Below are 449,123 nucleotides of genomic sequence, written 5' to 3'. Positions count from 1 at the left end.
GCGCCTGCCACGACGTCAACCCGACCATCGGGATCGAGGCCGCTTGCACAAAGTCGAGATTTGGCGGTTTGAGTGCGGCGGCATTCTCGGGCACGAGCGCAAATTCGGCAAGCGCGCCGCCGACCAGGTCGAAGATACTGGCGAAGACGGCATCGCCCGGCTTGAAGCGAGTCACGCGACTTCCAACCGCCACAACGACCCCGGCCAAATCGCTGCCCAGCGTAGCCGGCAGCTGAAACCGGAGGATGGGCTTGAACATTCCTTTCGGAATCATGTTGTCGATTGGATTCAATCCCGCCGCGTGGACCTGAACGAGAATGTCATCCGGCTTTGGCACTGGCCGGGGAGTATCAACCAACGCGACCTGATCCGGCTTGCCATAGCGCTTAAAGACAAGTGCTCTCATGCTTTGCGATGTCCCTGGGGGCTTGACTGTGGCAACGACAGTAGACGCTTGCACCGCGCGGACGCCGTCAGAAAGCACGGGCAGGGCGGGCGGGTTGCGACGCGATTGGTGCATCCAGCCGAAGGTCCTTTCGAATCCCGGCGTCCACCAGGCGTGCAGGCGCGAATCTGCGAAGCAATCGCAGACGGTTCGCAAGGCGACCGGCCGCGTATCGGATCTTCGGCGACGCCGCGTTCGCCGCCTTCAGCACGGTGTCTGCAACGACGCCGGGCGGTTCGGCGGTCGCCATCACTTCGCTCACCCTCTTGCTTACGCCCGCACGGGCCTCGCGATACTCATCGAGCTTGGCATCCGGTTCGATCAAGTTCGCGTCGAATGGCGTCTTCGTGTAGGCAGGCTCGATGACCGAGACCCGGATGCCCCTCGTGCGGAGCTCGTGGTCGAGTGATTCCGAATAACCTTCCACTGCGTGCTTGGTGGCGGCATAGAGCGCGCCATACGGCATCGGCAGAAAGCCGAGCACGGAGCCGATGTTGATGATGCGACCACTGCCTTGCCGTCGCATGTGCGGCACGACGGCGCGCGTCATCCGGACAAGCCCGAAGAAGTTTGTTTCGAAGATCGACCGGGCCTGTTCGAGCGAGCTCTCTTCCGCACCGGCGGGCGCAACACCGAAGCCGGCGTTGTTCACGAGCAGATCGATGCGCCCGTGGCGCCGTATCACTTCGCCGACGGCAGCCTCGACGGATTCGTCGCTTGTCACGTCGAGGGGCAGAATCTCGAACGATCGTTTGCCTGCTCGGGCTTCCCGCCTGCTGGTGCCGTAGACTCTGTAGCCAGCTTTCGCGAGCCGCTCCGCCGTGGCTTCGCCGATGCCTGACGAAGCGCCGGTCACGAGCGCGATTTTTTCCTCGATCCTGGTCATGGCCTTCTCCTGACAACGCGCCGATCCCATCGGTGTTTGATGGCGATCGTAATTATTGATTTACATGACGATCGTAATTATAATTGTCAAGACCCCGCCCCAACCCCGGGAACTGCAACATGCGCGTTTCAAAAGAGCAGGCTGCCGAAAATCGTGAGCGTATCCTCAAGGCCGCCTCACGCCTGATGCGGGAGCGCGGCATCTCCGGCGTAGGCGTCGACGCGCTGACCGAGGCGGCCGGGATGACGCACGGCAGCCTGTACAGTCAGTTTGGCTCCAAGGAACGGCTCGTCGAGGAAGCGGTGGCCTATGCGATAGCGACCAAAGGGCAAGAAGTGCCTAAGGTATTTGCTCTCTCCGACTACATTTCAGAATACCTTTCGGACGCGCACCGGGACATGCCGGGAAGCGGCTGCCCCTTCGCAGCCCTGTGCTGTGAGATGCCGCGCCAAGGCAGCGGCGTGCGAGAGCGTTTCACGGCAGGAGTGCGGGGCATGATCGGGCTGCTGAGCGGACGAATGGATTCCGGGCTGAGGCCACGGCAGCGCGAGGAGAAGGCGCTCGCGACCGTCGCCTCCCTGGTTGGGGCGCTCGTGCTTGCGCGGGCCGTGAACGATCCCAAGCTATCGGACGACATTCTTCGCGCAACCAGGAAGGGATTGGGCAACTGACCGCTCATCGCAATAGCTGCACTGGTGTGCGGGAACCGGGGGGCCATCGCCCGAATTGGGGGATCGGCGGCGGACATGGCGCAGTCCAGATTTGGCGCCAAATCGAAAATCCAGCAAACTCAACGAATTAGCGCGGGAGCGGACGCTTCGCCGGACTGCTGTGCGCAGATGTGTACAACCCCGCGATTGCTGCAATCCGCCGCGATTTCGCAACCCTTTGTAAAGCCAGCGGCGCTAGGCGTGAGCCCTGGGGATGATGGAATGGCTTTAGGGTCCAAGAAACGCGAAACGCGCAAATCGCTGCGTCAATCCGGCTGGATCACGCTCGACGGCGGATTCGCCGCGCGTCCCTGCATGGTCGAGGACATCTCCTCGACGGGTGCGAAGATCACCGTCCAGGACAACAACACGCTGCCGGCCAAGCTGCGGCTGGCGTTTGCGCGGGATGCCCGCACCGGGCGCGCCTGCGAAGTGGTCTGGCGCAAGGGCAAGACGTTCGGCGTCAAATTCGTGCGCTAGCCTGATCGGGTTGCGCGCGATAAAAGGCCGGATGCGCAAGATCTGCTTCGCCATTGTCGCCGTCCTGCTTCCCGCCGCTGCGTTTGCGCAAGCCGGCGATCGCCGCAATTTTCAGACGCCTCCCGACGCCGGCAAGACCTTGCCGTCGAAATCCGCGACGCGGAGCAATCCTTGCGCCTCGTACGGACCGGGCTTCGTCAAGGTCGAGGGCTCCGACACCTGTGTGAAGCTCGGTGGAGCCGTCAGTGTCGGTGCCGGGATGTCCAGCGGTCGCTAGAGCGTTTTCGAGCGAAGTGGCTACCGGTTCGCGTGAAGAAAACGCGTCAAAACAAGAGTCCAGAGCCCCGTTCCGATTCCATCGGAACGGGAAAGGCTATAGGCGGCTTGCAGGTCACGACATCGGCGGCGCGACGATGCGCACAAAGGCCGGCCGCTGTGCGATCTCGCCGAACCAGCGTTCGAGATTGGGCAGCTTCGGCTTGGCGACCCCCTCGACACCGAACCAGCGCCGCGCAAAGGCGCCGAGCGCGATGTCGGCGATCGTGAACTGATCGCCCTCGACGAAGCGGCGGGCTGCAAGCTGCGCCTCGACCACGCGCCACACCACGCCTTCGGCATCGGCGTCCTTCTGGATCTGAACCATGTCGCGCTCCTCCGGCGGCGTGCGCACCAGTCCCCAGAACACCGGGCGGTCGACCGGCTGCAGCGTCGACAGCGTCCAGTCGAGCCAGCGGTCGACGGCGGCGCGCGCCTTCGGCGATTGCGGATAGAGCGGCGAACTCTGGCCATAGGCCATGCAGAGATAGCGCATCACCGAATTGGATTCCCACAGCACATAGTCGCCGTCGACCATGGTCGGGACGCGGCCATTCGGATTCATCGCGAGGTAATCAGGCTGATCGTTCTTGCCGAACTGCATGCCGGCATCGATGCGTTGATAGGGGAGGTCGAGCTCGGCGAGGCACCACAGCACCTTCTGCACATTGACCGAATTGGCCCGGCCCCAGATCGTCAGTTGCGGCTTGCTGTCCATCACGCGTTTCTTCCCGCTGTTGTGCTTTGCGCGCGTTCTTAGCGGAATCGATCCGGAAATGCGCGGGATGAATCGTACCGAGAGCAAAAAAGAGCACAAAAAAAAGAGGCTCCGCCGCATCGCGGCAGAGCCTCGTTCATACGCGTTACGCATCAAGACGCAGTCAGTGACCGAACAACAACCACAGCACGATGATCACCGGGATCGGCACACCCAACAGCCAAAGCAAAACACCTTTTCCCATCTCGTCGCCTCCTCGCATTCGTCATATGGGGAAGCAACGTCATGGGTCGGGCCATGTTCCTAGCGTTTGCTCCGCGTTGACCACGGGTCAAACGCTGATCAGGAACGGACGCGCAAGCGGGGCGTTTACCAGTGCCCGGTATTCGGCATCGAGGCCCACGGCTCGGCCGGCGCCTTCGGCTCGCCCTTCTGGAGGATCTCGATCGAGTGCAGGTCGGGCGAACGGACGAACGCCATGTTGCCGTCGCGCGGCGGCCGGTTGATGGTGACGCCCATCTTCATCAGCTTCTCGCAGGTCGCGTAGATGTCGTCGACCTCGTAGGCGAGATGGCCGAAATGCCGGTCCTCGCCGTATTTCTCCTCGTCCCAATTGTAGGTCAGCTCGACCAGCGGCGCGCCGCGGCTTTGCGGCAGCGACTTGAGCAGATGGAGATCCTCCTCCGCGCAGAGAAACACCAGCGTGAACCGGCCCTTGTCGTTGTCGATGCGGCGCACTTCCCTCAGCCCCAGCGCGTGCTGATAGAACTTCATCGCGATATCGAGATTGCGGACGCGCAGCATGGTGTGGAGATAGCGCATTTTTTTATCCTCCTGAGATCATTCAGAGATTTTTGCCAGGGCGAGGGCGTTCGGGAGCGCAAAATAGCAGTAAAAATCACGAAAGGGCAGTGGCTTGCGCGCGACGCAAGACCTCCGTTCATGCGCTTTGCAATCCCAGCCGGTTGATCGCTATTGGGGAATGCGGGGAAAACGCGAAGCAATCGAGAGCAGCATTGCAAAAATGGCTCTACTCATGGGTGATTAGCTTGGGGAGGCAGCCATGAGAATAATTTGTCTAGTTGCAGTCGGCGTTCCATTAAGCGGTTGTGCCGGTCTTCAATTCAATCCGGGTCCCGCACCGGATGCGCTCACCTACAACGAACCTATTCCGTATTTCCAAGTCACCCGAAATGGAGACTGTACAGTAACGGGATCAGTCGTGAGTCTTCCGGGTTATGAACGCTCTGTTGCCTTCAGAAATGGATACGGCAGTGCTGACCTCAGCGTTAACCTTCAGAACGGCATGATCCAATCCGTCAATCAGAAGACGGATTCCAAAATCCCGGAAACGCTGACGGCAATCTCGTCGCTCGCTGGTGTAGCGACGAAAGGGCTCAAAGCAGCAGATGCGGGGAAGCCGAGCTGTGATACCTCCGCCAAACTGTACCCGATCAGGGACGGCAAGCCGGACATCAAGCACCCGATTTCGCTATCAACGCTTTAGACGGAAACCGCGCAGCCACCCTCGATCGCCGCTCAGCGGTCCGATAGTTCCCTGGGATGTCGCGTCGGAAATACGCGTTAGAAATGGAAAGCCCCGCAGGCTGGATGCGGGGCTTTCCCAGTTGACGGACTGGGGATCTCTCAGGGCGTGAGCCAGTCAACTGTTGGGAGCCAAACTTAAGGTTGAATTCATAAAATGCAACCGCGCCGCGTAGACGGAGTATCTTCGTCCCAGAGCGCTGCGCCAGACACTGGGCCCTGAAATCCCCAGTGCCGGTTTGTCTTCGAATTGCGCCGAAGGTTCAAAAGAAAAACCTGTTAGGAGGATTTCGCGCGGGCTTCCAAACGCTGGGGTGCAGTCTGCGCGGGTGCGCGTCGCTTACATCTCAAGAGCAACCCGGCGCCGATCGCCGCTCTCACACCTTGATGTCGAGGATGGTCTCGACGGCGTCGCGAACGGCCTGGTTCTTGGCGGCGAAGACGTCAAGCACATCCTCGCTGATGACGCGCGGCTGCGCCTTCGCTGTCTGGTCGACGACGAGTTGCACTCTGGCTTGCGTCACTTCGGCAGGTACGGGGTAAACCAGCATGGCTCTCTCCCTCCGGCTGACGAACCTTGTCAGGGCTTTCTTAACGATTTGTAAGCGCCCGGACCGGGCCCTTTTGGGCGCGAATCGGTGGCCGAACCGGCCGGCCCGCTCGCGTGCGGCGCCGGTTGGGGCCATAATAGGGGCCTTTCGGAACCTGGCATGATCGATGAAGAACGGGCTCTATTCGGTCCATCTCCACATGACTGACGGCGTGCAGGGCCGCGACAGCAGCGTCCTTGTCCTGCGCGACGGTCTCTTGATCGGCGGCGGGCCGCACTACTGGTCGATCGGGGCCTATACGGTCGGCGAGGGAACGTGGAAGGGCTATCTCAGCACCAACCAGCACACCCCCTTTTCCGATCCGTTCGTCCGGCCACTGTTCGCCGGGCAGGAGGTGACGAGCGGCTTCTCCGGCACGTTCAGCGGTGACGAGGCCGAGGTGTTCGGGACCGTGCTGGTAGGAACCCGCAGCATGAGCTTCCAGGCAACCCTGAAATGGCTGGCGGATGCGTGATCGCCGCGAGCCTGTGGACGAGTGCGCAGCAAGATACGAATCTTGTTGGGCAAATGCGCCTGCCGGGGCTGTGGATTTGCTGCGGACAAGGGCGGGATATCGCTGTGGATCAGCGCAGACGGCCGGCGAGGGGCGTCGTCGGAGACCATACCGGGCCACCGCTAACCCTACCTGGTTAGGTTAAGGGCAGCATCGAGTTGTCACGACCTGGGATTGCATCGAGGCTGGCTGCAGGTGACAGCCATGATGCCATCGTTCCACAGCGCTGACCGACCGACCCACCGGCGAGTGATGGTGGTGGGCTTGCTGTTCTGTTCGGCGTTTGTCGTGATCAGCTTCTGGCTCCGGCCGCAGCCGGACAACGGCAAGGTGCTGGTGAAGGCGGACCGGCTGGTCCGGACCGCGGGAGAGCCACGCAAGTCAAACTAGTGCCGGCGTACTCAAATGCCGCCGGCGTTCAGTCCGGCGATTTCCCGTTCGGATGCTTGTGATACATCGCGATGCCGATGAAGCCGGCGAAGCCCAGCACATTCAGCAGCAGTTCCATCCACACTGGCATCGGTGCCAACCTCTTTCACCACCGAAGATAATCTTTCAGGTTGTGTTTTTGTTCCCGCGCTAACCGATGGTAGCTTTGCGCAATCGCATGGCTGCGGAACCGGAACGCGCCGCGGAACTGGACCCTGTTGCAACATCTCATCGGGCCGACATTAGCCCTCCGAACCTACGTGAGGAGGTTGCGATGAAAAAGGTATTGGCAGTTTTAGCGACGGTTGCGACGGTTGGCGCGACGATGATCAGCGCGCCGGCGCAGGCGCGCGATATCGGTCCTGGCCTGGCCTTTGGTTTGGCCGCCGGTGCGCTCGCCGCGGGTGCCGCCGGAGCGTACGCGTACGGCCCACGCTATTACGGGCCCGGCTACTATCCCGGCTATGGCTCGCGTTACGGCTACTACGGCGAGCCCGGCTACGCCTATTATCGCGGTCCGTACTACCGGCATCATTACTACCGCCATTATTGGTAACGGCGATCAGCCCGGAGCACATCGCTCCGGGCTTTCTCAATTGAGCCTCATGGCGCGATTGCGTGCGAGCACGCGCATCAACGGCAGCTTCCCGCATCGTCGGACCATGAGCACGCTCGGTTCCACGCGACATCAAGCGCGCTCCTGCGATCACGCGCTCTTGCGCTGAAATCCGTTCCAGACATTGCCGAGCGTGTTGTCGTAATATTCCTGACGATCGCGCTCGAACTTCTGCTGCGTCGCCCGGAAGCTGGCAACGCGTGCGACGATCTCCTCGCGCTCGCGCGCGACGGTGTCTTCCTGATCGGTCATTACCCATCCTCTTCGTCGTGGTCCTATCCCCGCCGCGCATTGGCATCAGTGAATTGGGCGTCAATGCGGAGCAGGCTTTGCAGGATTGTGATGAAGCCAAGGCAGCGGAAGAGCGACGAAACTGATGCGCCGGCGGAGCAGGTCGCCAACGCAGCCGGCATCGCTGCGGCCTGACGCCGATCGCTCACGTCCTGGTTGAGCTCGCAATCGCTTCGACCATGCTATAGTCGCGGCCGGCCAACCTGATCGTTTCCAGTGATTGCAAAAATAATGATTGCAAAAGAAGTAATTGCAAAAGATCTGCGCCGCGGCGTCGAGCAACTCGGCAACATGATTGCCGAGGCATCATCGATCGTACCCTTCACCGGGGCGGGCATCTCTACCGAGTGCGGCATTCCGGACTTCCGTTCGCCGGGTGGGTTGTGGACCCGCAACCGGCCGATCCCGTTCGACGAGTTCGTCGCCAGCCAGGAAGCGCGCGACGAGTCATGGCGCCGCCGCTTCGCGATGGAACCGACATTTGCCGCAGCAAAGCCCGGTCGCGGGCATCGCGCGCTTGCGTCGCTCTACCGGGCCGGCAAGGTTCCCGGCATCATCACGCAGAACATCGACAATCTGCATCAGACGTCAGGCTTCAAGGCCGACGACGTCATCGAGCTGCACGGCAACACGACCTACGCCCGCTGCATCGGTTGCGGCAAGGACTACGACCTCTCGTGGGTGAAGCTGCACTTCGACAAGACCGGGTGTGCGCCCGACTGCGCGGACTGCGGCGATCCGGTGAAGACCGCGACGATCTCGTTCGGGCAATCGATGCCCGAGGATGCGATGCGCCGCGCGGCGGAACTCGCTCGGCAGTGCGATCTGTTCCTGGCGATCGGATCGTCGCTGGTGGTGTGGCCCGCCGCAGGCTTTCCGATGATGGCGAAGGAGAGCGGCGCGCGGCTCGTGATCATCAACAACGAGCCGACCGATCAGGACGACATCGCCGACCTGGTGATCCGCCACGACATCGGCGACACGCTTGGTCCTTTCGTAGGCAATTGATGCCCGATTGATTCGCGGCTGTGCAAGCCTGTTCATAGTTCCCGCAAGAATCGATTTTTAGCTATGCCCGGCAACCGGGAGTGTTATCTTTTGATTGAGAGATTCGCGCAGCGTCCACATGAGTGTCCAAGTGAGTTGGTCATGGAGAGCAGCGTGTACAGGGTGCGCCGCAACGACGGCGATTTGCATTTGATGTGTGGGGTCCGGGGTCATGGGGTCGGACGGATTTGAGTCCAAGAAGCTCGGCGGACCGCCGATAGGCGGAGTTGGGCAAAGTAGAATTGGACAAGGCGAGTATAGCGGCAACGCGCCGCGCGATCCGGCGATGGACGCCTTCTCCGGTCTCGGCGACGCTGCGGCCAACCTCGTCGAAGTCTCCGGCGTCATCAAATGGTTCGACGCCTCGAAGGGATACGGCTTCATCGTTCCCGACAATGGCTGGCCCGACATCCTGCTGCATGTGACGGTGCTGCGCCGCGACGGCTATCAGACCGCCTATGAGGGCGCACGGCTGATCGTCGAATGCGTGCAGCGGGCCAAGGGCTACCAGGCCTTCCGCATCGTCTCGATGGACGAGTCGACCGCGATCCATCCGGCGCAGATGCTGCCGCCGCGAACCCATGTCACGGTGACCGCGACCAGCGGGCTCGAGCGCGCGCAGGTCAAGTGGTTCAATCGGCTGCGCGGCTTCGGCTTCGTGACCTGCGGGGAGGGCACGCCCGACATCTTCGTGCACATGGAGACGCTGCGCCGCTTCGGCATGACCGAGCTGCGACCCGGCCAGTACGTGCTGGTGCGGTTCGGGCCCGGCTCCAAGGGCATGATGGCCGCCGAGATCCACCCGGAGACCGGCCCGTCGGCGCTGTCGTCGCACTAAGCATGATCCGGAAAAGTGCGAAGCGGTTTTCCGAAAAGATCATGCTTAAGACAAGAAGCCTCCCCCTGCCGGACGCCCTGACGGAAACGTGAGCCGCCGCCGAGCCTCCTGGGCTCTGGCATTTGCCGCAATCATCGGGTTAGGGTCCGCCGGAAAATCTTCCCGGTGCGAGTATTTGTCGATGAATTTCGATCGTGTTGTAGGGCGGCTTCGCTCGTGGCTGCTGGCCGGCCTCGTCGTCATGTTCGGAGCGCTCTTGGCTCCGGCCGCGCAAGCTGCAAGCGTCCAGCCGCTTGAGATCGTCACCAGGTCCGGCGTGCACGTCTTCGCGGTCGAAATGGCGACCACCGAGCAGGAGAAGGAGACCGGCCTGATGTACCGCAAGGAGCTCGCGGACGGCAAAGGCATGCTGTTCGACTTCTCGCCGGAGCAGGAGGTGTCGATGTGGATGAAGAACACCTACATCTCGCTCGACATGATCTTCATCCGCGCCGACGGGCGCATCCTGCGGATCGCCGAAAACACCGAGCCGCTGTCGACCAAGATCATCCCGTCGCGGGGGCTCGCCAAGGGCGTCCTCGAGGTGATCGGGGGCACCGCGCAGAAATACGGCATCCAGGCCGGCGACCGGGTCGCCCATCCGCTGTTCGGCGGTCGCTAGCTCTCTGTTTTTACGCGATTTCGCGACGGAAACCGGTGCCGATTTCGCTGCAGGAGGTCCCGCACCGGTGCCTTGCTGGCGCTGGCTGAAGCGTGTATCCACGGGGCTTCTCGGAAATATCGGGGTATAGCGCAGCCTGGTAGCGCGGCAGTTTTGGGTACTGCAGGTCGTTGGTTCGAATCCAGCTGCCCCGACCATCCCATCTCAAGGCAAATTGCCAAGCGCCAAGAACGTGCCGCGCTGGCCCTGCGCGCGGCGGGAAACCCCGGGTCGAAATTGTATCGCCTGATGCAACAACGCCGCCTGGACGGAATATGCTCGTCCAGACGGCGCCGTCGAATTACTGGGCCCTGAAATCCCCAGTGCCCATGGGTCGCCCCGGTGGCAAATAGGTTCAACGTTGCGGCGCGTTGCCGCTGCGGCAGGCCGCAGGGTGCGAGCAGCATCACGAGCAGATGGGGCCCGGCGGTCGAACGGCATGCGGCAACTTGTCCCGTTCCGGTTGCCTGCTAGTGTCCCGGCGGCGAGAGGGTTTGCTGGATCGGGGTCCGGCGTGTGAGCACCGCCAAATGTATGCAGACGTTCTTAGCGGTATCGATCGGCAGCTAGCCCAGCTCGACAACAACAATCAGAGAGGAACGGCAATGGCGCGCAGACTGATCGATATCTCCGTTCCCCTGCAGAACGACGTTCCGGCCGATCCGCCGGGCAATCACCCGACCATTCAATATATCGACCACCAGCAAGGGCTGCCGCGCATGCTGCAGTTCTTCGATGGATTGAAGGCCGAGGACCTGCCTGACGGGCAGGGCTGGGCCGTCGAGCAGGTCTCGCTCTCCACCCATAACGGCACGCATCTCGATGCGCCCTGGCATTTTCATCCGACCATGAATCGCGGCGAGCGGTCCTGGACCATCGATGAAGTGCCGCTGGAATGGTGCTTTCAGCCGGGCGTGAAGCTCGACTTCCGGCATTTGCCTGATGGCTACGTCGCGACCGCGGGCGATGTCGAGGCCGAGCTGAAGCGCATCGGTCACACGCTGTCGCCGCTCGAGATCGTCGTCGTCAACACCAGCGCCGGCGCGAAATACGGCCAGCCCGATTACGTCAATTCGGGCTGCGGCATGGGTTACGAGGCGACGATGTATCTGCTCGAGCGCGGCGTGCGGCTGACCGGCATCGACGGTTGGAGCTGGGACGCGCCGTTCGTCTTCACCGCAAAGAGATATGCCGAGACCAGGGACGCCAGCCTGATCTGGGAAGGCCACAAGGCCGGACGCCACATCGGCTATTGCCACATCGAGAAGCTGCACAATCTGGAGCTGTTGCCGTCGACCGGGTTCATGGTGTCGTGCTTCCCCGTGAAGGTCGAGCGGGCCTCGGCGGGGTGGACGAGGGCGGTCGCGATCCTCGACGGCTAGACGTTTTCGGGTTTACCGCCAGCTTCGGGAACCGGTGGACAAGCCGATCATTCCACCAGGTTGTTGCGGCACGGCTACAGCCTGTGGCAGCCGAATCTGCTTACATGCACGTCGTAGATGCATTGGGTGATCGGGCCGGCGGCTCGTCCTCGCGTCCTGACCTCCGAAGCGTTCTCTCCCGTGACTAGAGCCCCGGCGTCTTCCGGGGCTCTTTCTTGCGCGAGTCAGGTCAGCCATCAGCTTAAAGAAAATGATGCCCTCAAAACAAAATCAGGTGCGCCGGAACCGACACACCTGATCTCTGTCTTCGCTATCGCTTATCTTGATCGCTTATCTTGGCCGGGCGGTCAGCAACGGGGACCGACATAACCGCCGTAGTACCCGTAGCCGCGGCCATAGCCCCCATCCGCGTCCGCGGCCCCAGCCGCCGCGATAGCCCCAGCCACGTCCGCGCCATTGCGCCTGCGCCGACGACGTGGTGGCGCCGACCAGGATGGCGGAGGTGCTTGCGACATAGACGAACAACAAAGCGACTGCTGCAGGCAACGCGTCAGGGTGCAGGGCGTGCGCGAGGAAACCAACCCGGTGGTCTACCGCCTGCTGAAGGAGTTCGAGGCGCTGACCGGCGTGCCGATGCTGCTCAACACCTCGTTCAATGTCAAGGACGAGCCGATCATCGAGACGCCGCAGGATGCCGTGAGTTGCTTCCTCGCCACCGGGATCGACAACCTCGTGCTGCGAAGACCAAGATGCACAAGGTCGTCACGCCCGTCATGACGACGTTCGGCGACGTCGCCACCATTCGTTGCTGCGACTGCGCCACCAGAGGCCAGCCGCGCTGGCTGATCACAGTCCTCCTAGGGAGCGGACTTACTGGCACGCTACCAAATGCGGATTGATGCAAGCTTGACGAACGCTAGATGGTTGGCTGCGAGTTTGTCGTATCGCGTTGCGATACGGACCGTCCGTTAACTCGTAACCGGACATGCTGCGGACATGCCAAAATCGACGCGAATGACCCGGAACGGACATTGGCAGCACTTTTGACGTTCTAGGTTGCTATCTGCACAAGCATGAAGGTTGCTTTCTTCAGAATTGAGTACGAAGCGACTCGAATTCTGCGCGGCAGGTCTCGCTGAAATCACGAAGAAGATCGATCGTCCCGCTGTTGACCATCTCCCTTAGTTCAAGGAACGTTTTGTTCGGCGCCAGATAAGTGTCAACGATCCTTCGTGCCACCAGTTCGGCGCCTTCGACGACATTGGGCGAGGACAAGATACGCATTCTGGCCACGCTGACGTAAAGTTCGACCAACGCTGGGATGTCCGCCTTATCGTGCTGTAGCGCGTCGACATAGCATTTCGAAGCCGCCTCAATGAATTCCTTGTAGAGTTCTTGCCGACGGAGTTTGTCCTGCGCAATCCACTGCGTCCTCGCTTGTGCATGTTGAGTCAACCATGATGCAAAGACAGACGTGAGGCCGCCTATGGCGGCTCCCGCGAGGGCCGCTAAGGCGGTAATTATCGATGCGTTCATGAGGCCATCATAATATTGGCAGCCGGCTCTCTGATATCACGACCGCCCAAAGGTAGCATACGTATCATCAGGTATCGAGAAGTCAGACGACTGCTGTTGGCCCTTTTCCGACGTGAATGGGCATTCTAGTTAAGTTGTTCAATCTCTTGTTAGCCGCTCCAGCAGCAGGCTTGCTGCGATCATTTCCAATGGGCGAGCTTCGATGTGTGTCCGATACCCGGATTGAAGCTGTTGCTGGGGTCGAGCGACCTGTAGTGACTCACCAATGACGGCTTTGCATAGTACAGATGCCCAACGTTGTGTTCGGCCGGATACTCCGCGTGACGCTGATCGAGAATGCGCCACATCTCGTGTTCGACCTCCATCGGGTCGAAACCCTTCTTGACAACGTAGTCCTGATGAAAGACGTGACAGAAGAAGTGGCCGTAGTAGAGCTTGTGAATGAGCTTGGAAGTTATCGAGTCGGGTAAGTGTTCGAACCAGCTGCGCTCGTTGCGGGGGAGAGCAACATCCAGGGCGACAATGTCGGACACTTCGCGCCGGTGGATTGTCCGGTAGCGAATCGCGGCGCCAGCCGCGGCAAAGCGGAGCAAGAACGCTTTCTCGCCTTCTTTCGGAGTGCACTCGAAACAAGCGCCCTGCGCTGACGGAAATATCGAAGATAGATAGCTCCGAGCTTCGTCAATACCGTCGTCTGCCATTTTCAGCATCAGATGGTGTTCGAAGCGACTCCGATAGTCGTACAGTCTCTTAGGAAGATATTTCGGAAATAACTTTGTCGAAAGATACATGATCCAATCTGACGGGTCGCGTGGCAGAAAAGAGAAGCGGCTGCAAAACGCGTCGAACATGCCCTTCATTGCAAACAGGAAGGGCAACTTGCTCGTGCCGAGGTAGAGGATCGAGAGGACCATGTCCTTTCCGTATTTCTCAGCCACATCGAAAGCTTCGCGATGCAGGTACTCGCCCTCAATGGGGAGGTTTTTGAAGTTGCCAAGTATATGTCGTCTGATCTGCGCAAGTTCGTCTGGGTTGTTCGTCCCGATGTAAAATACTGTTGTCCGTTTTTCTTTCGGGAAGGTGTCCAAACGGACAGCAAATATCATCACCTTCCCGGCGCCGCCAGCGGACTCGAATAGCCGCTTCGGATCGGCATTGAACCGGGAAGGGGTTTCCTCGTCGATTTTTCGAACATGGTCCTGGTAGTCATGATCCGAGCAATGCCGAGTCGGATCGTCTTCGATGTCCTCTGGTCGGAAATCACCCGCTTCGATGCGCTTCAAGATCGTTTCGGGATCATTGCCAAGCCTAATGCCGAGATGGTTGACAAGGTGAACCTGTCCAACGTCGTCAATCTGGGCATAGAGCGTCATCTGGGTGAATGCTGGACCCCGATGGATCAGCGCCCCACCGGAGTTATTGCAGACGCCGCCGAATACGGAGGCGCCGATGCAAGACGACCCGATGACGGAATGCGGGTTCCGCCCGATTGGATTTAGCATGTCTTCAAGTTGGAACAGGGTTGCGCCTGGCAGGCAGATGACTTGCTTCCCGTCCCTAATCAGGTGGATCTTGGCAACGCGGAGAGTGCTGATGATGACGATCTCGCGGTCGTAGGTATCTCCGTCTGGAGTCGAGCCACCAGTGAGTCCCGTGTTCGCCGCCTGCATGAGGACTATCTTGCCCGCCTCGGAACAGGCTCGCAGGCTTCGCCACATCTCAACGAGTGATCCCGGACGGACTACGGCCAGCGCAGGACCGTCGCCGAATCGAAAACCCTTGCGAAATCGGCGAGTGGCCGACGGTTTGGTAAGAACATGCCGCGCTCCGACGATCTTCTCAAGATCGGAGATAAGCTGCGTGTTACTCATGCAATTCCCCGACGAACGGCGGCCTACGCGCGAGCATGACCACGCTTGACTAACAATTGATCAACTTGGGGCACGGCCTCCACGGTTGGACGCTCCACGCTGACCGGACAGCCCGTTCAAATCGTTGCGATTGTTGAGCGGCTGCCCTTAGCCAGAACTGGCGAACCAACCTTCACCGAGACGCTCCCCTTCGGACAACCTGGCGGCCCCAAACAAGCTCATCCCGGTTGATCCTCGTGCCCAATATACATCGTCCGGCGTCTACCCCACCAGTGCCGAATGCGGGCGCTGCCACGTACCGGCATGGAAGCCATCGCAAGTCGCTCGGCGGAGGAGTGCCAAACTCACCGAGGGCTTTGCGCACGGAATGTCTGCTTCTGGCCTCAACGCGGACATTCGATGCTTGGATGTCTCCGTTAAAGGTTCTACGCTGTAGTGATACACAGCAGGGGCACGTACCAATGCGGCGGCGGTACCTCACTGCAATAATTGCTGGCATTGCGGTTTTGCCGCTCGCGGCGCTCGCGCAGCAGGCTGCTCCCTCGATCGCGCCGCAGGTTCACGAGGAGATGTGGGCGATTCCCTCCTCGCCTGTCCCGATGCTCGCCTATTTGATCCGACCCATTGGGGGCGGTCCATTTCCACTTGTCGTGATGAACCATGGAGTTTCGCTTGACCCGACGGGGCGAAGCTACTTTCCCATGATCGAATTCCGTGACGCCGCACTTTGGTTTGCGCGACAGGGCTACGTGGTGGTCGCACCGGTACGCCCTGGATATGGCAGAGCTGGCGCCGGTTGTTTGGACAGCGCCCCGCGGGATTTAAGTGGATTCCTGCCGGGTTATGCTGAACGCGGGGCCTTACGATTTTGTCGTTGCGTCGGGAGGGCGTAGCCCGACCAGAGCGACGACAAAATCGTCGGCGACGGTCATGCGGCCATCACCATAGCTTGCGTGCCGAAGTAAGCCTCGTCGGGCGTGCGCCCGTCAAGGCTCGAGTGAGGGCGTCCCTGATTGTAGAAGGCCAGATACTTGGCAATTGACGCTCGCGCCTCGGACACGCTGTCGTAGGCGCGGAGATAAACTTCTTCGTATTTGACCGTGCGCCAGAGCCGCTCGACAAACACGTTGTCGCGCCAGGCGCCCTTGCCGTCCATGCTGATGGCGATCTTCGCGTCCAGCAGCACATCGGTGAACTCGAGGCTGGTGAACTGGCTGCCCTGGTCCGTGTTGAAAATCTCGGGCCTGCCGTGCTTCGCCAACGCCTCCTGGACCGCTTCGACGCAGAAGGCCGCCTCCATTGTGATCGAGACGCGATGGGCCAGGACCCGTCGGCTGAACACATCGACGACCGCCGCGAGATAGACGAAGCCACGCCGCATCGGAATGTAGGTGATGTCCATTGCCCACGCCTGGTCGGGCCGCTCGATCTTCAATCCGCGCAACAGGTACGGGTAGATCTTGTGACCCGGTGCCGGCTTACTCGTGTTCGGGCGACGATAGACCGCCTCGATCCCCATGCGCTTCATCAGCGTCGCGATGTGGCGGCGACCGGCGTATACGCCCTCCCGCCGCAGCAACGATCGCTGCATACGCGCTCCCGCGAAGGGATAATCGAGATGCAGCTCATCGAGCCGACGCATCAAGGCAAGGTCCTCGGCCGAAACTGGCCGAGGTTCATAGTAGACCGTGCTGCGAGCCAGCTTCAGGACCTTCGCCTGGCGCACGATAGAAAGATCATGACCGCGGTCGATCATCGCTTTGCGCTCAGCAGGCCCGCCTTGGTGAGCGCGCCGGACAAAAAATCGTTTTCCAACGCCAGCTCGCCGATCTTGGCATGTAACGCCTTCAAATCGACCGGCGTCTCGGCCGACGCCTTGTCATGCCCAAACACGCCGGCGGCGCCTTCCAGGAGCTGGTTTTTCCAGATCGTGATCTGGTTCGGATGAACATCAAACAGTTGCGCCAGCTCCGCCAGCGTCTTGTCGCCTTTGACCGCAGCCAAAGCAACCTTCGCCTTGAATGCCGGAGAATGCATCCGGCGGCTCTTCTTCGTCATCTTCGCTCCTGATTCGCGGCAAGAATCCTCGCCGCTGTCAGGCAGAAAATCCACTCAAGCTACTGTCCGAATTTGCGGAGCCAGCTCTGGCGCTACGGCGATCGAAATCCCCGAGCGCGGTCTGTTCGGGGTTTTTTTCTCGGGCGTGGGAAAATGTTCGGATGCTGAGTTTCGTGAAGCGGGGCTGGCCGTCGCGTCGATTGACAAGTGGGTCATCGACTACATGTCAACTCAGTCATTTATCAAGCGCAATGAGGTCATCATTGTCGGCCAATCGGGGGGTGGTTGGGGGGCGATTGCGCTAGGCAGTCAAAATCCGAAATCTGTGCGGGCGATCATTGGATTTGCAGCCGGCCGCGGCGGCCACTTCAATGGCAAACCAAACAACAACTGTGCCCCTGATAAGCTGGTCGATGCCGTTGCCGAATTCGGCCGCACGGCGCGCGTTCCAATGTTATGGATCTACACCCGTAACGACAGTTATTTTGGACCTGATCTGTCAAAGCGGATGTCGGAAGCGTTTCGAGCCGCAGGCGGCAATGTCGAATATCGTCTGTTATCCGATTTCGGAGGGGACGGCCATTTTTTGATAGACTCGGCAGATGCCGTTCAACTCTGGGCGCCCATCGTCAGCGAATTCCTGGCCAAGCATCCATGAGAGGAATTGCTTTATGGACATTCGGCTTCTGCACTCATCGGCACGATCAGCCCGGTATCGATTCCTGGCAACTGGATCACTTGTGGTGTTCATGACGACCACAGTGATGGGGGTCGACGCGCAACAACTGGTACCATTTGGTGACGTCCCGGCGACCGAGAATTTTTCTGAGGCTGAGATCGCTACTCGGGGACGACAGCCAGATCGCCCGCTAACGTACGCGCCGTGGCGCAAGGTGTGTTTCAAGGCCACCCAAGAGGCCGGGTCGAAAATGGTTTGTCGCACGACCATCAACGGTAGATGGGACACGGGTCAGATCGCGCTCAGAGTCGATCTGATCGAACGAGAGGGCGATCCTGTTGGACGTCTGCAGATTTTCGTGCCCCCCGGATCATTCCTGCAGCCCGGCATCAAATTGACTGTCGACCAGGGATCGCCCATGCAAATACCCTATGTCATTTGTCTCACTAATGGTTGCGTAGCCGGAGGTGTGGCGAATGCCAGCTTCATTCATGACTTGGAGACAGGCCAGATGCTGGCCTTGGAGGCCGTTAATTCCAATGTCGTGGGTGTGACCACCTCGCTTCCTCTTACGGAGTTTGCCAAAGTTCGCCAGGGGGCGCCAGCGCAAGTGTTTGAGCAGAGGCTCGAAGGGGATTGGGAGCAATTGGGTCGATGAAACGTGCTACGTTCAAGTTGCGCCGCGCGGCAAACAGGAAGGCAGGGGAGCTTAGGGTGGAAAGCAGCTTCTCCGGACGCTTTGAACCGCTTAATCACAATGGCTGCTATTTCTGACTAGGACCGTTCGATAGTCACCAAGGCCAGGTCCTTTTTTGCGCATGAGTCCGGAAGTGGCCCATCGCGTCAGTTAGCGCAGTGCAGCGAATGTCCGAAGTTGAGGCTACATCGGAAGTAGCTGGCCGACTGGAGAAAACGACGCGATTGACCCATTAGCGGACACAGGCATGAGCCGTGCCCAGACTTGATCTATGTCAAAGTAGACGACAGTACCGACCCTGAAGGTGATCGCCCTAGGACAGATGATTTCTCAAGGCCAGAGGGAGAAACGGACAATGAAAATTGGACGCTGGCAGGAATCATCGAGTGACGGGCGGCGAGTGGCTTCAAGGAGCGGCTCGCCGCTGAGCTCCAAGCGCAAGGAGGAAGCCATGATAAATCTGAAAGCTCTTGGCGCGGTCGCTATTACGGCATCCGCCCTGTCCAGTTCTGCTGCACTGGCGCAGGCGGCCCTCTCCAATCCGGACGCGTGCCAAGCTGAATTCGCCAACTGCACGGGTCTTGGAACCGGGAGTACCCCCACCGGCGGCTATCGATATCGGCAATCAACTCCGCGAACGGCGTATCGCCAGCCGGCGGCGGCGGGCGCTACCGTCGGCGGCTGGGGCAATTCCTACGCCATGTCCGGCGAGACGGGCTGGCACGGCAACTGGAATGCGTATGCTGCCAGCAACGGCATCGTCTGCCGGCCCGGCACCTATTTCAAGGGTGCTGACGGTCTCCGGCATCCCTGCCAATAGGTTCATCCGCTCTGAGGCTAAATCAGACGGCCTCAAAGGGCGGTCTGTTTCATGCCGGAGAGTGGCTCTCGTCCTGAGTGGGCCTGCATGGAGGCAGGCGGGCAGGCGCTTGTCTGCCAGCTGATGACCGCTTCTGGCACTTTTCGGACATGGAGCGATGTCCGACTTGAGTCGTACGCATCCGGCGGGCGCCGTCTTGTCTGACACGCTGTAATTCGCCAAGCGTGTGACCTTAAGTCTAGCTTTAAGGTCATCGGGCGATGCGGGTCGAGGTTTTGGGCGGGCTGGAGCGTCGGCGGCGTTGGTCGCAGGATGACAAGGCACGGATTGTCGAGGAGACGTTGGCGCCGGGCGCAAAGGTGACAGCGGTTGCACGTCGCAACGGAGTAGCGGCCAGCCTGGTGTTCACCTGGCGTCGTCAAGCGCGGACATCCGAGCAGGTCGCACCGTCTTTTGCGCCGGTGCAGATCGCCGCCACGGAGGCGGAGGAAACTCCGAAGCTCTTACCTGCGGGTGATAGCCGAGGGCGGTCTGTAGTGGCCGCGCGTACTGGATTGATCGAGATCGACCTCGGTAACCGGCGACGGATCCGAGTGGATTCGCACGTCGATCCAGAAGCGCTGGCGCGGGTCCTCGAGGTACTTGAGCGCCGATGATTGCGATACCGGGTAATGTGCGGGTGTGGCTTGCGACCGGCCACACCGATATGCGCCGCGGCTTCCCGAGCCTCGCGCGTCTGGTCCAGGAGAGTTTGAAGCGTGATCCGCATGCCGGTGATCTCTATGTTTTTAGAGGCCGCCGCGGCGACCTGATCAAGATCATCTGGCATGATGGCCAAGGCGCGTGTCTGTTCACGAAGCGGCTGGAGCGAGGCCGCTTTTTGTGGCCATCAATGGCGGATGGCGTTGTGACGATCAGCGTTGCGCAGCTATCCTATCTCCTCTCCGGAATTGATTGGCGGATGCCGCAGGCAACCTGGCGTCCACGGGCTTCCGGTTAAATCGAGCGGGATTTTTTGCGACGAATATGGTTGATTCGTCCTCGTGACGACGCCCGCCGATCCGCTTCCCACCGACCTTGCCGCAGCACACGCGATGATCATTGCGCAGCGCGAGCAGCTGACGCTGGCGAAGAGCGAGGTGACCGTCGGCCGGCTGGAGATCGAGCGGCTGAAGCTGATGCTGGCCAAGGCACGGCGAGAACAGTTCGGGCAATCTTCTGAGCGCGGCAAGCTGCTGGTCGAGCAGCTCGAACTCGCCATCGAGGATCTTGAAGAGACCCAGGCTGAGCAGGAAACCAAGGCCGAGCTCGCAGCGCCGGAAGCCGCCAAACAGCAGCGCGTGCAAAATCCACGGCCGCCGCGACGTCCGTTGCCGGACAATCTACCGATCGAACGCATCGTCGAACCCGCTCCTTGCGTATGTGGCAAGTGCGGCAGCGAGCGACTGCACAAGCTCGGCGAGGTGGTATCGAAGACCCTGGAATGTGAGCCACGGCGCTGGAAGATTATCGAGCATGTCCGCGAAAAGTTCTCCTGCCGGGATTGTGAGGCAATCACCGAGGCGCCGGCGCCCTCCCATCCGATCCCGCGAGGCTTTGCCGGGCCGAGCCTGCTGGCGATGGTGCTGGTCAACAAGTTCCTGCTGCACCAGCCGTTGAACCGACAGAGCAAGACCTATGCCCGCGAAGGGATCGAGATCGACGTCTCGACCCTGGCGGATCGGATCGGCGCCTGCGTGGTGGCACTCGATCCCATCATTGAGGCGATCCGGATCCACGTCATGAGCGCGGAACGCATCCACGGCGACGATACGACGGTGCCGGTGCTGGCCAAGCTCAAGACGGTTACCGGCCGGATCTGGACCTATGTTCGCGATGACCGGCCGTTTGGCGGCACGGATCCGCCGGCGGCCCTGTTCTACTACTCACGCAACCGGGCTGGAGAACACCCGCAAAGCCATCTTGCCGGCTATGTCGGCCTCATGCAGGCCGATGCCTTCGATGGGTATAACCAGCTCTACAAGGCCCAAAGGAAGCCAGCTCCGATCCTTGAAGCGGCCTGTTGGAGCCACGGCCGCAGAAAGTTCTTCGACTTGGCGAAATCTGGAGAGGCGCCGATTGCCAGCGAGGCCGTGCGACGCATCGATATCCTTTTCGAGATCGAGCGCACCATCAACGGCAAAACGCCGGAACAGCGGCTTGCGGTACGTCGTGATAAGTCGAGGCCGATCGTCGCCGATCTCGAAATCTGGATGCGTCAGCAGCGAACCTTGCTCTCATCAGGCAACGATACTGCAAAGGCGATCAACTACCTGCTCAACCGTTGGGCGGCGTTCACCCGCTTCCTGGACGATGGTCGCGTCTGCCTCTCGAACAACGCTGCCGAACGAGCGTTACGCGGTGTGGCTGTCGGAAGACGAAATTGGACCTTCGCCGGTTCAGATGCCGGCGGCCATCGCGCCGCCGCCGTCTATACCCTGATCGAAACCTGCAAGATGAACGACGTTGATCCGCAAGCCTGGCTCGCGGATGTGTTGGCCAGGCTTCCAGATCACCCCGTCAACAAAGTCGCCGACCTGCTCCCGTGGAATTGGAAGGCGACCCAACAGTCCACAGCGGCTGCCGCCTGAGCGCCACGGCTGACCGGCGCGCCTGCCCGGGGTGCTGACCGGATGCGTACCTTGAGTCCGTTGTGCGTACCAAAGCGGACTCTCCCGACTACTACAGATTTATGGATTCACGCCGTAGCCAGCTTGATGCAGCGCGGATCGAAGACTATCCGCCTCGGGGCGGTTCCATGCCGCGCCCCAGCGCGAACTGGCCGACCGGTCCCTCGACGTGAAAGTTGAGCCCGGTCATCTTCGCGAACAGATCGATATTGGCGGTGCCGATCGCACAGCCGCCGAGGCCCAGATCGGTCGCCACCAAGTATAGCGTCTGGGTCAGGACGCCGACATCCTTGAGGATCAGCGCATAAGCGATGGCGCTGTACTTCCAGGCGATCCGGCCAAAGCGCGCGGCGATCGTGATCAGGATCTGCGGCGGAGACGGCGCGTCCATGGCAAATCCCGCGCTCTGCATCATGGCCTCGAAATGTTGCGGGCGAACGTCGATGGCGGCCAGCGCGTGCGCATCGGCATCGTAGTGATAGAAACCCGACGTGAGGCCATCGCAATTCGCGACGGCCAGATAGAGCTCGAGCTCGTAGGCGCTGCCCGCTGCGGGGTACGGCCTGCTGGTGTATTCGATGTCGGGACCGTCGTCGGCAAACTCAAGCGGGCTGCTCCATTTCGCCCGGACCCGCGCGACGCTGTTCAGGAACATCGAAAGTTCAGCCAGCGTGATCGGCTTCTGATCGTCGAACTCGCGCGTTGAATGCCTGTCGTGCAGCAGTTGGTCGAGTGGCGAGGCGATCGGGTCGGATTCCGGCAGCTTGATGGTGTTGCCGGGCCAGGCGGGCCGGATCGAGGGGAGCGGCGCAATCAGGCCGGTGTGCGGATAAAGGCCGCCCAGCGGACTGGCCTGTCGTCCCTCCGTGCTGCGGATATGGAACAGCAGGTCGTGAAAATCCCAGAGCACGAGGCCGTCATCGCCCTCCGCCTGCCGCAGCGTATCGGGTTTTGCCGCGCCGACCTTGATCAGGATTTGGCAGTCCAGCAGCAGGGCGAGCAGCGCAGGGCCCGGATAGCCATCCAGGCGCCGGATGCGGCTGATCTTCTGCGGCGTGGCAAGGATGGTCAGCAGGGCCGCAATCCGCTCATCGCAGATGCGCAGCAGCGCGCCGGCCCGTGGCGATTCCAGAACCATCTCGGTGCCGCGCCGCCGCAGATAGGCGAAGCGTGACAGCACGACCGTTGCCGCATCGTCGAGCTTCGGCGTGCGCGGCCAGTAATCAGGGGTTTGCGGCTCGATCACGACGAGATCACTGGCGTCGGCCGCGCGCGCCAGGCGATATTCCAGCAGGCCGCGGCGTGCCAGTTGCAGCATCAGCCGCTCGACCTCTTGCGCGACCGCATCGCTGCCCTCGGAGGAAGGCAGCGGCAGGCCTGATCCCAGCTTCCGGGCGCGTTCCGCCGCGGCCGTGCTGAACGTTCCCAAAGGCTCCGCATAGCCTTCGACATGGGTGGCTATGGTCCCGTCAGGTTGCGCTTCGAGTGTGACAAGCGGGTTGAGCCGAACGAAGAGAGCCGGCGGCGCCGCGCGTGGCGATTTCTTCTTCTCGTTGGTTTTTCTGGACGCGCGCACGCCGGCATCACCTCAGGTGTGCGGGAGGAATGGCGTCAGCTCGCTTTCCAGCGATGGCCGATCGCGCAATCCGAGCTTGACCGGCACATCATAGAGCCGTCCCGGCGCGAAGCGGCGATAGAAATGGCGCATCCCGGGAACGATGACCCGGACCACCGGAACCTCGACATCGGGCCGTGCCTGGTCGAGAACGAGGAAGTCGAGACCTGCGCGCGCCGCGATGTCGACGCAGGCATCGACTTGTGCACGGGTGTTGTCGAGCGGCACGTCTGCCGCGGCAGCCGGCGGGATCACGGGATTGGCGCTTGGAATCAGGAACGGATGTTCGTCGAGCCGCAGCGGATTGACGCCATCGAGGCTCGGCTTCTCGCCGCTGCCGCCGCCCATCAGGCCGATCGAGAGGAACTGATTCAGCTCGGTCAACGACCGCAACAAGGCAATGCGCGGATCAAAATGCGCGCCCGAACCGAACTCGATGTTCTCTTGACCGTTCTGCATCCAGTGCACGATCGCGACGTAGGTCGGGACGCCGAGATCGCTGGTGATATCCAGCACCCAGAGCCGGCGGCCCGATTCCTCGAGTTGGGTCTTCAGATCGCGCACGTAGGAATCGTCGAACTGGTTCAGATCGACCGCGGCGCGTTGCGACCGGTTGTACCACCAGATCGCATAGGCATCGCGCTCCATCAACTCGAGGAAGCCCTGCACGATGGCTTCCTCGCGGGTATTGCCGGCCGCGCAGCCGTTGGAATCGGCAGCGAAGGGAGCTGGACCCTCGTAGAAGAAATACAGCAGGCTGGTCGGAATGTGCCTGAACCGTTTGTCGCGCAATGACCAGACCGGCGTCCATTCGATCCGGGCTGTGGGATCAAACGGCTCCGGGGCCGGTTGGGTGTGGTGCGAGTCGTGGTGGTTCGGCTCAGCCCTGCCGCGGTACTGCTCGTCGCTGAACAGCAGGATGTCGTTGGGCCGGATGGCATCGCCGGACGGAAAGTCGGTGAAGCGCTTGCGCGCCCGAATCTCGTCGCCCTGGAAAATTCCTGAGTACCGCTCGATCGCCTCCATCAGCGCGCTGGCTTCGCCTTGCTCGGCCGTGCTGCCCTTGCCGAAACTGCCGCCGCTCAGCCCGGCGCGGAGCTGGTCCACATTCTGCGCCGGTGCGGAGAAATTATGCTGCGCGTAGAAATTGGTGTTCATCGGCAGGTCGACGTCGATCCGCTCCAGCCGTGTCAGCACGCCGGTGAGGGGACTGACATGCTTCCTGAAGCGCGCCACCGTGGCGCCTGACGTCACCGTACGATAGCCGCCGCTGGTCATGACAAGCTTGGCGCCGGGCCCCAGTTCAATCGGCTCCGGCGCGCGTCGCGGGTTCTGCAATTTCTTGCTTCCGCAGGTCGGACATTGCGGGCGGGCTGCCACGTAATGCCTGGCGATGGTTGAGCCCAAGAGGTCGAGACTGACGATGTGATTGCGCAGATCGGTGCGGAAGCCGCTGGCGATCGCCTTGGCGATTTCAACGGCAGCCAGCTGGATGGCGCTCTGCCCAACCGGGTGCTGCGCGAGCGGAGAAACCGCGACCGGCCGCGCCGCGCCGCGATCAAGGAAGCCCTTGACCTCGCGGTTGCGGATCATCCGATCGAACAGGCAGGTCCAGCACGCGGTCTCGCCCGGATTGAACACGGGGCCGACCAGGGGAAATACGCCGGACGGTTGCACCAGCAGCCAAGGTGATCCGTCGGATACGCGCTGCAGGTTGCGCTCGGCAAGCCGCCGGTCGAGATAGTCGTTCACCAGCGTGACCGTGAGATCGGCCGATGTCTTGACGACGCGGACGCCCAGCTCCTGCAACGCCTTGCTCAATTCGGCGGCGCCCTTGACGTCGATCGTCTCAAGTCGAACGCGGCAGTTGCGAAGGTTTTGTTCGGCGATCGTATCGGGCAGGCCCAGGCTCGCCCAAAGCCCGGCAACCGTGTTGGCGTGAGCTGGTGCGTGACCGGCCGGCTTCGAGATCACATAGCGGCGGTCGAGCAGTCGCTTGATGGCTTCATTGATCGCCTCAGGCGGAAATTTTCGCACGAGCTCGTCGGCAAGCTTGGCGGCACTGCATCCCTTGGTGCCGATTGCGGATGCAAGTGCGCAATAAAGCTCGCCATGGAGAAAGAACTTGCGGTCTTCGGAATAGAGGCAGACGACATCCGGAGGCAGCACATAGGCCGTGAAATTCGGTGCGAACTGCAGAACGTCCTTGTTGGCGCGCTGGCTGGATTTTCCTGGCAAAGAATCGTTCCTGTGCAACTTGTGGGGCGATGATGGAATCGGGCGAGGCGCCGGCCTCAACGCCTCCGCGCCGTTGCCCGAAGCGAACGTAGCAACGATACGGGGACAACATAATTTGGCCGGGTCGACGTGTGTCGGACCCGGCCATAACGATCGATAGATGTCAACGCGACGTTGTCTGGATCAGCAGAGGCGGCAGGCGCCCCACGACAGACAGCAGCCACCACCGCAACCACCACAGCCACCGCAGCGGCAGCCACGGCAAGCGCGACAGCCACGGCAACCGCGGCAGCCGCCGCATCCGCGCCACGCCACCTGGACGCCGGCACCGGCGGTCTCCTTGTCGAACAGGTGGAATGTCGCCAAGCTGACGTCGGCGATTTCTTCTTCGCCGAGTGTGATGGCTTGCGTCGGGGTGTACTTCTGGATCTGCGGCGCGTCTGCTGCCGGCACGGCGGCCGCTGACGCACTGCCCACCAGTGAGAACGTCAATCCGGCTGCACCCAGAGCGGGCACAGCGGCCTTGGTCACACGCTTGCTGGTCACGCGCTTGCTCTTGGGGGCTTGCTTCACTCGTGGCATACTCGCATCCTCCATTCCTGACGTGGAATTCAACTCTCGCGCAGTTGTACAATCCGTCGCAGCTGCATGCAAGACGCGCTGCGCACACACACTCGCGAGGTGCTAGCGTGTATCAAGTGTTGTCGTTCATCTTCGTTCCCAGGTTCATCTTGATGAACACGATTATTGGCCGGCGCTCTCGCCCAGCCGCAATCGTTAACACTTCGAGAATCGTCATGCTGCATTGCGATCACGCCGCTGCCGAAGCGAGGAATAGGCATGTCGGATGATGGTGCGAGCTTCGCCTGGTACGAGCTGCTGACCACGGACGTGGATGGCGCGGGTGCCTTCTACGGCAGCGTCCTCGGCTGGACGACAAAGGATGCGTCCACGCCCGCGCTTTCTTACAGATTGTTCATGTCGGGCGAATTTGCCCGCAGCGGCCTGATGGAGTTGCCGGAGGAGGGCAGACGCCAGGGCGCGACCCCGCGCTGGATCGGCTATGTCGGCGTCGACGACGTCGACCTCGCCGTCCGCCGCATGCAGGAACGCGGCGGCGCCGTCTACGTGCCGCCGACCGGCACCAATATCGGCCGCGTCTCGATCGTCGCCGATCCGCAGCGGGCGACGTTCGGATTGCTGAGCGGATCAAGCATCGCGCGGCCCGTGGCCGAAGGCCTCGATTCCCTTGGGCGCGTCGGCTGGCATGAGCTGCTGGCGGCCGACTGGCGCAAGGCCTTTGGTTTCTACAGCGAGGTTTTCGGCTGGCGGCAGGCCGACGGCGGCAACGCCCCCGCCGAGACCTATCAATTGTTCTCAGCCGGTGGGCAGACCATTGGCGGTATCTTCAACAAGCGTCCGCTCGAGCCGATCGCGTTCTGGCTTTACTATTTCAACGTCGACGACGTCGACGCCGCCATCGTGCGGGTCAAGGCCGGTGGCGGACGCGTCTATGAAGGGCCGCTGGAGCTGCTGAGCGGGAGCTGGATCGTCCGCTGCCTTGATCCGCAGGGCGCCACCTTTGCCCTCGAGGGAGCGCGCAGCCCCGATGGCATCGCGAAGGCGCCGGCGGCCGAATATCGCTGGACCACCAGCTGGGATGCGTTCAGCTCAAAGGGCAGGTGGCGTAGCGGCCAACCGGGCGGCAAAGGGCGGCCGCCCGGCAAATGAGACGGATCGTCAGCCCGCCGCCTTAGCCTACGCCTTAGCTCGCCTTGGCGGCCGGCGCGGCGGGTTTCGCCGCCGGCGGCTTGACCGGCTTGTCCTGCCGCTTCGACCACGAGATGTAATAGGCCACGATCGTCATGATCGCGATGCCGGAGATGCTGACGAAGATCTGCGCGAGCAGCGAGCCCGAGCTCATCGAGAGCTCGAAATGTCCGACAAAGGACAGGAACACGCCGACGCAGAACACCGCGAGCGACTGCTGGCCGCAGACGATCAGGGGATCGAACACCTTCCACTCCAGCGCCGACCAGTCCTTCGGGATGAAGCGGATCACCAGCACCGTGATCACCACGAAGTGCAGGAAGCGATAGGGCGCGAGGTTGGTCTTGTCGTTCGGGTTGAACGTCGCATAGAGCCAATGCGGGAACATCGCGCCGAAGTCCGGGAAGCGGCCGGCCATCGTCATGACCAGGGCGAAGATCATGTAGGCGATGCAGAACCACAGCGTATAGCGCGAGTTGATGATGTGCATGTTCTGGCGTGCGCCGCCCATCGCGCACCACGAGCCGAACACGAACAGCACCTGCCAGGCGAACGGGTTGAAGTACCAGGTCCCGGCCGGGTAGGCCGGCAGGTTCCAGCCCATCTGGCGCGACACCAGCCACAGGATGATCGAGGCCGCCATGGTCCAGTTTGGCTGCCGCAGCATGAACCACAGTACCGGCGGGAACAGGCCCATCAGCACGATATAGAGCGGCAGCACGTCGAGATTGACCGGCTTGAATTTCAGGAACAGGCCCTGGCGCAGCGTCTCGGTGGCGTTGTCGACGAGGCCGGCGACGTTGAACTCGTTGATGATCTCGGAATCGCCGAAGCGCAGCGCCAGATAGCTGATCGAGGCGATGTAGATCACGAACAGGATGATGTGGGCGACATAGAGCTGCCAGACCCGCTTGGTCAGCCTTGTCGCACCGACGATGAAGCCGCGCTCCAGCATCATGCGGGCATAGACGAAGGACGCAGTATAGCCGGAGATGAAGACGAACAAATCAGCGGCGTCGCTGAAGCCGTAATTCCGCGTCGTGATCCAGTTCACGACATTGTCGGGGATGTGATCCAGGTAGATATACCAGTTGGCGACCCCGCGGAACAGGTCGAGCCGGAGGTCACGTCCTTTTTCGGGTAGGGTGGCGTGGATTTCCATGGGGGCGCCGCTTCCTCGATGTGATGTTGTCGAGAACACCGCGCCGCCGGCTCAAGGGACTCCTAAGGGAAGCCTCCCGGGGCCAGATTGTCACAGCGCGGCAGAATGACTATACCGGTCCGGCGAAGGCTACCTCCGAGATCGAGGAATCACCGATCAGATCGTTGATTGGTGTCTCTATACTATCCCGGCGGTCTCCTTCAAATCGCTTCCATGTCGCACATCCCACGGGGCCGACCATCCATGACCGCACGCATTTTTAAGCCCGCCAAAAACGCGATGCAATCGGGACGTGCCAAGACCAAAGAGTGGCAACTGGATTTCGAGCCGGAGCAGCCGCGCACCGTGGAGCCGTTGATGGGCTGGACCTCGTCCACCGACATGAAGCAGCAGCTCACGCTGCATTTCGAGACCAAGGAGGAGGCGACAGCCTATTGCGAGCGCAAGGGCATCGCCTACCAGGTGATCGAGCCGAAGGATTCGGCGCACCGCCAGGTCGCCTATGCCGACAATTTTGCGTTCCGACGCTGGGAGCCTTGGACGCACTAAGGTTGGACGCACTAGGTCGGACGCACTGAGGTCCCGACCGATCAGGTCGCCGCGGGAGCGGCGAGGACGCCCGGGATCGGCAGCGGCGCGTCCTTGGAGACGCCGAGCACCGGAAAGCTTCGAATTTTACCACGTTGGGCAGGCCGGCGAATTGCAGCAGCTGCTGGCGCATGTCGTCGACGCTGGGTGCGACGCATCGGAGCACAAAATCGGCGTCGCCCGAGATCCGCCAGCATTGCAGGAAGCGCGGCACCGCCGCCACCGCGGCCTCGAACGCCTCGATCGCGGTCAGGGTCTGGCTGTCGAGCTGGATCAGGACGAAGGTCGTCACCTCATAGCCGAGCAGCCGTTCGTCGAGCGTGGCGCGGATCGCCTGGACCACGCCGCGGCTGCGCAGGGCGCGGACCCGGCGCAGGCAGGGCGGGGCGGTGATGCCGACCCGCTCGGCCAACTCGTTGATCCTGATCCGGCCGTCCCGCTGCAGCTCGGACAAGATCCGCAAATCGATGTCATCGAGCTGTGGGCGTTCTGTCACAGTCACGAACCCGCCACCGCGGTCCGCGGGCTCTTGCCGCCGGCGCGGAGCTGACCGATCGCGGCCTGCGGCGCGACGCCCGACAGGACCAATTTTTCATGCGCCGCGATGATGGCGTCCCGGGTCAGGCGCCCGCCGGGGCGGTACCAGGTGCAGAGCCCGGTCAGCATCGCGATGATCGCGAAGGTCCCGACCTGGATGTCGACGACCTCGAACACGCCCTCAGCCACGCCGTCGGTGAGGATCTGCGCCAGCCGCTGCTCATAGGCACCGCGCAGCGCCACCACGGCGTCATAGTTCTTCGGCTCGAGGCTGCGCAGCTCGGAATTGGCGATGAACACCTCGCGCTTGCGGGTCATGTGGTAGCTGACATGGAAGGCCACGAAGGCGCGCAGCTTCTCGACCGGATCGGCCTTGCTCTCCAGCGCCAGATCGAGCTCGCGCAGCAAATCGTTGATATGCTCCTGCACCAGATCGAACAGCAGCTCCTGCTTGGTTGAGATATGATTGTAGAGTGAGCCTGCCTGGATGCCGACCTCTGCGGCAAGCTGGCGCAGGCTCATCGCCTCGTAGCCGTGCTCGAAGATCAGGCGCACGCCGGCCTTGCGGATCGCCTCCAACGTGGTGGGGCCATGTGAGCCGATCGTGCGTGCCATCGCGGGCCTCGGATGGGTGTTGGCTTGCCGGAAGCTGAGGAAACAAGCGAACGACCGTATGTTTATTGCACGAAATCCCAGCAGATTCAATGCACTGCCGTTTTCATGCGCAAACCATAGCACGGTTGCTTGCGAAGCCAAGAAAAAAACGTATGATCGTTTAATTGCAAGATGAATCTCACGGGAGGGATCATGGCCTCAAACCGGGCGGCAGTGTTCAATTTCGACCTTGGCGAGACCGCGGATGCGATCCGCGAGACGGTGCATGATTTCTCCAGCAACGAGATCGCGCCGCGCGCCGCCGAGATCGATCGCTCCAACAGCTTTCCGCGCGACCTCTGGCCCAAGATCGGCGCGCTCGGCCTGCACGGCATCACGGTCGAGGAGGAGTATGGCGGCAGTGGCCTCGGCTATCTCGAGCACTGCATCGCGGTGGAGGAGATCTCGCGGGCGTCTGCCTCGATCGGACTGGCCTACGGGGCGCATTCCAACCTCTGCGTCAACCAGATCCGCCGCAACGGCAACGAGGCACAGAAGCGCAAATATCTGCCGAAGCTGATCTCGGGCGAGCATGTCGGGTCGCTGGCGATGTCGGAGCCCGGCGCCGGCTCTGACGTGGTGTCGATGAAGACCCGCGCCGAGAAGAAGGGCGACCGCTTCGTGCTCAACGGCAACAAGATGTGGATCACCAACGGTCCCCACGCCGAGACGCTGGTGGTCTATGCCAAGACCGATGCGAGCGCCGGCCCGCGCGGCATCACCGCCTTCATCATCGAAAAGGGCATGAAGGGATTTTCCACCGCGCAGAAGCTCGACAAGCTCGGCATGCGCGGCTCCGACACCTGCGAGCTGGTGTTCGAGGATTGCGAGGTGCCCGAGGAGAACGTGCTGAGCGAGGTCGGCCGCGGCGTCAACGTCTTGATGTCCGGCCTCGACTATGAGCGCGCGGTGCTGGCGGCCGGGCCGATCGGCATCATGCAGGCCTGCATGGACGTGGTGCTGCCCTACGTCCACGAGCGCCAGCAGTTCGGCGAGCCGATCGGCTCGTTCCAGCTGGTGCAGGGCAAGATCGCCGACATGTACACCACGATGAACGCCTCGCGCGCCTATGTGTACGCGGTGGCCAAGGCCTGCGACCGCGGCGAGACCACGCGCGAGGATGCCGCCGGCGCCATTCTTTACGCCGCGGAGAAGGCCACCCAATGCGCGCTGGATGCGATCCAGCTGCTCGGCGGCAACGGCTACATCAATGAATATCCGACCGGCCGGCTGCTGCGTGACGCAAAACTCTACGAGATCGGCGCCGGCACCAGCGAAATCCGCCGCATGCTGATCGGCCGCGAGCTGTACGCCAAGACGGCCTGAGCTTCGCGCCGGCTGCCGCGCGCCCCCGGCGCGGCGGCCTGCCTTCAAAAAATCCTGACGGCTCCTCCAACCAACGTGCAACACAGATGCCGCTTCATTCGACGATCGATCCCGCATCTTCTGAATTCGCCCGCAACGCCGATGTGATGCGAAGCCTCGTCGCGGAGCTCCGCGACAAGCTCAGCAAGGTGGCCCACGGCGGCGGCGAGACCTCGCGCAAGCGCCATACCTCCCGCGGCAAGATGCTGGCGCGCGATCGCGTCGATCTCCTGGTCGACCCCGGCACCGCGTTCCTGGAGCTGTCGCCGCTGGCCGCCAACGGGCTGTACGGCGGTGACGTGCATTCGGCGAGTGTCATCACCGGCGTCGGGCGCATCTCCGGCCGCGAATGCATCATCGTCGCCAACGACGCCACCATCAAGGGCGGCACCTATTACCCGATGACGGTGAAGAAGCATCTGCGCGCCCAGGACATCGCGCGGCAGAACAATCTGCCCTGCGTCTACATGGTGGATTCCGGCGGCGCCTTCCTGCCGCTGCAGGACGAGATCTTTCCCGACGAGCGGCATTTCGGCCGCATCTTCTACAACCAGGCGCAGATGTCGTCGCAGGGCATCCCGCAGATCGCGATCGTGATGGGCTCCTGCACCGCCGGCGGCGCCTATGTGCCGGCGATGTCGGACGAGAGCATCATCGTGCGCAATCAGGGCACGATCTTCCTCGGCGGTCCGCCGCTGGTGAAGGCCGCGACCGGCGAGGTGGTCACCGCCGAAGAGCTCGGCGGCGCCGACGTGCACTCGCGCCAGTCGGGGGTAACAGATCATTACGCGCAGAACGACGCCCATGCGATCGGCATCGCGCGGCGTATCGTCGGCACGCTGAAGCAGCCGGCGAAGGCGCCGCTCAACATGCGCCCACCGCGGGAGCCGCTGTTTCCGGCCGAGGAGATCTACGGCGTGGTCTCCGCCGACGGCCGCAAGCCGTTCGACGTGCACGACATCATCGCACGGATCGTCGACGGCTCCGAATTCGACGAGTTCAAGAAGCTGTACGGCACCACGCTGATCTGCGGCTTCGCCCATATCTGGGGCTATCCGGTCGGCATCATCGCCAACAACGGCATCCTGTTCAGCGAGAGCTCGCTGAAGGGCGCGCATTTCATCGAGCTGTGCTGCCAGCGCGGCATTCCCTTGGTGTTCCTGCAGAACATCACCGGCTTCATGGTCGGCAAGAAGTATGAGGCCGGCGGCATCGCGCGCGACGGCGCCAAGCTGGTGACCGCGGTTGCGACCGCGGGCGTGCCGAAATTCACCGTCGTGATCGGCGGCTCCTACGGTGCCGGCAATTACGGCATGTGCGGCCGCGCCTACAGCCCGCGCTTCCTCTGGCTGTGGCCGAACGCCCGCATCTCGGTGATGGGCGGCGAGCAGGCCTCGATGGTGCTCAGTCAGGTGCGCCGCGACAATATCGAGGCCAAGGGCGAGAGCTGGTCGGCGGAGGAGGAGGAGAAGTTCCGTAGCCCCATCCGCGCCCAATATGAAAGCCAGGGCAATCCCTATTACGCCACCGCGCGGCTCTGGGACGACGGCGTGATCGATCCGGCCGATACGCGCCTCGTGCTCGGGCTCGGATTGTCGGCCGCCGCCAATGCGCCGGTCGAGCCGACGAAATTCGGCCTGTTCAGGATGTGACCCAGGAACTGACCATGGACCGCTCAAAACTCTACCGGCGTTTCCGCACGCTTCTGATCGCCAACCGCGGCGAGATCGCCTGCCGCGTCATCCGCTCGGCGCGTGCGATGGGGCTGCGCACCGTCGCGGTCTATTCGGAGGCCGACCGCGACGCGATGCATGTCGCGCTCGCCGACGAGGCCGTGCTGCTCGGGCCCGCGCGGGCGCGCGACAGCTATCTCAACATCGAGCGCGTGATCGCGGCGGCCAAGCGGACCGGCGCCGAGGCGGCGCATCCCGGCTACGGCTTCCTGTCTGAAAATGCCGAATTCGCGCAGGCCTGCCTCGACGCAGGTTTGGTGTTCGTCGGCCCGACCGCCCAGATGATGACGGCGATGGGCTCGAAGTCCGGCTCGAAGGCGCTGATGGAGAAGGCCGGCGTGCCGCTGGTGCCGGGCTATCACGGCGAGGCCCAGGACGAGGCGACGCTGGCGGAGGCCGCCAACCGGATCGGCTTCCCGCTGCTGGTCAAGGCCTCGGCAGGCGGCGGCGGCCGCGGCATGCGCGTGGTCAATGCAGCGGGCGAACTGTCGGCCGCGATCACAAGCGCCAAGCGCGAGGCCAAGGCGGCATTCGGCGACGACCGTATGCTGATCGAGAAATATGTGCAGAACCCGCGCCATATCGAGGTGCAGATCATCGGCGACAGCCATGGCAATCTGCTCTCGCTGTGGGAGCGCGAATGCACGCTGCAGCGCCGCCACCAGAAGGTGATCGAGGAGGCGCCGTCGCCGACGCTGAACGCCGCGCAGCGCGACACGGTCTGCGAAGCCGCGCGCAAGGCGGCGGGCGCGGTCAACTATGTCGGCGCCGGCACCATCGAGTTCGTCTCCGACGGCAAGGACGTGTTCTTCATCGAGATGAACACCCGCCTGCAGGTCGAGCATCCCGTCACCGAGCTGATCACTGGCGTCGATCTGGTCGAATGGCAGCTGCGCGTCGCCTTCGGCGAGGCGCTGCCGTTGAAGCAGGACCAGATCACGCTGAACGGGCATGCCATCGAGGCGCGCGTCTACGCGGAAAATCCGCAGAAGAATTTCATGCCCTCGGTCGGCCGCATCAAGACCTGGCGGACGCCGCCGGAGGGCGACGGCTTGCGCATCGACGCGGGCTATCGCAGCGGCGACAATGTCTCGCCCTATTACGACGCGATGCTCGCCAAGGTGATCGCCTGGGCGCCGACGCGCGAGGGTGCGATCGAGAAGCTCAATCGCGGGCTGCAACAGACCGACGTCCGCGGCATCGTCACCAACATCCCGTTCTTGTCGGCGCTGGTGACGCATCCGGACACGCGGGCGAACGCGATCGATACCGGCTTCATCGAGCGCCAGCTGAAGAATCTGACGGCCGGCACCGGCGCAGCCAGCGAGTTCGAGCTCTGCGCGGCGGTGGCTGCGATCGTCAACGACGAGCAGAAGGCGGCCCAGCGCGAAGCGAACTCGCCGTGGCAGGCTTTCGGCTGGATGCCGGTCGGCCGCCGCCAGCGGGTGTTTTCGTTCCGGCAGGGCCATGAGCCGCCGCATACGATCACGCTGCACTATGGCCACGGACCGATGACGCTGTCGGTCGGCGGGCACGAGCTCGCCTTCGCGATCTCGTCGCCCGGCGAGGAGGGCTTCGACCTGACGCTCAACGGCCTCAAGTCGCGCGTCGCAGCGGTCGTCGATGGCCACGAGCTTTATTTGCGCACCCGCAACGGCCGCTTCGACCTGCACTGGGTCGACCCGTTCGGCGGCGAGAGCGAGGAGCAGGCCGGCGAGGACAAGATCGTGGCTCCGTTGCCGGGCACCGTGGTCGCGCTGCTGGCCGAGGAGGGCGCGACGCTGGAGAAGGGCGCGCCGATCCTCACGCTTGAGGTGATGAAGATGGAGCAGACCTTGCGTGCGCCTTACGCGGGCGTGCTGAAGAAGCTCAAATGCAAGGTCGGCGACATCGTCGGCGAGGGCGTTGAGCTCGCCGAAGTGGAGGCTGCGGCTGTGTCATGAGCGATCAGGTCCATATCGTCGAGATGGGGCCGCGCGACGGCCTGCAGAACGAGAAGACGCCGGTCAGCGTCGAGGCGCGCATCGCCTTCGTCGAGGCGCTGGTGGCGGCGGGGCTTAGCACCGTCGAGGTCGGCGCCTTCGTGTCGCCCAAGGCGATCCCGCAGATGGCCGGCTCCGACCAGGTGCTGCGCGGCGTCAGCCATATCAAGGGCGCCGAATTCCATGTGCTGGTGCCGAACGAGAAGGGCTATGACGCCGCGCGCGCGGCCGGCGCGAAGGTGGTCTCGGTGTTCGCGGCGGCCTCCGAAGGTTTTTCGCGCGCCAACATCAATTGCTCGGTCGCGGAATCGATCGAGCGCTTCAAGCCGGTGCTGGCGCGCGCCAAGGACGACGGCGTCAAGGTGCGCGGCTATATCTCCTGCGTGCTCGGCTGTCCGTTCGACGGCGAGATCAAGCCGAAGGCGGTCGCCGATCTTGCCGTGACCCTGTGGGATCTCGGCTGCTACGAAATCTCGCTCGGCGACACCATCGGCGTCGGCACGCCGCTCAAGGCCAGGGAGATGCTGCGCGCGGTCGGCGCCGAGCTTCCGGTCGGCAATCTCGCGATGCACTTCCACGACACCTACGGCCAGGCGCTCGCCAATCTCTATGCCGGCATGGAGGAGGGCGTCCGCGTCATCGATGCCGCCGCCGGCGGCCTCGGCGGCTGCCCCTACGCCCCCGGCGCCACTGGCAACGTCGCGACCGAGGATGTCGTCTACATGCTCGAAGGCATGGGCATGAAAACCGGCGTGGACATGGACAAGTTGCTCGCTACGACGAACGAGGTGGCAAAATTGCTCGGCCGTCCACCGGTGAGCCGCGTTGCCTCAGCGCTCAACGCGAAGCGAAAGCGGCTGAATGGGTGAGCCAAGATTGCGGATGGGTGGAGCGAAGCGATACCCATCGTGTCTCCGCACATATTGATTGACAGGATCGGATTGACGACGCGCGCGGCTTTCGGCCGAACGGATGTGGCCGGGTGACTCGTGTCTGGGCATGATCGGCTTGATGGCAACCCATTCATAATCGGCGAGTTCGTAGCGCAAGATTCGAGCCCCAGTTTGGGAGTTTGAATCACGGGGGCTGGCCGAACGCAACGCTCCTCCTGAGCGGACGCCGCAGCCCCTTTGGCTTGCCACATCTTTGCAGTGATCGGAACGAGAGGGAAACTAGGTCGAGACCGCAATCGGCAGAGGGCAGTCGCATTGATCTAGATCAAGGTCGCCTTAATCGAGTGAGTGTCACCTGATTTGGGTTCAAGGCGGCTAACCATGGAGATACGGATATTCGACCACGGTCCACGCGCGAGGGTTTTGCCACGCAGCGTGTAACACGTCGGCCCGGAGGTGACGCCTTGACAGCGAAGCCCAAGCGAACGCGCGATATCGCCATTTGCGATGATCCGTCAGATATCGACAAGATGATCTGTATACCCGGCGGGACATTCCGCATGGGATCGGACAAACATTATCCAGAGGAGGCGCCGGCACATCGGGTGACTGTCGACGGCTTCTGGATGGATCGCCATCCCGTCACAAACAAACAGTTCAGAAAGTTCGTCAAGGCGACAGGTCACGTTACTGTGGCCGAGATTGCGCCCGACCCGAGAGACTATCCCGGGATCCTGCCGCATATGGTCTATGCGGGCTCACTGATGTTCTTGCCGCCGGGACATCCGGTCAGCCTACGCGACTTCAGCCAGTGGTGGACCTTTGCCAAGGGTGCTGACTGGCGCCATCCCTACGGACCGAATAGCAACATCCATGCGCTCGACGATCATCCCGTCGTGCACGTGGCCTTCAACGACGCGCTTGCCTACGCGCAATGGGCTGGCAAGGAATTGCCGACCGAAGCGGAATGGGAGTTTGCGGCGCGCGGCGGGCTCGACGACGCCGAGTATGCGTGGGGCGACGAATTCATGCCGCACGGCCATCAAATGGCCAACACCTGGCAGGGTGATTTTCCGCACCAAAACACCAGTGCCGACGGTTTCGAACGTACCTCGCCGGTCACCGCATTCCCGCCGAACGGCTACGGCCTTTACGACATGATCGGCAACGTCTGGGAATGGACAACCGACTGGTATTCCCCAAAGCATCAGGCAGATGCTCCGAAGGCTTGCTGCATTCCGGAGAACCCGCGCGGCGGCCGCGAGGCCGACAGCTACGACCCCAGAACCACCAATGTGAAGATTCCACGAAAGGTCATCAAAGGCGGCTCGCATTTGTGCGCGCCGAACTACTGCCGACGCTACCGGCCGGCAGCGCGCCATGCGGAGCCGGTCGATACTTCCACCAGTCACCTTGGCTTTCGATGCATCAGGCGAGGAGCCACTGACCCATCATAAGAAGGAAAGCGACGCCATGTTGGATTCCATATTCAATGACAAGCCGCCTTCTGCCGCAACGCCGCCAAGCAAGGCGTCCGGTTGTCTCAAGCGATCCTGCGCCGCCCTGTTAGGCGCATCGATGTTGATGCCACTGTCCGCACTGGTCAGCGCGCCGGCGGTGGCGCAGCAACCGCCACAGAAACCCAATATCCTATTCATCATGGGTGACGACATCGGCCTCTACCAGCCAAGCATCTACCATCGCGGCTTGATGGTCGGCGAGACGCCCAACATCGATCGCATCGGCAATGAAGGCGCGATCTTCACGCATTACTACGCAGAGCAGAGCTGCACCGCCGGCCGCAACGCCTTCTTCACCGGCATGCATCCATTGCGCACGGGTATGATTCCTCCGCAGCTTCCCGGCAGTCCGTCCTATCTGCGGCCCGGTACGCCGGCGCTTGCCAAGTTCCTGCTCGATCTCGGCTACAACACCGGCGAGTTCGGCAAGAACCATCTCGGCGATCATACCGACGCGCTGCCGACCGCGCACGGCTTCCAGGAATTCTGGGGCTACCTGTATCACCTCGACGCGATGCAGGGCGTGAGCTTCCCGGACATCAACAAGACGCCAACCCAGCAGACGGTTGCCCCGCCATGCAAGAACACGCCGATCCCGGGTCTTGCGGAAGTACCGGGCGCAGTTGATCCGAAAACGTCGGCGGTTTGCCTGACGCCGCCGCGACCCGTGCTGGCGTGCAAGTCCTCTGACGGTACCGCCAAAAACATGACATGCGAGGACCAGGGTCCGCTGACACTGGAGCGATCGAAGGGCGTCGATGAGGAAATCTCGGCCAAGGTCGTTGACTTTCTCGATCGCAACGACCCCAAGAAGACCAACAAGCCGTTCTTCGCCTGGTATAATCCGGCCCGCATGCACATCACGACCGTGCTAAATGACAAATACGCAGGCATGATCGGCGAGGCAGGCGGCAAGGACTGGGGCCTCAACGAGGCCGGCATGAAGCAGTTGGATGACAACATCGGCGTTGTCATGAAGAAGCTCCAGGACATGGGCCAGCTCGACAACACGATCATCGTGTTCACGACCGATAACGGCGCCGAGACCATCACCTTTCCCGACGGCGGCACCACTCCGTTCAAGGGCGGCAAGCTGAGCACCTGGGAAGGTGGCATGCGCGCTCCGGCGCTCATTCGCTGGCCGGGGGTCATCAAGCCCGGCACCATCAAGAACGACATCTTCGCTTCGCTCGACTGGCTGCCCACGTTTGTCAATATCGCGGGCGGCGCAAAAGGAGACGCGCTGAAGAAACAGATCGAGGCCGGAAGTTATCCCGGCATCGTCAAGACGACGCTCGATGGCGTCGATCAGGTTGAATATCTTTCGGGGCGTTCGGAAAAGTCGGCGCGCGACACCTTCTTCTACTATTCGGGCAAGGACCCGTCAGCGGTCCGCTACAAGAACTGGAAGATCTACTTCACGATGGTGTCCGACGCGCCGTCGGGCTTTATTGCCGGAGCGCTTCCTTATCACTGGGCCCAAGTCGTCAATATCAAGCGTGATCCGTTCGAGACCTCGATCGGTTCACAATTCAAGACGCTCATGGGCCAGGGCGGCACAATCGGCTCCCCTTCGACCGCCTACGTCTATGACTGGAACATGCTGCCCATCGGCCAGGCGCTTTGGCTGAAGGAGCTTGAGAGCTATATTCCGTACCCGCCGCTGCAGGACCCGGCGAGCTACAACCTCGAGCAGGTGCTGCAACAGGTCAAGCAGGCCAAAGTGGCCGGTCGCAGCGACTAGTCGCTCGATACTAAATTGGCGGGCGTCACTTTCGGCGCTCGCCGATCTACTGCGCTCAGAACCCAACTGCTCACGAAGCTGCATATCGGCAAGCGTGCGAGGAACAGCAGCGATGCACCAGCCTCGCACTTGCCCTCAATGTTGACCAGTGCAGACCATCGATTCGGACCAACAATGAAACAGATCATGCGGTTTCCACGCCTTGACCGTCGCGCGCTGCTCTCGTCTCTGGCGATGCTTCCGTTTCTATCTGCCGCTCTGCGTTCCACGTCCGCCGTGGCCCAAACGCAAACCGGTCCGCTGCCATCTTGGAATGAGGGCCCGACGAAAGCATCGATCGTCGATTTCGTCGCACGGGTCACAGAGAGTGGCGGGCCCTATTTCGTACCGCCCGATCAACGCATCGCGACCTTCGACAATGACGGGACGCTTTGGATCGAGCAGCCGATGTATGTGCAACTCGCGTTTGCGCTGGATCGCGTGAAGGTTCTTGCGCCCATGCATCCGGAATGGAAGGACAAGCAGCCCTTCGCGGCAGTCCTGAACGGCGACTTGAAGGCGTTCGCAGCTTCCGGCGAAAAAGGCGTAGCCGAGCTGGTGGCGGTGACTCACGCCGGCATGACGACAGCGGAGTTTGAGAAGATCGTCATAGACTGGCTTGCGACCGCGCGTGATGTTCGCTTCAAACGCCCCTACACCGAACTCGTTTATCAGCCCATGCTCGAATTGCTCGCTTACCTCCGCGCCAACGGCTTCAAGACCTTCATCGTGTCAGGTGGCGGCATCGAGTTCATGCGGCCATGGACCGAGACGATTTATGGAGTGCCTCCTGAGCAGGTCGTCGGATCGTCAATCAAGACCCGATATGAAATGCGCGACAGCACGCCGGTTCTATTTCGTTTGCCCGAGATCGATTTCATCGACGACAAATCCGGCAAGCCGATCGGGATCAATAGCCACATTGGCCGGCGTCCGATCGCCGCCTTCGGCAACTCCGATGGCGACCTCGAAATGCTGCAATGGGCGACGCTCGGTACCAGCGGCGCGCGGTTCGGCCTGATTGTCCACCATACCGACGCGGAACGCGAATATGCCTACGACCGCCAGTCGCATTTCGGCAAGCTCGACGTAGCGCTCGACGCGGCGGCGGTAAACAGATGGACCGTGGTCGACATGAAGAAGGACTGGAAAAGGATATTCCCGTTTGAATAGCGGCGGAATCGCGACGTTCGTGGCCGCGCGGATGCGGCGCACAGCCAACCCCAATGCTCGCCATCCGGCGATATTCCAGTCGGCGCATATGATCCCAGCCGATCCCGGTAGGATTTTTAAGGCGGCTTATAGCCTGATCGCAGGGTGTATCGATCAGGTTGTTTTAAAAGGCCAAGTGTCAACATGATTGGCTCAAAGTCCAGCACGCGGGCCGCCTTTGCTTTCGGCGGCACAGCGGACTTGGCCGGGCTTGCTGTTGGCTCGACCTGGTCGCGATGACCCAACCCGGACGTGGCGACCCCGCGTGCTCTTGTTATGGCTGCGCCTTGAAATGGCATTCAGCAAGACATCCTGTGCGAACGGCTCGCGCAAATAGGCGCTGCACCCGGCGTCCAACGCCCTATTACGCCCTTGATCTAGATCAATGGAGTCTAGACCGCCTTGTGCAGGTCTCTCACCGAACACTCGCCGTGCCACGTGGGCACGGTGAGCGTTGCTTCATGGTTCTGAGCAAGCTTTCCGTGCTTTTGTGCGCGGCGCCTTTGACGCCGCAAAAAGGGAGGGTGACGCCATGTTTTGCCGCACACACAATCATAGACCATCCGGCAACCTGTTGCGCAAGGTTGCGGCAGGCTGGCACAAGCGATCCTGCGCCGCGCTTCTCGGCGCGACGACACTGGTGTCGCTGTCGCTGCCCGGACTGGCGGCAGCGCAAACACCGCAGAAGCCAAACATTCTCTTCATCATGGGCGACGACATCGGATGGATGCAGCCGCGCATCTACCATCAAGGGCTGATGGTGGGCGAGACCCCCAACATCGACCGCATCGGACAAGAGGGCGCCAAGTTCATGCACTACTACGCCGAGCAGAGCTGCACAGCGGGGCGCAACGCCTTCCTCACCGGCATGAACCCGCTGCGCACGGGCATGATCCCGCCTCAGCTGCCCGGCAGTCCGACCTACCTGAAGCCGGGCACACCGACGCTCGCTTGGTTCCTGCGCGACCTCGGTTACAACACCGGCGAGTTCGGCAAAAATCACCTGGGCGACCACACCGATGCGCTGCCGACCGCCCACGGCTTCCACGAGTTCTGGGGCTATCTATACCATTTGGATGCGATGCAGGGCGTGAGCTTCCCGGACATTAACAAGACCCCGACCCAGCAGACCGTTGCCCCACCCTGCAGGAACACACCGATCCCGGGTCTTGCGGAAGTGCCGGGCGCGGTGGATCCGAAGATGGTAACGAAGACAAAGACCTGCCTGACGCCGCCGCGTCCGGTCATCTGGTGCAAGTCCTCTGACGGCACGGCGAAGAACCAGACATGCCAGGACCAGGGCCCGCTGACCCTTGAGCGTTCGAAGGGGGTGGACGAGGAAATTTCGGCCAAGGTCATCGACTTCCTCGACCGCAACGATCCCAAGAAGACCAACAAGCCGTTCTTCGTCTGGTACAACCCGGCGCGCATGCACGTCACGACCGTGCTGAACGACAAGTACATGGCCATGGTCGGCGAGCCCGGCGGCAAGGACTGGGGCGTCAACGAAGCCGGCATGAAGCAGATGGATGACAATATCGGCTACGTGCTACAGAAGCTGCAGGAGATGGGTCAGCTCGACAACACCATCGTAGCGTTCACCACCGACAATGGCGCCGAGACCTTCACCTTCCCTGACGGCGGCGTCACGCCGTTCAAGGGCTCGAAGATGAACACTTGGGAAGGTGGCATGCGCGCGCCGATGGTTATCCGCTGGCCGGGCGTCATCAAGCCGGGCACGGTGAAGGACGATATCTTCGCGTCGCTCGACTGGCTGCCCACGCTCGTCGACATCGCCGGCGGCCCCAAGGGCGACGGCCTCAAGGCGCAAATCGAGGCCGGCAGCTACCCGGGCATCGTCAAGACCACGCTCGACGGTTTCAATCAGCGCGACTACCTGGAGGGAAAAACCGAGAAGTCCGCGCGCGAGGTCTTCTTTTACTATTCCAGCGCGCACCCGTCGGCGGTGCGCTACAAGAATTGGAAGATGTACTTCGCTATCGCGCCCGAAACTGCAACGGGCTTCGTGAACCCGGGAGTACAGACCCAGTTCGTGGCCGGCATGGTAAACCTCAAGCGCGATCCATTCGAGACGTCGTGGGGCACCGACAAAAAGGCGGCCTTCTGGTTCAGCGGCGCGCTCGCCGGGCCGGTCACAGGTTACATATACGACTGGAACCTGCTGCCTATCGGCCAGGCACTGTGGCTCGCGGAGCTTGAGACCTACAAGGCGTTTCCGCCGATGCAGGATCCGGCTAGTTACAACCTCGACCAAGTCATGGAGCAGCTCAAGAAGATGCCGAGCCACCCCAGCCAATAGCCGACCGCACGTAACATGAGCACGCGGGTGCCCCTACGGGGTGCCCGCACACAATAGGTGAAGCGATGCATGCGCTGCCGCCAGAGACGGTCAACCTCACCCACGCGTTTGGTGGTGAAAGTTGGAATTGCTGATGACCATGACCATGAAGAACCGAAGGCCATGAAGACTGGCTGCATGATCATCGCCCTCCTGCTATGCGGGGCGGCACCGGCGTTGGCCCAGACCAACGCCTTCGACGCCGAAGCAAGAGCCTTGGCACGCGCTCAGACCACCAAACAGCAATGCATAAACACCTGTCGTGCACGCTATCGCGACTGTCGTCGTCTGAACCAATTGCCATCGTTCGAATGTCGGGGTGTTTACAAGGACTGCACCCGATACGCTTGTACTGGTTTAGGACCAGGATGACCGAGCAAGCTTTCTCTGCCATGAGTGGCAACGCCAGCCCGACCTCTCCATCCCTCCAAGACTGCTGACAGCATCGACGATCTGACCGAATGATGCCTGCGCTGCATCAGTCTGGATGTGGCCCATCGCGTCGTTTAGCTGCCCTGAAGAATTCCGTCGCTATCGGTGCATAGCGGACTTTGGCAAGCCGTCCGCCGGCAGATTTATGGGTTCACGGCCTGACCAAGCGGCGATTGCCGCGCTCTATCGTTTCGTTAACCGCCGCGTTGGGTTGTGCGAAGCGGCGCAAAACAGTCGCCATGTTGCGAACGGACGACCCATTGGAGCGGGCGTCCACCGTTTGGTGACGAGCCACCACGATATCGAATTCGCTCGGATCGCCTGTGTTCGGCCCTGCGGGCCTGCCCGAAATGACGGAACGAGGTGCGACAAAACAACCCGACGGGCAACTCAGCAATACCTGTCAATCCTCGCGCGCAAAAATATTTCGCTTTATCAGAAAAGCAACTCAGTGCTATAGATTGCCCGTCTCACCCGATCGAGGGGCGTTTCGCGATCGTCACGAGCGCGGTGTGAGATGCGGTGGACGCCGAGTGCGCGATTGACGAATGCGCATGAAGCGGACGGTGAAGTCGTGTGGTCCTGACGCCCTAGCGGCATGTGTCTCGTCGCAACACGCGATGGCGTGATGCGAGGGCGGTGACAAGCAAGCCCAGTCTCGCCGGGGAGAGCACGAAGTAAGCCGTAACCCATCGCGCAGGGAAAGCCGGATTGTTTCCGGTTACACCTGTGGTCCTACCCCCGAGCTTTCTACCCATTGCTCGGGGCCCATGGGTGCGATCGGCACCCGGCTTTCCCTGCGCCCTCTGTGAAGAGAGAGGGCGACGATCCAATCCACAACTCGGGCGAGTTCGGTCGCGAGAAAGCAATCTCTTGGCTAGTCCGTCAGACGCATCAGGTTCCTATAAGGAACAATAATACATGGTTGCGTGCGGGCCACGATTGTTGCGCTGTCGCAACAGCGCTTAACCAATTAACCCTAAACACAGCCGGTCCGGCGTCGCGCCGCTTTTTAGCCACACCCCGACATGAAAGGATATTCACGTAGCTGAACAGCCAGCGCTCCGACGGCGGGACTTTTTGATGGGTTCCGGCGTTGACGGAAAGAGCACCGGCAACAGGGTCGCGATTGGACGCCAGGATGGACGCCAAGACGAACATCAAGGGCAGGCTGCCGAGCCGTCACGTGACGGAGGGGCCGCAGCGCGCGCCGCATCGTTCCTATCTCTACGCAATGGGGCTGACGACAGCCCAGATTCATCAACCCTTTGTCGGCGTTGCTTCATGTTGGAATGAAGCCGCTCCCTGCAACATCTCGCTGATGCGCCAGGCGCAGGCGGTGAAGAAGGGCGTCGCCTCCGCCGGCGGCACCCCGCGCGAGTTCTGCACCATCACCGTCACCGACGGCATCGCGATGGGCCATGACGGCATGCGCTCGTCGCTGCCGTCGCGCGAATGCATCGCCGATTCGGTCGAGCTGACCGTTCGCGGCCATTCCTATGACGCCCTGGTCGGGCTCGCCGGCTGCGACAAGTCGCTGCCGGGCATGATGATGGCGATGGTCCGGCTCAACGTGCCGTCGATCTTCATCTATGGCGGCTCGATCCTGCCCGGCAACTTCCGCGGGCAGCCGGTGACCGTGCAGGACATGTTCGAGGCGGTCGGCAAGCACTCGGTCGGCGCCATGTCGGACGAGGACCTCGACGAAATCGAGCGGGTGGCGTGCCCGTCGGCCGGCGCCTGCGGCGCCCAGTTCACCGCCAACACCATGGCGACCGTTTCCGAGGCGATTGGCCTCGCGCTACCGTATTCTGCCGGGGCTCCGGCGCCCTACGAGATCCGTGACTCCTTCTGCTCCGCCGCAGGCGAGAAGGTGATGGAGCTGATCGAGAAAAACATCCGGCCGCGCGACATCGTCACCCGGGAAGCCCTTGAAAATGCTGCAGCCGTGGTTGCAGCCTCAGGTGGTTCGACCAATGCTGCACTGCACCTGCCGGCGATTGCCCATGAGTGCGGTATCAAGTTCAATTTGTTCGACGTTGCCGAAATCTTCAAAAAGACTCCTTACGTCGCGGATTTGAAGCCGGGCGGCCGTTATGTTGCCAAAGACATGTTTGAAGTAGGTGGCATTCCGCTGCTGATGAAGACGCTGCTCGACAATGGCCACCTGCACGGGAATTGCCTGACCGTCACTGGCCGAACGATCGCCGAAAACCTCAAAAGCGTGAAATGGAATCCGCACCAGGACGTGGTGCGGCCCGCCGACAATCCGATCACCGTGACAGGTGGCGTTGTCGGGCTGAAGGGTAATCTCGCTCCGGAGGGTGCGATCGTGAAGGTCGCGGGAATGTCCAACCTGAGGTTCACCGGTCCGGCCCGGTGCTTCGACCGCGAGGAAGACGCCTTCGAGGCGGTGCAGAAGCGCACCTACAGGGAAGGCGAGGTTATCGTGATCCGCTACGAGGGGCCGAAGGGCGGTCCCGGCATGCGGGAGATGCTGGCGACCACGGCGGCGCTGACCGGGCAGGGGATGGGCGGCAAGATTGCCCTGATCACCGATGGCCGGTTCTCCGGCGCCACCCGTGGCTTCTGCATCGGACATATTGGACCCGAAGCGGCCGTCGGCGGGCCGATCGGGTTGTTGCAAGACGGTGACATCATCGAGATCGATGCGGTTGCCGGCACCCTTAACGTAAAATTGAGCGACGCCGAACTCGCAAATCGTAAGACCAAATGGGCCCCTCGCGCGACGAACCATACATCTGGTGCGCTGTGGAAGTACGCCGAGCAAGTGGGGCCGGCGGTGGATGGCGCAGTCACCCATCCGGGTGGCGCGTACGAGAAACAGTGTTATGCGGACGTTTAGGCGTACGATAGTTGCGTTGGCGTTAGGGGCCATTCCGATGGCGGGCCCCGGATTCGGATTCGACGGTGCCCCGGTCAATCCCCAGGATACGGTCCTTCCGGTGGTTTCCCCGCAGCCGGGGACGGCCGGAGCGCTGAAACGGGCCACGACCCCGGTGACCCCGGCGGCGACCTCGCCGACCTCATCGTTCAGCACGCTGCAGTATCAGGCCGAGGGCGGCCACCCGGTGGCGCAGTGGAAGCTCGGCAAGATGTACGCCGAGGGCGACGGCGTCATCCAGGACGACATGCGCGCCTTCGAATATTTCAGCCGGATCGCCAATGCGCATGCCGAGGATTCGCCGTCGGCGCCGCAGGCCTCGATCGTGGCCAACGCCTTCGTGGCGCTCGGCCGCTATTATCTGAACGGCATCCCCAATTCCAAGGTGAAGGCGGACACCGAGCGGGCGCGGGAGATGTTCTCCTATGCTGCGTCCTATTTCGGCAATGCCGACGCCCAGTACGACCTTGCCCGGCTGTACCTGAAGACGCCGGACGCCTCGCGGGACGACTTCCGCTATGGCGCGCGCTGGCTCGGGCTCGCCGCCCAGAAGGGCCAGCATCAGGCGCAGGCGCTGCTTGGCGCGATGCTGTTCAACGGCGACCGGCTGCCGCCGCAGCGGGCACGCGGCCTGATGTGGCTGACGCTGGCTCGTGACAGCGCCACGCCGGACGAGGCCTGGATCAAGGAAAGCTACAACCGGGCGATCGCCAAGGCCTCCGAGGACGATCGCGCGATGGCGCTGCAGATGCTTGAGCACTGGGTGCAGGGGCGTCGCGATTAGAGGCCGCCGGGATTGATGTCCCGGCTCGGCCGCGCTCAGGCGGTCTCGAAATCGAGATCGGCCCAAACCGGAACGTGGTCGGACGGCTTCTCCCAGGCACGCACATAGCTGTCGATGCCAACATCGATCAGCCGGTCGCTTGCCTGCGGCGACATCAAGAGGTGGTCGATGCGCAGGCCCCAGTTCTTCTGCCAGGCGCCGGCCTGGTAGTCCCAGAAGGTGTACTGGCCGGGCTCGTCATTGACCGCCCGCAGCGCATCGGTGAGGCCGAGGCCGAGCAGCGACTGGAAGGCCTCGCGGGTGGCCGGGCGGAACAGGGCGTCGTCGGCCCAGGCGGCCGGATTGTAGACGTCACGGGCTGCCGGAATGACGTTGAAGTCGCCGGCCAGGATCAGCGGCTCCTCGGTCTTAAGCCGCTCCCGCGTGTACTCAAGAAGCCGCGACATCCATTTGAGCTTGTAGGGATATTTGTCGGTATTCGCGGGGTTGCCATTGGGCAGATAAAGGCACGCGACCCGCACCACGCCCTGCTTCAACGTGACGACGCCTTCGAGGAAGCGGGCATGGGCGTCCTCGTCGTCGCCGGCGAGGCCCGACTTGGTCTCGTCGAACGGCAGCTTGGAGAGCAGCGCGACGCCGTTGAAGGTCTTCTGGCCGTGGGTGACGACATTGTATCCGAGCGCCTCGACCTCGAGCCGGGGAAACGCGTCGTCGACGCATTTGATCTCCTGCAGGCAGACGATGTCGGGGGAGCACTCCTTCAGCCAGCTGACCAGAAGCTCGATCCGTTGCCGGACCGAGTTGACGTTCCACGTAGCGATGCGCATGCAAATGACCGGATTGAAGCCGCACGATTTTACTTATGTGGCATACCATGGGCGGTCCGCCTGTGCTAACCCTCTCCGGAAACAAGGCGTAACAATTGCCGACGGGGGAGTGACGAAGCGTTCCGGCCTTCAAGGGTGGCCTGTGGCGCACGTGCAAAACATATGAAAAAACGCAATTTGGTTCTGACTGTCGCCGTTCTCGGCATTGTGGCCGGGGCGGCTTACATGACCCGCTCTTCATGGATGACTGGCGGTGCCGCCACCGCGCAAGGGACCCCGCGGCCGCGTGTGGTGTCGGTGGATCTCGCCAAGGCGGAACGCAAATCGGTGGCGGTCGACGTCGACGCCATCGGGACCGTCACGCCGATCTCCAGCGTGGCGTTGAAGTCGCGGCTGGAGACCACCATCGTCTCGGTGCATTTCGAGGACGGCGCGAAGGTCAATGAGGGCGACCTGCTGTTCATGCTCGATGCCCGGCAGATCGACGCCCAGATCGAGCAGGCCGTGGGTGTGCTGGCGCGCGACCAGGCCCAGCTCGAGGGCGCGCAGCGCGACCTCCGCCGCTACACCGAACTGGTCGGCAAGGGCGCGACCACCCAGGTCAATCTCGACAATGCCAAGACCCAGTCCGATGTCCTGATCGGCACCATCAAGTCCGACCAGTTCGCGCTGGAAAATCTCCGCGTGCAGAAGAGCTACACCGTGATCCGCGCGCCGTTCGCGGGACGGATCAGCGCCGCCAACGTCAAGGTCGGCAACTTCGTTCGCCCCGCCGACACCCAGCCGCTCGCCGTCATCAACCAGATGGCGCCGGTCTATGTCACGTTCGCGATCCCGCAGCGTGCGCTGGTCGATCTGCGCGACGCGATGGGGAAGGGCGATTCCAAGGTGATCGCGACCATTCCCGGCCACCAGCGCTCCGAGAGCGGCAAGGTCGCAATGGTCGAGAACGCTGTCGACGCGACCACCGGCATGGTCACCGTGCGCGGCATCATGAACAATGCGAGCGAGACACTGTGGCCCGGCACCATCGTGCAGACCAAGCTGATCATCCGCAGCGAGGACGCTGTCGTGGTGCCGACGGTCGCGGTCCAGCGCAGCCAGAACGGCAATTTCGTCTTCGTCGTCAAGGACGGCGTCGCCAAGGTCCAGCCGGTCAAGGTCGATCGCACCTTCCAGGGCAGCTCGGTGATCTCTGAGGGATTGGCGGGCGATGAAAGCATTGTCGTCGACGGTCAGCTCCTGCTCTCGGAAGGATCGCGGGTCGAGCAGCGGGCACGCAAGGCCGGAGCCTGACCGATGACGCTCTCCGAACTCTGCATCCGCCGCCCGGTCATGACGACGCTGATCACGGCGTCGATCATCGCATTCGGCGTGTTCGGCTTCCGTCTGCTGCCGGTCTCGGCGCTGCCCAAGGTGGACTTCCCGACCATCGCCGTCACCGCGACCCTGCCGGGCGCCAGCGCCGACACCATGGCCGCTTCCGTTGCCGGCATTATCGAGCGCCAGCTCTCGACCATTTCCGGCATCTCCTCGATGAACTCGAACTCCTCGCAGGGCACGAGCGTCATCACCATCCAGTTCGACCTCAACCGCAACATCGACGCCGCCGCGCTCGACGTGCAGACGGCATTGACCATCGCGCAGCGCCGGCTGCCGATCGAGATGACGATCCCGCCGAGCTTCCGGAAGGTGAACCCGGCGGACTTCCCGGTGCTGTTCGTCTCGCTCGGGTCGGCGACGCTGCCGCTGTCGAGCGTCAATGAATACGGCGACATCACGATCGGGCAGGCGCTGTCGCAGCTGCCGGGCGTCGCCCAGGTCCTGATCTACGGCACGCAGAAATTTGCGATCCGCGTCCAGGCCGATCCTGAGGCCGCGGCCGCCCGCGGCGTCTCGATGGAGGACATCCGCGCCGCGGTGTCGCGCGCCAATTCCTCGACGCCGGTCGGCACACTGAACGGTCCCAAGCAGGATGTTGCGCTGCAGGCCTCCGGCCAGATGGACAAGGCGGCCGACTACCGCAAGATCTACGTGGCCTGGCGCAACGGCTCGCCGGTTCGGCTCGACGAGATCGCCAAGGTCTATGACAGCGTCGAGAACGACAAGATCGCGACCTGGATGAACGACGAGCGGGCGATCGTGCTCGCGATCCAGAAGCAGCCCGACGCCAACACCGTGGCGGTCGTCGATGCCGTGCTGGCCAAGCTGCCGGCGCTGCGCGCCGCGATCCCGCCCTCGGTGACCATCCAGGTGATGATGGACCGCTCGGTCTCGATCCGGCAGGCGGTCAGCGACGTCGAGGAAACCCTGCTGATCGCGATTGGGCTGGTGATCCTCGTGATCTTCCTGTTCCTGCGCTCGGCGTCCGCGACCTTCATTCCCGCGCTGGCGGTTCCGATCTCGCTGTTCGGCACCTGCGCTGCGATGTACGCACTGGACTACTCCATCAACAACATGACGCTGCTGGCGCTGACGCTCTCGGTCGGCTTCGTGGTCGACGACGCCATCGTCATGCTGGAGAACATCGTCCGCCATATCGAGCACGGCATGAAGCCGTTCGAGGCGGCGCTGAAGGGCGCCCGCGAGATCGGCTTCACGATCATCTCGATCACCTTCTCGCTGATCGCCGTGTTCATCCCGGTGCTGCTGATGGGCGGCATCGTCGGCCGCGTGTTCCGCGAATTCGCGGTCACGATCTCGGTCGCGATCATTGTCTCAGGATTCGTGTCGCTGACGTTGACGCCGATGCTGTGCGCCCGCGTGCTGCGCGCGCATGACGCGACCAAGCGGCCGAACGTCGTGCTGCGGGCTTTCGAGGCGATGTTCGAGGCCTGGCTGCGCGCCTATGAATGGGCGCTGGACTGGGTGCTGGCCAGGAAGGCCCTGATGCTGGTGGTGACGCTCGCGACGCTCGGCGGCACCATCTATCTCTACACGATCGTGCCGAAGGGCTTCTTCCCGCAGGAGGACACCGGCTTCCTGATCGGCGTGACGGAAGCGGCGACCGACACCTCGTTCGAGGCGATGAGGGTGCGGCAGCAGGCGCTGGTAGAGGTGATGCGGACCGATCCCGCGGTCGACTATGTCAACTCGACCGTCGGCTCCGGCGGTCCCAACCCGACCACGAATTACGGCCGGCTGTTCATCGCGCTGAAGCCGCAGAAGACCCGCGACAACGCCACCGTGGTGATCGGCCGTCTCCGGCAGAAGGCGCGTGAGATCCCGGGCATGCAGGCGTTCTTCCAGAGCGTCCAGAACCTCAGCATCGGCGGCCGCATCTCCAAGAGCCAGTATCAGTATGTGATGCAGAGCGGCGATACCGAGTCGCTGTACCGGCTGGCGCCCGAGATACGGGACAAGATCGAGAAGATTCCGGGTCTGCTCGACGTCACAACCGACCTCTACATCAAGAACCCGCAGATGACGGTCGATATCGACCGCGAGAAGGCTGCGGTCTACGGCGTCACCGTCGATCAGGTCCGCAACCAGCTCTACAACGCCTACGGCGCGCGGCAGGTCGGCACCATCTACATGCCGTCGAACGACTACCAGATCATCCTGGAGGTGCAGCCGCAGTTCCGCGTCGATCCGTCCGATCTGTCAAAACTCTACATGAAGACTGGCAACGGCCAGACCATCCCGCTGGATGCGGTGGCGAGGCTGGTGCCGACGGTCGGGCCGCTGCAGATCAACCATCAGGGCCAGCAGCCGGCCGTGACGATTTCGTTCAACCTCGCACCGGGCACTTCGCTCGGCTACGCGGTTGACAAGATCACCGAGCTCGAGCAGACCGCGAACCTGCCGCCGACGATCGCGACCGGCTTCTCGGGCACTGCGCAGGTGTTCCAGGATTCGCTACGCGGGCAGGGCGTCCTGATCCTTGCCGCGGTGTTCGCCGCCTTCGTGATCCTGGGCATTCTCTACGAGAGCTTCATCCATCCGATCACGATCATCTCGGGCCTGCCATCGGCCGGCATCGGCGCGATCCTGACGCTGATGATGTTCGGCATGGAGCTGTCGGTGATCGCGATGATCGGCATCGTGATGCTGGTCGGCATCGTCAAGAAGAACGCGATCATGATGGTCGACTTCGCGCTGGAGCGCCGCCGCGTCGGCTTGAGCGCCGAGCACGCGATCCGCGAGGCGGCGCTGCTGCGCTTCCGCCCGATCATGATGACGACGTTCGCGGCGATCTTCGGTACGCTGCCGATCGCACTTGGCGCGGGCGCCGGCGCCGAGCTGCGTCAGCCGCTCGGCGTCGCCGTGGTCGGCGGCCTCTGCGTGTCGCAGCTGCTGACGCTGTTCATCACGCCCGTCATCTACATCTATCTCGACCGCATCGACCGCAGGCTGCGGCGCAAGCTCGATCCGCAGGCGGAGGCGGGCGGCGACGTCGAGCGCCCGCAGGTGGTCGCGGCCGAATAGCCTGGCGTCTCCAGCTGATCGCAGGAGCCCAGAGGGATATGGTCGGGCTAGTTCATCCCTTGCTCAGCGCTGCATCCATAATTGCCCGACAGATCATCGCGTAGCAGCCATCGACGCCACCACATTTCGCAGCTCGTTGACGAATTCAGCGATCGCCGGATTGCGCCTTTCACCTGTGCGAAAAGCGACGAATATCCGCCGGGTGATAATTGGCCGGATCTCCTTGAGACGCAAAGTGCCGATATACTCGCGGCCGCGTAGCCCCGGGTTGATCGAGACCGAGCAGCCCGCTTCGACCATCGCCCGGACGACCTCGAAACTATGGCAACGAGCATTGATGATTGGATCGAATCCAGCATCGCGACAGGCGCGGACGATGACATCCGAATAGGTGATGGACGTCGTATCCAGAACCCATCGTTCGGTCGCCAATTCCGGCAGCGTGAGATGTGGCCGCTCGGCCAGCGGATGGTCGCGTGGCAGCAGAACGTGAAGGTGGTCGTCCAGCAGATGCAGCATCTCGACCTGGGTTTCCGAGAGGCTTGCCGACGTGGTCAGGTCGTCGACAATCGCGACGTCGGTTTGCCAGGCTCGCAGGGCGACCAGGCTGTCATCAGGTTCAAGCTCCTCGAAGAGTGCCACCAGATCGGGGAAACGTGCCGACATCGCCCGGATCGTTGGCGGGATGAGAGATGCGGCGATCGAGGGGAATGCCGAGACGCGCAATTCGCCGGCGACGGTCTTCTTCAGCTCTGCAAGATCTGTTTTCGCTTCCTCAAGAATGCAGATGACCCGTCCGGCATGGTCGACGAGCCGCTGTCCCGCCGGCGTGAGCCGTACACCGCGGCCCCTGCGTTCAACCAGTTCAATCCCAGTCTCGTCCTCAAGCTGCGCGATTTGCTGAGAAACGGCTGATGGTGAGATCAGCAAGGCTTCGGCCACCGCTGCCATAGTTTTTCGCAGCGAAAGCTCACGAAGCGTGCGGAGTCGAGCAAAATCCATTGATAGGCCCCGATAACTGCCTAGAAGGGCATCATGCATATCTTCTAATGTATATCGCAAGATTAATTAAGTAGACCAGAAATGTCTTGCGGCTGTAGCCTCATTCAGCAGTTCAGCCGTTCATAAGAGGAGAGCATCCCGAGCCCGGCTGAAGCTCCTGGTGACAGGTCGGACGACGACCGGACGTGGATGCAATGCGGTGCCGCCAACCGCGGCATTGCGATCCGTTCGGTAAATGGGGAGCCACGACGCCCCGGCCTTCGTTCGCCCGACACTGTGGGAGTAGCGCCGACTACAAACAGAGAGGGGATATCAGATGGCTCGTTCGAAATTTCTGGTCGCTGCGCTCGCCGCAGCGTCGCTGTGGACGTCGAGCGCATCTGCGACCGTCCTTGACAACGTCAAGCAGCGCGGCGTCCTGAACTGCGGCACCGACAACACGGCCCCGGGCTTCGGCTACCTCAACACCAGGACCGGCAAGATCGAAGGTCTCGACGCCGATTTCTGCCGCGCGATGGCAGCGGCCGTTCTCGGCGATGCCGGCAAGGTCAACTTCGTTGTCGTCACCGACAAAAGCCGCTTCAACGCCTTGCAGACCGGGCAAGTCGACGTCGTCTTTGCACACACCACCATCAAGCCGGTGCGCGAATCCGCGGTAGGGATCGATTTCCTTCCGATCAATTTCTACGATGGCACCGGCATGATGGTGAAGTCGGCTTCCGGAGTGAAATCCGTCGCCGAATTGGATGGAGCTACGGTCTGCACGACGCAGGGCTCCGGTACCGAAGCCACGCTCGCCGCCTTCGTCCGCCAGCGCGGCTTCAAGACCACCAAAGTTCTTACCTTCGAGAATCTCGAGAAGCTCTTCGGTGCGCTCCAGAGCGATCGCTGCAACGCGATGTCCACGGACAAATCTGCGCTTGCGGCCTGGCGCGGTAATTCTGCCAAGCCGGACGACTACACGATCCTGCCCGAGACCCTCAACAAGTCACCGTTCGCCGGCTTCGTTGTTGCCAATGATTCCCGATGGCGCAACGTCCTGCGATGGGCGACTTTCGCCCTGTTCCAGGCGGAAGAGTGGGACATTACATCCGCCAATCTGGCCGAGAGGCTGAAGGACGACAGCGCCTTCGTTCAAAAGTTCCTCGGTGTGAAGGATGGTTTTGGCAAGGATTTCGGCGTCTCCGACGATTTCGTCGCCAGCATGATCAAGTCCGTCGGCAATTACGGCGAGATCTACGACCGCAATCTCGGGCCCAAGACACCTTATTTCATCGATCGGGTCGGCACCCCCAACGCGATGTGGACCAAGGGCGGCGCCGAGTACTCGCCTCCCTGGAACTGAGTCACATCGTCAGGGGCGAGCCGACGGGCTCGCCCAATCTCGAGAGGGCGGATCGTGACCACGCAGATCGCCGAATACCATGGTATCACGCCGGTACGGCGCCGCCTGCGCATCGCGTCCAGGTGGCTCTTGCAGGCCGCCATCGTGATCGTAGCGGCCGCACTGGTCATCTGGCTCGGCGTTGCCGTCCGTGAGGCACTGGCCCGCAAGGGCATCCAGTTCTCGTTCGGCTATCTCGGCAATGTCGCGAATTTCAGTCTCAGTGAAGGGCTCGTCCTGTCACGCGAGGGCAGCTGGCTGGTTCTGGAGGGTTTCTCTCCCTCTCACAGCAATCTTCAGGCGCTCCTGGCGGGCCTGTGGAACTCACTAAAGGTCGCGCTCTCGGCGATCGTCCTCTGCACAATGTTCGGTACGCTTGTCGGCATCGGCCGGCTCTCGACGAACTGGCTGGTCCGCAACCTATGCTTTGGACTGGTCGAATGCGTGCGTAACACGCCGCTGCTGATTCAGATCGTGTTTTGGTACTTCGCGGTCGTGTTGCGGTCTCCACCGGCCAACGCCGCTGCGAATTGGTTCGGCGGCCTGCTTGCCAGTCGTGCGGGCGTGTTCTTTCCCGGCCTCGTGATCCACGACAGCGCTGGATTTGCGTCCTGGGGATTGCTCGCCACTGTGTTCGCAGCCGCCGCGGCCTGCGTCGTCCTGCGAGGGCGGCGATCCCGGCTGATCCTTCTGGCCGTGACGATCCTGGCCTTGATCGCCACCGTCATCGTCGGCTTCCCGCTCGGCCTGGACCTGCCGGTCGCGACCCGGTTCGGCGCGCGCGGAGGTTTCGCCCTTTCGCCGGAAATGACCGCGCTTCTCCTCGCGATCGTCGTCAACAGCTCCGCCTATGTCGCTGAGATCGTCCGCGGTGCGATCGAATCTCTGCCGAAAGGACAATGGGAGGCGTCCGCCTCGCTCGGATTGTCGCGTCCGCACACGCTGCGCGACATCATCCTCCCCCAGGTCTTCCGGATCGTCCTGCCGTCGCTTGCCAACCGGTACATCAGCCTGACGAAGGACACCTCGCTCGGCATCGCAATCGGCTTTCCCGACCTGTTCAATGTCTACGGCACCGTCTCGAACCAAACCGGACGAAACCTCGAAGGCGTCGTGATCGTGATGCTGACTTACCTCACGCTGAGCTGGATCATCAGCGCCAGCGTGAACGCCGTGAATGCTCACGTGAATGGACGGGGGATGCGATGAGCACAGTCGCGCTGCGGTGGCTGCACCGCAATCTGTTCGCCGGGCCATTCGATGCAGCACTGTCGCTTGTCGTCATCCCGATACTGGTCTGGGCGGCATATGCATTTGCGCACTGGATGCTGGTCGAAGCGCACTGGGAGGTCGTCGGCGGGAGCCTCAAGGTGTTGATGACCGGGATCTATCCCTCTGACCAATTGTGGCGGGCATGGTTCTCTGTCGGGACGCTCTGCGCGATGTTCGGTGCGGGCCTCGGCCTCTCGGTCCGCCCCGGGAGAGCCGCGGTGGCGGCCGCTGCGTCGGCCGCAGCTGTGATCGCCGCGCTGATCTCGGCCGTCATCGATCTGACCTCCGGCATGCTCACCGCCGCGAGCACTGCGCTCGGCGTCGCTGCATGGGTCGGCATCCACCATTCGGGTTTGGACCAACGCGTCGTGCTGTCCGGACTTCTCGCGGGCGTGCTGGCAATCTTTGTGGTCCTCTCGCCACCAGGCTTCGAGGTTTGGGGTGGTCTGCTGCTCAGCGTCGTCTTGACGATCGCCGTCTCGATCCTGACCTTACCTTTCGGAATCCTGCTCGCGCTCGGCCGGCAAAGTCGCATTGCGAGTCTGCGCGTGATTTCGACCGCCTATATCGAGACGATGCGATCGGTGCCGCTGATCCTCGTCGTCTACTGGATCTGGATTATCGTGCCGCTGCTGGCGCCGGATACGTCCGTTCCGAGCCTGCTGCGCGGCATGGCCGGTTATGCTCTCTTCTTCGCGGCCTATGTCGCGGAGTATGTCCGGAGCGGACTTCAGGCGGTCCCCAAAGGCCAGATTGAGGCTGCACGTTCGCTTGCAATGAGCACCTGGACGCTCAATGTTGACATCGTCCTGCCGCAGGCGCTGCGCGTCGTCGTTCCTTCACTGGTCGGGCAGATTCTCGACATCTTCAACGGCGCAACACTGGTCTTCATCATAGGGCTGACCGATTTCCTGCGGGCCGGACAAATGATTCTCGCCGATCCGCAAAACAGCGGCCGGACCTACGAGATCTACGTTTTCCTTTTCGCCGTCTATCTCGCCATCGGCGGGGCGATCACCTACGCCTCGCGTCGCCTGGAAGCCCATCTCGCAAGAGGGACGCGATGAACGCCATGCAGATTCCAGCAGTCACGACGTCGCGCGATGTCATCGTCAGCATCGCTCGCCTCAACAAGTCCTTTGGCGCGTTCCACGTCCTGAAGGATGTCGATCTCGATGTCGGGCGCGGCGAGGTCGTCGTCATCATCGGTGCCAGCGGTTCGGGGAAGTCGACCTTGATCCGCTGCGTCAACAGCTTGGAGATGTACCAGAGCGGGCGCTTGACAGTCGACGGTTTCAACATGCCGACCGAAGCCGATCGCAAGATCGGTGGCGAGAAGGAGTTGGCCAGGATTCGCAAAGGCGTCGGCATGGTGTTCCAGCAGTTCAATCTGTTCCCGCATATGAGCGCGATCGACAACGTCGCAATCGCTCCGATCCGCGTTCGCGGCCGCAAGCCCGACGAAGCAAAGGCGACCGCGTTGCGTCTGCTCGAAAGGGTTGGGCTGCGCGACCACGCTCACAAGCTTCCAAGCCAGCTCTCTGGCGGTCAGCAACAGCGCGTCGCGATTGCGCGGTCGCTCGCGATGGAGCCGCATATCATGCTGTTCGATGAGCCGACCTCGGCGCTCGACCCCGAGATGGTCGGCGAGGTGCTCGATGTCATGCGCGAGCTCGCGCGTGAAGGCATGACGATGATGATCGTGACGCACGAGATGGGTTTCGCCCGCGAGGTCGCCGACCGCGTCGTGTACATCGATCACGGACGTATTCTGGAGATCGGCACGCCGGCGGAGATATTCGACCGACCGACACATGAACGAACCCGAACATTTCTATCACGCGTGCTCCGTCACTGACGAAGCAGGCACTGACGCGCTCGTAGAACGAACGCAGCACTCCGATCACTTAGAAAGAGGATGACATATGTCGCTTTCGACCGGCACCGCTCAAGCCCATTCAACTGATGTCAACTGGCACGAGTTTTTTGGGGCAGATGCCCACAAGGTCGGCGCCGACGTGGTCGCGCTGATCGACAAGGACCGCAAGAGGGAGACGCTGTCGCTCAACATGATCGCGTCCGCCTCCTATGCCCCACTGGGTCTGCGGCAGATCGAGGGTACCCATCTCGTCAACCGCGCTCCGATGGGCCTGCCGGGCCGCCGCAGCGTCGCCAATTGCGAAGAACTCGACGCCATTGAGAACCTTGCCATCGATCGGGCGAAGGCGATCTTTGGTGCTGAATACGTCAATGTGCAGGCACTGTCTTCGACCATCGCCAACGTCGCCGTCCTGCGGGCGATCCTGCCCGCCGAAGGTGCGCGGTTGCTCACCTTCGACGAGCTCGCCGGCGGCCATGTCAGCCACGGCGCCATGCGCCATATCACGGGCGCGAACCGCGAGGTCGTGTCGTTCGGCGTAACGCGCACCGGCGCGGTCGATCTGGATCAGGCCCGTGACCTCGCGCGCAGGGTGAAACCTCATGTCCTGCTCGCCGGCCCGTCTTCGTACCCACGTGAGATCGACTTCGCCGGATTGAAGAAGATCGCCGACGAGGTCGGCGCGCTCCTGTTCACCGACATCGCCCATGTCGCAGGGCTGATCGCGACCGGCCTCCACGCCAATCCCGTTCCGTTCTCCGACGTTTCCACGACCTCGACACAGAAAACATTGTGCGGACCGCGCAATGGTGCCTTTGTCTTCGCCAAGGAGCGCTTCGGGGTCGCCATCGACGCCGCCGTCTATCCCGGCCTACAGGGCCCAGCAGCCTCGAACATGATCGCAGCGCGGGCCGTACAGATGGAAATGATCGTGCGCCCGGCCTTCGCGCAACTCATGCGTGACGTCGTCGCGAATGCAAAGGCTTTCGCTGCGGGCTTGGAGGAGGGGGGGATCGAACTCTACACCGGCGGCACGGACTCGCACATGATCATGGCTTACACCGGCGAGAGCTGGACGCAGCCGGAATTGGTCGCGGGGCTCGGCGCCCACGGGGTCATCGGCAACGCGATGCGCGCACCGGGTCAATCCGGCGAACCACGTACCGCTTTCCGGTTTGGCAGCGTCGCGTTGACGATCCGCGGCTTCGATACGGCCGAAGCAACGAAACTTGGTCGCGAGGTCGGGGAGATCCTGCGCGCCGGTCCGGCTGCTCCCGTGAATCCGGCGCGTCTTCGTAAACTGAAGGACTTGGCTGCCGCCCACCCCATTCCGTCCTTTGTCGATTGATGCCATCGCGCGGCCGTTGCCGCGCTGGGTGACGTGGCGTGGATGAGCGGGAATGAAGGCGAGCTAGGACACGATGCTCGCGAGGGCGCGGCAACCTGGCCGCGATCCTGCGGTTCGCGCCAACAAGAAAATCCCGGCGTCCCTTCGGGAGCCGGGGTTTTGGGTGCCATGCCTTCGCGAGAATTGGAGACGAGCCGGTTACCGGTCCGCGTCGAGGAAACGCTCGGAGCGTAAGGGCGTCAGACCGAGAAGCTGGTGCCGCAGCCGCAGGAGGCGGTGGCGTTCGGATTGACGACGCGGAACGAGGCGCCGATCAGGTCGTCGACGAAGTCGACTTCCGAGCCCGCGAGAAACGGGACCGAGGCGGGATCGATCAGCACCACGGCGCTGTCGCGCTCGATCACGAGGTCGTCATCGGCCTGGGTGCGCTCGACGTCGAATTTGTACTGGAAACCGGAGCAGCCGCCGCCCTCGACCGAAATGCGCAGCTTGGCGCCTTCGCCTTCCTTGCTGAGGATCTGGCCAATCTTGCGGGCGGCCCGTTCGCTGACGGTGATGGCAGCAGTCATGTCGGTCTCCGAAACCCTATTTGGGCATGGTCTGATCGGATCATGCCCGGCGTCATACCCAATTCATTTGGTCGGCCGCCTCAAGCATAGTTAAGTGCGTCGGACCATGGAATCAAATGGATAAGGACTAAAATACCGTGTCGGTCGGAATGGCTGCCCCCCGCGCGCCCTATGCCTGCGACCCCGATCGCAGCCGGGGCCGGCTGGTCACGGAGCCGCCGAGCCGGACCCGGAGCCCGTTCCGGCGCGACTGCGACCGGGTGATCCATTCCACCGCGTTCCGCCGCCTCAAGCACAAGACCCAGGTCTTCGTCTTCCACGAGGGCGATCATTACCGCACCAGGCTGACCCATTCGCTGGAGGTGGCGCAGATCGCCCGCGCGCTGGCCCGCCAGCTCGGGGTCGACGAGGATCTGACCGAGACGCTGGCGCTGGCGCATGACCTCGGCCATCCGCCGTTCGGGCATGCCGGGGAGCGGGCGCTCGACGCGTGCCTAAAGGATGACGGCGGCTTTGACCACAATGCGCAGGCGCTGCGGGTGGTCACCTCGCTGGAGCATCGCTATCCCGAGTTCGGCGGGCTGAACCTGACCTGGGAATCGCTCGAGGGAATCGTGAAGCACAACGGGCCGCTGACCGAACGCAGCGGCGCGCCGGCCGGCCGCTACCTGGAAAGCGGCATTCCGGTCGGGATCGCCGACTACAACAAGAGCTACGATCTCGAGCTCTGGAGCTACGCTTCGCTGGAGGCGCAGATCGCGGCCTTCGCCGACGACATCGCCTATGACGCCCACGACATCGACGATGGTCTGCGCGCCGGTCTGTTCGCGGTCGACGACCTCAAGGAGATGCCGCTGACTGCCGAGATCATCGCCGAGATCGACCGGCATTATCCCGGGCTCGACGAGGTCCGGCGCGGCGCCGAACTGGTGCGCGAGCTGATCTCACATTTCATCAATGCCGTGTTCACGGAGGCAAACCGGCGCCTTGCGGCGGCCCGGCCGCAATCGGCCTACGACGTACGCCATCACAATGTACCGCTGATTGCGTTTCCGCCTGAGGTGGCCGAGCAGGAGGCGGCGATCAAGGCGTTCCTGTACCGGCGGATGTATCGCCACCAGCGGGTGATGATTGTGATGCGGGAGGCGGAGCAGGTGGTCCGCAATCTGTTCGAGCGCTACCGGCAGTCGCCTGAAGACCTGCCGGCGGAATGGATCGAGGGCAGCGCGGAGGAGACCGGGAGCGCGCGGAACAGGCGGATCGGCAATTTCATCGCCGGGATGACCGACCGTTTCGCCCTGATCGAGCACCAAAGGCTTTTTGACTCGACCCCGGATTTGCGTTAGCGCCCTGCCATGGCCGACACCACTGCTTCACCACACCTTTTTGCCGACATGCTGACGCGCGTGCACGCGATCTGTGCCGCTGTCGCAGCCGAGGACAACTGGCCCGCGGGCATCGATCTCTCCCGCGTTGTGGTGGAGCCGCCGCGCGACGCCAGCCATGGCGACATGGCGACCAATGCCGCGATGGTGCTCGCCAAGGATGCCAAGGCGAAGCCGCGCGAGCTTGCCGACAAGATCGCCGAACGACTGCGCGCCGACGCCCTGGTGGCCTCAGTCGATGTCGCCGGTCCGGGCTTCATCAACCTGACCTTGAAGCCGCAGGTCTGGGCCGACGCGCTGCGCGCCGTGCTGGCCGCAGGCTCGGCCTATGGGCGCAGCGGCATCGGCGGGGACGAGAAGGTCAATGTCGAATACGTCTCGGCCAACCCGACCGGGCCGATGCATGTCGGCCATTGCCGTGGCGCCGTGTTCGGCGACGCGCTGTGCAGCCTGCTGCAATTCGCAGGCTTCGACGTCTGCCGCGAATACTACATCAACGACGCCGGCGCGCAGGTCGACGTGCTCGCGCGTTCCGCGTTCCTGCGCTACCGCGAGGCGCTCGGTGAGGAGATCGGCGCGATTCCGGAAGGGCTTTATCCCGGCGATTACCTCGTGCCGGTCGGCGAGGCGCTCGCGAAGGAGCATGGTGACAAGCTCCTGACCATGCCGGAAGCCGCGTGGCTGCCGGTCGTGCGCGACAAGGCGATCGCCATGATGATGGAGATGATCAAGGGCGATCTCGCCGCGCTCAACATCCATCACGACGTGTTCTTCTCGGAGCGCTCGCTGATCACGTCAGGCAACAACAAGGTTGCCGAGACCATCGACTTCCTGCGCGCCAAGGGCGACATCTACGAGGGCCGCCTGCCGCCGCCGAAGGGCAAGCCGGTCGAGGACTACGAGGACCGCGAGCAGTCGCTGTTCCGCGCCACCGCTTATGGCGATGACGTCGATCGTCCGCTGATCAAGTCGGACGGTTCGTACACTTATTTCGCATCCGACATCGCCAACCACCGCTACAAGTTCGAGCGCGGCTTCACCAATCTGATCGACGTGTTCGGTGCCGATCACGGCGGCTACATCAAGCGGATGCAGGCGGCGGTGAAGGCGGTGTCCGCGGGCAAGGCTGTGCTCGACGTCAAGATCGTGCAGCTCGTGAAGCTGCTGCGCGACGGCGAGCCGGTGAAGATGTCGAAGCGCTCCGGCGAGTTCGTGACGCTGCGTGAGGTGGTCGACGAGGTCGGCTCCGACGCCGTGCGGTTCATGATGCTGTTCCGCAAGAACGACGCGGTGCTCGATTTCGATCTCGCCAAGGTGATCGAGCAGTCAAAGGACAACGCCGTCTTCTACGTCCAGTACGGCCACGCCCGCGGCCATTCGATCTTCCGCAATGCGCGGGAGGAGGCGGTTCCAGACCTGCCCGAGACCGACGAGGCGCGGCTGGCCTATCTGCGCAATGCCGCCGTCGAGCGGCTGACCGATCCGGCCGAACTCGATCTTCTCAAGCGTCTTGCACTTTATCCCCGGATGATTGAGGCAGCGGCCATTGCACATGAGCCGCACCGAATCGCCTTTTATCTCTATGATTTGGCCAGTGAATTTCATGCACTCTGGACCAAGGGGCGGGATTTGCCCTATTTACGCTTCATTATCAATAATGATGCAGAGATCACGAGGGCGCGACTGGCAATGGTTCAGGGCGTCGTCTCGGTTCTGGCATCGGGCTTAGCTGTTCTAGGCGTCCAGGCTCCAACCGAGATGCGGTAGGTAGGGGCATTTGGCCCTCACGAGTGGGGATTTGTGAGGGCATCTGGCAGGGGCCAATTCGTTCGGACCAGCAGCGCCGGCGATCCTGGCGCTGTCCCGGAGGGGATGCATCATCACAATGGCTGATCGATATCAGGACCGAAATTTTTCCGCCGACACGGCCCAGAGGGCCGAGGCCGATCCGCTCGCTGAACTGGCCCGGCTGATCGGCCAGACGGATCCGTTCGGCAGCGCCAACAAGCCGCCGCCACCGCATCCGCTGCAGTCGCGCGCCAACGTGCGACCACAGCAATATCAGCCGCAGGCGGACGACGAGGATGCGCCGCCCGCAGGCCCGCCGCCCTGGATGCAGCGCGCGAGGCAGGAGGCTGTTGTTCCGCCCCCTGTGCAGCCGGCACCCGTGCAGCACACCGAGTACGACGAGCCTGAGCAGGACGACCAGCCGAAGCCGGTCCATCCGTTGCACCGCTATGCAGCGCAGCAGACGCAGCCGGCGCCTGCGCCGGTGGCGCAGTATCGGCCGGTCGAGACCCCCCGGCAGCCCGAGACATTTGACGAGGAGCCGCACTATCAGGGCGGCGGTCAGAATGGCGATCCGTCGCGCTATGACGACGCGCTCTACGGCGAACTGGAAGCCGGCCAACAGGATCTTCAGCGCGATCCGGCCTATCCGGACGACCCCTATGCCTATGAGGGCTACGAGGAAGAACCGGAGCCGCGCAAGCGGCGCAGCGGCCTGATCACGGTCGCAGCGGTGGTGGCGCTTGCGGTGGTCGGCACCGGCGCTGCGCTCGGCTATCGCAACTATGTCGGCTCGCCCCGCAGCGGTGAGCCGCCGATCATCAAGGCAGACAACACGCCGACCAAGGTGATCCCGGCCCAGGCCGATGCCCCGGCCAAGACGCCGGACCGCATGGCAACGGGGGACGGCACCGAGAAGATCGTCTCGCGCGAAGAAACCCCTGTCGACGTCAACTCGAAGACCGCCGGACCGCGCGTCGTGTTTCCGCCGCTCAACGCCAATGCGAATCCGCCGCCGGCGGCGAGCGTGCAGACGACGCAGCCCGCGCCGGCCCCGGTCAATGCAAACGGGACCTTGCCAAACAACGAGCCGCGCAAGGTCCGCACGCTCGCGGTCAAGGGCGATGGACCTGATGGCACGCAGGCCACGTCGGCCGTGCCGGCCAAGCCTGCGGCGGCTGCGAAGCCTCCGGTGTCACGCGGCAACCCGGCTGCGGCCAATGCCAGCGTGAATGCGCCGATGTCGCTGGCCCCTGGTCAGGCTGAGGCGGCTCCGGCCGCGCCTCCGACCCGGGTGGCATCGACCTCGACGGCCTCGGTCGGCGGTGGTGGTGGATATCTGGTTCAGGTGTCGTCGCAGAAGAACGAGGCCGACGCGCAGTCGTCATACCGGACGCTGCAGGGCAAATATCGCAGCGTGCTCGGTTCGCAGCCTTTGGTGGTGAAACGCGTCGATCTCGGCGAGAAGGGCGTCTATTACCGTGCCTTCGCCGGCCCGTTTGCCTCCTCGGAGGAGGCGAGCCAAGTGTGCAAGAGCCTGATGTCGGCCGGTGGGCCGCAGTGCCTCATCCAAAGAAATTAAAGGCGGTTTCCTTGACCCGTGAGCTACATACGGCCTAATCGGCCGAATGACGAACCGCGCATTCATCACCGGCGTATCCGGGTTGACCCTCAATGACGCTGAACGCGAATTCATTCGCGCCGAGCGGCCATGGGGCTTCATCCTGTTCAAGCGCAATATCGAGAGTCCTGCCCAAGTGGCGGCTCTTGTTGGGGAACTCAGGTCCGCGGCCGGCGAGGCCGATGCTCCGGTCCTGATCGACCAGGAAGGCGGCCGGGTGCAGCGGCTCGGCCCGCCACATTGGCCGGTCTATCCGCCCGGCGCGAGTTTCTCGGCCCTCTACGACATCGAGCCGAAGCTCGGCCTCGCGGCGGCCAGGCTCAGCTCACGGCTGATCGCAGCCGACCTGATCGACCTCGGAATCACCGTCGATTGCCTGCCTTTGGCCGATGTTCCCGTCGCCGGGGCGGACGCGGTGATTGGCAACCGGGCCTATGGAACCGAGCCCGGCAAGGTTGCGGCCATCGCGCGTGCCGTCACGGAGGGGCTGGAACAGGGTGGTGTGCTGCCGGTTCTCAAGCATATCCCCGGCCATGGCCGGGCCACGGCGGACAGCCATTTCCGGCTTCCGACGGTCGATACCGCCCAAGGTGAGCTGGAACGGAGCGATTTTGCCGCGTTCCAGCCGCTTGCGGACCTGCCGATGGCCATGACTGCACATGTTGTGTTTAGCGCGCTGGACCCCGCCCATCCGGCGACGACTTCTGCGACAATCATCGAACAGGTGATTCGCGGCCTGATCGGGTTCCAAGGTTTGTTGATGAGTGATGACGTGTCGATGAATGCGCTGGCCGGATCAATTGCCGAGCGGACCCGCGCCATCGTCAGCGCCGGTTGCGACGTGGTTCTGCACTGCAACGGCAACATCGACGAGATGCGCGAAGTGGCACGGGAGACGCCGGAACTGACCGGCAAGGCGCTTGAGCGCGCCAAGGCGACGCTCGCGGCGCGGAAGCAGCCTCAGCCGCTCGACCGGCAGGCGGCACGGGCTGAACTGGATGCATTGTTGGATCGGGTAGGGACGGCATGACCGCTGAAATTCTATCGTTTGAGACCGGGCGGCCGGCTGACCTCGCCGAGGGCGAACCGGCGCTGGTGGTCGATGTCGAGGGCTATGAGGGCCCGCTCGACCTGTTGCTGACGCTGGCGCGGCAGCAGAAGGTCGATTTGTCGAAGATTTCGATCCTTGCGCTTGCCGACCAGTACCTTTCGTTCATCGAGGCGGCGCGCAAGATCCGCCTCGAGCTCGCAGCCGATTATCTGGTGATGGCGGCCTGGCTTGCGTTCCTGAAGTCGCGGCTGTTGCTGCCCGAACCGCCGAGCGCGGAGGGGCCGAGCGCCGAGGAAATGGCGACCGCGCTGGCCAACCGGCTGCGCCGGCTGGAGGCGATCCGCGAGGCGGCGAACCGGCTGATGAACCGGCCGCAGTTCCAGCGCGATATCTTTCCGCGCGGCAATCCGGAATCGATCGCGGAGATCAAGCATCCGAAGTTCACCGCGACGCTCTACGACCTGCTGTCGGCCTATGCGACGCAGCGCGCCTCGCGCGTGCTGACCTCGGTGCATCTGGCCAAGCGCACGGTGTGGTCGCTTTCCGAAGCGCGCGCCTCGCTGGAACGGCTGGTCGGCCTCGCTGAGGACTGGAGCTGCCTCGACGAGTACCTGATGAATTACGTCGCCGATCCCAAGCAGAGAGCGACGGTGTTCGCATCGAGCTTCGCTGCCGCCCTCGAGTTGGTTCGCGAGGGCGAGATGGAGATCAACCAGAAACAGGCGTTCGCGCCGATCTATTTCCGAAAGCGTCCAGCGCAAGCCGCAATGGCGGCGCCGGACCTGTCGGTTGAGTAAGTGGAAGAAGGAGAGCAGGCCCATGGCAAGCTTGGCGGAAGTGCGCAGAGAAGAGCCCGAGGAGGAGGTTTCTCCTATGGATCCGGTGGCGCGTCCTGAGGAACTGCGGCTCCTGGAAGCCCTGTTGTTTGCATCGGCCGAGCCGATCGATCAGGCGACGCTCGCAAAGCGGATGCCCGACGGCGTCGATATCAAGGTGGCGCTCGCGCAGTTGCAGGCGGAATATGCACCGCGCGGCGTCAATCTGGTTCGTGTCGCCAACAAGTGGACGTTCCGGACCGCCGGCGATCTGTCGTGGCTGATGACGCGCGAGAGCACCGAGACCCGCAAGCTGTCGCGTGCAGCGATCGAGGTGCTGGCAATCGTCGCCTATCACCAGCCGGTGACCCGCGCCGAGATCGAAGAGATTCGCGGCGTGGTGACGTCGAAGGGAACCATCGACGTGCTGCTGGAGACCGGCTGGATCCGCCCGCGCGGCCGCCGCAAGACGCCGGGCCGTCCGCTGACCTTTGGAACCACGGACGGATTCCTGTCGCAGTTCAGCCTGGAAGCGCTCGGCGATCTGCCGGGGCTCGAGGAGCTGAAGGGCACCGGTCTGCTCGACTCGCGCCTGCCGACCGGCTTCTCCGTTCCGTCGCCCTCGGACGACGCGACGCTGCGGGAAGACGAGGAGCCGCTCGAGCCGGGCGACACGCTGGAGCTGCTGCTGGCGCCGGCCGTCGAGCCGGAGGCCGAGGAACCGAAGACTGCAACCGAAGCGTCGGCTGAGGCTGAAATGACAGCCGAGGCCGAAATCGAGATCAAAGCGGACGTTGCCGACGAATCGGAAGCGGCCGAAGCTGACGCCAACGAACCGGATTCCCACGGCGACGAGCGCGGCGAGGCCGACCCCGAGGACAGGGGCGAATAGCGGCCAAATATTCCCGGTTAAGGCTAGCAATATTACGTAGCCGCGACAGCGATTTGCCGCGGCCGAGGTCCTTGTTTTTGACACCCCGCGGGCCTACCTTCCGGCAAAGCTCAGGCCGGCCCGCCGGCCATTTCTGGAGGGTTGCAGGATGGGTTCACTCAGCATTTGGCACTGGATCGTCGTGATCGCAGTGGTCCTGCTGCTGTTCGGGCGCGGCAAGATTTCGGACCTGATGGGTGACGTCGCCCAAGGCATCAAGGCCTTCAAGAAGGGCATGCAGGACGACGACAAGGTCGCCGAGAAGACCGAGCCCACCAAGTCGATCGATCACAATGCGGCGCCGTCAGCCGCGCGCCAGGATGTCGGCAGCAAAGCCGTCTGACGCGCCTGTACTGACACATATTTCGACGTTTATCTTTGCGCGAAACGGTGACGCCGTCGCTCGGAAGCGCTATTGACGCCGATTGAGAAAAGGCGCCGGCGGCCCCAAATCCCTGTTAGGACCGATGGGGCCGATCGCGGCGCGCTTGGGCGGAAGAATTCATGTTCGATATCGGGTGGAGTGAACTGGTCGTCATCGCGGTCGTCGCGCTGATTGCCATCGGCCCGAAAGAACTGCCGGGCGTGCTGCGCATGGTCGGGCAATGGATGGGCAAGGCCCGCAAGATGGCCTCCGAATTCCAGGGCCAGTTCCAGGAAGCCATGCGCGAGGCCGAGATGGCCGACATCAAGAAGAGCTTTGACGAGGTCAAGGAAGCCGCAACCGGCATCACCAGCGGCAACATCATGACCTCGCTGCAGAAGGACGTCAGCGACGCGCTGCAGATCGACAAGCCCGTCGATGCGCAGGTCGCCTCCGCGATTGACGCGCCGGTGACGTCGAGCGACGCACCGGTGACGTCAAGTGACGCACAGGTGACGTCAAGTGACGCACAGGTGACGTCAAGCGACGCACTGGTCACGCCAACAACACCCGCAGCGCCGACGCCGGAGACTTTCGTCGAGGCCGAGACGCACGCTGCCACAACTGAGCCGCTTGCGATCACCAGCGAGGTGAAGCCCGAGCCGGCACCGTCGCAGGACGTGACGCCGGCGGAGCCTGAGGTGCTCAAGGACGCGAGGGCGTCATGAGCGCAGAAGATATCGAGGCCAGCAAGGCCCCCTTGATGGATCATTTGATCGAGCTGCGCTCGCGGCTGATCAAGGCGCTGCTCGGCTTCGGCGTGGCCTTTATCATCTGCTTCTTCTTTGCCAAGCAGATCTACAACGTGCTGGTCTGGCCGTTCGTGCTGGTGGCGGGGCCTGAGAATTCGAAATTCATCTACACGCAGCTGCTGGAATATTTCATCACGCAGTTGAAGCTCGCGATGTTCGGCGCCGCCTTCATCTCGTTCCCGATCGTCGCCGGACAGATCTACATGTTCGTGGCGCCCGGCCTCTACAGGCACGAGCGCAACGCCTTCCTGCCGTATCTGATCGCGACCCCGGTGTTCTTCGTGATGGGCGCGATGTTGGTCTATTTCGTCGTGCTGCCGATGCTGGTGCGGTTCTCGCTCGGCATGCAGCAGGCCGGCAGCGCGGAGACCGCGCAGATCCAGCTGCTGCCCAAGGTCGGCGAGTATCTGTCGCTGATGATGTCGCTGATCTTCGCCTTCGGCATCGCTTTCCAGCTGCCGGTGATCCTGACGCTCTTGGGCCGCATCGGCATCGTCACCTCGAAGATGCTGAGAGAGAAGCGGCGCTACTTCATCGTGATCGCCTTCATCATCGCCGCGGTGCTGACGCCGCCGGACGTGCTGAGCCAGGCCTCGCTCGCGATCCCGCTGCTCGCGCTCTATGAGGGCGCCATCATCGCGGTCCGGATCGTGGAGAAGAAGGCCGCGACCAAGGCAGCCTCGTCCAGCGTCCCGCCGGCGGCCAATCCGGCCGAGTAGGGCCAGTCTCCACCACACACTCGGTGTCATACCCCGCGAAGGCGGGGTATCCAGTACGCCGCGGCTTCTCGATGACACACGGACGTCTCTGGAATACTGGATCACCCGCTTTCGCGGGTGATGACGGTCGTGGTAGTGGAATTACATCACGGTAGTTTGCCAACACAATGGTTGGTTGCCTACGCATCGCCTGCCAGGACCGACCCATGCACGACATCAAAGCGATCCGCGACAACCCGACAGCCTTCGACGCCGGCCTGAAGCGCCGCGGATTAGAGGCGCTGTCGCCGTCGCTGCTGGCGATCGACGAGAAGCGCCGTGCCGCGATCCTGGCGTCCGAGCAGGCCCAGGCGCGGCGCAACGCGGCCTCGAAAGAGATCGGTGACGCCAAGAAGGCGAAGGACGAGGCGCGTGCGGCCAAGCTGATGGCCGAGGTCGCGGAGCTCAAGACCACGATGCCAGAGCTCGAAGCTGCGGCGAAGACGGCCGATGAAGAGCTGACGAAAGAGCTGTCGTCGATTCCCAATCTGCCGCTCGACGAGGTGCCGGACGGCACCGACGAGCACGGCAACGTCCAGCACCATGTATTCGGCAAGAAGCGCGAGTACGGCTTCGCGCCGAAGCTGCATGACGATCTCGGGACCGCCCTCGGCGACATGGATTTCGAGGCGGCAGCGAAACTGTCGGGCGCGCGCTTCGTCGTGCTGAAGAGGGGGCTGGCGCGGCTCGAGCGCGCGATCGGGCAGTTCATGCTCGATCTGCACACCGGCGAACATGGCTACACCGAAATCAATCCGCCGCTCTTGGTGCGCGACGCCGTGATGTTCGGCACCGGCCAATTGCCGAAATTCGAGGACGACCAGTTCTGGGCGATCAAGGGTGAATTGCTCGCGACGCCGAATGCCGATTTGCGCAGCGAGCGCCTCGGCCTGATTCCGACGGCGGAGGTTTCGCTGACCAACCTCGCGCGCGAATCCATCCTCGATGAAAAAGAGCTGCCGATGCGGCTCACCGCGCTGACGCCGTGCTTCCGCGCCGAAGCCGGCGCGGCGGGACGCGATACGCGCGGCATGATCCGCCAGCACCAATTCACAAAGGTCGAGCTGGTGTCGATCACGACGCCCGAAGCCAGCAAGGATGAACTCGAGCGCATGCTGTCCTGCGCCGAGCAGGTTCTGCAGAAGCTCGACCTGCATTATCGCGTGATGATGCTGTGCGCCGGCGACATGGGCTTCTCCGCGCAGAAGACCTACGACATCGAGGTCTGGATGCCGGGGCAGGGCGACGGCGGCGCCTATCGCGAGATCTCGAGCTGCTCGGTGTGCGGCGATTTCCAGGCCCGCCGGATGGACGCGCGCTATCGCGGCCCCGACGGCAAGCCGCGCTTCGTGCATACGCTGAACGGCTCCGGCACGGCGGTCGGGCGCGCCCTGATCGCTGTGATGGAGACCTATCAACAGCAGGACGGTTCGATCGCGGTGCCCGATGTGCTGCAGCCCTATATGGGCGGGCTCAAGGTCATCGAGCACGGCATGTGAGGCGAGGGCCAGTGTGATGCCGCTCCACCGTGACATCCACTGGCTTGGTCGACAATGGGCCGTCACGGGCCATGGTCTGCAGCTGATCAATCAGAAGCAGATGGGCTATTACGACATCGAGGCCGCGCGCCTGTGGGAGGCGCGCGTGACCGAGGTGCAATCGAAGGCCTGGATCGACAGGCCGGACTTCGACAACGCGCTGGAGCTCGCACGCGCCAGGTTCGCCCAGCTGGCGCCGGCCGATTTTTCGCCATCAGCGGCGGTTGCACCGCCGCCGCCACCGGTCCGGCCGCCGCCGCCCGCGCCGCGTGCTCCGCTTGAACCGTCATCGGTGCCCTCGATCGAGGAGCTGCTGGCCAGGCTGAAATCAAAATCGGCTGCGGCAGCGCCGGTCGCAAAACCGGCCGAGGCACCCACACCGGCTCCGCCCGAATCCGAACCGCCCAAACCCGAACCGCCTCGGATTGAGCTTCGCCAGGTTGAAGCGAGCAAGTCAGAGCCTCCCAAATCAGAGCCTCCCAAGCCAGAGCTTCCCAAGCTCGTGCTTCGCCGAACTGCGCCCCCCGAGCCACCCGGGCCTGCCCGGACGCTTGAACCTCCGAAGGCTCTGCCTGCCAAGCCCGTGGTTCTCAAGCCCGAGCCCCCCAGACCTGCGCCTGGCAAGTCCGAAGCTGGCAAGTCCGAAGCCAGTAGGTCCGAGCTTCTGAAATCGGAGCCTCCGAGCGCTCCCAAGCCGGGGCCTCGCGACACAGCGCCGGTCGCCCCTGAGCAGCCCAGCTCCGAAGCACCTGGGGTTGAACCTGCCAAAGCTGAAGTCGCCAAGCCCGAGCTCGCCGAGCCTGCGTCTGCCGAACGCGAGGGCCCCAAGCCTGGGTCTCCGAAGCCTGCGCCTTTCAAGTCTGAGCCTCTCAACGCCGAAACTGCCAAGCCCGACGTGCGCCAGCCCGCTGTCCTGGTCGTGCGGCCGCGCGCCGAACCTGCCTGGCCGGCGTTCGACGGCAAGATCGCCGCGACCGGCAGATTTGTGCGTCCCTGGCGGGTGACGTCGGCGCAATGGCACGGGCCTTCGGCGGGTTTGCCTCGGCGGCCCTAGCCGGTTAAGACGGCAATCAACTCAAGAAACTGCAACTCAAGAAACCCGCGTCGAATCGGAACAAAAGGCACTTTGACGGATGCGAATTCTCTGCACCAATGATGACGGTATCCACGCTCCCGGCCTGCAGGTCGTCGAGCAGATCGCGCGCTCCTTGTCCGACGACGTCTGGATCGTTGCCCCCGAGCTCGATCAGTCCGGCGTCTCGCATTCGCTGTCGCTCAACGATCCGCTGCGGCTGCGCGAAGTCAGCCCGCGTCACTTCGCGGTGCGCGGCACGCCGACCGATTGCGTCATCATGGGCGCGCGCCACATTCTCGGTGACGAGCTGCCCGATCTCGTGCTGAGCGGCGTCAACAAGGGCCGCAACGTCGCCGAGGACGTGGTCTATTCCGGCACCATCGCCGGCGCGCTGGAAGGCACCATCCTGGGCTTTCCGTCATTTGCGTTGTCGCAGGAATTTTCGATCGAGACGCGCAACGCACCGCTGTGGGAGACCGCGCTGAAATTCGGACCCGACATCATCCGCAACGTCATCGCTGCAGGCGTTCCCAGGAACACCGTCGTCAACGTCAACTTCCCGTCCTGCATGCCCGATGACGTCAAGGGCATCAGGATCACGCGGCAGGGCAAGCGCAATCAGGGGTTTCTGAAGATCGATCGCCGTCACGACGGGCGCGGCAATCCGTATTTCTGGATCGGCTTCGAGCGCGCGGCGATGATGGATGCGCCGGCTGAAGGCACCGATCTCGCCGCGCTTGCGGCGCGCTACGTCTCGGTGACGCCGCTGCGGCTCGACCGCACCGATGAAGCATTTTCGGAAACGCTGACCGCGACGCTGAAGTAATCTGTAGCTCGGATGGAGCCAATCGTCAGACCGGCGCGCTCTTCATCGCGCTGGATATCACCTGGGCCAGCGTTTCCAGCTGGAAGGGCTTTTGCAGCGCCGGCCGGTCGCGATACTCCGGAGGCAGGCCGGACGAGCCGTAGCCGGTCGCGAAGATGAAGGGGCGGTTGCGGGCGTTGATCAGCTCGGCGACCGGGGTGATCACCTTGCCATTGACGTTGACGTCGAGGATCGCGAGGTCGAATTCGGTGGATTGCGCAAGCCTGACGGCCTCGCCGATTTCGCCGGCCTCGGCCGCGACGGTATGGCCGAGCTCCTCCAGCATATCGGCGACCATCATCCGGATCATGACCTCGTCCTCCACGAGGAAAACTGAACAGCCCGCCGGCCGTATCGCTGTCATGATGGAATCCTTGCCCTACCCTGAAATAGGCTCGCAAATAACATTACAGCGCGCAACGCAAACGTTTGGGATTTGGTCGTTTTCCAGCGCCCACCGCCGTTCGCCGCATACCCCGCTGAAGCATTACCCGGCAGTCAGCGCGGTGGGGCGATACACCCGGATACCCCGGGCGGCAGCTGAGCGTTAACCGCGCGGCGTTGCCGATTATATGGGAAGGTGCCAACGCCAAATCAGGGTGCTGGTTCCTGACGGGGAACAAAACACAACGGGAAATTTTTCCTTAACGCGGTATTTCGGATTTCAATGGCATCAAGCAGAGCAAGATTCCGCGCTGCTGCCCAGAGACGCTGACGAACATGGCCGTGAAGTCAGATCCGACCGAGAAGATGATGTTTCAGCTCACCCTGCGGCGGCGAGGGGTGAGCGATCAGGCCGTGCTCCGCACCATGGAGGAGGTGCCGCGCGAGTTGTTCGTCGATCCGCGCGATCGCAGCGAGGCCTATCGCGACAGCGCGCTGGCGATCGCCTGCGGGCAGACCATCAGCCAGCCCTTCGTCGTGGCCTACATGACCGAGCAGCTGCAGCTGCAGAAGGACCACCGCGTGCTCGAGATCGGCACCGGCTCGGGCTACCAGGCGGCCGTGCTGTCCCGGCTGTGCAAGCAGGTGCTGACCATCGAGCGCTACCGGACGCTGGCCGACGGCGCCCGCAAGCGCCTCGAAAATCTCGGCTATTACAACATCGAGGTGCTGCTCGGGGACGGCTTCGACGTCCCGGCGGGAGCGGGTGATTTCGACCGCATCATGGTCACCGCGGCGATGGAGCAGATCCCGGAGAAGCTTATGGAGCGGCTCGAGCCGGGTGGCGTCCTGATCGCCCCGGTCGGGCCGCATCAGGGCACCCAGACCCTGGTCCGCGTGGTGCGGACGGAGAACGGCTTCGACCGCAAGGAGCTGGTCGACGTCCGCTTTGTGCCGGCGCTGCCGGGAATCGCGCGCGAATTGTGAATCTGGTGATTTGCCGCTTGGCACCAACGCCTTATTCGCAGGGTTAAGCGGTTATTTACTCGGTACGTGTTTACTCAAAACAGTCTTTTGTTGCGTACGAGTGAGTAACCATGTCCGGGGTTGTTGAGTTGCTTCGCTCGCGTCGCGTACCGCAGGTTGCGGTGCTGACGCTGATGTCCATGGCTTTTGCCGGTTGCAGCGCCGATATGTCGTCGCGCTTCTCGCAAAACTCCTACTCGCAAAATCCGTTTGCGCTTGATCCGCAGCCGACCGGCACCGTGCAGCAGCAGGCACAGCCGCCGCGCGAGCTGCCGCAATATGCGCGGCCGCATACCCAGCCGCAGTATTCCCAGTATCAGTCACAGCCATTGCCGCCGCCGGTTGCGGCGCCGCAATCCTATCCGGTCGCCGGCGCCGGCGTCTCCGGAGGAGGGCGCGGGCTTTCGTCCTACACACCGCCGCCCGCGCGCCCGCAGATCGAAGCCACCGGCACCGTTCCGCGTTCGGTCGCCGCAGCGCATGCCGGGCATAACGGCACCACCATCATCGTCGGCACCAGCGATACGCTCGAGGTGCTGGCGCGCCGCTACAACGTCTCGTCGGCCGAGATCCTGCGCGCCAACGGCTATAAGGGACCGCGCGCATTGTCGCCCGGTCAGCAGCTGATCATTCCGCGCCCGACGGCGTCAGCCGCTGCGGCACCTGCGATGGCCGCACCCGCTGCGCGGCCCGTTGCGGTGGCAGCCGCACCGGCCGGAATCCACTATGTCAATCGCGGCGACACTCTGCACAGCATCGCGCGCCAGCACCACATCCCGGTCGCCGAGCTTGCCCGCGCCAACAATCTCGATCAGTCGGCGCGGCTCAGCCTCGGCATGAAGCTCGTCGTGCCCGGCGCCAAGACTGCGATGGCGGCTCCCGCGCCCGTTGCGCAAGCTGTTGCTGCTGCGCCTGTCGCAGCGGCCCCGGTGCCGGCCGTGGCAGCTCCGAAGGTCGTCGCCACTGCGCTGCCGCAGCAGAGTGCGCGGCTGGTTCAGCCGACCGCGATTGTCGATCAGCCCGTTGCTGCCGCAGAAGCGCCCGCAGCCACCAAGTCGAGCGAAGCCACCGGCGCATTGCCGACCTTCCGCTGGCCGGTGCGCGGCAAGGTCATCACCGCCTATGGCTCGAAGACCAACGGCAAGGTCAATGACGGGATCAATGTCGCGGTGCCCGAAGGCACGCCGGTGAAGGCCGCCGAAGACGGCGTCGTCGCCTATTCGGGCAACGAGCTGAAGGGCTACGGCAATCTGGTGCTGGTCCGCCATTCTAACGGCTACGTCACCGCCTACGCCCATGCGAGCGAAATCCTGGTCAAGCGCGGCGACACCATCAAGCGCGGCCAGGTGATCGCCAAATCGGGCCAGTCGGGTGAGGCGGGCTCGCCGCAGCTCCATTTCGAAATTCGCAAGGGATCGTCCCCGGTCGATCCGCTCCAGTTCCTCAACGGCGCATAAGTTACGCGCCGGGACTTCCAAGGGACTTCCAAGTCTCACAACAAAGACAACGGGGGAGGTGCAAACCTCCCCCGTTTTGTTTTGGTCGTTTGATCGTTGGTGCGATTACGCCCCGGCGAGCCGCACGCCGAGCCGGCCCGCCAGTTCCTGGGTGTATTGCCAGGCGACGCGGCCGGAGCGCGATCCGCGGGTGGTCGACCATTCGAGCGCCTCGCGCTCGAGTTCGTTCTCGGCGATCTTGATGCCGTAATGGTCGCAATATCCCTTCACCATCGCGAGGTACTCGTCCTGGCTGCAGCGATGGAAGCCGAGCCAGAGGCCGAAACGGTCAGACAGCGAGACCTTTTCCTCGACCGCTTCGCCCGGATTGATCGCGGTCGAGCGTTCGTTCTCGATCATCTCGCGCGCCAGGAGATGCCGCCGGTTCGAGGTCGCATAGAGGATGACGTTGTCGGGGCGCCCCTCGATACCGCCTTCGAGCACCGCCTTCAGCGATTTGTAGGAAGCGTCGTTGCCGTCGAAGGAGAGGTCGTCGCAGAACACGATGAAGCGGAACGATGAGCTGCGCAGCAGCTCCATCAGGCCGGGCAGGCTTTCGATGTCCTCGCGGTGAATCTCGATCAGCTTGAGCCGGTCGGCCGGCTTGCGGTCGACATTGATGCTGGCATGGGTGGCCTTCACCAGGGACGACTTGCCCATGCCGCGGGCGCCCCACAGCAGCGCATTGTTGGCGGGCAGTCCGTTGGCGAAGCGCTCGGTATTCTCCATCAGGATGTCGCGCATCCGGTCGACGCCCTTGAGCAGGCCGATCTCGACGCGGCTGACGCGCGGCACCGGGGCCAGGCGCCCGTCCGGGTGCCAGACAAAGGCGTCTGTGGCACTGAGCGACCCGGCCGGATCGGGGGCGGGGGAGGCGGCCGAAAGCCGGCTCGCAATGGTCTCCAGGGCGTTCGCGATCCGCTCGGCGGTCGCGCCGTCGAGCGGCGTTTCCGGGCGTTTTGTCGCGGCTTTCGCAGCGCGTTTGCCGGCGGTTTTGGGGGCTGTTTTACTCGTGGTTTTACTGGGTGATTTCTTGGCTTTTTTCGGCATTTGTCCAGTTCCTGACGGCGCAGCCTTATCGGGCTGGCGGCGGTCCCGCAAGCGCCCTAAATGAAGGTCCGTTAACGTTGCAATTGGGACCGCGGCCGCTATAGTCCGCGCGAATTTGTCCGGACCGCCATACCGCCCCGAATCCGAGGGCGCTGCCGGTTCTTTCCCGTCTTATCCGAGGATCGTCCGAATGCTGATTACTCCTGCGTTTGCTCAGGCTGGAGCGGGTGGTGACACCAACAGCATGTTGATGTCGCTGCTGCCATTCGCGCTGATCTTCGTCATCATGTACTTCCTGATTCTGCGCCCGCAGCAGAAGAAGGTGCGCGATCACGCAGACCTCGTGAAGAACATCCGCCGCGGCGACACCGTGGTGACCTCGGGCGGCCTCGTCGGCAAGGTGACCAAGGTGGTCGACGACGACCAGATCGAGTTCGAGATTTCGGACGGCGTTCGCGTGCGGCAGATGCGCCAGATGATCTCGGGCGTGCGGACCAAGGGTGAGCCGGCGAAGGGCGACGCCAAGGACGAGGCGTCCGCGAGCTGATCGCCGCGGAGCCTTTTGCCGAATCTGACAGGTCAATTCGATGTTGTATTTCACGCGGTGGCGAGCGCTGGGGATCATCCTGACAGCGCTGGTGGTCTGCCTGTGCGCCGTGCCCAATTTCTTCCCCGAGGCGCAGGTCAAGACCTGGCCGGCCTGGGCGCAGCGGCGCCTCGTGCTTGGCCTCGACCTGCAGGGCGGCTCGTATCTCTTGCTCGAGGTCGACTCCAACTATGTGAAGAAGGAGAAGCTCGACCAGATCCGCGACGACGTGCGGCGGGTGCTTCGTGAAGCCAAGATCGTCTATACCGGCCTCAACGTCCGCAACGAAGCGGTGGAAGTCCGCATCTCCAAGGACACCGACCAGGCGACGGCGTTGTCGAAGCTGCGTGACTTATCGCAGCCGCTCGGCGGCCTGCTTGGCTCCAGCGGCCAGCGCAGTCTCGATGTGGCAGATGCCGGCGGCGGCTTGATCCGCCTGACGGTGCCGCAGGCCGCGATCACCGAGCGGATCCGGCAGACCATCGAGCAATCGATCCAGATCGTCGAGCGGCGCGTCAACGAACTCGGTACGGTCGAGCCCGTGATTCAGCGTCAAGGCACCGACCGCATCCTGGTGCAGGTGCCGGGCCTGCAGGACCCGACCCGCCTGAAGGAACTGCTCGGCAAGACGGCGAAGATGGAATTCCGGATGGTCGACTCCTCGGTGTCGCCCGACCAGGCGCAACAGGGCCGCTTGCCGCCGGATTCCGAACTGCTGATGAGTGCGTCACCGCCGCCGGTTCCGTATGTCGTCAAGAAGCAGGTTCTGGTTTCCGGAGGCGAACTGTCCGATGCCCAGCCCGGCTTTGACCAGCGTACGGGCGAGGCGATCGTCAGCTTCAAATTCAATACGTCGGGCGCCCGCAAATTCGCGCAGGCGACCGCCGAGAACGTCGGTCAGCCGTTTGCGATCGTGCTCGACAACAAGGTGATCTCGGCACCGGTGATCCGCGAGCCGATCACCGGCGGACAGGGCCAGATCTCCGGCAGCTTCACCGTGCAGTCGGCGAACGATCTGGCGATCCTGATGCGCGCCGGCGCGCTGCCGGCGCCGCTGACCGTGATCGAGGAGCGCACCGTTGGTCCCGGCCTCGGGCAGGACTCGATCGAAAAGGGCGAGCTCGCGGCCTATGTCGGCTCGATCCTTGTCATCGTGTTCATGCTGATCACCTATCGGCTGTTCGGCGTGTTCGCCAACATCGCCGTGGCGATCAATGTCGCCATGATCTTTGGGCTATTGTCGCTGCTCAATGCCACGCTGACCTTGCCCGGCATCGCCGGCATCGTGCTCACCGTCGGCATCGCGGTCGACTCCAACGTGCTGATTTATGAGCGCATCCGCGAGGAATTGCGCGGCGGCCGCAATGCGATCTCGGCGATCGACGCCGGCTTCAAGCGGGCGCTCGCGACCATCCTCGACTCCAACATCACCACCTTCATTGCTGCCGCCGTGCTGTTCTACATCGGCACCGGACCGGTGCGCGGCTTTGCCGTGACGCTCGGCATCGGCATCATCACCACGGTGTTCACCGCCTTTACCCTGACGCGCCTGATCGTCGCGGGGTGGGTGCGGTGGAAGCGGCCGCAAACCGTGCCGATCTGAGAGGCCTATTGTGACTCATACCGTTCTCATTGGCCTTGGCATCCTGATCGCCGTGCTGACCGTCGTCGCGGCGCTCGGTTTGCTGCCGGCGCTGCGCATCGTGCCCGACGACACGCATTTCGATTTCACGCGCTTTCGCCGCATCAGCTTTCCGATCTCGGCGGTGCTCTCGATCGTTGCGATCACGCTGTTCTTCACCCACGGCCTGAATTTCGGCATCGACTTCAAGGGCGGCACGCTGCTGGAGGTGCAGGCCAAGTCCGGCACCGCCGACATCGCCGCGATGCGCACAACCTTGAACGGTCTTGGGCTCGGCGAGGTGCAGCTGCAACAATTCGGTGGTCCAGCCGAAGTCCTGATCCGCGTCGCCGAGCAGCCCGGCGGCGATAAGGCGCAACAGGATGCAGTAACGAAAGTGCGCGGCGCGCTCGGCGAATCCGTCGATTACCGCCGCGTCGAAGTGGTGGGACCGCGCGTCTCCGGCGAACTGCTTGCCTACGGCATGATCGGCCTGATGTTCGCGATTGTCGGCATCCTGATCTATCTCTGGTTCCGGTTCGAGTGGCAGTTCGCGCTCGGCGCCATGATCGCCAATGTCCACGACATCGTGCTGACCATCGGCTTCATGTCGATCACTCAGGTCGATTTCGACCTCACCAGCATCGCGGCACTGCTGACAATTCTCGGCTATTCGCTCAACGACACCGTCGTCATCTACGACCGTATCCGCGAGATGCTGCGGCGCTACAAGAAGATGCCGATGCCGCAGCTGCTCAACGAATCGATCAACTCGACGCTGTCGCGCTCGATCATCACCCACGTCACCGTGACCCTGGCGCTGCTCGCGCTGCTGCTGTTCGGCGGCCAGGCGATTCACAGCTTCACTGCGGTCATGATGTTCGGCGTCGTGCTGGTCGGCACCTACACTTCGATCTTCATCGCGGCGCCAATCCTGATCTATCTCGGTGTTCACACCACGCGGGGCGAGGCGCAGGATGCGCCGGCCAAGAAGCCGGACGCGGCGGCAGCCAAGAAGTAGCCGGTCATGAGCAACTCCTCGGACGCTCCCCATCTTCCGAGGTCGGCGCCGATCGAGGCCTACGGCAAGGGCGGCTTCGCGTTCGCCGATATGTCGCACCGCGGCTCGTTGCTGTGCCTGCCTGACGCGATCTGGGCCTGGCCGGTGACCAGGCCGCAGGAGATCGACGAATATTCGCTGCAGAAGGTGTTCGCATCGGCCAATGCGATCGACACGCTGATCGTCGGCACCGGCACCGAGGTCTGGGTGCCGCCAAAGGGCCTGCGCGAGGCCTTGCGCGCGGTGCGGGTGGTGCTCGACCCGATGCAGACCGGCCCCGCGATCCGCACTTACAACATCATGCTGGGCGAGCGGCGCCGCGTCGCGGCGGCGCTGATCGCTGTGCCATGAGCGCCGCGGAGGCGCCAAAGGACGGCGCGGGCTTCTGCGCCGATCTGGTGCGCACCCATGACTTCGTGCGCTACGCGTCGACCCTGTTCATGCCGGGGCCGGAACGGCGGGCGCTGCTTGCGCTCTACGCCTTCAACATCGAGGTCTCGCGCGTGCACGAGCAGGTCAGCCAGCCGCTACCCGGCGAGATGCGGCTGCAATGGTGGACCGACATGCTGGCCGGGGCAGGGCATGGCGGTGTCGAAGGCAATCCGGTCGCAGCCGAACTGCTGCAGGCGATCCGCACTCACCGCCTGCCGGTCTCGCCGTTGTCGCAGCTGGTCGAGGAGCACCAGTTCGATCTCTACAACGACCCGATGCCGTCGCTGGCTGCGCTCGAGGGCTATCTTGACGCTACGGCCTCAGTGCTGTTCTCGGAGGCCACGCGCATCGTGGCGCGGCCATCGGAGGCGATCGATCACCTGGCCCGTCATGCCGGCCTTGCCCAGGGCATGGCGCAGGTCATCGCGGCGCTGGGCCGCGACGCCTCGCGGCAGCAGCTGTTTCTGCCGCTACCGCTGCTTCAGCAGCACGGCAGCAGCAAAGAGGAGGTGTTTGCCGGCAAGCCGACGCCCAACATCCGTGCGGCGGTCGAGCAGCTCGCGGACGAGGCACTGGGCCATCTCAAGACCGCATTCGGGCTGCTCGCGGATGTGCCATCCGGCGTGCGGCCGATCTTTCTGCCGCTCGCTTATGTCAGGCGCGAACTGAACCGGGCGAGGAGGGCCGACAACGATCCGTTCCTGCCGCAACCGGTCTCACGCCTGCGCACGCTCTGGACGTTGTGGCGAGCCGCGCGCACCGAGGAATTCGGTCGCTAAGGCATCATGCCGAAAAGTGCGGAGCGTTTGCGCGGGGATGATACTCAACTCGGCTCTTTCGAGATGTGCTTGGTGAAGATCCGGATCGTTGCGCCCCGGACCACCGGACCGCTGTCAAAGATGTCGGATGCGATCATCTCGATAGCGTCGCGCAGCGCAACGAATTGCGCCTGCCGGGCCAGGCTCGGTGTTCCGCGCGTGCCGGCCAGCTCGTCCATTGCGGCATCGCTGATCTGGCATTCAATTTCCTGATCGCCGTGCATCATGGTGAATCCGAACGCCAGGCGTTCGGAATTATATCCCCCGATACGGCCACGGGTGAGTGGCATTAAACTTGTCCCTTGAGCGCGCTAGCCCTCGCAAGATTGGCGCTTCGAGCTGCGTTTGTCGAGAGTGCGCGCGCTAAAGCGCGATGAGATTGGGTTGGATCGTCGTCGCGCTTTAGCTTGTTGTTTGAGCATGATCTTTTCGGAAAACCGCTTCGCACTTTTCCGGATCACGCTTTAACGCGCCGGCCGATCCATCTCGGCCACTTCAAAATTGAATCGATCGCGCAGATTCTTGCGTTGCTCGAGGATGTCCTTGAGGAACTCGCGATCGGCGTCGCTGCGCATCATCGGCTCGATCAGGTCGATCTGGTTCATGGCGACGAGCTGCAGGATTTCGGTGCGCGGCTTGCCGGCCGCATCGCGCGGCAGCGCATGCACGATCTGGATGTGTTCGGGCGGCTTGACGCCCTTGGCGGCAGCAAGCTCGCTGCGCAGCGTCCTCTCCAGCGCGGACTGGTCGGCCTCGACGAACGCATAGAGCCCGACGCCGACGCGCCGGTCGGCAAAGGCAACGATCGCGGTGTCGCGCACATCCGGATTCCTGCGGATCAGATCGACCAGCACCGGGGCGTCGTTGACCAGCCGCCGGCCGCCGCCCTCGCGGTCGGTGAAATTGAAGATGCCGCGCGTGATCGCCTGATAGACCTTCTTGCCGGTCCTGAGCCAGATGCTGGCGACCGCCGACTTCTTGGCGAGCACCTTGCGCTCCTTCGGCGTCAACGCCTCCGGCGCGTAGCTGCGCTTGTGCTTCAAGAGATGCCGCAGATCCTCATAGGCCGCGATGCGGAACAGCCGGCTTCGGCTCTTGAAGCAGGCGGCGAGTTGGAAGTCGGTGAGGTAGGCGCGGCCGTCGCGGCCGACCAGCCAGTTCTGCTCCTTGGCGAGGTCGTTGTGGCAGATACCGGCGCGATGCAGCTTGCGCAACGCGGCCTTGGCGGAGCGGAAATAGGCGACGTCGCCGTGCGGCTTCGCCAGATGCAGCGCCGCGCCGTCGATGAAGCCGCGCACCAGCGCGCGCTTGCCGGCCCACAGCAACTTGGGGCCGACGTCGAGGTCGCGCGCCAAGGTCAGCGCGCGGCGTTCGCGCGAAAACAGATGCAGCGCCACGAGGAACGACCAGAACGGCACCTGGTCGAGCCGGCGCAGCACGCCGTCGACCTCGCCGTCATCGGCGCGGAAGCGGCCGCGCTCGACGGTCGAGAACACATCGCGCTTGAGCAGGACACCCTGGCGCCATCGCGCCGACAGCGTCGCGTCGTCGTCTTTCGGCAAGCTCATGGTGGTCAGGCCGCCGCTGCAATACGCAGGTGCTCTGCGATCCAATGGTCGAGGTCGGCGAGCGCCCGCGCGCTGATCGCCTGTTTCTTGGCGACCGTCTTCTCGTTGCCGCGCAGCCGCGAGCCGTCCGGCTTCTTGGTCGGAGGGCTGGCCAGCGGCGGGAACAGACCGAAATTGATGTTCATCGGCTGGAACGAGCGCGGGCCGGATTCGATGGTCTCGATATGGCCGCCGGTGATGTGGCCGAGCAGCGCGCCGAGTGCGGTCGTGGCCGGCGGCGGCGTCAGCACTGCGCCGCGCGTGTCGGCGGCGGCGCAGAGCCCGGCAATCAGGCCGACGCTGGCCGACTCGACATAGCCCTCGCAGCCGGTCATCTGCCCGGCGAAGCGCAGCCGCGGCTGGGCGCGCAGGCGCAATTGCGCGTCGAGCAGCTTTGGCGAATTGAGGAAGGTGTTGCGATGCAGGCCGCCGAGGCGGGCGAACTCCGCCTGCTCAAGGCCCGGGATGGTGCGGAACACACGCTGCTGTGCGCCGTGCTTCAGCTTGGTCTGGAAGCCGACGATGTTGTAGAGCGTGCCGAGCTTGTTGTCCTGCCGCAGCTGGACGATCGCATAGGGCTTGACCGTCGGATTGTGCGGATTGGTCAATCCGACCGGCTTCATCGGCCCGTGGCGCAGCGTTTCGTGACCGCGTTCGGCCATCACCTCGACCGGCAGGCAGCCGTCGAAATAGGGCGTGTTGGTCTCCCAGTCCTTGAAGTCGACCTTCTCGCCATCGAGCAACGCCGCGACGAAGGCGTCATACTGCTCCTTCGTCATCGGACAGTTGATGTAGTCGGCGCCGGTGCCGCCGGGGCCGACTTTGTCGTAGCGCGATTGAAACCAGGCCACCGACATGTCGATGGAATCCCTGTGCACGATCGGCGCGATCGCGTCGAAGAACGCGAGCGCGCTCTCGTCGGTCAGCTGCCTGATGGCGTCGGCGAGCGGTGCCGAGGTGAGGGGACCGGTGGCGACGATGACGTTGCTCCAGTCGGCCGGCGGCAGGCCGGCGACTTCCTCGCGGCTGATCTCGATCAGCGGATGTTCGTTCAGCGCCTTGGTGACGGCGGCGGAAAAGCCGTCGCGGTCGACCGCCAGCGCGCCGCCGGCGGGCACCTGGTTGGCGTCGGCCGAACGCATGATCAGCGAGCCCAACCGCCGCATCTCGGCGTGCAGCAGCCCGACCGCGTTGTTGGCGGCATCGTCGGAGCGGAAGGAGTTCGAGCAGACCAGTTCGGCGCAGCCTTCGGTCCGATGCGCCTCGGTCATCCGGTGCGGGCGCATTTCATGCAGGACGGCGCGAATGCCGGCACTGGCGACCTGCCAGGCGGCTTCCGAGCCGGCGAGCCCCGCGCCCACGATGTGCACGGATTGGGAAGAGGATTGATGCGGTGTCATCGCGCAGCGTTAGCGCGTTTTGATTCCATATGCATCTGAAACCGCGCTAGAACTCTTTCCGTTCCGATGGAATCGGAACGGAGCTCTAGATTCTTGTTTTGACGCGTTTTCTTCACGCGAACCGGTATCCGCTTCGCTCGAAAACGCTCTAGAAACGATAACGCCCGCTGCAGGAGCGGGCGTTATCCGTTCATCAGATGGCTTGCGGCCGATTAGCCGTTGTAGGTACCGGCGGCAACGCGCGGAATGTCCGAGCGGTCGAGGCCGATATCGGCCAGTTCGCGATCGCTGAGCTGGGACAGTTCGCTGACATTGCGCTGATAATCCCGGAAAGCCTGGATCATGCGGATGAGCGAGAGCAACATGGTAGTCTCCTAGTAGTTCCGATTCAGCTTTTCAACGCCTCATCGTTGAAGTGAATATAGATGATATGGTGCAGCGCGGTAGTTCCAATGGTGCGATGCAGCTAAGCTCAAAACGCATGGCGGAGGTAAGTTTCGATTAACCGTTCCGGGCATCCGGGGCAGGCCTGCGGACGGACGTTCCGTAGGAGCTGAATCTCCCGGATAAATATTCCTGAGATCAGTAGGTTAATAGAATTTCAGCGCGTCTAAAGACTTTGCTCATGTGGTAATTAAAGACCGTTCAATCAACTTCTAGCGCGCCCATTAGAGACGGATCACGTCGATGTGTTCCATGCGTCGCATACAGAATCGTGACGTAAGAATGATCAATAGTTCATTGTATCATCTTGATGGCGCTGAATGATTGCAGCGTCAATCGGTCGCATTGACCCGAGAGGTAATTCGATCTTGTGGCTGCTTCATATTTGGCTCTCGATCGGCATGTTGCGCAGATCGAATTGCTGATTACCGGAAACGCACTTCGGTTGAAGTGAACAGCTGCAGCAAAGCTAACGCGGCGGCGCTTCCTTACGGACATGTAATCAAAACACTATGCAACGCATGCGCGATCCGCGCGCAACGCTCATCACATTTGGATCGCACGAAGTTCATTCTGAACGCTGCCGGGAACAGCGATAAATCGTTCTGCAGATTCCGCAATCACGCTGGTTTCTGTTCAAGAACAAAAGATGGAACATCTCATGATCAAGACATTGATCGCAGCAGCCACTGTAGCTGCCGTTGCTTACGCCGTCGCTCCCGCTCAGGCCGCGCATCGTCATCATGCGGGCCTCGGCTGCAGCGGTGATAACCTCGGCAAGACCGAAGCCGCTGTCGAAGCTATGGCCGACAACGAGGTCAAATTCGCGGCGGAGAAGGAAGTCTCGCTCGCCCAGGACGCGATGCTGAACAACAAGTGGGGCGCTTGCGGCGCGCACCTCAGCAAGGCCGCAGAAGCCAGCATGGCGAAGTAAGCTTTTGATCGTGGCGATAAGGGCCGATTGCCTGGGGCGATCGGCCCTTTTTGATTCATCCAGGCAGGACCGGCGCTGATCGAACCTGCGCCGAAGTTCGGGCTTCTCGTCTTGGCTGTCGTTCCTGGCTCGCCGCCACGCAAGCCGGTGCGAACTCCAAAGCGCTATGGCGCCTTGGCGAGTTGGGTCGCGAAGAAGCCGATCGTTCGAGCGTAAATCTCGCTCTTGTTCCACTGCTGGATCACCGTAAAATTCTCGCTGCCGGGCTCCCAGCCCTTGCCCTGCTTCCAGCCATGGCTCTTCAGGAAATTCGCCGTCGACGCCAGCACGTCGGGCACGTTGCGCAGGAGATCGCGCTTGCCGTTGCCGTCGAAGTCGACCGCGAACTTGATGTAGGACGACGGCATGAACTGGGTCTGGCCGAGCTCGCCAGCCCAGGCGCCGCGCATCTCCTGCGGCGCGAGATCGCCGCGCTCGACGATGCGCAACGCATCCATCAGCTCGGCCTTGAACATGTCGGAGCGGCGGCAATCATAGGCGAGCGTCGCCAGCGAGCGTATGGTCGCAAACTTGCCGGTGTTGACGCCGAAATCGGTCTCCAGCCCCCAGATCGCGACCAGGATTTCGCCCGGCACGCCATAGGCCTCCTCGATGCGCGACAGCACCGAGCCGTAGCGCTTCATCATGTCGGAGCCGCGGTTGAGACGCGGCGGCACCATGCGGCCCGAGAACTGCTCAAACGTCTGGCTGAACACCTGCTGCGAGTGGTCGCGCGCCAGGATCGCCTTGTCCTGCGTGACACCATTCAGCCCGGCCTGGATCGCGTTCTGCGAAATGCCCTTCGCCGCAGCCTCCTTCCTGAAATCGTCGAGCCAGGACTCGAACGTGCCCGTGCCGCACGGGGCGGCGAGCGCGGACGCCGTCGAGGTCACGAGCCATGCGCCGATGGCGAGCGTGCGAAAGGAAAGGTGAGAGGTCATCAGGCAATTCACTCCGGAGTCTGCGATGTTATAGGTTGGTCGCGGAATCCGGCGGTATGTTCGCGGCAACAGCGGCCAAAACAAGGCTCTTGATCAATCGATCTATCTCAGTTGGCGTTGCAAATGCCACGCCGATCTCACGTCCATTTGACGGTCAGGACAACAAAACCGCCGGCCAAGCATCGGCCGGCGGTTGCTTTGACGTTCACGAGTTCACGTTCCGCCAGCGCTTACCCGCGATCGCTGCGCCGCCACGGGAACAGGTTGGCGGGGAAGTCCGCGGCGGGCTTACGCTCGCGCGGCTCGGGAATCACCGGCCGCGCATTCGGATCCTTGACGATGACCTCGCGATAGAGATGCCAGGTGGCGTGACCAAGCAGCGGGATCACGACGGCAAGCCCGAGGAAGAACGGGATCGAGCCCAGCAGCAGCAGCACCGCGACGATCAGGCCCCAGGCGGCCATCGGCACCGGGTTTTGCGCCACGGCGCGCATCGACGTCACCATCGCTTCGCCGGCGGTTGCCTGGCGGTCGAGCATCATGGGGAAGGCGACCACGCTGATGCACAGCGCCACGAGCGCGAACAGGAAGCCGACGCTGCAGCCGACCACGATCAGCCACCAGCCTTGCGGGGTGGTCAGCACGCGCGCGGCAAAATCGGGAATGTTGGCGGCGGTCTCATAGCCGAACACCGCCGTGTAGATCGCCTGGGCGGTCGCGATCCAGGTCACGAACAGCGCGAAGAGCAGCGTTCCGACCCCGAGCATCGCGCCGAACGACGGCGAACGGAATACCTCCAGGGCATCCCATGCCGATGCTTCCCCGCCATCCTCGCGGCGGCGGCTCATCTCGTAAAGACCGATCGCGGCAAACGGGCCGAGCAGGGCAAAGCCCGCGGCCAGCGGAAACAGCAGGGGCAGCACGGAATAACCGTGCACCGTGCGCGCCAGCACGAGGCCGAGCACGGGATAGATCAGACACAGGATGATGGCGTGGCTTGGCACCGCCTTGAAGTCTTCCCAGCCGAGACGCAGCGCATGATGCAAATCGGACAGGCCGATGGTGCGGATGACAGGCGCAGATGCGGCGCCGCTCTGCGTCATCGATGTGACATTGCCTTGGTATTGAGTGGCCATGGTCGTTGTCTCCCCCTGGACGGTCGCATTTTTCGCCCGGCACGCGGGCACAAACGTACCGCCTCTCGAAGCGATCACGATCAAGCCAGACGCGAAAGACAAAGCAGGGAACTGGCCGTGTCGCGAACTGTGCATTGAGGCTACTCCCAAACCGCGCCAAAAGCACTCACGCTTAAGTGAAATGTCGCATTGGCAGGCTATGGTGGGGGCGATACACTTTATCGGCGACCTCGGTCAGGCGTCCCAGCGCCGTCTGGCCTTCACATCTCAACTCTCTTGGGAGCGAACGATGAGCATTTTCGGAAAAATCATGGGCGCGATCTTCGGCAGCAGCGCGAGTGCCGCGCCCGCTGGCGGCACCAGCACAGCTCCCGCCGGTGGATCCGGCAGCACGTCGCCGTCTCCCGCCGCAGTGCCCGCCGGTGCGGCGCCCGCCCAGTCCGTTGACGTCGCCCCGATCCTCGACAAGGCGGTCGCCGCGAAGGGCGAGAAGCTCGAGTGGCGGACCTCGATCGTCGACCTGATGAAGGCGCTCGACATCGATTCCAGCCTGTCGGCCCGCAAGGAGCTCGCCAAGGAGCTCGGCTATTCCGGCGACACCAGCGATTCCGCCAGCATGAACATCTGGCTGCACAAGCAGGTGATGGGCAAGCTCGCGGCCAATGGCGGCAAGCTGCCTCCTGATATCAAGCACTGACGGGATCATCATCCCGCACACGGCCAGGGCCCGCGCCAGCGCGGGCCCTTTTTTATGGGGCGGCGAACATCTATAGATCAGCCAACAACAAGGAGAACTCCCATGACAGATCTCGACCGCCGGACCATGCTTGCGACCGGCGCCTTCGCACTCGCCGGCGCCGCCGCTCAATCCGCGCCGGCCCACGCGCAGGCCGGACCGAAGGCGATATTTCCGGTACCGGCGGTGACGATCCCGATCGTCGACGAGGCCGAGGTGTTCCAGGTCCGCCGCATCTACTGCATCGGCCGCAACTATGCGGCGCACGCGATCGAGCGCGGCTCCGATCCGACGCGCGAGCCGCCGTTCTTCTTCCAGAAGCCGACCGACGCGATCCAGAATGTTGCGATCGGCATTGTCGCCGACCATTCCTATCCGTCGCTGACCAAGAACTATCACCATGAGGTCGAGCTGGTCGCGGCGCTGAAATCCGGCGGCACCAATATCCCGGCCGAGAAGGCGCTCGATCACGTCTATGGCTACGCGCTCGGGCTCGACATGACGCGGCGCGATCTGCAGAACGGCATGGCCGCGGAGAAGAAGCCGTGGGAGATCGGCAAGAGCTTTGACCACGCGGCGGTGCTCGGGCCGATCCATCCGGCAAGCAAGACCGGCCACTTCACGCAAGGCGCGATCTCGCTCGCGATCAACGGTACGGTGCGGCAGAGCTCCGATCTGAAGAACATGATCTGGAGCGTCGCCGAGCAGATCGCAAAGCTGTCCGAGGCATTCGAGCTGAAGGCCGGCGACATCATCTATTCCGGCACGCCGGAGAATGTCGGCCCGGTCGTCAAGGGCGACGTGCTGCTTTGCAAGCTCGAGGGCTTGCCGGACATGTCGATCAAGATCGTCTGACGGGTGGGGCGCTAGCCCGCGAGATCCGCATATTCCGGATGCTTACCGAGATAGTCCACCACGAAGCCGCAGCCGGCGACCACCTTGTGGCCGTCGGCGCGGATCAGCTCCAGCGCCCCCTTGACCAGCTCCGAGGCGATGCCGCGGCCGCGCAGGGCGCGGGGCGTCTCGGTATGGGTGATGATCACGGCTGACGGCGTCCGCCGGTAGTTCGCAATGGCGAGACCACCCTCGGTGTCGAGCTCGAAGCGCCTCTCGGCCTTGTTGTCGCGGACGGCAGCCATCGCAAAATCCCGGTTGATTCACAGGCCCTGATCTAAGCGCGTGAACCCGCCGGTGCAAAGCCGCGACCAACCCGCAAATTGGCATTTGTGGATTGACGCTATGCGCATTTTGGCCTGCCTGACCGCCGCATTGCTCGGCGCCGCCCTGACGCTGCCAAATCCGCCGCAAGCCGCCGCCGGTGACGATCCGAACTGGCAGGCCTGCGTCGGCCTGACGACGGCGCCCGGCGACCGTGTGACGGCTTGCAACGCCGTGATCGACGGCAAGACCGAGACCGGCAAGCGGCTGGCCGGGGCCTATTGCAACCGCGGCCACGGCCTGACCGAGAAGCGCGAGCTCGACGCCGCGCTCGCCGACCTCAACGAGGCGATCAAGCTCGATCCTGCCTACGCCTGCGCCTATTCCAATCGCGGCCGCGTCTACGCCTTCAAGCGCGATCTCGATCATGCGATGGCCGACTACGACGAGGCGATCCGTATCGATCCGACCTTCGCGCTGGCCTACAACAATCGCGGCGACGCCTGGGCTACCAAGGGCGATCTCGACCGTGCGCTGGCCGATTTCAGCCTCGCGATCCAGTACGATCCGCAGCTCGCTATCGCCTATGGCAATCGGGGCTTTGCCTATTTCCGCAAGCGCGATGCGGCGCATGCGATCGCCGACTACACCACCGAGATCAAGCTCGAGCCCAACGTGCTCGCCTATATCAACCGCGGCAATGTCTATCGCGACATCAATCAGCTCGACCGCGCCGCGGCCGACTATGGCGAGGCCGCGCGGATTGCGCCGACGGACGCGCGCGGCTGGCGCAACCGCGGCCTGATCCGCCTCTATCAGGACGACATCAAGGGCGGGATCGCCGATTACGACAAGGCGCTGCAATACGATCCGAATGACGCCTATTCCTGGAGCAACCGCGGGCTGGGCAAGATGCAGCTTGGCGACAAGAAGGGGGCCGCGGCCGATTTCCGCAGGGCGCTCGAACTGCGTCCGGATCTCAAGACCGCCCAGGAGGCGCTGGAGCGCCTCGGCGGGGCACGGTGAGATTCAAGGCGGTCGGCCGGCGCTTCTGCCGCGCCGCACACAGCCGCCAGGGCCTTGCGGGCCGATACGGTTCGATTAGGTTTGATATCAGACATACGCGCCTGATGCGGCCGGATGGTCGACTGATATGGAGTGGCCGCTGACGTATGCCCCTTGTCGCAAGGAGGTTGGTCATGTCGGGTAATCGCTTCTTCAACACACACCGCCCCTGGGAGGACTGGGTCGGCATGCTGCTCGGCGTGCTGATCATGGTCTCGCCCTGGTTTCCGATGCAGGTCAGCGGCGCCGTCGATATCGAGCGCAGCCATCTCGTCCTCAACAGCTTCATGGTCGGCATGCTGGTACTGGGCGTCTCCCAGCTCGAATATGTCGCGCTGCATCGCTGGGAGGAGGTGGCGAGCATCCTGCTCGGCCTCTGGCTGATGGCATCGCCGTTGGTCTTCGGCTACTCCGAAGATCAGGCGCTGCAGTTCTGGCACATCCTGCTCGGCGCGCTGGTCGCCATAATCGGCGCGTTGCAGCTCTGGCAGGACTGGAACCTGAGCGAGCAGGAACTGGCCAGGCATCCGCAGTAGCGGTCCGGCCCAAGACCAACGGATTGACCGCCGCCGCGGTATCATGGCGCTGCGCCCGGCGGGCCTTGCCGAAGGCTGCGGCTTGGCGATAAACCGGACCAGCACCATCCCCTTGCGGCGCTTGAAGACGCCCGGTTCTGACCGAGGAAAGACCCGATGACCGTCCTGATCCTGCCCAGTCTGTTGTGCGTGTTGGCGGGGCAGCAATGAGCGAGGAGGCTTCGACCGCGCCGCGCGGCGGGATCGCGCGGGTGTCGCGCCGGGTGATGAACCTCGCCTACATCCTGACCCAGAACGCCCGCCGCCACGGCGATCGGCCCGGCTTCATCTGGAACGAGAAGGCCTGGTCGTGGCGCCATATCGACCAGAACGTCTCGGCGCTGGCCGCGGCGCTCGCGGCCCGCGGCATCGTCAAGGGCGACCGTATCCTGGTGCACTCCAAGAACTGCGACGAGATGTTCTGGTCGATGTTCGCGGCCTTCCGGCTCGGCGCGGTCTGGGTGCCGACCAATTTCCGCCTGATGCCGAACGAGGTCGCCTATCTGGCGGCAGCCTCCGGCGCCAAGGCGTTTCTGTGCCACAGCGATTTCCCCGAGCACGCCAAGGCGACCGCCAATCCCGCGCTCGAATTCGTCTGGCGGATCGGCGAGGAGGGCACGTTCGGCGAGGCGACGCTCGGTGACGTCATCGCCAAACATGCCGGTGCTGCGGTCGAGAACACAGCGGTCGAGTACGACGACCCCTGCTGGTTCTTCTTCACCTCCGGCACCACCGGCCGCTCCAAGGCCGCGGTGCTGACCCACGGCCAGATGGCCTTCGTGATCACCAACCATCTCGCCGACCTGATGCCCGGCACCACCGAACACGACGCCTCGCTGGTGGTGGCACCGCTGTCGCATGGCGCCGGCGTGCATCAGCTGGTGCAGACCGCGCGTGGCGTGCCGACCATCCTGCTGCCGTCGGAGAAATTCGACATCGCCGAGGCGTTCCGCCTGATCGCCAGGCACCGCGTCAGCAACATGTTCACGGTGCCGACCATTTTGAAGATGATGGTCGAGCATCCCGCTGTAGACCAGCACGATCATTCCTCGTTGCGCTACATCATCTATGCCGGCGCGCCGATGTATCGCGAGGACCAGAAGGCGGCGCTGAGCAAGCTCGGCGGTGTGCTGGTGCAGTATTTCGGGCTCGGCGAGGTCACCGGCAACATCACCGTGCTGCCGCCCGGCCTGCACGATCCCGCGGACGGGCCGCATGCGCGGATCGGCACCTGCGGCTTCGAGCGCACCGGCATGCAGGTCTCGATCCAGGGCGACGAGGGGTGCGAGCTGAAGCCGCACGAGACCGGCGAGATCTGCGTGATCGGCCCGGGCGTATTCGCCGGCTATTACGACAACCCCGAGGCCAATGCGAAGGCGTTTCGCGACGGCTGGTTCCGCACCGGCGATCTCGGCCACATCGACGAGGAGGGCTTTGTCTACATCACCGGCCGCGCCTCCGACATGTACATCTCCGGCGGCTCCAACATCTATCCGCGCGAGATCGAGGAGAAGCTGCTGAGCCATCCCGCGGTCGGCGAGGTCGCGGTGCTCGGCGTGCCCGATCCGTTCTGGGGCGAGGTCGGCGTCGCCGTCTGCGTCGCGCGCGAGGGCACCGAGGCCGTCGGCGAGGCGGAGCTTGCGGCGTATCTCGCGCCAAAAGTGCCGCGCTACAAGATGCCGAAGCGCTTCTTCTTTTGGGAGGCGCTGCCGAAGTCCGGTTACGGCAAGGTGCCGAAGCGACTGATCCGCGACGAGCTCGAGGCGCGCGGGTTGCTCGAGGTGATTGCCAAATCGACGGGCGCTTGAGGCGATGCGCAGCATCGCCCAGCCTGGCGCTCCCATCCCCGAGCGCATCCAGTGGGTCGCCGCGCGCGGCCGCGCCTTTTCATTCGTGCTGGAGGCCGGCATTCCCTTGCTCGAGGCCGTGCGCCGCGGCTTTGCGGCGGAAGGATTTGCCGGCGGCGTGCTGAGCGCGAAGGCCGGCGCGCTCGGCCCGTTCGCCTACGTGATGCCGGCGCTGTCGAAGGACGGCGTCAATGCCGCGTTCTACAGCGACGCGTTCCGTCCCGACGGCGTGACGCGGCTCAAGCTCGCGGCGCTGACCTTCGGCGAACGCGACGGCGCGCCGTTCTTTCACTGTCATGGCCTGTGGACCGAGGCCGACGGCCGCTTCAACGGCGGCCACATGCTGCCGGATGAGACCATCGTCGCCGAGCCGTTCGAGGTGAATGCGTTCGGGATCGACGGCGCGACGTTTCTGGCGGAGCCCGACAGCGAGACCAATTTCAAGCTGTTCGGCCCCGTCGCAACCGAGCCACGCGGGGCGAAGACCACGCGCCATGCCTACGCGTTGCGGCTGCGGCCGAACCAGGATTTTGCCTGCGCGCTGGAAGGCTTTTGCCGCCAGCACGGCATTTTGCGCGCGCGGCTGCATGGCGGTGTCGGCTCGACCATCGGCGCCATCTTCACCGACGGCCACAGCGTGGTGCCATTCGCGACCGAGCTTGCGGTGACCGCAGGCGAGATCGCGCCTGATGCGGATGGCCGTCTGCACGCCGAGCTCGACATCGCGCTGGTCGATTATCTCGGCGGCATCGCCGAGGGACATCTGGTGCGCGGCGACAATCCGGTGCTGATGACGATGGAGCTCGCACTCGAGGTGCTGGAAGAGGCGGAGCGGCCTTAGGGGCGGGGTGCGTTGTCTCGATCGAGGCGTCGCAGCGAGACGACAATCAATCCCGTCATCCTGAGGTGCGAGCGGAGCGAGCCTCGAAGGATGTACGGCCCGGCCGGTGGCCGTCGATCCTTCGAGACGCGCTTCGCGCTCCTCAGGATGACGGGATTCAAAGCTGATTCAACCTGTCAGACAGCCAAGCATTCGGTGTCATCACCCGCGCATGCGGGTGATCCAGTATTCCAGAGGCACCTGTGCTTGAACCGAGAGGCCGCGGCGTACTGGATCGCCCGGTCGAGCCGGGCGATGACAGATGTGGTGAGGACGCGGCTTCGCATTCTCGCGACATGAATCGTCCGAGCTTTGCTTCTCGTTCCGCCCTCTTGAACAGAGGGCGCAGGGAAAGCCGGGTGCCGATCGCACCCATGGGCCCCGAGCAAAAGGTAGAAAGCTCGGGGGTAGGACCACAGGTGTAACCGGAGCAATCCGGCTTTCCCTGCGCGATGGGCTACGGCTTATACGTGCTCTCCCCGGCGAGACTTGGCTTGTTTGTCACCGCCGTCGCAGAAACGCGTTCGCGTTTCGCAAGGGGACACCGGCCACTAGGGCGTCAGGACCACACGATTTCACCGTCCGCTCCGCGTGCTCTCGTCAGTCACACACTCGGCGTCCACCGCATCCCACGCCGCGTTCGTGACGACCGCGAAGCGCCCCTCGATCGGGTGAGACGGGCAGACCATACACTGAGTTGGGTATGCGGATAAACCGAAATATTTTCGCTGCGAGGGGCTTGCGCCGTCGGGCAACTCAGTGGCAGGGGCGCTACCATGCGCCTGCGCGCATGGATGTTGATGTAGAGGTCGATTGCGCTGACGAAGGTCTGCGCGGCGTAGCGCGAGCCGCCTTCGCGCGAGCGGCCCGCGCGCGTGCTCTGCAACGAAAGTCGCAAACGGCGTAACCCGCTTGCGCGCCGCAGCGCGCTTGAAACGAAAGCCTGCGGCCGACTAAAGCGTGATGGCATTAAGTTCGATAGCCTGAATTTTTCAGGTAATTGGCGCATTCCTCGGGGGTGAAGGCGTCGAGTGCGTGGCCGATTGCGGCGCAGACCGCGTCGACGGTTCGCGCGGCAGCTTTGCGGAGCAGATGCTTGAGCTTGGCAAAGACCTGTTCGATCGGGTTCAGGTCGGGCGAGTATTTGGGCAGGAAGAAGAGTTTGGCGCCGACCGAACGGATGAGTTGGCGAACTGCTTTGCTCCTGTGGCTACCGAGGTTATCCAAGACGACGATATCGCCGGGTCGAAGGACAGGCAGAAGAACCTTCTCGACATAGGTGCGAAAGCTCACGCCATCGATCGGCCCCTCGATGAACCATGGCGCATCGATCCGGTCATGGCGCAGGGCCGCCAGGAAGGTCATGGTCTTCCAGCGACCGTGGGGAACCGTGGCAGGAAGTCTGTGCCCGCGCGGTGCCCATCCACGCAAAGGCGCCATATCGGTTCTGGTCCATGTCTCGTCGATGAAGACGAGCCGCTCAGCTTCGACGCGCCCTTGATATTTTGTCCACTGGGCTCGCCGCCGCGCGACCGCGGGTCGATCCCGTTCGCCAGCCGCCACGCTTTTTTTTGAAGCTTAGCTTCTCGGCATGCACGAAGTCCCACACCGAGTGATAGTCGACCTTCAGGCCGCGTCCAGCAAGCTCGGCAACGAGCCCCCGTATAGTGAAATCGCCGTCCTTGATCCGCTGCGACAGCCAAGCCGCGTGGTCTCCCGAAACCGCCCTCGGCTTATGACCGCCCATCTGGCCAGGCTCAACGCTGCCGGTCTCCTCGACCCGCTGCATCCAACCGATTGCGGTGCTGATCGCGACCCCAAACTGCTTGGCCGCCTGATTGCGAGACATCCCGCCCTCGATCGCCGACACGACTCGCTTGCGAAGATCCAGAGAATAAGGCTTGCCCATCCATGCTGGCCTCCAACCCAGTCAGCATGGTGAATCAGAAACACACCGATTTGGGAATCCCAAATCGATTCAACCTAACCCCATCCCGCTCTAGAATTGCGAGAAGGGGGGCGTCCTGGGGTAGGAGGCTCGTCGATGACGCCACGTTTTGCTTTGATCGTTTTTTCAATTGTATTTGGCCTGGCGGTGACATTCGCCGCGATCACGACGTCCAGGCATATTACGGCTTCTCAGGCTGCCACCACCGCGCGCGCAACTTGATCGGAGAGGCCACAGGGCAAGCGCCGCCGCCTGGTCAACTCAGGCGACGACGCCCGTCTGAGGGCCTCAGGGCGAAGCCCACGCTCAGCGTAGGCAGCTGTTATGAACGGTTCGTATACCGGCGAGGAATGCCACCACGGTTCCTTAGAACGAAGCGTATGCGTTTCGAAACGCAATCGCGCCGGCAATTGATCGCGGCCGCGTGCGCACGGCATGGCCGTCGTTGCCGCTCTGTACGATCCACTGACCGTTCTGCTGGCCTACGATCTTGCCGACGTGGTGACGCCAAACCACGATCGTGCCGACCGAAGGGCCACCCGCATTGCTGCCGTATCGCGTCCAGGATCGTGCCAGATTGAACTGCGGACCCGGATCGCTACCGACCTGGGTGCGCATGAACCATCCGCACCACGCCGCTGGACGGCCGGAATGTGCATGATGGCGATGACGGTGATGGCCGCGGGCTTCGGCGGCAGAAGAAGCAAGGGCCGAAAACACGGCAACCGCAGTCAGGAGTTTACGCATACAAAAGTCCTTCTTGTTGTTGGCAGACCATCCTTGGTGTGGGGAGGGGCGCAGCGACGATCTGCGTTTGGTAGCGAAGGGACCGCATCGGTCCGGCGGCGCTCACGAGGCGGGACATGGCCCGCTCAGGCCTTTAAGAAATGGGCCATGGCCAAAATATGGCCGGGGTTCCCCAACTGGCATGCGCGCGACAGGGCCGCGACGCGAGGCGGCGGCGCGCGTTAGCGATTATATTGTTCCTGTTATGTTCTTGACGATGCTGCGTCGATCTGAAACCTTGGTTTTCGCCGCCGCTGAGCGTTGGGAGGCAGGACGAATGGCCAGAGGACGAAACCGCCCGATCAACATGCCCGCGCCATACCTGCGGCGGGTCTGGCTCGACCCCGCGCGGATTGCGGACCGCGAGACTTACCCATTCGTGCTGCCGCTGCGGCGTGACGATTTCGAGCTGAGCTTCGACAAGGCTGTTACCATCATTGTCGGCGAGAACGGCACCGGCAAGTCGACCCTGCTGGAAGGCATCGCCGTGATGGCCGGCTATGACGACGCCGGCGGCGGCAAGGGCTACATGCCGGTCGATCACGGCAACGCGGTCGAGAAGATGGGCGGCTCGCTTGCGACCGCGCTCCGCGCGAGCTGGCTGCCGAAAATCACCAAAGGCTGGTTCTTCCGCGCCGAGAGCTTCTTCTCGGTCGCCAGATATCTCGACTCCGTCGCTAGCCCCTATGCCGACTTTCTATCGCATTCGCATGGCGAGGGCTTTTTGCGCTTCTTCGAGGAGCGCTGCCAGCGGCAAGGCATCTTCATCTTCGATGAACCGGAGTCGGCGCTGTCGCCCGCGCGCCAGATCGAGTTCCTCAAGCTGCTGCATCGGATGAACTGTAGCGGCCACTGCCAAGTGATCATGGCCACGCATTCGCCTGTCCTGATGGCCTATCCGAACGCCACGCTGCTGCGGCTGACGAAGTACGGGCTCGAGCCGGTGAACCTGAGGGACACGGATCACTACAAGGTCATGCGCGAATTCTGCGACGACCCGAAAGGGTTCGTCGAGGCGGCAATCGCGGAGTGAGGGTGACAATCTACCGCAGACGACCAGCGGCCCGGTGCTGACGGCCACGCGGACGAGGCCGTAGCTGCGACTGGACCTACGTTCTGGCCTCCGAGCATGGATGACGAACGCTGCTGTCATCAGCATGACCTCGACGTCTCATCCCGTTTGATAGCTTGACACTGGGCCATGACTTCACGGCAGCTTGGCAGCTGTGCTGCCTCAATTTTCAATTTTTCTGCGGCAATGGGGAATGATTTGATGACGGACTTTTACGGGGATAGCGGCAATAACACGGTTTTGGCATCCGCTGGGTACAACCATCTCTATGGTGGCCGGGGCAACGACCACCTCGAATCGAGCGTTCCGGGCTTCGCGTACTGGGAAGGTGGTGAGGGCGACGATTACCTGAGCGCCGCATTCGGTGGCACCACGTACGGCAACTATTATGGCGGCGACGGAAACGACGCGATCTTCTTCTATACGACGGTTTCGAACGTCCAATACGTGTACGGCGGAGAAGGCGACGACTACGCGACCAACAGTACAGGCGGCACTGGAAGCACGAATTCCATGGTCTACGGCGGCGGAGGCCGCGATGCCATCCTGGCCGGTGATGGATCGGACACTCTCTACGGAGACGCCGGAAACGAATCCGGTGGCAACATCATCGGTATTAACGGAGTGACCAGCACTCCCGGTCTGTACGGCGGCAACGGCAATGACGTCGTGTTCGGCGGTGACGGATACGATGTCCTGTTCGGCGGGAGCGGCAACGATTGGCTTTATGGCGGCGCCGAGGGAGACACCATGTATGGCGGGACAGGAAACGACGTGCTCCTGACCGGCACTGCCGGGGCGTACACGCTCGGTACCGACGTGGCGCTGGGCGATGCAGGCGACGACTACATCTACATCGGCGGGGCGGCTTCGTCTCCGGTCTCCGCTTATGGAGGAATTGGCAACGATACCCTCGTCGCCCTGGACAACAGCACGTCCATCCTGATCGGCGACGACGGAAACGACTGGTTGTACGGCAACGGCGCCAATGATTACGCCTACGGCGGCACCGGCAACGACACGATGTTCGGCGGCGACGGCGTCGACGTTCTGATCGGGGGTGCCGGAGACGACATTTTTTACGGCGGCACCGGCGTCAACTACTACTTCGGTGGCGACGGCGGAGGCGCGGGGACCTCGACCGGCACCAACACCTACTATGTCGGCGGCACAACGGGGATTCAGGTCGTCCAGGACTTCAACGTGCGCGACAGTGTCGGCTTCATCGGACCCGTCGGCAGCCTCATCAATTCGAACGAATTGCTGCTTTCACACAGCTACCAGAATGGCGCGTATTTCGTCATCCAGCTCGATTCAGCAACGGCAATATGGCTGAACGGGACAAATGCAACCGAGTTCGCCAGTACGCATTCGTTTTGACGGAAGGCACGCGGAGAACCGCACGACAGGGGCCCGGCATTCTTGCCGGGCTCTCTCTTGGGGCAGTCCGGAAATTCTGCGACGGTTCCAAGGCGGTTCGTCGCGGCGGCGAGCAATGAGGGAGGCTTGCCTCCCGGGGAAGACGGCGCCCGCGACTTCGCTCTGGTGCAAGCGGCGGCTCCTCGATCCGGTCTAAACCTCGACCCATAAGCTTCGGCACGCGCTTGGCGGCAGACCGACAGATCAGGGAGACGACATGAGGAGAGCGATCGCGAAGGCTGGCGTCGTGGTGGCGGCATTGGCTGTGCTGGGGGCCGCCTGGGCCCATGGGCCGACCCGGCAGAAGGTGCGGGAATCGATCGAGATCGACGCGCCGCAGGCCAAGGTGTGGGCGGTGATCGGCAATTTCCAGGACATGAGCTGGCTTCCCGGCGTCAGCAAGACCGAAGGCGAGAAGGGCAACGAGATCGGCGCCACACGGCGGCTGACCTTGGCGCCCGGCGCCACCGTCGACGAGGAGCTCTACAAATACGAGCCCGAGATGATGAGCTATTCGTACCGGATTACGGCGGTCGACGTGAAGGTGCTGCCGGTGACCAATTATTCCTCGACGCTGTCGCTGTCGCCGGCGCCCGGCGGCAAGACGAAGCTGGAATGGACCGGCGCGTTCTATCGCGGCTTCCCGAACAACGACCCGCCGCCGGAACTGAGCGACGAAGCCGCGGTGAAGGCTGTGAGCGGGCTCTACCGCGCCGGCCTTGAGGCGTTGAAGAAGAAGATCGAGAGCGGCAGCTGAGCATGCGGGCGATCGTTGTCGCGGCGCTGCTCGGCCTCGGCACCGCGCATGCCGAGGAGGCGTTCGTCACCAACCAGCTCAGCGACGATCTCACGGTGGTCGATCTCGCGACGTCGAAGCCGGTCGCCACCATCGCGATCGGCGGCAAGCCGGCCGGCATCGCCGTCAGCAATGACGGCCGCTTTGCCTATGTGACGAGCCCCGACGCCAAGGCGCTGACCGTGGTCGATGCGTCAGCGCGAAAGGTGGTCGGCCGGGTCGATGTCGGCGGCGGTCCGCTCGGCATCGCGGTCGCGCCCGACGGGGCAACGGTCTATGTCGCCGACTGGTACGCCGCCGCGATACGGGTGATCGATGCCAGGGAACAACGGGTCGTCGCCAGCATCGCGGTCGGCGCATCGCCGTCCGGGCTCGCGGTGACGCTGGACGGGCGCTTGCTGCTCTCGGCGGACCGCGACGATGACAGTGTCTCGATCATCGATACCTCGACGCGGGAGCGGAGAGGGATCGTGAAGGTCGGCACCCGCCCGTTCGGCGTCACCATCGATGCCGAGGGCAAGCGTGCCTACACCGCCAATGTCGGCTCCAACGACGTCTCCGTGATCGACATTGCGACCGCCCGCGAGCTCGGCTGCGTCCATGTCGGCCTGCGCCCCTATGCGGTGGCGCTGGCGCAGGGCCGCGGCTTCGTCACCGACCAGTACGACGGCAAGGTCAGCGTGTTCGACCTCGCGACCTTGCAGCCATTGAAGCGGATCAACGTCGGCGATTACCCCGAAGGCATCGAGGCGACGGCCGACGGCAAGCGCATCGTCGTCGCGAACTGGGAGAGCAACACGCTCAGCGTGATCGATGCCGCCGAGCTGAAGGTGGTCGGCGAGATCAAGGTCGGCGACGGGCCAAGGGCGTTCGGCGTGTTTCTGAGAAGAACGGAGTAGGGCGGTGCTGGCGGAGTAATGTACCGATCGTGCTGCGAATTCGGTGCCGGCCGTTTGGCCAATTCATCCAACACGCGTCATGCCCGGGCTTGTCCCGGGCATCCACGTCTTGGCTTCTGCAGCAAGTAAGACGTGGATGGCCGGGACGTAGGCGAGCGGAAGCGACGCCGTCCTTCGGACGGCTATGCCCGGCCATGACGGATGTGGGAACACCGGCGCAAACGCTCCTTGATGCCACACGCGATACCCGGCGGGTTTGCCGCACCGCGGTAGACACGATCTCTGCACGCCCGGTGTGCGCCAATGCTATAATCTCGTCCGAACAAGGGAAAACAGGGAGGATGCCATGCATCATACCTTGGTGCCCAGCGACCGCGTCGAGCATGTCTGCGTGTTCGGACGCGACGGCACGAAGCTCGGATCGATCGAGCGGCTAATGCTCGACAAGGTGAGCGGAACGGTGGCCTACGCCGTCATCAAGACCGGCGGCGTGCTGAGTACCCACCACCACTATCCCGTCAGATGGACCGCGCTGCGATTCGATCCCGAGCGGCAGGCCTTCGAGGCCGAGGTGACTCTGGAGGATCTGCGCACCGGCCCATCCGAGTTGGACGGCGACGCGTTCGACTGGGGCGACCGCTACACGCACCCGAATTATTGGGCGGTGTAGCGCGGAGGTGAGAGGCGGTTGTTGTAGCCCGCATGAGTGAAGCGACATGCGGGAGCAGTTGATTTGTTCGGCCGACAGTCCCGGATGTCGCTTCGCTCATCCGGGCACTTGCTAATCAGTCCTGTGGGCTCGAAGCAGCCATATGATTTGCTCGCGATGCTTGAGAGGAAATGCGACCGAAAGCGGATGGTCCTGCGACCTCAACATTTTGCGTGCAGCTTCATTCAGTATCGCAGCGTAGGTTATTGCGTTCGGCGCATCACTAATCAGCGGCACGTCAGCGTGCGCAATCAACACTGGACCGGGCGGCAACCACGAGAGATCGCGAATACACTCCTCGAACGCATCCCAATTCGTTCCAGAATAATCGGGAAACTTGAGCTGCGCGGCAAGCGTAGCCAAGAGCGCTGCTTTGCTCGTAACGCTTTCCGGGACGCTGACGCGCGCCGCCGCACGGGACGGCACGCCGTCATCTCCGAACGAGATGAATATTTGCGGCTTGCTCACCAGGCCAACATTACTCCGCCGCCTCGCTCGCGCTGCTCTTTCTTGGCTTGCTGTTGGCCTTCTTCAGCACCGGGGCCAAAAACTTGCCGGTGTAGCTGCGCGGTGCCTTGACGATGTCTTCGGGCGGGCCCCAGGCGACGATCTCGCCGCCGCCGTCGCCGCCTTCGGGGCCGAGGTCGATCACCCAGTCGGCGGTCTTGATGACCTCGAGATTGTGCTCGATCACCACCACCGTGTTGCCCTGGGCGACCAGCTCGTGCAGCACCTCGAGCAGTTTTGCCACGTCGTGGAAGTGTAGGCCCGTCGTGGGTTCGTCCAGGATGTAGAGCGTGCGGCCGGTGGCGCGCTTTGACAGTTCTTTTGCCAGCTTGACGCGCTGGGCTTCGCCGCCTGAGAGCGTGGTGGCCTGCTGGCCGACATGGATGTAGTCGAGGCCGACGCGGTGCAGGGTCTGGAAGGTTTCGCGCACGCGCGGCACCGCCTTGAAGAATTCGGCGGCTTCCTCGACCGTCATGTCGAGCACGTCGGCGATGCTCTTGCCCTTGAACAGCACCTCCAGGGTCTCGCGGTTGTAGCGCTTGCCCTTGCAGGTGTCGCAGGTGACGTAGACGTCGGGCAGGAAGTGCATCTCGATCTTGATGACGCCGTCGCCCTGGCAGGCCTCGCAGCGGCCGCCCTTGACGTTGAAGGAGAAGCGCCCGGGCTCGTAGCCGCGCGCCTTCGCCTCCGGCAGGCCGGCGAACCATTCGCGGATCGGCGTGAAGGCGCCGGTATAGGTCGCGGGGTTGGAGCGCGGCGTGCGGCCGATCGGCGACTGGTCGATGTCGATGATCTTGTCGATGTGCTCGAGCCCCTCGATGCGGTCGTGAGGTGCTGCGCCTTCGCTGGCGTTGTTCAGCTTGCGGGCGATCGCGCGGTACAGCGTGTCGATCAGCAATGTCGACTTGCCGCCGCCGGAGACGCCGGTCACACAGGTGAACAGGCCGAGCGGGATCTCGGCCGAGACGTTCTTCAGATTGTTGCCGCGGGCGTTGATCACCTTGATGGTGCGGCGGTGGTTCGGCGGCCGCCGGTCCGGGATCGCAACCGACAGCTCGCCGGTCAGATATTTGCCAGTCAGCGATTTCGGGTTGCGCATGATCTGGTCGGGCGTGCCCTCGGCCACGATGTGGCCGCCATGCATGCCGGCGCCGGGGCCGATGTCGAGCACATAATCGGCGAGGCGGATCGCGTCCTCGTCATGCTCGACCACGACGACCGTGTTGCCAAGGTCGCGCAGCCGCTTCAGCGTATCGAGCAGGCGGGCGTTGTCGCGCTGGTGCAGGCCGATCGACGGCTCGTCCAGCACGTAGAGCACGCCGGTCAGTCCCGAGCCGATCTGTGACGCCAGGCGGATGCGCTGGCTCTCGCCGCCCGACAGCGTGCCGGAGGAGCGCGACAGCGTCAGGTAATTCAGGCCGACATCGAGCAGGAAGGTCAGGCGCTCGCGGATCTCCTTGAGAATACGCGCGGCGATTTCGTTCTGCTGCGCGTTGAGTGCCGCCGGCACCGTCTCGAACCATTCGCCGGCGCGCCTGACCGAGAGCTCCGAGATCTCGCCGATGTGCTTAGCCCCGATCTTGACGCACAGCGCCTCGGGCTTCAGCCGGTGGCCGTTGCAGCCGGCGCAGGGCACGTCGGAGAAATACTTGCCGAGCTCCTCGCGCGCCCACTCGCTCTCGGTCTCGCGGTAGCGGCGGTTGATGTTGGTGATGACGCCCTCGAACGGCTTCTTGGTGTCGTAGGAGCGCACCCCGTCCTCATAGGAGAACTTGATCTCGTCGTCGCCGGAGCCGTGCAGCAGCGCGGCCTGCACCTTCTTCGGCAGGTCCTTCCACTTGGTGTCGAGCGTGAACTTGTAGTGCTTGCCGAGCGCGGTCAGGGTCTGGATGTAATAGGGCGAGGACGATTTGGCCCAGGGCGCGATCGCGCCCTTGCGCAAGGTCAGCTCCTTGTCGGGGATGACCAGGTCCTCGTCGATATGCTGCTCGACGCCGAGGCCGCCGCAGGCGGGACAGGCGCCATAGGGATTGTTGAATGAGAACAGGCGTGGCTCGATCTCGGGGATCGTGAAGCCCGAAACCGGGCAGGCGAATTTTTCCGAGAACAGGATGCGCTCGGGGCCGCTCTTGTCGTGGATCTTTGCGGTCTTCTTCTTGTCCTCTTTCTTCTCGTCCTGCGCGGCCGCCGCAGGCGCGTCGGCATATTCGATCACGGCGAGGCCTTCGGCGAGCTTCAGCGCGGTCTCGAAGCTTTCCGCGAGGCGCTGCGAAAGGTCGGGGCGCACCACGATGCGGTCGACCACGACGTCGATGTCGTGCGGGAATTTCTTGTCGAGCGCGGGCGCCTCCGACAGCTCATAGAAGGTGCCGTCGATCTTGACGCGCTGAAAGCCCTTCTTCAGGTACTCGGCGAGCTCCTTCTTGTACTCGCCCTTGCGGCCGCGCACGACCGGCGCCAGCAGATAGAGGCGGGTGCCTTCGGGGAGCGCCAGCACGCGGTCGACCATCTGCGAGACGATCTGGCTCTCGATCGGCAGCCCGGTGGCCGGCGAATAGGGCACGCCGACGCGGGCCCACAACAGGCGCATGTAGTCGTAGATCTCGGTGACGGTGCCGACGGTCGAGCGCGGGTTCTTCGAAGTGGTCTTCTGCTCGATCGAGATCGCCGGAGACAGCCCGTCGATCTGGTCGACGTCGGGCTTCTGCATCATCTCGAGGAACTGGCGCGCATAGGCCGACAGCGACTCGACGTAGCGTCGCTGGCCTTCGGCATAGATCGTGTCGAATGCGAGCGACGACTTGCCGGAGCCGGACAGGCCGGTGAACACGACCAGTCTGTCGCGCGGAATCTCGACGTCGATGTTCTTCAGATTGTGTTCGCGCGCGCCGCGGATCGTGATGGCGCGCGATGAGGCGCCGGCGGTCTGTTGGCGCTTCGCCTTGAGCACTTCATCCATAGCGACAATTCCGGGCGCATGATGTGGCGCCTTTTGGGCGCGCATCGCCGGTGCTGCCGGGACCTTGCGCCGATGGGTGAGAAGACTGGAACGTAGGAAGAACGGCGGCGGATTTCCAGTGTTGAGTCGCATCCATCAACGGATAGTTTGCCCGATGGCAGCAGCCGTCAGCAGGGCCGGTTCCCAGACGCAAAAAGGCCGACGCGAGGCGTCGGCCTTTCCGTGGTCTCAAGGTCGCTTCAGCTCAGTACTTCAATCAGTACTTGGCGACGATCGGGCCGCCGAAGTGATAGTTCACGCCGAACTGGACGCTGTGCAGGTTGAGGTCGCCGGAGGGCACGCCGAAATAGTCCTCGCTGCTCAGGCTGCGATACAGATACTCGCCCTTGATCGACCACTGCGGCGCGATGAAGGCCTCGATGCCCGCGCCGACGGTCCAGCCGGAGTGGAAGTGGCTCTGTGAGGTGGTCAGGCCGAAGCCGCTAAAAGGTAATCTTGTTGTCGATCCAGGCATAGCCGCCGGTGCCGTAGAACAGCACCTTGTCGACCGCGAAGCCGAGGCGGCCGCGCACAGTGCCCAGCGCGTCGATCTTGCTCGTCGCGGTGATGCCGAAGCCGGTGATGGAGGCATTGACGTCAGCCCAGGCGCCGTCGGCCTCAAGGCCGTATACGATGTTGCTGGCCTGCCAGTTGTAGCCGATGGTGCCGCCGCCGAAGCCGCCTTCCATCTTCGGATTGCCGGAATCCTCGCTGGCATAGCCACCGAAGCCGCCAATGTAGAAGCCGGTCCAGTTGTAGATCGCGGCCGGCGGCGGAGCCTTCACGTAGGGGGCGCGTGCAGCCATGTCGGCGGCCAACGCGGGTGCAAGAGCGCTCAGTGCGAGCATGCCGGCCGATGCCAGCAAAACATTCCTGATTTTCAAAGTCCGAGTCCCGTTTCTATTGCCCATTTTCATGTGGTCACTTCAAACATTCGAAGAGAGCGTCACAGCATTGCGTGACGATCACATGTTTCTACACAGAGATCGCGGAGGTTGTGTAACCGGGAAACCACAATGCACGGAAAACGAGCGCGCGAGGTGCGTACGTACCAATAGGAGAGCCGGCGCGAGGCTGGCTCGATGGAGATCAACCGTCGCGCGGACGGTATCCGGCTCAGTATTCGAATCGATCGCGCAAACAAAAAGACCGGCACAGCGCCGGCCTTTCGTCGGGATCAGATCCGCTGCGTGCGATCAGTAGCGCGCAACGACCGGGCCACCCCACTTGTAGTTCACGCGGACGGTGACGAGGTCGACGTCCTGGCGGTCGCGGATGGTGCTGAACAGCGCGCCATTCGGGGTGGTGAGGTTGTAGGTCTTGTCCTGCATGAACAGGTGGTCGTATTCGATGCCAGCGGTCCAGTTCGGCGCGAAGCCGACTTCGATGCCGGCGCCGATGGTGCCACCCCAGCGGGTGTCGGTGGCGCGGCCGCCGAGCGCGCCTGTCGGCGTGAAGTAGGTGCTGAAGCGGTTGTCGGTCAGCGCCGCACCGCCCTTGGCGTAGAGCAGCACGTTGTTGACCGCGTAGCCGATCTGGCCGGTGAACAGGCCGAACGCGTCGATCTTGCTCTGGTTGGTGAACAGGCCCGGGAAGATCGCGCTGCCGTTGCTGCCCTTCAGGTCAGCCCAGTCGCCCTGCGCTTCGAGGCCGAACACCCAGGTGCCGGCCTGCCAGCGATAGCCGATCTGGCCACCGGCGACGCCGCCCGTCGCATCGTGGCAACCATCCGATCCGATGAAAGTGCCGCCCGGGAGCTGATCCCAGCAATTGTGGCTTGAACCCCAACCGCCGTTGGCGCCGATATAGAAGCCGCTCCAGTCATAGACGGCGGCGATCATCGGCGGCGCCTTGGTGTAGGGGCGGGCAGCCAGATCGGCAGCCGCCGCCGGCGCGGCGAACGCAATCAGAGCAACGGTCGCGAGCAAAAACTTCTTCATCATCAATCCCCAGCTTCCCAAATCGGCTTCCAACTGGTCCCGAAGCACGATCTCAGACGCGAGCGCCCGCGCCATGGTTGGAATCTATACGCTGATTCAACCGGAAACGCCGTCTCCCAAATGCAACACTCGCGGAAGAAGTGCCGACAGCGCAAGGTGCTGATTTGGTTGCTATTTTTCTGAACGATCACCGCGAGGCAACCGCTGATCCGGTGACCGGCGGCCGTGCCGACGCCGTCGCCGGCTGCTACGGCAGGTTGTGGTGAACAAAACTGGAACAATGCCGTCGGCGATGCTATATCTCGATCTCGATAATCGTGGATAACCGCGCGACGGCAAAGGCGTCGGGCCGGCGCCGGCGTATAGGGTCATCCACGACGCCTGCAATGTAAGTGGCGAAGGTTGAGAGTGGCGGCCGATGTCCGGCGCCCGGTTTTTGAGTGGAGATGATGCGATGGCGGGAAGCGTGAACAAAGTGATCCTGGTTGGAAACCTCGGCAAGGATCCGGAAATCCGGCGGACGCAGGACGGCCGTCCGATCGCAAATCTGTCGATCGCCACCTCGGAAACCTGGCGCGACAAGGGCACCGGCGAGCGCAAGGAAAAGACCGAGTGGCACCGCGTCGTGATCTTCAACGAAGGTCTCTGCAAGGTCGCCGAGCAGTACCTGAAGAAGGGTGCCAAGGTTTACATCGAGGGTCAGTTGCAGACCCGCAAATGGACCGACCAGAGCGGCGTCGAGAAGTACTCGACCGAGGTCGTGCTGCAGGGCTTCAACTCCAACCTGACGATGCTCGACGGGCGTAGCGGCGGAGGCGGCAGCTTCTCCGATGATGGCGGCAGCGATTTCGGCTCGGCCGGACCGGTCAGTTCGGCGCCACGCCGTGCGGTCGCCGCAGGTGGCCGCAACAGCGATATGGACGACGACATCCCGTTCTGACCGGATCGTGCCTCCCACATTCTGCCAGGAGTCGCCCCCGTGAAGATCATATTTCCCGGGGCGGCGGTACGACGTGCGAGGGAAGTCCTTTGTGTGAACTATGAGGATAATCTCGTATCGATCTGATATTACGTGATTGTTGGAAAGGCCTTCGCGGTTCCCCGTGCTTTGACACAGGCTTATGTGAATGATATTTACATCAGCCTGCGGCGAGCGATGCCTGGCCGCGCGCATCACCCGAGGGCCGCCATCATGAGCCTCGCGCCATTGCTCGACGCTGCGCCTGCGATCCCGCTCCATGCCTTCGCTGCGATGGCCGCCTTCGTGCTCGGCTCGATTCAGCTCACCGCACCGAAGGGCACGCTGCCGCACCGGACGCTCGGCTGGATCTGGGTGATCCTGATGCTGGTGGTCGCCGGGAGCTCGTTCTGGATCCACCAGATCCGGCTGCTGGGCCCTTGGAGCCCGATCCACCTGCTGTCGATCTTCTCGCTGGCGATGCTGGTGCTCGGCGTGACGGCCGCGCGAAGCCACAATGTCCGCCGCCACAGGTTCACGATGATCGGCATTTTCTTCGGCGCGCTCCTCATTGCCGGCCTGTTCACCTTCATGCCCGGGCGGATCATGCACGCGGTGATCTTCGGCCAGTAACCGAGCGCAAGAGGGCATTGCGAAGCCGGTTCCGCCCGGTCTTCGCCAGCTCGCATTCGCCACGCAGAGCAGGCCCGCCGGGAACCTGCAATGTCGCCGGTAAGTGCATGAAAAAACGAAGGGAAAAACGGCTTGCCGGAGCCGCGTAAGGGTGGTTATCAGGCCCTCGATACGCTATATGATTCCCCAGCAGAACTGACCGGATTTCCCCTTTGTCCGAACCCGAAGACGACAAGCCCGGCGAGCCGCCGGTGCCCTCAGATATTCGTCCCGTTTCCATTCTCGACGAGATGAAGAAGTCCTACCTCGATTACGCGATGAGCGTGATCGTGTCGCGTGCGCTGCCCGATGCGCGCGACGGGCTGAAGCCGGTACACCGGCGCATTCTCTACTCGATGCATGAGCAGGGACACACGCCGGACAAGAAGTACGTAAAATCGGCGCGCGTCGTCGGCGACGTGATCGGTAAATATCACCCGCACGGCGACCAGTCGATTTACGACGCGATGGTCCGGATGGCGCAAGACTTCTCGCTGCGCGTGCCGCTGATCGACGGACAGGGCAATTTCGGCTCGGTCGATGGCGATCCGCCTGCGGCCTATCGATATACCGAGGCACGGCTGACGAAGGCGGCGCTCGCCGTTCTCGCCGACATCGACATGGAAACCGTCGATTTCCAGCCGAACTACGACAATTCCGAGCAGGAGCCGACGGTTCTGCCGGCCAGGTTCCCGAACCTTCTGGTCAACGGCGCCGGCGGCATCGCGGTCGGCATGGCGACCAACATCCCGCCGCACAATCTCGGCGAGGTCGTCGACGCCTGTGTGGCGCTGATCGACAACCCGGCGCTTTCGATCGACGAGCTAATCAACATCATTCCGGGACCGGATTTCCCAACCGGTGGCGTCATCCTGGGACGCCAGGGCATCCGCTCGGCCTATCACCTCGGCCGTGGCTCGATCGTGATGCGCGGCAAGGTGGCGATCGACACCATCCGCAAGGATCGTGAAGCGATCATCATCACCGAAATTCCCTATCAGGTGAACAAGGCGACGATGGTCGAGCGTATCGCCGACCTGGTGAAAGAGAAGAAGATCGAGGGCATTGGCGATCTGCGCGACGAGTCCGACCGCGACGGCTATCGCGTCGTCATCGAGCTGAAGCGCGAAGCGGTGCCCGATGTGGTGCTCAACCAGCTCTATCGGTTCACGCCGCTGCAGTCGAACTTCCCTGCCAACATGCTGGCGCTGGATTCCGGTCGTCCGCAGACGATGAATCTGAAGGACCTGCTCACCATCTTCGTTGCGTTCCGCGAGCAGGTGGTGACCCGGCGGACCAAATTCCTGCTCGGCAAGGCGCGTGACCGCGCCCATATCCTGGTCGGCCTTGCGATCGCGGTCGCCAATATCGATGAAATGATCCGCGTCATCAGAACCTCGCCCGATCCGAACACCGCGCGCGACACCCTGATGTCGCGCGACTGGCCGGCGCGCGACGTCGAGGCGATGATCACGCTGATCGACGATCCCCGGCATCGCATCAACGATGACGGCACGCTCCGGCTGTCGATGGAGCAGGCCAAGGCCATCCTCGACCTGCGGCTGCAGCGCCTGACCGCGCTGGGGCGGGACGAGATCTCCGAAGAGCTCGACAAGCTCGCGGCGGAGATCGCCGACTATCTCGACATCCTGCGGTCTCGCGCCCGCGTTCAGGCGATCATCAAGACCGAACTGGCCGAGGTGAAGCAGCAGTTCGCAACCCCGCGCAAGACCGTGATCATCGAGCAGGAAGGCGAGGTCGAGGACGAGGACCTGATCCAGCGCGAGGACATGGTCGTGACGGTGTCGCACGCCGGCTACGTCAAGCGCGTGCCGCTCTCGGCCTACCGGGCGCAGCGCCGCGGCGGCAAGGGCCGCGCCGGCATGCAGACCCGCGACGAGGATTTCGTCTCGCGCCTGTTCGTGGCCTCCACGCACACGCCGGTGCTGTTCTTCTCCTCGCGCGGCCAGGTCTACAAGGAGAAGGTCTGGCGGCTGCCGATGGCAGCTCCAAACGCGCGCGGCAAGGCGCTGATCAACATCCTGCCGCTGGAGCAGGGCGAGCGTATCACCACCATCATGCCGTTGCCGGAGGATGAATCCTCCTGGGGCAATCTCGACGTGATGTTCGCGACCACCAGCGGCACCGTTCGCCGCAACAAGCTGTCCGACTTCGTCGACGTCCGCCGCTCCGGCATCATCGCCATGAAGCTCGGCGAGGGCGAAGCGATCGTCGACGTGCAGATCTGCACCGAGCGTGACGACGTGCTGCTGACCGCCGCCGGCGGGCAGTGCATCCGCTTCCCGGTCACCGATGTGCGCGTCTTCACCGGCCGTACCTCGATGGGCGTGCGCGGCATTGCGCTGGCCGAGGCCGACAAGCTGATCTCGCTGTCGATCCTGCGCCATGTCGAAACCAGTTCGGACGAGCGCTCGGCGTACTTGAAGATGCGCCGTGCGGTGGCCGGCGAGACCGCGGCCGAGGAGCCGGTCGAGGCGGAAGGCGAAGAGACGGCGAATGATGCGATCCAGCTGTCGCAGGAACGCTATGCCGAGCTGTCGGCGGCCGAGCAGGTGGTGCTGACGGTCTCCGTGAACGGCTTCGGCAAGCGGACCTCGTCCTACGAGTACCGTACCACCGGCCGCGGCGGCAAAGGCATTGTCGCGATGAGCGTCAACAACCGCAACGGCAATTTGGTGGCGTCGTTCCCGGTCGAGGACGCCGACCAGATCATGCTGGTCACCGACAAGGGCCAGCTGATCCGCTGCCCGGTGGCCGACATCCGCGTCGCCGGCCGCTCCACCCAGGGCGTGATCGTGTTCGACACCGCCGAGGACGAGCACGTGGTCTCGGTCGAACACATTCCGGAAGAGGAAAACGGCGCGAACGGGAACGGCGAGTAACGCCGTTCTCGAACGTGGTTCGTTGCATGCGGCTCCAGATCAGGCCCCCGCCGCGGGTTGATACATGCCTGGTTGCCTGGGCGGGCCGGACTGCGCCTGTGCGTCGCTTCGCCGAGCTTCAGGCGCTTGCTTCTCTGTTCGACGAAAGCGACCCGCTCAGGGCGTCTGGGAGGCGGATAGCATTGTGAACAGTGCGCTATCGCCGTCTCTCTGCGCTGTTTCGCGTGACGTCGCATAGCCGTGCACGAGCTCCAGACCGCCTTCGGAAATATGCCATTTCCAGCGCGTGGGCTCGTTCTGCGCAATCACGGTAACCTCAAGGAGGCGAACGCGGCTTTGTTTGGCCATCTTGCCGATATGCGTCCTGGGCGGCCCGTTTGCCAGTGCGGCCAATCTGGTCGCGCAGGGGTTATCTCTTCTTCTTCTTCGGCGGCGGCGGTGGCGGATCGATCTCGGCGATTTTGCGCAGGCAATCGGCTTCGGTGTCATGCGGGCCCGTCACGAACGTTCCGCTGACTTTTGTGGAATACCAACCGGAAATCACGCCGAGGCGGGCGGACTCTTCAGTCGTGACGTGACGAGGCGAGAGATTTTGCATCAAGGTCTTTCGGTGAACGCGTTTCGAAACTGTGTCGAACGCGCGGAGGAGGCTTTCAACCATCCGACTCGAACATACGTCGGGTTCGACTCGCGCTGGCAAGGCCGCGCCAGCTCGGCAAGCGCTGCCGTTCCTGCGCGCTATCGCAGCAAATAGCCATCATTTTCTCGCGCGATGCGGGTATTTGTCCGATGATGCAGATCGTGCCTTGTATTCGACCTCTTCGTAGCCATGTCGGTGGTACAAAGAGGGATGTATTTCGAATGAAGCTTCGCGTCGGATTCGAAATGCACTACGAGTTCCCGCAGCCGACGCCCATCATCATGGTGCTGGGCACGCATTTTACGCGCGCATCCGACATCATCGTCCCCGACCACCTGACCACCACCCCCTCGGTGCCGATCACGCCGTATCGCGACGGATTCGGCAATTGGTGCAGCCGTATCGCTGCGCCGGCCGGTCCGATGCGGCTGGCGGCCGATGGCGTCGTGCGCGACAGCGGCGAGCCTGATCCGGTGTTTGCTTCAGCCGGCCAGCACGCGGTCGAGGACTTGCCGTCGGATACGCTGGTCTATCTGCTTGGCAGCCGCTATTGCGAGACCGACCGGCTTTCGGAAATCGCATGGAAGCTGTTCGAGGCTACGCCGCCGGGCTGGCCACGGGTCCAGGCGATTTGCGATTTCGTCCATCGCCACATCATTTTCGGCTACGAGCACGCTCGCGCCACCAGGACGGCGTGGGAGGCCTTCAACGAATGCAGGGGCGTGTGCCGCGACTACGCGCATCTCGCTATTGCCTTCTGCCGCTGCATGAACATTCCGGCGCGCTATTGCACAGGCTATCTCAGCGACATCGGCACCCCGCGGCCTTGGGCGGCCGGTGATTTCGCCGGCTGGTTCGAGGCCTATATCGGGGGGCGTTGGCATATGTTCGACCCGCGCAACAACGTGCCGAGGATCGGCCGGGTTCTGATTGCACAGGGACGGGATGCCTCCGACGTTCCGATCACGCAGACGTTTGGGCCAAACACGCTGATTTCGTTCAAGGTCTGGACCGACGAGGCCGCGTCATGACGGATGCTCCCCAAGCCCTCAGTTCGGACGAGTTCGCCTCCCTGGTCGAGGTCGGCAAGGGCGAAGCGCAACGGGAGATTCCCCAGTTGCACTGGGAGCGCCTTGTCGATCTCGGCTACGCAGTCAGACGGCTCGGTGAACTCAGCCTGACTGCATCCGGCATTCGTCGTCTCGCGGCGGGCGAATAGACGTTTCAGGCCCTTGGATGTCTGTGTCCGACTTGGATCACTGAGCCACGCCCTGACCGGTCGAATTCTCGAGTTCTCTGGTGAGGCCGGCCAGCGCGTCCGCTTGGCCGATCTGGGCGAACCAGCACCACAGCTCCAGCGTGCAGGCGAGCCGGTAGAGCCCGATCGTGGCCTCCCAGTCGGGGCGGTCGCGGGTGCCGTGGCCCGCGAGCAATCCGTCGCGCTTCGGTGCATCCTTCGGCGTGAAGTAGTACAGCGCCTTGGCGATATCCATCAGCGGATCGCCGGCGGTGGCATTCTCGAAATCGACGATGCCTGAGAGTTGCGGTGTGCCTTGCGGCGTCACCAGCACATTGCCGGCATGGAGATCGTAGTGGCACAGGCGGGGCCGGTCGGCGGCGTCGAGCAGGTCGCTGCGTGCGGCAATGCTGTCCCGGAGCCGCTCCGCGAGCGCGGCGTCTCCGCCGCGCGTGCAAAACTCAGTCAGCTTCCGCTCGAACTGGGCGGACATGTAGGCGCGGTTGGTCGGGTGCGGCGTCCAGACCCCGTGCGGGCCGATATAGCCGAAGCTGTCGAGCGTGATGTCGTTGATGCGGCGGAGCGCTTCGCCCATGGCGGCGTAGATCGCAAACAGCTCCTGATCGGTCAGGGCCGGCTCGCGGCCGCCGAGCACGACGCCGTCGAGTTTCGCCATCAGCACGAAGCTGAGGTCGATCACCGAACGCGTGTCGTCGGCGAGGAGAATGCGGGGGACGGGGATGTCGACCTCGCGCAACAGCCCGAGGACGTGGACCTCCTTCGCCATCTTCCATTGCAGCTGCGCGGGGTAGACCTTGAGAATGCAGGCCGGCGCGTCCGCCAGCGCGATCTCGAGGATCGTGCTGATCTCGCCGCCGCGCAGCTCGATCACGTCGTGCACCGTCGCGCCCGGCGCGACGCGGCTGATGATGGCCTGCGCCTGGTCGATCGTAATCGCCAGCCGCGGCTTCAGCTGAAGGGGCGGATCGTCTGACATTCCCGGAGATCACTCGTAGATGGGGTAACGGGCCGGCCGCCCGCTCGCTACGGCGCGATTTGGAAGCGCGCTCGCGAGCGGCCTGTTGGTTGGAAGGCGGTCGTCCCTCAAACTGATGGTGTCAACGGAGTCGGGCAAGCCCGCTCCAAGCATCATTAAGGGACGACCATGTACCACTATGCAGGAATCGACGTGTCTTTGGAATGCTCGAGCGTCTGCCTTGTCGATGGGACGGGTAAGATTTTGCGCGAGGCGAAGGTTGCGAGCGAGCCGGAGGCCCTGATCACCTGGTTCCGGTCGCTGGGGTTGGTGCTGGAACGGATCGGGCTGGAGGCTGGTCCGCTGTCGCAATGGCTCTACGCAGCGATGCGGGATGCGGGCCTGGCAGTCGAACTGTTGGAGACGCGGCACGTCCGCGATGCCTTCAAGGCGATGCCGGTGAAGTCGGACCGCAACGATGCCCGCGGGATCGCGCAACTGATGCGGCTGGGCTGGTTCCGGCCGGTGCACTGCAAGTCGATCGAAGCGCAGGAGACGCGGGCGGTTCTGACGGCACGCAAGCTGCTGCAGTCGAAGCTGCGCGACATCGAGAACAGCCTGCGCGGCGTGCTCCGCGGCTTCGGTCTGAAGGTCGGCCCGACCACCGAGCGCACGTTCGCCGAACGCATCCGGGAGCTCGTAGCGGGCCATCCTGGACTTGAGGTGGTGGCCCAGGCACTGCTCGAAGCCCACGCCGTGCTGCGGCGCGAGTTCAATGGCCTGGATAAGCACACCCAAAGGCTCGCCAGGTCGCACCCGCAGGCGAAGCTCTTGATGACGACACCGTCCGTCGGCCCGATCGTGGCGCTCACCTATGCCTCGGCGATCGACGACCCGAAGCGCTTCCGGTCATCGAAGGCGACGGGAGCGCATTTCGGCCTCACCCCGAAGAAGTACCAATCGGGCGAAACCGACTATACCGGCCGCATCAGCAAGATCGGCGATGCCTCCGTGCGCGAGGCGCTCTATCAGGCGGCTCATGTCATGCTGACCAAGCCGGTCAGGAACTGCTCGGCGCTGAAGGGCTGGGCGATGCGGATCGCCCGGCGCGCAGGCATGCGCAAGGCCAAGGTGGCGCTTGCACGCAAGCTCGCCGTGATCCTGCATCGCATGCTCGCCGACGCCAAACCGTTCAACCCGATGGCCAAGGCCTCGGCAACCTAAGCAAGGAGCAGCAATCGGCTCTGGGCGGGCCACGACACCAGGCTCTCCCTGAGCGAGGTCCCTTCGCCGGGACGATGGATCCGGTCAGGCCGCCATCCGGGAAGTGGCTCACAACCACGCTTCCGTAGATTGGCCGGCCGGCTCCTCAATGCACCCCATCAGGCGACGGCCACCGCGCCGATCCCGTACAGAAGCAAGTGCCCGGCGAGTGGATCACGCAAAAAGGGATTGACTTACCAAGGCCCGTTACAGAAGCCCGGATGCAGCGAAGCGAAATCCGGGGGCTTGCGATGCGCTCGTCACTTGTCCCGGATTGAGCGGCGCCTGTCATCGGGCGCGCGTTCGCGCGACCCGTTGGCTGCATCCGGTCTACCCTGACGGCGAGATCAGATCTCGATCTCCGTGCCGAACTCCACGACCTGACCGGTCGGCACGCCGAAGAACGCCGCCGTCCGCTCCGCATTGCGCTGCAGGAAGGCGAACACCGATTCCCGCCACACCCACATGCCCGGAACGTCCTCGCGCGGGATGATGGTCTCGCGGCCGATGTAATAGGTCACGTCGGAAAGATCGATGCCAGGCAACTTGCTCTGCTGGCAGGCGAGCTTCAGGCCCTCGTAGATCGTCGGGTACTGCATGAAGCCGTAGTGCAGGATGATCCGGGTGATGCCCGGGCTGATCTCGTGCACGTCGGCGCGCTCCTCGTCGGAAATCCTCGGCCGCTCCTCGATCAGCACGGTGACCAGCAGCACGCGCTGATGCAGCACGTGGTTGTGCTTGACGAATTGGGTCAGCGCGAGTGGCACCCCGTTGGGGGCCGACGCCAGGAACACGGCGGTGCCGGGCAGGCGGGCGCTGCATTTGTTGACCGCGGTCTCGATCAGATCCTCTTCCGGCTGCCGCAGCTTGCCGCGCGCCTTTTCGACCAGCTTCACGCCGCTGCGCCAGGTCAGCATCAGGAACGCGACGGCGGCCGCGAGCAGCAGCGGGAACCAGCCGCCTTCGAACAGCTTGGTCGAGTTTGCCGCAAAGAAGATCGCGTCGATGATGAAGAAGAAGCCGTTCACCGCGATCACGATGATCGGCGAATAGCCCCACTGGATCGCGACCAGCGCGGCGAGCAGCGTGGTGATCGCCATCAACAGCGACACCGCGATGCCGTAGGCGCCGGCCAGCGCGTCCGAGGTGCCGAAGGCCAGCACCGCGCCGAGCGTCCCGGCCGCGAGCAGCCAGTTCACCAGCGGCACGTAGATCTGGCCGATCGCATCGCTCGTGGTGTGCTCGATATGCATGCGCGGCAGGAAGCCGAGCTGGATCGCCTGCTGGGTCAGCGAGAACACGCCGGAGATGATGGCCTGCGAGGCGATCACGGTGGCGATGGTCGCGAGCAGGACGAGCGGGTAATGCGCCCAGTCGGGCGACAGCTGGAAGAACGGGTTGTCGATCGCGGTCGGGTCGGTGATCAGGAGCCCGGCCTGGCCGAAATAATTCAGCACCAGCGCGGGCAGGCAGATGGCGAACCAGGCGAGCCGGATCGGAAAGCGGCCGAAATGCCCCATGTCGGCATACATTGCCTCACCGCCGGTGACCGCGAGGAAGGCGGCGCCGAGGATGGCAAAGCTAACGTGAAAATCCTGATGGATCAGGAAATCGAATGCGTAGAACGGGCTCAGCGCAACCAGCACGCCGGGCGCCTTGATGATGCCGTGAATGCCCAGCACTGCGAGCACTCCGAACCAGAACAGCATCACGGGGCCGAAGATCTTGCCGATGAAACCCGTGCCCTGCTTCTGCATCATGAACAGGCCGATCAGGATGACCACGGTGACCGGCACCACGGCCGGCGCCAGCGATGGCGCGTCGACCTTCAGGCCCTCGATCGCCGACAGCACCGAGATCGCCGGCGTGATCGCACCGTCGCCGTAGAGCAGGGCGGCGCCGATCAGCCCGACGACCAGAAGATGGGCGCGCCAGGTGCCGGGCGCCGCGTTGCGCGCCGAGAGCAGCGCCAGCAGGGCGACGATGCCCCCTTCGCCGCGGTTGTCCGCGCGCAGGATCAGCATCGCATATTTGACCGAGATGATGAGGATCAGCGCCCACAGGATCAGCGAGACCACGCCGAGCACCGCGCTCTCGGTGAGCGGTCCGCCATGGGTGGCGGCCTTGGCGGCTTCCTTGAGGGCGTAGAGGGGGCTGGTGCCGATGTCGCCATAGACGACGCCCAAGGCGCCGAGGGTGACGGCAAACGGGATCGGACTGCTCGGAGGGTGGCCAGAAGAAACGACGGCGGGCGTACTCGTCACGGCAATCCCCTGATGGCTTGCGCCCGCCGGATCATCCGGACGGGCGCCTTAGACAATAGTCTGCGACGGGACGCCGCAAATTACCATTGGGATTTGTGTGACGGCCTGAGCTTACGCGATGCTGACGAGGGCTGTCCGTTCCGGTGACGTCGGAGCGGTGCCTGCCTTGCTCGGAAACGAACTACGGGGTGCGGTCGGCGGTGACGAGGCGGGCTTCGCGAACCACCGTCTTGGTGCTGGCGGAGCGCAGGCAGGAGGCCTCGAAATTCGGCCATGCCTGCTGCGAACAGTCCTTGCCGACCAGATGGATATCGAGACGATCGGCCTTGGCGAGCGGCCGCGGAGTGGAGGCTTCGACCTGCGGAGCAAAGCCCGGCAGGATGGTGAGCGCGGCGGCGATGAACGCGGCAACGGCGATGGCGGAAAATGCCTTGATCATGACGGTCCCCATGTGAACGAGCCCCCCGGGCCCGTCGTTTCGTTGTGCAATCTCTACCGGCCGCACGTTTCCTGGTGTCTTCGCCACCGCGGGAAATGGTTTCGTCGGGGGCCGGTTTTGTTTCGTCCGCCAGCGGCCGACGAAACATTCACCCACGTAGACGCTGGCATCCCAGGACTCGTTCACTGGACGAGCGACAAAATGTTTTGTGGGTATCGATGGAACCAAGGCCGCTTGCCGGGGCGAGCGGGGCGGGTTAGGAGGGGCTATGCCCCGTATCGCGATCTATCCTGGTTCCTTCGATCCCGTGACCAACGGCCATCTGGACGTGGTGAAACAGGCCGTCTTCCTCTGCGATCGTCTGATCGTCGCCATCGGCGTCCATCCCGGCAAGAAGCCGCTGTTTTCGACCGAGGAGCGGCTGGCCATGGTCCATGAGGTGTTCGACCCGATCGCCCAAAAAGCCGGCTGCGCCTTTGAGGCCTCTACCTACGACAACCTCACGGTCGCGGCGGCGCGGACGGCCGGGGCCACGCTGATGATTCGCGGCCTGCGCGACGGCACCGATCTCGACTACGAGATGCAGCTTGCCGGCATGAACGAGGCGATGGCGCCCGAGGTGCATACCGTGTTCGTTCCGGCGTCGGTCGCGGTCCGCCCGATCACCGCCACACTGGTGCGCCAAATCGCCCAGATGGGCGGCGACTTCTCTTCATTCGTGCCGTCATCAGTCGCCGCTAGCCTGAAGGCCAAGTTCGCCGGCTGACCCCGGCTGCCTGCCACATCCCGAACGTCCAGAGAGATCCGGAGTTTCCATGATCCGCATTCTTGCATTCGTTGCCGCGCTGCTTTGCGTCGTGCCCGCGGTCGCGCAACCGCTGCCCGCCGGTCTCGACAAAGCCAATGCGATCGTGATCGATACCACCAAGGGCCGCATCGTCATCAAGCTGCGCACCGACATCGCGCCCCAGCACGCCGAGCGTATCAAGCAGCTCGCGCGCGAGGGCTACTACAACAATGTGCCGTTCCATCGGGTAATGGACGGCTTCATGGCGCAGACCGGCGACGGCCAGAATTTCAACGGCACCGGCGGCTCGAAATATCCGAACCTGAAGCAGGAGTTCTCGCAGGTTCCGTTCAAGCGCGGCATCGTCGGCATGGCCCGGCGCGGCGATAGCGTCGACAGCGCCAATTCGCAGTTCTTCATCATGTTCGCCGACGGCTCGAGCCTCAACGGCCAATACACCGTGATCGGCGAGGTGGTGTCGGGCATGGACGTGGTGGACAAGCTGAAGAAGGCGCCTGCGGGCTCGCCCAGTGGCAGCGTCACCGATCCCGACAAGATGGTGAAGGTGCAGGTCGCATCCGACGTCAAGTGATCCGCGATGGCGGCGCGCAGCAGACCACTTGCCTGGTTCGCCGTGCCGCTCGCGGTATGGCTCGCGCTGCCCGGATCGGTGGCGGCCGAGCCGGAGCAACTCAATACGATCAAGGATGTGGTGCTGGCCATCCACCGCTGCTGGCGGCCGCCGCCGGCGGACAAGGCCGGTCCGGTCGACATCACCGTGATCGTCAGCTTCAACCGCGAGGGCGCGATCCTCGGACATCCGAGGATCAGCTATGAATCGCAGGAAGCCACCGACAATGACCGGATCGCATACCGGGTCGCGGTGATGGAGGCGTTGCAACGCTGCACGCCGTTGCCATTTACCGAGAGTCTGGGCGGTGCAGTGGCTGGCCGCCCGTTCGCGATCCCGTTCAGGAACAAGAAATATCCACCCCGAAGCCAGGAGAAGCGAGCATGGCTGCTACCGAAAATACTCTGATCCTCGAAACCACCCAGGGCCCGGTCACGATCGAGATGCGCCCGGATCTCGCGCCAGGCCACGTTGCGCGGATCAAGGAGCTGGTGCGCGAGGGCTTTTACGACGGCATCGTGTTCCACCGCGTGATCGACGGCTTCATGGCGCAGACCGGCTGTCCGCAGGGCACCGGCATGGGCGGCTCCGGCAAGAAGCTGAAGGCCGAATTCAACAAGGAGCCGCATGTCCGCGGCACCGCCTCGATGGCCCGCGCCGCCAATCCGGATTCCGGCGACAGCCAGTTCTTCATCTGCTTCGACGACGCCTCCTTCCTCAACGGCCAGTACACGGTCTGGGGCAAGGTCACCGAGGGCATGGAGAATGTCGACAAGATCAAGCGCGGCGAGCCGGTGAAGGATCCGGACAACATCGTCAAGGCGCGCATGGCCGCCGACGCGGCTTAAGCCATTCACTGTCATTCCGGGGCGTCGCGAGAGCGAACGAACCCGGAATGACGGCGTCGAAACATGCGCACTGATCTCTTCGACTTCGAGCTCCCGCCCGATAGCATCGCGCTCCGCCCCGCGAGCCCGCGCGATGCCGCGCGGATGCTGGTGGTGCATCCCGACGGCGTGCTGCGCGACGCGACCATCGCCGACCTGCCGCAGTGGCTGGAGCCGGGCGATCAGATCGTCGTCAACGACACCAAGGTGATCGCGGCCCAGCTCAAGGGCCGCCGCATCGGGCGCGAGACCGAGCCGAAGATCGAGGCGACGCTCATCAAGCGGCTCGACGGCTCGCGCTGGCAGGCGCTGGTGAAGCCGGCGAAGAAGCTCAGCTCCGGCGACACCATCCGCTTCGGCAATGAGGGCAAGGTCTGCCTGCTCGGCCATCTCGATGCTGAGGTCGAGGCCAAGGGGCAGGAAGGCGAGGTGACGCTGTCATTCTCGTTCCACGGCCCCGCGCTCGACCAGGCCATTTCGGACGTCGGCGTCACGCCGCTGCCGCCCTACATCGCCTCCAAGCGCACGCCCGACGACCAGGACGTCAGCGACTACCAGACCATGTTCGCGGCCAATGAAGGCGCGGTCGCAGCGCCGACGGCGGGGCTGCATTTCACGCCCGCGCTACAGGCCGCGTTGCGCAATCGCGGCATCGAGCTGCATCAGCTAACGCTGCATGTCGGGGCAGGGACGTTCCTGCCGGTCAAGATGGACGAAACCTCCGAGCACAAGATGCATGCCGAATGGGGCTGCATCACCGCCGAGACCGCCGCCGCGCTGAACGCCGCGCGCGCGAAAGGCGGCCGGATCGTCGCGATCGGCACCACGTCGCTGCGGCTTCTGGAAAGCGCCGCCAATGCCGATGGCACGATCCAGCCGTTTGCGGCGGAAACCTCGATCTTCATCACGCCGGGCTACCGCTTCCGCGCGGTCGATATCCTGCTGACGAACTTCCATTTGCCGCGCTCGACGCTGTTCATGCTGGTCTCGGCCTTCTCCGGCCTCGAGACGATGCAGCGCGCCTACGCGCACGCGATCAGGGATGGCTACCGGTTCTATTCCTATGGCGATGCCTGCCTGCTGTTCCGCGCGCGGGACTAGCAGGCCGATCGGCAGCGGAAGTCGACTGTTTGTGCGCGGTTGAATCGGCCGGCAGCGGCCGTGGTCAAACCCAGCCGCCGTCGACGATATAGTTCTGATTGGTGCAGGCGCCGCTGTCGTCGGCGGCGAAGAACAGCACGACGCGGGCGATGTCGTCAGGCACCAGCTTGCGCTTGAGGCATTGGCGCTCCATGAGCTCGGTCACGCCTTCCGGCGTCAACCACATCTCCTGCTGCCGTTGCGTCATGATCCATCCGGGCAAGATCGAATTGACCCGCACATTGTGCGGTCCGAGATCGCGGGCGAGCGCGCGGGTCAGGCCCTGAACCGCCGATTTGGCCGTGGTGTAGCAGGGCATGTTGCCCTGGCCGATCACCCAGCTCACCGAGCCGATATTGACGATCGCACCGCCGCCGGCCTGCTTCATGTCAGGCGCGATCGCCTGGGCGCTGAAGAACTGATGCTTCAGGTTGACGGCGATCCGCTCGTCCCAGAATTCCGGTGTGACGTCCTCGATCGCGTGACGGTCGTCGCGCGCCGCGTTGTTGACTAGGATGGTGATCGGCCCGAGCACCTCGCGGATAGCGGCGACCGCGCGGCGCAGGGCGCCGATGTCGCGCAGATCGGCGTGCGCGAAGTGCACGCGGGCCTGCGCCGGCAGGCTGGACAGCAGCTGGTTCGAGGCCGTCGCATCGATGTCGATGAAGCCGACCCGTGCGCCCTGGTCGACGAATTGGCGGACGATGGCCTCGCCGATGCCTGAACCGCCGCCGGTCACCAGTACGGTCCGGTCCTTGAGGCTTGGATAGATCGCGCCCTGCATTGGCATTCTCTCGGTTTTGCGCCTGAACGGCGTCTGTTGCGTTACTGCGGCTGAAAGGCGCCGCAGCTTCCGATATTCACTCGGCGGTTTCCATGCGGTTTCGATCCACGACCCGCAGCGTCCGCCGCACCATGCCGTCGACAATGGCCGCGGATTCGCTCGGGCGCACATAGATCGCGGTGGATTTGAGCAGCCACGGCAGCACCGCCTGCTCGAGCCGCTCCTCATAGGCGTGGCGCATCATCTCGAAGGCCTGCAGGCCGGGGCCCGCGAGAATGACGTGATGCGGGCGCAGCACCGAGATCGTCGCGGCGACCGCCTCGGCAAGCGAACGGCCTGCCGCCTGGAATAGATGCTCGAGGCGGGGATCGCCGCCCTGTGCGCGCTCGCACAGCAGCGCCATCTGCGGCTCGGACGGCTGCTGCGACGCCGCCGGCGGCAGGTCGAGGAAGGTGCGCGCGTCGCGGTAGAGCGCATAGTCGGCGAGATAGGCCTCGATGCAGCCGCGCTGGCCGCAGCGGCATTGCGGACCGTCCGGAGCCAGCTTGACGTGGCCGATCTCGCTGCCGGCGTCGGCGCCCCAGCGGGCTTCACCGTCGAGGACGACGCCCATGCCGACGCCGTGGCCGACCACGATGGTGGCCGAAAGGCCCTGCGCCAGCGCCGGCTCCGCGGCGGTCAGCGCCAGCGCAACGGCGACCGCGTCGTTCGCCATCACCGGCTCGATGCCGAAGGCCTCGCGGATCGGCTTCGCCAGATCGATGTCCGTGGCTGACAGTGCCGGGCTCCACAGATGGTGGCCGGTATCGGCGTTCACGATGCCTTGCAGTGCGATCCCGATTCCCAGCAGCCGATGGCGCGGCGTTGCCGTTGCATCGAGCATCGCATCGATCTGCGCGACGACGAGGGTGCGCAACGCGCTCGCATCGAGCGCGCGCGTCGGGAGTTCAAGCCGGGATTGCGCCACGGCGGAGCCTGAGAAATCCGCGATCAGCGTCTCAATCATGTTCATGCGCAGCGAGACCGCGACGACGCGCCCGAACTCCGGGTTCAGGGTCAGCAGCACCGCCGGCCGGCCACGGCGGCGGAGTGTCAGCCCGTCGGCATCCTCGTCCTCGCTGTCGTCAGGCCAGGACACCGTCTCGGTCTCGGCCTCGCGCAGCACCTCTTCGGCGATCAGTTTCGAGGTGATGGCTGAAATGGCCGGGAAGCTCAGCCCTGTGCTGCGTGCGAGCTCGACACGCGGCAATGGCCCTTGGCGTCGCAGGACCTCCACGAGACGTCCGCGATTCGATCCGCGGGAGACGGCTGAAACACGCTTCGACGGCTCGGTCTGCTCAATCATATCGCTTTTTTAATTTTGATGGTGAAATTAATCAACGCGTATGGCGCCAAGTGTAATCGAAAAAGCACAGTCGGATGCCGATCTATCGGGCCATATTTACTATCATCGTACCTTGTGCACTATTCAAGCTAGAAGAAGAGGGTAAAAACATCCTTGACTGCATGTTTTTCCCTTCTTAGTTTATTCGATAAGTAAATAAAATAAAGCGCAGCAAGCGCGATGCGTGACGCCCCTCACACCGGGGGGATCAAGGGGAGGTACATATGAGAAGCCCAATGAAGAAATTGCTCCTGCTGCTGCTGGCGAGTGCTGCCGCGCTCGCGATGGCCGCAGGCGTGGCGCATGCCGAGTCGAAAAAGACCATCGCGCTGGTGACCAATGTGGCGGCCGACTTCTGGACCATTGCCGGCCGCGGCCTCGAGAAGGCGCAGAAGGAGCACCCGGACTACAACATCGAGCTGATCGTCACCAACGAAGGCACCGCGGCAGGCCAGCGGCGCGAGCTGGACGACCTCCTGGTGCGCGGCGTCGCCGGCATCTCGATCTCGGTCGACGATGCGCCGCACGCAACCGAACAACTCAACAAGGTTGCAGCCAAGACCGTGCTGATCACGACGGATAGCGACGCGCCGCAGAGCAATCGTGTCGCCTATATCGGCACCGACAACGTCGCGGCCGGGCGGCAGGCGGGCGAGGAGATCAAGAAGGCGCTGCCGAACGGCGGCAAGATCGCGCTGTTCGTCGGCACGATGGACGCCGACAACGCCCGCGAGCGCGTGCAGGGCATCAAGGAATCGATCGCCGGCACCAAGGTCGAGCTGGTCGACGTTTTCACCGACCAGGTGGACTTCGCCAAGGCCAAGGCGAACATGGAAAACGTGCTCGTCAAATATCCCGACGTCGCGCTGTTGTCCGGGCTGTGGAGCTACGAGACGCCGCTGATCTACGACGCGGTCAAGGCGGCGGGCAAGGCCGGCAAGGTGAAGATCGTCGGCTTCGACGAGGACCAGCGCACCTTGCGGGGCATTTCCGACGGCACGATCGAATCCACGGTCGTGCAGCAGCCCTACGAGTTCGGCTATCTCTCCGCGACCAACATCATCAAGACGCTGAACGGCGACAAGTCCTGGATTCCGAAGGACAGCAAGCTGATCGTGCCGACCAAGGTGATCAGCAAGTCCAACGTCGCGGAATTCACCGCATACCTGAAAGAACTGCTGAAGAAGTGACTTCAGTGTGTCTCACCGCCCGGCCGCCACTGGCTGCCGGGCGTCGTGCGGAAGGAAACGACGAATGGCGGAGACGCTGCTTGAACTCGCCGGCATCAGCAAGACCTATCCCGGTGTCAGGGCCCTCGACGATGTCAGCCTGCGCGTTGACCGCGGTGAGGTGTTGGGCCTGATCGGCGAGAACGGCGCCGGCAAATCGACGCTGATGCGCGTGCTGGGCGGCGTGATCGCGCCGAGCGAGGGCGTGATCCGGATCGGCGGCGACGACCATGCCCGGATGACGGTGAGCGAGGCGACGCGATGCGGAATCGCCTTCGTGCATCAGGAGCTCAACCTGTTCGAGAATCTCGACGTCGCGGCCAACGTCTTCATCGGGCGCGAGAAGCTCACCGGCGGCCCGCTCAAGCTGGTGGACAATTCGGAAATGCACGCCCGCGTGGCGCCGCTGCTCAAGCGGCTCGGCGCTGATTTCGCGCCGGACACGGTGGTCGACAGCCTGTCGATCGCCGAGCGGCAGATGGTGGAGATCGCCAGGGCGCTCTCGATGGACGCACGCGTGATCATCATGGACGAGCCGACCTCGAGCCTGACGATCTCGGAGACCGAACGGCTGCTGGGGGTGATTGCCGATCTGAAGGCGCACGGCATTTCGGTGATCTATATCTCGCACCGGCTGTGCGAGATCATGACCTGCGCCGACCGCGTCGCGGTGCTGCGCGACGGGCGCACGGTGGGCGAGCTGGCGCGTCATGAGCTCAGCCATGCCGCGATGATCCGGCTGATGATCGGCCGCGACCTGAACACGCTCTACACGCCGCCCAAGCAGCCGCCACAGCCGGGCGGCTGCGATATCAGCGGCGTTGTGACCAGCGCCTATCCCGACCAGGAGATCAATCTGTCGGTGCGGCGCGGCGAGATCCTGGGCCTCGCAGGGCTCGTGGGTGCCGGCCGCACCTCGCTCGCCCGCGCGGCGTTCGGCATCGACCCACTGCTCGGCGGCGAGATCAGGATCGACAATGCGCCGGTCGGTGTCAGGTCGCCGAAGGATGCGATCAGGCAGGGGATCTATCTGGTGCCGGAGGACCGCAAGAAATCCGGGCTGGTGCTGGAGTTGCCGATCCGGGAGAACGTGACGCTCGCGAACCTGCGCGAATATGCGCGGATGTGGCTGGTCAGCGGCGCGGCCGAGCGCGAGGTCGCGCAACGGCAGGCGAGGAGCCTGTCGATCAAGGCGCCGAGCATCGATATCGAGGCGGTGACGCTCTCCGGCGGCAACCAGCAGAAAGTCGTGCTGGGCAAGTGGTTGTCGATGCAGCCGCGCGTGATGTTCTTCGACGAGCCGACCCGGGGCATCGATGTCGGTGCCAAGAGCGAGATCTACGCGCTGATGCGCGACCTTGCCGACCGGGGCGTCGCGGTCGTGATGATCTCCTCGGACATGGAGGAGGTGATCGGCGTCTCCGACCGCGTGGCGGTGATGCATGAAGGCGCCGTCAGCGGCGTGCTCGAGCGCAGGCAGTTCAGCGAATACAACGTGCTGCGGCTGGCGATCGGTCAAGCACTCGAAACCACGGAAGCCGCTGCGCCATGATGAAGAAAGAACTCGGACTGCTCATCCTGCTGATGGTGATCTCCGCGATCACGGGCGCGATCAATCCGGCCTTCCTGTCATGGGTGAACCTCTTGAACATGGCCAATCTGATCGGCCTGTTCGGCGTGTTCGCGCTGGGCGAGGGGCTCGTGATCATCACCGGCGGTATCGATCTTTCGCTCGGCTCGATGTTCGCGCTGCTTGGCGTCGTATTCGTCGATCTGCTGACGACCTATCAGCTCGATTGGCCGCTGGCGCTGCTCCTGGTGCTGCTGGGCGGGCTGGGGCTCGGCGGCATCCAGGGGTTCCTGATCACACGGCTGAAAATGCAGCCCTTCATCGTGACGCTGTGCGGGCTGCTGATCTATCGCGGCGTCGCGCGCTACTACACCAGCGATTCGACGCGCGGCTTCGGCTACGGCGATGAAGCCAAGACACTGAGCGACATCGCCTCCGGCAACGTGGCCGGCATCCCGAACACCTTCATCCTCCTGATCATCCTCGCGCTGATCCTCGGCGTGCTGCTGCACCGCTCGGTCTACGGGCGCTGGCTCTACGCCGTGGGCAAGAACGAGGAAGCGGCGCGGTTCTCGGGGATCAGCACGAATATCGTGATCGCGACGGCATACATCATCAGCGGCGGGCTCGCCGGGATCTCCACAGTGCTGTTCGTGTTCTACACCAACTCGGTCTCGCCGAGTTCGTTCGGCAATTTCTACGAACTCTATGCGATCGCGGCTGCCGTGCTCGGCGGCTGCAGCCTGCGCGGCGGCGAGGGATCGATCCTCGGCATCGTGCTGGGGACGGCGCTGCTGCAAGTGCTGCAGAACCTGGTGAACATCCTCGGCATCCCCAATTCGCTGAACTTCGCGGTGATGGGGACGGTCATTCTGCTTGGCGTGCTGGCGGATCAGCAACTGCAGGCGCGGCGGCGGCGCAAGGTGGCGCTGGCCGGCCTTTCCCGCACGGCGCCGCGATCGACGGCTGCGCAAGGAAATCAGCTGGGAAAGCCGAGCGCGTCACCGCGCGATCCGGCTGCGTTGGCGGCAAGAACGGGTGATCAGGCATGACAGCTCCAACCTCCAGCTGACACACGGCCGCGGCTTCTGCTGATGGCATCGGTGTGCGCTGGCGAGGGGCACGTTCCACGCTCGTGGGCTTTGGGCAGGGACGTGACAAAAAACAGACAAGGCCTGGGACGGTGGGAGGATAAAAAATGTTGCATCGGGTTGTGAGCGTCGCACGCGCGTGCGGCGTCGGGATCGCTTTGTCATCGCTGTTGAGTGGCGGCGCACACGCGGCCTATCTCCTGACCAAGGCTCCGCCGCTGCCTTACGTTGATCCCGCCGATGACTTCTGGACCAGGCCGTATCTGTTCGGCGATCTCGGCAGGACGAAGCTGAAGGAGCAGGGCATCTCGCTGGCCCTGACGTTCGGCGACGAAGCCGTGACCAACATATCGGGCGGCAACAAGAACACCGGGGCCAACGCCGGACAGCTGTTCTTTCAGGCCAAGTTCGACATGGCGAAGCTTGCCGGCATCCAGGGCGGCCTGGTCGGCCTCACGCTGGTCGACCGCTTCGGCCGCAATCTGAATGACGAGGCCGGCATTCCGGCATTGCAGCTGACCAACGAAGTGTTTGGCCGCGGCAACATCCTGCGCCTGACCGAACTTTACTACTCGCAGAAACTCTTCGATGATCGCCTCGAGCTCAAGGGCGGCCGTCTTCCGGTCGGCTCCGATTTCTTCTTCGGCCTGTGCGAGTTCATCAACCTGACCTTCTGCGGCGGCCAGCCCGGCAACATCCTGGGCGGCTACATCTATAACTGGCCGGTGAGCCAATGGGCCGGCGTGGTCCACTACAACTTCGCCAAGGAATTCCAGCTCTCGGTCGGCGTTTACGACGCCAACCCGAACTATCTGACGACGTCGGACTCCGCGACCTACTTCCTGCCCGGCGTCCCCGGCTCGAGCCCGGCCTCCGGCGTGCTGGTGCCGGTCGAGCTGGTCTGGGCGCCGAGCGGTCCGTTGAACGGGACCTGGCGGTTCGGCGGCTGGTATGACAGCGCATCGACGATCGATGGCGGCCTCCCGGGCATCATCGCGATCGTCCCGGGCACCGGCGGTGTCCCGGACCAGAATCTCGGCGATCAGCGTGGCCGGTACGGCGTCTATGAATCGATCCTGCAGCGGCTGACCGTTGAGGGTCCGAAGGCGCAGGGCTGGTACACGTTCCTCAATACGACCGTCGCCGATCACCGGACGTCGTATCAGGACTACCAGATCGCCTGGGGCTTCAGGCACACCGGAACGTTCGCCTCGCGTCCCGAGGACGAAGTCGGCTTCGCGGTGGGCACGACCCATGTCAACTCGGCGGCGCTCACCCCGAATGCTGGCGGCAACGAAGTGCCGATCGAAGCCTGGTACGGCTGGCAGGCGACCGGCTGGATGAACCTCAAATTCGACGCCCAGTACGTGATCCATCCTGGCGGGCGCGGATATAACGTCGCCGGCGTGAAGACCGACAATGCCTGGGTTCTCGGTCTGCGCACCCTGGTCCACTTCTGATCCGGTGGCGGTCCGCCGGCATGCCTGAGCGAGGCCAGCGATGCAGAGCGCCTTCGTGCGCGCGATTGAAGCTTACGTGCGAGGCTCAAGCCTCGCACAGAGATAGCGGACCGTCTTTGCGCCCCCGTCGATGGTGGCCCGGCCGACTTCCTCGAAGCCAAGCGAATGATGGAACGCGTCCGATATCGGATTCGGCGGCTGGACGTTGACCTCGCACACGACACGGCGATGACCGCGACGTGCGGCCTGCCGGAAGACCTCGCGGTAGAGCTTGCGCGCCAGTCCGTGCCGCCGCCACGCCGCCCCAACGACGATTCGATCGACGTAGAGGAATTGCTCCATCCGGCCGCGGAACCAGCCAAAGTGAGCGCCGTCGTAGTTGTCGCCGTGCTCAAACGCCAACAGCATCGCGGCGGCCGATGGGACGAACAACGCGATCGTTGCGGTATCGATCAATTGTTCGAACCTCGCGGCCGTGAGCAGGGACGTTTCACTGGCGCTGGCGTTGTTCAGTCGCAACAACTCCTCGCGCCCGGAATGAGCGTGCAGGTCTCTGATCTCGAACTGTTCTGATGAGGAATGCATGTCGGAAGGATTCCGTCGGCAAGGCGTCGGAGCGGGTTACGGCTTCGCTCGACCCGCCCTGCGATGCAACTGGAGCATGGCTGTCAGACGTCAACCTTGAACCCGAGGTCAATTTCGGACGCAGGCAAACCTCCGCGCAAGCCCCCAATTGTCGGGTGGAACCTCGATCAGAACGGTCTTGATCTCATTCGCGGGCACGCCGAGGGCGGAGAGGTTCGCCACTACGGCGCCGTACAGAGCTTTCTTCGCCTCCAGCGATCGTCCGGAAAACAGGAAAATCTCGATGCGTGTGTAGCGCTCCGATCGGCCCGTTGGAACGATCCGGGCGGCGTCATCATAGAGGTCGAGCACGACATCGCGGTCGTAGTCAGGGATTTTCAGCGCCGCGAGCAGAGCGTCCTGGACGGCTCCGATCACCTGGGCCTCGATGCCGCGGGCCCAAATGCCGGTCGTGATCCGAGTGCTTGGCATGATACGTCCTGCTCTTGCTTTTCGGGTTGAGGTGGGCGCAGCGCTGGCGCCTTGCCCACCCTCCATTGTCGCTCACGCCATCGCGCGTTCGGGCAAGAGCTCGGCGATCTGCACCGCGTTCAGCGCGGCGCCCTTGAGCAACTGATCGGCCGCGACGAACATCGAGATCGAATGGCCAGAAGGATCGCTTAGATCCTTTCGGATGCGGCCGACCAGCACGTCGTCCTGGCCGGACGCGTCGATCGGCATCGGGAAGTAGTTCTTGGTGCGATCGTCGACGATCTTGACGCCCGGCGCCTGCGCCATGATTGCGCGGACCTGGTCCTCGGTGATCGGCTTCTCGCATTCGAAGGTGATCGCCTCGCAATGCGCGCGCAGCACCGGCACCCGCACGCAGGTCACGCCGATCGCGATCTTGTCGTCCTCGAAGATCTTGCGGGTCTCCTTGATGACCTTGGTCTCTTCGCCGTTGTAGCCGGTCTCGGGGTCAACGGCCGTGTTGTGGTTGAACAGGTTGAAGGCGTAGGGGTGCGGCATCACCTTCGGCGTGTAGACCTGTCCGTTGAGACTGGCGCGGGTCGATTCGACGAGCTCCTCCATCGCGGCGGCACCGGCGCCGCTCGCGGCCTGATAGGTCGAAATGATCACGCGCTTGATGCGGTTCTTCTGGTGGATCGGCCATAGCGGCACCAGCGCGGTGATGGCGGCACAATTCGGGTTGGCGATGATGCCCTTGTGGTCGCGGATGCGGTTGGCGTTGATCTCGGGGATCACCAGCGGCACGTTCGGATCCATCCGGAACGCCGAGGAATTGTCGACCACGACCGCACCGGACTTCACTGCCAGCGGCGCGAACTTCTTCGAGATGCCGCTGCCGGCCGAGAACAGCGCGATGTCGACACCCTCGAAGGCGCGCTCGGTCAGCTCCTCGATCACGACCGGCTTGCCACGGAAGGCGACGGTCCTGCCGGCCGAGCGGGCGCTCGCCAGCGCCTTCAGCTTGCCGACGCGGAAGCCGCGCTTGTCCATGGTGGAAATGAATTCGGCGCCGACTGCGCCGGTGACGCCGACAATCGCGACGACGGGATCGTTACTCACTTTGTCCTCCATTTGAGATGTGCTGCAGACAACAAAAAAGCCCCGGACCTTCATCAGGCGGGGCTTCGGGTAGAGATGATGCGGTTCGACCGACTACGCGCGCACGCCTCCCGAGGCCCCGGAGGGCTTGGTGGTTTTGGTGGTGCGTTTGGTCGCGGTGATCATGGTTCGGACTTATGCGGCAGAGATCGGCGTCCGTCAACGACTTTTGGGCGAAAATCTGGCAAGGCCCGCGTAGAGCTTCGGTTCTGATTGAACCAGGACCGAAGCTCCAGCTTCTTGTTTTGACGCGTTTTCTTCACGCGAACCGGTGTCCGCTTCGCTCGAAAACGCTCTGCCTCACCGCCTGCGTGCGCCGGGCGGTTCGAGGATCACCTCTTTCAGATCGCTGCCGGCGAGCACCACGATCACGAAATTCAGCTTGCCGCGCTCGCGCATCAGGCCGCCGCTGATCGCCTTTCCCGAGGTCGAGCGTTCGGCGACGCGTACCGCATCCGACAGGCGGTGCCGGAGCGCCCTGAGCACGACGAGGTTGCCGCGGTCCTCGGCGCCCAGCGACGTCAGCGGCGAGGCGGCCTCGCCACCCACCACTTCACCGGTCGCAGCGTCGATGGCGTGGTGCCAGATGCGGTCCTGCTGCATGGTCTTGACGCGGTAGACCGCGGGAAGCGATGCGCCGTCAAAGCTGATGTCGGCGGTGATCGCACCGGAGTGCAGCGCTTCCGCAATTGCCATCGCCTTGCGCAGCGAGATCTGGGCGGCCTGGAAGCTGTCGAGCTCGCGGCGAACCGCATGCACGTCGAGCGCGTTGTCATTGTCACGCGGGGTGAGGGCTGCGGCAGCCGAACTCGTGATCGCATGGGCCGGCGCCGCGAAGGGCAGGGCCAGCACCGCGGTTGCAAGCAGCCGCGTTCCCAATGCCAAATACCTCAGTGCGCGCAATCGTCCTGTCCTCATCGTCGAACCTGTATCGAACTGTGCGCGTTGCCCGCGCTTGCAGCGGCCGCGCGGGCCGGGAAAGGTGCGGCCGACCCCGGTTAGTCAGAGGTCGGCCGCCGAACGTTCAGACAGAGCGATGGCGGCAGCCCCGTCGTGACGGTCGAAGTTACAAGTCGGCGCCAAAACCCTTGGGGGGCTGATCCGGATTCTGCGCCTCATTGCAACTAAACAATACGGTTTCGTTCTGTTTCGTTCAAGGCTCATCACGACAACGTGCGTGGCGCTGAAACGATCCTGGAAAAACTGTCAGCGGGCCGGCCGGCGGCGCGCCTTTGCTACCTCTTTGGCCGCCTCCCTGGCGGCCTCGCGCAGCCGATCCTGCGGCCCGACGGCGCCGGCAAGGAACAGCCGGATCGAGACCTCCATCCGCGTCTCGGCGGTCTTCATGTCGATCGGGATCCCGAAGGTTGCCATCCGATGGGTGTGGCCGACCACCATGTTGAGGAAGGTCTCGGCCGCGATCGTGGTGTCCTCGAGGTCGAGGGCGCCCTTGTCGACCAGGTGGTCGAAGAAATCCGCCGTCGTGGACACGGCTTTCGACCAGCCTTCGTCGACGGCAAGCTTGGCGACCTCGGGGAAGTTGATCGCCTGCGCGGTCAGGATCCGGCTGAAGGCGATGGAGTCCGCGCTGCAATTCAGCACCAATAACTGGCGCCCGAGCTCGGTCAGCCGCTCCTCGACCAAACCCTCGCAATTGCCGTCGCCCTGCGCTTCGGCTGCCGCGGCGGCGAGCGGGGCAAGCCAGCGGGCAATTTCGCGCCGGAGCACCGCGGCGAAAAGGCCGCGCTTGTCGCCATACTGTCCATAGACGGTGGGCTTGCTGACGCGGGCGGCCTCGGCCACCGCATCGATCGACGTCGCATCGAAGCCACGCTCGAGGAACAGGCGGGTGGCGACCTCGATCAGCCGCTGGTCGCGCTCGATCGCGGCATCCCGGGTCGGCCGGCCGCCGCGTGACTTGATCACGCCGCGTTTGGCAGGCTGTTTGGCGCCCTTGGCCTTGGTTGCGGTCAATCCCATTGCCCATTCATCTCGTTGTGCGTCGGACGGGTCTGTCCGGTCTATAACCCGCGCGGTACGGATTCGTCCATTCGGTGGTACCGGGGGCGGCCCGCTCACGGCGGCGTCGCGGTCCAGGCCTGCCCTGCGGCGGCCTTCTCGTATCCGTACTGATAGAGCGCGCGCATATAGGCCGTATCGAACCCTTCCGTCTCCGGCGCCGGATAATCGCGCTCGATATAGGACAAATGGAAGCCGAGGCGGTTGCGCCGGGCGAAATCATAGGTCGAGAGGATCACGGAGCGGGTTTGCGCCTGCGTGATCGCCGAAATGCTGCGGGAGGCGACGTCGATCGTCGAGTTCGACACCAGCTCGAAGTTGCCCTCAAGCTTCTTGTTGACGAGGATGTAGATGTTCATCCGGCCGTTGGCCGGCCAGCTGCGCTCCCGGAACAGCAGTGCGTCCGGCAGCGTCAGCACCGGTGCGGTCACGCCGCCATCGACGTGCATCTCCTGGAAGCGTTTTCCCTGGCCCTCGGCATCGATCATGATCGGCGGAAACACCAGCGGGATGCTGGCGGAGGCGGCCATCACGTCACGAAACAGCTGCAGCGCCTCGGGCGTTCCGACGGCGGCGATCCGCCCCATGTCCCAGATCACCGTGCGCTGGGTGTCGAGATCGGTGGTGACGATCAGGAGCTTTCGGCCCTTCGCGTTTTCGCGCGCCACCTCGCTCAGGATGTCCTGGCCGACATAACGCGCCACCAGTTCGCGCAGCCGCTTGTTGCCGAACAGGCCGGAGCCGAACAGCACCCGCATCAGGCTCGGGTCCTGCAGCAGGCTCTCCGCGATGCCTGAGGTGTAGACCTCCTTCAGCGTGTCATCGTAGCGCGGGCCAAGGAACGCAAAGGGCGCAATCAGCCCGCCGGTGCTGACGCCGGAGACGACCGAGAAGGCCGGGCGATTGCCGGAAGCGGTCCAGCCGTTGAGGACACCCACGCCGTAGGCGCCGTCGGCACCGCCGCCGGAGAGGGCGAGATAGGTCTTGATCGGGGCGACGTCGCTCTTGTCGAGCCGGAATTTGGACGCCGGCTCGTCGGCGTAACGGCGCAGCCCGTCGAGATCGAGCACCCGCGAATTGACGGCGTCGGCCGCCGTGTAGGGCGTCCGCGGCAGCGAGCTGCAGGCCGCCAGCGCGAAGGCGAGGCCGCACAGCAGGGCGATTTGCCGGACCCTGCGGAAAACCATGAGCCGGTAGCCGGTGCCGCCAGGCCGGGCGCTTGGGGGTGAGAACATTGCTGCCAGTCACGTTTCGCGCGGATCGGGGTCGCGGCGGGAATGTCGGTTTGCCTTATTGTCGTCATAAAACGACACTGTTTCGTTTTGTTTAACGAGATGGCCGGTCGAGAGCAAGCTTCCGTCCGGCCGCTCGCGTTCACGAAGTCGCGCGAGAGCCGTCATCGACGGGTTGATCGGGCGTCAGTGACACGCAATAAGCAGCCGCATGAATCTTCCCAATCAGTTCGAGCTCCTGGCAACCGACGGCGCTGCCCGCACCGGGCGCCTGACCACGCCGCATGGCCCGGTGCGGACGCCGGCGTTCATGCCGGTCGGCACGGCCGGCGCGATGAAGGGCATGCATTGGCGCGAGGTGCGCGATGCCGGCGCCGACATCGTGCTCGGCAACACCTATCATCTGATGTTGCGGCCGGGCGCCGAGCGGATCGCCGGGCTTGGCGGCCTGCAGCGCTTCACCGGCTGGGGCGGTCCGATGCTGACGGATTCCGGCGGCTTCCAGGTGATGTCGCTCTCGGAGCTGCGCAAGGTGACCGAAAAGGCCGTGACCTTCCGCTCGCATATCGACGGCGCCAAGGTCGAGCTGTCGCCGGAGCGCTCGATCGAGGTGCAGCTTCTGCTCGGCTCCGATATCGCGATGCAGATGGACGAATGCGTGCGGCTGCCCGCCGAGCGCGCCGACATCGAGCGCGCGATGCAGCTGTCGCTGCGCTGGGCCGAGCGCTCCAAGCGCGCGTTCGAGGCGGCGCCGGACGGCTACATGCTGTTCGGCATCGTGCAGGGCGGCGATGTCCCTGATCTCAGGCACGCCAGCGCGCGCGGGCTCACCGATATCGGCTTTCACGGCTATGCGATCGGCGGGCTGGCGGTCGGCGAGCCGCAGGCGGTGATGTTGTCGATGATCGAGGAGACCGCGCCGGCGCTGCCGGCCGATCGGCCGCGTTATCTGATGGGCGTCGGCACGCCGGAGGACATTCTCGAGGCGGTGGCGCGCGGCGTCGACATGTTCGACTGTGTGATGCCGACACGGAACGGACGCCACGGCATGGCGTTCACCCGCTTCGGTCAGATCAACTTGCGCAACGCCCGGCACGTCGACGATCCGCGCCCGCTCGATGAAGAGAGCCCGTGGCCGGCGGCACGCAGCACTTCGCGCGCCTATCTGCACCATCTGGTGCGTGCGGGCGAAACGCTTGGGGCAATGCTGCTGTCCGAAATCAACGTCGCCTATTACCAGGAGCTGATGCAGGGCATCCGTGACGCGGTCGAAAACGGCACGTTCGAGGCGTTCAGAACGAAAACGCGCGCCGGTTGGGCGCGCGGGGACATCGCTCCGAGGTGAGCTGTGTGATCAGTTGCACACGATAGGTTTGACCGAGTGCTTGGTGACGAACCCGTAACCGCACGTGTCGCAGGTCCAGAGATAGCTGATCAAATTGTCTTGGAGGTACGCGGACGCTTCTGCCGCGATCATGGAGTCCGCACACACCGGACAGGTCGGCAAATCGCTGCCGCGCGGATCGGGTCTGGACGCTGCGGTCGACAGAACTTCAGCGAGAGCTGGCATGTGACCTCCTTTGCGTTCGGAGCTGCACCTGACGAAAGTATATAGACGCACTTGTTTGAACTTGTCGCAACACAAATGCGTAGGTTTTACGTTATTTGCGCAGGTTCTCATTTTTGCGATGCAACGAATTTGTGCCTCGGCGGTTTCTCACTTGCGCGTCATGATGCGCTGCTTCTAATGAGAGAAGACCGCATATTCCCAGCATATCCCGCAACAGGAGCCGCCTGATGGACGCGCCGTCGACAACGAGTGCAGTGCAACCCGGACGCGGCCGCGTCTTCGACTCCATCGTCGATGCGATCGGCTCGACCCCGACCGTGCGCCTGCGCAGATTGCCGCAGGCGGGTGGCGTCAACGCGACGATCCTCGCCAAGCTGGAATATTTCAATCCTGCGGCCAGCGTGAAGGACCGCATCGGCGCGGCGATGATCGTGGCGATGGAGAAGGCAGGCATCATCAACGCCGACACCGTGCTGATCGAGCCGACCTCGGGCAATACCGGCATTGCGCTCGCCTATGTCGCCGCGTCGCGCGGCTATCGGCTGAAGCTCGTAATGCCGGAATCGATGTCGATCGAGCGGCGGCGGATGCTGGCCTTCCTTGGTGCCGAGATCGTGCTCACGCCGGCCGCGCAGGGCATGAAGGGCTCGATCGCGGCCGCGGAAGAACTGGTGCGCACGACGCCCAACGCTGTGATGCCGCAACAGTTCAAGAACCTCGCCAATCCCGAAATCCATCGCCGCACCACCGCCGAGGAGATCTGGAATGATACCGGCGGCGACATCGACTATTTCGTCGCCGGCGTCGGCACCGGCGGCACCATCACCGGGGTCGGGCAGGTGCTGAAGCCGCGCAAGCCGTCCTTGCGGATCGTCGCGGTGGAGCCGGAAGAGAGCCCGGTGCTGTCGGGCGGTCAGCACACGCCGCACAAGATCCAGGGCATCGGCGCGGGCTTCATCCCTGACATCCTCGATCGCTCGGTGATCGACGAGATAGTCAAGATCAACAGCGCGACCGCGATCGAGACCTCGCGCGCGCTGGCGCGCAACGAAGGAATCCCCGGCGGCATTTCCTCGGGGGCCGCGATCGCGGCCGCCTTGCAGATCGGCAAGCGGCCGGAGGCTGCGGGCAAGACCATCCTGGCGATTGTGCCGTCATTCTCGGAGCGCTATCTCTCGACGGCGTTGTTTGAAGGAATTTAAGAGACAGGAATCCAGGATATGGCCGATCAGCCAAGGCGACCGCGAACCCTGAACGATGCCCGCAGCGAGGCCGAGGCGGCGTTCAAGCGCGCCACCACCAAGGTCGCGGACGCGGTGCCAAAGACCGTCGCCGTCCCCGGCGTCCGCGAGCAGGTCACGCTGCGGATCGATCAGGACGTGCTGCAATATTTCCAGGAGGGCGGCCCCGGCTGGCAGGAGCGCATCAACGCGGCGCTGCGCAAGGCCGCCGGGAAGTAGCGCCTCCGAAGCAAGCCCGGGATGATCCCCGGGCTTGTTGTTATGCGGCTGCTTGCGAGGCTAGACGCGAGCGTCACCTTGCGCGCGCCAGCGGCGCTGCGCCCGGCTTCAGGTTCAGGAGGTTGCCGGCCAGGATCATGGCTGCGCCGAGCACCGTGTAGGCATCGAGCTGCTCGGCGTAGATCAGCCAGCCGAGGATCGCCGTCAGCGGCACGCGGATGAAATCCATCGGGATCACCACGGTTGCGTCAGCGTGGAGCAGGGCGCGCGCCATGCAGTAATGCGAGAACGTGCCGCAGAACGCGATCGCCGCGAGCCAGCCCCAGGTCGAGAGCGGCGGCCAGATCCAGACATAGAGCGCGGGCCCGATGCTCGCGAGCGATTGCACCACCAGCATCCAGAACAGGATCGTCAGCGTCTGTTCGGTCCGATCAGCGACTTGACCACCGCGACCGAGACCCCGAAGCCGACGGCCGCGGCGAGCGCGATCAGCTGGCCGGGATTGATCGCGCCGGTTGCCGGTCGCACGATGACGAACACGCCGACCAGGCCAAGCACGATCGCGACGATCTTCCAGGATGTCATCCGTTCGCCGAGAAAGCTCGCCGCGAGGATCGCGGTCCAGATCGGCATCGTGAACTCGATCGCGACCACCTGGCCGATCGGGATCAATGTCAGCGCATAGAACCAACCGAGTTGCGCGCAGAAATGAACCAGGTTGCGCGCGATGTGGACGTGCACGCGTGCCGTCTTCACGATCGCGAACCCGCCGTTCATGGCGATCAGCGGATAGAGCATCACGAAGCCGAGCACGCCGCGAACCGCCATCAGCTGGAACACGTTGACCTCGCGCGTCGCCTCGCGGCCGGCCACCGCCACGATCAGCATCAGCGCGAGCCAGCCAGACATCCACAGCGCTGCGCGGGTTTTTGAAGGCGTGCGATCCATGACGGGAAACGAGGTGAGGGGTACCCGGTATCGACGAGCCGATACGAATTTGCAACGTGCAATTCTGCCGGCGTGGTGATGCGTCGACCATGTGATCTCTGCTAAGCAGGTCGGGAATAATCACATCAGGAGGATCTGCTCATGCGTGTCTTGCAACCGGCCGAATGGTCGAAACCCCGCGGCTTCTCGCACGGTGTCGCGTTCGACGCTCCGGGCAAATGGATCGTGCTGGCGGGGCAGACCGGCGGCGACGAAAAGGGCGACTACGTTTCCGACATGGCAGCCCAGGTCGGCACGGCGCTGAAGCGCATCGTCAAGCTGTTGAGCGAAGCCGGCGCCGGTCCCGAGCACATCGTCCGCCTGACCTGGTACCTGACCAGCCGCAGCGAATATGAGGCTGCGGGCGCCGGCATCGGCGCGGCGTGGAAGGAAACGCTCGGGCGCAATTTCCCGCCCTCCACGCTGCTCTATATCGACGGGCTGGTCGATCAGCGCGCCAAGGTCGAGATCGAGGTCACGGCGTTCGTGCCGGCCGCCTAGCAACGCCGAGATGCGTGCGACGTCATTGTTGCACAGCCAGCAAAAAGCCCTCGGGGATGACCCGAGGGCTTTTCTCGTCGGCGGAGCGATCGATTACTTCGACAGCGTGATGTTGGCGCCGCGGAACTGGCTGTCGGCCCGGATGGTAACGGACTGCTTGTTGCCGGAGGTGCGCATCGAGATGTCGGCGTTGAAGCCGGGAGCGCTGGCAACGACCTGGAAGTTGCCGCCACCGCCGCGACCTCGCAGGTCGCCGCTGACATTGCGGCTGGTCTCGCTCCACGACCCCCTGACGGCGCTGCCTTCAGCCTGCACGTCGGCCGCCAGGTTGAACTTGTAGGCGTCGCTGGCGCAGGTCAGGCTCATGGTCATGTTCGGGCCGCCGACACGGTAGGTCGCGCGGCAGCGAATCCGCTCGCTGGAGCCGTCGTCCAGCGTGACCGAGCCGCCGCCCGACCAGGTGCCCGCCATCCCGGCGAACGGGCTGGACTGGGCATGGCCTGCGGTGCTGGCCAATGCGGTCACGAAAAACGCGGCGGCTGCAAATGCTGGCCGCCGCGCGATGGCGAAGAACCTTGATACGCGGGTGATCTTACTGACGGGACGCTTCCCATCGGCCGCTGCACGGTACGCCAGCTGATGCCCCATTCCACTTCCCCGATCCGGAGTTGCCACTGAGTTGACCGTTCGCATATGCACCATTGATCGAGACTCGCACAAGTCCCCCGCTGCCCACGGTGCCGGAGATCGCCGCACCCTGCGCCGAGATCTTTCCCTCGACGACATTCACCGTCGAACGGGACGACGGCTCGCAGCTACCGGTCTTGGTCACGACGGTGACGTTCCAGAGGCCGTCATAGGGCTGCTGCGCGGACACTGGAGCAGCGGTGAGGGCAGCAGCCGAAGCGACCGAAGTGACCAAAATCAGGTCGCGAATGCGGATCGAACGCATGAATCAAATCCCTGTAATTTCGTGTGATGACGCGGCTTATCCTGTCACAATGTGTTCAAAATTTGCTGCGTCGCGGGAGCCCCAGAATGTTCCTGTGAACTCAAACACATCATGGTGAATCTGGTTCCGGATCAGGAACGAGAAATTTGCCTCCGCGACTCGCGAAATGAGGTATTTCAGTACCTTATTTCGCCTTAGTGCTTGGTACCGCTCAGGTTTGGCGCCTTGGTCGCAAACTGCTCATCCTGCGGCTTGGCCGGCAGCGAACCGTTGACCTTGCCGTAGTCGATGACCTCGGCGAGCAGACGCAGGCCGAGCGGCGCCAGCGCGCGCTCCCAAAGCTCGCGGGCGGTCTCGCCTTTTTTGACGAACACCCAGTCCTGGGCCGCGATTGCGCCCGCGTCCATCCGGTCGGCGAGGTGATAGATGCTGCCGCCGGCGATCGGATCGCCTTCCTTGATGGTCCACTCCACCGCCGCGATGCCGCGGTGGCGGGGCAGCAGCGATGGGTGGTACCCGACACCGCCAAGCTTGGCCACGGCAAGCGCCTCCTTGCTGACGCGGGCGTGACTGTGGGCGGTCACGATCAGGTCGGTGCCCGGGGCGATCTCGGCGGCCGTCACCAGCTTGGGGTCGGCCTGAACGACGACCTCGATGCCGGTTGCCCGGGCCGCTGCCGCCAGCCGGTCCTCGCCGTCATGGACGACCACCCTGACGAGCGTGACGTGATGCTCGCGCAGCATGTTCAGGGTCGTCACGCCGAAATGGCGGGAACCGACAAGGGTAATGCGCATGGGATGAATTCCGTGGGGGTTATTCTGGGTCTATTCGGGCCGCCGCTATGCCGATAGCACACCGCGGCGGCCTGTTTTGCTGTCCTGCCCGTTATCAACAAGCCGGCCGGGTGGCAATCTCAGGCCGCCGGCTGCTTGCTCACCAGAACCTTGTCGATGCGCCGGCCGTCGAGGTCGACGATCTCGAATTCCCAGCCCTGCGCCGTGGTTTTGGCGCCGACATCGGGGATCGCGCCGAATTCATGCAGCAGGAAGCCGGCCGCGGTCTGGTAGGGGCGCGGAGAGGGCAGCGCGATGCCGAGCAGTTCGCTGAATTCGAGCGCGGGCATCCAGCCCGAGATCAGATAGGAGCCGTCGTCGCGCCTGACATAAGCGGGCTCGGCCGGACCTTCCTCGGTGTGGAAGGCGCCGACGATGGCCTCGAGGATATCGGCGCTGGTGACGACGCCCTGGAAGGTGCCGTATTCGTCATGCACGAGGCCGATATGCACCGCGGAGTCGCGCAGGATCGCGACCACGTCGCGGGCGTCCACCGTTTCCGGGATGATCGGCGCATCGCGCGTCAGCGCGCGGATGTCGGGCGTCTGGCCGGCGAGGTAGACGTCGAGCACGTCCTTGGCCTGCACGATGCCGAGCGCATGATCGCGGTTGCCGTCGAACACCACGCAGCGCGAGTGGCTGCTCTTCTGCAGCGTTGCGAGGATCTCGGGCGCGGGAGCGGCGAGGTCGATCAGGCTGACTTCGTGGCGCGGCGTCATCACGGCGCCGACCGGAAGATCGCCGAGCCGCATCACGCCGGCGATCATCTCCTTTTCGCCGGGCTCCAGCACGCCGGCGTTCTCGGCTTCCACCACCAGCGTCTTGATCTCGTCCTCGCTGACGCGGTCCTGCGCATCCTCGCGATGGCCGAGCAGCCAGAGCAACGCCTTGCCGGAGCGGTCGAGCAACCACACCACCGGCAGCGACAGTTTTGCCATCACCGTCATGGCCGGCGCAGCCTTGACCGCGATCGACTCCGGATCGCGCAGCGCGATCTGTTTCGGCACCAGTTCGCCGATGATCAGCGAGGCATAGGTGATCGCGCCGACAACGATGCCGACACCGGCGGCGTCGGCGACGTTTGCCGGCAGTCCGAGCTCGAACAGCCATTGCGAGAGGCGCTGGCCGAGCGTTGCGCCCGAGAAGGCGCCCGACAGCACGCCGATCAGCGTGATGCCGATCTGCACGGTGGAGAGGAATTTTCCGGGATTGGAGGCGAGCGCAAGGGCACGGCGCGAGCCGCTGACGCCGCGTTCGACCAGCGCCGCGAGGCGCGCCGGGCGGGAGGAGACGATGGCGAGTTCTGACATCGCCAACAGACCGTTGACGACGATCAAGACCGCCACGATCGCAAGTTCCAGATATAACACGGGAGTCCCTGAGCTTGGGCGGCGTCGGCCGCTGCACGACGCCCTATATAGGCATACCGGCGCGGCTTTGCTGTGCCCTGTCGGGCGTCCCTGCACAAGCAAAGCGTGCGAATGGCGCGCATGCAGCAGGAGATCGCGGCATTTTGGCGCGCGGGCTGTTGTGGCAATCGGAGGCGCGGTTCGCGGACGCCCGCATCACGGCATCAATCTCTACGCGAGTATCCGCAGCTCCGGTTTGGCGAACTTTCTTGCAGGCGATGCAGGCTGTCTCGGCGCTCGTTCGGCAGCCTGCAGCTGCGTGCGCAAATCGGCACTGCACTGCTTCATCTGGTTGCGCAATTCGCGGCGGGAGAAGGCGGTGAGCGAGGGGTCCGCAAGCTGCTGCCAGGCCTTGCGCAGCCATTCCTGCAGCTCGCGAATATTCCGATCCAGAATCTTCTGATCAAGAATTTTCTGATCCAAGACGTCGGGCTGGGTCATGCCGCCAAATCCCACGAAGTGATCAGTTGCAAAGTAACGCTGATTCGCGCCGTTTCACCTAACGCTATGTTGCGCGGGTGAGCTTGAGGCGGCGAGATCTGCACGGGCAGGCGTGCCGATATCCGCGTCAGCTGGCGGTGCCGGATCCTGCGCGCAGGAAATCCACCACGATCGGCAGCGCGAGGACGAGCGCTGCCAGCACCGAGAGATGACGCGTCTGCGCGGTGGAGAGGCCGAGATCGTATTGAGCAAGATAGGCAAGCATGATCGCTGCGTAGGCAGCAACGCAGACCGCCACAACGATGCTCACGAAATCGGTCTTGCTCTGCATGGCGACACCGCGTTGTTGCCGACGCGGTGTAGCGCGGCTCAGCCTTTGCCAACTATGAGCTGGTTCACGGGCGGCCAACTATGAGCTGGTTCACGGGCGCGGCGCCCACCGTGCCAACGAGCTCCGTGGATCGCTGCGGTCAACCGCCGGCAACGTTGCTCACGCGTACCGCAACAAGGCCTGACCCGCCGCCAGCAGGCTTAGCGAGGAGCGTTGCCTTGGCTTCCGCGCGGAAGCTTGACCGGGATGTGGGGCGACGTGCTCACCACACGCGGGCTTCCGTCGGAATGGGTCTGGCCGTTAAGCAACGTCTCGAGCAACAGAATGAATTTCTCGGCAAGCATGGGCGTAGCCCTCGTCGTCCAATTCCTGTAAGTCGCGGCGTCCTCTCGAAAATTCGATCAACAAAATGCGAGCCGCAGCCGACTTGGCAATGCTGCGCCGCGAGCCCGTCCATGTGCAATCCGGGAGACTACCGGCGTCCGCCGGCTCAGGTCGCGCGCTGCTGCGGCGAGAAGGCGGGTCTGGATCCCTCGCAGCCAGCAGCCGCGGGGCCATGAGCCAAGCCCTCGAAACGCCAAAGCGTCGTCAGCGATACCGTGCCACAGCGCTCGCAGCGAAGCGGCGTGTCGCCATGCAAATATCGTCCGCGCCGGAACAGTTGAGGCGACGCGATTTCCTTGCAGCTCGGGCAAGCCAACGCCAGCTTGCTCGTCTTCCAGCGTCGAAATAATCGAAACACCGTACCCTCAGCGTTTCCGAGACGTCCGATGGCGGCAATTTAGCAATCGACACCCCTGCGTGGAAAGGTGCTGAACGTCACAGCTGTGGGTTTTGTAGCATCCGGCCCACGGGGCCTTTGCCGAGAATCGGGACGGAATGGTTGCCAAATCCCTACCGGCGGGCCACCCAGCGCGTGATCTCATCACACCGTTCCTTCAAGGATGTACGCTAGCGATAGCGACCATGGATCGGCAGCAAGATATTGATGAGGGTATCGTACCGGCGCTGCGCCGCAGCTACGGGCGGGTGGCCTGGTGGATCGTGCGACTCAATCGCGTATTCGAGCCGTCGCGCGCCTCCGAGCCGTCACGGACCGAGGTGCCGTCGCGCGCGGCCGTCCCGCCACGGCGACCGGTCCCGCCGCGCCCGGAATAGTCATCACCAGAATACCGGTACCCCCTGTATCGGCCGCTCGACCGGACTGCTATGCATGCGCCATCCGCGGACTTTCGGTCCGCCGTTTTGACGATGCAGCCGCGCGGCGGCGCAAGCGACGGGAAGGACTGACACAATGATCGAGACGGTTGGCATCATCGGCGCCGGAACCATGGGCAACGGCATCGCGCAGATCTGCGCGGCGGCGGGGCTTGCTGTCACCATGGTGGATATCTCCGACGCGGCGGTGCAGCGCGGCCTGAAGACGGTCGGGACCAGCCTCGATCGCCTGGTCGCGAAGGAGAAGATGACGGCCGCCGATCGCGACGCGACGCTCGGGCGCATCAACGCGACCACCGACAAGTCGAAGCTTGCCGCCTGCGATCTCGTGATCGAAGCCGCGACCGAGAACGAGGAGCTGAAGATCAAGATCCTGAAGGATCTCTGCGCCGGGCTGAAGCCGAGCACGCTGGTTGCGACCAACACCTCGTCGATCTCGATCACCCGCCTGGCGGCCTCCACCGATCGTCCTGATCGCTTCATCGGGATGCACTTCTTCAATCCGGTCCCGGTGATGGCGCTGCTCGAATTGATCCGCGGCTTGCAGACCTCCGACGACACCGTCGCCAAGGCCGAAGCCTTCGCCAAGCGCGTCGGCAAGGTCGCGATCACGGCGAAGAACAGCCCGGGCTTTGCGGTCAACCGCATCCTGTGCCCGATGATCAACGAGGCGATCTTCGCGCTGCAGGAAGGCATTGCGACCGCCGAGGAGATCGATGCCGGCATGAAGCTCGGCTGCAACCATCCGATCGGTCCGCTCGCGCTTGCCGACCTGATCGGGCTCGACACCATGCTGTCGGTGATGGAGGTGTTCTACACCGGCTTCAACGACCCCAAATACCGGCCGGCGCCGCTGCTGAAGGAGATGGTCGATGCCGGCCATCTCGGCCGCAAGACCGGGCAGGGGTTCTACAGCTACAGCAAGTAAGGTCGCGCCACGTGACGAACACCGTAGTCATCCGGGATGGATCGCGCCTGTGACCTGACGTACACGCAGACCTCTGATCCGCCACGTGAGGCGGGGGACATCAGACACGAGGCCCGGGCTCCTAGGCACACCGGGCCTCGTGTTTTTTGTGCGGTCCTGAACTCAGTTAGCGGGGGGCGACCGGCGTGACGCTGGTTTCTTCGGGATCGGCGCCGAACAGGCCGACGACATACTTGTAATAGTCCGGCATCTTTTCCTTGAGCATGGCGCGCGTGTAGGGCTCGTGCCCGGAATCCTTGCTGGCAAGGAAGATGCTCGCGGTCACCGCGAAGTACTCCTGCTGGTTCTTCAAGAGGCCTCCTTGGCGAACAACTCCTTTGACTTGGCCTGCCGAGGAAGCTCTTGATACCCTTGTTCTCATAGCCATCCCGGATCAGCCGGCCCCGTTCATGCTGAAAAGGGGTCTTGAACCTTCCTTACAACTCTTGCTCACAGCTTCTTGAGGCGGCGACCGGAAACCTCGCACATCTCGCCGGCGTACCTACATCAGTAGCTGGGTGCCGATTGAGGAAGGAAGCAGGATCATGCGCAGGACGAATTGGGCAATTCTGGCGTTTGCGGCGCTCGGAACGAGCTGGATTGTCGGCTCCGCATCGCCGGCGGTCGCCGATCCCTATGATTATCCGTGGTGCATCCAGGGCAAGCAGGAGGGGTATCCCGGCTACTGCGGGTACCAGACCTACCAGCAGTGCCAGGCGGCGGCGTCAGGCCGCGATGCCTATTGCGGCGTCAACCCGCGCGTCGCGTTCAGCCAGCAGCGGATGGCGCCGCGGGCGATCCGCTGAGAGGCGCCAGGACGCAGGCCTTGCGGTCGTCAGGCACGATGATTGCATTGCTAGTGGACGGATAGTTACCCCCTTGGAGAACACATGGGCGAGATCATCAGGTTTGTCTCGAAGTCTGAACGGGAGCGCGCGCGTCTGATCCGCGAGGCCCGGGCGAACTACGAGCGCATCTTTCCATCGGCCGGTTCCACCGACGTGGAAGGCGGGGCGGTCGAGGGCGACGCAGGCGGGGCCTCGTCGAAGTCGTAGCGTGCCGGTCTTGCACCCGAGTCTTGCACCCGAGGGATGGCTGACGCCGCAATGTGGAAACGAATCTGGCAAACTTGGACGATTGACAGGCCGGCCGCGTTTGGCGACTGGCTCTGGCAGGTTCTGGTGGTGGAGCTCGCTGCCTTGCTCGACCGGCTGACGCTGCGCAAGCTGATTGCGCTGATCCCGGTCGTCATCTTGATCGGCGCCTATTGGCACCGGATTCCGCTTCCTCCCGAGTTGATGCTGGTTGGCGATGTGCTGGCCTATATCGACATTTTCTCGATGATCTTCCTGATCGGCTTCTTCACGCGCGCGGCGACCGTGCTGGCCGTCGTCCGCCAGGCGATCGATTCGATCAGCTGGATGCTGCGGCGTCTGCCGACGGCGCTGCGCAGGCTCGATATCCGTCACCGTCGCGCAAGCGACACCATCCGCCGCAAGCGGTCCACGCGCGCGAGCACCGACGAGGAGGACGCCGCTGTCATACCCGGTCTTGCCTGGGCCTAATCCGGGGCGACGTGCGGTGAAGACCGCGAGTGCTCCGCTATCGCGGCTGCCCGGCCTGCTCATCGCCGTCGTCGGCCTGCAGCCGGGCCGGGCTGCGCGCGGAGGCGCCGTCCTGGCTACGCCGCTGCGAACTGGAGAGATCGGTCGCGCCCTGTCGGGATCGATGAAACGCGAGACCCATCTGGAAGCTCCAGACACCGAACAGCACGGCACCTGCCACACAGGCGGCCACGAAGGCCCAATCGCGCTTCTTCATCTGTTCAACAAAGCCAAATCGATGCCGCGCCGGCCGCGGCCCGCTCCAATGAAATGTCTCGCAACGATGCGTGCGAGGCAAGGCTCCGATATCCCAAAGCGATCAGGCGCACTTGTCGATCTGCGCAACTCGGGGCGGGCCGGTCACGGAGCGGTGATTATCAAATCATGCATCCAGAAACACTCGGACCAGATAGTCCGGCCCCCGCAACAATCTTGCCAAACTTTCACTAGGTCGCGGGCGCAGTGAGTTCGACAATGCAGAACCTAATCGGACGAATCGCAATGACCGAACTTGAGGAGCTTCGCTACTTCGAGCACCAGTGCCTGGAGATGGCGAAGCAATCCACGCTGCCGGACGCGCGCCGCGCGCTGCAGATACTAGCGCGCAATTACGCCACCGCGGCCGAGGTCCTCGAACGCCGCGCCCAATCTGCCAACACCGCGCTCGCGCAATTGTTTCGATGCCTGAGGCTGTGACGAGGGGAGGCACCGGCATGGCCCGAGGGCCGTGCAGATAATCCTGGTATAGGGGGGGACAGTCGCTGCGGTCCTACTTCCGCGCGGTCGCATAGAGATCAGTTCCGAACAGCCGGCCTTCGGTCTGAACTCGCCAGTCGCGCGGAATGAGGCCGACAATCGGATGATCCGGCACATTGGTGCGACGGATCGTGTGCTTCTTGAATGCGTTCAACATGCGCGAGAATGCGGTCTTTGAGGCAAGCACGACTTCCGGCGCGACGCGTCCATCAGGGGCGGCGTCGAAGTCGGCCCGGCCATGCTTGTCGAGGGCGAGCGGCTCGTCACTCCCGGCGGCAACCGACCTGACATAGCGCCAGGTCTCGGCGGGGTGTTTCAGCCAGCGCAGATGGCTCGTCGCGCTGTAGACCATGATGATTGCCGTTCCCCCGGGACGAAGGACCCGGTGCACCTCTGAAATCGCTTTCTTCAGATCTCCGGTGTGATGAAGGCAGCCGATCGTCACGACGTGGTCGAAGTTGCCTTCAGGGAACGGAATATCGAGGGCTGAGCCCTGGATCGCTTGCCCCGGCAAGCCGGCCAGCGCAAGTCGATGGCGCAACCAGTTGACGGGACCGGCCGCAATGTCGAGGCCGGTCAATTGCGCGCCCGCGGCCGCAACGGCCTGCGACACCGAACCGTAACCAAGGCCGATCTCGAGAACGGACTTTCCCGCCAGTTGATCGAACGGGATGAAGCGCCGCAGATAGGGATAATACTGGAAAAACCATCGGTCGAAATTGCCGATCGAAACCGCGTCGGAGCCCTCGTAACCATAGAGTTTCGCCGCCTTCGTCCCGCAGACGTGCTGCCAGAATTCCATGTTGTCGGCGTCGAGAGCGGTCTGATTGGTCACCGGAGGGCCTAGCTCACGATCGAGAAATTCGCCGCGGTGACCGTGCTCGCGGTTGCGTTGTTCAACCAGACCGACGTGTACACGACATCGTTTCCATCGCCGCCGTAGATCGAGTCGATACCGATGCCGCCTGACAGATTGTCGTCGCCACCAAACCCATTGACAACGTGATTGTCGTCGCCGCCGACGATGACGTCGTTCCCGGATGTTCCATCGCAAGTCGCCATCGTACCTTCCTTGTTATCGCGCTCGCGCGTGCTCCTGTGCCGCGCCTTGACGCGGACCGCATGCCATCGATGCTAGCTCGATCGATGACGCTGGCCGCAAAGGATGTTGGTCTTGACGTCGCCGGACACGTTCCACACGCGTTAAGCGTTATCGCCGAAAACGAAAGCAAACTTATCTCGCCCCCAGCGCGAGCGGAAGGGCGCCCAATCGCTTGCTGATCAGCGCTCTCCGGCTGAATTGTCACAAACCTGCGATACATCCGTGGCAGCCAGCACGACCGGTTGGATGCCATTCGCTCACCTCGACAGGTTGCCTCGGCCAACTCCTGAGAGGCTCGTACGATCCCTCGAATCTCAGTCCGTGGCGGGCAGCGATTGATCCGACGGAGACCGCGCCGGCGCGGGAAACGTGCCAAGCGATGCGCTCAGTCATCGACTTTCGAGCGAGCGCGGAGACGTCTGGCAAAATTTTCACGGCCCGTGATTCCGCGGTGGAGGCGGTACCGCACCGGACACCGGGTTGTGGACCCGGGGACGCTCAGTTCGATTCCGACAGGCGGGACCAATTCGGGAGTGAAGCTCGAGTGGACGAGCGCCGGTCTCCAAAGCCGGAGGCTCCAGGTTCGAGGCGTGGCGCTCCCGCCACCCTGCATCAGGCTGAATAGCTGTTCAGGAAAGTTCCGATCGTGTTCCTGCAACATGCGCGGACGCCGATCGTTATCTCGGTGCAGTAGAAAGGAGCATGCCATGACGAAGCTTACTTACGCTCTTGCCGCGGCTGCGGCACTCTCGATAGCGGCACCGACCATTGCCAGCGCGCAGGGTGTGGGCGTCTACATCGGCGGCGGCCACGGCTACTACGGCGATCGATATGGTGGCCCGCGCATCGTGTACCGGGAGCACGACCGTGGCTGGCACCGCGGCTGGTATAACCATCATCGGGACTACTACCGGGACCGCGGCTTCATGATCCGCGATCGTGACTGGGACGACTAGCAAGTCCCGAGCACATCTTGCGGTAAACAACGAGGGCCTCGCTTCGGCGGGGCCCTTTTTCGTGGTCCGCAACGCATGTGCCTGCTCGTACAGCTAGGAACTTTGGCTTCTCGGCCAGATTGTCTGGACGGAATTAAGCGGAGGAGGCTTGCATGAACCAGTTGATTTATCTGGTCGGACTGATCGTGGTCATTCTTGCGGTACTGTCGTTCTTTGGATTGCGGTAGGCGCATCATGGACACTGATCGAAGCGTTGCCGACGTCGTCGACAATAAGGGCGGCTTGCGGCTGCAATGGAGTCCGATTTTCGCGGGCGCGCTCGCCGCTTCGGCCTTGTCGCTGATCCTGATCAGCTTCGGAGCAGCAGTTGGATTGGGTGTGAGTTCGAGCTCGCCATCGTGGCGTGATGCATCGGCTGCGCTCGCGCTGCTATCCGGGCTGTTCCTGATCCTTCAGGCCCTGGTGAGCTTTGGCGTAGGCGGCTACATCGCGGGCCGAACGCAACGTGTGATCGGCGCGACGCTGGCCGACGTGGTCGAAAGCAACGACGGACTTCATGGGCTGACCGCCTGGGCGCTCGCCGTTATCGTGGGCGGGACAATCATCGCGCTGGTTGGCCTGTCGGCCGTGCGCCCGGCGGTCCAGAGCCGGCCTGCTGCCACGGCCGCGGAGCCGTTGCTGAGCGTCGAACTCGACCGTCTGTACCGGTCTCTGCGGCGTCCGGCCAATCTCGACATCGGTTACGAGCGGGCCGAGGCAGGCCGCATCCTGCTGACCAGCTCCGGCCACAGCGGCGTCAGCACCGAAGATCGCGGCTATCTGATCCAGCAGGTCGCGGCCGCGACCGGTCTGCCCGCTGCCGAGGCCGAGAAGCGCGTCGACAGTGTCATCGGTGATGCCAAAACCGCCATCCAGCGATCGCGGCGCAGCTCTGTAATCCTCGCATTCTCGGTTGCGGCGGCGCTGTTGTTCGGCGCGGTCGCGGCCTGGGCCGCAGCCTGTGCAGGCGGCCGGCACCGCGACGGCGCGGCGCTGCCGGAGTGGATGGGCGGCACGCCAACGAACCCAGTGCCGGTGGTCTGATGCAACCGTGAATGTGCTTCGATGGAGACGATGATGGCAACGATTTTGGTCATGGATCACACCGGCGACACAAGGCAGCATTTCGATCCCGAGGACAGCGAGCAACTGGCTTGGGCGAATGCGCGCTTCATAGAGCTGACGTCGGACGGCTAGACCGCCGCCGTGCGGAGATCGTCCGGCGAAGCCGCGCTCGTCCGCGCGCTGGATCCGACCGCCGAGGAAACCTTGTTCTATCCCAGGCTGGTCGGCGGCTGACGCCATGATGGCCCGTCTGCGCACCGTGCCTCTGCTGTCCAGGCTGCAGTGCGGCGCCGGCGCGCTGCGTGCGACGATGGCCGCGATCTGGGAGCGCTGGCAGGCTTATGAACGAAAGGAGGCGCGCGGGCTGGCGCTGATGTCCGCATGGTTGTCGCCGGAGCAGCGGTCGCAGTTCGAGAAATGCAACCGCTTCGACGTCATCGGCTCGGAGTCCGGCAAGCGATATCGGATCTGCTACGGCACGTCGACCAATGTCTATGAGATGGACGGCAGCGACCGCGTTGTGCTCGGCTGGTGCTTCCGGCCTGCAGGTTCTCTGGTGGCGGGCGACGTGATGCTTGCCCAGAAGATCGCATTGGAAACCGATGAGCGCGCGACGCTCATGGTGGCGCGGCCATTCCCGAGTTCCTTTCCGCTACGCGCGACGCTTCCTCCCACCCATTAAGCCCACGGTTCGCTCGCCGGCCACAGTGAAGGTGTCCACGTCCTTCCCGGTCCGTGCGGGCAGGCCGATCGAGCGCGCGGCGAACAGATTCTGAAGCATTTGCGCGAGGACTCGCGGATTGAGGCACGTCCCGCACCCGAAGTGCACGTCTCGAAACAGGTCGACATCTGCGATGCTGTGCATCCGATCGTCGAACTGACGGTCAGCGCGAACGCGAAGCCGGCCGATGCGGACGCCGCGAAACAGCGGCTCTTGGACACCGCAATGCTCACCGACGCAGGCGCCACGCGGCCGGGGGCGTCACACGCGCCGGGGTGGGGAACGTCGATCATCCTGCCGGGTTGTCCGATGCCGACTTGCAGTGGACACCGCCATGCGCGCCAACGCCCGACCGTCACTCAGCGTGATCGCCCGATCTTACCTCGCGGACTTGCGACAATGGATTGGGCGTCTGGTGACCGGCTACGCGCTGGCATGCGGCTTCATGCTCGTCGGCGCGGTGTCGCTTCTGGTGGCGATCGGGATCGGAGGTGCCGCGGCCTTCCATGCTCTCGAGCTGCGTTACGGCATCTGGATCGCCTATGCCGCGATCGGGGGCGTCTTTCTCCTCCTCGGGCTGCTGGGGCTGGGGACAGGCCGCGGGCTGCTCGCGCGTCCAGCGCCCGCCGCCCCGCGGCCAAGCCGGCAAGCCGATATGCTCAAGCGAGCGATCGCAGTGCCCGTGGCGGCGCGCTTGATCGCCACCTCGCGGTCGGGAGCAGGGGTAAACGCCGATCTTACCACCCAGGTACTGGCCGCCGCGGCTGCCGCTATGCTCGCCGGCTGGTTTGCCGCTTCGCGTTTCAAGCGTCCGCGCGACGCCATTCAGGACTAGCGATGGCTCCGCGCTCGAATTGGCCGAACGACCTGATGCTAGCTGGTGCAACCGCGCTGGCGACTTTGGCGATCTATCGCCACTTGTTCCGATCGCAGACGCCGCCTGTCCAGGAGCGGGGTGCCGAGCCGGTGCTCATCGAAACGCAAGAGCGTGGACGGTTGGCTCACACGCCGCTTCAGATTCCGGCCGCCGGCTGGAAGGACATTCTGCTGCGTACCTATCAGCAGATCGACGAGGACCGGCTGCTGGCGACCGCCGCCGGCGTCGTGTTCTACGGGCTGCTCGCGATCTTTCCGGCCATCACGGCGCTGGTCTCGAGTTACGGCTTGTTCGCCGATCCGTCCACGATCTCAGCCAATCTGCAAAGCCTGGCGCTGATGCTGCCGGAAGGTTCATTTGCCATCGTCCAGGACCAGATCGCGCGTGTGCTCGCGAAGGGGACCTCGACACTCGGCCTTACCTTTGCCGTCGGTCTGTTGATCGCGATCTGGAGCGCCAACGCTGGAATGAAGGCGGTCTTCGATGCGCTCAACGTCGTTTATGAGGAAAAGGAAAAGCGCGGCTTCATCAAACTCAACCTGATGACACTCACGTTCACGATCGCCGCCCTCTTATCGATTATGCTGATGGTGGGAGCGGTGGTCGTCGTCCCGCTTCTGTTGCAGCAGGTCGGACTGGGCACACGGGCCGAACTCATCATCCGGTTCGGACGGTGGCCCATCCTGGTCGTCCTGCTCCTCGTCGCGCTCGCGGTGCTCTATCGCTACGGCCCGAGCCGAACCAAGCCGCGCTGGCAATGGCTGAGCGTCGGCGCCGTCGTTGCGGCCGTGCTGTGGCTGATGGGTTCGACACTGCTGTCTTGGTACCTTGCGAATTTCGGCGACTACAGCGCGACGTACGGCTCGCTTGGCGCGGCCATTGGCCTGATGACCTGGATGTGGATGTCCGCCATCATCGTGCTGTGCGGGGCGGAACTGAACTCGGAGATCGAGCATCAGACCGTCATCGATTCGACCGAGGGCCGTCGCAAGCCGCTCGGAGCGCGTGGCGCAACAATGGCCGACACGGTCGGCCGGCCGTCATAGCGAGACCGACGTTCGCCGCTGCACCGGCAAGCTTTCATTAACCCGACTCACACAAGGTTCGTTCCAGGCCGTCTGGATGGGCCGCTTGCAGAAGGCCGCCACGCGTAGCAGCGTGGCGGCTTTTTGCGTCTGACAGCGTTACAACAGCGTTACAGGAGACGACCGATGGACTACGGCGCCTTCACCGACGCCAGCTTGAAGATGATGTATGAAGCCGTCCGCGGCGCGCTCGCGGCCGACGATGAATTCGAGGCATACGGCGAAGAGCCAAAATTCCGGGTCCGCTCGACGCCCGAGTGGAAACGGCATGCCGGCAGTCTTGAGGCCGAGATGCTAAGGCGAGGGCTCCAGGTCGACATCATCGACTGGACGGGCGGTCAGGGCGAGCTTCCGCTGACCGACGCCTGAAGTCAGGCCGCAGAAGGTGTGTCGCGCCCGCAACGCCGCAAGAGTTCCGTTGGCGTTGGTGCGTTTCGGACTTCACTGTGTGGCAATTTCCCGATCTAATAATGGCGGACCTGAGGCGAATATTTTTACTTCCAAGGCGTTCATTTTAGGTCAGGTTCAGGAGGCCGCTGTCCAGCGCCAGCGGCCTCTTCGTATTGCTTGAATGATTTTGCTTCATTGATTGCAAAGAGATTGTCCGATGCCCCTGCAGGTGTGGACCGTTGTCGCATCGATCGGCTGGACCGCCATCGTGGGCGTGATGCTGGTCTATATGATTTTCGGACCGAGCTAACGGGATCGAGGCGTTCAGCGGATATGGCTGAGACAGACGGGAACAGGGGCGATGATGGCGTAGCGCCGGCTGCCATCGATTGTCAGCCTGATCCGGCCGACGCGTGAGCGCGAAACGGCATCAACCGTCCCAACGAGCCGCGCGCAGCAGCACGAGCGAATTCTCGTGATGCGGAGTTCTCGCGTTCCAGGTTCCCGAGACGCGAACCCTGCGCCACTGACAAATTGCCGCACTGGGCGAGTTCCGCAGCATCGTCTCGTACTTAATGTCAAGCCGTTGGCCAGGGACTACCTCTAAATCTCCCGCCTAAATTGTCTTTTTCATTGTTCAATCCATCACTGCATATTGAGTGGGGAGATTTTTCATTGCCGCTCCAATCCGCCTGAACGGCCTCGATTGGATTTCCGCCACCTGATCAGCTCGACCCGCTACCTGAGCCCAGCAGCTTTTCGCTGCTGTACGGCGTTCGCATTCCTGGACTCTCGAGCGGTTCATTCTGGTTCGGTGATTAACACGCAGGTTCTTCTGCCGATTTCTGAGTTCTGCAGACTACGCGCATTGCACAGCCACTATTGATGACGGGAAAGCATTTCGCCATGGCAACATTTACAGGCACGTCAGGTCCAGACACCCTGATCGGAACACCCAACGGTTCGAACACAGATGACACGCTGTCGGGACTTGGCGGCGATGACACCCTGATCGGCGGCGATGGCGCCGACTCGCTTGACGGTGGGACCGGAACCGACTTCGCATCCTACAGCGACTCCGGCACCGGGGTTGTGGCAAGCCTGCTGAACCCGGGCAATAACACGGGCTTTGCGGCCGGGGACACCTACACTTCGATAGAAGGGCTGAGTGGCTCGAACTTCGACGATACCTTGATCGGCGATGGCGGTAACAACCTGCTGGACGGCTCGGGTGGGGCAGATTCGCTCGTAGGCGGCTTGGGCGATGACATCTATATTCTTGATAATGCCGGCGATGTCATTACCGAGAATCCGGGAGAGGGCATCGACACCGCGATCGTCATAGGTAACTTCGACTACACACTGGCTGCCAACGTCGACGACCTCCTGTTTACGACTTCTGCGAATGTTTCGGGCACCGGTAACGAACTCGCAAATTTCATCACTGGCGGCGCAGGCGACAACACGCTGGACGGCGGAATTGGCGTCGACACGATGGCCGGTGGACTCGGCGATGACACCTATTTCGTCGACGATGTCGCCGATCTGGTGATCGAGAACAGTGGCGAAGGCACCGACACAGTTCACAGTACCGTCAGCTATACTCTGGAGCAAAACGTCGAGAACCTGATCCTGGAGGGATCGGGTAATCTCGCTGGCACCGGCAACGAGCTCGCGAATGTCATCACAGGCGGCACGGGCAACGACACGCTGGACGGCGGAATTGGCGCCGACACCATGGCCGGTGGGCTCGGCGCTGACATCTATGTTGTTGATAATGCCGGCGATGTCATTACCGAGAATCCGGGAGAGGGCATCGACACCGCGATCGTCATAGGCAACTTCAACTACACGCTCGCTGAAAACGTCGACGACCTCGTGTTTACGACTTCTGCCAATGTTTCGGGCACCGGCAACGAGCTCGCAAATTTCATCACTGGCGGGGCGGGCGACAATGCGCTGGACGGCGGGATTGGCGCCGACACGATGCTCGGTGGGCTCGGCAACGACACTTATTACGTCGACAATGCCGGCGACGTGGTGACCGAGAACCCCGGCGAGGGCACCGACACCGTTCACAGCACCATCGACTATACGCTGACCGCCAACGTCGAGAATCTGATCCTGGACGGCACCGGCAATCTCGCCGGCACCGGCAACGCGCTTGCAAATGTCATCACCGGCAACACGGGCAACAACACGCTGGACGGCGGCATTGGCGCCGACACGATGGCTGGCGGGCTCGGCAACGACACCTATTTCGTCGACGATGCCGGCGATGTGGTGACCGAGAACAGCGGCGAGGGCACCGACACCGTTCACAGCACGATCGACTATACTCTGGGCGCTAACGTCGAGAACCTGATCCTGGACGGCACCGGCAATCTAGCCGGCACCGGCAACGCGCTCGCAAATGTCATCACGGGCAACACGGGCAACAACACGCTGGACGGCGGCATTGGCGCCGACACGATGGCCGGTGGGCTCGGCAACGACACCTACTTCGTCGACAATGCCGGCGACGTGGTGACCGAGAACAGTGGCGAGGGCACCGACACCGTTCACAGCACGATCGACTATACCCTGACCGCCAACGTCGAGAATCTGATCCTGGACGGCTCGGGCAATCTCGCCGGCACCGGCAACGCGCTCGCAAACGTCATCACCGGCAATTCCGGCAACAACACGCTGGACGGCGGGATCGGCGCCGACACCATGGCCGGCGGGCTCGGCAACGACACCTACTTCGTCGACAATGCCGGCGATGTGGTGACCGAGAACAGCGGCGAAGGCACCGACACTGTTCACTCGACCATCGACTATACCCTGACCGCCAACGTCGAGAACCTGATCCTGGACGGCTCGGGCAATCTCGCCGGAACCGGCAACGGGCTTGCAAACGTCATCACCGGCAATTCCGGCAACAACACGCTGGACGGCGGGATAGGCGCCGACACCATGGCCGGCGGGCTCGGCAACGACACCTACTTCGTCGACAATGCCGGCGATGTGGTGACCGAGAACAGTGGCGAAGGCACCGACACCGTTCACAGCACGATCAACTATACTCTGGGCGCCAACGTCGAGAACCTGATTCTGGACGGCACCGGCAATCTCGCCGGCACCGGCAACGCGCTCGCGAATGTCATCACGGGCAACACGGGCAACAACACGCTGGACGGCGGAATCGGCACCGACACGATGGCCGGCGGGCTCGGCAACGACACCTATTTCGTCGACAATGCCGGCGATGTGGTGACCGAGAACAGCGGCGAGGGCACCGACACCGTTCACACCACCATCACCTATGCCCTGACCGCCAACGTCGAGAACCTGATCCTGGACGGATCCGGCAATCTCGCCGGCACCGGCAACGGGCTTGCAAACGTCATCACCGGCAATTCCGGCAACAACACGCTGGACGGCGGAATTGGCGCCGACACGATGGCCGGCGGGCTCGGCAACGACACCTATTTCGTCGACAATGCCGGCGATGTGGTGACCGAAAACAGCGGCGAGGGCACCGACACCGTTCACACCACCATCACCTATGCCCTGACCGCCAACGTCGAGAATCTGATCCTGGACGGATCCGGTAATCTCACCGGCAGCGGCAACGCATTGAACAATGTTTTGACAGGCAACGCCGGCAACAATTCCCTCTACGGCAACGACGGCAATGATACCGCCTACGGAGGGGCTGGAGCTGACATCCTCGTTCTCGGCAACGGCGACGACTATGGCGATGCCGGCGACGGCAACGACTACATCTATGCCGGAGCCGGCAATGACGTTCTGATCGGCGGCGCCGGTCTCGACGTTCTGCTGGGAGAGGACGGCAATGATGTGGAGTATGGCGGTTCCGGCTTCAACTATCTGTTCGGCGGCGCCGGCACCGACACCTTGATTGGCTCGGGAGGGACTGCCGCGAGCGATGTCAACGTGATGTACGGCGAAGCAGGTGCCGACTACCTCTATGGCGGGCAAGGCACCAACTACTTCTACGGCGGCACCGGCGTCGATACGATGTTCGGCGGTTCGGGCCTGAACATCTTCATCTCGTCGGGCGAGACCGACGGCAACGTCATCTACGGCGGTTCTGGCCAAAACTATGTCTACGGCTCCAACGGCGGCGACACGGTGACCGGCGGCAGCGGCGTCGACGTGTTCCTGATGGGCACCGGAGCCGACAACATCACTGGCGGCGGCGGGGTCGACTATGCCTGGGGGGGCGCTGGCGCGGATACCTTCAACATCAGCGACTCCAGCCAGGAGATCATGGTCATCCAGGACTTCAATACAGGCGGAGTGAATGACTTCGTGCGTTTCGCGGGCACATCGCTGCATTCATTCGCCGATGTCCAGGCCCACGAGACCTACGTTGCCGGGATCAACACCACGATCATCACCGACGCCGCGGGCAGCGCGGTTTGGCTGATCGGCGTCGCGCCGGGACAGCTGGACGCGAGCATGTTCAAGTTCAGCTGAGGACCGACGCCGTGATCGCTTGAACTTGATCGTCCAACGTACAAAAGAAGGCCGCCCGTCGAGGCGGCCTTCCTGTTTTCAAACGTCTAGCGCTGGGCCGTGAATTCCCGGTGCCGATAGCGCGGCGAGGATCACGCCCATCAACGTATCCCTCCATTGAGGGCCGCCTTGTTTGACGGACGCGAGCGCTGCAGGTCCTAGGGGTAATCCTAGGAGAAGCGCTATGACGATTTCGCGGGCAGAGGTGATCACATCGGTCGAGCGGCGGCGTCGGTGGTCACAGGATGAGAAGGAACGGCTAGTTGCAGCATCGTTCGAGCCCGGAGCCACTGTTTCCGAGGTGGCTCGCATGGCCGGCCTTCATGTGAGCCAGCTGTTCAGGTGGCGCAAAGAGCTTTGCAAGCACGGTGAAACGAGTGTAGCGCCGTTGGTGCCGGTCGAGATTGGGCCGTCTGTGCCGCCGCGGGATGTGGCCGAAGCGCCATTGACGACGGCGCCGGCGCGTCGACGGAGGAGCCAGGGCATCATCGAGATTGATCTCGGTAGCGGACACCGCATCCGGGTCGACGGTGACGTTGATGGAGACGCGCTGCGGCGAGTTCTCGATGCCCTGGTGCGCCGATGATCCCGGTTCCGACAGGCGCGCGAGTGTGGCTCGCGACAGGCTACACGGATATGCGCAGAGGCTTTCCGTCGTTGGCACTCCAAGTGCAGGAGGTGTTGCGCAAAGACCCGCTCAGCGGTCATCTGTTCGTCTTCCGCGGTCGCCGCAGCGATCTTGTGAAGATGATCTGGCACGATGGCCAGGGAGCATGCTTGTTTACCAAAAGACTCGAGAGAGGAAGGTTCATCTGGCCATCGGTTGCCGGTGAATCGGTAACGATCTCTCCGGCGCAATTGAGCTATCTGTTGTCCGGGATCGATTGGCGCAACCCTCAAGAAACCCAGCGTCCGACGCGGGTCGGTTAGTCGTTTTGCAGGTTTGAATCTGCTGCTTGATCTGATTCAATGGCTTCGTGATATCAAAGCCGGACGATCTTCCATCGGACCTTGTCAGTGCCCTGGCGGCGCTGCAGGCCGAGCGTGAGGCGCGGCTGCGAGCTGAGGCGATGGCTGCCAGCGCGCAGGCGGAGCTGTCGAACAACGAGGCGCTGGTCGCGCATCTCGAGCGTATCCGTCCGAGGGCGGCCGTCTTGCGAGTTTTTCCGATCTGTAGCTGACTGTCCTTATGGACGTACATAAGGACAGTGCGGTGCTGAGCCGCATGGATTTGGTGGAGACCGGTCGGCGGCGACGCTGGACGCGTGCGGAGAAGCTCAGAATCGTAGAGGAGAGCTTCTCGGGGCCACGACTGGTGTCGGCGACGGCTCGCCGGTATGGGATATCACGTCAGCTTCTGCTGAGCTGGCGCAAGGCTTGGACCTGTCATGATCCGGCCGAAGAGGATTCGATCGGCCCGACATTCGTCCCTGCGATAGTTGCGGCAAGTACGCCGCCAACGACGGAAGCTGTCGAGACAGGTCAGATCGAAATCGTGAGCCCTCAGGGGCTGCGCGTGGTCTTCGGCCCCGGTGCGGATATCGAGGCGGTCGTTCGAATTGCTCGGGGCCTGGCGCGCCGATGATCCCGATCCCGACGGGCGTGCGGGTGTGGCTGGCGACGGGCCATACCGACATGCGGTGCGGCTTTCCGAGCCTGGCTCTGCGCGTGCAGGAAGTGCTCAAGCGCGACGCCATGGGCGGCGGTCTTTTCTGCTTCCGGGGCAAACGCGGTGATCTATTGAAGGTCATTTGGCACGATGGCCAGGGCGCCTGCTTGTTCACCAAAAGACTCGAGAGAGGCAGGTTCATCTGGCCATCGGTTGCTGGTGAATCGGTAACGATCTCTCCGGCGCAGTTGAGCTATCTGTTGTCCGGGATCGATTGGCGCAACCCTCAAGAAACCCAGCGTCCGACGCGGGTCGGATAGTCGTTTTACGGTTTGAATCTGCGGCTCGATCTGATTCAATGGCTCCATGATATCGAAGCCGGATGATCTTCCATCGGACCTTGTCAGTGCCCTGGCGGCGCTGCAGGCCGAGCGTGAGGCGCGACAGAAAGCCGAGGCGAAGGCCGCCAACTGGCAGGCGCAAGCCGCGAATGCGCAGGCGAAACTGTCGGATACCGAGGCGCTGATCGCTCATCTCGAGTTGCGCATCGAGAAGCTGAAACGCGAACTGTACGGGCAGCGCTCCGAGCGCACGGCGCGGCTGCTCGAGCAGTTGGAACTGGAGCTCGAAGACCTCGTCGCCACGGCGAGCGAGGATGAGCTTGCGGCGCAGGCCGCAGCGGCGAAGACGCAGAACGTCCGCCCCTTCACGCGCAAGCGGCCGGTGCGCAAGCCTTGGCCGGACGACATCGAACACGAGCGCGTCGTCATTGACGCTCCGACGAGCTGCGCCTGCTGCGGCGGATCGCGGCTGGCGAAGGTCGGCGAGGATGTGACCAAGACGCTGGAGGAGATCCCGCGTCGCTTCAAGGTCATCGAAACAGTGCGCGAGAAGTTCACCTGCCGCGATTGCGAGAAGATCAGCCAGCCGCCTGCGCCGTTCCATGCCACGCCGCGCGGCTTCATCGGCCCACAATTGCTGGCGACGATCCTGTTCGACAAGTTCGGCATGCATATCCCGCTCAACCGCCAGAGTGCGCGCTTTAAGGCCGAGAGGATCGATTTGCCGCTGTCGACGCTGGCCGACCAGGTCGGCCACGGGACCTTCGCCGTCATGCCACTCTTCCACTTGATCGAACGCCATGTGCTCGCTGCTGAGCGCCTTCATGGCGATGACACCACCATCCGTATCCTGGCGAAGGGCAAGTGCACGACCGGGCGGATCTGGACTTATGTGCGGGATAACCGGCCCTTTGCCGGGCCTGCGCCGCCGGCGGCGGTCTATTACGCCTCGAGCGACCGACGAGGCGAGCATCCGCAGAAGCATCTGGCCGCCTTCGCCGGCATCCTGCAAGCCGATTGCTACAACGGCTTCGAGCCACTGTTCGACCCGCAGAAGAAGGTGCTGCCGATTACGCCGGCGTTTTGCTTCGCCCATGCGCGGCGGGGCTTCTTCGAGCTGGCTGACATCGAGAAGAATGCCCGGGAAGGCAAGAGAGGTAAACCGGTCTCTCCGATCGCGCTGGAGGCGGTCAGGCGCCTGGATGTGTTGTTCGAGATCGAGCGCGCCATTAACGGCTGCGGCGCCGAAGAGCGGCGCGCCGTGCGCCAGGAAAAGAGCAAGCCGCTCCTCGGGGACATGCACGCCTGGTTGCTGCGTGAGCGCGAAACCCTCTCTCGCTCCTCCGAGGTCCTGAAGCCTATGAATTACATGCTCAGGCGCTGGGACGACTTCGCCCGCTTCCTCGACGATGGCAGGATCTGCTTGACCAACAATTGTGCTGAGCGCGCATTGAGAGGCATCGCCTTGGGAAGGCGCAACTGGACCTTCGCCGGCAGCCAGCGTGGTGCCGACCGTGCCGCCATCATGCTGACGATGATCACGACCTGTCGTCTCAACGACGTCGATCCGAAAGCCTGGCTCGCCGACGTCCTCGCCCGTATCGCCGATCTTCCCGCATCGCGTCTGCACGAATTGCTGCCCTGGGAATGGAAGCTCCTGCGCCAAGCCGACAAGCCCGCCGATCAGCAGGCCGCCTGACCTTCACGCAACGCCATCATAGAGCTCGCCGTACCCGCGCGCATGCGTCCATCACGCGGTCCTCGTCGTATGCGTACTCTCGAGCTGCGGATCGAGAAGCTCAAACGCGAACTGTACGGGCAGCGCTCCGAGCGCACGGCGCGGCTGCTCGAGCAGTTGGAACTGGAGCTCGAAGACCTCGTCGCCACGGCGAGCGAGGATGAGCTTGCGGCGCAGGCCGCAGCGGCGAAGACGCAGAACGTCCGCCCCTTCACGCGCAAGCGGCCGGTGCGCAAGCCTTGGCCGGACGACATCGAACACGAGCGCGTCGTCATTGACGCTCCGACGAGCTGCGCCTGCTGCGGCGGATCGCGGCTGGCGAAGGTCGGCGAGGATGTGACCAAGACGCTGGAGGAGATCCCGCGTCGCTTCAAGGTCATCGAGACAGTGCGCGAGAAGTTCACCTGCCGCGATTGCGAGAAGATCAGCCAGCCGCCTGCGCCGTTCCATGCCACGCCGCGCGGCTTCATCGGCCCACAATTGCTGGCGACGATCCTGTTCGACAAGTTCGGCATGCATATCCCGCTCAACCGCCAGAGTGCGCGCTTTAAGGCCGAGAGGATCGATTTGCCGCTGTCGACGCTGGCCGACCAGGTCGGCCACGGGACCTTCGCCGTCATGCCACTCTTCCACTTGATCGAACGCCATGTGCTCGCTGCTGAGCGCCTTCATGGCGATGACACCACCATCCGTATCCTGGCGAAGGGCAAGTGCACGACCGGGCGGATCTGGACTTATGTGCGGGATGACCGGCCCTTTGCCGGGCCTGCGCCGCCGGCGGCGGTCTATTACGCCTCGAGCGACCGACGAGGCGAGCATCCGCAGAAGCATCTGGCCGCCTTCGCCGGCATCCTGCAAGCCGATTGCTACAACGGCTTCGAGCCGCTGTTCGACCCGCAGAAGAAGGTGCTGCCGATTACGCCGGCGTTTTGCTTCGCCCATGCGCGGCGGGGCTTCTTCGAGCTGGCTGACATCGAGAAGAATGCCCGGGAAGGCAAGAGAGGTAAACCGGTCTCTCCGATCGCGCTGGAGGCGGTCAGGCGCCTGGATGTGTTGTTCGAGATCGAGCGCGCCATTAACGGCTGCGGCGCCGAAGAGCGGCGCGCCGTGCGCCAGGAAAAGAGCAAGCCGCTCCTCGGGGACATGCACGCCTGGTTGCTGCGTGAGCGCGAAACCCTCTCTCGCTCCTCCGAGGTCCTGAAGCCTATGAATTACATGCTCAGGCGCTGGGACGACTTCGCCCGCTTCCTCGACGATGGCAGGATCTGCTTGACCAACAATTGTGCTGAGCGCGCATTGAGAGGCATCGCCTTGGGAAGGCGCAACTGGACCTTCGCCGGCAGCCAGCGTGGTGCCGACCGTGCCGCCATCATGCTGACGATGATCACGACCTGTCGTCTCAACGACGTCGATCCGAAAGCCTGGCTCGCCGACGTCCTCGCCCGTATCGCCGATCTTCCCGCATCGCGTCTGCACGAATTGCTGCCCTGGGAATGGAAGCTCCTGCGCCAAGCCGACAAGCCCGCCGATCAGCAGGCCGCCTGACCTTCACGCAAACGCCATCATAGAGCTCGCCGTACCCGCGCGCATGCGTCCATCACGCGGTCCTCGTCGTATGCGTACCCATCAACTGTTGCTTCGTTCACACAAATTAAGAAGAGCCGGTGAAGCTTTTCTAGCGCTGACTGCAACGCAGTGCGGCCGCCAATGTCGGGAATGCGGTAACGCAGAAACGAACTGAGGCACTACCTTTGCGGCCAAACGATCTCGCCCAGATGCAAGATTGCGTATTCGCCAGGTGGTGAGTTCTTCACGTTGGAGAGCGCTTCATTCAGCGAGCCAAACGGGCTAAGCAGGTCTCGATAAATTCCGTCGATCCGTTCCAATACAAAAAATGGAAACTCCTCGTCGATCGGTGCATCCAACGGCTTTTCTGATAGCATGGGCGGACGGCCCCATCGCATGAAGGCGATCTTGCCATCGGGGGCGAGCTTCAAGGTGGCCATCACCAGCTCGTCGCGAGCGATATAGGAAATTGAAGCCCCATCGCTTTCGGGCACCAAGTCGTGCACCTCGATCGAAACGCCACAGTCTTTGAAGCGTTCAGGCCAAAATGCCCTCAACGGCTCTTTCCCGACGACCGTCTCGGAAACACAACAGGTGCATTCGAGGATCGCTTCGTCCCCAAACAATGACATGAGAGTATCGAGGTCGCGCGAGCGGTAAGCATCCAGCCAATCAATGGCGGCGGCCATCGGGTCACAGGACATATTCCCCACCTAAATGCCGTTCTCTCCAGGTGATATTTAGAGCATTTCCAGGCCGGGGCCTATACGGAATAACCATATTCTTTGGGAGGCAGCTCGTCGGCGGTCCTTGAGGAAAAGAGCGCAACCGGTTTTACTTGCTTCGAACGCAGGAGCAATCGCCCCATGTGCGCGCGATGCGCAGAGTTGGATAAGAAAATCGGGCACCTCACGGAGCTTGCCGGGCGCATCTCCGATCCGCTTACGTTGCACGACATCAGGGACTTGCTAGCCGAACTCCAGAGCGCGAAACGCGACATACATTCGGAGCCACCAAGAGAGTGAGGCTATCGTTCTGCAAGCCACCAGATGATTACACCGGAGGGGGTGGCTGCGGGCCCGGGCAATTACGGGGAATGCTACAAAGCGCTTGCAGGAGTGCTGCGCAAAAAGCAAAAGGAAGGAATTTTAGAGATCGGCTTTTTTCAATGTCATTACAAAAGCAAAAGATCACCAAAGACCAGCTTCATGAATTGATCCTGGAACGGTTTGGATTGACCGCCTTCTTTCAAATCAGCGAGGACAAGCGGCTCGGGTTTCGCACAACTGTGGTCGCCGCGCCGCAAGATCTCTACGAATTACATGATCGGCTCGAGCGCATCTGCAGAGAGCTGCGCTCGAAATTTGAGTTGGTTGCCGAGTCGAAGCGAGATCGAACGTAGTCGTCCGATCAGCGGTTGTTGCAATGTGCATCTCATAATCGTTCTTTTATGAGACGTCGCTTGAGCGCGTCGAGACTGACCATGGTGATGGCCTCATCCAGGAGTTCGAGGCGCGCTTTGAAGATTGCAATGAGGCTGAGGTTGTCCTCTCGGCTGGAAACAAGCGGTCTGCGTGTAGCCGCGGTGTAGATAGACCGGAGGCCTTGAAGCGCCGCTAGGTTACCCTGGGTAATGTAGCCATCCACCAAGATGACGAAGGCAGGACTGTACTCGGTCGCCGCTTCGCCATTTCTGTCGTCGATCATTCCTCAAGGTCCCAATGATGCGCGCGCCCGCCCCGGTGCAGTCGCATTCTCTCGACGTGCCTTCTTTAGATCAAGCGTTTTGGTCGTTTCATCGTGGCTCACCCGCAATGCGTCGCGTAGATGAGGGAAGGTGGAAAATACGAGCACTTGCCTACTATGCACTTTGTGCCAGGAGGCATGTCCCAAATTGATTACCATCAGCGTTAGGCCGGGCGGCCGATTAGCGCTAGCGACCTACAGTTGAGGACGGGGCCTTGTCAGTAAGCACCGTGGCCGCTTTAATGGAACGATTGTATTACGTTAATCATTTTAGTTTGGGTTTTCCGATGAACGCCATAGAGCAAATCATCGCTGGCTACGTGTCTTTGAAGAATCGCCGAGCGCTCGAAGAGATCAGAGACCATCGCAAGCGGCTGTTTGACGACCTTCAGACCAGGAGCGTTCCCGGTTTCCAGCCATCGGTCTTGAGCGGCATTCTTCGCGAGGAGATCGACCTCGTCGAAGCGGCATTGGCTCGCTTCGATGATGATCGGGCAGTTTCCGCGAGCGACAGCCTGGAGCAGATCGAAACCAAGGCTACGGTTGGCGACGATGAACGCAGCCAACCTAACGATCCGGGACCGGAGGATGATCAGACCTTCGTCTCATCAGAGCATCAATGATATCAGCGGAAGCTACGCCGATCCTATCGTCTCCTTGCTCTTTGCGGATATTCAGCGGATGGCAGGCCGCGTGACGCTGGGCCTTCGATGCAACTTGTAAAAGTACGCCGCCGGGCCCGAAATGGTTTGTCCCGGCGGCGCCCTGTCATTTCCAGCGCTGGGGCCCTGAATTCCCAGTATCAATAGCCTAGCAGGACTTGCGCCAAACGGCTGTTGCTTGGCTCACACAAACGTTTGGAAGAAGAGCCGGCGCCAGGGCCGCGCGCCAGCTCCTCCCGAAACGTGACCGTACTCTACGATCCCCATCGGTCCCGTCCCTCCGGAAAGCCTGCGCCGACCTGCTTGCTGATTTGCTAATGGCCTCGCTTGGCCAGCCAATTCAGACGGAGAATAGATATCGTTTTCCGGCGAGCCGGGCGGGAGTAATCCTACCCATCCGATACCCGGCCAATTGCGGACCTGGTCCGGACACGAACACGAGCGACCATGTGTTGTGCAGCAAGTGTTTGACTTAGCTCACGATTTGGTAAGCGTAAGAGGGACTCGAACCCTCGACCCCATGACTAAAAGTCACATCAGGCCGTTTCGGCTATGCGCGCGAGTACCCATTCGCGCTCAGCCAGGCGCTGCCGTGATTGCCTGGCTCAGCCGCCGCAGCTTCATGTTACGGCCGAGGGGCTACAGGTCCTCATTCGGCGGGTCCCGGTGAGAGGACCCCGGCGGTAGCTGCTCCGCAAAGCGGATTTCCGACCGTCGGCGCCACGATTTCCAGTGTACCATCCTCACCGCATTAACTTGAATAGCTCTTCACTTCGCTCAGCCGCAGCTTGGTGCCGGTCGGCGTATGCTCGAGTAGCATGTGCCTGGTGCCGACCGCGATCCGGTCGCGCTGGTTATTATCCTGTTCGGCGTGATAGGCCTTCATGTCCGCTGCGAACTGGCGGGCGACTTGCGGCGGGATCTCGATCGGCTTTCGGGTAATCGGCATCCCCGAAAGATAGGTATCGAGGGGTCGTTTGGCGAACCCAAACGGAAACGGCCCCAACCGGGGACCGCCAACCCGAGCAGTACGGGTTTTCTTCCAACAGTCGGGGGGCGCCCTTGGCTGGAAGCTTCATATGGACGTTCGGTCGGTCCGATCGTTCCTACCTGCAGCGCAAAGTTCGGGAAAAAGTGGCAATTCCTGAAAGGCGTGTTAGATTTGGAATCTCGGGTGTCACGCCCCGATTTTCATTGATGCATAGGAAAAACTTGGCCCCAGTGCTCCGACGCTCTGGGGTTCTTTCTGTTGCTCGCTCCTTCCGGGGTAGCCCGCCAGCGCAGTATCGATTGCCACTTTTTCCCGATACCGTGAATCGCGCTCCTCCGGAAAGGGGCGCCCCACGAAGCGGCCCCGGTGTGCTCCCCAAGCCCGACCGGGGCCGTTTCGCTTTCCGTAGTGCGCTAAATTGAAGGGCTCATTGATCCGCAGGTCTCTTGTGTTTTCTTGTGCGCGTGCGCACGCCAATGTTTGAGCACGTACCCCTGCCCACAGTGATGGTGTTTCTGGGCGTAGCTAAGCGAACCGATCACAATCAAAGCCACTACGACAAGTCCGGCGACGATGTTCTGCACCATGGCTGCCACTCCCGGGGACCGCGCCGCCCCCAAACGGGGATGATTGACACCGGAACTCTTCGGGGCGATGGAAATTTGGGATTAGGTTTCCCGCAGGGCAGGCGGCTCGGGCGACGCCTCTGCCACGGCTAGCTCTTCCGAAGCGAATTCGGAACTTTCAGTCGTCAATCTCGCTTAATGACCAGGAGATCGTAGATTGAGCCTGTAAGATTTTTGAGCGGTATCCGATATCCATCTTCGCCTTCGTGGTGGACGGTGTCTTGAGCCACGCGCTGGAAAGCACCTAGGTCGTTCGAACCATTGCCGGCGGGCTGAATTGAGAATGTACGATCATCGACGATCGTAGCCCGGTGCAGCCCCGATCCCTTACGAAGCTTGTCGAAGTAGCTCATTCGCATCCCCTTCAGAAACCAATTCAAATAGCAAAAAGCGGCAATCCCTTATTTGGTTCCGTTCCTGCGGCGCTGATTTTTGAGACGCGCTGGGAGCAAACCTGCTCACGCTCTCCAGTTCTTCGTGAACGGCACAGCATGGCCTTCCATGTCATACCAGTTAGGAACGATGTGCACGGCGCCGGCCACGCCGCAGACCGTGCAGACCAAGCGCCAGCCCACTCGAGACCAAGGCTGATCTTGCGGCAGCGAATCTAGACGGACGTCCACCATCCGGTCGCAGCCGCCGTGGCACTTGATGTTGCAGGTGACGTGGCCATCCTCGAGCCACTGCGCGGGACTGCCAGGCGGGAAGCAGCGGCCGGACCACTTCGTGTATCGGCGCTGGGGCATCGGCTCGTGATCGCGCCGATCGCGCGCTTAGAGAATCCGCTAGGAATCGGTTGCTGATAGCGGTCGATCACCAATGGTGGGTCAATCGTCTAGCGCGGTTGGTCCGGATTTTCTTGCCAGGTCGTCGAGTGCTCAGAAATCCACTTGGTGGCGTCGTGCTCCGTAACAAAACCCTTGATGACTTCCGTTTCGCCATCGGGCCACAGAATATCGATCCTCCAGCCGGTGCCGGGATTTTTGCAAGCCATGAAAGCTGGTCGCTGCTCGATCATTGGGTGATTATGCCCCGACGGTGGCCAGCTACAAGCCAGTGATCCTGCCACACTTCGCTTTCTGGCCCCGCAAACCTATTGGCGCTGAAATCCCGATCGACGCCAATCCCTTCAGTGATCGGGAGGCTCCGGTAGTCATCCCTCGATAATGAGGCGACCCAGGAACGCATTGCAGGCCTGCTCGGCTTCAGCGAACGTGCTGAAGGGCGATCCGGACACTTGAGCCGCGGGCATATTCAGAAAGTCTGGGCGATATGACGCAACAAAACCGGGCTCTCCATGTAGGCCAGGTCCACTTCGGCTCTCGCTGCTGATAACGAATGAATAGTCGTCGCTGCTTGCGATCCAAATTTCCAGATCCTCAGCAGCGCGGCGAAAGTGCAGGGCCATTTTTCACCCTCCACCAGGCAGGGGTCCAAAAGCGTGGTCCTCCGCGGTCATCCAGCGATGCTTAATTTGCTTTTGTGCGGTTGGCCGCTTCAGCCTCCCGCGCCAGCCGTTCCGTTTTTAGGCGCTCTCGATTATCGTAGAGTGCTTTTTGCGCTTTCGCGTATTCGGTCATAGTTTCCTTCGTCGTGACCGCCTTAAAGATCTTATGGGCTTCGCGGTCTGCAGCTGTTGGTGCCCGTCGGCTTCGGTCGTTAGTCATTGTTGACCTCCCATTTGGGCTTAGCGGGTCAACGCAGAGATGACTTTCGATCCTGTCGGCTGGCGGGCTCCGCAGCCGACTATTAGCGGCATCGGCGGCTGCTCCCTGCGGGGGCAAAACCGCTTCAACAAGATTTTAGCGGCATATGACGAGTATCGCGCGGCTTACGACGCCGTATGTGTTGAGCTAGGACTTAGGGAGTCTGATCTCGAGGTCTCCGCAGCATTCGATGGGATCGAGGACATGGCAGACCGGGTCAAAGGGATGGAGGCGCATACGATCGATGGGCTAAAAGCGAAGGCCACAGTGCTGCTTCGCTGGCATTGGATTTCGCGACGTAGCTTCGAGGACATGAGCTTCCAGGGTGAGTTCGCTACATCAATCTTGGAGCAGTTGGTCGACATGCCGAAAGAAGATCAGTTGGTCGCCGCTTAGGGTGAATTGCAAAAGTAGCCGCCGGGCCCGAAATGGTTTGTCCCGGCGGCACGCGCAATAATGGTGGCCGCTACGGTCTCGCGCTCGCGCGCCTTAAGCCAGCCGGTTCAATTCGAAGAGGTTTTCTCTGGGCTTTGAGTGGAGCGGCGAGGGGTTGATCCGGCTTTGCAGACTGATGCTTTTCGGGCTGTCGCACTTCCACTGGCCGAGCAAATCTGGCGGCCCACCGCTCTTCGAACTTTCTTTGAATATCCCGAGGAACGTCACACATCACCCACCTCCGGGTTCAGCCCCTCGATGGGGCCTCAACGCGCAAGGCACTCTAAAGGATCCCAAACGGCACCATTTTCATTCGTTGGCAGGCCACCTTTGACGACGACAAAAACTCCGCTCGCGCGCATGCTTGCTAACGGCGGAGTTGATTCGGCCATGATGCTGGAAGCCCTCGTGCCGCTGATGGGACTAGGCGCTTGCGCCTTGCTGCTCATTGCCTTCTGGGGGCTTACCTCGCGCTAATTCCAATAAAGACGCCGCCGGTCTCACAAATGCACGCCCGGCGGCGTTTTCTTCCTGAGCTGGGATGCTGAAATCCCCAGCATCAAATCAACTTCAGAGCCGTGCCGTTAGATTGAAAGCGGTACGGGCACTTGTTGTTACGCCTCGTTACCTTGCGGGAGCGGGAACAAGTGGCAATGCAGGGTGTCATGCATATGGCTCCTGCGATCTGGTTGCCCCCCCGACCGGGAGTTTTAGTGGCGACCCTGGCGCTCCCTGCACCAGGGTCGCTGTTCCGGCGCACTTTGAGCGCGCTGGGCTTGTCCGGCATCAAGTGCGCGTGAATTGTAAGGCCATTCACATTTGAAGATCGCGAGTTGATCTAACGACGGGCAAACCCCGGTGTCGGAGAATCGCGATGCCATTATTCGGCAACAAAAACTGGTCGGGAATAGCCGCCGCTTCGGTGGCCGGAGTTCTCGTCGTAGCAGTGATTGCCTTTGCGGTCGTTGGTTATGTGGAGTGGTCGTCGGACGCCAATCTGGCCCAATTTATGGGCCGGACGACCGAGGTCGCCGCTGCTACGTTGCCACCCAAGGGACGAACAGGTTGCGAGCAAAAGTCGCCTTCGGCGCTTTCTCTTCCGCTCGACGACGAGTGAACGCCGTCAGTTGTTTGTCGGTATTCACCCAATCGGGTGATGAGCATACGCTGGCAAGCTCCTAGAGTTGTGCCGTGAAAAGGTTTTTGGTGGGGGGCTTCCAGGCAGAGGAGCGAGAAGATCGCGACAAAGGCCGTGCTGACTGCATTGGCCATCGCCGTTGCCGTTTGGGCAACCATCGGACCGCCGCAGCCAAGCTCAAATTCGCCTGTGCACGTCGCTAGCAGGCGATGATGGGGGTGGCATGCAGGCTGGAATTGCGCCCTGAGTGGTTACTCCGTGAGACCTCGGCAGCACTCTGCGACGTCGCGTACAATTCAAGTTGCCGCGGATGTACCGGCGCTCTGCTGAATCGAGGCGGCCTGCTCACTGGCGCCCGCGCCCCCAGCAGACGGAATGACGGCCCCGGCAATCCCCATGCTGGGGCCGTTTCGTGCCTCTGACGGAATGGACGAGCTAACCGCGATGCCCGGGCCAGCCCCGGGCATTTTCCTGTTTCGTGCCCCCGGCGTGCCCCCCAGCATCAAAATTGGCCAGTGCAACCGATCGCTGAAGTGTCTGATTTTGCTTGGTGAGCGCGGAGGGACTCGAACCCTCGACCCCATGATTAAAAGTCACGGAATGACCGAGCCGAATGTTCCTGCTCTTTCTTGAACATAGCCTCGATTCCTGATATTCATACAGTTGAATCAATGGCTTATGAATTTCCCATTGATGCCAGAACGTTCCCGCTGATGCACACTTTTTCCTATCTTGAGTGTGCACAGAGTGTGCACACTGAGGCGAAGGGTCATGAAAGTCAGGATCATCAAGCGAAGTGTCGATGCCCTTTCATCGGGCGACATCATTGCTGATGACGAGGTGAGGGGCTTCGTTGCTAGGCGGTTGGCAAGCGGAGTGGTCACCTACGGTTTTCGGTATCGGGACAAGACGACGAACAAGCAGCGATGGGTCGGTCTAGGGCTCCACGGGGCGATTACGGCTGAGCAGGCCCGCACCCTCGCCAAGAAACGGGCGGGCGAGGTCGCCGACGGCCGGGATCCGGCAGCCGAGTTGGAGGCATCCCGCGCGGAAGCAGCTATGGCGAAGTTGGCTGAGGCCAACACGGTGAATGTCGTGATCGACCGTTTTCTGTCGGAGTACGTCAACGGCGCCGACGCTCTTCGGAGCGCTGATCAGATCGAACGGGCGTTCGAAGTCTATGTGCGACCTCGAATCGGAACGAAATCGATCTACGAGCTGGAGCGTTCCGACATCCAGACGATGCTGGGAGAAATTTCCAAGGAGCACGGCCCCGTCATGGCGGACCGTGTTCTGGCCTATGTTCGCAAAGCCTTCAATTGGCAGATGATTGACGATGACAAATTCAATTCGCCCATCGTCCGTGGAATGGCTCGAACCAAGCCCAAGCAGCGGGCACGCAAGCGCACGCTGTCTGATGACGAGATTCGAGATGTTTGGACGGCTCTCGAAACGGCTGAAGTTCCTGAGTGTTATCCGCGGCTTCTAAAGTCGCTTCTGTTCAATTCGGCGCGTCGGAATGAGTGCTCCAGGATGCATTCGATCGAAATCGAGGCCGATATTTGGGTTATTCCGGGAAGCCGCTACAAGACCAAGCTGGATCATGCTCTCCCGCTCACGGAAGCTTTCCGAGAACTGATCGGCGAGAAGCCGGCCGGTTGCCGCGGCAATTCTTGGTTCATCTTTTCTACGACCAATGGTGCGCGGCCGTTCAGTGGGTTTTCCAAGGCCAAGAAGGTCCTCGACGCTGAGATTGCCAAGCTGCGAAAACGCGCGGGCCGACCTCCGATGACTCGCTGGACGCTGCACGACCTGCGTCGCACGGGCCGGTCATTGATGAGCCGGGCAAAGGTCTCCAGTGATCATGCGGAGCGAGTGCTCGGCCACGTTATGGGCGGAGTGCGTGAGACCTACGATCGTTACGAATATCTGGACGAAAAGCGAGAGGCGCTAGTCAAATTGGCCGACTTGCTCCGGACAATCGTAGGTCAGCCCACCCCCAAGGCCGACGTAGCGTCTTCGGTATCGTTGGCGGCCGCGTGACGAACCTGATCTCTTATTTTTCGCGCTCCAGATAGCTCTGGAATACGCCGACATGGACTAGCGCCGAATCGGCTGAGTTCGGCCACAAGTCCTCTGTGCGGAAGGCGACGTCGAAGGTCGGCTCGTCAGCGGCTTCGACACCGTGGGCATGCGCATCGGGGAACGGATATCGCGGAGATTCGCTCACCACGATGCCGGGCTTCCCTCGGATGTAGCCAGGCATCCGGACGTGCCCGGCGAAAAAGTCGTTTTTGACGCGGACGCGGTCGCCCCGCTGAAAGGTCTCGCGGTCGGGCAGGTTGGTGCGGCCGGGTGCGCTCGGCTCGGACAGAGGTACAGTTCCCTGAGCCAGGTGCTCCAGCTCCTCGCGGCTCACGATGCCCTTCTCAACGCATAGGGTCAGCAAGCTAGTCAGCGATCGCTCATAGTAGCTGGCCGAAAGATAATAGCGCGCGGGCATGCGCTCGATCGCGTGACGATATTCATCCATGTTGAAGATACCGCGCCGGACGGCCATGCCGTACAACGCGTTAACTCGCTTTTCCCAAGCGGCGTGGAATGCCGGAGCGCCGGGCGCGTAGCGTATCGTTCCGAAACCCTGGCGGCCGCCAAGATCGTGAATGCCGTCCATCGTTCACCTCATTCCGCAGGGGCGTTACAGCCGCGCGACGCCAATCATGGATTCCTTGGTCACGATGTCGATCAGCCTGTCTTCAGGCCAGCCGACGGTCTCCGGCGGTTGGACCGGGATCACCATGTAGCGGGTATCGGCCGTCGTATCCCAGACGCGGATCTCGATTTCGGGCGGCAGATCGAGGCCCATTTCCCGCAGCACCGTGCGTGACTCGCGGACCGCGCGGGCGCGGTAATCGAGATCCTTGTACCAGTCGGGCGGCAGTCCGATGATAGTGAAGGCGGTGCAGGAGCACAGCGTGCAGACGATGACGTTGTGAACGGTCTCGGTGTTCTCAAGCGCCACCAGATGGCGATGATGCGCCGGCATGCTCAGACCTAGTTCGGCGACGGCATCCTTGCCATTCGCAAACAGCCGCTGACGGAAGGCGGGATCGGTCCACGCTTTGGCGACGACCCGGCCGCCATTGCGCGGCACCCATTCCTCTTCGGCTGCATGGGTCATGGTCTCGATGAAAGGCTTGGGCTCCATGCCCCGCTGTTCGAAGACGGCTTCGATCGCGGCGACCCGGTTCTCGACGGGGGCAACTTGCGACGGGCGGGATTGGGTATTCATGGGGCTTGCCTCCGACCAACGTCCGAAACGACGACCAAGATTGACACAATGGACACGCCCTTACCAGCTTCCGGGCAGGCAAGCTGGCGGGCAAACTAACGCGGGTTTCCACAATCGCGCAGAAGTGTTCGTAATTCCCGTATCGGCGGAAAGACCTCCTGATTCCAGTCGGCGCCTTGTTCGTCGAACGCGGCTTGCTCCATCTCAACGATTTCGCAATCCTCGGCGAAAACGCGATCGGTGAACCAGGCGAGGACCGGCCACGCCAGATCGAGCACTCCGGGAATTTTGGGCTTACGCACCGACAGCACGATAAAGGTCCGGTTGCGGCGCTGTTCGGCATCGACTGGCGTGTACCCCAGCCACACGCTCAAAACTGGCTTGTCGTCGCGGGTCCACATGCGGAGCGTCTGATAGGGGTAATCCGTCCGCACCGTCATGAGGTCACGCGCCGTGCGGGCGCTGCCGCGCAGGCTCCCGACAATCACCGTCTCGCCGAGCGGCGGCTTCTGATCCGGACGAGCGAAGCTGTAGTCGACCTCCATCCAACCGTCGCCCTTGCGGCTAGAGCATTTTCCGACCGGAAAGAATCGGGTGGGGATTCCCAAAACGGCGCGAGTCAGATTCAAGCTGCATGCTGGCGAGGGAGGCCAGCATGTATGGCCAGGGCGCTTTCGGTTGATCTTCGCCAAAGGGTGGTAGCCGCGATTGACGGTGGCATGTCCTGTCGACAGGCTGCTGAGCGCTTTGGTGTCAGCGCGGCCAGTGCGATCCGCTGGCGCGGTCGCCTCAAGAAAGTTGGCGACATCGTTCCTAAACGCCAGGGCGGTGACCGCAAATCGCAGCGCATCGAAGCGCATTCGCAATTGATTCTGGAGGCGGTGACAGCGAGGCCGGATATCACGCTTGCCGAGTTGCGAGAACTGTTGAAACGTCGTGGAATATCGACTGGCATCGCGTCGCTCTGGCGTTTTTTCCAGCGCAGAAAGATCACACTTAAAAAAAGACAGCGCACGCCGCCGAGCAACGGCGCGGCGATATAAATGCCGCACGTGAGGAGTGGTTCGAAGGGCAAATCGACCTTGACCCTGAGCGTCTCGTCTTCATCGACGAAACCAGCGCCAACACCAAAATGGCGCGGCGTTACGGGCGCTCGCCACGCGGCGAGCGATGTCGTGCAGCTATCCCACACGGACATTGGAAGACGACGACGTTCACCGCTGGATTGCGCTCCGACGGTCTGATCGCGCCGCTTGTTCTGGACGGTCCAATGGATGGCGACGCTTTCCTGGCCTACGTCGAGCAATTGCTCGCCCCATCGCTGCGGCCGGGCGATACCGTTATCATGGACAACTTGCCCGCTCACAAGGTCCATGGCGTTCGAGAGGCCATCCAGGCGGTCGGAGCTAGCCTGCTCTATCTTCCGCCCTACAGTCCAGACTTCAACCCGATTGAAATGGCCTTCTCCAAACTGAAAGCGCTGTTGCGGGCCGCCGCAGCGCGCACCATGCCCGATCTCTGGCAAGCAATCGCCAACGCTCTCAAACGCTTCTCACCCGAGGAATGTCAAAATTATCTCGTCGCGGCTGGTTACGACGCAACGTGATCGGAAAACGCTCTAGCAAGGTAGCGCGGCGTGACCTTGCCTGTGGTGCGGCGGTGCAGGAACTGATGGTTCATGTCCATCAGGTTCTCGTGCATGAACGTGTAGTGGCAGCGGACAATCTTGCCGAACCGGCGGCTCTTGTACCCCGGCTCGGCAGCGTGCCCGATCTGTGCGAGCGGATCGGCCGCCGGCGCGGTGCCCGGCCAGACGAAAATGATGCCATTGCTCTCGAAGCAGGGATACGACCTGACGCCGTTGGGCAGCTTGCCCTTGCCGAGATAGGGGACATCGACGCATTGGCCCGAGCCGTCGTAGCGCCAGCCGTGATAGCAGCAGCGTACGGTGCAGCCATCAACGGTACCTTTCGAGAGCGGCACCTGACGGTGCGCGCACCGGTCTTCCAGCGCAAACACATCGCCTTCGACCGAGCGAACCAGCACGATGGGCTCGCCTGCAAAATGCCCAGCGAAAGTCCTGCCGGGCTTTAGTTCATGCGACCACGCGATTGGATACCAATAATCCGGATGGGATCCGACTTTTCGGAGGTCGGAATGCGAGCGGGATGCGGTCGCCTCAACGCTGAGATTTCCAACTGTCATTGCCTGATCAAGCGGCTCCTGTCGGCCCGAGGTGCATGGTCATGATCTGCTCGGGTGTCTGGGTGACTTCGACACGCTCGGCGTCGCCGCCGACGAAGGCGAGGATGGTTCGCTCGCCGTCATGCCACATGCTGCCGACAAGGGCGATGTTGATGTGGACGGGCTTGTTCGTCTCGTGTCGCGTACATTCGATCCAGAAGCGCATCGATGACCTCAATGAAATGATGGAGCGCGCGATGTATCCGCGCGCTCCGGGAGCATGCCTCAGGAGGCGTGCCGCATTTCGCGTGCGGCCGCCACCATGTTGACGAGGGCAGGGCGCACCTCTTCCCATTTGCGGGTTTTTAGGCCGCAATCCGGATTGATCCAGAGCTGGGAGTCGGTCAGCCGCTTGCGCGCGAGCGAGAGCAGCTCGGCCATTTCGCTGACCTCCGGAACGCGGGGCGAATGGATGTCGTAGACGCCGGGCCCGATCTCGTTCGGATACTTGTAGGTCTTGAAAGCGTCCAGCAGTTCCATCTTGGAACGCGACGTCTCGATCGAGATCACGTCCGCATCCATGGCGCCAATCGCGTCAATGATGTCATTGAACTCCGAGTAGCACATGTGGGTGTGGATCTGGGTCTCGTCGGTCACGCCGGTCGAGCAGATGCGGAAGCTTTCGACGGCCCAGTCGAGATAGGTTTTCCATTCCGACTTCCGCAGCGGCAGGCCCTCGCGCAGGGCAGCCTCGTCGATCTGGATCATCTTGGCACCGGCCTTTTCGAGGTCAGTCACTTCGTCGCGGATCGCGAGCGCGATCTGCCGGCACGCCTCGCTGCGCGGAATGTCGTCGCGGACGAACGACCAGTTCAGGATGGTCACCGGTCCGGTGAGCATGGCCTTCATTGGCTTCTGGGTCAGCGACTGCGCGTAACGCCACCATTCGACCGTCATCGGCTTGGGGCGGGAAACATCCCCGAAAAGGATCGGCGGGCGGACATAACGTGAGCCGTACGACTGGACCCAGCCGTGCTTGGTGAAGGTGAAGCCCGACAATTGCTCGCCGAAATACTGCACCATGTCGTTGCGCTCGAATTCGCCATGCACCAGCACGTCGAGGCCAATTTCCTCCTGCCAACGTACGGCGCGGGCGGTTTCTTCCTTGAGGAATTGCTCGTACTGCGCATCGCTCATCGCGCCCTTGCCATGGGCGGCCCGCGCATTGCGGACTTCCGTGGTCTGCGGGAACGAGCCGATCGTCGTGGTTGGGAACGCTGGCAGCCCGAACCGCGCGCGCTGCAATCCAGATCGCTTCGTGAAGACGTTCTGGCGCCGGCGCATGGCGTCGTCGATCGCCATCATCCGCTTCGCCACGTCGGCATTGTGAATCTTCGGCGACGTCTCGCGCGAGCGAGCCGCGGCGTCCGATGCTGCCAGCGCGTCGGCGACCTTGTCCCGGCCGCCGGCGAGCGCCGTGCCCAGCGTGGCCAGTTCGGCGATCTTCTGCACCGAGAAGGCAAGCCAGCTCTTCACGTCCGGATCGAGGCTGGTTTCCTGTTCGAGGTCGATCGGGACATGCAGCAGCGAACAGGAGGGCGCGATCTGCACCCGGTCCAGGCCGAGCTTCGCGACCGCCGGTTCCAGCCGCTTCAGCAAGGCGGAAAGGTTGGAGCGCCAGATATTGCGCCCGTCGATCGCACCGAGCGACAGGGTCATTCCCTTCGGTGCGGCGCTGACGATCTTGTCGAGTTGCTCCGGCGCGCGCACAAGGTCGATGTGAAGTCCGGCGACCGGCAGCGATAGCGCGGTATCGGCGTTGTCGCCCAGGCTGCCGAAATAGCTGGCGAGCATGATCTTCAGGCCCGGCACCATTTCCGCCAAGAGCGCGTAAGTCATTTGAAGCGCGCCCTGGGTCTCGCGGTCTGCGTACAGCACCAGGCACGGTTCGTCGATCTGCACCCATTCGCAGCCTTCGGCGACGAGTTGCTGCAAAACCTTGACGTAAACCGGCAGCAGGACTGGCAGCAGCGATAGCGGGTTCAGCGCCGCGTCCTTGCTCTTGCCAAGCCTGAGGAAGGTCACCGGTCCGAGCAGGACGGGCCGGGTTTTGTAGCCGAGCGCCTTGGCCTCCCGATATTCATCGACCGCCTTGGAGGAGGATAGCTTGAAGATCTGGCCAGCGCTGAATTCGGGCACCATGTAGTGGTAATTGGTATCGAACCACTTGGTCATTTCCTGCGCAGGCACGCCGTGTGAAGAGCCGTGCGCGTGATGCGCATGACCGCAGCTTTCATCGTGTTCGGAGCCCTGCGCGCCGCGGGCCATCGCGAAATAGGTCGCCAGCGACACATCGCCGCCTTTCCAGCCGTACACTTCCGGAATGGCGCCGACCATCACGCTGGTGTCGAGCACCTGGTCGTAGAATGAAAAATCATTAGACGGGATGACGCTAACGCCGAGGGACTTTTGGCGGGCCCAGTTGGCGGCGCGCAGGCCGACGGCCGTTTCACGCAGCGCCCGCTCGCTGGATTTGCCGGACCAGAAGCTTTCGAGCGCCAACTTGAGTTCGCGGCGCGGTCCTATACGCGGTGTTCCAAGTGTTGCGACGGGAAGTGAAGAAATAGACATGGCTTACCCCGATGTTGGGGGCGTGGGCCACGTGACACGTCTGGACTCCGGGCAAAAGGTGGCGCGCGGGGTCGCAACCGCACCACCGAGACACCCCGCCCGAGTACGTTCTGTTGTCGAGGCAGGTCTCCTGGCTCACGGGTCAGTGCTGTTGTCCGGTCTTCCCAAGACCCTCGCGGGCCTCAGTGACTTTGTTGGACAACAACTCACCGCTTACAGTTGCGGGGGCAGCGCCGGCTTTCAACCGGCTTCCCTCTTAGCTCCGGGCCAAACGAGCCCGCAGAACCACGACAGCACTGGAGTTAAGGTCAAGTCCGGCCGCAGTCAATGACCGTGACTGGAAACACCTTGGTATTGCTCAATCGCCCGTTACCGGCTTGTCCTCAAACCCCTAGAATTGGGTTCCGATTTCAATCGGTTCGCGGCCCTGACGGCGCCGGTGCTGGTTGGTGTCCCGGAGCGAACAGCGTCGGAAAGAAGGGCTATCTAGAGCCCGCGACCCGCTGCGGCATGCCTTCGGGAATAATGGTCTGGACGATGGAAGCATCGAGGGCCTCGTAATCGTGCAGTCCAATCGTTGCGTATAGTTCCGCTCGCGTCTGCATCCGATCGACTGCCTTGTGCGTGCCGCCGTCACGCGCGATCGCGGCGTAAAGCTGTTCCTGCGCCTTGTTGGCGACCCGAAGCGACGACACCGGCCAGATCACCATCGAATAGCCCATCTCCTCGAATTCGGACGCGGTGAAGAAGGGCGTCTTGCCGAACTCGGTCATGTTGGCGAGCAGGGGGACGCCCGGCATCCGCTTGGCGAACGCGCGGAACATCTCGGCCGTATTGAGCGCCTCCGGGAAAATCGCGTCTGCACCGGCCTCCATATAGAGCTTGGCCCGGGCGACCGCACCATCGAGCCCTTCGCTCGCGGCCGCATCGGTTCGCGCAAGAATGACGAGATCACGCCGCGCCTTGGCGGCAGCGGCCACCTTGGCCGCCATGTCGTGCGCATCCGCCAGCTTCTTGTCGTTGAGGTGGCCGCACTTCTTGGGGAGGAGCTGATCTTCGATATGGACCGCGCCGGCACCGGCTTCCTCGAAGACGCGCACCATGTGCATGACGTTGAGGGCTTCGCCATAGCCGGTATCGCCGTCCACCAGCAGCGGCAGACCCGACGCACGGGCGATCTGGCGGATGAAGAACGCGACTTCGTCTACGGTGATGATTCCGAGGTCGGGCAATCCCATCGACGCCGTCATGGCCGCACCCGAGAGATACAGCCCCTCGAAACCCGCCGTCTTGGCCTGAATGGCCGACATGCCGTTGTGGGTGCCGGGCAGGCGAAGAATGCCCGGGCGCCTCAGCAACGCGCGAAAGCGGCTGCCGGCGGTTTCACGCGGAAGTTCTTCTGCGACGAGATAGGGCACGTGTTTCTCCTTACGCCGCACGGACCGATGCAGGCGGCAAGTCGCGCGCCTCCAGCGGGACATAGCTGCGGTTCTCGGGGCCGACATAGTTGGCGGCCGGCCGGATGATCTTGTTGTCGATCCGCTGTTCGATGACGTGAGCCGCCCAACCCGAAGTGCGTGAGATCACGAACAGCGGCGTGAACATCGCGGTCGGCACACCCATCGCGTGGTAGGAGACCGCGCTGAACCAGTCGAGGTTGGCGAACATCCGCTTCGCGTTGGCCATCACGGTCTCGATGCGATCGGCAATCTCGAACATGCGTATGCTGCCGGCCTCGACGCTGAGGTCACGGGCGACCTGCTTGATCACCTTGTTGCGGGGATCGGAGATCGTATAGACGGGGTGCCCGAACCCGATCACGACTTCCTTGGCCTCGATCCGGCGGCGGATGTCCGCTTCGGCTTCGTTGGGGGTGGCGTAGCGCTTCTGGACCTCGAAGGCGACTTCGTTGGCGCCGCCATGCTTCGGCCCACGCAACGCACCGATCGCGCCGGTTACCGCCGAATACAGGTCCGCGCCGGTACCGGCGATCGAGCGCGCCGTGAAGGTCGAAGCGTTGAATTCGTGCTCGGCATAGAGATTGAGCGAGGTGTGCATCGCGCGTTCATGCGAAGCTGACGGCGGCTTGCCGTGCAGCAGGTGCAGGACGTGCGCCCCGATCGAATCGTCGTCGGTCTCGACCTCGATACGGCGGCCGTTGTGGGCGTAGTGGTGCCAGTACAGCAACATCGAGCCGAGCGAGGCCATCAGGCGATCGGCGATGTCGCGCGCGCCTGGCGTGTTGTGGTCATGACTCTCCGGCAGCACGCAACCGAGTGCCGAGACGCCGGAGCGCATGACGTCCATTGGATGGGCTGCGGCCGGCAATTGTTCCAGCGTGTTGAGTACCGCGCGCGGGAGGCCACGCAGCGCCTTCAGCTTGGCCTTGTAGTTGGCGAGTTCGGCGCGGGTCGGCAGGCTGCCGTGCACCAGCAGATGGGCAATCTCCTCGAATTCGCAGACGCCGGCGACATCAAGGATGTCGTAACCGCGATAGTGCAGGTCGTTGCCGCTGCGGCCGACGCTGCAAAGAGCCGTGTTGCCGGCGACGACGCCGGAGAGGGCGACGGATTTCTTGGGCGCGGGTTTCACGTCAGTCATGGTATCCTCCCTATGATCCTGCCGCGCGTCGTGCCGCGGTCTGTGTATCCGGTTTCCAGTCGAAGATTCCGTGGCTGGCCGGGGTGCCCAACTTTGAGGCGTCGACCGTGAAGGTCAGCTCCGACAGTTCGCCGGCGCGCAGCGACGGCAGCCGCTCGACGGCGGCGAGGAAGCGATCCTGCTCGGCGGTTGCGATCACGCCTTCCGCCAAGGTACGGAACTTGCGGATGTAGTCAGGCCGCTTGAACGGGCGCGCGCCCAGCGGATGCGCGTCGGCAACCGCGAGTTCGTCGCTGACGGTCGAACCGCCTTTCAGCCTGACGACGACGCGCCCGCCGAAAGCCTTCTCCTTGGGATCGTGGCTGTGATAGCGCCGGGTCCACTCGGGGTCCTCGACGGTCGAAATCTTGTGCCAGAGCTCGACCGTCGACGGACGGGCCGCACGCTCGGGCGCGTAGGACTTTTCGTGGTGCCAGCAGCCGTCTTCGAGCGCGACCGCGAAGATGTACATGATCGAATGGTCGAGCGTTTCGCGGCTCGCTTTCGGGTCCATCTTCTGCGGATCGTTGGCGCCGGTGCCGATCACGTAATGGGTGTGATGACTGGTGTGGATGACGATGCTTTCGATCGCAGCGAGATTGCCGATCTTTGGCCCCATCCGCCGCGCCAGGTCGATCAGCGCTTGGCTCTGGTACTCCGCCGAATGCTCCTTGGTATAGGTGTCGAGGATGGCGCGCTTCAGTTCGCCCTTTTGCGGCAGCGGCACGGTGTACGAGGCGGATGGACCCGAGAGCAGCCAGGCGATGAAGCCGTCTTCGCCTTCCCATGCCGGCGACGGGGCGCCTTCACCGCGCATGACGCGATCGACAGCCTCGATCGCCATCTTGCCGGCGAACGCCGGGGCAAAAGCTTTCCAGCTCGAAATCTCGCCCTTGCGCGACTGACGGGTGGTCGTGGTGACGTGTAACGCTTGCTGCACGGCTTGGTAGATCGTCTCGGTCGAAAGGCCGAGCAGGGCGCCGATTCCGGCGGCCGCCGACGGGCCGAGATGGGCGATATGATCGATCTTGTGCTCGTGCAGGCAGATGCCCTTCACCAGATCGACCTGGATTTCATACGCCGCAGCCAGTCCGCGCAGCAGATCTTCCCCCGAGGCACCACAGTGCTGGCCGACGGCGAGCACGGGTGGAATGTTGTCGCCGGGATGCGAATAGTCGGCGGCCAGGAAGGTGTCGTGGAAATCCAGCTCGCGGACGGCGACGCCGTTGGCCCACGCCGCCCATTCCGGCGAATATTTCTGGCTGCTCGGTAGGCCGAAGATGGTCGCGCCGGGCTGCCGCGGATGCGCCTCCGCCTGGGCACGGGCGCTGACGACTGGGTGCCGCGCGATCGAAGCAGCCGCAACCGCGGCGTTGTCGATGATGCGATTGCCGATCATGTCGATGACGGGGTCTTCGATCCGGACCGGATCGGAAGCGACGGACGCGATCTTCCACGCCAGTTGATCGGCGCAGGCTAGATGTTCGGCGGACTTGTAGGTACGGACCTTGTGGTGCTTCACGAAACGGCTTCCTCTGACGTGTGGTGGCTTGTTGACTCGATTGCGGCGGGACGCCCGTTGGCGTCTACGGCAACCATCTCGAACGTTCCCCGAATGACGGATTGGCGCTGGCCGCTCATCAGGTTTTCACGGACCATCTCGACCGCGACCGTCATCGAACTTCTGCCGACGCGATCGACGCGCGCAATCAGCTCGATCAATTCGCCGACCCGGATCGGCTCGTGGAATTCGATCTTGTCGGACGTGGCCATGACGACGTTTCGGCGGGCGTGACGGGTGGCGGCGACGAACGCGGCCTTGCCCATCAGGCTCAAAGCGTTGCCGCCGAACAACGTGCCATAGTGATTGGCGAGGTCGGGAAACACGATTTCGACAAATCGGGTTTCGCCCGAGGGCTGGTCTTCACAGCATGTGCCAGCATGGGACAATCCAAAGGGCTTGCTATTCGGTGGCGACTTCGCAATATCTGCAAACTCCTTCGCTTGAAAATGGCTGAAAAAGTGTAGTTTTGCGTAGGTTTTCTCTTCGGTTTGCAAAGTTTGCAAAGGCGCCGTGATGAAAAAGACCTTCATGGGTGTGCGGCTGAAACGCCTGCGGGAAGAACGCCGACTTACCCAGGCTGCCCTCGCGGACAAGCTCGGCATCTCGCTGAGCTATCTGAACCAGATGGAGAATAACCAAAGGCCGCTGACGCTTCCGGTCTTGCTCGCGCTGAACTCGGCCTTCGGTCTCGATCTCCAGATGTTTGCCGAAGGCGACGAAGCGCGGTTGATGTCCGACCTCAAGGAAGTGCTGTCAGACCCATCCCTCGGCGAGACCATCGCCACCGCTGAAGTCCGGGAAATTGCGCTCAACATGCCAGCGGTCGGCCGCGCCCTGGTCGGGCTGCATCGCAGATCGCGCCAGGCGGTAGAGCAGGCCGCCGCGCTGGCGGCGCGCCTTGGGGAAGACAGGCAAGCGGATGCCGCCATGCTGCCCTCGACGGCATTCGAGGAGGTCCGCGACTTCTTTTACGCCAATCACAACTACATCGCCGAGCTGGACGAGACCGCCGAGCAGATTGCCCTCAAGATCAACCTGAAGGCAGGGCAGGCGGCATCGGCACTCGCTTCTCACCTCGAAAGCGATTTTGGCGTGCGTATCGTGCTCGACGGCGTGGATGATATCGCCGCCGGTACGCAGAGATGGTTCGACGGCCAGACGAAGACCCTACATCTGTCTCGGCGCCTCCATCCGGGACAACAGGCGTTCCAGTTGGGCACGCAGATTGCGATGTTGTCGTTCGATCGCGAGCTTCACGCACTAGTCGACAAGGCCGGCCTGACCAGCAAGGAAGCGCGGGGCCTTGCTCGCATCGGCCTGGCCAACTATTTCGCCGGCGCGCTCGTGCTGCCTTATGCGCTATTTCTCGAACAGGCAGAGCAAAGGCGTTACGACGTCGAACTTCTGACGCAACAATTCGACGTCGGATTTGAGACGATCTGCCATCGGTTGAGCACGTTGCAGCGTCCCAGCGCGCGCGGCGTTCCTTTCTTCTTCATTCGGGTCGATCGCGCAGGCAACATCTCAAAGCGTCAGTCCGCGACTGACTTCCACTTCTCTCGTGTAGGCGGGACGTGCCCGCTTTGGAACGTCTACGAGGCGTTCGCCAACCCCGGAAGGATACTCACGCAGTTGGCGCGGATGCCCGACGAACGGACGTATCTTTGGATCGCGCGAACCGTGTCGCATGGGCGCGGCGGATATCTGGCGCCGGCCAAAACCTTCGCCGTCGCGCTGGGTTGCGACATTCGCCACGCCGGCAGCGTCGTCTATTCGCAGGGGCTCGACTTGTCCGATCCCTCGGTGCCGACGCCCATCGGGATGGGCTGCAAGGTCTGCGAACGCCCGGAATGCGCGCAGCGGGCATTCCCGCCAATCGGCCGTGCGCTTCAGATCGACGAGACGCGCTCCCGCTTCGCGCCGTATGCGACGTCGTGAACGGCATCATTGATGACATTCTGTAGTCGCCGACAAAGAGGTCGCACTGCGGTACCTATCCAAGCCAGACCTACAAGGCCCGTTCATCGAGAATAGTGCGCCGCTCATCCTCGGAATTTAAAAGATGCTTCCATCTCGTAGGTCCGGGGTGCGCCGAGAAATATCTGATCCGGATAGAAAGGATCGCTCCATGTCGCGTACTTTGTATCCGGCGCCATCGCGCACCGAACTCGCCAGTCGCACGCGCGTCGTCACAGCCGAAGCGCTTCGCGAATACGAGAATCTGTACAGCGCTGACTATCGCTATGCCTCGGATCCGGACGCCTTGCTGATCAAAGATGGCCACATCGAGATTCCGGCTCGAATGTGGGCGTTCTTCCTCGCAAAACAGCGGGTGGACGAGCAGATCGAACCGTTGCTCAAGAATTTCGATCGCCAATTGTTGCGACAGCAAGACCTGGTCGACAAGATCGGCTTTTTGTCGCCTGCGATTCTAGTCAACGAAGGGCTCAACGGGGTAGCAGGCACTGACTCGCGCCGCTTTCTCGCTTTTAAAAATCAGACGGAAGAATTTCATAACGTGTGGCGAAAATATTTCGTGCCTCTAATCGCTAACGACCGCGCGACGACGGTCGGTGATGTGGAATCTCTTCCCCGCTGGAAGTGGCGCGAGATATCAGCCGACGAAAACAACCACCGCATCTGGTCGAAGATCGGGTTGATGCTGGTGCTCCTAGCCGGGCTGGCCTGGGCAACCGTTTTCGGCGTGTCCCGCGGCTCCATTATCTAAGCATTTCAGAAAAAACTAGTGTGTAAACCACCAAACTTTAATCTAACCGGTATTTCGAAACTCACGGCACATCCGGTTACTGCCGGAAGCCTTACGCACCTATGAAGCATCCGCTGCCTTCAAAGGGAGAGACTTCGGCATGCTGAGCGCGATTGTCCTGCTCCATCGTTGGTTGGGGTTCGCGTTCGCACTTTTGTTTGCGATGTGGTTCGCGACGGGAATGGTGATGCACTTCGTGCCATTTCCGTCGTTGAAGGAAGCGGACCGGTTCGCGGGCCTCTCTCCGATCGACGCCAAGAACTTGATCGGGCCGGCCGACGCCATCAAGGCCGCCGGCGTCGCCGATGTGTTGCGTGTACGGTTGGTTCAGCGGTCGGACGGTCCAGTCTACATTGTCTCCGGCCGATCGGCCGCGAGGTCAGTGAATGCAATCGATGCGAAGGATGCCGCGATCGTATCGCCTGACGCTGCGCGGGCCGTCGTCGATCGGTATGCCCGCAACCGCGGGATGACGGCACCATCCCTATCGGTCAGCCTTAACGACTACGATCAGTGGTCCGTGCCGAACGGTTTCGATCGCTATCGGCCGCTGTTTCGCGTCGCGCTCGGCAACGCCGACGGCGATGAACTCTACGTGGCCTGGAACACCGGCGAGGTGGTGCTGGTCACGAACTCCCGCGAGCGGCTATGGAATTACGCGGGCAGTGTGTTGCACTGGAGTTATCCAACGGTTCTGCGGCGAAATTGGGCTGCATGGGATTGGGTGGTCTGGACGGCATCGTTTCTGGCGTCGATCGCCGCCTTGCTTGGCGCGATCCTGGGTATCGCACGTCTGAAGCGGCGGCAGGGCCACCTGACGACGCCGTATCGCGGCTGGCACGCCTTACATCATGTCGTCGGACTGGCAGCAGCCGTTTTCCTGCTCACGTGGATCGTCAGCGGATGGCTTTCGATGGATCATGGACGGCTATTTTCGCGCGGGCAATTGACTGACGCTGAAGCGGCGGTAGCGGTCACCGGGGTCGACATTGCGGGCCTGGCATCGTCAATTTGGCCCCCGGTCTCGCCAGGTGCACGTGAAGTCGAGTGGTTCGCATTTGGCGGACAGCAGTTTCGGCGCGACCGCGTGGCGCTCGACAAACAGATGCTGGTTCGGTCGGGCGTAGCGGCATCTGATCCGACCGGCCTTCTGGGTGCGGACGATGTCACCGGCCTGATGTCGCGCTTGGCGCCTGGATGCGGCGCGCCGGGGGCCGTGCCGGCCGACGACGCCTATGAGGCTGCATCACAACTCCCTTCGGCGCCTGTCTATCGTACGATATGCGGCGACGTCTGGTTCGATGTCGACAGCGTCAACGGCATGGTGTTGCAGCGCCTGGACTCCTCGCGTCGCGCGTATCGCTGGGCTTACCAAGCGCTTCACACGCTTGATTTTCCGGTTCTCGTGCAGCACCCGGCAACCCGTACGCTGATCGTCGTCGGGCTTTGTACGCTGGGCTTCCTTTTTTCGATCACGGGAATTCTAATTGGCTGGCGAAGATTACTGCTGTCTCTATCCCGATCGTGAAACTATGATTTTCATTACCTTTGTGTCGTGGGGTATTGACCGTGGGGACTGTCCGCTCAATCGAGAGTCAATATTTGGACGTTACACACGAGGGCGAAGCGATCTCTGTGCGCTTTGTTCCGAATACTGATCTGACCGTGGGCTCGCATCGCCGCGCTAGTCAATCGATCAGGTTGGTCAGGACGCAACTGAAGCGGTTTGCCGACAAAGGATGGAGGGGTCACCGCGCATTTCTTGATGGCCGACATGAACGCCGTTTCGGATTTCATCTCGCGCATCGACGAAAAACTCGATCGCCTCCGCAACGAGAAGATCACGATCAAAATGTTGGAAGAGATCCTGCTTCTCACTCCGCTTGAGCGTCAACGCTGGACGAAAGACGGTCGCCTTCCGGCTGCTGGCAATTCCTACATCGATCGCGGCCAGAAAATTCGGCTGTGGACCTATTCACCCGATGTAGTCGCACGGCTTTGGAAAAACCCGGAGATCATCGAGAACTGGCGGAAGGCGGATCTTGCGAGTGGGTCCGCCTCGGCAGGTCAGTCCGATTGAATTGAGAATCAGGCTTGCGCATCGACGTGGTCGAGAACGTCTCTATCGGGCTCCGACAGAATCGGTGCAGTCTCATCAGCGCCTTTTCCCGTCTCGTTCCGTAGGAACACGGAAGTTCAAACGGTCCCCAATGTGGATAACGGGGCCAAGTTGTCTTCGAACTGTCTTGCGAGGCGGTTTTTTGCGTAAAGGCATTAACCGCCCATTGACACTTCGGGACGAATATCACCACATATAGCTGTCATGGTTCCACCGGATCGCAAGATTTGGTGACTAAGAGGGAAGTCGGTGAATCGCACGTGCTGCGAGATTCCGGCGCTGCCCCCGCAACTGTAAGCAGTGAGTCACTCCCGATTTAAGTCACTGGTGCGCCGTGCGCATTGGGAAGACAGGGCGTGGCGATGACCTGCGAGCCAGGAGACCTGCCGTGACATCAGAACGTCCACGGGCGGGGTGTCCGGCGGTTGCTCGTTTGCCATGCCCGGCGTTCGCCGGCCATGCGATCTGGCGCCTGTCGCAAATCCAGCCCCCATAACAACTGCATTTCTACCACGGGGCCTGCCGATGTCTTTGTCTCTCGATCGCGAACTGGCGAAAGCCACTCCAGTCATTCAGTTGCGTCCAGATTCACATGCCGCGCCGGAAGCCGAGCTTCCGATGCAGGTGATCCGCCGCAACGGGACGGTGTCGCGCTTCGACGCCAGCAAGATTTCGGTCGCGATGACCAAGGCGTTCCTCGCGGTCGAGGGCCACACCGCAGCAGCCTCCCGTCGCGTCCATGAAGTGGTCGAGCAGTTGACGGCGGAAGTCGTCACCGCGCTGTCGCGCCGCATGAGCGAAGGCCGTACCTTCCATATCGAGGACGTGCAGGATCAGGTCGAACTGGCCTTGATGCGCAGCGAGCACCACAAGGTGGCGCGCGCCTACGTGCTGTACCGCGACGAGCGCACCCGGCAGCGTGCCGAGCAGGAGGCCGTCAAGCCGCAGGCCGGTCCGCAATTCAACGTCACGCTCGCCAACGGCAGCAAGGTGCCGCTGGACAATGCGCGGCTTGCTCTGATCGCCAACGAAGCCTGCGCCGGCCTCGAAGGCGTCGACGCCGCCGCCGTGCTCGCCGAAACCCATCGCAATCTCTACGACGGCATCAGCCAGGACGAACTTGCGCTTGCGTCCGTGATGGCCGCCCGTACTCTGGTAGAGCAGGAGCCGAATTACGCCTATGTCAGCGCGCGCCTGCTGCTCGACAAGCTGCGCACCGAAGTGCTGTCCTATGTCGAAGGCACGCCGGCCAACGCCTCGCAGGCCGACATGGCGACGCGCTATGCCGAGTATTTTCCGGCCTATATCAGGACCGGCATCAAGGCCGAACTGCTCGACGCTGACCTCGCACGATTCGATCTGCCCCGGCTTGCGGCGGCGCTGAAGCCGGAGCGCGACCTGTCGTTCCAGTTCCTTGGCCTGCAAACGCTCTACGACCGCTATTTCCTGCACGAGCGCGGCAACCGCATCGAACTGCCGCAGGCATTCTTCATGCGCGTCGCGATGGGCCTTGCCGTGCGCGAGATCGACCGCGAGGCGCGCGCCATCGAGTTCTACAATCTGCTGTCATCGTTCGACTTCATGGCCTCGACGCCAACGCTGTTCAACTCCGGTACGCTGCGGCCGCAGCTTTCGTCGTGCTTCCTCACCACCGTGGCCGATGATCTCGATGGCATCTTCAAGTCGGTCAAGGACAACGCGCTGCTGGCGAAGTATTCCGGCGGCCTCGGCAACGACTGGACCCGCGTGCGCGGTCTGGGCGCCCACATCAAGGGGACCAATGGCGAGAGCCAGGGCGTGGTGCCGTTCCTCAAGGTCGCCAACGACACCGCGATCGCCGTCAACCAGGGTGGCAAACGCAAGGGCGCAGTCTGTGCCTATCTTGAGACCTGGCACATCGACATCGAGGAATTCCTCGACCTGCGCAAGAACACCGGCGACGACCGCCGGCGCACCCACGACATGAACACCGCCAACTGGGTGCCCGACCTGTTCATGCAGCGCGTCGCCGCCGACGGCGAATGGACGCTGTTCTCGCCGGACGAGACGCCCGATCTGCACGACCTCTACGGCAAGCCGTTCGCGGAACGCTATGCGTTCTACGAAGCCAAGGCGGCGAGGGGTGAGATCCGCGTGTTCAAGCAGGTCCGCGCCACCGACCTCTGGCGCAAGATGCTGACCATGTTGTTCGAGACCGGCCATCCCTGGATCACGTTCAAGGACCCCTGCAACCTGCGTTCGCCGCAGCGCCATGCCGGCGTCATCCACTCGTCGAACCTCTGTACCGAGATCACGCTCAACACGTCCGACGACGAGACCGCGGTCTGCAACCTTGGTTCGATCAACCTGCTCAACCACATCAAGGACGGGGCGCTCGACGAGATCAGGCTGAAGAACACGACGATGACGGCGATGCGGATACTCGACAATGTCATCGACATCAACTTCTACACCATTCCGGAAGCGCGCCGTTCCAACCTGCGTCACCGTCCGGTCGGCCTCGGCCTGATGGGTTTTCAGGATGCCTTGCAGGCGATGCGGATCGCGATCGCGTCCGATGCGGCGGTGGCGTTCGCCGACACCAGCATGGAAGCGATCTCGTACTACGCGATCTCGGCTTCGGTGAATCTTGCTGCCGAGCGCGGCAAGTATCCGTCGTTCGAGGGATCGCTGTGGAGCCAGGGCATCCTGCCGATCGACTCGATCGAACTGTTGGCCGACGCCCGCGGCGGCCTCGACATGGACCGCTCCAGCACCCGCGACTGGGCCAGCCTGCGTGCCCGCGTCCGGACCATCGGCATGCGCAATTCCAACGTGATGGCGATCGCGCCGACCGCGACGATTTCCAACATCTGCGGCGTCGCGCAGTCGATCGAGCCCGGCTACCAGAACCTCTACGTCAAATCGAACATGTCCGGCGATTTCACCGTCGTGAACGAGTTCCTGGTCCGCGACCTCAAGGCCCGCGGCCTGTGGGACGAGGTGATGGTCAACGACCTCAAATATTTCGACGGCAGCGTCGGTTCGATCGACCGTATCCCTGACGACCTCAAGGCGCTCTATGCGACCGCCTTCGAGATCGACAGCGCCTGGCTGATCGAAGCGGCCTCCCGCCGGCAGAAGTGGATCGACCAGGCCCAGTCGCTCAACCTCTACATTGCCAACCCCTCCGGCAAGAAGCTCGATGCGCTGTATCGCCTGGCGTGGACCCGCGGTCTGAAGACGACCTACTACCTGCGTTCGCGCTCCGCGACCCACGTGGAGAAGTCGACGCTGAAGGGCACCGACGGCAAGCTCAACGCCGTGACCTCGGTCTCGATGATGTCCGCCGGTTCGACCGTCAACGTGTCCTCCGCCGTCACCGCGCCGGACCTGACCACGGTCATGGCGTGCTCGATCGACAACCCCGACTGCGAAGCCTGCCAGTAAGCAGAGAAGAAAAGGAAATCACCATGCTTGACTGGTCAGACAACGCGTCCTCCGCCGCCCGCAAACCGGCGCCTGCGGTCCTGCTCACCACGCCGGCGCCGGAACCAACCGGCCTCGGCACGATCGATCGCAGCGGCGGCCGCGTCTCGGTCGACGAAAAGCGGATGATCAACTGCCGCGCCGACGTAAATCAGCTCCTGCCGCTAAAGTACAAATGGGCGTGGGAGAAGTATCTCGCCGGCTGCAACAATCACTGGATGCCGACCGAAGTCTCGATGCAGGCCGACATCGCGTTGTGGAAGTCGCGCGATGGCCTGACCGAAGACGAGCGCCGCGCCATCAAGCGCAACCTCGGCTTCTTCGCGGCCTCCGAGAGCCTCGTCGCCAACAACATCGTGTTGGCGATCTACCGCCACCTGACCAACCCGGAATGCCGGCAGTACCTGCTACGGCAGGCGTTCGAGGAGGCGGTGCACACCCATACCTTCCAGTACATTGTCGAAAGCCTCGGCCTCGACGAGGGCGAGCTGTTCAACATGTACCGCGAAGTGCCCTCGATCACCGACAAGGCGGCGTGGGCAATCAAGCACACCCAGCATCTCGACGATCCCGACTTCAAGACCGGGACGCCTGAAGCCGACCAGGCGTTCCTGCGCGACCTCGTCGCGTTCTACGTCATCTTCGAAGGCATGTGGTTCTACACGGGTTTTGCGCAGATCCTCTCGCTCGGCCGCCGCAACAAGATGGTCGGGATCGCCGAGCAGTACCAGTACATCCTGCGCGATGAATCGATCCACCTGAACTTCGGTATCGACGTCATCAACCAGATCAAGATCGAGAACCCGCACCTCTGGACGAAGGAGTTCCAGGAGGAAATCCGCGACATGGTGCGAACCGCCGCCGAACTCGAAGCCGCCTACGGCCGCGACACCATGCCCCGCGGCTTCCTCGGCCTCAACGCAGCTCTCTGCGAGCAATACATGCACTTCATCGCCAACCGCCGCTGCGCGCAACTTGGCCTCGCGCGGGTGTTCGACGAGGCGGAAAACCCGTTCCCGTGGATGTCGGAGGCGATGGACCTCAAGAAGGAGAAGAACTTCTTCGAGACGCGCGTGATCGAGTATCAGAACGGCGGCGCGTTGAGCTGGGAGTAGGGAATACGGGTGGCGCTTTGACCCGTGTCAGAGCGCTGCCGTTTTCAACTTGAGCGAGGCTGGTGGAGCGACTGTGACGTCCTGAAACTTCCACTCGATCAGTGCGGTCTGGTTCGTCAAGTCTTCGAACAGAATAGCCTCGCTTGCCCCAACAGGAGATTCCTTCCCGTTGATCCAAAGCAGCCAATAGCAATTCGGCGTAGAACCGTCTGCTACTCCATCGATGCTGTCGATCTGCGCGCCGTAGATTGAGCGGTATTCGACTCGGAAGCTGAAATTGGTGGAATTCATTGCTTCGCCGATGATCGTCGCCTGCAACGCAGTAATCCCGGCGTACCAAGGAACATCAGGAAGTACGTGAGTAGGGTTTGGGTCTGATGGTTTTGCGTAGATTTTGATCTGGATCGAATTCCCGCTGGTCGCCATTGTCGTCCCCAAAATGGAATGCCACAACGACGGACACGGTAATGGTGTACAGTAAAAATGTACAACCATATCTTTCGGAATTTTTGGCGCGGAATCTAGTCCAGTCCTTTGCGGATCAAGTTTCCTAGTTTTTCGCTGCTGCTGAGGCTCGACGCAAAATTGTAGTGCTTATTTGTAATTCGCCGATCTCGATGATGAAGCAAAGCGCTACCCAAATGTGGATTGTCCCCGACATGAATCGCGGCACTGGACGCTGCCGCGGTACGGAACATGTGGGCACCTAACCCGATGCCGACGGTGCTCCGTGTGGCTTCTGCGATTGCGGCCTCCATGCCTCCGTAGCTTAAGGCTTCGCCTCTGTTCGACGAAATCCAAAGCGCGTTGGTCTCGCTGCGCAATAGGACGGGACGGTGGCGCTCCAAGTACACTCTCAGCGCTGGCAAGATCATGGCATCAACTTCCCGTTCGTCGGGACGTTTCTCCTTGGTCTCGGACGCTTTTAACGCGATCCACCAAGCTCCATCTGTCTCGATGAAGTTTCGGTCGATCGTATCCGTCCGAGGGCGGCCGTCTTGCGAGTTTTTCCGATCTGTAGCTGACTGTCCTTATGGACGTACATAAGGACAGTGCGGTGCTGAGCCGCATGGATTTGGTGGAGACCGGTCGGCGGCGACGCTGGACGCGTGCGGAGAAGCTCAGAATCGTAGAGGAGAGCTTCTCGGGGCCACGACTGGTGTCGGCGACGGCTCGCCGGTATGGGATATCACGTCAGCTTCTGCTGAGCTGGCGCAAGGCTTGGACCTGTCATGATCCGGCCGAAGAGGATTCGATCGGCCCGACATTCGTCCCTGCGATAGTTGCGGCAAGTACGCCGCCAACGACGGAAGCTGTCGAGACAGGTCAGATCGAAATCGTGAGCCCTCAGGGGCTGCGCGTGGTCTTCGGCCCCGGTGCGGATATCGAGGCGGTCGTTCGAATTGCTCGGGGCCTGGCGCGCCGATGATCCCGATCCCGACGGGCGTGCGGGTGTGGCTGGCGACGGGCCATACCGACATGCGGTGCGGCTTTCCGAGCCTGGCTCTGCGCGTGCAGGAAGTGCTCAAGCGCGACGCCATGGGCGGCGGTCTTTTCTGCTTCCGGGGCAAACGCGGTGATCTATTGAAGGTCATTTGGCACGATGGCCAGGGCGCCTGCTTGTTCACCAAAAGACTCGAGAGAGGCAGGTTCATCTGGCCATCGGTTGCTGGTGAATCGGTAACGATCTCTCCGGCGCAGTTGAGCTATCTGTTGTCCGGGATCGATTGGCGCAACCCTCAAGAAACCCAGCGTCCGACGCGGGTCGGATAGTCGTTTTACGGTTTGAATCTGCGGCTCGATCTGATTCAATGGCTCCATGATATCGAAGCCGGATGATCTTCCATCGGACCTTGTCAGTGCCCTGGCGGCGCTGCAGGCCGAGCGTGAGGCGCGACAGAAAGCCGAGGCGAAGGCCGCCAACTGGCAGGCGCAAGCCGCGAATGCGCAGGCGAAACTGTCGGATACCGAGGCGCTGATCGCTCATCTCGAGTTGCGCATCGAGAAGCTGAAACGCGAACTGTACGGGCAGCGCTCCGAGCGCACGGCGCGGCTGCTCGAGCAGTTGGAACTGGAGCTCGAAGACCTCGTCGCCACGGCGAGCGAGGATGAGCTTGCGGCGCAGGCCGCAGCGGCGAAGACGCAGAACGTCCGCCCCTTCACGCGCAAGCGGCCGGTGCGCAAGCCTTGGCCGGACGACATCGAACACGAGCGCGTCGTCATTGACGCTCCGACGAGCTGCGCCTGCTGCGGCGGATCGCGGCTGGCGAAGGTCGGCGAGGATGTGACCAAGACGCTGGAGGAGATCCCGCGTCGCTTCAAGGTCATCGAAACAGTGCGCGAGAAGTTCACCTGCCGCGATTGCGAGAAGATCAGCCAGCCGCCTGCGCCGTTCCATGCCACGCCGCGCGGCTTCATCGGCCCACAATTGCTGGCGACGATCCTGTTCGACAAGTTCGGCATGCATATCCCGCTCAACCGCCAGAGTGCGCGCTTTAAGGCCGAGAGGATCGATTTGCCGCTGTCGACGCTGGCCGACCAGGTCGGCCACGGGACCTTCGCCGTCATGCCACTCTTCCACTTGATCGAACGCCATGTGCTCGCTGCTGAGCGCCTTCATGGCGATGACACCACCATCCGTATCCTGGCGAAGGGCAAGTGCACGACCGGGCGGATCTGGACTTATGTGCGGGATAACCGGCCCTTTGCCGGGCCTGCGCCGCCGGCGGCGGTCTATTACGCCTCGAGCGACCGACGAGGCGAGCATCCGCAGAAGCATCTGGCCGCCTTCGCCGGCATCCTGCAAGCCGATTGCTACAACGGCTTCGAGCCACTGTTCGACCCGCAGAAGAAGGTGCTGCCGATTACGCCGGCGTTTTGCTTCGCCCATGCGCGGCGGGGCTTCTTCGAGCTGGCTGACATCGAGAAGAATGCCCGGGAAGGCAAGAGAGGTAAACCGGTCTCTCCGATCGCGCTGGAGGCGGTCAGGCGCCTGGATGTGTTGTTCGAGATCGAGCGCGCCATTAACGGCTGCGGCGCCGAAGAGCGGCGCGCCGTGCGCCAGGAAAAGAGCAAGCCGCTCCTCGGGGACATGCACGCCTGGTTGCTGCGTGAGCGCGAAACCCTCTCTCGCTCCTCCGAGGTCCTGAAGCCTATGAATTACATGCTCAGGCGCTGGGACGACTTCGCCCGCTTCCTCGACGATGGCAGGATCTGCTTGACCAACAATTGTGCTGAGCGCGCATTGAGAGGCATCGCCTTGGGAAGGCGCAACTGGACCTTCGCCGGCAGCCAGCGTGGTGCCGACCGTGCCGCCATCATGCTGACGATGATCACGACCTGTCGTCTCAACGACGTCGATCCGAAAGCCTGGCTCGCCGACGTCCTCGCCCGTATCGCCGATCTTCCCGCATCGCGTCTGCACGAATTGCTGCCCTGGGAATGGAAGCTCCTGCGCCAAGCCGACAAGCCCGCCGATCAGCAGGCCGCCTGACCTTCACGCAACGCCATCATAGAGCTCGCCGTACCCGCGCGCATGCGTCCATCACGCGGTCCTCGTCGTATGCGTACGGTCGATCTCCAGGCTCGCGAAGTTCTTCAAACGGATGGGGTGAAGAGCCAGGATTGCAATCATCAGACCGTTTCTGACCTGACGCGCCTTTGCTGTTTCAGACATTCCGCTCGAAAGTATCGCGGCCTCGACCAATGTCAGACCTGCTTCAACAAGCCTTTCGGCCAAAACAAGTTGATCCGCCTTCGATCTCGGCTGCATTACGAGGGCCAGATCCGTTTCGATTTCCATCAACCAATCGAGATCGCATGTGGGATCGAGCAGTTTAGCCGCGCGTCTGAGCTTGTAGATTGTGCCGTGCTGCGTAACCGAGCCGACCCGGCTACGCAGCTCGGTCAGGAATCCTTCAACATTCGCCGGAGTTACTTGGGCAGCCGGTGGCGCCTCTAAGGCGAGAGTGCCGCTCCGGACAAGAAAATCTAAGAAATAGCCGTACCTTCGGCCCAAATCGGCGAATGTTATAGCTTTCAGATGACTTGCCGCGCCACCGCGCCTGAGACGTTCCCGCGGCTGCCGGGCAGCCTGCCATGCCGCGCGATCGGCGACGGGCCAGAGTTCAATTGGAAGGGAGCGAACTTTCTGCACGTCGTCGATCTCAAACATTTTCTGCATCAAACGTTACATGCTGGCGAAGAGTGCTCGCGTATCGTGCATTGGCGTGAGTAGTTTCAAGTCCACAGTAGAAGTTGATGGTCGTTTGAATATTCCGGTGACCGAGGAAGCGGCGAACGGTTTCATACTCACCCGGATAGTGTTTGAGATAGATGGCGGCGCTGGCGTGGCGGAATTGATGGGCTGTTACCCGCAGGCCGGTCGCAGATTCTATGCGGTCGGTGATTTGACCGCTGAACATGTTTGCCGTCTTCGGCTGACCTGCCGTCCCCGGGAAGAGCCAATTAGCGTTTGCCCCTCTGAGCAGCGCGGGTCGGAAATCGTGAATGTATTCGTCGATGAGGAGCGACACGTCCGCATCCAATTGGAAGTTAAGATCGACCCTGTTTTTCACGTCAAATCGCGGAAAGGTTAGCCAGAACGGCGAGGCGGGACCGCCCGGTTTGATGAGGTTTCTCTCCAATTCGATGGCCGCCAAATTGGCGAGCCGTACCGGTGCGTAGGTCAGAATGGCGATGGCCGCTGCAATTTGAGCGGTCAAAGCTGCCTTGACGGGGGCGTGAGCATTCGTGTGACGCGCCTCGATCATGAGTGCGGCGGGCAGATCCGTCACCCGCCTCCAAACGCCGGGAGCAGTCACCTTTCGAATGAGGCTAAGGTTCTTCTCGGTCATTCCACCATGACGATATTCTTCAAGGCGAGCCGCGATCTCTTCGAGCCGATCAATTGCTGTCGATTCGAGGCCCGATAGCCGACCCAGACGCATCAGTTTCTGGCCAACATCAATCGTGAAAACATTCGGTTCGTCGCCGTCTTCGCGCCAATAAGCTTCTATGACGGGTTCGACAACGTCGGGATGCACGAGGGAGGCGAGAGAAGTCAGATTTTCCAACTGAATTCCTGCGCCTACGGCCTTCTTTATGACCGCCACCAGTTCTGCACGGCAAGTCTTGATGGTCCTTGGCGAGCAGGGGCGAGAGCGCCGGCCTGTGGGGCTCCTTCGGATTTTGCTGAGTGAAACTAGGTAATCTTCGATATCCTCACGTAGGCCATTCGGGAAATCGCTCCACGCCAACCCACTGGCCACAGACAGCGGCGGCTCCGTCAGTCGCTGAGTGGGCCAAGCGGGGTCGAGCCCCGCGCTGACGTTCCACTCTCGGGCGACAGAGCGGCGGGCTGCTACGCTTGTCTCCAACGAGGTCGTTGCGGCTCGATATCTGAAATAATCAGCCAGCGTCTCGTCGCCGACCGCATCGGGCGAAATGCCCATGCCGGAGCAATAACGGAAGAAGCCGGATAGTCTGGCTTTGCGCCCATAGTGATCAATTCCATCTCGCAGCGCCGCCCACGCGGGCAGGAGCAAAACGCCACGAGGAGAGACGTTGCTTTCCTTGGCGAACCAGCGGAGCGCGGCAGCTGCGTTGGCCCTGTGGTTGGCAAGGGTCTTCGCGGTCACGTCCAAGGGAGCGTGGTGTAACTGCCCGACCGAGAGGACCACGGCGGTCCAGCGGGCTGGGATCGTTTCGAGCGGACGGTCGAGCCATTCGCCGATCTTCCCAAGCGAACATCGCCAGTGGCTCTTCCTGGAAACACTGAGATCATCGGCCCTGTCTATGGCTGCGATGGCGTCGGCAAAGCTGGGTTCGAGGAGGGCTACTTGTAAGGTCATTGGGACCGCCACGGGCGCGCTGTTGTTGGACCAAGTATCCTGCGGATGGATACTGATGAATTTTTGGAAGATGTCAATAGTATAATGGCTATCTATACTTCTAATAATGATCCTAATCTTTGTTGTCAGAAGTATATATTGATGTTGTTTGATGTATTCGCGTTCCTGCTTATTCCTCCAATGACGTCGATTTTTGACGCATTGCTACGCGCTCGTGGAGATGTGCTGGTTGGACTTGATCCACTGCTGCAACGCAGTGACGCTGTAGCGGACGCAGCCGCCCAGCTTGTGGTACGGGGGGCCGTTGCCGTTGAGGCGCGCTTTAGCGAGCCAGCTCTTGCTGAGCTTCAGATAGGCCGCAGCATCATCGGGCGTCAGGAGCGCATCGGGATGGTTAGCTTTTGAATTCGAGGTCATGGTCTGTCCTGCCGTGGAAAACGTTGGACAGAAGTTGACGTAGGCATTCCCGCAAATCACCGGCTCGTTCCGGCAAAAGTCTTTTGCGGCACCGCCCGTATTAAACGGCGCTTTGGATAGCGCTGATGTTTCTAGCCCGATCTATTCACGAGAGCACGGTCGTTCTTGACGTCTGACGGGGGCTGGCGGCTGGCGTGGGTGACCGTCCGGCCTTTTGTCACCGGGTTCTACATCAAGCTGTTTTGTACGCGTTGGAGGAGTGGGGCGGGTGAGCGGGCGCAGGCCCGGTCGGTTACGGGCCGAGCGGGAGCAGCGCGCCGGGCAAGCTGCGGAAGAGGTCGGCTTCGGGGCATGCCGCGGCGAACGCAAGGCGAATGCGGCTCGCGGTTTCGACGACCCGGGCTGCGATTTTCAAGAGACGAAGACGCAGCGTCGCGAACTCGGCAGTGGCCAATTCCCGGACTTTGGGAATGGCGCCGCGCACGGTCAGCATCAACCAATAAGCGGCGGTGTGGAGAACGAGACGGACCTGGTTGGCGAGCGCCGAACGGCAACTGGTGCGATCGGAGGCGAGCTGCGTCTTATGCAGCTTGATCAGATTCTCGGCTTGGCCGCGCGCGCAATACAGGCTGTCGTAGATCCACTCGGCCGAGCCGACATCGAGGCTGGTGACGACGAAGCGGATGTCGAGGCCGAGCATCGTCGCCTCAATACGGGCGACGGTGCGCCGTTCGCGATCCCAGGACTTTGCCTTGTGGCGCGTCTCGGTATAGCCGCGCAGAACAGCTAGGTTCTCGATGGCGCGTCGGGTGCGGATATCGTCGGCGACCTCGTCGACTTTTCTGGCGAGCGGCTTGGTGCCGGACAGACCGAAGATGTAGTCGATGCCGTTGGTCTCGCACCACGCCATTGCCTCCGGCCGGGCATAGTGCCCGTCGCCACGGAACGTAATTCGCGTGTTGTGCCACCGCGTCCGGATATGCCGTATCAGGCGGCGCAGATGGGCACGCACCTCGACCCCGCCCGGCGTCTTGCCGGGCCGCAGCACGACCGCCACGGGCCGGCTCTTCTCCGTGTCGTAGACGTGGATCGGCAGGAAGCAGCGTTCGTCATAATGAGCGTTGAACAGCGAGAGCTGCTGATGGCCGTGGACGACATCGCAGGTATCATCGATGTCGAGCGTGACGGATGCCGGCTCGCGCGGGTAGCTATCCATCCATGCGTCGACCAAAGTGTAGGTCAGTCGGATCACGTCGCGCAGGCGCGGAGCATTCTCCAGCCGCGACAGCGTCGGTTGGGAACACAGATCGCGACCCGTGTCCGGCAGCCGTCCGCAGGCCAGCTTGAATGCGGGATCGGACCGCAGATGATCGAGGTCGTCGGCGTCCTCGTAGCCGCAGCAGATCGCGAACATGCGCGCGCGGAACATATCGACAAGGCTGTGCACGACCCGCGTCGGATCGCGCCGATCCGGGAACACCCGGGCCAAATTGTCGGCCAAGCCGAGACGCCGCTCGGCCATCGCCAGAAGCATCACGCCCCCGTTCGAGGTCAGCCGACCGCCATCGAAGGCAGCTGTGACTTTCTTGGCGTGAACGGCTGGAAACGAGAAGGGCAGAATCGTATCATCGGTCATGGCGGGCCTGGCGTTCGCGGTTGAGGTGATGGGGTTGGCTTTGCAACCGAATCCTACGCCGCATCAGCGCTTTACACCACGCTCGCCAGCCTCTCAGGCGCCCTCTCGCGAATAAGACGGGCTAGGTTTTCGGCGTGGCCTTTGGAATTTGCGATCCGGGTTGCTTTCGTGGAGTCCATCGAGCGCGCGTGCGACGGTCGACTCACTCAGTCCCTTGTCCCATTTCAACGATCGCTGAACGAGTTGGACCAAAGCCTTTAGCGGCCTGCTTGTGTTCCAGTGGCCTTCTTCAATCTGCTGGCGAACGCAATCACGGACCTGATCGCGACGGCTGGGGCGGCCGATGGCAGGAGAGCCGGGTTTCGGCGCAGCAGCCCTGCGTTGTCGCCGGCGGACCAAGCCTGCTAGTTTTTCGATCTCAACTTTTCGGAACACCAACTTTAGTAAACCGAGGCGCCGCGGCCCAAACTCGGCTGTTATTCTCTCGTGGAGGGAATTCCCCGGGCGAAGAAACATGAAGTCCCCACCCCGTGGCGAGCGGAGGAGGGGAACCAGTCCTGTCTCGAAAGGACTCATTTTTAGCCAGCGATCGCCGGGACCGTAAATGTGGGTCTGAACCTTGTTTTGATCGACCGCGCTCCAAATCTCGGCATTAGCGTCGTCATTGGCTTTGCCGTCTTCGACGTCGATCCCGTTCTGCCGCATTTCACTCACAACGTCGCGGTCGGGAACGCCTGCACACTTGGCGGCAGCAATAATTTCAATGGCCTCACGTCTGGACAGATATTCGATCGGAGTCATGCGTTTGCTTTCGAACAAGACATAGTCCGGACGGTGACTGACCGGCTTATGGTCGCTCAAGTGGCGCCGTCGCGGCTGGCGGGAAAACTTGTGGATACCTGGTCCGGTAGCGCGATCACTTGGGTTGGTCCGGCGGTGACAATTTATGGGTCAGAACCCGCGCAATTTGCCTCAACTCAACGATAAGTCGTTGAATTCACGCGATATCTTGCGAATTATCCGGTTCCGAAGTCTAGATCTTGTGTTTTCTCTATTTGTTCCTATCTCTAGTGGAGGTCTCACCTCCTTGGGGACAGGGAAATGCTCGCACCGAATACCGCGCCGATCTTGGATGATCTCCTGCTGGACGTCGTTACCGTCATCGAACTGAGTGACCACGACCGGCAAGTTGCCGAGAACCGTTACCGTCGCCTGAAGCCGCACCTTGAGAGGCCGTCCAGCCCTCTCCGCGAACCGCTCATGAACAGCGCCAGTATGATCTACGCGCAAGGGTCCATGGCGATCGGCGCGACCATCATCAGCGGCACGGACGAAGACCGGTTCGATGTAGATGCACTGGTCGACATGACCACGCCGGGGCACTGGTCGGACGACGACGTGCTCGACTATCTTTTCGACGCGCTGCAGGGCTTTCCCGACGTCCGCAAGATCGCGCGATGCACCCGCTGCGTACAGATGCACTTTGCCTTCATGCACATGGACGTGACAATACTCGACGCTGCGAGGCAGCCGCGCATCGAGCGTGTTGGCGAAATCTTTCACAGCCCGGATACGGGCACTGGCTACCGCGTGCCCTCGAATCCATACGGCTTCTCGACGTGGTTTCGGGAGAGCGTCACGCAACCGACCTACGACTTCGAGAGGTCGCTGCAGTCGCGCCGGCGAATATACGGCGTTGACCGTCTTCCCGAGTCTTCCATCAAGGCTGAGGTGGATCAGGAAAATCTGCCTGACGTCATTCCCACACGGCTCGACGCTCAGCAGGTTCTGGCGCTGAAACTGATGAAGCGCTTCGTCAATCTTCGGTTCCAGACCCGTACCATCCGCCGGCCGCCATCGATCTACTTCACCAAGCTCGCAGTCACCTGCGGCTACGAGCCGAGCGGTCTCACGACCCAGCTCGAACGGTTTGCCGCCAAGGTCAAGGCCGAGATGGATGCCGCGTTTGCCAAGAACGCCGGGCCGGACGAGCGCAACCCTACTCATCAGCCAGACCGGCTGAATGATCGCTGGCCGACGAGCCAGGACGACCGCAGAACCCTCAGCGCTGACATGGACTATCTCCTGAACGCGCTAAGGATCGCACGCACCGCCGAGCTGAAGGACATCGCCGCTATCTTCGACAACCTGTTCGGCGAGCGGGTCAGCACGCGCACCATCGACACATTCTCGAAGCGCATGGGCAAGGGCTCAGGACGCGAGACCTTCAGGTACGAACGCGGTTCCGGCACTATCATTCCCGTTGCTGCCGCCGCAGCCGCTTCGGTGGCGAGCGCAGCCGTGGCAGCGCCGTCGCACAATTTCCACTGCGAGGAATAGTGCGCGAGCTGTCGTACCACAAGAAGCCGAGGTCGCTGGGTGCGCAGCAGGCGCGGATGGCGGGGCGCTGGCCTGACTTCAAATTCAGGGTCTTCAGCCAGAATCTCGTCGGCTGGGATGGAGCGATACGCGGCGCTCAGAAGTGGTACTTGGTTCGCGTGCTTTGGCTGGCAGATGGCTCGTACAAGCCGTACCTATTTCTTCTCGATCCACCGCTGCGGCCCCGCGACGGCGGCACGTTCGACCAGATTCCGCACCTGCTGTTCGACAGCGACAATCCGGCCTCATCCGGCCTGTGTCTGTTCGACCCGGACGGTGGCGAATGGTCCAATCGGCTGCTCATCGCGGACACCACGATTCCGTGGGCCGCAGAGTGGCTCTTGTACTACGAACTGTGGCACCTCACGGGCGAGTGGCAAGGAGGCGGCGTTGGTCACGAGAGTATCGCCGAAGCGCGGGCTGCCGGCGTTTACCGACAGGCGAGCCCACTCGCTGAAGGAGAGACGCAAGCCGCTGCCGTGGCCGAAGGATAAGCCCTTCAAGATACTGTCGCTGGATGGCGGCGGCATTCGGGGCGTCTATGCTGCTTCGATCCTCGCCTTGATCGAGAAAGAGATCACGGGCGGCGAGCCGATAGCCGACTACTTCGACACCATCGCCGGCACGTCCACGGGTGGCATTATCGCGCTCGGTCTTGGTCTCAAGAAGTCAGCCGCCAAGATCGAGAAGCTCTACGTGGAGGATGGGCACCTCGTCTTTCCCGAGCATTGGCGAAAGCGCCCGCTTCGTCGCTGGCTGCGGCAGCTTTGCGGCTCGCTGCTCGATCACACGGAGCTGGAGCGGCTGTTGTACGACACGTTCCAAGACGAGACGGTCGGCGACTCATCGACGCGCCTCGTGATACCGGCGTTTCTCAGCCCGAAGACGCAGATAGCGGTTCTGAAGACGGACCATCACGAGGATTTCAAGAAGGACTATCTGATGGCGGCGTGGGAGGCAGCTCGCGCTACGTCTGCAGCTCCGACGTTCTTTCAAGGACACACAGCAGGCGACGACTACGTGTTTCTCGATGGCGGCGTGTGGGCAAACAACCCGATCATGGCTGCGATTGTCGACACGCTGTCAGCGTACGACGTTGCGCGCGAGCAAATCCAGATCTTCTCCATCGGCACCGGCAATGCACCATATGATATCGGTGCGTTCGCGTTGCGCGGCGGGCTGTTTCAGTGGAGGGAAATTATCAAGGGTGCAATGTTTCTTACAACCGACAATGCGCAAGCTCAGGCGTGCTTGTTGCTGGGGCCGGAGAACATCTTGCGGCTCGAACCGAAGGGCTGCGGCGCAGAAATTGACATCGACGACTGGCGCGGCGCGATAACTATACTGCCCGCGCAGGCGAGAGCAGATTACGACGCGAACAGGGATCGCATCGCCTCACTGTTCGTCGATAAGGTTGCCCCGAGGCATCGCTTCTACACTACGGGCGACATTCCGTGACCCGCTAAGGCGGCCTTGCCGAGAGGTCTTCGGCTCGCCTAATCGACGGGCGTGCCAAATCGGCTCAGATCTACCAAGGGGAGACTGCCGGTCTTCATCACCTGCTGGCAGCAGTCGCCAAAGCTCGCATCAGCCGGGCACTGCGACCGCGAAAGAGCTTCGCGTCGAATATGTTCGCGCCGGGAAATTCCCAACTCCTGCGCTTGCTGGAGACTCGTCGTTTCGAGCTCGATTGGATCGATGATGGTCAGGCCGAATTTTTCCTGTTCTTTCGCGGACAGGTATCGAACGTCGGAGGGAGCAGTTTTAAGCATTTCATCCGCGAGCTGCGGCGAGACGTTCATCTCGGTCAGGTAGGTTCGGATGTTGGTTAGCATCGCGGTGTATGCGTTGCGGACCGCTTCGGGGCTTATCTGCCCCCTGGGTGTCATTCGGCCTGCAATATTGACCCCCTAAGCCGGGGGATCGGCGTCCAAAATTGACCCCCTGTAGGTTGGTCTGTTGCGCTGCCTGCTTTGGAATGAAGCAGGTGGTCGGGGATGCTGGTCGTGGAGACGATTGCGCGGATTCGGCGCGAGCACTTCATCAAGGGCAAGACGATCAAGGAGATCGCCCGCGACCTGAAGGTGTCGCGGAACACGGTCCGGAAGGTGCTGAGGTCCGGAGGGACCTCCTTCGAGTACGAGCGGCAGGTGCAGCCACGACCAAAGCTGGGGCGGTGGGCATCGGAGCTCGATAGGCTGCTGGCGGCGAACGCGACCAAACCGGCTCGTGAACAGCTGACGCTGATCCGGATCTTCGAAGAGCTGCGCGGGAGCGGCTACGACGGCGGTTACGATGCCGTGCGGCGTTACGCCAGGCGGTGGAGCAAAGAACGCGGGCAATCGACCGCGGCCGCTTATGTCCCGCTGAGCTTTGCCCCCGGCGAAGCCTACCAGTTCGACTGGAGCCACGAGGTGGTCTTGCTGAGCGGCACCACGGTGATGGTGAAGGCCGCCCATGTCCGGCTCTGTCACAGCCGCATGCTGTTCGTGCGGGCCTATCCGCGGGAGACGCAGGAGATGGTGTTCGACGCCCACGACCGGGCGTTCGCCCTGTTCAAAGGCACCTGCACCCGCGGCATCTACGACAACATGAAGACCGCCGTAGAGACGATCTTCGTCGGTAAAGGGCGTCTCTACAATCGCCGCTTCCTGCAGATGTGCAGCCACTATCTGGTCGATCCGGTCGCCTGCACGCCAGCGTCGGGCTGGGAGAAGGGGCAGGTCGAGAACCAGGTCGGGCTGGTCAGGGAACGCTTCTTCACGCCGCGGCTGCGGTTCAAAAACCTCGACGAGTTAAACGTCTGGCTGCTCGACAAATGCATCGCCTACGCCAAGGCTCATCGCCATCCGGAGCTGGTCGATCAGACGATCTGGGAAGTGTTCGAAGCCGAACGCCCCAAACTCGTTCCCTATGCCGGCCGCTTCGACGGCTTGGACATCGCAACAGGATGGACGGAATGCCTGCCCCTGGTGACACGCGATGGCAGCCTCGTCGTGGAAGCGATGAAGCGAGCGCAGGGCCTGTTCCCGTGGGTGATCTGTGGCGCCGACTTCGATAACGACAGCGCGTTCATGAACGACGTCGTCGTTCCATGGTGCCGAGCACAGAAGATCGAGGTAACGCGGTCACGTGCCTACAAAAAGAACGATCAGGCTTTCGTGGAGCAGAAGAACGGTGCGGTGGTCCGGCGGCTCGTCGGATACGGGCGCTTCGACGGGGTCGAGACGGCCCGCGTGATGGCACGTCTCTACGCGGCGGCGCGCCTGCTGGTGAACTTCTTCCAGCCGTCATTCAAGCTCAAAGAGAAGCGCCGCGAGGGTGCCAAGATCATCAAACGCTATCATCCGCCTGCCACACCATACGAACGTGCACTGGGGCACCCGAAACTCCCATCAGCGGTCAAGCGCCGTCTGCGCCACACGTATCGGACTCTCGATCCCATACAATTGCTTGCCACGATCCGCACGGCGCAGGAAGAGCTCGGCGAACGGATCGGCAAGCGCGGTCTTGCGAAGGTTCCCACCGTATCGCCGGCTGATCCGCTCTCGTTTGCCCGATCGCTCGGCACGGCGGCAAAAACCGCCGAAGTGCGGGCCACGCACCGCCGGCCGAAACAGCGATACAAAACGCGTATTCGCATGCCCTCGAAGCTCGATCCCCATCTCGCGATCATCGAGAACTGGCTCGCCGTCGAGCCACAGCTCACTGCACTGGCCATCGTGGGCAGGCTCGCCACGATCGATCCCTCGATGTTCAGCGACAAGCAGCATTCGATCGTTCAGCGCCTGCTTCGGTCCCTCCGGCGGAAGGTGGCGGAGACAGCCATCGTATCCATGCCCGTGGATGAAATACGGCCCGAGGCTGTGGACGGCGCTGCGTGTGATGAGCACTCCGCCCCGCCCACAGCCTCTCCACCGAGCTGGCCGCGGCTCGAGACCGGTCTGGGGCAGTTCGTAGACCTTCATCCCGGGTAACATTACTTCCTGAGGCAATACGAGGGGTCAAATTTGAACGCCGATTGACATTCGCACTCCCGTTGAGCCGGGCCACGCAGATTCGCTCGCAGCAGCAGCGCCAGCGCGGCTGGAAGCTGTATTCCTTCCATGCCCCCGAGGTGGAGTGCATCGGCAAGGGCAAGGCCAGCGCGCCTTACGAGTTCGGCGTGAAGGCTTCCATCGTCACCAACAACCGGCCTGCTCCCGGCGGCCAGTTCGTGCTGCACGCCAAGGCGCTGCCCGATAACCCTTACGACGGTCACACCCTGCGGGACGTCATCGACCGAACCGAGACACTCACCGGCTGCGCGATCGAGTGCGCCTTTGTCGACAAGGGATACCGCGGCCATGACGCACAGAACCCGCGCCGCGTCTTCATCTCCGGCCAGAAGCGCGGCGTCTTCGGCACTATCAAGCGCCAGCTGCGGCGCCGCTCCGCTATCGAGCCCGTGATCGGCCATTTGAAGGCTGACGGACACCTCGGCCGCTGCTACCTCAAAGGCCGCGCCGGCGATACCGCCAACGTCATCCTCTCCGCCGTCGGTTACAACTTCCGCCGCATCCTCGCCTGGCTAAGGGCTCTTTGGTACCTCTTCCTGGCTGCCTTCTTCTCAGTCACCAGCCACCGCACACCACTCAAATCGGCTTCTTAACCGACGACTTGCTACCATTCGCCAAAATAAAAGGCGCACCACTCAGCAAATTCTTGGTCCGGAAAGGGTGCATAGCGTGTGCACACGAAAAGTAATCACTCTGTAAAAATAGCCTACTACTCGGTTAAGTCTTTGATGTTACATGGTGAGCGCGGAGGGACTCGAACCCTCGACCCCATGATTAAAAGTCACGTGCTCTACCGCCTGAGCTACGCGCTCACTCACCTGAACATCGGATCCGGACGTCAGCAGGTTAACCCGCAGGTTAGCCCGTACTTGGGATCGTGCTCCAGCCCGCGCTGTGTAGGGGGCAGGGCCCATCGGGTCAATAGCCGAAGGGCGGTCAATTGTGCATCGATCCGCCGGATTTGCTGTTCCGGCACCTGTGGTTAGGGCCGTTTCTTGAAGTCGGCTCAGCCGTCGTGGCGGATTTCCGATCCGACCGGCTGCGGCGGGGCGGCGACCGAGGGCAGGCTGACCGGGCGCAACCCGATCAGTTCCGCGGTCCGGATCGCGCTGTTGCGCCAGAACGAGAACTCGTTGATCCGCGAATTCTCCAGGATCGCGATGGAAACCGCGGCGAGGAATGGCAGGCTTTGCAGCACCAGCACGCCGGCGAAGATGTAGATCTCGCGCACCTGCTTGTAGCCGTTGGTGACGACCAGCACGACGGCGCCGACCAAGAGCAGCACGCCGATTACTGCTTCCCAGAACGCCTGGAACTCGATCGACATCCGCGACAGGCCGCCCTTGGAGGTGCGGGCGAAGGCGAGGTGCTCGGTGATCAGGCCCTGCGCCACCGCGCGCGACACCGTCCACTGCACGCTCATCGCCGCGATCATGGCGCCCAGCATCTGGCCGGCCTTGATGTTCACCCGCAGCCGGTAGAGCGCGACAAAATGCACCAGCGAGACGATGAAGGAGGCGATGATCGGCAAGGTCAGGATCTTGTCGGGGATCGCGATATCGGCGAAGGCGACGATCGGCACCCAGATCAGGTTGAGGATCGCGACCACCACGCCGAGGCTCTCCGCGCCGAGCCAGTTGAGCCAGCCGAGCGAGAATTCGCGGCGCTGATCCGGCGTCAGCCGGCTGGCGCCGGGCAGGAAGCGCCGCCAGTGCTTCTTGACGATCTGGAAGCCGCCATAGGCCCAGCGGTGGCGCTGCTTCTTGAAGGCCTCATAGGTGTCGGGCAGCAGGCCTTCGCCGTAGCGCACATTCGTATAGTGCGTGAGCCAGCCCTGCTGCTGGATCGAGAGGCCGAGATCGGTGTCCTCGCAGATCGTGTCGCTGGACCAGCCGCCGGCCTTGTCCATCGCGGCGCGGCGGATCAGGCACATCGTGCCGTGCACGATGATGGCGTTGAACTCGTTGCGCTGGACCATGCCGATGTCGAAGAAGCCGGCATATTCGCCGTTCATGATGTAGTGCATCAGCGAGCGGTCACCGTCGCGATGCTCCTGCGGCGCCTGCACCAGGCCGACGCGCGGATCGGCGAAGGCCGGCACGAGATCCTTCAGCCAGTCCGGATGCACGACATAGTCGGCGTCGATGATGCCGATGATCTCGGCATCAACAGCGGTGCGCTCCATCGCGATGCGCAGCGCGCCAGCCTTGAAGCCCTGCACCTTCTCGGCATTGATGAACTTGAAGCGCTCGCCGAGCAGCCGGCAGTGATCCTGGATCGGCCGCCAGAAGTCGGGATCGGGCGTGTTGTTGATGATGCAGACGCACTCGAAATTCGGATAGTCGAGCCGCGACACCGCATCGAGCGTCTGCTTCAGCATCTCAACCGGTTCGAAATAGGCCGGGATGTGGATCGAGACTTTCGGAAACGTCACGCTCTCGCCGACCGTGGCGGGCGCAAGCGGCTCGCTCTTGCCGATCAACCGGCGCGGGCCGCGACCGAATGCCACCGCAGCGATCTCCTCGATTCGCGCCATCGCGATCAGGACCAGCGGAACCAGCAGCACCAGGCCGAGGCTGAGCGCAAAAGCCGAGCCCCAGACGAAGTAATGCGTGGTCCAGTAAGAGAACACGGTCGCAACCCAGGCGCCGACACCGTTGGCAGCGGCCGACAGCAGCAGCGCCTGCATCACGGTTGGCTGGTCCAGCCGCAGGATCGGCAGCGACATGAAGAGCCCGACCAGCACGGCGACCAGCGCGAGCTTCCAGTAGTCCAGATTGGTGATCGGCCCGGTCCAGGAGAATTTCGCCTCGCGGTCGGCATTGAGGATGCCCCAATAGGGGCCGACGCCGCCTTCAGAGTACTTCCAGGGCTGATCGATCGCCTCGACGATGTTGTAGTCCATGCCGATGGCGTCAGCCCGCGCGACGAAGTTGCGCAGCACGGTTGCCTGCTGGAACGCACCGGGCTCGGCGCTGCGCAAATTGTAGCCCTGGCTCGGCCAGCCGAACTCGGCGATCAGGATGCGCTTGCCGGGAAATGAATCGCGCAACAAATTGTAGCGGTCGACCGCCTGGTCCACCGCCTGCTTGTCGGTGAAGTTTTCCCAATAGGGCAGCACATGCGCGGCGACGAAATCGGCCGAATTGGCAAGTTGCGGATGGTCGCGCCAGATGTTCCAGATTTCGCCGGTGGTGACGGGAATGTTGACCGACTTCTTGACCCGTTGGATCACCTTGATCAGCCGGTGCACGTTGTTTTCGGCAATCGCCCAGTTCACGGCTTCAGCGCGCTTGTCCTCCGGCTGCGCCTTGGCGTCTTGAAGCCGTGCCTCTTCCTCTTGATCGATGCGCGGGGTTTCCTCGCGAAGGAAGCGCGCGGTTTCACCAAGGAAGCGCTCCTTCTCTTCAGGGCTTGGATTGACCTTTGGTATCGGCCCGAGGTTTTCGATTGGAACCTGCTCACCGCGATAGATGGTTTCGTTGCCGATCACGATGCCCGTGACATTGCTGTTGCTCTTGGCGAGCTCGACAGCAGCTGCAAGTTCGCGGCTATTGCGGTCGGCATCCGTGCCGATCCAGACGCCAATCATGACCTTCATGCCGAACTCGGCGGCAATCGGCGGCACAAGTTCATTGCCCTCGGTCGAGGAGTATCCACGGACTGCCCGCGTGAGCGTGGACAGTTTCTTCATATCGGCGCGCACCTTGTCGATATCGCCATCGACGACGGTGTGCTTCGGCTCGAATGGCGTATAGGACAGGCTCGGCAGCGTGCCACGGAAATCGGGCGCCGACTGCTTCTCCTGGAAGAGACCCCACAGGGCGGCGTGGGCGGCGGTGACAAGCAACAGGACGGCGACGACGGCGCGCATCGCGGTTAAACCATACGGGGCCTGAGATTGAGGACGAAGCGAACCCGTCCCCTGGGTTCGGCCAACACGACGACGGAGGGAAGGATATCTCCGCCATCTGATTTAACAACTGGTGTGCCGCAATGGCGTTTTAAGGGCGCAAGCCGTTCCAGCCGCGAAAAAAAATCGCGGCCGGACCCGATCGCGGAATGCGGCTATTTCGATGCCGGCGCCGGTGATGCCGACGGGGTCGGCGCGGGCGAGGGCGACGCGGCCGGCGCAGGCGCAGCGTTGCCGGCTGTCGCTGGTGCCGGGGTGGGCGTTGCGGCCGCAGCCGCGGCCTGCGGCTGGGCGCCCGGATTGATCCAGCAGGCGTGGATGCGGCCGTCGAGGCTGCCGCGCACCTTGTCGTCGATCTGGGCGCCGAACCGGGTCAGGCAGCGGAACGCAGCCTGGACGTGGCCGCCGGGGCAGCCGAACCGGTCATAGAGGTCGAGATGGCGGAAGGCGGTGTCGAGGTCGTCGTTCCACATCAGACGGACCACGCGGCGGCCGAGCCAGACGCATTCCGGGTTGCCTGCCGGACCGTTGATGGCCTGCTGGGCCTCGACGAATTCCTCGACCTTGCGCTGGTTGGCTTCCTTCGCTGCATTGGCAGCGGCGTCCGGATTTCCGGACTGCTGTTTGGCCTGATCCGGCGGATTCGGCGTGCCTGACTGGGCGAAAGCGCCGCCGGCTCCGGTCAGGAGCGCAAGGCCTGCCACAAGGCCGGTTACGGCAAGGTGGCGCAAAGCAGTGTTCTTCAACTCAAGCAGCCGTCGACGCATGCATTCCCCGATATGTTCCTGCCCCCGCGGGATCATCCTAACGGCTCGCGTGATGCCGTCCAAATAGGTCTCCAGCGCGGCGGAGACTCTGGCGGAATCCCATGACTGGAATTTGGTATTTTGTCCAGCAAACTCACAACTTTATCGCACCAGCGCAAAACTGTCGCAGGACAACCATGGTATTGACCTAATCCTACTCTTGGCAGATGGGCTGTGACCGTCTAATTCGACGGTCCCCCGGAGGATGGAACCGATTTCGCTTCGTACGCCGCTGGCGCTTCTCCTGATCTCGCTCGCCGTGATTGCAGCCGTGTGGTGGTGGCTCGCCACGCCGATCACGCTCGTGCGCGCGCCGATCGATCCTGCCGCAAAGCTGCAATGCGTGTCCTACACGCCGTTCCGCGGCGCCCAGACGCCGCTGGATCCGACCACGCAAATCCCGGTCGAGCAGATCGAGCAGGACCTCGCCGATCTCGCCAAGGTCACCGATTGCGTGCGCACCTATTCGATCGAGAACGGCCTCGATCAGGTCCCCGGCGTCGCGGCTAAGGTCGGCTTGAAGGTGATGCAGGGCATCTGGCTCGGCAGCAATCGCTTCAAGAACCTGCAGCAGATCGCGATCGCGGTACGGCTCTCCAAGGAATATCCCGGTGTCGTCACCGCGCTGATCGTCGGCAATGAGGTGCTGCTGCGCGGCGAGATGACGGCCGCCGATCTCGCCGGCAACATCCGCGCGGTGAAGGCCGCGGCGGGCAATGTCCCTGTCACCTATGCCGACGTCTGGGAATACTGGCTGAAGAATCGCGAGATCTATGAGGCCGTCGATTTCGTCACGATTCACATCCTGCCGTATTGGGAGGACGTCCCGATCAAGGCCAAATACGCCGCCGCCCATGTCGACGACATCCGCAAGCGGATGGCGGTGACGTTCCCGGGCAAGGAGATCCTGATCGGCGAGACCGGCTGGCCGAGCACCGGGCGGATGCGGGAGGGCGCCTTGCCGTCGCGCACCAACCAGGCGCGGGTGGTGTCCGAGATCCTCGATCTCGCCAAGCGCGAGGGGTTTCGGGTCAATTTAATCGAGGCCTATGACCAGCCCTGGAAGCGCAGGCTCGAGGGCACCGTCGGCGGCTATTGGGGCCTGTTCGATTCGATCAAGCGGCAGGTGAAGTATCCGCCGGGCGTTGCGATCAGCAACTATCCGGCCTGGAAGCTGCAGATGGCGGGCGGCATGGCGCTGTCGGTCGCTACCTTCCTGGTGGCCTGGCTGACGCTGCGCCGTCGGCCCTGGACGCCGCGGCCGTCGGCCTGGTTCGCGGTCGCCATTTCGGCGACGACGGCGGGGACGCTGCTCGGGATCGCCGGCGACAAGATGTATTATGAGAGCTACGGCGCCGGTGGCTGGCTGCATTGGGGCGTGCTGCTCGCGGCCGCGATCGCCTCGCCCTTGCTGACGGCGCATGCGCTGATCGCCGGGCGCTCGCTGCCGACCTTCCTCGAACTGGTCGGGCCGCGCGACTATCGCGGCAAGGGCGCGATCGGCGCGTTGCTGGCGATCGTGCTGGCGGTGACCACCGTGATCGCGGCCGAGACCGCTCTGGGCTTCACCTTCGATCCGCGCTATCGCGATTTCCCGTATGCTTCGCTGACCATGGCCGTGGTGCCGTTCGCGCTGCTGACCATGCTCAATCGCCCGAAGGAGGGCGTCCGGCCGATCGCGGAATCGGTGTTCGCCGGCCTGTTGGCGATCGCAGCCGGCTACATGATCTTCAACGAGGGCACCATCAACTGGCAGTCGGTCTGGACCTGCGTGATGTATCTGCTGCTGGCGGCTACGCTGTGGCGGGCGCGGGCCGCGCAAAACCCAGGATAAACAGCCCGATCGCGAGCCCCGACAGCACGACATTGTAGAGCACGATGCCGAGCCCGGCGGCGATCAGCCCGACGGTCAGCAGCACGATCGACGGCCGGGTCAGGTTCAGCACCGCAATCACCAGCGCGGTGATGCCGAACACCGAATTCTTGAACAGCACGGTCGAGAGCGCGCGCGCCTTGCAGAGCATGTTCTGCGTGCCCGCGTCGCAGGCCAGCGCAACGGGTGAGAATTCGATCGCCAGATAGCGCACATACAGTGCGTAACCGACGGTGAGGAAGCCGATGACCAGCAGGAACTGGACCTGATAGGGCGAGAGGCGAAACGGAGGTTTTGTCATCGCGGCACTATGGTCGGGAAAAGGTTCTGGGACAAGGCTCGGTCAGAGCAGTGAAATCGGTTGAGAATTTGGCCGTAATCCCTTGCCGGACATGATTATTGGCTATTCCGCCGGAACATCGACGAAATCGTCGTCGGCTCCGGCTTCTTGTCCTCGGCCACAGGCTGCGGGGGTGGTGCAGCAGCCCGCTTCGGCGCCATCCGCCGATGCGCCGGGACAGGCTTGCTGCCAGCCGGCGGCTCGTTCAGGGCGAGCCGCTGGCCGTCATAGATCGCCGTCTCGCAGGTCCGCTGGATCAGGCTGAGGCCCGCGCAAATCTTGGCGGCGGTGCCGGCGTCGTTCAGCGGTCCGGCCACCAGGCGCAGCTGCATGCCGAGCCCGTTGCTGTTCTCCTTGATCACGATGATCGGCCGCAGCGCGGCCAGCGGCGCGTTGGCCTTGGACTTCAAGAGACCGCGCCACAGCGCGCGTAGCCCGTTGACCGAATTCGCGGTGCCGAGATCGACGCCGAATTCGGTGCGCTGGATCTGCGCCTTCGGCGCGCTGGCATCGTCGTCGACGTCGGAGTCCGGATCGGGAGTGATGACCAGCGGCGGCATCGGTGCCGCGGTCACGTCGTTGACGGTCGGCGGCTTGCCGGCCTCGGTTGCCTTGTTCGACGCGGGCTCGCGCGATGCCACCAGCTGCTTGTCCGCGACTGGCGTGGCCAAGGGCACCGGCGCAGCCGCTTTCGCATCCTCCGGGCTGGTCGCCGCGGCGGCGGTCATCGGGCTCGCAATCGTTGCCGCGGCGCCGGAGCCCGGTTGCGAAGACGGTGGCTGCGTGTTCTCCGCAGTCGGCGGCTTCTCGGCCGCGGCCTGCGGTTTGGTCGCGGGAGCGGGTTTCTTGTCCGCCACCGCGGGCTTCTCGGCCGCAGCAACCGGCTTCTCGACCGGTGCAGCGGGCTTGGTCTCGGTTGATGCCGCCGCCTTGTCTGTTAGCGCCGCCTTGTCCGGCGATGTGGTTGCGACGGGGGCGACGGCCGGCACGGGCGCCGGAACGGCGGGCGCTGAATTGGCGGGAACGGGTTGTGTGGGGGCCGCCGCTGCAGAGCTCGACGGCGCCGTGGCCTGCTTGGCGATCGTGCCGGTCACGGAGTCGAGGCCCTGTTCCAGGCTGGTGATGCGTGAATAGAGCCGGTCGCGGTCGCCGTTGAGCGTATCGATCGCGGACGCCAGCCGGCGCGTCTCGTTGTGGCTCTCTTTCGCCAGCGTCTGCAGTTGCTGGGCCTGGCGGGCAATGTCCGAGGCCGCGAGCTGGTCGCGCTTCAGCGTCAGCGCCGACTGGTTGGCCAGCACGGCGACGATCACGGCGCCGACCGCGGCGACGCCCCACGAGCCGAGTCGCCACAGCATGCGGCGATCGAGAGCTTCCTCCTCGGCCAAAAAGCCGGTGGTGCTCTCGGTGTCGAAATCCGCCGCCAGATTGTCGCGATCTTTGGCCAAAGCCCGCTTGGCCCTCCTCAAGGCCCGCCGAATCACGAGGTAAAGATTAACAGGAAATGGACCGGGAACTTGATTCTGAGGAGCGGCGGGGGCGAAACGGTTTCTTCTGCCGGGGAAAACAATTAAAGACGGCCTCAAAGTAAGCTTTGCGCAGCGAACTGCGCCGGAGATCGAGGATTGCGAATGACTGCGCGAACCAGCCTGACTGTGGTGCTTGCGGCCGGTGAGGGCACGCGGATGCGCTCGTCGCTGCCGAAGGTGTTGCATCCGGTGGCCGGGCAGGCGCTGCTGTCGCATGTGCTCAACGCCGCCACCGCCGGCGAAGGATCGCAGCTTGCGGTCGTGATCGGCCCCGACCATGAGGCGGTTGCCGCCGAGGTGCGGCGGGTGCGTCCAGACGCGCAGACCTTCGTGCAGCGCGAACGGCTCGGCACCGCGCATGCGGTGCTGGCCGCGCGCGAGGCGATCGCGCGCGGTGCCGACGATTTGCTGGTCGCGTTCGGCGACACGCCACTGATTTCGGCCGAGACCTTTGCGCGAATGCGCGCGCCGCTGCGCGACGGCGCGGCGCTCGCGGTGCTCGGCTTCCGTGCCGCCGACCCGACCGGTTACGGGCGGCTGGTGGTCGAGAACGGCAGACTGGTCGCGATCCGCGAGCAGGCCGACGCCAGCCCCGAGGAGCGCAATATCTCGCTGTGCAACGCCGGCGTGATGGCGTTCGGCGGCAAGACCGCGCTCGCGATCATCGAGAAGATCGGCAACGCCAACGCCAAGGGCGAATATTATCTGACCGATGCCGTCGGCATTGTCAGGGAACTGGGACTGGAGGCCGTCGTGATCGAAACCAGCGAAGACGAAGTACGCGGCATCAACACCAAGGCGCAGCTCGCGGAGGCCGAGGCCGTGATGCAGGCGCGGCTGCGCAAGCAGGCGCTCGACGCCGGCGTGACCCTGATCGCGCCGGAGACGGTCTATCTCGCGGCCGACACCCAATTCGGCAAGGACGTCACGATCGAGCCGTTCGTGGTGATCGGCCCCGGCGTTTCGATCGACGACGGCGCCGTGATCCATTCCTTCTCGCACATCGTCGAGGCCAGCATCGGCAAGAAGGTGTCGGTCGGTCCCTATGCGCGGCTGCGGCCCGGCACCTCGCTCGGCGACGGCGCGCGGATCGGCAATTTCGTCGAGACCAAGGCCGCGACGCTGGAGGCCGGCGTCAAGGTCAACCATCTCTCCTATGTCGGCGACGCCCATGTCGGCGCCAATTCCAACCTCGGTGCCGGCACCATCACCTGCAACTATGACGGCTTCCTCAAGCACAAGACGCTGATCGGCGAGGGCGCTTTCGTCGGCACCAATACGTCGCTGGTCGCGCCTGTGACGATCGGCAAGGGCGCCTATATCGGCTCGGGCTCGGTCATCACCAAGGACGTCCCTGACGATGCGATGTCCATTGAGCGTAGTGAACAATCCATCCGCGAAGGCGGCGCCGCGCGCTATCGCCAGGCCAAGATGAAGGCGAAGGCTGCGAAGGGGAAGTGAGGCGTTCGCGTCGCCGGCATGCACCTGCCTGACGATGTCGCGGCTGCGCATCCCAATCCGAGGTGTCATCACCCGCGCATGCGAGTGATCCAGTATTCCAGAGGCACCGGTTGTTAAGCCGAGAGGCCGCGGCGTACTGGATCGCCCGGTCGAGGCGGGCGATGACTGTGTTGGTGGGGATGCAGCTTCGCGTTCATTGCGCGACTTTGTCCGCACACTCCACCGTCGTCCCGGCGAATGCCGGGACCCATAACCACAGGGTTGTGTTGTTGGAAACAGGCTGTTGCCCCAGCGTCACCCAACAAAGCATTTCGATCCGATGCCAATAGTCGACATCGATGTCCTAGCATTCCGGGATTTGCAGTAACTTCGCGGCTTTCTGGTAGATACCTGTCAGATCGTCCAGCATATGAAGTGCCTCTTTGAATAGCTTAAAGTTATAATCCGGGCGCAATGCGCTGATGCGTCGACGTGCGGCTTGGGCTTCCTCGACGCGTCCAGCGGCGGCGAGCGTCAGCGCCGACACGGCATGCGCGTGAACATGATCGCCGGCATGCTCGCCAACAAGCTTGGCAAAATCGGCGGCTTCCTCGATTTTACCCAGTCGGAGCAACGCGAACGTCCGCACCCGATGGGTACCGAACATCATCGGATCAAGCGGGCTGAGATGAGATGCGATATCGGCTGCGTCAATTGCGCGCGCAGGGTCCCCGGTCTGAGCTTGTACGAATGCAAGCGTGTAGTGAGCGAAGGCATAATTGGGACTCAAGCGAACGGACTGATTGAGCTCGCCGAGAGCTCCATCATGCGCATGCTGAAGCCAAAGCGCACGGCCGATAGCGCAATGCGCTGCCGGGTCGTTGGGGTCCGACATCAATGCCTGTTCGGCTGTCTCAAAGGCCAACGAAATTTCACGCTCGGGTTGGCTCACATGCAGATGGAACGCATTCTGGAAATGCGTGAAGGACAGCCCGGCATGGCTTCGAGAGAAAGTTGGATCGAGAGTGATCGCCCTCTTGAAGAAATGCTGTGCCTCACGATTGCTGTCGGTCGTAAAGCGGTACATGCATGCGAGGCCACGATGATACGCCTGCCAGGCATCAAGGGAGGCTGGTGGCATGAGCAGCGCACGGTTCCGTTCAATGACATGAATTTCGGCATCAAGGCCCGTTATGATGCGCGCGGCCAGCAACGGAGGTACGGAAAAGGAATCAACGGTGTTGCAACTGAATTCGTCGACCCAGAAGATGCGATCGCTCCTGGGGTCGATCAGTTCCACTGTGACGAGATATTTCTTGCCGTCACGTCGTAAGTGGCCTGACGCGACATATTGCGCATTAACCAGGGTAGCAGCTGCCGCGGGCGTTTGATTCCGCAACGAAAGGGCGGTGCCGCGAGCAATCACGCTGATACTTCGCAATTTGGCAATGCCGAAAATTATGTCGCTGGTGACGCTGTCGGCATCCGCAACGTCTCCCGGCGCGGCCGTAAAAGGTAGCAACAGGAGTGTTGGCCCGCGTGTATCATGCCTCGGTCGTGCGGGCGGAATGCCGGAATGCGCGACGCCCACCAAACTCACGCTGATGGGCTTCGAAATTGACTGTTGTGCAGTGGCAAAGGCGGCTTTCAGCGACGACGGGTCGATGCCTTCGGTCTGAAAGCGAGTAACCGACGCATCGATCTGATGCTCGGCTTCCGCGTAAAGCCCTCGACCAAGCAGAGCGCGAACGAGTTCGATATGAACCGCCTCGTCGAACGGCGCAATGTCGAGGCACTCGCGCAGGACTTCGATACGGTCTTCGCTCTCCGGCGGCAGGAGCGAGCTTAGTCGTTCGAGAAGCTGCTGCCGCAATTGACCAAAGCGGTGCCGTTGGCCCGCCAGCCAGTTTTCGAACGAGGGGGCTCTTTCGACAGAAAGACCCTCGAGAAAGTCACCCCGGAACAGATTGAGGAGCGCCCGAAGGTCGCTCGGCGACCCGCAGGTCAAAGTCTTCTGGGTACGGCGCGCGACGAGGAGTGCGTCGATATCGAGTGCGCTGGTTTCGATGCAGACCTGCTTGCGGTCCGCAACAAGTCGCATCGTTGTTGGCCCGTCGACCAATGGTCGCAGCTTGGACAGGCACCAGCGCAATTCGCCTCGCGGGTCGTCAGCGACGTCCCAAAGGAACTCGCACAATTTTTCGCGGGAAACCGGCCGTGCCGCCATCGCGAGATAGGCAAGCAGAGCGCGGACTTTGCGCGAAGGCGGCTGCGCCACCGGGCTTCCATTGTGGATGACCTGCAACGGTCCCAACAAAAGCAGGCGATCCGCGAACAAGCTCGCCATTTCCATGATCGCTCCAACGCTGGCACCAACGATAGCCGCCTACAGCAGGAGATCTTGGACGCCGTGTGATCACTCGGACGTTAGCACGCGCCGGGTTTCAAGCGGAAGAAAAACATCCAGCGCAACCAGCAACTTAACGAGAAGGCTCTGTCGTCGCCGATTCTGCGTCAGGAGAAACAATCATGATATCTGCAGCATTTCCCTACAATAAGCAGCGGCGCCAGATCCTTGGCCTTGAGATGGCGTATGTGGAGGTTGGAAAGGGCGACCCCATCGTGCTGCTGCACGGCAATCCAACCTCGTCGTACTTGTGGCGCAACGTGCTGCCGCACCTGGAGCCGCTAGGCCGCTGCATCGTCCCCGATCTGATCGGCATGGGCGACTCCGACAAGCTGCCAGACAGTGGGCCTGGCTCCTATCGGTTCGTCGAGCACCGCCGCTACCTCGACGCTCTGCTCGAGGCGCTGAACGTGCGCGAGCGCGTGACCTTGGTCATCCACGACTGGGGATCGGCCCTTGGCTTCGACTGGGCCAACCGCCACCGCGATGCAGTGAGGGGTATCGCATACATGGAAGCGATCGTGGGGCGGCAGTATTGGGACCACTGGGACAAATTCGGAATGCGGCCCGTCTTGCAGGGACTGCGTTCCGAGGCCGGCGAACAGATGGTCCTGCAAGATAATTTCTTCATCGAGAAGGTCTTGCCCGGAGCCATCCTGCGCAAGCTCTCGGACGAGGAGATGGCGGAGTACCGCCGGCCGTTCGCCGAGCCCGGCGAGGATCGGCGGCCGACACTGACGTGGCCTCGGCAAATCCCGATCGAAGGCGATCCCGCCGACGTCACTGCGATTGTGGACGCCTATGCGAACTGGCTGAAGACCAGCCGCGTGCCGAAGCTGTTTCTGAAGGCCGAGCCCGGCGGAATCCTGGCTGACGGCAAGGTTCTTGAACTCGCCCAAAGCTTCCCGGCGCAGACCGAAGTGACGGTCAAGGGAGTCCATTTCGTCCAGGAAGATTCGCCAAACGAAATCGGGCAGGCCGTCGCTGGCTGGTTAAAGACACTGGGCTGATGGGGCGTCCAGACCGCAATACGGGGCGCGTGCGAGTGCATCAGGAAAGAAGATATGATTCAAGCAGAGCAATTTGAGGTTCTCGTCCTGGGCAGCGGGGCTGGTGGCAAGCTCATCGCATGGCACATGGCGCAATCGGGACGGCGAACCGCCGTCGTGGAGCGACGCTGGATCGGCGGCTCCTGTCCCAACATCGCCTGTATGCCGACCAAAAACCAAATCTCCAGCGCAAGTACAGCGCACGTCGCGCGGCATGGCGCGCGACACGGTACAATAAGTGGGGCGGTCGCTGTCGATTTGGCGCTGGTTCGTCGACGCAAGCGCGAGATGGTGGAACGCCAGGTTGCGAAACACCTTCGAATCTACCAGGAAAGCGGTGCCGAACTGATCATGGGAAGCGGCCGTTTTGTAGCGCCGAAGACCCTTGAGGTGAAACTCAACGACGGCGGAACGCGAGTGCTCGCGGCCGACAAAATATTCCTCAATGTTGGAACGCATGCAGCGGTTCCGAATGTGCCTGGCCTGGAGGCGGCTCGTCCACTCACGCATATCGAGGCGCTGGAGCTGGATTATGTCCCGAAGCACCTGATAGTGATCGGCGGCGGCTATTCTGGCCTTGAATTGGCACAGGCTTTTCGCCGCTTTGGCAGCGCCGTGACCGTCGTCGAGTCCGGTCCTCGCCTGATGACGCGTGAGGATGTCGACGTCTCGGATGAGATACGGCGCGTTCTCGGCGACGAAGGTATCCAGATTCTCGCGGGAGCCCAGTTGCTGCAAGTCGGCGGACGATCGGGAGACACGGTTACGCTTTCCCTGCGCACCCCGTCAGGCGAGCAACAAATTGATGGCAGCGATATTCTGGTCGCGGCTGGGCGCATTCCGAACACCGCCGGAATTGGTCTGAAGGAGGCCGGCGTTGAACTGGACGGGCGTGGTTACGTCAGCGTCAACGGCAGACTGGAGACAAGTGCGCCGGATGTATGGGCAGTCGGAGAATGCGCCGGCAGTCCGCAGTTCACGCACATATCCGAAGACGATTTTCGTATCATCCGTGACAATCTCGCCGGAGGACATCGCAGTACGGGCGACCGGCTGGTTCCATATTGCATGTTCACCGATCCCCCGCTCGCCCGGGTAGGGCTCAGCGAAGGTGAAGCCAAACGCCAAGGCGTGCTCGCTCGCGTCGCAACGCTGCCGATGGACTCCGTACTTGGGGCGCAAGCTACCGATCAAAGGCAGGGCTTTATGAAAGTTGTTGTCGGGAACAACGACGATCGGATACTCGGATTCACGATGATTGGGGCCTCGGCCGGTGAAGTCATGGCTGCGGTCCAAACGGCAATGTTGGCGGGCCTTGCCTATTCAAGTCTTGCCGACGCAGATTTTGCCCACCCGACGATGGCCGAAGGGCTAAGCTCATTGTTTTCGAGCGTGCCGCCTCGTAGCGTGCCGGAGACCAAATGATGGCTGGCCGGCATCGCCGCTCCCTGTCGCGAACTCGACTCCAGTCTTGCACGCGCTGCGTTTCGGGCTAGCGATACGGTTCAGGCGGCACTCTTCGCCTGACGCGGCGCGTCGGTGTTCGGCTGGACCGGTCCGAACAGGATGCGCCGCTGCATCTCGTCAAAAGCGAGATTTGCGTTCTTCTCCCGCGTGACCAGCGATAGCAGGATCGCGACCGCAAACGATAGCGGCATGCTGATGATCGCGGGATTGCGCAGCGACACGAACCACCATTCATGCTGGATCGCGGCCAGCGGCTTGCCGAGAATGTCGACCTGGATGGTGGGCGACAGATAGATCAGCACCAGGGAGCTCAGCGTGCCGACGAGGATGCTCGCCACGGCTGCAGGCGTCGTGAAGCGGCGCCAGGTGATGGCGAGCACGAGCGAGGGGAAATTCGCGGCGCAGGCGATCGAGAACGCAAGCCCCGCCATGAAGGCGACGTTCTGGCCTTCGAACGCGACCCCGAGAATGATGGCGAGGATGGAAATCATCACGGTCGCGACGCGCGCGACCTTGAGCTGCTCGGCCTCCGAAGCGGTACCGTCCCGGATCACATTGGTCCAGACGTCGTGGCAGAGCGTTGCGACGCCCGACAACGTCAGCCCCGCAACGACGGCGAGCATCGTCGCGAAGGCGACCGCGCAGATGAAGCCGAAGAACGCATTGCCGCCGACGGTGAGCGCGAGCAGGGGCGCTGCCATGTTGCCGCCGCCTCCGGCCTTTGCCACCGCCTCTGGGCCGACCAGCACCATGGCGCCGAAGCCGATGATGAAGACCATGAGATGAAAGACACCGATCAGGCCGGTGGCATAGAGGATCGACAGCCGCGCGGCCTTGGAATCCTTCACCGTATAGGCCCGCATCAGCACATGCGGCATCGCGGCGGTCCCGAACATCAGGCCGAGCCCGAGCGAGATGGCATCCCATTGGCCGGAGATCACCCTCGATCCCGGCTGCAGAACCTTGGTGCCGTATTTCTCGGACGCCGCGGCGAACAGCTTCAGCGGGTTCATGTCGAAATGGGTCAAGACGAGGAAGGCGAGCAGAATGCCGCCGCCCATCAGCAACGCAGCCTTGACCACCTGCACCCAGGTGGTCGCCAACATCCCGCCGAACAGCACATAGACCAGCATCACGCTGCCGACGATGACGACCGACCAGGTGTAGGGCAGGCCGAACAGCAGCTTGATCAGCGATCCCGTCGCGACCATCTGGGCGATCAGATAGAACAGGATGACGGCAAGTGTACCGACGGCGCCGGCGAGGCGCACCGGGCGCTGACGCAGGCGATAGGCCACGACGTCGGCGAAGGTGAAGCGGCCGACATTGCGCAACGGTTCGACGATCAGGAACAGAATGATCGGCCAGCCGACCAGCCAGCCGATCGAATAGATCATGCCGTCGAAGCCGTTTGAAGTGACGATGCCGGCAATTCCGAGCAAGGCGGCGGCGCTCAGGAAGTCTCCCGCGAGTGCCCAGCCATTCTGCCACGGCGTGACCTGGCCGCCGGCGGCAAAGAAGTGCTCGGTGGTGCGCGTGCGCCGTGCGGCCCAATAGGTGATCGCCAGCGTCAACGCCATGAAGGCGAAGAAGAACCCGATAGAAAGCGCGCTGCTGCCCATTTTCTCTGCCCCTTTAGCGAAGGTTGCGGATGCCAGCGTCGAACACCCGGTTCGCCCACAGCACGTAGACCAGGCAAAGCGCGAAGGACGAAATGATGACGAGCGGGCCGAGCACAATGCAGAGCGTCAGGCCGGGCATCAGGATGGTGCCGAGCAGCGGCTTGTCGAACGCGAAAAGCCCCATGAAGCCGAAATAGATCACCATCATCGCGACGCTGAGAACGAGCGCGACCGTCAGCCGCTTCTTGGCCAGGGCGCCGACGCTCGACGCCGGATCGACATTACCTGATGTAACCACCTTCATATTTGGCCCCTCAAAACTTCAGCGCCCCTGCCTGGCGCCAATCGCAGGAGCTTCAGCCGGGCTCCGACGGAAGGGAATTATGGATTTTTGCAATCTGCCGTGCGCGGCTACGGCACGGCATCGGCCAGGGTGACCTGCATGTCGGGGTCCTGCTTCAGGGTGTTTTTCAGGAACGCGCGGACGGCGCGGATGCGCGGGGCAAATTGCAGGTCGCTGTGGACGTTGAGCCAGACCTCGCGAACGGTGCCGGCGAGGGCGGGTAGCACGGGGATGAGGTCGGGCCGGTCGTTTGTGGCAAAGCTCGGGAGCATCACGATGCCGAGGCCGCCCGCCGCGGCATTCATCTGCGCGATCATGCTGTTGGAGTGGAAGGCGATTTTCGGCTCTTCGATGACGTCGGCGAGCCAGCGCACTGAATCGACCTGGACCAGGTCCTCGATGTAGGAGACGAACCAATGATCCCCGAGGTCGCGAAGGCTTGCCGGCGTGCCGTGATGATCGAGATAGGTCTGGCTCGCGAATAGCCCGAGCCGAAACTTGCCGATGCGCTCCGAGATCAGGCCCGGACCGGGCGGCCGGAAGAAGGACACGAACAGATCCGCTTCGCGCTTGTGGACGTAGACCGTCTGGGCTGATGTGACGAGTTCGACGGTGAGTTGCGGCGTGGTGCGACGCAGCTTGGCAAAGCGTTGCGCAAGGTAGAGCGAGGCGATCCCCTCCATGGTGGCGAGCCGCACGTTCCCGACGAGCTCCTGGGTGTCGCCGGCGCTGGCCTCCTCGCGAATGGCGATCACCGCGCTCTCGACCCGCTCGGCATGACGCAGCAACCGCTCGCCGATTTCGTTGAGCTTGAGCCCGGTGCGGTGGCGTTCGAACACCGCAACCCCGAGGGAAGCCTCCATCTGGGCGATGCGCCGGCTGACGGTGGAATGGTCCAGCCGCAGCCGCTTTGCTGTCTGGCTCAAATTTCCGGCGCGGGCGGCGCAGAGAAAGACCCGCAAATCGTCCCAGTTGATCGTATCGAACATGACCTGCCTCCCGATTGCGGACCTTGTCAGCAAAGCAATTCCCGTTCCAACGCCCGGCGGCTCCGATCCTTCGCAACCGACCTTGCGACAATTCCGATGCACGCCGGGAAGGCAGGGATGATAGCGCTTCGCCCACCCATCCTAGCCGGGATTTTCGACATGCTCCCTCGTTTCAAGGCCGCTGCCGTCCACGCTGCGCCCGTCTTCCTCGACAGCCGGGCGACCACCGAGAAGGCGATCGCCATCATTCGCGAGGCGGCCAGGGCCGGCGCCGAGCTGATCGCGTTTCCGGAAACCTATATTCCCGCCTTTCCGGTTTGGGCCGCGCTGTGGCCTCCGATCGACAATCACGACCTGTTCGTGCGCATGGCGGAGCAATCCGTGCTGGCGGACGGACCGGAAGTGGCGCAGCTTTGCGCCGAGGCGCGCGCCCTCGGCGTCACCGTCTCGATCGGCATCAGCGAGCGCTCGGCCGTCAGCGTTGGGGGGCTGTGGAACTCGAATCTGTTGATCGGAGAGACTGGTGAAATTCTGGTCCACCACCGCAAGCTGGTTCCGACCTTCTATGAGAAGCTGGTGTGGTCGTCGGGGGATGGTGCGGGCCTCAAGGTCGCGGAGACGCGGCAGGGCCGGATCGGCGGGTTGATCTGTGGCGAGAACACCAATCCATTGGCCCGCTTCGCGCTGATGGCACAGGGCGAACAGGTGCACATCTCGAGCTGGCCACCAATGTGGCCCACAAGGCGCCCGGCAGGCGGTGGCAATTTCGACAACGTCGCCGCCAACCGGATCCGGGCCAGCGCCCACTGCTTCGAAGCCAAAGTCTTCGGGATCGTGACAGCCGGCTATATGGACGAGGCAATGCGTGCCTTCCTCATTGAGCGCGATCGAAGCATCGCCGATGTGATCGACCAGACACCACGTGCCGCGAGCTTCTTCGTCGATCCGACGGGCAACGTCTTTGGCGACGCATTGCAGGATCAGGAGGGGATCGCCTACGCGGAGATCGATCTCAATCGTTGCGTCGAGCCGAAACAGTTTCACGACGTGGTCGGTTACTACAACCGGTTCGACATCTTTGACGTGACGGTCGACCGCAGCCGGCTGACCCCGGCACGATTTCGCGATGAAGAACAGCCGACAGCGGAAGCGCAAGACGAGGCAATTCCATCCGTCGATGCTGACGCTGTCTCGAACGGGGAGCGGCGCGATGTGACCAGGTTCAATCGCAGTCGCACGTTTGGTGCCTGACGGCGGTTCGAGCGAAATGGGCGATCGGAGGCGGCTTGGGTAGCTGCATGCCGGTGCTGTTGCCAATAGGGGAATGGTTGATTACGCTTTACCCCAGGTTGGCACCTCAGCGCTCATTCGATCGGCCGGACGCTCATGCCCAAATTCCTTCGCATCGGAGTCCATCAGTCGAACGTGTCCGGATACACGTCAAAGGCATGGTGCATTCGACGGGTTGGTTCGACGGTCTTCCTGAAATGGGGCGCCGTGGAGGTTCAGGGCGCTGGAGTCGGGCGCAAGGTCTACTGGACGTTTCCACCGCAGGAAAAAACTGTTCGCTGCCGCACGGTGCAGCGTGCCCAGGACTACACAAAGGCCGCAGTCGCACGGCGACGCAGCCATCGCTATGAGCCACTGAGTGGAAATATTGCGAACCGGCGTCGAACCGCCAATCGAGCCTCGGAGCTCAAACAGGCGCTCGCCACCATCCTTTTTGTCGATATCGTCCGATCCACCGAAAAGGCCGCGCGGCTCGGCGATTCACGCTGGGCAACGGTGATGAATCATTATTACGCCGCCGTTCGTCGGGAGCTGAAGGCCTTGCGCGGCAAGGAAGTCGTGACGACAGGAGACGGCGTGCTGGCGACGTTCGGCGCGCCGGCCGCCGGGATCCGTTGCGCGACCGCGATCGTTGAGGCCGTGCGCACGCTGGGGCTGGAGATCAGGGTCGGACTGCACGCGGGCGAATACAAGGTGAGTGGGGCGGAGGTGATCGGTCTCGCATTCCACATCGGCGCGCGCGTCGCCGCCAAGGCGCGTGCCGGCGAAGTGCTGGTCTCCAGCGCGGTCAAGGACCTGATGCCGGAGTCAGCAGTCCGCTTCAAGGATCGCGGCGCGCACCAGCTCAAGGGCGTGCCGGAGCGATGGCGGCTCTACCGGGTCGAACCTTAAGGGTGGCAGGGGGGACTGAGCCGATCAGGCCGAAGCCTGTTTCAATCTCGCTTCTCGCCCGTTGTGCGCGAAGCGAGTTTGATCTGCAATATAAAGCAAATCAGCTTTGACGCTTCGGCAAAGGGCGTGTCGAAACGGTCGGCGCCTATCTGCGTGTGACAGACGAAACCCTTCTCATTCAGTGTGACATTGTTGATTGTCGTCATTAATCCTTGCGTGTGGCGTTCCGTAAGCAACAGCCGAACCGGCCATATCTTCTCGGGCTCGTGCATGCGCACTTTGATCGGGGTGTTGAGCCGCTCGGCTACTTCGACCAGCGTTCGTTGCACGTCAGCAAGGCTGGGTGGTTGTCCGTCGGCCTGGTGGAGGATTTCGGTGATCTCCGGGGAGTCTACGAACTGCATCGGGCCCCCGAACAAGTGGTGCAATGGATTCCGGGCTTTCGCTTCGCTAGTCTCGGAATGACGATGGAGAACAGCCTATCTCGCTTGGCTCGTCAGGTGAAGGCGACCTCGATCCGGTTGTCGGCCTTTCCGGTGACCCGGCAGGCCCGCGACAGCGTGTCGGCGGCGATCGCGAGCTTGAACTGGTCGGGGATGCCCGAGGTGGAGAGCACCTCGATCGTCGCCGTGTCGCGCGACAGGCCGCGCACCGTGCAGTCGATCGTCGAATGGCCGGCGTTGAAGCTGATCGTGCCGGCCTTGAAGACGCGCCGCGCGGTCGGTGCGACCGACGGCGCGCGGTCGACCCAGGCTAGCGCCTGATTGCGGCCGGCCTGCTTGGCGCCGTACATCGCAAGATCGGCACCGCGCAGCATGTCGTCGAAGCAGTTGCCGGGCGAAAGCGCGGAGCCGCCGAGGCTGCAGGTGACGCCGATCGTGCCGGCCGGCGTCTCGATCAGCGTCGCAGCGACCGCGGCGCGCACCTTTTCGAGCACGCCCATCGCCTGGTCGAGTCTCGTATGCGGCAACAGGATGCCGAACTCTTCGCCGCCGAGCCGGCCGATCACGTCGGAGCCGCGCAGAGCGCAACGCGCGGCCTCCGCGACCGCCGCAAGCACCATGTCGCCGACCACGTGTCCGTAGGTATCGTTGACCCTGCTTGAAGTGATCGACATCGAGCACGGCACAGGCGAGCGGAGTGAGGTGCCGCATGGCCAGCGCGGTCAGCCGTTCGCCTTCGCCGCGGAACGCGCGCCGCGACGAGCAGCCGGTGAGGCTGTCCTGCATCGACAAGTTCCGCAACTTCAATTCATCGACGGCGATCGCGGCGAGATCGACCAGCATGCTGGTCGCCTCGGCGTCGAAGTCATCGCGCGGCCGGGTGTCGATGGCGCACAGGCTTCCAATCACGACGCCGGACACCTTGAGCTGTGCGCCGGCATAGAAGCGGACGAACGGCGCCCCACGCACGAAGATGTTGTCCGCGAAGCGCGCGTCGCGCAGCATATCCGGGACAACCAGCGGCTCATCCAGCGCGATGGTCAAATTGCACGGCGCCGGCCGCCGGTCGGTTTCGCGCAGGTCCAGGCCGTCGGAGGCCTTGAACCACTGCCGGTGGCCGTCGATGAAGGTCAGCGTCGACATCGGCACGCGAAACATCTTGCGGCAAAGCGAGGTCAGGCGGCGTGTCGAGGATGTCGAGTTCCGCGAGCGTATCGAGGCGACGTGCCTCGCGATCATGCGCAGTCTGCATCGGGCTACCTCCGGCGGCGGCACCCTCGCCGAAAGGCGTTAATGGTGCGTTGACGCAGTCAACGGCGTTTGCCGGCGGCATGCTCTGGGCGTGCCGTGACGGTTGGCTCCGTGCTAAAGGATGGGAACCGTGGGCGACAGCCTAATCCGTCTCTTGGTTGGAGCGTTGTTCGAGTGCTGCGGACTGCATGGCTGATCGGAGGCCTGAGTGAGGAAAGCGCTTCGTCGACGCGTTGGGTCGCCCGCCATCTTCGCGATATTCGCGTGTCTTCTGGTGGGTAGCCTGGCGATAGCGTCGATTGCGCACGGCGATGAAACTTCAAGCGTTGCACGACGCGAGGCGCTCCGCGAATGGAGCAGCCTTGCCAATGGGCGGACGAATTTTGAAATTTCCGATCCGGCCTTGGTGCCGAGAATGCTTGCACTTGCGGCCGAGCAATCCAGCTGCAAATACAAGGATGACATCGAAAAATTGCCGGTTCGCGTCATGAACGTGGCCGGCCATCGTCTCGCGCTCATGTTCTGTCGGTTTTCCGTGACGGGATCGGATCGCGCGTTCGACCTCTCCGATGTGAGCAGGCCAAAGCCACTGGAATTTCCCTACGTAGCGGCGCAGGGGTTCGGCACGACCGACACTCCGGGCATTGTCACATGGAAGGAAGACACTGGCCTGTTTCAGGCCGAAACCTCATCGGACGAGTGCCCCACTTCACGGGTACGGCACGTCTATCGGCTGGGCATGACCAATCGAGAAAGCTTTATCGTCGTTCGCGTCGAGGTCAGCGCGCCCGCGTGTGGCGCGGGTCGGGAATGGACCACGATCTGGGAGGCGAAGCCGTGGCCCGCACCGGCGGGGGTCCATTGAACCGACGCACTCTTGCCAAAATAGTTAGCCCCGATTAACCAGCCTTGTGCGTCAACCTTGCCGTTTAAGACTGTCGCAATCGGCAATAATTATTGAGTATCTTGCGGCCGGCGATTCCCGTTAAGGGACCGTGTCGCCGCTTTGGCAAATTTTCGGCGATTTTGGGGATAGTGAACCGCATGTGCGGCATCGTCGGCATTCTTGGACGCGCTCCGGTGGCGGAGCAATTGGTGGATTCGCTCAAGCGGCTGGAGTATCGCGGCTATGATTCCGCGGGGGTCGCCACGCTGGAGAATGGCACCTTGGCGCGGCGCCGCGCCGAGGGCAAGCTGAAGAATCTGGAGACCCGGCTGGAGGCCAAGCCGCTCGGCGGCCACACCGGCATCGGCCACACCCGCTGGGCCACCCACGGCAGGCCGACCGAGAACAACGCGCATCCGCACGCCACCGAGCGCGTCGCCGTGGTGCATAACGGCATCATCGAGAATTTCCGCGAGCTGCGCGAGGGCCTCGAGGCCAAGGGCGCGGTGTTCTCGACCGAGACCGACACCGAGGTCGTGGTGCATCTGGTCGACAATCTGCTCAAGGGCGGCGTCAAGCCGATCGAGGCGGTGAGGGCGGTGCTGTCGGAATTGCGCGGCGCGTTCGCCCTCGGCTTCATCTTCGCCGGCGAGGACGATCTGATGATCGGCGCCCGCAACGGGCCGCCGCTCGCGATCGGTCATGGCGAGGGCGAGATGTATCTCGGGTCGGACGCGATCGCGCTCGGGCCGTTCACCGACACGATCAGCTATCTCGAGGATGGCGACTGGGTGGTGCTGAACCGCAAGGGCGCCACGATCTACGACAAGGACAACGCTATCGTCCACCGCGAGGCCATCAAGCACCAGACCGCGACCGCCTTGGTCGACAAGGCGAACTATCGCCACTTCATGGCGAAGGAGATCCACGAGCAGCCCGAAGTGGTCGGACACACGCTCGCGCGCTACGTCGACATGGCGACCGAACGCGTCTCCATGCCGGTCAAGCTGCCGTTCGATTTCAAGGATATCCAGCGCATCTCGATCACGGCCTGCGGCACCGCGAGCTATGCCGGCTTTGTCGCAAAATACTGGCTGGAAAAGCTGGCGCGGCTGCCGGTCGAGCTCGATGTCGCTTCCGAATTCCGTTACCGCGAGGCTCCCTTGCGCAAGGGCGACCTTGCGATCTTCATCTCGCAGTCCGGCGAGACCGCCGACACGCTGGCGGCGCTGCGCTACGCCAAGTCGCAGGGCGCGCACACGCTGTCGGTCGTCAACGTGCCGACCTCGACGATCGCGCGCGAGAGCGAGACCGTGCTGCAGACGCTGGCCGGCCCCGAGATCGGCGTCGCCTCGACCAAGGCCTTCACCTGCCAGCTGATGGTGCTGGCCTCGCTCGCGGTCGCCGCCGGCAAGGCGCGCGGCGAGCTCTCCGATGCCGACGAGGCCAAGCTGGTGCATGGCCTGGTCGAGATCCCGCGCCTGATGTCGGAAGCGCTGACCACGGAAGTGCAGATCGAGAAGCTGGCGCGCGAGATCTCGAAGTCGCGCGACGTGCTCTATCTCGGCCGCGGCACCAGCTATCCGCTGGCGCTGGAAGGCGCGCTGAAGCTGAAGGAAATCTCCTACATCCATGCCGAGGGCTACGCCGCCGGCGAGCTCAAGCATGGGCCGATCGCGCTGATCGACGAGCACATGCCGGTCGTGGTGATCGCGCCCTATGACAAGGTGTTCGAGAAGACCGTCTCCAACATGCAGGAGGTCGCCGCCCGCGGCGGCAAGATCATCCTGATGACCGACGCCAAGGGCGCGGCGGAGGCGACCATCCAGTCGCTGGTGACGATCGTGATGCCGGACATGGGGGCGACCTTCGCGCCGATCGTCTACGCCGTTCCGGTGCAGCTGCTCGCCTATCATACCGCCGTGGTGATGGGCACCGACGTCGATCAGCCCCGGAATCTGGCCAAATCGGTCACGGTCGAATAGCCGCAAGCCGCGGCTTCACGTGGCCCTTCAAAAATGCGTCAGAATGGCTTAGCTGGGTGTTGGACTACGGCCGCTTCGACGCCGCTTCGACGACCTAGGAACCGCAATGACTTCCAACAAAGTGCCTCCCCCCGCGCCAGGTGACCTGCCCCCGGACGCTCCCCGAGGGCTGATGGCGCGGTTTCGCAACTATTTCCTGACCGGCCTGGTGGTGGCCGGGCCGATCGCGATCACCTTCTATCTGACCTGGTGGTTCGTGAACTGGGTCGACAATCTGGTCCGGCCGTTTGTGCCGACGGCCTACCGGCCGGAAACCTACCTGCCGTTCGGGCTGCCCGGTTCCGGCCTGATCGTCGCCGTCATCGCGCTGACGCTGCTTGGGTTCCTCACCGCCAATCTGATCGGGCGGACCCTGGTCGATCTCGGCGAGCGGCTGCTCGGGCGGATTCCGGCGGTGCGGGCGATCTATCGCGGCCTGAAGCAGGTGTTCGAGACGCTGTTCTCAGGCAACGGCTCGAGCTTTCGCCGCGTCGGCCTGGTCGAGTTTCCGTCGCCCGGGATGTGGTCGATCGTGCTGATCTCGCAGGCGCCGAACGCCGAGCTCGCCGCCAGCCTGCCCGCAGAGGAGGAGCACATCTCGGTGTTCCTGCCCTGCGCGCCGAACCCGACCACCGGCTTCTTCTTCTACGTGCCGAAGAGCAAGATCATCGAAATCGAGATGAGCACCGAGGACGCCGCAACCCTGATCATGTCGTGTGGTGTGGTGCAGCCCGGCGGCGCCAACGATCAGAAGCGCGCCGCGGCACTCGCCGGCATGGCCAACGCCGCGCGCATCGCCAACCAGGCCTCGCTGCAGCCGGCCACACAGCCTGCGCCGGCGAAGGTTGAGTAGCGGGAGTCACCCCGCGCCGATCAGCGGCACGGCCTCGTCGCGCTCGTAGAGATAGAGCAGGGCGCGCAGCGCCTCGCCGCGCTCGCCCTTCAGCTTCGGATTGTCCTTCATGATGCGCAGCGCCTCGTCGCGGGCCTGGGTGATCAGCTGGCCGTGCACCTCGGAGCGCGCGATGTGGTAGCCGGGCAGGCCGCTCTGGCGGATGCCGAGCACGTCGCCTTCGCCGCGCAGCTTCAGATCCTCCTCGGCGATCCGGAAGCCGTCGGTGGTCTCGCGGATCACTTTCAGCCGCGCCTTCGACATCTCGCCGAGCGGCTCCTTGTAGAGCAACAGGCAGGTCGAGGCTTCCGAGCCGCGGCCGATGCGGCCGCGCAGCTGATGCAATTGCGCCAGACCAAAGCGTTCGGCGTTCTCGATCACCATGATGGTCGCGGCCGGCACGTCGACGCCGACCTCGACGACGGTCGTTGCGACCAGGAGCCCGATCTCGTGCGCGGCGAATTGCGCCATCACGCGATCCTTCTCGGTGCCCTTCATCTGGCCGTGCACCAGCCCGACGCGATCGCCGAACCGCTTTTGCAGCGACTCGAACCGTTCGGTCGCGTTGGTGAGATGCTCGGTGCCTTCGGCCTCCGATTCATCGACCAGCGGGCAGATCCAGTAGACCAGCTTGCCCGCATGGAGCGCGCGGCCAACGCCGTCCATCACATCCTCGATCCGGCTCATCGGCACCGCTCGGGTGTCGATCGGCTGGCGGCCGGCCGGCTTTTCGCGCAGCTCCGAGACATCCATGTCGCCAAAATATGTCAGCACCAGCGTGCGCGGGATCGGGGTCGCGCTCAGCACCAGCACGTCGACGGCCTCGCCCTTGGAGGTCAGCGCAAGCCGTTCGCGCACGCCAAAACGATGCTGCTCGTCGACCACGGCGAGCGCCAGCGCCTTGTAGATTACGTCGTCCTGGATCAGCGCATGGGTGCCGACCAGGAGATCGATTTCGCCGGCCTCGAGCCGCTCCAGGAGCTCGCGGCGCTCCTTGCCCTTCTCGCGGCCGGTGAGGATCGCAACCCGCACGCCGGCGCGTTCGGCGAGCGGCGCGATGGTCTTGATGTGCTGGCGCGCCAGAATTTCGGTCGGCGCCATCAGCGCGGCCTGCTTGCCGGCTTCCGCGACGGCGGCAGCGGCAAGCAGCGCCACCACGGTCTTGCCGGAACCGACATCGCCCTGCACGAGGCGCAGCATCCGCACCGGCTGTTGCAGGTCTGCGATGATCGCGGCCACCGCCTCCTGTTGCGACTTGGTCAGGGCATAGGGCAGGGCGTCGATGATCCTCTTGCGCAGATGGCCGTCGCCGGCATTGCGGACGCCGGCGGGGCGGCGCAGCGTGGCGCGGACCAGGGCTAGCGCGAGCTGGCCGGCCAGCAGTTCGTCGAAGGCGAGCCGCGACCAGAACGGGCCGTCGGGCAGAATGTCGGTCAGCTCGACCGGAACATGGACGCGGGTCAGCGCCTCCCGGATCGGCGGGAAACTGCAGCGGCGCAGCACTTCGGGGCTGATCCATTCCGGCAGATCCGGCAGCTTGATCAGCGCCTGCGCGATCGCGCGGCGGAGCGAGCCGATCGCCAGCCCCTCGGTCAGCGGATAGACCGGGTCGATACCGGACAGTTTTGCAAAGCCGGCTTCATCGACCACGCGATCGGGATGCACGATCTGCGGGATGCCGTCATACATCGCCAGTGTGCCCGAGACGTAACGCTTCTCGCCGACCGGCAGCAGTTTTTCGACATAGCCGGGCTGCGCGCGGAAGAAGGTCAGGACGACGTCGCCGGTGTCGTCGCTGGCATAGACGAGGTAGGGCGCGCGCGAATTGCGCGGCGGTGGCGGACGATGGCGGTCGACGGTGACCTCCAGCGTCACCATGGTTCCGACCGCGGCATCGCGGATCTTCGGCCGCGCGCGGCGGTCGATCACGCTCGCCGGCAAATGCAGCAGGAGGTCGACCAGCCGCGGCGTCTCGCTGCGGTCGAGCAGATAGCGCAATAGCTTGTCCTGCTTCGGGCCGACCCCTTGCAGGGTCGTGACCTGGGCAAACAGCGGATTGAGCAGACTAGGGCGCATCGGTGTCCTTTACACACGACTCACGTCATGCGCGGGCTTGACCCGCGCATCCATCTTCACAAGAGGATGGATTGCCGGGTCAAGCCCGGCAATGACGGCATGCGCCACAAGCATCCCAAAGAGCGGCTAAAGAGGGCTGACATCGGCCATCGCCGTCGCTATATCAAGGCCCGCCCGGCACGTCCGGGCTTTTGGCGTTCGATGGATTTTGGGACATGACGGGATCGACGCGATCGAGCAACGGGCTCGATGACCGCCGCAAGCGGCTTTTGTTTCGCTGTTGGCATCGCGGCACCCGGGAGATGGACCTGATCCTCGGCCGCTTTGCCGACGCGACCATTGCCGATCTGACCGACCAGGAGCTCGGCGAGCTCGAGCACCTGATCGAGGTGCCGGATCCCGACCTCTATGCCGCGCTGACCGGCGACAGGGTGCTGCCGGCCGAATACGCGACCGCGCTGTTTGCCCGCATCAAGGCGTTCCGGGTGGCGGATCACGGCGCATGAAACAGCCGATGAAATCGCCGGCCGCGATGCTCGCGCCCGGCCGGGTGCTGACCATCGCCAACGTCGCCGAAGGCGCCGAGGGGCTCGTCATTTCGGATCTGGCGCGCGCCATCGCCGCGCAGCCGAAGCGGCCGGCGGTCAGCCTCGCCGTGGTGTGCCGCGACGGCGCGCGGATGCAGCAGCTCGCCCGCGCGCTGGAGTTCTTCGCGCCCGATATCGCGGTGATGCAGGTTCCGGCCTGGGACTGCCAGCCCTATGACCGCGTCTCGCCGCATTCCGGCATTCTGGCGCAACGCCTGACGGCGCTGGCAAAACTGTCGCGGCTGGTGGGCTCCGACAAGCCGCTGATCGTGCTCACCACCGTGAACGCGGCCGTGCAGCGGGTGCCGGCGCGCGGGCTGGTCGCAGCCCAAGCGCTGTCGGTTGCGCCGGGCAACGTGGTGCCGATGGACTCGGTCGTGGCCTGGCTCGAGCACAACGGCTACACCCGCTCGTCCACGGTGCGCGAGCCTGGCGAATACGCCGTGCGCGGCGGCATTCTCGACCTGTTTCCGGCCGGCCTCGACCAGCCGGTGCGGTTCGACTTCTTCGGCGATAGCCTGGAATCGATCCGCGCTTTCGATGCCGAGACCCAGCGCACGCTGCTCGACATGCGCGGGCTCGACCTCGTGCCGGTCTCGGAATTCCAGCTCACCACCGAAACCATCCGCCGCTTCCGCATGGGCTATGTTGCAGCGTTCGGCGCGCCGGAGCGCGACGACCAGCTCTATGAGGCGGTCTCCGAGGGGCGGCGCCATCCCGGCATGGAGCACTGGCTGCCGCTGTTCCAGGAGCGGATGGACACACTGTTCGACTATCTCGATGGTGCAGCGGTTGCGATCGAGCCGCAGACCGAGGACGCCGCGCGCGAGCGCTTCACGCAAATCGCCGACTATTACGAGGCGCGGCGCGAGGCGCTGGAGCATCCGGGCAGCGGCGCGATTTACAAGCCGCTGCCGCCGGACCAGCTCTATCTGACCGAGGCCGAATGGACAAAACTGCTCGGCGACGCGCCGCTGGCGCGGCTGACACCGTTCGCGGTGCCGGAAGGCTCGCCCGACATGTTCGACGCCGGCGCGCGGCAGGGCCGCAATTTCGCACCGGAGCGCACCGACGGCAACGTCAACGTGTTCGAAGCCGTCGTCGGTCACATCGGCGCGCTGCAGTCGCAGCGCAAGAAGGTCATCGTCGCGCTGTGGAGCGAAGGCTCGCGCGACCGCATGGGCGCGATGCTGCGCGACCACAAGCTGCTCAACACGACCAGCGTCAATACCTGGCGGATCGTGCAGGCGACGCCGCGTAACGAGACCATGCTGGCCGTGGTCGGCATGGAATCCGGCTTCGAGACCGATGAATTCGCCGTCATCAGCGAGCAGGACATTCTCGGCGACCGCCTGGTGCGGCCGCGCAAGGCGAGCCGCAAGCTCGACAATTTCATCTCGGAGGTGACGAGCCTGGCGACCGGCGATCTCGTCGTGCATGTCGAGCACGGCATCGGCCGCTTCGTCGGGCTGCAGACGCTGGAAGTCTCCGGCGCGCCGCATGACTGTCTTGAGCTGCATTACGCCGCCGAGACAAAGCTGTTCCTCCCGGTCGAGAACATCGAGCTGCTGTCGCGCTACGGCTCCGACAGCGCCAATGTCGAGCTCGACCGTCTCGGCGGCGGCGGCTGGCAGGCGCGCAAGGCGAAGCTGAAGAACCGCATCCGCGAGATCGCGGGCGAGCTGATCAAGATCGCCGCCGAACGACAGCTGCACGAGGCGCCGAAATTCCCGCTGCAGCCGCATGTCTATGACGAGTTCTGCGCGCGATTCCCATACGAAGAGACCGAGGATCAGCTCGGTGCCATCACCTCGACCTTGAAGGACCTCGAAATCGGCCGGCCGATGGACCGGCTGATCTGCGGCGACGTCGGCTTCGGCAAGACCGAGGTGGCGCTGCGCGCGGCATTCGCCGTGGCGCTGGAGGGCAAGCAGGTCGCGGTCGTGGTCCCGACCACGCTGCTGGCGCGTCAGCACTCAAGGACCTTCACCGAGCGCTTCCGCGGCTTCCCGGTCAACATCGCGCAGGCCTCGCGGCTGGTCTCGACCAAGGAATTGAACCAGGTCAAGAAGGGGCTCACAGATGGCCAGGTCGACATCGTCGTCGGCACCCACGCGCTGCTCGGCAAGGCCATCAAGTTCAAGGATCTCGGCCTTCTGATCGTCGACGAGGAGCAACATTTCGGCGTCAGCCACAAGGAGCGGCTGAAGCAGCTCCGCGCCCAGGTCCATGTGCTGACGCTGTCGGCGACCCCGATCCCGCGCACCCTGCAATTGGCTTTGACCGGTGTCCGCGAGCTCTCGATCATTGCCTCGCCGCCGGTCGACCGCCTCGCGGTGCGCACCTTCGTCGCGCCGCACGATCCCCTGATGATCCGCGAGGCGCTGCTGCGCGAACGCTATCGCGGCGGGCAGGCGTTCTATGTCGTGCCGCGGATCGAGGACCTCGCCGGCGTCAAGGATTTCCTCGACAAGAACGTGCCGGAGATGAAGGTCGCGGTCGCCCACGGCCAGATGCCGCCGACCGTGATCGAGGACATCATGTCGGCGTTCTACGACGGCAAATACGACATCCTGCTGTCGACCACGATCGTCGAATCCGGCCTCGACATTCCGAACGCCAACACGCTGATCGTGCACCGCGCCGACATGTTCGGCCTCGCCCAGCTCTATCAGCTGCGCGGCCGCGTCGGCCGCTCCAAGCTGCGCGCCTATGCGTTGTTCACCTTGCCGGCGCAGCAGAAGATCACCGCGCAAGCGGAGCGGCGGCTGAAGGTGCTGCAATCGCTGGAGACGTTAGGGGCCGGCTTCCAGCTCGCCTCGCACGACCTCGACATCCGCGGCGCCGGCAATCTGTTGGGCGAGGAACAGTCCGGCCACATCAAGGAAGTCGGCTTCGAGCTGTACCAGTCGATGCTCGAGGAGGCGATCGTCAACCTCAAGGCCGGCGTCGCCGAGCCCGCCGCCGACCGCTGGTCGCCGCAGATCACGATCGGCATGCCGGTCCTGATCCCCGAGGACTACGTCAACGATCTCAGCGTGCGGCTGTCGCTCTATCGCCGGCTCGCCGATCTCGATACCGACGAGGAGATCGACAATTTCGCCGCCGAGATGCGCGATCGCTTCGGCGTGCTGCCGGACGAGGTCCGCTATCTTTTCAAGGTCGCCGCGATCAAGGCCTATTGCCGCCGGGCCAATGTCGGGAAGGTCGATGCCGGGCCGAAGGGCGCCGTGATCGCGTTCCGCGACAACAGCTTTGCGCATCCGGAGCGGCTGGTGTCATTCATCCGCCAGCACGGCCAGGCCGCCAAGGTGCGGCCCGACATGAAGGTGGTGTTCTTCCAGGAATGGGATACGCCGGAAGAACGGCTCGCCGGCACCACCGAGATCCTGCGCCAGCTCGCCAATCTCGCTGAGAGCAAGAAGGCGGCTTAGGGTTAGGCACCAGGCAACATTGTGTACCGGAGGACCAGAGTCAATGTTGCCGCGGCCATGAGACTTTCAGTCGGAAATGACTGCCGATGCAACTACAGAGGCGCCCGGAACATAGATTCCGATGCAGCGATCCTGCGCATCTGTGACGAGCCAAGGGTGACCTTCAAACGTGGGCTGTTCATACCTCTGACCCGAAGAAAGCTCTGCGTAAAACTTTCGACTGCCGGTCCCATCGAGCCAATTCACCCGCACTGGGTCGGATCTGGTGTTTACGAAGACGATGGTTCTAGGCGAGTTGGTGGCTGACGGATGCGACTGAAGGGTCGTCTCCCGATCGCAGGATATCCGTTGCAGAATTGATCCACGATAACTTCGCACCAAAGAATAGTAAACTAACGCTCCAACGAGGGCTGCCAGAAGGATCGCCAGTGCAATGTAGAGGGGAAAGCGTCTTGGCCTCAGTTGCTTGATCAACTTATTCACGTCTTGCTTGAAGCTTTCATTCCTGAGCTTAAGCGCGTTCAGGCCTGTCAAGGGTTTCAAATCATCCGGCAGAATACTCGCTCTTGGGATGGCGGCTCCTTCCAGCAAAATCGGCACCACCGGAATATTGCTCTGGAGCGCGGTCCCGATCTCTACACGGACGAAATCATCTGGTGCTTCGAGGCGTCTAGATCCATGCTCATCACGGATGTCCAGCCACTGCGGGCCAATGACGGCGAGCAGCGTATCGCAGTCTTTAACTCGCTCCCTGATCAGCTTGACGAAATCGGCGCCGAGAGGGACGTTATCGACATCAATGAATACGCGATCCTCGCCAAACTCTCCCTTCAACCGATCACATAAGCGGCCCGCCGATGCGGCGCTATCGTCCCTTCGGTAGCTAACAAAGATCTTCGGCACGGGTCGCGCCCAATGGGTTGCGAGTCAAAATTTAACAGCTGTAAGTGGCAACACGTTGGCGTGCGCGAGATGCGTTGTCACTGCTTACCTTGCACAATCCGGTGTGGCGCGCTGGCGGAAGATCAGCGTGCTTCTTGTCCGAGATCGGCGATTACGGACGATATTCGAAAGATTTGGGAGCTGATAAGCAGCACACAACTTGCTACGACGCCGCCCGCTCCGCCGCTCCGAACAGGCGCCCGAGCAGTGACATCGCGGAATCGGTCGGCAGCAGCGTTGCGACGCTGACGGCCGGCTCGGATCTGACGTCGCGGCGGCCGTTCTGGGTGTGGCGCATCACGCTTGCCAGCCGCCGCGTGATCGCCTGCGCGTTGCGCAGGTCGGTGCCGGCGAACGCCACCACGATCGAGCGGTCGTCATGCACCGCGCCGAAATCGGTCTGACGCATCAGCCGGCTGATGATCCGCGCGCCGTCGAATTGCGCGCGGGGCTGCGCGTTGTCGAAAGTGAACCGCGCCACCGAGAGCGCACCGCCGCGCTCGGCGGTCTGGTAGACGGCGGTTGCAAAATCGCGCTCGAACGCGGCCTTGGTGAGCAGGCCGGTGCGGGGATCGATCAGGCCCTTGGCGTCGATCGCGCGCAGCATGCGGCCGAGCCGCGCTTCGAAAGCGTGCTGCCGGATCATCGGTAACACCATGTCGGCGACGCGTGTCGGCCCGGCCGTGACGATCTCGAGATTGGGCAGTTCGTAACGCGGCGTGAGCTCGCTCGATGCAACGATCACGGGCAACGGGCGGAAGCGGACGTCCTCGGTCAAGACGGTCAGGAAGGCATCCATCACGCGCGGTGTGAAGCCTTCGGCCAGCACGATGCCATCGATATCGCGGTTGCTGAGATGCTTGGCTGCGGCCTCGATGCTGAGCGCCCCGACCACGCCGGCGCGTTCGCCGAGCGCAACCGACAGCGTCGGGTAGGCGCCGCCGCGGCCGATCAACAGCGCGGTGGCTTCTCCGACCGGATCGATATCCGTCAGTGCGACCGGTGTCGGCGGAACCAGGCGGCGCATCACCGTCGCATGCAGCGCGCGCACGCGCAGGCTGGCGTTGAGCCGGGCGGTCAGGCGATCCGGCAGGCCCGGCTTCTGGAAGAATGCGATCGCGGTGTCGGGCAGGGTGGTCGCGGGATCGACCGCGATCAGCGGCAGATAGGGCGCGCGGGCGGCGGCGCGCCTGGCGAGGCCGGACAGGGTGACGAAATCGACGCCCTCGGCGGCCGCGATGATCGCTGCCGGCTTGACCTGCTCGATGGCCCGCCCGGCCTCGTTCCAGTCGGTGACCACGACCGGGAACAGCTTGGTCTCATCGAGGACCGCGGCAAACGGCGGCCTGGCTGCCGCCGATACGATGAGGACCGGACCTTGTTGGGACATTCGAACGCTCGAAACCAATGCAGAGATCAGCAAAGGAGGCGATGCTAGTTCGCATGGCTTAATGCGGCGTCAACACAATGATAAGACTAACGTAATGATAAGATTTTAACTCAATCCAGCGCCGCCGCGGTCGCGAAATGCCTCGACCATCAAGGGGTTAAGGCCAAGTTCTGTCAGCGCGTCGCGGGCCCGCGCATTGTCCTGGGCGCGTCCGGCGAGCCGGTGGCCGCTCAGGCGGTCGGGTAGCGCCGTCAACAACGCGCCCTGGCCGAGGCGCCGCGACCATTCCTGCAGCTCCTGCGCGAGGAAGCGGTAGCCGCCGACCGTCATCACCCCCGACGGCGGGGCGGTGATGTTGATGGCGCCGGTCACGCGATCGACCCGCGCGGCATATTCGGTATCGACATAATCGCGCGGCGGCGGCGCGATCAGGGTGTCGCCCGGCGGAGGCGGCGGCGCATAGGCCGCGACCGGCACCATCGGGCCGCGCAGGCCGAGCGTGCCCTTCGGCGTCAGCAGGATCTCGCCGGCGATCGATGCGCCGGGCGCCTCACGCGGCGCGCTGTGCGGACCGGGCTTGATCTGTGACGGCGAGCCGTCTTCGGCGGTGCGGCGGGCGCCGAACAGCCCGGCCTCGCCGAACAGGTAGACGTCGGTCATGGTCACGCGCCGCGAGCTCCAGTGCGCGCTGGAGGCAACCTGTTCCGGCGTACGCCAGAGCCCGATCACGTTGCGCAGGGTGGGCAGGCGCTCCGACAGGCCGCGCTCGTCGAGCCGCAGCGCGAGCTGCGCCGGCGCGATCAGCGTGTCGCAGCCGTGGTCGTTGAACTGCGTCTCGAACGCCTCATCGTCGAACGGGTGATGCAGCACGAGCGTGCCGCCCGACACCAGCCAGGCCACCAGCGACGCGCAGATGCCGGCAAACGACATTGGCGCGAACGCCGACATGATCGTGGCGCCCTGCGCCAGATCGCTCTCCAGCGACATCGCGAGCCCGCCGGCGATCAGGCCGAAATGGGCGCGCGGCACCGGACGAAGGCCCTCGCTGGTCACGTCGAAAGAGATCAGCGCCGGCTTGCGGCCATCCTGGAGCATCGGCCGCGAGGTCCGGGAGTCCTGCAGGATCGCCTGATCGAGCGACGCCATGCCTTCGGGCAGATCGGTGCCGAAGCCGCAGACATGGCGGATCGAGAAGGCTTCCGCCGCGGCGTTCATCGCGATGTCGGCATAGGAGACGCCGTCGATCCTGCCGCAGGTGACGATCGCCCGCGCCGCGGTGCGGTTGAGGGCGGATATCAGTTCGGCCTGCCGCCACAACAGCGGCAGCGGCACCACCACGAGGCCAACCCGATAGGCGGCCAGCACCGTCAGGGCGAACTCGACCGTGGAGGGCATCTGGACTGCGATCACGGTGTTGGCCGGCAGCCCGTTCTCGACGAAGTGGGCTGCGATCGCCGAGATCGCGCGGTCGGCCTGGGCATAGGTCAGGCGCTTGCGGGTCTGGCCGGTGATGCGCTGCTTGTTGAGCGGGTCGACCAGCGCCAGCGCATCGGGCTGCCGCGCCAGGGTGCGCTTGAACAGGGTATCGAGCGTTGGCGAGGTGATCGACTGGTTCACGGGTTCAACGTCGGTTGCATCGCTTCGATCGGACGGGTCGCGTCACCTGGGTTGCGCGCTGGGCCTCTCCCACCAGGTCTCCGGCAGGTAGCCCGTCAACGCCGTGGTCGAAGGCCGTTCTATCCGATTCCAGCGCGCGATCCATTGCTCTCCCGAGTTAAATAGGGGGATAGCGTAGAAGCCCGACATCAAGGCCCGGTCCAGCGCGCGCACCGCCGAGACGAAGGCCGGCTGCTCCCGCGCCACCAGCAGCGCCTCGATCATGGCGTCGATCGCCGGATCCTTGACGCCCATGTAGTTTCGTGTGCCCGGCACGTCGGCGGCCTGGCTGCCCCAGTAGAACCACTGCTCGTTGCCCGGCGACAGCGACTGGTCCCAGCGGATCGGGATCATGTCGAAGTCGTAGGCGACCCTGCGCTGCTCGAACTGCACGGCGTCGACCACCCGCACCGCGGCGTCGATGCCGGCGCGCTTGAGGTCGCGCTGGTAGGCAAGGGCGATCCGCTCGTGTTCGCGGGTCGTGACCAAGATCTCGATCCGGAGCGGCGTCCCGGTCGAGCGCTGCTTCAACACGGTGCCGTCGAGCGCGTAGCCCGCGTCGGATAGCAGCGTCAGCGCATTGCGGAGAGCAATGCGGTCGCGCCCTGATCCGTCCGTGACCGGCAGGCGGTAGCGGCCATCGAGAATGTCGGGCTGGATATGCGACGCATACGGTTTCAGGAGTTCGCGCTCGCGCGCGTCGGCGGGGCGCTCATAGGCTGACAATTCCGATCCGGCAAAGTAGCCGCCCGCGCGCGAATAGAGCTCGAAATAGTAGATGCGATTGACCCATTCGAAATCGAACAGCAGCGCCAGGGCCTGACGCACTCTGACGTCGGCGAATTTCGGCCGCCGGCTGTTGAACACCAAATATTCGGAGGGCCGCGGCGTGCCGATCTTGATGGCGTCGCGGAGCACCTCGCCATTCTTCACCGCGGAGAAGTCGTAGCCGTCGTGCCAGCGCAGCGGCTCGGGCTCGGTGCGGAAATCGTACAGGCCGCGCTTGAACGCCTCGAACTGGCTGTTGACGTCGCGGTAGTAATCGAGCCGGATCTCGTCGAAATTCCACATGCCGCGGTTGACCGGCAGCTCGCGCCCCCAATAGTCGGGATTGCGGGTGAAGGTCACGCTGGCGCCGGGCCTGACCGCCGTCACGCGGTACGGGCCGGAGCCGATCGGCGGCGCGAATGTCGTCTCCTCGAATTTGGCGACGTCCGTGGCGTGGCGCGGCAGGATCGGCATCAGGCCGAGGATCAGCGGCAATTCGCGATCCGAGACGCCGCCAAAATCGAACCGCACCGTGAGCGGGTCGAGCACTTCGGCCTTTGCGACTTTCGAATAATACTGGTGATGCAGCGGACGGCCGTGATCGCGGAGCAGCGCCAGCGAGAACACCACGTCGTCGGCGGTCACCGGTTGCCCGTCCGAGAAGCGCGCGCGCGAATCGATATGGAAGGTGACGTAGCTCCTGTTGTCGTCGGTCTCGACGCTGCGGGCGAGCAGGCCGTACAGGGTGAACGGCTCGTCATTGTTCCGCACCATCAGGCTCTCGTAGACATAGCCGCGCTCGTAGGCGTAGCCCCGGAGCTGCTGCACGGCGAGCCCCCTGACGATCAGCGGATTGAGGCTGTCGAAGGTGCCGTCCCGGGGGCTCAGCACCAGCCGGCCACCCTTGGGGGCGTCGGGATTGGCGTAGGGCAAATGGGTGAAGTCCGGCGGCAGCGCCGGGGCGCCATGCATCGCGATCGCGTGGCTCTCGGCGGCTGGCGCAGGGGCAAGCCCGATCGTCAGGAATGCCAGGACGAAAGCCGAGGCGAGCCAGAGTACGGCCGACGCGGCGCGCCCCACACGCCCGGGAACGCGTCTGTGAGGCGCCGGTTTTGATTCGCGAAACGTCACGCCCCAAGGTTTATCACAGGCTGCTGAAACCCGCCGTGACAAGCTCGCAAATGCGCTTGTCGGCATTGATCTTTCCGTGCGCCGCTGTATTGAAGGCGTGCAATTGGATGGGCGGGAACGCCAGTCACGTATCCGCCTCAATTGACTAGGAGACAGCCGCCCAAACGGCTATGTGTCGGCGCCTGCAGCGGTTTCGGGCGCTGCCGTTCAGAAAGGGTTTTCCGCAATGAATTTCCGTATCTTGGCCGCCCCGGTCCGGCCGCATGGGCGAATTGTCGCCCTGATGGCGGCGACGGCTCTGTCTGCAGCGCTCCTGGTTCCTGCCGCTCAGGCCCAGCAGCCCGCAGCGCCGACGCCCGCGCCAACGGCACCGAAGGCAGCGCCCAAGGCGGCACCCAAGGCAGCTCCGAAGGCGCCGGCTCCGGCAGCCCAGGCGCCGGCCCAGGCACCGGCCGCCGCCGGTCAGCCGCCCGCTGCGGCCGCCCAGCAGCCGCCGCAGGACCAGCAGATCCAGCTGATCTACGCCCCCTGGACCAAGTTCTGCCTGAAGGGCCAGGAAGCCAACGCCAAGCAGGTGTGCTTCACCGGCAAGGACGGCCGCATCGAGTCCGGCCAGCCGGTGATCGCCGCCGTGATCATCGAGCCGGAAGGCGAGCCGAAGAAGATCCTGCGCGTCACGCTGCCGCTCGGCATGCAGCTCGTTCACGGCACCCGCATCATCGTCGACGGCAACCCGCCGCAGCAGGCGCCCTATGTGATCTGCTTCCAGAACGGCTGCATGTCCGACTATGAAGCAACGCCCGAGCTGATCGCCAACATGAAGAAGGGCCAGAACCTCGTGGTCCAGGCGATCAATTCGAACGGCGCGCCGCTGACGCTGCCGCTGCCGCTCAACACCGAATTCGCCAAGGCCTATGACGGCCCGCCGACCGATCCGAAGGTGTTCGAGGAAAACTCGAAGAAGCTGCAGGAAGAGTTGCAGAAGCGCGCCGAAGAGCAGCGCAAGAAGCTGGAAGGCGCGGGCGGCAGTGGCGCTACGCCGGCTCCGGCGCCGGCCAACCCGGCTTCCAAGTAAAAATACTATCAAGCGTTCAAAACAACGCGAGACCAGCAAAAGGCGCCCGGAAGGGCGCCTTTTTTGTCATGCGATACAGACTGGCTGATGGCAGCCTGCCGCGCTGGTTGTCGTGCACATCGTGTGCGATGTTGGTTGCAGGCACTTCGATTGCGCCGAGCTGCGAGCGCGCATCGTTGGTGTCTTGTCCGGACAATTCCGGCGTCGAAGCACAATCATAAATCCGATACGGGAGGCCAGACGAAAGCGCGGTAAGCGCCTTCGACGCGCAAGCACGCGCGTTTGTTTCCGCGAACCCTGGCTGCCGTGCGGACAAGTGATGACGCGAGACGATCGGACATCCGTCGTTCGCAGTCATGGAAGTCGCTCAATGTCCCACCAAGTCAAAACGCAGCGGCGCGAGCCGGTCTCCCGGCCTTCGCAGCAGCCGACCGGCCGTGCCGCGGCGGATGCTGGTGTCCGCGTCCACCAGGACAATGTCCCCAGCGCCTTTCATCCCGGCATCGTGCATCTCGCGCTGGCGATGGGCGGGTTCGCGATCGGCATCGCCGAATTCGCGACCATGAGCCTGCTGCCGTTCTTCGCACATGATCTCCACATCAGCGAACCCCAGGCCGGTCACGCGATCAGCGCCTATGCGCTCGGCGTCGTCGTCGGCGCGCCCGTGATTGCGGTGCTGTCGGCGCGCATGAGCCGGCGGACGCTGCTGATCGCGCTGATGGGCTTCTTCGCGCTGATGAACGGCCTTTCGGGGCTCGCACCCGACTACCACACGATGCTGGCGCTGCGCTTCCTCGCCGGGCTGCCGCATGGCGCCTATTTCGGGATCGCCATGCTGGTCGCGGCATCGCTGGTCCCGACCGACAAGCGCACGGCGGCCGTCGGCCGCGTGCTGCTCGGGCTCACCATCGCGACGACGATCGGCGTGCCACTGGCCAACGGGGTGGGGCAGGCGATCGGCTGGCGCTGGGCATTCGCGATCGTGGCCGGTCTGGCGCTACTGACCGCCATCCTGGTCCTGATCTTTGCGCCGCGCGATGCCGCCAACGGCAACGCGAGCCCGTTGCGTGAACTCTCGGCGCTCGGGCGCAAGCATGTCTGGCTGACGCTTGGGATCGGCGCGATCGGTTTCGGCGGCCTGTTCTCGGTCTACACCTATCTGGCATCGACCATGCTGGCGGTGACGCACACATCGCCCGCGCTGGTGCCGGTCACGCTGTGCGTGTTCGGCGCCGGCCTCACCGCCGGCAACATCATCGTGCCGCGCTTCGCCGATCGCGCGCTGATGGCCACGGCCGGCGGGCTCCTGCTGTGGTCGGCGGCGACGCTGGCGCTGTATCCGCTGGCGGCCACCAATTTCTGGACGCTGAGCGCCGACGTGTTCCTGATCGGACTGGGCGGCGCGCTTGCGACCGTGTTGCAGACCCGGCTGATGGACGTCGCGGGCGAAGCGCAGAGCCTCGCTGCGGCGCTCAACCATTCCGCCTTCAACGTCGCCAACGCGCTGGGGCCGTGGCTCGGCGGAATGGCGGTTGCCGCCAGCTATGGCTGGACGTCGACCGGCCTTGTCGGCGCAGGACTGGCACTGGCGGGCTTTGCGGTCTGGGCGATCGCCGCGGCGCTGGCCGCGCGGGAGGGGGTATGAGCAGAGCAGCGCTAATGCCGCGGCGTTTGCCGGACGAGCGCCGTGGGTCAGTTCAGCGACGGATTGCGCGGACGGTAGCCGCCCGACTTGTCCTTCACGAAGATCTCCGCGACCTGCGAATGCCGGATCGGCTCGCCGGAATCGTCGGGCAAGAGGTTCTGCTCAGACACATAGGCGACGTACTCGGTCTCCGAGTTTTCCGCGAGCAGATGGTAGAACGGCTGGTCCTTGTGCGGCCGCATGTCCTCGGGGATCGACAGCCACCATTCCTCGGTGTTGTTGAACTCCGGGTCGATATCAAAAATCACGCCCCGGAAGGAGAACACCCGGTGACGGACGATCTGCCCGATCTGAAACTTGGCGGTGCGCGCTTTGATCATGGTTCGTCGATAGACCAACATTGTGGCCGATGCTAGGGGCATGGCGGCGAATTAACCCAGGGTTTACCGATTCCAGCCCTGCAAAAACGACCCAGAATCTGGCCGAGAAACTACTTTCAGAATGATCGATATCCTCAATCTGGCGCTGCCGTATTTCGGCTTGATCTTCATCGGTTACGCGTGCGGCAAAGCCAAAGGTTTGCCCGAGAGCGGGCTCGCCTGGATGAATTTCTTCCTGCTTTACGTTTCGTTGCCAGCGCTGCTGTTCGGGATCATGTCCAAGACCCCGTTCGCGGAGCTGAACAACCCACCATTCCTGATCGCCACCACGCTCGGAACCGTGACCGCGTTCTTCCTGGCGATGCTCGCAGGCAAGCTGATCGGAGGGCTCTCGCTGCGCGAGGCGACGCTCGCGGGCCTGTCGGGCGCTTACGGCAATATCGGCTATATGGGCCCAGGCCTCGCGCTCGCCGTGCTCGGCACCAAGGCGGCGGCGCCGACCGCGCTGATCTTCTGCTGCGACAGCATCTTCCTGTTCTCGATCGTGCCGCTCCTGATCGAGCTCACCGACCGCGACCATCCCTCGTTGCTGCACGCCTTCGGCGTGGTGCTGCGGCAGATCGTGCAGAACCCGCTGATCATGTCGGCCGTGTTCGGAGCGCTGGTCGCCGCGTTCCACATTCCGCTGCCGGTCGCGCTCGACCACACCATCCAGTTCCTGCAGAACGCCGCGGCGCCGATGGCGCTGTTCGTGCTCGGCATCACCGTGGCGCTGCGGCCGTTCGAGCGGGTGCCGTGGGAGGTGCCCGGCGTGGTTGCGATCAAGCTCCTGATCCATCCCCTGCTGGCATTCGCCCTGATGCTGCTGTTCGGCCCGTTCGCGCAGCCCTGGGCTGCGACCGCGGTGCTGATGGCCTCGCTGCCGCCGGCGCTCAATGTCTTTGTGATCGCACGGCAGAACGACACCTGGATCGAGCCGGCGTCGGTCGCGGTCTTGATCGGCACCTTCGCCTCGGTGGTCACGCTGACCAGCGTGATGTGGTTCATCCAGAGCGGGCGGCTGGTGTTTCCTTAAGAGGCCCTGAAGATCAGCGCCGCCATGACGGCGCGAGGCCCTCGCGCATCGCGAGCCGCCGCAGCGGACCGAATGCGCCGATCAGATGCAGGCCGGCAGCCCGCGCCGTCTGCACGCCGAGGAAGTCGCTCAGCAGCGACCGGTTGGCGATGTCGATCGCCCAGGTCCGGCTGGCGACGTCAGGGCGCCGCGCTGCCTGGTAGCGCGACAGCACATTTGGCGCGCCGGGATCTTCGCCGCGCGCGATCGCTTGGCCTGTGATCTCGGCGATATCGGCGGCATCGCGCAGTCCCATATTGAGACCCTGCGCGCCGATCGGCGGCAACACATGCGCGGATTCCCCGACCAGCGCGACGCGATCTTTGGCAAACTGCCGGGGCCGCTCGATGGCGAGCGGGAACACGTGGCGGCCGGGCTGGACCTCAACGCGGCCGAGGATCGAATGCGACTGCCGCTCCGCCGCATCGGACAATTCGCCGTCGCCGAGCGCCATCAGCCGTTCGGCCTCCCTGGGCGCCGAGACCCAGACCACGCTGCTTCTGTTGCCGCTGAGCGGCACGAACACGCAGGGGCCGTGCTCGGTGTGAAACTCGGTCGAGATGTTCCGGTGCGGCCTTGTATGGGTGATGTTGAAGGTGAGGGCGGACTGCCCGAGCTCGCGGCTGACCACCTCGATGCCGGCGGCCTCCCGGGACAATGAATTGCGCCCGTCGGCGCCGACCACGAGCCGGGCCCGAAGCGCCTGACCCTGCCGCGTCACCACGGCGACCGCGCCATCATCCGGTCGCACCGAGGCGGCCTCGTCGTCGAACCGCGTCAGCGCGGCCATCTCGCCGGCGCGGTCCTCGAGCGCTGCGACCAGCGAGCGATTGTCGATATTGAAGCCGAACTGCTCGCGGCCGATCTCCTCGGAGGTGAAGCGCACCTCGGGCGCGCGGATCAGCCGGCCTGTATCGTCGACGAGGCGCATGGTCTTGAGCGCCGCCGCCTTGTCGCTGCAGCGCCGCCAGACGTCGAGCCGGTCCAGGATATCGGTCGAGGCGCCGAGCAGGGCGGTGGTCCGGTTGTCGGCGTAGGGCACGCGGCGGGCCAAGAGCGCTGTCCGCGCGCCGGTATCCGCCAGGGCGATCGCGGCCGTCAATCCGGCCGGGCCGCCGCCTATTACGATAACGTCATAATCCTGCGGGCTGTCGGTCATATCAGGACATTTGACATGGTTGGCCCGATTTTCAAGCCATCGGTAACCACCAAAAGTTTCCAACGGTTTGCGCGGCGGAACGCCGCAAGACTGCATATGCAAAGCGGGCCGATTCCTGATAGCACTTCGGCCGATGGATCACACCAGCCAGGGGGATGCGTTGAGAGAGCGGATGCGGACCGCCGCATTCACCGTTCATATTTTCACGGCGCTCGGCGCCGGGGTCGCGCTGCTGGCGATGCTGGAAGCCGTGCGCGAGCACTGGGCCAACATGTTCGCCTGGCTCGGGATCGCGCTGATCATCGACGGGATCGATGGCCCGCTGGCGCGCCGGTTCGACGTGGTGCGGCTGCAGCCGAACTGGTCGGGCGAGGTGCTCGACCTGGTGGTCGATTTCGTCACCTATGTGTTCGTGCCGGCCTATGCGATCACCGCGAGCGGCCTGCTGCTGCCACTGGCCGCGCCGATCCTCGGCATCGGCATCGTGGTGTCGAGCGCGCTGTATTTCGCCGACCGCCGCATGAAGGCCGACGACAACCATTTCCGTGGCTTCCCGGCGCTGTGGAATGCGGCGGCGTTCTATCTGTTCCTGCTGCATTTGCCGCCGGTGCTGTCGACGATCGTGGTCGCGGCGCTGATCGCGCTGACCTTTGCCCCGTTCCATGTGCTGCACCCGCTCCGCGTGGTGCGGCTGCGCTGGCTGACGCTGTGGCTGCTCGGCGCCTGGGCGCTGCTCGGCGCGTACACGCTCGCCAACGATTTCGTGGTCGGCGCCCCGATCACCTTCGGTCTCTGCGCCATCGCCGTCTACATCGTCGGCAGCGATACCGTGATCCGCCGGATGAAAGCCTTCAGAGCATGATGCAATTGATCACCAGCCCGGAAGCCTGGGCTGCGCTGTTGACCCTGACTGCGCTCGAGATCGTGCTCGGCATCGACAACGTCATCTTCCTGTCGGTGATCGTGTCGCGGATCCCGCCCGCGCAGGCCAAGCGCGCGCGGCAGATCGGCCTGATCCTGGCGCTGGTGTTCCGCATCCTGCTGCTCTCGATCCTGGTCTGGCTGATCGGCCTGACGCAGCCGGTGATCACCGTCAAGGACGTATCGCTGTCGTGGCGCGATATCATCCTGATCGGCGGCGGCCTGTTCCTGATCGCCAAGGCGACCCACGAGATCCACGGCGAGGTCGAGGCGCGCGAGGCGGAGGCCGACGACAAGCCGAGCGCCAGCGCGTTCTTCTGGGTGATCGTGCAGATCATCATCATCGACCTCGTATTCTCGCTGGATTCGATCATCACCGCGATCGGCATGGCGCAGGATATCGAGATCATGATCGCGGCGGTCGTGATCGCCTGCGCCATCATGTACATCTCGTCGGGGCCGGTGGCGCGGTTCGTCGCCGAGCATCCGACCACCAAGATGCTGGCGCTGGCGTTCCTGGTGCTGATCGGCGTGGCGCTGGTGGCCGACGGCTTCCAATTCCACATTCCACGCGGCTACATCTATTTCGCGATCCTATTCTCGGTCGCGGTCGAGATGTTCAACGTGCTGGCCAAGCGCAACCGCAGGAAGGCGGCGCGCCGGGGTTCCGCGCCGCTTGGTTGACAAGCCGGCGCCGATGGCATTCGCTCGCGTGACGCTGATATCTGAGGGGAGCGACTGACATGACCAAGGCTGTGCGCGTGCACAAGGTGGGGGGCCCGGAAGTCCTGACCTATGAGGACGTCGAGGTCGGCCCGCCGGGGACGGGCGAAGTCCGGATCCGCCAGCACGCGGTCGGCCTGAACTTCATCGACGTCTATTTCCGCACCGGCCTCTACAAGGCGCCCGGCCTGCCGTTCATCGCCGGCAACGAGGCCGCGGGCGAGGTTTTGGCCGTCGGCCCGGGGGTGACCAATTTCCATGTCGGCGACCGCGTCGCCTATTACTACAACCTCGGCGGCTATGCCTCCGAGCGCGTCATCCCGGCGGACAAGCTCGTCAAGCTGCCCGACCACATCACGTACGAGCAGGGCGCCGTGCTGATGCTCAAGGGGCTCACGGTCTGGTATCTGCTGCACAAGACCTTCAAGGTCGAGCAGGGCCATCGGGTGCTGATCCACGCCGCGGCCGGCGGCATCGGCCTGCTGGCCTGCCAGTGGGCGCACGCGCTCGGCGCCAATGTTATCGGTACCGTCGGCTCCAAGGCGAAGGCCGACATCGCGCTCGCCAATGGCTGCGACCACGTCATCCTCTACAACGAGGAGAATTTCGTCGAACGCGTCAAGCAGATCAGCCGCGGCGAGCTCTGCGATGTCGTCTATGACGGGGTCGGCAAGACCACCTTCCCGGGATCGCTGGCCTGCCTCAGGCCGCGCGGCCTGTTCGTCAGTTTCGGCAACGCGTCGGGTCCGGTACCGCCGTTCCCGCTCGCCGAGCTCAACAACCACGGCTCGCTGTTCGCGACACGGCCCAAGCTCAACGACTATGTCGGCACCCGCAAGGAACTGCTCGAAGGCGCCGACACGCTGTTCGCGGCCGTGATCAACGGCAAGCTGCACGTGCCGATCAACCACGCCTATGCGCTGAAGGATGCGGCGAAGGCGCATATCGAGCTGGAGAGCCGGGCGACCACGGGCGCGGCGATTTTGAGGCCGTAGAGGTGCAATGGTCGCAGCCGCTTTGCCGGACGGGTGAGTCCGGCAAAGTGGTGGTCCCGCGAGGACTCGAACCTCGAACCTTCGCGTCCGCAACGCGGTGCTCTGTCCAATTGAGCTACGGGACCCATCATACCCTGGCTAAGCCACCCGCCGTGCCGCGCCGACCTTGGTCAGCACCGTCTCCAGGCAGTCGGTCAGCGCAAGAATCTCCTGCCGCGTGACGTTGAGCGCCGGCATGAAGCGCAGCGTGTCCGGCTGCGGCGAGTTGATGAGCACGCCGGCGGCAAACGCCTCGGCGACGACGGCCGCGCCGATCGGCATCTTGAGATCGAGCGCGAGCAGAAGGCCACGGCCCCTGATGTCGCCGAGCCCGTGCCGCGCCGACAGCCGCTGCAATTCGCGCTCGAGCAAGAGGCCGGCATCGACGACCGATTTCAGGAAATCGGGCTGGCCGACCTGGTCGAGCACGACAAGGCCGGCGGCGCACATCAGCGGATTGCCGTTGAAGGTGCCGCCCTGATCGCCATGGTCGAAACACGAGGCATGCTCGGTCGCGAGCAGCGCCGCGAGCGGCACGCCGCCGCCGATGCCCTTGCCGAGCGTCATGATGTCGGGCGCGATCCCGGCATGTTCGTAACCGAACAGCTTTCCGGTCCGGCCCATGCCGGTCTGGATCTCGTCGACGATCAGGAGCAGCCCGCGCTGCTGGGTGAGCGCCCGCAACTCCCTGAGAAACTGATCCGTCGCGGGCCACACGCCGGCTTCGCCCTGGATCGGTTCGAGCATCACCGCAACCGTGGACGACGTGATCAGCTGCCGCACCGACTCGATGTCGTTCAGTTTTGCTTTCCGGAAACCCGAGACCTTTGGCTCGAACAGCGGCTCGAACGCCTTCTTGCCCGAGGCCGACATGGTCGCGAGTGTCCGGCCGTGGAAGCCGCCTTCGAAGGTGATGATCTCGTGCGCGGCGTTCTTGTACTTGGCGCCGTATTTGCGCGCGAGCTTGATTGCGCCTTCATTGGCCTCGGCGCCAGAATTGGCGAAGAACACCTGGTCGAAGCAGCTCTTGTCGACCAGCATCTTCGCCAGCTTCAGGCTCTGCTCGTTGTAGAACGCCGGGCTCGGCGTCAGCAGCCGTCTGGCCTGCGCGGCCAGCGCATCGGCAACGATGGTCGGCGAATGGCCGAGGGGATTCACGGCCCAACCCTGCACGAAGTCGAGAAAGCGATTGCGGTTATGGTCCCACAAATACGAGCCGGCGCCGCGCACGAACACGACTTCAGGGCGGGCAGTGATGTCCATCAGCGCGTCGAACGGATGCGTGGCGTTGGTCATGTCGATCTCCTCTGGGTCAGTGTTGGGAAAGGGCAGGCCGAAAAGCGAGAAGGCCGCGCTTTGGGGCGCGGCCTTCTCGAAAACCTTGGCTGATTTTAGCTAATCAGCGCTGGCGTCGGACATGGCGCAGCCCTTCATCGTCGCGGGTGCGACGACGGCGGATGGCCTGGCGGTGGGTCCGGTTCAGCTTCATGGCGCAGGGCCATACAGCGGGAGGGCAGGCGATGTCAAGCGGGAGCTGACATCGCGGGCAATGGCTCGCGGAGCGTGTTAGGCTGCCACGAGGCAATCTTGGAGGTGGCGCCGTGATCAAGCTTCTGATCGAACGAGATATTCCGGCCAGTTTCGACGTGACCGATGACGCTCAGGCAGCGCGGCATGCGCGGATTGCGTTGGACGCCATCGTCGCGACCCAGGGCAAGATGCACTGGCTGTGCACCTATGCGACCGATGATCGCAAGCTGTTCGGTCTCGTCGTGGTCGAGAGCGAGGAAGTCATCGATGCCTATGTGCGCAATGCTGGCATCGGCACCTCGGTCCGCATCCATCGCGTGCTGCGTACGCTCGACCCGGCACTCGCGGCTCCCGCGCAATAGTCTGGACCAGCACGCTGACAGCGCGTCATTCGACGCCATAGCGCGCGAATTCCCTGGCGATGTCGGACTGAATCGCCTGGGCGGCAGCTATGTCGGCCTGTGCCGCGTCGGCATCGCCCTTCTTGCGCCGTGCGACGCCGCGGCCATAGAGAGAGCTCGGCAGTTTCGGGTTGATCTTCAGCGCCGCATCGAAATCCGCTGTCGCGGCGTCAAGCTCGCCGAGCTTCAGGCGGCAGATTCCTCGGCTGTCGAGCGTGTAGGGATCGTCCGGCTTCCATTGCAGCGACTGCTCGCAATCCGCGAGCGCCTGCTGCGCCTGGCCCAGGATCACGCGCGTCAGGCAACGCGCGTTGAGCGCTGCCGCGTATTTCGCATTGAACTTGATCGCGTTGCTGAAATCGTCGAACGCCCGCGGGTAATCCTGCCGTCCAAGATGCAGGTTGCCGCGCGCGTAGTAGTCGCGGGAGCCGGCCGGATCGAGCCGCAGCGATTGATCGAGATCGGCGAGCGCCCGATCGATCTCGCCACGATCGCGAAACAGCCGGGCGCGATTGCCGTAGGCCGGCGCATAGCGGGGATCGAGCCGGAGCGACGTGTTGTAATCGGCCAGCGCGTGTTCGAAATCGTCGCGGCCGCGATAGGCATTGCCGCGATTGTAATAGGCGAGCGCAAATTTCGGATCGAGACGGATGGCGCGATCATAGTCGGCCATCGCGCGATCCGGCTGCTTGGCGTCGACGTAGGAGTTGCCGCGATTGTTGTAGTACCAGGCGTCCTTCGGGCTGAGGCGGATGGCTTCGTTGTAGTCGGCGATGGCGAGAACAGGTTCGCCACGGTCGCTGTAGGCGATGCCGCGGTTGTAGTATGCGATCGCATCCCTGGGATCGAGTGCGATGGCCTGATCGAGATCGGCGATGGCGGCCGCGACATCGCCCTTGCGGCGATAGGCCTCGCCGCGGTTGGCCAATCCCTTGGCGCGCATCGGCTCGTATTTGATCACGTCCGTGAAGTCGGCGATCGCGCGATCGAGATCGTTGCTTTCGAGATAGGCGCTGCCGCGGTTGAGGGAGGCGCCGGCGCGCTGCTTCCCCCGCAACTTGCGCAGGGCAAGGAGAAAGCTGCAGCCCCCGATGCGCTGTGCGGGGTCTTTCCTGCCGAAGCACCAGGCCTGTGCGGTGGTTTCGGAGGACGGCTGCGGCTCGGCGAGGGCGGCCGTCGCGGCGAGCGGCGGCGCGAGCCAGATCAGGACGGCGACCGCCAGCCGGCCGCGCACCAACAGTTGCTTCCATGAATGCCGCAAGACCAGGCTCCGCGCGACCAAATGGCCGCCACTGCTTTGTGAGCCCAGGCTGCCGCCGGGTTCACAGGAACGGGCGATGCCCGGCACCCGCCGAGGTCTTGAAGGATTGGCCTGGGGCTAGAATCCCGCGACGCTGCCGTGCAGGTCGTATTGGTCGGAGCGCTCGATCTTCGCGGTGACGATCTCGCCCACTTTCAGCGGGCGGCGGCTGGTGAGATAGACGGCGCCGTCGATCTCTGGCGCGTCGGCCTTGGACCGGCCTTTTGCAACCGTCGGGCCGACCTCGTCGATGATCACCTGCTGGCGGGTGCCGACCTTGCGCTTCAGGCGCCTCGCCGAAATCTTCTGCTGCCGCGCCATCAGCGCATTCCAGCGCTCCTGCTTGACCTCGTCGGGCACGGCATTGCCGATCGCGTTCGACGTGGCACCGGCCACCGGCTCGTATTTGAAGCAGCCGAGGCGGTCGATCCCGGCCTCATCGAGCCAGTCGAGCAGATAGGCGAAATCGGCATCGGTCTCGCCGGGGAAGCCGACGATGAAGGTCGAGCGCAGCGTCAGCTCGGGGCACTGCTCGCGCCATTTCTGAATCCGCGCCAGCGTCTTCTCCTGCGCGGCCGGGCGCTTCATCGCGCGCAGCACGTCCGGGCTCGCATGCTGGAACGGGATGTCGAGATAGGGCAGCACCTTGCCCTCGGTCATCAGGCCGATGACCTCGTCGACATGCGGGTAGGGGTAGACATATTGCAGCCGCACCCAGGCGCCGAACTCGCCGAGCTCCTTGGCGAGATCGAAGAATTTGGCGCGGACGCTGCGATCCTGCCAGGGGCTCTCGGCGTATTTCAGGTCGACGCCATAGGCCGAGGTGTCCTGCGAGATCACCAGCAATTCCTTGACGCCGGCCTTCACCAGCTTCTCGGCCTCGCGCAGCACGTCATTGGCCGGCCGCGACACCAGATCGCCGCGCAGCTTCGGGATGATGCAGAAACTGCAACGGTTGTTGCAGCCTTCGGAAATCTTCAGATAGGCGTAGTGCCGCGGCGTCAGCTTGACGCCCTGCGGCGGCACCAGGTCGATGTGTGGATTGTGCACCGGCGGCAGCGCGCGGTGCACGGCATCCAGCACGCTCTCATATTGCTGCGGCCCCGTGATCGAGAGCACGCCGGGATAGGCGCTCTCGATCTGCTCCGGCTCGGCGCCCATGCAGCCGGTGACGATGACCTTGCCGTTCTCGGCCATCGCCTCGCCGATCGCGGCGAGCGATTCCTGCTTGGCGCTGTCGAGGAAGCCGCAGGTGTTGACGATCACGATGTCGGCGCCGTCATGCTTGCGCGCGAGTTCATAGCCCTCCGCGCGCAGCCGGGTGATGATGCGCTCGGAATCGACCAGCGCCTTGGGGCAGCCGAGACTGACGAACGAAATATGGGGCGCTCTTTCCATGTGGTCGCCTGGAGCCTGATCTGAATTGTTCGGATATGGCGATCGAAGTAATTGATCCGACGGGAAAATTCAATGACTTGCGGCGCGGATTGTTACTCCGAACGGAAAACTTGGCCCATTGAAGTGGGCTAATCTTCCGGCTACGCAGCGGTTCCCCGCACCGACGGCACAAGCAATATTATGACCTCCGGAAAATCCGACCTTGCAAAGAGTTTAGACGGGGTACAGGGGCAACTCCGCCCGGTCTTGAAGGATGGCGGTTTCCGCGCGCGCGACCGAACATTCAATCGAACGACTTCAGATGGATTGACGGAAGTCGTTAAGATACAGATGGGCAGCTTCGATCCTCCCGGCACGACCTACGTGCCGGGATTGCGCGAAAACCTCTATGGCAAATTCACGATAAACTTGGGCATTTTCGTTCCGGAGGTTGCCGAGCAAAACGGCGGAGGGGCCCCAAAATCGTTCGTTCAGGAATATCATTGCTGCATTCGCACCCGGCTGCCAGTCCTTGGCCCTGAAGGCAGAGATGTGTGGTGGGACATCCAAGCGCATGAGTCTCTGGCTCACGATCTTCGGCAGCGCATTGAACGGGACGCGATTCCTTTCTTCAAAAAATTCGAAACGCGCGATGCGATTCTAAAGCAATGGCTAGGAGTGTCGAAGGCTCCTTACGCTTCCTCGCCGCCACGGATCGTTTGCGCGATTATCCTGGCCGGACGAGGTCAAAAAGAGGACGCGCGTATTCTCCTGGCAGCTCAGGCAAGAGAGACTTCGATTCCCGGACACGCAGCTCACGTTAGACGCCTTGCCGACAAACTTGGCGTAGCTGATCTCGCATGGTGAGGTGCAGACCTTCTCAAAGCATCGCTCAGTAGTTTACATTCGTCGCCTCAGGGGCACCCCAAGGACACAAAGCTCACTTTCGGCGCGGCCGCCTCTTGCATATCTACCCAAATCTGCCTGATTGATGGGCAGGAGCTAGTCCCAATTGCCGAGAATTACAACCCTTTCCAGGGGCTTCCGGCATGTTATGGATGGCTTTGCCGGGTCCTTAAGAGTCGTCGATGAGCGCTGAGTCGTCTCCCAAGATCGTCATAGTCGACGAGAGCCCGATCCGCGCAGCCATCCTCGAGGAGGGGCTGCGGGAGGCCGGCTATACCGACGTCGTCCATATCAGCGAGATGCAGAGCCTGCTCTCGCGGATTTATGCGCTTGACCCCGATATCATCGTCATCGACCTTGAGAACCCCAGCCGCGACGTGCTGGAACAGATGTTCCAGGTCAGCCGAGCCGTCCGCCGGCCAATCGCGATGTTCGTCGACCAGAGCGATGCCGCCTCGATCCAGGCGTCGGTGGAGGCGGGCGTCTCCGCCTACATCGTCGACGGCCTCAAGAAGGAGCGGATGAAGCCGATCCTCGATCTCTGCGTCTCCCGCTTCAATGCCTTCGCCAAGCTGCAGGACGAACTCGACCGCACCAAGCATGCGCTGGAGGAGCGCAAGGTGATCGACCGCGCCAAAGGCATCCTGATGAAGGTGAAGGGGCTGACCGAAGAGGAGGCCTATGTGCTGATGCGCTCGACCGCGATGCGCGAGAAGAAGAAGATCGGGGAGATCGCGCAATCGATCCTGACGGCGTCGGAGCTGCTGAAATGACCACACCCTTACGCGTCGGGTTCATTCCGCTGGTGGACGCAGCCGCGCTGATCGTAGCTGTCGACAAGGGCTTTGCCGCGGCCGAGGGCCTCGACGTCACCCTGGTCCGCGAAGTGTCGTGGTCGAATGTCCGCGACAAGCTCAATATCGGCCTGTTCGATGCCGCCCATCTGCTGGCGCCGGTCGCGATCGCCTCGAGCCTCGGGCTCGGCCACGTCAAGGTGCCGATCGCAGCCCCCTTCAATCTCGGGCTCAACGGCAACGCCATCACGGTATCGCCGGCGCTGCATGCAGCGCTGATGGACGAGATCGACGGCGACCGCTTCGACCCGATGGCGACCTCGCAGGCGCTTGCCCGTGTCGTGGCGAAGCGGCGGAAGAGCGGGGCGGAGCCGTTGACCTTCGGCATGACCTTCCCGTTCTCGACCCACAATTATCAGCTGCGGTTCTGGATGGCCGCCGGTGGCGTCGATCCGGACGAGGACATCCAGCTCGTGGTGCTGCCGCCACCCTACATGGTGGACAGTCTCGCCAACGGCCATGTCGACGCGTTCTGCGTCGGCGCGCCCTGGAATTCGGTCGCGGTCGATCTCGGCATCGGCCATATCCTGCACTTCGTCTCCGACATCCTGCTCAGTGCGGTCGAGAAGGTGCTGGCGGTGCGCCAGGCCTGGTCGGAGAAGCATCCCGACGCCGTGGCGTCGCTGGTGCGCGCGCATCTGCGCGCCGCGGAGTTCATCGAGCAGCCCGAGAACCGGTCCGAGGTGGCGCGCATCCTGGCTCAGCCGGAGCGGATCGGCGTCGACGCCAGCGTCATCCAGCGCACGTTCGATGGCCGGCTGAAGATCGCGCCTGATGGCACGATGCGCGAAAGCAACCGCTATTTGCTGGTCGGGCGCGAGGCCGCTGCGCGGCCGGACCCGGGGCAGGCGGCATGGCTCTACGCCCAGATGGTTCGCTGGGGCCAGACGCCATTCAAGCCGGAGGCGCTGAAGTCCGCCATGGCCGTGTTCAGGCCCGACCTCTATGACGCCGCGTCCGGCCGCCCAACGGGAGTCCCCAACTTGATCGGCGCGTTCGCCGGTCCACCGTTCGATCCGAGCGACGTTCCGGGCCACCTGGCGGCGTTCAAGATCGGGCGCTGGAAGCCCTGAGCGCGACGCAACGGCGGCGCCTCACAGGGTGACGGGTTGATTGCTCTGCTTGCTCAGTGTCATCACCCGCGCATGCGGGTGATCCAGTATTCCAGAGACCGCAGTGCTTGAGCCGAGGGGCCGCGGCGTACTGGGTCGCCCGGTCCATGTGCGCAATTGCGCACAGGCCGGGCGATGACTGCGGTGGACGAGGATATGGCTTCACATCCTCTCAGCTATCCACCTCCGGCTACTTTGCATGGGGTTGTTTTCGAGATTTTCGGTTATTGCGGGACCGGCGCTGGTTCCCGACGCCTCGAATTGCAACGAATAAGATTCTCGGGGGAAACCACGAGGAAGAATATTCCACTCGGAACCCAGTTCCCCGAGGTGGCGGCATCGCTATTTTCGCCGCCCGCTTGAATCCCGGCGCGAACGCTATTCCATATGCCCGAGAATGGGGCGTTGGAGATCGACCATGCGCGAACTATCGGCGGAAGCCCGCCTGCACTTTTACGCGCGACAAGTTTCAAGGAAGTCCGGAAGCGGAATTCATACCGCGGCGCTCTACAGCGCCTTTGCGGTGATCGCGGCCATCGTGTTCGGCACGCTGTCCGTCCATCCGTTCTGACGTCTTCGGAAATACAAAAGCCGCCGTCTGATGTCCTCAGGCGGCGGCTTTGTGTTGGCGGGATGCTGATCGTTCAGTATCCGGAGCCGTATCCATATCCGTAGCCGTAACCGCCGCCACCGCCGCAGGTGTTGCAGGTCGGCTGCACCGGCGCATAGTAGGAATAGCCCGGCGACACCATCTGGGTGCGCTCCTGGGTGGCGTATTGCGGCGCGATGCGCTCATAGGCGACGCCTTCCGGTGCGACCATCACGGTCTGCGGCACCATCACGGTCCGATACTGCGCCGGCGTGCGATGCGCGATCACGCGGCCCGGCGCCACCATCACGGTCTCCTGCACCGTGCGATATTGCGGCGGCACGCTCTGCACCTGGTAGCAGGTCGTGCAGGGCTGGGGCGGCGGCGTGTAGCAGCTGTAGCAGCCGGCAGATGCTGCGCTGGTGAAGGCGGCCGTGGCAACCGCGGCAATTGCGAGGGAGAGGCTGGTGCGGAACATGCTTTCGTACCCAATTTCCTGAGAGGACAATCAAAGGCTCGGAAGCTGCACCTAGCAATCAAACGGCAAGTTTGGGTTTAGGAAGACTCTTAACGGAATCTAAAAGGGCCGGCGCGAAGGCCGGCCCTTGTCGGTCGATGCGTTCGCGGCTCAGTGCGCGGTCTTGAACGGCGCGACCGTGATGCCGGCCTTGCTCAGCGCCTCGCGCAGGCCGCGCGCGATCTCGACGGCGCCATGCGTGTCGCCATGGATGCAGACGGTATCGGTCCGCATCTTGATCACCTTGCCGGTGACCGACACCACCGCGCCATCCTGCACCATCCGTACTACGCGCTCGGCGATCGCCTTGGGATCGTGCAGCACCGCGCCGGGCTTCTTGCGCGACACCAGATTGCCGTCGTCCTCATAGGCGCGGTCGGCGAACACCTCATGCGCCATCCGCAGATTGGCGGCTTCGCCGGCGCGCACCAGCTTCGAGTTCGCGAGAACCACGAAGATGAGATTGGGGTCGACCGCCTTGATCGCATTGGCGATCGCCCTTGCGGTCATGTCGTCCTCGCAGGCAACGTTGGAAATCGCGCCATGCGCCTTCACATGGGTGACCTTGTGGCCGGCCGCGGTCGCGATCGCCTGCAAGGCGCCGATCTGGTAGGCGATCAGGTTTTCGATCTCCGAGGACGTCAGTCCCGGCATCGGGCGGCGGCCGAAGCCGTGCAGGTCGCGATAGCCGGGATGGGCGCCGACGCTGACGCCGCGCGCCTTCGCCAGTTCGACCGTCTTGCGCATGATGTCGGCGTCGCCGGCATGGAAGCCGCAGGCAACGTTGACCGAGGTCGCAAGCTCGATCATCGCGGCATCATTGCCCATTTCCCAGGGCCCAAAACTTTCGCCGAGATCGCAATTGAGGTCGATGGTTGAGGTCATGACAACAGATCCGCTTGTTGTTGGTTTGATTCTACGGGACGGCGACCTGCCAGGTCGCGGCGTCGATGGCGCTGACCGCCTGGCCCGCGACGTTAGCATCTCTCAGCGCCTCGATGTTGAGGCCAAAATCCTCGATGCCGCGAAGACGTTCGGGCAGCGACCGCAGCAACTGATGGAACTTGATCGCCTCGGCCTGCGCTTCCGCCATCGTCACCGCCTTGAAGCGGAACGGCCGGCCGGCGGAGATCTGCGCGAAGCGGCCGAAATCGGCCGTGATCACGGTCGCGATCTTCGGATAGCCGCCGCTGGTGCCGCGGTCCGGCATCAGCACGATCGGCTGCCCGTTGCCGGGCACCTGAATGCTGCCGTTCACGGTGCCGTCGGAAACGATGTTGTGGCCGTCGAGGTGTTTTATCACCGGGCCTTCGAGGCGGTAGCCCATCCGGTCGCTGGTGGCCGAGATCTTCCACTCGCTGTCAGTGAACAGTTTCTTGTTCTCTTCGGCGAACTCGTCGTCCTGCGGGCCGAACACGATGCGGATCGGAGCATCGGTCGCAGCGGGCAATTCGATGCGGCGCTCGGCGGCGCCGCTGGCAGCCTGCGTCTTCAGCTCGTCGCCGCTCTGCAGCGGCCGCGGGTACGGGCTGCCGAGCCCGGCGCGGGCGTTGACGGCGAGGCTGCCGAACATCGGCTCACCCTCGATGCCGTGCTCGATCGCGAGATAGCTGAACGAGCCGCCGCGCGCGAAGCCGAGATTGAGCGTCTCACCCTCCGCGAGGGTCGCCGTACCGTCGAAGGCAACCGCGCGTCCGCCGATATCGGCATTGCGCGGCGCGCCGGCGAGCCCGACGCGCACGGCGCCGCCACGCGCGGTGAAGGCTGCGCCGAACGGGCCGATCTCGATTGCGGCGGCGAGCAGATCGTTGCCGACCAGCGCGTTGGCGGCGGCGAGCGAAAGCCGGTCCATCGCGCCGCTCGGCGTCAGGCCGTAACGCTGCGAGCCCGGACGCCCGCCGTCCTGCACCGAGCTTGCCGGTCCGATCGAGCTGACGACGAGCTTGCTCATGGCGTCACCAGTTCTGCGACGAACTCGCCAGCCTCGGCGGCGCGGTCCTGTTCGGCAAAGGTCTTGGCATCGACCGCCGAGAAGGTGATGGCGTCGCCCGGCTCCAGCAGGAAGGTCGGATCGCGATGCAATTGGTAGGTTCGCACGGGGGTGCGGCCGAGCAGGTGCCAGCCGCTCGGGCCGGCCAGGCACTGCACGCCGGTCTGAATGCCGCCGATCGAGATGGTGCCGGCCGGGGTCAGCAGCCGCGGGTCCTTGCGCCGGGGCATGTGCAGGAATTTCTCCAGCCCGCTGAGATAGGACCAGCCTGGCGTGAAGCCGATCATCGCGACGCGATAGTCGCCGGCGACATGGCGGGCCACGATCTCATCCGGCGTGGTCTTTAGCGCCTTCGCCACATCCTCCAGATCGATGCCGTGCTCGCCGCCATAGGTGACCGGGATGCGCCAGCGCCGCGTTCCGCTTTCGCTCGGTGGCGCCTTGGCCGCGCGCGCGAGCAGCTGCTCGGCGAGCGCGTCGAAGGTGATCTGCACGGGATCGTAATGCACCAGCAGCGAGCGGTAGGTCGGCACGGTCTCGGTGATGCCGGCGATCGGCTCGGCCGCGATCAGGCGGTCGAGCGCCAGCACCCGCCGGTTGGCGGCGTCGTCGATGGTGCGGCTGAATTCCACCGTGATGGCGCTGTCGCCACTCGGCAAAAGGCGGGGAGGAGCTAGCGTTTCGGCCATTGGATCAAACGGACTCGTTGGCCATCAAGCTAGCGTGTTTTGCAGCGAAACGGAATTCGTCTCGTGCAAAAAGATACAGCAACTTCAATAAATTAATCGGCATGCCGGCGATAAATTTCGATGATCGCAGCATTTTCGCGCTGCCCTTGACGCAACGCCTTTGCCCGGCAACATGCGCCGGACTTTTCCTCCCATCGGAGCAACCTTTCCAGATGTCACTGTCCGCCGAAGCGATCGCGACGCTGTCGCACGTGTCCACCGCCACCATCACCACCGTGCTGCTCAAGAAGGGCCTGCGCAACATCTGGATGCGCGGCACCAAGCCGCTGAAGCCGGGGCAGAAGCGGCTGATCGGACCCGCCTTCACGCTGCGCTTCGTGCCGGCCCGCGAGGATCTGGCGACACCGGAATCCTGGTCGTCGCCGATCTCGACCCGCACCGCGATCGAGGCGATGCCTTCGGGCTGCATTGCCGTGATCGATGCCATGGGCATCACCGACGCCGGCGTTTTCGGCGACATCCTCTGCGCGCGCATGGTCAAGCGCGGGGTGACGGCGCTGATCACCGACGGCGTGGTGCGCGACGTCGAGGGCGTGCTCGGCACCGGCCTGCCGGTGTGGTGCGACGGCTACGCCGCGCCGCCGTCGGTCGCAGGCCTGACCTTCGTCGGCTGGGGTGAACCGATCGCCTGCGGCGGCGTTGCCGTGTTTCCGAACGACGTGGTGGTGGCCGACCAGGACGGCGCCGTGCTGATCCCGCAGGCCTTCCTCGATCACGTGCTGGCCGAGGGGCCCGAGCAGGAGCGGATGGAAGCCTGGATCGTCAACGAGGTGAACAACGGTGCGCAGCTGCCCGGCCTCTATCCGATGAACGCCGAGACCAAGGCGCGCTACGCCGCAAGCAAGAAATAGCGTCAAGCAAGAAATAACATCAAGAGAGGGAGGTAACCCCATGGATATCCACGTTTCCGGCTCGCGGCCGACTCGCCGCGCGCCGAAGGAAAACTTCACCGGCAGCGTGCTGCAGGACCCGATCAACATGGCGCCCGCACCGGCGCGCCTGAACGCATCGCGCGTGTCGTTCGAGCCCGGCGCCCGCACGGCCTGGCACACCCATCCGCTCGGACAGACGCTCTACGTGATCTCCGGCATCGGCCGGGTGCAGGCGAAGGGCGGCCCGATCAGGGAAATCCGCCCCGGCGACGTCGTCTGGATTCCGCCGAACGAGAAGCACTGGCACGGGGCCTCGCCAGACAACAGCATGACCCATATCGCCATGCAGGAGGCGCTCGACGGCGTGTTTTCGACCTGGATGGAGCATGTGACCGACGAGGAATACAACGGCAAGCTCGGCTGAGACGCCGCTGCCAGCCAAGAAAAAAGCCCCGCTCATCGAGCGGGGCTTTTTGATTTTCCAATGGAGGCGATCAATTCACCCGCGTCCAGGTCTGGCCGCCGCAGAACATGCCGCCGAACGCGCAGCCCTGGACACGCAACGTGTCGGGGCTCTTCATCGCGATGGTCGAATCGTAAGTGCTGCCGCTGCTGGGATCGAAGATGCGGCCGCTCCACTTGTCCTTGCCGGGCTTCATGCTGATGAGAATCTGTTCGCCGTTGGCATTCGACTTCTTGTCGACGGCGTAGCCGCAGAGATTGGCGCCGCACTGTTCGATGCGGACATTGCCTTCCTTCTCTTCGGTCAGCCAGACCCCGAGCGGTGAATTGGCGGCTTGTGCCGGGACCGCGGCTGGCTTGGGCGCGGTCGGCGCGACGGCGCCGACCGTAGGGGCCGCGGCGGGCCTTGCCGCCGGCGCTACGCTGTTTTGCGGCACAACTGGCGGCGCGGGTGGCGGCGGCGTGGTCGCTGCGGCAGCCGGAGGCGGCGTGGCTGCGACGCTCGTGGTGGCCGGGTCCGTAGGTGTCGCTGGCGTGGGCGCCGCCGGGGCCGCGGCCTGATCAACGGCAGCCGGGGCGGGCGCGGCAGCCGCTGGCGGCGCGCCGGGCGCGGGCTGGGGATTTGTCGTGGGAGCTGTCTTGGCGTCAGTCTTGGCTTCCGCCGGAGCCGGCTTGCGCTTCTGCCCGGTGTCCTCGCCCTTGGCGCGCTTGGTGCGGCGGGGCGTATTGTCGTAGACGCCGGGGATCGAAACCGTTCCGCGATCCGGATCGATCCGGATGGTACGGCCGTCATAGTCGAAGGTGTATTGCGCCTGCACTTCCGCCGTGCTCGCCAGCAACAGCGTGGCGATCGCGAGAAGCTTCCTCATCTCGACCTCCAGTGCAGGGAATCATTCCCAAGGCTACGTGGTGACCCGCTCCGTTGAACGTGACCCAATCACGGTCAAAACATGAGTCGTGTCCTCGGGAGTTTGGTTCAAGTCACTGGATTGCGGCCTGGTTTCAGGCCGAGCGCGTCAACTTTGTGGGCACTCAAGCAGGCGCGTTTGCCGCAAGCTATTCGAACCACGCAGCATAGATTTGCGCGTAGCTGCCATCCTCACGCGCCATATGAAGCCATTGGTCGACGAACGCTTTCAAGGCGACGTCGCGCTGCATCCAGTAGGCCTTCTCCGCGAAGTCGAACGGCTTGTCGGGATGCACGGCGCAGAGCACGCCGGGATGCAGCTTCTGCTGATAGCGCGTCTCGGACGCATCGGTCATCATCAGGTCGGCGTCGCCCTTGGCGATCTCGTCGAAGATTTTTGAATTGTCGTTGAAGACGCGGATCTCGGCGGTCTTCACATTGGCGCGGGCAAAGCGCTCATTGGTGCCGCCGGGATTGACGATGACGCGGGTGCCCGGCTTGTCGATCTCCGCGATTGTCTCGAACTTGCCCTTGTCGGCGCAGCGCGCGATCGGGGTCTTACCCTCGCGCATGATCGGGGTCGAGAACAGGCCCTTCTTCTGCCGGTCGAAGGTGATGGAGACGCCGCCCATCGCGATGTCGAAACTGTCGGCCTCGAAATCCTTCATCATCTGCGGCCACGAGGTCGGCACGAACTCGACCTTGACGCCCAGCGCCTTGCCGAGCGACTGCGCCATGTCGACGTCGAAGCCGCGGAACGCCTTCGCTTCCTTGTCGAGCGCGGTGAAGGGCAGGTAGTCGCCGGTCATGCCGACGCGCAAGGTGCCGCGCTTGACGATCTCGTCGAGCCGCGACGGCGCCTGCTGCGCGTGCGCGGCAGACAGAAGCAAAGCGAGGGCGAGGCCGGTCAGCGCGCGAAACATCTGATGTCTCCGTCAATTCCCATGACATGTCGTTGCGGAGCATTTAGACCAGATGGGACGATCGAGCCAGCACAGCAGGCGCAAAAGTGACCATCTCGCTCCATGAAGCATCCGTCGGCGTCTATGTGCCGTATCTGCGCAATCTTTCCGCGCTGCTCGATCATGCGGAGGCCCACGCCAGGGCGCGCAATGTCGATCCTGACGTGCTGCTGGCAGTGCGGCTTTCGCCTGACATGTACAGCCTTCGCCAGCAGGTCGGAGAGGCGAACCGGCATGTCGTCCTGAGCTGCGCGTTGCTCGCGGGCTGCGCGCCACCGGCCTTCGCCGAGGCGGAGCCAGACATTGCCGAGCTGAAAGCGCGGATTGCGGCCACGATCGATTTTGCGCAGAGCCTGCCGGAAGCGGCGATCGACGCCGCTGCCGACAAGGACGTCGTCTTCACGTTCCGGAGCGGAGCGACCAGGCCCTTCACCCGCAAATCCCTGATTCTGACCTTCAGCGTCCCGCAGTTCTTCTTCCATGTCGCAACGGCCTACGACATCCTGCGCCACGCCGGCGTCGATCTTGCGAAGAAGGACTTTCTGGGACCACCGAGGCCGCCGCGGGGCTAGCCCTCGTTGCTGTCCTTGCTCGCCCGAAGCGCGGTCGCGCTTCGGCTGATCATCTCGTGCTTGAAATGCTCGAAGCGCCGCCGCGCTTCGGCCTCGCGTTCGTCGACGAACTTGATCGCGGCGTCGCCGTCCATCGGGCCGTTGACGTGCGGGCTCGATCCTTCGCCGACAGTCTCGTCGACATAGTAGCGGCCATCGTCCTCGCGCACCGTCCAGCGGAAGCGCAGCGCGGCCATCGGGCCTGGGCCGGACTTGGAATAGCCGTTGGCCTCGATCGGTCGCGGCGGTTGGACGGGCTCCGGCTCGCTCGGCTCCGGTTCGACTGACTCTGCTTTGACCGACTTCGGTTCGATCGACTCCGGTTCGACCGGCTCGGGCTGCTCCATCGGCGGCGGCTCGACGGGCGCGCCCTCGACGGACACGGCTTCGATGGAGACGATTCCGATGGTCGATGGCAGAGGCGGTGGCATCGCCGCGGAGACCGGCGGCTCCTCGACGGGCTCGGCTGCCTTCTCCGCCGTCTTGTCCGCCGACTTGTCGGCTGATTTGGCCGTCTCGGGAGGCGTCGTCGTCTGATCGAGAATGCTCGCGATTGCGGCGAGCGCATTGTCGGTCGGGTCGCTCACGGTTCGGTCTCCCAGGCATGACGCCGGCGGAATCGTGCCGACGCCCTCCCTATCTAGCTGATTGAACTACCCTTTGTCAGCCTGCAGCTACGGCTCTGATTGAATCAGAGCCGCAGCTGCAGGTTTCTTTATCTGACGCGTTTTCTTGACGCGAACCGGGAGCCACTTCGCTCGAAAACGCTATTAGGCGGACACCGGCGGGCGGCGGTCCTTCCAGGGACGGACCTGTTCGAGCTGGCCGGCCAGGCGGAACAGCAGGCCTTCCTCGCCGAGCTTGGCCGCGAACATCATGCCGAGCGGCAAACCGGCCTTGTTCCAGGCCAGCGGCACCGACATCGCCGGCTGCCCGGACATGTTGAACATCGAGGTGCCCGGCATGTAGCGGCGCAAGACCGGTGCAATGTGGGTCAGATCCTCGGACATCGTGTTCAGCTCGCCGAGGCGGAGCGGCGGCGCGCACAAGGTCGGGCTAAGGAAGATGTCGCAGCCCTCGAAGAAGGTCGCGAGTCCGCGTGAGATCTGGAATGCCGCAAGCTGCGCGGCGACGTAGTCGACCGGTGTCAGCTTGACTGAATTCTCTGCGCTCGCCAGCGTCAGGCGCTCGACGTCGTCGGAGGTCAGCTTGCGCCCGACGCGCTGCTCGATCAGGCGGATCGTCAGCGCCGTATTGCCGCCGACGATCGTCGTCATGGTCGCTGCCGGATCGGCCGCAAGCGGCGGCGCGCGCTCCTCGACATGATGGCCGAGGCCCGCCAGCAGCTTGGCAATGTCGCGGACCGCCGTAGCGATCTCGGGATCGATGGCGTCGCCATAGGGCGACTTGTCGGTGAAGCTGATGCGCAAATGCCCGGGATCGCGGCCCACCTCCTGGGAGAACGGCCGTTGCGGCGGCGGCGCGACGTAGAGGCTCGACGGCTCCGGGCCATGGATCGCATCCATCATCACCGCGCTGTCGCGGACGCTGATGCTGAGCACGTGACCAACTGAAAAGCCGCCCCAGCCTTCGCCGCGATCGGGACCACACGGGTTGCGGGCGCGCGTCGGCTTCACGCCGAACACGCCGGAGGCGGAAGCGGGGATCCGGATCGACCCGCCGCCGTCGCTGGCGTGTGCGACGGGCAGGATGCGCGCCGCGACCGCAGCCCCCGCACCGCCGGACGATCCGCCGGAGGAGTGGTCGAGATTCCAGGGATTGCGGGTCGGGCCGAACAGGCGGGATTCCGTCGTCGGCATCAGGCCGAACTCGGGGCTCGCGCTCTTGCCGAAGATCGTCAGGCCGGCGTCGAGGAAGCGCTGGGCCAGCGTGCCGTTGTGGTCGGCAACGAACTCCTTCAGCAGGCTTGCGCCCGACGTGGTACGCGTGCCCTCGAGCAGGTCGAGGTCCTTGAGCAGGAACGGCACGCCGGTGAAGGGACCATCAGGCAATCCCTTGGCAATCTGGCGTTCGGCATAGTCGTAATGCTTGACGACGACCGCATTGATCTTCGGATCGACGGCGGCCGTGCGCGCGACGGCCTCGTCGAGCAGCTCCTTTGCCGTCACGTCCTTGTTGCGGACGAGCTCGGCCAGACCGACCGCGTCGTAGTCGCCGAATTCCTTGAAGGCCATGTGGGTACTCCGCATCGCCGGGCCAATCGCAAGGATCGGCCGCGGCGCAAAGAGGAAGGCTGAACGCTCAGCCGAGGACGTCCTGGTTGATCACATTCTGGCGCAGCGGATTGCCGTCCAGCACGCTCAGGATATTGCGCGCGGTCTGCTCGCTCATGCGATCGACGGCCTCGACGGTGACGCCGGCAACATGCGGCGCCATGATCACGTTCGGCAAAGCGTGCAGGGGCTGGCCGACCGGTGGCGGTTCGACCTCGAACACGTCGAGGCCGGCGCCGGCGATCTTGTCCGACACCAGCGCATCGTGCAGCGCCTTCTCATCGACGATGCCGCCGCGGGCGGTGTTGATGAGATAGGCGGTCGGCTTCATCAGCCTGATCCGCGCCGCGTTGAACATGCCGACGGTCTCTGATGATTTCGGGCAGTGGATCGTGACGAAATCCGCCCGCGGCAATGCCGCCTCTAGGCTCGGCACCGCCTCGCAGCCGGCCGCCGTGATCTCGCTGGCGGGCTTGTATGGATCGTAGACCAGCACGTTCATTTCCATCGCAAGGCAGCGCTTGGCGGTGCGAGTGCCGATGCGGCCGAAGCCCACGATCAGCACCGTCTTGCCGTAGAGATCGAACGGCAGCACGCCGAGCCGGCTCGCCCAGGTACCGTCCTTGACCATGGCGTGCATTTCGTTCGCGCGCTTGGCCAGCGTCAGCATCATGAACAATGCCTGCTCGGCGACCGAGGGCGAGTTCGCGGTGCCTGCGACCATCAGCGGTACCTTGCGGCGGGACAGCGCCGGCACGTCGACGGCGTCATAACCGACGCCGATCCGGGTCACCACCATCATGCCCTTGGAGGCTTCCAGCTCCGCCTCGCCGAACCGGGTGGCGCCGAGCGCCACTCCATGGACCGGTGCATGCTGCTCCAGCATGGACTGGAAGTCCTTGGCCGAGATCAGGTTGGGAAATTCGATCAGGTCTACGTCGTCCCGCTCGTTGAGGAGCACCCGTGCCCCCGGCGACAGAGTCTGGGTGATGAAAATCTTCTTCTTGTTGGTGGCCATTTCCTGCCCTTGAGGTTTCTTGTACGCCGTCAAAGGACGACGCCGGTCACCTCATTTAGCAAATGCATATTGTTGAGGTCCACAGCCAATCGGAGCGGGCTGCCATCCTGCGCGCCGGCATTGGGATTGACCCGGCCGCAGAGCTGGGAGCCCTCGAGCGTGAAGTAGACCAGCGTCTCCATCCCCATCGGCTCGGTGACGTCGAGCACCGCATCGAACGGCTCGATACCGGGCTCGGCATGCGGGCGGGCCTCCATGACATGCTCAGGCCGGAGGCCCAGCAACAGCTTGTCGGTGCGGGAAAGCGCCTGGTAGCGGGCGGCGCGCGCCGGCGGCAGCGGGAAGGTGAGGCGATCGGTCAGCCGCACGTTGAGCTTGCCGCCGACGTCCTCGAGCCGGCACGGCACGAAGTTCATCGCGGGCGAGCCGATGAAGCTTGCGACGAACTTCGTCGCCGGCTTGTGATAGAGCTCGTTGGGCGTGCCGATCTGCTCGATCCTGCCGTGGTTCATCACCACCACGCGGTCGGCCAGCGTCATCGCCTCGACCTGGTCATGGGTGACGTAGACGGTCGTGGTGCGGACCTTCTGGTGCACCTTCTTGATCTCGATCCGCATCTGCACGCGCAATTTGGCGTCGAGGTTGGACAGCGGCTCGTCGAACAGGAACACTTTCGGGTTGCGCACGATCGCGCGTCCCATCGCGACGCGCTGGCGCTGGCCGCCAGAGAGTTGCTTCGGCTTGCGGTCGATCAGGTCGGTGATGTCGAGCATCCGGGCGGCCTCCGTGACCCGGCTCTTGATCTCGGCCTTGGGGTAGTGCTTCAGCCGCAGCCCGAACGACATGTTCTCGGCGACCGTCATGTGCGGGTACAGCGCATAGTTCTGGAACACCATCGCAATGTCGCGGTCTTTCGGCGGCACGTCGTTGACGACGTCGCCGCCGATCATGATGTCGCCGTCGGAGATATCTTCGAGGCCGGCGATCATCCGCAAGGTCGTCGACTTGCCGCAGCCGCTTGGGCCCACCAGCACCACGAACTCATGGTCGGCGATATCGAGGTCGATGCCGCGCACCGCCTCGACCTCGTCGTAACGCTTCACCACCTTACGCAAACTGACGTCAGCCATGAGTCCTACCTTTGTCGCGTTCAACCCTTTGTCGCACCGGCGGTCAGGCCGGCAATGTAGTAGTCCATCAGGAAGGCGTAGATGATCAGCGGCGGCGCGGCGCCGAGCAGGGCGCCGGTCATGATCTGCCCCCAGTTGAAGACGTCGCCCTTGATCAGGGTCGTGATGATGCCGACCGGCAGCACCAGCTGATCGGTCGAGGTCGTGAACACCAGCGGATAGAGGAATTGGGCCCAGGACACGGTGAAGGCAAAGATCGTCGCCGCGATCAGGCCGGGCAGGGCGACCGGGATGAAGATCCGCGTCAACGTCTGGAACCAGCTCGCGCCGTCGATGATCGCGGCCTCGTCGAGCTCCTTCGGGATCGAGGCGAAATAGCCGATCATGATCCAGGTGCAGAACGGCACCGTCAGCGTCGGATAGATGAAAAGCAGGACGTACCAGCGATTGATGAGCTGAACGCCGGTCCAGTCGCCGATCACCGCGAACATCTTGAACAGCGGGATGAACAGCAGGCTGTCCGGAATGAGATAGGTCAGGAACACCCCGGTCGCGAGCGTCGCCGAGCCCCAGAATTTCATTCGCGCCAGGGCGAATGCCGCCGGCACGCTGATCAGCATCGTGATGGTGACCACGATGATCGAGACCCACGCCGAATTCCAGAAGAAGCGGAGGAACTGGTTCGAGGTCAGCAACTCAGCGTAGTTGGAGAGCGTCGGATGATATACCCACCACGGGTTGGTCGCCGCGGAAATCTCCGCACTGCTCTTCAGCGAGGTGATCAGCATGTAGAGCGGCGGCACCAGCGAGAAGATCGCAAACAGCGTGAGAAAGAAATAGGACCAGCGCAGCGCCCAGGTCCGATCGCGGCTCATGCTGCCGTATTTGACCTTGCGGGTCGGTCCGGACTTGTCGATCGTCACCGTGCTCATCAGGATTCGTTCCCGCGTTTGGTGATGTCGCGCAGGATGAAGATCGCCGCGACCGCGAGGATCGGCACCATGAACAGCGAGACGCTGGCGCCGAGCGGAATGTCACTGCCCTCGATGCCGACGCGGAACGCCCAGGTCGCAAAGATGTGGGTGTGGTCGAGCGGCCCGCCGGCGGTCAGGATGCGCACGATGTCGAAATTGGCGAAGGTCACGATCAGCGAGAACAACGTCGTGATCGCAATGATGTTGCGCATCATCGGCAAGGTCACGTACCAGATGCGCTGCCACCAATTGGCGCCGTCGATCGCGGCCGCCTCATAGAGTTGCTCGGGCACCGATTTCAACGCCGCCAGATACATGATCATGAAGAACGGCGCGCCGTACCAGACGTTGACCAGGATCACCGAGAAGCGCGCCCACATGGCGTCGCCGGTCCACGGGATCGGCCCGATGCCGAAGAAGGAAAGCGTGTAATTGAAGGCGCTGTAGGACGGATCGAACAGCCACAGCCAGGCCAGCGTGCTCATGGCCGGCGGGATCACCCATGGCACCAGCAGCATGCCGCGCCATTTGCGCTGCTTGTTGGCCGGCACGTTGTGCACGAAATGCGCGACGATGAAGCCGATCAGCGCTTTGAACACCACCGCGGAGATCGCGAAAATGCAGGACTGCTTGACCACCAGCCAGAAGGTCTCGCGCTTGAACAGGAACTCGAAGTTGCCAAGACCGACGAACTTGGTCATCGCCTTGTTCAGCGTCGCCAGATGCAGCGAGTAGATGGCCGGGTAGAGTACGAGAATCGCGATCAGAAGGATCAGCGGCAGCGTCATCAGGAACGCGGCCATCGACTTGCGCCGAAGCGCGTTGCGCAGACCGGTGCGCCGTCGCCCTGCCTGGGCTGCGGCTGTGCGGTTGGATTGGAATGCGACGTCAACCATAACGCAGGTCCCTCGCGCGGGTTGGTTGCACGGCTCGCCGGTTCGGCGGTCGGGATGTGAAGACGAGACCTCGCGCGGCCGGCACTAAGGGCGGTCGCGCGAAAGCTCGCTTGTCGTCAGCTTCGCATGAAGCCTTCACACTCGCCCTCGGCCCAGGCGAGCGTCTTTTCCATGCTTTCACCCTGGTAGTAGCGCAGGCACATCTTGGTCAGGGTGGCCTGGAAGTAGATCTGCTGCGCGACCTTGGGCGGCGCAGGCGAGGCCGCCATCGACAGCGTCTGGTGTTTGAAGGGGTTCGGGTAGTGGTAGAGCGTGCCCTTGGGCGGCCCTACCTCTTCCCAGATCTTCAACGTCGTGAGCTTTTCGTAGGCCGGCAGGTCGTAGCCGCCGCTCGCGACCACCATCTTCTCGATCGATGCCGGTTGCGACAGATGGGACAGCAGGCTCTTGGCTGCTTCCTTGTTCTTCGAGAACGACCAGATCGACCAGAAGAACGGCAGATAGGGCGCGAAGCGTCCCTTGGGTCCGGCCGGGAAGCCGTGGGTCCAGCATTGCTCCGCGACCTGCGGGGCATCGCGCTTGGCGACCGCCCATGCGCTCGGCGGGTTCATGATCATCGCGCCCTTGCCGGCGACCAGCCATTTGTTGTTCGAGGCATCGTCCCATGCGGAGACGTCGGGCGGCAGGAAGGCGAGCAGCTTCTTGTAGAACTCGAGCGATTGGCGCACCGCGTCGGTCTTGACGGTGAGGTTGCCCTTGGCGTCGACCAGCTGCGCGCCGAACGAGTTGAAGATCGCGCCGGCGGTGTCGACATTGTCGCTGGTTTCGCCGAGACCGATGCCGAACGGGAAGCCGGCCTTGTGGCAGGCCTCGGCCGCCTTGAGGAACGTATCGAGGGTCCAGTTGTCCGCCTTCGGCGGGCTTCCGGCCGGATACATCTCCTGCACGTCGATATTGGCATACTTCTTCATCAGGTCGATGCGCGAGCAGGGGCCCTTGATCTGGCTGCCGACGCTGGCGGGAACACCGAGCCATTTGCCGTCGGCCTGGCCGAGATATTTCACCGTGCCGTTGACGTCGCCGTTCAGCTTGATGAGCGGGTCCATGATGTCGTTGACCGGCTCGAGCAGCTCGGCATTGGCCTGTGGCCACCAGGTCGGCATCTGGAAGATATCGTGACCGGATTTCGCCTGCGCCTCGGCGGCGATGGTGACGATGTTCTTGTTGCCCTGGCTGGTGATGTAGTCGATCTGGACCTCGACCTTTTCCTTGGCGGCCCATTCATTGACGAGCTCGGTGGAGGCGCTGTTCGCGCCCGGCACCCAGTGATCCCAGAAGCCCATCGATAGCTTGCCGGCTGCGTAGGCGCCACGCACGTAGGGGGCTGTAATGAGCGCCGCCGATGACAGCGCTGTCGCTGCAACGAATTCTCGGCGCGAAAGCTTCTTCCGTGACATGGCATTCCCTCCCTGGTAGCCAACGGACAAAAGACTTTTTGAATCCCGATGTTCTTTTTTGTGCGTCGCGTTCGCGCGACATCGCGGGATTTCGTTGCACCAATCAGAACAGAATTGCCGGCCGCTGTCGAGAAACGTAATGCCTGTGCCACGTAGAACTAACGTTGTGGTCAAATCGCAGGCAGTGTCGTCAACCTCACTGCAATTTCCGGCGGTTTGCTGCACGCCTTGCGATCATGTTGCGACGCACGCACGAGTTGCCACCGACGTATTCGCGGACGGTGCGCCGTTGCGCCGCAGGTTTCCGGCCAAGCCTGATCTAGCTGTGTTCCGTCATGTTGATGCCCCGCGCGAGCAATAGACTTGCCGAAGCTGGAAACGATAAAGTCCGGATTCGTCGAACCTACCCCCGCATCAATTCTGCAATCCACTATCGAACACGGAGACCCGATCATGCTCAACCCGGTAGCGAAGCTGCGAGCACAATGGCGATTGTGCACCGCGGTTGGGGCCGCCACCGTCATGCTGCTCGCAGTGCCTCGTATCGTCGATGCGCAGATTGTGCAGGGCGTCGAGAAGGGCGCGCGCGAGGGCAACAAGGCGGCCGGACCGGTTGGCGGTGTTCTGGGCGGCGCGATCGGCGGCGTCGTCGGTGTGGTGACTGGCGTGACCGGCGTGTTCACCGGCAACAATGCCAACAGCGCGCCCCCCAGTGCCGCTAACGGCAAGAACGCGCAGGCCCCGGCCCCCGGTGACAAGCCGGGCGCCAAGGGCACCAAATCGGCCAAGGCCGCCGCCAAGGACAAGGGCGCGAAACAGCAGACGGCCGTGCTGACCCAGGATGGGGCGCCGCAGCTCACGGCCGAGCAGATGGTCGCCAACAGCGACGCCAACATCGATCGGATCAAGAAGGAGCTGAACCTGACGCCGGAGCAGGAGAAACACTGGTCCGGTTTCAACAGCGCGATGCACTATCTCGGCCACAACGGCGCGGACCGCCTCAATTTGCGCATTGCGCGCGCACAGCGCGATCCGCCTGACGACATCATCGAGCAGATGCGCAATGAGGCCCAGTTCCTCAACGACCGCGCGGTCGATCAGCGCGGCGTCGCCGACGCCGCGGAGCCGCTCTTTGCGAGCCTCGACGACAAGCAGAAACAGATCTTCATCAACGAAATGGTCCGCCTCAGCCACGAACGCGGGCTCGACTAAAGGATCCATCGTCGGCGAAGTGGGGACGAATAGCCGGGCCACCAAGCCCTGGGGTAGGTTAAAGGCGCAGCACCCGGCTATTCTGCCGCAGCGGCGCGGCCCGGTTAATTCGTCATTCAATGTTGAAGAAAAACGGACCGGATCGCGCCCGAGTGATGGCCGAGTCAGGGCCTTGTGGGGAACTATCCACAGCGCAAACCCCGCCGCGGATAGCAGCAAACGGCCGGGACATAGGCGAGCGAAAGCGACGCCCTACTTCGGACGGCTGTGCCCGGCCACCGCGATCCGAAAAGCGCTGGCGCTCAGCTCTTCGGGAAGTTCAGCTCCACGCCGACGCCGTCGGGATCGTAGAGGAAGATTTGGGTATCGCCGGTGCGCGGCACGATCTGCTCGCGGAATTGAACCTTCTTGCCCTGCAGCCGCTTGCGCACCCCGTCGACGTCGGACGCGGCGAAGGCGATGTGGTCGAGGCGGCCGGTGTCCTCATATTTCTTCTCGGTGCCGCGCACCACGATGCCGTCGCGCGGCTTGCGGGTGCCCATCAAATGGACAGTGGCCTGGCCGCCGGAATAGAGCCAGTAGCCGGGAAAATCGAGCGGCGGCCGATCGCCATTCTCGAGCCCGAGCACATCGCAATAGAACTCCTTGGTCTTCTCCAGGTCCTGCGGTTCGATGGTGAAATGCTGTAGTCCACCCAGTGGCATGGTTCTTCTCCTTGAGAAATCGGGTTAAACGAAGCTGAGGTCGGCATCGACGCCGAGCATCCAGGCGCCGACGGTCTCGAAATGGCTGAACCGGCCCTGCAATTGCTGGGTCACGGTGTGGATGTCGCGGAAGCGCCGCTCGAGAGGATGGCCGTCGAAGATCGCGGTGGCGCCGGCGGCATTGTAGGCGAAGTCGACCGCCTCCCGCGCCTTGTGGATGGCATGCGTTGCCGCCATCCGGATCGTCATCCGCTGCGCGACCGTGATGCTGGTCCCGGCAACCAGATCCTTCCAGATGTCGGCCATCGACTGCAGCAGGAACGCGCGCGCCGCCCGCAGATTGACTTCGGCCTGGGCGAGGCCGGATTGCACGACCGCATTGTCGCGCAGCGTCTTCTTCATGCCGCGCGGCACCTTGTTGCGGGCGACATCGACGAAATTGTCCAGCGCGCTGCGGGCAATGCCGCAGGCGACCCCGGCAAAGCCGATCTGATAGCAGGTGTGGTTGCTCATCCGGTACAGCGGGCCATTCTCGCGGCATTCGCGGTCGAATTCGCGGGTGATCGAGTGGTCGGAGCGGACGAAGAAGTCGTCGAGCGCGAACTGGTCGCTGGCGGTGCCGCGCAGCCCGACCGTGTTCCAGATGTCGGTCCATTCGACGTGTTCGGTGCGCACCAGCATGGTGCGTTCGACCTGCTCGCCATTGGCGTCACGGCGCGGCGCGCCGTCGGCGGCATAGACAGGGCAGTGGGCGCCGAGCCAGGTGGCGTGCCGCCCGCCGGAGGCAAACGACCAGACCCCGGTGACGCGGTAGCCGCCTTCGCACTCGATCGCCTTGACCTTCGGGCCGGGACCCCAGGCGAGTACCGCGCGTGGGTCGGCGAACACCTCCTGCGCGACCGGCAGGTCGAGATAGGCGGCCGACATCGCACAGCCGCCGGCCTGGCTCAGGCACCACGCCGTCGAGGCATCGCCTTTGGCGATGGTCTCAATGACATGGAAGAAGGTGACGGGATCGGTCTCGGTCCCATTGGTCGACCGCGGCAGCAGCAGGCGGAACAGCCGGGCCTCATGCAGCCGGTCGAGCAAATCGGGCGGCAGGCGGCGCGTCATCTCGATATCGTCGGAGGCGGCCGCAACCGCGCCCCTGATCGCCTCGGCGCGGGCGATCACGTCGCGATCGCCGGCAAGATCGGCAGAAGTCACGCTCATCTTCGTCTCCCTCAGGCGCGCCGGATCGTTGCGGACGCCGCGACGTCAGCGGTCGCGTTGAGCTCCTTGTCGATCTGCTCGATCGACTTGCCCCGGGTCTCTAGCCCAAAGAACAGATAAACGGCGCCCGCCATCAGGAACCAGCAGCCGAGATAGACGAAGGCGGTCGGGATCTGGGTTAGCGGCACGTCCGGCTTGAGATAGTTGTTGGAGCCGACGATCAGGGCAAGCCCGACCGGCCCGATGATCTTGCCGATGCCGCCGAAGCCATAGGCCGACCCCATGCCCGTGGTGCGCAGGTGCGACGGCCAGACCTCGGCCGCATAGGGGCCGACGATCGCAAAGCCGCCGTCGGCGAAGAAGAAGGCGGCAGCGAGCAGCAGCCAGAACGCCGACATCCCGAACAGCGTCACGTCGTAGTGATAGCCGGCAATGATCGTCAGCGCCCCGGCCCCCAAGCCGAGCAGGCCGCCGGCGACGCGTCGTCCCAGCAGTTCCGAGAACCAGGAGAACGAGATGCGGCCGAGGAAACCGGTGACGCTGAGCAGGATCATCATCTTGGCGGCCTCCTGCGGCGTCACCCTCAGGAGCAGCACGAACAGCGCGGGCGCCCAGAGTGTGATGCCGTAGACGCCGGTCTGCGCGCCGGCATTGCCAAGCCAGGAGACGATCAGGCTGCGCGGATATTTGAACAGGTCGAACCAACTCGTCTTGACGATCGGACCGGCGTCGGCCGCGCTCGGCAATGGCAGTTCGGACGGCTGAACCTGCAGGGCCCAGGCGAGCGATTTGCGGGCTTCGTCATAGCGTCCTTGCCGGCATAGCCAGCGCGGCGATTCCGGAACCCAGAGCCGGACCAGCAGCACCAGGACCGCCGGCAGCACGCCGATCGCAAACAGCAGCCGCCACTGATCAGTGCCCATGATCGCCCCCAGCACCGCGCCAAGACCGACGCCGAGCGGGATCACGCAGGTCACGAGCCCGCCGACCCAGCCGCGCTTGTGCGAAGGCATGAACTCCTGCACCAGCGGCAGGTCGACACAATAGAGGCCGCCGACGCCGACGCCGACGAAGAAGCGCAGGATTGCGAGATAGACCCAGCCATTGTCGGGCGTGAAATAGAGCAGGCCGGTCGCGATCGAGAAGTTCAGAACGGTGCCGATGAAGACGATGCGGCGGCCGATCCGGTCGGCGAGCCAGCCCCAGAGATACGCGCCGATGATGGCGCCGATGCCGGAACTCATCAGCACGGTGGCCGATTGGCCAAAAGTGAGTTTCCACGGTCCGATCAGGAACGCGAGCACAAAGCCGATCAGGAAGTAGTCGAAGAATTCCAGCGCATCGCCGATGATGGCCGCCGCAAGGATCTTGATCTGGTTGCCGGTCAGAGTCGTCCGGCGATCGAGAATCTCGAACATGGCGCGTTTTCCCCATGGCGCTTGTTCATTGTTATCAGGAGCGTGCGTCGCGCCAGCGCTTCGCCCATAGGGTGAGGCTATCCTCGCGCCATCGCGAACGACAAGCCCGCGCTGACGCGGGGCTCATCTGCAGTGACGCGATAAGCAATTCGGCCTGCCGCTGCGCACAAATCGTGGTGCGAAAGCCCGATCCGGCCTGTCGGAGCCGTTGACTTCGGCAATGCCGATCGACCACGCTTGTGTGAAATAAGCTGGGGGGCAGGCCGGGTGGACGAAAAGCGCAGGCATCCGCGAACCGAGGTCAATGAACCCGGCTATGTCTCGTCGGGCGGTTCGGTCATGCATTGCACGATCGTGAACATTTCGCCGGAGGGAGCCGCGATCGAAGTCGAGAATTCAGCCTTCGTCCCGCATCGCTTCCGCCTGGTGATGGCCAAGGACGCCTCTGTTGTCTATGAGTGCCAGGTGGTCTGGAGCAAGAAGACGCGGATCGGACTGAGCTTCGTGACGCCGACCTGAGCGCGGCGCGCTGCAAATCCCGGCCCGGACGTCCTGGATCGCCCGGGTTTCGTTGCTGGAACAACTGGTGGTGTGCCGATGACTCCGGAACCTGCAACGATCTGCCTCGGCTGCTGGCAAAACCTGCATATGCCGATTCCGCTGCGCGGCCCGTTGTCGGCGCCGTTCCGCCTGTTCGGCGTCAAGCCGAGCCGAATGAACCCGAACACGTGCACGCTCTGCGAGATGGCCTTCTCGAAGATCATGAAGGCGCGCGCCGTGACCATCGACGCCACCATCCTGTTTGCCGATCTGCGGGGCTACACCACGCTGACCCAGACCATCGCGCCGGACGGACTGACATCGCTGCTGGATGCGTTCTACGATGACTGCGCCGCCGCGATCTGGCGCTATGACGGCATTCTCAACAAGACGATCGGCGATGCCGTGTTCGCGATCTTCAACTTTCCGGTGCGGCGGGACGATCATGCGGTGCAGGCCTTGCTGGCCGCGCGCGACATCCAGCGCCGCTTCCAGGAAAGGCACGACGCGTTGGTGCGGACGATCGGCGCCGGCGACATCGAGATCGGCATCGGAATCGGGATGGACAGCGGGGATACCAATTTCGGTGAGTTCGGCCAGACCCACCGCGACCTGACGGCGGTCGGCACCGTCGTGAACCGCGCCGCGCGCGCCCAGGCGGCGGCGAAATCCGGCGAGATCCTGGTCACGACGGCGGTGCGGGAACGAACCGGCGACATGATCACGGCAGCCGGTTCCGATCACGCGCTGAAGGGCTTCGACCAGCCCGTCAGATTGTTCCCTGCGTGAATTGACGCGGTGCAAAAAACGACGGCTCCAGCGCGAAACTCCGCGCCGAAGCCGTCGGGGATGGTCGTTTGCCGATTACGAACGCGGCTTCAACGCGAGGCCGGCGGCTTCGTTCCAGGCCGGCTGAAAATCTTTCGCAACCGGCGTCAGCGCCACATGCCGCGCATCCGGGCTCCGATGTCGATCGGCGGCGCGCGGCTGGCGGCCGCGGCCTGCGCGGCGGCGGCGCGCGGCCAGGTGGTCCGCTCGAACATCGGCAGGAGCCGTTCCGGGATGAAACGGGTGCGCGAGGCGTACATGTGGCGGTCGCCCTTGGCCGCCTGGCCGTGGACGAAAAAGCGCTGCGGCACCAACAGATGCAGATCGTCCTTGGCGCGGGTCATGGCGACATAGAGCAGGCGGCGCTCCTCCTCGAGTTCCGCCGATGTGCCGGCGCCGAGATCGGAGGGCATGCAGCCATCGACGACATTGAGCAGGTAGACGGACTTCCATTCCTGCCCCTTGGCGGAGTGGATCGTCGACAGGATCAGGTAATCCTCGTCGAGCAGCGGCACGCCGGCCTGGTCGCTGGTCGCGTCCGGCGGATCGAGTGTGAGCTCGGTGAGGAAGCGTTCGCGTGACGGATAGCCGGCGGCAATCTGCTCAAGTTGGATAAGGTCGGCGCGGCGGACCTCGCTATCCTCGTGGATGCGGTCGAGATGCGGCTCGTACCAGTGGCGCGCGCGCTCGATGTCAACAGGCCATTCCGAATAGCGGAGGTTCTCGATGGCCTCGACGAACAGCCGCCAGTCGGCACCGGCGCGGGGCGTGGCGGGCAGTTCTGCGAGCGCTGCGATCGGATCGGCGGCCTCGGCCATGCAGTCGAGCACGCGCTGCGCCGAGGCCGGCCCGACGCCGGGCAACAGATGCAGGATCCGAAAGCCCGCGACCCGGTCGCGCGGATTGGCGGTGAAGCGCAGCAGCGCCAGCATGTCCTTGACGTGTGCAGCATCGAGGAATTTGAGCCCGCCGAATTTCACGAACGGAATATTGCGGCGGGTCAGCTCGACCTCGAGCGGTCCGCTGTGCGAGGAGGTGCGGAACAGCACCGCCTGGTGCTTGAGCAGCGCGCCTTCTTCGCGGTTGGCCAGCACCTGCTCGACGATGTAGCGCGCCTGATCGGCCTCGTCGCGGATCGTGACGAGCAGCGGCTTGCGGGTCGAGGTGCGGTCGGTCCACAGGTTCTTGGTGAAGCGTTCCTTGGCGAGCGAGATCACGCCATTGGCTGCCGACAGGATCGGCTGCGTCGAGCGATAGTTGCGGTCGAGCGTGACGATCTCGGCTGCCGGGCTGAACTGCGACGGGAAGTCGAGGATGTTGCGCACGGTGGCGGCACGGAACGAATAGATCGACTGCGCGTCGTCGCCGACCACGGTGAGCCCGCGCCCCCCGGGCTTGAGCGCAAGCAGGATGGAGGACTGCAGGCGGTTGGTGTCCTGATATTCGTCGACCATCACATGGTCGAAGCGGCCGCCGATCTCCTCGGCCAATGCCGTGTCCGTCACCATCTGCGCCCAATAGAGCAGGAGGTCATCGTAATCGAGCACGTTCTGCCGTTGCTTGGCTTCGACATAGGCAGCGAACAACTGCTTCAATTCGCCGGCCCAGCCGGCGCACCAGGGGAAGAACTGACCGAGCACGGCTTCAATCGGCATCTCGGCGTTCACGCAGCGCGAATAGATCGCAAGGCAGGTGCCCTTGGTGGGAAACCGGCTTTCGGTGCGGGAGAAACCGAGGTCGTGGCGGACCAAGTTCATCAGGTCGGCGGAGTCCTCCCGATCATGGATCGTGAAGATCGGCTCGAGGGCGATGCGTTCGGCGAATTCCCGCAGCAGCCGCGCGCCGATGCCGTGGAACGTGCCGGCCCAGCTCAGCGCATCGGTCATGATGGAGGCGCGATCGCCGAGCACGCGCCGTGCGATGCGCTCGACGCGGCCGGCCATTTCGGCGGCGGCTCGCCGCGAAAAGGTCATCAGCAGGATGCGACAGGGATCGGCGCCTGCGACGATCAGATGCGCGACGCGATGGGCGAGCGTGTTGGTCTTGCCGGAGCCCGCGCCCGCGATCACCAGCAGCGGGGCGCCGACGATGCAATCCTTACCGATCCCGTGCTCGACCGCACGGCGCTGCTCGGAATTGAGCGCATCGAGATAGGCTGTGTTGGCAAGTTCAGGCACGAATCACCCCCACAAAACGCTAACAGACATTGCGATTCAGTGGAGCCGACGCGCGGGGGCGGACGCAGAGAAATTAGATTGACATTAACGCCGCGCGGCGCACAACCGCGCCATGGGTGACGTATCCAAATCCGACACGCCGCTGAAGGCGACGTTCAAGGTGCGGCTGAACGGCGAGACGGTGACGCTTGCGACCGTCGGTCAGGCCTACCGCTTCATCAGCAATCTCAGCGCCGTCGAATGGATGGAATTCCGCTCGCTGCATGACGAGGCGTTGGTTGCGCTGGAGAGGGCGGCTGGGAACGCCATGCTGACGGTGCAAGCAACCAACGCGTTGCGGACGCTGTTCGTCCGCGCCAAATTGCTTTGAAAAGAAATGGGCCGCCTTGGCCTTCCTTTGGCCCTCCGAGGCGGCCCTAGATTAGCGGCCGAAGCGCAATCCGCTTCCGGCCGTCGCGTGTACCGCCGTTACCTTGTTTGCGGCCATAACGAACAGCGACTTACGAGACCACCGCCGATTCGGCTGTAGCCGCCGCACCACAATCAGGGGCCGACGTCGTCGACGAGGCGGTCATAGACCAGGGCGGACCGCAGGTTCATGGTCGCGATCTTCAGATAGCCCGGTTCGCGCATGGCGTTGTTGAACATCATGATCGCCGTCTTCCAGTAGCCACGCTCACGCTGGTCGATATTCAGCGTCGACAAATAGTCCGCAGCGTCGCCGACCGTCGCGAGCGTTCGCCCGTTTTTCAGCGTGATCGGGAACGCAAGCGGCGATCGCTTCTCCAGCTCCAGCACGTGAGGCTCCCCCAAAGCAGCGATAAAGACAAAGCAGCAACGACAGAAACAGAACTAGCTGCGCCGCTATATCAAAGCCTTAAGGGGGTGTCCGGCCCGTCCGGATCGGAGCTCAGAAAGAGTCCGCCAGCGCGATCTCGGCCCTGAGGGCATCGATGCGCCGGTCGGCTTCCTCGGACGTCAGGTCGCGCGCGTACTGGTTCGGCTGATACGCCTCTTCGGCGAGGCTCCTCAACCGCAGCCCCTGGGCACGGGTCATCAGCCCGCCAAGGCGCTCCGCAACCCCGCCAAATCTTACCGCTGCCATGCTCATCGCTCACCTCACTTGCTGGATCGTGACTTGACAATATGTTCTATATTTGTTCTAACAAGCCATGGACAACAAGATCAATGAAATTCGTCGGAAGATCAGCACCTTGCGGGCTGAAATGACCCTGATCGAGGCGTCGATCAGGGATCAGGTCAACCGCGACCTCGACTGCAGCGAGGCGTCATACCGGCTGATGGCGATGCGAGCCGAAGTGGCCGAACTCATTGGTCGATGGAAAGCCTCCGGCGGCGGCGACCGTCTCCCGACGGTGCGGGAGCGGCTGAGCCGAAGCTTTGCGGATCGCCCTGTTGCGACCGTCAAGCCGGACCCCGCCAAGCCGGCCCCCGTCAAATCGAACAGCGGCAGGTCCAAGCCGGGCCACAGCAACGCGAGGGTTTGATCGGCCCGCCCGCGGAGAGGGCGCGTCTCACACCGGCTCAAGCCCAAATCTGGTTTCGAGGCGGGAACCCGAGCCTCGCATGGGCATTTTCTTGTGGTGAGAGCCAACACCCTAGCATCGCCCAGCGCCATGATCGCCGATCCGACCGCGCCACCGCGGGCATCGATGAATGACGATCGCAGCCCATTGCTGACGCTGATCTCCTGCATCAGCTGCATCAGGACGATGCGGCTTGAGAGCAGCCACCCGGCGGGCACCGAGGGCAGGGATATTCTCCAGTACCGCTGCGAGCAGTGCAGCCGCATCGAGCGGGTGCAACTGGTGCGGCGAAGCTGGCCTGCGGAACGCTAGCCCTTCGATTTTTCGAACTAGGAGTGGGCTTTTGCCTTTGGTCTGGGCGCAATCTTCCGCACCTCGGAATCGAACTCGCCCGCGGCGTCTGCGGACGGGTTGCTCGTGGCGCCGCCCGAGCCTTGTCCGGTCAGTTTCGAGAGTTCGCGGCTGAGATCATGGATGCGGTACGGCTTGCGCAGGACCGGAAAGTCGGATCTCACGTCGCGTGCACTCTCGCTGTAGCCTGTCGTCAGCAGGATCGGCAGCTCGGGCTTCCTGTCCCGGATCGCGCGTGCCAGCTTCAGACCGTCCATCCTGCCGGGCATCACGATGTCGCTGAACACCACATCGACCCCGTTGGTGTCGACTTCCGATAAGGCGGCCTCTGCGCTCGACGCCCAGCGCACGGTGTAGCCGAGCTGTTCGAGCAAGCCCGCGCTTGCGTCGGCGACGGCAGGATTATCCTCGATCAGCAGGACGGTGGCGGAGCCGCGCACGCTGCGAGCCGCAGCCGTGCGCTTTGCGGCCGCGATCCCGCGCGGCAGGTAGATGCTGACCGTCGTGCCCTTGCCGAGCGTGCTTGTTATCTCGACCCGGCCGTCGGCCTGGTGCGCAAATCCGTGGACCTGGGACAGTCCGAGGCCGGTCCCTTTGCCGACCGGCTTGGTGGTGAAGAACGGGTCGAAGACCTTGCTCAGCACGTCCTCGGGGATGCCTTCGCCGGTATCGGCCACACTGGCGGCGACCTCGTTGGTTTCGGGGACGTTGCGGGCCGAGACGGTTAGCGTCCCGCCATTAGGCATCGCGTCCCGCGCATTGACCACAAGGTTGATCAGCGCGGTCTCAAACTCGTTCGGGTCGACGAACACCGGCCAGAGATCCGGCTGGATGTCCATGTTCAGCTTGATCGCGCCGCCGAGCGCGCTGCTCAGCACCTCGCGCACCGCGGCGACCCTGTCGGCGACGTCGACGGTCTGCGGATTGACGCTCTGACGGCGCGCGAAGGTGAGCAGCTGGCTGGTCAGGGAGGCGGCACGCTCGGAGGCGGTCTCGATCGCGCCGAGCGCGAGCTGGCCGCGCTCGCTCGACACCTCGCGTTTGATCCGATGCAGATTGCCCGAATGATCATCAGCAGGTTGTTGAAGTCGTGCGCGACGCCGCCGGTCAATTGACCCAGCGCATCCATCTTCTGCGATTCCGCCAGCTGACGCTGCACCCGCTCGAGCTTCTGTTGCGCCTCGCGCCGCTCGGAAATGTCCCGTGTGATCTTGGCAAAGCCGACCAGGCTGCCGTCGCTGTCGCGGATCGGATCAATCACGACGCTGGCCCAGAAGAACGAGCCGTCCTTGCGGACCCGCCAGCCGTCCTCCTCGTAGTGCCCGGTCTCTTCCGCGATCTTGAGCGCGCGGGCCGGCTTGCCCGCGGCCTGGTCGGCCGGCGTATAGAACCGCGAGAAACTCTGGCCGATGATCTCGTCGGGCGAATAGCCCTTGATGCGCTCGCCGCCGGCGTTCCAGTTGGCGACGATGCCGGCCGGCGTCAGCATGTACAGGGCGTAGTCGGTGACGTTGCTCACCAGCAAGCGGAACTGGCTTTCGCTGGCATCGAGATCCGCGCGCGCTTGCTGCCGCTCGGTAATGTCGCGGGTGACCATCGCGTAGCCGACGAGCTTGCGCTTCTCGTAAATCGGGTCGATGACGACCGAGGCGTGGAATTGCGATCCGTCCTTGCGGACGAACCCGCCCTCCGCCGCGGCATGCTTTTCCTTCCGCGCGATCTGCAGGGCCTTGGCGGGAAGGCCGGATGCGCGATCCTCAGCGGGATAGAAGACCGAGAAGTGCTTCCCGAGGATGGCTTTGGCCGAATAGCCCGTGATGCGCGCGGCGCCCTTATTCCAGTTGGTCACCCGTCCATCGGGAGCGAGCATGCAGATCGCGTAGTCGATCACGCCCCCGGCCAACAGCCGAACGTTGCGCTCGCTCTCGAAAATGCCGCGCTTGAGTCGATCCGATTTCTTAACCATCACAAATCCTGCCCGGCCGGAACGTTTCGGAGAGGCGAATGTTCCAATGCGATCAGATGCGACCGTGAGGACCAGGCAATACGAAAGGCTTACGTCGCTTTGCGAAAAAGTTCCATTCCTCTTTGGAACTTTAGGTTCCATTAGCGATTAAGCCACTCGGTTTGCGTCACAAATCGCGGTTTTGGCGTTTTCCCGCTTGAATAGATCAAGGGCAGTCATTCTTATGGTCACACTGGCTTTTCCGAGTCTCTCGACAGGGGGTCAGCGCGTAGGGGAAATTCCATGACCGATCTCGGTTCGCCGCCTCGTCCCCGTGCTGATACCCGCCGCGCCAAATCATCCAACGGAAGCCTCGATTCCTCGCACGACCTGCTGCAGTCCCTGCAGGCGATGCGCGGCGGCGACTTCTCGGTCCGGATGCGCGGCGACTATCTCGGCATCGACGGCAAGATCGCCGACGCCTTCAACGAAATCGCCGCGGCGAACGAGCGCATGGCGCAGCAATTGGCGCGCGTCGGACAGGTCGTGGGCCGCGAGGGGCAGACCCGTCAGCGCGTCAATTTCGGCCTCGCCAGCGGCGCCTGGGCCGATATGGAAAGCTCGGTCAATACGCTGATCGACGATTTGCTGTGGCCGACCCGCGAGGTCACCCGGGCGGTCGCCGCGGTGGCGCAGGGCGACCTGCTGCAGACCGTGCAACTCGACGTCGAGGGCAGGCCGCTGCGCGGTGAATTCCTGCAGTCCGCGAACATCGTCAACACGATGATCAAGCAACTCTCGGTATTTACCTCGGAGGTCACGCGCGTGGCCCGCGAGGTTGGCACCGAGGGCAAGCTCGGCGGCCAGGCCCAGGTGCCGGAAGTGACCGGTGTCTGGAAGGACCTGACCGAGAGCGTCAACTCGATGGCCAACAACCTGACCGGCCAGGTCCGCAACATCGCCGAGGTGACGATCGCGGTCGCCAATGGCGACTTGTCCAAGAAGATCACGGTCGACGTCCGCGGCGAGATCCTGCAGCTGAAGGAAGCCATCAACACGATGGTCGACCAGTTGCGCTCGTTTGCGTCGGAAGTGACGCGCGTGGCGCGCGAGGTCGGTACTGACGGCAAGCTCGGCGGCCAGGCGATCGTGCCCGGCGTCGCCGGCACCTGGAAGGATTTGACCGACTCGGTGAACGCGATGTGCGGCAACCTGACTGCCCAGGTCCGCAACATCGCCAACGTGACCACGGCGGTGGCGCGCGGCGACCTGTCGCGCAAGATCACGGTCGACGTCAGCGGCGAGATCCTCGAGCTGAAGGACACCATCAACACGATGGTGGACCAGCTCAATTCGTTCGCGTCGGAAGTGACGCGCGTGGCGCGCGAGGTCGGCACCGAAGGCAAACTCGGCGGCCAGGCCCAGGTGCCCGGCGTCGCCGGCACCTGGAAGGACCTGACCGACAACGTCAACTTCATGGCGTCGAACCTGACCGCGCAGGTCCGCAACATCGCGGACGTCGCGACCGCGATCGCCGGCGGCGACCTGTCGAAGAAGATCACGGTGAATGTGTCGGGCGAGATCCTTCAGCTGAAGGAAACCCTCAACACCATGGTTGACCAGCTCAACGCATTCGCGTCGGAAGTGACGCGCGTGGCGCGCGAGGTCGGCACCGAAGGCAAACTCGGCGGCCAGGCCAACGTGCTCGGCGTCGCCGGCACCTGGAAGGACCTGACCGACAACGTCAACTTCATGGCGTCGAACCTGACCGCGCAGGTCCGCAATATCGCCGGCGTCACCACCGCGGTCGCCAATGGCGACCTGTCGAAGAAGATCACGGTGGACGTGCGCGGCGAAATCCTCGAGCTGAAGGACACCATCAACACGATGGTGGACCAACTCAACGCCTTTGCCGGCGAGGTGACGCGCGTGGCGCGTGAGGTCGGCACCGAGGGCAAGCTCGGCGGCCAGGCCGAGGTGCGCGGCGTCGCCGGCACCTGGAAGGATCTCACCGATAGCGTCAACTCGATGGCGTCGAACCTGACCGCGCAGGTCCGCAACATCGCCGAGGTCGCGACAGCGGTCGCGAAGGGCGACCTGTCGAAAAAGATCACGGTGAACGTGTCGGGCGAAATCCTTCAGCTGAAGGAAACGCTCAACACGATGGTGGACCAGCTCAACGCCTTCGCCGGCGAAGTGACGCGCGTGGCGCGCGAGGTCGGCACCGACGGCAAGCTGGGAGGCCAAGCCGAAGTGCCCGGCGTCGCCGGCACCTGGAAGGATCTGACCGACAGCGTCAACTCGATGGCCGGAAATTTGACGGCGCAGGTCCGCAACATCGCCGAAGTCGCGACCGCGATCGCCGGCGGCGACCTGTCGCGCAAGATCACGGTCGACGTGCGCGGCGAGATCCTTCAGCTGAAGGAAACGCTGAACACGATGGTCGATCAGCTCAACCGCTTCGCGGGCGAGGTGACGCGCGTGGCGCGCGAGGTCGGCACCGACGGCAGCCTTGGCGGCCAGGCCAACGTGCCCGGCGTCGCCGGCACCTGGAAGGATCTGACCGACAGCGTCAACTCGATGGCCGGCAATTTGACGGCGCAGGTCCGCAACATCGCGGAAGTGACCACCGCCGTGGCGCGCGGCGACCTGTCACGCAAGATCACGGTCGACGTGAAGGGCGAAATCCTCGAGCTGAAGAACACCATCAACACGATGGTCGACCAGCTCAACGCCTTCGCCGGCGAGGTGACGCGCGTGGCGCGCGAAGTCGGCACCGAGGGCAAGCTCGGCGGCCAGGCCGAAGTGCCCGGCGTCGCCGGCACCTGGAAAGACCTGACCGACAACGTCAACTTCATGGCGTCGAACCTGACCGCGCAGGTCCGCAACATCGCCGAGGTCGCGACCGCGATCGCCGGCGGCGACCTGTCGAAGAAGATCACGGTGGACGTGCGCGGCGAGATCCTGCTGCTCAAGGACACCCTGAACACGATGGTCGAGCAGCTGCGCTCGTTCGCCGCCGAGGTGACGCGCGTCGCGCGCGAGGTCGGCACCGAGGGACGGCTGGGCGGCCAAGCCGTGGTGCCCGGCGTCGGCGGCACCTGGAAGGACCTGACCGACAACGTCAACCTGCTGGCGGCGAACCTGACCACGCAGGTCCGCAACATCGCCGAGGTGACCACCGCTGTGGCGCGCGGCGACCTGTCGCGCAAGATCACGGTCGACGTGAAGGGCGAGATCCTCGAGCTGAAGAACACCATCAACACGATGGTGGACCAGCTCAACGCGTTCGCCGGCGAGGTGACGCGCGTGGCGCGCGAGGTCGGCACCGAGGGCAAGCTCGGTGGCCAGGCCGAGGTGCGCGGCGTCGCCGGCACCTGGAAGGATTTGACCGACACCGTCAACGTCATGGCGGCGAACCTGACCGAGCAGGTGCGCGGCATCGTCAAGGTGGTGACCGCGGTCGCCAACGGCGACCTGAAGCAGAACCTGACGGTGAAGTCGAAGGGCGAGGTGGCCGCGCTCGCCGACACCATCAACAACATGACCGAGACGCTCGCGACCTTCGCCGAGCAGGTCACCAGCGTGGCGCGCGAGGTCGGCGTCGAGGGCCGGCTCGGCGGTCAGGCCAACGTGCCCGGCACCGCCGGCACCTGGAAGGACTTGACCGGCAACGTCAACCTGCTGGCGGCCAACTTGACCTCCCAGGTGCGCGCGATCGCGGAAGTGGCGACCGCGGTCACCAAGGGCGACCTGACGCGCTCGATCCAGGTCGACGTGCGCGGCGAGGTCGCCGAGCTGAAGGACAACATCAACACGATGATCGGCAACCTCCGTCTCACGACGGAGCGCAACACCGAGCAGGACTGGCTGAAGACCAATCTGGCGCGCTTCACCAACATGCTGCAGGGCCAGCGCGATCTTGCGACCGTCGGCCGTCTGCTGCTGACCGAGCTGGCGCCGCTGATCAACGCGCATATGGGCGTGATCTACCAGGTCGACAATCCCGAGAATGCGCAGCTGCGCCTGTTGTCGGCCTATGCCAGCGACAGCAACAACCCGCATCCGCAAATCGTCCGGTTCGGCGATGGATTGGTCGGTCAGTGCGCGCTCGACAAGCGGCAGCGCTTCGTCTCCGATATTCCCGGCGACGCGGTGCCGATCAATTCGGCGTTGATGCGGGTCATGCCGAAAAACCTCGTCGTGTTCCCGGTGCTGTTCGAGAACCAGGTCAAGGCGGTGATCGAGCTGTCCTCGATCTCCTCGTTCACGACCTCGCAGATCACCTTCCTCGAGCAACTGACCGACAGCATCGGCATCGTGCTCAACAGCATCGAGGCGACGATGCAGACCGAGGCGCTGCTCAAGCAGTCGCAACAGCTCGCCGGCGAGCTGCAGACCCAGCAGAAGGAATTGCAGCAGACCAACGATCAGCTCGAGCAGAAGGCCCAACAGCTCGCCGAGCGCAATGTCGACGTCGAACGCAAGAATCAGGAGATCGAGCAGGCGCGGCGCGCGCTGGAAGAGAAGGCGACCGAGCTGTCGCTGACCTCGAAGTACAAGTCCGAATTCCTCGCCAACATGTCGCACGAGCTGCGGACGCCGCTGAACTCGATCCTGATCCTGGGCCAGCAGCTCACCGAGAATCCGGACGGCAATCTGACCGGCAAGCAGGTCGAGTTTGCCCGCACCATTCATGGTGCCGGCACCGACCTGTTGAACCTGATCAGCGACATCCTCGATCTCTCCAAGATCGAGTCCGGCACGGTGACGGTCGATGCGGAGGAAATTCTGACGTCGAGCCTGCTTGAGACCGTTGGACGGCCGTTCCGGCATGAGGCGGAGAACCGGCATCTCTCCTTCAGCATCGACGTCGACGCCAATCTGGCGCGCAGCATGGTTACCGACTCCAAACGGCTGCAGCAGGTGCTGAAGAACCTGCTCTCGAATGCGTTCAAGTTCACCGCGGAGGGCGGCGTCAGCCTGACGGTGTCGGCCGCGCTCGGCGGCTGGGGTGCGGAGCATCCGATCCTCAACGCGGCGCCCGCCGTCGTTGCGTTCGAAGTGTCGGATACTGGTATCGGCATTCCCCAGGAGAAGCAGAAGCTGATCTTCGAGGCGTTCCAGCAGGCCGACGCCGGCACCAGCCGCAAATATGGCGGCACCGGTCTTGGCCTTGCCATCAGCCGCGAGTTGGCGGGCCTGCTTGGCGGCGAGATCCATCTGCGCAGCGCGCCGGGCAAGGGCTCGACCTTTACACTCTACCTGCCGCTGAAATATGCCGGTCCGTCGGCCGGGCTGCGCCCGCAGGCTCAGCCGCTACAGATGCCGCACACCACGGCACCGTCGCTGCAGGCAGCGGGCACGCAGGAGCGCGTGATCGAGCAGCTTCCGGATGACCGCCTCAATCTCGAGCCCGGCGACACTATCCTGCTGATCGTCGAGGACGACCCGCATTACGCGCGGGTCCTGATCGATCTGGCGCGCGACAAGGGCTTCAAGGTTTTGGTCGCAAGCCGCGGAGCCGAGGCGCTCGATCTCGCCAAGCAGTTCCAGCCGAGCGCGGTCTCGCTCGACGTCTTCCTGCCGGACATGCTGGGCTGGACCGTGCTAAGCCAGCTCAAGCACAATCCGCTGACCCGTCACATTCCGGTCCAGATCATTACGCTCGACGAGGACCGGCAACACGCGCTGGCGCGCGGCGCCTTCTCCTTCGTCAACAAGCCGACCACGACCGAAGGCGTCAGCGCCGCGCTGTCGCAGATCAAGGAATACGCAAGACCGCGCCGCAAGCGCCTGCTGATCGTGGAGGATAACGCGGCCGAGCAGCTCAGCATCACCGAGCTGCTCGGGCACGAGGATATCGAGATCGTGACCAGCGGCACCGGGGCAGGGGCGCTCTCGACGCTGCGCGAAAATCCCTGCGACTGCGTCGTGCTCGATCTGCGGCTGCCCGACATGAGCGGTTTCGAGGTGCTGGATCAGATCCGCCAGGACGAGATGCTCCGCAATATTCCCGTTGTCGTGTTTACGGGCCGGGAACTCTCGGCCGAGGAAGACGCGGAACTTCATACGATGGCGCGCAGCATCGTCGTCAAGGGTGTGGAGTCGCCGGAGCGGCTGCTCGATGAAACGTCACTGTTCCTGCACCGTGTGATCACGGAATTGCCCGTCGAAAAACAGAGGATGCTGGAGAAGCTCAATAGTTCCGACGAGGATCTGATTGGCAAGACGGCGCTGCTGGTCGACGATGACGCCCGCAACATCTTCGCGCTGTCGAGCGTGCTGGAACGGCGCGGTATGAAGGTGTTGACCGCGACAACCGGGCATGAAGCGATCTCGCTGGTCGAATCCAACCCGAAGATCGCGATCGTGCTGATGGACATCATGATGCCGCAGATGGACGGTTACCAGACCATCGGCGCTATCAGGCAAAATCCCGCCTTCGCGCGCCTACCGATCATCGCGCTGACCGCGAAGGCGATGAAGGGCGACCGCGAGAAATGCCTGGAGGCAGGCGCGTCCGACTATCTGGCGAAACCCGTCAACACCGAGCAACTGCTGCTGGCGATCCGCATGTGGCTGCACCGCTGATCGGCGATCGAACATGATGGACCATGAAAAGGTAAACATCCTTCTGGTCGATGACCAGCCGGCCAAGCTGCTGGCTTATGAGGTGATCCTGAAGGAGCTCGGCGAAACGCTTGTCGCCGCATCGTCGGGCCGCGAGGCGCTCGAGTTCCTGCTCAAGAACGAAGTCGCGGTCATCCTGGTCGACGTCTGCATGCCCGAGCTCGACGGCTTCGAACTCGCGGCGATGATCCGCGAGCATCCGCGTTTCCAGAAGACCGCGATGATCTTCATCTCGGCGATCCAGGTCAGCGACATCGACCGGCTGCGCGGCTACGAGATGGGCGCGGTCGATTACGTGCCGGTGCCCGTCGTGCCCGAGGTGCTGCGCGCGAAGATCCGCGTGTTCGCCGAGCTCTACCGCAAGACCCGCCAGCTCGAACGCCTCAATTCCGAGCTCGAGGACCGTGTGCGCGCGCGCACCGCCGAGCTCGAGCAATCCACCACGCGGCTGGTCGAAAGCGAAGCGCGCCGCAGCATGGCGATTGCTGCGGGCAAGATGGGCTCGTGGGACTGGGATTGGGTCAACGGCGACTGGATGTGGGACGAGGGGCAATACAAGATCTTCGGCGTCGACCCGAAATCCTTCGCGCTGACCTCCGACAATATCCAGGCGCTGTTTCATCCCGACGATGTCGAAGAACTCCGCCAAGCCTGGGCCGGGTTCGGTAACGGGCAGACGTCGTATGAAGCCGAATTCCGCATCATGCGACCGGACGGCGAGGAGCGCTGGTGTGTCGGCACGGCTGCGGCGACCAGCGACAGGAACGGCAGGGTGGTGCGGGTCAGCGGCGTCACCGTCGACATCACCGATCGCAAGAAGGCCGAGGAACGGCAGACCCTCCTGACCCGCGAGGTCGACCATCGCGCCAAGAACGCCCTCGCGCTGGCGCAATCGATCGTGCGGCTGACCCGCGCGCAGAACGTCACCGCCTATGTACGGGCGGTCGAGGGCCGTATCACGGCGCTGGCCCGCGTTCACACCGTGCTCTCGCTGTCGAGCTGGCAGGGCGCCGAAGTCCGCCGCCTGGTGACCGAGGAGATCGCGCCGTATTCCGAGGCCGGGCAGATCCAGATCGCCGGCGGCGAGGTGCAGTTGCAGCCCGCGACCGCGCAGACGCTGGCGTTGGCGCTGCATGAGCTCGTCACCAATTCCGCGAAATACGGCAGCCTGTCGGTGTTGTCGGGCCGGCTCGCGATCACCTGGGAAGTGCACGACGAGACGCTGATCCTGGCTTGGGTGGAATCCGGCGGGCCGCTGGTGACCAAACCGAAGCAGAAAGGTTTCGGCACGCGAAGCGTGATCGCCAGCATCGAGACCCAGCTCGGCGGACGGGCCGACTTCGACTGGCGCGCCGAAGGCCTAATATGCCGGCTCACGGTCCCTCTCAAGCCGCCGCTTGGAGAGACGCCGGCGTTTCGCGAGCCGTCGGCAGCCGAGCGCAAGCCTGTGGTCATTTCCAGAGTCGTGTAGCGCAACTCGCGAAGCGCGCGTCGATTGATGTGACGGCGCCTCCCAACGAGCATTGATGCGACGACATTGTGAACGCGGCCAGCGGTCGAATTGCGCTATGAGCAGCACGACTGGCAGGGATCGCGCGAGGAGCATATGCGTAAGGCCAATCTTGCCGGCGTCAGCGTTGCCGCTGTTATCCTCGCAGCTATCAGCATCACGCGGTCGGGCGCCGAACCCGTGCTCAGAGGTGCCGAGGCCTTTGGCGACTGGCAGCGCGACAAGCCCGGCACGGTGCGCCTGATCACACCGCAGGACCTGCCCAGGCCGGGCGCAACGGCCTCCAGCAGCAATTCGTCGCGCGTCGTGCAGCGACCTCCCTCAGCGGTGCCGCAGGTGCCGGCAGGGTTCAAGATCGAGTTGTTTGCAAGCGGGCTGAACGGGCCGCGGATCATCCGGACTGCGCCCAATGGCGATATCTTTGTCGTGGAGACCAGCTCCGGCCGCATTCGTATCCTGCGCGGCGCCGACGGCGCCACCAAGCCTGCGACCAATGACGTCTACGCAACCGGATTGAACCGGCCGTTCGGCATCGCATTCTTCCCAAGCGGCGACAACCCGCAATGGCTCTATGTCGCCAACACCGACAGCGTCGTGCGCTTTGCTTACCGCAACGGTGACCTCAAGGCGTCGGGAAAGCCCGAGACCATCGTCGCAAATCTTCCGCACGGCTACAGCCATTCCACGCGTGACATCGTGTTCACGCCCGACGACAAGCGGATGCTGGTATCGGTCGGCTCGGCCGGCAACGCAGGCGAGGGCCTTGGCCGGCCTCCGGATGGCATCGAGGCCTGGAGCCGCGACCACGCGCTTGGCGCGGCCTGGGGGCCCGAAACCAACCGCGCTGCTGTGCTCGGCTTCGATCCCGATGGCAAGAACCAGAAGCTGTTCGCCACCGGGATCCGCAACTGCGTGGGACTAGCGATCCAGCCCGGAAGCGGCACGCCGTGGTGTTCGACCAACGAGCGCGACGGCCGAGGCGACAACCTCGTGCCCGACTATGTGACGCGGGTCCGCGAGGGGGGGATGTCCCGATCGCTGTTGAACTAGGTCGGGCCAACGTTGCCGGAATGAATGTTACGCGGCCCTCGTGACGTGGGCAACGGGGTTGATCTTCATGCGATTTTGGCGAGCTTGAAGGGCCGCACGCAGAACCGACAATTGCTTATGCGCCTTCAATCGTCGGAAGCCCTTGTTGGCCTCGATCATGCCGGCCGCGACCCATCGCAAGGCCATACCGGCATCCCGCCAGCGTTTGATGTTGCGCGTGACGCGGCGAATGGTGCCCATCATGTTCTCGGCGATGTTGGTACAGGCGAGCGATCGACGAAGCTCCTTCGGCAACTTCAACCGGACGACAGTCAGGATTTCGTCGAGGCCTTCAAGGATGCTCGCCGCTACACCGGGCCATTGCTGGTCGAGTCGACGCGCGAGATTGCGGATCAATTTTTCAGCCTTGTCGGCGTCATCGAGCTCCCAGGCCTGGCGCAGCACCCGACGGGTGGCCGCATGATGCTCTTTCGGCAGGCGTTCCATGATGTTGCGCGCCTTGTGGATCTGGCAGCGCTGGATCGCAGCGGCCGAACCGAAGGTGCGGCGGATCGCCTTCGACAACGCCTTCGCGCCGTCGGCGATGAACAGTCTTGGCACCGTCGGGTCGAGCCCGCGCGAGACCAGGTTGTCCAGCAGGGCCTGAACCGTGGCGGCATTCTCGGTCGCCCCTTCCACCAGCGCCAGCGGATGCTTGTTGCCTTCGCCGTCAACCCCGATCGCGGCGACCAGCACGAGATCGTCGCCGAGATGCAGCCCGTCGATTTGGACCACCAGAAGGTCGAGCGCGGACAGATCGGTAGCCATGAAGTCGGCCAGCCGCGCCGCCGACAGCGCTACGAACCTCCGCGAGGCCGCCGATTTCGAAATCCCCGATCCGGGCGGTGCCGGCACGTCACCCTCGGGCAGTCGGACAGCACGGCCGAACCGGCGCGTCGACACATTGATCAGCATCAGGTTCATCGCCCAGCGACCGAGCCAGTCCTCTTGCGCCGCCGTTTCCCAGCTCGGGATCGTGACCTCGCGGCCGTCCACGCCCCGGACCCGCGGGCGCTCGACCTCGATCTTGCCGCCGTGGAAACCAATCCGTCCCCGCGTTCGGCCCCAACGGTGCGCCCGCCGCGCCGCATCGCGACCGTGGCGCGGCCCGCAGGCCGCCGTCACATCCGCCTCCATCATCGTGCCGAGCGCCTCGATCCCTGCCGCAAGGCAGAACCGATCGAAGCTCGCTCGCACTTCCGCAAACGCTTCGTCCACAGCCCCGGTCGCCGACCAACCAGCCGGTGTGATATCTCTCGTCATGGCGTTGCTCTCCTTTGTGGAATCAGCACCCCGAGCCTACCGGCTCAAGGTGGGCAACGCCGACCTCTTCAGAACTTCAACAAAACCCGGGACATCCCCCAATCTTCCCCACGGCGCCGATCAGGCGTCTCGCCGGCGTCGGGCATTACTGCTTCGAGGATGCCCCGCAGGAAACCTGTGGGCTGATCGCGGAGTTCATCCGGCAGACCTGACGGCACGTCGATCGACGAGGGCGAGGGAGTACCGCGATAGGACGGACGACGCTCTGCCAGGTTGTGTCGCGGGACAGACTCGCGTCAAGGCCAGCGGGCTGCTAGCCTTTCGGGAGCAACGCATGTAGCTCCGGAAGGAAATTTCTGGTGACCACCTACATTGGAACGCTCGGCGACGACAATCACACGGCCGCTGCCGGTGAGGACATCCTTTACGGTCTGGACGGCAACGATACGCTCGGTGCGACGATGACCGGGAGCGTCGTCTATGGCGGCAACGGCAACGACAGTCTGACCTCGAGCCTTTTTCACAGTGGTACTGTCTATGGTGGCGAAGGCAATGACACGCTTTCAGGCTACGACGCCACTTTAGCGGGAGACGGCGGCGACGACTCGATCCAGGGGTCGGGTGGTATCGCCTACGGTGGCGAAGGCAATGACACCATTTCAACGGGCTGGGACGGTTTTTATGACGCGGGCGCAGGTTACGGTGGCGGCGGAAACGACGTTATCTTTTCAACCGGGTTTGCAGACGGCGGCAGCGGTGATGACACGATCTACGGCGGCTATTTGCTTTTGGGCAGCACCCACGTCGTTTTCCAGGGCGGCGATGGCAATGATGTCATCATCATCACCGGTGGCGGCGGCATCTTCAACCTTGCATCAGCCTACGGTGGCCAAGGTAACGACAGTATCTATGGCGGTGATAACGATGACATCCTGATCGGTGATCAGGGCGTTGATCTGCTCGAAGGCAATGGCGGCAACGATTATCTCTACATGGCATCAGGTGGCGGATCGTCCTATGGCGGCGCCGGCAACGACGTTGGGGTCGGATCGGCAGCCGCCGACGTCTTCAGCGGTGACGACGGCGATGATGTTCTGTACGGATACGAAGGTAACGACTACTTCTACGGCGGGGCCGGCAATGATGTGATGTATGGCGGCGATGGCACCGACGTGCTGTTGGGCGGCGCCGGCAACGACTACTTCGACGGCGGCACCGGCGTGAACTACTATTTCGGCGGAGGCGGCAACAACACCTTCGTTTCCAACGATGTCCCGAGCATCCAGGTGGTTCAGGACTGGACTTCAGCCACCGATACCGTGCTGCTCAACGGCAGCGGCTTCACCTCGTTCGCTGACGTGCTCTCGCACTCGTTCCAGAGCGGCGCTTATTTCGTGGTGCAGATCGATACCGACACTGCGGTCTGGCTGAACGGTGCCACCGCGGGCACGGTCACGGCGGCGAATTTCTCGATCGTGAGCTAGCGCGGTTCAGCAGCGCGTTAGTGAGACGCAGTCGTTGGCTCGAGACGGCCGAAGAGCCGACAGGAGGAGAGCTTGGTTACGTACGTAGGAACTCTGGGGGCCGACAGCCACATCGGCAATGAAGATGTGATGTATGGCCTGGATGGAGGCGATACCCTTGATGGGAATGCTCTGGGAGTCGCCCAAACATTATACGGTGGCGAGGGCGATGACAGTCTTGCTGCCGGTGGCGGGGGCGCCGGGGTGATCGTTTTCACTGGTTCCGGACTCGTTGGCGGAGCCCTTATCTACGGCGGGTTGGGCAATGACAGCATCTATGGTGGCGCCGCGCCGGAAACCATCGTTGGTGATTCCGGCGTGGATTTACTGGAAGGCGGAGCCGGCGACGACTGGCTTTACCTTCCAACAGGTGGAGGCAACGCCTACGGAGGAACCGGCAACGACGTGCTGGTGGGGTCGCAAGTCTTCGATGTCCTGATTGGCGATGACGGCGACGACGCGATGTTTGGCTATGGTGGAAACGATTACGCCTATGGCGGCAACGGCAACGACGCGATGTACGGTGGTGATGGCGTAGACGTGCTGATCGGCGGCGCCGGAAACGACTATTTCGATGGCGGCGCCGGCGTGAATTACTATTTCGGCGGAAACGGCGGCGGTCCGGGCACCGGCGTGGGCAACGACACCTTCGTTGTCAACGACGTTCCCGGGGTGCAGGTCGTGCAGGACTGGACGCCGGGCCTCGACATCGTGCAATTGAACGGCTCCGGCTTCGCGTCCTTCGCCGACGTTCTGTCGCACTCGTACCAGAACGGCGCTTACTTCGTGGTCCAGATTGATGCCGACACTGCGGTCTGGCTGAATGGTGCCACTGCGAGCACCGTCACGGCGGCGAACTTCAACATCGTCAGTTAGCGGATCGCTGATCGATCACGCCAACAACAAGATCATGCTGCATCTGGCCGAGAGCTCACCGGCGCGTTGGCGTTGTGCCGGCCGGCGCCTCCTGCTGCGCTGATACTCGCTGGCGACCACCGGACATCGGCGACGATCCGGCCATCGTTCGAAGCAGAGCGACCCAGCTCTGGCTTTTTCTCCCCAGCCGCCGGGATCGCGCTTGCGAAGCAGGGGGCCCGATGAAATAGTACGCATTTTAAGGTTGTATTCGGGGGTATTTATGACGGTTGTCAGCGACTTCACCGCAATTTTGTCCGGCAACTCATGGTGGGGCAATTCGGTTTCGGGAGCGTCGCTCCCTGGCAGGCCTGCCTTCGTCAGCTTTTCGTTCGACACATCGATTTCGGCAGCCGAGCTTGCTTCGTCAGATACCCAAGCCTTCAAGAACAGCCTTCGACCCTTTACCGAGGACGAGAAGGCCGTCGCGCGGGCGGCGTTGCAACAATGGGCAGCCGCAAGCGGCCTGGTTTTTCTTGAGGTGCCGGCAGGTCTCGGCGATATCCGATTCACTACGGCAGATTTCTCCACCGACCCCAAATACGCCATCTACAGCGGATTTGGGTATTACCCGAACGTATCGATCAATTACGACTACGACAATCAAATCGGCGGCGACGTCTTCGTCCAGTATGGCCGCGTCGCTATCGGGCTAATGCTGCATGAAATCGGACACGCGATCGGGTTCAAGCATCCGTTTGATGGCGATCCGACGCTGACGCCGAGTCTCGACGATAAATCCCAGACGGTGATGAGCTATACCGGTGCGCAACCGACGCACCTCGGACCGCTGGACCTTCAAGCGGTTGCATACCTGTACAATGGACCAGGCACCGGCGGATCCCAGGATTCAGCCTGGCAATGGACCGGCTACAACACACTCATTCAGGTCGGGACGGGCGGTAACGACATCTTTCGCGGCTTCAACACGGGTGACGTTATCTCTGGCGCCGCTGGCGACGACGTTGCCATGCTCAACAACGGCAACGATCAGATGTTCGGCGGCCTCGGCAATGACAGCATCCACGGCGACGCCGGCAACGATCTGCTGTCGGGTGATGACGGCAATGATACTCTGTTCGGCGATGCCGGGAATGACGCATTGCGGGGCGGGGCGGGAGCTGACGCGCTCTACGGAGGCGACGGCCTCGATGTGATCGAAGCTGGATCGGGCAACGATGTCGTCTATGGCGGTGCGGGCGACGATACGCTGACCGGCGGCGACGGAAACGATGTCCTCCAGGGCGACGCCGGTACCGACTTTTTCAATTTCTCCGCGCCGCGAGCTGCCTACAGCATTTCGATCTATGGAGGCACCACCGTGGTCGTCGATGGCGTCGACGGCACGGATACGGTCTACAGCGGGGAATATCTGAATTTCGCCGACGGCAATTATGCCACTGGCGGCCTGGTGGCCAACACGCTGTTTTCCCCGGTCGATCCCTCCGGTCCGGCGACGAACGATCTGCTCTACGGGGGCGCGGGCAATGACACCCTGGCGGGCGGAGCTGGAGCTGACGTTCTGGTCGGACTGGCCGGCAACGACACGGCTTACGGCGGCACCGGCAACGACTACTTCTATGGCGGCGACGGCAACGACGTGTTCTCCGGCGGCGCCGGGGTCGACGTCCTGGTGGCCGGCAACGGCAATGACGTCGCCTATGGTGGCGACGATCAGGACTACCTCTATGGCGGCGCCGGCAACGATGTTCTCGTTGGCGGCGGCGGCGTCGACGTGCTGCTCGGCGAAACCGGCGACGACTACCTGTACGGCGGAGACGGTGGTGACTATTTCTACGGTGACGTCGACAACGACACCGGCTTCGGCGGAGGCGGCAACAACATCTTTGTGATGGCGGCAGGCAACGACGTCGCAACCGGTGAAGATGGTCAGGACTATTTTTACATGGGAGACGGCGACGACATCATGTACGGCGGCGCCGGCGTTGACGTCCTGCTCGGCGAGGCCGGAAACGACACATTCGATGGAGGCGCCGGGACTGACTACCTGTTCCTTGGGCCGGGCGGAAATGACAAGGTGCTGTTCAATGCGAATTCGGGCGTCGATGTCGTGAATGACTTTGAGGTCGCAAACGACCTCGTCGCGCTTCAAGGAACGATGCTGACGAGCTTTGATCAAGTGCTCGCCGCTACGACAGACTACGGTTCGTTCTCCATTATTACAGCCGACGCGAACACGGCCATTTGGCTGATCGGCGTGAACAAGAGCCAGCTCCTGGCAACGGACTTTACGTTCTCCTAGAGCGTTTTCGAGCGAAGTGGCTACCGGTTCGCGTGAATCTAGAGCCCCGTTCCGATTCCGTCGGAACGGCGCCACAAGCCTTTCAACGTGTGCAACGCGCTCGCAGACGCAAGGCAGCGCACTTCAGCCGCAAGGGGACTAGACGCGTTCCCGTGTCGCCCAGACGTACAGCACAAACGCGACGACCACGCCCACCACGATCAACATCCAGTTCTGGCCTTCGAACCCAAGGATGTGGAATGGCTGTATTAGAAATTGCACCGCGTGCCCCTTTTTAGGGCACAGTACGGTCTTTTGCGCCAGAAATATACTATTTGTGTATTTCTGTTCGAGCGAACGATCCTGGCTGTATTACGATGCCGCTCAATTCACCTCGGTCTCCAACCGGTTCTCGAGTCGATAGCCAACGCCTGATTCGGTGACCAGCAGGCGCGGCTGGTTGGGATCGGTCTCGATCTTCTGGCGCAGCTTGCGTACCAGGATACGCAGGTACTGAATGTTGTCCCGCTGATTGCCCGTCCAGATCTCTTTAAGCAACTGGTCGTGCGTGACCACCAGACCGACATGCGTCGCAAGTACGTGAAGCAACCGGTACTCCTTCCGCGTCAGTTTGATTCTGGCGGTATTGAGCTCGACAGTCCGGCTAACGAGATCGACGGAGAGCGGCCCGACCACAACGACGGGATTCTCCGTCGCGCTCTTGAAGTAGCGGCGCAAGGCGGCGTCGCTGCGCGCAAGCAGTTCAGCCATGCCGAACGGCTTGACCACGTAGTCGTCCGCGCCTGCCTGCAGCAGGCGAACCTTTTCAGCTTCGTCGGCTTCGACGGAGAGTACGATCACCGGAACGTTTGACCACGAGCGCAGCCGTTCCAGCGTTTCGCTGCCGTGCAGGTCGGGCAGAGCCAGGTCGAGAATCACGAGGTCGGGCGCGTTGAATGTCGCGATCTTCAGCCCCTCGGCGGCGTTCTCGGCCTCGGCCACGGAGAAGCCGTGGATCTCGAAGCCCGCACGCAGGAAGCGCCGGATCTTGGGCTCGTCGTCGATCAGCAGGACGAGATTGCGCGAATTACTCATCGTCGTAGGCCGCCAGTTCCGGGTCCGAGGTCTGCAACGCCGGTAGCAAGATTGATGCCGTCGTCCCCAGGCCCTGGCCGCGACTCATCAATTCAACGCTGCCGCCATGCGCCCTGATGAATGTCGATGCGATCCAGAAGCCGAGTCCCGAGCCGGGGACGCTTGTCTGATGGCGTGGGCTTCGGAACGACTTGCGGCCGAGCTGGAGCTGCTCGTCGGGCGTGACGCCGATCCCCTGGTCGATGATCGACATCACGACGCGCCCGGAGGCATGCCGGGTCTGCACGGAAATTGTCGACCCGGACGGAGAGTATTTGGCGGCATTTTCCAGCAGCTGGCCACAGGCCTCCTCGATCAGACCGGTATCGACATTGAGCAGCGGGAGGTCGTCGTCGAATCCGATCTCGATCCGGTGCGCCGCCAGCCGCCGCGCACGGGTCTTGAGTGCGGCGTTGACGATGTCGCGTGGGTCGGACCATTCGAGACGGGGCGTCAGCCCGCCAGCCGTCACGCGCGTCGCGTTCAGCAGATTGCGGATGTAGCCGTCGAGCCGGGCGACCTCGTCCGTGACAGCTTCGACCAGCGAGCCGAGCCGATCGTCGGTAGCGACGGCCGGCATCGCGCTCATGACGCTGACCGATCCCTGAATGGCGGCGAGCGGCGAGCACAGCTCGTGCGAGAGCGTGCCGTGGAAGGCGTCCCGCAACAGTTCGGCCTGCAGATGCAGCCGGGCATCGTCCATCGCCTTGCCGATATCGAGCCGCTGCAGGGTCAGCGAGACCTCTTCGAGCACCGCCTCGATCCTTGCGGTTCGGCTTCCGATCGCACCGCGCGTGCTGCGTCCGACATTGATGGCGATGACGCCGTGCACCACCGTGTTCGAGCCGATCGCGCGCAGCAGCCAGACGTCCTGCGTCGGCTCATCGACGACAGTGCCCGCCGTCTTGGTGGCGGCGACCGTCATGGCCGCGACGGCTTCCTGGACGGCGGGCGGGGTGAGCCCCGACTCCGGCAAGGATTCGAAGTGCCCGTCGGCAGATGCGACGAACAGCGCCGCGCGCTGGCCGAGCGTGTGCGCCAGATAGTGGCTGATAGCGTCGATCAGATCGGAGATGGTGAAGCAGGCGGCAAGTCGCTTCGAGAGTTCATAAAGGTGCTGGATTTCCCGCTCGCGACGCCGCAGCCGCTCGGTCTCCTGGCGCAGGCGCGATGCCAGATTGCTGCTTGCCAGTGCGACGACGAGGAACACGAGGAGGTCGATGGCCTCCTGCGGATTGTCGACGCGAAGGCTGTAAAGCGGGGTGAAAAAAAAGAAGTCCGCCGCGGCGATCGCCATCAGCGACGCCAGCGTGCCCGACCAGACGCCCCATCGGGTCGCCGCAAAGATGACCGGGATCAGATAGGCAATCGGGACCAGATTTGCCGCAACCGGCCCCTCCAGCATGAACATGAATGCCGTGACCGCGCCGATCAATCCGGTCGACCAGAGCAGAGGCAGGAAGTCCCGCCGCATCACCGACGATGGACGTTCATCGGATTTCGATGCGAATGGTAGCCCGGCTTCGCCCGGGCGCGCGCTGACGTCTGCGAGCCGTTGCGGCAGGGGCAGGGAATCAATCAAGGATTTCGCCTTCGTAGAGAAAGACACCGGAAGATCCTCGCAATGGCCTTCCCGGCCAGCACGAAATCCACCCCGGCAACATCCGACAGAAACGTGGAGGTGAGGGCGTTGCGCCGTCAAAACGGCCGGGGCCCGCACCCAATATCCAACGTTCGACTGTCGGTTGCTGCCCCGATGTCGCTAACTACCCAGCGATCGGAGCATCCTCCGGAACCAGGTAGAAAAGCTATGCTGTTCGAGGGCGCAGGAAATATAAAAGTAATAGCCGCGGCCCGGCATTCGTGATCGGCCGCGGCGGATTGGACGGGGGCACCCCGTGGCGGGGTGGCGACAACGGGGCGAGGCGGCGGCTTCAACGCTGGTGAAGCGGGGGCGAGGCATCATCCGACTTCTGGAGTATCGCGTTAACATAGCTGAGGGCCAACCGTTCCCCCGCAAGCTCCGGCTTCGACGCCTGGTACAGGCCGGCCTCGCCGGTCTGGCTGGCCCGGGGCGGCGTCAATTTGCTGATCGCCGACGAGCTGATGTATTTCGGCGGATAAAGATAGAAGTCCATCAGCGGGGTCAGCGAGCAACCTGACTGCCGCTTCAGGATCGCGAGCGACCGCGCACCGGCGTCGGGATAGAGCGCACTCCAGCCGGCAAAGCTGCTTGCCAATATCTCCAGCGCCAGGATCGCGGTCGCGATTTCGACAAAGCCCTGGTTGGATTTCTTGGCGCTTCGGGTGGTCGAAGCCTTCCGCAGCCATTGCCGGAATTCGCGATGCCGTTCGATGAACGGCCCGAGCCGCGCACGCCACAGCGTGTCGGGCAGGCAGGCGTAGCCATGAACGTCGTGATAGCTCTCGATCAGGTTGCGGCACTGGACCGTGAGATTGGCCGGAAGAAAGCCAAGATCGACGTCGTTGATCTCGTCGGTGAGAGCGACGTCGTTCGCACAATTCGTAATGTTCGCCACGACGCGCAGCGCTCCATTGCACTCGACGCGAAAGATTCGCTCGATGCCGTGAGATTAGCCACGGGGCGCGTATATCTTCGATCTCCATTCAGGGCTATCTGCATAGCAATAAAATAGCGCGCGTATCGGCTGCTGGCCGAGCTATGGCGGAAATGCCACAGAGTTCTGGAAATCTATCGCAATGCAACCAGCGAATGTCACAAAACAGCAAGATATTCGCCGAGTTCTTGAGCAAGCGCGCGAGCAACTGATGCTTCTGGAAGCAAACGACGCGACGCGGAATGTTTCGGATATTTTATCTTAATGAAAGCGCGGGGAGACCCGTATCGCCTTTTTCTCAACGCCCCACGAAAGATTACGCAGACGTTACACGCGACAGCGTTCGAAGCGTCGGTAGCAATATCTTGGGGCAAAATCATGAAGAGACTCTTTTTGGCGGGCGTATCGTTGACGGCGGTGAGCCTGTTCAACGCGGCTCATGCAGCCGACGCCAATCCGCCGCTGTTGAAAGCGCCGTCCTCGACGTGCGATCCCTACAAGAATTACTCCTGCCTCGACAGCTATCTCGGCAGCGACTTCTTTACGCGGTTCGTCAACTATTACCGGCTGGAATGGGGACACGATGCTGCGCCGTCGGATCCGAAAGCGCCGCCGTCCCGCCGCGCCTACTGGCCGACGACGCCGCAGAGCACGCCGCCGATGCCGTTCGCGGACTGGCCTTATGGCGGCTCGACGAACATCGGCGACACGCGGCCAAGCTCGGTCGACAGCCCGCTGATGGCGGCGCTCGGCAACACGCCAGCAGGTCAGTGGATGAACGATGCGCACATCCAGGTCTATGGCTGGGTCAATGCCGGCGGCAATCTCAGCAACAACACGGTCAAGGGCGGCAATTCGCCGGCGGCTTATGACTACAACCCGAACACGGTCCAGCTCGACCAGGCGGTGGTCTACATCGAGCGCCTGCCGGACACCGTCCAGAAGGATCATGTCGACTGGGGCTTCCGTCTCGCGCCGATCTACGGCGAGAACTATCGTTACACCACCGCCTACGGTCTCTGGAGCAATCAGCTTCTGAACCAGAACAAGAATTACGGCTACGACCTGCCGATGGCCTATGGCGAGGTGTTCGTTCCGCAGGTGCTGGAAGGCCTGATGTTCCGCTTCGGCCGATACATCTCCATTCCCGACATCGAGGCGCAGCTCGCGCCGAACAACTACATGTATACGCACTCGATGACGTATACGTTCGACAACTATACGAACACCGGCCTCAACACCACGCTCGCGGTGACCAAGAACTGGATGTTCCAGCTCGGCCTCACCGTCGGCACCGAGGCAATGCCGTGGCATGTCGGCCAGAAGATCGACAACCCGGCGCCGAACCCGCTGTTTCCGAACTCGACGATGCTGAAGGATCCCGGTGCGCAGCCCAGCGTCAGCGTGGGTGTCCGCTATACGACCGACAGCGGCAATGACGGCGTCTATGTCGTCGCCAACGGCATCAACAACGGCACCTGGGGTTACAATAACCTGCAGTGGTACGGCCTGACCTACTATCACAAGTTCAACGACCAGTGGCACATCTCGTTCGAGACCTACAACGAGCACCAGAACAATGTGCTGAACGCGAACAATCCGGCGGCCTTGGCGTCCTTCCTCGCGGGAGGCACTCCGTTCTCGCCGCAGGTGATGCCGTTTAACTCGCCGTTCCTCGCACAGTGCAGCAACGCTGCGGTGTTCTCCTGCACGGCCTCGGTCCAGACCTTCCTGACCTACATCAGCTACAAGCCGACGCCGCTCGACAACATCTCGTACCGTCTCGAATATTTCGATGACCAGCAGGGACAGCGGACCGGCGTCAAGACCCGCTATGTCGAGACCGGTATCGGCTGGCAGCACTGGTTCTCGCCGCAGATCGAGATCCGGCCCGAAGTTTCGTACTACAGGGCGCTCGACGCGGCGGCATTCAACGGCAACGCGAATCTCGGAATTGCGCCCAACAAGAAGGACGCTCTGATCGGTTCGGCAGACATCATCATTCACTTCTGATCCAGAGGCGGCGCCACGTCGACCAGATCGCGTGGCGTCCCCATCAGAAATTAGGGGATTCACAATGAAGCACGTTTTCTTCACTACCGCAGCGCTCGGAGCGCTGTTGCTTGCCTCGCCGGCGATGAGCGCGGACCTGCCGCTCTATACCAAGGCGCCGGCGATCGTGGCACCGGCATACGACTGGTCCGGCTTCTATCTCGGCGTGTTCGGCGGCGGGGGCTTCGGTAATCACAACCTCAACAACGGACTCGGACCGGCAGGCCAGGCCAACTACACCATCAACTATTCCTCGAGCGGTGGAATTGCCGGCGGCGAGATCGGCTACAACGTGCAGAGCGGGAACATCGTGGTCGGCGTGGAAGCCGATGGCTTCTGGTCCGGCGTCAAGGGCAGCGATATCGGTCAGTTCAATGCCGGCACGCTGCCGATCGGCTCCGCCGATGCGACCAGTCTCCGTGACGGCTTCACGGTTCGCGCGCGCGGCGGCATCGCGGTCGACCGGCTGCTGCTGTTCTTCACCGGCGGCTGGGCCTATGGCGAATTCCAGCACACCAACACCGATCCAGTGCTCGGCATCGATCAGTTCAACGCGAACAGGAGCGGTCTGACGGCAGGCGGCGGCATTGCCTATGCGCTCACCAACAACCTGATCGGCAAGTTCGAGTACCGCTACTACGACTTCGGCCGGTACGAGCGCGCAGCGCCGCTGAACGGCCAGCTCCCGTATACCGTCGACAACACGCTTTCCGTCGTGACGCTGGGCCTCGACTACAAGTTCGGCGGTCCGGTGGTCGCGAAGTACTGATCGGCGACGCGGCTGCAGACCGCAGCCGGAAGGGAGGACGGGGTGATGAGTTCGACACTGAAACGCGTGGTGTTGCGTGTCGTCGCGGTCGCGGGCCTGTGCGCCGCGGGCGCCGGCTGCGCCAGCGATGTGGCGGTGCCTGCGGGGGACGGCTCGGTCCCCCACATGCGCTATTACGGCGGCCCGAAATCGCCGATGTGGCCAGGCCAGTAGGGACCCGATGCGAGCGCTTCGCTTTCATGCAGCAGGACGTTCCGGCATCAGGCTGGCGGTTCATGTTGGCGTGTTGCTGGCGGTCAGCTGCATGGGCGATGCGTCGGCGAAACCGGCTCGCCGGCACGGCCACGTCCGCCGGCCGCATTCGTCCGCGATGGTTGCACTCTGGCTTCCGTCACCGATGCAGCGACCGCTCCGGCTCGGACCGATGCGCTATTACGGCGGCCCGAAGTCGCCGATGTGGCGCGCGCCGGCTGAGAATTGACGGCGGCAAATCGCCGGCTTGGCCCGATCGACGGGCGTGGCGCACGCGTAACCGCGGGAGTGCGGCTTTGAGATGACGATGATTGCGAACTGGACTTGGCGGTCTGCCATGCTGCTCGGCGTGGTCGCGCTGGGGGCCGCAGGATTGTTCGGCGCAAGCCGGATGTTGGTCCCGCATGCCAAATCGACCGAGACGTCGAGCCAGGCGAGGGCCAAATTGCCGCGCTATGTGCCGACCGCCGCCGAATGGGCGACGTTGTCGATCGAGCCGGTATCGGACCATGTCTTCCGCGCCGAGCACATCACCGAGGGCAAGATCGCGGTCAACGAGGAGAGCTCGACCCCGGTGTTCTCGCCCTATGCCGGTCGCGTCACCAAGCTGCTGGTCAAGCCGAGCGATACGGTCGAGCGCGGCCAGGCCCTGTTCGTCGTCGAAGCCACCGACAGCGTCCAGGCGCTGAACGATTTCGTTGCGGCGCTCAGCACTCTCAACACGGCGCGTTCGAAGCTCAAGCTGGCCGAAATCGTGGAGAAGCGGGCCGGCGATCTCTATGCCGGCAAGGCCGTCCCGCTGAAGGACTGGCAGCAGGCGCAGGCCGATCTGACCGGCGCGCAGAACGACCTGCGTTCGGCCGAGACCGCGCTGGAAGCGACGCACAACCGGCTGCGCATCCTTGGCCGCTCCGAAGACCAGATCGCGACGTTCGAGCAGACCCGGCAGATCAGCGCCGACACGCCGATCTATTCGCCGATCGGCGGCACCGTCGTGCAGCGCAAGGTCGGTCCCGGCCAGTTCATCAGCACCGGTGCCAGCGATCCGGTGTTCGTGATCGGCGATCTCTCGACGGTCTGGCTGACTGCGTTCGTTCGCGAGAGCGAGGCAGCTGACGTCGCCGTCGGGCAGGAGATCACGTTCTCGGTCCTCGCGCTGCCCGGCAAACAGTTCAAGGCCAGGCTCGATTATGTCGCGGCGGCGATCGATCCCGCGACACGTCGGCTCCTGGTGCGCGCCACCCTCGACAACAAGGACGGCCAGCTCAAGCCCGAGATGTTCGCCAGCGTCACGATCTACAGCGGGGGCGGCCGCCCGTCGATCGGCGTACCCAGGCAGGCGTTGATCTATGAAGGCGAACACGTGCGCCTGTGGGTCGCGCGCGACGACAAGTCGATCGAGCTGCGCGAGATCGAGCCGGGCCTCGTCAACGGAAAGCTGGTCGAGGTCCGCAGCAACCTGAAGGCGGGCGAGCAGGTCGTGACCCGCGGCAGCCTGTTCATCGATCGGGCGGCCTCGGGCAGCTGATCCACTTATCCGTCCTTGCCAATGAAGATCTGATCGAATGGATCGCCTCGTAGCCTTCGCAGTCAGCCGCCGCTATCTGATGGTGGGCCTGTTTGCCGCCGTCCTGGTCGGCGGGCTGGTCGCGTTCCAGCAACTGAACATCGAGGCCTATCCCGATCCGACCCCGCCGATGGTCGATATCGTCACGCAAAGCCCCGGCCTGTCGGCCGAAGAGATCGAGCGCTACATCACGATCCCGCTGGAGACCCAGGTCGCGGGCCTCAGGAATCTGAAGGTGATCAGGACGATCTCGCTCTATGGCCTGTCGGACGTGAAGCTGCAGTTCTCGTTCGATTACACCTATGACCAGGCCCAGCAGCAGGTGCTGAACCGGTTGTCCCAGCTGGCGCCGCTGCTCAACAACGCCCAGCCGCAGATCTCGCCGCTCAGCCCGATCGGCGAGATCTATCGCTACCGTTTGGTCGGGCCGCCGAACTATTCGGTGCTCGATCTGAAGACATTGCAGGACTGGGTGCTGCAGCGTCGCTTTCGCACCGTGCCCGGCGTGATCGACGTGACCGGCTGGGGCGGCAAGACCAAGACCTACGAGCTCCAGGTCGACTTCAACAAGCTCGTCGCCGACGGCTTGACGCTGCCGCAGCTGCTGCAGGCCGTCAGCAATGCCAACGTCAATGTCGGCGGCAACACCGTCGACATCGGGCCGCAGTCCGCGGTGGTGCGCGGCGTCGGTCTGATCCGCTCGATCGACGGGCTCGCCAGCACCATGGTATCCGGCAGCGGCAGCACACCCGTCCTCGTCAGTGACGTCGCGACCGTCACGGTCGGCGAGCAGCCGCGGCTCGGCATCGCCGGCCAGGACCAGGCTGATGATATCGTCCAGGGCATCGTGCTGATGCGCCGTGGCGAACAGAGCTCGCCGACGATCTCCCGGGTCGAGCAGCTCGTAAGCCAGATCAACAATTCGTCGATTCTGCCGCCGGGCGTACGGATCGAGCGCATCTATGATCGCAAGGACCTGATCGAGACCACCACGCATACCGTGCTGGAGAACATGGTGGTCGGCATCGCGCTGATCGTGTTCCTGCAATGGGTGTTTCTCGGCGATCTGCGCAGCGCGTTCATCGTCGGCGCGACGATACCGTTCGCGCTGTTCTTCGCGGTCGGCATCCTGGTGCTGCGCGGCGAATCGGCCAATCTGCTGTCGGTCGGCGCGATCGACTTCGGCTTGATCGTCGACGCCACGGTCATCATGGTGGAGGCGATCTTCCGGCGGTTGTCGCACACGGTGCGGCTGTCCGCGCAGGAGCAGGCCACGATCTCCGCGAGCACGATCGCGGACATGAAGCATCATGCGATCCTGACCGCGTCCGCCGACGTGTCACGCTCGATCTTTTTCGCCGCAGCCATCATCATCGCGGCGTTCCTGCCGCTGTTCACGCTGAGCGGCGTCGAAGGCAACATCTTCGGTCCGATGGCGCGTACCTATGCCTATGCGCTGGCCGGCGGCCTGCTTGCGACCTTCACGGTGACGCCGGCGCTGAGCGCGATCATCCTGCCGGCGCATGTCGAGGAGACCGAAACCTTCGTGATGCGTTTGCTGCATCGGCTTTACATGCCGGTCCTGGCCCGCTCGCTGGCGCATCGCCGGGTGGTGCTGGTGGCAGGAGCCGGGCTGATCCTGATGACCGCGCTCGCGGTCCGGCTGCTCGGGCTCGAATTCCTGCCGAAGCTCGAGGAGGGCAATCTCTGGATCCGTGCGACCTTGCCGCCGACGATTTCGTTGCAGGAGGGCAATGCCTACGTCAACGAGATGCGCAAGCTGATCGCGCAGCGGCCGGAAGTCGAGTCCGTGGTCTCGCAGCATGGCCGCCCCGATGACGGCACCGACGCCGCGGGCTTCTTCAACGCCGAGTTCTTCGCGCCGCTGAAGCCGGCCAAGGAATGGCCGGAGCGTGAGGGCAAGGACGAATTGACCGCCAAGCTGCTCGCCGACCTGCAGGAGCGCTTTCCCGGCGTCGAGTTCAACTTCTCGCAATACCTCCAGGACAACGTCTCGGAGGCGGTGTCGGGCGTCAAGGGCGAGAACTCGATCAAGCTGTACGGCAACGATCTGCAGGCGTTGACCGATACCGCCAACAAGATCAAGTCGGTGCTGTCGACGGTGCAGGGCGTCACCGATCTTGCGGTGTTCACCTCGCTCGGCCAGCCCACCGTGCAGATCGACATCGATCGGGCGCGGGCGGCACGTTACGGGCTGTCGCCGGGCGACATCAACACCACGATCAGGACCGCGATCGGCGGCGATAGCGCCGGCGACCTCTACGAGCCCGGCAGCGACCGCCACTTTCCGATCATCGTCCGCCTGGCGCCGCAGTTCCGGCGCAGCGCCGAGGCGATCCAGAATCTGCGCATTGGCGCCCAGGGCCCGAACGGCATCACCCAGGTGCCGCTCAGCGAGGTCGCGACCGTCAAGCTGGTGTCGGGTGCGGCCTATATCTACCGCGAGCAGCAGGAGCGCTATCTGCCGATCAAGTTCTCGGTTCGCGAGCGCGATCTCGGCAGTGCGATCCAGGAGGCGCAGGACAAGGTCGCGGCGCAGGTCCAGTTGCCGCCGGGCTCGCATGTCGAATGGGTCGGCGAGTTCGGCAATCTGCAGGATGCGATCAAGCGCCTCTCCATCGTGGTGCCGATCAGCCTCGCGCTGATCGCGATGCTGATCTGGTTCAATTTCGGCTCGCTGATCGATACCGCGCTCACCATGAGCGTGATTCCGATGGCCGTGTTCGGCGGCATTCTCGGGCTGCTGCTGACCGGAATCCCGTTCAGCGTCTCAGCGGCGATCGGATTTATCGCGCTGTTCGGCATCTCGGTGATGGACGGCATCATCATTCTCTCGCAGTACAATCAGCTGATCGACGAGGGCATGGAGCGCGGCGCGGCGATCCTGCGCACCGGCGAGCTGCAGCTCCGTCCGGTGCTGATGACCTGTGTCGTCGCGGGAATCGGCTTGTTGCCGGCGGCGCTGTCGTCGGGAATCGGATCCCAGGTGCAAAAGCCGCTGGCGATCGTCGTGGTCGCCGGCATGTCGCTGGCGCCGCTCGTGATCCTGATCACCTTGCCGACACTGATCTCGATGTTCTCGCGGCGGACCCGGCCGGGCCTCGCGCCGACGCGCCAGCTTGCGCCGGCGGAATGATGGACCGGAACGATGCGTGACCGAGTGAGGCGTCAAGGCAGTTCGGGGCAGGGGTGCCGGTGGCCCCGCAGGGCGATCATCATGCTCGCCGTATTGGTGGTGCAGGCCGCGCCGTCGTCGGCCGAGACGCTGACCGAGGCGCTGGTGCAGGCCTACCAATCCAGCCTGCAGCTCAATGCGGAGCGCGCGCGTCAGCGCGGCACCGATGAGAACGTGCCGCAGGCGCTGGCCGGCTATCGGCCACAGATCATGGGCAGCCTCAGCGTCGGCCTGCAGGCTGTCCGCAATACGCTTCCGGACAATTCGATCCAGGGAGCCACCTTGCGGCCATGGACCATCGGCGTGACCGTGAGCCAGGTGCTGTTCAATGGCTTCAAGACCGGGAACAGCGTCAGGGTCGCCGAATTTCAGATGCTGTCCGGGCGCGAGGCGTTGCGCAACACCGGGCAGGGCGTGCTGCTCGACGCGGTCACCGCCTACATGAATGTGCTCGCCAACCAGGCGCTGCTCGAGGCGCAGCGCACTAATGTCGCGGTGCTGCGCGAGATCCAGGCCACGACCATCCGGCGGCTCAGCGCCGGCGACGTCACGCCGACCGATACCGCGCAAGCCGAAGCGCGGCTGAACCGCGGGCTGGCCGATCTGAACGCCGCCGACGTGACGCTGGCCATCAGCAAGGCGACCTATGCGCAGGTGATCGGCCGGCCGCCGTCCCAGCTCGCCGCGGCCCCCCCGGTCGACCGGCTGTCGCCGATCTCGATGGCGGCGGCGGTCGAGACCGCCAATCACGAACATCCCGCGGTGCTCGGCGCCGGTTACGATGTCGACGTCGCCCAGACCACGATCAAGGTGGCCGAGAGCGCGCTGCTGCCGACCGTGGCGGTCCAGGCGAGCGCCAGCCGGTCCCTGCAGTCGGATTCGACGCTCAGCACGTCTGCCACCGACCAGGCCTCGGTGCTCGGCCAGATCAACGTGCCGATCTATGACGGTGGCACGGCAGCATCGCAGACACGGCAGGCCAAGGAAGTCGCCTCGCAGAGCCGCATGGTGCTCGAGCAGGTGCGCAACCAGTCGCGCACCGCCGTGGTCAGCGCCTGGGTGTCCAATGAAGGCACCAAGGTGGCCCTGTCGGCTGCGGAGTCGGAGACGCATGCGGCCGACGTTGCGCTGCAAGGCGTCAAACGCGAAGCGCAGGGCGGCCAGCGCACGACCATCGATGTGCTCAATGCGCAGCAGGACCTGACTAACGCCCGCTCGCGTCAGATCCTGGCGCAGCGTGACCGGGTCATCGCGTCCTACACCCTGCTCAGCGCGGTCGGTCGGCTCGACGTCCATAACCTTGGGCTCAACACGCCCGACTACCTGCCCGAGGTTCACTACCACCAGGTTCGCGACGCCTGGCATGGCGTCCGCACCCCGTCGGGACAATAGGGATCAATCAGGAGATCGCGTCATGGATCAAGTCGCTGCTCTCAGGCTCTTCACCATCACGATGGCGCTGGCGGCGCTGCTGGTCGCTCCGGCTTTGTCGCAACAATTTCATTCCAAGCCGCCGGGATCGGGCTATCCTGTCGAGAACAAGCCCAAGGTTGACGAAAAGGCCTACAAGGCAGCGCTCGATCGCATCCCCGTTCCCGACAAGGCCTACGATCCCTGGGGCGGTGCGCACGCGGCGGAGGCGCCGCGCAGCGGCAAGAAGCCGAACTGAGCCGTGATGTCGCAAGGGAGCCCGGCCGATCATGAGCGAACATGTCATCGTCAACGACGAGGAGATGGTGCGCATCATCACGATGCGGCGCCCGGAGAAGAAGAACACGCTGACCCAGGACATGTATCTGGCGATGAGCGATGCGATCGAGACCGCGCAGCGCGACCCGGCGATCCGTTGCCTGATCCTGACCGGGCGGTCCGGTGTGTTCACAGCCGGCAACGATATCGGCGACTATCTGCAGGCCGCGACCGCGACGCAAGAGATCGCCCGGCCGCGCAACTCGGTGATCTTCCTGCAGTCGCTCGTCCACAACGCCAAGCCGATCATCGCCGCCGTTGACGGCATTGCGATCGGCATCGGCACGACGATGGTGTTCCATTGCGACTATGTCGTCGCCAGCACCACGGCGACCTTCTCGTCGCCGTTCATCCAGTATGGCCTGGTCCCGGAAGGCGCGACCAGCCTTCTCGTTCCCAGCATGGTTGGGCACCAGCGTGCGTTCGCAATGCTGCTGCTCGGACGCGCGATGAGCGCGGCCGACGGCCGCGAGGCGGGATTCGTCAACCAGATCGTTCCGCCCGGACATGCGGTCGTCGAGGCGAAGAAGGTCGCGCGCGAAATCTGCGCTTTGCCGGCGGAAGCGGTCGCGATGTCGCGGAAGCTGCTCAAGCTGCCGACCGAGGATCTGGTCCGCCGGATCGGTGAGGAGGATCGCAAGTTCGGCGAACGCATGCGCTCACCGGAGGCGATCGCGGCCTTCCAGCGGTTCTTCACGCGAAAGAAGAGCTGAGCCGCTCCTCGCCGGCGGCGCGAACGCGGTCATCGCTTTGCCCGCTCGTGATCCGCGTTGCACCGCAGCGCGCCGGCAACATCGATTGCTCTTTTCTTGATCGACACGGCCGACTGTCCAAATTGTCGGCATCTGATGATTATTGTTGCGATCGGTCCGGATTGAGATCAGCATCGCCTCATTGCCAACAAGACGCCGAGCAGAGGCGCCGATCGGAAACGCCTGCGCCTGTTCGGTTGAATTCGAACCCATGGAGGGTGCGATGCTGAAATCTCTTGCCACCCTGATCGGCGCTCTTGCCATTTCGGCGCTGCTTGCTCCAGCCGCCTGGGCCGGCGCCTCCGCGAGCGCGCCATCGAAGTACACCCGGGTCACGCAGCCGGCAGCGAGCACGCATTTCGTTCGCCAGGCGAAGCAGATCAATACCCCGGACACTGACGTCTCGGCATCGGCAAGGACTGCACCGTTCCACCGCTGAAGCCAGACACCGAGATCGTCAGTGGTGCGGGCAGGCGATCTCCGCCGTGGGTGGAAGCGGCGGGACCGATACTCAGGTGGTTCAATTCAAAGCCCCGCGGCGAGATCGTATTGATTACGCCCATAAAAAGGTAGCCGATAGCGGCGGCCAGATCGCCCCGTTGATCCCGTTGCACAACGACAACGGGCGCAGGAAGAGGCCGCGGCCGCCGGCGGGGCGAGGAATTAAGCAAGATCGCCTCAGCAATCTCATGAAACGAAATGAAAGAATCGCGCGTGCTATGACTTGAGGGTCATCGGGGGACGCTCCCCCGACAACATAGGAACTGGCTCCGGCTTCTTGCTGGGGCCATTTTTTATCCGAACCCGAGCCAGCTCAACAAGTTCGAAATTGTGCGTGCTGTTGTCAACGCGCGTCTTCTCCCGCTTCAGCTTCAAGCGATCGACGCGCTCATCCATCAGTCGATTCAATTCCCTATCCCGTTGCGTGCCCGTTCTGTAGAGGGCGCCATGCAGGCCATAGGCGACCAGGATCAGGACGAGCGAGATGGCCAATAGATAGGTCCAGTCCATACGGGGTCTCCCTTGACGCCTCCAATCATGACAGCAAATGCGATGGCGTCTGCCAGTCGGAGCTTCGTGTCTTGGAGCTATGCAGGTCGACTAGAAACGAGATCGCTGGTCTCTAGAAAAAATTGTGCGGCCAAGCGATCTCGAAGATGCGGAGAATGCGTAAGCCCAGGTGCTCTCCAACGTGAATAGCGCCGCATCGAGCGAAGCGAACCGGCTGATCATAATAAAATCCGTCTATGCGTTCAAATGATCAGTGCTCGCGCGGTCAGTTGCGAAGCGCGCCCGGAGGAAGAAGTGGCAGCTGTTTCTGGGAGTAAGCTGCAATCATTCTCGGGAAAAACAGGAAATAGATGCAGCTCGGAGGTCACCGAAAGTGTGTCGCGTTCGCAACGTCACAACAGATCCAATTGTGGATAGACCTCTCCCTACTTCACGGCGTTGCGAATTCATCGTCTAATCATGACGGACCTTCGGCGGCGATTTTATTTCCAAGATGTTTATTTTAGATAGGGTCCAGGAGGCCGCTGTCAGCGGCCAGCGGCCTCTTCATTTCTATTTTGATTGCAATGAAATTGTCCGACGCCAAGCGGCGTCAAATTCATGCTGTATAGTCATGGAGACAAAAATGATTGAAGGACTCAAACCTTACGTAGCATTCGGAGTCGATCCTGCTGGTGTCGCACGCGCAACGTATGAACTTCGTTGCAGTGACGACGAAGAGGCGAAGCGTCGGGCTAACGAATATTTGGACTCGCACGAATTCATCGAGTTGTGGATCGACTACAAGAGGATCGCTCGTCTGAAGCGCGGGTAAGCTCAAGGTGTGCCGGCCGAGTTGTTTCCGACCAAGATCGCATCGGCTCGAAAAGTTGAAGTATATCGGCGAGCCGAAACTTCGTGCCCTTCGGCAAATGCTGTAGGAGCAGATGCCGGGTATTGGCCGCGATCCCGTCGCGCTTGATCGGATCGGGCTCGGCGTGGAAGGCTCACATATCGGCAGCGAACCGCCTGGCGACTTCCGGCGGGATCTCGATCGGCTTTCGCTTGGTGGACATACAATCCAAAGATGGAATGGCAGACCGCCCCCACGATTGGGCGGGACCGTCGCTCTGTGGGCTGGAGCGGCGATCCCTCATCGCGCGATATGCATGGTCGGGGTGTGTGGGGTTGGGTCGGCCAATCCGCACGATTAGGTAGGTCGCAAATCGACAAAAGCCCGCGGCAATTGCCATTCCGAACTAGCGAGCGGATAGGGGGAAGGCCCGGGCCCTGGCGCAAAGGTGGTAGCGCGCCGCAGCAATCGCGGTTCATGGTGGATGGAAATCAGGGAAGAGGCGCAATGTAACGTCGTGGGCGGAGGTTGGCCGCTACAGCCTCCGAAGCCGCGTCATTCCCAGCTCAATCCCCTTCGAGCTGGGGCACGCCGGACGGGGAGGATGATCTTATGAAGGCAGCACTCTTGGGATTATTGCTCGTTGGCCAGCCGCCCGTGCAAATTTCAGACAGTGTTCCCAACTTCGATATCAAGGCGCTTTGCGCGGACGTTTCCGCTGACGATAAAGCGTCGGGACTTCCCCAGGATGCGAGTAAGTGCGTGAGTGACGAGACCGATGCGCGGCAACAGCTAGACTCGATCTGGCGAACGGTCCCGGCAGGACCGCGTGAAAGTTGCGAACTCTTGGCGGGGGCAGGGCAAGTACAAAGCTATGTCGAACTCCTCATTTGCCTGAAAATGAATGACTGGGACTCCCCATCGGCGGTGCCCCCGCAAGGGCGCAAGCAGGATTCAAAAAACGCCAGGTAATTAAAGGTTTCCGGGCCCCATCCGCAAAGTGCCCAAGCGCCTCGAGGAGTCTTTACGTGCAAGTCATACGAAATGGATTTCTATCGCTTCTGGCCTTAGGAGCGTTGACCCTGGAAGGTCATACGGAAACTCCGGTCGCAGCATTGGAGTGCGATTTTCCGCTCGCTTCAACTGACGATTGGAGCATGGCCGCGTCGACCCTCCAATACTACATCGATACAGCAGGAGGTTGGAGAGTGAACCAAGATTCCTTCTCCTTCGATGGCCCGATAAAAATTACTATCGGTGGAAAGGATCAAGCAGCCTCGCTTTCGATCACTATTTCCCGACAATCAGGCAAAGCTACCAAAACCCTGTCGTCGGAAGGGAAATCACTTACAGTCAGCGGGCAATGCAAAAAAATGGAATCCTCCGGACGTAAATTCTAAGCGTACCCGTCAGAATCACAACTTCCAACCCGCGCTGAATGGCATCGAGTGGCCAATCCTGTCATGCCAGTTGGGGACGATGTTCGCAGTCCCGCATTACACTGCACACCAAATAAGGGAATCGTGAGCGTGGTCCGCTGGCGGCAAGTACTGGATGCGCAGGCGCCATTGTTAAAGAAGCTTGGCGTTGAAGTGTTGAACGCTTCGCCTGTAAGCCCTCTGAACGCCTACCCCAAGTTTGAATTTGCGGCTGCTGTGGAGCGCGCGGAGGCACCTCGCGTATCGGCCTGAGAAATTAAGTGATAGAACTACAACGATTGATCCGGGCGAAGAACGTTGCACCGAAGACGGCCGCCCAGAGCGGCAAGCGTTCCGCTACGGCAGGCACATGCCGTTGATGCCACCGGTTGTCCGCGTCTAATTATCGCCATGCTAGCTTGTTTTTTTTGCCATACTCACTCATTAACCAACGGGCGTAGCAGCCGGGGGGGACCTACCATTAAACCCGCCTGCTTTGAAATTTCCTCGCGGTTCGAGGCCACAGTCATTGGAATCTGTTCGCGACTCAAGGTTGCGAGCATGCAATTTGTCGCACGTCTCTGATGCGCGGCATTGGAATTCCTCGTCCTTACTTGGTCTGTAATGGAGAACCAGAGTGGCGCTGACCGATGTCATCTATCAAAATACGCCAGGCAACAGCGATGGGTTTCCGCTTGGCGTCCCCTCAAGCTACTCTTGGTACGGTGGCAGCACCGGCCATACAGGCAGCACCCCGCCCTCCAATTTCACCTCCGTCACAGGGTGGGGACAGGTTTATCCCAAATCCGGAGCGACCAACGATTCCAATCCGGCCAACGTTCAGATCGCGAACTTCCAGACGTGGGTGCATCTGAAAGGTGGCGGCTGGGTCCTCGTACAAGATCAGGCGACTGACCCCATCGCCGGAGCTCAGTTTCTCGCCGATTTTTCCGGCAACACGAACTCTGCCTGGAGCGTGACAAGGCAGGCGGATGGCAGCGCGATGGGCGCTGCGCCGCTCAGTGGATACAACGACCATTTCTGGCCGGGCTCGCGCGGGAGCTACACTGCCGGAACGATCGATGGTGTCTACGTCCAAGCCGACATGAGGACCACTGATCCGAATGAGCATCTCGTTGCCGATCTGGGAGCTGATTGGTGGCTAAACCCTACTGCCTCATACGTCGATGGGTTCTCCAACAATCCCGGTGCCGGGATGAGCGATTGGGTTGAACTGACGACGAGTTACCAGACCCTTTACTTCACCTCGATGACGTCTGCGCAGTTGCAGGCCGATCTGCCGCCTCCGCTGAAGGGCACTTCTGCCCCCACGACTCCGACGCAACCGACCACGCCCACATCCCCCACGACGCCAACCACCCCGAACGTCGCACCGTCGGTCACGCAAACCTCCGATTCACCGGGGACCGGAACGGACCCGGGGACGAGTGTTACAACGACCGCCGCCCCCTACGATAGCGGCATCCTGAACGCCATGGGGCTGCCGATGACCAGCCACTCCCTGACTTCCCCGGAGGTCACCAGTGGACTGACATCGCCGTCTGCCCAGTTGCAGCAGAGCAGCCCGCTGGCGACCACCGCGCCGCAGACGAGCGCTTGGTGGGATCAAGGAGGCTCGCCCAGTGCGCAGCAAGCAAATCAGAGCTTCGCGCTGCTCAACCAATATCTGGCCGGTAGCTCCGGTCTGGTCGGCGGCGGTCAGATCGTGGCAGCCATGGCGGGCGCTACCTGGACACAGAGTTCGTTCCTGACCAAGCCTCAATAAAGCACAGCCATCTGTCTCCCACATAGGTCCTGAGCTGGCTCGCCATTTCATTGCCGGCTTTGGCCGTCTTCGCCGGTGGCGGAAGGGGTGGGATTCGAACCCACGGTACCCTTGCGGGCACGCCGGTTTTCAAGACCGGTGCCTTAAACCGCTCGGCCACCCTTCCAAACCTTGAAATCGTTAGGCTTTTTGTCTGCGTCGGCAGCACAGATCTAGAACTGTGCTACCAGCTTGCTACCCAACGGTCGTCGCTTTCTATGCAGCAAGCGCTCAAACGTCAACGCGCTGTACCCGAGCGCGTTCGGGGGTGGACTAGGTGGTGTGGACACTTATCGCATCCATAAGACGATGGCTGCGAGGGTGACGACGGCGCGATAATTTCGGGCGGTCTTTTCGAAGCGGGTTGCGACGCGTCGGAACTGCTTGAGCTTTGAGAAGCAGCATTCGACGAGATGACGCTGGGCATAGAGATGCTTGTCGAGCGGATATTTGAGCGCGCGTGACGGGTTGTTGGGGATGACTGCGAGCGCGCCTTTGGCGGCGATGGCTTGGCGCAAGTGATCGGCGTCATAGGCCGTATCGGCCATGACGACCTCGGCGGATAAGCCTTCGATCAATGCGGCGGCTTGCGGTGCATCGCCCTTCTGACCTGCGGTAAGCGTGAACCGCACCGGACATCCCAAGCCTCGAACGGCCATATGTATCTTGGTGCTCAGACCGCCGCGCGAGCGGCCGATCGCTTGATCTTCCGCTTGATCTTCAGACCCCCCTTTTTGGCGCCGGCGGCGTGCTGATGCGCCCGAACGATGGTGGAATCGACGATCAGATATTCGAAGTCCGGATCATCGGACATCGCCTCGAAGATCCGACACCAAACACCCTTGATGCTCCATCGACTGAAGCGCCGGAACACGCTGTTCCAATCGCCAAACACCTCCGGGAGATCGCGCCAGGGAGACCCCGTGCGCACGATCCACAGCACACCTTCCACGAACATCCGGTTGTCGCGCCCGGTGGAGCCCTTCTGATCGGGGCGCCCTATGATCAGCGGCGCTATCCGCTCCCACGCCGCGTCGCTCAATACCAAACGGTCCATCACACCCAAGGCTGCCTCCCCAAAAGCAGCCTTGAATCTGATTTGCTCCTAAAAGGGAATCCTTAGAGTCCACACCACCTAGTCCTTCTTTGGGCGCTTCAGGTCCAGCCGCTCGATGCGCTCATCGATCAGTCGGTTCAGCTTCTCATCCTTCCGCGTATCCCTCCGGTAGAGGCTACCATGCAGGCCAAAGGCAACGAGGGTCAGGACAACAGCAAGGACCAGGAGATAGTAGGACCGGTCCATGTCGGGCAGCTTCTCTGCACGTTCCAATCAGGAGAGAGTAGGCGAACCTGCGGTGAATTTTCACGGTTTTCCGATGTCGAGCTCAAGATAGCTTTGATGAAGGCTGACCGGCGTTTTCATGCCGTCAAACAGCACGCGAACAGCGAATTTACTTGCCTTGCCCGCGCCAACGACCGATCCGGCCGTATAGAGGGCTCTCTTCATTCGACTAGCGCCGAGTTCGCTCAGGTGGACCCGATCGCCGATCTGAAAAATTGGCTGTTCGGTTGGCAAATGATTGAAGCCGCGCAATTGAAAAACCTCGATCCGTAATGCCCTCTCCATCTTGTTTGGTGAGGTGGGCGGGACCGTCGCTCCGTGGCCCGGAGCGGCGATCCCTTATCGCGCGATGGTCGGGGTGTGGTGTGGATGTCGGCCAATCCGCACGACTAGGGATACAGTAAATCTGCAAATGCGCGTGGCAATTGCCATTCTGAACTAGCCCCAACCAGCGGCGCGATAGTCTGGCCCGTGGCGCAAAGGTGGTAGCGCGCTGCAGCAACAGCGAATCCTGATGGATGAAATTAGAAAGAGTCGTAACGTCATGGTCGGAGGTTGGCCGCTACAGCCTCCGATGTCGCCATTAGCCCCAGCTCACCCCCTGAGCTGGGCGCGCCGTACCACTGCTTCTCAAATTTTCTCCTCGAATATTCGGATCGTTATCCAGGCTCGTTGGGATCGGTGATCGCAATTGGGAACTATCCGCCCCCAGAATGATTAACCGAGTTAATCTTGGAGACTCGAGAATGTCGGATGAAGACATCGCTCTGCAGGCCGTAAGCGCCGCCCAGGAAATTCTTGAAGAGTATCTCGAACCTCGGCCGCGCACCAATGAACGGCTGATCCTTGACCGACTGGTTGAGGTACTTGAACAGCCCAGTCTTATCGTTGCAGTAAATCGGATGCACCGCGGCTATCGCGGAGCGTAGAGTCTGTGAGTGAGTTGGACTGCGCGAGCGCCAGCCAATCTCTGGCCAACGCAAGCCATGCGATGCGATCGTCGGCATGGCGCGCTTCCGAAGCGCGCCTTTCACAATGCGCTGCCAACTCACGCAAACGAGCCAGATCGTCGCGTAGAACGGGGCCAGCGTAGCGCGGCGTCATGGTACGCGCTCTGGATTGGATCGGGATCCCTGCGCAATGAGGGATTCCGTCAGCGTCTGCTTGACGTATTCGGCCTGCTCCTTCGTTAGCTTCTCGGCGAACGGGCCATTTTTTTTGAGCTGCGCCGGCCCCTTGAGTTCCCGATCATAAACCATCCAGTCAGCGCTTCCTCGCCGAACGAGGAACCTGGCTTGTTGATGTGCTGTGTAATGCAACGATACCTCCCAAAATGGCGGTCCGCCGGTCCTAAGAATACACACCAGGTGACCGCTTATTCCCGAACCGGGACACTGAAATTCCCGGCAGCCAATCAGTTGCACAGTTCATGCCACTCCAATGCGGTTAGCTTGACCACCTCGGTCGAGGAAAGCCCGGCTTGACCGACGTCTTGCGCAAGAAACAGCCCCGACGCGCCAGCCGTCGTAGATTGCGGCCCGCGTCACGGAGTCGCGGTTCACTCGCACGGTCTCCGGCAAGGAAGGTTCGATCATTCGTTGGGTAGACGCGTCGCCCAAAATGCGCGCCGGGTCAGGTCGGTGCCGCGCACTATCGCGGTAGGGTGTTCGGGAACTGAGCGACCTGTCAAATAACCCGCAGGCGAAGATCAGCCAGCGCGGTATTCATGCTTCAGAGGGAAACATGAGGGGCCGACGACACCCATCTTCAATGGGTGTGGATGGCGTCGTAGACGTGGGCGCTAAAGATAGCCGCGCTCAAAAGCAGCAGCCCGATGACTGTGGCTTCGATCATGACACTTCCCCTTATCTTTTGCCGACGGTTTACCGACCAAATGTTTCAGGCCGGTTTCGCGGGCCGGTCAAAATGGTTTCACGGGGAGACCTGATGTCTGGGATTAGGCTGGGTTCCTGCGGACTACTGCGCGTCGTTGGAAATGCCCAAGTGCAGCCGAAATTGCCGGCATGCTGGCAACCGCCATTCTGCCGGCGACACCGAACCCGGGCTGCGGCTCATTGCGACATGCACGCATCGGCGTTGACCGCGAGCGCCCAGCTTGGCCATCATGATGCTCATGAAGCGAGTCCTCTTCCTTTGCACCGGCAACTACTATCGCAGTCGATACGCCGAGGAGCTGTTCAATCACCTTGCAAGTGGCGAACGCCTGGCGTAGCGCGCATTCTCCAGAGGCGCGGCCGAACTCGGATCACCCGACAATGTCGGGCCGATGTCAGGCTTTGCTGACGAGCGTCTCCGCGCAACGGGCATCATACCGGAGGGCGCGGCACGCTATCCGCAGCCATGTTCATTGGATGACTTTGGCGATGCGGATCTGGTGATCGCGCTCAAGGAGACGGAGCATCGTCCGCTCATTGAGCGCCGGTTCCCCGAGGCTGCCGGCAGGGTGACCTATTGGCATGTCGACGATATCGATTTTGCGCTTCCCTCGGTCGCGCTAGCCATGATCGATGATCGGGTCCGCGAGCTGGTTTCAGCCCTCAGGTAATCGGTTTGCGTTTCAGGAAGATCGCCAGCGCATACTCCGCGGGGGCCGCCAGCATACCGCTGAGACGTTCGAGCTCGTCGATGGCGACGATCACAAGGCGGCCTTCGGTGACGGTCAGCTTGTCGACGGGCACGTCCCGCACGAGAAACACCTCGCCGCGAAGGTTGCCGTCTGGCGTTGCATAATCCGGTCCGGAATAACGGCCGATGAGCTCAAAACGCTCGGGCGGCAGGTAATAGCCGATCTCCTCGTGGACTTCGCGCACCACGCATTCCAGGAAGGTCTCTGTGCCTTCCCGGCGTCCGCCGAAAAGGCTGATCTTTCCCGGATCGGAAATGTGGGGAAGGTCGTCGCGCCGCTGCATCAGAAGGCGACCATCCGTGCTGATGAGGAGGGCGGATGTTCCTTCTCGTACTCCTCCGCCGGCGGCGTCCCATGGGTTAGCCGAAAGCGAAGGCCAGCAGGCTCGAGCACAGCAGCACAAGGCTTGCTGCGGTCAGGGTCAGAAACCCGTCGGAGACCAAATCGTGATTACGCATGATACACCTGCCTTGATGTGATGCTCATCCGAATTGATTAAAGCTTTCCGAACATTCGCTCCAGGAAAGGGTGACGCGTCTTTCCGCAGTCCAACGGGCCGTCAGGCCCGGTACCGATAGCCTTCCACGGCATGCGCCAAGAAGATCGCCGCACTCACCAGGCCCATCACCGCTGTAACCGTCTCGATCATCGCAAACTTCCTTTGCGCCCCACGCCCGGGAGAAAACGATTGCAGCCTTGCACAGTCAAAAAGATTCAATTGTTGGAATCGAAGATGCCCCCCAACTGATGATTTGCTGCAACAGTGTGTCTGATCGTGGGACAGGCGAGGGCGCTTTGGACGGCGCAGGCTCCGTAGAACAACTGAGGAGGTGCAACAGGCAATTTACCAAGGTGCAATAGCCTTGCGGCTCACCGCATTTCCGCCGTGTTCCGGTTGCGATATCGTCAAGCGCTGGTGCGGAGGTGGGCCGCATCGTGACGAAAACGATCCCGACGCCTCGGAGTAGGCGCGGGTCCGGCAGAATGGTACTTGGGGCAGATGGGGACTAGACGGCCAGATTCGATGATCCGGACGGCGCGCGGCGCCGTTGCGGTGGCGACGTGCCTCGTCCTCGCCAATTGCGCCTCCTCGAACCAGTTCGCGAGCCGCGTCGATCCCAAATACGGCGTGTCGTCGAGCCCGCGCGTCGTCGCGCTCGGCGATCCCGTGCCGAAGGGCGGCGGCACCTACCGCATCGGCAAGCCCTACGTCGTCGCCGGCCGCACCTATGTGCCGGAGGAGAACGAGAACTACCGCGCCGAGGGCATGGCGTCCTGGTATGGCGACGATTTCCATGGCCGCCTGACCGCCAATGGCGAGGTGTTCGACATGGGCTCGCTCACAGCCGCCCATCCGACCTTGCCGATGCCGAGCTACGCGCGCGTCACCAATCTGAGCAACGGCAAGTCGCTCGTCGTTCGCGTCAATGACCGCGGGCCGTACCACGGCAACCGCCTCATAGACGTCTCGAACAAGGCCGCCGAACTGCTTGAATTCAAAGGCAATGGCGTCGCCCGTGTTCGCGTCGAATATGTCGGCCGGGCGCCGCTTGAAGGGTCCGACGACCGCCAGCTGATGGCGACCTTGCGGACCGGTACGCCGGCGCCGTCACCGTCCATGGTGCGGGTCGCCTCGGCACGGCCGTTCGTGCCGGAAATGACCTCCTCGGCAGGCCGTATCCGCGGCGATGTCCCGGTGCCAGAGGGGCGGCCGTACAGCCTCGGCAACACCCAGGCCGACTATGCCTCGGTGAACGCCACCTCCGAAATGTCGGCCTCGAGCCGGTCGCACCGCCGCGCCCTGAACAATCCGCGCGAGGTCTCCTACGAGGGTGACGCGCGCTATGCCGCGACCCCAAGCCCGGCGGCAGCCTATGTGCCGATCGACGCGCGCGGACCGGCCGAAGTGCTGAGCGGGCGCGGGCTCTACTGAATCAAGCTTTTGTGAATCAAGCTCTTGGCCTGATTATTTCAGAAACGCGATCAGCGCCGAATTGACCTCGTCAGGGCACTCCTGCTGGATCCAGTGGCCGGCGCCCTCGATGATCAGCTTCTGCCGCAGGTTCGGCAGCACGCGCTCCATGTCGGCAACCCGCTTGGCGCCGATCAGCCCGGTAATCACCGAATCATTCGAGCCAGCGATGAACAGCGACGGCTGATGGATCTGCGCATCCTGCCAAGGCGCGGTCAGCTCCCAATTGCGGTCGAGATTGCGGTACCAGTTGAGGCCGCCGCGGAAGCCGAACTGCCGGTAGCCCTCGGCGAATTCGGCGATGTCGGCCTCGGTCAGCCAGGCCGGCAGCGGCATTCCCGTCGGCAGCTTGCCGAGAAAGCCCTTGACCTCATCGACGAACATCGAGCTCGGGTCGGAGACACCGCGCCCCAACACCAGTCGCATGGTGTGGGCGATGTCGCGCTCGAACTCGGCTTCCGCTACGCCGGGCGGCTGGAAATACTGCCAGTAGAAATTGGTGACGCCGCTCTCGCGCAGGGTCTCGAGCGGACGACCACGCCCACGGAACGGCGGCGGCACGCTGAGGCCGGCGACCTTGGTGAAGATATCCGGCCGGAACAGAGCGGCGTGCCAGGCCACCGGCGCACCCCAGTCGTGGCCGACGATCATCGCCTGCTTCTCACCGAGCGCGGCCACCAGCGCGACCATGTCGCCGACGGTATCGAAGATCGTGTAGGCGCCAATGTCAGCCGGTGCGCTGGTGCGGCCGAAGCCGCGCATGTCAGGAGCTGCGACCCGAAAGCCGGCCGAGGCGAGGGCTGCGATCTGGTGCCGCCATGAGTAGGACAGTTCCGGCCAGCCATGGCAGAGCACGACCAGCGGGCCTTGCCCGGCCTCGCGCACGAACATGTCGATGCCGTTGGCGGAGATGGTGCGGGAGGGTGACATCGCGTTTCCGCCTTGTTTGCCGGTTCTGGTGTCGTGAGCTGGTTTCAAGGATATGGGTGTTCGGTACAGGCGGCAATCCAACCGGCGGTGCACAAGCGCAGAAACCTCAGTTGTTTGCGATACTTCCACCTGTTAGAACGCAGCCTTTCAGGACATCGCCGATGGCAGCCCCAACCGCAGTTCCCAGCACGTTCCTAGCTCGCGCCGGGCGCGGCTGGCGTGGCCTGGTCGCGGCTCTGGTTGCGCTGGCTATCGGCTGCGGCGGGGTGGTCTACGCCGCCAACAACAGTGTCCAGGGCGCCAAGAAGGACGAGGGCGGGTTCGACGGCGATGCGCCGACCGCGATCCTGGTCGAGGCCTCGTCGGGCAGCGTGCTGTTCGAGAAGAACGCCGACGAGCTGCGCGCGCCCTCCAGCATGATGAAGCTGATGACGGCCGAGGTGGTGTTCGACGCCATCAAGAAAGGCGACATCAAGCTCACGGACGAGTATCGGATCAGCGAAAATGCCTGGCGGCGGGGCGGCGCGCCGTCCGGGACCTCGACGATGTTCGCCGCCATCAACAGCAAGGTCTCGGTCGACGACCTCCTGCACGGCGCGATCATTCCGAGCGGCAACGACGCCTGCATCGCGCTCGCCGAAGGCATTGCCGGCAACGAGCATACATTCGCAACCGACTTCATGACCAAGCGTGCCCGCGAGCTCGGCATGACCAAGTCGACCTTCGGCAATTCCAACGGGCTGCCCGATCCCACCAACAAGATGACGGTGCGGGAACTCGCGGTGCTGGCGCGGCACATCATCCTGACCTATCCGGACAGGTACAAGCTGTTCGGCGAGAAGGAATTCACCTGGAACAAGATCCGCCAGCAAAACCGCAATCCGCTACTCAACGCGTTGCCCGGCGCTGACGGGTTGAAGACCGGATACACCAAGGAAGGCGGCTACGGCATGGTCGGCTCGGCCGTGCAGAACGACACAAGGCTGATCGTCGTGGTCAATGGTCTTGAGGATTCGGAAGACCGCGCGACCGAAGCCAAGAAGATGCTGGAATGGGGGTTCCGCAGCTTCGAGACCCGGGTCCTGATCGCAGCCAACCAGCCGGTCGGCTATGCCAGGGTGTTCGGCGGCGAGAGCCGCTCGGTCAAGCTCGTCAGCCCCGATCCGATCAAGGTGATGGTGTCGAAGAACGGCAACGACAAGCTGCTGGCGCGCGTCATCTATAGCGGGCCGGTCAAGGCGCCAATCACGGCCGGCCAGAAGATCGGCGTCGTCCGGGTCTGGCGCGGTGGCAATGTCGCGATGGAGACTCCGGTGTTCGCGGCGGAGGCCGTCGGCACCGGATCGACGATGCGCCGTGCGCTCGACGGCGCCCAGGAGCTCGTCATCGGCATGTTCCGCGCCGGCGTCGAGAAGCTCTGACATGACGGAAGCAGCAGCCGAACGGCCGAGCTTGCGCGGTCGCTTCATCACCTTTGAGGGCGGCGAAGGGTCGGGCAAATCCACCCAGATCCGCAAGCTCGCCGAACGGCTCGATGCCGCCAAGCTGCGCGCGATCGTGACCCGCGAACCCGGCGGCTCGCCGGGGGCGGAGATCATCCGTCATCTCGTCCTGTCCGGGATGGGCAAGCTGCTCGGGCCGGACGCCGAGACGCTGCTGTTTGCCGCCGCCCGCGACGACCATGTCCGCACCGTGATCCTGCCGGCGCTCAATCAGGGCATCTGGGTATTGTGCGATCGCTTCTTCGATTCCACGCGCGCCTATCAGGGCCAACTCGGGCAGGTGCTGCCCGGCCTCGTCAATGCCATGCAGCGCGTCACCATCGGCGATCTCAAGCCTGACCTGACCTTCATCCTCGACGTGCCGGTCGAGGTCGGGCTGCAACGCGCCGCCGCGCGCCGCGGCGATGCCACGGCCGATCGCTTCGAGGCCGAGGGCATCAAGTTCCATCAGGATTTGCGCGAAGCGTACCAAAGGATCGCGGCCGAAGACCCGCAGCGCTGCGTTTTGATCGATGCCACGGCCGACCCTGATACGGTCGCGGCCACGATATGGGCCACGCTGCGCGAACATTTGCGCGCGACGTTCGCGGCGGACAGTCCCGCATGAGCGCGCGCAAGGTCGAACAGGAGATCGCGGCCCGGCATCCGCGCGAAACACCCGATCTGTTCGGGCATCGCGAGGCCGAGACTGCCTTGCTCGATGCCTATCGCAGCGGACGAATTCCGCATGCCTGGCTGATCGGCGGCGCCCAAGGCATCGGCAAGGCGACGCTGGCCTACCGCATGGCGCGGTTTGTGCTCGCGTTCCGCAATCCGAAGTCATCCCAGGTTCAGGCAGCGCCGACGCTGCGGGTCGATCCATCAGATCCGGTGGCGCGCCAGATCACGGCCGGCGCACATGGCGGGCTGCTGGTGCTCGAGCGCGGCCTCAATGACCGCGGCGTGATGCGAACCGTGATCACCGTCGACGAGACGCGGGAGACAATCTCGTTCTTCGGCTCGACGGCCGCAGTCGATGGCTGGCGTGTCTGCATCGTCGACACCGTCGACGAGCTCAATCCCAACGCTGCGAACGCGCTGCTGAAGATCCTCGAGGAGCCGCCGCAGCAGTCGCTGTTCCTCCTGGTCAGCCACGCGCCGTCCCGGGTGCTGCCGACCATTCTGTCCCGCTGCCGCAAATTGCTGCTGCGGCCGCTGGAGACGAGCGACGTGGTGCGCGCGGCCTCGGCCGCAACGGACATGGCAGCCGACGATCCTGCGCTGGCCGAAGCAGCGGCGGCCTCCGAGGGCAGCGTCGGGCGGGCGCTGGCGCTGCTCGGCGGCGACGCGCTCAAGCTGCAGCAGCGCACGGCCGCGCTGCTCGCAACGCTGCCGAGCGTCGATCCGCGCGAGCTGCATGCGCTGGGTGACGCGCTCGGCACCAGCGACCGCGTCGCGCTCGCCGCTTTCATCGACGGCATCGATCGCTGGATGAGCGAGCGCATGCGCAGTGGCGACGCCAATGCCAATCTACCGCGCCTTGCACGGCTGGCGGAGGTATGGGAAAAGGTCGTCCGCGCCGCACGCGATACCGAAGCCTACAATCTGGAGCGCAAGCCGCTGGTTTTCTCGGTGTTTTCGATGCTCGCGGAAGCGACCCGATAGGCGCCCCGTCTGAAGACACACCTGTCTGACAACACACTCGTCTGAAAACACATCTGTCCGACAACACTCCCGACAATCTCGTTTCGATCTGCAAAGGATTCCGTGGTGGCGACCGCTAAGAAGAAATCGTCGAAGAAAGCCAAGAAGACGAAGAAGGCATCGCCGGTTCGTGGGTCGAAGAAGAAGGCCGCAGCGAAGTCGCGCGTCGCCAAGAAGGGTGGGCGCGTCACCAAGAAGGTGAAGAAGGCGGTCAAGGCCAAGACGGGAGCCAAGAAGTCGGCGACGAAGAAGGCCGCTAAAAAGACCGTCAAGAAAGCCGCGAAAAAGACAACCAAGAAGGCTGCCGCGCAGGCCACCAAGGCTCCGCCGAAAAAGGCAGCCGCAGCGGCCTTGGCACCGGCTGCAAATAAGCCAGCTCCTCCGAAGCCCCCGGCTGCCGAGAAGGCCCCGAAAGCGGCAACGGTTCGCGCGCCGAAGCAACCCAAACCGGCTGCGGCTCCGGCGTCTGCATCCGTCTCGGCGTCCGCCGCGGACCGCGGCAACGCGTTCTACATCACGACCGCGATCGCCTATCCGAATGGCCAGCCGCATATCGGCCATGCCTATGAGGCGATCGCGACCGATGCGCTGGCACGCTTCCAGCGGCTCGACGGCAAGGATGTGTTCTTCCTGACCGGCACCGACGAGCACGGGCAGAAAATGATCCAGACCGCGCAGGGCGAGGGGATGACCCCGTTCGATCTCGCGACCCGCAACGCCGCGCGCTTCAAGGAGATGGACGAGCGGCTCAATGTCTCGTTCGACCGTTTCATCCGCACCTCTGAACCTGCTCACCACAAATCGGTGCAGGAAATCTGGCGCCGCATGCAGGACAATGGCGACATCTATATCGACGCCTATGCCGGCTGGTATTCGGTGCGCGACGAGGCCTACTACGCCGAGGATGAGACCTCGGTCGGTGAGGACAATGTTCGCCGCGGCCCGCAGGGCACGCCGGTCGAATGGGTCGAGGAGAAGAGCTATTTCTTCAAGCTGTCGGCCTACCAGGACAAGCTCTTGCACCTTTATGAGAGCCACCCCGATTTCATCGGCCCGGATTCCCGCCGCAACGAGGTGATGAGCTTCGTGCGGGGCGGGCTGAAGGACCTCTCGATCTCGCGCACCACGTTCGACTGGGGCGTCAAGGTCCCCGAGGATCCTGAGCATGTGATGTATGTCTGGGTCGACGCGCTGACAAACTACATCACCGGCGTCGGCTATCCCGACGAGAGCGATGAGCGCTGGCGCTACTGGCCGGCCGACGTTCACATCATCGGCAAGGACATCATCCGCTTCCACGCGGTGTACTGGCCGGCCTTCCTGATGTCGGCCGGCATCCCCTTGCAGAAGCGGGTCTATGCGCACGGCTTCCTGTTCAACAGGGGCGAGAAAATGTCGAAGTCGGTCGGCAACGTGGTCGATCCCTTCAATCTGGCGAACCAGTATGGCGTCGACCAGGTGCGCTACTTCTTCCTGCGCGAGGTGCCGTTCGGCCAGGACGGCAACTACAACCACGAGGCCATCGTCGCGCGCATCAATGCCGACCTCGCCAATGATTTCGGCAATCTGGCGCAGCGTTCGCTGTCGATGATCGCCAAACAACTTGACGGCGTGCTGCCGGAGCCCGGCGAGTTCAGCGAGAACGACAAGGCGATGCTGGCGCAAGCCGACGCCATGCTGGAGACGTCGCGGACCGCGATGGCGACGCAGCAGATCCATCAATGGCTCAACACGGTCTGGGCCGTGGTCGCCGAGGCCAACCGCTATTTTGCCGGCGAGGCGCCGTGGGCGCTGGCGAAGACCGATCCTGCGCGCCAAAAAACGGTGCTGTATGTCACCGCCGAAGTCGTGCGGCAGATCGCGATCATGGCGCAGGCCGTGATGCCCGAATCCTGTGCCAAGATGCTCGATAGCCTCGGCGTCGCCGCGGATGCGCGCAACTTTGCGGCGATTGCCGAGCGGATCAGGCCGGGGACGGCTCTGCCGGCGCCGGTCGGCGTGTTCCCGCGCTACGTAGAACCGAAGACCGAGTGAGCGGTTCGAAATTCATGCTGGTCGACAGTCACTGCCATCTCGATTTCCCTGATTTCGCCGACGATCTCGACGGGATCGTCGGACGCGCCGAAGCAGCCGGCATCGGCCGCATCGTCACGATCTCGACCCGGGTCAAGCGGCTCGGCGGCCTGCTTGCGATCACGGAGCGCTTTCCCGACGTCTACTGTTCGGTCGGCACCCATCCGCATCATGCCGATGAGGAAGACGGCATTCCGGCGAGCGAACTGATCGAGCTGACCAAGCATCCGAAGGTCGTGGCGCTCGGCGAGGCGGGGCTCGACTATTTCTATGAGCATGGTTCGCGCGAGGCGCAGGCGCGCGGCTTCCGCGCTCACATCGCCGCGGCGCGCGCAACCGGCCTGCCGCTTGTCATCCATACAAGGGAGGCTGACGAGGATTGCGGCCGTATCCTGGAGGAGGAGGTCGCGAAGGGGCCGTTCAAGGCCGTGCTGCACTGCTACACCGGTGGCCGCGAGCTCGCGATGACGGCGATTGCGCTCGGGCTGTCGATCTCGTTTACGGGCATCCTGACCTTCAAGAAGTCGGACACCCTGCGCGCGCTGGCGGCCGAGTTGCCGGGCGACCGCATCATGGTCGAGACCGACGCGCCGTATCTTGCGCCCGGAAAATTCCGCGGCAAGCGCAACGAGCCGTCCTACGTCGTCGAGGTCGCCAGGGTGCTCGCGGAAACCCGCGGCGTGTCGCTGGAGGAGATCTCGCACCAGACCACCGAAAACTTCTTCCGGCTGTTCTCCAAGGTGCCGGCGCCGCCGAAGGTTGCTGCATGACGCTGACACTGACCATCCTGGGCTGCGGCTCATCCGCCGGCGTGCCGCGCCCGGCGCTCGGCTGGGGCGCGTGCGATCCCAACAATCCCAGGAACCGCCGCCGCCGCTGCTCGATCATGGCCGAACGCACCATGGAGCACGGCACCACGCGCGTCGTGATCGATACCTCGCCCGACCTGCGCGAGCAGCTGATCGACGGCAATGTCGAGCATATCGATGCGGTGTTCCTGACCCATGAGCATGCCGACCAGACCCATGGCATCGACGATCTGCGCTCGGTGGTGCTGCATCAGCGCCGCCGCATCCCGGTCTACTTCAACCAGTCGACCGCCAAGGACATCATGGCGCGGTTCTCCTATTGCTTCATCTCGCCGGAAGGCAGCGACTATCCGCCGATCCTGACCCGGCATTCGATCGAAGACGGCGAGAGCCATACGGTGCAGGGGAAGGGCGGTCCGCTGAAGCTCGAGGCCTTCCTGGTGAAGCACGGCCGGATTCCGGCGCTCGGCTACCGCATTGGCGACGCCGCCTACACGCCCGATCTGCACGACATCCCCGAGGAAAGCTGGCCGGCGCTTGAAGGCCTCGACCTCTGGATCGTCGATGCCTTGCGCTATGCACCTCATCCGAGCCATTTCAGCTTGGCCGATGCGCTATCATGGATCGAGCGCTTCAAGCCGAAGCAGGCCGTCCTCACCAACCTGCATTCCGACCTCGATTACGAAGTGCTGCGGCAGAGCCTGCCGGCCGGCGTGATCCCGGCCTATGACGGCATGCGCCTGACGCTCGATCGGGCGGGCTGAAAGCTCAGGCCGAGATCGCCTTGGCCGAGCCGACCGCGTTGCGCAGCAGGAATTTCTGGATCTTGCCGGTCGAGGTCTTCGGGATCACGCCGAACACCACTGATTTCGGCGTCTTGAAGCCTGACATATGCTCGCGGCAATAGGCAATGATCTCGGCCTCGGTCGCCTTGGCGCCATCCTTCAGCTCGATGAAGGCGCAGGGCACTTCGCCCCATTTCGGGTCGGGCTTGGCGACAACAGCCGCGAACAGCACGGCCGGGTGCTTGTAGAGGATGTCCTCGACCTCGACAGAAGAGACGTTCTCGCCGCCGGAGATGATGATGTCCTTGGAGCGGTCCTTGATGATGACGTAGCCGTGCTCGTCGAGCACGCCGAGATCGCCGGTGTGAAACCAGCCGCCGGCGAAGGCTTCCTGCGTCGCCTTCTCGTTCTTCAGGTAGCCCTTCATCACGATGTTGCCGCGGAACATGACTTCGCCGATGGTCTCGCCGTCGCGTGGCACCTGACGCATGGTCTCGGGATCGAGCACCGTAACGCCTTCCTGCAGCGGATAGGACACGCCCTGACGCCGCTTCAGTTGCGCGCGCGCATCAGCCGACAATTCGTCCCAGCCCGGCTGCTCGGCACAGACCGAGGCGGGGCCATAGACTTCGGTGAGACCGTAAACATGAGTGAGCTTGATGCCGATGCGCTCGGCGCCTTCAAGCACCGCAACCGGCGGCGCCGCGCCCGCGATCAGGCCGACAACGGGCTTGGCCTTGCCGCCCGTGGGCGCATTAGGAGCGTTGATCAGCGTGTTGTAGACGATCGGCGCGCCGCACATGTGGGTGACGCCGTGCTCGGGGATCAGTTCGAAGATCTTGGCCGGATCGACCTTGCGCAGGCAGACATTGACGCCGGCGGTTGCCGCGATCGTCCAGGGGAAGCACCAGCCGTTGCAGTGGAACATCGGCAGCGTCCAGAGATAGACCGGATGCTGGCCGAGATTGCAGGCGAGGATATTGCTGACCGCGTTGAGATAGGCGCCGCGGTGATGGGTCACCACGCCCTTCGGATTGCCCGTCGTGCCCGACGTATAGCTCAGCGCGATCGCATCCCATTCGTCGGCCGGCGGCCGCTCCACGAAGGCAGGATCGCCTGAGGCGACCGCCGCCTCATACTCGATCTCGCCGATCCGCCTGCCGCCGGCAAACGCGGCGTCATCAACGTCGATCACGAACGGCTTTGGGCCCTTCATCAGGGTCAAGGCTTCCGCAATCACGCCGGAGAATTCGGGATCGACCAAAATGACCTTTGCGCTGCCATGGTCGAGCTGGAACGCGATCGACGCCGCGTCGAGGCGGATGTTGAGCGCGTTCAGCACCGCGCCGGTCATCGGCACCGCGAAATGCAGCTCGTTCATCGCCGGGATGTTCGGGAGCATCGCGGCAACCGTGTCGCCATGGCCGATGCCGTGGCCCGCGAGATAGGACGCAAAGCGCTTGCAGCGCTCGTAGGTCTCTTTCCAGGTGAAGCTGCTGCCCTCATAGACCGCGCTGACATGGTCGGGATAGACGGCGGCCGAGCGCGCCAGGAAGCTCAACGGCGTCAGCGGCACGTAGTTGGCGGGCGTCTTGTCCAACCCGATCGTGTACTGGTTTTGAGCTGCACTCATGGCTCTATCCCATCCGCAAGGTGCTTAGAGGAAACCGATCGATATCCAGGGAAAGATGGCGACGATGATCAGGCCGATCAACAGCGCCAGCATGTAGCCCCAGATCGGCCGGATACCCTCGGCCGGATCGACGCGCCCGATGGCGCAGGCGGCATAATAGCCGACGCCGAACGGCGGCGCGAACAATCCGATGCCCATCGCCAGGATGATGATCATGGCGTAGTGCACCTCGTGGACACCGACCTGGCGCGCGATCGGAAACAGCAGCGGTCCGAACAGCACGATCGCCGGAATGCCCTCGAGCACGCTGCCGAGGATTACGAAGGCCAGGATCGAGACCGCGATGAAGGTCGCCGAACCGCCGGGCAGCCCGGCCATCGACGCCGCCAGCGCCCGCGAGAAGCCGGACTGGGTCAGGCCCCAGGCCATGCCGGTGGCGGTGCCGATGATGAAGAGGATCGCGCCCGACAGGCAGGCCGTGTCGATCAGCATCGGCAACAGCCGCCGCCAGTTGAATTTGCGGTAGATCAGAAGGCCGATGACGAAGGCGTAGACGATGCCGATGGTTGAGACTTCGGTCGCGGTCGCGATGCCTTCGACCACGGCGTAGCGGATCACGAAGGGCAGGGCCAATGCGGGCAGGGCGAACACCAGCGCCTTGCCGATTTCGCTGCCGGTGGCGCGCTGGACATGGCTGAGGTCCTCGCCGCGGTAGCGCCACCACACAAGCCCGGACAGCGTGATCGCCAGCACCACGCCCGGCAGCAGGCCGCCGGTGAACAGCGCCGAGATCGAGACGCCGGTGACCGAGCCGATCGTGATCAGCACCAGGCTCGGCGGAATGGTTTCGGTCTGCGCGCCGGTGGCGGCGAGCAGGGCGACGAGATCGCCCGGCTTGGCGCCGCGCTCCTTCATTTCCGGGAACAGCACGGGGGCGACCGCCGCCATGTCGGCGGCCTTCGATCCGGAGATGCCCGAGACCAGGTACATCGCGCCGACCAGCACGTAATGCAGGCCGCCGCGGACATGCCCGAGCAGGCTCGCCAGGAACGCCACCATCGCGCGCGCCATGCCGGTCATCTCGATCAGGAGACCGAGGAAAACGAACAGCGGCACCGACAGCAGGATCAGGTGGCTCATGCCCTCGTCCATCCGGCCGACCAGCACCATCAGCGGCGTCCGCGTGGTCAGCGCCAGATAGCCGAAGATCGCCATGCCGAAGGCAAAGCCGATCGGCACGCCGGCGAACACGCAGAAGCCGACCACGCCGACGAAGAAGATGATCAGATTGAGGTTGCCGAGCGGCCGCAGCATCGGCTGCGCCAGCCAGAACACCCCGATCAACGCCGCCACGGTGAGCGCGGCCAGCAGGAAGGTCTTGAACTCGCCGACCCGCGCCAGCCGGAGCAGCGCGAACAGCGCCATCAGGCAGGTGCCGACCGGCAGCGCCGCCGCGCGCCAGGTGTTGGATATCTGCAGCGCCGGCGTGGTGATGAAGCTTTCCTCGTAGGCGTATTCATAGGCCGGCCGCACGATCAGGATCAGGAAGGCCAGCGCGGCGCAGGTCGCCACCACATCCAGATAGGCCCACAGCCGCGGTCCGGCGCTTGCGACCAGCGCCGTCATCCGCATGTGCTCGCCGCGGCGGAACGCCACCGCCGAGCCCAGCATGGCAAGCCACAGGAACAGGATCGACGCCAGCTCGTCCGACCAGATCAGCGGCGCATGGAGCACGTAACGCGCCACCACGCCCGCGAACAGGATCACCACCTCGGCGACCACAAGGATCGCCGCCGGTATTTCCACCAGCAACCCGAGGGCGGCCTCTATGGAACCGAGAACGGAGCGGCGGCGAGGGGGCTGCGACGCCGCCTCGCCGGCCACGGCCGGCGTCATCTCGACATGAGCCATGGCAAGCCTCCCGCTTGATCGATCAGGACAGTTTGCCGACCGACTTCTCGAGCAGGTCCCAGGCCTTGTCGCCGTACTTGCCCTTCCACTCGGCGTAGAAGCCGGCGGCGCGCAGCTTGTCGCGGAACGGCCCGACCTCGGGCTGGTTGAACACGAGCGCCTTGCCCGCGAGCTCCTGCTTCACGGTGGCGTTGAGCTTCTCGGTGTCCTCGCGCTCCTTGACGGCCGCCGCGTTGACGTTCTTGGCGACGATGGTCTTGATATCGTCGGGCAGCGCCGCCCAGGCGCGACGGTTCATCAGGAACCAGAAGCCGTCCCACATGTGATTGGTCAGCGAGCAATACTTCTGCACCTCATACAGCTTCGCCGCCGAGATCAGCGCCAGCGGATTCTCCTGGCCTTCGACGATCTTGGTCTGCAGCGCCGAATAGACCTCGCTGAAATTGATCGAGGCGGGCGATGCATCGAACGCCTTGAACATCGAGGTCCACAGCGGCGACACCGGCACGCGGATCTTGAAGCCCCTGAGATCGTCCGGACCGTTGATCGGCTTGGTCGACGACGTGGTCTGGCGGAAGCCGTTGTCCCAGATCTTGTCCATGACCTCGAGGCCGGCCTTGTTGATCTCGCCGCGCACATAGGCGCCGAGCTCTCCGTCCATGGCCTTCCAGACCGTGGGATAGTCCGGGAATGCGAAACCGATGCCGTTGATCGAGGCCGCCGGCACCAGCGTCGCCAGGATCAGGCCGGACAGCGTGAAGAACTCGACGCCGCCGGAGCGCACCTGGCTCAGCATGTCGGTATCGGAACCGAGCTGGCTGTTCGGGAACACCTGCAGGTCAAACCGGCCGTTGGTCTCGGTCTTGATCGCCGCGGCCATCTCCCGGGCGCGCGCCACGAACGGATGCGACTCCGGCAGGTTGTTGGCGAATTTGTAAGAGAACTCGGCCGACTGGGCGCGCGCGACATGGGGCGCGCCAATCCCGCCCAGGACGGCGGAAGCGGCGGAGACCTTCAGCAGCGTGCGTCGTGAAAAGCTCATTGGTTTCTCCCAAGAGAGGCTTGTTGTTGTTCTGAGATGCCATCCTATACGGACCTGATTGATGGCGCGGGGTCACCAGCGATCTCTGCACAGCTGGGGCTTATTGCAGCGTCCGCATGCCGCGGCAATATCGGCTTTCAGACGAGACGCGCGGACGTGGATCGCTGCGGCCTGGGAGCAAGCCCAACGGATCGTCGGATGGACCTCGGGACGGCGCTAACTTGCGGACCGGTGCGAAGATTTCCCACTAAATATCTGATCTAATTGTAGATATAAATATTCCATAATATACCTTATGCGAATTACGGATATGGGCGTTTGCACCGAGGCTGAAGCCGAACAGCGCTTGACGATGGAATTGGCCGTTTGACGAAGAGCCGCGGCCGGACGCCCTCCGCGACCTCTCCCGATCGCCTCACTGCCACACGAGGTTCACGACGTCGACGCGATCACCTCGAGCATCACCTCCGTCGCGCCGCCGGCAATGGGCAGTATGCGCGCATCACGCGCGATGCGCTCGATCGGGCTCTCGCGCATGACGCCCATGGCACCATGGAACTGCACGCAGGCATACGCGACCTCGTTGACGAGTTCGGCGCAGATCGCCTTCAGCATCGAGATCTCGCGCAGGCAATCATCGTCGGCCGCCATACGCCAGGCGGTGGCATAGAGAAGCGCGCGGTTTGCCTCCACCTTCGCGGAGAGCAGCGCCAGACGTTGGCGGATCGCCTGCATGTCCCACAGGACGCCGCCGAAGGCGCGGCGGGTCTTCACGTAGGTGAGGGTCATGTCGATCGCTGCCTCGGCCATCCCGATCGCCATAGCGGAGAGGACCAGGCGCTCGTTCTGGAAGTTGCGCATGATGGAGTAGAAGCCCTGCCCCTCAGCGCCCAGCACGTTCTCGGCGGGGATCCGGCAACCGTCGAAGACGAGTTCGGCCGTATCGGAGGAGCGCCAGCCCTGCTTGTCCAGCACGCGTCCGACGGTAAAGCCCGGCGTGCCTTTCTCGACCAGGAACATCGTGATCCCGTTGCCTCCAGCCGCGGGATTGGTCTTGGCGGCGACGCAGTAGAGATCGGCGTGGACGCCGTTCGTGATGTAGAGCTTGGTGCCGTTGAGGACGTAAGAGTCGCCTTCTCGCACCGCGCGCGTGCGGATGGCCTTCACGTCCGAGCCGGCATCCGGCTCCGTGATGGCGACCGCGGTGATCACCTCGCCGCTGACGATTCTAGGCATCCAGCGGGCCCGCTGGGCTTTGGTCCCGTCGTGAAAGACATATACAGACGCCATGTCGGCCTGGACCAGCATCGCGTCGGCGACGCCGCCATAGGTCGAGCGCCCGAGTTCCTCGGCGAACACCGTTGACGCGACCGCGTCCATCTCGGCACCGCCATATTCGGACGGGTAACGGATGCCGAAGAAGCCGAGTTCGCCCATGCGGCGCAGGACCGGACGGGGAATGAACCCCTCCTCTTCCCAGCGGTCCGCACAGGGCTTGATCTCCTCCTCGACGAACCGGCGGACCTGGTCACGCAACAGCTCATACTCCGCCGCCATCCAAGGCAGTCCCGGTCCTTGCGGCGGCACCCAAGCTTTGTCCATCGTGTTTGTCCGCTCTCTGCCAGCAGCTAGAGTTCGATTTCCTCTCTCGGTCCCGCCGAGGGTGCAGCGGCATCGGAATCGGCCAGCCAGCGCATTCCGTCGATCACTTCCGCCAGTTCGGCCAGTGTCGGGCGCTCGAACAGATTGCGCAGCTGCACGTCGACGCCGAAGGTCTTTCGCATGCGCGCCACCGTCCGGACCACGAGCAGCGACTCGCCGCCAAGATCGAAGAAGTTGTCGTGACGTCCGATCGACTTGACCTTCAGGAGATCGCACCACAGCGCGGCCAGCGTCTTCTCGGTCTCTGTCGAGGGAGCGACGAATTCCTGTGCCGGCTGGATGTTTTCTGCCGTCGGCTCGGGAAGCGAGGCGCGGTCGACCTTGCCGTTGGGCGTGAGCGGCATCCGTTCGAGGCGAACATAGTGCGTCGGAATCATCGCCTCGAGCAGCTCTTCGGCGAGATGGGCGCGCAGGTCCGCCACCGTCAGAGGTTTCGACGAGACATAGTAGGCCGCAAGTCGTGCGATGCCGCCTTCGGCCGCTGACGGTTCGATGACAGCGACGGCGCATTCCTGCACCTGCGGGTGCTTGAGAAGCCGCGCTTCGATCTCGCCCAGCTCGATACGCGCGCCACCGACCTTCACCTGATGATCGGCGCGGCCGAGAAATTCCAGGCGCCCGTCCGCGCTCCAACGGGCGAGATCGCCCGTCTTGTAGAGCCGCAGCTTCGAGTATCCGTCTCGCGGATCGACGGCGGTGCGGAAGCGCTCGTCGGTGAGGTCTGGGCGATTGAAATAGCCTCTCGCGAGACCGTCGCCGGCAATGAACATCTCACCGATGATGCCGGTGCCGGTGGGCTGATAGGCTTCGCTGAGGACGTAGATTCCCGCGTTGGCGGCCGGAACGCCGATCGGCACCGACGCGGATTGATCGCGCTCGATGTCGAAACGGTGAATCATGCAGCCCACAGTGGCTTCGGTTGGTCCGTATTCATTGTAGATCTCGACCGGATGCGGGATGGCTTTCGTGATGTCGCGAGCCAACTCGGTCTTGAAGTCCTCGCCGCCCACGATGAACTTGCGCAGTCTTGTGGTTTCGAGATCGCGGTCGCGGATCATCGCGAGATGCGCCGGCGTCAGCTTCATGATGTCGACCGCATTGTCGTCGACCACCTTGAGCGCGACCATGCCCTGCGCGCCGGGATCACCAAGATAGACCACGATGCGGCCGCCGGTGATGAGCGGCGTGAAGAGCGTTGTGACGGTCAGGTCGAAGGCGAGAGATGAGAACAGCGGCCATGCGAGAGGCTCGCCGGAACTGTAAACCCGCGCGGCCCACCAGATGTAATTCACCAGGCTCCGGTGCGCGATCTCGACGCCCTTGGGGGTGCCGGTCGAGCCGGAGGTGAAGATGATATAGGCGGTGCCATCCGGCGTGGCAGCGGACGGCCGGGCTAAGTCCGGCTGATCCAAAATCGAACCGAAATCGGAGTCGAGCACGAAAATGTCGGCGAGATCAGGGGAAATGACGGATTGCAGGCGCGCCTGCGTCACCGCCACCGGCGCCCGCCCGTCGGTGCCGTTGGAGATGTCCTTCAGGATTGTTGCGATGCGCCCCTTCGGCGTCGCCGCATCAACCGGCACATAGGCTGCACCGGACTTCAGTACGCCCAGGATCGCGACAACGACCTCAATGGAGTGTTCCATGAACACAACGGCAATCCGGCCCGGCCCCACCCCGGTCGCGCTCAAATGCGCAGCCATCTGATTGGAGCGTTCGTCGAGCTGCCGGTAGGTCAGCGCTACATCGCCGAAGCGGATCGCTTCAGCGTCAGGGCTGCGCGTCACCTGGTCGCGAACGAGATCGATGATCGTCCGGTCCGACGGGTAGTGCGCCGCCGTGGCGTTGTACTCGACAACCAGCGCCTGATGATCGGTATCCTTCCGCAGGGGAAGCGCTACGCCCTCCTCCACAATGGGCAGGACTTCATTCATGACTACGCTCCCATCAGGCAAATCAAATAAATCAAATCACGCGTCAATCGTTCAAATCTTGGCCTGGCGATAAAGCTCTGCGATGGCCGGCGCTTCAGGATCCTCGAGCATGGAGGCTGCGTGACAGCCCTCTGGCCCAAAATAAAATTCGGCATGAGGCACCACGCGAAGCCATCGGCGCGGTCCTGCGCCCGATCGCAGCCAAGCCTTGTTCGGAAGGAATATGCAGACCCGACCCGTATACGGAGTGGGATCGTACCTCTGAAAAGCCGCGAGCGCCGTCGATTTGAGCCGAGCTCTGCTCGCCAGCACCGGATCTGTCGCGACCGGTTGTTTGCTTCCGAGGGCGCGGAAACGTTCGCGAACGCGGCTGCCGAAATATCGCAGACGAGCGCTGAATGTCGGCAGCTTCGCCATCTCTCGCAGCAAGGCTTCGGCGGTTTCCCTGGCTGAGAAATACAGCCAACGCGGCAGTTCCTGATAGGTGGTGGGATGAAGCGGGCCAAACAGCGCAATGCATGGCACCTCCGCGCCGCGGCGTCCCAGGATTTTCGCCAGTTCGAAGGCCGTTGGAGCGCCGGAGCAATAGCCGGCGATGATGTACGGACCGGTCGGCTGATATTCGACGATCTGGCGAGCGAAGTCCTCGGCGATATCTTCGACGCGGTCCATCGGCTCGCTCTGCCCATCGTAGCCGGTCGGTTGGAGTGCGTAGAATGGTTGATCGCCGCCCAGGTGCTTCGACAGGTCCGAGAATGTGAAGGGGGCGCCGACATGCCCGGGCACGGCGTAAATCGGCGTGCGTGTTCCACGCGACTGCAGCGGAATGATTGCAGGCTGCTGCGTGGCCGCTGCCGTGGCCATGTTCAGGAACGCGATGATCTCGCCCTTCCGGTCCTGCAGCTGCCCGCGAAGCTCCGCCGTCAGTGCGCCAGCCGGGGCGTTGCAACGCAGCCGGTCGCCTTCCACCCAGACCTTGATGTCCTTGACCGCCAGGTCTGCGAGAAGCTCCGAAAACTGCATCAAGTGCGCTGACATAGGGCCGTCCCGAATGAACTCCCGTGCAGTCCAATGGACTTCGCGGAGACACCTCGTTTAGTGCATCGTGACATCGCGCGAACGCCAGTTCCGGATGACCACGCTCCCGATATACCCACTTAGAGGTACGAACCTTCGAACAAGCCAATCCTTTTCATCCCAGGAAACGGGCTGTCCCAGGCCGCACCCCAACGTCTTGGAGACAGCCTCCAGCCGCGTCCAACGCCGGAAGAAGCCTGCCAGGCGGTCTTCCGGACCAAGGGCGGTGTAGGACCCATATTCGGAGGCGGAAAAGCAGAGCGCTGCGATCTCGTCCGCTTCGGGCACAGGGACAACCGCCTCGATGTCCACCCCGACCTCTTGCGTGGTCGAGAGGGCGATGACCCCCACATCTCCGGAACGCGAGACGCTGAAGCGCAAATCGCGGGCGTGCATGCGGTGCGAGAGCTGAGGTTTGCCCAGCGGTCCATATTCGAACTCGACGGCGGACGGCGCAATTCCCAGTCTGGAAGCGAGGACCCGGCGCAGCTGGCCGCGGGCCACAACAAAGCGGCGGCGGTCCCGCTCCAGCCTCAGCCCCGCCGCGCGCCGACGCTCCCCGTCGTTGAGGCAAACGCCTGTCGCGCGAACGATGTCCGGCTCCACATCGAGCGTGAAGGCCAGGACCTCCAAGCCATCACTCTCGAGAACCGGCACGATGATCCCGGCTCGCAACTCGACGGCCTCGTCCAAATAGCTCGGACTGGGCAATGCCGGCTCCCTGCCCGCGCCGGAAGCTTGGCCAAAGTCGAGCTCAGGGCAGCAGTCAGACGTCATACCTGCATTCCGATCGCAGAAGCGCTCATGCGCACGAGTTTATCGCGTCCGACGACAGCAGCGCCGTTCGCGCGGATTTCCTCGATTAAGCAATCGCATAGGCGCGAAAGCAAGGAGCGCCGGTGGCTATTCGGATGTATGGATGGGCTACCCCTCACGGCCATATTGCATTCAGCAGTTCGGCCAATCTCGCGCCGCCCTTGGCGAGTTGCCGGCGCTTGGTCGCGTCGGCGGCCTGCAGATAGCCCATGTGGCTGTCGAAATTGACAATCCATTTGGACTGCGCCGGCGGCGACGTCGGGCCGAAGCTCAGTCCCTTGAACGCGTCATGCGCGACCAGCAGCGTGTCGGTCGCCCAGGCCGCCGGCCAACCGTCCGGCGTACCCGGGCTCGCCGGGACCGCCTTCGCCGCGTCGATCAGTTCACCCGTCGCGGCATCGCCGAGGTCGGTCGGGATGTCGTCCCATTCATGATGCAGGTTGATGGTATGGGACCGCGACGCCATCCTGGATCGCATTGCCGCCGATCGTATCGCTCCCGGGATCGACCTGGTGACTAACGTCCGGGTCGACCGGCTGGCCGTTGGGATCGAGATAGACCGAGCCGACATGCAGCGGCTGGTGCAGGTCGCCGATCAGATGCGCGAGCAGCAGCAGCGCCTCCTTCTTGTCCTTGATCGAGAACGGGAACGGCGACGGGATCGGCTTGTCCTGCAGCACCGCGATGGCGGCGCTGACCGCCGCGACCAGATCGTGCGGATTGGTCCCCTGGAAGCTGCGGTCGAAGGTGCTGCGCTGGATCGCGACATCGACGAAATGGAAGGTGTTGTGACAACCGCGCTCGAAGCCGTCGGGCTTGTAGGAGCAGGTCGACCAGTTGCGGGCGGCATAATCCACCATGCGCGCCCTCTCCCGCGCCGAGTTGAACGGCGTACAGGGCACCTCGTAGTCGAGATGTTCGGGGTCGACCTCGTAATGAAATCGGCCGTCATCGTGACGGGCGACGCTCTTCACGCAATCGAGCCAGGGTCCGGACTTGCGCAGGTCGATGCCATGCCTGTCCCCCTCGTTGAGGAGTTGCTGGACCTTCGCCTTCGCGGCGGGCTTGAGCAATTGGTCGGCGATCGCACCGACGACGCGATGGCCCTCATAGCCCCAGGCCGACGCCGCGCTCGGATAAAGCGCAATGGCGCCAAGCCAGCCCAACAAGGCGCCCAGGAACCAGCCCCGTGCAACGACCGTTCTCGACATCGCGCGACTCCGCAATTGTGCCAAACTTCCTGTGGTTGTCCGGTACTGGTGCAACAATCGTACGACAATGCGCGTCAGCGCCCCCTGAAGCGGGGCGGCCGCCGTCCGAGGAACGCCGCGACGCCTTCCTTGTGGTCTTCGGTCAGGCTCGCCAGCGCGAACTGGTCGAGATCCATATGGCTGGCGAGATCGTCGAGCGCATGCGCCAGCCGGTTGACCGTCAGCTTGGTCATCGCCACCGAAATCGGCGGCTGGGCGGCGACCTTGGCCGCCAGCGCCATCGCGGCGTCATAGGATTTGCCGGGATCGGCCACCTGTTCCACCAGGCCCCATTCATAGGCCTGGTCGGCCGAGATGCGGTCGTCGGCCAGGATCACCGCCTGCTTGGTGCGCGCCGGGCCCATCAGATGCAGCATGCGCGGCACGCTCTGCCAGCTCATGTTCATGCCGAGCGCGATCTCCGGCACGCGCAGATGCGCGTCGCGCGCCATGATGCGGAAATCCAGCGCGACCGCGAGCGCCACGCCACCGCCGACGCAGAAGCCTTCGATCGCGCCGATCGTGACCTGCTCCATGTCCTGCCAGGCGCGCGTCAGCCGCGGCCCGAGCTTGAGGTGACGGCGCAGCGTGCCGATGTCCATGGTCTGGCGCGAACGTCCCTCGGCGTCCTTCAGGTCGAAGCCGGCGCTGAACGATTTGGCGCCGCCGGTCAGCACGACCACCGAGGTTCCGCCGTCGTCCTCGAAACTGCGCGCGGCATCGGTCAGCTGCCGCAGCGCTTCCGGAGACAGCGCGTTGATACCGTCGCCGCGGTCGAACCGCACCACAGCGATGCGGCCCTCCGGTCCGAGGCCCTTCTCGATCGTTACATCATCAACCACGCATACCTCCCTGCTCGCATTGTTGTGTACTGCTTGCCTCGACATAGCACGCCCGTTTCGCCTATTCTGTGGGCATGAGCGAACATGATCACCACCACCACGATCACGACCATTCCGAACTGTCGGAGACCGAGCTGCGCGTCCGCGCGCTGGAATCGATCCTGACCGAGAAGGGCTACGTCGAGCCGGCCGCGCTCGATGCCATCGTGCAGGCCTATGAGACCAAGATCGGCCCGCATAACGGCGCCCGGGTCGTCGCCAAGGCCTGGACCGATCCCGCGTTCAAGAAGGCGCTGCTCGAGGACGCCACCAAGGCGGTCGGCACCCTCGGCCATGTCAGCCGGGTCGGCGACCATCTGGTCGCGATCGAGAACACGCCTGGCCGTCACAACATGGTCGTCTGCACGCTCTGCTCCTGTTACCCCTGGGAAATGCTCGGGCTGCCGCCGGTCTGGTACAAGGCCTCGCCGTATCGCTCGCGCGCGGTCAAGGATCCGCGCGGTGTGCTCGCCGATTTCGGCGTCAGCCTGCCGAAGAACACGGAAATCCGGGTGTGGGATTCGACCGCGGAGACGCGCTTCCTGGTGCTGCCGATGCGGCCCGCAGGCACCGAGGGCTGGAGCGAAGAACAGCTCGCCGAACTCGTGACGCGGGATTCCATGATCGGCACCGGATTCCCGAAAACGCCGGGAGCCCCGTCGTGAACGGCGTCCACGACATGGGCGGCATGGACGGGTTCGGCAAGGTCGAGCCCGAGCCGAACGAACCGATGTTCCATGAGGAATGGGAATCGCGGGTGCTCGCGATGGTCCGTGCGATGGGTGCGGCCGGCGCCTTCAACATCGACGCATCGCGCTTCTATCGCGAGACCCTGCCCCCGCAGGTCTATCTGTCGAGCTCTTATTACAGGAAATGGCTGCTCGGGCTCGAAGCCCTGCTGCTCGCCAAGGGCTTCATCTCGCAGGACGACGTCGCCGCCGGACATTCCGTCGCGCCGGCGAAGCCGCTCAAGCACGGCAAGTTCGCGATGGCCGATGTCGAGCGCATCATGGTGCGGGGCAAGTTCGGCCGCGCGGCACCGGCGGCGGCGAAGTTCAAGGCCGGCGATCGGGTGCGAGCGAAGAACATCCATCCCGCCACCCACACGCGGCTGCCGCGCTATGTGCGCGGTCATGTCGGAGTGGTCGAACGCGATCATGGCTGTCACGTGTTTCCCGATACGGTGGCGAACGATGCCGGCGAGCATCCGCAATGGCTGTACACCGTCGTGTTCGATGGACGCGAGCTGTGGGGAGCGGACTCCGATCCGACGCTCAAGGTGTCGATCGACGCGTTCGAGCCGTATCTGGAGGCCGTGTGATGGATGCGACCGCCGCAGCCCGCGCCACCAGCGCCGTATCCAGCATTCCCCGCGACCAGGACGGCCCGGTGTTCCGCGCGCCCTGGGAAGCCCAGGCGTTCGCGATGGCGTTGAGCCTGCATGACCGCGGCGTGTTCACCTGGAGCGAATGGGCGGCCGCGCTCGCCGATCAGATCAAGCGCGCGCAGGCCGCCGGCGATCCCGACACCGGGGAGACCTATTACCAGCATTGGCTGGCGACGCTCGAACACCTCGTGGCCGCCAAGGGCGTCACGACACTGGAGACCCTGCACCGCTACCGCGACGCCTGGGACCGCGCCGCCGACCGCACCCCGCACGGCAAGCCGATCGCGCTGACGCCGACGGATTTTGAGTAGCGGCGTACTCGCCTCGTCGTCATTTGCACGCTCAAGTAGCTTGTTCGGTGTCATCACCCGCGCATGCGGGTGATCCAGTATTCCAGAGGCACCTGTGCTTGAACCGAGAGGCCGCGGCGTACTGGATCGCCCGGTCGAGCCGGGCGATGACAGATGTGGTGAGGACGCGGCTTCGCATTCTCGCGACATGATTTGTCCGAGCTTTGCTCTTCGTTCCGCACGACGAAGACCAGCTTCCGAAGCCGCGAATTGGTCGCTATATCCGAGTGCCCAGATGCGAGGCAGAGCGATGAAATCACGCGTTCAGACGTTTACGCCGCCGAACACGCCCACTCCGATCGGGCCGTATCATCACGTTGCCAAGGTTGGAGACCAGATCTGGATCGGAGGAACCGCCGGAGTCGATCCTGCAACCGGCACCTTGGCGGGACCGGACGTCGGTGCTCAGACGCGGCAGATCCTGAAATCGTTCGCCGTGATGCTCGCGGCGGCGGGTTCCGACCTGGACCATGTGACTCACGTCAACATCTTCCTTCGCGAGATGTCCGACTTTGACGCGATGAATTCGGCCTATGTGGAAATGATGGGAGATCACCGGCCCGCGCGCACAGTGATCGCGGTTCGCGAGCTGCCCAAGCCCGGCGTTTTGCTCACAATGAATCTCACCGCGGTGACCAGGCTGCCGTGATCCGGCCGAGCGTACGCCACCGGCAACTCAGTGATTGGCGGGATTACCCTCGCGCCACATACTCCCGCCAGCCTTTGGCCCGCAGGCTGCAGGCCGGGCATTCGCCGCAGCCATAGCCCCAATCGTACTGCGCGCCGCGTTCACCGAGATAGCAGGTGTGGGAGTGCTCGCGGATCAGGTCGACCAGCCCTGCCCCGCCGAGTTCGTGCGCGAGCCGCCAGGTCGCGGCCTTGTCGAGCCACATCAGCGGCGTGTGCAGCTCGAAATCCCTGGCCATGCCGAGGTTGAGCGCGGACTGCAGCGCCTTGATGGTCTCGTCACGGCAATCCGGATAGCCGGAATAGTCGGTCTCGCACATGCCGCCGATGATGTGGCGAATGCCGCGGCGGTAGGCCAGCGCCGCGGCGAAGGTGAGGAACACGATGTTGCGGCCGGGCACGAAGGTGTTCGGCAGCCCGTCCGCGCCCATCTCGATCGCGACGTCGCGGGTCAGCGCGGTATCGGAAATCTCCGACAGCGTCGGGATATCGAGCGTATGGCTGTCGCCGAGCTTCGCCGACCAGTCCGGCCGCATCTGCCTGATCCCGGCCAGCAGGCGGTCGCGGCAGTCGAGCTCGATCGCGTGGCGCTGGCCGTAGGAGAAGCCGAGCATTTCGACGCGCGCAAAGCGCGACAAGGCCCAGGCCAGACAGGTGGTGGAATCCTGGCCGCCGGAAAACAGCACCAGTGCAGTGTCAGAATTGTTCTGATCGCTCATGGAACGCGATTTAGCACCTGATGATGCCGCGGCCAATCCGTGGACAGCGCCGTGTTTCCGGCGTGTTTTGCTGGGATCGGCAGAGCCGATTTGGCATAAAGCCATACCCCTCAGAGTGCGGTGCCCGATGACCCCTTCCCGCGACATTTCCCGCCTGATCGAGATCATGGCTGCGCTGCGCACGCCGGTGACGGGGTGCCCATGGGACCTCGAACAGAATTTTGCAACCATCGCGCCCTACACGATCGAGGAGGCCTATGAGGTCGCGGATGCGATCACGCGCGGCGATTTCGACGATTTGCGCGAGGAACTCGGCGACCTCCTGCTGCAGGTGGTCTATCACGCTCGGATGGCGGAGGAGCAGAACGCCTTCGCGTTCGGCGATGTGGTCGAGGCCATCACCAGGAAGATGATCCGCCGCCATCCGCATGTCTTTGCCGACAAGGACGGCAACATCCAGCCTGCCGGCGTCAAGAGCGCCTGGGAACGCATCAAGGCTGAGGAGAAGGCCGAACGCGCCGCCCGGCGGCCGCCGGAGGAGACCGCGCATACATCGCTGCTTGCCAGTGTGAAGGCCGGCCTCCCTGCCCTGGCGCGGGCGATGGAATTGCAGCGCAAGGCATCCACCGTCGGCTTCGACTGGAACGACCCGCGCGCCGTGCTGGCCAAGATCCGCGAGGAAGCCGACGAGATCGAGGCCGCACTCGACGGCAAGGACAAGGAGGAGCTCGCAGCGGAGACCGGCGATCTGATGTTCGCTGTCGTCAACCTCGCCCGCCACGTCGACGCCAATCCGGAAACGGCGCTGCGGGCGACCAACGCAAAATTCGAGCGGCGGTTTGCGTATATCGAGAAGGCGCTGGCGGCGAAGGGACGCTCGCTCAATGGCGCGTCGCTGGAGGAGATGGATGCGCTGTGGAACGAGGCGAAGCGCGCGACGTAGATTTTCTCCCTTCGCGCGCCTCGAAACTCCGCCTAGAGATCAGCTCCGGCTCGTCGGGCTTGCGCGCGCATGACACCGAATGGATCATTCCGGGCGGCCAGCGTGCGGTAGACCCTGAGGTCGTCGGGTGTCATTCCCTCGCCGCGCTTCATGTTCGAACTTCCTTCGGCACCGATTGGAATTGACGTGCCGGCGCCGGCATAAATGTATCTGTCGCCAAATGCCTTCTTCAGGGCGGCAAAGGTCGGCTCGCCGGTGCAGTGTCCGGGCGCGATGCTTTCGACCTTGAAACGGTCCTGCAGCGCGGTCGTCACCTTCGTGATCACCTCGTCGGGTGCGGCGACCAGATGGAATCCGCCAGCGATCAGCCGAATCCTGGGATTGATTGCTGCCGCAGCCTCGACGATCCGCTCGATTCCAGGGTGCGAGCAGCCGACGACGAGCACGATGCCATCGGCAGTATTAACCGCCATGGACAGCTCCTTGAGCTCCTTCGTTCCCGGCAGATCGGAAATCAGAGCAATGAGCGTAATGCCAGGTACGATTTCGGTCGTTTGATCTATCAACTCGAAGTTGGCGTCCGCCCAGGCAGCGCCGAATTTCATGATCTCAGGCGGCTTGCCGTCGTAGTACCGCATCTCCGGCGGCAACGACTCGTCCTTGCGGTAGAAGCTCGACGGCACCGACGAGCCGTAGATGCCAAATGCTTCCTTGGGCGCATAAATCTTGACCTTCGGATTGACGCTCAAGACATAGCTCAGGCCCGCCATGTGATCGGAGTGCCGGTGCGACAACACCACGAAATCAAGGCTGGTGAGGTCCACACCCTTCGCCTTCACATTGGCAGCGAAGATCTTCGCGTTGTCGCCGGTATCGAACAGGATGCGCTTTCCTCCGATTTCCACGAGGGCGGAGAAGCCCCAATCCTTTGTCATCGTGGCGTCCTTACCGAACGCATCGTACAGGATGGTGATCCGAGCCGCCGGCTCGGCCGCATATGTTGCAGTGCCGATCAATGCAGCGAGACCTGCGAGAACGACTGCGAAAAGGAAACTTGATTTGAGATTCATGGAAGTTCCCCCTGTTCAAACGCAACGATTGAGGAATTCCTGACAGGCAACCAGTCGGTACCGAGCTGGGCTGAGACCTGCCGAGTTCAGAGACCGGCCTTCCAACGATTTATGCTCTCGACTTTGCAATATCTCGCGGATGGCCAAGCTTATGGAAATCCTCCCGCTGTACGCCGGGAGCCGCAAGCCAAATATTTTCGGCGTTGACCGTGAACCTTTTGCTTGGTTCGCGAGACTACGCGCCCTTCACGAACAATTCGGACATCGGCCTGTTTTGGAGGCGTTTTAGGCTCCATCGCCGGCCGTTTCGCTGCTGCACCTAGTGGCGGCGGACACGCCCTACAACAGCGTCCCGCGCAAAATAACCGCCGCCACCCCGAAATAGATCACGAGGCCGGTAACGTCGACCAGCGTCGCGACGAACGGCGCGGAGGCACTGGCCGGATCGAAGCCGATGCGCTTGAGGATGAACGGCAGCATCGATCCGCACAGCGACCCGAAGGTGACGATGCCGACCAGCGCCGTGCCCACGGTCGCGGCCACCAGGACCCAATGCGGGCCGTAGTCGAAGATGCCGAGCGTCTGCCACAGCGTGATCCGCACGATGCCGATCACACCGAGAATGGCGCCGAGCGTGAGCCCGGTCGGCAGCTCGCGCAGCGCGACCCGCCACCAGTCCCGCAAACGCAGCTCGTGCAGCGCCAGCGAGCGGATCAACAGCGAGGTCGCCTGCGATCCGGAATTGCCGCCCGAGCTCATGATCAGCGGGATGAACAGCGTCAGCACGATGGCTTTCTCGAGCTCGGTCTGGAAGGTCTGCATCGCGCTGGCGGTCAGCATTTCCGACAGGAACAGTGCGCACAGCCAGCCGCCGCGCTTCTTGATCATCTCGAGGAAGCTGATCCGCAAATATGGCTCGTCGAGCGCTTCCATGCCGCCGAACTTCTGGGCGTCCTCGGTCGATTCCTCGACAATGGCGTCGATGACGTCGTCGACCGTGACGATGCCGAGGATATGGCCGGGACCATCGACCACTGCGACCGCCAACAGATCGTAACGCGAGATCAGCCGGGCTGCCTCCATGCGGTCGGCCTCCGGCGAGATCATCAGCGGCTTGCGCGCCGGCGCCGCGGTCAGGACGCTGGCATGCGGATCGCCCGAGATCAGGCGGCGCAGCGGTACGGCCTGGATCAGGGTCTTCTTGACTGGATCGGTCACGAAGATCGAGTAGACGGTTTCGCGGGTGCGCTCGACCATCCGGATGTGATGCAGGACCTCGGCGATGGTCCAGCTCGAGGGCACGCTGACGAATTCGGTGGTCATGATGCTGCCGGCGCTGCGCTCCGGATAGGCCAGCAGGCCAGAGATGACGTTGCGGGTCTCCGGATTGAGGCCGTTCAGCAGCGTGGTGCGCAGCGGCTCGACCAGCTCCTTGAAGATGTCGGCGGCGCGGTCGTCGGAAACGCCTGACAGCAGCGATACCGCGGTGTCCTGCGGCAGCTCGGCCAGTATCTCGCAGGTGCTGTCGAGCCCGGGCAGGTCAAGCACCTCGATCGCCTTCTCGGGCGGCAGCGATTGCAGCAGCTTCGCGGAATCCGCGGGCTCCCGGGCGTTGAGGGCATCGACGATCTCGGGGGCCCGCGCATGGGCGAGATCGCCGTTCTGGCCGGCGAGCGTCTCTTTGGTGATGGTTTCGCTGATGTCCTGCATCGATCGGCCTCGGCTTTGCGTCCTGCAGCGCAATGAACCAAGGCGGCGCGGATTTCAAACAGAAAGTGCGACGGCGCGTCGCAGGCGCGCCGGAGTGAGGCCGCGTCACGGTGCCGTCACATTTCAGAAGATTACGGGGGCCCGCATTGGCGGCTTACGCCTCGTGGGGCACCGCGGCGAACCGGCTCACGACGATGTCGCGCTTGGTCTCGTCGACCCGCACCGTCATGTCGAAGCGCTCGCCATTGAGCTCCTTGTTCAGGACCTCGGCATTGCGGTGCAGCCAGCTGATGCCGGCGCCGTCGGCAGCGTCGATCGAAAGCTGCAGTGTCGCGCGCTTGGCCGCGAGGCGGTCCTCGATGGCCGTCAGCAGCGCGTCGATGCCCTCGCCCGTCACGGCAGAGACGAGGAAGCACGGCCGTTCCGGCGGACGGCGCGCGGCGATGTTGCGCAAATTATCCCGCTCCTCGGGATCGAAGCGATCGATCTTGTTCCAGACCTCGATGATGCGCTGGCCGCCATCGGCGTCGGGATCGATCCCAAGCTGGCGCAGCACGCCCTCGACGTCGCGCTCCTGCGCTTCGGCGTCTTCATGCGAGATGTCGCGGACGTGCAGGATGATGTCGGCCTCCAGCACCTCCTCCAGCGTGGCGCGGAACGCGGCCACCAGCTGGGTCGGTAGATTGGAGATGAAGCCGACCGTATCCGACAGCATCGCCTTGCCGCCATGCGGCAGGTTGAGCGCGCGCAAGGTGGGATCCAGGGTGGCAAACAGCATGTCGGCGGCCTGCACGTCGGCCCGCGTCAGGCGGTTGAACAGCGTCGACTTGCCGGCATTGGTGTAGCCGACCAGCGCCACCACGCGGTAGGGCACGCGCTGGCGGCCGGCGCGATGCAGCCGCCGCGTCGCCTGCACCTTCTTCAGCTCGTTCTCCAGCCGCGTGATGCGGTCGCCGATCAGGCGACGGTCGGCCTCGATCTGGGTTTCGCCGGGACCGCCCATGAAGCCGAAGCCGCCGCGCTGGCGCTCGAGATGGGTCCAGGATCGCACCAGACGGCTGCGCTGGTAGTTGAGATGGGCAAGCTCGACCTGCAGCGCGCCTTCCTTGGTCTTGGCGCGGCGGCCGAAGATTTCGAGGATCAGGCCGGTGCGGTCGAGCACCTTGGTGCTCCAGGCCTTCTCGAGGTTGCGCTGCTGGATCGGCGACAGCGCGCAATCCATCACCACGAGCTCGACCTTGTCGCTGGCGACGAGGCCGTTGATCTCCTCGACCTTTCCCTTGCCGAGATAGGTCGCGGGCCGGATCTGGCTGATCGGCGCGACGACGGATTCCACCACGGTGAGGTCGATCGCGCCGGCGAGCCCGGCGGCTTCCTCGATCCGCGCTTCGTAGTCGCGGACAGAGGAATCCGTTTGCGCATCGCCGTCGCCACGGCGCATGCGCAGGTACGGGCCGATGACGATCACCCGCCCGGTGCTAACGTCCCCCGCCGACCGCGGACGGTCGGCGCCCCCTTCACGATTGAAGGGTTCCAATCAGTTCACTCTCAAGCCGGTGCGTCCTCGCCACCTTCGAACAGCTGAATCGGAGCGCCCGGCATGATGGTCGAGATCGCATGCTTGTAGACCAGCTGCGAGTGACCGTCGCGCCGCAGCAGCAAACAGAAATTGTCAAACCAGGTGACAATGCCCTGCAGCTTTACTCCGTTGACCAGAAAGATCGTCAGTGGCGTTTTTGTCTTACGAACGTGATTAAGGAAGGTGTCTTGTAGATTTTGTGCGCGGTCTGCCGCCATTGTTTTTGTCCCGCAAGCTTGTGCTTCTTTTTATTGAACCGGTTGCTGCTCTCTGACGGAGCCTCCTCCGGCTGCCCACCTGCCCTGAGATCCCCCTCCGGCAGGCATAGCAGGTAGGATTAGAGGCTACGCGCGGTTTTTAGGCAAGCCAGTTCGCGCAGCAGTCGGTAGGAACACGGTGGCAATTCTAAGAAAGTGCAGGGAACGAGACGAATATTCTCGCGGGTAGTGGATAAATCCCCGGTTGCAGCGGTCCCGTTCTCGCCTCGCCCATCATCGCGCCCCGACCCTGGGGGCCGGGCACCGCTCCGGCGGGTGACCGCCGGGGTTTTGCTTCAAGCTGCCGGCCAGCCGGGCGCGCCGGGGTCAGCCGACCCCGAGCGCCTTCAGCTTGCGATGCAGCGCCGAGCGCTCCATGCCGACGAACTCCGCGGTGCGCGAGATATTGCCGGAGAAGCGGCTGATCTGGGCGATCAGATAGTCGCGCTCGAACACTTCGCGGGCCTCGCGCAGCGGCAGGCCCATGATGTGCTCGCCATTGTTGGAGGTCGGCATCGCCGGCACCATCGAGCCGACGTCCTGCGGCAGCATGTCGGCGGTGATGATCGCCTCGGGCCCGCCGCCGGCCAGGATCATCACGCGCTCGACGTTGTTGCGGAGCTGGCGGACGTTGCCCGGCCAGACATGCGACTGCAGCACCGCCATCGCGTCCTGCCCGATCTGCCGCTTCGGCAGGCCTGTCGCAGCCGAGATCTGGTCCATGAAATAGTCGATCAGCTCGGGGATGTCCTCGCGGCGCTCCGACAGCGGCGGCACGCGGATCGGCACCACCGAGAGGCGATGGTAGAGATCCTCGCGGAAACGGCCCGCCGCGATCTCCTCCTCCAGATTGCGTGCGGTCGAGGAGATGATGCGGACGTCGACATGCACCTTGCTGGTGCCGCCCTGGCGCTGGAAGGTCTGATCGACCAGCACGCGCAGGATCTTGTTCTGGGTCTCGCGCGGCATGTCCGCGATCTCGTCGATGAACAGCGTGCCGCCATGCGCTTCCTCGAGCGCGCCGGCCTTGCGCTGCTGCTCGCCGTTCGATCCCTCGAAGCCGAACAGCTCGATCTCCATCCGCTCCGGCGTGATCGCCGCCGCATTGATCACCACGAACGGCCCCTCGGCGCGCCCTGAGGCATGGTGCAGCGTGCGCGCGGCGAGCTCCTTGCCGGCGCCGGAGGGACCGACGATCAGGATGCGGCTGTTGGCCTTGGCGGCGCGGTCGATGGTCTGGCGCAGCTGGTTCATGCAGGCCGAGCGGCCGGTTAGCACGCTGGCCGCTGGAGCCAGCTGCTTGAGCTCCTTGACCTCGCGCTTGAGCCGCGAGGTTTCGAGCGCCCGGGTCGCGACCAGGATCAGCCGGTCCGACTTGAACGGCTTCTCGATGAAGTCATAGGCGCCGCGCTTGATCGCGGCGACGGCGGTTTCGATGTTGCCGTGGCCGGAGATCATCACGACCGGCAGATCGGCATTGTCCTTCTTGATCTGCTCGAGCAGCTGCAGGCCGTCGAGCTTGGAGCCCTGCAGCCAGATGTCGAGGAAGACCAGGTTCGGGCGGCGGTTGGCGATCTCGGCAAGCGCCGAATCGCTGTCGCGCGCGGTCCGCGTGGAAAACCCCTCATCGTCCAGAATACCCGCAACGAGGTCGCGAATGTCTGCTTCGTCGTCGACAATCAGAATGTCACTGGCCATGGGTTACACCTGTCTTGTCAGTCGCCCGTCGCGGCTTTGATTTTTGGCTCTTGCGCATTTGGTTCTTGGATTGGCTGTTCGATCGGCTTTTGGATTTTTGCTTCATTGTTGGTCGCCTCTGCCGGGCCGCTGGTCGGCTCTTGCGGCGGATTTTTTTCACTGCTGGGGTCGGATTCCGGTTTGACGTCCGGACTTTGTTCCTTGTTCTCGGACTTGGTCTCGGGCTTGGCCGCCTGGCCCGTGACGGCAAAGCGCAGCCGCATCCAGGCGCCGCGCTGGCCCTCGCGGAAGTCGGAGGCGTCCTTGAGCTCGATCCGCCCGCCATGGTCCTCCAGGACGCGGCCGACGATCGCAAGGCCAAGGCCGGTGCCCTTCGCCCGGGTCGTGACATAGGGCTCGAGCAGGCGCGCGCGGGCGACCTTGGGCAGGCCAATGCCGTTGTCGATGACGTCGATCAGGATGTCGTCGTTCTCGCGCTGCGCCACGACGTCGATCCGGCCCTTGCCGAGTTCCTCCCGCGGGACCTGCTCGATCGCCTCGGTGGCGTTCTTGATGATGTTGGTCAGCGCCTGCGAGATCAGGCGGCGATCGAACTGCGCGGGCAGCGGCGACTGCTTGATGTCGGCCTCGATGTCGAGATCGGGATGGGCGACCTTCATCAGGAACACCGCCTGGCGTACCACGTCGGCGACGTCCTCGCCTTCCATCACCGGCTTCGGCATCCGCGCAAAGCGCGAGAATTCGTCGACCATGCGCCTGATGTCGTCGACCTGGCGCACGATCGTGTCGGTGCACTGCTCGAAGATCGACTTGTCCTTCGGCTCGGTGATGGTCTTGCCGAACTTGCGCCGGATGCGCTCGGCGGAGAGCTGGATCGGGGTCAGCGGGTTCTTGATCTCGTGGGCGATGCGGCGGGCGACGTCGCCCCAGGCCGAGGTGCGCTGCGCCGACACCAGCTCGGTGATGTCGTCGAGCGTGATGACGTAGCTGTCGCGCGACTGGCTGGTCTGCTCGGCGGATATCCGCACCGACAGATTGCGCTCATGGCCGTCGCGATTGATCGTGACCTGCCCCTGCACCAGCCGCTGCGTACCCTCGCGCGCGGTCTTCATCATCTCGTCGAGCTCGGCCAGCACGTCCGACAGCGGATGATCGAGTGTCTCGGACTCGGCGTGCCCGATCAGCTTCTCGGCCGAGCGGTTGAGGATGCCGACGCTGCCGGAAGCGTCAACGCCGATGATGCCGGCGCTGGCCGAGGACAGCACGGCCTCGATGAAGCGGCGGCGGCTGTCGATGGTTTCGCTGGCATTGACCAGTTCGTCGCGCTGGGTGCGCAGCTCCTGCGTCATGTTGTTGAAGGTCTGGCCGAGCTTGGCGAGATCGCCCTCCGATTTGGACACCGGCACCTGCACGTGCAGGTCGCCGGTCGAGACCTGGTTCGCCGCACTCATGATGTTGCGGATCGGCTCAACCAGTCCGTTGGCGAAATTCAATCCGATCAGCACCGAGGCCATCAAGATGGTCAGCGCGATCACCGCGAACATCAGCGCGAAGTTGACCTGGATGCCGAGCCGGCGCGATTCGATCTCGGCGTATTCTGCGACACTTGCCTGGGTCTGCTTGAGTTGAGCAACCACGGCTGGATCGAGCAGACGGGCGACATAGAGGAAGGTGTCGTCGAGGCCCTTGAGACGGACTACGGAGGCGACGTAGCTCTCCGGGAATACCGAGATTTCGGGGTCGGTATCGCTGACCTTGCTCAGGAAATCCGGCGGCGGCAGCGCATAGTTCAGGCTCACCCCGGTCTCGGCGCTCTCCAGGATCTTGCCGTCCTTGTCCATCATCACCGCGACCGGCAGGTTGCGTGAGGCCGCGGCTGCCGTCAGGAACTCGCGAAACGACAGCCGATCCTGATCATAGAGCGGCGTCATGCGCGCGCGAGAGATGTCGCTGGCCATCCCCAGGATGTCGCCACGAATAAGCTGGGCGTGCTCCTGCATATAGGCGCTGGCAATGGTCAGCGAGTTTTGGATCACCTGTTTCGTGGGGCCCGAAAACAGCCGATCGAGGCCGCGGTCGAGCGTCAGATTGGCGACGATGGCGACCAGGACCGCCGGCAGCACCGCGATGATCGAGAACAGGCCGACGACTTGCACATGCAGCCGCGCCGCCGCCCTACCCCGCCGCCGGGCCTGGAGCACCTTCCAGACCTCGCGCGAAATGATCCCGATCAGCAGCAGGATCGAAGCCGCGTTGATTAGCAGGAACGAGTAGACGATCTCCTTGGTGGCATCGATCGGCGTCATGCCGGTCAGCACCACGAAGGTCAGCAGCGCCGAGAACAGTGCCGTGACCGCCGCGAACGGCGCCAGCCACCTCCGCAAGGGAAAATCCTTGGGCTCGGCTGCCGGGGACGCGTCTAACGTAGTAGCGGTGGTCTCTGCGCTGATCATACCGGCAATTGAGCTGAGAGCGATCGCCCGCGGGAATTGCGAACTGATGCAATCATATCACAATGTTGCCGAATTGCGACATTTCCGCGGCGCAAACCGCGGTGCGGCGCCGTGTCCTCAACACCTTTTGTGACTACTCAGTAAAGGCGGCGGGAGCAGCGCCCCGCCGCATCACCCCTAACCGCCGCTGCGGTAGACTTGGATATCGAGGTCGCGGATCTTCTTGCGCAGCGTGTTGCGGTTCAAGCCGAGCAGATCGGCGGCCCGGATCTGGTTGCCGCGGGTCGCCGCCAGCGCCGCGGTCAACAGCGGAATCTCGATCTCCTTGAGGATGCGATGGTAGAGGCCCGGCGGCGGCACGCCGTTCGGGAAGCCGGAGAAATGCGAGGACAGATAGGCCTCGACCGCGCCGCCGAGATTGTCGACGCCCACAGTTGCCGTGCTGCCCGAGGTGACCGCCGGCGGCGCCAGCTCGCCGTCGATCACGGAGGCGGTGATGACATCCTGCGGATAGAGCGCGGCAAGCCGGCGGGCGAGGTTTTCCAGCTCGCGGACGTTGCCCGGCCAGCGGTGCTGCTTGAGCCGCTCCAGCGCCTGGGTGTCGAGCTTCTTCGGCGGCAGGCCGTCCTTCTCGGCGAGCGAGAAGAAGTGCCGGATCAGGTCGGGCAGATCCTCGATGCGTTCGCGCAGCGGCGGCAGCCGCAGCGGCACCACGTTGAGGCGGAAGAACAGATCTTCGCGGAACAGCCCCTGCTGGATCAGGATGCGCAAATCCTTGTTCGAGGCTGCGACGATGCGGACGTCGGTCTTGATCGGGGTGCGGCCGCCGACGGTGGTGTATTCGCCCTGCTGCAGCACGCGGAGCAGACGGGTCTGCGCCTCCATCGGCATGTCGCCGATCTCGTCGAGGAACAGCGTGCCGCCCTCGGCCTGCTCGAAGCGGCCGGAGGCGCGGGTGTTGGCGCCGGTGAACGCGCCGCGTTCGTGGCCGAACAATTCGGACTCGATGAGGTCGCGCGGGATCGCCGCCATGTTGACCGCGACGAACGGGCCGTTGCGGCGCCTTCCGTAGTCGTGCAGCGCGCGGGCGACCAGCTCCTTGCCGGTGCCGGATTCACCCGAGATCATCACGGTGAGGTCGGTCTGCATCAGCCGCGCCAGCACGCGGTAGATTTCCTGCATCGCCGGCGAACGGCCGACCAGCGGGATCGAGTCGAACTCGCCGTCATCGGCGGGGCTCGAGACCCGCTCCTTCGGCTCGGCCAGCGCGCGGCCGACGATGGTGATCAGCTCCTTCAGGTCGAACGGCTTTGGCAGATATTCGTAGGCGCCGCGCTCGGAGGCGCGGATCGCGGTCATGAAGGTGTTCTGCGCGCTCATCACGATGACCGGCAGGTTCGGCCGCATCTTCTTGATCCGCGGCAGCAGATCGAAGGCATTCTCGTCGGGCATCACCACGTCGGTGATGACGAGATCGCCCTCGCCCTGGCTGACCCAGCGCCACAGCGTGGCGGCGTTGCCGGTCAGGCGAACCTCATAGCCGGCGCGCGACAGCGCCTGATTCAGGACGGTCCGGATGGCGGTGTCGTCGTCAGCGACAAGTATGCTACCTGCAGGCATTGTTGTTCCTCATCGTGCGTCCTGAGAGGCAGGCGACGGCGTACCCGGAACGTCATCGCGGTTGCTTTGGTCGTGGTGCTTGGCGGCGCTGTACATCGGCATCAGCACGCGGAAGGTGGTCTTGCGCGGCTGCGACTCGCATTCGATGATGCCGCCGTGATCGCCGACGATCTTGGCGACCAGCGCGAGGCCGAGCCCGCTGCCGGTCTGCTTGGTGGTGACGAAGGGATCGAACAGGTTCGGCAGCAAATCTTCCGGCACGCCCGAGCCATTGTCCTTGACGCAGAATTCGAGCGGTAGCGAGACCCGCGATTTCTTGCCGGGCACCGACAGCCGCACGCCCGGCCGAAACGCCGTGGTGAGCTGGATCTCCGCATCGGTGCCGAGATCGGCGACCGCTTCGGCCGCATTCTTCACCAGATTGAGGAACACCTGGATCAGCTGGTCCTGGTTGGCCAGCACCGGCGGCAGCGACGGATCGTAATCCTCGATGAAACGGACGTTGCGGGCAAAGCCGGACTGTGCGAGCCGCTTCACATGGTCGAGCACGGAATGGATGTTGACCGGGCCGCGCGCCACCGGGCGGTCGTCGCCGAACACTTCCATGCGGTCGACCAGCGTGACGATGCGGTCGGCTTCGTCGCAGATCAGCCGCGTCAGCAGCCGGTCCTCGGAGGAGGCCTGCTGCTCCAGCAGCTGCGCGGCGCCGCGGATGCCCGACAGCGGGTTCTTGATCTCATGGGCGAGCATCGCCGCCAGCGCGATCACCGAGCGCGCCGCGCTGCGATGGGTGAGCTGGCGGTCCATCTTGTCGGCGATGGTGCGCTCCTGCAGCATCACCACGATGTGCCCGGGCCGCTCGGTCAGCGGCGCGACATGGAGGTCGACCTGGCGATCGCCGCCGATCCGCGGCGTGCCGAGATCGACCTTGTACTCGTTGACCGGCGAGCCGTTGGTCCGCACCTGCTCGATCAGCGCGAGCAGCGGGCTGCCGAACGGCACCAGCTCCTTCAGCGACTGCCGGCGCAGGAACTGCGTCGAGATCTCGAAGAAGGATTCGGCGGCGATATTGGCGTCGACGATGCGTCCATCGGGTGCGATCAGCAGCACCGGATTGGGCAGCGCATTGAGGATGGCCTCGCCATCGGTGGGCACGGGCCGGCGAAATTCCATGGCTGACGTCATGCGGCAGCACTCCAGGCAAAATCGTCGTAGGCTTGCTCGAGCGAGCGGTGCACGCTGGACGGCTCCTCCGAGGTCAGGATGGCCTGCCGCCAGGTCTTCACGGTTGCCGCCGGCGCGCAGCTGTAAGCCGCCGCGGTCTCGAGCGCCCAGCCGAGATGCTTGCGCGCATGCCTGAGGCCGACACGCAGGCCGTAGTGGCTGCAGACCTCGTCATAGAGCGCGCGGATATGCTTGAGCTGCTCCGCGAGCGACGGCGCGGCCTCAGGGATCCCGCCCTCCAGGCGGCGGCCGATCTGGCCCGGCAGCCAGGGCTGGCCCTGCGCGCCGCGGCCGATCATGACGGCGTCGGCGCCCGACTTCTCCAGCGCGCCGATGGCCTTGTCGAACGAGGTGATGTCGCCGTTGACCACGACCGGGATCGTGACGGCATCCTTGACCGCGCGCACGGCATTCCAGTTCGCCTCGCCCTTGTAGAACTGGCAGCGGGTGCGGCCGTGCACGGTGATCATCTGCACGCCCGATGCCTCGGCGCGGCGCGCCAGTTCGGGCGCGTTGAGCGAGCGATCGTCCCAGCCGAGCCGCATCTTCAGCGTCACCGGCACCTTGACGGCCGCGATCGTCGCGTCGATCAGCGTGACCGCGTGGTCCAGGTCGCGCATCAGGGCCGAGCCGGACTGGCCGCCGGTCACGTGACGCGCCGGGCAGCCCATGTTGATGTCGATGATGTCGGCGCCGGCGCCTTCGGCGATCCGCGCGCCCTCCGCCATCCAGCGGGTCTCGCAGCCCGCAAGCTGGACCACATGCGGTCCGATTCCGGCTGCCTCACAGCGCAGCTTCGAGATCGGCTTGCCGCTCACCAGATCGTCGCTCGCCGTCATCTCCGAGACCACCAGGCCGGCGCCCAGGCGGGCGGCGAGTCGCCGAAAGGGCGCGTCGGTGATGCCGGACATGGGCGCGAGGAGAACCCGGTTGGCGACAGCAATGTCGCCTATCTTCAAAGGGTTACGAGCAGTACTTTGTACGCCGGTCACAGCCGTCTCGTCGTTCTGTCAGCCACGTCATTGCAGCCGACGCTGTTCATTTTGCGCACAATTCTTGTGCAGTCAAGGCTCATGCCTACGGTTTAGACAGTTCTACCATCAGCGCAAGTGCACCGCAACAAAATCTGCTTTTCCCACAGTCATCGGCAAACGCTCTGTTTTTGCGCAGCGGTCATGCTAAGGGCTGTCCGCGGCGATCCCCGCCGCCCTCTCCACATCCCCGATTCGTCTGTCATTGGTTCAAAATGCCGAAGTCTGAGCGTACCGCAGCCATCCTTGTCGCAGCCGGCCGTGGTCTGCGCGCCGGCGCCGGCGAGCCGAAGCAATACCGGACGATCGGCGGCCAGACGGTGATCTACCGCGCCATGGAGGCGTTCTCCGGACATCCGGACGTGTTCGCGGTGCAGCCGGTGGTCAATCCTGACGACGCCGCGCTGTTTCGCGAAGCCGTCGCGGGCTTGCAACATCAGCCGCCGACGCCGGGCGGTGCGTCCCGTCAGGCCTCGGTCCATGCCGGGCTCGAGGCGCTCGCAAGCGAGAAGCCCGACATCGTGCTGATCCACGATGCCGCGCGCCCCTTCGTCACCGCAGCTGTCATCTCGCGCGCGATCGCCGCAGCCGACCGGACCGGCGCCGCGATTCCGGTGATTCCCGTCACCGACACGATCAAGCTCACCGGCGATACCGGTGATGTCGAGGCGACGCCGGAGCGCGCGCGCCTGCGCATCGCGCAGACGCCGCAGGCATTTCGTTTCGACGTCATCCTGGAGGCGCATCGTCGCGCTGCGCGCGAAGGCCGCAGCGAATTCACCGACGATGCGGCGCTTGCCGAATGGGCGGGATTGACGGTTGCGACGTTTGAAGGTGATCCTGCCAACATGAAACTCACCACCCCCGAAGACTTCGTGCGCGAGGAAGCGCGGCTCGCAAGCCAGCTCGGCGACATCAGAACCGGCACCGGCTACGACGTGCACGCCTTCGGCGACGGCGACCACGTGATGATCTGCGGCGTGCGCGTGCCGCACTCACGCGGATTCCTCGCCCATTCCGACGGCGACGTCGGGCTGCATGCGCTGGTCGACGCGATCCTCGGCGCATTGGCCGACGGCGACATCGGCTCGCATTTCCCGCCGAGCGACGCCAAGTGGAAGGGCGCCTCCTCCGACCAGTTCATGAAATATGCGGTCGAGCGCGTCACGGCGCGCGGCGGGCGGATCGCCAATCTCGAGGTGACGCTGATCTGCGAGCGGCCGAAGATCGGCCCGCTGCGCGACACCATGCGGGCGAAGATCGCGGAGATTTCCGGCGTCCACATCTCGCGCGTGGCGGTCAAAGCGACCACCAGCGAACGGCTCGGCTTCACCGGCCGCGAGGAAGGCATCGCGGCGACCGCGAGCGCCACGATCCGCCTGCCCTGGAACGAAAACGGCTGGAGTGCCTGATATGGGCGGCAGCGACGCTCGTGCCCTCTCCCGCTCGCTGCTCGACCTGTGCCGGATGCGCAAGCTGACCATCGCGACTGCCGAATCCTGCACTGGCGGCCTGGTCGCGGGCGCCCTCACCGACATCCCTGGCTCTTCCGACGTCATCGACCGCGGCTTCGTCACCTATTCGAACGAGGCCAAGCGGGTCATGCTTGGCGTCAAGGCGGCAACGCTCGAGACATTCGGCGCGGTGAGCAAAGAGACCGCGACCGCGATGGCGATCGGCGCGCTGGAAAAGGCCGGCGTCGACCTTGCGGTGTCGATCACCGGCATTGCCGGTCCCGGAGGCGCAACACCGGGCAAGCCGGTGGGCCTGGTGCATTTCGCCGTCGCCGCGCGCGACGGCCGCATCCTTCATCGCGAGCAGCGGTTTGGCGCGATCGGCCGCAGCACCGTCCGCCAGCGCTCCGTCGTCGAAGCGCTGCGCATGCTGATGGAGCTTGCGCGACCGCCGCAGGCCGCCAAACCGCGCCGCGAGACCGCGAGCCGGCTGCGGCCGAGGGTCGCCCGTTCGCCCCGCAGCCACGCCGCGAAACGGCGCCGGCCGCCGCGCGGATAGGCCTACGAGAGTCGGGTCGCGCGAACGGCCGCTTCACACTACCTTGTGTCAACTGCGGTCCAGTGATGCCATCTCAGGTGGAACTTTGACGTCGCCTCGCCGTTTTCTGTTGCTCCAACTCGGCTGTTTCAATTGTTCTTCGAACAGCAAAATCCCACAACAAGGAGAAAATGATGAAGTTGGGAACTTTGGTCGTGGCCGCCATCACCACTGGCGCCATGACGCTGTCGACTGTCGCCCCCTCGTTCGCCGCTCCGCTTGCGCCCGCGCGGTTGCAGGACCAGCCCACCTCCGTCGAGCATGTGCAGTACCGTCACTGGCATGGCGGCGGCCCGCGTTACGGCTATCGCGGTGGATACCGGCATGGTGGCGGCGGAAACGGCGCAGCGATCATTGGCGGGCTTGCCGCCGGCGCGATCATCGGTGGCGCAATCGCCGCGAGCCAGGCCAAGGCCAACAACGACGCCTATTGCTCACAGCGTTTCCGCTCCTACGACCCGGCCTCGGGCACCTACATCGCATCCGGCGGCGTGCGTCGCTCCTGCCCGTAAGACGAACACCAGAGACACTGCCCGGGCCTTCCCGGGCAGTGTCTCAAGCGTCCAGTTTCCGCCGTCTTCTCGACTGCTGTTCGTCGACGACTGCCAACCCATCCCCTTTAGTTCCAGTCCAAATGGACCCGATAGGCGAAAAACGCTTGAGAAGCATTCGTCGATTGTCTGTGCAGCATGCGCTGCGACCGTCCCAATCAGCGCATAACTTACCCGCACATTGTGCCACTGCTCCTTCTGCACCACAAATCCACGCCTCCTGCAGAAGGCCGCGAATCGATTGGACCTGAAGAAGTCAAACACGCCAGTGTGGGGATACGCGAGACTGATAACCCCCTCTTGCAGCGTCGCAACAAGCATGTCGGGTGTTTCGCGAACCATCATGAAAAGCGTACCGCCCGGCGGCCTGTGCTGAACCAGGTGCTCAAGTTCGCGAACAAGGTTTTCCCGCACAATCGGGTTCATGCTCATTCATCCTCGAACCAACGGATGAATTGCAGAGCCGATGCCATTGCTACCGACAAGGGAAATCAGCATTAGGCGACGCCCTTCCCATAGATCTGATCTGCCCGCTTCTCGAACGCAGCGGAAAATCGTCCAAACGCGGCGTCGAACATCGAGCCCATCAGCATCGCCAGCATCCGGCTCTTGAATTCGTAATTCAGGAAGAAGCCGACATCGCATTCGGTCTCCGACTTCGGCTCGAAGCTCCAGCGATTCTCCAGATTGCTGAACGGCCCGCGCAGATACTCGACCAGGATCGTCAGATTGGGCCGGTCGAGCGTCACCCTGCTGGTGAAGGTTTCCCGCACCAGCTTGAAGGAGACTGTCATGTCGGCCACCACGATTTCGGTGCCGTCATCCTTCGGCGTGCGCTGGCGAACCTTGAGCGACTGGCACAGCGGCACGAATTCCGGATAGCGCTCGACGTCGGCGACCAGATCGAACATTTGAGGTGCGGTGTGGCGGACCCGCCGCTTGCTTGAGAATCGTGGCATCAGTGAATACTCGCACGGTTTTGCTTGCGTGCGAGGTCGCCGAGGTAGGCGTCGGCTTGCGCCCGGCGCGTAAAGCAGACGAAGGATTGATCGGGACGCAAGCCTTCGAAGAATTCGATCAGGACGGGCCGCTGCTGCCGGCGGTAGGTCCAGACATAGCGGAAGAATTCGAGATCGATCTTTTCGGGACAGCCTTCCGCCATCTCCGGCCTGACCTTGCCATAGCTCTTCGCGATCCGCGTCAGGATGCCGGCCATGCAGGTCGACCGCGGCAGGTCGAACCAGATCACCGTATCGGCGAGTTGCCGACGCAACTCGCCTGCGCTTTTGGTGTAGTTGCCGTCCATGATCCAGCGCGGCTGCTCGGTCACCTCGGTCATGCGACGCCCGAATTCCTCGCGGTGGGACGCAACCCAGCCGGGTTTCCAGAACAGCGCGTCGATCGACACGGTCGGAATGCCCGTCATCTCGGACAGCCGCCGCGCAAAGGTCGACTTGCCGGATCCCGACGATCCCATCACCAGAACGCGTTGCATTGGTTCAGTCCGCAGCTCAATCAAGCAATAGAGCGTGACGCCGGTTCACCGCACGTGTTCACCGCACCTGGCATCTAGCGGCCGCGGGCCGTGCGCGCCGCCTGCAATTTCGCAAAATCCTCGCCGGCATGATGCGACGAGCGCGTCAGCGGGCTCGCCGACACCATCAGGAAGCCCTTGGTATAGGCGACGCGCTCATAGCCCGCGAATTCGTCCGGCGTCACGTAGCGCATCACGGCGTGATGCTTGCGCGTCGGCTGCAGGTACTGGCCGATGGTCAGGAAATCGACCTCGGCCGAGCGCAGATCGTCCATTACCTGCAGCACCTCGTGCCGCTCCTCGCCGAGCCCGACCATGATGCCCGACTTGGTGAAGATGGTCGGGTCGATCTCCTTGACCCGCTGCAGCAGCCGGATGGAGTGGAAATAGCGGGCGCCGGGACGGACCGTCAGGTAACGCGACGGCACGGTTTCCAGATTGTGGTTGAAGACGTCGGGCTTGGCCGCGACGACGTGCTCGAGCGCACCGTCCTTGCGCAGGAAGTCCGGCGTCAGGATCTCGATCGTGGTGGTCGGGCAGCGCGCGCGGATGGCGCGGATGGTCTCTGCAAAATGCTCGGCGCCGCCGTCGGCGAGATCGTCGCGATCGACCGAGGTGATCACGACATGGGCCAGGCCGAGCTTGGCGGTCGCCTCGGCGACGTATTCCGGCTCATGGGCCTCGAGCGCGCCGGGCATGCCGGTCTTGACGTTGCAGAACGCGCAGGCGCGCGTGCAGGTGTCGCCCATGATCATGAAAGTGGCGTGCTTCTTGTCCCAGCACTCGCCGATATTGGGGCAGCCGGCCTCCTCGCACACCGTGACGAGGCCGTTCTCCTTCACGATCTTGCGGGTGTCGGCATAGCCGCGCGTATTCGGCGCGCGGACCCGGATCCAGTCCGGCTTCGGCGGCGACACGGCATCCGGCCGGTTCACCTTTTCGGGGTGACGCGGGCGGACGGGCGTGGTGGAGATGGTGTCGACGATAGTGACCATGGGAGCCTGCAAGTCGCGAGAGACCTTAGCTAATCGGTGTTGGCGCGGCTCGCAACCCGCGCGGCGACCCTAGCAGACCAGCCGATATATTGGCAGTCTTGCGGCCCGTTCCATGCCGATTCCCACCTCAAAATGGCTCAAAAACCCCGATCGACAAAACCCCGATCGCCCCCTGCGACCGCGCCGCGTCTCGGCAGAGCGCTGAAACGCTCCTTCTTCGATCGCAGCGTGCATGAGGTCGCGCCCGACCTGATCGGCACAACCTTTCTGGTCGACGGCGTCGGCGGCATCATCACCGAGGTCGAGGCCTATCATCACTCCGAGCCCGCCGCGCATTCCTACCGCGGACCGACTCCGCGCAACCAGGTGATGTTCGGCCCGCCGGGCTTCTCCTACGTCTACCGCTCCTACGGCATCCATTGGTGCGTCAACTTCGTCTGCGAGCAACCAGGCTCGGCCAGTGCCGTGCTGATCCGCGCCCTCGAGCCGACCCACGGACTGGCCGCGATGCGGCGGCGGCGCGGAGTGGAGGACGAACGCGCATTGTGTTCGGGACCCGGCAAGCTCTGCGAGGCGCTCGGCATCACCATCGCGCACAGCGAATTGCCGCTGGATCGTCCGCCGATCGCGCTCCACGCACGCCTAGAGGCACCCGACATCGTCGCAGGCGTGCGGATCGGCATCACCAAAGCCGTCGACCTGCCCTGGCGTTACGGGCTGAAGGGATCGAAATTCCTCAGCAAGCGGTTTCCGCGATGAAGCCTGCGGTCGATCAGGACCGATCGATGGTCACGATCCCATACGGATTGAACTTGAAATCGTCTGATGGATAGGAGGTCTCTTCCGACAGCCGTGCCTTGCGATCGCGGAGCACCGCATCCAGCCCGCGCTGCGCGAGTTGGTCGCCGACCTCATCCATCACCGCAACCACCTCGCGCTCGCTGCCATAGGCTTTGGCCACATAGACTTCGGGGAGCCCGACGAGGTGAAACCCGACAGTCTCCATATGGCTTCTGCCAGCCAACGGCCGCTTGGCGAAGGCCAGGCGGCAGGTGCGGCGCAGGGCGATGTTGTCGTCGGACTGCAGTGCCGCAGCGGCGTCGTGTGCAAGCGCGGCCCAACGCGCGAGGCCGTGCGCAACGCCTGCGCTTTCACCCTTGGCCGCGGTCGCCCCTGCCTTGATCACGGCATCGACCAGGAACAGCGCGCCAGCCGAGCACATGACGGCATTGTCGGCCGACATCGGCGGCCCCAGCACGTAGAGCACGGACTTATGGCCGGCGACGTCGGCCTCGTCGGCGCCGCTCCAGGCATTCGGCGCGACGCGATCCCAGCAGACGCCGAACGAGCGGCTCATGTTGGGATCCGGCTTGTCCTGCGAATAGGTGGTGTCGATGCTGAAGCCGGCCGCGATTTGTTCGATCGCGTGCGTGGCCGCATCCTTCAGCCGCGCCAGCCCACCTTCGCCGCCGAGCAGGCAAAGCACGTGACGCGGCCTGACCGTCGATGCAGTCGCTTTGGCTCGTTTGCTCCAACCCAGCACTGGCAAGCCTCCTGTCGCGATCAGCAGCGCTCTGCGGGATAGGGTCATGATGATCTCGCGGCCCGGGCAAGCCGCAACGAACTGCCGACGTGTCGGTTGATTGGTCTGAGGTCAGTGCGGCTTGGTTCACATGGCGTGATGGCAGACGGCCTCGATCCGGTTGCCGTCGGGGTCACGCAGGAACGCGGCATAATAAGAGGTGTGATAGTCGCGCAGGCCGGGCGCGCCGTCGTCGGTGCCGCCGGCGGCGATGCCGGCATCCCAGAACGCATCGACCTGGGTGCGCCATTTCGCCTTGAAGCACCAGTGGCGGCCCAACGCCTCCTCCGGCCTCGCGCCCTTGCGGATCGAGAGATAGACGCGGTCCGGATAGGCCGGCCGCGCCCGCTCGCCATAGCCGAGCCAGTCGTCGCGGCGCCCGACCTTGACCACGTCGAGCACCCTCATGACGGCGTCGTAGAAGCGTTCGGCGGCGGCGATGTCGGAGACCGTGATGGAGACGTGGTCGAGCATCGCCGCTTCCTTCCGCTATGACGCCTTCTTCAGCCGCTCGATCGCCTCGAGGATCTTGGCGCGGCGCTCCAAGGCGGCCTCGCGCTTTTCCTTCTCTTCCTCGACCAGCTCTTCCGGCGCGTTGGCGACGAACTTCTCGTTGGCGAGCTTGGCGTCGACCCGCTTGATGTCGGCGTCGGCCTTGCCGAGCTCCTTCTCCAGCCGCGCCCGCTCGGCCGCCAGATCGATCACGCCCTTCAGCGGCAGCGCGACGACCTCACCGCGCACGAGAAGCTGCACCGCGCCTTCCGGCGCCGCGTCGGCGAAGGAAATGTCCGACAATCGCGCAAGCCGCTTGATGGTGTCGTTCCAGCGCTGCGCCCGATCGCGCGTCTCCTCGGAGGCGCCCGCGAGCACCAGCGGCGTCAGGGTCGAGGGCGGGATGTTCATTTCCGCCTTCACCGAACGCATCGCGGTGACGAGATCGACCACCCAGCCGATCTCGGCTTCGGCTGCGGGATCGCTGAACTCGTCCGCATCGAGCGCGGCAATGACCGGCGGGATGATCGGATCGACAACCGGACCGGCGGTCGCGATCGCCACCAGCTGCTCGCCGGTCACGCCCGACTTGCGCGGCCAGGACGCCAGCACCAGCAAGCCATCGCGCTTGGCCGTCACGGCCCACAGCTCTTCGGTGATGAAGGGCATGAACGGATGCAGCAGCTTGAGGATCTCGTCACGGGTCCAGGCGATCATGGCGCGGGTCTCGACCTTGGCCGCGCCCTCCTCGCCCATCAGCACCGGCTTTGCGAGTTCGAGATACCAGTCGCAGAACACGTTCCAGACGAAGCGGTAGATCGCGCCGGCGGCATCGTTGAAGCGATGATCCTCGATCGTCTCGGTCACCTCGCGGGTCACGCGGGAGGTTTCATGCGCGATCCAGCGGTTCAGCGTTTCCTTGACGCTCTTCGGATCGAAACCGTCCGGCTTCACGCACTCGTTCATCTCGGCGAAGCGGCAGGCGTTCCAGAACTTGGTCGCAAAATTGCGGTTGGTCTCGACCAGATGTGGCGACAGGCGGATGTCGTGGCCCTGCGCGGCCTCGCGGGTCAGCGCGAAGCGCAGCGCGTCGGCGCCGAATTCGTCGATCACGCCGAGCGGATCGATGACGTTGCCCTTCGACTTCGACATCTTGGCACCCTTCTCGTCGCGGACGAGACGGTGGATGTAGACGGTCGAGAACGGCGCCTGCTTCATGAAATGGAGGCCCATCATCATCATGCGGGCGACCCAGAAGAAGATGATGTCGAAGCCGGTGACCAGCGTGTTGGTCGGGTAGTAGCGCGCGACCTCCGGCGTGTCGTCGGGCCAGCCTAGCGTCGAGAACGGCCACAGCGCCGACGAAAACCACGTGTCGAGCACGTCCTCGTCACGGGTGATGAAGCCCTCGCGCTTGGCGGGGTCAGTGGCCATGTCGTGGCCCTGCTCCGGCGTGATGACCTCCTGCTCGACGTAATAGCCGAGCGCGTTGCCGACCGCCTCCTCCTCGGTCTCGGCGACGAACACCTTACCGTCGGGCCCGTACCAGGCCGGGATCTGATGGCCCCACCAGAGCTGGCGCGAGATGCACCAGGGCTGGATGTTCTCCATCCACTCGAAATAGGTCTTTTCCCAGTTCTTCGGCACGAAGGCGGTTTCGCCCGAGCGCACCGCCGCCATCGCCGGCTGCGCCAGCATCTTGGCGTCGACATACCACTGGTCGGTAAGGTACGGCTCGATCACGACGCCGGAACGATCGCCATGCGGCACCATGTGGGTGTTGGGCTCGATCCGCTCGAAGAAGCCGAACTCCTCCAGCCGCGTCACGATCTTCTTGCGCGCGGCGAACCGCTCGATGCCGTGAAACTCCGCGGCGAATTCGGCGGCGCCTTCCGGCAGGCCGCGCAGATAGTCCTCGTTGTCGACCAGACTGAGGCTGCCTTCCTGGTCGAACACGCTGATCTGCAGCAGGCCGTGGCGCTTGCCGATCTCGAAGTCGTTGAAATCGTGCGCCGGCGTCACCTTGACCGCGCCGGAGCCCTTCTCCGGATCGGAATAGTCGTCGGCGACGATCGGAATTTTGCGGCCGACCAGCGGCAGGATCACGTGCTGGCCGACCAGATCGGTGTAGCGCTCGTCGTCCGGATGCACCGCGACCGCGGTGTCGCCCAGCATCGTCTCGGGACGCGTCGTCGCGACCACGATGAAGGATCTCGGGTCGTCCGGGCTGAAGCTGCGGCCCTCGATCGGATAACGCAGGTACCAGAGATGGCCCCTGACCTCGACCTGCTGCACTTCGAGATCGGAGATCGCGGTGAGCAGCTTCGGGTCCCAGTTGACCAGACGCTTGTCCTTGTAGATCAGCCCTTCGCGGTGCAGCTCGACGAACACCTTGACGACGGCGCGCGACAGGCCCTCGTCCATTGTAAAGCGCTCGCGCGACCAGTCGCAGGACGCGCCGAGGCGCTTGAGCTGGTTGACGATCGTGCCGCCGCTCTCGGCCTTCCACTGCCAGACCCGCTCGAGGAATTTGGCGCGGCCCATGTCGCGGCGGCCCGGCTCCTGCCGCTCCATCAGCTGGCGCTCGACCACCATCTGGGTGGCGATGCCGGCGTGGTCGGTGCCGGGCTGCCACAGCACGTCGCGGCCGCGCATCCGCTCGAAGCGGCACAGGATGTCCTGCAGCGTGTTGTTGAGCGCGTGCCCCATGTGCAGCGAGCCGGTCACGTTGGGCGGCGGGATCACGATGGTGAAGGGCGCGGCGTCCTTGCGCTCAGGCCGGCCGGCCTTGAACGCACCGCTGTCCTCCCAGATCTGGGCCATGCGGTGCTCGATATCGGCGGGCTGGTAGGTTTTCTCGATCATGACAATGCGCTGTGGACCATGGGAAAGGCTAGAAAGCCGCCGGAGCGCACCAAGTCAACCGGACCGGCACGTCAAAACGGCGTTGAGAGCGTTTTCGCGCGAAGCGGGCACCGGTTCGCGCGAAGAAAACGCGTCAAAACAGGAAGCTGGAGTTTCGGTTCGGATTCAATCGGAACCGAAACTCTGGGGCATTTGGGGGCTGAATGAGGGCTGCCAAGCCCCTGCGGCAGGAGTTACCGCCCGCGGGATACCCGCTCGATCTCGGCCTTGACGATCCGCTCGACCAGCCCCGGCAAATTGTCGTCCAGCCAGGACTTCAGCATCGGCCGCAGCATCTCCTTGACGAGATCCTCCAGCGTCCGGGCATTGTTGCTCAGCACGGTGTTGGCCAGCGAGTTGAAGGCGGATTCGACCGCCCGCATCGTGGTTCCCGAGATGATCTGCTGCATCGGCGCGGTCTCGATCGCCGGCGGCTCGCGGACAGGTTCTCGCGCTGGTTCGGAAGCCGGCACCCGGGTCCGGGCTTCCGTGAACTCGACATCGTCCTGTGGCTCGACCTTGCGGAACGAGGGCGCGGGTGCCGGGTCCGGCAGCGCCATGTCGTCGGTCAGCTCGAACACATCGGCTTCGGGCTGCGATGGCCTGATCTCGGCTGCGGGCGTCGCCTCGTCGAGGCTCGCCAACAGCGAATCGATATCGTCCTGGCTGTTGCTGGCCGCAGCAGGCGCAGGCGGCGGTGCCTTCGGCGCGGGCGCGGCGGCCTTCGCGGCCGGGGGTGGTGCGGGCGGCGGGCTCTTGATCACGGGCTTGGCTGCGGGTGGTGCCGGCTCGACCTTCGGCGACGGTGCAGCGGCAGCTGCCGGCTTGTCGGCCGCGGCCGGCTTCGCCTCGTCGTCGGCAATGATGCGACGGATCGACGCCAGGATCTCCTCCATCGAGGGCTCTTGGACCTTCGCAGGTTGCGTCATCTCCGACTCCACATCGAAACGATTTTACATCAAGCCCGAGAGGATTCGCCGGTTCCGATGATGCGTGCGGAGAATTTCATTGCTCCCGCCCGACTTGTCCCCAGATCAAGCCCGCCCGAGGCTTTGTGCAAGCTTCGTGTCGTCCAACGCAGCGTGATCACAGGTGGCGTCGCACCTGTCATCACGCTGCGTCAGCTCGCCGCGAATCGCCTTGCTGCCCGACAAAACGGTATGTCAGGGCAATTATCGATTGCAAGCAGACGCGCCAGTTCGTGGTCCTGATTAACTCAGAACCACAAACATGGCGCGACAAGCGAAGATGACGTGAAGCTGTTTAGCGGCCGTCGGGCGTGCGCACGCCGGCCCAATTGTCACGAACCTGCTGATAATGCACGCTCGGATCGTAGACACTGGTCGGAAGGCCCATCACCTGCGGCGACAGACGACCGATGTAGTTCAGCACGTTGTACGACGCGACGACGCGGTCGTGCTGCGCGGTGACGAGCGAATTGCGGGCGTTGACGAGCGCCTGCTGCGCGTTGAGCACGTCGAGCGTGGTGCGTTGGCCGGCCTTGGCCTCTTCACGGACGCCGTTCAGCGCGATCTCGGACGCGGACACCTGGGCCTGCGCCGATGCCACCTGCGATTTGCCGGCGACCAGCTGGCCCCATGCGGTGACCACGTTGGCGCGCGCCTGATCCCGCGTCTGTTCCAGAACCTGGCGCTGCTGCGCCAGCGATTCCTTGGACTGCCGGATCAGCGAGTATTCGGCGCCGCCCTGATAGATCGGCAGCGACACTTGAACCCCCGCCGAGGCATTGAAGAGGCGGTACACGGTCAACTGCGTTTCATAGCCCTGGCTGACCGACAACTGCAGCCCAACTGTCGGCAGCAGCGCGCCCTCGGCAACCTTGGTCTGCAGGTAATTAATGTCGACGCCGTACATCGCGGAGGTGACGTTCGGGTTCTGGGTCAGGCCGAGATCGACAGCAGCCGAGAGCGTCGCCGGCAGGAACCGGTCGACCGGTGAGCCCGGCGCGAGATTCTGCGGCTCGGTGCCGATGATGCGGCGATAGTTCGACCGCGTCGTCGTCAGGTTGGATTCCGCGGTGAGTTGCTGGGTCTTGCCGGCCGCGAGCTGGGCCTCGGATTGCGCAACGTCGGTCCGCGTCACTTCGCCGACATTGAAGCGGTCCTGGGTCTGCTTCAGCGTTTGTTCCAGCACGCGCGTATTGCTGCGCTGGACTTCGACGATGGCGGAGTCGCGGAGATAGTCCATGTAGATGGTGGCCGCGCTCAAGAGCACGGTCTGCTCGAGCGCACGCAAAGCTTCACGTGCCGACGATACCTGGCTTTCGGCAGCGCGCACCCTCGGCGCGTTCTGCGCGTTGTACAGCGACTGGCTGGCGGTGATGCCAACGCTCCGCTGCCTGCTAACGCCGGATAGAGCCGCGGTCCCCGGCGTCAATTGCTCATCGGTGTATTGTCCCCCGGCAGTCGCGGTCAGCGAGACCTTCGGGCGGTAACCCGAGAGCGCTTGCGGAACGTTTTCGTCAGTCGAGCGCACCAACGCACGTTGTGCGTTGAGCTGGGGATTGTTCTGGTAGGACCGCACCAGCGCGGACTCGATCGTTTCGGCGAGTGCGGGCACAGGGCCCATCTCCGCCAACAGAAGGACGGCAGTCGCAGCCGCGGTGATAAGCTTCACCCCTCGCATCCCCGGTAATCCAATCATTTAGTCGCCGTCTCCCCACGCATGTAAGTCCGGCGGTCGCTTCAGTCGAAGTGAGTCCGGCCTCACCTTAGTCCGCAGCTAAGGCCAACGGAACCACCCCGCAACGGATCACGGTCGAAACTCTTCACATGGGGCAAACGGGCCACACTTCTGATTCGGAACGGGATTTTATCAGCCACTGGGCCACGGTAACGGTCAGAAGACGAAGGCGGGAAGCCGCTCAAATCCGGGCAAAACGGGGGCCGTTGCGTCGAACAGCTCGCGATGTCCGAAATCGCCGTGGGAACGAGTCACCAGGGTGGCCCGTGGCGGCGGCGTCAGGCCGAACACCCCGACCAGCCGGCCCCCCTCCTTGAGCTGGCCAAACAGCCCGGCCGGAATGATCTCGGTCGCGCCATTCAGGACGATGACGTCAAACGGCGCGCCTGCGGCATCGCCGTCGGCGGCCGCTGCGGTCTTGACCGTCACATTCTGGATCCCGAGCTGGGCGACCGCTGCGGTCGCCTTTGCCGCCAGCGCCGGATCGCTCTCGGTCGCGCTGACCTCGGCGGCGAAGCGCCCCACGATGGCGGCGGCGTACCCGGTTGCGCAGCCGACCACCAGGACGCGGTCGGAGGCCTTGATCTCGGCGGCCTGCAGCATCCTGGCGAGCAGCGCCGGCGTGATCAAATAGCGCTTGGCTGCGCCGCCCTCGGCCACATCTAGATCGAGGTCGAGATAGGCCAGGGCCTGCTTGCTGGCCGGCACGAACACCTCGCGGGGCACCGTCAGCATGGCTTCGAGAATGCGATCATCGGTCACGTCGCTCGGACGCACCTGACCATCGACCATGTACTGGCGCGCGGTCGAAAAACCGGTCATTGGCTGGACCCTGCAAGGCGCGGCATTGCCGCTGGAGAAGCTAGAACAGGGCCATCTTTTGAAACAAGCTCCGCCAAAACGCAACACGCCGTTGGCGTGCAAAATGCGCTCCGCTGTGCCGTCTATTCGATCGTGACGGCAAGCCGGCCGATCAGGCGGGCCACTTCATCGAGATGCTCGGAATCATGCTCCTCGACAGCTTTCGCGAGCCGGCGGACGCATTCATCGTCGCTGATGTCAGGGGCATCATTCGGAACGAGCGTCGGCTGCGGCATCGACAGGTCGATCAGGTTAATGGGCATCGAAATCACCTCTCAAGACCCGGCGAGAGGAAGTGTCGACCGCTATTGAGTCGATTTGACGACGTTTCTTCTCTGTCCGCAGCAGGCCACGGGCTTGTGATCGACGATGTTGATGGGGCCAAAACTGGCTCCCCGGGCTGGATTCGAACCAGCGACCATTCGATTAACAGTCGAATGCTCTACCGCTGAGCTACCGAGGAATAGGCGAACATATGTTCGCGAGCGGGCAGCGTATAACAAAGCCTTTCGGCCTTGCAAAGAACCAAATGGGGGACCCGGTGAAACTTTAGCGGAGACGGTAAACCGCTGACGTACAAGGGTTTGCCCCCATCCCGGCGCGAAATATGCCTGGCCCGCCCGCCCCGCCCGCCCCGGCCGCCCATGCTGCAGGGCCAGGAAACAACGCCGGCGCGGCGATCGCGCCGCGCCCGTGATTCTGTCTTCGGATTCTTGTCTTGGATCCCGTCTTGGGCACCGCCCGCCCCCGACATCACTCCGCAATGAACGAGGTCGTCTTGGTGCCGGGGTCGTAGCGCAGCCTGAGGACGTTCAGCTTGCACAGGTTGACGTTCTTCCACAGCACCGACTCGTCGTAGTTGGCCCAATCGACCTTGATGTTCCAGACGCAGCCTTCGTCGTCGTTGCCGAACTCGACATAGGCGGTGTCCTGGTTCTTCAGCGTGGCCTCGAGTTCGTTCTCCCATTCGTCGAGGCCGTCGTCGGGCCCGTTGAAGCCGAGAAACTTGATGGCATATCCGGTCTCGTTGACCACGGAGACGTTGCGGTTATCGGCGGCCCGCGCGGGTGTCGTGACCAGCGCCAGTCCCATCACAAGCAATGCCGGCAAAATAGACTTCATCGAAATCCTCCTGGCAGTCGGCCGCACATCGGCGTGCGGCGTCACCTCCTTAGCGACCGTGCCGAACGAGTACAAATCGTGCACAGAATGCGAAGAGCTGGGTTTAGCGCGCGGCGATCGCCACGATGAACAGCGCGGTCGCGGCAATCGAGGCCCCCGTCCGCACGTGGTTCCACAAGGTCCAATCGGTCAGATAGCGCGCCCAGAACGGTGCCGCCGCCGCGCTTGCGGGGGCCGTCGCCGCAAGCTGGTCGTTCAGCGGCACGTTGAAGACAACAGTGACGACGAACATGCCGACGACATAGATGACGCCGCCGCCAATCATCGCAATCGCACCCGGCTCCTGCCATCGCAGGGCGCCGAGCACGACCAGCGTGGCGCAGGACAGCGTGGTGCCGAAGAAGACCGGCATGAACAGCGAGCGGACGATGTCGACATTGATCGCGTTCATCGCCGAGATCCCGGCGGCCTGGTCGATGCGGCCGAGCGCGGTCATGACGAACGCGGAAAAGGCGAAATAGAGCCCGGCGAGCAGGCCGCAGCCGAGCGCGGAAAACCACAGCAAGCCCGAGGTCAGGACATGGCGCATCGTTCCAGCTCCAAATGCGAGGGATACTCGTATTTGTGAAATGCGATAAACTCTCGTATTAGAAGCGTCAACCCCGATTGCGGAGGAGAAGGATGGCGAGACGAAAGGCCGCGGCAGCGGCAAAGGCCGCGCCCGCGGGAGAGGCTCCCCTGCCCGGGCTGGCGCGGCTTGCCCCGACGCAGCAGCGCAGCCGCGAGCGCTTCGAGCGCATCCTCGCCTGCGCGACCGAGATCATGGCGGAAAAGGGCAGCGAGGCGTTCCGCATGAGCGACATCGTCGAACGCAGCGGCGTCGCATTCGGCTCGCTCTACCAATATTTCCCCGACAAGGCCGCGATCATCGGCACGCTGGCGGAACGCCATAACGCAATCGGGCGCGATTGCGTCCGGCGCGATCTGGCCAGTGTGACGGCCGCGTGCGACCTGCACCCGGCGCTGTGCCGGATCGTCGACAGCTACCACGAGATGTTCATGCGCGAGCCTGTCATGCGCGACATCTGGCAGGCGACGCAAGCCGACCGCGCCCTGCAAAAACTCGATGCGGACGACATGGCCGTGCTCTCCGCCCTGCTGTCCGACGCGGTCAGACGGGTTGCGCCCGGCATGCCGGCCGCCACCCTGACCACATTCTCAGGGCTGACCATGACGCTGATCGCCGCCGCCGTGCGTCACGCAATCACGCTGCCGCCGAAGAAGGCCCGCCAGGTGCTGACGCAATTTAAGACCCTGCTGCCGCAGGACCTTGCCAGGCTGACGTGACCACAATCGCACAGACGTCGGGAATTTCCTCTGCGCAGAGGCGATAGACAGCGGGCCTACACGATTACGCCGTTCGGGACCCTGCCCGCGGCGCCCAACACTGTCGCGCTGGCGAACCATGCCGAGGATCGATGCTGCATGCGATTGGCGACTATCCTGCGATCCTTGTCTCACTGTCACGGCTTCCTAAAATTGCTGCGATATTTGACGGCTATCAATATCGCCGGGAATTCCGGGAAGAGTTTTTCGCAAGATGTGATTTGTCCCACACGAGGTGCGGCCATGCCGACCTAGGTTCCCCACGGGGTCAGGGATTCATTAACCAAAGCGGGCGCCATCGTTCTTTTCATAAAATTCGAACGATTCGCTCAATCCGGACCGAAGACAGTTTTGCGACCATGGCGCTCTCGAACCTCGGAGAGCGCGATGAGCGACGTCGAATTTGATCTGCTGCTGGACGCCGTGCGAACGGCGATCGCGCCCATTGCTCAGGAGGATTTCGTGGCCCAGCCGTCGCCCCGTATTCAGCCGCCGCCGCGCGCTGCCAATGACAACCAGGCGCCGTGGCCGCTGATTCCGTTTCCTGAAGGTTGGTACGCCGCAAGCTGATGCGGCTTCTCATGTGTTGGCTGCAAGCCATTGATGAGATGAGTGGAGGCCACGACCGGAATTGAACCGGTGTACACGGTTTTGCAGACCGTTGCGTCACCACTCCGCCACGTGGCCCCAACGCGGGCGGATCAATATAGACCTTCAAGGGCTTAGGCAACTCCCCTCACGTCGTTTCCCGCACAGTTCTGAATCTCTAAAACCGTGGGATTTCTGAAACTGGCGTGCCCGGTCTGTTCTGGCTCCTGCCGGGATGCTATGGTAATGTCGACCGGAGATGGCAAAATTGGAGGCCAATACCCCATGCGCCGTGACAAGGGTGTTGATCGGCGCATTCTCCTCGCCATCGAGGCTAAGCGCAGCCGAGCTGCTGCGCCAGTCGACGTCGACGGAGTGGACCCTCAAGACGCGCTGGATCACCTCGCCTCTATGCATGAAGAAGGCCTCTACAGTGGTCCGAAGCCTCATAAATCCAGTCGCTCGGGGGAAATCGATCAGGTCCTGGTCAGCGATCTAACTCCCGCGGGACGTCAACGCCTGAAGCAGCTCAACGATGAGCACCAGCGCAATATGGTCGGCGGAACCGTCACGTTTGCGGAGGCGTTGGAGCATGCGCCCGAGTCAAACGCGGTCGGTCTCAGAGGCGTTCAGGCAGATGGCGCCGCCGGCGAGATCAGGCCGGCCATTTCGAATGATGTGCCGCCCGGCGGCGTTGTGATCGCCGGCCCGGGTTCCGAGCGGCGGTCCACCCCCACAAGAATCCCCGCAGTCGTTATATTACAGGTCGACGCTCTGTTGCTTCTGCTTCGGAGCGAAGCAGATCGACTGCGCCAGTTGCGCATCAACGACAATCCAGATCTTCGTGAGCTTGAGGAGCTCGAGCAGAAACTCGATGAGGTCAGGAACACTACGGTTGCCGTGGAAAGCGGGCGGGTCCCTCCAGACGCTGCCGAACAGGCCGCTAGATCATTGGGCAACTACGTCCGCTCGTGGTTCGACAAAAACCACGAGAAGATACTGACTGACGTTTTTGACGGCACCTTTAAGGTCGGCGTGTTCGTATCGGCTACTGCAATCTGTGCTTCGCTGATGCACGTCGAACCAAACCTGGCCGCGACGATTTCAGGAGTGCTTGTGGGCGGCGCGCCTGTCACGGATTCGATCAAAGTCGTTTCCGACTGGTGGAACAATCTCAAAGACAACAATGGCGATTGACCAAAGGCTCGTGCCGTTGGGCCCCAGCGCGCCCCCAAGACTAGCGGCTTCTCGCGCTCGGGATTCGGTGCGACGAACGGGTCGTGTGCTACATCAATAGCCCCCCACGTCATTGCTACTGCTTCGCGCTGCGATGGACGTAAATGCAGCACGGATGATCCAAGATGCGACCTGCACGCCGATGGCGATGGCCACAGCAAAATACCAAGGTTGGTAGAAAAAGGGCACAACCATGAGGATGAGTGTCACCAACGTCAAAAGCTGGCTCTTCGCGATGTAGCGCGCAAAGTCTTGCATTGATTGCCCTCCTGCCGTGTCAGCTACGCTTAGGAGCGTGAGACGGGCAAGCTGATCCCAACTACTCAATCAACTCCATCTTGTATTTCTCAAGAGCCTGATGCAGCGTCAGCCCGGTTTCCCGAAGATACGGGTAGACCTTGACGGTGTCAGCATCGACCGATGGCCGCTCCCCTAGTCCTTTCAACGCAGCAAGCGCTGGCTGGAAACAGCTTTGCAGTCGCTCGGTGATTAGCCGTGCGTGCGTGTTACGAAGTGGATCGATCCACTGCGCCGTTGCGGGTGACTTCTGAACCGTTTCCCAAAGCCTTTCTTTATCGGCTGCTATGAATTCCATCGCTTGCGCTACGGCGGAAAGACGAGAGTAAAATTGCACGGCACCGACCACGACAGGTTGATCTAACAGCCCCAACTTCTCGACAGCCCCGGGATACACCACAGCTCTCTCAGGCAAAAATGCTCTGACGGTCGGTTCTATTTGCCTGTCCTCCCAAACGCTCCACGGCCTTATGTAATCGTTCAGGCATCTCGCGGCTCGGTCCGCAATCTCGGCGTAGATGCTAGCGCTCAATGATGCTCGCTCCTTGTCTGCTCGCTCATCGGCGAGTTTCCGCTGCTCATTGATCTGCCTTCGGACCGCGAACCAAGCTGCACCCGCGCCGACTAACGTCATACTGCCGCTGACAACGGCACCGTAGAAGCAGAGCCAATCCGAGAGACGCACAGTGTCGGCTTTAATTATCGGGAGAGCGATCACAATCAAATAGACCAATAATGAAGCTAGGACCAAGAGGCCCGCAGCCCCGAAGCCCTGGTCACCCCTCTGCATCCCCTGCCTCCAAACAAGACAAACTAGCGGTAGCGTAGCCCACGGGACGATACTCCGAATTGATCTTTGGGGGTATTCAGTGGATTGAAATCGTAAGGCCGCGCAATGAAGCATTACGCGACGTAATCCAGTGCAAGGCACTGATTTCGAAAGGTGTGGTCCTCCTGCCGGGATCGCCAACGAAACCGGCTTTGCTTCCGAATGTTGCGCCCGAATTCGTGAGCGAGCCAGACGCCCGCCCCGGGCTGCTCGACCAGGACGAAACCGTGATGCCGGCGCACGGCCGCCATGCGCGGCGCCGGCCCCGCTCGTGGGAAAGCGAGCCAGGCCGCCGCCAGGTTGAGCCGTGGGATGTTGCGGCCGAACAGGTAGAGGCTGGCACCGCAGCCGCAGAACGCATGCGGACAGCAAGGCGGCCGGCCGCCGAGCGTTTGCGGCGCCGGCCAGGCGGGGCCGCGCCTCGCGGTCGCCCAGCTCGAGCAGATCAGCGCGAGCGCGACGACGATGCGAAACATCAGTGTTTGACGTGAATGTCGACGAAGTTGCTCACCACCCAGACGCCGCCGCCGCTCAAACCAACGGCGACCCAATACAGCCAGCGGCTGACGTTTCTCACGCCGGCCGCCTGCACTTGCACATTCTGAACGGCCTGGACGGTCGGTTTCATGTCGGCGATGTCTTTGGTCGCCGTCGCGACCTGCGCCCCCATTGTCGTCATCTCAGCGCGCAGCGCATCGACCTTTTGATGCAGATCCTTGCGGCCCTCGGATGCCTTCTCTTCCATCCGTTGCCAGGTCTGCAGCAGCGTCGAGACGGTCGACTCGAGACCGCCGATCTTGGCGGCCATTTGCAGCAGCGCAGTGTTTACGCTGGCCGTGTCGTCGCCGCTCATTTCGCCTTCTTTCGCTTGAACAGACCGAGCCGCGGCGTCGGCTTTTCCGCCGGCGTGATGTTCTCGCAGGCCGCGCCTTCGACGCGGCCGATGCCCTCGCGGACGTCCTGGTATTGGCAAACGGCACGGCGCAGGCAGGCATTGACCTTTGCCAGCGCCGCGCGGTCGGTTTTCCAGAGCCGCTCGATCTCGCCGGCGTTGAGGTCGCGGTCCGGCGTATCGACCGGCGTCCGCTCGCATGCAGCAAGGTCCGCAGGCATCGCCGGAATGTTCGGCGCGTCAGGAGGCGGAGCCTGCAGCCGCTCCTGGCTACCGAACCCCGCGCACCCGGCGAGACATGTCGCGAGTAAAACACTTGTTAGCGTTAGCTGGCGTTGCATCGATTGCCCCCTGGTTAGACTTGATCTGCGCCTCGGCCTCCGCGGCGCGTTTGGCGTCGCGCTGTTGCAGGGCGTTGGCGAAAACGAGCTGGCGATCCTTTTCCTCTAGGCGCGCCTGCAATTGCGCATTCTGCTCGGCGACCTGCGCCGCCTCGCACTTGGCATCCGCCGAGCTAAAGCCGGCGTTGTAGAGATGCGCGCCGCTGGCGATTGCAGCGCCGCCGGCGAGCACGGCCAGGCTGCCGGCGAACAACGCGCCGGCGGCAAATGGCGAGAGGCTGACGCCGGCGAAGCCCGCCAGGCGCATGACGATTGCGACGATCCAGCTCATGCGTGTTTCCCCGCGCGATAATCAGCCAGGCGGCGCTGCTCGAGCGTGTCGGCCACAAACCAGACCAGGACGCCGACGCCGGCGACGACGACCAGGGCGGCGACGCCGATCGCGATCGCCTGGACCGCGCCATGCGTCAGGCCGAGGCCGCCGACCGCTTCCTTTGCCGCCGAGACCTGCGTCGCGCGATCGGTCACCCAGGCGAGCGCGCCGGCTGTGCCGAGGCCGCTCGAGCCGCCGAAGATCTTGCCGGCCCAACCCTTGGCCCGATCGGTCAGCGCGATCGTCTGCGAGCCCTCGTCGCGGAGATCCTCGACGGTCGCAGCCGCCCGCGTCTCGGCGACCTGGCGCGGCGCCTGCGGCTTGCCGAGCTCGGCGATCAGCTGGTCGTCGATTGCGGGCGTGAGCGGCAGGCCGCGCGCGTTGCGATAGGCCAGGACCATGCCCTCGGTCCGGCCCTGCGGCGATTGCTCGCCGTCGACCTGGCCGACGTCGTAATAGCCGAGCTCGCGCAGCCGCGCCTGGACATGCGCGACGACGTCAGGATCTACCGGCGCCGGCGTCGTCGCGAGCTTCGCATGCTCTTGCGGATGCGACGTCGCGAGGCCGTGCTCGAATAGCGCCGTCTCGTCGTCGCGGCGCAGGCGCAGGCCCCTGCTGTCCGGCCAGAGCCGTTTCATCGACCGGATCAGGCCAGGGATCTTGGCGAGCTCGCCGCTGCCGATCGCCGCCTTGATCTGGCGCATCTCGGTCCAGCGCGTGCCGGGTTTATTGAACCCGCCGGCGTCGCGATTAAACGCGATCGAGAGAACGACGCCTTTGCAGTCCGGCGAGAGCTCGTCGAAGCCTGGCAGCAGCCGGCGGCAAATCGCGAGATAGCGCGGAATGTCATGGTTTCCGAAAACCTCGAGCGCGACGTCCCACGGGATATCGACGACGCCGCGCAGCTGGCGCGCCAGCGCAGCCGCGGCCTGCCCCGTGACGCCGCAGCACTTCGCCAGTGCCTTGAGCATGGCATCCGGGATCTTGCCGGACCAATCGGCCAGGAACTGCTGCCGCGCCGTCTGGCCGACGTCATAGCCGCAGCCAATCGTCACGCCGGACTGTTCGCCCGGCCAGGTCGGCCCGCTCAGATGCTTTGAATACCAGGCTTCGCTGGTGACCTCGGCGGCGACGATCAGATCGAAGGCCGCACGCGAGATCCCATGCAAATCGATAGCGCTCGCAGAAACCGCTGCGTTGGTCATCGTGATAATCCTTTTGTGGAATGAAGGAGCGCGGCCCGGTCAGACCAGAGCGTTTGCGCGTATCAGCAATTGGTCGCTGTCGGAGGGGCCGCGATCACCCGCTGCAACAGGCCGTAGATCGCTTGATCTGAGTAGCTGGGTCCGCCGGTCAACGGAGCGGATGGTCGACTTCGGTCAAAAGCCGACTTCGGTGGCCAATGCGCCGATGTCCGCTCAGGGGCACGAGGGACATTCGGACTGGTTCTCTACATTCAGAGCTGATGGCAACGAAAATTGCGCCCGCCTCGGCCGGCGCATTGTCGCGAAAGTAGCATCGTCTCAAAGATGCAGTAGCGAGCAGGCCATCGAGGCGTTCCCACCGTCCAGGAGGGGCCGTGCTCTACCTATACCTCTTTCGCGAGCGATGTTCAGCCAACCGGTCCGGGGATCCAATAGTCGCCGGACAGCGGCCTAACTGTTACGCCATGAATCACCCCGAGCTGCAGGCTTGGATCGAAATAGCGCATAGTCTGCTCATTGAGGTCAATGACGCGACCAGGCGTTAGTGGCCCCACGTCATTTATCTTGACGATGACCTTCTTGCCTACAGCCTCAACGAGGGCATACTTCGGCCTCGCGCCATATTGGACCCCACCAAATTTCTGACGCAAGCTCGTCTTGATGGCAGCCGCCCAGACGGAGGGATCATAGCGCTCGCCGGAGGCTGTGTTCGGGCCGCCCTCCTGCGATCCGGGCCGGAACGGGTTGTACATTGATGCAGCGCCAACGATCGCATCCCCACAAGCATCATTGACGACGGCGCTAGAATGAACTGCTTCGATTTCACTTCGAGCAACGGTTACGGAAACGGCAAACGCGACTACGGCGCCGCAAGTTGCGGCGCTCGAGCGAAACAGCATTCATAACTCCTTGACTGATTGTTTTCGATTGTTCGGTTCCCGATGCCGCAAAACATGGCCAAACGAACGCGGAGGCGTTCTCGAACTTGCGCCAATTTTTTTGCGGATTCGTGCCGATCGTGGAGATGGAACCGATGAGGGAACCAGGGCGGCCCCTCGCACAGTGTTCTTAGTTCTCACCAACTAACGCAGAGATTGCGTCAGCAGCATGACTGAACGGAGCATTGGATAGGCCGATGCCCGCTAAGAAATCCGACTTCGGTTGCGGGCGCGTGTCGATATCCGCGCAGGGGCCGCACGCCGCCCGGTTAGACCAGCGTGTTCGCGCGAATCAGCAGTTGGTCGACCTGCTCGTCGGAGAGGTCGACGACCGCGATCATGTGCTGCACCAGAGGATCAGCTCGCCGGATCTCGGTCGCGAGATCCCATTCCTCCTGGACGGCCGCATCCGCCGCGATCTCGGCCTTGACCGTGGCCCAATTGCCGAGCTCATCAAAGGCGCGTTTCAGGCCGAGCTTCGTGCAGGAATCCGGCGGAGGCGGAGGCGGCAGCGGATCAGCTGCCGGGGGCCCCGGCGGCGAGTACACGCCGCCGACCAGCGTGCCGCCGATCGCGTACTCTCCGCCCATGACGAGCGTGTGGCCGTCTGGCGGCGTGAACTCCGCAGGCTCGTCGTCGAACACAAGCGCGCTGACAATGCTTCCCTGCGCGTCGAGAATGTAACCGATCATTGTGCGAGAAACTCCCAGATGTTGATTAAGCCGGACGAGCCCGCGCCGCCGGCAATGTTGGACGCGGCCGACTGGTTAGAGAGACCGCCGCCGCCGCCGGCGCCGAACCCGGTTGCCGCGTTCCCGTTCGATTGATAGGCCGTTGCGTTGCCCATGATCCCGACGCCGCCGCTGCCATACGGGCTATCAGCACCCTTGCCCTTGCCGACGATGATGTTTGTCGTCGAGGCCATCTGCTGATAGTGGCCGTTGTCTCCCGTGTTTCCCGTAAAGCCATAATCGCCTGTCGTGATGGTGCCGCCGCCACCTGGCGCGCCAACCGAGCCGGTCGACATGGCGCCGCCTCCGAGACCGCCGGCAGCGACGACGAGCGATCCTAGGCTCGTCGGCGAACCCGTGCCGCCGGCGCCGGCGGAGTTGCCCGCTCCGCCGGCGCCGATCGCAACCGTCTGCGCGGCGCCGAGCTGCGCGGCTGTCAGCCATCGGAGCGACCTTCCGCCGGCGCCGCCGCCAGGCCCGGCGAGCACATAAGACGCATTCGGCGAAACGCCGCCGCCGGCGCCGCCCCCGCCGAGCGCTTCAACCAGTGCACCGATGATATTCGCGGACGGATTGTATGTGCCTGACGCCGTGAACCGCAGCAGGTTGAGCCGGCCGACCGCGCCGAGGTTTGTCCTGGCGGTAGCCTTGTTCGCCAGAGCGGCCAGGTTGTCGTCATGTGCAAGCAACAGGCGCCACGGATACCACGTGCCGGCCTGCTGCACCCTGAAATAGGTTTGCGTATTGGTAGGCGTGCCGTTGAGGACAACTGCGCGCTGCTCGACATAACCTGCGAGACTATAGGCCAGCACTTCGAGGTACCACAGCGCGCCAGCGAACGGCGCGTTTGTGTTTGTCGTGTTGCTGACCTGATAGCTGCCGGTATTCGCAACGGCGTTGAAGTCCCAGCCTGGACCGCTCAAATCGATCACCTGGCGGATGCCGAGATTGAGGCGCGCCGTCGCAGGGCTTGCCACGTCGGAGAGATTGTTCGCCGAGCTCAGATCGCCGGCGCCAGGCTGGCCGACGATGTTGAAATTCCAGCTCGCGATCGTGCCGGCGCCGTTGGTCTTGTCGACTGTGATCGTCAGCGTCGTGCCGGCATAGGTCGCGAGGCCCTCCATCCAATTCGACGGATTGGCCGTCGAGCTCGCACGAACACGCGCGCCGTTTTGGTAAGCCAAGCCGGCCTGCGTCGTGAACGCTTGCGCGCCCGTGCCGATCGTGAGCGACGTCATCGATGTTCCGCCGTAGCCCGCCCCCTGAATGCCCTGCGGTCCCTGGTCGCCCTTGCTGGCGAGCAGCGCCCAATAGATCGCGTTGGGCGGCGCGAGGCCCGATCCCGGCGTGAGGTTGATCCAGACGTAGGACGAGCCGCTGATCGTGGCGACGTCCATCAGGTTGTAGGTTTTCGCGTTGTCATAGGGCGCCGGAACGCCAAGCCCTCGATAAATCCCGAGATAGAACCAAACGCCGGCGGCATGAACCCACATTTTTCCCGTGGCCGGCTGCAGTGCGAACTGACCATCTGAACCGAGCGACGAATCAGGCGCGGCGAGCGACGCATCAACGAACCAAAAGAAGCCCGTCGTATTCAGCGCCGCGACCAGCGTCGAAACGTCCGCCATCGCCTGCGCGCCGGCGATGCGCTGCGGCGATACTTTCCAAACGACATAGGCGACGCCGGCCTGCGCGCCGCCGCCCCAAGGCGGAATGACGAGATGCGTCGGGTCGGTAACGTCAGAGATGATCGTCTGAAGATTGCCGACCTGCAGGATGTCGCCAGGCCGGACATTGGTCCCGGACCAGATCGTCCCGACTCCCGTGACGGCCGTTCCGTTCGCCGCGATTGAGATCGTTCCGGTCGAATAGCTCGCGAGCGCAGTCATGTGGTTACCGTCCTTCCTGCAAAAAGATGCGCGACGTCAGCGGCGGCGCCGCGGTCGCGTCGGCCTCGGCCTGGATCGCCTCGAGCTCGGCGACGGTCTTTGCCGCGCGCGTCCGAACGACCATCGATCGACGCTTGTTTTCTTTGGTCATCAGCTCGTCCGGCTTCGCCAGGATCGTCTGCGCGAGCGCTTGCGGCGTGACACCCTCGACAGCCGCGGCCTCGGCAAATTCGGCCGATGGCTCGGCGCCTGCAGCAACGGCAGCTGCCAGCGTCCGCTTTCGATCATGAGCGATGTCGTGGCCGTCAGCCATGTAACGCTGATTGACGATCGCCTCGACGCGCTTCCGCTTGACCTCGATTACACTGACCTTCATGGCGCGATCGCCTCGACGTCCAGCCGCTTGACGCGATAGGGATGCGCCGGCACGACGAAAATCGCGTAGCTGCCCGGATGATCGACCGAGAACTCGAGCTTTCCATCAGTCACATGCTCGAAATGCACCATCGCGCCGTCGAGCGCGACGGTCGCATCGAACTCCGCCGGCGAAACCGTGAGCTCGAGGAGATCCTCGCCGTCCGCCTTGACCTGCCGCGCCTCGCCGGAGATCTCGACGTCGAGTTTCGGCACCACCTGGCCGTCCTTCACCCAGGCGTCAGCGATATCGACCTCGCCGTCATAGAGAATGTGCGGGATGCCCATCTCCGCATATCGCTCGGAGAGCGCGTCGATGCCCATCTCGACTTGCAGCGTGACGGCTGTAATCACGCCGTTGTCGTCATGCCTGACGATCACTTTCGGCTTGCTGGCGGCTGCCGGCTCCTCGATTGCGGCCGGCTCAGCGCCGACCATGGGCGCCTGCGCGTCACCGCCGGCCGGGATATACCCGGCGACGGCCCACGCCGCATCAAGCGTTACCCCCGTCATCCTGCGATCCTCCTGAAAAGCGCGTAGTACAGGCGACCGACCGCGTTGCCGAATTTGAACCGGAACTGCAGCGACGTCGTCGTGACCTGCGCATAAACCCAATAGTCCGAGCTGTTGCCCCGGAAATTGGTAAAGCCGAGGTACTGCGTCCCAGGGCTAAGCGTGATGTTTGTGTCCGTGTAGCCCGCCAGGAACGGCACTGCGTCGAGCGCCGCCGGAAAGACAAACGTCGCGACGGAATCATTCGAGCTGTCGAGCGTCCCCGACGCGTAGAACTGATGTCCCGACCAGCGTGAATCAAAAACCATTTGGTCGATGTTTGCCGCGGTCACGTCGACGCCCGGCAGACTGACGCTCATCGCCGCGCCGGCGCCCGCCTGGAACAACACACGGTTGACCATCAGAGACCAAGGCTCCGATGAAAGATCATGTAGTCCACGTAAAAATTGTAATCCTCGTTCTGGTTATTGAGCGTGATCTTGTTGTTCCAGAACGTCAGGCCAATCCCGACCTCATAGGTCAGGATGCCGCCGATCGTGATCTCGCGCGCGGCCATGCCCTGATTGTAGGGGTACGCGACGACGCCGCTGTCGATATAGGCCTCGAACCAGACATAGGGCGTTTTGGTGAACGTCGCCGGATAAGGGATGTTCTGGTCGCCGCTGCCAATCGGCAGATAGATCGATCCCGACATGACAACCTGGTCATTCTTAGTTTCCGACCGCAGCAAAAAATCCGCGTTGCTCGAGGTCGCCAGCACGTCGACACCTGGCCGCGACAGCCACACCCCATAGGCACCAAGAAACGAGTTGTAGCCCGCGTGAAAGCGCCGGGTCATCTCACCAGACCTGCCACGCGATGTAATAGAGGTTGAGCGTCAGGCCCCAGATCCGCGAGTGTCGAAACTGGAAATCGTCGGAGATTTGAAAACCATCCCGATAGAGGATCGGCACCCAGCTCGACCGCTGATAAGCGATGCTCGAATTCGCGTCGCGGCAAACCATCGCTTTTGAGTACGTGGCAACGCCAGCGGGCGGGATGTTATAGGCGACGATGTCGATCGCCGGCGGATGCGGATAGGTCGTCGAGTAAAACACCTTGCCGCCGCCGAACACATTGCTCGGAAACAGCCCGATCTCGAGCGGCCGCCCCTGGTTCAAACGCGAATCCAGCGACAAGTATTTGTAGTCGACGGCCGGCGGATTCTCTGCGTCATAGCCCGGCTTTGAGACCGTGACGCGATCCGCGGCGATATAGATGCGCTTGGTCACGAGTCTGAGATCGTGATGGTGCCGGCCGTCAGATTGATGACCATCAGGCCCGACGTACTCTGAATGGTGCCTGCCGTCAGCGTGCCAACGTTTGCCGTGATCGCGCTCAATGTGCCGACGTTCATCATTCGTGCCGTCAGCACGCCGTCGAGATACATATTCGCCGTGATGCCGATCGAGGCGACGCCGTTGATCGTGCCAACCGTAAAAACAGCCTTTGGTGCATTCCCGTTGTAGCCCGGCAGCTGGATCTGGAACTTGTCGGCGACGACCGTGAAGGCCGAGACGCCAGATCCGCCATTGACCAATTGAATTCCGGAAATGTAGCCGTTCACGTTGAGGGTTAGCGACCACGCCGCGGCGGCATAGCCGTCGATCCTAGCGATCGCCGTACTGTGCTCGTCTATCGAAGCGTTGACGTCACCAAATTGAGCCGAAACCGACGTATCGAGATCGGCGACGGCCTGCTGCGCATCGACGGCGACCATCTGAACGACAGCGATCTGCGCGAACGCGGCTCCGACACGGGATGACATTTCCGAGCGGATCGACTTTTTGTCCAGCCAGTTGCGGGCGTCCTGGTTGGCAGCGGTCGACGAGATCAGCTGCAGGGCCGCATTGATCTCGTCGTTATTTTGATCCGCGACCGCCGTGACCTGATTTTTCAGGGCCGCATTGAAGGACTCGAGTGTGACCATGCCCGGCGACAGCTTGACGGTCGGCGCCTCGAGGTCGACGGTCGAATACGCGCCGCGCATCGTCGCATTGACCGCCTGGACGCGGAGCCTCACCGCGGCCAGGCTGACGACCGTATCGAACTGGTTTTCGGCAGCCTCAAAGACCTGCGTCCAATTCTTGCCCTCGTCATAGGAGACGCCGGCGACGTAGTAGAGCGCGCCGGCGGTCGGAAACCAGCTGGCGAACAGCCGCGGCTCGGCCGTGCCCTGGCTGATGTAGGCATTGAGCCCAAAGACCAGCGGGACCTTGTCGTTTGACGGATACTGCGCGCTCGGCAGCACCGGCGGGTTGCCGAGATCCGTCGCGTGAACCCGCTCGTCATCAACCACCATGTTGAGCGTGAACTGGTCGCCGTTCGGCGAGCCGTCGAGGACAACGCACAGCCGCGATTGGCTTGCACCCGTGCCGAGGTCAAATGACGGATATTCCGCACCATCCTCGCGGGCCAGGACGGCCGTCAGCGTCGTCGCTTGCGCTGCCTCGGTCGCCGCTAGGCTGGCGGCGTCGAGGACGGCATGCCCCGCGTCGACGCCGCGGCTGCAAAGCACAGGGCCAAAGAATTTCCCGTTCGGTTTCCGCAACCGGATATAGAACGGCCCGCTGTCCCAGACCGGCGCCGGATTGAGCGTCAGCGTCGCGCCGGCGGCGCTGACGACGGCGCCGCCGTATCCATAGCTCTCCGGCAGATCGGACTGAACCCTGACCACAGATCCGCGCGTGATCGCCCTGCCCTCATATTCCGAGCCGAGCGCGACGTTTTCCCGCCGATAGATCGATTGCAGATAATAGAATGCGCACTCCCGGAATGCCTGGTCACGGTTGACGATGCCGTCGACGCGCTTGGTCTCGGCATTGACCGACGTAAACGCGTCGCTGTCAGGCGGATATTGCACCTGCGCCGGGCGCCAGGTGCTCTCGTCGACATACTCAACCACGACGGCGTCGGGATCTTCCTCGCCGAGCATGGTGAAACTGACCTGCATCGAATCCCGCACGATCTCGCGATCGGTCATCAGCATGGTTGGCACGTCGCGCCACTCGTCGCGGACGATCGAGACAGTATCGCCGAGCCAGTAATGCTGCGCTCGAGACGGCGCCAGGATCTTGTTAAGCGCATCCGGCACGGCGACGGCCGTCGTAAACCGATAGTCGAATGTGTCGCCGCGCGCGTCGCAGCCGGCCGCATGCGCCACAACGGCGTTAAAGTCGACCTTGGCGATCGACAGCCCAGATCCATACTGACCGCTGGTGACTGCGTCGAGGAAGGCCCAAGCCGGGTTACGGGTTGCCTGCGTGACGAAGGCCGCCCCATTCCAAACCGGCACTTTGCGCGTGCCCAGCACGCCGAATTTATAGGCGCCCTGCGTCGACTGCGACGCCTTCAACCGGATCGCGATCGTCGAGACGTCCGGAAACGAATTGCTGCCTTTCAGGAACGAGCGCAGGCCGGCCCAGAGCACGGAATTACTGCCCGCGGTCCCGGACAGCTCGGCGTCCTCGCGGCGAAAGCGGACAAGATAACGGCCAGGTGCGACGTCGACCTTGACGCTGTCGCGGGCCGGCGCCTGCGATGCATACTGCCGCACGATCGAAAACAGCGGGTTGAACGGTCCGGTTTGCGCGCCGGCGTTGTCGCAGGTCGCATATTCTGCGGTCAGGCCGACGTTAGAATAACCGATAGAGCCATCCTGGCCGTTGACCGTGTAGCAGCCGGCCGCAAAGACGAAATCGACGGCCAGCGATTGCGCCAATGTTCCGGCCGGGTTTGCCGCGAATGGTCCAATCCAGGCGCCAGGCGTTCTCGCCGAGGCCCCGAACGGCAGGCCGTTGGCGTCATATTGTCCGCCTGACGTCCCCGTCCCCGATGGCAGCTGCTGGCCGCTGACCTCGGCGGACTGGTCGACGTTGGTCGGAAACAAGGCGACCGCGCTGCCAGGCTCATAAAAGGCGATCTGCGCATCCGAGAACGCTGCCGCGATCCCGTTGGTCGCGTCCCAGAAAACGGTATCGTCGATATAGACGGCCTCATACTGCATGCTGCCCATCGTCGGCGACAGCAGGACGTTGAGGTATTGATCGTTGGCAATGAACTCGCCCCAGGGCGTCGCGGCGAAATCCGGATAGTCCTTGACGCGCCCATACCAGACCGGCAAAGGCTGGCCGAGCTTGGCGACGTTGCCCTGCGCTGCGACCGAGTAAATCTGGTCCTGCGTTGCGCTCGGCGTATTGGTCGCGCCGGCCTTTGGCGCCACGAGGGCGTTGACGAGCAGCGAGCCGCCGATGCCGATCCCCGCGGTCGTCGCGAGCGCGCCAAACGTACCGGCGCCAAACAGCGCAGGGCCGGCCCAAATGGCGAAGGCCGAGACCGCGACCAACGCGACCAGGCCGATGATCTGTTTGGCCGTATTGCCGCCCTGGCCGCCGCCGAGCGGATAGGACATGAAGCGAACCGCATCGGCCGGCCCGATGCGGCGCGACTGCCAATCCCTGCGCAGCACGGCTTCGCCGTTGATCTCGAGCACGGTCGGCAGGCCTTTCTTGAACTGCCAGCCGAAAGCCCGATCGCGCGTTGCCCAGCCTGTACGCCGCAGGAAGGCCGCGACGGTCTCCCTCGGCCGCGGCTCGGCGCGACCGACCTCGAGCCAGCACCGGCTGACGCGCGGCGTCGCTGCGGCGCTCGCGACGAGCTCGCGGACGCTCCGGCGAGCTCGCCGGCGGCTTGGGCAATCGCTTCACAGATCCGTGCATGTCACCGGCTCGAAGAACATAAGGTTTTTCCAACCGACCTGGCGCAGCGCCAGGACGGTTTCGCAGGCGACGCCGGCCTGGCTATCGCAATGGATCACCCGGCCCTCCTGGCGCAGCCAGACGCCGATATGCGCGGGAAACCGCGCATGGGCCATCAGGACCAGGGCGCCGTCAGCGGCCATCACCAGGCCGCCAGGACCGTCCGGCACCGGGCGCCAGCGCGCGCGCTCCGGATGGCCGGCGAACTCCTCGAGCACCCAACGCCTGCTGAAATCCGCCGGCACCGCGATTTGTGGCAGCTCGCGGCCGAACAGCTCGCGCTGCACATGGCAGGCGAAATCCCAGCAGTTGCGGGACTGCCAGGCCCATAGCTCGCCGATCAGCGGCGACAGGAATGACGAACGATCAATAGACAAGAGCCCGTTTCCTTCCAAACGACTGGGCGGATAACTCGACGTAGGTCAGCTCATTGAGAAAGAGCGGACGTCGGTCAGCTTGACCGCCATGGGCGGCTTTTGGACCATTGCGGAAACGGGGGGCGCCCTAAACCTTCGTATCGTTCCGTTCACCCCTCTAGATGCCGGACGATTACCTACGTTCAGTTGAGCTGTTGATCGTGATCGTCTTAGGCTGCATGCGTTTGGAACGGCGCACAGGCTCATCAAGTGCGACAGTGAAAAAGGATGATCGACGAACAGCTGCGATAAGGCCAAGAGGAGACTACAATGCTCAACTGCTCCGAAAGCATTAAATCTGGCAGTGCCGCACGATGCGCAGTTTGTGATGGCAAGTTCGGTCTCGTCCGGCACTACTCGTGGCGAACACCTCTTTGTTCCAAGAAGTGCGCCGATCGCTTCAGAGCTCGCAGGGAAAGTGACCGCAATTGGGTGGGTTGGCTCCGGATCACCTTCAACCAGCTGCTAGAGCACCGCGCGAGGACTTTGTGATGGTCGAGGTCTCACAGCGAGGCAAGGCATATTTAGAGACAGCATGGACTTTGCTCCGCGCAGCCCAAACCATGACCGACTCAGCGAGTGCGGGTCAGCTCAAGGCCCTTGCCGACGACTACGAGCGGCGAGCTGAGAAGGCTGCTTCGCATGTTGATGCGGCCAAAGCATTCGCCCGATCGGCTGCTAGCGCTGAACGTCGAATGGCGTGCATGACCGGGTGGGCCGCTTCAAACATGTCCCCCGAATTCTGTACCATTGAAGCGCTGAACCTGCGCCCCGGCTCCAAGGAGCTGGAGGCATTCAACGTCGAGCGTGTGCGCGGCTACCTCGAATGCAACCTCGGCTGCAAGAAGAAGGAAGTGATCCGCGCGCTAGGCCTGAATCCGCGCACGGTGGCCAAGGCCATCAAGATCATCCGGGCAAATGCTCATCGCAGCGATGGGGCTCTCCAGCCGTAATCAAGATCATCGCCGTGCTCTGCAAGCTCTCCTCTCCGGCAAATTGCCACGAGCAGACCGTTACCACCTCAGACTTCGCCGACGTCTCGATGCAGTCCTGTCTGATGGGTGCGCCGCAACTCGCTGCGTGGATGAAGGAGCACCCGGCCGAACGCCTTGCGGCATGGCGCTGCGTGATCGGCAAACAGGATGGCAGGGGAGCTTAGGGTGGAAAGCCGCTTCCCCGGTTGCGTTGAACCGCTCCAAAGGGTGCAATTACTGACTGGGACCGTTCGATAGCCACCAAGGCCTGCCGATCGAGTGAGTCCTTGTTTAAGGTGCATGAGTCCGGAAGTGGCCCAAGGCTGACATTCGACGATACCTTGTGCAAGGTCGCTTTGTGAAGCTAAAGCGGACTTCGGCACCTTAAGCCAGTAAGGATGGAAACTGCACATAATCATAATTCTTGGTGATGCGCGGAAACCGCTTGTTCTGCAGGTTTTTCACCATGACCGTTCCGGTCAGCGACGCCCCGACCATCTGCACACTGCGCAGCTCGAATTCGATCGGCCCATAGGCCGGCTCGGTCAGGTCGCTGCCGAGATACTCGCGATAGAGCACCTGGATATATTCCCGCGTCCCCTGCGCCGCGCGGATCTTTGGCACCAGCTCGCGGTTGACGTTGTCGATCTTGATCGTCGTCGACGGCGGCTGGCCTTCCTTTTGCTCCGGATAGCCGGCCTCGAAAGGGCAAGCGATGAATGTCGCGGCCTCGCCGGCGTTGCGCGGCGCACCAGCCTCGAGCCCAAAGGCCATATCATCGCCGACATTGGCGACGACCCGCGCCGGCTGATCGAATGACGACTGCCAGAGCTCGAGCGTGTAGTAGATCCGCGCGCTAGGTGGACATGAGGCATAGGCCTCGAGCAGCGCTTCATTGTGCGTCGGCATGGCTAGACGTCGTAAACCCGGAGCGTCATGCGGACGTCGACCTGGCCCGGATTAGGCCAGCTGGCGACGAGCGTCGTGCCCGGCTTGATAAACTGGCAGACCTTGTTCGCCAGGGACGTTCCGAGCCAAACATCAATGGTGAAACGCGCCGTTCCGAGATTGAGCGTCGTCTTAACCCACTCGACGAAAGCGTCATAATCGGCCGCATAGAAACGCACCGTCTGCGTCACCGTGCCGACATTGTCGCCAGGCCGCGCACGCTGCCGCGTGTTGCCCTGCTCCATATCGGTCGCGATGGGATCTCGCGAGCGCTGCAGATTGAAGCCGTCTTTGAGGATGACGGCGTTTGCGATCGGAAATGCCGGCAAGGCCATCGCTTATTGCCCCGTGAACGGTTTGACGCCGTACTGGTCGCCGAGCACGCGCCGGCCAGTGCCGGTCGACAGCGAGTCGCCGACAGCGCCGTCGACCATCTTGCGCAGTGTTACCGTGATGTCGCCGTTCGGCGCCTGCTCGACGCTCGGCGCGGCATCCGTGTAATTGTTGATAGTGACTTGCGGCGAACGGCCGCCGCCGGCGCCGGCGGCAGCTCCGAGCGCAGCCATCTGGCCAGGCGTAAAGACGCCCTCGCCGCGCTGCGCGATGATCGGGACCTCGTTGCCGGCGATGCCGCCGCTATGGAAACGCTTCGCGTCCTCGAAATACGCCGAATGAATGTAGCGCATCGACGTCGGCTCCGAACCAATGATGCCGCCCGTGTGGTAGAGGCCGCCGAGGCCGCCAGTAAAGCCGGTCGACGATGCGCCGCCGGCGGACGCGCCGCCGATCGAAAACCCGCCGAGGCCGCCGGCCGCCGACTGTAGCGATCGCATCAGCGGCTCGACGATCGTGATCTTGATAATCATCTGCTCGATCGCGCGGATGATCTGGTTCGACATGTCGGCAAAGCCCTGGCCGGCCGACTTGGCGCCCGTCGTGATATCGGCCAGGCCGTTGACCAGGTCGCTCTCGATCGCCCCCGAGATCCCCTTAAAGGCACTGTTGGTCCGGATCGCAGCGGCATAGGTGCTATCCAGCGCCGCCGGAACGTCGTTTCCATAGATCCCCTTGAGCTGCGTCGCGATCGCGACGTCGTCGGAGGACAGGAACGCCGTCTTACTGCTGAAATCGATCTGCGAGCTCACCTTGGCGCGCGCCAGGGCGTCGGCAGCCTCCGCGGCGCGATCGCGCAGATCTGCGAACCGCGCCGCCTGGTCGGCGGTTTCCTTACCGCCGTTGGCCTGCACTGCCGAGGTCTCGGCGGCCGTCGCGCGGAAGGCCGCGAGCGCGGCATCGCCGAGGCCGACTGCCCTGGTATCGGCCTCCTGCGTCTCGGTATGACGACGCAGCGTATTGATCGCGCGATCGACCGGATCATCCGCCGTGTCCTTCGATGCGACGTTAGACCGCGAACCGAACTGCAGGCCGTTCAGGCCTGCCTGCATCGACTTGAGCGATGCAGCCTGGTTCTGCCAGGCCCAATCGCTCTGCGCGTTGCTTGTGTCGGAGATCGAGGAGCCGGTCCCGGCGTACCACTTGATCTCATCAGGCGAGAGCGTCCTGATGTTGGCTAACGGCTGGTTGGCGGAAACGATGCCGAGCAGCTTAACCCAGCCGTCCCACAGCGAGCCGGCATTCGAGAGCTCGTCGACCGCCTGTTTTGCCTCCGGCGTGATATCGATCCTAAGCCCGACCGTTTGATCTGCGTTAGGACCGCCGACACTGTTGGACAAAGCGCTGAGCTGCTCGCTTGCGGCCTTCTCGATCGAGTCACGGTCGAGCGACTTAAAGAACTTGGCGGCCCGTTCGATCAGGTCATCCATGACCGGCAGCAGGCCTGCGGCAGCCTCTTTCATGTAGAGCGACCACTGGATCGAGCTCTTGCGCCACTCCGCATCGAAATCGGAGGCGCGCTTGACCGTCTCGTCGTCGATGACGGCGCCGGCAGCCTGCGCCTGGTTGCCGATATCCGCCATCGCGCCTGCACCCTGCTGCAGCAGCGGCACCCATTCCTTGGTAAAGCCAAGCATCTGCGCGATCGCGATCGCGTCCTGCGGACTGCGCGCACGGCTGACCAGGTCGGCGGCGATCTGCAGCAGCTGGTTCTGGCTAATCAGCTGCCCGTTAGCATTGCGCAGGCTGATGCCGTTGGCATCGAACTCTTTCGACAGCGAATTAGCGTTGCGCTGCGCGTCGTTGAGCAGCTGCGCCGACTTTTCCAGCCCCGCATTGATCTGGCTTTCGGTCAGCCCGGCGATCTGGCCGCCGAACTGGATACCCTGCAGATCCTTGAGCGAAAGCCCGACGCGATCGGCGAGCGAGGACAGGTCGGCCAGCGACTTGTTGAAGCTGACGATATAGTCCAGCGCCTTGTTGACCGTGGCCGCCGCCGCGATAGCGCCGGCGCCGAGCGCGACCAGGCCGACGTTAAAGCCGGTAGCCGCGTCCGTGCCGCGCTGCGCGGCGCCGGCGGCGCTGTCCATCGCCCGCTGGTAATCGGATGCGCCCTGCGTGTTCGCATCGATGACGAGCTCGGTCACGACCTGGTCGGCCATCACTCCTCCGTCTGCAGTTTTGAGTAATCGACCAGATAGAGATCATCGAGCATTTCGAGGATCTCGAGCTCCCACGGAGCCAGGTCGGTTTGTGTCCGACGCAGGAAAGCGTCGATGTCCTGCCATTCGATCGGCGACAGCGCGAAGCCATTGCCGCCCTTGCGCCGGCGCAGCCGGTCATAGATGCGCCAGAGGTAGCTCAGCGCTCGCGGAATCGGCGGGACCGTCAGGATCGCTTCCCGCTCGGCCCTCCGCTTTGGATCTCGCGTTCGCAGGACGAGGCCCTCGAGGACCTGCCGATAGGTCTCGCCGGCGTCGCCGGCTCTCGAGGACAGCAGAAAGCTGCGCTCGGCGAATGCCCTCAAGTCTGACTTGAGGGCCTCGTAAAAGCCCGCTCGCTCGTCAGGTAGTCAGTCACCTGGACAAAGAAGCTGCCGAGCTCCGGCCGCAGGAACAGGTCGACGGCACTCTCGATCGAGAACGGGATCGGATCTGGCGAAACCGTCCTGAAGGTCGGATTTGGCGACCATCCCACGATGCGCCGGCAAACCTTTGTCACGTTCTGCCGGCGCCGATCGGCGACCGTCTCATCCTCGGTTTTCCACTTGCGGCCATTGACCTGCGCGAACTCGATCGCCTTCTCCTTTTCGATCGCGTCGCGGGTCGATTCATTGTTGAGCGCGATCGTCTGCGGATGCGCAGGCCCGGCGAGATCGATCGCCCAACCGAGCGGCGTATCCGTGCCAGGCTTGCGGATCTGCAGCCGGAACGTGTCGACCGGCAAATGCGCGGAGAGATCGAGGATTGCAGTTGATTCAGTCATGTCGGGTGCCTTTTGTCGGAAAGGTTGGCCGCAGGGTCCGACAACCCTGCGGCCGGTTCTCGCGAGAACATTCCATCGGCCTCTGTCGGCGCCGATCACTCAAAACGCTACGCTGCAGCAGTGGTCTGAAACGAGATCATGCTGTTATTGCCGGTCGCCGAGGTATCGATGCCGACCAGCGCGGGCGGGATCGTGATCGTCTGCGTGCGACCGCCGCCCTGCTTGGAGAGTGCCGAGGGATCGACGCCGCCGAGCGTGAAATTCGGCACCGTGATCGACATGAAGTCTCTCGGCTCGCTCATGTTGTCGACGGCCAGGATGTTGAGGGAATACTGCGTTTCGCTGACGAAATCGGTCAACAGCTGCAGATCCTTGCGCAGCATGGTCAGGTTGAGCGACACCCGCAGCGGGCCAGTGAACACGTCCGGCGCATACTTGATGTTGCCAGAGCCGAACGCATCCGGCGCGCTCGGCTGGATATCGAGCGACAGATCGAACGACGTCAGCTCGACCAGGTCGACGCCGCCGAGGCGGATGGTTGCGTCGACGACGGCGAACGGCGTGCCGTTGGTGCCTTGCGGATCAGTGAAATACGGGACGCCGGCATTCAACGGCCGGATCTTGCCGGTCCCGATGCCGCCGGGATCGAACGTGATGATTCCGTTCGGCGCCATCGAGAATTTGCCCGTGCCCCAGACGAAATCGTCGAGGACCGTCGACTTGCCGATGTCGCTCTCGAATTCCTCGATCCCGAAATAGCGGCGGACCAGTGCGGCCGGGTTGACCAGGCGCTTGCCTGGCCGCGCGATCGTGCAATTCGTATCCGGCGCCGCATTGACGACCAGCGTCTCCGGCACCGTGATCTTGGTCGAGGACAGCGCCGAGATCCGCAGATTGCGGCCATTGTTGCCTGCGTCCGGTAGATTGGTCGCGCGGATGATATCGCCGACCTTGAAGCCCATATCGATCGGCGAGCCGCTGGCGAAAACAATGCCGTCCGCGACCGTCGTCAATGACGTGAAATCGGCCTGCGTCTTGCTGAGCGCCGTCGCATCCCACGTGCCGCGCATGATCGCCTCGAGGATCGCGTCATGCGAGCCGAGCCACATTTCGGCGTTGTAGCTCGACGAGGTTTTCTGCGTGCCGTGCCGGCCGCGGATCGACATGCCGTCGTTACGGATCGTCTGCGATTCCGTCGCAGCTTTCGACAGCTTGGCACCTGCACCGCCGGAGATCGGCAGCACAGTAGCGCCGGCGCCGCCCGCGGCGATCTGGCCGAGGCCAGCCTGCGCCTTATAGGCGATGCGGCCGGCAGAATTGCTTTGATAGACCATGCGATCAGTCTCCTGTTTGGATCAGCCGATGAAAAAGAACTGGAAAGGAATCACGACAACCAGGCCGAACCAGTTGCCGTCGTCGGAGGCGCCGTCGCCGCCCTGGACGGTCGGCCCCTCGCCGTTCTCGCCCCAGCAGCGCACGCAAGCGCCAGGCTCGGCGTTGTAGAACGTCGCGTCTTTGAACAGGTCGCCGGCCTGGCCGGCGAGCGCGAGATGCGCGGCGAACCCGTAGCCCTTCGGCACGAACACATGCACGAAGATGTTGCCAGTAACGAGCCAGGTTTGATTGCCAGGCGTGCCGACGCCGCGCTTGCGCCGCAAGGTCTCGACGACCTCGAAATAGCACCAGGGCGCGCCCTGCGGCGGCCAGGGCGTCTGCGGCGGATCTTCATTCTGGAACGAGCTCGGCGCCGCCATGAACCCGTCTACATAGCGCGCGCGCATCGCTGCGACGGCGCCGGCATAATCAGCCATGGGAATAACCTCTAGCGTGCCCGGATCTCGAGGGCCGGCTGCCGGACGAGCCAGTCCTGGCGCGCCTTGTCCGACATGCGGCGCCGGCCGGCCTTGATCTGCTGCGAGAACGCGGCATAGGCCGCGACGTCGCCGAACCGGACCGGCATGAACGTAAATTTCACTGCGGCGCGATTGCCGAACCGCGCCGCGACCAGCAGCGCGGTTTCCTGATAGACCTTCGGCTCGACCTTCATTTTCATCCGGCCGATCTCGATCTTGCGCGCGTAAGGGACCGGGTTGGAGATATTGATCTGGTCGCCGCGCCGAAAAGCCGAAACGTCGCTGACGACATGACCACTTAGGAAAACCGTGTGACTATCCCGGTAGAGACCGGGATGCGGATCGTCGACAGATCCGACCGGCGATCGCTGTCGCAGCGTCTCGATCGCGAAATCGACGATGTCCTGCATCGCCAGGTAGCGGAAAACGATGCGCATCAACCATCGACCGAAACGAGCTCATCATGCGGACCTGTGACGATCTCCTCGACCTCTGTCGGCAAAACGCCGTCGCGGTCGCGATCGGTCATCTCCTGGTCGATACGCTGCAGCATCTTGGCCCGCGCCTTTTGCAGCGCGCGCTCTTTCGCCTCCTGGAACGCCTTGCGCGCGTTGAGGCCGGCCAGGTCGCCCGTGATGACGAAACGGAGCTCCTCACTGGTCGAGATCCCATTGCGCGCCGCGTCGAGCCTGCGCTGGTAATCGGCCTCGTCGAATACCTTGCCCATCAGCCGCGGACCTGAATCTCGAAAGCGATGATCTGGCCCTGGACGCACCTGGTCGCGTCGTCGACGCCCTTGATGCTGACCTCGGCGCCGGCGATCACCAGGAAATCTCGATCCGTCAGAGGCAGCATGGTCGACAAGGCAACCTTGCCGTCCGGCACCGCCGCCGAGGGATCATTCAGCAGGATGACATGTCTGTCGCCCTGGCGGATCTCGCCGACGATCTCCGCCGGCTGATAGCCCTTGACCTTCGCCAGGACGGCCGCCTCTTTCGCGACGGCCCGCGCCGGCCCGACGCCGGCGTAACGTCGGACCAGGACGGTCTCGCCGTTCTCCTCGAGCGCGCGGATATGCTGGTCGAGGGACTCGTCCGGCGTCACTGGCCGTCAACCTTGCTGGTAATGACCTGGCCGACCTCGGAGCCGCTCGAGCCGGCCTCGCCATCGTTTGGGCCGCCATTGTCCCCCGCGATCATGGAGCCGAGCAGCTGCTCGAGCTGCGCCGAGTTGTTCTCGAGCTCGCCGGCGTGCCCCTGCAGCGCCTTATGCTGCTCGTCGATCTTGTCGAGGACGCGATCATAGCGCTGGCCCGTGACGCCGATATCCGTCTCGAGCTTCTTTGCCCGCGCCAGGCGCGAGCGCATGCCGGCGAGCTCGATCGGCCGTTTGATGTCGATCATGTCGATTCCCTCCAGGATCTCCGGATGCCGCTCGAGCAGCTCGAGCCGCAATTTCAGATGCGCGATCGCGACCAGCGCCGTGACGCGGTCCATCGCGAGCTCATTTCGCGCGGATGCGCAGCTTGACGACGCGCTCGAGCTGCTGACCTTTTGCAGTCTCGATCCGGTTTGCGACGCTGTAGACGCGGCCGAGCTCACCGCCGGTCAGCGTCACCAGCGCGACGGTCGCCGTGTTGCTCGAGGCGCTGGCGACGATGCCCTGCGGCAGCACATAGCTCGAGGCCTTGATGCCGTCCGCCGGCGTCACGGTCTCGCCGGCCGCCAGGCGCGCGCGCTCGGCCGGCGAGAGCAGAACGTCGGACCAATCGAAACCCCGCTCGACGACTTCCTCCGGCGCCTTGGCCGGCCAGAACAGCAGCGTCCGCACGTTGCGCGGCGCCTTGAGGATGCGATCGGCCATCACCAGACCTCCGACAGCATGAGGAGCGAGACCGCGTCAGGGATCAGCGTTTTGACGTCTGGCGACAATTGCCAGGCCTTGTCGCTGACGCCGATGACGAGATCGCGCACCAGCGCGGGATTTGTCTCGCCGATGCTGTAGAGATGCCGGATCTGCAACAGGATGCAGGTTTTGACGATCGCCGGCAGGTCGTCGAGATCCTCGTAACCGGCATCGAATTCGATGACGATCGGCTCCGGCGCATGCGAGAACGCGAGCGGCCAGGACACGCCGAATTTCGGGAAGATGCGGACGCTGTCGCCTGCGGTTTGCACGACATAGCTCGCCGGATCGAGCGTCTGCTGCGTCTCGGTCGCCCAATCGACAAACTTGATCGAATGGATCGCATCATAGACGACCGGCGCGATCGGGATCTCGATCACAGGCCGCCAGCACGGCAGCACCCATTGGAACGTCCGCGGCACAAAAGCGCGCTGGACCAGGGCCTCACAGTGCCCCGTTGCCGCGCCGATCAGGCCGGAGATCAAAGCGTCGTTTTTCGTGCTCGAGACGCGCAGCTGCGCCTTGGCCTCGTCGAGTGTGACGGGATAGCCCGCCGGACGCTGAGAGATGCGGAGCATGTCGGGAAGCCCTGCCGGAAAAGGAAAAGAGGCGCCTCGGCCTGGTGCGGCCGAGGCGCCAGCTGGATCAGCCGACGAACTCGGCGACTGACGCCGCATCGTTGTCGGTTGCGAACCCGTACCGCGGATCGAAACCGAGCACGGAGCAGCCGACCAGGCTCGCGGCGACGGCAGGCGTCACCTGCACCTGGAAAAAGCCAAAGCCGTTATTGATGTCCAGATCTTCCTGCTTGAGGTTAATCAGGACCTGTTTGTTATCGTCCGCGCCGGCTTTCGTGCGCTGTGTGATCGCCTTGCCGGCGATGTCCTTTGCGCCGGCGCCGGCGGCCGAGGTCGCCTGCTGGATCTTGGCGTCGACTGTCGCTGCAGCGCCGAGCGCGCCGAGCGAGATCACGGCCATGTAGTTGTGGAACTTGCCGGCATCGATCCAGCCCGTGGTCAGCGCGGCAGCGGACGATTGCGGGTTGATCGAGTCGACGACGCTGACGCGCTGCGACGGTTTGAGATTGGTGTGCATTTGCACTCCTCATGGTTGGGAAACGAAACGCGGCTGTTACTCGCGCCGGCCAGCCGGCGCGCCGTCATTGTCCGACGAGCTCGCCGAGCTCGATCAGCGCGCCTCGAGCGCGACGAAATGCGACTTGGTGTTAGCGCCCTTGGCCGGCGCGACCGGCGCCGACAGGTAAGGCTGACCGCCCATCCGGAAGATCCAGCGGAAGGCCGCCAGGTTGTAGTCAAAGAACAGATGGATCGAGGCGGCGAAATCGATGCCGCCGCCGGCCTTGGTCGCGAGCGCATAGCCCGAGAGGTCGACGCAGGTCAGATCGCCTAGGTCGCCGAGCGTGGCACTGTGCTCGTTGAAGATCAGCGGACGGCCGAGGAAAACGCCGCCATCCGGCGCGCCGGCAAGCGGCTGATTCAGCGGCAGCCAGGCCGGCACGTTGCCGATCGTCAGCTGACCGATCTGCGGCAGGATGTCGGAATTGCCGAGCCACATCGGCCGGCCGCCCATCCGCAGCAGCCGCGAATACATCTTAAGGACGTTCGCGACGTTGATCGTGTCGGCCGCCTGGCCCGCTTCCTTCGAGACGGTCACCAGCGCGGCGGCGTTCATGAAACCGAGCGGCTTGCCCTTGCCGTCGCCGGTCATGACCGCCTCAAACGCTTTCCAGCGGATCGCGTTTGCGGCCTGGTTAAAGATGCGGTTCTGCAACCGCGGCGCATCGTCGAGGACCTCCTGCGACGCCAGCACGAAGGCATAGAGCTCATGCAGCTGGATGATCTCGCCGGTCATCGCGGCCTTTGTCGCGATCAGCTGAGTGCCCTCGGAGCGCCAGGCCGCCTGGACGCCGGACGCGCCCCAGGGCGTGGTCTCGTCCTTTGCGATCGCGATCGAGTTACCCTGCGTCGGCTCCGGATTGCAGAAACCGAGCAGGTTCTGGTCGTCGAAAACGAGCGCCCAGATCTGCTCGCGATACTCGGTCGGCACCAGGAAGCCCTCGCCGCTGCCGCCCTGGTTCTGCTGGAAATTGCTCGGCGCCGCGCCGAGACGCGGATCGAGGCCGCCGCCGGTCATGGCATTGCGAACCGAAACGGCGAATTCCGCGACGCTGCGGAAGCCGCCGGTCCGCTCCGGATTGATGTCGTTGACGACGGTCGCCAGCGCCGGACCGCCGAGCGCGGTCGAGGAGCCGAACAGTGCCGTCCGGCGCAGCTTCTTTTCCTCGGCCGAGATCTGCTTGTCGAGCTCGGCGACCTCGGCCTCGAGCGCGTCGACCTTGGTCTCGAGTTCGCCGACCTGCGCGGTCTCGCCCTCGGTCGGATTGGCCTTGCCCTGCAGCGCGTTGAGCTGCTCGAGCGCGGTTTTGCCTTCCTTTGCCTTGTTGGCGCGGGCCTGGCGCAGCTGCTTGATGTCCACTCGCATGGATCTGTGACTCCTGGTTGGTTGTCTGGTTTGCCTGGACGGAGAAAGAGCCCGCGTTCCCGCTGTCCAGGCGACGGCGCGGGTCGAGCAACTCAGGAACTAAAAGCTGAATAGCTTCAACGGATTGGAACCTGCCCGCGCGGTGCCGCGTTGAGTCGCTTTGGGTTGGAGTGCATTGCAATGACCAACCACCGAACGGCGCTGATCCTCTTTGCGGTGGCTCTCGCGATGGCGGTTATCGCAGCGACGATTACGACGCTGAAAAACGTCAACACGCGTGTGGCTATCAATGAGACGCCGCCCGGCGCGATGGGGCTAGCTACGCCGCATCCACCGCTTGATCGGGCGCCCGGCGTGCCAATAGAGATGGCGCGCTAGGCGCATGGTCTGTCCTAACCGCCAAACGTTCGCCTTGGTTTTGGTTAGAAACAAAATTCCCACCATCGATTTTACGGCTCATGGAGAAAGCCACCGAGGTTCATCTTGTCCGCGTGACGACCGATAACGGTGAGGTCCAGATCTGGCTCGCCGCGACTTCACGCGAGGAAGCGCTAAACTCGGTGCTGGATGCCATCCCCGAAGGCTGGACGGTCGGGCTCATTCAACGACAACTTGCTACCGAACACGCCGCAGCTCTGGACATGGAACCCGGAGAAGTGCGCCGACATCTGGTGTCGTAGTTCCCCGCAGTGGGAGCCGTGAGGTCCGCTTCAGGTCCGATACCGGACTTTCGATAGCCAGTGCGGCACGTCCGAAAAGGGCCAATAGGCGACGCTTCCAACTGAAAAGGGCCGCCAACGGAGGCGGTCTAGGCGCTCTTCGACTTCAGTCCGATTGAGCATATTGCCTGGAGGGCTCAGGATGTCGGCATGCGTGGGGCGATCATCATAACCGTAGGCGTATTGGCGTTGGCGTTGGCTCTGTCGCGCGGGCATCAGACGGACAGGCACATCCAACCCACACAGCCGCTGCCCCCCGTCAACGCACCTGACAAATAAGTTCCACTCACTGAGCCGGACTGTTCCTTCACTCCTTCCCTGAAGAACCCGGAACCAAGGACGACCCCACTTCTAGAACAGGCGGCCAATCGCGTTGCGGACCTTCATGGCGAAGCGCTAGGTCCGATTCCTCTAAAAACATCGCAGGCGGCGTTTGCCGAACGCGTAAAGCGCCATATTGTTCTTTTGGCGAGACGCCGCGTCGCATGGCGTAGTCAGGGCTGTACCCGTCGGGCGCCGCCGTTTACGTCGTGCAGTACAGGCTGGCACGCTGATGATCGAACTTATTTGTTTGGGCGCGATAGCAGGGCTGTTAATCTATTGGCTCAGACGATACGCAAAAGTTCAAAATGGCGTTGTCGGCTGGCACAGTCGCAGCGCGTTCATGCGAGAACTCAACAAGCGATTGCTCTCAAATTTCAATCGCGAGGGGAAAGACACTCGCTCCCTTCGGACCCACTTCCTCTAGCCGACAGTCGCTCTGAGTTTGTCACCTTGAAGTCGCTCTTGGAAATCAAATGGATCGCGCTGCTTCTCGTTGCCATTGGCGGCCTTTGGCTTGCCCTCGTTTCGTTTCAATACGCCGGCAAGCATTCGTCCGATTTGGTCGTATGTGAGGGCGAGCGGGAAGCTGCCTGTCCGGCTCACACAAACTTTCTAGGGTGCGATAGCAACATAGACGCCTTTGCACAGACCGTGTGCCGAAAATATGCTGTGATGCCAGCGGCCGAAGACACCAGAGCGGGCGGCCAGTGCGGTTACAAAATCACTCGCGTGATCTGCGAGCGTTAGACACGATAATGATCTCACCACTGCGAGAGGCCACCTATGGGCGCCTACCGGTGTCCGCTGAGGGTCAATTGCAGACGTTTCGGGCCCGCCAAGCCATGTCTGCTCTACGCCTATAAGCGGACAATGCCGGACTTACGACACGCCCTAGTCAAACGCCAGCGCCGATCGCCGGCGCGAGCTCGGCCGCTGCGACCGCTGCTGCAGCATGCCGCTGATGACCTGGTCGAGCGTCGCGATCCGGTCGGCCATACCCCGCGCGACAGCCTCGCGCGCACCGACCATGCGGCCCTGGCCGAACTCCTCGCGGACTTTGGTCTGCGTCACGCGCCGGCCGCTCGCAACCGCCTTGATGAAATCGGCGCCGGCCTCGTTTGCGCGACCCTGCAGATAGGTCAGAGCGTCGGCCGATAGCGGCGCAAACGGATGCGCCTCGTTTTTCAGCGGCGACTGCTCCGAGCGGACGATCGTCATCTTGAGGCCGACTTGGTCGAGCCACCCGGAAATATCCTGATGCATAATCATCGCGCCGATCGAGCCGGCATCGGCAGACGGCGCCATGACGAGCTCAGTGCCCTGCGAACCTAGCCAATAGGCCGCCGAGCCCATCAGCGTATTCGCGACGGCAACAATCGGCTTCTTAGCTGCGGCCGACGCGATCGCATTCGCGGCCTCGACCGTGCCGGCGACCGTTCCGCCTGGACTGTCGACGTCGAGAACGACGCCGGCGACGTCCTGGTCATCGGCCGCCCGCGTCACCTGCACGGCGATGCCGTAAAGGCTCGAGCCGAACCAGCTACCGCGCGGCGTCAGGCCGCCGGCGACAGAGATCAGCGCGATCTTGCCGGCCGAGCTCGAGGCCTGCGCCGCCGCAGCAGCAGCTTGCGCCTGGCGCTGCTCGGCGCGCGCCAGGCAATCGGCGAGCGCCGAGACCTCGAGCGCGACCAGGGCGTCGATTGACGTGATCTGCGTCACGGCTTGGCGCAGATCCGGCGCCACGGTTTCAACCTTAATCATCGTTGCCGTCCTCGTTTGGAGAGCTCGAGCCGCCATTGCCGCCGGCCTTGTCGTCGACGCCTTGCGCGCCGCCGGCGGAGTCCTTTGTCAGCGGGTTTTTGTACTCGTCGCCGCCGGCATCGGTCCGCGGCGACATGTTCTCAAACCGCAGGATGTCGTTTGCGGACAACCATTCGCCCTGGCGGCCGATCAGATAGGCGCGGTAACGATTGAGCAGGTCGCCGCGCAGCAGGCCGAAAAAGTTGAACTCGAAAAACAGATCGCCGCGCTCATTGTCGAGCAGCAAATCCCGCTCGACGCCCTGCTCGAGCTCGATCGCAAGCGGCGCCATACAGCCGACGACAAAATCGAGCGACTGCTGCTCGACGTTGTTATTTGTCGCGCGTTTCAGGCGCGAGGCGCGATGCGGCGGGTAACTCCATAGGCCGAAAACTGCAGTGTCGGCGGCGTCCTCGGTCTCGAGCAGCTGCGCCTCGGAATTGGTCACCTTGATCGGATTATATTTGACGCCATGCGTCAGCAACCGATCCTTGTGCCTATTCAGCCCGGTCCCTGCAGCGCGCCAGTTTTCGAGGAATGTGTTTCGTTCTTCCTTGTCCTTGAACACGCCGGGATGCTCGAGCGTGCCGCCGGACTGGCCGTTATTCTTGAACCAGATGTCCCCGTAGTCATGCACGGCGATCGCGCGCGCAAAGACGTTCCGCGCACTATGGAAAATCGGCTCGCCGAGCAGGCCATCCTCGCGCAGCGGATTCGAGCGGATATGCCAGAGCTCGTCGTCGCGATAGGTCGTCTGTTTGAGCTGCGCGCCCTGGACGAGGGTCGTCGGCGGATTGAACGTGTAATACAGGTGACCGTCGATCCCGCGCTCGACCATCGCCAGGCGCCGCGGATGCAGCCATTCGAGGCCGCCGACCGCGTAATAGTTCGAGGCGCGGGGATCTCCCGGCGGCACGATCGCACAATAGGCATTACGATAATAAGAAACGTTCCAGGCGAGCTCGCCGACCAGCTCGGCCGGCGTCTGGCGACCGTTCGGACTGGCCGCAAATAGCCTGGTGACAGGATGATCCGGCAGCGCCTCGCGCGCGCCGTTCGCGCCGCGCCGGTAGACCGACGCCGGCAGCGATTTCATGGCCGAGGAAAGGCCGTGACGCACCGCCTGGACGGCACCGAGCTGGCTGACGTTGCTGTCCGTGACGTCGACGCCGGCGAGCGACATACGACCGCCGAAATCAGCCCAATATTGCGGATCGCTCATGTCGCGCGGCGCGCCAGGATCAAACGCGTTGGCGACGGCGCGGAACGCCGAGCCCAGCCCGCTCCTCAAAATTCCCATCAGACCACCGTCAGGATGTCAGCGCCGGTCACGAGCAGCCCGGCCGTTGGATTCCAGCTCATGAGGATCGCGGCCTCGAGCAACGCGATAAACGGATCGATCTTGGCCGAGCCGGCGACTTGCTTGGTCACCATGTCGGCGTTACCGCGCCGCTCGGTTTTGGCGTTGCCGACAACCCAAGACATAAGGCCCTGCCCGGCATGCCAGAACGTTGCGTCGGCGAGCTTGAAATCGAGGCCATAGACCGCCGGCGCGAGCGCCGAGCCCTGCAGCAGGCGCCGCAGCATGTCGTCGGTCACGCCGACAGCGAGCAAAGCCTCGATAATCGCTGCAGCCTGGTTCGGATCGATGCCGACGCCGTTTTTCTGCGGTAGCAGACCGCTCGCGACGATGCGGGCGACCAGAACGCCGAGATCCGCGATCGCGTCGGCCATGTCGACGATCGTCATCGACCCTTCCTCGACGAAATCCTGCAGCTGGTTGGCGATGTCTTTCCGCCGCTCGAGGACGATCGGGTCTGCCCAGGCGTAGGACCAGGACAGCCAATGCCGCGTACCGCGCTCGCGGCCTATCACCGCAAGGCCGAGCAGGTCGTCACGGCCGCCGGAGTCGATTCCGATCGTGACGACCTCGCAGCGCGCCAGGATCGCATCAAGGTCGAGTCCCTTGATGACCTGCGCATCCCAGAGATCCGCGCCGCCCCAGCCCTCGTTATTGATGCCCTGGCCGATCTCGATATTGAGATGCTGCGACGCCCAGATCCGGATCGCTTCCTCGCCCTTGTCGCGCTCGCCTTCCCAATCTGCGACGAGCTCCGCCAGGGCCGGACCGGAGCGGCCGAGGTTCGGCATCACCATCGGCCAGTTGACCGGGTTCATCCAGCGCGGCTCGACGCCGTTTTTCCGCTCCTCGCGCGTCAACGTCGCGATGTCCTGCGGAAATTCGTAGAGCAGCGGCAGCATCGGCCGAATGACCTTGCCGCGATACTTCCCGTCACGAACGTTGCGCGCAAATTTCAGCTCCGACTTGAAAATTCCGGCCGGAATGTCGTCGCTCTGCGTCGTCGTCATGACGAGCAGGCCCTCCGGCGTCTTGTCGAGGCCGCCGCGGATCTGGCGCAGCACTTTGGCGCCCTTTGCGTTGAATCCGAGCAAATGGATCTCGTCGAGCAGCACGAAAAACAGGCCCATCGCGCCGGTTAGGATGTTGACGTCGAAAGTTTTGACCTGCGCCTCGGCCTTGGTGACCAGGTCCTCGATCATCATCTCATGATCGTGAGTGCGAAAACGCCGTTTGAGATCCGGCGACTCCTCGATCATGCCGACCGCCTGGTCATAGGCGCGCGTCGAGATCGCCTGCGTCGGACCGACAAACAGCGCTTTACCGCGCGGCCGATAGTTCATCAGCATCGCGACGATCAGCAGCGCCGCCGAGTTGGTCGTCTTTGACGATCCTTTCGGCACCAGCGCGAGGATGTCGCGGATATATCGGACCTGGTTGGCCGCGTCCCAGCTGCCGAATGCCGCGCGCACCAGCTCGCGGAACCACGGACCGGACGCAGTCCGCATTTTTGGCTTGCCAGGCACGTCAGGCAGCTGGATCTCGTCATAGAACGCCTGCGCCATGTCCGCCTCGCCGGCGAACAGCGGCATATCCGGCATCAGCGAGCGGCCGTCGCGGATGCGCTCCTGCCAATCAACGCGGGACAGATCCCACGTCGCAGCGGCCGGCGCCGCGGCCTCGATCGAGGGCAGCATTAGTGCGAGATCCCTGCCTGCTGACGGCGCATCATGAGCTCGCCGAGCGGCGTGCCGGCGTCTGGCTGATGCGCGGCGGCGAGCGCGGCGGCTTTCTTGCCGACCTTTTCAGCCGGCGCCTTTTCAGCCGGCGCGGCCTTGGCTGGCTTCTGCGTCTGGCCGTACAGCATGAGATCGTTGCGCTCGAGATACTTCTGGAATTCTCGGATCGCCGAGACGTTGCCGGCGTTGACGCCGTCCATCAGTTTGACGCCGACCTGCGCGACCAGGCGATCGCGCGCGACGTCCCGGAATTTGAGCTCTGAAAAATAATGCTTGCGCAGCGTCGGTTGCGTAATGAACAGCGCCGCCGCGATCCGTTGATTGCTCCAACCGAGCGCGACTAACAGGCTGACGCGATTCCGGTTTTGCTGGTTCGCGACATGCTCCGGCCGACCACGTCCGCCCCAATTGGCCGGCACGGGATCACCGAACAGGTCGAAAACTTCGGCCATGATGAAAAAAAACCGTCAATGTGAGATGGGCCGGTCCGCGGAGAGGCACCCTCGGAGGAAATGCCCACCCCCTACCCCTCTCAATCCCAGACGCCGCGCGTGTGCAGGCTCGCCTGCTCCTCGGCCTGCTTGGCGCTGTCGTGGCATGCCTTGCAAAGTGTCTGCAGGTTGCCGTCATCCCAGAACAGGTGCTCATCACCACGATGCGGGATGACATGGTCGCAGACCAAGAGCGACGTATTCGGCTCGACCCTGCCGCAGCCCTTGCGCTGGCACGTGTAGAGATCGCGCAGGAAGATGCGCAGGCGGAGCGCTCGCCAGCGCGCGAGCTTGTACCAGGCTTTCCAGGGCGGCTGCGTCATCCACAAAAGGAAAGGCCGACCACCTTGCGATGATCGGCCTCAAGTCTAGGGAGGAAACGCCCAAGGAGGGCAGCGATAGCGCGAGGCGCTACCGCGCAACCTATGCTAATGAAAACGCCGACCGCACCAGCTGCGATCGGCGTTGGATCTGGCGAAGATTGAGGCGCGCTCCGCGCGTCCGCCTGGAATCAGGCTCTGCACTTTTAGCCGAGCTGCCGCGCATGCACCGCACCGCGAATTAGTCGATCAGCTCGATCTGCGCCTCGGTCAAACCACTTACCTTGACGCCGTGCTTTCCGTCGCTGACTAAGACGCTGAGTCGGCCTTTTGAGTCAACTCGCTCGATCAGCGCTCGAAAGCCGGAGAACAGGCCATCGGCGACGCGGATCTCGCGCCCTACTCTCATTTCCGTTTCGTCTTTGACCTCGGCGACCGTGATGAAGCCATACCGCAGGAACAGCTGCGCAAGTGCCCATCGGCGCCGTGACGGCAGCATGTTCTCGATTTTGACGATGTCGCGCAGCAGCTGCATCTCGGTCGCGTTGAGCCACGATCGCAGCTCTCCGAACTCGAGCAGATTGTCGACGTCAGGAATGCTGCGGATCTCGGCGAGACGACCTAGCTCGAAATCAGGCAGGAAGATCAGGCCGGGCAGAAACGGCTTTTCGATCCGCCGGCCGAGATGCGGACGCCGGGCCACCTGACCGCTACCGCGCTCGACGAAATGAACGACGGTCGGCGACCAGCCGCTGATGCAGCGCTCGCCGAAAGCCTTGATGACCTTCGCGTCGCGGCCAGGCATGACCTGCAGCACGCGCCAGCTCGCCGGCGTCGCCGGCACCGCCAATCGATCGTTGGTCTCGACATATCCAACGATCTGCCCCTTGCGGTATTGCATGTTCATTCGCTCTCCCCTGCGCCCTGCCACGTTCCATCGCGTCGCGGCGGCCACGGCGCCGGCACGCGAAATCCCTGCTTTGCCTTCCTCAACCGGAAATTTGGATGCGACGCCGAGACGCCGTGAACGCTCGGATCAAACGGCTCGAGAAAGATCCGCTCGGCGTGCGGCTCGGCGCCGATCCAGAACGCCAGGCGATCGCGCCAGGCGGCAAACTGCGGCGTTCCCTGGTCGACGACCTGCCACGCGTCGCGATCAGTGCCCGCAAATTCGGCCATTGCCGCCAGGTCAGCCTGCGGCCCGCGCTGCACCCAGACGCCCTCGCCGAGATCCTTTTCGCTGAAGATGCGCAGCTCGCGCCGCTCGGCGATCTGCGGCGCCACCGCCAAGCCCTTGAGCTCATCCCCTTGCACGAACCGCCGTTGCGGAGGCGCGGGCTTTGCCGGCGCAGCACCAGGCGCAGGGAATTCACGAAAACCTCGCGTCCGCACCCACAGATGAAAATTCATCGGCCGGCGCTGTTTGAGCTCGCGCAGTTTCGCCATGTAGAGCGGCACGGCATGCCCGCACCAGACGCGATCCTCCTGCGTCAGGAGGCGGAACTCCTCGAGCGCCAGGTCGCGCCGCATGACCTCATGGCCGACATAGCCCTCGAATGCCGCTGCAAACTCAACAGGCTCGCTTTGCTCGATCGTCTCGCGATCATCCGGAAATCCCCCGGAGGGGGACTTAGGGGGATCTTCAGGTTCAGGTTCAAAAGAGTCTAGGTCCTGGCTGCACTGCGAGGGCTGGCCGAGGGCTGGCCGAGGGCTAACGTCGTCGGCGCCGGAATTTAGCCCTTGCTGCCAGCTAGGGCTAATCGACCTTGAATTTACTTGATTTTCGTCGACGTTGCGCCCGGCGGCCCGCGCCTCGATCGCGTCGATATCCGCGTCGACAAGCAGCCGGATCAGATCCGTGGTGCGCTTGCCACGACCATCACCATTGCGGCGGCCGTTCTCATCGAGCCATTGCGGCGTCCGACCGATCGCGCCGATCTCCTCGAGCCAGGCGAGCCGCCGTCGAACCGTGTCCTGCGATAGATCGCAATCCCCCGCCAGCGACGGAATGCCGACCCAGCAGATGCCATCGCCGTCGACATACTCGCCCAGCGCGCGCAGCACGCTCTTTGCGTAAGGATTGCCCAGCTCGAGATTGCGCGCCCATGCAGTGGCCTCGTCCGAGGCAATGCGTCGCGCCCGCCTTTTCGCGGTCATCTTAACTTCCTAACCAAGAGAATTCGGGAAAACGCTGACGCAACGGAACACTGAAAATTCACGGTCGCGGCTGCAGCAGACGGAAAACGATGTCCTGTGCCGATAGCCGTGAGATCGCGTCGCGCTCGATCGCGACGCTGAGCCGCTCGAGCCACTCGCGACGGAAACCGCGGCGCTTGAGCCGTGGCGGATTGACCGCGCCGGCGGCGATCGCGCCGCGATCCGGGATCTCGTATTCCTCGAGCTCGCCGAGCTCCGCGCCCTTGACGACCAGCTGGCAGATGACCTCGGCCAGAGTCATCGCCTCCGGCCCTTCGCCAGCCAGGCAGAACACGATCGCGTTAGGCCGCCGCAACTGCAACCGCCTCACGCCGCGCATCGCAGGGCGGCGTCGCCGTGCAATGGATGCGTTCCTCGTCGCGCCAGAACTCGTCCCAATAGCCCGCGGGACCGCCCTCGCGCCGGCCGACCTTGACCATGTCGCAGCGGATGCATTGCTGTTCGGTCTTGAGCGGAAATCGGACCTTCTCGCCCCACTTGTGCCGCGTCGAGCTCATCAAGCGGCCCGCCGGACGCGGGCCTCGAGATCCTCGCAGACAGAGCCGCCGGCATCGAAACGCGGCTCGAGCGCAGCCGCGCGCCGGTCAAGCCGATCGCGCTGTATCCAGGCGAGCGAATAACCGAACATGAACAGCGCAAACGCGCCGACCGCGATCGCGGCGATCTCGAGCTGCGTCATCGCTGCAGCTCCTGCGCAGCAAGCGGTCGCCTCAATCGAGCCGGAACGCCGGTCGGATTCCGGTTGCGATCGAACCGCTCGCCCTCGGCGATCGCCAAGGCGACACCGCGGACCAGGTCACGCCGATAGCCAGCCGGCTTCCACCATTCGCGCGTCCAGGGCCATTCGTGCGGCACCGCGGGCGATTCCGTGCCGGCATGCAAAATGAACGCAGCACCAGCTCGGCCCAGCGTGCCGCGATCGTATCCGTCGTCGTGCTCGGTCGACCAACCCTCCCGCTCGATCTGGCGAAAGCGCTCGGCGATAACAGCCTGCATGAACGACGACAGCGGCCGGCGAATATGCAGCGCCTCGAATAGCCGGCGCAGCAGGTACGACCTGCAGATCGAGATTGCGGTCATGATCAGCGCAAACGTGACGTTCTGCGCGATCGAGACCGTGACGCCGAGCAGCGGCAGGAAATAGACCTGCGCCGCAAGGCTGATGACGAAACCAACCAAGACGTTGATCGCGCTCTCCGCGAGTGATGCCAGTTTCGTTTGCTTCATTGCCGCAATGCCCCTTTGATGCTCGCCTCGTTCTGCTGCAGCCAGCGCAGCGTGTTCGCAGCGGCCTCGAGGCCGTCGCGTTGGTAGATCGCAGCGGACGAGCTCAGCTTGGCCCGCGCGCCGCTGCGGCGATCCTTGAGCTCGGTCTCGACGGCAGTGACCTGCCTGGTCATCGAAATTGTGCAGGCCGGAAGCGGCGACGCCGCAGCGATGCGCGCCGCGTTCTGCGATAGCCAGCGCAGCGTTTTCGCGCCGGCCTCGAGGCCGTCGCACTGGCGCTGCGACGCCGACCGATCGAGCCTCGAGCGCGCGCCGGCGCTGCGATCCTTGATTTCGGCCTCGATCGCAGCGATCTGTCGGAACAGAGCGACTTTGTCGGTCACGCGCGCGCCTCGATATCGAGCTGCGCCGGCGTCGCTACCAGCTGCGCGAGGAAATCGCGGCCGGCATCGGTCACCATCACCCTGGTCGACGTGCAATGCGCGAAGCCTGCGCCGACCAGATGCCGGACCATGTCGCCGTCGATCTGCTCGCCGCCGTCGATCGCGAGCAGCGCGGCCTGCATATCGAGCTCGTCCTCGGTCAGCGGCAACCGCGTTTGCAGACGATCGTCGACGACCTCGGCCGGCGCGCGGTCGATACGCGCGAGATCCATTTCGGTTTGCGAGACGACGAGATCCGGCGCCGGCTTCGGCGTCCGGCGCAGAAATTCCGGGATATCGAGCCCGTCGTCGAGAATGTCGCGTCCAGGTCGGTTCGCCGGCGGCTCGGCTGTATCGGCGCGGCCGGAAACGGCGACGCTCGAAACGACTTTCCCGATCGGCACCGAGGCAACGTCGGCCGAAAGGGCTGGACGATCGCCGGCGTGAGCTCCGGTGTCCGCTAACTGTGAGGCCGCAGCGCTATGGCTACCCGTTGCGGCCTCGTCCGATGACCGACCATCGGCAGTCCGATCGCGCGGTAGCTCTATACCCGCCGGCACCCCGTCAGGCGCCGAGCCCTCGCCCGCGATCGCTTGGGAATCGAATTGCTCAAACGCGGCATGGTCGGCCGCGATGACTTCGTCGCGCGTCACCCAGGCGGGACCATCGGCGCAAAAGGCCGCGACGCGGGCCGCAGTCCTGTCGAGCGCAGCTGTCGCCTGGTTGCCCCATGCATCCCAGCCAGGCGGCAGCGGATGCTCAGCGTCGACGCGCGCAAACAGCTCGAGCGCCGGCACTCCGCCGCTCATGGCTGCGATCATGCGCCGGTAATGCTCCGGCTTGCGCGAATGACCGAGCGGCCTCGAGCGCTCGCGATGGTTGGAGCCGAACTTTTCGCCGCTCCCCGGTTTCGGCAGGCCCTTCCCCCGCCTGAACAGCAGCAGCAGCTCGTCCTGGTCGCGCACCAGCACGGCCCCGCCGGCCTCGGTCGGGTGCTCCTCGTCGGTTTTCGTCCAAACGAACGCGGTCGAGTACGAGTCAAAGCCCCATGACAGCGCGACCGCCGAGGCGAGCGGCATCTGCGCGCGGACCTTGATGACCTCGCCGGTCCGCAGATCCGTCGCCTCGATCTCGGCCTCATGCCAAGCCAGCAGATGCGCCCGCGGAATCCAGAGAAACAGCCAGGCATCCGGCAGGACCATGTCCTTAACCGGCAAATCGCAGATCTCCGACCACGGCATGGTCGGATAATGGTTCTCGTAAGAGCGGCTGGTGACGCCCTGGTTTCGATGCCACGGCGGATCGGCGTAAATGATCGGATACTTGCGGCCGGTCGGCTGCAGCGCCGAGGCATCAGAGAGCGCCTGCGCCACGTTGCGGCGATGCTCGCGGCCCCTTTCCTCGGCCGCGACCTTGGTCAGATCCATCGAAACGCGGCCCTTCGCCGACCGCATCTCGGTTTCGTGCTGGACGAGCGCCCCCTCGAATTCGTCGGGCTCCATCTCGGCGATCCGCTGCGCGCGCGCCGACAGCTTCCTGTCAATGCCGGCCTCCGCCAATGTCGCCGGCCGGTCTACCTGTTCCCGCTCGGACTGGTAGGGCTGACCGCCCCTGGCGAGCCCGACCGTTTTCTTTTGCTCGCGGACAAGCTCGCCGAGACGGCGCTCAGCGCGAAAGCGGATCTTCGCCGCGTGGACCTGCAGCTCCACATCCTTGGCGACCAGCCCGGCGAGCCGGATCGCTTCCCATTCGTCCCGGATCTCGAGGACCTCATCGACGGCGACAGCCTCGGCCAGGGCGCGGCGCGCAGCTTCATAGCGGACGAGCTCGGTCACGAGGCGCCCTCCTCGTCGTCGACGACAATGGCGACACCGTCGCCGCACGGCACGACAGTAGCGACGTCGCCCTCGAGCTGGTCGAGATGCAGCTGGATCGCGTCATCGGCGACGGCCGTCACCTTCTCGCCGTTCGCCGCGCAATAGGCCGCGAGCCGCGCCGCGATATGCGGCCGGACCGAGATCAGGACGCCGTCGCGGCCGAAACCAGCGACCGCGACCCAGCCGCGCCGCGTCACGGCCGACAGCTCGCCCCGCTCGACCAGGCTATCCATCAGGCGGTTGGCGTTGTTCGGATTACAGCCCATCACGTCGGCCAGCGCGCGGCGCGTCGGCATCGCACCGTGGCGACCGACAAATTCAGTGATCGCTTTCAACGCGTCGACCATGCGGGCTGTTAGCCCCATGCCATTGGATGCGGGAACGTCGGTCAAAACGGAACCTCCTGCGGAAACGGGATGTCGTGAGCGCGCATCAGCTCGAGGACGATTTGCTCGAGCGAAGGGATCGCCGCACGCGGCCGGCGGTTTTTCATGTTCTGTTTGTGGGTACACCACGAGAGATTGTCGTCGCGGTTGTCGAGCGTCTGCCCGTTGCCGTGGTCGACGTGATGCGTCCGCATGAACCGCTCGGAGCGCGGATCTCGCACAATCTTGATCTCGCGATGTTGCCGCAGCGTCGCGCGCTCCGGCCCGACGTTGCGCTTTGCGTAGAGCTGCCAGGGCGTCCGCGAGCCCCAAGACACATTCCAGGTATTTTTCGACAGCCACTCGTAATCGCAGGCGTCGACCAGCGACCAGACGTTATCGCGCGCCGAGAGGATGATCCGGCGCCAAGGCGTCAGTCCGGAGTCGAGCAGCCGCTCGATCGAGACCGTCTCGCTCGGCCGGACGCTGGCGAAAGAGCCGTGCATCACAGCATCCCCAGCGCCTGCATGTAGGTCTCGAGGATCGCCTCCTCGGCCTCGCGATCAATCGGGTCCTGTTGCCGGATCTTGATGATTGCGCGCAGCGCCTTGACGTCGAAACCGTTGCCCTTGGCCTCGGCGAACACGTCGCGGATGTCATCGGCGATGTTCTTTTTCTCCTCGGTCAGCCGCTCGACGCGCTCGATGATCGATTTCAGCTGGTCCTTTGCGATCGTCGTCGCGCGGGTTTCTGCGGCCGGCCTGGTCATCGGCGCACCCAGCGGAAACCGGCAGCGGCGTCGAGCTGTGGAGCTCGCTGCAGCCATGCGATGACGCTCAGTGCGGCCGCCAAAGCAAGGCTGAGGACAATTCCCATCACCGTGTAGAGCTGCGGATCAGAAAGCCGCTCTGTGATCATGGTTCGATGCCCCTTTCGAGCGCGGCGAGACGCTGCGCCGTATCTGCCTGCTGCTTGCGAAGGCGTGCGATCTCGCGCACGGCGCGGACGTTCTCGGCCCAAGGCGACTTAACGCCGGCGATCATCGCGTCATGGACGCGGTCGCCGATGTCGCTGCGAAGCAAGCGTGTCAGAGCCTCGCCGTCTGGACCGGACACCGTCCCAGCCAGCCAGCGTTCGACAACGCTGATGGATCGACCTGACCTGTGGGAAACTTCAGCCGCACAATTTCGCGGGAAAAGGCGCTTCAACTCCAAGGCGATAGGAGAAAACCACCCGCATGCGTGAGGGTGTTTGCCCGCAGTTGTGCGGGTTCCAACTTTTGACGGATTTGCGCGGGGCGGGCTCATTGAGGCGCCCGATTGGGACGCGCAACGCCCTCCGGCCAAGCCTCTCCTGCGGGCCAGTTCTCGGAGAACCAGACCATGACGAGGTCATACTTTCGCGCCGTGAACGTTTTGGCGCCGTCACTGATATGATCGAAGAAGCGCCAGTCGCCCGCTGCCACGCGGCCCACGGTCGAAAGCTCAATTCCGCGGCTCGTTGCAAACGCCCGAGCGACGGCCAACAGGTTGAGAATCAGCTGCTTTTCCATCGCTCGACGGCTAGTCGGAAATTTCCGATTCGTCGAGACCATAAAGTCGGAAACATCCGGCTCGCTTTGACTAATCCACCATCGGATAACTCCGCCATGAAGGGAACCGAGCTACGACAACGAGTTAGCGACCGTCTTGGTCAGTTACAGCTAGGACCCGTCGAGGCCGCCAGAAGGGTGCCGGGCCTCGAACGGAACTACATCAGCGATTTCCTAAGCGGGAAAAAGCGCTCGTTCAGCCAGGCGAAGATTCATCTCGTCGCCGAGGCGCTCGATCTAACCGTCGAGGAACTGACAGGCCCTGGACGGCGGATAATTTCGGACCGGCCAGGCTCAAAGGTAAATCTCGTCCCACTGATCGACATTGTGACGGCTGGACGGCTGACGGCTCCTTCGTCTCAGATTCCCTTGGACGACGTGCCTTTACTGGCGTTCGCGGATCTCGGCCGTGGAAACTTTTTTGCGTTACGTGTCGTTGGCGATTCAATGGATCGAGTATCACCGGACGGCTCGATTATTGTCGTAAACAAAGACGACAGACAGCTCGTGAGCGGAAAGTACTACGTGTTTTCTATCCGCGGCGAGACGACATACAAGATGTGGCAAGCTGACGATCCTCCTTATCTAGCACCCTACTCAACCAACCCGCTAAACAAGCCTCGGATGATCAAACGAAAGAATGATTTCGAGGTAATCGGCAGGGTCAAGCGGACAGTGCTCGACCTCTAATCGATCGGATTTTTCCGGCGATTGACAGTCGGATATTTCCGACTATTTTGTTTCCCGTGAAACAAACGGGGAACCCCAATGCGACGTACATCCTGCAACCGCCTTCCTGCTGCAAGCCGCACCCCTGTCCCTCTCGCGATCGTTCCTGCCTACATTGATACCGCGCTCGTGAAGCCGCGTGCGCCGCTCTCAGCGAGCGAGACGGTCAAGCGCATGGCCGATGACATGCGTGAAGCGTCGTATCGCGAGGGCGGCCTCACCGAAGACGATCTCGAGCGGAAGGGCTTCACGCGCGCGCAGATCAAGGCCCATGCGGCCGATGCCCGCGCATTGGCGCAGCAGCTCGCTGGGCCGAGCCTTTGAGAATGGCTCATCCCTGATGAAGCGCCTCCAACGAAATCACTACATTGCGCTTTCGCTGCTCGAATACAGCCCCTTCGAGCGGCATCCGCGCGGCGGCTGGCGGTTTGGCGCCAGGAGGATCACGAGCGAAATGGCCAACCGCCTGATCGCCGGCGGCCGCGCGCAAATCATTGGCGACACTTTGCGGCCGGTATTTCGGACTGCATCTGCGAGGTCTCGCCGATGACGCCGGCGATCTTCATCGCAGCCAGCTTTATGGTCGGCCTTCTGGCCGGCCTTCGCGTCGGGTACCGCCGCGGCTTCGAACGTGGAGTAGAGGCAGCAGAGCGCCTCTATCCACCGATCAGGGTTTATGGAGACAGCGACGCCCAACGTAGCGAGCGCCGCGCATGACCGCGCCGATCACCGAGAAACGGCTGCTAGACGCGATCGCCGTCGTTTCCGAGGTGATCATCCTGCATGGGACCAAATATGCTCCCCTGCTCGATCGGCTCGAGCAAGAGCTCGAAACTCTGAGATGCTACGACGATCCGATCAGTCGCGCCCGACGCCACCTTTCAAGGCGCCTGGCGGATAGCCAGCAACAAACGCCAGTCTGACAGCTGGTCCTTTTGGAGACCGAGCGATTTGCGAAGATCGCCCGGGAGCTTGGCGTTGAGGGAGCGGCGCACCTTTTGAGAGGGTCTTCGAAGCTATAGCGGGTCCACGTCACCGGGATAAGAAGCGCTAGGTAGAGGCCGCAACCCTAGCAACTCCCGCTTCCTATCTACCTTCTGACTGGCATAGGTCGTGGTGCTCGTTTCCCTGATCGAAGCGACGTACACCTTTCCCAAAGTCATATCGGTATCGTGGGAAAATTCCTCCGCAAGATGACCCCGATAGTCTTCCCCATTGGGAACTACGAAATGAAAAGCTCCACTGGCAAGATCACCGCCAACCAGGATACCCCTTGCACTGATCGTTTCCGTCTCTTTATCCGAGGTCGCTTCAATGATCTCGACGATGTTTTCCATTCGGCGACGTTCGATCACCTCACCGACTTGACGACCATCTGATTTATTCCAGCGAACATCGGCGGCGAAGCCGCCTTTGATGTTGGCAGCGGACCAATCGTGAATTCTTTTTACAACCGCGGTGCCAAGGGTTTTTCCGATATCTCGCACGGCATCGCGACTATCGATATCCATTACCTGGAATAGCGCATCAATGGACTCATCGAGCCGCCCATCGAAAAAATCCTTCTCGTTCTGCGCCAGCAAAACAACTCCGAGGGATCCACTATAGCTGTATGCAAATTCGAGGAGACTTTCTTCTAAAGCTTCTTTCCCAATGATCGCGTTGACCTTCGGCCCGTTCCTAATAGCGTCGTGGATTTGGCTGAACAGGTTTTGATATTCAAGAAGCGAGTTCGAGACAAAAGGAAGTGCGTAGCTATTGGCCGCCTCAGGCAGCAGTCTATAATTGCATACCTCGACATGTTGCTGTCCCGAATAGCTGAGCAGCTGGTCTTGGCTTTGCCTTGCCAACTTTGACATGGCCGCGAGGTTTACTTGCAAGGACGCGTCGTTCGGGTCGCGCGAAAGTGCGGCCTCAATTCGGGAGACCGACGCAAAGGCGTTGCGCGCCCGCTCAACAGCAGATGCGAAGTCCGACACTGGTCTCTCCGAGCCTTAAAACTCCGCAGCCCTTCAACCAAACCTTGCTGTGCTCAAGTCCGTAAGCTTCGCCGCCGTTCCCTACGTCGAGGGCCGATCCAAAAAATGGATGGTCCCGAGGGAGGGTACTTTGTAACAGCAAGACTGTCTACGCCAGCGACATATACTTCCTGGTTCAGTCCATCAATCAGTGTTCGCTGTTCCGGAGTAAGTATTTTCATAACACTATACTCAACAGCAACAAGACAATCGACGTCGCCGGGGTCTGGTTTTTCGGTGAAAAAGCTTCCGTCAACGAAAACTTCACATGGCAATTTGACGATTAGTAGTTGCTGAATGACGTCTTCTAAAGCGTAGAACAACTGTTCACGCCTGCTTCTGGCGTAACCCGTGAAAGGGTGAACGCAAAGGATTTCGATTTGCTGAAGGCTCAAATAATGCCGCCCCGGCGCAAGCAGCGGCGGATGATCGAATTTCAGTGGCACAATACGCGAGCCTCCCCGGACCCGACGTATGACTACCATTAATTGCAGGGAGCTCGGAACTCATCTTAAGGCGAACCGCTGCTTGGTACGGCAAGCACAATTTCTACACGAGTAAGCAGAACCTATCGAGAACGAGGGAGCTCTTGGTCGCGTCCAACAAAACGTCCAACACGAAATGGATCGTCTCTTTAACCGCTTGAAATCATTTAAGGACTTTTAGAGCGTTCGCGCGATGGCGCTCCCTAGCGGAATCGAACCGCTCTCTCCACCGTGAAAGGGTGGCGTCCTAACCGATAGACGAAGGGAGCAAAACTCCCGGCAAATCAATACGTTAGACGTGAGACATGCCAGATTGGCCGCGACCGGCGAACGGCTGCGACGGGCGAACGTATAGTGGCGATTGGGCGGACGGGCAAGCGCTGAGAATGCTTTTCCCGGATCCCCCGCCCCCGGGGTCACTGGCACGACAATCCGGCCTCGATCGAGGTCCAGAAGCCGCAATGCGACGGCACATGCGCGTGGGCCCGCGAACCACCCACATGGATCAGGATGGCGGCTGCGAGCGCAACGACGACGGCGGGAACAATGAATCTTCGGAGCGACATGCGCCTGCGCATCGAACGATATCGTGGCCTAACTAAGGCCAGCGGACATCGATCGAAATCTGGGAATGGCCCACGCCTCGCCTTGTTTGGGCATGATCTCCGCGCAAACGCGTTCCGCGTTTGTCGCGAGGGAAAACCGCTTCGCACTTTTCCGGATCATGCCGCTAGTGATTGGTCGCGCTCGCGACGTCCTGGCCCTGGCGATTGTTCGCTTGCGCCACGGGCGTCTGCTTGATGCAGGTGCTGCAGATCACGAGCTTGCGCGCCAGCCGAGCGTCCGCATCCGCTTCCGACATCTGCGCATCCGACGTCTCCGCGACGGCCGGTGACGCATTGCGCGCATGGCGCCGCGGCTGCGGGAGATTGGGGTCCCGTCCGGCACCGTCCCAAGCCAGCGGCCCGGTCCCCGCCGACGGTGTGGTCATGCTGTATTGCTGCGAATATTGCGCGCAGGCGCCGAGCGCGATCGGAAGAAACAGCACAGCGGCCTTGCGAGCCCAGTTCCGGAATGCAGACATCATCACACTCACACGCTATTCGTACTGTCGTACTGCGACCTAAGAGCAGAACCGCTAAGAAATCGTTTGCCCTGATTGTTCCGTCGCATCCAACCGCGACGGCATCAAGACGGGATTGAGGCGCCAACGCGCAAGATCAAGACGCAAATCCGGAGTCCAACTCATGCCAGGCATCAACAGTCGCTTCGACGGCAAGCGCGTGCTCGCCGATCTCAATGCGTTGCGCGCGATCGGCGCCTACAAGACCGGCGTGCACAAGCCGACCTTCTCGGAACCGCATCTGCGTTCGCTGGACTGGCTCGCCGAGCAGTTGCCCGACGCTGGTCTTGTCGCAACGATCGACGGCATCGGCAATGTGCTTGGCACCAGCGCGAAGGCGGGACCGAAACTGCTCGCCGGCTCGCATCTCGAGAGCCAGAACCATGCCGGCTGGCTCGATGGGCCGCTCGGCGTGATCTATGCGCTGGAAGCCGCGCGCGTCATCAACACCGATCCCGGCACGAACGGCGCAGTCGAGGTTGCGGCGTGGTGCGACGAGGAAGGACATTTCGGCAGTTTCCTCGGCAGCCGGTCCTTTGTTGACGCCGTGACCGACGCCGACATCGATGCGGCACGCGACCGCTCCAGCGATCGCACGATGCGGCAGGCGTTGCGCGATGCGGGCTTCGCCGGCCGAGCGCGCCTCACCGCCGAGCCGAGCCGCCACATCGGCTATCTCGAGGCCCATATCGAGCAAGGCGACACGCTGGAAAGCAGCGGGCTCAAGATCGGCGTCGTCACCTCGATCGTCGGCATCTGGCAGTATCGCATCAGCTTCACCGGCGCGCAGAACCATGCCGGCACCACGCGGATGGCGGTGCGCAGGGATGCCGGCCTGGCGCTGGCGCGGTTCTGTGTCGCGATCGACGACAGCTTCCCTGCTTTGTGCGGACCGCGCACGGTGTGGACCACCGGCCGCATCACGCTGGACCCGGGCGCGCCGAGCATCATCCCCGGCGGCGCCGAGATGCTGTTCCAGATCCGCGACGACAATCCCGAGGTGATCGCGCGTCTCGAGGCACAGCTGCATCGCCTGGCGGCCGAGGCCACCGCGCAGGGCCGCTGCGACGTGAAGGTCGAGCGCATCCGCACCGGCGTGCCTGCGATGATGACGCCTGCCTTCCAGGATGCGATCGAGGCCGCGAGCGCAGCCTGCGCCGGCGGCAAATCGATCCGGATGCCGAGCGGCGCCGGCCATGACGCCCAGGTCCTCGCCACCGTCATGCCGGCGGCGATGCTGTTCGTGCCGTCGATCGGCGGCATCAGCCATCACTGGAGCGAGAACACCGACGACGCCGACATCGTCACCGGCGCCGAGGTCTTCGTCGAAACCTGCCGGCGTCTGCTGGCAGGTTAGCCACCTTGCGGAAGCCGCCCCACGGCATTGTCGCCGTCAGGTCGGACCGCCCTGGTTGCCCGATCTCAGCGAAGCCAACGCGTGCGAGTTCTGCACGGCCCCTCTCCGTGCGGTGAAGAAGACGTACAACAAGCAGACGTCGATCAGGATCGTGCCGGCCATGACGCTGTAGGCCCACGGGCTTTCCATCAGCTTGACCTCGATCAACACGCGCGACAGGCCGAATCCCACGACCCACGCATCAAAGCTCATGCAGATCCGGCGAAACGTCTCCGCATCCAGCCGCCGGATGAGATAGGCACCGAGCGGTATGCCGACGACAACGCAGGGAACGAGCACGAACAGGATGCTCCGGCTCTCCTCGATGAACAGGCCGAGCTTGTAGTATGCGATCGCGGTCAAGCTCGACTCTGTCACCCGAACCAGCGCGAGACCGGCCCGAAACTCATCTTTGACGAGGCCCTGATTGTTGAAAAGGATCGCCAGCGGCGGTCCCGAGATGGTCGTGACCGAGTACAGGACCCCGAGCGCCGCGCCAAAGGGCAAACCGACGAGCCATTTCGACTGCATCGGCTTCCGCCAACCGGCCGCCTGCAGCAGGATGAGCGGCAGAATGATCGAGTAGGTGGCGAATTTGATCCAGCCGGGCTCGAGCGACGTCAGAGCAAAGGCTCCGACTGCGATGCCGGGCAGCATGCCGATGAGAATAGGCAGCACGCGCCGCCACACGGCCGGCACGCCGCTCAGATTGATGCACAGGACATACAGGTTGACGAAGACTTCGACGATGACGACCGCAGGATTGAGAATGCGGTTGGTGTAGAAGACCAGCGCGACCGGCACGGTGAGAGAGGAAAACCCGTAGCCAAGCGCCCCGTTCACAAAGGCCGCAAACAGAGCGATCACGGCAAGAACGATCACCGCAGAATCAATCGAAGGCATCTTTGGCTTCTACCGGATCAGTCGCTTTGCCCGCGGCATTATAGCGCAACGAAAGGCATGCGGTGCCAAAACTTGCGGCGGTTGTGCTTTGCGAAGGACCGGCGCTCGCCGTGACGGCGGATCGCGTCCTTCGGCAAAGCGAAAGGGCTGACGCATCGTCTGCCTGACAGAGAAGCGACTTGCGTCCGCGAGAGACCATCGGCGCCGCCACGTGGCGCACGGCCGCGCGCCGTGAAATTCGCCGCGGTTTGTGGATCGGTGATGTCGTCATCGCGTGGGCCATCTTGTCGGTGCGCGCCCCAACTCACAGCGATACGCCGTCGCCGTGCGGCTCGCGACATTCAGGCGAAACCGGTAGGCCCTACGGGTCGCCATCCCCATTATACGAAGCTTTGCGCCTGGACCGCCGCATGGGGCGCCGTCGGGAACCCGCTCGGCGGCCGGTAGCCGCCCTCTGCTTTGAGCTAATCGTGACCCCGCTACGCAACGCTTCCGCCGCGCTTTCGCGGGTACCGTGGCATTTTGGACACGAGAACGGCGTCTGTCGAACCGATTCTCCCCATCGCTCGATTTGCAATCCGCTGAACTTGCTGCCATTTCTTCGGGACGCATCGCTTTGGTGCCATCAAAGGGGCCGTCCGGCTCATGTTGTTGCTTGAGTCGCTTCCAACCGTAATCGGCGCCGCCGCCATTGCCCCCGCATTGCTTGTGTTGTGGCTCGTCATCGCTGCCGATGAGCGCCCCGGACCGCCGGTGAAGGTGTGGCTCGCCTTCGTGCTCGGCGCGGCCAGCATCTCGCTGCTCGGCCTGGCGCGAATTCCCTTCAATGCGCTGCTCGCCATTCCCGACAATCCCTGGGCGACACAGGCGGTGCGCGCGGCATTCGGCGTCGCGGCGCCGGAGGAGATCGTCAAGGTCCTCGTCATCGTCGCGATCTCGACGCGGCGCCGCGCCTTCGCCGATCCGATGGATACGGTGGTCTATGGCGCGGCCGCCGGTCTCGGCTTCGCCGCCTATGAGAACCTCGCCTATCTGGTCCAGCACAAGGACATGTGGCGCGCGCTAGCGGCGTTGCGCAGCGTGCTCACCGTGCCGTTCCACGGCGCGCTTGGCATCATCGCCGGCGCCTATCTCGCGATCGCGCGCTCCGGCGGCGCGCTCGGCGCCTACCGCGGCCACCGCGACTGGGCGCGCATCACGAACTGGGCGCTGGTGCTGGTCGCGCCGGTCGCGCTGCACGCGGCATTCGACTTCCCGTTGCTCGCGCTGCAGCGCATCCCCGATCTCGGCTCGACCACGCGGCTGCTGCTCGGTTCGGCCAGCGTGCTGATCGGCTTCTCCTCGATCGGTTTTGCGATCCGCCTGGTGCGCCGCCTCGGCAAGCATCATGCGCCGCGCACCGACGTTGCGCGCGAGCGGCTCAGCCAGTTGCGGCGGATGTGGGCGCTGCTCTTGATCGGCGGCGGCACCGGCTTTGCCGGCGTCTGCTTCCTGCTCACCTCACTGCATCACTGGTACGTCAATCCCGAGCGCAATGCGTCGTTCATCCTGGTCCCGATCGGCTTCACCTCGATCCTGATCGGGCTGGCGCTGTTGATTGCGACCACCGCCGTCTACCTGTTCGGCCGCAACCGGATGCGGACCGCCGCGGAGGGCTTCCCGTCCGCGCCGCGCCAGAGCTAGGATACGCCGCACGCGCAAACTTCTCGTTCGCAGATTTGGAGAGCCGCGATGCCCCTGTCCAACGACCTCGACAAGCTGCGATCGGAGATGCAGGCCGCGGTCAAGCAGCACTGGAAGGCGTTCCTGTTCGAAGGCATCCTGCTCGCGATCCTCGGCATCGCGGCGATGATCGTGCCGGCCCTCGCGAGCCTCGCCGTCACCATCTTCCTCGGCTGGATGTTCCTGATCTCAGGCGTCGGCGGGCTGATCGTGACGTTCTGGGCGCGCAACATGCCGGGCTTCTGGTGGTCGCTGATCTCGGCCGCGCTCGCCGTGCTGGCCGGCATGGTGCTGCTGGCCCGTCCGATGCAGGGCGTGCTGACGCTGACCATTGTCATCGGCGCCTATTTCGTCGCCGAAGGCGTCGCCACCATCATGTACGCGCTGGAGCACCGCCGCGAATTGTCAGGACGGTGGTCCTGGCTCCTGATCGCCGGCCTGATGGACATCGTGATCGCCTTCTTCGTCATCGCGGGCCTGCCGGGCTCGGCGGAATGGGCGATCGGCCTCCTGGTCGGCCTCAATCTGATGTTCGGAGGGGCGACCCTGATAGGTATGGCGTTGGCGGCGCGCAACACCTGACGGCGAACCGGCTGCCCTCGCGGATTTGGGGGTGACAGGCAGAAATCCCTGCGCTATAGAGCCGCCCATGATCACCGTCGCCACCAGCTATTTTTGGTACTTTAGCTACGACAGCTCGCTGGCGGCAGGAGGATCGCGCTCAATCTGAAGAATTGCAGCAAACGTCCGAAACAAGCCGCCAGACCTGGCGGCTTTTTTTATGCGCCGGCAGGTCCCAAAAATCCAAAGGAGCCAGCCGTGTTGAGTACGACAGACGATCTTCGCATCAAGGAATTGAAAGAGCTCAGTACGCCCGAAGAGGTGATGCGGGAAGTTCCGCGCACCCTGACCGCGACACGCGTCGTGATGGGCGCCCGCAACGCCATCCACGCGATCCTCAACGGCACCGATGACCGCCTGCTCGTCGTCGTCGGCCCCTGCTCCATTCACGATCCCGCGGCGGCCGTCGATTACGCCGAGCGTCTCGCCGGCCTGCGCGAACAGCTCGCCGACCGCCTCGAGATCGTGATGCGGGTCTATTTCGAGAAGCCGCGCACCACCGTCGGCTGGAAGGGCCTGATCAACGACCCCGATCTCGACAACAGCTTCGACATCAACAAGGGCCTGCGCCTAGCTCGCAGCGTGCTGTCGGCCGTGAACAATCTCGGCCTGCCCGCCGGCACCGAATTCCTCGACATGACGACGCCGCAATACATCGCCGATTTGGTCTCCTGGGCGGCGATCGGCGCGCGCACCACCGAGAGCCAGATCCATCGCGAGCTGGCCTCCGGCCTGTCCTGCCCGGTCGGCTTCAAGAACAGCACCGATGGCGGTGTGCGGATCGCGGCGGACGCGGTGAAGTCGGCCTCGCACCCGCATCACTTCATGGCGGTCACCAAGGGCGGCCGTTCGGCCATCGCCGCCACCAGCGGCAACGAGGACTGCCACGTCATCCTGCGCGGCGGCCGGGTGCCGAACTATGATGCCGCAAGCGTCGATGCCGCCGCAGCCGAGCTCGGCCACGCCGGTGTCGCAGCACGCCTGATGATCGACACCAGCCACGCCAACTCGAGCAAGAAGCCGGAGAACCAGCCTTTGGTCGCCGCCGACATCGCGCAGCAGGTCGCAAGCGGCGAGCAGCGCATCGTCGGCGTGATGATCGAGAGTAATCTCGTCGCCGGACGCCAGGACGTCGTGCCGGGCAAGGCGCTGACCTACGGTCAGAGCATCACGGACGGCTGCATCGATCAGGCAACGACCGCCGACGTGCTGAAGCAACTGGCCGACGCCGTCGACGCAAGGCGCAGCGTGCGGCGCGACGGCCTTAAAGAGCGTTCGGCCTGACCCAGACGAACCGATAGAGCGCGGCCGACGGGACGAAATAGTGCGTTCCGCCGGTCTCCTCCATGCGAGGCCGCGGACTCGTCAGGGCCAAGCGGACAACCAGCCGACAATCCCGTTGAAGCGGACGAAAATGCCCCCGAAGCGGCGACTTGCTATTTCACGACCGATTGGTCTATATATTGGCGATGAGCCGCCAAACTCCAGTGCAGCTGCCCCGTGGCCGCCCCCGAAGTTTCGACATGGACGCTGCTGTCGAACGAGCGATGGGTGTGTTCTGGTCGCGTGGCTATCACGCCACCGCGCTGCCGGACCTGCTTCGTGCGACCAAGCTCTCGCGTGGCAGCCTTTACGCCGCGTTCGGTGACAAGCACTCGCTGTTCTTGCGTGCGCTCGATCGCTACATTGCCATTGCCTTGGCACGGATGGATATCGAATTCGACCACAGCAGAGAGCCGGTCGACGGCCTGCGGGCCTACCTTGCCGGCTACGTTGACCGCAACAGCGGTGCCAATGGTCGGCGTGGATGCCTGCTGGTAGCCACAGCCATGGAGCTGGCCGGCCGTGATGCCGACGTTGATCGTCGCATCGGGAGCTTTTTCAAAGCCATGGAGGCTCGGGTGGCTGGTGCACTTTCCCGTGCGAAGGCGGCGGGCAAGTTGGCCGATGGTGTCGAGCCTTCGAGTGCCGCCCGAATTCTCGTCTGTTTCGTCGAGGGCCTGCGGGTGGTCGGCAAAACGGCACCGACACGGGTCATTTCGCAAGCCACCGTCGACGCTTTTCTCGACCGCTTCATCAGGTAGGCAAACCATGGACGTTTCCGCTGTTCGTACGCCTATATCTAGACCGAATGGTCTTGAAAAGAACGATGCCATGTCTGCCATCCAGATCGTCTGCGCGGTGGCCGTCCCGTTGCTCTGGGGTTATCAATTCGTGGCCATCAAGGTGGGCGTTACGGAGTTTCCGCCGCTGTTCTTCCTCGCACTGCGCTTCCTGGCCATCGCGCTGCTGCTCGTTCCGTTCGTCAAAAGGCCGACGCGTCAACAGTTCGGCCCGATTGCCGCTGTTTCTCTTTTCCTTGGCGGACTGAATTTCGGGCTGTTCTATGTTGGCCTTGGGCTCGGCTCGGGAAGCATGTCGGCCGTCGCCTATCAACTCGCGCCGCCTTTCACCGTCCTGCTGGCCTGGCCGCTGCTCGCGGAGAGGCCGTCTCTCACCACGTCCGCCGGAGTGGTGCTAGCCTTCGTCGGCGTCGTCGTGTTGGCAGCGGGGCCCGGCCTGTCGGCAAATGCGCTTCCGCTGCTGCTTGTGGTCGGGGCAGCCTTCGCGTTCGCGGTGTCCAACGTCCTGACGAAGCGCTACGGCCCTTTCGATCCCTTGATGTTGATGGGGTGGTCGTCGCTGCTCACGGTGCCACAGGTCATGTTGATGTCGCTGCTGCTTGAACATGGACAAATGACGAGCCTTGTCACGGCGGACGGACGTGGATGGCTGGCACTCGGCTACACGATTTTCATCGGCGGAATTGTCGGGTTCGGCCTTTGGTTCTGGCTGATCGGGCGTTGCTCGATGAACCGCGTCGCACCGTTCGGCCTGCTGCTTCCGGTGTTCGCCTTGATTTCGAGCGTGGTGTTCCTTGGCGACAGCATGACGCCAAAGTTGATTGTCGGTGGACTGCTCGCGATCTCCGGCGTCGCCATGACCCAAGCAAGACCACGCGCTCGACCAGTTTGAACCCGGAAGTCACGCTGCGGCGACTTCCGAGTTTGGCCGATCGCATTATTTAGCGCGCCGGCACAAGATGGCCGCTATCGAGCGAAGCCGGCGTCGTCGAAGTTGATGAGGACTCAGCCTAGCAGCCGCGGCAGATGTTCTTGATCTTCCTGTCGAGCGCGGCGTCTTCCTTGTTCGCCGCGCTGTTCGGATCGCTCAGATTCTTCTCATTGGGAGTGTCACTGCGGCGTGGCTGACGGTGTCCGATCGGCGCCTCCGGCAGCGGCGCGCTCTTTTGCATGGAGGATGATCCGCCCTGCTGCTGCGCCCAAGCCTGGGGTACGCCGATTTGAGGCGCCCCAAGGGCAACCATCATCAGAGCCATCACCAAAACTGTCTTCCGCATCTCGCGTCTCCGCTGCTTCTCAACCCTATCGCGCCCGTTCCGGCACGTCGACGGTAGCACAATTGCGTCGTCCTTGCGCTGCGCAATCCTGCACTTTCCGTATATCCGCCATCGTGCCAAGGAGCCAGATTCCCGCGGCGACCAGCACCGCAAAGAAGCCGAACATCACAGCATTTTCGATGCTGCGGTTGCCCTCCTCCTCGGGCGGCTCCTGCCGTCCGTCCCCTGCCCCGCTCATGATCGGATCACGATTGCGGTGGGTAGAGATGAACGTCACCGCAATAATCGACGATACGGTAGCCCCGTTCCGCGGAATCTTCACGATCGCGCGAAGCCGACTGCGACAAATAGGCCGGGCCGATCGGCGCCTTGCCATGGCCGCCGGGGATGTCGAGCACGTAGTCCGGCTGACACAGTCCGGAGACACGGCCGCGCAAGGCCCGCATCAGCTCCTGCCCCGCTTCGATCGTGGTGCGCAGATGTGCAGTGCCGGGCGCGAGGTCGCCATGATGCAGATAATACGGCTTGATGCGGCACTCGACGAAGGCGCGCATCAGCGCCTCGAGGGTCGCGGCATCGTCGTTGACCCCGCGCAGCAGGACCGACTGGCTGACCAGCGGGATGCCGGCATCGGCAAGGCGGGCACACGCCGCGCGGGCATTGACGCCCAGTTCACGCGGATGGTTGGCGTGAACAGCAATCCAGGTCGTCGCGCCCTCGACCCGCAGCGCCGCGATCATGTCGGAATTGATGCGGCCGGGATCGGCGATCGGGACGCGGGTGTGGATGCGGATGATCTTCACATGATCGATGGCACCGAGATCGGCCATGATCTCGGTCAACCGGCGCGGCGACAGCATCAGCGGATCGCCGCCGGTCAGGATGACTTCCCAGATCTCCCCATGGCTCCGGATGTAATCCACCGCCGCGCGATAGGCGTCGTCGGACAAGGCCGAGGCCTTGCCGGGACCAACCATTTCACGCCGGAAACAAAATCGGCAATAGACCGCGCAGACATGCACGAGCTTGAACAGGACCCGATCAGGATAGCGATGCACGATCCCCCCAACCGGCGAATGCGTATCGTCGCCGATCGGATCGGCGTTCTCGCCCGGCTGCTCCACGAGTTCGTCGGCGCTCGGGATGAACTGCCGCGCGATCGGATCATTTTCGTCGGCCGGATCGATCAGCGCGACGAGCTCCGGCGTCACCGCGACCGCGTAGCGCGCGGCCACCTGCTCGAGCCCGGCAAGCGCATCGACCGGCGCGAGGCCGGCATCGACCAGCTCGCGCGGCTGGCGCAGGGTCGCCGCCATCTTCGGATCGATCCTGTTCATGTCTCTCCTGCAGGCGGTGTCCAGACCACCTGATCAATTCGTGGCGCGCCGCTCGCCAGCATCACCAGCCGGTCGAAGCCGAGCGCAACCCCGCTGGCCTCCGGCATCTCGCCGACCGCGGCAAGGAAATCCTCGTCGAGCGGATAGCGCTCGCCGTAACGGCGGGCCTTCTCGTCCATATCAGCGGTGAAACGATGGCGCTGCTCGACCGCGTCGGTCAGCTCGCCAAAGCCGTTGGCGAGTTCGACCCCGCAGGCATAGACCTCGAAACGCTCCGCGACGCGTGGTTCGCCAGCCTTGGTGCGCGCCAGCGCGGCCTCGGGCGACGGGTATTCGAACAGCACGGTCAGACGGCCCTGCCCGAGATTGGGCTCGACATGCTCGACCAGCACCTTGCTGAAGATATCCGACCAGGTGTCGTCGTCGGCGATCCGCACCCGGCCCTTCGCCGCCGACGCCAGCGCCTCGCGATCACCCTTGCGGCCCGCAATCGTCGCCAGCAGGTCAATGCCGGCGAAGCGCTCGAAGCCGGCCGCGACCGTCAGCAGCTCCGGTTCGGCAAACGGATCGGCCATCCTGCCGCGAAAGGAAAACCGCCCGATCCCGGTCGCCTGCGCCGCATGCGCGATCACGACGATCGTGTCGGCCATGATGGCATCGTAGGGGGCATTGGCGCGGTACCATTCCAGCATGGTGAATTCGGGCAAATGCAGATCGCCGCGCTCGCGATCGCGGAACACTCGCGCGAACTCGTAGATCTTGGGCTCGCCGGCCGCGAGCAGCTTCTTGCAGGCGAACTCTGGAGAGGTGCGCAGATAGCGCGTCGCATGCGAGCCGTCGGCTCGCGTCAGCTCAGTGCGCGGCGCGTGCAGATGCGTCTCGTTGCCCGGCGAGATCTGCAGAATGGCGGTCTCGACCTCGGCGAATCTCTGCTCTTCGAACCAGCCGCGGAGCGCCCGCGTGATGGCGGTCCGCGCCTGCAGGAATGGCCGGCGGTCGGCATAGCGCTGCGGCGTCCACCACGGCGAGGTCTGGTCATGACCCGTCATTGCCGGTGCACCCCGGATCTCATGGATTCCACATCAACAAGCCCCCGCCTCCACTTAAGAGTGGGAAGCAAGTGACTGATTCTAAATAACATCATGGTCCACACGGCCTTGTTCTCCGCGCCACCCGGCAAAGCTGATCCCTTCATGTCGAAAGACGCCCGCCTTGTCCATGTTCGCGATCCGCTGAACCTGAACACTGGTTCGCGCGTCCCACCGCCAGTTGCGCGAAAACAGGATGCGCCCATGGTCGGCTGGTTGCGAAGTGCTGGACTGCTGCTGTTGCTCGGCTTGGCCGTGGCGACGCCGGCAATGGCCGACAGCCCGGGCAGCGAGTTCAAGCGGGTTGCGGACGCAAGCTTCACCTCGCCGGATCGAACAGTCCGCGTCGAGCAGTATGCGAAGGACATGGGCGATGAAGGTCTCCTCTTCCAGTTCTGGACCTTCGACCGCGCCCGCAAGCATGGCGCGCTGCTGAACCAGGGCGAAGGCACCGATGCGGCCGGCTATCAGGCCGGCTTCCGCTTCAGCCCGGACAGCCGCTGGCTGGTGCGGATGCAGAAGATCGGCGCCGGCTATCACACCCTCTACCTGTACAAGCGGACCGGCGACCGGTTCGTGCCGGCGACCCAAAAGCCGCTCGGCGAGGCCGCCTGGGACTACTTCTACACCCAGCCGGCAGCCGAAGGCGTGCGCCGCGACCCGGATGACCCGTATACGCTCGACCATATGCAGATCGGCCTGATCAAGGGTTTTGACGAGAACTACGCCTGGCTTGGCATGAAATGGCCCGACAGCCGCTACCTCGTGCTCGGCATGTCCTTCGACATCCAGGGCGAGCACCCCCCGTTCCCCTGGGTCGAGGATTGGCGTTGCGTCTACGACCTGAAAACCGGGACGTTTTCGGTTCCTGCAAGCTTTGCCGAGCACAACGCGAAGGCCCGCAAGATCCCCGGCAAGGACCAGCCATAACGTCCCGTTCCGGGCCGGTTTCAGCGGTTGGCAAACTGCCAAAATTGGCCGCAAAAGGCTGGCATCTCAGGGACAAATCAGTATGTTGCAGCCCGAAATCGCCGCCATGGCCGAGGGGCTGCCATCCGGTTTGCGCCCCCGCCTCCCAAATTCAGGAAAACACCTTTGAAAGTCATCGCCAGTTCCATCCGCAAGGGCAACATCATCGAGCAGGACGGCCGGCTCTATGTGGTCTTGTCCGCCGAGAACATTCATCCCGGCAAGGGCACCCCGGTCAGCCAGATCGAAATGCGCCGCATCGGCGACGGCGTGAAGGTCTCGGAGCGCTACAAGACCACCGACCAGGTCGAGAAGGCCACCGTCGAAGACCACAACTACAACTACCTTTATGAAGACGCCGACGGCTTCCACTTCATGAACAACGACAACTACGATCAGGTCCAGGTCTCCAAGGAGATCGTCGGCTCCTCCTCGCCCTATCTGCAGGAGAACATGACCGTGAAGCTCTCGATGCACGAGGGCAATCCGGTCGCGATCCAGCTGCCGCAGCGCGTGACGCTCGAAGTGGTCGAGACCGAGCCGGTGACCAAGGGGCAGACCGCCTCCTCGTCCTACAAGCCCGCGATCCTGTCCAATGGCGTGCGCACCGGCGTGCCGCCGCACGTTGCCGCCGGAACGCGCATCGTGGTCATGACCGAGGACGGTTCGTACGTTGAACGCGCCAAGGACTAAGCGCTGAGGCGCGGTGGGATTTGAAGTGAATCATCATCGCGCATCGGATTGTTGTTTAAGCTCAAACTTTCCGGAAAACTGCTACGCACTTTTCCGGATCTTGCTCTAATCTCTCTGGCGGTCAGACATGAGCCGGGGGGTGCAGTGAACAGGAAGGTTGTCAGCTTCATCAGTTGCTGGCTGGCAGTCCTGCTCTCGCCTCCTCCCGGCGCTCATGCCGACGAATTCCGAACGCCGTCGATCTCGGCCATGCGGGTCGAATGGCGCGCGGTGCTCGACCAGCTCCGGCAGGAGATGAGCGCCCGCCCGGCCATTGCCTCCAACTTCACCTTCGCCGGCCAACGCCGCGTCCCGGCCACCGATCCGCGCGCGACCCCCGCACTGGTGCAGCTGAACGCGGTGACGTCGCCGCTGTTCCCCGGCATCGCGCGCAGCCCGATTCCGGTGCTGCTGCCGTTCGACCCCGCAAGCTATCTCGACGCGCGGCAAAGCGGTGCGCCGGACAGCCTGTCGGTCGTGCGCTATCAGGCCGATTTCCGCCCTGCCGATATCTTTCATGCCGGCGCGTCCGGCTACGACGCGGTGTTCTCGCTCGACCCGGGTGCCGGCGACGGCATGCCGCCGCGGACGTTTGCCAAACCGGTCGAGGTGCAGATCTCGGGCTCGATCCTGGTCTACGACCTCGCCGACCGGCTCGGCGGCAAGGGCGAGCCGGTCAAGACGCTGGCCGCGCAGTTTCCGGACATCCGCCGCTTCATCCGCGAGGGCTATGTCCGCTACGCCTTCACCCGTTTCGGGATTCCCTATGTCGTCTCGATCCAATGCCTCGACAGCACGCCGCGGCCGAAACGGCTGGCCTGTCGTGAGGCCTATCCGGTCGCCGAGCGCTTCCTGAAGGCGTTGCACATCGCAGGCGGCCAGCCGTCGCGGTCGCGCAGCGACATCGCCTCCGACATCGCCGAGCGGCCGGCGGCCGCATCGGCTGACTTCACCTACCGCCCGAGCGGCGACATCATCGCGGGCAGCGGCGGACACAGGCAGCAGAGTGGCCACGCCGACTTCACCGTCTATTCGCAGATCCGCTTTCCGCTGGAGAAAGCGCCGGCCTTCGCACACTCGCAATCCTTCGCCAGGCGCAAGGCGGGCGCGACGGTCGACGTGTATCCCTGGCAGGACAATTTCTGCGAGGCCCGCAGTTTTGAGGTCGGCCAATGCACCAGCGGCTTTGGCCATCAGGGCCAGGATGTCAGGCCAGGCGCGTGTCCCGCAGACAGCAAGGAGGGTTGCGACCCCAAGCAGCAGGGCGTGGTCGCGGTGCGCGACAGCATCGTGATCCGCTCGCCGCAGCAGCAGGCTGCGACGCTACAGATCAACACCCGCACCGAGCATATCCGCTTCCGCTACATGCACATGAACCCGGCGGCGATGGATGCCGATGGTTTGCTCAACGGACGCCGCGTCAGCGAGGGCGAGAAGATCGGCGTGGTCTCGAACTATCTTGACCACCCCAATGGCACGTCGCGGCATCTGCACTTCGACGTCCAGGTGTTCACCCGCGACGGCTGGCTGTGGGTCAATCCCTACACCACGCTGGTGTCGGCCTATGAGCGGCTGATCCGCGGCCGCGGCCGCGGCCGCGAGATCGGACCCGAGCCCGGACCTGCGGCCGCCGTGGCGCACGCCCTGCCCGACGATGTCGTGCATCGCATCGACACCCAGGAGGGTGGCGGCAATTAGCGCGGCCGCGCTTCAGGCATGCGATCAGTCGATCTCCATCGCAGCCAACGTCTCCTTGACCCTCCTCTGCGCATCCGCGGGCAGCGGCAAGATCGGACGTGGAGGTTCGGCCACGCAGACACCTCTGAGATTGGCAATCGCGTAGACAACGCGCAGACCCGAGAATGTCTTGAACAGATCCCACATCGGCTGCAGACGCGCATTGAGCTGCCGCGCCCGGGCCGCATCGCCGCTCGTCACGGCACGGACGATGTCCAGGCAAGCCTTCGGGAAAATTCCTGCGAGCACGCAGTACCAGGTATCGCCACCTGCCAACAGCGCCTCGGTGCAATTCCAGTCGGCGCTGTAACCCAACGCGAGGCCGCCTGGAACGACAGCCCGCAATTCCCCGAGATGGCCGGACACAGCCGACGCGTCCGGCGCAGGACTCTTCACCGCGACGATCCCCTCGACGCGGCTCAAGCGGCCGATGAGTGCCGGCGTGAATCGGAAATGGGTCGTTCCGGGATTGTCATAGATGCAAATCGGCAGCCTGCTCTCACGGGCCACGGTTTGAAAATGCTCGAACACCTCGTCGTCAGTCAAAGGCGTATAGGAAACCGCGGCCAAAAGGCCGGCCGTCGCGCCAGCGTCACGCGCATCCTGCGCCAGCCGCACCGCGTCGTCGGTGCGCAGCGCGCCGACGCCGACCAAAATCGGCATTTGACCTTCAGCCAATGCGGCGGCCGCCTGCACGGCCCGCCGCCGCTCATCGCGGCTGAAATACGGATATGAACCGGTGCTTCCGAGCAGCCCGATCGAATCCACCTTCGCCGCGATCACGGGGTCGAGCACCGCGCGGAGAGCTCCCACATCGACCCGCCCATCCCGGTTCGAGGGCGTAATCGGGAAGGCCGAGAGTCCCTTCAAACTGATCATCGGTTTGTCCCTCATCAGTAACCGTCCCCGGCGCGCCGACGATCGGAACGCGCTTGGGTCGCGACCGGTGCAGCAACCTGTCGCGCAATCAATCCACGCACCGCGTTGCGCGCAAGGTCCACTTTCATGCGAGTTCGGCACCAAACTGGTCCAGTGCGCGCGTCTTGCAGGACCAGCGCCTCGCCGATCGCTATTCGAGCATCGTGGTCAGCTGCGCGCCCTCATCCGCCACGAACACGGCGATCAGCTCCGCCGGCTCCGTGGTGCTCGCATTGGCCGAGACCATGTGCGTCGAGCCCGGCGGCTCGAAAAAGGACTGGCCGACCTTGAAAGTCTCGACCGGTCCGCCGCCGAGCTGGGACCGGATTTCACCCTTGGTGATGTAGGCGGTCACCGAACCCGAATGGCGGTGCGGCGGCGTGAACCCGCCGGGACCGTAGAACACGCGCACCACCGTGACCCGCTTGCCCGCCACGTTCGGCAGCGCATGCGAGGTGATGACCTCGACCTTGTCGAGCGGCGACGCCGCATTGGCGCTCGCGCATAGCGGCGAGATCATCGTGGCGATTGCGTCCATCGGCGTTGGCAAGGCCTTGCCGATCACGAAGGCGCAGGCCAGTCCCGCTGCGATGGCCAGCGAGACCGGCCGCGGCGGCCGCGCGAATGCAAGAGATGGTGTCATCGCGATCGAGGTCATTGGTGTTTCTCCCCTTTCAGTTGCTGGTTCATTTGTCGCGCGCGGTCCGGCTCACGAAGCCGCCGCGTTCTGTCTGCGCGGCGGCGGCGTCCAGCGATAGGCGGCGCCGAACCGGTTCCAGACATTGATCGATGCGATCGCCGAGGTGAGATAGGTCAGCTCCTGCTCGGAGAATTCGGCGGAGACCTCGGCATAGACCTCGTCGCTGACGCCGTTCGGCAAGGTCGTCAGCGCTTCGGTCCAGGCCAGCGCCGCGCGCTCGCGGGCCGAGAACTGCGGCGCCTCGCGCCACACCACGACGAGGTTGAGCTTGTCTGTGGGCACGCCGAGGCTCTCGCCTTGCAGGATGTGGTACTGCACGCAGAACGCGCAGCCGTTGATCTGCGAGGCGCGCAGCTTGACGAGCTCGAGCAGCTGCTTGTCGAGGCCGGCCTTGGCCGCGAACTGGCCGAGCGCACGCACGGCGGCGAAGACATCGGGCGCGAGCTTCTCGAAGTCGGTGTATTCCTTGCGGGCATGTGACATCGGCCTGGCCTCGTGTTATCAGTGTACTGATACATTATCAGAGCTCTGATACCGAGCAAGGTGCGGACATCGGCGAAGGCGGCATCGGACGACATGGCGGGAATGCAGAAACGCGGGAAACCAGGCGCCGCCGAGCGGCGGCCGGCGGCGAAAACGGCGGCCGGCAAGGTTGCTGTAGGGACAGGATCGGCCGCAGACGCCCTGCTCACCACGCCCATCCCGCCGCCCGGCGAAGGCAAGCGCGGCGAACAGGGCTATCTCGCCTATCTGCTGCGCCAGGCGCACGCGGCCTCGCGGCTGTCGATGGAGCGCGCGCTCGCGCAGCTTGGCGTCACCTCGCCGCAATTCGTCGTGCTGACGATGCTGAAGGCCTATCCGGGGCTCTCAGGCGCCGATCTGGCGCGGGTGGCGTTTCTGACACCGCAGACCGTCAGCGTGATCATCCGCAACCTCGAACGCGACGGCGCGATCCGCAAGACGCCGCACCCCGTCCACGGCCGGGTGCTGCAATGGACGCTGACCAGCCATGGAACCGCGCTGCTGGAGAAATGCCGCCATATCGCCCAGGCGCAGGAGCGCCGACTCGCCGCCAGCCTTGACGGCAAGTCGGAACAAATTGTCCGCCAATGGCTGTCAAAAATCGCCACGGATTTGCAGGATAGCTAGTCCCTGCGGCGGCGTGGCTTTTGGCTCACCCGATCGGCGCCGCTACACTGGCCAGATGAAACAGCCTGATTCTTTGAAATCCCCTGCCCGCCGCGCCGTCCTGAAAGCGGGGCTCGCGGCAGGCGTCGTGCTGACCAATCCGCTCGGCGCACTGGCGGCTGCGCCGCCCGGCTTCGACCAATGGCGCGACAATTTCCGCGCTCGCGCACTGGCAAAGGGCATTTCGGAGGCGACCTGGAACCGCTGCATGGGGCGGGTCGAGCCCGACATGAGCGTGTTCAGGCAGATGCGCAACCAGCCTGAATTCCACGAGCAGATCTGGCAGTACATCAACCGCCGCGTCTCCGACTGGCGCATCATCCACGGCCGCGAGGCGCTCAGGAAGAACGAGGCGCTGTTCGGCCGGATCGAGCGCGACTTCGGCGTCGAGCGCGGCACGCTGCTCGCGCTGTGGGGCGTGGAATCCGCCTATGGCGATCCGCTGGTGCAGCAGAACCATATGACGCCGGTGTTTCCCTCGCTGGCGGCCCTCGCCTGGAACGAGCCGCGTCGCAAGGCCTACTGGGAGACCGAGCTGATCAACGCGATGAAGATCGTACAGCGCGGCTGGAGCACCCCGGAGGAGATGAACGGCTCGTGGGCCGGCGCGATGGGCCATTCGCAATGGATGCCGGAAGTCTGGCTCAATGTCGGCTTCGACTATGACGGCGACGGCAAGGTCTCGCCGTTCGGCCGTCCCGACGACGCGCTGGGCTCGACCGCAAAATACCTGGTCAATCGCGGCAAGTGGCACCGCGGCGAGCATTGGGGCTACGAGGTCCGCGCGGCGAGCGGCAGCGCCAGCGGCAGCCGCTCCTACGCGGCCTGGGCCAGCGCCGGCGTCGTCAGAGCCGACGGCCAGCCGTTTCCGCAGCCGAACGCGTCAGCCCAGCTCTGGATCCCGGTCGCCGGCGGCCCCGCCTTCCTGCTCGGGCCGAACTTCAATTCGGTGAAGAGCTACAATCCCTCGATGAACTACGCGCTGGCGATCTGCCATCTCGGCGACCGCTGTCTCGGCGGACCGCCCTTCATCCAGCCATTCCCCGGCTCCGAGCGCGCGCTGACGCTCGCCGAGGTGCAGGAGATGCAGACGCGCCTGACCAAGGCGGGCTTCGACACCGGCGGCACCGACGGCCGCGTCGGCAACGACACCATGAAGGCGATCAAGGACTATCAGGTCAAAATGGGCCTGTTGCCCGCCGATGGTTACGGCGGGCTGAAGGTGCTGGCGCGGCTGCGGCAAGGCGGCTAGCCCTCTGCCGTCACGGTGAGCTGCGTAGCCCGGGTGAGCAAAGCGATACCCGGGGGCCGCTTTCCCGCATGTCGCTTCGCTCATGCGGGCTACGACCGTATTAGCGGCTCGCTGGCTGCCGCACCACGCCGCCGGCGTTCATACCCCCGTCAATCACGAGCTCGCTGCCGGTGACGTAGCGCGACGCATCGGAGGCGAGATAGAGCACGCCCTGCGCGATCTCGATGGCCTGGCCGGCGCGGCCGAGCGGCGTGGCAAATTTCGCGCGCTCCTCGGGATCGATCGGCGCGTTCTGGCCGGCGCCCGTCGCGCCGGTCGGGATCTTGCCCCAGATCGGCGTGTCGATGATACCGGGATGCACCGAGTTGACGCGGATGCCGTCGTTCGCCTGCGCGCATTCCATCGCGATCGACTTGGCGAACAGCCGCACGGCGCCCTTGGTCGCGCTATAGCCGGAGAGGTTCGCCGCGCCACGCAGGCCGGCCAGCGACGACATCATGATGATGGAGCCGCCGCCATGCTTGCGCATCAGCGGCAGCGAATGCTTCACCGACAGGAACACGCCGTCAATATTGATGGCGGTCTGCCGGCGCCAGTCTGCGAGCGACATATCGACAATCGAGGGCGCGCCGATGCCGATGCCGGCATTGGAGACCATGATGTCGAGGCGGCCATAGCGCTTGCCGATGTCAGCGACGACCTCGATCCAGCGTTCCTCGCTGGTGACATCCTGCGGCAGAAAGATCACCTCGCGACCAGCCTTCTTGAGCCGCGCGGCGAGCTCCGGTCCCCGCAACTCGTCGATATCCGTCGCAACAACGGTCGCGCCTTCCTGCGCGAACAATTCAACGATGGCCTCGCCGATACCCGACGCGCCACCGGTCACCAGCGCGACCTTGCCCTCAACCTGTCCGGACATGTCCTCTCCCAACGCTTCTTATCGGATCACCGCCGGGCCCTGATCCGGCACCGCGACGTCGAGCACACGGAATTGCACACGTTCGGTACCTTGCCAACGGTCGACTGCGAGAGAGCCTGCCACGTGCAATTGCTGGCCGCGATTTTGCGTCAAGGCGCTGCCGAGCTTCTGTCCGACGGAACGGAATGCGATACCGTTGACGATCGAGCCGTCGCCGGATTTGAAGCGCAGCCGCAAATGCGCCTGCCCGACCTCGTCGGCATAGACCAGCTGATGCGACGGCAGCGCGATCACCGGCTCCGGATTGGCGCTGCCGAACGGACCTGCGCGATTGAGCGTCGCAGCGAACTCGGGCGTCACCGCCCGCGCGGTCACCGCACCGTCGATGAACAGCTCGTTCTCGTGACGCGAGTTGGCGACGTCTTCCGCCAGCGCGCTCTCCATGTAGGCGCGGAATTCGGCGAGATTCTCCTTGCGCAGCGTGACGCCGGCCGCCATCGCGTGCCCGCCGCCCTTCATCAGGAGCCCGTCGTGCACCGCCTGCCGCACCGCCTTGCCGAGATCGACGCCGCCGATCGAGCGGCCCGATCCGGTGCCGATGCCGCCCGGCTCGAGCGCGATCGCAAACGCCGGACGCGCGAACTTCTCCTTCAGCCGCGCGGCGACCAGCCCGACCACGCCGGGATGCCAGCCTTCGGCGGCGGTGACGATCACCGCGCCCTTGTCCTCGAGCCCGAGCGAGGCCAGCGCCTCGGCTTCGGCCTGCGCCTCGGCAGCCTGCTCGATCACACGCCGTTCGGCGTTGAGGCGGTCGAGCTCGGCCGCGATCCGCGCGGCCTCCGAGACATCGCCTTCGAGCAACAGCCGCACGCCGAGATCGGCGCGCCCGATGCGCCCGCCGGCATTGATGCGCGGCCCCAGCATGAAGCCGAGATGCCAGGACTCCGGCGGGCCGTTCAGCCGCGCCACATCCATCAGCGCGGTATGGCCGACATGGTCGCGGCGGCGCATCGCGATCAGGCCCTTGGCGACGAAGGCGCGGTTGAGCCCGATCAGGGGCGCGACGTCGGCGACGGTGCCGAGCGCGACATGATGCAGCATGCCGAGCAGGTCCGGCTCCGGCATCTCGCTGCTCCAGAAGCCGCGCTGGCGCAGCTCGCGATTGACCGCGACCAATGTCACCAGCACGAGCCCGACGGCCGCGAGGTGGCCGAGGCCCGAGAGATCGTCGGGCCGGTTCGGATTCACCAGCGCGTCGACCTCGGGCAGCTCATCGCCGGTCTGGTGATGATCGATCACCACCACCGACATTCCGAGCTTCTTCGCCTCCGCCAGCGGCTCGATGCTGGTGGTGCCGCAATCGACCGTGACCAGCAACGTCGCGCCCTTCGCCGCCAGCGCGCGGACGGCGTCGACGTTCGGCCCGTAGCCTTCGAAGATGCGGTCGGGAATGTGGATCAGCGGATCCAGCCCGCAATGGCGCAAATGCCAGGTCAGCAGCGCCGCCGAGGTCGCGCCGTCGACGTCATAGTCGCCGAAGATCGCGACCTTTTCGCCGCGCACCGCGGCATCCGCGATGCGCTTGGCGGCAAGCTCCATCTCGGTGACCGTGTGGGGATCCGGCATCAGCTTGCGGATGGTCGGGTCGAGGAAGTCGGCGACATCGTCGATCCCGACGTCGCGCCCCGCCAGCACGCGCGCCAGCATTTCCGGCAGATTGTGACGCTGCACCATCGCGAGCGCCCGCGCCGCCCCGCGCGCATCGAGCCGGTCGCGCCAGAGCTTTCCGGTCAACGACCGCGTCACGCCGAGGAACGCCGGCGGCGCCTCGACGGGCAATGCGGATGCGTGCAGTGTCATGATCCCTTCTGGAGCCAGAGCGATTTCGAGCGAAGCGGGCAGCGGTTCGCGTGAAGCAAACGCGTCAAAACAAATCTAGGGCTCCGGTTCCGCCCCAATCAGAACCGACGCTCCAGCCAGGAATCGTAGCGCTTCAGTGATTCGCAGACCAGTTCTAGCAGCCCATCCGGGTGGCGATTTCCCCGAAATCCTTGGCCACGATGTCCCATTCGCCGGTGGCTTCGAAATCGTATTTCTGCAGGGGTCCGTATTCGGCCGGCCGCGCCACGAAGGCGGTCTTGAGGCCATGCCTCTGTGCGTGCTTCAGATCGTAATTGTGCGCGGCGACCATCATCACCTGCTCCGGCGGCAGGCAGAGCAGTTTTGCGGCGCCCAGATAGGTTTCCGGATCGGGCTTGTAATGCTCGAACAGCTCGGCGGACATCACCAGATCCCACGGCAGGCCTGCGAACTTCGCCATGTTGGTGAGCAGCGCGACGTTGCCATTGGAGAGCGGTGAGATGATGTATTTGGTCTTCAGCCGGGTCAGGCCGGCGACGCTGTCGGGCCAGCCGTGCAGGCGATGCCAGCCCAGCGTCAGGTGCTGCAGGTCGGCCTCGGTCAACCCCTTGATGTCGAATTGCGCGACCAGCTTCTCCAACGAGCGGCGGTGCAGCACGTCGAGGATCACGTAGCCGTTCTGCGGGTTCTTGCGCACCTCGTCCATCGAGGCCGCATAGACCGCGCGCCAGCCATCGACCAGCGCGATCCAGTCGGCCTTGATGCCCCGCGTCTCGCCCCATTTGGTGAAGTCGTTGATCAGGCTGGTGCGCCAGTCGACGACCGTTCCGAACACATCGAACACCAGCGCCTTGACCCCGGAAAGATCGGACATGCTCGTCTCCCTTCTTCTTGTTGTTATTTATCCCGTCGTTCCGGGATGGTGCGTAAGCACCAGACCCGGAACCTCGAGATTCTCCGATGTGCAATTGCACATCTGAGGTTCGCATCTGACGATGCGCCCCGGAATGACCGCATCAATCCAGGTGGAACTTCTCCAGCTGCCGGTGCTCGGCCTTGATGTAGCGCACGGTGCCGGTGACCGAGCGCATCACGACCGTCTCGGTCTCGATCACGTCCTTCTTGAACTTCACGCCCGTGAGCAGCGAGCCGGTGGTAACGCCGGTGGCGGCGAACAGGCAGTCGCCCTTGGCCATGTCCTCGATGCCGTAGATCATCTTCGGATCGATGACGCCCATCTTGTGCGCGCGCTCGCGCTTCTCCTCGGTGTCGAGGATCAGGCGGCACTGCATCTGACCGCCGATGCAGCGCAGCGCGACCGCCGCCAGCACGCCCTCGGGCGCGCCGCCGGTGCCGATATACATGTCGACGCCGGTCTCATCGGGCTTAGCGCAATGAATGACGCCGGCGACGTCGCCGTCGGTGATCAGCTGCACGGCAGCGCCGGTGGAGCGCACGCTGTTGATGATGTCGGCATGGCGCGGACGGTCGAGCACCA

Annotated in this window: 438 protein-coding genes, 9 tRNA genes, 14 pseudogenes and 2 riboswitches (2 of these 463 cut by a window edge); of the genes and pseudogenes, 220 read left to right on the top strand and 241 right to left on the bottom strand. The window is 63.4% G+C overall.

Features of this window, described 5'->3' with window-relative positions; translation table 11 throughout:
• A protein-coding gene (locus tag HAP48_RS39440) for an NADP-dependent oxidoreductase (RefSeq protein ID WP_166205224.1) crosses the window boundary here: on the bottom strand, positions 1-406 show its start. 596 nt of this gene lie to the left of the window's left edge; the window shows 406 of its 1,002 coding nt (coding positions 1-406); the start codon lies at positions 404-406; its stop codon lies off the left edge, out of view.
• A gap of 67 nt (positions 407-473) precedes the next feature.
• Positions 474-1,331 carry an oxidoreductase gene (locus HAP48_RS39435; protein ID WP_166205223.1) on the bottom strand — a complete coding sequence of 286 codons (858 nt, stop codon included), beginning with the start codon at positions 1,329-1,331 and terminating at the stop codon, positions 474-476.
• A 119-nt stretch (positions 1,332-1,450) separates the two neighbouring features.
• Between HAP48_RS39435 and HAP48_RS39430 the strand changes: the two genes are divergently transcribed.
• The 3 genes from HAP48_RS39430 to HAP48_RS39420 all read left to right on the top strand — a co-directional run bounded on the left by HAP48_RS39430 (position 1,451) and on the right by HAP48_RS39420 (position 2,798).
• Entirely contained in the window at positions 1,451-2,002 is a 552-nt protein-coding gene (locus HAP48_RS39430; protein WP_166205222.1) for a TetR/AcrR family transcriptional regulator, read from the top strand.
• A 261-nt stretch (positions 2,003-2,263) separates the two neighbouring features.
• Positions 2,264-2,521, top strand: coding sequence for a PilZ domain-containing protein (locus tag HAP48_RS39425; RefSeq protein ID WP_029083331.1), 258 nt, complete (start codon positions 2,264-2,266; stop codon positions 2,519-2,521).
• Positions 2,522-2,552: 31 nt separating this feature from the next.
• On the top strand, positions 2,553-2,798 hold the full coding sequence (locus HAP48_RS39420) for a hypothetical protein (RefSeq protein WP_029083330.1): 246 nt from the start codon (positions 2,553-2,555) through the stop codon (positions 2,796-2,798).
• Between the two features lie 114 nt (positions 2,799-2,912).
• Here the strand turns inward: HAP48_RS39420 and HAP48_RS39415 are convergent, their stop codons facing one another.
• Both HAP48_RS39415 and HAP48_RS39410 read right to left on the bottom strand, forming a co-directional pair.
• Positions 2,913-3,554 carry a glutathione S-transferase family protein gene (locus HAP48_RS39415; protein ID WP_166205221.1) on the bottom strand — a complete coding sequence of 214 codons (642 nt, stop codon included), beginning with the start codon at positions 3,552-3,554 and terminating at the stop codon, positions 2,913-2,915.
• A 369-nt stretch (positions 3,555-3,923) separates the two neighbouring features.
• A complete protein-coding gene (locus HAP48_RS39410; protein ID WP_166205220.1) occupies positions 3,924-4,376 on the bottom strand; it encodes a VOC family protein in 453 nt (150 codons plus the stop codon).
• Positions 4,377-4,617: 241 nt separating this feature from the next.
• Between HAP48_RS39410 and HAP48_RS39405 the strand changes: the two genes are divergently transcribed.
• Positions 4,618-5,061, top strand: a complete 444-nt coding sequence (locus tag HAP48_RS39405; protein WP_166205219.1) for a hypothetical protein — start codon at positions 4,618-4,620, stop codon at positions 5,059-5,061.
• A 415-nt stretch (positions 5,062-5,476) separates the two neighbouring features.
• Here the strand turns inward: HAP48_RS39405 and HAP48_RS39400 are convergent, their stop codons facing one another.
• Entirely contained in the window at positions 5,477-5,650 is a 174-nt protein-coding gene (locus HAP48_RS39400; protein WP_156928798.1) for a hypothetical protein, read from the bottom strand.
• Positions 5,651-5,816: 166 nt separating this feature from the next.
• On the opposite strand from HAP48_RS39400, the gene HAP48_RS39395 reads away from it, so the two are divergent.
• The 3 genes from HAP48_RS39395 (at position 5,817) to HAP48_RS39385 (ending at position 7,188) form a co-directional block, all read left to right on the top strand.
• Complete coding sequence (locus tag HAP48_RS39395) at positions 5,817-6,164, top strand: GrlR family regulatory protein (protein ID WP_166205218.1); 348 nt, start codon at positions 5,817-5,819, stop codon at positions 6,162-6,164.
• Between the two features lie 243 nt (positions 6,165-6,407).
• The gene (locus HAP48_RS39390) at positions 6,408-6,593 is read left to right on the top strand and encodes a hypothetical protein (protein ID WP_166202842.1); all 186 of its coding nucleotides are present in this window, start codon (positions 6,408-6,410) and stop codon (positions 6,591-6,593) included.
• A gap of 313 nt (positions 6,594-6,906) precedes the next feature.
• A complete protein-coding gene (locus HAP48_RS39385; protein ID WP_166205217.1) occupies positions 6,907-7,188 on the top strand; it encodes a hypothetical protein in 282 nt (93 codons plus the stop codon).
• 150 nt (positions 7,189-7,338) lie between these two features.
• Here HAP48_RS39385 and HAP48_RS39380 read toward each other — a convergent pair whose 3' ends face one another.
• On the bottom strand, positions 7,339-7,500 hold the full coding sequence (locus tag HAP48_RS39380; protein WP_166205216.1) for a hypothetical protein: 162 nt from the start codon (positions 7,498-7,500) through the stop codon (positions 7,339-7,341).
• A 270-nt stretch (positions 7,501-7,770) separates the two neighbouring features.
• Between HAP48_RS39380 and HAP48_RS39375 the strand changes: the two genes are divergently transcribed.
• The 6 genes and pseudogenes from HAP48_RS39375 to HAP48_RS39350 form a co-directional block, all read left to right on the top strand.
• Complete coding sequence (locus HAP48_RS39375; protein WP_166205215.1) at positions 7,771-8,547, top strand: SIR2 family NAD-dependent protein deacylase; 777 nt, start codon at positions 7,771-7,773, stop codon at positions 8,545-8,547.
• A gap of 211 nt (positions 8,548-8,758) precedes the next feature.
• Positions 8,759-9,424, top strand: coding sequence for a cold-shock protein (locus HAP48_RS39370; RefSeq protein WP_166205214.1), 666 nt, complete (start codon positions 8,759-8,761; stop codon positions 9,422-9,424).
• Between the two features lie 181 nt (positions 9,425-9,605).
• On the top strand, positions 9,606-10,085 hold the full coding sequence (locus HAP48_RS39365) for a DUF192 domain-containing protein (protein ID WP_166205213.1): 480 nt from the start codon (positions 9,606-9,608) through the stop codon (positions 10,083-10,085).
• 120 nt (positions 10,086-10,205) lie between these two features.
• Positions 10,206-10,282 (top strand) — tRNA-Pro (locus HAP48_RS39360).
• 447 nt (positions 10,283-10,729) lie between these two features.
• Complete coding sequence (locus HAP48_RS39355; RefSeq protein WP_166205212.1) at positions 10,730-11,506, top strand: cyclase family protein; 777 nt, start codon at positions 10,730-10,732, stop codon at positions 11,504-11,506.
• A gap of 552 nt (positions 11,507-12,058) precedes the next feature.
• Positions 12,059-12,405 (top strand): annotated as a pseudogene (locus HAP48_RS39350) (carbamoyltransferase C-terminal domain-containing protein); the annotation flags it as partial.
• A gap of 190 nt (positions 12,406-12,595) precedes the next feature.
• Here the strand turns inward: HAP48_RS39350 and HAP48_RS39345 are convergent.
• The 3 genes from HAP48_RS39345 to HAP48_RS39330 all read right to left on the bottom strand — a co-directional run bounded on the left by HAP48_RS39345 (position 12,596) and on the right by HAP48_RS39330 (position 16,971).
• On the bottom strand, positions 12,596-13,042 hold the full coding sequence (locus tag HAP48_RS39345) for a hypothetical protein (protein ID WP_166205211.1): 447 nt from the start codon (positions 13,040-13,042) through the stop codon (positions 12,596-12,598).
• Between the two features lie 179 nt (positions 13,043-13,221).
• Positions 13,222-14,913 (bottom strand): D-lactate dehydrogenase, encoded by a 1,692-nt coding sequence (gene dld, locus HAP48_RS39340; protein WP_166205210.1) that lies wholly within the window; start codon positions 14,911-14,913, stop codon positions 13,222-13,224.
• Between the two features lie 928 nt (positions 14,914-15,841).
• Positions 15,842-16,971, bottom strand: a protein-coding gene (locus HAP48_RS39330) for an IS3-like element ISRj2 family transposase (protein WP_166204126.1) whose coding sequence is annotated in 2 segments (ribosomal slippage) — positions 15,842-16,719 and positions 16,719-16,971 — 1,131 coding nt in all. Because the reading frame shifts where the segments join, the coding sequence is not laid out codon by codon here.
• Here HAP48_RS39330 and HAP48_RS39325 point away from each other — a divergent pair.
• From HAP48_RS39325 to tnpC (HAP48_RS39300), 6 genes are all read left to right on the top strand, one after another.
• Entirely contained in the window at positions 16,904-17,629 is a 726-nt protein-coding gene (locus tag HAP48_RS39325) for an alpha/beta hydrolase family protein (protein ID WP_166202839.1), read from the top strand. The genes HAP48_RS39330 and HAP48_RS39325 overlap by 68 nt on opposite strands.
• Positions 17,630-17,720: 91 nt before the next feature.
• Positions 17,721-18,308, top strand: coding sequence for an invasion associated locus B family protein (locus HAP48_RS39320; protein ID WP_166205209.1), 588 nt, complete (start codon positions 17,721-17,723; stop codon positions 18,306-18,308).
• A gap of 394 nt (positions 18,309-18,702) precedes the next feature.
• The gene (locus HAP48_RS39315; RefSeq protein ID WP_420869840.1) at positions 18,703-19,167 is read left to right on the top strand and encodes a hypothetical protein; all 465 of its coding nucleotides are present in this window, start codon (positions 18,703-18,705) and stop codon (positions 19,165-19,167) included.
• 260 nt (positions 19,168-19,427) lie between these two features.
• Entirely contained in the window at positions 19,428-19,823 is a 396-nt protein-coding gene (tnpA, locus tag HAP48_RS39310) for an IS66-like element accessory protein TnpA (RefSeq protein ID WP_166204418.1), read from the top strand.
• Entirely contained in the window at positions 19,820-20,167 is a 348-nt protein-coding gene (tnpB, locus tag HAP48_RS39305; RefSeq protein ID WP_166204419.1) for an IS66 family insertion sequence element accessory protein TnpB, read from the top strand. Before tnpA (HAP48_RS39310) ends, tnpB (HAP48_RS39305) begins: the two co-directional genes overlap by 4 nt.
• A 94-nt stretch (positions 20,168-20,261) precedes the next feature.
• Positions 20,262-21,797: an IS66 family transposase gene (gene tnpC / locus HAP48_RS39300; protein ID WP_175612385.1), complete on the top strand. Its 1,536-nt coding sequence runs from the start codon at positions 20,262-20,264 to the stop codon at positions 21,795-21,797.
• Positions 21,798-21,942: 145 nt separating this feature from the next.
• Here tnpC (HAP48_RS39300) and HAP48_RS39295 read toward each other — a convergent pair whose 3' ends face one another.
• The 3 genes from HAP48_RS39295 to HAP48_RS39285 all read right to left on the bottom strand — a co-directional run bounded on the left by HAP48_RS39295 (position 21,943) and on the right by HAP48_RS39285 (position 26,235).
• Positions 21,943-23,412: a SagB/ThcOx family dehydrogenase gene (locus HAP48_RS39295; RefSeq protein ID WP_166205208.1), complete on the bottom strand. Its 1,470-nt coding sequence runs from the start codon at positions 23,410-23,412 to the stop codon at positions 21,943-21,945.
• A gap of 12 nt (positions 23,413-23,424) precedes the next feature.
• On the bottom strand, positions 23,425-25,689 hold the full coding sequence (locus HAP48_RS39290; RefSeq protein ID WP_175612261.1) for a TOMM precursor leader peptide-binding protein: 2,265 nt from the start codon (positions 25,687-25,689) through the stop codon (positions 23,425-23,427).
• A 183-nt stretch (positions 25,690-25,872) separates the two neighbouring features.
• Complete coding sequence (locus HAP48_RS39285) at positions 25,873-26,235, bottom strand: hypothetical protein (protein ID WP_166293438.1); 363 nt, start codon at positions 26,233-26,235, stop codon at positions 25,873-25,875.
• Positions 26,236-26,529: 294 nt separating this feature from the next.
• Between HAP48_RS39285 and HAP48_RS39280 the strand changes: the two genes are divergently transcribed.
• On the top strand, positions 26,530-27,420 hold the full coding sequence (locus HAP48_RS39280) for a VOC family protein (protein WP_166205206.1): 891 nt from the start codon (positions 26,530-26,532) through the stop codon (positions 27,418-27,420).
• Between the two features lie 34 nt (positions 27,421-27,454).
• Here the strand turns inward: HAP48_RS39280 and HAP48_RS39275 are convergent, their stop codons facing one another.
• Entirely contained in the window at positions 27,455-28,621 is a 1,167-nt protein-coding gene (locus HAP48_RS39275; RefSeq protein ID WP_166205205.1) for an OpgC domain-containing protein, read from the bottom strand.
• 243 nt (positions 28,622-28,864) lie between these two features.
• Here HAP48_RS39275 and HAP48_RS39270 point away from each other — a divergent pair, with 243 nt between their 5' ends.
• The gene (locus HAP48_RS39270) at positions 28,865-29,170 is read left to right on the top strand and encodes an ETC complex I subunit (protein ID WP_166205204.1); all 306 of its coding nucleotides are present in this window, start codon (positions 28,865-28,867) and stop codon (positions 29,168-29,170) included.
• 41 nt (positions 29,171-29,211) lie between these two features.
• On the opposite strand, the pseudogene HAP48_RS39265 reads toward HAP48_RS39270, so the two are convergent.
• Both HAP48_RS39265 and HAP48_RS39260 read right to left on the bottom strand, forming a co-directional pair.
• Positions 29,212-29,705: pseudogene (locus tag HAP48_RS39265) on the bottom strand (Lrp/AsnC family transcriptional regulator).
• A gap of 2 nt (positions 29,706-29,707) precedes the next feature.
• Positions 29,708-30,361, bottom strand: a complete 654-nt coding sequence (locus tag HAP48_RS39260) for a TetR/AcrR family transcriptional regulator (RefSeq protein WP_166205203.1) — start codon at positions 30,359-30,361, stop codon at positions 29,708-29,710.
• A gap of 192 nt (positions 30,362-30,553) precedes the next feature.
• Between HAP48_RS39260 and HAP48_RS39255 the strand changes: the two genes are divergently transcribed.
• The 10 genes from HAP48_RS39255 to HAP48_RS39210 all read left to right on the top strand — a co-directional run bounded on the left by HAP48_RS39255 (position 30,554) and on the right by HAP48_RS39210 (position 47,368).
• Positions 30,554-31,726: an isovaleryl-CoA dehydrogenase gene (locus tag HAP48_RS39255; protein ID WP_166205202.1), complete on the top strand. Its 1,173-nt coding sequence runs from the start codon at positions 30,554-30,556 to the stop codon at positions 31,724-31,726.
• A gap of 86 nt (positions 31,727-31,812) precedes the next feature.
• Positions 31,813-33,417, top strand: a complete 1,605-nt coding sequence (locus HAP48_RS39250; RefSeq protein ID WP_166205201.1) for a carboxyl transferase domain-containing protein — start codon at positions 31,813-31,815, stop codon at positions 33,415-33,417.
• 14 nt (positions 33,418-33,431) lie between these two features.
• Positions 33,432-35,441, top strand: a complete 2,010-nt coding sequence (locus tag HAP48_RS39245) for an acetyl/propionyl/methylcrotonyl-CoA carboxylase subunit alpha (protein WP_166205200.1) — start codon at positions 33,432-33,434, stop codon at positions 35,439-35,441.
• Positions 35,438-36,349 (top strand): hydroxymethylglutaryl-CoA lyase, encoded by a 912-nt coding sequence (locus HAP48_RS39240; protein WP_166205199.1) that lies wholly within the window; start codon positions 35,438-35,440, stop codon positions 36,347-36,349. The genes HAP48_RS39245 and HAP48_RS39240 overlap by 4 nt, the downstream gene beginning before the upstream one ends.
• Before the next feature lie 554 nt (positions 36,350-36,903).
• Positions 36,904-37,830, top strand: coding sequence for a formylglycine-generating enzyme family protein (locus HAP48_RS39235; RefSeq protein WP_166215573.1), 927 nt, complete (start codon positions 36,904-36,906; stop codon positions 37,828-37,830).
• Between the two features lie 127 nt (positions 37,831-37,957).
• The gene (locus HAP48_RS39230) at positions 37,958-39,637 is read left to right on the top strand and encodes an arylsulfatase (protein WP_224496787.1); all 1,680 of its coding nucleotides are present in this window, start codon (positions 37,958-37,960) and stop codon (positions 39,635-39,637) included.
• 174 nt (positions 39,638-39,811) lie between these two features.
• Entirely contained in the window at positions 39,812-40,849 is a 1,038-nt protein-coding gene (locus tag HAP48_RS39225) for an HAD family hydrolase (protein ID WP_166205197.1), read from the top strand.
• A 745-nt stretch (positions 40,850-41,594) separates the two neighbouring features.
• Positions 41,595-43,208 carry an arylsulfatase gene (locus HAP48_RS39220; RefSeq protein ID WP_234584019.1) on the top strand — a complete coding sequence of 538 codons (1,614 nt, stop codon included), beginning with the start codon at positions 41,595-41,597 and terminating at the stop codon, positions 43,206-43,208.
• 1,612 nt (positions 43,209-44,820) lie between these two features.
• Positions 44,821-46,545: a dihydroxy-acid dehydratase gene (gene ilvD / locus HAP48_RS39215; protein WP_166205195.1), complete on the top strand. Its 1,725-nt coding sequence runs from the start codon at positions 44,821-44,823 to the stop codon at positions 46,543-46,545.
• Complete coding sequence (locus HAP48_RS39210; RefSeq protein WP_166205194.1) at positions 46,532-47,368, top strand: tetratricopeptide repeat protein; 837 nt, start codon at positions 46,532-46,534, stop codon at positions 47,366-47,368. Before ilvD ends, HAP48_RS39210 begins: the two co-directional genes overlap by 14 nt.
• 35 nt (positions 47,369-47,403) lie before the next feature.
• On the opposite strand, the gene xth is transcribed toward HAP48_RS39210, so the two are convergent.
• On the bottom strand, positions 47,404-48,195 hold the full coding sequence (gene xth, locus HAP48_RS39205; RefSeq protein WP_166205193.1) for an exodeoxyribonuclease III: 792 nt from the start codon (positions 48,193-48,195) through the stop codon (positions 47,404-47,406).
• Positions 48,196-48,357: 162 nt separating this feature from the next.
• On the opposite strand from xth, the gene HAP48_RS39200 reads away from it, so the two are divergent.
• Both HAP48_RS39200 and HAP48_RS39195 read left to right on the top strand, forming a co-directional pair.
• Positions 48,358-49,491, top strand: a complete 1,134-nt coding sequence (locus tag HAP48_RS39200; protein ID WP_166205192.1) for an efflux RND transporter periplasmic adaptor subunit — start codon at positions 48,358-48,360, stop codon at positions 49,489-49,491.
• Between the two features lie 3 nt (positions 49,492-49,494).
• Positions 49,495-52,623 carry an efflux RND transporter permease subunit gene (locus tag HAP48_RS39195; RefSeq protein ID WP_166205191.1) on the top strand — a complete coding sequence of 1,043 codons (3,129 nt, stop codon included), beginning with the start codon at positions 49,495-49,497 and terminating at the stop codon, positions 52,621-52,623.
• A 93-nt stretch (positions 52,624-52,716) separates the two neighbouring features.
• Here HAP48_RS39195 and HAP48_RS39190 read toward each other — a convergent pair whose 3' ends face one another.
• Positions 52,717-53,625, bottom strand: a complete 909-nt coding sequence (locus HAP48_RS39190; protein WP_166205190.1) for a LysR family transcriptional regulator — start codon at positions 53,623-53,625, stop codon at positions 52,717-52,719.
• Between the two features lie 316 nt (positions 53,626-53,941).
• Here HAP48_RS39190 and HAP48_RS39185 point away from each other — a divergent pair, with 316 nt between their 5' ends.
• The 5 genes from HAP48_RS39185 to HAP48_RS39165 all read left to right on the top strand — a co-directional run bounded on the left by HAP48_RS39185 (position 53,942) and on the right by HAP48_RS39165 (position 59,508).
• Positions 53,942-54,970: a transporter substrate-binding domain-containing protein gene (locus HAP48_RS39185; protein ID WP_166205189.1), complete on the top strand. Its 1,029-nt coding sequence runs from the start codon at positions 53,942-53,944 to the stop codon at positions 54,968-54,970.
• A 54-nt stretch (positions 54,971-55,024) separates the two neighbouring features.
• Positions 55,025-56,218 (top strand): ABC transporter permease subunit, encoded by a 1,194-nt coding sequence (locus tag HAP48_RS39180; protein WP_166205188.1) that lies wholly within the window; start codon positions 55,025-55,027, stop codon positions 56,216-56,218.
• Positions 56,215-57,348, top strand: a complete 1,134-nt coding sequence (locus HAP48_RS39175; protein ID WP_166205187.1) for an amino acid ABC transporter permease — start codon at positions 56,215-56,217, stop codon at positions 57,346-57,348. The genes HAP48_RS39180 and HAP48_RS39175 overlap by 4 nt, the downstream gene beginning before the upstream one ends.
• Positions 57,349-57,353: 5 nt before the next feature.
• Positions 57,354-58,139, top strand: a complete 786-nt coding sequence (locus tag HAP48_RS39170; RefSeq protein WP_166215571.1) for an amino acid ABC transporter ATP-binding protein — start codon at positions 57,354-57,356, stop codon at positions 58,137-58,139.
• Between the two features lie 67 nt (positions 58,140-58,206).
• Complete coding sequence (locus HAP48_RS39165) at positions 58,207-59,508, top strand: serine hydroxymethyltransferase (protein ID WP_166205186.1); 1,302 nt, start codon at positions 58,207-58,209, stop codon at positions 59,506-59,508.
• 239 nt (positions 59,509-59,747) lie between these two features.
• Here HAP48_RS39165 and erpA read toward each other — a convergent pair whose 3' ends face one another.
• Positions 59,748-60,077 (bottom strand): iron-sulfur cluster insertion protein ErpA, encoded by a 330-nt coding sequence (gene erpA / locus HAP48_RS39160; RefSeq protein WP_166205185.1) that lies wholly within the window; start codon positions 60,075-60,077, stop codon positions 59,748-59,750.
• Positions 60,078-60,214: 137 nt separating this feature from the next.
• On the opposite strand from erpA, the gene HAP48_RS39155 reads away from it, so the two are divergent.
• From HAP48_RS39155 to serS, 10 genes and pseudogenes are all read left to right on the top strand, one after another.
• A complete protein-coding gene (locus tag HAP48_RS39155) occupies positions 60,215-61,423 on the top strand; it encodes a deoxyguanosinetriphosphate triphosphohydrolase (protein ID WP_166205184.1) in 1,209 nt (402 codons plus the stop codon).
• 9 nt (positions 61,424-61,432) lie between these two features.
• Positions 61,433-63,229: an arginine--tRNA ligase gene (gene argS / locus HAP48_RS39150; protein ID WP_166205183.1), complete on the top strand. Its 1,797-nt coding sequence runs from the start codon at positions 61,433-61,435 to the stop codon at positions 63,227-63,229.
• Positions 63,230-63,347: 118 nt separating this feature from the next.
• Positions 63,348-64,832 (top strand): SPOR domain-containing protein, encoded by a 1,485-nt coding sequence (locus tag HAP48_RS39145; protein ID WP_166205182.1) that lies wholly within the window; start codon positions 63,348-63,350, stop codon positions 64,830-64,832.
• 46 nt (positions 64,833-64,878) lie between these two features.
• Positions 64,879-65,901: a beta-N-acetylhexosaminidase gene (gene nagZ / locus HAP48_RS39140; protein WP_166205181.1), complete on the top strand. Its 1,023-nt coding sequence runs from the start codon at positions 64,879-64,881 to the stop codon at positions 65,899-65,901.
• Positions 65,898-66,719 (top strand): segregation and condensation protein A, encoded by an 822-nt coding sequence (locus HAP48_RS39135; RefSeq protein WP_166205180.1) that lies wholly within the window; start codon positions 65,898-65,900, stop codon positions 66,717-66,719. The genes nagZ and HAP48_RS39135 overlap by 4 nt, the downstream gene beginning before the upstream one ends.
• 22 nt (positions 66,720-66,741) lie before the next feature.
• Positions 66,742-67,614 (top strand): annotated as a pseudogene (scpB, locus tag HAP48_RS39130) (SMC-Scp complex subunit ScpB); the annotation flags it as partial.
• Between the two features lie 163 nt (positions 67,615-67,777).
• Positions 67,778-68,011 (top strand): twin-arginine translocase TatA/TatE family subunit, encoded by a 234-nt coding sequence (locus tag HAP48_RS39125; RefSeq protein ID WP_028332136.1) that lies wholly within the window; start codon positions 67,778-67,780, stop codon positions 68,009-68,011.
• Positions 68,012-68,172: 161 nt separating this feature from the next.
• The gene (tatB, locus tag HAP48_RS39120) at positions 68,173-68,760 is read left to right on the top strand and encodes a Sec-independent protein translocase protein TatB (protein WP_166205179.1); all 588 of its coding nucleotides are present in this window, start codon (positions 68,173-68,175) and stop codon (positions 68,758-68,760) included.
• Positions 68,757-69,563, top strand: coding sequence for a twin-arginine translocase subunit TatC (tatC, locus tag HAP48_RS39115; protein ID WP_029082690.1), 807 nt, complete (start codon positions 68,757-68,759; stop codon positions 69,561-69,563). The genes tatB and tatC overlap by 4 nt, the downstream gene beginning before the upstream one ends.
• A 206-nt stretch (positions 69,564-69,769) precedes the next feature.
• Complete coding sequence (serS, locus tag HAP48_RS39110; RefSeq protein WP_166205178.1) at positions 69,770-71,101, top strand: serine--tRNA ligase; 1,332 nt, start codon at positions 69,770-69,772, stop codon at positions 71,099-71,101.
• A 108-nt stretch (positions 71,102-71,209) separates the two neighbouring features.
• Here serS and HAP48_RS39105 read toward each other — a convergent pair whose 3' ends face one another.
• On the bottom strand, positions 71,210-71,518 hold the full coding sequence (locus HAP48_RS39105) for a hypothetical protein (protein ID WP_166205177.1): 309 nt from the start codon (positions 71,516-71,518) through the stop codon (positions 71,210-71,212).
• 755 nt (positions 71,519-72,273) lie between these two features.
• On the opposite strand from HAP48_RS39105, the gene surE reads away from it, so the two are divergent.
• The gene (surE, locus tag HAP48_RS39100) at positions 72,274-73,041 is read left to right on the top strand and encodes a 5'/3'-nucleotidase SurE (protein ID WP_166205176.1); all 768 of its coding nucleotides are present in this window, start codon (positions 72,274-72,276) and stop codon (positions 73,039-73,041) included.
• Between the two features lie 25 nt (positions 73,042-73,066).
• Here surE and HAP48_RS39095 read toward each other — a convergent pair whose 3' ends face one another.
• Positions 73,067-73,444 (bottom strand): response regulator, encoded by a 378-nt coding sequence (locus HAP48_RS39095; protein WP_029082686.1) that lies wholly within the window; start codon positions 73,442-73,444, stop codon positions 73,067-73,069.
• A 356-nt stretch (positions 73,445-73,800) separates the two neighbouring features.
• Between HAP48_RS39095 and HAP48_RS39090 the strand changes: the two genes are divergently transcribed.
• Both HAP48_RS39090 and HAP48_RS39085 read left to right on the top strand, forming a co-directional pair.
• Positions 73,801-74,451, top strand: coding sequence for a protein-L-isoaspartate(D-aspartate) O-methyltransferase (locus tag HAP48_RS39090; RefSeq protein WP_224496784.1), 651 nt, complete (start codon positions 73,801-73,803; stop codon positions 74,449-74,451).
• A gap of 110 nt (positions 74,452-74,561) precedes the next feature.
• Positions 74,562-75,947, top strand: a complete 1,386-nt coding sequence (locus HAP48_RS39085) for a LysM peptidoglycan-binding domain-containing M23 family metallopeptidase (protein WP_166205175.1) — start codon at positions 74,562-74,564, stop codon at positions 75,945-75,947.
• 105 nt (positions 75,948-76,052) lie between these two features.
• Here the strand turns inward: HAP48_RS39085 and HAP48_RS39080 are convergent, their stop codons facing one another.
• Complete coding sequence (locus HAP48_RS39080; RefSeq protein ID WP_166205174.1) at positions 76,053-77,036, bottom strand: ATP-binding protein; 984 nt, start codon at positions 77,034-77,036, stop codon at positions 76,053-76,055.
• Between the two features lie 190 nt (positions 77,037-77,226).
• Here HAP48_RS39080 and yajC point away from each other — a divergent pair, with 190 nt between their 5' ends.
• From yajC to HAP48_RS39055, 5 genes are read left to right on the top strand one after another with little or no spacing between them, the layout of a single operon-like run.
• The gene (gene yajC / locus HAP48_RS39075) at positions 77,227-77,583 is read left to right on the top strand and encodes a preprotein translocase subunit YajC (protein WP_166205173.1); all 357 of its coding nucleotides are present in this window, start codon (positions 77,227-77,229) and stop codon (positions 77,581-77,583) included.
• 40 nt (positions 77,584-77,623) lie between these two features.
• Positions 77,624-79,225: a protein translocase subunit SecD gene (gene secD, locus HAP48_RS39070; RefSeq protein WP_166205172.1), complete on the top strand. Its 1,602-nt coding sequence runs from the start codon at positions 77,624-77,626 to the stop codon at positions 79,223-79,225.
• Between the two features lie 10 nt (positions 79,226-79,235).
• Positions 79,236-80,264 (top strand): protein translocase subunit SecF, encoded by a 1,029-nt coding sequence (secF, locus tag HAP48_RS39065; RefSeq protein WP_166205171.1) that lies wholly within the window; start codon positions 79,236-79,238, stop codon positions 80,262-80,264.
• Between the two features lie 6 nt (positions 80,265-80,270).
• Positions 80,271-80,654, top strand: a complete 384-nt coding sequence (locus HAP48_RS39060; protein WP_029082679.1) for an Mth938-like domain-containing protein — start codon at positions 80,271-80,273, stop codon at positions 80,652-80,654.
• Positions 80,651-81,514 (top strand): phytoene/squalene synthase family protein, encoded by an 864-nt coding sequence (locus HAP48_RS39055; protein ID WP_166205170.1) that lies wholly within the window; start codon positions 80,651-80,653, stop codon positions 81,512-81,514. The genes HAP48_RS39060 and HAP48_RS39055 overlap by 4 nt, the downstream gene beginning before the upstream one ends.
• Positions 81,515-81,558: 44 nt before the next feature.
• Here the strand turns inward: HAP48_RS39055 and HAP48_RS39050 are convergent, their stop codons facing one another.
• The 4 genes from HAP48_RS39050 to HAP48_RS39035 all read right to left on the bottom strand — a co-directional run bounded on the left by HAP48_RS39050 (position 81,559) and on the right by HAP48_RS39035 (position 84,925).
• On the bottom strand, positions 81,559-81,843 hold the full coding sequence (locus tag HAP48_RS39050; protein ID WP_166205169.1) for a DUF1488 family protein: 285 nt from the start codon (positions 81,841-81,843) through the stop codon (positions 81,559-81,561).
• 174 nt (positions 81,844-82,017) lie between these two features.
• Positions 82,018-83,121, bottom strand: coding sequence for a serine/threonine protein kinase (locus tag HAP48_RS39045; RefSeq protein ID WP_166205168.1), 1,104 nt, complete (start codon positions 83,119-83,121; stop codon positions 82,018-82,020).
• 5 nt (positions 83,122-83,126) lie between these two features.
• Positions 83,127-84,560 (bottom strand): methylenetetrahydrofolate--tRNA-(uracil(54)-C(5))-methyltransferase (FADH(2)-oxidizing) TrmFO, encoded by a 1,434-nt coding sequence (gene trmFO, locus HAP48_RS39040; protein ID WP_166205167.1) that lies wholly within the window; start codon positions 84,558-84,560, stop codon positions 83,127-83,129.
• Between the two features lie 212 nt (positions 84,561-84,772).
• Positions 84,773-84,925 (bottom strand): DUF1127 domain-containing protein, encoded by a 153-nt coding sequence (locus HAP48_RS39035; RefSeq protein ID WP_016846063.1) that lies wholly within the window; start codon positions 84,923-84,925, stop codon positions 84,773-84,775.
• 728 nt (positions 84,926-85,653) lie between these two features.
• Here HAP48_RS39035 and HAP48_RS39030 point away from each other — a divergent pair.
• Positions 85,654-85,938, top strand: coding sequence for a hypothetical protein (locus HAP48_RS39030; RefSeq protein ID WP_166205166.1), 285 nt, complete (start codon positions 85,654-85,656; stop codon positions 85,936-85,938).
• A gap of 164 nt (positions 85,939-86,102) precedes the next feature.
• Here HAP48_RS39030 and HAP48_RS39025 read toward each other — a convergent pair whose 3' ends face one another.
• Both HAP48_RS39025 and HAP48_RS39020 read right to left on the bottom strand, forming a co-directional pair.
• Positions 86,103-86,918 carry a lytic murein transglycosylase gene (locus HAP48_RS39025; RefSeq protein WP_166205165.1) on the bottom strand — a complete coding sequence of 272 codons (816 nt, stop codon included), beginning with the start codon at positions 86,916-86,918 and terminating at the stop codon, positions 86,103-86,105.
• A gap of 230 nt (positions 86,919-87,148) precedes the next feature.
• Positions 87,149-88,054: a DUF2189 domain-containing protein gene (locus tag HAP48_RS39020; protein ID WP_166205164.1), complete on the bottom strand. Its 906-nt coding sequence runs from the start codon at positions 88,052-88,054 to the stop codon at positions 87,149-87,151.
• A gap of 289 nt (positions 88,055-88,343) precedes the next feature.
• Here HAP48_RS39020 and HAP48_RS39015 point away from each other — a divergent pair, with 289 nt between their 5' ends.
• Positions 88,344-88,751: a DUF3597 domain-containing protein gene (locus tag HAP48_RS39015; protein ID WP_166205163.1), complete on the top strand. Its 408-nt coding sequence runs from the start codon at positions 88,344-88,346 to the stop codon at positions 88,749-88,751.
• Positions 88,752-88,853: 102 nt separating this feature from the next.
• Positions 88,854-89,645, top strand: coding sequence for a fumarylacetoacetate hydrolase family protein (locus HAP48_RS39010; protein ID WP_166205162.1), 792 nt, complete (start codon positions 88,854-88,856; stop codon positions 89,643-89,645).
• 11 nt (positions 89,646-89,656) lie between these two features.
• Here the strand turns inward: HAP48_RS39010 and HAP48_RS39005 are convergent, their stop codons facing one another.
• Complete coding sequence (locus HAP48_RS39005; protein ID WP_166205161.1) at positions 89,657-89,929, bottom strand: GNAT family N-acetyltransferase; 273 nt, start codon at positions 89,927-89,929, stop codon at positions 89,657-89,659.
• Positions 89,930-90,029: 100 nt separating this feature from the next.
• Between HAP48_RS39005 and HAP48_RS39000 the strand changes: the two genes are divergently transcribed.
• From HAP48_RS39000 to HAP48_RS38985, 4 genes are all read left to right on the top strand, one after another.
• Positions 90,030-90,974 (top strand): tetratricopeptide repeat protein, encoded by a 945-nt coding sequence (locus HAP48_RS39000; RefSeq protein WP_166205160.1) that lies wholly within the window; start codon positions 90,030-90,032, stop codon positions 90,972-90,974.
• A gap of 173 nt (positions 90,975-91,147) precedes the next feature.
• Positions 91,148-91,549, top strand: a complete 402-nt coding sequence (locus tag HAP48_RS38995) for an SPW repeat protein (RefSeq protein ID WP_166205159.1) — start codon at positions 91,148-91,150, stop codon at positions 91,547-91,549.
• A 206-nt stretch (positions 91,550-91,755) separates the two neighbouring features.
• Entirely contained in the window at positions 91,756-93,396 is a 1,641-nt protein-coding gene (locus tag HAP48_RS38990; protein ID WP_166205158.1) for an acyl-CoA synthetase, read from the top strand.
• 4 nt (positions 93,397-93,400) lie between these two features.
• Entirely contained in the window at positions 93,401-94,276 is an 876-nt protein-coding gene (locus tag HAP48_RS38985; protein WP_166205157.1) for a PCC domain-containing protein, read from the top strand.
• A gap of 1,008 nt (positions 94,277-95,284) precedes the next feature.
• Here the strand turns inward: HAP48_RS38985 and HAP48_RS38980 are convergent.
• Positions 95,285-96,224, bottom strand: a protein-coding gene (locus HAP48_RS38980) for an IS630 family transposase (protein WP_420869839.1) whose coding sequence is annotated in 2 segments (ribosomal slippage) — positions 95,285-95,887 and positions 95,889-96,224 — 939 coding nt in all. Because the reading frame shifts where the segments join, the coding sequence is not laid out codon by codon here.
• A 135-nt stretch (positions 96,225-96,359) separates the two neighbouring features.
• Between HAP48_RS38980 and HAP48_RS50260 the strand changes: the two genes are divergently transcribed.
• The gene (locus HAP48_RS50260; RefSeq protein WP_275948998.1) at positions 96,360-96,485 is read left to right on the top strand and encodes a hypothetical protein; all 126 of its coding nucleotides are present in this window, start codon (positions 96,360-96,362) and stop codon (positions 96,483-96,485) included.
• A 144-nt stretch (positions 96,486-96,629) separates the two neighbouring features.
• Here the strand turns inward: HAP48_RS50260 and HAP48_RS38975 are convergent, their stop codons facing one another.
• On the bottom strand, positions 96,630-96,881 hold the full coding sequence (locus tag HAP48_RS38975) for a C40 family peptidase (RefSeq protein WP_166215565.1): 252 nt from the start codon (positions 96,879-96,881) through the stop codon (positions 96,630-96,632).
• Positions 96,882-97,326: 445 nt separating this feature from the next.
• Here HAP48_RS38975 and HAP48_RS38970 point away from each other — a divergent pair, with 445 nt between their 5' ends.
• The 5 genes from HAP48_RS38970 to HAP48_RS38950 all read left to right on the top strand — a co-directional run bounded on the left by HAP48_RS38970 (position 97,327) and on the right by HAP48_RS38950 (position 101,905).
• Complete coding sequence (locus tag HAP48_RS38970) at positions 97,327-98,082, top strand: AAA family ATPase (RefSeq protein ID WP_166205155.1); 756 nt, start codon at positions 97,327-97,329, stop codon at positions 98,080-98,082.
• A 240-nt stretch (positions 98,083-98,322) separates the two neighbouring features.
• Complete coding sequence (locus HAP48_RS38965) at positions 98,323-99,501, top strand: calcium-binding protein (RefSeq protein WP_166205154.1); 1,179 nt, start codon at positions 98,323-98,325, stop codon at positions 99,499-99,501.
• A gap of 256 nt (positions 99,502-99,757) precedes the next feature.
• Positions 99,758-100,297, top strand: coding sequence for an SRPBCC family protein (locus tag HAP48_RS38960; RefSeq protein ID WP_166205153.1), 540 nt, complete (start codon positions 99,758-99,760; stop codon positions 100,295-100,297).
• A gap of 2 nt (positions 100,298-100,299) precedes the next feature.
• Entirely contained in the window at positions 100,300-101,235 is a 936-nt protein-coding gene (locus HAP48_RS38955) for a YVTN family beta-propeller repeat protein (protein WP_166205152.1), read from the top strand.
• A gap of 346 nt (positions 101,236-101,581) precedes the next feature.
• Positions 101,582-101,905: a PRC-barrel domain-containing protein gene (locus HAP48_RS38950; protein ID WP_166205151.1), complete on the top strand. Its 324-nt coding sequence runs from the start codon at positions 101,582-101,584 to the stop codon at positions 101,903-101,905.
• A 111-nt stretch (positions 101,906-102,016) separates the two neighbouring features.
• Here the strand turns inward: HAP48_RS38950 and HAP48_RS38945 are convergent, their stop codons facing one another.
• From HAP48_RS38945 to HAP48_RS38930, 4 genes and pseudogenes are all read right to left on the bottom strand, one after another.
• Positions 102,017-102,412 (bottom strand): barstar family protein, encoded by a 396-nt coding sequence (locus HAP48_RS38945; protein ID WP_224496782.1) that lies wholly within the window; start codon positions 102,410-102,412, stop codon positions 102,017-102,019.
• 10 nt (positions 102,413-102,422) lie between these two features.
• On the bottom strand, positions 102,423-105,410 hold the full coding sequence (uvrA, locus tag HAP48_RS38940; protein ID WP_166205150.1) for an excinuclease ABC subunit UvrA: 2,988 nt from the start codon (positions 105,408-105,410) through the stop codon (positions 102,423-102,425).
• A gap of 256 nt (positions 105,411-105,666) precedes the next feature.
• Positions 105,667-106,327, bottom strand: a pseudogene (locus HAP48_RS38935) (outer membrane protein).
• A 318-nt stretch (positions 106,328-106,645) separates the two neighbouring features.
• Positions 106,646-107,389, bottom strand: a complete 744-nt coding sequence (locus tag HAP48_RS38930) for an outer membrane protein (protein WP_166205149.1) — start codon at positions 107,387-107,389, stop codon at positions 106,646-106,648.
• Positions 107,390-107,843: 454 nt separating this feature from the next.
• Between HAP48_RS38930 and HAP48_RS38925 the strand changes: the two genes are divergently transcribed.
• From HAP48_RS38925 to gyrA, 3 genes are all read left to right on the top strand, one after another.
• Positions 107,844-108,329, top strand: coding sequence for a single-stranded DNA-binding protein (locus HAP48_RS38925; RefSeq protein WP_029082655.1), 486 nt, complete (start codon positions 107,844-107,846; stop codon positions 108,327-108,329).
• 252 nt (positions 108,330-108,581) lie between these two features.
• Positions 108,582-108,980 carry a DUF2306 domain-containing protein gene (locus HAP48_RS38920; protein ID WP_166215561.1) on the top strand — a complete coding sequence of 133 codons (399 nt, stop codon included), beginning with the start codon at positions 108,582-108,584 and terminating at the stop codon, positions 108,978-108,980.
• 212 nt (positions 108,981-109,192) lie between these two features.
• Complete coding sequence (gyrA, locus tag HAP48_RS38915; RefSeq protein ID WP_166205148.1) at positions 109,193-111,922, top strand: DNA gyrase subunit A; 2,730 nt, start codon at positions 109,193-109,195, stop codon at positions 111,920-111,922.
• A 409-nt stretch (positions 111,923-112,331) separates the two neighbouring features.
• Here the strand turns inward: gyrA and HAP48_RS38910 are convergent, their stop codons facing one another.
• Positions 112,332-112,583, bottom strand: a complete 252-nt coding sequence (locus tag HAP48_RS38910; RefSeq protein WP_420869838.1) for a hypothetical protein — start codon at positions 112,581-112,583, stop codon at positions 112,332-112,334.
• Between the two features lie 200 nt (positions 112,584-112,783).
• On the opposite strand from HAP48_RS38910, the gene HAP48_RS38905 reads away from it, so the two are divergent.
• Entirely contained in the window at positions 112,784-113,593 is an 810-nt protein-coding gene (locus HAP48_RS38905; RefSeq protein WP_166215557.1) for a transglutaminase-like domain-containing protein, read from the top strand.
• Positions 113,590-113,781: a hypothetical protein gene (locus HAP48_RS38900; protein ID WP_166205146.1), complete on the top strand. Its 192-nt coding sequence runs from the start codon at positions 113,590-113,592 to the stop codon at positions 113,779-113,781. Before HAP48_RS38905 ends, HAP48_RS38900 begins: the two co-directional genes overlap by 4 nt.
• Before the next feature lie 37 nt (positions 113,782-113,818).
• On the opposite strand, the gene HAP48_RS38895 is transcribed toward HAP48_RS38900, so the two are convergent.
• Complete coding sequence (locus HAP48_RS38895) at positions 113,819-114,796, bottom strand: phosphotransferase family protein (protein WP_166205145.1); 978 nt, start codon at positions 114,794-114,796, stop codon at positions 113,819-113,821.
• Between the two features lie 168 nt (positions 114,797-114,964).
• Between HAP48_RS38895 and HAP48_RS38890 the strand changes: the two genes are divergently transcribed.
• The gene (locus HAP48_RS38890) at positions 114,965-115,999 is read left to right on the top strand and encodes an IS110 family RNA-guided transposase (RefSeq protein WP_166205144.1); all 1,035 of its coding nucleotides are present in this window, start codon (positions 114,965-114,967) and stop codon (positions 115,997-115,999) included.
• Positions 116,000-116,385: 386 nt separating this feature from the next.
• Here HAP48_RS38890 and HAP48_RS38885 read toward each other — a convergent pair whose 3' ends face one another.
• The gene (locus HAP48_RS38885) at positions 116,386-118,251 is read right to left on the bottom strand and encodes a potassium transporter Kup (protein WP_166215556.1); all 1,866 of its coding nucleotides are present in this window, start codon (positions 118,249-118,251) and stop codon (positions 116,386-116,388) included.
• Between the two features lie 232 nt (positions 118,252-118,483).
• On the bottom strand, positions 118,484-118,741 hold the full coding sequence (locus HAP48_RS38880; RefSeq protein WP_166205143.1) for a hypothetical protein: 258 nt from the start codon (positions 118,739-118,741) through the stop codon (positions 118,484-118,486).
• Between the two features lie 268 nt (positions 118,742-119,009).
• Between HAP48_RS38880 and coaD the strand changes: the two genes are divergently transcribed.
• The 5 genes from coaD (at position 119,010) to queA (ending at position 122,147) form a co-directional block, all read left to right on the top strand.
• Positions 119,010-119,507, top strand: coding sequence for a pantetheine-phosphate adenylyltransferase (gene coaD / locus HAP48_RS38875; RefSeq protein WP_166205142.1), 498 nt, complete (start codon positions 119,010-119,012; stop codon positions 119,505-119,507).
• Positions 119,508-119,556: 49 nt separating this feature from the next.
• Entirely contained in the window at positions 119,557-120,120 is a 564-nt protein-coding gene (locus tag HAP48_RS38870; RefSeq protein WP_166205141.1) for a peptidylprolyl isomerase, read from the top strand.
• A 6-nt stretch (positions 120,121-120,126) separates the two neighbouring features.
• A complete protein-coding gene (locus tag HAP48_RS38865) occupies positions 120,127-120,567 on the top strand; it encodes a TonB C-terminal domain-containing protein (RefSeq protein WP_166205140.1) in 441 nt (146 codons plus the stop codon).
• Positions 120,543-121,007 carry a peptidylprolyl isomerase gene (locus HAP48_RS38860; protein ID WP_166205139.1) on the top strand — a complete coding sequence of 155 codons (465 nt, stop codon included), beginning with the start codon at positions 120,543-120,545 and terminating at the stop codon, positions 121,005-121,007. The genes HAP48_RS38865 and HAP48_RS38860 overlap by 25 nt, the downstream gene beginning before the upstream one ends.
• A gap of 63 nt (positions 121,008-121,070) precedes the next feature.
• Entirely contained in the window at positions 121,071-122,147 is a 1,077-nt protein-coding gene (queA, locus tag HAP48_RS38855; protein WP_166205138.1) for a tRNA preQ1(34) S-adenosylmethionine ribosyltransferase-isomerase QueA, read from the top strand.
• A 64-nt stretch (positions 122,148-122,211) separates the two neighbouring features.
• Here queA and HAP48_RS38850 read toward each other — a convergent pair whose 3' ends face one another.
• Together HAP48_RS38850 and HAP48_RS38845 are read right to left on the bottom strand one after the other, a co-directional pair.
• Positions 122,212-122,970, bottom strand: coding sequence for an SDR family NAD(P)-dependent oxidoreductase (locus tag HAP48_RS38850; RefSeq protein WP_166205137.1), 759 nt, complete (start codon positions 122,968-122,970; stop codon positions 122,212-122,214).
• Between the two features lie 76 nt (positions 122,971-123,046).
• Positions 123,047-124,315 (bottom strand): ROK family protein, encoded by a 1,269-nt coding sequence (locus HAP48_RS38845; RefSeq protein ID WP_166205136.1) that lies wholly within the window; start codon positions 124,313-124,315, stop codon positions 123,047-123,049.
• Between the two features lie 275 nt (positions 124,316-124,590).
• Between HAP48_RS38845 and HAP48_RS38840 the strand changes: the two genes are divergently transcribed.
• The 4 genes from HAP48_RS38840 (at position 124,591) to HAP48_RS38825 (ending at position 129,704) form a co-directional block, all read left to right on the top strand.
• Positions 124,591-125,544: a sugar-binding protein gene (locus HAP48_RS38840; RefSeq protein ID WP_420869837.1), complete on the top strand. Its 954-nt coding sequence runs from the start codon at positions 124,591-124,593 to the stop codon at positions 125,542-125,544.
• Between the two features lie 64 nt (positions 125,545-125,608).
• Positions 125,609-127,135 carry a sugar ABC transporter ATP-binding protein gene (locus HAP48_RS38835; protein ID WP_166205134.1) on the top strand — a complete coding sequence of 509 codons (1,527 nt, stop codon included), beginning with the start codon at positions 125,609-125,611 and terminating at the stop codon, positions 127,133-127,135.
• Positions 127,132-128,205 carry an ABC transporter permease gene (locus HAP48_RS38830; RefSeq protein ID WP_166205133.1) on the top strand — a complete coding sequence of 358 codons (1,074 nt, stop codon included), beginning with the start codon at positions 127,132-127,134 and terminating at the stop codon, positions 128,203-128,205. The genes HAP48_RS38835 and HAP48_RS38830 overlap by 4 nt, the downstream gene beginning before the upstream one ends.
• A 146-nt stretch (positions 128,206-128,351) precedes the next feature.
• Positions 128,352-129,704 carry a carbohydrate porin gene (locus HAP48_RS38825; RefSeq protein WP_166205132.1) on the top strand — a complete coding sequence of 451 codons (1,353 nt, stop codon included), beginning with the start codon at positions 128,352-128,354 and terminating at the stop codon, positions 129,702-129,704.
• A gap of 72 nt (positions 129,705-129,776) precedes the next feature.
• Here HAP48_RS38825 and HAP48_RS38820 read toward each other — a convergent pair whose 3' ends face one another.
• The 6 genes from HAP48_RS38820 to HAP48_RS38795 all read right to left on the bottom strand — a co-directional run bounded on the left by HAP48_RS38820 (position 129,777) and on the right by HAP48_RS38795 (position 135,103).
• A complete protein-coding gene (locus HAP48_RS38820) occupies positions 129,777-130,223 on the bottom strand; it encodes a GNAT family N-acetyltransferase (RefSeq protein ID WP_210292742.1) in 447 nt (148 codons plus the stop codon).
• A gap of 174 nt (positions 130,224-130,397) precedes the next feature.
• Positions 130,398-130,760 carry a tautomerase family protein gene (locus HAP48_RS38815; protein WP_224496781.1) on the bottom strand — a complete coding sequence of 121 codons (363 nt, stop codon included), beginning with the start codon at positions 130,758-130,760 and terminating at the stop codon, positions 130,398-130,400.
• A gap of 72 nt (positions 130,761-130,832) precedes the next feature.
• Positions 130,833-131,870 carry an aspartate-semialdehyde dehydrogenase gene (locus HAP48_RS38810; protein WP_166205130.1) on the bottom strand — a complete coding sequence of 346 codons (1,038 nt, stop codon included), beginning with the start codon at positions 131,868-131,870 and terminating at the stop codon, positions 130,833-130,835.
• Between the two features lie 327 nt (positions 131,871-132,197).
• Positions 132,198-132,800, bottom strand: coding sequence for a PepSY domain-containing protein (locus HAP48_RS38805; protein WP_224496780.1), 603 nt, complete (start codon positions 132,798-132,800; stop codon positions 132,198-132,200).
• Between the two features lie 303 nt (positions 132,801-133,103).
• On the bottom strand, positions 133,104-133,877 hold the full coding sequence (locus HAP48_RS38800; protein WP_166205128.1) for a TetR/AcrR family transcriptional regulator: 774 nt from the start codon (positions 133,875-133,877) through the stop codon (positions 133,104-133,106).
• Positions 133,878-133,972: 95 nt separating this feature from the next.
• Positions 133,973-135,103 carry a patatin-like phospholipase family protein gene (locus tag HAP48_RS38795; protein ID WP_166205127.1) on the bottom strand — a complete coding sequence of 377 codons (1,131 nt, stop codon included), beginning with the start codon at positions 135,101-135,103 and terminating at the stop codon, positions 133,973-133,975.
• A 256-nt stretch (positions 135,104-135,359) separates the two neighbouring features.
• Between HAP48_RS38795 and tgt the strand changes: the two genes are divergently transcribed.
• Positions 135,360-136,493 carry a tRNA guanosine(34) transglycosylase Tgt gene (gene tgt / locus HAP48_RS38790; RefSeq protein ID WP_166205126.1) on the top strand — a complete coding sequence of 378 codons (1,134 nt, stop codon included), beginning with the start codon at positions 135,360-135,362 and terminating at the stop codon, positions 136,491-136,493.
• Between the two features lie 9 nt (positions 136,494-136,502).
• Here tgt and HAP48_RS38785 read toward each other — a convergent pair whose 3' ends face one another.
• Positions 136,503-136,718 carry a hypothetical protein gene (locus HAP48_RS38785; RefSeq protein ID WP_166205125.1) on the bottom strand — a complete coding sequence of 72 codons (216 nt, stop codon included), beginning with the start codon at positions 136,716-136,718 and terminating at the stop codon, positions 136,503-136,505.
• Between the two features lie 227 nt (positions 136,719-136,945).
• On the opposite strand from HAP48_RS38785, the gene cysK reads away from it, so the two are divergent.
• Both cysK and HAP48_RS38775 read left to right on the top strand, forming a co-directional pair.
• A complete protein-coding gene (cysK, locus tag HAP48_RS38780) occupies positions 136,946-137,920 on the top strand; it encodes a cysteine synthase A (RefSeq protein WP_166205124.1) in 975 nt (324 codons plus the stop codon).
• An 18-nt stretch (positions 137,921-137,938) separates the two neighbouring features.
• Complete coding sequence (locus HAP48_RS38775; protein ID WP_166205123.1) at positions 137,939-138,178, top strand: BrnA antitoxin family protein; 240 nt, start codon at positions 137,939-137,941, stop codon at positions 138,176-138,178.
• 73 nt (positions 138,179-138,251) lie between these two features.
• Here HAP48_RS38775 and HAP48_RS38770 read toward each other — a convergent pair.
• Positions 138,252-139,126: pseudogene (locus HAP48_RS38770) on the bottom strand (DMT family transporter).
• Positions 139,127-139,267: 141 nt separating this feature from the next.
• On the opposite strand from HAP48_RS38770, the gene HAP48_RS38765 reads away from it, so the two are divergent.
• Positions 139,268-139,666 (top strand): RidA family protein, encoded by a 399-nt coding sequence (locus HAP48_RS38765; protein WP_166205122.1) that lies wholly within the window; start codon positions 139,268-139,270, stop codon positions 139,664-139,666.
• Between the two features lie 93 nt (positions 139,667-139,759).
• Here HAP48_RS38765 and HAP48_RS38760 read toward each other — a convergent pair whose 3' ends face one another.
• The 6 genes from HAP48_RS38760 to HAP48_RS38735 form a co-directional block, all read right to left on the bottom strand.
• Complete coding sequence (locus HAP48_RS38760) at positions 139,760-140,137, bottom strand: hypothetical protein (protein ID WP_414645764.1); 378 nt, start codon at positions 140,135-140,137, stop codon at positions 139,760-139,762.
• Positions 140,138-140,258: 121 nt separating this feature from the next.
• Positions 140,259-140,618 (bottom strand): hypothetical protein, encoded by a 360-nt coding sequence (locus HAP48_RS38755; RefSeq protein WP_224496778.1) that lies wholly within the window; start codon positions 140,616-140,618, stop codon positions 140,259-140,261.
• A gap of 194 nt (positions 140,619-140,812) precedes the next feature.
• The gene (locus tag HAP48_RS38750; protein WP_166205120.1) at positions 140,813-141,412 is read right to left on the bottom strand and encodes a formyltransferase family protein; all 600 of its coding nucleotides are present in this window, start codon (positions 141,410-141,412) and stop codon (positions 140,813-140,815) included.
• A gap of 119 nt (positions 141,413-141,531) precedes the next feature.
• The gene (locus HAP48_RS38745) at positions 141,532-142,821 is read right to left on the bottom strand and encodes a hemolysin family protein (protein ID WP_166205119.1); all 1,290 of its coding nucleotides are present in this window, start codon (positions 142,819-142,821) and stop codon (positions 141,532-141,534) included.
• A gap of 210 nt (positions 142,822-143,031) precedes the next feature.
• Positions 143,032-143,301 carry a hypothetical protein gene (locus tag HAP48_RS38740; RefSeq protein WP_029082620.1) on the bottom strand — a complete coding sequence of 90 codons (270 nt, stop codon included), beginning with the start codon at positions 143,299-143,301 and terminating at the stop codon, positions 143,032-143,034.
• Between the two features lie 127 nt (positions 143,302-143,428).
• The gene (locus HAP48_RS38735; protein WP_166205118.1) at positions 143,429-143,632 is read right to left on the bottom strand and encodes a hypothetical protein; all 204 of its coding nucleotides are present in this window, start codon (positions 143,630-143,632) and stop codon (positions 143,429-143,431) included.
• A 1,294-nt stretch (positions 143,633-144,926) separates the two neighbouring features.
• Between HAP48_RS38735 and HAP48_RS38730 the strand changes: the two genes are divergently transcribed.
• Positions 144,927-145,778 (top strand): 3-hydroxybutyryl-CoA dehydrogenase, encoded by an 852-nt coding sequence (locus HAP48_RS38730; RefSeq protein ID WP_166205117.1) that lies wholly within the window; start codon positions 144,927-144,929, stop codon positions 145,776-145,778.
• Positions 145,779-145,944: 166 nt separating this feature from the next.
• Here HAP48_RS38730 and HAP48_RS38725 read toward each other — a convergent pair whose 3' ends face one another.
• The gene (locus HAP48_RS38725; protein WP_166205116.1) at positions 145,945-146,130 is read right to left on the bottom strand and encodes a hypothetical protein; all 186 of its coding nucleotides are present in this window, start codon (positions 146,128-146,130) and stop codon (positions 145,945-145,947) included.
• Between the two features lie 232 nt (positions 146,131-146,362).
• Between HAP48_RS38725 and HAP48_RS38720 the strand changes: the two genes are divergently transcribed.
• The 3 genes from HAP48_RS38720 (at position 146,363) to HAP48_RS38710 (ending at position 147,382) form a co-directional block, all read left to right on the top strand.
• Positions 146,363-146,623, top strand: a complete 261-nt coding sequence (locus HAP48_RS38720; RefSeq protein ID WP_166205115.1) for a DUF3551 domain-containing protein — start codon at positions 146,363-146,365, stop codon at positions 146,621-146,623.
• Positions 146,624-146,707: 84 nt separating this feature from the next.
• The gene (locus HAP48_RS38715) at positions 146,708-146,872 is read left to right on the top strand and encodes a hypothetical protein (RefSeq protein ID WP_166202833.1); all 165 of its coding nucleotides are present in this window, start codon (positions 146,708-146,710) and stop codon (positions 146,870-146,872) included.
• A gap of 36 nt (positions 146,873-146,908) precedes the next feature.
• Positions 146,909-147,382, top strand: coding sequence for a hypothetical protein (locus HAP48_RS38710; RefSeq protein WP_224496777.1), 474 nt, complete (start codon positions 146,909-146,911; stop codon positions 147,380-147,382).
• Positions 147,383-147,419: 37 nt separating this feature from the next.
• On the opposite strand, the gene HAP48_RS38705 is transcribed toward HAP48_RS38710, so the two are convergent.
• Positions 147,420-147,638: a hypothetical protein gene (locus HAP48_RS38705; protein WP_166205114.1), complete on the bottom strand. Its 219-nt coding sequence runs from the start codon at positions 147,636-147,638 to the stop codon at positions 147,420-147,422.
• Positions 147,639-147,922: 284 nt separating this feature from the next.
• On the opposite strand from HAP48_RS38705, the gene HAP48_RS38700 reads away from it, so the two are divergent.
• Positions 147,923-148,117: a hypothetical protein gene (locus tag HAP48_RS38700; RefSeq protein WP_029082614.1), complete on the top strand. Its 195-nt coding sequence runs from the start codon at positions 147,923-147,925 to the stop codon at positions 148,115-148,117.
• A 73-nt stretch (positions 148,118-148,190) separates the two neighbouring features.
• Here HAP48_RS38700 and HAP48_RS38695 read toward each other — a convergent pair whose 3' ends face one another.
• Positions 148,191-149,012 (bottom strand): class I SAM-dependent methyltransferase, encoded by an 822-nt coding sequence (locus HAP48_RS38695; protein WP_166205113.1) that lies wholly within the window; start codon positions 149,010-149,012, stop codon positions 148,191-148,193.
• 8 nt (positions 149,013-149,020) lie between these two features.
• Positions 149,021-149,239, bottom strand: a complete 219-nt coding sequence (locus HAP48_RS38690) for a calcium-binding protein (RefSeq protein ID WP_166205112.1) — start codon at positions 149,237-149,239, stop codon at positions 149,021-149,023.
• Between the two features lie 569 nt (positions 149,240-149,808).
• Between HAP48_RS38690 and HAP48_RS38685 the strand changes: the two genes are divergently transcribed.
• From HAP48_RS38685 to tnpC (HAP48_RS38610), 16 genes and pseudogenes are all read left to right on the top strand, one after another.
• Positions 149,809-149,884 (top strand) — tRNA-Trp (locus HAP48_RS38685).
• Positions 149,885-149,986: 102 nt separating this feature from the next.
• The gene (locus HAP48_RS38680; RefSeq protein WP_166205111.1) at positions 149,987-150,235 is read left to right on the top strand and encodes a hypothetical protein; all 249 of its coding nucleotides are present in this window, start codon (positions 149,987-149,989) and stop codon (positions 150,233-150,235) included.
• Between the two features lie 234 nt (positions 150,236-150,469).
• Positions 150,470-151,318, top strand: a complete 849-nt coding sequence (locus tag HAP48_RS38675) for a hypothetical protein (protein ID WP_166205110.1) — start codon at positions 150,470-150,472, stop codon at positions 151,316-151,318.
• Between the two features lie 33 nt (positions 151,319-151,351).
• A pseudogene (locus HAP48_RS38670) lies at positions 151,352-151,573 on the top strand (hypothetical protein).
• Positions 151,574-151,577: 4 nt separating this feature from the next.
• Positions 151,578-152,021 carry a hypothetical protein gene (locus tag HAP48_RS38665; protein ID WP_224496776.1) on the top strand — a complete coding sequence of 148 codons (444 nt, stop codon included), beginning with the start codon at positions 151,578-151,580 and terminating at the stop codon, positions 152,019-152,021.
• A gap of 373 nt (positions 152,022-152,394) precedes the next feature.
• Positions 152,395-152,895, top strand: a complete 501-nt coding sequence (locus HAP48_RS38660; RefSeq protein ID WP_210292741.1) for a hypothetical protein — start codon at positions 152,395-152,397, stop codon at positions 152,893-152,895.
• 2 nt (positions 152,896-152,897) lie between these two features.
• Positions 152,898-153,983, top strand: coding sequence for a YihY/virulence factor BrkB family protein (locus HAP48_RS38655; RefSeq protein ID WP_166205108.1), 1,086 nt, complete (start codon positions 152,898-152,900; stop codon positions 153,981-153,983).
• A gap of 165 nt (positions 153,984-154,148) precedes the next feature.
• The gene (locus tag HAP48_RS38650) at positions 154,149-154,391 is read left to right on the top strand and encodes a hypothetical protein (protein ID WP_166205107.1); all 243 of its coding nucleotides are present in this window, start codon (positions 154,149-154,151) and stop codon (positions 154,389-154,391) included.
• Between the two features lie 927 nt (positions 154,392-155,318).
• Positions 155,319-158,900 (top strand): beta strand repeat-containing protein, encoded by a 3,582-nt coding sequence (locus HAP48_RS38645; protein WP_166205106.1) that lies wholly within the window; start codon positions 155,319-155,321, stop codon positions 158,898-158,900.
• A 223-nt stretch (positions 158,901-159,123) separates the two neighbouring features.
• Positions 159,124-159,525, top strand: coding sequence for an IS66-like element accessory protein TnpA (gene tnpA, locus HAP48_RS50255; protein WP_166205105.1), 402 nt, complete (start codon positions 159,124-159,126; stop codon positions 159,523-159,525).
• On the top strand, positions 159,522-159,869 hold the full coding sequence (gene tnpB, locus HAP48_RS38635; RefSeq protein ID WP_165124204.1) for an IS66 family insertion sequence element accessory protein TnpB: 348 nt from the start codon (positions 159,522-159,524) through the stop codon (positions 159,867-159,869). The genes tnpA (HAP48_RS50255) and tnpB (HAP48_RS38635) overlap by 4 nt, the downstream gene beginning before the upstream one ends.
• A gap of 47 nt (positions 159,870-159,916) precedes the next feature.
• Positions 159,917-160,120 (top strand): hypothetical protein, encoded by a 204-nt coding sequence (locus HAP48_RS38630; protein WP_166202830.1) that lies wholly within the window; start codon positions 159,917-159,919, stop codon positions 160,118-160,120.
• An 8-nt stretch (positions 160,121-160,128) separates the two neighbouring features.
• Positions 160,129-160,524, top strand: coding sequence for an IS66-like element accessory protein TnpA (gene tnpA / locus HAP48_RS38625; protein WP_166204038.1), 396 nt, complete (start codon positions 160,129-160,131; stop codon positions 160,522-160,524).
• Positions 160,521-160,868, top strand: coding sequence for an IS66 family insertion sequence element accessory protein TnpB (tnpB, locus tag HAP48_RS38620; RefSeq protein ID WP_063676425.1), 348 nt, complete (start codon positions 160,521-160,523; stop codon positions 160,866-160,868). The genes tnpA (HAP48_RS38625) and tnpB (HAP48_RS38620) overlap by 4 nt, the downstream gene beginning before the upstream one ends.
• A gap of 46 nt (positions 160,869-160,914) precedes the next feature.
• Positions 160,915-162,588 (top strand): IS66 family transposase, encoded by a 1,674-nt coding sequence (tnpC, locus tag HAP48_RS38615; protein ID WP_166204039.1) that lies wholly within the window; start codon positions 160,915-160,917, stop codon positions 162,586-162,588.
• Positions 162,589-162,663: 75 nt separating this feature from the next.
• Positions 162,664-164,172: pseudogene (gene tnpC, locus HAP48_RS38610) on the top strand (IS66 family transposase); the annotation flags it as partial.
• A 200-nt stretch (positions 164,173-164,372) separates the two neighbouring features.
• Here the strand turns inward: tnpC (HAP48_RS38610) and HAP48_RS38605 are convergent.
• On the bottom strand, positions 164,373-164,882 hold the full coding sequence (locus tag HAP48_RS38605) for a nuclear transport factor 2 family protein (protein ID WP_166205104.1): 510 nt from the start codon (positions 164,880-164,882) through the stop codon (positions 164,373-164,375).
• Between the two features lie 479 nt (positions 164,883-165,361).
• Here HAP48_RS38605 and HAP48_RS38600 point away from each other — a divergent pair, with 479 nt between their 5' ends.
• A complete protein-coding gene (locus HAP48_RS38600) occupies positions 165,362-165,595 on the top strand; it encodes a hypothetical protein (RefSeq protein WP_166205103.1) in 234 nt (77 codons plus the stop codon).
• 32 nt (positions 165,596-165,627) lie between these two features.
• On the opposite strand, the gene HAP48_RS38595 is transcribed toward HAP48_RS38600, so the two are convergent.
• A complete protein-coding gene (locus tag HAP48_RS38595) occupies positions 165,628-165,900 on the bottom strand; it encodes a hypothetical protein (RefSeq protein ID WP_166205102.1) in 273 nt (90 codons plus the stop codon).
• Positions 165,901-166,154: 254 nt separating this feature from the next.
• Between HAP48_RS38595 and HAP48_RS38590 the strand changes: the two genes are divergently transcribed.
• On the top strand, positions 166,155-166,562 hold the full coding sequence (locus HAP48_RS38590; protein WP_224496775.1) for a hypothetical protein: 408 nt from the start codon (positions 166,155-166,157) through the stop codon (positions 166,560-166,562).
• Positions 166,563-167,352: 790 nt separating this feature from the next.
• On the opposite strand, the gene HAP48_RS38585 is transcribed toward HAP48_RS38590, so the two are convergent.
• The 5 genes from HAP48_RS38585 to HAP48_RS38565 form a co-directional block, all read right to left on the bottom strand.
• Positions 167,353-167,550: a hypothetical protein gene (locus tag HAP48_RS38585; protein WP_166205101.1), complete on the bottom strand. Its 198-nt coding sequence runs from the start codon at positions 167,548-167,550 to the stop codon at positions 167,353-167,355.
• Positions 167,551-168,343: 793 nt separating this feature from the next.
• The gene (locus tag HAP48_RS38580) at positions 168,344-168,571 is read right to left on the bottom strand and encodes a hypothetical protein (protein WP_166205100.1); all 228 of its coding nucleotides are present in this window, start codon (positions 168,569-168,571) and stop codon (positions 168,344-168,346) included.
• Positions 168,572-169,053: 482 nt separating this feature from the next.
• Entirely contained in the window at positions 169,054-169,236 is a 183-nt protein-coding gene (locus tag HAP48_RS38575) for a hypothetical protein (protein ID WP_029084783.1), read from the bottom strand.
• 135 nt (positions 169,237-169,371) lie between these two features.
• Positions 169,372-169,626 (bottom strand): hypothetical protein, encoded by a 255-nt coding sequence (locus HAP48_RS38570; protein ID WP_166205099.1) that lies wholly within the window; start codon positions 169,624-169,626, stop codon positions 169,372-169,374.
• Positions 169,627-169,687: 61 nt separating this feature from the next.
• Positions 169,688-169,885 (bottom strand): hypothetical protein, encoded by a 198-nt coding sequence (locus HAP48_RS38565; RefSeq protein ID WP_166205098.1) that lies wholly within the window; start codon positions 169,883-169,885, stop codon positions 169,688-169,690.
• Between the two features lie 39 nt (positions 169,886-169,924).
• On the opposite strand from HAP48_RS38565, the gene HAP48_RS38560 reads away from it, so the two are divergent.
• Positions 169,925-170,320 carry a hypothetical protein gene (locus tag HAP48_RS38560; protein ID WP_166205097.1) on the top strand — a complete coding sequence of 132 codons (396 nt, stop codon included), beginning with the start codon at positions 169,925-169,927 and terminating at the stop codon, positions 170,318-170,320.
• 913 nt (positions 170,321-171,233) lie between these two features.
• Positions 171,234-171,476: a hypothetical protein gene (locus HAP48_RS38555; protein WP_166205096.1), complete on the top strand. Its 243-nt coding sequence runs from the start codon at positions 171,234-171,236 to the stop codon at positions 171,474-171,476.
• A 569-nt stretch (positions 171,477-172,045) separates the two neighbouring features.
• Here the strand turns inward: HAP48_RS38555 and HAP48_RS38550 are convergent.
• Positions 172,046-172,122, bottom strand: a tRNA-Lys gene (locus HAP48_RS38550).
• 146 nt (positions 172,123-172,268) lie between these two features.
• Here HAP48_RS38550 and HAP48_RS38545 point away from each other — a divergent pair.
• On the top strand, positions 172,269-173,540 hold the full coding sequence (locus tag HAP48_RS38545) for a tyrosine-type recombinase/integrase (RefSeq protein WP_166205095.1): 1,272 nt from the start codon (positions 172,269-172,271) through the stop codon (positions 173,538-173,540).
• A 13-nt stretch (positions 173,541-173,553) separates the two neighbouring features.
• Here HAP48_RS38545 and nthB (HAP48_RS38540) read toward each other — a convergent pair whose 3' ends face one another.
• The 3 genes from nthB (HAP48_RS38540) to HAP48_RS38530 all read right to left on the bottom strand — a co-directional run bounded on the left by nthB (HAP48_RS38540) (position 173,554) and on the right by HAP48_RS38530 (position 175,334).
• Entirely contained in the window at positions 173,554-174,171 is a 618-nt protein-coding gene (gene nthB / locus HAP48_RS38540; RefSeq protein WP_166205094.1) for a nitrile hydratase subunit beta, read from the bottom strand.
• 24 nt (positions 174,172-174,195) lie between these two features.
• Positions 174,196-174,789 carry a nitrile hydratase subunit alpha gene (locus HAP48_RS38535; protein ID WP_166205093.1) on the bottom strand — a complete coding sequence of 198 codons (594 nt, stop codon included), beginning with the start codon at positions 174,787-174,789 and terminating at the stop codon, positions 174,196-174,198.
• A 95-nt stretch (positions 174,790-174,884) separates the two neighbouring features.
• On the bottom strand, positions 174,885-175,334 hold the full coding sequence (locus HAP48_RS38530; RefSeq protein WP_166205092.1) for a hypothetical protein: 450 nt from the start codon (positions 175,332-175,334) through the stop codon (positions 174,885-174,887).
• A gap of 114 nt (positions 175,335-175,448) precedes the next feature.
• Here HAP48_RS38530 and HAP48_RS38525 point away from each other — a divergent pair.
• A protein-coding gene (locus HAP48_RS38525) for an IS630 family transposase (protein WP_166081867.1) occupies positions 175,449-176,395 on the top strand; the annotation gives its coding sequence in 2 pieces (ribosomal slippage) (positions 175,449-175,788 and positions 175,788-176,395; 948 coding nt in all).
• On the opposite strand, the gene HAP48_RS38520 is transcribed toward HAP48_RS38525, so the two are convergent.
• From HAP48_RS38520 to HAP48_RS38490, 7 genes are all read right to left on the bottom strand, one after another.
• Entirely contained in the window at positions 176,380-176,994 is a 615-nt protein-coding gene (locus HAP48_RS38520; RefSeq protein ID WP_166205091.1) for a Rieske (2Fe-2S) protein, read from the bottom strand. The genes HAP48_RS38525 and HAP48_RS38520 overlap by 16 nt on opposite strands.
• A gap of 7 nt (positions 176,995-177,001) precedes the next feature.
• Positions 177,002-177,199, bottom strand: a complete 198-nt coding sequence (locus HAP48_RS38515) for a hypothetical protein (RefSeq protein ID WP_166205090.1) — start codon at positions 177,197-177,199, stop codon at positions 177,002-177,004.
• Between the two features lie 59 nt (positions 177,200-177,258).
• Positions 177,259-179,604, bottom strand: coding sequence for a 5-methyltetrahydropteroyltriglutamate--homocysteine S-methyltransferase (gene metE / locus HAP48_RS38510; RefSeq protein WP_166205089.1), 2,346 nt, complete (start codon positions 179,602-179,604; stop codon positions 177,259-177,261).
• Between the two features lie 103 nt (positions 179,605-179,707).
• Positions 179,708-179,909: riboswitch (cobalamin riboswitch) on the bottom strand.
• 177 nt (positions 179,910-180,086) lie between these two features.
• On the bottom strand, positions 180,087-181,022 hold the full coding sequence (gene prpB / locus HAP48_RS38505) for a methylisocitrate lyase (RefSeq protein ID WP_166205088.1): 936 nt from the start codon (positions 181,020-181,022) through the stop codon (positions 180,087-180,089).
• A gap of 10 nt (positions 181,023-181,032) precedes the next feature.
• Complete coding sequence (gene prpC, locus HAP48_RS38500) at positions 181,033-182,205, bottom strand: bifunctional 2-methylcitrate synthase/citrate synthase (RefSeq protein WP_166205087.1); 1,173 nt, start codon at positions 182,203-182,205, stop codon at positions 181,033-181,035.
• 10 nt (positions 182,206-182,215) lie between these two features.
• Complete coding sequence (locus HAP48_RS38495; protein WP_166205086.1) at positions 182,216-183,766, bottom strand: MmgE/PrpD family protein; 1,551 nt, start codon at positions 183,764-183,766, stop codon at positions 182,216-182,218.
• Positions 183,763-184,194, bottom strand: coding sequence for an acyl-CoA thioesterase (locus HAP48_RS38490; RefSeq protein ID WP_210293022.1), 432 nt, complete (start codon positions 184,192-184,194; stop codon positions 183,763-183,765). The genes HAP48_RS38495 and HAP48_RS38490 overlap by 4 nt, the downstream gene beginning before the upstream one ends.
• A gap of 127 nt (positions 184,195-184,321) precedes the next feature.
• Here HAP48_RS38490 and HAP48_RS38485 point away from each other — a divergent pair, with 127 nt between their 5' ends.
• The 6 genes from HAP48_RS38485 (at position 184,322) to HAP48_RS38460 (ending at position 193,277) form a co-directional block, all read left to right on the top strand.
• Complete coding sequence (locus tag HAP48_RS38485) at positions 184,322-185,746, top strand: short-chain fatty acyl-CoA regulator family protein (protein WP_166205084.1); 1,425 nt, start codon at positions 184,322-184,324, stop codon at positions 185,744-185,746.
• 364 nt (positions 185,747-186,110) lie between these two features.
• Complete coding sequence (locus HAP48_RS38480) at positions 186,111-186,536, top strand: DUF3526 domain-containing protein (protein ID WP_420869916.1); 426 nt, start codon at positions 186,111-186,113, stop codon at positions 186,534-186,536.
• 139 nt (positions 186,537-186,675) lie between these two features.
• Positions 186,676-188,103 carry a PepSY domain-containing protein gene (locus HAP48_RS38475; RefSeq protein WP_166205082.1) on the top strand — a complete coding sequence of 476 codons (1,428 nt, stop codon included), beginning with the start codon at positions 186,676-186,678 and terminating at the stop codon, positions 188,101-188,103.
• A gap of 237 nt (positions 188,104-188,340) precedes the next feature.
• The gene (locus tag HAP48_RS38470) at positions 188,341-188,655 is read left to right on the top strand and encodes a hypothetical protein (protein ID WP_166205081.1); all 315 of its coding nucleotides are present in this window, start codon (positions 188,341-188,343) and stop codon (positions 188,653-188,655) included.
• A gap of 227 nt (positions 188,656-188,882) precedes the next feature.
• A riboswitch (cobalamin riboswitch) is annotated at positions 188,883-189,099 on the top strand.
• A gap of 120 nt (positions 189,100-189,219) precedes the next feature.
• A complete protein-coding gene (locus tag HAP48_RS38465; RefSeq protein ID WP_166205080.1) occupies positions 189,220-192,123 on the top strand; it encodes a ribonucleoside-diphosphate reductase subunit alpha in 2,904 nt (967 codons plus the stop codon).
• Between the two features lie 23 nt (positions 192,124-192,146).
• Complete coding sequence (locus tag HAP48_RS38460) at positions 192,147-193,277, top strand: ribonucleotide-diphosphate reductase subunit beta (RefSeq protein ID WP_166205079.1); 1,131 nt, start codon at positions 192,147-192,149, stop codon at positions 193,275-193,277.
• 27 nt (positions 193,278-193,304) lie between these two features.
• On the opposite strand, the gene HAP48_RS38455 is transcribed toward HAP48_RS38460, so the two are convergent.
• The gene (locus tag HAP48_RS38455; RefSeq protein WP_166205078.1) at positions 193,305-193,703 is read right to left on the bottom strand and encodes a DUF4430 domain-containing protein; all 399 of its coding nucleotides are present in this window, start codon (positions 193,701-193,703) and stop codon (positions 193,305-193,307) included.
• Between the two features lie 607 nt (positions 193,704-194,310).
• Between HAP48_RS38455 and tnpA (HAP48_RS38450) the strand changes: the two genes are divergently transcribed.
• Genes tnpA (HAP48_RS38450) through tnpC (HAP48_RS38440) form a run of 3 tightly spaced genes read left to right on the top strand, consistent with a single transcriptional unit; the run spans position 194,311 to position 196,770 of the window.
• Positions 194,311-194,706, top strand: a complete 396-nt coding sequence (gene tnpA / locus HAP48_RS38450; RefSeq protein ID WP_166204038.1) for an IS66-like element accessory protein TnpA — start codon at positions 194,311-194,313, stop codon at positions 194,704-194,706.
• Complete coding sequence (tnpB, locus tag HAP48_RS38445; protein WP_063676425.1) at positions 194,703-195,050, top strand: IS66 family insertion sequence element accessory protein TnpB; 348 nt, start codon at positions 194,703-194,705, stop codon at positions 195,048-195,050. The genes tnpA (HAP48_RS38450) and tnpB (HAP48_RS38445) overlap by 4 nt, the downstream gene beginning before the upstream one ends.
• 46 nt (positions 195,051-195,096) lie before the next feature.
• Entirely contained in the window at positions 195,097-196,770 is a 1,674-nt protein-coding gene (gene tnpC, locus HAP48_RS38440; RefSeq protein WP_166204039.1) for an IS66 family transposase, read from the top strand.
• Between the two features lie 51 nt (positions 196,771-196,821).
• Here tnpC (HAP48_RS38440) and HAP48_RS38435 read toward each other — a convergent pair whose 3' ends face one another.
• From HAP48_RS38435 to HAP48_RS38415, 5 genes are all read right to left on the bottom strand, one after another.
• The gene (locus HAP48_RS38435) at positions 196,822-197,451 is read right to left on the bottom strand and encodes a hypothetical protein (RefSeq protein WP_166205077.1); all 630 of its coding nucleotides are present in this window, start codon (positions 197,449-197,451) and stop codon (positions 196,822-196,824) included.
• Positions 197,444-199,129 carry a site-specific integrase gene (locus tag HAP48_RS38430; protein ID WP_166205076.1) on the bottom strand — a complete coding sequence of 562 codons (1,686 nt, stop codon included), beginning with the start codon at positions 199,127-199,129 and terminating at the stop codon, positions 197,444-197,446. The genes HAP48_RS38435 and HAP48_RS38430 overlap by 8 nt, the downstream gene beginning before the upstream one ends.
• A gap of 204 nt (positions 199,130-199,333) precedes the next feature.
• Positions 199,334-199,546, bottom strand: coding sequence for a helix-turn-helix transcriptional regulator (locus HAP48_RS38425; protein WP_166205075.1), 213 nt, complete (start codon positions 199,544-199,546; stop codon positions 199,334-199,336).
• 292 nt (positions 199,547-199,838) lie between these two features.
• Entirely contained in the window at positions 199,839-201,182 is a 1,344-nt protein-coding gene (locus HAP48_RS38420) for an IS1380 family transposase (protein ID WP_166205074.1), read from the bottom strand.
• A gap of 93 nt (positions 201,183-201,275) precedes the next feature.
• Positions 201,276-202,043 carry a hypothetical protein gene (locus HAP48_RS38415; protein ID WP_166205073.1) on the bottom strand — a complete coding sequence of 256 codons (768 nt, stop codon included), beginning with the start codon at positions 202,041-202,043 and terminating at the stop codon, positions 201,276-201,278.
• Between the two features lie 240 nt (positions 202,044-202,283).
• Here HAP48_RS38415 and HAP48_RS38410 point away from each other — a divergent pair, with 240 nt between their 5' ends.
• The 3 genes from HAP48_RS38410 to HAP48_RS38400 are packed head-to-tail and all read left to right on the top strand — an operon-like array spanning position 202,284 to position 205,019.
• Complete coding sequence (locus tag HAP48_RS38410) at positions 202,284-203,522, top strand: nucleotidyltransferase domain-containing protein (protein WP_166205072.1); 1,239 nt, start codon at positions 202,284-202,286, stop codon at positions 203,520-203,522.
• Positions 203,522-204,055, top strand: coding sequence for a type II CBASS E2 protein (locus tag HAP48_RS38405; RefSeq protein ID WP_175612260.1), 534 nt, complete (start codon positions 203,522-203,524; stop codon positions 204,053-204,055). The genes HAP48_RS38410 and HAP48_RS38405 overlap by 1 nt, the downstream gene beginning before the upstream one ends.
• A complete protein-coding gene (locus HAP48_RS38400; protein ID WP_224496774.1) occupies positions 203,952-205,019 on the top strand; it encodes a CBASS cGAMP-activated phospholipase in 1,068 nt (355 codons plus the stop codon). The genes HAP48_RS38405 and HAP48_RS38400 overlap by 104 nt, the downstream gene beginning before the upstream one ends.
• 38 nt (positions 205,020-205,057) lie before the next feature.
• Here the strand turns inward: HAP48_RS38400 and HAP48_RS38395 are convergent, their stop codons facing one another.
• A complete protein-coding gene (locus tag HAP48_RS38395) occupies positions 205,058-205,450 on the bottom strand; it encodes a hypothetical protein (RefSeq protein WP_234622344.1) in 393 nt (130 codons plus the stop codon).
• A 108-nt stretch (positions 205,451-205,558) separates the two neighbouring features.
• Between HAP48_RS38395 and istA the strand changes: the two are divergent.
• Both istA and HAP48_RS38385 read left to right on the top strand, forming a co-directional pair.
• A pseudogene (gene istA, locus HAP48_RS38390) lies at positions 205,559-206,494 on the top strand (IS21 family transposase); the annotation flags it as partial.
• 1,094 nt (positions 206,495-207,588) lie between these two features.
• A pseudogene (locus HAP48_RS38385) lies at positions 207,589-208,212 on the top strand (transposase); the annotation flags it as partial.
• A gap of 143 nt (positions 208,213-208,355) precedes the next feature.
• On the opposite strand, the gene HAP48_RS38380 reads toward HAP48_RS38385, so the two are convergent.
• The 3 genes from HAP48_RS38380 to HAP48_RS38370 all read right to left on the bottom strand — a co-directional run bounded on the left by HAP48_RS38380 (position 208,356) and on the right by HAP48_RS38370 (position 212,299).
• A tRNA-Lys gene (locus tag HAP48_RS38380) sits at positions 208,356-208,431 on the bottom strand.
• Positions 208,432-208,625: 194 nt separating this feature from the next.
• Positions 208,626-211,493, bottom strand: coding sequence for a glycosyltransferase (locus HAP48_RS38375; protein WP_166205070.1), 2,868 nt, complete (start codon positions 211,491-211,493; stop codon positions 208,626-208,628).
• Positions 211,494-211,687: 194 nt separating this feature from the next.
• A complete protein-coding gene (locus HAP48_RS38370) occupies positions 211,688-212,299 on the bottom strand; it encodes a beta-1-3, beta-1-6-glucan biosynthesis protein (RefSeq protein WP_166205069.1) in 612 nt (203 codons plus the stop codon).
• A gap of 244 nt (positions 212,300-212,543) precedes the next feature.
• On the opposite strand from HAP48_RS38370, the gene HAP48_RS38365 reads away from it, so the two are divergent.
• A complete protein-coding gene (locus HAP48_RS38365; RefSeq protein WP_166205068.1) occupies positions 212,544-214,172 on the top strand; it encodes a glycoside hydrolase family 17 protein in 1,629 nt (542 codons plus the stop codon).
• On the opposite strand, the gene HAP48_RS38360 is transcribed toward HAP48_RS38365, so the two are convergent.
• Entirely contained in the window at positions 214,132-214,512 is a 381-nt protein-coding gene (locus HAP48_RS38360; RefSeq protein ID WP_029081899.1) for a hypothetical protein, read from the bottom strand. The genes HAP48_RS38365 and HAP48_RS38360 overlap by 41 nt on opposite strands.
• A 95-nt stretch (positions 214,513-214,607) precedes the next feature.
• On the bottom strand, positions 214,608-215,996 hold the full coding sequence (locus HAP48_RS38355) for a hypothetical protein (protein WP_166205067.1): 1,389 nt from the start codon (positions 215,994-215,996) through the stop codon (positions 214,608-214,610).
• Positions 215,997-216,179: 183 nt separating this feature from the next.
• Between HAP48_RS38355 and glmU the strand changes: the two genes are divergently transcribed.
• Entirely contained in the window at positions 216,180-217,538 is a 1,359-nt protein-coding gene (glmU, locus tag HAP48_RS38350) for a bifunctional UDP-N-acetylglucosamine diphosphorylase/glucosamine-1-phosphate N-acetyltransferase GlmU (protein ID WP_166205066.1), read from the top strand.
• A gap of 343 nt (positions 217,539-217,881) precedes the next feature.
• Here glmU and HAP48_RS38345 read toward each other — a convergent pair whose 3' ends face one another.
• A complete protein-coding gene (locus HAP48_RS38345; RefSeq protein ID WP_166205065.1) occupies positions 217,882-219,870 on the bottom strand; it encodes a BTAD domain-containing putative transcriptional regulator in 1,989 nt (662 codons plus the stop codon).
• Positions 219,871-220,046: 176 nt separating this feature from the next.
• Here HAP48_RS38345 and HAP48_RS38340 point away from each other — a divergent pair, with 176 nt between their 5' ends.
• Together HAP48_RS38340 and HAP48_RS38335 are read left to right on the top strand one after the other, a co-directional pair.
• Complete coding sequence (locus HAP48_RS38340; RefSeq protein WP_166205064.1) at positions 220,047-220,934, top strand: haloalkane dehalogenase; 888 nt, start codon at positions 220,047-220,049, stop codon at positions 220,932-220,934.
• A gap of 54 nt (positions 220,935-220,988) precedes the next feature.
• On the top strand, positions 220,989-222,398 hold the full coding sequence (locus tag HAP48_RS38335) for an FAD-dependent oxidoreductase (protein WP_166205063.1): 1,410 nt from the start codon (positions 220,989-220,991) through the stop codon (positions 222,396-222,398).
• A gap of 80 nt (positions 222,399-222,478) precedes the next feature.
• Here the strand turns inward: HAP48_RS38335 and HAP48_RS38330 are convergent, their stop codons facing one another.
• From HAP48_RS38330 to HAP48_RS38320, 3 genes are all read right to left on the bottom strand, one after another.
• Entirely contained in the window at positions 222,479-224,062 is a 1,584-nt protein-coding gene (locus HAP48_RS38330) for a solute symporter family protein (protein ID WP_166205062.1), read from the bottom strand.
• 13 nt (positions 224,063-224,075) lie between these two features.
• Positions 224,076-224,366, bottom strand: a complete 291-nt coding sequence (locus tag HAP48_RS38325; protein ID WP_166205061.1) for a DUF485 domain-containing protein — start codon at positions 224,364-224,366, stop codon at positions 224,076-224,078.
• Between the two features lie 107 nt (positions 224,367-224,473).
• On the bottom strand, positions 224,474-225,394 hold the full coding sequence (locus HAP48_RS38320; RefSeq protein WP_166205060.1) for a LysR family transcriptional regulator: 921 nt from the start codon (positions 225,392-225,394) through the stop codon (positions 224,474-224,476).
• Between the two features lie 159 nt (positions 225,395-225,553).
• Here HAP48_RS38320 and HAP48_RS38315 point away from each other — a divergent pair, with 159 nt between their 5' ends.
• Together HAP48_RS38315 and HAP48_RS38310 are read left to right on the top strand one after the other, a co-directional pair.
• On the top strand, positions 225,554-226,645 hold the full coding sequence (locus tag HAP48_RS38315) for a carbon-nitrogen hydrolase family protein (RefSeq protein WP_166215546.1): 1,092 nt from the start codon (positions 225,554-225,556) through the stop codon (positions 226,643-226,645).
• A 135-nt stretch (positions 226,646-226,780) separates the two neighbouring features.
• Positions 226,781-227,575, top strand: a complete 795-nt coding sequence (locus HAP48_RS38310) for an adenylate/guanylate cyclase domain-containing protein (RefSeq protein ID WP_166205059.1) — start codon at positions 226,781-226,783, stop codon at positions 227,573-227,575.
• A gap of 41 nt (positions 227,576-227,616) precedes the next feature.
• Here HAP48_RS38310 and HAP48_RS38305 read toward each other — a convergent pair whose 3' ends face one another.
• From HAP48_RS38305 to HAP48_RS38295, 3 genes and pseudogenes are all read right to left on the bottom strand, one after another.
• Positions 227,617-227,979, bottom strand: coding sequence for a hypothetical protein (locus HAP48_RS38305; protein ID WP_166205058.1), 363 nt, complete (start codon positions 227,977-227,979; stop codon positions 227,617-227,619).
• Positions 227,980-228,071: 92 nt separating this feature from the next.
• Positions 228,072-228,692: a GGDEF domain-containing protein gene (locus HAP48_RS38300; RefSeq protein WP_224496773.1), complete on the bottom strand. Its 621-nt coding sequence runs from the start codon at positions 228,690-228,692 to the stop codon at positions 228,072-228,074.
• Between the two features lie 199 nt (positions 228,693-228,891).
• Positions 228,892-229,161: pseudogene (locus tag HAP48_RS38295) on the bottom strand (GAF domain-containing protein); the annotation flags it as partial.
• A 316-nt stretch (positions 229,162-229,477) separates the two neighbouring features.
• On the opposite strand from HAP48_RS38295, the gene HAP48_RS38290 reads away from it, so the two are divergent.
• From HAP48_RS38290 to HAP48_RS38280, 3 genes are all read left to right on the top strand, one after another.
• Complete coding sequence (locus HAP48_RS38290; protein ID WP_166205057.1) at positions 229,478-230,134, top strand: hypothetical protein; 657 nt, start codon at positions 229,478-229,480, stop codon at positions 230,132-230,134.
• Between the two features lie 179 nt (positions 230,135-230,313).
• The gene (gene glmS, locus HAP48_RS38285) at positions 230,314-232,140 is read left to right on the top strand and encodes a glutamine--fructose-6-phosphate transaminase (isomerizing) (RefSeq protein WP_166205056.1); all 1,827 of its coding nucleotides are present in this window, start codon (positions 230,314-230,316) and stop codon (positions 232,138-232,140) included.
• A gap of 106 nt (positions 232,141-232,246) precedes the next feature.
• Positions 232,247-233,032, top strand: a complete 786-nt coding sequence (locus HAP48_RS38280) for a DUF502 domain-containing protein (protein WP_166205055.1) — start codon at positions 232,247-232,249, stop codon at positions 233,030-233,032.
• A 6-nt stretch (positions 233,033-233,038) separates the two neighbouring features.
• On the opposite strand, the gene recG is transcribed toward HAP48_RS38280, so the two are convergent.
• Entirely contained in the window at positions 233,039-235,147 is a 2,109-nt protein-coding gene (recG, locus tag HAP48_RS38275; RefSeq protein ID WP_166205054.1) for an ATP-dependent DNA helicase RecG, read from the bottom strand.
• Positions 235,148-235,362: 215 nt separating this feature from the next.
• Between recG and HAP48_RS38270 the strand changes: the two genes are divergently transcribed.
• Positions 235,363-235,653 (top strand): FAD assembly factor SdhE, encoded by a 291-nt coding sequence (locus tag HAP48_RS38270; protein ID WP_166205053.1) that lies wholly within the window; start codon positions 235,363-235,365, stop codon positions 235,651-235,653.
• Complete coding sequence (mfd, locus tag HAP48_RS38265; RefSeq protein ID WP_166205052.1) at positions 235,650-239,168, top strand: transcription-repair coupling factor; 3,519 nt, start codon at positions 235,650-235,652, stop codon at positions 239,166-239,168. The genes HAP48_RS38270 and mfd overlap by 4 nt, the downstream gene beginning before the upstream one ends.
• A gap of 66 nt (positions 239,169-239,234) precedes the next feature.
• Here the strand turns inward: mfd and HAP48_RS38260 are convergent, their stop codons facing one another.
• The 4 genes from HAP48_RS38260 to HAP48_RS38245 all read right to left on the bottom strand — a co-directional run bounded on the left by HAP48_RS38260 (position 239,235) and on the right by HAP48_RS38245 (position 244,896).
• A complete protein-coding gene (locus HAP48_RS38260; protein WP_166205051.1) occupies positions 239,235-240,071 on the bottom strand; it encodes a TIR domain-containing protein in 837 nt (278 codons plus the stop codon).
• A 202-nt stretch (positions 240,072-240,273) separates the two neighbouring features.
• Positions 240,274-241,500: a GGDEF domain-containing protein gene (locus HAP48_RS38255; protein ID WP_166205050.1), complete on the bottom strand. Its 1,227-nt coding sequence runs from the start codon at positions 241,498-241,500 to the stop codon at positions 240,274-240,276.
• Positions 241,501-241,605: 105 nt separating this feature from the next.
• The gene (locus HAP48_RS38250) at positions 241,606-243,117 is read right to left on the bottom strand and encodes an AMP-binding protein (protein WP_166205049.1); all 1,512 of its coding nucleotides are present in this window, start codon (positions 243,115-243,117) and stop codon (positions 241,606-241,608) included.
• Positions 243,118-243,159: 42 nt separating this feature from the next.
• Positions 243,160-244,896 carry an extracellular solute-binding protein gene (locus HAP48_RS38245; protein ID WP_166215544.1) on the bottom strand — a complete coding sequence of 579 codons (1,737 nt, stop codon included), beginning with the start codon at positions 244,894-244,896 and terminating at the stop codon, positions 243,160-243,162.
• 385 nt (positions 244,897-245,281) lie between these two features.
• Between HAP48_RS38245 and HAP48_RS38240 the strand changes: the two genes are divergently transcribed.
• Positions 245,282-246,130, top strand: a complete 849-nt coding sequence (locus HAP48_RS38240; RefSeq protein ID WP_166205048.1) for an invasion associated locus B family protein — start codon at positions 245,282-245,284, stop codon at positions 246,128-246,130.
• Positions 246,131-246,146: 16 nt separating this feature from the next.
• Here HAP48_RS38240 and HAP48_RS38235 read toward each other — a convergent pair whose 3' ends face one another.
• On the bottom strand, positions 246,147-246,488 hold the full coding sequence (locus HAP48_RS38235) for a hypothetical protein (RefSeq protein WP_166205047.1): 342 nt from the start codon (positions 246,486-246,488) through the stop codon (positions 246,147-246,149).
• Positions 246,489-246,500: 12 nt separating this feature from the next.
• On the opposite strand from HAP48_RS38235, the gene HAP48_RS38230 reads away from it, so the two are divergent.
• A complete protein-coding gene (locus HAP48_RS38230) occupies positions 246,501-247,775 on the top strand; it encodes an MFS transporter (protein ID WP_210292739.1) in 1,275 nt (424 codons plus the stop codon).
• Positions 247,776-247,822: 47 nt separating this feature from the next.
• Here the strand turns inward: HAP48_RS38230 and hspQ are convergent, their stop codons facing one another.
• A complete protein-coding gene (gene hspQ, locus HAP48_RS38225) occupies positions 247,823-248,155 on the bottom strand; it encodes a heat shock protein HspQ (RefSeq protein ID WP_024584048.1) in 333 nt (110 codons plus the stop codon).
• A 121-nt stretch (positions 248,156-248,276) separates the two neighbouring features.
• On the opposite strand from hspQ, the gene HAP48_RS38220 reads away from it, so the two are divergent.
• Positions 248,277-249,230, top strand: a complete 954-nt coding sequence (locus HAP48_RS38220) for an AEC family transporter (protein WP_166205046.1) — start codon at positions 248,277-248,279, stop codon at positions 249,228-249,230.
• Positions 249,231-249,243: 13 nt separating this feature from the next.
• Here HAP48_RS38220 and HAP48_RS38215 read toward each other — a convergent pair whose 3' ends face one another.
• Positions 249,244-250,428, bottom strand: a complete 1,185-nt coding sequence (locus HAP48_RS38215; RefSeq protein WP_166205045.1) for a UbiH/UbiF family hydroxylase — start codon at positions 250,426-250,428, stop codon at positions 249,244-249,246.
• A gap of 133 nt (positions 250,429-250,561) precedes the next feature.
• Between HAP48_RS38215 and pcsA the strand changes: the two genes are divergently transcribed.
• The 3 genes from pcsA to HAP48_RS38200 are packed head-to-tail and all read left to right on the top strand — an operon-like array spanning position 250,562 to position 253,067.
• On the top strand, positions 250,562-251,290 hold the full coding sequence (gene pcsA, locus HAP48_RS38210) for a phosphatidylcholine synthase (protein ID WP_166205044.1): 729 nt from the start codon (positions 250,562-250,564) through the stop codon (positions 251,288-251,290).
• Complete coding sequence (locus HAP48_RS38205; RefSeq protein ID WP_166205043.1) at positions 251,287-252,033, top strand: TerC family protein; 747 nt, start codon at positions 251,287-251,289, stop codon at positions 252,031-252,033. The genes pcsA and HAP48_RS38205 overlap by 4 nt, the downstream gene beginning before the upstream one ends.
• Positions 252,034-252,092: 59 nt before the next feature.
• Positions 252,093-253,067, top strand: coding sequence for a quinone oxidoreductase family protein (locus HAP48_RS38200; RefSeq protein WP_166205042.1), 975 nt, complete (start codon positions 252,093-252,095; stop codon positions 253,065-253,067).
• Between the two features lie 48 nt (positions 253,068-253,115).
• Here the strand turns inward: HAP48_RS38200 and HAP48_RS38195 are convergent.
• Together HAP48_RS38195 and HAP48_RS38190 are read right to left on the bottom strand one after the other, a co-directional pair.
• Positions 253,116-253,192, bottom strand: a tRNA-Arg gene (locus HAP48_RS38195).
• 13 nt (positions 253,193-253,205) lie between these two features.
• Entirely contained in the window at positions 253,206-254,402 is a 1,197-nt protein-coding gene (locus tag HAP48_RS38190) for an acetylornithine transaminase (protein WP_166205041.1), read from the bottom strand.
• 305 nt (positions 254,403-254,707) lie between these two features.
• Between HAP48_RS38190 and HAP48_RS38185 the strand changes: the two genes are divergently transcribed.
• Positions 254,708-254,998 carry a DUF4242 domain-containing protein gene (locus tag HAP48_RS38185; RefSeq protein WP_166205040.1) on the top strand — a complete coding sequence of 97 codons (291 nt, stop codon included), beginning with the start codon at positions 254,708-254,710 and terminating at the stop codon, positions 254,996-254,998.
• Positions 254,999-255,023: 25 nt separating this feature from the next.
• Here HAP48_RS38185 and HAP48_RS38180 read toward each other — a convergent pair whose 3' ends face one another.
• Both HAP48_RS38180 and rimO read right to left on the bottom strand, forming a co-directional pair.
• A complete protein-coding gene (locus HAP48_RS38180) occupies positions 255,024-256,298 on the bottom strand; it encodes a tetratricopeptide repeat protein (protein ID WP_166205039.1) in 1,275 nt (424 codons plus the stop codon).
• A 117-nt stretch (positions 256,299-256,415) separates the two neighbouring features.
• On the bottom strand, positions 256,416-257,735 hold the full coding sequence (gene rimO, locus HAP48_RS38175) for a 30S ribosomal protein S12 methylthiotransferase RimO (RefSeq protein WP_166205038.1): 1,320 nt from the start codon (positions 257,733-257,735) through the stop codon (positions 256,416-256,418).
• Positions 257,736-257,915: 180 nt separating this feature from the next.
• On the opposite strand from rimO, the gene HAP48_RS38170 reads away from it, so the two are divergent.
• The 4 genes from HAP48_RS38170 to HAP48_RS38155 all read left to right on the top strand — a co-directional run bounded on the left by HAP48_RS38170 (position 257,916) and on the right by HAP48_RS38155 (position 261,157).
• A complete protein-coding gene (locus HAP48_RS38170; RefSeq protein WP_166205037.1) occupies positions 257,916-258,581 on the top strand; it encodes a DUF4304 domain-containing protein in 666 nt (221 codons plus the stop codon).
• 221 nt (positions 258,582-258,802) lie between these two features.
• Positions 258,803-259,393, top strand: coding sequence for an ANTAR domain-containing response regulator (locus tag HAP48_RS38165; protein ID WP_074130515.1), 591 nt, complete (start codon positions 258,803-258,805; stop codon positions 259,391-259,393).
• Complete coding sequence (locus HAP48_RS38160; RefSeq protein ID WP_166205036.1) at positions 259,390-260,547, top strand: CmpA/NrtA family ABC transporter substrate-binding protein; 1,158 nt, start codon at positions 259,390-259,392, stop codon at positions 260,545-260,547. Before HAP48_RS38165 ends, HAP48_RS38160 begins: the two co-directional genes overlap by 4 nt.
• Positions 260,548-261,004: 457 nt before the next feature.
• Positions 261,005-261,157, top strand: coding sequence for a hypothetical protein (locus tag HAP48_RS38155; RefSeq protein ID WP_165123581.1), 153 nt, complete (start codon positions 261,005-261,007; stop codon positions 261,155-261,157).
• Positions 261,158-261,230: 73 nt separating this feature from the next.
• On the opposite strand, the gene HAP48_RS38150 is transcribed toward HAP48_RS38155, so the two are convergent.
• The 4 genes from HAP48_RS38150 to pxpB form a co-directional block, all read right to left on the bottom strand.
• Complete coding sequence (locus tag HAP48_RS38150) at positions 261,231-261,653, bottom strand: hypothetical protein (RefSeq protein ID WP_166205035.1); 423 nt, start codon at positions 261,651-261,653, stop codon at positions 261,231-261,233.
• A gap of 150 nt (positions 261,654-261,803) precedes the next feature.
• Positions 261,804-262,577 (bottom strand): LamB/YcsF family protein, encoded by a 774-nt coding sequence (locus HAP48_RS38145; protein WP_166205034.1) that lies wholly within the window; start codon positions 262,575-262,577, stop codon positions 261,804-261,806.
• A gap of 31 nt (positions 262,578-262,608) precedes the next feature.
• The gene (locus HAP48_RS38140; RefSeq protein WP_166205033.1) at positions 262,609-263,643 is read right to left on the bottom strand and encodes a 5-oxoprolinase subunit C family protein; all 1,035 of its coding nucleotides are present in this window, start codon (positions 263,641-263,643) and stop codon (positions 262,609-262,611) included.
• The gene (gene pxpB / locus HAP48_RS38135; RefSeq protein WP_166205032.1) at positions 263,640-264,371 is read right to left on the bottom strand and encodes a 5-oxoprolinase subunit PxpB; all 732 of its coding nucleotides are present in this window, start codon (positions 264,369-264,371) and stop codon (positions 263,640-263,642) included. The genes HAP48_RS38140 and pxpB overlap by 4 nt, the downstream gene beginning before the upstream one ends.
• A 212-nt stretch (positions 264,372-264,583) precedes the next feature.
• Between pxpB and HAP48_RS38130 the strand changes: the two genes are divergently transcribed.
• Together HAP48_RS38130 and HAP48_RS38125 are read left to right on the top strand one after the other, a co-directional pair.
• A complete protein-coding gene (locus HAP48_RS38130; RefSeq protein ID WP_166205031.1) occupies positions 264,584-265,282 on the top strand; it encodes a ribonuclease activity regulator RraA in 699 nt (232 codons plus the stop codon).
• 40 nt (positions 265,283-265,322) lie between these two features.
• The gene (locus tag HAP48_RS38125; protein ID WP_166205030.1) at positions 265,323-265,727 is read left to right on the top strand and encodes a (R)-mandelonitrile lyase; all 405 of its coding nucleotides are present in this window, start codon (positions 265,323-265,325) and stop codon (positions 265,725-265,727) included.
• A gap of 70 nt (positions 265,728-265,797) precedes the next feature.
• Here the strand turns inward: HAP48_RS38125 and HAP48_RS38120 are convergent, their stop codons facing one another.
• Both HAP48_RS38120 and HAP48_RS38115 read right to left on the bottom strand, forming a co-directional pair.
• Positions 265,798-266,634 carry a DUF2147 domain-containing protein gene (locus HAP48_RS38120; RefSeq protein ID WP_166205029.1) on the bottom strand — a complete coding sequence of 279 codons (837 nt, stop codon included), beginning with the start codon at positions 266,632-266,634 and terminating at the stop codon, positions 265,798-265,800.
• Positions 266,635-266,821: 187 nt separating this feature from the next.
• The gene (locus HAP48_RS38115) at positions 266,822-267,595 is read right to left on the bottom strand and encodes a transporter substrate-binding domain-containing protein (RefSeq protein WP_166205028.1); all 774 of its coding nucleotides are present in this window, start codon (positions 267,593-267,595) and stop codon (positions 266,822-266,824) included.
• Positions 267,596-267,681: 86 nt separating this feature from the next.
• On the opposite strand from HAP48_RS38115, the gene HAP48_RS38110 reads away from it, so the two are divergent.
• A complete protein-coding gene (locus HAP48_RS38110; protein WP_166205027.1) occupies positions 267,682-268,206 on the top strand; it encodes a DUF1993 domain-containing protein in 525 nt (174 codons plus the stop codon).
• Here HAP48_RS38110 and HAP48_RS38105 read toward each other — a convergent pair.
• The 7 genes from HAP48_RS38105 to HAP48_RS38075 all read right to left on the bottom strand — a co-directional run bounded on the left by HAP48_RS38105 (position 268,203) and on the right by HAP48_RS38075 (position 275,954).
• Positions 268,203-268,832, bottom strand: coding sequence for a hypothetical protein (locus tag HAP48_RS38105; RefSeq protein ID WP_166205026.1), 630 nt, complete (start codon positions 268,830-268,832; stop codon positions 268,203-268,205). The genes HAP48_RS38110 and HAP48_RS38105 overlap by 4 nt on opposite strands.
• Before the next feature lie 183 nt (positions 268,833-269,015).
• The gene (locus HAP48_RS38100) at positions 269,016-270,440 is read right to left on the bottom strand and encodes an amidase (protein WP_166205024.1); all 1,425 of its coding nucleotides are present in this window, start codon (positions 270,438-270,440) and stop codon (positions 269,016-269,018) included.
• 67 nt (positions 270,441-270,507) lie between these two features.
• Positions 270,508-271,497: a hydroxyacid dehydrogenase gene (locus tag HAP48_RS38095; RefSeq protein WP_166205023.1), complete on the bottom strand. Its 990-nt coding sequence runs from the start codon at positions 271,495-271,497 to the stop codon at positions 270,508-270,510.
• Between the two features lie 29 nt (positions 271,498-271,526).
• Positions 271,527-272,627 carry an ABC transporter ATP-binding protein gene (locus HAP48_RS38090; protein WP_029081856.1) on the bottom strand — a complete coding sequence of 367 codons (1,101 nt, stop codon included), beginning with the start codon at positions 272,625-272,627 and terminating at the stop codon, positions 271,527-271,529.
• A gap of 20 nt (positions 272,628-272,647) precedes the next feature.
• Complete coding sequence (locus tag HAP48_RS38085) at positions 272,648-273,559, bottom strand: carbohydrate ABC transporter permease (protein WP_166205021.1); 912 nt, start codon at positions 273,557-273,559, stop codon at positions 272,648-272,650.
• The gene (locus tag HAP48_RS38080) at positions 273,559-274,497 is read right to left on the bottom strand and encodes a carbohydrate ABC transporter permease (RefSeq protein WP_166205019.1); all 939 of its coding nucleotides are present in this window, start codon (positions 274,495-274,497) and stop codon (positions 273,559-273,561) included. The genes HAP48_RS38085 and HAP48_RS38080 overlap by 1 nt, the downstream gene beginning before the upstream one ends.
• Before the next feature lie 116 nt (positions 274,498-274,613).
• Positions 274,614-275,954, bottom strand: coding sequence for an ABC transporter substrate-binding protein (locus HAP48_RS38075; RefSeq protein ID WP_166205017.1), 1,341 nt, complete (start codon positions 275,952-275,954; stop codon positions 274,614-274,616).
• A 453-nt stretch (positions 275,955-276,407) separates the two neighbouring features.
• On the opposite strand from HAP48_RS38075, the gene HAP48_RS38070 reads away from it, so the two are divergent.
• Positions 276,408-277,166: a Spy/CpxP family protein refolding chaperone gene (locus HAP48_RS38070; protein WP_210292738.1), complete on the top strand. Its 759-nt coding sequence runs from the start codon at positions 276,408-276,410 to the stop codon at positions 277,164-277,166.
• 302 nt (positions 277,167-277,468) lie between these two features.
• Here the strand turns inward: HAP48_RS38070 and HAP48_RS38065 are convergent, their stop codons facing one another.
• The 3 genes from HAP48_RS38065 to HAP48_RS38055 are packed head-to-tail and all read right to left on the bottom strand — an operon-like array spanning position 277,469 to position 280,500.
• The gene (locus HAP48_RS38065; protein ID WP_166205015.1) at positions 277,469-277,870 is read right to left on the bottom strand and encodes a VOC family protein; all 402 of its coding nucleotides are present in this window, start codon (positions 277,868-277,870) and stop codon (positions 277,469-277,471) included.
• 24 nt (positions 277,871-277,894) lie between these two features.
• On the bottom strand, positions 277,895-279,082 hold the full coding sequence (locus tag HAP48_RS38060) for an acyl-CoA dehydrogenase family protein (RefSeq protein WP_166205013.1): 1,188 nt from the start codon (positions 279,080-279,082) through the stop codon (positions 277,895-277,897).
• Positions 279,083-279,093: 11 nt separating this feature from the next.
• Complete coding sequence (locus HAP48_RS38055; protein WP_166205011.1) at positions 279,094-280,500, bottom strand: MFS transporter; 1,407 nt, start codon at positions 280,498-280,500, stop codon at positions 279,094-279,096.
• A gap of 267 nt (positions 280,501-280,767) precedes the next feature.
• Here HAP48_RS38055 and HAP48_RS38050 point away from each other — a divergent pair, with 267 nt between their 5' ends.
• Together HAP48_RS38050 and HAP48_RS38045 are read left to right on the top strand one after the other, a co-directional pair.
• Positions 280,768-281,019 (top strand): PilZ domain-containing protein, encoded by a 252-nt coding sequence (locus tag HAP48_RS38050; RefSeq protein WP_166205009.1) that lies wholly within the window; start codon positions 280,768-280,770, stop codon positions 281,017-281,019.
• Positions 281,020-281,097: 78 nt separating this feature from the next.
• Positions 281,098-281,829 (top strand): adenylate/guanylate cyclase domain-containing protein, encoded by a 732-nt coding sequence (locus tag HAP48_RS38045; protein ID WP_166205007.1) that lies wholly within the window; start codon positions 281,098-281,100, stop codon positions 281,827-281,829.
• Between the two features lie 146 nt (positions 281,830-281,975).
• On the opposite strand, the gene HAP48_RS38040 is transcribed toward HAP48_RS38045, so the two are convergent.
• Entirely contained in the window at positions 281,976-284,045 is a 2,070-nt protein-coding gene (locus tag HAP48_RS38040) for an ATP-dependent helicase (protein WP_166205005.1), read from the bottom strand.
• Positions 284,046-284,157: 112 nt separating this feature from the next.
• Here HAP48_RS38040 and HAP48_RS38035 point away from each other — a divergent pair, with 112 nt between their 5' ends.
• On the top strand, positions 284,158-284,415 hold the full coding sequence (locus HAP48_RS38035; RefSeq protein WP_029081847.1) for a hypothetical protein: 258 nt from the start codon (positions 284,158-284,160) through the stop codon (positions 284,413-284,415).
• A gap of 173 nt (positions 284,416-284,588) precedes the next feature.
• Here the strand turns inward: HAP48_RS38035 and HAP48_RS38030 are convergent, their stop codons facing one another.
• Both HAP48_RS38030 and HAP48_RS38025 read right to left on the bottom strand, forming a co-directional pair.
• The gene (locus tag HAP48_RS38030) at positions 284,589-284,843 is read right to left on the bottom strand and encodes a hypothetical protein (protein ID WP_166205003.1); all 255 of its coding nucleotides are present in this window, start codon (positions 284,841-284,843) and stop codon (positions 284,589-284,591) included.
• Between the two features lie 112 nt (positions 284,844-284,955).
• Entirely contained in the window at positions 284,956-285,156 is a 201-nt protein-coding gene (locus tag HAP48_RS38025) for a DUF3072 domain-containing protein (protein WP_224496771.1), read from the bottom strand.
• A gap of 61 nt (positions 285,157-285,217) precedes the next feature.
• Here HAP48_RS38025 and HAP48_RS38020 point away from each other — a divergent pair, with 61 nt between their 5' ends.
• Both HAP48_RS38020 and HAP48_RS38015 read left to right on the top strand, forming a co-directional pair.
• The gene (locus HAP48_RS38020) at positions 285,218-285,553 is read left to right on the top strand and encodes a hypothetical protein (RefSeq protein ID WP_166202828.1); all 336 of its coding nucleotides are present in this window, start codon (positions 285,218-285,220) and stop codon (positions 285,551-285,553) included.
• Positions 285,554-285,682: 129 nt separating this feature from the next.
• A complete protein-coding gene (locus HAP48_RS38015) occupies positions 285,683-285,904 on the top strand; it encodes a hypothetical protein (protein ID WP_166205000.1) in 222 nt (73 codons plus the stop codon).
• A 125-nt stretch (positions 285,905-286,029) separates the two neighbouring features.
• Here the strand turns inward: HAP48_RS38015 and HAP48_RS38010 are convergent.
• Both HAP48_RS38010 and HAP48_RS38005 read right to left on the bottom strand, forming a co-directional pair.
• Positions 286,030-287,540: pseudogene (locus HAP48_RS38010) on the bottom strand (PAS domain S-box protein); the annotation flags it as partial.
• 12 nt (positions 287,541-287,552) lie between these two features.
• Positions 287,553-287,813, bottom strand: a pseudogene (locus HAP48_RS38005) (PAS domain S-box protein); the annotation flags it as partial.
• 378 nt (positions 287,814-288,191) lie between these two features.
• Between HAP48_RS38005 and HAP48_RS38000 the strand changes: the two are divergent.
• The 3 genes and pseudogenes from HAP48_RS38000 to HAP48_RS37990 all read left to right on the top strand — a co-directional run.
• Positions 288,192-294,482 (top strand): HAMP domain-containing protein, encoded by a 6,291-nt coding sequence (locus HAP48_RS38000; protein ID WP_420869836.1) that lies wholly within the window; start codon positions 288,192-288,194, stop codon positions 294,480-294,482.
• Positions 294,483-294,498: 16 nt separating this feature from the next.
• The gene (locus tag HAP48_RS37995; RefSeq protein WP_224497107.1) at positions 294,499-295,992 is read left to right on the top strand and encodes a sensor histidine kinase; all 1,494 of its coding nucleotides are present in this window, start codon (positions 294,499-294,501) and stop codon (positions 295,990-295,992) included.
• Between the two features lie 135 nt (positions 295,993-296,127).
• Positions 296,128-297,054 (top strand): annotated as a pseudogene (locus tag HAP48_RS37990) (PQQ-dependent sugar dehydrogenase); the annotation flags it as partial.
• Positions 297,055-297,108: 54 nt separating this feature from the next.
• Here the strand turns inward: HAP48_RS37990 and HAP48_RS37985 are convergent.
• A complete protein-coding gene (locus tag HAP48_RS37985; RefSeq protein WP_166204996.1) occupies positions 297,109-298,383 on the bottom strand; it encodes an IS256 family transposase in 1,275 nt (424 codons plus the stop codon).
• A 359-nt stretch (positions 298,384-298,742) separates the two neighbouring features.
• Here HAP48_RS37985 and HAP48_RS50250 point away from each other — a divergent pair, with 359 nt between their 5' ends.
• From HAP48_RS50250 to HAP48_RS37965, 3 genes are all read left to right on the top strand, one after another.
• Positions 298,743-299,867 (top strand): calcium-binding protein, encoded by a 1,125-nt coding sequence (locus tag HAP48_RS50250; RefSeq protein ID WP_166204994.1) that lies wholly within the window; start codon positions 298,743-298,745, stop codon positions 299,865-299,867.
• Positions 299,868-299,939: 72 nt separating this feature from the next.
• Positions 299,940-300,782, top strand: a complete 843-nt coding sequence (locus HAP48_RS37970) for a calcium-binding protein (protein ID WP_166204992.1) — start codon at positions 299,940-299,942, stop codon at positions 300,780-300,782.
• Between the two features lie 262 nt (positions 300,783-301,044).
• Positions 301,045-303,084 (top strand): hypothetical protein, encoded by a 2,040-nt coding sequence (locus tag HAP48_RS37965; RefSeq protein ID WP_166204990.1) that lies wholly within the window; start codon positions 301,045-301,047, stop codon positions 303,082-303,084.
• Positions 303,085-303,447: 363 nt separating this feature from the next.
• Here HAP48_RS37965 and HAP48_RS37960 read toward each other — a convergent pair whose 3' ends face one another.
• The 3 genes from HAP48_RS37960 to HAP48_RS37950 form a co-directional block, all read right to left on the bottom strand.
• Positions 303,448-304,158: a response regulator gene (locus tag HAP48_RS37960; RefSeq protein WP_166204988.1), complete on the bottom strand. Its 711-nt coding sequence runs from the start codon at positions 304,156-304,158 to the stop codon at positions 303,448-303,450.
• Complete coding sequence (locus HAP48_RS37955) at positions 304,151-305,779, bottom strand: DUF4118 domain-containing protein (protein ID WP_166204986.1); 1,629 nt, start codon at positions 305,777-305,779, stop codon at positions 304,151-304,153. The genes HAP48_RS37960 and HAP48_RS37955 overlap by 8 nt, the downstream gene beginning before the upstream one ends.
• 352 nt (positions 305,780-306,131) lie before the next feature.
• Positions 306,132-306,737, bottom strand: a complete 606-nt coding sequence (locus tag HAP48_RS37950) for a hypothetical protein (protein ID WP_166204984.1) — start codon at positions 306,735-306,737, stop codon at positions 306,132-306,134.
• A 417-nt stretch (positions 306,738-307,154) separates the two neighbouring features.
• Here HAP48_RS37950 and HAP48_RS37945 point away from each other — a divergent pair, with 417 nt between their 5' ends.
• The 9 genes from HAP48_RS37945 to HAP48_RS37905 all read left to right on the top strand — a co-directional run bounded on the left by HAP48_RS37945 (position 307,155) and on the right by HAP48_RS37905 (position 317,552).
• Entirely contained in the window at positions 307,155-308,789 is a 1,635-nt protein-coding gene (locus HAP48_RS37945) for an outer membrane beta-barrel protein (protein WP_166204983.1), read from the top strand.
• Positions 308,790-308,853: 64 nt separating this feature from the next.
• Complete coding sequence (locus tag HAP48_RS37940; RefSeq protein WP_166204981.1) at positions 308,854-309,597, top strand: outer membrane protein; 744 nt, start codon at positions 308,854-308,856, stop codon at positions 309,595-309,597.
• Between the two features lie 45 nt (positions 309,598-309,642).
• Positions 309,643-309,810: a hypothetical protein gene (locus tag HAP48_RS37935; protein WP_166204979.1), complete on the top strand. Its 168-nt coding sequence runs from the start codon at positions 309,643-309,645 to the stop codon at positions 309,808-309,810.
• Positions 309,811-310,150: 340 nt separating this feature from the next.
• Positions 310,151-311,377, top strand: a complete 1,227-nt coding sequence (locus HAP48_RS37930; protein ID WP_166204977.1) for an efflux RND transporter periplasmic adaptor subunit — start codon at positions 310,151-310,153, stop codon at positions 311,375-311,377.
• A gap of 37 nt (positions 311,378-311,414) precedes the next feature.
• Positions 311,415-314,573 (top strand): efflux RND transporter permease subunit, encoded by a 3,159-nt coding sequence (locus tag HAP48_RS37925; protein WP_166204976.1) that lies wholly within the window; start codon positions 311,415-311,417, stop codon positions 314,571-314,573.
• An 81-nt stretch (positions 314,574-314,654) separates the two neighbouring features.
• Positions 314,655-316,004: a TolC family outer membrane protein gene (locus tag HAP48_RS37920; RefSeq protein ID WP_224496770.1), complete on the top strand. Its 1,350-nt coding sequence runs from the start codon at positions 314,655-314,657 to the stop codon at positions 316,002-316,004.
• Between the two features lie 22 nt (positions 316,005-316,026).
• On the top strand, positions 316,027-316,281 hold the full coding sequence (locus tag HAP48_RS37915; RefSeq protein WP_166204972.1) for a hypothetical protein: 255 nt from the start codon (positions 316,027-316,029) through the stop codon (positions 316,279-316,281).
• A 31-nt stretch (positions 316,282-316,312) separates the two neighbouring features.
• Positions 316,313-317,074, top strand: a complete 762-nt coding sequence (locus tag HAP48_RS37910) for an enoyl-CoA hydratase-related protein (RefSeq protein WP_166204970.1) — start codon at positions 316,313-316,315, stop codon at positions 317,072-317,074.
• A gap of 262 nt (positions 317,075-317,336) precedes the next feature.
• Positions 317,337-317,552 carry a hypothetical protein gene (locus HAP48_RS37905; protein ID WP_166204968.1) on the top strand — a complete coding sequence of 72 codons (216 nt, stop codon included), beginning with the start codon at positions 317,337-317,339 and terminating at the stop codon, positions 317,550-317,552.
• 278 nt (positions 317,553-317,830) lie between these two features.
• Here the strand turns inward: HAP48_RS37905 and HAP48_RS37900 are convergent, their stop codons facing one another.
• Positions 317,831-318,124, bottom strand: coding sequence for a hypothetical protein (locus HAP48_RS37900; protein WP_166204966.1), 294 nt, complete (start codon positions 318,122-318,124; stop codon positions 317,831-317,833).
• Between the two features lie 625 nt (positions 318,125-318,749).
• Here HAP48_RS37900 and HAP48_RS37895 point away from each other — a divergent pair.
• The 4 genes from HAP48_RS37895 (at position 318,750) to HAP48_RS37880 (ending at position 322,160) form a co-directional block, all read left to right on the top strand.
• Entirely contained in the window at positions 318,750-318,938 is a 189-nt protein-coding gene (locus HAP48_RS37895) for a hypothetical protein (RefSeq protein ID WP_166204964.1), read from the top strand.
• A 630-nt stretch (positions 318,939-319,568) separates the two neighbouring features.
• A complete protein-coding gene (locus HAP48_RS37890; RefSeq protein WP_166204962.1) occupies positions 319,569-319,928 on the top strand; it encodes a hypothetical protein in 360 nt (119 codons plus the stop codon).
• A 56-nt stretch (positions 319,929-319,984) separates the two neighbouring features.
• Positions 319,985-320,356, top strand: a complete 372-nt coding sequence (locus tag HAP48_RS37885; RefSeq protein ID WP_166204960.1) for a hypothetical protein — start codon at positions 319,985-319,987, stop codon at positions 320,354-320,356.
• 655 nt (positions 320,357-321,011) lie between these two features.
• Positions 321,012-322,160: a hypothetical protein gene (locus tag HAP48_RS37880; protein WP_166204958.1), complete on the top strand. Its 1,149-nt coding sequence runs from the start codon at positions 321,012-321,014 to the stop codon at positions 322,158-322,160.
• A 76-nt stretch (positions 322,161-322,236) separates the two neighbouring features.
• Here the strand turns inward: HAP48_RS37880 and HAP48_RS37875 are convergent.
• The 3 genes and pseudogenes from HAP48_RS37875 to HAP48_RS37865 all read right to left on the bottom strand — a co-directional run bounded on the left by HAP48_RS37875 (position 322,237) and on the right by HAP48_RS37865 (position 323,502).
• Positions 322,237-322,326: transfer RNA gene (locus HAP48_RS37875), tRNA-Ser, on the bottom strand.
• 163 nt (positions 322,327-322,489) lie between these two features.
• Positions 322,490-323,256 (bottom strand): annotated as a pseudogene (locus HAP48_RS37870) (IS5 family transposase).
• 78 nt (positions 323,257-323,334) lie between these two features.
• Entirely contained in the window at positions 323,335-323,502 is a 168-nt protein-coding gene (locus HAP48_RS37865) for a hypothetical protein (RefSeq protein WP_166204956.1), read from the bottom strand.
• Positions 323,503-323,598: 96 nt separating this feature from the next.
• Here HAP48_RS37865 and HAP48_RS37860 point away from each other — a divergent pair, with 96 nt between their 5' ends.
• Both HAP48_RS37860 and HAP48_RS37855 read left to right on the top strand, forming a co-directional pair.
• A complete protein-coding gene (locus HAP48_RS37860; protein ID WP_166204954.1) occupies positions 323,599-323,814 on the top strand; it encodes a hypothetical protein in 216 nt (71 codons plus the stop codon).
• 473 nt (positions 323,815-324,287) lie between these two features.
• Entirely contained in the window at positions 324,288-324,470 is a 183-nt protein-coding gene (locus tag HAP48_RS37855) for a hypothetical protein (protein WP_166204952.1), read from the top strand.
• A 171-nt stretch (positions 324,471-324,641) separates the two neighbouring features.
• Here the strand turns inward: HAP48_RS37855 and HAP48_RS37850 are convergent, their stop codons facing one another.
• Entirely contained in the window at positions 324,642-324,800 is a 159-nt protein-coding gene (locus HAP48_RS37850) for a hypothetical protein (RefSeq protein WP_234622343.1), read from the bottom strand.
• A 1,028-nt stretch (positions 324,801-325,828) separates the two neighbouring features.
• On the opposite strand from HAP48_RS37850, the gene HAP48_RS37845 reads away from it, so the two are divergent.
• Positions 325,829-326,107 (top strand): low molecular weight phosphatase family protein, encoded by a 279-nt coding sequence (locus HAP48_RS37845; protein WP_224496768.1) that lies wholly within the window; start codon positions 325,829-325,831, stop codon positions 326,105-326,107.
• Here HAP48_RS37845 and HAP48_RS37840 read toward each other — a convergent pair.
• Complete coding sequence (locus HAP48_RS37840; protein ID WP_210292735.1) at positions 326,100-326,591, bottom strand: NUDIX domain-containing protein; 492 nt, start codon at positions 326,589-326,591, stop codon at positions 326,100-326,102. The genes HAP48_RS37845 and HAP48_RS37840 overlap by 8 nt on opposite strands.
• Positions 326,592-327,188: 597 nt before the next feature.
• Here HAP48_RS37840 and HAP48_RS37835 point away from each other — a divergent pair.
• The gene (locus HAP48_RS37835; protein WP_166204948.1) at positions 327,189-328,121 is read left to right on the top strand and encodes a septal ring lytic transglycosylase RlpA family protein; all 933 of its coding nucleotides are present in this window, start codon (positions 327,189-327,191) and stop codon (positions 328,119-328,121) included.
• A gap of 33 nt (positions 328,122-328,154) precedes the next feature.
• Here the strand turns inward: HAP48_RS37835 and HAP48_RS37830 are convergent, their stop codons facing one another.
• The gene (locus tag HAP48_RS37830) at positions 328,155-329,090 is read right to left on the bottom strand and encodes an alpha/beta fold hydrolase (protein ID WP_166204946.1); all 936 of its coding nucleotides are present in this window, start codon (positions 329,088-329,090) and stop codon (positions 328,155-328,157) included.
• A 161-nt stretch (positions 329,091-329,251) separates the two neighbouring features.
• On the opposite strand from HAP48_RS37830, the gene HAP48_RS37825 reads away from it, so the two are divergent.
• The 6 genes from HAP48_RS37825 (at position 329,252) to HAP48_RS37800 (ending at position 335,921) form a co-directional block, all read left to right on the top strand.
• Entirely contained in the window at positions 329,252-330,511 is a 1,260-nt protein-coding gene (locus HAP48_RS37825; RefSeq protein WP_210292734.1) for a D-alanyl-D-alanine carboxypeptidase family protein, read from the top strand.
• A 1-nt stretch (position 330,512) separates the two neighbouring features.
• A complete protein-coding gene (gene tmk / locus HAP48_RS37820) occupies positions 330,513-331,199 on the top strand; it encodes a dTMP kinase (protein WP_166204944.1) in 687 nt (228 codons plus the stop codon).
• The gene (locus HAP48_RS37815; RefSeq protein ID WP_166204942.1) at positions 331,196-332,236 is read left to right on the top strand and encodes a DNA polymerase III subunit delta'; all 1,041 of its coding nucleotides are present in this window, start codon (positions 331,196-331,198) and stop codon (positions 332,234-332,236) included. The genes tmk and HAP48_RS37815 overlap by 4 nt, the downstream gene beginning before the upstream one ends.
• A 105-nt stretch (positions 332,237-332,341) precedes the next feature.
• Entirely contained in the window at positions 332,342-334,309 is a 1,968-nt protein-coding gene (gene metG, locus HAP48_RS37810) for a methionine--tRNA ligase (protein WP_166204941.1), read from the top strand.
• Between the two features lie 14 nt (positions 334,310-334,323).
• Complete coding sequence (locus HAP48_RS37805; protein ID WP_166215530.1) at positions 334,324-335,118, top strand: TatD family hydrolase; 795 nt, start codon at positions 334,324-334,326, stop codon at positions 335,116-335,118.
• Positions 335,115-335,921 carry an MBL fold metallo-hydrolase gene (locus HAP48_RS37800; RefSeq protein ID WP_166204940.1) on the top strand — a complete coding sequence of 269 codons (807 nt, stop codon included), beginning with the start codon at positions 335,115-335,117 and terminating at the stop codon, positions 335,919-335,921. The genes HAP48_RS37805 and HAP48_RS37800 overlap by 4 nt, the downstream gene beginning before the upstream one ends.
• A gap of 4 nt (positions 335,922-335,925) precedes the next feature.
• On the opposite strand, the gene HAP48_RS37795 is transcribed toward HAP48_RS37800, so the two are convergent.
• From HAP48_RS37795 to HAP48_RS37750, 10 genes are all read right to left on the bottom strand, one after another.
• Positions 335,926-337,575: an acyl-CoA synthetase gene (locus HAP48_RS37795; protein ID WP_166204938.1), complete on the bottom strand. Its 1,650-nt coding sequence runs from the start codon at positions 337,573-337,575 to the stop codon at positions 335,926-335,928.
• A 24-nt stretch (positions 337,576-337,599) separates the two neighbouring features.
• Positions 337,600-339,486: a TRAP transporter large permease gene (locus HAP48_RS37790; protein WP_166204936.1), complete on the bottom strand. Its 1,887-nt coding sequence runs from the start codon at positions 339,484-339,486 to the stop codon at positions 337,600-337,602.
• Between the two features lie 22 nt (positions 339,487-339,508).
• A complete protein-coding gene (locus HAP48_RS37785) occupies positions 339,509-340,528 on the bottom strand; it encodes a TRAP transporter substrate-binding protein (protein ID WP_166204934.1) in 1,020 nt (339 codons plus the stop codon).
• Between the two features lie 432 nt (positions 340,529-340,960).
• Positions 340,961-342,085, bottom strand: coding sequence for an acyl-CoA dehydrogenase family protein (locus HAP48_RS37780; protein WP_224496766.1), 1,125 nt, complete (start codon positions 342,083-342,085; stop codon positions 340,961-340,963).
• Positions 342,086-342,156: 71 nt separating this feature from the next.
• A complete protein-coding gene (locus HAP48_RS37775; RefSeq protein ID WP_166204930.1) occupies positions 342,157-344,124 on the bottom strand; it encodes a non-ribosomal peptide synthetase in 1,968 nt (655 codons plus the stop codon).
• 51 nt (positions 344,125-344,175) lie between these two features.
• Positions 344,176-345,162: a thioesterase domain-containing protein gene (locus HAP48_RS37770; protein WP_166204928.1), complete on the bottom strand. Its 987-nt coding sequence runs from the start codon at positions 345,160-345,162 to the stop codon at positions 344,176-344,178.
• Between the two features lie 57 nt (positions 345,163-345,219).
• The gene (locus tag HAP48_RS37765) at positions 345,220-345,912 is read right to left on the bottom strand and encodes a 4'-phosphopantetheinyl transferase family protein (RefSeq protein WP_224496765.1); all 693 of its coding nucleotides are present in this window, start codon (positions 345,910-345,912) and stop codon (positions 345,220-345,222) included.
• Positions 345,913-346,132: 220 nt separating this feature from the next.
• On the bottom strand, positions 346,133-346,483 hold the full coding sequence (locus HAP48_RS37760; protein WP_166204923.1) for a phospholipase C/P1 nuclease family protein: 351 nt from the start codon (positions 346,481-346,483) through the stop codon (positions 346,133-346,135).
• Positions 346,446-347,228 carry a S1/P1 nuclease gene (locus HAP48_RS37755; protein WP_166204921.1) on the bottom strand — a complete coding sequence of 261 codons (783 nt, stop codon included), beginning with the start codon at positions 347,226-347,228 and terminating at the stop codon, positions 346,446-346,448. The genes HAP48_RS37760 and HAP48_RS37755 overlap by 38 nt, the downstream gene beginning before the upstream one ends.
• A 74-nt stretch (positions 347,229-347,302) precedes the next feature.
• Positions 347,303-348,109 carry an enoyl-CoA hydratase/isomerase family protein gene (locus HAP48_RS37750; RefSeq protein ID WP_166204919.1) on the bottom strand — a complete coding sequence of 269 codons (807 nt, stop codon included), beginning with the start codon at positions 348,107-348,109 and terminating at the stop codon, positions 347,303-347,305.
• Positions 348,110-348,183: 74 nt separating this feature from the next.
• Between HAP48_RS37750 and nthA the strand changes: the two genes are divergently transcribed.
• From nthA to HAP48_RS37730, 4 genes are all read left to right on the top strand, one after another.
• Positions 348,184-348,813 carry a nitrile hydratase subunit alpha gene (gene nthA, locus HAP48_RS37745; protein ID WP_166204917.1) on the top strand — a complete coding sequence of 210 codons (630 nt, stop codon included), beginning with the start codon at positions 348,184-348,186 and terminating at the stop codon, positions 348,811-348,813.
• Positions 348,810-349,469, top strand: a complete 660-nt coding sequence (gene nthB / locus HAP48_RS37740) for a nitrile hydratase subunit beta (RefSeq protein ID WP_166204915.1) — start codon at positions 348,810-348,812, stop codon at positions 349,467-349,469. The genes nthA and nthB (HAP48_RS37740) overlap by 4 nt, the downstream gene beginning before the upstream one ends.
• Positions 349,469-349,846 carry a nitrile hydratase accessory protein gene (locus tag HAP48_RS37735; RefSeq protein ID WP_166204913.1) on the top strand — a complete coding sequence of 126 codons (378 nt, stop codon included), beginning with the start codon at positions 349,469-349,471 and terminating at the stop codon, positions 349,844-349,846. The genes nthB (HAP48_RS37740) and HAP48_RS37735 overlap by 1 nt, the downstream gene beginning before the upstream one ends.
• Positions 349,847-350,120: 274 nt before the next feature.
• On the top strand, positions 350,121-350,534 hold the full coding sequence (locus HAP48_RS37730; protein WP_234622342.1) for a RidA family protein: 414 nt from the start codon (positions 350,121-350,123) through the stop codon (positions 350,532-350,534).
• A 43-nt stretch (positions 350,535-350,577) separates the two neighbouring features.
• On the opposite strand, the gene queC is transcribed toward HAP48_RS37730, so the two are convergent.
• Positions 350,578-351,291, bottom strand: coding sequence for a 7-cyano-7-deazaguanine synthase QueC (queC, locus tag HAP48_RS37725; RefSeq protein WP_166204911.1), 714 nt, complete (start codon positions 351,289-351,291; stop codon positions 350,578-350,580).
• A gap of 127 nt (positions 351,292-351,418) precedes the next feature.
• On the opposite strand from queC, the gene mazG reads away from it, so the two are divergent.
• Complete coding sequence (gene mazG, locus HAP48_RS37720; RefSeq protein ID WP_166204909.1) at positions 351,419-352,234, top strand: nucleoside triphosphate pyrophosphohydrolase; 816 nt, start codon at positions 351,419-351,421, stop codon at positions 352,232-352,234.
• 32 nt (positions 352,235-352,266) lie between these two features.
• Here mazG and HAP48_RS37715 read toward each other — a convergent pair whose 3' ends face one another.
• The 9 genes from HAP48_RS37715 to dusB form a co-directional block, all read right to left on the bottom strand.
• On the bottom strand, positions 352,267-353,304 hold the full coding sequence (locus tag HAP48_RS37715) for an MBL fold metallo-hydrolase (RefSeq protein WP_166204907.1): 1,038 nt from the start codon (positions 353,302-353,304) through the stop codon (positions 352,267-352,269).
• A gap of 339 nt (positions 353,305-353,643) precedes the next feature.
• Positions 353,644-355,014 carry a magnesium transporter gene (gene mgtE, locus HAP48_RS37710; RefSeq protein ID WP_166204906.1) on the bottom strand — a complete coding sequence of 457 codons (1,371 nt, stop codon included), beginning with the start codon at positions 355,012-355,014 and terminating at the stop codon, positions 353,644-353,646.
• A gap of 154 nt (positions 355,015-355,168) precedes the next feature.
• Positions 355,169-356,551 carry a GTPase HflX gene (gene hflX, locus HAP48_RS37705; RefSeq protein ID WP_166204905.1) on the bottom strand — a complete coding sequence of 461 codons (1,383 nt, stop codon included), beginning with the start codon at positions 356,549-356,551 and terminating at the stop codon, positions 355,169-355,171.
• Positions 356,552-356,562: 11 nt separating this feature from the next.
• A complete protein-coding gene (gene hfq / locus HAP48_RS37700) occupies positions 356,563-356,811 on the bottom strand; it encodes an RNA chaperone Hfq (protein WP_006020546.1) in 249 nt (82 codons plus the stop codon).
• A gap of 366 nt (positions 356,812-357,177) precedes the next feature.
• Positions 357,178-358,548, bottom strand: a complete 1,371-nt coding sequence (gene ntrX, locus HAP48_RS37695) for a nitrogen assimilation response regulator NtrX (RefSeq protein WP_029084142.1) — start codon at positions 358,546-358,548, stop codon at positions 357,178-357,180.
• 17 nt (positions 358,549-358,565) lie between these two features.
• Entirely contained in the window at positions 358,566-361,001 is a 2,436-nt protein-coding gene (locus HAP48_RS37690) for a sensor histidine kinase NtrY-like (RefSeq protein WP_166204903.1), read from the bottom strand.
• 177 nt (positions 361,002-361,178) lie between these two features.
• The gene (ntrC, locus tag HAP48_RS37685; RefSeq protein ID WP_029084144.1) at positions 361,179-362,621 is read right to left on the bottom strand and encodes a nitrogen regulation protein NR(I); all 1,443 of its coding nucleotides are present in this window, start codon (positions 362,619-362,621) and stop codon (positions 361,179-361,181) included.
• A 9-nt stretch (positions 362,622-362,630) separates the two neighbouring features.
• Complete coding sequence (locus HAP48_RS37680) at positions 362,631-363,806, bottom strand: two-component system sensor histidine kinase NtrB (RefSeq protein WP_029084145.1); 1,176 nt, start codon at positions 363,804-363,806, stop codon at positions 362,631-362,633.
• The gene (dusB, locus tag HAP48_RS37675; RefSeq protein WP_166215526.1) at positions 363,803-364,804 is read right to left on the bottom strand and encodes a tRNA dihydrouridine synthase DusB; all 1,002 of its coding nucleotides are present in this window, start codon (positions 364,802-364,804) and stop codon (positions 363,803-363,805) included. Before dusB ends, HAP48_RS37680 begins: the two co-directional genes overlap by 4 nt.
• A gap of 287 nt (positions 364,805-365,091) precedes the next feature.
• On the opposite strand from dusB, the gene HAP48_RS37670 reads away from it, so the two are divergent.
• The 3 genes from HAP48_RS37670 to HAP48_RS37660 all read left to right on the top strand — a co-directional run bounded on the left by HAP48_RS37670 (position 365,092) and on the right by HAP48_RS37660 (position 367,440).
• Positions 365,092-366,288: a bifunctional 2-C-methyl-D-erythritol 4-phosphate cytidylyltransferase/2-C-methyl-D-erythritol 2,4-cyclodiphosphate synthase gene (locus tag HAP48_RS37670; RefSeq protein WP_166204901.1), complete on the top strand. Its 1,197-nt coding sequence runs from the start codon at positions 365,092-365,094 to the stop codon at positions 366,286-366,288.
• Position 366,289: 1 nt separating this feature from the next.
• On the top strand, positions 366,290-366,889 hold the full coding sequence (locus tag HAP48_RS37665; protein ID WP_029084148.1) for a CinA family protein: 600 nt from the start codon (positions 366,290-366,292) through the stop codon (positions 366,887-366,889).
• 170 nt (positions 366,890-367,059) lie between these two features.
• Positions 367,060-367,440, top strand: coding sequence for a BA14K family protein (locus HAP48_RS37660; protein WP_166204899.1), 381 nt, complete (start codon positions 367,060-367,062; stop codon positions 367,438-367,440).
• A gap of 536 nt (positions 367,441-367,976) precedes the next feature.
• On the opposite strand, the gene HAP48_RS37655 is transcribed toward HAP48_RS37660, so the two are convergent.
• The 3 genes from HAP48_RS37655 to lipA form a co-directional block, all read right to left on the bottom strand.
• Positions 367,977-368,438 carry a type II toxin-antitoxin system RatA family toxin gene (locus HAP48_RS37655; RefSeq protein ID WP_166204897.1) on the bottom strand — a complete coding sequence of 154 codons (462 nt, stop codon included), beginning with the start codon at positions 368,436-368,438 and terminating at the stop codon, positions 367,977-367,979.
• On the bottom strand, positions 368,438-368,974 hold the full coding sequence (locus tag HAP48_RS37650; RefSeq protein ID WP_166204895.1) for a P-loop NTPase family protein: 537 nt from the start codon (positions 368,972-368,974) through the stop codon (positions 368,438-368,440). Before HAP48_RS37650 ends, HAP48_RS37655 begins: the two co-directional genes overlap by 1 nt.
• A gap of 74 nt (positions 368,975-369,048) precedes the next feature.
• Positions 369,049-370,008 carry a lipoyl synthase gene (gene lipA, locus HAP48_RS37645; RefSeq protein WP_166204893.1) on the bottom strand — a complete coding sequence of 320 codons (960 nt, stop codon included), beginning with the start codon at positions 370,006-370,008 and terminating at the stop codon, positions 369,049-369,051.
• 132 nt (positions 370,009-370,140) lie between these two features.
• Here lipA and HAP48_RS37640 point away from each other — a divergent pair, with 132 nt between their 5' ends.
• On the top strand, positions 370,141-370,767 hold the full coding sequence (locus HAP48_RS37640; RefSeq protein WP_166204891.1) for a DNA-3-methyladenine glycosylase: 627 nt from the start codon (positions 370,141-370,143) through the stop codon (positions 370,765-370,767).
• A gap of 13 nt (positions 370,768-370,780) precedes the next feature.
• Here the strand turns inward: HAP48_RS37640 and HAP48_RS37635 are convergent, their stop codons facing one another.
• From HAP48_RS37635 to HAP48_RS37590, 10 genes are all read right to left on the bottom strand, one after another.
• Positions 370,781-371,599 carry a hypothetical protein gene (locus tag HAP48_RS37635; protein WP_166204889.1) on the bottom strand — a complete coding sequence of 273 codons (819 nt, stop codon included), beginning with the start codon at positions 371,597-371,599 and terminating at the stop codon, positions 370,781-370,783.
• Between the two features lie 78 nt (positions 371,600-371,677).
• Positions 371,678-372,064 carry a VOC family protein gene (locus HAP48_RS37630; RefSeq protein ID WP_166204886.1) on the bottom strand — a complete coding sequence of 129 codons (387 nt, stop codon included), beginning with the start codon at positions 372,062-372,064 and terminating at the stop codon, positions 371,678-371,680.
• A 15-nt stretch (positions 372,065-372,079) separates the two neighbouring features.
• Complete coding sequence (locus HAP48_RS37625) at positions 372,080-374,947, bottom strand: valine--tRNA ligase (RefSeq protein WP_166204884.1); 2,868 nt, start codon at positions 374,945-374,947, stop codon at positions 372,080-372,082.
• Positions 374,948-375,180: 233 nt separating this feature from the next.
• The gene (locus HAP48_RS37620) at positions 375,181-375,915 is read right to left on the bottom strand and encodes a PopZ family protein (protein WP_166204882.1); all 735 of its coding nucleotides are present in this window, start codon (positions 375,913-375,915) and stop codon (positions 375,181-375,183) included.
• Between the two features lie 334 nt (positions 375,916-376,249).
• Positions 376,250-377,632, bottom strand: coding sequence for a TolC family outer membrane protein (locus tag HAP48_RS37615; protein ID WP_166204880.1), 1,383 nt, complete (start codon positions 377,630-377,632; stop codon positions 376,250-376,252).
• A 213-nt stretch (positions 377,633-377,845) separates the two neighbouring features.
• A complete protein-coding gene (locus HAP48_RS37610; protein WP_166215524.1) occupies positions 377,846-378,511 on the bottom strand; it encodes a protein-L-isoaspartate O-methyltransferase family protein in 666 nt (221 codons plus the stop codon).
• A gap of 122 nt (positions 378,512-378,633) precedes the next feature.
• Positions 378,634-378,813 carry a hypothetical protein gene (locus HAP48_RS37605; protein WP_166204878.1) on the bottom strand — a complete coding sequence of 60 codons (180 nt, stop codon included), beginning with the start codon at positions 378,811-378,813 and terminating at the stop codon, positions 378,634-378,636.
• Between the two features lie 125 nt (positions 378,814-378,938).
• A tRNA-Asn gene (locus HAP48_RS37600) sits at positions 378,939-379,013 on the bottom strand.
• A gap of 290 nt (positions 379,014-379,303) precedes the next feature.
• Entirely contained in the window at positions 379,304-379,672 is a 369-nt protein-coding gene (locus HAP48_RS37595; protein ID WP_166204877.1) for a hypothetical protein, read from the bottom strand.
• Between the two features lie 103 nt (positions 379,673-379,775).
• Entirely contained in the window at positions 379,776-380,261 is a 486-nt protein-coding gene (locus HAP48_RS37590; RefSeq protein ID WP_166204875.1) for an anthrone oxygenase family protein, read from the bottom strand.
• Positions 380,262-380,353: 92 nt separating this feature from the next.
• Between HAP48_RS37590 and HAP48_RS37585 the strand changes: the two genes are divergently transcribed.
• Together HAP48_RS37585 and HAP48_RS37580 are read left to right on the top strand one after the other, a co-directional pair.
• Positions 380,354-381,019: a TetR/AcrR family transcriptional regulator gene (locus HAP48_RS37585; protein ID WP_166204873.1), complete on the top strand. Its 666-nt coding sequence runs from the start codon at positions 380,354-380,356 to the stop codon at positions 381,017-381,019.
• A gap of 426 nt (positions 381,020-381,445) precedes the next feature.
• Positions 381,446-381,628: a hypothetical protein gene (locus HAP48_RS37580; RefSeq protein WP_029084163.1), complete on the top strand. Its 183-nt coding sequence runs from the start codon at positions 381,446-381,448 to the stop codon at positions 381,626-381,628.
• Between the two features lie 43 nt (positions 381,629-381,671).
• Here HAP48_RS37580 and HAP48_RS37575 read toward each other — a convergent pair.
• Positions 381,672-381,745, bottom strand: a tRNA-Cys gene (locus HAP48_RS37575).
• A gap of 186 nt (positions 381,746-381,931) precedes the next feature.
• Here HAP48_RS37575 and HAP48_RS37570 point away from each other — a divergent pair.
• Positions 381,932-382,843 (top strand): hypothetical protein, encoded by a 912-nt coding sequence (locus HAP48_RS37570; RefSeq protein ID WP_166204871.1) that lies wholly within the window; start codon positions 381,932-381,934, stop codon positions 382,841-382,843.
• Between the two features lie 93 nt (positions 382,844-382,936).
• Here HAP48_RS37570 and HAP48_RS37565 read toward each other — a convergent pair whose 3' ends face one another.
• The 17 genes from HAP48_RS37565 to HAP48_RS37480 all read right to left on the bottom strand — a co-directional run bounded on the left by HAP48_RS37565 (position 382,937) and on the right by HAP48_RS37480 (position 396,477).
• Positions 382,937-383,140: a hypothetical protein gene (locus HAP48_RS37565; protein ID WP_166204869.1), complete on the bottom strand. Its 204-nt coding sequence runs from the start codon at positions 383,138-383,140 to the stop codon at positions 382,937-382,939.
• A gap of 61 nt (positions 383,141-383,201) precedes the next feature.
• On the bottom strand, positions 383,202-383,969 hold the full coding sequence (locus tag HAP48_RS37560) for a hypothetical protein (protein ID WP_166204867.1): 768 nt from the start codon (positions 383,967-383,969) through the stop codon (positions 383,202-383,204).
• A 113-nt stretch (positions 383,970-384,082) separates the two neighbouring features.
• Positions 384,083-384,484, bottom strand: coding sequence for a hypothetical protein (locus tag HAP48_RS37555; protein WP_166202825.1), 402 nt, complete (start codon positions 384,482-384,484; stop codon positions 384,083-384,085).
• Positions 384,484-384,861, bottom strand: a complete 378-nt coding sequence (locus HAP48_RS37550; protein ID WP_166204865.1) for a DUF1515 family protein — start codon at positions 384,859-384,861, stop codon at positions 384,484-384,486. Before HAP48_RS37550 ends, HAP48_RS37555 begins: the two co-directional genes overlap by 1 nt.
• Complete coding sequence (locus HAP48_RS37545) at positions 384,858-385,121, bottom strand: hypothetical protein (protein ID WP_166204864.1); 264 nt, start codon at positions 385,119-385,121, stop codon at positions 384,858-384,860. The genes HAP48_RS37550 and HAP48_RS37545 overlap by 4 nt, the downstream gene beginning before the upstream one ends.
• A 49-nt stretch (positions 385,122-385,170) precedes the next feature.
• A complete protein-coding gene (locus tag HAP48_RS37540; RefSeq protein WP_166204863.1) occupies positions 385,171-385,572 on the bottom strand; it encodes a hypothetical protein in 402 nt (133 codons plus the stop codon).
• Positions 385,569-386,819 (bottom strand): lysozyme family protein, encoded by a 1,251-nt coding sequence (locus tag HAP48_RS37535; RefSeq protein WP_166204862.1) that lies wholly within the window; start codon positions 386,817-386,819, stop codon positions 385,569-385,571. The genes HAP48_RS37540 and HAP48_RS37535 overlap by 4 nt, the downstream gene beginning before the upstream one ends.
• A gap of 407 nt (positions 386,820-387,226) precedes the next feature.
• Complete coding sequence (locus HAP48_RS37530; RefSeq protein ID WP_029085012.1) at positions 387,227-387,718, bottom strand: septal ring lytic transglycosylase RlpA family protein; 492 nt, start codon at positions 387,716-387,718, stop codon at positions 387,227-387,229.
• 308 nt (positions 387,719-388,026) lie between these two features.
• Positions 388,027-388,449 carry a hypothetical protein gene (locus HAP48_RS37525; RefSeq protein WP_166204860.1) on the bottom strand — a complete coding sequence of 141 codons (423 nt, stop codon included), beginning with the start codon at positions 388,447-388,449 and terminating at the stop codon, positions 388,027-388,029.
• On the bottom strand, positions 388,446-390,377 hold the full coding sequence (locus HAP48_RS50245; RefSeq protein ID WP_275949194.1) for a pyocin knob domain-containing protein: 1,932 nt from the start codon (positions 390,375-390,377) through the stop codon (positions 388,446-388,448). Before HAP48_RS50245 ends, HAP48_RS37525 begins: the two co-directional genes overlap by 4 nt.
• Before the next feature lie 4 nt (positions 390,378-390,381).
• The gene (locus HAP48_RS37510) at positions 390,382-390,753 is read right to left on the bottom strand and encodes a hypothetical protein (protein WP_166204858.1); all 372 of its coding nucleotides are present in this window, start codon (positions 390,751-390,753) and stop codon (positions 390,382-390,384) included.
• A complete protein-coding gene (locus tag HAP48_RS37505) occupies positions 390,750-391,304 on the bottom strand; it encodes a hypothetical protein (protein WP_166204856.1) in 555 nt (184 codons plus the stop codon). The genes HAP48_RS37510 and HAP48_RS37505 overlap by 4 nt, the downstream gene beginning before the upstream one ends.
• Positions 391,301-391,705, bottom strand: a complete 405-nt coding sequence (locus tag HAP48_RS37500; RefSeq protein ID WP_166204854.1) for a hypothetical protein — start codon at positions 391,703-391,705, stop codon at positions 391,301-391,303. The genes HAP48_RS37505 and HAP48_RS37500 overlap by 4 nt, the downstream gene beginning before the upstream one ends.
• The gene (locus tag HAP48_RS37495; RefSeq protein WP_166204852.1) at positions 391,705-392,142 is read right to left on the bottom strand and encodes a hypothetical protein; all 438 of its coding nucleotides are present in this window, start codon (positions 392,140-392,142) and stop codon (positions 391,705-391,707) included. The genes HAP48_RS37500 and HAP48_RS37495 overlap by 1 nt, the downstream gene beginning before the upstream one ends.
• Position 392,143: 1 nt before the next feature.
• Positions 392,144-392,575, bottom strand: coding sequence for a hypothetical protein (locus HAP48_RS37490; RefSeq protein ID WP_176399245.1), 432 nt, complete (start codon positions 392,573-392,575; stop codon positions 392,144-392,146).
• Positions 392,572-395,835: a host specificity factor TipJ family phage tail protein gene (locus HAP48_RS37485; protein ID WP_166204848.1), complete on the bottom strand. Its 3,264-nt coding sequence runs from the start codon at positions 395,833-395,835 to the stop codon at positions 392,572-392,574. The genes HAP48_RS37490 and HAP48_RS37485 overlap by 4 nt, the downstream gene beginning before the upstream one ends.
• Positions 395,836-396,045: 210 nt before the next feature.
• Entirely contained in the window at positions 396,046-396,477 is a 432-nt protein-coding gene (locus HAP48_RS37480) for a hypothetical protein (protein WP_166204846.1), read from the bottom strand.
• Between the two features lie 602 nt (positions 396,478-397,079).
• Between HAP48_RS37480 and HAP48_RS37475 the strand changes: the two genes are divergently transcribed.
• Positions 397,080-397,469 (top strand): hypothetical protein, encoded by a 390-nt coding sequence (locus tag HAP48_RS37475; RefSeq protein ID WP_175612231.1) that lies wholly within the window; start codon positions 397,080-397,082, stop codon positions 397,467-397,469.
• A 5-nt stretch (positions 397,470-397,474) separates the two neighbouring features.
• The gene (locus tag HAP48_RS37470; RefSeq protein WP_338029004.1) at positions 397,475-397,675 is read left to right on the top strand and encodes a hypothetical protein; all 201 of its coding nucleotides are present in this window, start codon (positions 397,475-397,477) and stop codon (positions 397,673-397,675) included.
• Between the two features lie 199 nt (positions 397,676-397,874).
• Here HAP48_RS37470 and HAP48_RS37465 read toward each other — a convergent pair whose 3' ends face one another.
• The 15 genes from HAP48_RS37465 to HAP48_RS37395 form a co-directional block, all read right to left on the bottom strand.
• Positions 397,875-398,399 carry a DUF1833 family protein gene (locus HAP48_RS37465; RefSeq protein ID WP_166204844.1) on the bottom strand — a complete coding sequence of 175 codons (525 nt, stop codon included), beginning with the start codon at positions 398,397-398,399 and terminating at the stop codon, positions 397,875-397,877.
• Between the two features lie 2 nt (positions 398,400-398,401).
• On the bottom strand, positions 398,402-398,773 hold the full coding sequence (locus HAP48_RS37460) for a hypothetical protein (protein ID WP_166204842.1): 372 nt from the start codon (positions 398,771-398,773) through the stop codon (positions 398,402-398,404).
• 3 nt (positions 398,774-398,776) lie between these two features.
• Positions 398,777-400,993 carry a hypothetical protein gene (locus tag HAP48_RS37455; RefSeq protein ID WP_166204840.1) on the bottom strand — a complete coding sequence of 739 codons (2,217 nt, stop codon included), beginning with the start codon at positions 400,991-400,993 and terminating at the stop codon, positions 398,777-398,779.
• Positions 400,993-401,358: a phage tail assembly chaperone gene (locus HAP48_RS37450; RefSeq protein WP_224496761.1), complete on the bottom strand. Its 366-nt coding sequence runs from the start codon at positions 401,356-401,358 to the stop codon at positions 400,993-400,995. Before HAP48_RS37450 ends, HAP48_RS37455 begins: the two co-directional genes overlap by 1 nt.
• Complete coding sequence (locus tag HAP48_RS37445; RefSeq protein WP_166204838.1) at positions 401,355-401,816, bottom strand: hypothetical protein; 462 nt, start codon at positions 401,814-401,816, stop codon at positions 401,355-401,357. Before HAP48_RS37445 ends, HAP48_RS37450 begins: the two co-directional genes overlap by 4 nt.
• Before the next feature lie 107 nt (positions 401,817-401,923).
• Positions 401,924-403,150 carry a phage tail tube protein gene (locus HAP48_RS37440; protein WP_166204836.1) on the bottom strand — a complete coding sequence of 409 codons (1,227 nt, stop codon included), beginning with the start codon at positions 403,148-403,150 and terminating at the stop codon, positions 401,924-401,926.
• Between the two features lie 21 nt (positions 403,151-403,171).
• On the bottom strand, positions 403,172-403,627 hold the full coding sequence (locus HAP48_RS37435) for a hypothetical protein (RefSeq protein ID WP_166204834.1): 456 nt from the start codon (positions 403,625-403,627) through the stop codon (positions 403,172-403,174).
• Between the two features lie 11 nt (positions 403,628-403,638).
• Positions 403,639-404,106 carry a hypothetical protein gene (locus tag HAP48_RS37430; RefSeq protein WP_166204832.1) on the bottom strand — a complete coding sequence of 156 codons (468 nt, stop codon included), beginning with the start codon at positions 404,104-404,106 and terminating at the stop codon, positions 403,639-403,641.
• The gene (locus tag HAP48_RS37425) at positions 404,106-404,396 is read right to left on the bottom strand and encodes a hypothetical protein (protein WP_029084762.1); all 291 of its coding nucleotides are present in this window, start codon (positions 404,394-404,396) and stop codon (positions 404,106-404,108) included. Before HAP48_RS37425 ends, HAP48_RS37430 begins: the two co-directional genes overlap by 1 nt.
• Positions 404,396-404,773, bottom strand: coding sequence for a hypothetical protein (locus tag HAP48_RS37420; protein WP_166204830.1), 378 nt, complete (start codon positions 404,771-404,773; stop codon positions 404,396-404,398). Before HAP48_RS37420 ends, HAP48_RS37425 begins: the two co-directional genes overlap by 1 nt.
• Positions 404,770-405,165, bottom strand: a complete 396-nt coding sequence (locus tag HAP48_RS37415) for a hypothetical protein (RefSeq protein ID WP_166204829.1) — start codon at positions 405,163-405,165, stop codon at positions 404,770-404,772. The genes HAP48_RS37420 and HAP48_RS37415 overlap by 4 nt, the downstream gene beginning before the upstream one ends.
• Before the next feature lie 7 nt (positions 405,166-405,172).
• Positions 405,173-405,532, bottom strand: a complete 360-nt coding sequence (locus tag HAP48_RS37410) for a phage fiber-tail adaptor protein (RefSeq protein WP_166204827.1) — start codon at positions 405,530-405,532, stop codon at positions 405,173-405,175.
• On the bottom strand, positions 405,532-406,152 hold the full coding sequence (locus HAP48_RS37405; protein ID WP_166204825.1) for a head-tail connector protein: 621 nt from the start codon (positions 406,150-406,152) through the stop codon (positions 405,532-405,534). Before HAP48_RS37405 ends, HAP48_RS37410 begins: the two co-directional genes overlap by 1 nt.
• A 67-nt stretch (positions 406,153-406,219) precedes the next feature.
• On the bottom strand, positions 406,220-406,669 hold the full coding sequence (locus HAP48_RS37400) for a hypothetical protein (protein ID WP_166204823.1): 450 nt from the start codon (positions 406,667-406,669) through the stop codon (positions 406,220-406,222).
• A 93-nt stretch (positions 406,670-406,762) separates the two neighbouring features.
• Positions 406,763-408,076: a phage major capsid protein gene (locus HAP48_RS37395; RefSeq protein WP_166204822.1), complete on the bottom strand. Its 1,314-nt coding sequence runs from the start codon at positions 408,074-408,076 to the stop codon at positions 406,763-406,765.
• 180 nt (positions 408,077-408,256) lie between these two features.
• Between HAP48_RS37395 and HAP48_RS37390 the strand changes: the two genes are divergently transcribed.
• Entirely contained in the window at positions 408,257-408,454 is a 198-nt protein-coding gene (locus tag HAP48_RS37390; protein ID WP_166204821.1) for a hypothetical protein, read from the top strand.
• A gap of 80 nt (positions 408,455-408,534) precedes the next feature.
• Entirely contained in the window at positions 408,535-408,756 is a 222-nt protein-coding gene (locus HAP48_RS37385) for a hypothetical protein (RefSeq protein ID WP_166204820.1), read from the top strand.
• Positions 408,757-410,010: 1,254 nt separating this feature from the next.
• On the opposite strand, the gene HAP48_RS37380 is transcribed toward HAP48_RS37385, so the two are convergent.
• From HAP48_RS37380 to HAP48_RS37290, 19 genes are all read right to left on the bottom strand, one after another.
• A complete protein-coding gene (locus tag HAP48_RS37380; RefSeq protein WP_166204819.1) occupies positions 410,011-410,880 on the bottom strand; it encodes a S49 family peptidase in 870 nt (289 codons plus the stop codon).
• Positions 410,873-412,219 (bottom strand): phage portal protein, encoded by a 1,347-nt coding sequence (locus tag HAP48_RS37375; RefSeq protein WP_166204817.1) that lies wholly within the window; start codon positions 412,217-412,219, stop codon positions 410,873-410,875. Before HAP48_RS37375 ends, HAP48_RS37380 begins: the two co-directional genes overlap by 8 nt.
• Entirely contained in the window at positions 412,219-413,976 is a 1,758-nt protein-coding gene (locus HAP48_RS37370) for a terminase TerL endonuclease subunit (protein ID WP_166204815.1), read from the bottom strand. The genes HAP48_RS37375 and HAP48_RS37370 overlap by 1 nt, the downstream gene beginning before the upstream one ends.
• Positions 413,976-414,470: a hypothetical protein gene (locus HAP48_RS37365; protein ID WP_166204813.1), complete on the bottom strand. Its 495-nt coding sequence runs from the start codon at positions 414,468-414,470 to the stop codon at positions 413,976-413,978. The genes HAP48_RS37370 and HAP48_RS37365 overlap by 1 nt, the downstream gene beginning before the upstream one ends.
• Positions 414,471-414,550: 80 nt before the next feature.
• Positions 414,551-414,832, bottom strand: a complete 282-nt coding sequence (locus HAP48_RS37360) for an HNH endonuclease (protein WP_166204811.1) — start codon at positions 414,830-414,832, stop codon at positions 414,551-414,553.
• A 238-nt stretch (positions 414,833-415,070) separates the two neighbouring features.
• A complete protein-coding gene (nusG, locus tag HAP48_RS37355; protein ID WP_166204810.1) occupies positions 415,071-415,736 on the bottom strand; it encodes a transcription termination/antitermination protein NusG in 666 nt (221 codons plus the stop codon).
• Positions 415,733-416,986 carry a helix-turn-helix domain-containing protein gene (locus HAP48_RS37350; RefSeq protein ID WP_166204808.1) on the bottom strand — a complete coding sequence of 418 codons (1,254 nt, stop codon included), beginning with the start codon at positions 416,984-416,986 and terminating at the stop codon, positions 415,733-415,735. Before HAP48_RS37350 ends, nusG begins: the two co-directional genes overlap by 4 nt.
• Before the next feature lie 58 nt (positions 416,987-417,044).
• Entirely contained in the window at positions 417,045-417,341 is a 297-nt protein-coding gene (locus tag HAP48_RS37345; protein WP_166204806.1) for a hypothetical protein, read from the bottom strand.
• Positions 417,328-417,543: a hypothetical protein gene (locus HAP48_RS37340; RefSeq protein ID WP_166204804.1), complete on the bottom strand. Its 216-nt coding sequence runs from the start codon at positions 417,541-417,543 to the stop codon at positions 417,328-417,330. The genes HAP48_RS37345 and HAP48_RS37340 overlap by 14 nt, the downstream gene beginning before the upstream one ends.
• Positions 417,543-417,725 carry a hypothetical protein gene (locus HAP48_RS37335; RefSeq protein WP_166204802.1) on the bottom strand — a complete coding sequence of 61 codons (183 nt, stop codon included), beginning with the start codon at positions 417,723-417,725 and terminating at the stop codon, positions 417,543-417,545. The genes HAP48_RS37340 and HAP48_RS37335 overlap by 1 nt, the downstream gene beginning before the upstream one ends.
• The gene (locus HAP48_RS37330; RefSeq protein ID WP_166204800.1) at positions 417,722-418,273 is read right to left on the bottom strand and encodes a DUF7220 family protein; all 552 of its coding nucleotides are present in this window, start codon (positions 418,271-418,273) and stop codon (positions 417,722-417,724) included. Before HAP48_RS37330 ends, HAP48_RS37335 begins: the two co-directional genes overlap by 4 nt.
• On the bottom strand, positions 418,270-418,656 hold the full coding sequence (locus HAP48_RS37325; RefSeq protein WP_166204798.1) for a hypothetical protein: 387 nt from the start codon (positions 418,654-418,656) through the stop codon (positions 418,270-418,272). Before HAP48_RS37325 ends, HAP48_RS37330 begins: the two co-directional genes overlap by 4 nt.
• A complete protein-coding gene (locus HAP48_RS37320) occupies positions 418,653-420,530 on the bottom strand; it encodes a methyltransferase-A70 family protein (protein ID WP_166204796.1) in 1,878 nt (625 codons plus the stop codon). The genes HAP48_RS37325 and HAP48_RS37320 overlap by 4 nt, the downstream gene beginning before the upstream one ends.
• Positions 420,527-420,964 carry a LexA family transcriptional regulator gene (locus HAP48_RS37315; protein ID WP_224496760.1) on the bottom strand — a complete coding sequence of 146 codons (438 nt, stop codon included), beginning with the start codon at positions 420,962-420,964 and terminating at the stop codon, positions 420,527-420,529. Before HAP48_RS37315 ends, HAP48_RS37320 begins: the two co-directional genes overlap by 4 nt.
• Positions 420,961-421,443 (bottom strand): HNH endonuclease, encoded by a 483-nt coding sequence (locus HAP48_RS37310; protein ID WP_166204794.1) that lies wholly within the window; start codon positions 421,441-421,443, stop codon positions 420,961-420,963. The genes HAP48_RS37315 and HAP48_RS37310 overlap by 4 nt, the downstream gene beginning before the upstream one ends.
• Positions 421,443-421,706 carry a DUF2312 domain-containing protein gene (locus HAP48_RS37305; RefSeq protein ID WP_166204792.1) on the bottom strand — a complete coding sequence of 88 codons (264 nt, stop codon included), beginning with the start codon at positions 421,704-421,706 and terminating at the stop codon, positions 421,443-421,445. Before HAP48_RS37305 ends, HAP48_RS37310 begins: the two co-directional genes overlap by 1 nt.
• A complete protein-coding gene (locus HAP48_RS37300) occupies positions 421,703-421,855 on the bottom strand; it encodes a hypothetical protein (RefSeq protein WP_166204790.1) in 153 nt (50 codons plus the stop codon). The genes HAP48_RS37305 and HAP48_RS37300 overlap by 4 nt, the downstream gene beginning before the upstream one ends.
• Complete coding sequence (locus HAP48_RS37295) at positions 421,852-422,052, bottom strand: hypothetical protein (RefSeq protein WP_166204788.1); 201 nt, start codon at positions 422,050-422,052, stop codon at positions 421,852-421,854. Before HAP48_RS37295 ends, HAP48_RS37300 begins: the two co-directional genes overlap by 4 nt.
• 188 nt (positions 422,053-422,240) lie before the next feature.
• Entirely contained in the window at positions 422,241-422,489 is a 249-nt protein-coding gene (locus HAP48_RS37290; protein WP_166204786.1) for a hypothetical protein, read from the bottom strand.
• Between the two features lie 96 nt (positions 422,490-422,585).
• On the opposite strand from HAP48_RS37290, the gene HAP48_RS37285 reads away from it, so the two are divergent.
• The 4 genes from HAP48_RS37285 (at position 422,586) to HAP48_RS37270 (ending at position 424,180) form a co-directional block, all read left to right on the top strand.
• Positions 422,586-423,218 carry a S24 family peptidase gene (locus HAP48_RS37285; protein ID WP_166204784.1) on the top strand — a complete coding sequence of 211 codons (633 nt, stop codon included), beginning with the start codon at positions 422,586-422,588 and terminating at the stop codon, positions 423,216-423,218.
• Between the two features lie 213 nt (positions 423,219-423,431).
• A complete protein-coding gene (locus HAP48_RS37280) occupies positions 423,432-423,581 on the top strand; it encodes a hypothetical protein (protein ID WP_166204782.1) in 150 nt (49 codons plus the stop codon).
• Positions 423,582-423,803: 222 nt separating this feature from the next.
• Positions 423,804-423,974 carry a hypothetical protein gene (locus HAP48_RS37275; RefSeq protein ID WP_166204780.1) on the top strand — a complete coding sequence of 57 codons (171 nt, stop codon included), beginning with the start codon at positions 423,804-423,806 and terminating at the stop codon, positions 423,972-423,974.
• Positions 423,971-424,180 carry a hypothetical protein gene (locus HAP48_RS37270; RefSeq protein WP_166204778.1) on the top strand — a complete coding sequence of 70 codons (210 nt, stop codon included), beginning with the start codon at positions 423,971-423,973 and terminating at the stop codon, positions 424,178-424,180. The genes HAP48_RS37275 and HAP48_RS37270 overlap by 4 nt, the downstream gene beginning before the upstream one ends.
• A gap of 93 nt (positions 424,181-424,273) precedes the next feature.
• Here the strand turns inward: HAP48_RS37270 and HAP48_RS37265 are convergent, their stop codons facing one another.
• The 5 genes from HAP48_RS37265 to HAP48_RS37250 all read right to left on the bottom strand — a co-directional run bounded on the left by HAP48_RS37265 (position 424,274) and on the right by HAP48_RS37250 (position 426,844).
• Entirely contained in the window at positions 424,274-425,236 is a 963-nt protein-coding gene (locus tag HAP48_RS37265) for a hypothetical protein (RefSeq protein WP_166204776.1), read from the bottom strand.
• A 53-nt stretch (positions 425,237-425,289) separates the two neighbouring features.
• On the bottom strand, positions 425,290-425,760 hold the full coding sequence (locus HAP48_RS50985) for a DUF6932 family protein (RefSeq protein WP_420869835.1): 471 nt from the start codon (positions 425,758-425,760) through the stop codon (positions 425,290-425,292).
• 194 nt (positions 425,761-425,954) lie between these two features.
• Positions 425,955-426,029 (bottom strand) — tRNA-Glu (locus HAP48_RS37260).
• Between the two features lie 147 nt (positions 426,030-426,176).
• Positions 426,177-426,326, bottom strand: a complete 150-nt coding sequence (locus HAP48_RS37255) for a hypothetical protein (RefSeq protein WP_166204774.1) — start codon at positions 426,324-426,326, stop codon at positions 426,177-426,179.
• 164 nt (positions 426,327-426,490) lie between these two features.
• Positions 426,491-426,844: a hypothetical protein gene (locus HAP48_RS37250; RefSeq protein ID WP_166204772.1), complete on the bottom strand. Its 354-nt coding sequence runs from the start codon at positions 426,842-426,844 to the stop codon at positions 426,491-426,493.
• Between the two features lie 163 nt (positions 426,845-427,007).
• Between HAP48_RS37250 and HAP48_RS37245 the strand changes: the two genes are divergently transcribed.
• Complete coding sequence (locus HAP48_RS37245) at positions 427,008-428,240, top strand: Zn-dependent hydrolase (protein WP_166204770.1); 1,233 nt, start codon at positions 427,008-427,010, stop codon at positions 428,238-428,240.
• 36 nt (positions 428,241-428,276) lie between these two features.
• On the opposite strand, the gene HAP48_RS37240 is transcribed toward HAP48_RS37245, so the two are convergent.
• On the bottom strand, positions 428,277-429,182 hold the full coding sequence (locus HAP48_RS37240; RefSeq protein WP_166204768.1) for a sulfite exporter TauE/SafE family protein: 906 nt from the start codon (positions 429,180-429,182) through the stop codon (positions 428,277-428,279).
• Between the two features lie 645 nt (positions 429,183-429,827).
• Here HAP48_RS37240 and HAP48_RS37235 point away from each other — a divergent pair.
• The 5 genes from HAP48_RS37235 to HAP48_RS37215 all read left to right on the top strand — a co-directional run bounded on the left by HAP48_RS37235 (position 429,828) and on the right by HAP48_RS37215 (position 434,540).
• On the top strand, positions 429,828-430,865 hold the full coding sequence (locus HAP48_RS37235) for a PrsW family glutamic-type intramembrane protease (RefSeq protein ID WP_166204766.1): 1,038 nt from the start codon (positions 429,828-429,830) through the stop codon (positions 430,863-430,865).
• Positions 430,866-430,913: 48 nt separating this feature from the next.
• Positions 430,914-431,486, top strand: coding sequence for an HdeD family acid-resistance protein (locus HAP48_RS37230; protein WP_166204764.1), 573 nt, complete (start codon positions 430,914-430,916; stop codon positions 431,484-431,486).
• 237 nt (positions 431,487-431,723) lie between these two features.
• Positions 431,724-432,809, top strand: coding sequence for a 3-deoxy-7-phosphoheptulonate synthase (locus HAP48_RS37225; protein ID WP_166204762.1), 1,086 nt, complete (start codon positions 431,724-431,726; stop codon positions 432,807-432,809).
• A 239-nt stretch (positions 432,810-433,048) separates the two neighbouring features.
• Entirely contained in the window at positions 433,049-433,609 is a 561-nt protein-coding gene (locus HAP48_RS37220) for a TetR/AcrR family transcriptional regulator (protein ID WP_224496759.1), read from the top strand.
• A 70-nt stretch (positions 433,610-433,679) separates the two neighbouring features.
• Positions 433,680-434,540, top strand: coding sequence for a DMT family transporter (locus tag HAP48_RS37215; protein WP_166204760.1), 861 nt, complete (start codon positions 433,680-433,682; stop codon positions 434,538-434,540).
• Between the two features lie 118 nt (positions 434,541-434,658).
• On the opposite strand, the gene HAP48_RS37210 is transcribed toward HAP48_RS37215, so the two are convergent.
• Genes HAP48_RS37210 through epmA form a run of 4 tightly spaced genes read right to left on the bottom strand, consistent with a single transcriptional unit; the run spans position 434,659 to position 437,311 of the window.
• Complete coding sequence (locus HAP48_RS37210; RefSeq protein WP_166204758.1) at positions 434,659-434,925, bottom strand: hypothetical protein; 267 nt, start codon at positions 434,923-434,925, stop codon at positions 434,659-434,661.
• Positions 434,926-434,950: 25 nt separating this feature from the next.
• The gene (locus HAP48_RS37205) at positions 434,951-435,202 is read right to left on the bottom strand and encodes a hypothetical protein (RefSeq protein WP_234622341.1); all 252 of its coding nucleotides are present in this window, start codon (positions 435,200-435,202) and stop codon (positions 434,951-434,953) included.
• Positions 435,171-436,262: a lysine-2,3-aminomutase-like protein gene (locus HAP48_RS37200; RefSeq protein ID WP_166204756.1), complete on the bottom strand. Its 1,092-nt coding sequence runs from the start codon at positions 436,260-436,262 to the stop codon at positions 435,171-435,173. The genes HAP48_RS37205 and HAP48_RS37200 overlap by 32 nt, the downstream gene beginning before the upstream one ends.
• A complete protein-coding gene (epmA, locus tag HAP48_RS37195) occupies positions 436,259-437,311 on the bottom strand; it encodes an EF-P lysine aminoacylase EpmA (RefSeq protein ID WP_166204754.1) in 1,053 nt (350 codons plus the stop codon). Before epmA ends, HAP48_RS37200 begins: the two co-directional genes overlap by 4 nt.
• Positions 437,312-437,554: 243 nt before the next feature.
• On the opposite strand from epmA, the gene HAP48_RS37190 reads away from it, so the two are divergent.
• From HAP48_RS37190 to HAP48_RS37180, 3 genes are all read left to right on the top strand, one after another.
• Positions 437,555-438,280: a hypothetical protein gene (locus HAP48_RS37190; protein ID WP_166204752.1), complete on the top strand. Its 726-nt coding sequence runs from the start codon at positions 437,555-437,557 to the stop codon at positions 438,278-438,280.
• A gap of 165 nt (positions 438,281-438,445) precedes the next feature.
• On the top strand, positions 438,446-439,012 hold the full coding sequence (gene efp / locus HAP48_RS37185; protein ID WP_029083344.1) for an elongation factor P: 567 nt from the start codon (positions 438,446-438,448) through the stop codon (positions 439,010-439,012).
• 144 nt (positions 439,013-439,156) lie between these two features.
• Positions 439,157-440,749, top strand: coding sequence for a M23 family peptidase (locus tag HAP48_RS37180; protein WP_166204750.1), 1,593 nt, complete (start codon positions 439,157-439,159; stop codon positions 440,747-440,749).
• 24 nt (positions 440,750-440,773) lie between these two features.
• Here the strand turns inward: HAP48_RS37180 and HAP48_RS37175 are convergent, their stop codons facing one another.
• From HAP48_RS37175 to HAP48_RS37165, 3 genes are all read right to left on the bottom strand, one after another.
• Entirely contained in the window at positions 440,774-441,667 is an 894-nt protein-coding gene (locus HAP48_RS37175; RefSeq protein ID WP_166215512.1) for a dihydrodipicolinate synthase family protein, read from the bottom strand.
• Between the two features lie 190 nt (positions 441,668-441,857).
• Positions 441,858-442,364 (bottom strand): cupin domain-containing protein, encoded by a 507-nt coding sequence (locus HAP48_RS37170; protein ID WP_166204748.1) that lies wholly within the window; start codon positions 442,362-442,364, stop codon positions 441,858-441,860.
• A gap of 51 nt (positions 442,365-442,415) precedes the next feature.
• Complete coding sequence (locus HAP48_RS37165; RefSeq protein ID WP_166204746.1) at positions 442,416-442,889, bottom strand: carboxymuconolactone decarboxylase family protein; 474 nt, start codon at positions 442,887-442,889, stop codon at positions 442,416-442,418.
• Between the two features lie 93 nt (positions 442,890-442,982).
• Here HAP48_RS37165 and HAP48_RS37160 point away from each other — a divergent pair, with 93 nt between their 5' ends.
• The gene (locus HAP48_RS37160) at positions 442,983-443,555 is read left to right on the top strand and encodes a MarR family winged helix-turn-helix transcriptional regulator (RefSeq protein ID WP_166215510.1); all 573 of its coding nucleotides are present in this window, start codon (positions 442,983-442,985) and stop codon (positions 443,553-443,555) included.
• A 55-nt stretch (positions 443,556-443,610) separates the two neighbouring features.
• Positions 443,611-444,846, top strand: coding sequence for a lytic murein transglycosylase (locus tag HAP48_RS37155; protein WP_166204744.1), 1,236 nt, complete (start codon positions 443,611-443,613; stop codon positions 444,844-444,846).
• A gap of 100 nt (positions 444,847-444,946) precedes the next feature.
• Here the strand turns inward: HAP48_RS37155 and HAP48_RS37150 are convergent, their stop codons facing one another.
• From HAP48_RS37150 to glpX, 4 genes are all read right to left on the bottom strand, one after another.
• On the bottom strand, positions 444,947-445,765 hold the full coding sequence (locus HAP48_RS37150) for an SDR family NAD(P)-dependent oxidoreductase (protein ID WP_166204742.1): 819 nt from the start codon (positions 445,763-445,765) through the stop codon (positions 444,947-444,949).
• An 18-nt stretch (positions 445,766-445,783) separates the two neighbouring features.
• A complete protein-coding gene (gene recJ, locus HAP48_RS37145) occupies positions 445,784-447,625 on the bottom strand; it encodes a single-stranded-DNA-specific exonuclease RecJ (RefSeq protein ID WP_166204740.1) in 1,842 nt (613 codons plus the stop codon).
• 154 nt (positions 447,626-447,779) lie between these two features.
• Entirely contained in the window at positions 447,780-448,499 is a 720-nt protein-coding gene (locus HAP48_RS37140) for a haloacid dehalogenase type II (protein WP_166204738.1), read from the bottom strand.
• A 142-nt stretch (positions 448,500-448,641) separates the two neighbouring features.
• Positions 448,642-449,123, bottom strand: the final stretch of a protein-coding gene (glpX, locus tag HAP48_RS37135; RefSeq protein WP_029083354.1) for a class II fructose-bisphosphatase. Its footprint extends 517 nt past the window's final position; the window shows 482 of its 999 coding nt (coding positions 518-999); its start codon lies beyond the right edge, outside the window; the stop codon is at positions 448,642-448,644.

The organism is Bradyrhizobium septentrionale (assembly GCF_011516645.4).
GTDB lineage: Bacteria > Pseudomonadota > Alphaproteobacteria > Rhizobiales > Xanthobacteraceae > Bradyrhizobium > Bradyrhizobium septentrionale.
This window is presented reverse-complemented; position numbering and strand designations above follow the sequence as displayed.

What these genes read in the sequence shown, in the direction of transcription:
- HAP48_RS39435 (WP_166205223.1), bottom strand. Translation starts at nt 1,331, where the DNA reads ATGACCAGGATCGAGGAAAAAATCGCGCTCGTGACCGGCGCTTCGTCA.
- HAP48_RS39430 (WP_166205222.1), top strand. Translation starts at nt 1,451, where the DNA reads ATGCGCGTTTCAAAAGAGCAGGCTGCCGAAAATCGTGAGCGTATCCTC.
- HAP48_RS39425 (WP_029083331.1), top strand. Translation starts at nt 2,264, where the DNA reads ATGGCTTTAGGGTCCAAGAAACGCGAAACGCGCAAATCGCTGCGTCAA.
- HAP48_RS39420 (WP_029083330.1), top strand. Translation starts at nt 2,553, where the DNA reads ATGCGCAAGATCTGCTTCGCCATTGTCGCCGTCCTGCTTCCCGCCGCT.
- HAP48_RS39415 (WP_166205221.1), bottom strand. Translation starts at nt 3,554, where the DNA reads ATGGACAGCAAGCCGCAACTGACGATCTGGGGCCGGGCCAATTCGGTC.
- HAP48_RS39410 (WP_166205220.1), bottom strand. Translation starts at nt 4,376, where the DNA reads ATGCGCTATCTCCACACCATGCTGCGCGTCCGCAATCTCGATATCGCG.
- HAP48_RS39405 (WP_166205219.1), top strand. Translation starts at nt 4,618, where the DNA reads ATGAGAATAATTTGTCTAGTTGCAGTCGGCGTTCCATTAAGCGGTTGT.
- HAP48_RS39400 (WP_156928798.1), bottom strand. Translation starts at nt 5,650, where the DNA reads ATGCTGGTTTACCCCGTACCTGCCGAAGTGACGCAAGCCAGAGTGCAA.
- HAP48_RS39395 (WP_166205218.1), top strand. Translation starts at nt 5,817, where the DNA reads ATGAAGAACGGGCTCTATTCGGTCCATCTCCACATGACTGACGGCGTG.
- HAP48_RS39390 (WP_166202842.1), top strand. Translation starts at nt 6,408, where the DNA reads ATGATGCCATCGTTCCACAGCGCTGACCGACCGACCCACCGGCGAGTG.
- HAP48_RS39385 (WP_166205217.1), top strand. Translation starts at nt 6,907, where the DNA reads ATGAAAAAGGTATTGGCAGTTTTAGCGACGGTTGCGACGGTTGGCGCG.
- HAP48_RS39380 (WP_166205216.1), bottom strand. Translation starts at nt 7,500, where the DNA reads ATGACCGATCAGGAAGACACCGTCGCGCGCGAGCGCGAGGAGATCGTC.
- HAP48_RS39375 (WP_166205215.1), top strand. Translation starts at nt 7,771, where the DNA reads ATGATTGCAAAAGAAGTAATTGCAAAAGATCTGCGCCGCGGCGTCGAG.
- HAP48_RS39370 (WP_166205214.1), top strand. Translation starts at nt 8,759, where the DNA reads ATGGGGTCGGACGGATTTGAGTCCAAGAAGCTCGGCGGACCGCCGATA.
- HAP48_RS39365 (WP_166205213.1), top strand. Translation starts at nt 9,606, where the DNA reads ATGAATTTCGATCGTGTTGTAGGGCGGCTTCGCTCGTGGCTGCTGGCC.
- HAP48_RS39355 (WP_166205212.1), top strand. Translation starts at nt 10,730, where the DNA reads ATGGCGCGCAGACTGATCGATATCTCCGTTCCCCTGCAGAACGACGTT.
- HAP48_RS39345 (WP_166205211.1), bottom strand. Translation starts at nt 13,042, where the DNA reads ATGAACGCATCGATAATTACCGCCTTAGCGGCCCTCGCGGGAGCCGCC.
- dld (WP_166205210.1), bottom strand. Translation starts at nt 14,913, where the DNA reads ATGAGTAACACGCAGCTTATCTCCGATCTTGAGAAGATCGTCGGAGCG.
- HAP48_RS39320 (WP_166205209.1), top strand. Translation starts at nt 17,721, where the DNA reads ATGACGACCACAGTGATGGGGGTCGACGCGCAACAACTGGTACCATTT.
- HAP48_RS39315 (WP_420869840.1), top strand. Translation starts at nt 18,703, where the DNA reads ATGAAAATTGGACGCTGGCAGGAATCATCGAGTGACGGGCGGCGAGTG.
- tnpA (WP_166204418.1), top strand. Translation starts at nt 19,428, where the DNA reads ATGCGGGTCGAGGTTTTGGGCGGGCTGGAGCGTCGGCGGCGTTGGTCG.
- tnpB (WP_166204419.1), top strand. Translation starts at nt 19,820, where the DNA reads ATGATTGCGATACCGGGTAATGTGCGGGTGTGGCTTGCGACCGGCCAC.
- tnpC (WP_175612385.1), top strand. Translation starts at nt 20,262, where the DNA reads ATGATCATTGCGCAGCGCGAGCAGCTGACGCTGGCGAAGAGCGAGGTG.
- HAP48_RS39280 (WP_166205206.1), top strand. Translation starts at nt 26,530, where the DNA reads ATGTCGGATGATGGTGCGAGCTTCGCCTGGTACGAGCTGCTGACCACG.
- HAP48_RS39275 (WP_166205205.1), bottom strand. Translation starts at nt 28,621, where the DNA reads ATGGAAATCCACGCCACCCTACCCGAAAAAGGACGTGACCTCCGGCTC.
- HAP48_RS39270 (WP_166205204.1), top strand. Translation starts at nt 28,865, where the DNA reads ATGACCGCACGCATTTTTAAGCCCGCCAAAAACGCGATGCAATCGGGA.
- HAP48_RS39260 (WP_166205203.1), bottom strand. Translation starts at nt 30,361, where the DNA reads ATGGCACGCACGATCGGCTCACATGGCCCCACCACGTTGGAGGCGATC.
- HAP48_RS39255 (WP_166205202.1), top strand. Translation starts at nt 30,554, where the DNA reads ATGGCCTCAAACCGGGCGGCAGTGTTCAATTTCGACCTTGGCGAGACC.
- HAP48_RS39250 (WP_166205201.1), top strand. Translation starts at nt 31,813, where the DNA reads ATGCCGCTTCATTCGACGATCGATCCCGCATCTTCTGAATTCGCCCGC.
- HAP48_RS39245 (WP_166205200.1), top strand. Translation starts at nt 33,432, where the DNA reads ATGGACCGCTCAAAACTCTACCGGCGTTTCCGCACGCTTCTGATCGCC.
- HAP48_RS39240 (WP_166205199.1), top strand. Translation starts at nt 35,438, where the DNA reads ATGAGCGATCAGGTCCATATCGTCGAGATGGGGCCGCGCGACGGCCTG.
- HAP48_RS39235 (WP_166215573.1), top strand. Translation starts at nt 36,904, where the DNA reads ATGATCTGTATACCCGGCGGGACATTCCGCATGGGATCGGACAAACAT.
- HAP48_RS39230 (WP_224496787.1), top strand. Translation starts at nt 37,958, where the DNA reads ATGCCACTGTCCGCACTGGTCAGCGCGCCGGCGGTGGCGCAGCAACCG.
- HAP48_RS39225 (WP_166205197.1), top strand. Translation starts at nt 39,812, where the DNA reads ATGAAACAGATCATGCGGTTTCCACGCCTTGACCGTCGCGCGCTGCTC.
- HAP48_RS39220 (WP_234584019.1), top strand. Translation starts at nt 41,595, where the DNA reads ATGGGCGACGACATCGGATGGATGCAGCCGCGCATCTACCATCAAGGG.
- ilvD (WP_166205195.1), top strand. Translation starts at nt 44,821, where the DNA reads ATGGACGCCAAGACGAACATCAAGGGCAGGCTGCCGAGCCGTCACGTG.
- HAP48_RS39210 (WP_166205194.1), top strand. Translation starts at nt 46,532, where the DNA reads ATGCGGACGTTTAGGCGTACGATAGTTGCGTTGGCGTTAGGGGCCATT.
- xth (WP_166205193.1), bottom strand. Translation starts at nt 48,195, where the DNA reads ATGCGCATCGCTACGTGGAACGTCAACTCGGTCCGGCAACGGATCGAG.
- HAP48_RS39200 (WP_166205192.1), top strand. Translation starts at nt 48,358, where the DNA reads ATGAAAAAACGCAATTTGGTTCTGACTGTCGCCGTTCTCGGCATTGTG.
- HAP48_RS39195 (WP_166205191.1), top strand. Translation starts at nt 49,495, where the DNA reads ATGACGCTCTCCGAACTCTGCATCCGCCGCCCGGTCATGACGACGCTG.
- HAP48_RS39190 (WP_166205190.1), bottom strand. Translation starts at nt 53,625, where the DNA reads ATGGATTTTGCTCGACTCCGCACGCTTCGTGAGCTTTCGCTGCGAAAA.
- HAP48_RS39185 (WP_166205189.1), top strand. Translation starts at nt 53,942, where the DNA reads ATGGCTCGTTCGAAATTTCTGGTCGCTGCGCTCGCCGCAGCGTCGCTG.
- HAP48_RS39175 (WP_166205187.1), top strand. Translation starts at nt 56,215, where the DNA reads ATGAGCACAGTCGCGCTGCGGTGGCTGCACCGCAATCTGTTCGCCGGG.
- HAP48_RS39170 (WP_166215571.1), top strand. Translation starts at nt 57,354, where the DNA reads ATGCAGATTCCAGCAGTCACGACGTCGCGCGATGTCATCGTCAGCATC.
- HAP48_RS39165 (WP_166205186.1), top strand. Translation starts at nt 58,207, where the DNA reads ATGTCGCTTTCGACCGGCACCGCTCAAGCCCATTCAACTGATGTCAAC.
- erpA (WP_166205185.1), bottom strand. Translation starts at nt 60,077, where the DNA reads ATGACTGCTGCCATCACCGTCAGCGAACGGGCCGCCCGCAAGATTGGC.
- argS (WP_166205183.1), top strand. Translation starts at nt 61,433, where the DNA reads ATGGCCGACACCACTGCTTCACCACACCTTTTTGCCGACATGCTGACG.
- HAP48_RS39145 (WP_166205182.1), top strand. Translation starts at nt 63,348, where the DNA reads ATGGCTGATCGATATCAGGACCGAAATTTTTCCGCCGACACGGCCCAG.
- nagZ (WP_166205181.1), top strand. Translation starts at nt 64,879, where the DNA reads ATGACGAACCGCGCATTCATCACCGGCGTATCCGGGTTGACCCTCAAT.
- HAP48_RS39135 (WP_166205180.1), top strand. Translation starts at nt 65,898, where the DNA reads ATGACCGCTGAAATTCTATCGTTTGAGACCGGGCGGCCGGCTGACCTC.
- HAP48_RS39125 (WP_028332136.1), top strand. Translation starts at nt 67,778, where the DNA reads ATGGGTTCACTCAGCATTTGGCACTGGATCGTCGTGATCGCAGTGGTC.
- tatB (WP_166205179.1), top strand. Translation starts at nt 68,173, where the DNA reads ATGTTCGATATCGGGTGGAGTGAACTGGTCGTCATCGCGGTCGTCGCG.
- tatC (WP_029082690.1), top strand. Translation starts at nt 68,757, where the DNA reads ATGAGCGCAGAAGATATCGAGGCCAGCAAGGCCCCCTTGATGGATCAT.
- serS (WP_166205178.1), top strand. Translation starts at nt 69,770, where the DNA reads ATGCACGACATCAAAGCGATCCGCGACAACCCGACAGCCTTCGACGCC.
- surE (WP_166205176.1), top strand. Translation starts at nt 72,274, where the DNA reads ATGCGAATTCTCTGCACCAATGATGACGGTATCCACGCTCCCGGCCTG.
- HAP48_RS39095 (WP_029082686.1), bottom strand. Translation starts at nt 73,444, where the DNA reads ATGACAGCGATACGGCCGGCGGGCTGTTCAGTTTTCCTCGTGGAGGAC.
- HAP48_RS39090 (WP_224496784.1), top strand. Translation starts at nt 73,801, where the DNA reads ATGGCCGTGAAGTCAGATCCGACCGAGAAGATGATGTTTCAGCTCACC.
- HAP48_RS39085 (WP_166205175.1), top strand. Translation starts at nt 74,562, where the DNA reads ATGTCCGGGGTTGTTGAGTTGCTTCGCTCGCGTCGCGTACCGCAGGTT.
- HAP48_RS39080 (WP_166205174.1), bottom strand. Translation starts at nt 77,036, where the DNA reads ATGCCGAAAAAAGCCAAGAAATCACCCAGTAAAACCACGAGTAAAACA.
- yajC (WP_166205173.1), top strand. Translation starts at nt 77,227, where the DNA reads ATGCTGATTACTCCTGCGTTTGCTCAGGCTGGAGCGGGTGGTGACACC.
- secD (WP_166205172.1), top strand. Translation starts at nt 77,624, where the DNA reads ATGTTGTATTTCACGCGGTGGCGAGCGCTGGGGATCATCCTGACAGCG.
- HAP48_RS39060 (WP_029082679.1), top strand. Translation starts at nt 80,271, where the DNA reads ATGAGCAACTCCTCGGACGCTCCCCATCTTCCGAGGTCGGCGCCGATC.
- HAP48_RS39055 (WP_166205170.1), top strand. Translation starts at nt 80,651, where the DNA reads ATGAGCGCCGCGGAGGCGCCAAAGGACGGCGCGGGCTTCTGCGCCGAT.
- HAP48_RS39050 (WP_166205169.1), bottom strand. Translation starts at nt 81,843, where the DNA reads ATGCCACTCACCCGTGGCCGTATCGGGGGATATAATTCCGAACGCCTG.
- HAP48_RS39045 (WP_166205168.1), bottom strand. Translation starts at nt 83,121, where the DNA reads ATGAGCTTGCCGAAAGACGACGACGCGACGCTGTCGGCGCGATGGCGC.
- trmFO (WP_166205167.1), bottom strand. Translation starts at nt 84,560, where the DNA reads ATGACACCGCATCAATCCTCTTCCCAATCCGTGCACATCGTGGGCGCG.
- HAP48_RS39035 (WP_016846063.1), bottom strand. Translation starts at nt 84,925, where the DNA reads ATGTTGCTCTCGCTCATCCGCATGATCCAGGCTTTCCGGGATTATCAG.
- HAP48_RS39030 (WP_166205166.1), top strand. Translation starts at nt 85,654, where the DNA reads ATGGAACATCTCATGATCAAGACATTGATCGCAGCAGCCACTGTAGCT.
- HAP48_RS39025 (WP_166205165.1), bottom strand. Translation starts at nt 86,918, where the DNA reads ATGACCTCTCACCTTTCCTTTCGCACGCTCGCCATCGGCGCATGGCTC.
- HAP48_RS39020 (WP_166205164.1), bottom strand. Translation starts at nt 88,054, where the DNA reads ATGGCCACTCAATACCAAGGCAATGTCACATCGATGACGCAGAGCGGC.
- HAP48_RS39015 (WP_166205163.1), top strand. Translation starts at nt 88,344, where the DNA reads ATGAGCATTTTCGGAAAAATCATGGGCGCGATCTTCGGCAGCAGCGCG.
- HAP48_RS39010 (WP_166205162.1), top strand. Translation starts at nt 88,854, where the DNA reads ATGACAGATCTCGACCGCCGGACCATGCTTGCGACCGGCGCCTTCGCA.
- HAP48_RS39005 (WP_166205161.1), bottom strand. Translation starts at nt 89,929, where the DNA reads ATGGCTGCCGTCCGCGACAACAAGGCCGAGAGGCGCTTCGAGCTCGAC.
- HAP48_RS39000 (WP_166205160.1), top strand. Translation starts at nt 90,030, where the DNA reads ATGCGCATTTTGGCCTGCCTGACCGCCGCATTGCTCGGCGCCGCCCTG.
- HAP48_RS38995 (WP_166205159.1), top strand. Translation starts at nt 91,148, where the DNA reads ATGTCGGGTAATCGCTTCTTCAACACACACCGCCCCTGGGAGGACTGG.
- HAP48_RS38990 (WP_166205158.1), top strand. Translation starts at nt 91,756, where the DNA reads ATGAGCGAGGAGGCTTCGACCGCGCCGCGCGGCGGGATCGCGCGGGTG.
- HAP48_RS38985 (WP_166205157.1), top strand. Translation starts at nt 93,401, where the DNA reads ATGCGCAGCATCGCCCAGCCTGGCGCTCCCATCCCCGAGCGCATCCAG.
- HAP48_RS50260 (WP_275948998.1), top strand. Translation starts at nt 96,360, where the DNA reads ATGACGCCACGTTTTGCTTTGATCGTTTTTTCAATTGTATTTGGCCTG.
- HAP48_RS38975 (WP_166215565.1), bottom strand. Translation starts at nt 96,881, where the DNA reads ATGCGCACCCAGGTCGGTAGCGATCCGGGTCCGCAGTTCAATCTGGCA.
- HAP48_RS38970 (WP_166205155.1), top strand. Translation starts at nt 97,327, where the DNA reads ATGGCCAGAGGACGAAACCGCCCGATCAACATGCCCGCGCCATACCTG.
- HAP48_RS38965 (WP_166205154.1), top strand. Translation starts at nt 98,323, where the DNA reads ATGACGGACTTTTACGGGGATAGCGGCAATAACACGGTTTTGGCATCC.
- HAP48_RS38960 (WP_166205153.1), top strand. Translation starts at nt 99,758, where the DNA reads ATGAGGAGAGCGATCGCGAAGGCTGGCGTCGTGGTGGCGGCATTGGCT.
- HAP48_RS38955 (WP_166205152.1), top strand. Translation starts at nt 100,300, where the DNA reads ATGCGGGCGATCGTTGTCGCGGCGCTGCTCGGCCTCGGCACCGCGCAT.
- HAP48_RS38950 (WP_166205151.1), top strand. Translation starts at nt 101,582, where the DNA reads ATGCATCATACCTTGGTGCCCAGCGACCGCGTCGAGCATGTCTGCGTG.
- uvrA (WP_166205150.1), bottom strand. Translation starts at nt 105,410, where the DNA reads ATGGATGAAGTGCTCAAGGCGAAGCGCCAACAGACCGCCGGCGCCTCA.
- HAP48_RS38930 (WP_166205149.1), bottom strand. Translation starts at nt 107,389, where the DNA reads ATGAAGAAGTTTTTGCTCGCGACCGTTGCTCTGATTGCGTTCGCCGCG.
- HAP48_RS38925 (WP_029082655.1), top strand. Translation starts at nt 107,844, where the DNA reads ATGGCGGGAAGCGTGAACAAAGTGATCCTGGTTGGAAACCTCGGCAAG.
- HAP48_RS38920 (WP_166215561.1), top strand. Translation starts at nt 108,582, where the DNA reads ATGAGCCTCGCGCCATTGCTCGACGCTGCGCCTGCGATCCCGCTCCAT.
- HAP48_RS38910 (WP_420869838.1), bottom strand. Translation starts at nt 112,583, where the DNA reads ATGGTTGAAAGCCTCCTCCGCGCGTTCGACACAGTTTCGAAACGCGTT.
- HAP48_RS38905 (WP_166215557.1), top strand. Translation starts at nt 112,784, where the DNA reads ATGAAGCTTCGCGTCGGATTCGAAATGCACTACGAGTTCCCGCAGCCG.
- HAP48_RS38900 (WP_166205146.1), top strand. Translation starts at nt 113,590, where the DNA reads ATGACGGATGCTCCCCAAGCCCTCAGTTCGGACGAGTTCGCCTCCCTG.
- HAP48_RS38895 (WP_166205145.1), bottom strand. Translation starts at nt 114,796, where the DNA reads ATGTCAGACGATCCGCCCCTTCAGCTGAAGCCGCGGCTGGCGATTACG.
- HAP48_RS38890 (WP_166205144.1), top strand. Translation starts at nt 114,965, where the DNA reads ATGTACCACTATGCAGGAATCGACGTGTCTTTGGAATGCTCGAGCGTC.
- HAP48_RS38880 (WP_166205143.1), bottom strand. Translation starts at nt 118,741, where the DNA reads ATGATCAAGGCATTTTCCGCCATCGCCGTTGCCGCGTTCATCGCCGCC.
- coaD (WP_166205142.1), top strand. Translation starts at nt 119,010, where the DNA reads ATGCCCCGTATCGCGATCTATCCTGGTTCCTTCGATCCCGTGACCAAC.
- HAP48_RS38870 (WP_166205141.1), top strand. Translation starts at nt 119,557, where the DNA reads ATGATCCGCATTCTTGCATTCGTTGCCGCGCTGCTTTGCGTCGTGCCC.
- HAP48_RS38865 (WP_166205140.1), top strand. Translation starts at nt 120,127, where the DNA reads ATGGCGGCGCGCAGCAGACCACTTGCCTGGTTCGCCGTGCCGCTCGCG.
- HAP48_RS38860 (WP_166205139.1), top strand. Translation starts at nt 120,543, where the DNA reads ATGGCTGCTACCGAAAATACTCTGATCCTCGAAACCACCCAGGGCCCG.
- queA (WP_166205138.1), top strand. Translation starts at nt 121,071, where the DNA reads ATGCGCACTGATCTCTTCGACTTCGAGCTCCCGCCCGATAGCATCGCG.
- HAP48_RS38850 (WP_166205137.1), bottom strand. Translation starts at nt 122,970, where the DNA reads ATGCAGGGCGCGATCTATCCAAGCCTCAAGGACCGGACCGTACTGGTG.
- HAP48_RS38845 (WP_166205136.1), bottom strand. Translation starts at nt 124,315, where the DNA reads ATGATTGAGCAGACCGAGCCGTCGAAGCGTGTTTCAGCCGTCTCCCGC.
- HAP48_RS38840 (WP_420869837.1), top strand. Translation starts at nt 124,591, where the DNA reads ATGAAGAAATTGCTCCTGCTGCTGCTGGCGAGTGCTGCCGCGCTCGCG.
- HAP48_RS38835 (WP_166205134.1), top strand. Translation starts at nt 125,609, where the DNA reads ATGGCGGAGACGCTGCTTGAACTCGCCGGCATCAGCAAGACCTATCCC.
- HAP48_RS38830 (WP_166205133.1), top strand. Translation starts at nt 127,132, where the DNA reads ATGATGAAGAAAGAACTCGGACTGCTCATCCTGCTGATGGTGATCTCC.
- HAP48_RS38825 (WP_166205132.1), top strand. Translation starts at nt 128,352, where the DNA reads ATGTTGCATCGGGTTGTGAGCGTCGCACGCGCGTGCGGCGTCGGGATC.
- HAP48_RS38815 (WP_224496781.1), bottom strand. Translation starts at nt 130,760, where the DNA reads ATGCCAAGCACTCGGATCACGACCGGCATTTGGGCCCGCGGCATCGAG.
- HAP48_RS38810 (WP_166205130.1), bottom strand. Translation starts at nt 131,870, where the DNA reads ATGGAGGACAAAGTGAGTAACGATCCCGTCGTCGCGATTGTCGGCGTC.
- HAP48_RS38800 (WP_166205128.1), bottom strand. Translation starts at nt 133,877, where the DNA reads ATGGGATTGACCGCAACCAAGGCCAAGGGCGCCAAACAGCCTGCCAAA.
- HAP48_RS38795 (WP_166205127.1), bottom strand. Translation starts at nt 135,103, where the DNA reads ATGGTTTTCCGCAGGGTCCGGCAAATCGCCCTGCTGTGCGGCCTCGCC.
- tgt (WP_166205126.1), top strand. Translation starts at nt 135,360, where the DNA reads ATGAATCTTCCCAATCAGTTCGAGCTCCTGGCAACCGACGGCGCTGCC.
- HAP48_RS38785 (WP_166205125.1), bottom strand. Translation starts at nt 136,718, where the DNA reads ATGCCAGCTCTCGCTGAAGTTCTGTCGACCGCAGCGTCCAGACCCGAT.
- cysK (WP_166205124.1), top strand. Translation starts at nt 136,946, where the DNA reads ATGGACGCGCCGTCGACAACGAGTGCAGTGCAACCCGGACGCGGCCGC.
- HAP48_RS38775 (WP_166205123.1), top strand. Translation starts at nt 137,939, where the DNA reads ATGGCCGATCAGCCAAGGCGACCGCGAACCCTGAACGATGCCCGCAGC.
- HAP48_RS38765 (WP_166205122.1), top strand. Translation starts at nt 139,268, where the DNA reads ATGCGTGTCTTGCAACCGGCCGAATGGTCGAAACCCCGCGGCTTCTCG.
- HAP48_RS38760 (WP_414645764.1), bottom strand. Translation starts at nt 140,137, where the DNA reads ATGGCGGGCACCTGGTCGGGCGGCGGCTCGGTCACGCTGGACGACGGC.
- HAP48_RS38755 (WP_224496778.1), bottom strand. Translation starts at nt 140,618, where the DNA reads ATGCGTTCGATCCGCATTCGCGACCTGATTTTGGTCACTTCGGTCGCT.
- HAP48_RS38750 (WP_166205120.1), bottom strand. Translation starts at nt 141,412, where the DNA reads ATGCGCATTACCCTTGTCGGTTCCCGCCATTTCGGCGTGACGACCCTG.
- HAP48_RS38740 (WP_029082620.1), bottom strand. Translation starts at nt 143,301, where the DNA reads ATGACCCAGCCCGACGTCTTGGATCAGAAAATTCTTGATCAGAAGATT.
- HAP48_RS38735 (WP_166205118.1), bottom strand. Translation starts at nt 143,632, where the DNA reads ATGCAGAGCAAGACCGATTTCGTGAGCATCGTTGTGGCGGTCTGCGTT.
- HAP48_RS38730 (WP_166205117.1), top strand. Translation starts at nt 144,927, where the DNA reads ATGATCGAGACGGTTGGCATCATCGGCGCCGGAACCATGGGCAACGGC.
- HAP48_RS38720 (WP_166205115.1), top strand. Translation starts at nt 146,363, where the DNA reads ATGCGCAGGACGAATTGGGCAATTCTGGCGTTTGCGGCGCTCGGAACG.
- HAP48_RS38715 (WP_166202833.1), top strand. Translation starts at nt 146,708, where the DNA reads ATGGGCGAGATCATCAGGTTTGTCTCGAAGTCTGAACGGGAGCGCGCG.
- HAP48_RS38710 (WP_224496777.1), top strand. Translation starts at nt 146,909, where the DNA reads ATGGCTGACGCCGCAATGTGGAAACGAATCTGGCAAACTTGGACGATT.
- HAP48_RS38705 (WP_166205114.1), bottom strand. Translation starts at nt 147,638, where the DNA reads ATGAAGAAGCGCGATTGGGCCTTCGTGGCCGCCTGTGTGGCAGGTGCC.
- HAP48_RS38700 (WP_029082614.1), top strand. Translation starts at nt 147,923, where the DNA reads ATGACCGAACTTGAGGAGCTTCGCTACTTCGAGCACCAGTGCCTGGAG.
- HAP48_RS38690 (WP_166205112.1), bottom strand. Translation starts at nt 149,239, where the DNA reads ATGGCGACTTGCGATGGAACATCCGGGAACGACGTCATCGTCGGCGGC.
- HAP48_RS38680 (WP_166205111.1), top strand. Translation starts at nt 149,987, where the DNA reads ATGACGAAGCTTACTTACGCTCTTGCCGCGGCTGCGGCACTCTCGATA.
- HAP48_RS38675 (WP_166205110.1), top strand. Translation starts at nt 150,470, where the DNA reads ATGGACACTGATCGAAGCGTTGCCGACGTCGTCGACAATAAGGGCGGC.
- HAP48_RS38665 (WP_224496776.1), top strand. Translation starts at nt 151,578, where the DNA reads ATGATGGCCCGTCTGCGCACCGTGCCTCTGCTGTCCAGGCTGCAGTGC.
- HAP48_RS38660 (WP_210292741.1), top strand. Translation starts at nt 152,395, where the DNA reads ATGCGCGCCAACGCCCGACCGTCACTCAGCGTGATCGCCCGATCTTAC.
- HAP48_RS38655 (WP_166205108.1), top strand. Translation starts at nt 152,898, where the DNA reads ATGGCTCCGCGCTCGAATTGGCCGAACGACCTGATGCTAGCTGGTGCA.
- HAP48_RS38650 (WP_166205107.1), top strand. Translation starts at nt 154,149, where the DNA reads ATGGACTACGGCGCCTTCACCGACGCCAGCTTGAAGATGATGTATGAA.
- HAP48_RS38645 (WP_166205106.1), top strand. Translation starts at nt 155,319, where the DNA reads ATGGCAACATTTACAGGCACGTCAGGTCCAGACACCCTGATCGGAACA.
- tnpA (WP_166205105.1), top strand. Translation starts at nt 159,124, where the DNA reads ATGACGATTTCGCGGGCAGAGGTGATCACATCGGTCGAGCGGCGGCGT.
- tnpB (WP_165124204.1), top strand. Translation starts at nt 159,522, where the DNA reads ATGATCCCGGTTCCGACAGGCGCGCGAGTGTGGCTCGCGACAGGCTAC.
- tnpA (WP_166204038.1), top strand. Translation starts at nt 160,129, where the DNA reads ATGGACGTACATAAGGACAGTGCGGTGCTGAGCCGCATGGATTTGGTG.
- tnpB (WP_063676425.1), top strand. Translation starts at nt 160,521, where the DNA reads ATGATCCCGATCCCGACGGGCGTGCGGGTGTGGCTGGCGACGGGCCAT.
- tnpC (WP_166204039.1), top strand. Translation starts at nt 160,915, where the DNA reads ATGATATCGAAGCCGGATGATCTTCCATCGGACCTTGTCAGTGCCCTG.
- HAP48_RS38605 (WP_166205104.1), bottom strand. Translation starts at nt 164,882, where the DNA reads ATGGCCGCCGCCATTGATTGGCTGGATGCTTACCGCTCGCGCGACCTC.
- HAP48_RS38600 (WP_166205103.1), top strand. Translation starts at nt 165,362, where the DNA reads ATGTCATTACAAAAGCAAAAGATCACCAAAGACCAGCTTCATGAATTG.
- HAP48_RS38595 (WP_166205102.1), bottom strand. Translation starts at nt 165,900, where the DNA reads ATGATCGACGACAGAAATGGCGAAGCGGCGACCGAGTACAGTCCTGCC.
- HAP48_RS38585 (WP_166205101.1), bottom strand. Translation starts at nt 167,550, where the DNA reads ATGCCGATTACCCGAAAGCCGATCGAGATCCCGCCGCAAGTCGCCCGC.
- HAP48_RS38580 (WP_166205100.1), bottom strand. Translation starts at nt 168,571, where the DNA reads ATGAGCTACTTCGACAAGCTTCGTAAGGGATCGGGGCTGCACCGGGCT.
- HAP48_RS38575 (WP_029084783.1), bottom strand. Translation starts at nt 169,236, where the DNA reads ATGATCGAGCAGCGACCAGCTTTCATGGCTTGCAAAAATCCCGGCACC.
- HAP48_RS38570 (WP_166205099.1), bottom strand. Translation starts at nt 169,626, where the DNA reads ATGGCCCTGCACTTTCGCCGCGCTGCTGAGGATCTGGAAATTTGGATC.
- HAP48_RS38565 (WP_166205098.1), bottom strand. Translation starts at nt 169,885, where the DNA reads ATGACTAACGACCGAAGCCGACGGGCACCAACAGCTGCAGACCGCGAA.
- HAP48_RS38560 (WP_166205097.1), top strand. Translation starts at nt 169,925, where the DNA reads ATGACTTTCGATCCTGTCGGCTGGCGGGCTCCGCAGCCGACTATTAGC.
- HAP48_RS38555 (WP_166205096.1), top strand. Translation starts at nt 171,234, where the DNA reads ATGCCATTATTCGGCAACAAAAACTGGTCGGGAATAGCCGCCGCTTCG.
- HAP48_RS38545 (WP_166205095.1), top strand. Translation starts at nt 172,269, where the DNA reads ATGAAAGTCAGGATCATCAAGCGAAGTGTCGATGCCCTTTCATCGGGC.
- nthB (WP_166205094.1), bottom strand. Translation starts at nt 174,171, where the DNA reads ATGGACGGCATTCACGATCTTGGCGGCCGCCAGGGTTTCGGAACGATA.
- HAP48_RS38535 (WP_166205093.1), bottom strand. Translation starts at nt 174,789, where the DNA reads ATGAATACCCAATCCCGCCCGTCGCAAGTTGCCCCCGTCGAGAACCGG.
- HAP48_RS38530 (WP_166205092.1), bottom strand. Translation starts at nt 175,334, where the DNA reads ATGGAGGTCGACTACAGCTTCGCTCGTCCGGATCAGAAGCCGCCGCTC.
- HAP48_RS38520 (WP_166205091.1), bottom strand. Translation starts at nt 176,994, where the DNA reads ATGACAGTTGGAAATCTCAGCGTTGAGGCGACCGCATCCCGCTCGCAT.
- HAP48_RS38515 (WP_166205090.1), bottom strand. Translation starts at nt 177,199, where the DNA reads ATGCGCTTCTGGATCGAATGTACGCGACACGAGACGAACAAGCCCGTC.
- metE (WP_166205089.1), bottom strand. Translation starts at nt 179,604, where the DNA reads ATGTCTATTTCTTCACTTCCCGTCGCAACACTTGGAACACCGCGTATA.
- prpC (WP_166205087.1), bottom strand. Translation starts at nt 182,205, where the DNA reads ATGACTGACGTGAAACCCGCGCCCAAGAAATCCGTCGCCCTCTCCGGC.
- HAP48_RS38485 (WP_166205084.1), top strand. Translation starts at nt 184,322, where the DNA reads ATGAAAAAGACCTTCATGGGTGTGCGGCTGAAACGCCTGCGGGAAGAA.
- HAP48_RS38480 (WP_420869916.1), top strand. Translation starts at nt 186,111, where the DNA reads ATGTGGGCGTTCTTCCTCGCAAAACAGCGGGTGGACGAGCAGATCGAA.
- HAP48_RS38475 (WP_166205082.1), top strand. Translation starts at nt 186,676, where the DNA reads ATGCTGAGCGCGATTGTCCTGCTCCATCGTTGGTTGGGGTTCGCGTTC.
- HAP48_RS38470 (WP_166205081.1), top strand. Translation starts at nt 188,341, where the DNA reads ATGGCCGACATGAACGCCGTTTCGGATTTCATCTCGCGCATCGACGAA.
- HAP48_RS38465 (WP_166205080.1), top strand. Translation starts at nt 189,220, where the DNA reads ATGTCTTTGTCTCTCGATCGCGAACTGGCGAAAGCCACTCCAGTCATT.
- HAP48_RS38460 (WP_166205079.1), top strand. Translation starts at nt 192,147, where the DNA reads ATGCTTGACTGGTCAGACAACGCGTCCTCCGCCGCCCGCAAACCGGCG.
- HAP48_RS38455 (WP_166205078.1), bottom strand. Translation starts at nt 193,703, where the DNA reads ATGGCGACCAGCGGGAATTCGATCCAGATCAAAATCTACGCAAAACCA.
- tnpA (WP_166204038.1), top strand. Translation starts at nt 194,311, where the DNA reads ATGGACGTACATAAGGACAGTGCGGTGCTGAGCCGCATGGATTTGGTG.
- tnpB (WP_063676425.1), top strand. Translation starts at nt 194,703, where the DNA reads ATGATCCCGATCCCGACGGGCGTGCGGGTGTGGCTGGCGACGGGCCAT.
- tnpC (WP_166204039.1), top strand. Translation starts at nt 195,097, where the DNA reads ATGATATCGAAGCCGGATGATCTTCCATCGGACCTTGTCAGTGCCCTG.
- HAP48_RS38435 (WP_166205077.1), bottom strand. Translation starts at nt 197,451, where the DNA reads ATGTTTGAGATCGACGACGTGCAGAAAGTTCGCTCCCTTCCAATTGAA.
- HAP48_RS38430 (WP_166205076.1), bottom strand. Translation starts at nt 199,129, where the DNA reads ATGACCTTACAAGTAGCCCTCCTCGAACCCAGCTTTGCCGACGCCATC.
- HAP48_RS38425 (WP_166205075.1), bottom strand. Translation starts at nt 199,546, where the DNA reads ATGACCTCGAATTCAAAAGCTAACCATCCCGATGCGCTCCTGACGCCC.
- HAP48_RS38420 (WP_166205074.1), bottom strand. Translation starts at nt 201,182, where the DNA reads ATGACCGATGATACGATTCTGCCCTTCTCGTTTCCAGCCGTTCACGCC.
- HAP48_RS38410 (WP_166205072.1), top strand. Translation starts at nt 202,284, where the DNA reads ATGCTCGCACCGAATACCGCGCCGATCTTGGATGATCTCCTGCTGGAC.
- HAP48_RS38395 (WP_234622344.1), bottom strand. Translation starts at nt 205,450, where the DNA reads ATGACACCCAGGGGGCAGATAAGCCCCGAAGCGGTCCGCAACGCATAC.
- HAP48_RS38375 (WP_166205070.1), bottom strand. Translation starts at nt 211,493, where the DNA reads ATGCGCGCCGTCGTCGCCGTCCTGTTGCTTGTCACCGCCGCCCACGCC.
- HAP48_RS38370 (WP_166205069.1), bottom strand. Translation starts at nt 212,299, where the DNA reads ATGCGTCGACGGCTGCTTGAGTTGAAGAACACTGCTTTGCGCCACCTT.
- HAP48_RS38365 (WP_166205068.1), top strand. Translation starts at nt 212,544, where the DNA reads ATGGAACCGATTTCGCTTCGTACGCCGCTGGCGCTTCTCCTGATCTCG.
- HAP48_RS38360 (WP_029081899.1), bottom strand. Translation starts at nt 214,512, where the DNA reads ATGACAAAACCTCCGTTTCGCCTCTCGCCCTATCAGGTCCAGTTCCTG.
- glmU (WP_166205066.1), top strand. Translation starts at nt 216,180, where the DNA reads ATGACTGCGCGAACCAGCCTGACTGTGGTGCTTGCGGCCGGTGAGGGC.
- HAP48_RS38345 (WP_166205065.1), bottom strand. Translation starts at nt 219,870, where the DNA reads ATGGAAATGGCGAGCTTGTTCGCGGATCGCCTGCTTTTGTTGGGACCG.
- HAP48_RS38340 (WP_166205064.1), top strand. Translation starts at nt 220,047, where the DNA reads ATGATATCTGCAGCATTTCCCTACAATAAGCAGCGGCGCCAGATCCTT.
- HAP48_RS38335 (WP_166205063.1), top strand. Translation starts at nt 220,989, where the DNA reads ATGATTCAAGCAGAGCAATTTGAGGTTCTCGTCCTGGGCAGCGGGGCT.
- HAP48_RS38330 (WP_166205062.1), bottom strand. Translation starts at nt 224,062, where the DNA reads ATGGGCAGCAGCGCGCTTTCTATCGGGTTCTTCTTCGCCTTCATGGCG.
- HAP48_RS38325 (WP_166205061.1), bottom strand. Translation starts at nt 224,366, where the DNA reads ATGAAGGTGGTTACATCAGGTAATGTCGATCCGGCGTCGAGCGTCGGC.
- HAP48_RS38320 (WP_166205060.1), bottom strand. Translation starts at nt 225,394, where the DNA reads ATGTTCGATACGATCAACTGGGACGATTTGCGGGTCTTTCTCTGCGCC.
- HAP48_RS38315 (WP_166215546.1), top strand. Translation starts at nt 225,554, where the DNA reads ATGCTCCCTCGTTTCAAGGCCGCTGCCGTCCACGCTGCGCCCGTCTTC.
- HAP48_RS38310 (WP_166205059.1), top strand. Translation starts at nt 226,781, where the DNA reads ATGCCCAAATTCCTTCGCATCGGAGTCCATCAGTCGAACGTGTCCGGA.
- HAP48_RS38305 (WP_166205058.1), bottom strand. Translation starts at nt 227,979, where the DNA reads ATGCAGTTCGTAGACTCCCCGGAGATCACCGAAATCCTCCACCAGGCC.
- HAP48_RS38300 (WP_224496773.1), bottom strand. Translation starts at nt 228,692, where the DNA reads ATGTCGATCACTTCAAGCAGGGTCAACGATACCTACGGACACGTGGTC.
- glmS (WP_166205056.1), top strand. Translation starts at nt 230,314, where the DNA reads ATGTGCGGCATCGTCGGCATTCTTGGACGCGCTCCGGTGGCGGAGCAA.
- HAP48_RS38280 (WP_166205055.1), top strand. Translation starts at nt 232,247, where the DNA reads ATGACTTCCAACAAAGTGCCTCCCCCCGCGCCAGGTGACCTGCCCCCG.
- recG (WP_166205054.1), bottom strand. Translation starts at nt 235,147, where the DNA reads ATGCGCCCTAGTCTGCTCAATCCGCTGTTTGCCCAGGTCACGACCCTG.
- HAP48_RS38270 (WP_166205053.1), top strand. Translation starts at nt 235,363, where the DNA reads ATGACGGGATCGACGCGATCGAGCAACGGGCTCGATGACCGCCGCAAG.
- mfd (WP_166205052.1), top strand. Translation starts at nt 235,650, where the DNA reads ATGAAACAGCCGATGAAATCGCCGGCCGCGATGCTCGCGCCCGGCCGG.
- HAP48_RS38255 (WP_166205050.1), bottom strand. Translation starts at nt 241,500, where the DNA reads ATGTCCCAACAAGGTCCGGTCCTCATCGTATCGGCGGCAGCCAGGCCG.
- HAP48_RS38245 (WP_166215544.1), bottom strand. Translation starts at nt 244,896, where the DNA reads ATGCATGGCGCCCCGGCGCTGCCGCCGGACTTCACCCATTTGCCCTAC.
- HAP48_RS38240 (WP_166205048.1), top strand. Translation starts at nt 245,282, where the DNA reads ATGAATTTCCGTATCTTGGCCGCCCCGGTCCGGCCGCATGGGCGAATT.
- HAP48_RS38235 (WP_166205047.1), bottom strand. Translation starts at nt 246,488, where the DNA reads ATGACTGCGAACGACGGATGTCCGATCGTCTCGCGTCATCACTTGTCC.
- HAP48_RS38230 (WP_210292739.1), top strand. Translation starts at nt 246,501, where the DNA reads ATGTCCCACCAAGTCAAAACGCAGCGGCGCGAGCCGGTCTCCCGGCCT.
- hspQ (WP_024584048.1), bottom strand. Translation starts at nt 248,155, where the DNA reads ATGATCAAAGCGCGCACCGCCAAGTTTCAGATCGGGCAGATCGTCCGT.
- HAP48_RS38220 (WP_166205046.1), top strand. Translation starts at nt 248,277, where the DNA reads ATGATCGATATCCTCAATCTGGCGCTGCCGTATTTCGGCTTGATCTTC.
- HAP48_RS38215 (WP_166205045.1), bottom strand. Translation starts at nt 250,428, where the DNA reads ATGACCGACAGCCCGCAGGATTATGACGTTATCGTAATAGGCGGCGGC.
- pcsA (WP_166205044.1), top strand. Translation starts at nt 250,562, where the DNA reads ATGGATCACACCAGCCAGGGGGATGCGTTGAGAGAGCGGATGCGGACC.
- HAP48_RS38205 (WP_166205043.1), top strand. Translation starts at nt 251,287, where the DNA reads ATGATGCAATTGATCACCAGCCCGGAAGCCTGGGCTGCGCTGTTGACC.
- HAP48_RS38200 (WP_166205042.1), top strand. Translation starts at nt 252,093, where the DNA reads ATGACCAAGGCTGTGCGCGTGCACAAGGTGGGGGGCCCGGAAGTCCTG.
- HAP48_RS38190 (WP_166205041.1), bottom strand. Translation starts at nt 254,402, where the DNA reads ATGACCAACGCCACGCATCCGTTCGACGCGCTGATGGACATCACTGCC.
- rimO (WP_166205038.1), bottom strand. Translation starts at nt 257,735, where the DNA reads ATGGAAAGAGCGCCCCATATTTCGTTCGTCAGTCTCGGCTGCCCCAAG.
- HAP48_RS38170 (WP_166205037.1), top strand. Translation starts at nt 257,916, where the DNA reads ATGACCTCCGGAAAATCCGACCTTGCAAAGAGTTTAGACGGGGTACAG.
- HAP48_RS38165 (WP_074130515.1), top strand. Translation starts at nt 258,803, where the DNA reads ATGAGCGCTGAGTCGTCTCCCAAGATCGTCATAGTCGACGAGAGCCCG.
- HAP48_RS38160 (WP_166205036.1), top strand. Translation starts at nt 259,390, where the DNA reads ATGACCACACCCTTACGCGTCGGGTTCATTCCGCTGGTGGACGCAGCC.
- HAP48_RS38155 (WP_165123581.1), top strand. Translation starts at nt 261,005, where the DNA reads ATGCGCGAACTATCGGCGGAAGCCCGCCTGCACTTTTACGCGCGACAA.
- HAP48_RS38150 (WP_166205035.1), bottom strand. Translation starts at nt 261,653, where the DNA reads ATGTTCCGCACCAGCCTCTCCCTCGCAATTGCCGCGGTTGCCACGGCC.
- HAP48_RS38145 (WP_166205034.1), bottom strand. Translation starts at nt 262,577, where the DNA reads ATGACCTCAACCATCGACCTCAATTGCGATCTCGGCGAAAGTTTTGGG.
- HAP48_RS38140 (WP_166205033.1), bottom strand. Translation starts at nt 263,643, where the DNA reads ATGAGCAAGCTCGTCGTCAGCTCGATCGGACCGGCAAGCTCGGTGCAG.
- pxpB (WP_166205032.1), bottom strand. Translation starts at nt 264,371, where the DNA reads ATGGCCGAAACGCTAGCTCCTCCCCGCCTTTTGCCGAGTGGCGACAGC.
- HAP48_RS38130 (WP_166205031.1), top strand. Translation starts at nt 264,584, where the DNA reads ATGTCACTGTCCGCCGAAGCGATCGCGACGCTGTCGCACGTGTCCACC.
- HAP48_RS38125 (WP_166205030.1), top strand. Translation starts at nt 265,323, where the DNA reads ATGGATATCCACGTTTCCGGCTCGCGGCCGACTCGCCGCGCGCCGAAG.
- HAP48_RS38120 (WP_166205029.1), bottom strand. Translation starts at nt 266,634, where the DNA reads ATGAGGAAGCTTCTCGCGATCGCCACGCTGTTGCTGGCGAGCACGGCG.
- HAP48_RS38115 (WP_166205028.1), bottom strand. Translation starts at nt 267,595, where the DNA reads ATGTTTCGCGCGCTGACCGGCCTCGCCCTCGCTTTGCTTCTGTCTGCC.
- HAP48_RS38100 (WP_166205024.1), bottom strand. Translation starts at nt 270,440, where the DNA reads ATGGCCTTCAAGGAATTCGGCGACTACGACGCGGTCGGTCTGGCCGAG.
- HAP48_RS38095 (WP_166205023.1), bottom strand. Translation starts at nt 271,497, where the DNA reads ATGGCCACCAACAAGAAGAAGATTTTCATCACCCAGACTCTGTCGCCG.
- HAP48_RS38090 (WP_029081856.1), bottom strand. Translation starts at nt 272,627, where the DNA reads ATGGCTGACGTCAGTTTGCGTAAGGTGGTGAAGCGTTACGACGAGGTC.
- HAP48_RS38085 (WP_166205021.1), bottom strand. Translation starts at nt 273,559, where the DNA reads ATGAGCACGGTGACGATCGACAAGTCCGGACCGACCCGCAAGGTCAAA.
- HAP48_RS38080 (WP_166205019.1), bottom strand. Translation starts at nt 274,497, where the DNA reads ATGGTTGACGTCGCATTCCAATCCAACCGCACAGCCGCAGCCCAGGCA.
- HAP48_RS38075 (WP_166205017.1), bottom strand. Translation starts at nt 275,954, where the DNA reads ATGTCACGGAAGAAGCTTTCGCGCCGAGAATTCGTTGCAGCGACAGCG.
- HAP48_RS38070 (WP_210292738.1), top strand. Translation starts at nt 276,408, where the DNA reads ATGCTCAACCCGGTAGCGAAGCTGCGAGCACAATGGCGATTGTGCACC.
- HAP48_RS38065 (WP_166205015.1), bottom strand. Translation starts at nt 277,870, where the DNA reads ATGCCACTGGGTGGACTACAGCATTTCACCATCGAACCGCAGGACCTG.
- HAP48_RS38060 (WP_166205013.1), bottom strand. Translation starts at nt 279,082, where the DNA reads ATGAGCGTGACTTCTGCCGATCTTGCCGGCGATCGCGACGTGATCGCC.
- HAP48_RS38055 (WP_166205011.1), bottom strand. Translation starts at nt 280,500, where the DNA reads ATGTTCGAGATTCTCGATCGCCGGACGACTCTGACCGGCAACCAGATC.
- HAP48_RS38045 (WP_166205007.1), top strand. Translation starts at nt 281,098, where the DNA reads ATGACTCCGGAACCTGCAACGATCTGCCTCGGCTGCTGGCAAAACCTG.
- HAP48_RS38035 (WP_029081847.1), top strand. Translation starts at nt 284,158, where the DNA reads ATGGGTGACGTATCCAAATCCGACACGCCGCTGAAGGCGACGTTCAAG.
- HAP48_RS38025 (WP_224496771.1), bottom strand. Translation starts at nt 285,156, where the DNA reads ATGAGCATGGCAGCGGTAAGATTTGGCGGGGTTGCGGAGCGCCTTGGC.
- HAP48_RS38020 (WP_166202828.1), top strand. Translation starts at nt 285,218, where the DNA reads ATGGACAACAAGATCAATGAAATTCGTCGGAAGATCAGCACCTTGCGG.
- HAP48_RS38015 (WP_166205000.1), top strand. Translation starts at nt 285,683, where the DNA reads ATGATCGCCGATCCGACCGCGCCACCGCGGGCATCGATGAATGACGAT.
- HAP48_RS38000 (WP_420869836.1), top strand. Translation starts at nt 288,192, where the DNA reads ATGACCGATCTCGGTTCGCCGCCTCGTCCCCGTGCTGATACCCGCCGC.
- HAP48_RS37995 (WP_224497107.1), top strand. Translation starts at nt 294,499, where the DNA reads ATGGACCATGAAAAGGTAAACATCCTTCTGGTCGATGACCAGCCGGCC.
- HAP48_RS37985 (WP_166204996.1), bottom strand. Translation starts at nt 298,383, where the DNA reads ATGACGAGAGATATCACACCGGCTGGTTGGTCGGCGACCGGGGCTGTG.
- HAP48_RS37965 (WP_166204990.1), top strand. Translation starts at nt 301,045, where the DNA reads ATGACGGTTGTCAGCGACTTCACCGCAATTTTGTCCGGCAACTCATGG.
- HAP48_RS37960 (WP_166204988.1), bottom strand. Translation starts at nt 304,158, where the DNA reads ATGAGTAATTCGCGCAATCTCGTCCTGCTGATCGACGACGAGCCCAAG.
- HAP48_RS37945 (WP_166204983.1), top strand. Translation starts at nt 307,155, where the DNA reads ATGAAGAGACTCTTTTTGGCGGGCGTATCGTTGACGGCGGTGAGCCTG.
- HAP48_RS37940 (WP_166204981.1), top strand. Translation starts at nt 308,854, where the DNA reads ATGAAGCACGTTTTCTTCACTACCGCAGCGCTCGGAGCGCTGTTGCTT.
- HAP48_RS37935 (WP_166204979.1), top strand. Translation starts at nt 309,643, where the DNA reads ATGAGTTCGACACTGAAACGCGTGGTGTTGCGTGTCGTCGCGGTCGCG.
- HAP48_RS37930 (WP_166204977.1), top strand. Translation starts at nt 310,151, where the DNA reads ATGACGATGATTGCGAACTGGACTTGGCGGTCTGCCATGCTGCTCGGC.
- HAP48_RS37925 (WP_166204976.1), top strand. Translation starts at nt 311,415, where the DNA reads ATGGATCGCCTCGTAGCCTTCGCAGTCAGCCGCCGCTATCTGATGGTG.
- HAP48_RS37920 (WP_224496770.1), top strand. Translation starts at nt 314,655, where the DNA reads ATGCTCGCCGTATTGGTGGTGCAGGCCGCGCCGTCGTCGGCCGAGACG.
- HAP48_RS37915 (WP_166204972.1), top strand. Translation starts at nt 316,027, where the DNA reads ATGGATCAAGTCGCTGCTCTCAGGCTCTTCACCATCACGATGGCGCTG.
- HAP48_RS37910 (WP_166204970.1), top strand. Translation starts at nt 316,313, where the DNA reads ATGAGCGAACATGTCATCGTCAACGACGAGGAGATGGTGCGCATCATC.
- HAP48_RS37905 (WP_166204968.1), top strand. Translation starts at nt 317,337, where the DNA reads ATGCTGAAATCTCTTGCCACCCTGATCGGCGCTCTTGCCATTTCGGCG.
- HAP48_RS37900 (WP_166204966.1), bottom strand. Translation starts at nt 318,124, where the DNA reads ATGGACTGGACCTATCTATTGGCCATCTCGCTCGTCCTGATCCTGGTC.
- HAP48_RS37895 (WP_166204964.1), top strand. Translation starts at nt 318,750, where the DNA reads ATGATTGAAGGACTCAAACCTTACGTAGCATTCGGAGTCGATCCTGCT.
- HAP48_RS37890 (WP_166204962.1), top strand. Translation starts at nt 319,569, where the DNA reads ATGAAGGCAGCACTCTTGGGATTATTGCTCGTTGGCCAGCCGCCCGTG.
- HAP48_RS37865 (WP_166204956.1), bottom strand. Translation starts at nt 323,502, where the DNA reads ATGGACCGGTCCTACTATCTCCTGGTCCTTGCTGTTGTCCTGACCCTC.
- HAP48_RS37860 (WP_166204954.1), top strand. Translation starts at nt 323,599, where the DNA reads ATGAAGGCTGACCGGCGTTTTCATGCCGTCAAACAGCACGCGAACAGC.
- HAP48_RS37855 (WP_166204952.1), top strand. Translation starts at nt 324,288, where the DNA reads ATGTCGGATGAAGACATCGCTCTGCAGGCCGTAAGCGCCGCCCAGGAA.
- HAP48_RS37850 (WP_234622343.1), bottom strand. Translation starts at nt 324,800, where the DNA reads ATGGTTTATGATCGGGAACTCAAGGGGCCGGCGCAGCTCAAAAAAAAT.
- HAP48_RS37845 (WP_224496768.1), top strand. Translation starts at nt 325,829, where the DNA reads ATGTCAGGCTTTGCTGACGAGCGTCTCCGCGCAACGGGCATCATACCG.
- HAP48_RS37835 (WP_166204948.1), top strand. Translation starts at nt 327,189, where the DNA reads ATGGGGACTAGACGGCCAGATTCGATGATCCGGACGGCGCGCGGCGCC.
- HAP48_RS37830 (WP_166204946.1), bottom strand. Translation starts at nt 329,090, where the DNA reads ATGTCACCCTCCCGCACCATCTCCGCCAACGGCATCGACATGTTCGTG.
- HAP48_RS37825 (WP_210292734.1), top strand. Translation starts at nt 329,252, where the DNA reads ATGGCAGCCCCAACCGCAGTTCCCAGCACGTTCCTAGCTCGCGCCGGG.
- tmk (WP_166204944.1), top strand. Translation starts at nt 330,513, where the DNA reads ATGACGGAAGCAGCAGCCGAACGGCCGAGCTTGCGCGGTCGCTTCATC.
- HAP48_RS37815 (WP_166204942.1), top strand. Translation starts at nt 331,196, where the DNA reads ATGAGCGCGCGCAAGGTCGAACAGGAGATCGCGGCCCGGCATCCGCGC.
- HAP48_RS37805 (WP_166215530.1), top strand. Translation starts at nt 334,324, where the DNA reads ATGCTGGTCGACAGTCACTGCCATCTCGATTTCCCTGATTTCGCCGAC.
- HAP48_RS37800 (WP_166204940.1), top strand. Translation starts at nt 335,115, where the DNA reads ATGACGCTGACACTGACCATCCTGGGCTGCGGCTCATCCGCCGGCGTG.
- HAP48_RS37795 (WP_166204938.1), bottom strand. Translation starts at nt 337,575, where the DNA reads ATGAGTGCAGCTCAAAACCAGTACACGATCGGGTTGGACAAGACGCCC.
- HAP48_RS37790 (WP_166204936.1), bottom strand. Translation starts at nt 339,486, where the DNA reads ATGGCTCATGTCGAGATGACGCCGGCCGTGGCCGGCGAGGCGGCGTCG.
- HAP48_RS37785 (WP_166204934.1), bottom strand. Translation starts at nt 340,528, where the DNA reads ATGAGCTTTTCACGACGCACGCTGCTGAAGGTCTCCGCCGCTTCCGCC.
- HAP48_RS37780 (WP_224496766.1), bottom strand. Translation starts at nt 342,085, where the DNA reads ATGGCGGCGGAGTATGAGCTGTTGCGTGACCAGGTCCGCCGGTTCGTC.
- HAP48_RS37775 (WP_166204930.1), bottom strand. Translation starts at nt 344,124, where the DNA reads ATGAATGAAGTCCTGCCCATTGTGGAGGAGGGCGTAGCGCTTCCCCTG.
- HAP48_RS37770 (WP_166204928.1), bottom strand. Translation starts at nt 345,162, where the DNA reads ATGTCAGCGCACTTGATGCAGTTTTCGGAGCTTCTCGCAGACCTGGCG.
- HAP48_RS37760 (WP_166204923.1), bottom strand. Translation starts at nt 346,483, where the DNA reads ATGGCGTCGCGGTCCCATACCATCAACCTGCATCATGAATGGGACGAC.
- HAP48_RS37755 (WP_166204921.1), bottom strand. Translation starts at nt 347,228, where the DNA reads ATGTCGAGAACGGTCGTTGCACGGGGCTGGTTCCTGGGCGCCTTGTTG.
- nthA (WP_166204917.1), top strand. Translation starts at nt 348,184, where the DNA reads ATGAGCGAACATGATCACCACCACCACGATCACGACCATTCCGAACTG.
- HAP48_RS37735 (WP_166204913.1), top strand. Translation starts at nt 349,469, where the DNA reads ATGGATGCGACCGCCGCAGCCCGCGCCACCAGCGCCGTATCCAGCATT.
- HAP48_RS37730 (WP_234622342.1), top strand. Translation starts at nt 350,121, where the DNA reads ATGCGAGGCAGAGCGATGAAATCACGCGTTCAGACGTTTACGCCGCCG.
- queC (WP_166204911.1), bottom strand. Translation starts at nt 351,291, where the DNA reads ATGAGCGATCAGAACAATTCTGACACTGCACTGGTGCTGTTTTCCGGC.
- mazG (WP_166204909.1), top strand. Translation starts at nt 351,419, where the DNA reads ATGACCCCTTCCCGCGACATTTCCCGCCTGATCGAGATCATGGCTGCG.
- HAP48_RS37715 (WP_166204907.1), bottom strand. Translation starts at nt 353,304, where the DNA reads ATGAATCTCAAATCAAGTTTCCTTTTCGCAGTCGTTCTCGCAGGTCTC.
- mgtE (WP_166204906.1), bottom strand. Translation starts at nt 355,014, where the DNA reads ATGCAGGACATCAGCGAAACCATCACCAAAGAGACGCTCGCCGGCCAG.
- hfq (WP_006020546.1), bottom strand. Translation starts at nt 356,811, where the DNA reads ATGGCGGCAGACCGCGCACAAAATCTACAAGACACCTTCCTTAATCAC.
- ntrX (WP_029084142.1), bottom strand. Translation starts at nt 358,548, where the DNA reads ATGGCCAGTGACATTCTGATTGTCGACGACGAAGCAGACATTCGCGAC.
- HAP48_RS37690 (WP_166204903.1), bottom strand. Translation starts at nt 361,001, where the DNA reads ATGATCAGCGCAGAGACCACCGCTACTACGTTAGACGCGTCCCCGGCA.
- ntrC (WP_029084144.1), bottom strand. Translation starts at nt 362,621, where the DNA reads ATGCCTGCAGGTAGCATACTTGTCGCTGACGACGACACCGCCATCCGG.
- HAP48_RS37680 (WP_029084145.1), bottom strand. Translation starts at nt 363,806, where the DNA reads ATGACGTCAGCCATGGAATTTCGCCGGCCCGTGCCCACCGATGGCGAG.
- HAP48_RS37670 (WP_166204901.1), top strand. Translation starts at nt 365,092, where the DNA reads ATGCCGAAGTCTGAGCGTACCGCAGCCATCCTTGTCGCAGCCGGCCGT.
- HAP48_RS37665 (WP_029084148.1), top strand. Translation starts at nt 366,290, where the DNA reads ATGGGCGGCAGCGACGCTCGTGCCCTCTCCCGCTCGCTGCTCGACCTG.
- HAP48_RS37660 (WP_166204899.1), top strand. Translation starts at nt 367,060, where the DNA reads ATGATGAAGTTGGGAACTTTGGTCGTGGCCGCCATCACCACTGGCGCC.
- HAP48_RS37655 (WP_166204897.1), bottom strand. Translation starts at nt 368,438, where the DNA reads ATGCCACGATTCTCAAGCAAGCGGCGGGTCCGCCACACCGCACCTCAA.
- HAP48_RS37650 (WP_166204895.1), bottom strand. Translation starts at nt 368,974, where the DNA reads ATGCAACGCGTTCTGGTGATGGGATCGTCGGGATCCGGCAAGTCGACC.
- lipA (WP_166204893.1), bottom strand. Translation starts at nt 370,008, where the DNA reads ATGGTCACTATCGTCGACACCATCTCCACCACGCCCGTCCGCCCGCGT.
- HAP48_RS37640 (WP_166204891.1), top strand. Translation starts at nt 370,141, where the DNA reads ATGGCTCAAAAACCCCGATCGACAAAACCCCGATCGCCCCCTGCGACC.
- HAP48_RS37635 (WP_166204889.1), bottom strand. Translation starts at nt 371,599, where the DNA reads ATGACCCTATCCCGCAGAGCGCTGCTGATCGCGACAGGAGGCTTGCCA.
- HAP48_RS37630 (WP_166204886.1), bottom strand. Translation starts at nt 372,064, where the DNA reads ATGCTCGACCACGTCTCCATCACGGTCTCCGACATCGCCGCCGCCGAA.
- HAP48_RS37625 (WP_166204884.1), bottom strand. Translation starts at nt 374,947, where the DNA reads ATGATCGAGAAAACCTACCAGCCCGCCGATATCGAGCACCGCATGGCC.
- HAP48_RS37620 (WP_166204882.1), bottom strand. Translation starts at nt 375,915, where the DNA reads ATGACGCAACCTGCGAAGGTCCAAGAGCCCTCGATGGAGGAGATCCTG.
- HAP48_RS37615 (WP_166204880.1), bottom strand. Translation starts at nt 377,632, where the DNA reads ATGCGAGGGGTGAAGCTTATCACCGCGGCTGCGACTGCCGTCCTTCTG.
- HAP48_RS37610 (WP_166215524.1), bottom strand. Translation starts at nt 378,511, where the DNA reads ATGACCGGTTTTTCGACCGCGCGCCAGTACATGGTCGATGGTCAGGTG.
- HAP48_RS37605 (WP_166204878.1), bottom strand. Translation starts at nt 378,813, where the DNA reads ATGCCCATTAACCTGATCGACCTGTCGATGCCGCAGCCGACGCTCGTT.
- HAP48_RS37595 (WP_166204877.1), bottom strand. Translation starts at nt 379,672, where the DNA reads ATGAAGTCTATTTTGCCGGCATTGCTTGTGATGGGACTGGCGCTGGTC.
- HAP48_RS37590 (WP_166204875.1), bottom strand. Translation starts at nt 380,261, where the DNA reads ATGCGCCATGTCCTGACCTCGGGCTTGCTGTGGTTTTCCGCGCTCGGC.
- HAP48_RS37585 (WP_166204873.1), top strand. Translation starts at nt 380,354, where the DNA reads ATGGCGAGACGAAAGGCCGCGGCAGCGGCAAAGGCCGCGCCCGCGGGA.
- HAP48_RS37580 (WP_029084163.1), top strand. Translation starts at nt 381,446, where the DNA reads ATGAGCGACGTCGAATTTGATCTGCTGCTGGACGCCGTGCGAACGGCG.
- HAP48_RS37570 (WP_166204871.1), top strand. Translation starts at nt 381,932, where the DNA reads ATGCGCCGTGACAAGGGTGTTGATCGGCGCATTCTCCTCGCCATCGAG.
- HAP48_RS37565 (WP_166204869.1), bottom strand. Translation starts at nt 383,140, where the DNA reads ATGCAAGACTTTGCGCGCTACATCGCGAAGAGCCAGCTTTTGACGTTG.
- HAP48_RS37560 (WP_166204867.1), bottom strand. Translation starts at nt 383,969, where the DNA reads ATGCAGAGGGGTGACCAGGGCTTCGGGGCTGCGGGCCTCTTGGTCCTA.
- HAP48_RS37555 (WP_166202825.1), bottom strand. Translation starts at nt 384,484, where the DNA reads ATGTTTCGCATCGTCGTCGCGCTCGCGCTGATCTGCTCGAGCTGGGCG.
- HAP48_RS37550 (WP_166204865.1), bottom strand. Translation starts at nt 384,861, where the DNA reads ATGAGCGGCGACGACACGGCCAGCGTAAACACTGCGCTGCTGCAAATG.
- HAP48_RS37545 (WP_166204864.1), bottom strand. Translation starts at nt 385,121, where the DNA reads ATGCCTGCGGACCTTGCTGCATGCGAGCGGACGCCGGTCGATACGCCG.
- HAP48_RS37540 (WP_166204863.1), bottom strand. Translation starts at nt 385,572, where the DNA reads ATGAGCTGGATCGTCGCAATCGTCATGCGCCTGGCGGGCTTCGCCGGC.
- HAP48_RS37535 (WP_166204862.1), bottom strand. Translation starts at nt 386,819, where the DNA reads ATGACCAACGCAGCGGTTTCTGCGAGCGCTATCGATTTGCATGGGATC.
- HAP48_RS37530 (WP_029085012.1), bottom strand. Translation starts at nt 387,718, where the DNA reads ATGCTGTTTCGCTCGAGCGCCGCAACTTGCGGCGCCGTAGTCGCGTTT.
- HAP48_RS37525 (WP_166204860.1), bottom strand. Translation starts at nt 388,449, where the DNA reads ATGATCGGTTACATTCTCGACGCGCAGGGAAGCATTGTCAGCGCGCTT.
- HAP48_RS50245 (WP_275949194.1), bottom strand. Translation starts at nt 390,377, where the DNA reads ATGACTGCGCTCGCGAGCTATTCGACCGGAACGATCTCAATCGCGGCG.
- HAP48_RS37510 (WP_166204858.1), bottom strand. Translation starts at nt 390,753, where the DNA reads ATGAAGGTCAGTGTAATCGAGGTCAAGCGGAAGCGCGTCGAGGCGATC.
- HAP48_RS37505 (WP_166204856.1), bottom strand. Translation starts at nt 391,304, where the DNA reads ATGACGGGGGTAACGCTTGATGCGGCGTGGGCCGTCGCCGGGTATATC.
- HAP48_RS37500 (WP_166204854.1), bottom strand. Translation starts at nt 391,705, where the DNA reads ATGGTCAACCGTGTGTTGTTCCAGGCGGGCGCCGGCGCGGCGATGAGC.
- HAP48_RS37495 (WP_166204852.1), bottom strand. Translation starts at nt 392,142, where the DNA reads ATGACCCGGCGCTTTCACGCGGGCTACAACTCGTTTCTTGGTGCCTAT.
- HAP48_RS37475 (WP_175612231.1), top strand. Translation starts at nt 397,080, where the DNA reads ATGACCGACTCAGCGAGTGCGGGTCAGCTCAAGGCCCTTGCCGACGAC.
- HAP48_RS37465 (WP_166204844.1), bottom strand. Translation starts at nt 398,399, where the DNA reads ATGCCGACGCACAATGAAGCGCTGCTCGAGGCCTATGCCTCATGTCCA.
- HAP48_RS37460 (WP_166204842.1), bottom strand. Translation starts at nt 398,773, where the DNA reads ATGGCCTTGCCGGCATTTCCGATCGCAAACGCCGTCATCCTCAAAGAC.
- HAP48_RS37455 (WP_166204840.1), bottom strand. Translation starts at nt 400,993, where the DNA reads ATGGCCGACCAGGTCGTGACCGAGCTCGTCATCGATGCGAACACGCAG.
- HAP48_RS37445 (WP_166204838.1), bottom strand. Translation starts at nt 401,816, where the DNA reads ATGACTGAATCAACTGCAATCCTCGATCTCTCCGCGCATTTGCCGGTC.
- HAP48_RS37440 (WP_166204836.1), bottom strand. Translation starts at nt 403,150, where the DNA reads ATGGTCTATCAAAGCAATTCTGCCGGCCGCATCGCCTATAAGGCGCAG.
- HAP48_RS37435 (WP_166204834.1), bottom strand. Translation starts at nt 403,627, where the DNA reads ATGGCTGATTATGCCGGCGCCGTCGCAGCGATGCGCGCGCGCTATGTA.
- HAP48_RS37430 (WP_166204832.1), bottom strand. Translation starts at nt 404,106, where the DNA reads ATGCGCATCGTTTTCCGCTACCTGGCGATGCAGGACATCGTCGATTTC.
- HAP48_RS37425 (WP_029084762.1), bottom strand. Translation starts at nt 404,396, where the DNA reads ATGGGCAAGGTATTCGACGAGGCCGATTACCAGCGCAGGCTCGACGCG.
- HAP48_RS37415 (WP_166204829.1), bottom strand. Translation starts at nt 405,165, where the DNA reads ATGGACCGCGTCACGGCGCTGGTCGCGATCGCGCATCTGAAATTGCGG.
- HAP48_RS37410 (WP_166204827.1), bottom strand. Translation starts at nt 405,532, where the DNA reads ATGGCCGATCGCATCCTCAAGGCGCCGCGCAACGTGCGGACGCTGCTG.
- HAP48_RS37405 (WP_166204825.1), bottom strand. Translation starts at nt 406,152, where the DNA reads ATGCTCCGCATCTCTCAGCGTCCGGCGGGCTATCCCGTCACACTCGAC.
- HAP48_RS37400 (WP_166204823.1), bottom strand. Translation starts at nt 406,669, where the DNA reads ATGCACACCAATCTCAAACCGTCGCAGCGCGTCAGCGTCGTCGACTCG.
- HAP48_RS37395 (WP_166204822.1), bottom strand. Translation starts at nt 408,076, where the DNA reads ATGCGAGTGGACATCAAGCAGCTGCGCCAGGCCCGCGCCAACAAGGCA.
- HAP48_RS37390 (WP_166204821.1), top strand. Translation starts at nt 408,257, where the DNA reads ATGACCAACCACCGAACGGCGCTGATCCTCTTTGCGGTGGCTCTCGCG.
- HAP48_RS37385 (WP_166204820.1), top strand. Translation starts at nt 408,535, where the DNA reads ATGGAGAAAGCCACCGAGGTTCATCTTGTCCGCGTGACGACCGATAAC.
- HAP48_RS37380 (WP_166204819.1), bottom strand. Translation starts at nt 410,880, where the DNA reads ATGATTAAGGTTGAAACCGTGGCGCCGGATCTGCGCCAAGCCGTGACG.
- HAP48_RS37375 (WP_166204817.1), bottom strand. Translation starts at nt 412,219, where the DNA reads ATGGGAATTTTGAGGAGCGGGCTGGGCTCGGCGTTCCGCGCCGTCGCC.
- HAP48_RS37370 (WP_166204815.1), bottom strand. Translation starts at nt 413,976, where the DNA reads ATGCTGCCCTCGATCGAGGCCGCGGCGCCGGCCGCTGCGACGTGGGAT.
- HAP48_RS37365 (WP_166204813.1), bottom strand. Translation starts at nt 414,470, where the DNA reads ATGGCCGAAGTTTTCGACCTGTTCGGTGATCCCGTGCCGGCCAATTGG.
- HAP48_RS37360 (WP_166204811.1), bottom strand. Translation starts at nt 414,832, where the DNA reads ATGACGCAGCCGCCCTGGAAAGCCTGGTACAAGCTCGCGCGCTGGCGA.
- nusG (WP_166204810.1), bottom strand. Translation starts at nt 415,736, where the DNA reads ATGAACATGCAATACCGCAAGGGGCAGATCGTTGGATATGTCGAGACC.
- HAP48_RS37350 (WP_166204808.1), bottom strand. Translation starts at nt 416,986, where the DNA reads ATGACCGCGAAAAGGCGGGCGCGACGCATTGCCTCGGACGAGGCCACT.
- HAP48_RS37340 (WP_166204804.1), bottom strand. Translation starts at nt 417,543, where the DNA reads ATGAGCTCGACGCGGCACAAGTGGGGCGAGAAGGTCCGATTTCCGCTC.
- HAP48_RS37335 (WP_166204802.1), bottom strand. Translation starts at nt 417,725, where the DNA reads ATGACGCAGCTCGAGATCGCCGCGATCGCGGTCGGCGCGTTTGCGCTG.
- HAP48_RS37330 (WP_166204800.1), bottom strand. Translation starts at nt 418,273, where the DNA reads ATGAAGCAAACGAAACTGGCATCACTCGCGGAGAGCGCGATCAACGTC.
- HAP48_RS37310 (WP_166204794.1), bottom strand. Translation starts at nt 421,443, where the DNA reads ATGCACGGCTCTTTCGCCAGCGTCCGGCCGAGCGAGACGGTCTCGATC.
- HAP48_RS37305 (WP_166204792.1), bottom strand. Translation starts at nt 421,706, where the DNA reads ATGACCAGGCCGGCCGCAGAAACCCGCGCGACGACGATCGCAAAGGAC.
- HAP48_RS37300 (WP_166204790.1), bottom strand. Translation starts at nt 421,855, where the DNA reads ATGATCACAGAGCGGCTTTCTGATCCGCAGCTCTACACGGTGATGGGA.
- HAP48_RS37290 (WP_166204786.1), bottom strand. Translation starts at nt 422,489, where the DNA reads ATGGAAAAGCAGCTGATTCTCAACCTGTTGGCCGTCGCTCGGGCGTTT.
- HAP48_RS37285 (WP_166204784.1), top strand. Translation starts at nt 422,586, where the DNA reads ATGAAGGGAACCGAGCTACGACAACGAGTTAGCGACCGTCTTGGTCAG.
- HAP48_RS37280 (WP_166204782.1), top strand. Translation starts at nt 423,432, where the DNA reads ATGGCCGATGACATGCGTGAAGCGTCGTATCGCGAGGGCGGCCTCACC.
- HAP48_RS37275 (WP_166204780.1), top strand. Translation starts at nt 423,804, where the DNA reads ATGACGCCGGCGATCTTCATCGCAGCCAGCTTTATGGTCGGCCTTCTG.
- HAP48_RS37270 (WP_166204778.1), top strand. Translation starts at nt 423,971, where the DNA reads ATGACCGCGCCGATCACCGAGAAACGGCTGCTAGACGCGATCGCCGTC.
- HAP48_RS50985 (WP_420869835.1), bottom strand. Translation starts at nt 425,760, where the DNA reads ATGGTAGTCATACGTCGGGTCCGGGGAGGCTCGCGTATTGTGCCACTG.
- HAP48_RS37255 (WP_166204774.1), bottom strand. Translation starts at nt 426,326, where the DNA reads ATGTCGCTCCGAAGATTCATTGTTCCCGCCGTCGTCGTTGCGCTCGCA.
- HAP48_RS37250 (WP_166204772.1), bottom strand. Translation starts at nt 426,844, where the DNA reads ATGTCTGCATTCCGGAACTGGGCTCGCAAGGCCGCTGTGCTGTTTCTT.
- HAP48_RS37245 (WP_166204770.1), top strand. Translation starts at nt 427,008, where the DNA reads ATGCCAGGCATCAACAGTCGCTTCGACGGCAAGCGCGTGCTCGCCGAT.
- HAP48_RS37240 (WP_166204768.1), bottom strand. Translation starts at nt 429,182, where the DNA reads ATGCCTTCGATTGATTCTGCGGTGATCGTTCTTGCCGTGATCGCTCTG.
- HAP48_RS37235 (WP_166204766.1), top strand. Translation starts at nt 429,828, where the DNA reads ATGTTGTTGCTTGAGTCGCTTCCAACCGTAATCGGCGCCGCCGCCATT.
- HAP48_RS37230 (WP_166204764.1), top strand. Translation starts at nt 430,914, where the DNA reads ATGCCCCTGTCCAACGACCTCGACAAGCTGCGATCGGAGATGCAGGCC.
- HAP48_RS37220 (WP_224496759.1), top strand. Translation starts at nt 433,049, where the DNA reads ATGGACGCTGCTGTCGAACGAGCGATGGGTGTGTTCTGGTCGCGTGGC.
- HAP48_RS37215 (WP_166204760.1), top strand. Translation starts at nt 433,680, where the DNA reads ATGTCTGCCATCCAGATCGTCTGCGCGGTGGCCGTCCCGTTGCTCTGG.
- HAP48_RS37210 (WP_166204758.1), bottom strand. Translation starts at nt 434,925, where the DNA reads ATGCGGAAGACAGTTTTGGTGATGGCTCTGATGATGGTTGCCCTTGGG.
- HAP48_RS37200 (WP_166204756.1), bottom strand. Translation starts at nt 436,262, where the DNA reads ATGAACAGGATCGATCCGAAGATGGCGGCGACCCTGCGCCAGCCGCGC.
- epmA (WP_166204754.1), bottom strand. Translation starts at nt 437,311, where the DNA reads ATGACGGGTCATGACCAGACCTCGCCGTGGTGGACGCCGCAGCGCTAT.
- HAP48_RS37190 (WP_166204752.1), top strand. Translation starts at nt 437,555, where the DNA reads ATGGTCGGCTGGTTGCGAAGTGCTGGACTGCTGCTGTTGCTCGGCTTG.
- HAP48_RS37175 (WP_166215512.1), bottom strand. Translation starts at nt 441,667, where the DNA reads ATGATCAGTTTGAAGGGACTCTCGGCCTTCCCGATTACGCCCTCGAAC.
- HAP48_RS37170 (WP_166204748.1), bottom strand. Translation starts at nt 442,364, where the DNA reads ATGACCTCGATCGCGATGACACCATCTCTTGCATTCGCGCGGCCGCCG.
- HAP48_RS37165 (WP_166204746.1), bottom strand. Translation starts at nt 442,889, where the DNA reads ATGTCACATGCCCGCAAGGAATACACCGACTTCGAGAAGCTCGCGCCC.
- HAP48_RS37160 (WP_166215510.1), top strand. Translation starts at nt 442,983, where the DNA reads ATGGCGGGAATGCAGAAACGCGGGAAACCAGGCGCCGCCGAGCGGCGG.
- HAP48_RS37155 (WP_166204744.1), top strand. Translation starts at nt 443,611, where the DNA reads ATGAAACAGCCTGATTCTTTGAAATCCCCTGCCCGCCGCGCCGTCCTG.
- HAP48_RS37150 (WP_166204742.1), bottom strand. Translation starts at nt 445,765, where the DNA reads ATGTCCGGACAGGTTGAGGGCAAGGTCGCGCTGGTGACCGGTGGCGCG.
- recJ (WP_166204740.1), bottom strand. Translation starts at nt 447,625, where the DNA reads ATGACACTGCACGCATCCGCATTGCCCGTCGAGGCGCCGCCGGCGTTC.
- HAP48_RS37140 (WP_166204738.1), bottom strand. Translation starts at nt 448,499, where the DNA reads ATGTCCGATCTTTCCGGGGTCAAGGCGCTGGTGTTCGATGTGTTCGGA.